Genomic DNA, 461,373 nt, shown 5'->3' with positions numbered 1-461,373 from the left:
TCTTGGATCAGATTTTTTTTAGCATCGAAAAATTTATGCTGAACGTAAGCTAAAACAAAAGTTTTTTTCTCTTCGTCATATTCGTAAACTGTGCCTGTTTCTTTGTTAGGCTCGTAAGTATATTCAGAATAAAAACTGCCGTTTTTCTTGAGCATTTCTTTACCGTTTTCTATAGTTTTAACATCTTTTCTAAGCAATTTATTTTGTTGGTATTTACACGAAATTTCTTCGTAAACCTCGCCAGTTCGGTAACCTATTTTTTCTTTTTTGGTCAGGTTTTTATCCTCATAAAAATAGCGTTCGTGTAAGTTGTAAGTGTTTTTGTTCTTCGCTTGATCGAACTCAATCACATATACTTTTTCTATATTTCCATCAGAGTTGTATTCCACCAATTCGTCCATTCCTGCTCCTTCTCGTCGGGTTCGGGTGCCACTTTCGTCTACTTTGTAAAAGATTACTTCTTCCGATTTTATTTTTGGTTGATTAGCTGTTTTTTTTTGTGCGCAAGAAACTAATGTTGAAATTAAAATGAGGAATAAGATGTTAAGTTTTTTCATTTTTTTTATCTTTTTTGAAGCGCAGAACCTGTGCTAATTTTAAAGTTTGTTCCCGCCAATGCTACAATTCCCGAAGAAGCCTGTGAAACAAGCAAGCGTACAATAAAGAAATTGCAACCAATGCTTAAATCGGGGTATTTCCGCGTATGTCGGGGCTATATAACTTCTTTTTTATGCTTTTGGGTGGGTTTTACTTGCACAAACTTTGTACATAAACCCGATAGCGCCAAATAGCCCGGAGCGAGGCAAAGCCTTGCCCGATTTCTCGGGAAGCGAGGACTATTGGCAATAGCGGGACTGAAAACCGCCATCAACTCCTGCACTTTCATTTTCAAATTAATGCCCAACTTTTCTAAAGGCCTCAATCATAATCGCCCTCGGATCGGCATCTTTAAAAATTGCTTTTGGTATTTTATACTTTTTGGTGGTGGTTTCGCTAGGCATATCTTCTTTCATGGTATTGATGTCGGTTTGCTCGTAAATGCCTTTTAGCAAATCGAATTTTTGCTCAGTTTGGCCACCGGCGCCCATGTTAAAAGTGGTAATGTGAGTGAGCACCATTTCTTCGTTGATGTATTTGTAAGCGCCTTCTAAACTGCCGTTAGGACCAGTTGCCTGCATAGTTGTTACCAGTTTTCCGCTATCGATGCTTACCTCTTCGAAATCATAATTTTTAAAGCCATCTTCACGATATTTTGGGTCGAAAGCGGTATAAGAAATGGCGTTAACGCTATAAGCCTCTCCTTTTTTGAGCAATACCAGCGTTGGGCGAAGCGCTGTGGTATCGGTAGTTTTAACTAACACAATTACTTTGTCTGCTACGCCATCATTGTTCAGATCGCCTTCGGCTTCTAAGTCAATTTCGTAATCTTTTGGGATGAGATTTTCGACTTTATATGCCGTATTGGGGAATGCGGGCAAAGGCATTTCCAGTTTATTTGTGTTTAAGGTATCGGGTTGATGTGCTATCGTATCAGCTGGTTTTGCCTTTGTTTTTTCTTCGTTTCGGCAGGCAGAAAAAGTGACAAGAGTAAATAAAATTAAGCTGTTTAAAATATTTTTTTTCATTTTGATTTAGATTATAGTTTACTACTGGAAAAGGCTCCCGTTTTGTAGGTTTTTTTCTCAATCAGGTCGATAAGATGTAGCATAATTGGTTTTTTCTCGTAGTTTTCAAGCTCGTCTTTGGTTAGCAAATCAGAAAGCACTCGGTTTACGTCGTCGTAATTGTTGTTAAAATCGTTGGTAAGCATACAGACCACTCTACTAAAGCGTAGGCAATCGCCAAATTCATACTCGCTCTGAAAGGAAATATCTTTTAATTTTTGCAGGTAATAATCTTTAATTTCGGTTGGGTTGGTGTTGGCAATTAAGTCTAAAAAGGTTTCGTTACCATTAAAAAATAAGGCTCTTGCTTTTGCCAATTGCTGTTCGTTAAGTTGGGCCGTATCGGTTTTAAGGATGCCTTTTTGCTTGTAATATTTAACAAAATTTTCATCGGGCGCTACGTTATTATCCAAAAACCAATCGATGGATCTGGTGTATCGTTCTTTTGGGTCTTTAACTTTTTCGAGTGTCGAAACACTTTGTATTTGTTTGATTAAATCTTGCCAACTGGCGAATGGATTTCTGTTTTCTACAATTCCAATTACTTGATATTGTTTTGCTCCTTTTTGCAAAAAAAGCATGCCGTAATACTTTGGTCTTGGACCTATAGGTGTAGCATATCCAATTCCCATACAATCGCCTTTTTCGAAGATTTTAAAATAATCTTCATTTTCTACCAGGTAAGGTAGTTTGGTGTTGGCGTATTTAAAACCGACCGTGTTTTTTACTGTTTGAGTAACGGCTTTCAACTGGTAGAAATGATTTGTAGTGTGGTCATTTATAACATCATCAATATAAGCAATGCTGTCTTGGTCGTAAAGCAAAATCACATCGCTTTTGAGGGTAAGTTTTCGCACATCGAAATTTTGGGCGTTGGCAAACGAGTAAAATAAAAATGTAAGGATGAAAATAGGTAGGTGTTTGTTCATATTTTTATTTTAATGATGATGTGAGCTTTGGGTTTCCATATCAATTCCTCGTTCTTTTCATGACGATTAATAATTAAATGACGTTTTTTCTATGAAAACGTGTGTGGTTTCTACAGTGTCTTTCTCAAAGAAATATTTTACGGTAATGCTGGTATCGGTTTGGTTGATCAATTCTGCATTTTTAGCATCTCTAATCTCTAAACTTTTTAGCTCTGGAGATTTGATGATATTTTTCGGATCATTAACGTCCTTAACTTCGATCCAAGTGGTATCGTTTGTAAAAATCTCATCGCCATCTTCCAGTTTGATCTTATCAAACAGCAAACCATCCTTTACAATCTGCAAACGTGGTCTGCCCATTACACCATAATTCACAGTTTGTACGCGAATGTTATTTTCGAGGCTGAAATGGTTTAACCGACCACTGCCAGAACCTGCAAGTAGAATACCGAAAAATGGTATCGCCATTGGCAAAATGCTAAGGATTAGCCCTGCAACGAGCAACCAAAAATATATTTTCGTGCCTGTTTTTTTCCAGAAACTGACGATGACAATAGGCGTAACCAAAAGCCAAATCCAAAAGATTACCCTATCGCTCCAGTATCCAGCAAAGCTCATTTGCCAAAAGCAATAAAGTATTACATTAAGCACCATTAAGGCAGAAATGAAGAGGTAAACCTTAGGAAGGATTGGTTTATTTTCCATGCTTAAATTGTGTAATGGTGCCCCAAATCAAAAAATAAATCGTTCCTAAATATAAAATAGCGCAAGCGCTGGTCGCTAAAAAATCGTTGTCGCTCCAATGTTTTTGGTTGATGAAATCATCATAATAGCTTCTTCTACTACTAATTCTGCCGGATAGCTTGCAGGCATATCTTGCATGCCCAAAGGCGATTTGAAATAAAACTGAAAACTCGGACGATATTTTAGGAACGGGCCGTGTTCGCCAAATTCATCATCAGCATAAATGCCTGTAAAAAGCCAGGTTGCGATGAGGAAAATGATACCGATTTTTAATTTTTTGTTCATCTTATTTCTCCCAAAATCCCTCATAATTAAAATCTTCGAATTGTGATTTTTTGCCATCACCTTTTCTATATATTTTAGCTTTTCTAGAGCCTTTTTCTCCCCAAACGGAGATGATTAAATTATTGCCATCAAAACTGTTTTTATAAACCAATGTATCATTTTTTACTTGCAGAAGTTTTGCTAAACCTTGGTCGGTATTTGGTATCTGGTGTTCGCACAATGCAGTTAATTTGTATTTCAAAAAGTTGTTGGTTATAAAATTGACATCCAAAGTATGAGGGTCGTTATATGCACCAATAAAATCCGCTTTGTCTTCAGTGCTCCAAACCGCTACAGTAATCACTCCACTTTTAATTTCCTGACTTGTTTCGATATAATATTCGCCCGTTTCATTTTCAATCCAACCTAAAATATCTGCCTCGGTGTTATTACTTTGCACATTAATTCTGTGCCATGTTTTTTTTAGGATACCTGTGGCCAGGAGTTGTTTAGTGTTGTAGTCGACTAACTTTACGGTATCGCCAGAACTTCCCTCCCAAAAAATCTTTTGTTTATCGCCATATAAATCTTCGATATCCAAAACCCATAAACCAAAACTCATGAAGCTTAAAAATGCAACAAACAAAATCATTAAAACACCAATAACCCACTTGGCTTTTCGGGTTTTGCTGCGAATGAAAAACCAGATAAGCAGGGGTAATGGCAGAATAAAGATAAGGAGGAAGAGGATCATGTATAAATTAGTCAGATATGAGATTTATATGTTGCGGTGGTATTGCTATATTCTTCAAATCATCACACATCGTGCTTAATGTTTTAAGATACAAATAAAGTTTTATGCTTAAAGAATGATGCTTAAAGTGATTTTCGAATGATGTGGAAGCGTAAAACACAGTAAATGCTGGATACACCTACCAAAGTTTTACACTTCCTTTTTCATCAATTAAGAGACGTTACTTTCTAAAACCAACAGCTATATAAACCAAAACAAAATTGCATTCGCAAATAATGATCCTCATAGGTAGAGGTTATTTTTGATTTATGGTACTAAGCTAAATAAAGCTGTTCAGCTATTTCAAGCCATTTATTATTCGTTAACATTTAACAATTATTTGTGCGCAACTGCCAATTATTTGATTTTAAAGCAATGCTAATAATAAAAGAACTGACTGGAGTTCGGGATTTTTATTTCTCTTCTGCCGGGTATAAATCCATCCATTTTTGGAACGGATGTGAAAGGATATTTGAATTTTTTTTCTGTAGCAGGGTGCGATTGAACAGAATCCTCACAATCTTCATCATCATACCGAACATGAACCTGTTTGGTAGAAAAATTAATATCGTAAGTGTGTTGATAGCCACAATTGTAACTGTCTTTATAGGTAGAGCCAATTAGAAACCAATCATTATTTTGGTAACGATAAATGTTTTTGTGCTTGCTGGTATGCCTTGTATTGTGCCAAAACGTTTGCTGCGTGATAATTGTGTTGTTTTTTATAATGACGGATAAGTCAACGCCATTATCTGTACAGAATCCGCAATCTTCGCTGTTCCATAAAACAGATGTATTCTTTTTCCAGAGTTTTAATTTACCGTTAAGCATTTTACAGATATACAGTTCTCTGGTAAATCCTGTACGATCGACTCTCTTATTGGAGTTGTAAACAAATATCACCTCGTCAATTCCATCCTTGTCCAAATCACCTTTAGTTTCCAACACCTTGGTTCTTCCGGCAGGCAGAATAAAATCAGGAAGTGTTTGAGCCATGCTTTCAAACGAAAGTAAAATAAAGAATAAAGCCAGATATCTCATCATTTCAATTATTGGTTGCAACTTTTAAGCATCCTGTCATCAATTTCCAATCCCATTTTTTTTGCTGTGAGTATGTCGATGCAATAGTCTTTCTGACCTAAAATTTGTTTAATCCATCCCCTTACATAGTATGAATAAGCTAAATTTTTATCTAATTCCACTGCTTTATTGCAGTCAGCTAGTGCCGCTAAAAACTCATTTTCTGATTTTTTAATTGATGATTTTTGATCAAACACCCAGCCCACGTTAGCGGGTAGATTTGGTGATTTGATGCTTAACCGGGATGCTGATTGTTTACCTCCATCCACCATACTCATGCGGGCTACGGCCCTATTAACATAAGCTATTGCGTAGTCCTGTTTAATTTGGATACTTTTATTAAAATCATTTAAGGCGAGATTATTTTTTTGTGTTGCCAGATAAATCAGGCCTCGCCTATTATAGTAAGTTTCGATATTTAATTCTTTAAGATTTGGCGCCAGTAAAATCGCTTTGTTTATTGAGGTTAATGCGTTTTCAAAGTCTTCACTATAATGTTGACATTCAGCTATACCAAAATAAATTGATGCAAGAGATGAATTGTAATAAGACAATATATCTGCTTCGCTGGCATTTACAAATCGGGAATTTTTCTTAATCTCTGCCATGATGCTCTCCTTATTTTCTAATGCAGCAGAATAATTCTCGAAGGCATTTTTATAGTTCATCAAAGCCAAATACGCATTCCCTTTAAAAGAAAGTATCATGGCATTTTTCGGAAACTTTTCTAAGCCCTTCTCGTATTGGATTAAAGCCTTATCAAATGCTTTTAAATTATAAAACGCAATACCTCTTTGGTAATAAAAGCTAGGCTTACTTTCGTCGCAGAAGTCGGCAATTGCTTCATCAATAGTTTTTAGTTCAGCTGAATCATTTAGCTTTTGGCCAATGAGTATTTGTCTGGCTCTTTGATAATCATTACATGCGGCATCTAAATTTTCAAGTTCATAATAAACTTTCGCCCGGTTAAGGTATGCTGATATGGCCCTGGCATCTAGCTTTATCGATTGCGTATAATCTGCAAGCGCCTTATCAAACTGACCTAAATTGCCATAAATTGCACCTCGGCCGTTGTAAAAGTAAGCCTGTTTATCATTCAGGGAAATTGCACTATTGATATCGTTCAGCGCTTCATCTGTTCTGTTCTGACTGTAAAATACGCCGCCACGATAGAAATATGCATCGTAGGCCTCAGGTGATAACGAAATTGCTTTATTAAAATCAGTAATTGCTAAATTCTCATAGCCATTATTTGCATTGTAAGCCCCACGTGAGGTATAATATTCTGCAGAGCCAGGCTCCATTTCTATTGCTTTATTATGGTCAGCTAATGCCCCGAACTTATCGCCGAACTGTTCTTTCAATTTACCACGATTAGAAATAATCAATGCATCTTTCGGGTCAGTCATTACAGCTTTATCTATGTAAGCTGTCGCTTCTTTTTCATTGTTTTTGGCGCCGTATATCCTTGCAATATTTAAATAACAGCGAGCGCATTTTGCATTGATCAGTAAAGCATTACGATAATATTTTTCTCCTTCAACCAGATTGTTGTTTTGAAGGTGGTAAAACCCCAGCAGCCGTAAAAGTGACTCGCTCTTTGGGTTCTGTTTTAATTCTTTATTCAGATAAGGGATTATTTTATCAAGCGCTCCAATTTTTAACAATGAATCTGCATGTAGTTCATATTGGCTTTTTGATTGAGCAAACGACAAATTTTGTATACAAGCACCAATGATGATCATCAGTGTAACGAGTTTAACATTCATAAAAGAAGAATTTTTGCAAAACACTTAAATTTTACAGCTATTTCTTTTAAGATACCTATATCTTTCAAAAATGTTTATACGCATTATTATCCGATGGAGTAAAAACTCTAAAAACGTAGGCAACTTGTTATTATTCGTTAAGATTACTTCACACCAATCCACCATTGTTTAAACACCTGATCAATATCTTTCAAGTAAACAAATTCGCCAATCATTGGCGTAACTAAAGGAATTTTTGTTGCCTTGTTCAATTCCGTAATTTTAACCAAAGGCTCATCCCAGGGATGATTTGCCAATACAAACTTTGATGAATGTACCGGAAAGAGACGTTTTGCCTGTAAATCTTTCGCTGCCTGCAAAACCTGTTCGGGCAGTAAATGGATATATTTCCATTTCACATCGTATTGACCATCTTCGAGGATAGCCAGATCGATAGGGCCAAATTTATTTCCAATCTGCTTAAAATGGGTATCGTAGCCACTATCACCACCGATATAAATTTTCATGGTTGGACTTTGAAAAATGTACGACATCCAAAGCGTATTATTTCTTGTAAAACCTCGTCCAGAGAAATGCCGGGTTGGCGCAGTATGAACAAAAAATCCGTTACCTAAATCGATACTTTCATTCCAATCCTTTTCATAAATATTGGCCAGGTCATATCCCCAGGCTTCGAAATCAGCACCTACACCTAATCCGCAAAAAACCTTTTTTGTCTTAGCCTTTAGTTTTATTAAGGTTTCATAATCCACATGGTCGTAATGGTCATGTGAAATAAAAAGGTAATCGATATCAGGTAAATCCTCCACGGTATAGCGGTCGGTGCCTTTGAAAGCGGTAACTGTTGCAGGAATTGGCGAAGCATTGCCGCTAAATACCGGGTCAACGAGTATTCGTTTTCCATCTAGTTGCATAAAATAAGACGAATGCCCAAACCAAACCAAAACGTTAGTATCAATTGGTAAGTTGAGCAGGTTTACTTTTTGAGATGGAATACTATCCACAGGACTTAACCTCGGATGATCGCCAAAAAGTTTGTCGTAAATCACACCAGTTATCGTGTATCCTTCCGTAAGTTCAGGTGTATGGTTGAGGTTATGGAAAATACCATCCTTAAAGTGGGGCGATTTTTTCATGCGTTCTAATCTTGCCCCATCTGCAGCCTTTCCAAACAAGGGCTTTTTCATATAAAAATATGTAGCCACCGCAATAATTAAAACCAACGACAAAAAAACAACCAATATCCATCTAAGGATTTTTATCCATTTAACGTTCATGAGATAGTGGTGAGGTATACTTATTCAATGTGATTGATGTGTTGGAGGATATAATCTTTCCTGCGCCCGGAGACAGGGATTTCAGTTTTATCCTTCAATACGATGGTTCCTGATTTTAAAAATTTATCTACGTATAAAACGTTAACCAAATAAGATTGATGCGGACGTAGGAACCACTTTTCTGGTAACAATTCATCATAAAATTTCAAAGGTTTTGAAATCATGATCCTTCTTCCCTCGGTTAAGAAAAAGTTCGTATAACCGCCCTCACTTTGGCAATAGATAATCTCACGCAGTTGCAGCACCTGTAAAAATTCTAACGTGTGTAAAACAATGCGGCTATCTAAGTCGCTTTCGCCATGACTAGATTGAGACTTTAAAATAGAGATCTGTTGCTTTTGCTGTGCCAGATGATTTTCGTCTTCCGTAATTATTTTAGATAAGGCTGATTTAAATTCTGCATCGTCCAAGGGCTTCAAAAGATAATCAAGGGCACCAAATTTAATGGCTTTCACAGCAAAATGGTTGTAAGCGGTAATGAATATAATCCGAAAGGGAATTTCGTCCAGTTGATCCAAAATATCAAAAGCCGTACCATCAGTCAGCTGAATATCCATTAAGATCAATTCAGGTTTCGTGGCTCTAATTAATACCAAGCTTTCTGCCACGCTGGTGGCGAAGCCAATAAGGTTAAATTGCGTTTCTTTTTGTAAAAGCCATTCGATTTCCTTGCGGATGGCGGGTTCATCTTCAATTATAAGCGTTCTGATCATTCGGGGCGTTTAATCTTCTAAAAATCGGTAAAAATCATTAATAAATTTTCTTTGTACTTCACTAAAAATATTAACACAATTGAAATTTAGAATCAAACCTTGTGGCGCTTCTATCAATTTCATGTAAGTTAACGTTTGTGCTTCAAAAATAGGAGCGATGGTTTTTGAGGCGTTTACTTCACGGCTTAGCAGTTTTCTGTAGACAGATCACATCTTAAATTTGACGCTACCTCTATTTTTTTATAAGGAACAGGCATCGAAATTTCTGTTGGGAAGTTTATTTGCTGCAACTTTAATGCTGTTTCCTGCATCCATGGCAACGCTATCCAATAGTCCGCTTTGTGGATTTCTCTCGCTGCACCAATAATATCGTAATGGTGTTTTTTCAACCATGTTATATTTAACTATACAGGCTTTAAACTACTGTTTTCACAAATAATTTCGCCTAGCCGGCCCATCCATCACGATCTAAACTTCTATAGTTGATGGATTCTGCTAAATGCTCAAGTTCCACGGTTTCACTTCCATCTAAGTCTGCAATGGTTCTGGCTACTTTTAAAATGCGATCGTAAGCTCGGGCCGATAAACCCAAACGCTCCATTGCCGATTTCAGAAGTGTTGTTCCGGCTTCGCTGATTGCACAAACTTTACGAACCATTTTCGGGCTCATTTGTGCGTTATAATGTAAATCTTCTTTATCGGCAAAGCGACGATCTTGAATTTCTCTTGCGCTAATTACACGAGCCCTAATGCGTTCGCTTTTTTCCGCTTCGCGGGATGAAGCCAGTTCCGAAAAATTTACCGGTGTAACTTCAACATGTAAATCAATGCGATCTAAAAGCGGACCTGAAATTTTACTGAGGTATTTCTGAACAACTCCAGGTGCACAAACACATTCCTTTTCCGGGTGGTTGTAAAACCCGCATGGGCAAGGGTTCATTGAAGCCACTAACATAAAACTCGCCGGGTATTCTACTGAAAATCGAGCACGGGAAATGGAAACCTTTCTATCTTCTAACGGTTGGCGCATCACCTCCAAAACGGTTCGTTTAAACTCCGGCAACTCATCTAAAAAGAGCACACCATTATGTGCTAAAGAAATTTCTCCAGGCGCCGGATTCATTCCGCCGCCAACCAAAGCCACATCGCTAATTGTATGGTGCGGAGATCGGTATGGCCGGACTGTCATTAACGCATCAGCTGCAGATAGTTTCCCGGCAACAGAATGGATCTTGGTGGTTTCTAAAGCCTCATACAAATTCAAAGGAGGCAAAATAGTAGGTAAACGCTTGGCCAACATGGTTTTTCCGGCACCCGGCGGACCAATCAGAATCACATTATGTCCACCTGCGGCGGCAATTTCCAGCGCACGTTTAATGTTTTCCTGCCCTTTAACGTCAGCAAAATCGTGTTCGTAATTGCTAATATTCTTCAGAAATTCTTCCCGGGTATTAATTTTGACCTGTTCCAAAGGCTCGCTTTTGTTAAAAAAAGCAATTACCTGGGCCAAAGTTTCTACACCGTAAGCAATCAAGCCGTCAACAATTGCCGCTTCTCGGACATTTTGCTTTGGTAAAATAAAACCTTTAAATCCATCTTGTTGTGCCTGAATCGCAATTGGCAAAGCACCTTTGATCGGTTGTATGGCACCATCGAGCGATAGCTCTACCATGATGAAATAGTTTTCCAGGTCTTCTGAAGGGATTTGTCCGGATGCTGCTAAAACGCCAATTGCAATAGGTAAATCATAAGCAGAACCTTCTTTTCTAATATCGGCCGGAGCCAGATTAACCACAATTTTTTGGCGTGGCATTCTAAAGCCTGCTACATGAATGGCACTCTCCACACGCTGTAAACTTTCCTTAACAGCATTGTCTGGCAAACCCACCATGTAGTATTTATTGCCGGCGCTAATACTTACTTCGATTGTTATCGTTAGCGCATTCACACCATAAACAGCACTCCCGTATGTTTTTACAAGCATTAAATTTCAATAAAGCATTGGAATGTTATTGTTATTCGGGGATGAATATTTGGTTTTCTAATATAAAAAGAAATATTTAAATACCGTTGGTTGAAACCAACGGCAATGAAATGTTAAACGATTTGGCATGACTAGGTTAAAAATAGGGAATGAACATTAACGCTTCGCTTTGATTTCATTGCAGTCTGCTTTAGCTGACTGTTCTCTAATGTGCAACCAAGGCTTTAGCCAAAATATAAAATTTAGTTAGCGATTTAGGAAACCTAAACTAGCGAGACCAATACAAAAAAAATCCCAACCATTTCTGATTGGGATTTTCAAATATTTACAATAAGCTATTTTCGCTTTAAGCGCTAGTCTTTCCTCTGGTTCAAAACCTATCTTTTTCCAAAAGGCATTTTCGGCATACCTTTCATCATCGCTGCTGCGGCTGCAGGATTTGAAAACTGCTTCATCATTTTACGCATGTCTTCAAATTGTTTTATCAGCTTGGTTACCTCTTCAACTTTGCTACCTGATCCTTTTGCAATACGCAAACGGCGGCTTTGCTGAATCGCATCCGGATTTTCTTTTTCGAATGGCGTCATCGAATTGATAATTGCTTCGATTGATTTAAAGGCATCATCCTGAATATCAACATTCTTCATCATCTTACCCACGCCCGGAATCATGCCCATCAAATCCTTCATATTACCCATCTTCTTAATCTGCTGAATCTGGCTATAAAAATCATTGAAATCGAATTTATTCTTGCGGATTTTCTTTTGTAATTCGGCAGCTTCTTTCTCATCAAACTGCATCTGAGCACGTTCAACAAGCGAAACCACATCACCCATTCCCAAAATACGAGATGCCATACGGTCTGGATAAAACACATCAAGTGCTTCCATCTTTTCACCAGTACCAATAAACTTAATCGGTTTGTTTACTACCGATTTAATCGAAAGCGCAGCACCACCACGGGTATCACCATCTAATTTGGTTAAAACAACGCCGGTAAAATCTAGGCGATCGTTAAATACTTTGGCCGTATTCACCGCATCCTGCCCCGTCATCGAATCCACTACGAATAAAATTTCGTGTGGTTGTGTTTTGGCTTTAACTTCCGAAATCTCGTTCATTAAAGATTCGTCGATCGCTAAACGACCGGCGGTATCAATAATAATTACATTATTTCCGTTTTGTTTACCATGCGCAATACCTTCCAAAGCAATACCAACCGGATCGTTCGATTCACGGTTTGCATAAACCGAAACACCAACTGAAGTTCCTAAAACCTCCAATTGATCTACCGCTGCAGGGCGGTACATATCACCAGCAACCAATAGCGGTTTTTTGCCTTTACCTTTTAAATGTAAAGCCAGTTTACCTGCAAAAGTAGTTTTACCCGCACCGTTTAAACCTGCAATTAAAATAATCGTTGGGTTTGCTTTGGTTTCAAGTTCGGTCACCTCGCCACCCATTAAGGCAGCAAGCTCATCGTTCATGATTTTGGTTAACAATTGGCCCGGCGAAACCGCTGTTAGCACGTTTTGGCCTAAAGCTTTCTGTCTAACCTCATCCGTAAATGATTTAGCTGTTTTATAGTTAACGTCGGCATCTAACAACGCTTTACGAATTTCTTTCATGGTTTCTGCCACGTTAATCTCCGTAATGCTGCCTTGTCCTTTTAATACTTTAAATGCTCTATCTAGCTTGTCCTGTAAATTATCAAACATGTTTTTTGAAGCTGTAAGCTATTTACCCACGGTAAAAGCCAATGTTTTTAATAAAAGGCAAATGTATCAAATTTTGGTTGTAAATCGCTGCACCTCAAAGTCAAAAATCTTTTTTAGAAAATGAATGTTCAGTAGCCTTTGGCAGCCTGTAGTCCCGCCATTCGCTACAATCTTTTTTAGCAGCATGAGGGGGGTATTTACCGGTGTTGCAACAAAAAGTATTTCCGCTTTTGTCGGGTTTAAGTACAACGGCCAGCCAGCAACAGTTAAAAAACGCGTCATTTTTGCTAACTAGCCCTGGGTGCAGCGGTACCCTGCAGCGAGGAAGGTACTGACGAAGCGAAGCGTACAAGCGAAACACAGGAAGCAGTTGAGTTTTATGCAGTAATTTGCGCTTCAAAAACCTAAATAATTTTTAAAATGTGCAACATTTACAATAGTTGATAGTCTTATGCTTACCAAACCAAACGTATGAAATTCTATCTAACCTTTTTGTTAGTATTATCTATGGGCCTTTCTTTTGCCCAGGATCCTGCTAAACAAAAGGAATTGCAAGCAGTAAGAACCATTGAAACGCCTAAAATTGATGGTGTTTTAGATGATGCTTGCTGGATAAATGTACCCATCGCTACAGATTTTTTTGAAATCAGACCGGTGCCCGGAAGGGTAGAAAAAAAAGATCGTCGTACGGAGATGAAGGTGCTTTATGATGATGTGGCCATTTATGTTTACGCCCGGATGTATGATGACAAGGATAGCGTGTCGCACGAATTGGTTTCCCGCGACAACATCGGGAATGCCGATTTCATTTCCATCATTGTCGATCCGTTTTACGATAAAATGAACGGTAATGGCTTCTTTGTAACGGCTGCCGGTGTTCAGTTTGATGCCAAATACTCGCAGGTTGGTGATGAAGACCCCAACTGGAACGCCGTTTGGGAAAGTGCCGTAAAAATTGATGATTTAGGCTGGACCTGTGAAATGAAAATTCCTTATTCGGCTCTGCGATTTTCTGGCAAGGATGTTCAAAACTGGGGCTTAAATTTTAGCCGAAGAATACAGAGAAGCAATACACAAACTTTTTGGAATTTTGTTAACCCAACGGTTAATGGTTTCATCAACCAGGAGGGTTTGTGGACCGGCTTAACCAATATTAAACCTCCGGTGAGGCTTTCTTTTTCTCCATATCTTTCGGCTTATGTAAATCATTACCCTGCTAATTTACCTGGAGTTAAAAATACCACTGCCCGTTTTAATGGCGGTATGGATGTTAAGTATGGTATCAATAACAGTTTTACGTTAGACATGACGCTGGTGCCCGATTTTGGACAGGTGCAATCAGATAACCGAATCTTAAACCTTACCCCATTTGAGGTAAAATTTAACGAGAACAGGCAGTTTTTTACCGAAGGAACCGAATTGTTTAATAAAGGAGATTTGTTTTATTCAAAACGCATTGGTTCCATTCCATCTTATTCTAATTACAGTGAAATTGGTACAACTGATAAAATAATTAAAGACCAAACGGAAGCGAAAGTGCTAAATGCAACAAAAATTTCTGGCAGAACGGCAAAAGGTTTGGGTATAGGTATTTTTAATGCAATAACCAGTAGCATGCAAACCGAGGTGGAAGATGCTAACGGAAATCTCCGGGAGGTAGAAACCCAACCGTTAACCAACTACAATATTCTTGTTTTCGACCAATCATTAAAGAATAACAGCTCGGCTAGTTTTGTAAATACAAATGTTTTAAGGCAGGGAAGTGCTTACGATGCGAACGTTTCTGCGCTTTTGTTTAACCTGAACAGCAAAGGCAATAAGTATTTCGTAAACGGGGGCTGGAAGATGAGTTACCTGCGTGGAGCCGAGACATCAACCGGATACAGTTATATTTTAAGGTTCGGAAAACAAAGTGGCAATTTCACATGGCGTTATAATCAGGTTTATGCCGATAATAAATTCGATCCGTCTGATATGGGTTTTTTTACAAATAACAACTTTTTAGATCAAACGGCAGGAATGGGTTATAGCATCTATAAGCCGGGGAAATGGTATAACCAGTTCGAAAGCTGGTTAAATTTAGTTTATTCGAGAAGGGCAATCCCAAGTGCCTATCAAAAAGTTTCTCTTAATTCTGGTTACTGGGTGCAATTTAAAAACTTATGGTCAGCAGAATTTGATGTAAGCTGGGCTGCTAACGGTAACGATTTTTATGAATCCCGTAACGGACAGGTATATCGTGCGCCTGGTAATTTTGGTCTCGCTATATATGTAAATCCCAATCGTGCAAAAGCCTATAATTTTGGTGGCAACGTTCGTTATTTTAAGCAAAATCTGTTTAATGGAGAAGAGTATAATTTCTATCTGTTTCAAAATTTTAGGTTAAATGATCAGGTTGCATTCGGCTTGGATTTAAATTTTAATCCTAATTACAATTTTGTAAACTGGACCACCATGCAGGGCAATCAGTCAATTTTTTCTAAATACGACCGCCGAACGGTAGAAAACTCTTTTGATGCTAAATATACGTTTACAAATTTAATGGGTGTTGCCGTGGTGTTACGCCATTACTGGAGCGACAGGAGAAACAAAGCGTTCTATCTGCTGAAACCAGATGGAAATTTAGCAGATTATCAGGGCGCAACGCCTACTGGCACTGATAGAAACTATAACGTTTTCAATATCGATTTAATTTATACCTGGCAATTCGCACCCGGAAGTACGCTAACCTTATCTTACAAAGATGCAGCAGAGACCTATCAAACCTATTATATGGAAAGATACAATCGCAATTTGAGCGGAATTTTATCAGCACCACAAAATAATAGTCTATCAGTAAAGGTGCTGTATTTTATCGATTACCTTGACTTAAAAAGGAAACGTAAGCGGGTTTAAAATTGACCATATACCTTCCCGACGTTACCGCGGGAAAACAAAAGCAAAACCCAACGCCAAAGTCTGACTGGCCTGAACCTTTGCATCTGTATCGGTATCATACAGGATTACACCCGTTAAACTCGTATTCATAAAACGGTTAATTTTTGCGGTTAAGGCAACATCCAACCTATGATCGATTCGTTTTACAGCAATATCTTCATAAGGAATAAACATGGCGTAACGTGCTTTCAGGTTGGTGTTTTTAAAAATATCTTTATCAAAGGCACTCACCACCTGGAAAGCGAGCTCATTTCTAAAATGCTTGCCTTTATCAACCCCAAATACATTGGCTTTGTTGTCATAAACTGCCGTATCTAAAACAAATGTTTGGCGGGCAGTACCCGTACCAATTCTGGTAGAGAAATATTTGTTTGGCTTGTATTCAAAACCGATTGATTCAGTTAAATAACCTGGCGACATGAACCTGGAAATCAAGACTTGCTGTTCTTCACCATTACCATCTCTAAAATAACGATAACCACTATCAAACTGCGATTCAAAGTTTACAGAGCCGAAGAAAAACCAGTTTTTTGACAATTGAAACGATGCTTTGTTATCCCAGAAAATTCGATCGTTCGTTTTCTTTTGCAACTGGTCTTTATTTTTGATTTTACCATATTGCAAGATTACCTCACTTACGTAGCTGTAGCTGGCTTTGTTGTATTCTGCTTTCCAGTTGAGTAAGCCACCAACAGCAACGGAATTAACACCACCACCCTTCCAGTTATCACTGAATTGTGCCTGGTTCACGTTAATGCCAATAGAAGTTTTGGTTTTCCAGTAGTTTACCTTCGCGTTTACAACAAAGGGAGGGATTTTTACAGGCTCAAAATTTAACGGCCCTTGCCTGCTCGGTAAAGGACTACGTTTAAGCTTTATATTCAGGTCTTTTGTATTGATCGGAACGGTGTCAATTACCTGTGCATATAACTTTGTGGAGCAGATACTTAGAATAAGGATAAGGGCAGCTAAACAATTCTTCATTGGATACAAAGAAAAAGAAAAAATCTATAGATAAAAAGGGTTTAACAAAATGAATATCTGATTTGTAGTTGCCAATGTGCCGAATGCAGCCTACTATATCGATTTAACCCAGCCATACCAGCTGTTATTCCTAAGGTAGTTTAAGTCGCCTTCAAATCGGTAAGCTTCTTGTTCAAAAATGATTTTACGGTAGGCCAGATGGTGTTTTTTGTAAATTATCAAATTAATCAAATAATTGATAATATAACACACATAAAATGGAATAATCAGCAACTCGAGCTGTTGCCTTAAATGAATTTTTTCATGATTGATTATTTCCTTGTCGGCCTTAAGTCTTTCTGATTTTAACAGAATAAATGGAAATATAGCCATCCCTGCGGTAGGCAATTTCTTAACGATGATAATGGGCGCTTTCACAATTTTTCAATTGTTAGTTTCGGCAAAGGAGGCAATTGCAGTGCCTTTGGATTTATGCGATAGCTTCTATACGCATTTCGGATAAATACGTTAAAAGCATAATCATCAGCATCGAGCACAAACTGATAGGTTGGCCGGTATTGTTGCATGAAATCAGTGAGTTCGGTCTCTTTAATGTTTAAAACCTGCTGTACCAATGAAGCATTAAAACGGTAATCAATCAGGTCTTCACGGTAATCTTTCTCTAAAATTTTCTGTAAGTGGCGGGCATTTCTACCCTGCCGGCTCAATAAATTATAAATCGCATCAATGCCTAATCCCACGCCACCGGTTCCTAAATTCAGTAGATCTTTACTGCTGCCTTTCATGGTTTGGTAGCGGTATTCGCTAACCGATTTTTCATATTGCTGCTGTGGCGTTAATCTTTTTTGCTGAATCACAACATCCCTTAGCCTGATACCCAGTGATTTCAATTGAAAATAAGCTGCGGTTTGACCTTTAAAAACGATGGTATCAACGCCATAACCAGCAAGCGCCGCTACTAAGGTATCTCCAGGATTGGCATAGGTGCTAAATTCACCTTTTGTATTGTTATACAACCCATCTCCTGTTCTAATGTTGTAAATGTAAACTTTTGCCAGGCGTTGCTTCGTTTCCTTATCAATAACGATTCCCTGCACCGGTTTTGTTTGTGCAAAAAGCGATGTAGCCAGGCCGACGGATAAAATAAAGGCAACAAAAAGTTTCATGTGTTTACAAAACTACAAATATCTGGCAGGCAATGTTTACCGTTAACATTATTTAACCTTAAGCACCTGCCCAAGTTTAATACCATCAGTGGTCATTTCGTTTAACATTTTCAGTTCATCAACAGATAAGTTAAAGCGTTTTGCGATATTATAAAGTGTATCACCTTTAATAACAGTATAAGTGCCATCAGCCAAGATTGGCTTTGCCCCAGGCGGAGGGGTATCAACAGGCGTAAATTTCTTTTTCTCCTGCGGGATGTTTTGATTAATTTCAGAAAAAACCCGGTCTTCACGGGCAATTTTTTGTTTCTCGCTTTCTGATTGGTCATACTGATAAAGCTGGTACTTTTCAATCATATTAATCAGTAAATCAGGATATTTTGGGTTGGTAGCATAACCGGCGGTTTTTAAACCCTGTGCCCAACTTTTATAATCGTTTTTGTCCAACTGGAACAAAAAACTGTAGCGTTTACGTTTCAAAAATTCAGAATGATCTTTAAAAGATTCACGGGCATCTTTGTATACCCTGAAACAATCATTTTTTTGATCGTCATCACGGAAATAGTTTTTTCCTCTCCAGTCAGAAGTACATTTAATGCCAAAGTGGTTGTTTGCATACTTTGCTAAATCGCTGTTTCCACTGCCTGATTCTAAAATTCCTTGCGCCAGCGTAATACTGGCCGGAATACCAAAGGCATTCATCTCTTCTATCGCCACTGCTTTAAATTCGTCAATATAACTTAATGTGTTATAACTTTTATAACTGTTGTTATTGGCTTTATTGGCCGCCTTCTCAATCTGTTTATTGTTTTTCGAAAATTTTCTTGAACTGCATGAACTGGCAAAAGCTAAAATGATGAACAGAAAAGATAAACGATAAGATAAATGCATTTTATGGTTAATTGTTGAAATTGTTAGTGGTTATTTAAAGTGGCAAGTTAAAACGTGTTATGTATCATTAAAACCTGATCTTCTGCCCTGGCTTTAGGTTTGCTTTTTTCAGACCGTTTCTTTTCATCAGTGATTTAACTGTTGTACCTTTCTTTTTGGCTATAGCGCCTAAGTTGTCGCCCACCTTTACGGTATATATTCGTGAAGTAGTTCTCTTTTTGCGGTGATAAACCGGAGCCTTGGTTACCGGTTCCACATAATCTTCCGGGCGTTCATCGTACTGATAAAGATTGTATTTGTTTACCATGGCAATCACCTGGCTGGCCCAGGTGCGGCTGCGGGCATATCCCGAACGTTGAATTCCCCTGGCCCATCCTTTATAATCATACTGATCATATTTATCGAACAAGCTGTTAAACGGAGCTCTGGTTTCCATCAGCTCTACAAAATGATTGTATGATTCTTCATCACTTTCGTAATCGCGGTAAGCAGAGCGGATTTCCTCATTGTTATTTGGACCTTTAACCCCGAAATGATTATTCAAATGTTGCGCAATCCGGCTGTTGCCGGCGGCAGATTCATGAATGGCAACTGCCAGGATGATACTGGCAGGAATTTTATGATCACGCATTAATTCCTGAGCAACTTCTACATGTTCTGCAATATAATCTTCTGTGTCTTGTGCTTTGGCTATAATTACATTTAAAAGTAAAAGGCAAAAAGTAAGTATATTTTTCATTTTTGTTTTCTCTTGCCGTCATTGCGAGGTACGAAGCAATCTCATGCTGCGGATTACTTTTTATCTCGTAATAACGAGTTTTTGTTTTGGTTAATGTTTAACTGTTGGAAACGTTTAATGTTAACTGAATTCAGTTAAACAGTTTCACATTTGTTCAGTTAACCAATTTTCCTAATTACAAACAGCCCATCTCTCACAGGCAATATCAATTTTTCAACCCGCTCATCTGCAGCTATTTTATCATTAAAACTAGTGATATTTCTGGTGTCTTTATCTTGTTTTTCCTGAAGTACTTTTCCACTCCATAGTACGTTATCCACAATGAGGATTCCGCCCGGACGGACGCGGTCGAAAACTAAATCGTAATAAGTGCCATTGTTTTTTTTATCGGCATCAATGAAAACGATGTCGAAAACTTCATCCAGTTGATTTAAGGTTTCGTTTGCATCGCCCAAAATGTATTTGATTTTGGAGTTCAATGGCGATTTTTCAAAATTAGCCCGAACCATATCTTCCAGTTCGGCATTAATATCCAATGTGTAAATGATTCCATCCGCTGATAATCCTTCAGCTAAACAAAGGGTTGCATAACCAGTAAAGGTGCCAATTTCCAGAATTCTTTTTGGTGAAACCATTTTGCTCAGCATACTCAAAACCCTGCCCTGATAATGGCCGGAAAGCATTCTTGGCATTAGAACTTTTAAGTTTGTTTCGCGGTCGATATGTTGAAGCAATTCGCTCTCGGGTTCGCAATAGTTAAGTAGCAGTTGTTGTAAATCGTCGTTTATCAGGCTCATGTATTGGGTTATAAACGGTGGGTTTCCATAAAATATTGTAAAATGATGGTCGCGGCAACGGTGTCCACCCGATCTTTATTCTGTCTGTCTGTCTTTTTCAGGCCGCTTTGCATAATGGCCTGATGTGCCATTTTCGAGGTGAAACGTTCATCGACCCAATGCTGCGGTATAGTTGGAAAAGCTTTTTTTAACAAGGTTGAAAATCCTTTAACATGTTGTTTGGAATCAGAATCTGATCCATCCATTTGTTTCGGATCGCCTAAAACAAAGGCTTCTACCTGCTCGGCAAGTAAATATTTTTTAATGTACTCAATGGCATCTTTAGGGTGAACGGTATCCAGTCCGGTTGCAATAATCTGCAAAGGATCGGTTACTGCAATGCCGATGCGTTTTGTTCCGTAATCAAAAGCCAAAATTCTAGCCATAAAATATTTAAAAGTCCAAAGGTAAGGTTTTTTAAGAAATGGGTTTTTGATACCAAAAATGTGGTGAATTTTCCCCTTATTTCAACACTGTTTGCGTTGGTAATCAGCCAATAAGCGGTGTATATAACTGTTAATGGCATTGGCACAATTGGCCGATGATTTGCAAAGTAAAGCTGAATCAAACAAAAAAATAATGAAAATAAAATTTACAAAATCATTAGGCCTTATTGCTGCAATAGGCTTATTATCATTAAACAGTTTTGCGCAAAAGGTAAATCAAGCCGATGATGCAGAGAAAAACCTGGTTAAGTTAAATCTTCCGTCACTGGCCTTGAAAACACTTCATGTTCAATACGAAAGAGCCATTTTTGGTAAAACAAGTGTAGGCTTAGGTGTTAGAATGATGCCGAAAGGTTCTTTGCCTTTTAGTTCATCTTTCGACAGCATTGACGATCAATTGGGAAGTTTAGAGATGGGAAATTTTGCCATCACACCGGAGATTAAATTTTATATGGGTAAGGGTGTGTTTAAAGGTTTTTACATCGCTCCGTTTTTAAAATATGCAAACTATAATGCCTCTATTAACTACGAATTTGATTCTAACAACAGAACAGAAATGATTCCATTGAGTGGAAAATTAAATACTTATACGGCAGGTGTTTTATTTGGTGCGCAATGGGAAATTGCCAATAAGTTTTATTTAGACTGGTCGATTTTTGGCCCTCAGTACGGAATTTCTCGTGGAAATTTATCAGGAACAAAAACATTATCGGCACAGGAGCAAAAAGATTTGAAAAGCGAGTTAGATGAAATTGATTTACCAGTAGGAAATGTTTCAAGTACAGTAACTGCTAATGGTGCAGTAGTAGATTTTAAAGGCCCATGGGCAGGTATTCGTGCTAATATTGGTATTGGTTACAGATTTTAATATGTCGATAATTTCGTAATTGGCTGCTCAAATTTGGGCGGCCTTTTTTGTGCTTGTTATTTTGAAAACAAGGCCGACGTAAATAAACCCTATTGCAGCGGCATCCTTTTATTGTTGCAGCTATTTAATACCCTGCCAGATCATTCACAATAAAAGATATAGCGTAAAGAGGGACCACACTAACCAAAGCATTACCGAAGGCTGCTTTTCTACATCCATTTATTGTCTTGAAAATTTAAAATTCACCTGTTCCGAAACAAGTTCGGCCAGATGAAGCGGTGAATATCATATCTATTTCTTATTTTGCACCAAATGCAGTTTAAAGAAATCATCGGACAGGATAAGGTTAAGCAACAATTGGTGCAAACGGTTAAAGAAAACCGCGTGAGCCATGCGCAGCTTTTTTTGTCGCCGGCTGGTTCGGGTGCTGTACCGTTGGCGATTGCTTATGCGCAGTATATCAATTGTTTAGATAAGCAAGAGGCTGATAGTTGTGGCGAATGCTCGAGCTGCAGAAAGTATGAACGTTTGATTCATCCCGATTTGCATTTTTCTTACCCATTTTTTGCATCTGCAAATACCAAAACGGCTATTGATGTGCTGGAAGATTGGCGAAACATGCTGTTGCATGATGCTTATTTTGATATGGATATTTGGCGATCGAAGCTGGATGCCGCTAATAAACAAGCCAATATTCCGATTGCAGAGTGCCACGATATTATAAAAAAACTGAGTTACAAAGCATTTGAAGCTGAAACAAAAGTTTTAATAATGTGGTTGCCCGAGTATTTGGATAAAGCAGGGAACGCCTTGTTAAAATTAATTGAGGAGCCGCCTGCCAATACGCTGTTTATTTTGATTGCGCAAAGTCAGGACCAGATTCTAACTACCATTTTATCGCGAACGCAGATTGTAAAAATCCCGAAGCTTACCGGTGAAGAAGTTTCAAGTTATTTAATGCATTCTAGCGGCTTGACAGCACATCAGGCGACTGATTATGCTTTCCTCGCCGATGGAAATCTAATTGAAGCAAAAGCCCTGGCTGCTGACACGCAGAGCGACAGCTCAGGAACTTTTACGGCCTGGCTGCGAATGGGATTCGGAAATAAAGTACCTGATTTGATCGATTTTACAGATGATGCAGCAAAGTGGGGAAGAGAAAATCAAAAGAATTTTTTAAAATATGGTGTAAATTATTTGCGGGAGTGCTGCCTGATTTTGAGTGGTGCGGAAGCGTTGGTAAAACTGCCCCCTTTAACATTTGAAACCGCAAAAAAGCTAAGTACCCACGTGCTCACTTTGCCCATGGCCGAAGCCATTATTGGCGAACTGGAAAAAGCACATTACCACATCGAAAGGAATGCAAACCCTAAAATTCTGTTTTTAGATGTATCTTTACAGTTGGTAAAAATTATAAAGTTTAAAACGCTCCCTGCGGGGACTCAATATATATACAATTAGATATGGGATGTGGAAGTTGTTCAACAGGTGGTGGTTGCACCCCTAATGGATGCAAAAGTAATGGCTCATGTGGCACCGGTGGGTGTCAGACAATGGAAGTTCACGATTGGCTATCCAACCTGGATATGCCTTCAAATTATAAACCTTTTCAGGTTACAGAAATAAAATTCAAAGGATCGCGTAAAGAGTTTTTCCTTAATAACGATAATATTTATTTAGAAATTGGCGAGTTGGTTGCTGTTGAAGGGCCAACCGGAGGTTTTGATGTAGGGCATGTTTCGTTAACAGGTGAGCTGGTGCGTATCCAAATGAAACGCCGCAAAACGGCTTTGGATCAGGTTACCAAGAAAATTTATCGCAAAGCGACAGAGGCTGATGTAGAAAAATGGAATGCGGCCAAGGGAATGGAATGGGAAACCATGCATAAAGCCCGTAAATTGGCTTTGGATCTTCGTTTGCAAATGAAAATTAGCGACGTGGATTACCAGGCCGATAAAACAAAAGCTACATTTTTCTATACTGCAGATGGTCGTGTTGATTTTCGTGAGCTGATTAAAAAAATGGCCGAAAGTTTCCGGATCCGGATTGAAATGCGCCAAATTGGTATGCGCCAGGAGGCTGGCCGCTTAGGCGGGATTGGTTCATGCGGACGTGAATTATGTTGTTCTACCTGGTTAACCAACTTCAAAACCGTCTCTACAGCCGCGGCCCGTTATCAAAATCTTTCTTTGAACACTTTAAAGCTTGCCGGACAATGCGGTAAGTTAAAATGTTGTTTAAACTATGAGCTTGATACTTATTTAGATGCGCTAAAAGATATCCCTGATCGTATTGAAAATTTAGATACTGAGGCAGGATATGCCCGTCATCAGAAAACCGATATTTTCAAAAAAATCATGTGGTTCAGTTACCAGGGTGATGAAAACTGGATTCCGGTGAAAGCCGCCCGTGTAAAAGAAATCATGGCAATGAATAAGGCTGGCAAAAAAGCGCCTAATTTAAAAGAGGAAGCTGTTCAAATTGCTGCACCTGTGGTAGTGGAAAAATCTTTTGATTATGAAAATGTAGTGGGTCAGGATAGTTTAACCCGTTTGGATGAACGTTCTAAAGGTAGAAATAATCAAAACCGCAATCAGAAAAGCCGCAATCAGAAAAACGATAACCGAAGGGAACGTGTTCCTGCTGGAGATAAAAATGCATCACCGAGTAATAAACAACAGGGTGCACAAAAGCCGCAAAATGGAGGAAAGCCACAGCAAAACGGGCCTCGTCCACAGCAAAATGCGGCAGCGAAGCCACAAGGCAACAATCAGAAGCCCCAGCAACAGGCGGTTCCAAAACCGCAGCATGTTCAGGGACCGAGACCTCAAAGCAATAATCCGAAGCCTCAACAGCAAAAACCTGTAGCTAAAGCAGATGGCGAGTTAAATGTTGAGGGTGCAAAACCGGAGCAAAGCAAAAATAAAAACAGAAATAACCGTAGGAAAAACAATAACCGCCGAAATCAAAATGGCTCAGAGAATAAACCTGCTTCTGAATAAAAAGACAGCGTTCTTATTTTGCTTTGTATTGGTCGCATCTCTTTTTGTGGGATGTTCGTCTAATGTTATTGATAGCAATGTGGAAATTCCAGATCGCAAGTGGACTTATCGTAACCACATTATCACCTCATTTGAAATCAAAGACAATGCAAAAGCCTATAATGTTTATTTTAAGTTAAGGCATACCGCAGAATACAAGTATTCGAACATTTTTATTCTTGCTCACTTTAAGGACGGGAAAAACACAGTTAACCAACGTTTTGAGTTTCAACTGGCAAAGAATGACGGCGAATGGCTCGGGAGCGGTTCTGGAAATGTTTTTAGCTACACGCTACCTCTACTTGAAAATCATCGCTTCCCTAGAAATGGCAAGTTTGAAATTGAGATTGAACAAAACATGCGTGATAATCCCTTAGTTGAGGTGAGTGATGTGGGAATATTAGTAGAAGAAGTGAAATAAGTCACCTTAGCACTTGCTTTTATTATTAAATAACAAAAAAAAAAGCGTTGTATGAAATCTACAGCGCTTTTTTTGTGTCTGTATTTTGCGGTTATATAATTATAAATACTGCAATAAACTTTCCAGCTTCATCCCTCTTGACCCTTTCAGTAAAACCAGATGATTTTCGATTGGATTTTGCTGAATGTAGGCTGCCGCTTCTGCAGGAGTTTCAAAAAACAATGCATTAAATTGATCCTTTAAAGCATAAAAATATTTTCCAATCAAAATAAGCTGATTTAATCCACTATCAGAAGCTTGCTTTGCAATTATTTCATGTTGTAGGTTAGATTCAGGACCAAGTTCAAACATATCACCTAAAATGGCCGATTTTTTATCTGCTGATAAAACAGAAATATTGTTCAAAGCCGCGGTCATGCTACTTGGGTTGGCGTTGTAAAAATCGCAGATAACTGTATTGTGATCCGTCTTTGTGAGCTGCGAACGGTTGTTTTTGGGTTGATAATTGGCCAAGCCAGTGTTAATTTCTTCAGGATTCATATCGAAGAAATCGCCAATGCATATAGCGGCTAGAATATTCTCAAAGTTATAGCTGCCAGTTAAATTTGTTTTTACAACAGAAGAAACCTCATGATTGGTCCATTCTACTTCAATAAAAGGATCACTGCTTTTTAAATTGCCTTTTATGGTGTTTCCATTTTCAGTACCATAATATATCAGCTTATTTAATCCGGCGATAGCACTCATTTCCATTAAATGAGCATTGTCTCTATTGATAAAAGTATAACCATTGTTTTCTTTCAGATAGGCGTAAAGTTCTGCTTTACCCTTTTTTACACCTTCAAACCCACCAAATCCGTCCAGGTGTGCCATGCCAACATTGGTAATGATGCCATGAGTAGGTTGAGCAATCGAACAAAGTAACTCGATTTCCTTTTGGTGATTGGCCCCCATCTCAATCACCGCAATTTCAACATCATGAGTGATTGATAAAATTGAAAGTGGCACACCAATATGATTATTGAGATTCCCAAAGGTGGCAAATGTTTTAAATCGCTCTGTTAAAACAGCATTTACCAATTCTTTGCTGGTCGTTTTACCATTGCTGCCCGTAAGTCCGATTACAGGAATATTTAATTGTTCGCGATGGTAACGGGCTAAATTCTGCAGGGCAGTAAGTACATCATCAACCAGCAAACATTTTTCGTTTATGGCGTAATTTTCCTCATCAATAACAACAAACGATGCACCTTTCTCCAATGCTTGCGCTGCAAACTCATTTGCATTAAAATGATCGCCCTTAAGTGCAAAAAAGATACAGCTTGGTGTAATGTTTCGGGTATCAGTTGAAACGGTAGGATTTTCAAGAAAATGGAGGTAGAGTTGAGCGGTTGTAATCATGTTCTTCGTAAAAAATATGCTGTAAAATTAAGGTTTAGCATTAACAAAAAGCAAAATTACTACATTAGATAAAATTTAATTGTTTTATGAAGAAAAGCATAACGTTCTGCCTGCTCCTGGTAATCACAGCATTTGGTGCAATTGCACAAGTAAAGTCACCAGATGATTTTTTAGGATACGAACTTGGATCACACTTTACACCACATTATAAGGTAGTAGATTATTTCAGACAAACGGCGGCAGCTTCACCCAAAAACATAAAACTAATTGAATATGGCAAAACCAATGAAGGAAGGCCACTACTTGCTGTGGCGATATCATCTGCAGAAAATATTTCAAGATTAGAGCAAATACGCACCAATAACTTAAAACTGGCGACAGGGGCAGATAATACGGTTGATCTTAAATCGCAGCCTGCGTTGGTTTGGTTAAGCTATAATGTTCATGGTAATGAGGCCAACTCTACCGAAACCTCGATGAAAATGCTGTATGCCTTATCTTCAGGTCAAAATACACAAGCCAATGAATGGTTAAAAAATACAGTAGTAGTCATTGACCCATGTTTAAATCCTGATGGTAGAGACCGCTATGTCAACTATTTCAACAGCGTTGTAGGTAAAACACCAAATTCAGATCCTACTTCGCGTGAGCATATAGAGCCTTGGCCAGGCGGTCGCCCTAACCATTACTATTTCGATTTGAACCGCGATTGGGCCTGGCAAACCCAAATGGAAAGTAAGCAAAGATTGGCATTATATAATAACTGGATGCCTCAGGTACATGTCGATTTTCATGAACAAAGCTATAATGAGCCATATTATTTCGCACCAGCTGCCGAGCCTGTTCACCAGGATATCACCCCTTGGCAAAGAAGTTTTCAGGTCGTGGTGGGAAAAAATAATGCCAGATACTTTGATGCAGAAGGCTGGCAATATTTTACAAAAGAGCGTTTCGATTTACTTTACCCATCTTATGGTGATACTTATCCCTTATATAATGGTGCCATCGGCATGACCTATGAACAAGGTGGCATCAGAGCTGGTTTATCAGTGGTAACCAACAATGGTGATACCTTAACGTTAAAAGATCGTATTGCACACCATTTCGCAACAGGAATGTCAACGGTTGAGGTATCTTCTCAAAATCAAGGCAAATTGCTGGAAGAATATAAAAAGTATTTTCAGCAGGAAATGAACACCGCTCCTGGTATTTATAAAACCTATGTTGTAAAAGCCAGTAATTTATCAAGATTAAAAAAACTGGCAGATTTGCTCGCGAAAAACAAGATTCAGTTCGCTTACGGTGCAGATAAAAACGGAAGGGGTTACGACTACGATACGCAGAAAGAAGAAAGTTTTACCGTCGACAGAAATGATTTGATTATTAATGTATTGCAGCCCAGAGCAGTTTTAGCAAATGTATTAATGGAGCCGCAAACTTTTGTAGCAGATTCAAACACTTACGACATTACCGCCTGGGCATTACCTTATGTATATGGTTTAAAAGCTTATGCCAGTAAAGAAAGTTTTAAAGGTAAATATGCTGATTTGGCGGTGGCCGATGAAACATCAAATGATATTGATAAACCTTTAGCCTGGTTATTTGCCTGGGGCGCTGCAGAAAATGTACAGGTATTAATCGATTTGCAGAAAGAAAATATCAAAGTGAGGCAATCTGATCAACCATTTACGGTTTCCGGCAAAGACTATCCTGCCGGAACACTGATTGTTTTAAGGGCAGAAAATGAAAAGAGTGTAAAAGGTTTAAAAGAAAAGGTAGTCGCCATCGCCAGAAAATTTGATAAGCCGGTCAGAGGAATTACCAGTGGCTTTGTCGAAAAAGGAAAAGATTTTGGTTCAAATGTATATCCGATACTAAAGCAACCAAAAATTGCTATCGTTTCTGGTACTGAGGTTTCTTCGCTGGCATTTGGTGAAGCCTGGTTTTATCTGGAGCACGATTTAAACCTCGCACCAAGTATTATCAATGCCAGGGATATCAATAACCTGGATATTAATAAAGTTAATACTTTAATCCTTCCAGATGGAAGTTATAGTGCTTTTGTAGGCGATGGTCTTACCTCCTGGTTAAATAAGGGAGGCAAATTAATTTTAATGGAAGATGCTATTGAAAGCGTGTTGGATAAAAAGGGTTTTGACTTAAAAAAGAAAGAAATAGTTGCTAAAAAAGATGAAAAACCTGAGCCAAGCAAATTGCTGTTTAAAAACAAAGATAAAGATGACTTTGAATTCGCTATCCCGGGTGCAATTTATAAGGTGAATCTGGATGCTTCACATCCTTTATCGTATGGATTGGGAAAATTCTATTACACGCTTAAAACTGACCGGAAGATTTATGAGCCATTTGCCAAAGGCTGGAATGTGGGTCAGGTTAATGAAAAAAGTTTGATGGCAGGCGTCGTCGGTAAAAAGGTACGTGAAGAATTAAAGTCAGGATTGTTGATCGGTATACAGGATTTTGGCAGAGGACAAGTGGTTTATTTGGCTAACGACCCGCTTTTTAGAAATTTTTGGGAAGGTGGAAAGACTCTTTTTGGGAATATCCTGTTTTGTAGTTATTAATCATACAAAAAACCAATATTATGTAAGCCCTATGTTAATCAAACATAGGGCTTTGTTGTATTTATTAACATTTATTAGGCGGTTTTGTCATATTTTAAATAGAATGTTAAAAATTGTTAAAATAAATTTGGTGATATACTCAACTAACTATACTTTAGTGTTTTATTAGAATCATTAACTAACCTATTTTCAAATTATGAAAAAACTTCTACAAAGTTTGTTCATTCTTATGTTCGTTGCGTTCGGCGCAATGGCTCAGGAAAGAACAGTAACTGGTACGGTAACCTCTCAAGAAGACGGTCTTCCTGTTCCAGGTGCAACAGTAAGGGTAAAAGAAATTCCTAACCTGGGCGCACAAACCGGAGCGAATGGTAAATTTACCTTAACCGTTCCATCAAATGGTAAAACGATTGTCGTAACATTTTTAGGTTATGCTTCTCGTGAGTTCACAATTCCGGCGAGCAATGTTATTAATGCTGTTTTAGCATCAGATGCTACTTCGCTGAATGAAGTTGTAGTAACAGCTGGTGGTGTTGCAATTAAACGTCGTGAGCAAGGTAACCAGTCTACAACCGTTAAGGCTGAAGAATTAACACAAGGTAAAGCATTTAACGTTGCCAGCGCTTTAACTGGTAAAGTAGCGGGTTTACAAGTAAACGCTGTAAGTAGTGGTGTTAACCCTAACATACGTTTGGTATTAAGAGGTAACCGCTCTTTATTAGGTAATAACCAAGCTTTAGTAGTTTTGGATAACGTTATCGTACCAAGTGATGTTTTAGGAAATTTAAATCCTGAAGATATCGAAAACATTGAGGTATTGAATGGTGCGGGTGCTGCGGCACTTTATGGTTCTGATGCATCAAATGGTGCATTAATTATTACCACCAAAAAAGGTAAAAGAGGTGCTACAAGTATTAACGTAAGTCATACTACTAATGTTGAGCAGGTAAGTTTCTTACCTAAATTACAGGATAGATTTGGTTCTGGTACGGGTAACGATGATATTCCTACTTATACAGCTTTCGAAAATCAGCAGTATGGTCCTGCATTTGATGGGGTAGTTCGCCCAATCGGTAAACCGTTGGCAGATGGCTCAATCCAGTCAGTTCCTTATTCTTACAATAAAGATGAAAATAAAGATGCTTTCTGGGAAACTGGTTATTCAAACCAAACCGATTTCAACTTATCATCAGGTGATGATAAAGGAACCTATTACTTTTCCGGTCAATATTTTGATCAAAAAAGTACTGTGCCTGGTGATAAATATAACAGATTCTCGATGCGTATCAATGGGGAGCGTAATTTAGGTAATAATGTAACTTTTGGATTTAACTTAAGTTATGTTCAAAACCGTTACGATCAGGGAAATGCTATCGGAAGTGTATTTGATAACGTACTTCAATCTCCAGGACAAATTCCTTTAACGAGATACAAAGATTTCAAAAATGATCCGTTTGCTAATCCTAACGGATATTATAATGAGTACTATCAGAATCCATATTTTGCTTTGGCAAACTCTCGTAGTGCAACTCGCAACGATTATTTAACAGGTAATGCACAAATCAAATGGAATCCAATTAAGGATTTATCATTATTGGTTCGTGCGAATTTATCTAACAGAGCATTTTCAAATAAATCTACTACCAACAAATTTACATATTCTGCTTACCGTTTAGCATCTACGCCTAACTTCGCTAATATCGTTGGTGGTGTAAGTGATTATTCTGGTTACAATGTTCAAATCAACCCTGAGTTCCAGGCGCAATACATCAAGCAGTTATCTAAAGACTTCTCTTTAAATGTTATTGCTGGTGCTACCATCAGACAAAACACTTATAAAAGAGTTGATGTAGGTACTCAAGGAGGTTTAGCTCTGGATGATTTCTTCAACGTAAGCAATGGTCTTCAGAACCCATCGGCAAGTGAATCGAACTTTAAAGCCAGACAAATTGGTGTTTATGGTGATGCACGTTTAGGATTTAGAAATTATTTATATTTACACGTAACAGGAAGAAACGATTGGAGATCAATTTTGTCTCCTGAAAACAGATCATTCTTCTATCCTGCTGCTGATATTTCATTCATTGCTTCAGATGCCATTCCTTTCTTGAAAAACTCAAAAGTAATTGAGTCGTTGAAAATCAGAGGGGGTGTTTCTAAAGTGGGTAACGTTAACTTAGGTAACAGTACAAATTTCGGTGCCTACGCTTTATTGCCAACATTTGGTCAGGCTTCTGGTTATCCTTATGCTGGTATCCCGGGCTTTACTTTAGCTGATCGTATTGTTTCTCCTAATATTAAACCAGAGATGACTTTGGCTTATGAGGGTGGTATTGATTTTGTATTATTAAAATCAAGAATCTCGGGTAGTTTTACCATGTATAAAACAAATACAACTGACCAAACAGTTCCGGTAAGTGTTGCTAACTCTACAGGTTTTTCTTCATTTTTAACAAACACAGGTGAAGTAAGCAATAATGGTATTGAAACTAACTTACGCCTTGTTCCTTATAGAAATTTAGACAATGGTTTAGAGGTTTCTGTTGGTGCTAACTATACTTATAATAACAATAAAGTTGTTTCCATCAGCAACGGATTACCTGCACTTGGTTTGTCAGGAACAACAACATTAGGTTCATGGGCTGTAGAAGGTCAGCCTTTCCCTGTGCTTCAAGGAACTGATTATGTGAGAGATTCTGAAGGTAGAGTTATTGTTGATAGATATACTGGTTTTCCAAATGTTACTAATGGAAATAAGGTTTTGGGTAATGTTGAGCCTCGTCATCGTTTAGGACTTGATGCTGCTGTAAGTTACAAAGGTTTCCGTTTAACAGGTTTATTCGAATACCGTGGAGGTTTCGTTATGGGTCAAAACTCAGGAAGTTATGATTTCTCTGGTGCGGGTATCAGAACAACATATTTCAACCGCGAACGTTTTGTAATCCCTAATTCATCGTATTTGGATCCTGTTACAAACACTTATGTTGCAAACACAAACATCACTACCAGAACAGGTGGGGTAGATTTCTGGACGAATGGACCAACCAATATGGGCGTTGCCAGCAATTACGTTTATTCGGCTGCTTTCTGGAAGCTTAGAGAGTTATCATTATCATACGATTTACCAAAGTCAGTTTTGGGTAGTTTGAAATATGTTAAAGGTGCTCGTATCAGTGTTCAAGGCCGTAATTTATTTATCTGGACACCTAAAACCAATATTTACACAGACCCTGAGTATAGTGATGCAGGCCCTGACAATAACGGTATAGGTATTGCATCGTTAGGTCAAACGCCTCCAGCTCGTTTTTATGGTGCTACATTATCATTAACATTTTAAAAAACATCCATATGAAAAAGATATTTAACGGTTTATTGATAGTTGCTTTAGCAGTAGGCTTTACGTCTTGCAAAAAGTATCTAGATATAAATGAAAACCCAAATAGTTCTACCGAATCTACACCCGCTTTAGTTTTACCTCAAGCGATTGTGAATTCAGCTGCTGTTTCGCAATCTTACAATAGCGCTTATTATTTTCCTGGTGGCTTCGCCGCCAACATTTATGGTGTTGGTAGTTACGGTGCCAGTGTTACTTATGCCTATACTGCTGGTAGCTTTACTAACTTGTTTTCTGGTGTTTACAATAATGCAACAGATTATCAATATGTAATTGACAACACTGCAGGAAATTCATCATTGGTATACAGTAATGCTATTGCAAGGATCATGAAGTCTTTCATGTTCTCAAAATTAGTAGATCAGTATAATGATGTGCCTTATAGCGAAGCTTTAAAAGGCAGCGCTATCTTAACGCCTAAATATGATAAAGCTGAAGATATTTATAAGGATTTAGTAGCACAGTTAACGGCGTCAATTAAAGCAATTACCGATGGTCAAGCAGTTACAAGCGCAAACAAACCTGCTGTTGTGGCTTCGAGTACAGATCCTTTATTTAAAGGTGACATGAACCTTTGGAAAAAATTTGCTAATACAGTAAAACTACGTTTGTTAATTAAAATGGCTGGTGTGCCTGCGCAATCAGCTTATGCTACTACTGAATTTGCGGCTTTAAGTACATCAGTTGGTTTCTTGGAAACAGATGCACTTGTAAATCCAGGATATTTAAAAGAAGCAAACAGACAAAATCCGTTATATAATTCACTTGCCTTCGGAAGTGATGGTGTAAGGTCTCAAGCTCAGGCTGTTCCAACGATCTGGATTTTAACATTTTATAATGGTACTAAGATTTCTGATCAAGGTAGAGGTTACGCTATTTACAGAGGCTTTCCAAGTCCGGCAGTAAACAGATTAGGTGAGGAAAATTTACCCTCAACTGTAGTTCCACCGGCTGGTTCAACTTCATGGTTTACAGGTACTGACGCTAACACGCCTTACATAGGTGTAGCAAAAGGACCTGCTCAAGGACAGCCTATTCTTTTGGCTGCTGAGAGTCGCTTTTTACAGGCAGAAGCCTTTGCAAGAGGTTATTTAACAGGAAGTGCGAAAACAGCATTTGATGAAGGTATTAAAGCTTCTTTCAAATATATTTATCAGGATCAAGCTGGTGCCGCAATTGCAGGATGGGATTATCTTTCTGAATCTGCTGCTTATCAAGCTCAGGAAAATCCAAATAATCCATTGGTGAACTACCCTGCAACAGGTTTGCAGGCGCAGATTGAAGCCATTATCACGCAAAAATATATTGCAATGAATGTGATTCACTGTGATGAGGCGTTCAATGAATTCAAAAGAACTGGATTTCCGAAAATAGTTGATGGCTCATCAGATGGACGTTTAACATTTGCTTCTAAACAATCTCAATCTACACGTCCAGATAAATTAATCAGTAGAATACTTTATCCTTCACAAGAATATTCTTATAATCCTGGCAATGTTCCTGCTGGTGTAACGTTATTTGGTTCAAGAATTTTTTGGGACTTAAATTAATTTGATAAAAATTATGAAAAAATATATCTTTAAATCATTGACTTTTTTACTAGCTGCTAGCACGCTAACATCTTGTTTAAAAGATGATACAATGATCCTGGACCCTGCTAAAGGTCACAATGTGATTGAATTCGCCAATCCTGCACAAATCGCTGTGAATGGTACGCCTTCACCAATGTATCAATTTTCTTATTCAACAGCAGTTCTTCCAACTTTACCCATTACGGTAAGTTATTCTGGCCCTGAAGCTACAGCGCCTCAAGATATTACGGTTAGAATTACTCCTGGAAATACAGCAAAAATTCAGGAATATAATACGGCAACTTCAAGTAATTATACTTTGCTAGGCGCTGAAAGTTATACTTTGAGCACCAATGAAGTGGTGATCAAAGCCGGAACAAGTAAAGCTACTTTCAATGTTGCACTTCGTCCTTTAACTTTTGCCTTTACAGGTTTACAAGTGCTTCCATTAACAATCTCTTCGGTTTCTACAGGGATCATCAGTGGAAACTTCGGAACGATTTTGTTAAACGTTACGCCAAAAAATATCTATGATGGGGTTTACAATGTAACGGCTGGAAACGTTCAGAGATTTACTGCTCCAGGTGTTCCAACGGTTAATGATGGCTTGAATGGTGACTTAGCTGGAAACCCTGATGTGTCTTTACAAACAATTAACTTAAACACTGTTCAAATTAATGGTTTAACATGGCATGGTGGTTCATCTGGTATTGCTGGTATTGATAACCTTAGAGCAACGATTGATCCAGCTACGAATCTGGTTACAATGACTGCTTTAGGTAATGCGACACTAAGAAATATTCCTGCTACGGTAAGTAGATATGACCCGGCAGCTAAAACGCTTACACTAAACTTTGAGTGGAATCCTACTTCAAATAGAAGAGCGGTTACTGGCCTAGTGCTTAAATACAATCACGAGAGATAATAAATTCAAATTCTAAAAAAAAAGGTTATGATGAAAATCATAACCTTTTTTTCGTTTAAAAAGATTATATTTATTTTAATCTAAATTTAGAAAATATGAGAAACAAGTCCAGATTATTCTACCTTACTATAGGAACGCTTTTGCTTAATCAACTTTTGTTTGCACAAGAGCAAAAAACATCAGTCCTTTCCGACCAAACCAAAGTGGTTTACGCGATGAACGATTCTAAAAAAATTGAAGGCGTATATTCTGTTTTAAAAGAAGAAGATAAAGTTTTTCTCAGAGGCGCTTACAAAGATAACGTTCGGACAGGCAACTGGTACGCTTTTAATGATGACGGCAAAGTATTCCTTCGCTACAATTATGATTTGAAGAAATTATTGTTTCTGGATACCACAAGCATTAACAGGCTCAAGGTAGAGATTGATGCCAAGGATCCTGAAGTCAAAGAAAAGGCAAGTATCCCTGTGCCGATTACCTCTATTGATCAATACATTTCGTTACTTGGTACTGAGCTTAAGCGCATGGTTAAAACTGAAAACAAAAATGCTGATGGAACATTGGAAGCTGATTTGATTACCAAAATTGATAAAAATGGTCGTGCGAACTATCAAGCACAATATGTTGCAGATGGAATTTTAGTCACTAAGAAGCTGGTGATTTCTGAAAAGGGTTTCGATATCGACTGGATTCCTTCGAGTTATAAAGGCGTAAATTATGCTGCCACTTTTTCTGTAAAAGCGAGAATTAGTTTTACCGAAAAACCCGGTATCAAACAGCGGTTTATCTGGGTTTATTAAATAAAGTAGTATGATTTTAATGAGGAGGTTAAGCAGTTAACCTCCTTTTTTATTTGTAAGAAATTTAAATTAATACAAAGAACAAAATTCGTGATGCTAATTTTGTTTTAATAAGATTGTAATAAAAATGTCAAAATTCAAGTATACTCCTAATTATGCTAAATTTCTGAGTCATTGCCGACGAAATAAGCATGCGTTTATTCTATCTTAGAAGCTAAAATCAATCATTCACTAACTTAAATTTCATGAAAAAACTTCTACAAAGTTTGTTCGTATTAATGCTTCTTGCTGGATCTGCATGGGCACAAAACCGAACAATTACAGGAACAGTTACGGATAAGGCAGATGGTAAGCCTATCCCCGGCGTGACCGTTCGAGTTCAAGGATCACAAGGTGGAGCTGTGACCACAGAAAATGGTAGTTTCTCGCTTATTGCGGGGTCGGATGCCAAAAATCTTATTATCTCTTACATTGGTTACGTAAGTCAAACTTTACCAATAACTTCTTCTAACACTTACCGTGTATCACTGGTATCTGACGATAATACCTTGTCAGAAATTATTGTAACAGGATATACTCAAACTTCTAAGGTGAGAAATGTTAGTGCTGCATCAGTTATAACCAATAGTCAGATTGCTAACATTCCACAGCCTAACTTTACAACAAGGCTTCAGGGTCAAGCTCCTGGTGTTAACGTACTATCAGGAACTGGTCAGCCAGGATCAAATGCAAGTATCCGTATACGTGGATCTAATTCGATAGCTGGCGGATCTACTCCATTATATGTAATTGATGGTATTGCTGTAGACGAAGCTACATTCTCTACTATGAACCCTAATGATTATGAATCGATAAGTATTTTGAAAGATGCATCTGCAACTGCATTATATGGATCAAGAGGTGGTAATGGTGTTGTGGTAATCAAAACGAGAAGAGGAGTTGCCGGAAAGGTTAAAGTTGGCTACAATGTTCAGGGTGGTATTGATTTACGTACACAAGCTAAATTTGATATGATGAATTCATCTCAACTTCTTGCTTTACAAGAACAAGGTAGAGCTGGTGCTGGATGGACATATTCTGCACTTAATACAGCCTCTACTATTCCAGCTGCAAGAAGAGCGGCGATTAGAGATTCACTAAGTAATGTCAATACTAATTGGGATGATATCTTCTTTAGAGATGGTAAGTTCCAACAGCATGAGGTAACCGCTTCAGGGGGTTCAGAGCAAACAAGATTTTTCTCAAGCTTCAATTATTATGATCAAGAAGGCATTGCATTAAGATCAAATTTGAATCGTTATACGATGCGTTTAAATGTTGATCATACTTCGGGAAAACTAAATTTAGGTCTTCAAAGTAATTTAGGTTGGTCGAAATCAAACTTTATTGAATCTGAAGCTGGTGTAGCTTTAGCCAATCCTTTTGCTGCAGTTTATTTAGCTTTGCCATGGGAAAATCCTTACGGTCCTGATGGAAGAATTTTAACTGCGAATAACACAACAAACGGTTTTAGGCCATTTAACCCTTACACTGCAGCTAACGGTGTTTTGGCTGATAGTCGTTTAGGTTCGAATGCCTTAGACAGATTAAATAACAGCACATTGAAAACAGATCAGATAAAATCAACTGTAATTGCAAATGCTACTTATGAGATTTATGATGGCTTAAAGTTAACCACCAATTTAGGTTTGGATTATCGTCAAACTGTTCAAGAAAGAAGCATTTTTCCTGGATCTCATGCTGGTGTTTCAGTTCAGAATGGTAACCAGGGATCTTATGGTAATAACGTGACAAGGATTTTAAATCTTACGTCAACTTCTGGCTTAACTTATGCCAAATCATGGGGCTTACATGAAATTAATGCAAATGCATTAGTTGAGGCGATTAGAAACAGAGAGAGCTTATTTAACTATAATGGTTTTGGTATCAATCCTAAATTATTAAATACCCCTGCAGGTATTACGGCTGGTACAAATACGAACTCAATGATTCCAACTGTTGGTGGTGGTAAGACTGAGTACGGTTTCACTTCATTTATTGGTTTGGTAAACTATACTTATAACAAAAAATATACAATCCAAGGTACATACAGGTATGATGGATCTTCGAAACTTCCTGAGCAAAACAGATGGCACGGTTTCTACTCTATCGGTGCTAACTGGAATATCAAACAAGAAGATTTCTTAAGTCAAAGTAACTTCCTTAATACCTTAATTTTAAGAGCAAGTTATGGTGAAACGGCAACAGCTCAAAATCAATCTAACTTCGGTTACCTTCCAACTTATGGAAACGTATCGTATGCGGGTGTATCGGGTATTGCTCCAGCTTCTCCAGGAAACCCTGATTATGACTGGGAATATACTAAAGGTTTAAACATTGGTGTTGATTTCGCTGGTTGGGATAACAGACTTCGTGTAACAACAGAGTTTTATCGTACCAACACAAAAAATAACTTTATCAATCAGCAATTGTCACTAACTTCTGGATTTGGTTCATTATCAATTAATGCAGGTAGTATCAGAAATACGGGTATTGAAGCTAATGTTTCGGTAGATGTTTTAGCCTCGAAAGATTTCGTTTGGACTTTAAATGCAAATATTGCCTACAATAAAAACGTAATTACTGATTTAGGCCAGGCAACTGAATATCCTGCGGGTACATCAATCATCAGAGTTGGTCTACCTAAAGGTTCTCACTACGCTGTAGGTTATGCCGGTGTTGATCCAGCAAATGGCGATCCACTATACTTCAATGTTGATCCTGTTACTAAAGAATCTAATGGAACAACTACCAATGTGTACAATGGACCAGCGCTTTCGACAGCAGAATGGGGTACCTACGAGGCACCTACTTCAGGTGGTTTTGGAACAAGTGTAAGATATAAAGGCTTTAATTTAAGTACCTTATTTGTTTTCTTCCAAGGCTTTTCGATGTTTAATAACGAATCATTCTTTCTATCTAGTCAATCTCAATTTTCAGCATACAATCAACAAACAAGAATGGCTAATGCATGGACTCCAACAAACACAATTACTAACATTGCTCGTTTAGGATCAAGCCGCCAGTTCAGTTCATTCGATATTGAAGATGCCTCGTTCATCCGTTGGAGAAATTTAACTTTGAGTTATGATATACCTCAGGCATGGATAACAAAAACTAAGTTTTTGAGTAGTGCTAGAATTTACGCCATGGGCCAAAATATAGGTACTTGGACTAAATGGAGTGGATTTGACCCAGAAAACAACAATAACATCGCTCAATTCAAATATCCTGCGCCAAGAAACTTTTCATTAGGTATTCAAGTTAATTTTTAATTGATAATAAAATGATAAAAAATATAAATAAAATCGTCGGATTAATGCTGTTATCCAGCATCATTCTTACTTCTTGCGAAAAGAATATCGATTTAAAACCTACCGATACAATATCTAACGAAACCGCTATTCAAAATATCGATGATTTAGATCGTGCGACCATTGGCGCATATTCAAACTTGCAATATCAGCAAGCGTATTTTGTAAATACGATTATGGCTGATGAAGCCCGATGGGGTGTTGATAACTTGATCAGAAATGCTGCTGGAGCACATCGCTGGGATTTTGATAGTGGAAATGGCGACGTTACTTCATCATGGGGTACTATGTATAATGTAATTGATCGGGTTAACCGTGCTTTGGCGAGTTCAGAAAATGTACCTGCAGGATCTACTGCCGAAGTAGCAACAAAAAACAGATTAAGAGGTGAATTATTTGCTATCAGGGCTATGGCTCATGCAGAGTTGCTAAGATGGTTTTCTCCTAGATATGAAAATGATCAGCTGGGGGCAGTGATCATGCTTGAATCTTCTATTTTAGGAAAGCCACAAAGATCTACTTTTGGACAGGTAATGGCACAAGTTAATGCTGATTTTGCCCAAGCAGATGCTTTGATTCCAGCTTCATTTACAGATATTTTTAGAATTACTAAGCCAGCAATTGCTGCATTACGTGCTCGTGCTGCGTTATATGCAAAAGATTGGGCCAATGCTGTTACTTTCGCTAATGCTGCAATTGCAGCTAAAGGTACATTGGCCACAGGCGCAGATTATGCAGCGATCTGGACAGATGCTAATACTTCTGAAAATTATTTCCAATTGAGAAGGAATGCAAATGCAGGTTCTGTGCGTACCTATTGGACTGATGACAACACAGATGTGTTCTTTTCTCCTTCCTTTAAATTAATTGATACATATAGTCCTACTACAGATGTGAGATACAATGCATTTATTTTTAGAGATGGAACTGTAGCTTCATCTAGAGAAAGTTGGAAAGTAAATAAATATTCAGGACAAAATGCAACGAACAGATTTAACAACATTAAAGTGATCAGAACTTCTGAAATGTATTTGATTTTGGCTGAAGCCAATGCAGAACTAAATCAGGTAGCTGTTGGTGCTTCTGCGCTAAACAGTGTCAGAAAGGCCCGTATAACTGGTTATGTAGATCTAACATTTGCTAATAAAGAAGCACTAATTGACGCTGTCATGTTAGAAAGATATAAAGAGTTGGCATTTGAAGGTCACCGTTTCTTTGATTTAAGAAGAAGACAACTTCCTGTAGTAAGAGATGACAGGGACATTACGGTGGGAGCAGCTGTTCCAAAAACTCTTGCAACCACGGGAAGAAATTATATTTTACCAATCCCATCAGCTGAACAATTTGCTAACCCAACCATACAGCAAAACCCTGGTTATTAATGATGTGATTTGTTAATACATATATTAATTTGTTACAGAAAAACCCTTGCCATTAGCAAGGGTTTTTTGTTTTATAAATGATTTTTAGATATTTTTATTAATCTAAAACTCTAAATCCCATGAAAATGAAACACTTATTAATTTTCATTACTGTTGTACTGGCTACTGTTAACAGTAATGCTCAAAATCTGACCAGCAGATTTACTTTGCAGCCTGAAGCTCAACACATCAATTCGAGGATTCCAAGATATGAAAGCTTATCATTTTTTCAGTTGGAAAGGAACTATTTGCCTAATAGCTATATTAAGGCAGATTATGTTAAAGGTAAAGCAACTACTACTGATGGTTGGGCGAAAGGAAATATTACAATTAAAAATGAAGATGTTGTGTACAATAATGTAGATTTAACTTATAATCAGGTTAATGATAAGCTTTATGTAAAAGGGAATAAAGGTATTGTTACAATCAATAAGCCAATTAAAGAATTTACCATCGCGGATGGAGATCAGATAAGTTATTTCAGGACAGGATTCCCCTCAGTAAATAGTAATAATAACAATACCATTTATGAGGTGTTAAAGGATGGAGAATATAAGCTTTTAAAACGCGTAGAAAAAAATGTTTACGTAACTGTTGGATACAATATCGTAACAGAAAAGAGATATGATGCGAAAGTTAAATATTTTGTAAATACTGGCGACAAAATGTTTGAAGTTAAGCCAAATGATGAAAGTCTCACTGAAGCCGCTAATAAATATGGTTTACCCATTGGTGATTTAGTAGCTAATTATAAAATAAAGAATGAGTCTCAATTGGTAGCACTTATTAAAAATCTGCCTTAATAAGCGATTTAGTATTCAAAATTTCATAGAAAAAATGATGAAAATAAAGTATCTTATCATAGTTTACACTTTGGTTATTTTTAATCAAATGGCATTTGCTCAATTGGATGCCAATTCTCTTAAGCTTTCTATGCCAACAGGGAAATCAATAAATGAAACTAGAATAGATAATGTAAAAGGTGATCCTAATTTGTTTAAAGAGTGGGCAAAAGGAAGTGTAATTTTGGTCGGGGAAAATGTAAGCTATCCAAATCTTGATTTGATTTACGATCAGGTAAAAGATAAACTTTATTTCAAAAGTGGAAATGAAAAACTAGAATTTACAAAGCCAGTTAAAGAATTTAAAATTACAAGCAATAATGTATCAAATATTTATCGTGCGGGTTTTCCACCGATAGATAAAAATACAGAAAATACATTGTACCAAGTTTTAACTGATGGACGAATAAAATTATTAAAACAGGTAAAAAAGGATATTATCACAACGAAAGGCTATAATGAAGTAACTGAAATGCGTTACGACTCAAAAGTGAAATATTTCGTTTTAGACGGCGCATCCTTTTACGAAATCAAGCCCAACAAGAAGGGTATTTTGGCAGCTATCTCAGAAAAGGGCTTAAACGCATCAGACCAGCTAAAAGTCAACCCTCCTTTAAAAAATGAAGCAGATCTTATTGCTTTTTTTGGCATGCTATAATAAACGTGATCATTTGATAATACTTATTGATAGGTTGAAGAGGAATTAATTATCATTGCTGAGATAGTTTAACAGACATTGATTTTATTAAACAAAATAGTATGATTCTAAAAAGGAGGTTAAGTGATTAACCTCCTTTTTGTTTGTAAAAAATTTTAAAATATACAACGAATAACTAAATTTTTAGTATTAATGCGATGTTAATTCTACGGTAATCTGAATGTCATAACCAAAAATATCTCAATAATTGGTTAATTTTTGTTGTGTAATATTTGAATTACAAAGAGATATGCCTTAAATTAGGAGCCTTAAAGTAATTAAATCAAACAACTAATTTAAATTCATGAAAAAACTTTTACAAAGTTTGTTCGTGCTTCTGTTTGTTGCATTCAGTGCAATGGCGCAAGACCGAACAATTACTGGAACAGTAACGTCAAGTGAAGATGGACTTCCGATCCCGGGAGCATCCGTAAAAATCAAAGAAACTACAGGTTCAGGAACGTTAACCGGAAACGACGGTAAATATTCCATCCGTGTAAATCAAAGTGCTAAAACATTAATTATTTCTTCGATTGGTTTTGCAACAAGAGAGATAGTAATCAATGGTTCGGTAATCAATGCAAAACTTGCCACAGATGCCCAATCTTTAACGGAGGTGTTAGTTGTTGGATATGGTACTGCGAAAAAAGAAACCTTCACTGGTTCTACTGCTCAAATTAATGCAAAGGAGTTCGCCGATCGTCCGATTACTAACGTTCTTAGTGCAGTTGTCGGTGCAGCTCCAGGTATCCAGACCAACCTTGCAGGTGGTGCACCAGGTTCATCTGCTGCCATTCGAGTAAGGGGATTTGGTTCCATTTCTGCCTCAAATTCTGCATTAATTGTAGTTGATGGTGTCGTATATGATGGTGGTATGTCTAACATTAATCCGGACGATGTCGAAAATGTATCGATTTTAAAAGATGCTTCAACCACTGCATTATATGGTTCAAGAGCGGCAAATGGAGTAGTGATGATTACTACTAAAAAAGGTAAGAAGAATTCTGATAATTTAACTTTCAAAGCATCTGTAGGATGGTTAGCTCGTGGTTTACCTGAATATGAGCGTGTTGATGCAAATACCTATTATCCGCTAATGTGGGAAGTGCAAAGAAATACTTTGCAGTATGGTTCTTTAGCTATTCCACGTAATGTTGCTGGTCAAATTGCTGCCGGAACCTTAAACAGCTACAATGGTGCAAATTACTCAGGTGTTAAATCCTTATTAGGATACAATCCATACAATGTTGCTGATAACCAGATTGTATCTGCTGATGGGGTATTAAATCCTAATGCATCATTGTTATATGGTGATGATTTAGATTGGGCTGATGCAGCTAGCCAAGGTGGAAAGAAAAGACAAAATTACAACATGACTTATTCAGGTGGTAATGAGAAATCTGACTTCTTCGCATCAGTTGGTTATACAAATGAAGAAGGATTTTTGATAAAATCTGGATTAAAAAGATACAACGGTCGTGTAGCTGTGAATTCTAATCCGGTTAAATGGTTTAAAACAGGCTTAAATTTAAGTGGTACCTATTCAAAATCATTAACGGATAACGTGGGTGACGGCGGATCTTCAGTAGTTAACCCATTTTATATTTCTCGTTATATTGGCCCGATCTATCCGGTTTATTTGCACAATGCAACAACAGGAGATTATATATTAGATGCCAATGGCCAGCGTCAATTTGACTTTGGTAATGGTCGTCCGTTTTCGCAAGGTCGTCACACGATCTTCGAAAATATCAATGATTCTCAAAGACAAGTTAGAGGTGTAATTAATGCTAGAACCTATGCTACTGTTAACATCACAAAAGATTTAAAAGCGACAACTAATGTGAGTTTCGACTTACAGGATATTCATGAACGTTTATATGACAACCCAATCATTGGAGACGGTGCGCCTGCTGGAAGAGCTTATCAAAGTTTATTTCGTACAACAAATATTACCTTCAACCAGTTGTTAGAATATAATAAGCAATTCGGTAAGCATAACATTAACGCACTTGCAGGTCATGAAACATTTACACGTAAATACAATGAGCTTACAGGTAGTAGAAGTGGACAAAGTTTTGATGGAATTACAGAACTTTCAAACTTTGCAACCGTTTTAGGTACGAGTTCCTACGAGGATAATTACGCTCTTGAAAGTTATTTAGGTCGTGTAAATTATGATTTTGATGGTAAGTATTTGTTAAGCGCTAACTTCCGTAGAGATGGTAACTCTAGATTCTCTTCTTTAGTACGCTGGAATAATTTTTATGGTATTAGTGCAGGTTGGAATATCCATAAAGAAGCTTTCTTTAATGCAAAATGGGTAGATCAATTAAAACTTAGATCTTCATACGGAGAACTGGGTAACGATGCTGGTATCGATTATTATGCCTACAAAGCATTATATAACTTAGGTAATAATAACCAGGCTGAATCTGGATCAAGACAGGCCAGGTTATCAAACCCAAATTTAACATGGGAAACCGCTAAGAACTTAGATATTGCTTTAGAATTTGGATTATTTAAAAACAGATTATCGGGTACTGTTGAATATTTTAACAGAATTACTGACGGTTTAATTTTTGATGTACCACAACCATTATCAAACGGTGGATCAACTACAAGCCCGTATTACTTTGCCATTCCTACTAACATCGGAAGTTTATATAACAGAGGTTGGGAAGCACAGATTACAGGTGAAGTTGTTCGCAATAAAGATTTCAGATATACAGCAACTGTTAATTTAACCAAATTCAAGAATCAAATTACTAAAATGCCGGATAATCAGCCATTGATTCAATCTGGTACTAAAGCTTATAGCGTTGGTCATTCGATTTATGATTTCTACTTAAGAGAGTTTTATGGTGTAGATTCACAAACAGGTGAAGCATTATATAGAACAAATAGCTTAACTACAAATGCGAAAATTGTGAACGGTACTGATACTGTGACCAAAGTAATTGGTGAGGCAAATTATAGATATACAGGCAATAGTTCAATTCCTGATTTATATGGTTCAATGAATAATACTTTCAGTTACAAAAACTTAAGCCTAAGTTTCTTGTTTACGTTCCAGTTTGGTGGAAGAGTTTATGACAGTGCATATCAATCGTTAATGCATGGTGGTTCTTATGGTACAGCTTTACATGTTGATGCATTAAATCGTTGGCAGAATCCTGGTGATGTTACTAATGTTCCAAGATTTGATAATAATCGAATCACAGATTTTACTGGTGCAAGCAGCCGATGGTTAACTAATGCCAGCTATTTGCAGTTAAATAACATTACGTTAAATTATCAATTGCCAAAACGTTGGTTAAGTGAGATCAATGCTAAGACAGCAAGTGTATTTGCTTCTGGAGAAAATTTAGCTTTATTCTCACACAGAAAAGGTATGGGTGTTTCTAGTACCTTCAATGGAACTGTTGGAAACAATTACTATTTTAGTAAGGTATTTTCAGTAGGTGTTAGTGTAGGCTTTTAATTCGTTGTATAAAACATTATGAAAAAAATTATAAGTAAAATGATGATTGTGGGGGCTTTGTTAACCACACTCAGCTCATGCGAAAAGGGGTTTCTTGAAACTAACCCAACTGATCAAGTTTCTACAGATGTGCTTTTCAGTACTACCAAAAATGCCTGGACTGCTGTAAATGGTATCCATAGATTAATGTATAACCAAATATTTGGTTCTCAGGCACAAGGTGGACAAAGTGGAAATATGCTATATATGGACATCATGGGTGAAGATATGGTATTCAATACAGCATCTAGTTCATGGTTATTAAATGAAGGGAAATGGATTTCACACCGTAATCCAAACAGTGGTATGTTGTTTTACAACTACCAATTCTATTATGTAATCATTAGCAATGCCAACATGATTATCGCCAACATCGATAATGCTGAAGGTAGTGCTACAGATAAAGCTGCTATTAAAGCAGAGGCACTAACTTACCGTGGCTGGGCATATTTCCAAATGGTTCAATTGTTCGGGGAGCGTTACGTTGCTGGCCAGGCAAATGGCGGTTTAGCTGTACCATTGGTATTAACGCCAAGCAATGAAAAAACACCAAGAAGCACTGTAGCGCAAGTTTACGCACAAGCCAATAAAGATATCGATGATGCAATAGGTTTGTTTGCGGGTTATACCAGAACCAATAAATCTCACTTCAATATCGATGTTGCGAAAGGTATAAAAGCAAGAATTGCACTTACGCAACAAAACTGGGCTGATGCCGTAAAATTTGCGAAAGAAGCAAGGGTTGGCTATACACTAATGAATAACACAGTATATCAAGCTGGTTTTAATGATTACAGCAATACTGAGTGGATGTGGGCTTCAAGAATAACATCTGATCAAACGAACTACTTTTATTCGTTTTTTGCTTACATGTCTGCGAATTATAACTCAACAGTAATCAGAACAAGCCCTAAGTCTATCAACTCGGCGCTTTATAATTCGATTCCTGCAACGGATGTTCGTAAAAAGCTTTGGGATCCAACAGGTACAAACACAGCTGAATTTCCAATTCCAACTTCAGCATCAAGCCGTTACAGATACATGAGCCGCAAATTTAAAGTTGCTGATGTTTCTTTAAGTATTGGCGATGTTCCTTATATGCGTGCTGCAGAAATGTATTTAATTGAAGCTGAGGCAGAGGCCAGAAGAGGAAATGATGTCTTAGCAGCTCAAGCGTTATTGCCTTTAGCTGTGAACCGCAACCCTTCTTATACCTTATCAACAAACACGGGTGCAGCCTTAATTACAGAGATTATGAATCAGAGAAGAGTAGAGCTTTGGGGTGAAGGATTTAGATTTTATGATTTGAAACGTACAAACTCATCATTAGATAGAACTGGTGCAAACCATAACGTTTCTTATGCTAATGTTCTAACTATTCCTGCTGGAGATAAGCAATGGCAATTCTTAATTCCGCAAGATGAAATTAACATTGGAAATGGTGTGGTAATACAGAATCCTTTATAGTTAAGTTTCATCATTTTTACATTATCAAAAAGAGGTTGCCGAAAGGTAACCTCTTTTTTTATGCGTTTAATTTTCAATACTTGGCTCAATGTGGTCAGAACATATAGAGAAGCAGAAAAAATGTGAGCTTCACGGCGCTCTATATTCATTAATAGTCTTTTATTTCTGAATATTTTCTAAATTCTGCATGATGTAAAAAAAAATAAACACAATTTTTTGAGAGAATGCAGCATGCCGTATTAAAACTAACCTTCAATTGCGATTTCTTGAGTTTTTTGCTTTCAATAAATTAAAATTTATGATCGATTTTCTGGCATAAAACGATATTTAGCCCACTTTTCAAAAAATTAACTACATTTTTCGTTTTGTAATATTTGCATTACACGATGTTAAATTTTATATTCGGGAAATCATTAATTAACTAAACAATAAATTTTTATGAAAAAACTTCTACAAAGTTTGTTCATTTTACTGTTTATAGCCGCGAGTGCTATGGCTCAGGAAAGAACAATCACTGGAACAGTTACAGGGAAGGAAGATGGATTACCGCTTCCTGGTGTAAGTGTAAAAATCAAAGGTGCAGCTGGCGGAACCACAACCACTGCAGATGGTAAATATTCACTCAGAATCACTTCGCAAGCTACTGCTCTAGAATTCTCTTACATTGGATTCACCACGCAAACACGCCCGATTGGATCAGGTAATGTACTTAATGTAGTATTAACCGGCGATTCCAAAACCTTATCTGATGTAGTTGTAACCGGTTATACCACTCAGGCCAAAAGAGATGTTACCGGATCTATTGCCAGTGTAAGTGGTGAGAAATTGAAAAACCAACCGGTGCAAAGTTTTGAACAGGCATTGGCAGGTAAAGCAGCCGGGGTGAATATTATTCAGCCAAATGGTTTGTTAAATAATCCTCCTGTTTTCAGGGTTCGAGGTGTAAACTCGATCTCTTTAAGTTCGTATCCGTTAATTATTGTGGATGGTATTCCTGTATTTACTGGCGATCAGTCAAGCAATAGTGCTGCAGGTAATGCTTTAGGTGATATTAATCCTGCTGACATTGAATCTATTGATATCTTAAAAGACGCAGCTTCTTCGGCCATCTATGGTTCAAGAGCAGCAAATGGGGTAGTGGTAATTACTACTAAAAAAGGTAAGCAAGGTGTTACTAAGGTAAATTATGAAGGATGGGTGGGTTCATCTAAAGCTCAAAATCTAAATCCTTTATTGAATGCCGCAGAATATGTTCAAATTAAAAATGAGGCCAGAACCAACATTGGCTTGGCTCCTGCATTCTTTTTACAAACCCGTTCTGATGGTAGCCAGGTAGAAACCAACTGGTATGATTATGCTTATAGAACGGCAACCTCTCATAACCATGCCTTAAATTTCTCTGGCGCAAGTGAAAAAACTTCATACTTTGTTTCATTAGGTTATAGTAATCAGGAAGGTTTCATCATTAACAACTCTTTCGAAAGAAAGAATGGCCGCGTGAATTTAGATCACAAATTGTTTAAAAATGTAACCATTGGAACAAATTTCTCATACAGCAATACGCTGAATCGTGCACCCAATACCGGTTCACTTCCAGGATCATCTTTTAATACAGGTGGTTTGGGTCGTTTAGCATTTGTATTGCCTCCGAACGTTTCTCCATTTAATGAAGATGGTTCTTATAATGTAGCTGGTTCAGCAATTGGCTTGGGTGCAAACTTAATTGCATCAAATTATCCTAATGCGGCGGTGCTGGTTAATTCGGATAAAAATACGTCTGAAAGCGATCGTTTAATTGCTAACGGATATGTTTCTGTTCAGATACTAAAAGGCTTAACTTTCAAAACCAATTATAGTATTGATAATTTGAAACTGGATAACAATGTATTTGTAAATCGTTTACAGGGTGATGGATTTGCTTATAACGGCGGTGCAACCAGTAACTTTGTAAAAAACAGCAGATGGAACTGGGCTAATACCTTAAATTATGCCAATACTTTTGGCGATCACACCGTTGGTGCATTTATCGGTGCTGAAGATCAGTATACCAAATCATACGGTTATGGTGCAACACGCCAAAATGTGATCGATCCATTTATCGAAGTGTATCAAGGTTCATTCGGAACAATTACTCCAGCCAACCTGGTGCAGTTTGATAATGCTTTCCGTTCATTTTTTGGAAGCGTAAACTATGATTACAAAAAGAAATATTATTTAACAGGTTCATTCCGTCGTGATGGTTACTCTGGTCTATCTGCAGGAAACAAATACGGTAACTTTGGTGGTGCATCAGCAGGTTGGGCACTTTCTGAAGAAAATTTCTATAAAGAATCTGGAATCAGCAAAATATTAACACGCGTTAAAATTCGTGGTAGTTATGGTGAGGTGGGTAACATCAATATCGGAAACTATCCGGCATTGTATTTATACAGCCCTGGCTTGTACGGTAGCGATGCAGCTTTATCTTTCAACCAGGCAGGTAACCCGAACTTAACCTGGGAAACCAGTAAAAAAGCAGATGTAGGTGTGAACCTGGAGTTTTTAGGTGGTCGCTTCTCATTAGATGTTGATTATTACCATAACAATATCGACAATCTGGTTCAGAACGCACCTCAGGCTCCTTCTAAAGGTATCCCTGGAAATACAATTACCACAAACGTAGGTAGAATGTATAATAAAGGATTTGAGTTTGCAATCAACTCAAGAAATATCGAAAATGATGACTTTTCTTGGTCAACTTCTTTTACCTTAAGCACATTAAAAAATGAAGTAACGGCGTTGGGTAATAACAATGCTGATTTATTTGGTGTTACACAGTTGGAAACAGCTAATATTACGCGTGTAGGTTATCCGATTGGTTCCATTTATACCGTTCCAACTGCAGGTGTTGATCCAGCTACAGGAGAGCGTATTTTTGTGAACAGATTTGGTCAAAAATTGAGATTCAGTTTCCAAAGAGCTGCAGCTGCCCGCTACCAATACTTAGACGGACCAAATGCAGGGCAAAACGCTCCGGCAATTGATGCCGCCCTTGATGCAACCATCACTGGTCAGGCCATTCCAAAATGGTTTGGTGGTTTAGACAATAACTTCCGTTACAAAGCATTCGATTTAGTGCTTGGCTTAACTTTCTCAGGTGGTAATAAGGTTTATTACGGATCACTGGCAGGGCTACGCGATCAACGTTTCTGGAATAATGAAGCCGGAATGATGGACAGGTGGACTACTCCAGGTCAAGTTACCGACATCCCTCGTGTGGTTTACAATGACAACGTGTCAAATGGTTCGGCCTTTGCGCAATCGCAAAATGTATTCTCAGGTAACTTTTTAAAGGTGCGTAACCTGGCCTTGGGATATACGCTCCCTAAACCGTTTTTAAATAAATATGGAATTTCAAATGTGAGGGTTTATGCACAATCGAGTAACTTATGGATCATTTCGAACTATCCAGGTCCAGATCCTGAGGTTTCGGTAAATGGTAACTCTACTGCAGCCGGCAACAGCGGCAGTTTAGCGCCGGGTGTTGACAGAAACTCCGTGCCATCTGCAAGAACGTTCACTTTTGGTATTAATGTTGGATTTTAAAAATTAGAACATCATGAAAATTAATATAAATAATAAAATAAAATATCTTTTTGTTGCAGCGCCGTTGCTATTTACAACCGCTTGCAAAAAGGATTTTTTAGAAACAGCACCACAAACATCATTACCAACGGAAGAGGCATTTTCTAATCCGGATCGTATCCTTTCTGAACTTCGAGGCGTTTATGCAGGGGTAAAGAATGGCAACTTTTATGGAGGACGTTATTTAGTGTATAACGACATCCGTGGCGAAGAATTTATTGTAAATAAACCCAATGGGGTAACGAACTTAGAAACCTGGCGTTTCAATCTGGTATCAAATACCAGTGAGGTGACCAACTTATGGGGCGCAATTTATGCCGCAATCAATCGTGCCAATTTAGTTATGGAAGGCATTACGGCCAATGCAGCAATTTTAACACCTGCATTATCAAAACAATATATTGCTGAAGCAAAAGTAATGCGGGCACTTTCCTATTATAGCCTTTTGCAGCTTTATGCTAAGCCATACATTACGGATAATGGCGCAAGCCTGGGTGTGCCGTTAAGATTAAGAGCGGAGAAAGATTTAACCGGTAACGATTTAAAGAGAAGTACCGTTGCAGAGGTTTATACACAAATATTAAAAGATTTGAATGAAGCAGAGCCTGATCTGGCTTTAACGCTGACAGCCACCAGAGCATCAAGAAATACCGCTATTGCATTAAAAACGCGTGTGTATCTATCAATGGGAAATTTAGCTTCGGTAGTCACTGAAGCCAACAAAATTGTAACTGCAACAGCTCCATTCTCGGCAACAACTGGTGTGGCGAACCGATTGGAGACCAGTATTGCTAGCGTATTTGGTGGAAGTTATGTTGGGCCTGAAGCACTCCTGTCGTTTCCAATGACAGAATTAGATGCGCCGGGAACACAAAATCAACTGGCTTACTATTATAATGTAGAGAGTGCCGGCGGGAACCAGGAATACTTCTTAAATACAGCAGGTATATTTGGGAATGCCGCCTTCGCTGCGGCATCAACCGATGCCAGAAAAGGGTTAACCCAGGCAGTAGGTGCCAATACATATTTAACTAAGTTTAAAAGACCTTCTCCATATACAGATTACATTCCGGTAATCAGGTATGCTGAAGTATTATTAAACCTGGCAGAGGCCACTGTAGTGAGTGATCCTACCCGTTCTATCGCTTTATTAAACGCGGTTAGACAGCGCTCAAACCCAACTTATATATTTCCGGCTACTGATCTTTTACCTGCAAACCTTAAAAATACTATTCTTACCGAAAGAAGAATTGAATTGTTAGGTGAAGGTTTCAGATCTCCTGATGTGATGAGATTAGGGCTTGGTTTTGCAGCAAAAAGTGGTCCTCAAGGTACTGCACCAGCAATTCCATTTAACACCGCCGGATATATCTGGCCAATTTCAGCCACGGAAGTGCAAAACAACAAATTAATTGTACCAAACTAACCGAAATATGCTTAAAAAGAAAAAGCCAGCAAACGCTGGCTTTTTCTTTTTATAATCATTTACTTCTATTTTTTATCTACACTATATTTTCCGGGGCCGATAAAAATCAAACTGAAAAATACAATGCCCAATTCAATGGCATGACTCGCACCTTTTAATCCGTCACCTTTACCCAGATGAACCAAAGCTGCAATCACCATCGTGAAAACTAAAAGCATGCAGGCCGGACGATAAAATAGTCCAACAATCAACAGGAATCCACCAAAAGTTTCTGCAACTGCCGCCATAAATCCCCAAAATACCGGGAGAAAATCTATTCCCACAACTTTCATGCTGCCCCCAAGTCCGGTCCAGCCATCTGGTCCGCCCGCTAACTTTGGAAAACCATGAATGATGAACATTACGCCCAAACCAATGCGAAGCATCAGTAAGCCTGTATTGCGGTATTTTCCTAAACCCTCAAAAATTGCCATGTTATAAATATTTAAATTGAACGTTGTTTGTTTCTACTTTTAATTCAACCTCTGCCCCTAAAATCATACTTAAATTATTGTCAATATGGCCTGTCGGGAAGTTGAAACAAACCGGATAACCATAATCTTTCACTACCTCCCAGATCACCTGATCTGCCGTTTGTCCGAAAGAAATCTTTTCTTCTTCAATCTCATTAAAAGCGCCAATAATCAAAGCCCTCAGGTTTTTTAGCTTACCAGCCCTTTTCAACATTCGCATCATCCTGTCTATACTAAACTCCTGTTCTCCCACATCCTCCAGGAATAAAATTTTATTGTCGAAATCCATCTCCGAAACAGATCCCTGAACCATGGTTAGTAAAGTCAAATTGCCCCCAATTAAAATCCCTTTCGCTTCACCGGTTTGGTTTTTAAACGCACTGCTGTAAGCATAACTTTGCTGCTCACCAAAAAGGGCCTTCTTTAATGATGATAAGGCTTCAGGAGTAGATTCATCAAAAGTATAAGGCATTTGCGCATGTAAACATTGTGTTTGGCATTGTGCGGTGAGGTGCGAAAGTAAAACCGTGACATCACTAAACCCGACAAACCACTTTGGGTGTTGATGAAAGGCAGTAAAATCGAGTTCATCAATAATGCGGATGGCACCATAGCCACCTCTGCCACAAATGATCGCCCGAATAGATTCGTCATCCAGAAAATGCTGAATATCCCGGGCTCTTAACTGATCTGTTCCGGCGAACTGGTGGTGACTGGCATAAACACTTTCACCAATAACCACTTCCAGTCCCCAGCTTTCTAAAATGCCAATCGCATGATCAATGGGTTTGGGTAATTTCTTCGCCGGGCAAACTATGGCAATCTTATCTCCTTTTTTTAAATACGGGGGCTGCTTAATCATCTTTAAAACACTTATCTTTGCCAAATTAATAAAAATTGTTTTGGATAATAGTAAAATAAAAAGATATACCGTAACGGCAGCATTACCATATACCAATGGACCGGTTCATATTGGGCACCTTGCCGGTGTTTACATTCCTGCTGATATTTACGCCCGTTACCTCAGGTCGAACAAACGTGATGTAAAGTTTATTTGTGGCTCTGATGAAAACGGTGTGCCGATTACTTTAAAGGCCAAACGTGAAGGCATTACGCCGCAGGAAGTGGTAGATAAATACCATAAAATTATTGGTGATTCTTTTAAAGAATTTGGCGTTTCTTTCGATATTTATCACCGTACATCCTCGCAAACACATCATCAAACCGCATCCGATTTCTTCAAAACGTTGTATGATAAAGGGATATTTACAGAAGAAGTTACGGAGCAATACTATGATCCAACGGCAAAGCAATTTTTAGCCGATCGGTACATCACCGGAACCTGCCCTAAATGTGGCAATGAAAACGCTTACGGCGACCAATGTGAAAATTGCGGTTCTACACTAAATGCTACAGATTTAATTCATCCGAAATCAACCCTTTCTGGTGATCAACCTATCTTAAAGGAAACCAAAAACTGGTTTTTACCTTTAGATCAATATGAGGAACGTTTAAGAAAATACATCGAAAGCCATAAAGAATGGCGGCCAAACGTTTATGGCCAATGCCAGAGCTGGTTAAATGCAGGGTTGCAGCCACGTGCCATGACCCGCGATTTAGACTGGGGTGTGCGTGTGCCACTTCGTGATGCAGAAGGGAAAGTATTATACGTATGGTTTGATGCGCCGATAGGTTATATCTCTGCCACAAAAGAGCTTTGCAACTACGCCAAGCTGGATGTTTGGAATCCAAAGGCCGAAGAATACTACATTAACAATTACGAAAGTGATAAATGTGGCTGGGAAGAATACTGGAAAAGCGACGAAACCAAATTGGTGCATTTCATTGGTAAAGATAATATCGTTTTCCACTGCATTATTTTCCCGGCGATGTTAATGGCACATGGTGATTATACTTTGGCTGATAACGTGCCTGCAAATGAATTCCTGAATCTCGAAGGACAGAAAATCTCTACTTCTAAAAACTGGGCAGTTTGGTTAAACGAATACCTGCGAGACTTTGAAGGGAAACAGGATGTATTGCGTTACGTGCTTACTGCAACAGCGCCAGAAACAAAAGATAACGACTTCACCTGGAAAGATTTCCAGGCCAGAAATAACAATGAGTTGGTGGCCATTCTGGGTAATTTTGTAAACCGTGTGGTGGTGCTTACGCATAAATATTTCAATGGTGCGGTACCGACCTGTATGGAAATTACAGCAGTTGATCAGGCTGTGATCGATGAATTGGCAGGTTATCCTGAAAAAATATCAGCTTCTATTGAAAACTACCGGTTTAGGGAGGCGCTATCGGAAGTGATGAATGTAGCCCGTTTAGGTAATAAATACCTGGCCGAAACCGAGCCCTGGAAATTAATCAAAACGGATGAGGATCGGGTAAGAACTATTCTTCATGTTGCACTTCAGATTGCGGCGAATATTCAAATCTTAATTGAACCGTTTTTGCCTTTTACAGCAGAGAAATTAATGAAAATGCTGCAAAATGGCGGTCACGACTGGGATGATGCAGGAAGCGTGGCCCTGTTGAAACGTGGACACCAAATTGGCGAGGCAACGTTGCTGTTCGAAAAAATTGAGGATGCAGAAATTGATTTCCAGATTGAGAAATTAAATCAGAGTAAGTCGGCTAACGCGGTAAACAATGCGACCGCTGCACCTGCAAAAGAAAATATTAATTTCGATGATTTCTCTGCCATGGATATTCGGGTGGCGACGATTGTTGCAGCCGAAAAGGTAGAAAAAACTAAAAAGCTGCTAAAGCTTACGGTGAACACCGGAATTGATGAAAGGACTGTGGTTTCGGGTATTGCCGAACATTATAAACCAGAAGAGATTATCGGCAAACAGGTGAGCATTATTGTCAACCTGGCACCTCGTGAAATTAAAGGTATTCTTTCGCAAGGCATGATTTTAATGGCTGAAAATTCGGAAGGCAAACTCACTTTTGTAGCACCTGTTGATCGCTTTACTGAAGGCAGTGTGATCAGATAGATCTTGTTTTAAGGGAGTTTTATTCTAGGAGTTTGTCATCCTGAGCTTGTCGGAGGAATGAGGACGTGATATTCAAAATAAAAAAGAGATTGTTCATATTGATACAATCTCTTTTTTTTTCTGGGATTGACCGCTTTACTTAAAGCATTAGAAAGCATTGATGAGCAGCATCAGTCGCTATCCAAAAGGATAGCACTAACCTTTTAGATAGTGATGAAAATCACCGGAATGGTATCTCTAAATTTGGGGCATAAAATTTAGAAAACATGAAAAAAATCCTCCATATTGTTTCAAGTCCCCGGGGTGGTGCCTCCATGAGCATTCAATTAGGTAATGCAGTGGTATCGAAAATTCAGGAAACTTATCCTGAATCCATTGTAAAAGAAAAAAATCTTGCGCAACATCCATTTCCCCACCTCGAAGAAGTACACCTCAATGCGTTTTTCACCCCTGAAGAAAGCAGAAGTGCTGAAAATTTAGTGGCCATTCAACATTCTGATGAAGCCATTGCGGAGCTTCAGGAAGCAGATATCATTGTAATCGGTGTACCCTTTTATAATTTCGGTGTGCCTTCCACCTTAAAAGCGTGGGTTGATCACATTGCCCGGGCAGGCGTTACCTTCCAATATACTGAACAGGGGCCACAAGGATTAATTACCGGTAAAAAAGTTTACCTCGCCGTTGCTTCAGGAGGGATTTATTCTGACGGACCGATGCAGGCTTATGATTTTGCTACGCCATACCTCAAAGGTGTGCTTGGGTTTTTGGGCATGACGGATGTCACCGTTTTCAGGGCTGAAGGGGCTTCGATACCAGTGGTGAAAGATACTGCCTTAGAAAAAGGTATAGAAAGTATCCTGATTGCCTAATTAATTATGGTGTCCTGACTGAGGCATAAAAAAAATACTTATAGATAAAATCGATATCCGGTGCGCTACTTTATTTGTTTTACAAACTGAGCAGTTTGCCGGATATTTTTTGCGCTTGATGCGATTGCTGCATTGCTTTTGTGTGCAATGATAAATTTTAATATTGCGGCAGATGACTTTTAGCCAATCATCTTAGCTACTAAGGTTGGTCTTTTTTTGTATGTAAATCTATGTTTTTTAAGATCGTTACAACCATTCCTCCAAATGATGGCGTTAACAGGATTACAATTGCAAATGAACCCCAGAATCCCAATTTTGTTGATTTACCAAAATTTGCCAAAATCAAACACATCCCCATGTACAGGATAAAAATGATGATCAGCCCCGTTAAACCCACGGGCATTTCGCTGTTTGATGATGCTTCCAAACCTTTGTTTAATAATAGAGAAAAAAATGCACATCACAATATAAGCACAAATTTGGAAACAGGAAGCATTCACTCACCACTGTTTCGGTTGTAATACCATAAGATTAAAACTGTATACCTTATCTGTCTCTTAAGATGGCCAGTAAAGTACATTAAATTTGTGCCCGTCAGGGTCTGAAAAGCCAAACGTATAACCTTTATCAAAATCTGCCGCATCGGCATAGATAGTTGCCCCGGCTTCCTTCACTTTTTCCATCCAGGCATCAACCTCCTCACGGCTTTCGGCAGACAGACTAAAGATAATCTCCGAACCAGTGTGGAGTTCCGAATTTTCCAGCTTTGCGGCAGTCTTAAATTGCTTTTCCACAAAAAAGTGAATGATAAAGTTATCCTGACCAAAAAAGAAACTTACTAAATCATCATTAAACTTTCCATTTGGCATAAAGCCCAGGCTTGTATAAAATTTCGCAGTGCGCTCCAGGTCTTTCACCGCCAGGTTTGCCCAAATCATTTTAGTGTTCATCAGGGAAATATTTAGTTAAATTATCATAAATAACATCTAGCTAAATCACTTTGTTTTCCAGCCTGAGGTTGATAGCATTAATAAGTAAGCGATTTTTTTATCGTTCAAGGTCAAAACCATTCCGTTCGGCATTTTACCCTCAAAACTTTTATTATATTTGCGCACATCAAAACGGTCCCGTAGTTCAACGGATAGAATAGAAGTTTCCTAAACTTTAGATATGAGTTCGATTCTCGTCGGGACCACTTTCCGGATTAAAACAGAAGCCCTTTAGAAGTATTAAAGGGCTTTGTTGTATCAAGCGTTTAAAAATGAAAACGGGAACCATCTTTTCAGACGGTCCCCGTTTATCTATATTAATGCTCAAACAAATTATTTGAACTGAAGTTGTACATCAGCAATATCACTAGCGATAATTCGCAAATAAAAGATAAATCCTGGCGATGTAAAGCAGGAAAATTATCTAAACCACACTACTAACTGCATCTTGCCATTTGGTTTACCTTCTCACAAATTTACCTTACTTTAGAAAAATAAACACTGACTAATGCTAAAAGTTACTTGCGCCATTATTTTTAAAGATAATCATGTATTGATTGCCCAACGATGTGCCAGTATGAAATTGCCTTTAAAATGGGAATTTCCTGGAGGTAAGATAGAGCCAGGTGAAAGTAAAGCAGCTTGTCTGGTCAGGGAAATTAAAGAAGAATTAAATCTGGACATCAGCATTGGTGAAGATTTAACAGATGTTATATACCATTACCCAGATTTTTCGCTACACCTTTTTCCATTTATTTGCACATATCAAGGCGGTGAACTTAAGGCAATGGAACATTCGCAAGTGAAGTGGGAAAAGATAGCCAACCTAATGACATACGACTGGGCAGGGGCAGATGTGCCAGTAGTGAAAGAGCTAATGAAACTATATCAATGAACTTAGGCATCTACGAACAATTAATTACCGGCGTACTTAGGGCGAAGCTAGATAGCTTGGACAGGCAGTCGTTTTATATCAACACCGCTCCGATAGATAAAGAGGAAGCTTCAAGAGTATTGGCCCAAGATTTAAGTTCGGCCATGCAGCAGGCCTTTAGTTTAATTAAAAAAGATGTTGCTAAGCAGATTGAAATTGCTAACAAAATCATTGTCCTTTTACAGCAGGAGATAGCCCAATACGATTTCAAAGATGATATTATAGATGCGGAGGCATCGATACTAAAGGCCGTTTTTACTACGATAGATAATCACTACAGTGATTTAGATTTGCGCTTAAAAGAAATTACCCCACAAACCAGACTCACACAAAGTGAACTTTTTACTGGTGGAAATGTAGGTTTGTCCTTAGAGAGCGAACTCAAGAAAGAAATAGCTTCCGCCGATCGCATTGATCTATTGGTTTCTTTTATCAAATGGAAAGCCATCGTCATCTTGAAACCCGCATTTGAAGATTTTACTGCCAATGGCGGCCAATTAAGGGTAATTACCACCACTTACATGGGGGCTACCGATGCGAAGGCAATCAGAGAATTAGCCAAACTTCCGAATACTAAAATTAAGGTATCGTATAATGTAGATAAAGAGAGACTACATGCAAAGGCGTATCTGTTTTACAGAAATTCTGGATTTCATACGGGTTATATTGGCTCTTCCAACTTCTCCAGGTCTGCTTTAACAGATGGCTTAGAGTGGAATGTAAAGATTACCACAAAAGAAATTCCACATATTATTGCAAAGTTTCAGAAGACTTTCGAATCTTACTGGCAACATGCAGAGTTTGAGCTTTACGATGATCAGCTGCATTACGAAAAGCTAAGCGGGGCAATCAAAAGCAACAAGATTGGAAAAACAGACGAAGGCATTATTAACTTTTTTGATATCAAACCTTACCATTACCAATTAGAGGTATTGGAAAAATTACATGTAGAGCGTTATATTCATGGTAGATTTAAAAATCTTATTGTTGCCGCAACAGGCACAGGAAAGACCATGATCTCAGCTTTTGACTTTAAACGATTTAGACAGCAAAACCCTCAGGCAACTTTTCTTTTTATTGCACATCGGAAAGAGATCCTAATACAGGCCCAACATACTTTTAGAAATATTTTAAAGGATGCCAGCTTTGCCGAACTTTGGGTAGATGGAATAGAGATAACCGATAAAAGACACGTTTTTGCCTCTGTACAGACGCTGAACAATCAGTTGGAAGCGATGAAAGTGAGTCCTGATTATTACAATTATATTATTGTAGACGAAGGACACCACGCTACCGCCAGTAGTTATCAAAAGGCACTTAATTATTTTACGCCGCAAGTTCTTTTAGGGCTTACCGCTACCCCGGAACGCATGGATGGCGAAAGCATTTTACCTTATTTCGATAACCATATTGCCGCAGAGATACGTTTGCCGGAAGCGCTAAACCAAAAACTCCTTACCCCATTTCAATATTTTGCGATTGCCGATAGTACCGACCTATCTCAGGTAAGATGGGAAAAAGGCAGATATGTAGCAAGTGAGCTGAGTAAAGTTTATACGGCTAATCATAGGCGTGTGGGGGAGATCATTAGAAATCTAGAACAATACACTAAAGATTTTGAGGATTTGATTGCGATAGGTTTTTGTGTAACTAAAGATCATGCGCTGTTTATGAGCGAACGGTTTAATAAGGCCGGGCTCAAATCTAAAGCGTTAACCAGTGATACGAGTAGCGAAGAACGTAGGCTAGCTTTAATGCAGTTGCGCACCAAGCAGATTAACTACTTATTTGTGGTTGACATTTTAAATGAAGGTATAGACATTCCTGAAATTGACACCTTATTATTTTTAAGGCCTACAGAAAGCTTAACTATTTTCTTACAACAACTGGGAAGAGGCCTTAGATTACATGAGGGAAAGGATATACTTACTGTATTAGATTTTGTAGGTAACGCCAATGCCGAATACGATTTTGAAGGAAAGTTTAGGGCGCTGATTGGCAAAACCAATACCACCGTACAAAAAGAGATTGAAAACGACTTCCCACATTTGCCCTTGGGTTGTGCCATCGTTTTAGAGAAACAAGCAAAGGAGACCATTTTAGCCAATATCAAACGGGCTACGAATTTAAGCAGAAAAAATCTGATCCATAAGATTAGGGCTTATGCGCAACATACCGACTTGCCGTTGACTTTAGCTAATTTCTTGCATATCTATCACCTGGATAGCAATTTAATCTACACTAGAAACAGTTGGTCGAAGCTGTGTGATGAAGCCGGTGTAATAGCAGACTATAACCCACTAAACGAAAAATTATATACGGCTATGTTGAAGAACAAGTGGTTAAGCACGAGTTCGCACAGCTATTTTTCTTTTCTACTAGCTTTGGCTAAAGCAGATTTCTTGATTAGCAACAAACAATTCTCTGAAACGGATGAATTAATGTTGGTGATGTTGCACTATGACTTTTGGCAAAAAACTACGGACAGCAGTCTTATTGAAAGCATTGAAGAGATTGGTAGAAATAGAACTTATGTAGCAGAAATTATTTCCTTTTTAACTTACCGTTTGGCTCAAACTGATTTTGAGGAATATGATTTAACAAACCTATCTTATGCACAACCTTTGAAGCTGCATGCCAGGTATACGAGAGACCAGGTATTAGCTGCTTTCAGATTAAGTACATTATCTAGCCAATCGAGCAATCGCGAAGGCGTAGCAGAAAACAAGAATTTAAATACCGAATTACTTTTTATAGATCTGACTAAGTCTGAAGAGGATTTCTCCCCGACTACGCTATATGATGATTATGCTATTAATGAGATATTATTTCATTGGCAATCTCAAAATCAAACGCGTAGTGATAGTGGCAAAGGCCTAAGTTATATTAATCACAGGAAGCTTGGTAAAAAGATATTACTTTTTGTACGAGAGGCTAAGAGTAACCAATATGGCAATACTCAAGGTTATGTTTTTATTGGAGAAGCTAACTTTATTAAATATGAAGGTTCTAAGCCGATGTCTATTACTTGGGAGTTGCAAGAACCTATTCCAAATTACTTGTGGAAAGATTCAGCCAAATTGGTGAGTGGATAGTGCGATCAATTGTAGGTTCCAGGCTAAAGCTTGTGCGCTGATTGGTATTTTGTTTAAACTGTCTCCGATTTCACTTCAACAAACTCCAAAATGAACTTGTAATTTCATGCTTCGTTAAGGCAAAGGTGTTTTTGCGATACTGATCCATCCTCAATGATTTCGGTTCTTGCCCCACATTTTGGGCAGGTTGTCGGTTGGTCAGAAGCTAAAAATATCTCTATTGATTCCATTGTTCAGTTTTGATGAAAGTATATGCTAATATCAATGTTTAAAAATATTTTCTCGATGCCAGGTTACTGCTTCAGTATCTGGAAAATGTATATGCTTATTTGGCAATAAAATCTTTCTTCCTGCCAGTCCTTTCAAAGTATAAGCATGTGTTTCCTTTTCAATTACATGATCAGAAACCATAATGTGGTAGTCAGCAGAAATACCAACGAGGCCTCGGTCAAAAGCCCGGTGCAGATTTGGGCATAAGGCGATACCATTAGTTACTTTATCATCATGTGTCTTGGTAAAGGGTACGATGTGGCAGGCATCAACAAAGCTGTGTCCGAAAGTACTGCTGAGTTGCATTCCTGTAAAACTGCACTGATTGCCATAAATTTTTGGTACCAGTTTCTTAAACAATCCGTTTCGAACGAAAACATCCTCTTCGGTATGGATGATAATCCGCCTGTACTTCGCTTCCGGCTCATTTAATACGAAATCTTCCTGATCATGCAGGTAGCCTTCACCATGTTTTTTGGCTGCGATAAAACCGGCTTTGCTTTCCCCAAAATAAGTATCGAGCAATAGTGCAGTAGCCATCGCCCTATGGTTTGCATCACTCAGTAATAAAAATAGCTGCGGTTCAAAATAGCCGAAAGCACAGGTTTCGCTTAACCGGATAACCGACTTGATATGCGCATTGATCTGCATGCCCAAGTTAGGTTGTAGCATCCAATAAGGTTGTCCCTCTATTTTTTCACTTTGCAAATAATAAAAGGGTTGTGTAAAATCGGCCTGGTGCATCGTGGGCACCAGCAATAGCCAGTTTTCTTTAAAAGTAGCCACCAGATCGGCATTCACTTCAAACTGGTTGTTGTTGACCAAACCTTTTCCCAAGAGTTCGATCAGGCTGAGCAACAATACTGGTTTGTGTGGCGCCGGGCCATATTTCGTTACACCTTGTTTAAGGCGGGTAAAAGCTTTGAGGTATTTTTGGAGGGATGAATTCAAAAGTGTTAAAAGATTTCCGAAGCTAATCAATTGAAGGGAGATTTTAATAAAGTTTGTAGGAGGATATGCGTAAACAATACGCTAGCTGCGTCGTTCCTCCTCGCAATGACGGATGGGGTTTGGTTTGTCCTTCTACAAGCTCAGGATGACAGATCGGTTGGAGGGATTTGCGAATTGGACGTATCCTGTAAAAGACGAGATTGCCGCGACGTTCCTCCTCGCAATGACGGATGGGGTTTGGTTTGTCCTTCGACAAGCTCAGGATGACAGATCGGTTGGAGGGAGCTGCGAATTGAATGTATCCTGTAAAAGAAGAGATTGCCGCGTCGTTCCTCCTCGCAATGACGGATAGGGTTTGGTTTGTCCTTCGACAAGCTCAGGATGACAGATCGGTTGGAGGGAGCTGCGAATTGGACGTATCCTGTAAAGAAGAGATTGCCGCGTCGTTCCTCCTCGCAATGACGGTTGGGGTTTTAGTGGTGGGTTTTTCCTTCGACAAGCTCAGGATGACAGATCGGTTGGAGGGATTTGCGAATTCGACGTATTCCGTAAACAGTGAGATTGCCACGTCGTTCCTCCTCGCAATGACGGATGGGGATTTTGATGGTGGGTTTGTCCTTCGACAAGCTCAGGATGACAGATTGGTTGGAGGGATTTGCGAATTGGACGTATCCTGTAAAGAAGAGATTGCCGCGTCGTTCCTCCTCGCCATGACGCAGTAGGATTTTGATACATTGGGTTTACCTTACCAACACTTTTTCGTCGAGAAATTACAGGCGTTGGTCTATAGGCTCTTACTACTGGTATAATACCGCGTTTTTGCCTGCAACGTTTTGGGCTTGGTGTCGTCTTATTATCAGAAAACATTAAGAAACTTAAAATATAAAGTCATGAAAACATTAGCCAAAACATTATTCGCAACAGCGTTAACAGGAGTATTATTTGCTTCTTCAGTAGCCACCACTTTTGCAGCTGATTCAGATCCGCTGGCCAAAACTTCATCCGTTAAAAATGTAAACCGCATTTGGGTAAGTGGTAACATAAAAGTGGTGTTAACCCAGGGTGATCAGGAAAGTATCGAAGGTTCTGAAAATTATGATGCTACTAAAACTTCGGTAATCAGCAATGGACAAACGCTTTACATCAACTCGATGGAATCGCAACAGGTAACACTGAACATTACGGTTAAAGATTTGCAACGTGTAGAAGCATATGGTCAATCGGTAGTGGTAACCAGCAATAATTTCGATGTCAAACACCTTCAGTTGTTCTTGAACCAAAATGCTACGGCAAAAATCAAAACGACTACTGCGAGTTTGTACACGGTGGTTAAAGAAGATGCGGTATTGAAATTGAACGGTACAGCAGTAGAAAGTACGATGATTGCCAGCAATATGAAAAACGTGAAATTAGCCGATTTCGCTAGCCGCAAATCAGAATCGTTCATTGCCGATGAAGTGATTGCAGCAGATAAAGTTGCGATGAGCCTGGCAAAATAATTCATTCAGATCCTGAATATGTTGAAGCTGCCCCCTAATGGCAGCTTTTTTTGTTGCTAAATTATTGATAAGGATTGCCGCGTCGTTCCTCATCGTTATGACGTAGGGGGTTTTGATGCCTAGGAGATACGTTTTATCATCTGAGATCACAAACAACAGCTGCCTCACAGGCAGCTGTTGTTGCTTAAACCTTTCCAACAAGGAATCAGCTTTGCTGTGAAAAGCATGCCTTATGTTATTATTACACCTTTCCTCTATTTTACAACAGTTGCCTCCAGCTCCACTTTTAGTGTTTCAAAAAGGGTATTCACTTCTAAAACTGTGGTAGCCTGTTTGATATTATGTTTCATGATCCATGCTTGCAAAATGTGAAAGCTTTCAAAAAATGCTGCTGTATCGGTATGGTAAACATTTAATCGCACTGTGTTTTTACATTCATAACCGGCTTCAGTAATTAGTTTTTCCAGGTTTTTAATCGCTTCAGTTAATTGAGTGTCCATATCCGCATCGCTCGAAATACCATCTGCACTGATGGCTGTTTGCCCTGAACAATACAAGGTTCCGGCTACTTGCTTTACTTCTACTGCCTGTACGTAATTTCTCAGGTCCTGCCATTTCCATGGATTGATCGATCTTGTTTCCATTGTATATCTTTTAATTGTGAGATACAAAGTTGAAGAATCGCAAACATTCTCATGTTGACATTGATCACGATTTCAATGTGCGGTTTGTCACATCAATTGGAAAACCGGCTGAGCGTTTCTCTGGAAACACCAAGGTATGCTGCAAGTAGTGATTTCGGAACCCTTTGTACCAATTGTGGATATCGTTTTAGCAATTGCAAATAGCGTTCTTTTGCATTGGAAGTAAGCAGCGATAAAATTCTCCGTTGCGCTGCGATATTACCAAAGTGCGCTTTCTCCAGAAAAAAGGCTTCCACTTTCTGTAAATCAGCACAGAGCTTACGGTAGTTGGCCAAAGAGATGCAAAGCACTTCCGTATCCTCAATACATTCCAGGGATAAGGTTGCTCTTGTTTGCGTCAGGTAGGCAAAGAAATCACTCTCCCACCAATCTTCCATCGCAAAGGCAATGATATGGCTCTTTCCTGAAACATCATGGTGAACCAGTTTTGTTAAGCCAGAAACGATAAAATAGGAGTAGCCAACCGTTTCTCCTTCCTGAATGATAAACTGGTGCCTTTTGTATTTTTTAATTGAAAAGTGACTTTGTACCCATGCAAATTCCTCATCGCTTAAGCTAACAGTCTTTTCTATATGTTTTCGTAATGTTTCGTACATGATTCAATCCATTGCGAATTTACATTTTGCTTTGATAAAACAAGTGTTAAATGGAAGTTGCCGATATGATTTCCTTTTTTTATTACCCTCGTTTTGCAAACATATTTCGTGGTTTTGCATACAGTTGACGAAAGGATGTTGCCGAATTTTGAATCATTAAAACATCAGGATTATGGAAATTAAAAAAATAGCATTGGGCAGTCAGGGATTGGTTGTTCCGAATATGGGTTTGGGTTGTATGGGCATGACGGGTTTTGAAGATGGCCACATGTATGGGCCTGCGGATGAGCAGGAAGCGATTGCTACCATTCATCGCTCACTGGAATTGGGCGGGAATTTTTTGGATACAGCCGATTTATACGGACCCTTTAAAAACGAACAACTGATTGCGAAGGCCATTTCAGGAAAACGTAATGAGTACATCATTGCCACCAAATTCGGCTGGGAGATTGATGATCAGCATCAGGTAACCTGGGCAATTAATGGTCAAAAAGATTACGTGAAAAAATCTGTTGAGCGCTCCTTAAAAAACCTCAATACCGATTATATCGATCTGTACTACATGCATCGCCTGGATAAAAATACGCCAATTGAAGAAACGGTTGGCGCCATGAGCGAATTGGTTAAAGAAGGCAAAATTGGTTATATCAGTTTATCTGAGGTTTCATCAGAGACCGTTAAACGAGCACATGCCGTCCATCCCATTACCGCTGTTCAAAGTGAATATTCTTTATTTGAGCGCACCGTTGAAGAACGGGGTGTGTTAAGCACTTTGAATGATCTGGGCGTAGGCTTTGTGGCTTACTCCCCACTTGGTCGCGGGTTTTTGTCAGGCCAGATTAAAAGTATCAACGATCTTCCGGAGAATGATTTTCGCAGGGCAATTCCGCGTTTTCAGGAAGCACACTTTCATCAGAATATTGAACTGGTTAAAGCCATAGAAGCACTGGCGGCAGAAAAGAATGTAACCTCGTCTCAACTTGCCCTGGCATCGATCATGAGTAAAGGCATTGTTCCCATTCCCGGAACAAAACGCCGTAAATACCTGGAGCAAAACCTGGGCGCCACACTGATCCATTTAAGTGAAGCCGATCTTTCCAGACTGGAAAGTATCGTGCCGATTGGAACCGATACCGGTAAACCCTATGATGAATTTAGCATGGGCCTGATCGATTAAATTAATTCCGCGGTTGCATTTTTTACAATGCAACCGCTTTTCTTTTTTGCATATTTCATAAATTACAACATGAATGCCATCAAATCAATTTCACAGTTTCACCAGCTTTTGTCGCTCCCCGAGCCCTTGCATCCTCTGGTTAGCGTCATCAATCTCGATCATTGTATTTTTTTGGAGGATGAAATCTGGAAAGGTTTTGTGAACCGCTTTTATTGTGTGGCCTTAAAAAGGGAGGCCACCGGGAAAATCAGGTATGGCCAGCAGCATTACGATTACGATAAAGGAGTACTGAGCTTTACGGCGCCTAATCAGGTACAGCACCTCGATTTGCAGGCTACAGAATGTGGTTCTGGTTATCTGCTGATTTTTCATCCTGATTTTTTGTTGAAACACAGCCTGGCCACCAGCATTCATCAATATGGTTTTTTCTCTTACTCCGTAAACGAAGCTTTGCATCTATCTGCTGAGGAAGAGGAAAATCTGATTACCATTCTGGATAAAATCAATAAAGAATGTGTGCATATCGACCGGCATACACAGGAAATTATCCTTTCTCAGATTGAACTTTTACTAAACTATTCCAATCGTTTTTACGAGCGCCAGTTCATTACCCGTAAAAACAATAATCACCAGTTATTGGCAAAATTTGATCAATTGGTTGATGATTATTTTCAGGAACAGCAAGCAGAAAACCGTGGACTTTTAACGGTACAATATGTTGCAGATTTGATGAATCTTTCACCGAATTACCTGAGTGACTTACTTCGTATACACACCGGGCAGAATACGCAACAGCATATTCATCAGAAATTGATTGATCAGGCTAAAGAAAGGTTGTCAACTACAAATTTATCTGTAAGTGAGATTGCCTATGCACTGGGCTTCGAACATGCACAATCTTTCAGCACACTTTTCAAGAAGAAAACGAATATGTCGCCAGTTGAGTTTCGGCAAACGTTTAATTAGCGATGGTTTTTTATCGCCATTGATGACATTTGAGCTTAAGGTGTAAAGCTTAAGGCTGAAAGTAGTTTTATGGCGTAAATGAGGAGATTGCCCTGTGAAAACAGGCTTCGCAATGACGGGGAGGTATTTTTGGTATTTCCTTCGACAGGCTCAGGATGATATTTGAGCTTAAGGCATAAAGCTTAAAGTAGTTTTATAAACGATGAGATTGCTACAGCCTGTGAAAAACAGGCTTCGCAATGACGATCGATTTGGGATGACCGATCGGTTGGAGGAATTGCCTATCTGGTTCAATTCGCCAATGGTTGTTTGGCGTAAGGGATAAGACTGCCGCATTAACTATCGAGGCATCGCTATCTTACCAAAACAAAATTTCTTTCCTTTTAAAACCTTTTTAAGAGATTATTGGTTTTATCTGCCGAACGACTAACCAAAAGATTTGACATCATACCCTATCCGACTACTGGAAAGATGATGGATGTTTTTGGACAAGGAGCAAAATTACCCTATAAACCCACAGGCTTGGAAACATCAGAAAACCCTCAAAAGCAACGAAATTCCTTTCGTCCTAAATTGCTTTTAATCCTCGCACTTGCCTTGTTGCTTGGTGCCGAAGGTTATTTCGGATGGAAGTTGCATGTACTTTCCGATCAGCAGGAACGCATTAAGGAAGACTACTCCAACATTAATAACATCACTTTCGGACTTTTCTCTGTTCAACAGTGGAAAGAGAATGTGTCGAAAATTGTCAATCACCAGGTTCGTAACCTGAAGATGACGAAAAAGCAAAAGAAGGTGCTGCAAACGGAGGTAGAGCAGGTGCTGTTGGCGCTTATTGATAAGGCGGAAGCACTGGTCAACAAGAAAAAGAAAACCATTAGTGGAAAGATCCAAAAATTTGCCATCAAAAATTTCGTGAATTCTGATAGCATCCGGGCACAGGTACCGGGTTTCGCCAGGAAGATTATTGCTGAAGTAGACGATCCTAAAAACAAACGCCAGCTTAGTAAAATGGCCATTGGCGAATTTAATGAACTGGCCAGCGAAGAAATGAAAGACAGTGCTTTTGTGGCCAAACGCAAGGAAGTAGAAGCCATGTATGCCCGTTACAAAGTTTCATCAACGCCTTCACTTAACGAAAAGCTGGTGGCAGCACTGGCCGAAATCCGTACCCAAACTTATCGCTATTCTTTTGGTATGCTGGGTTGTGTAGCGGTGGTGCTGGCGTTTTGGTGGGGCTTACGGAAACGCCGTGATTTGCATGTTACCCTATTTGTAATGTCGCTGTTATTTGCTTTTATGCTGTTGGCTGTCGGGTTGACCGCCTCCATGATTGAGGTTGATGCCCGAATCCGGTCGCTCGATTTCGTGTTACTGGGGGAGCATGTTACTTTCAAAGATCAGGTGTTGTTTTTCCAGAGCAAGAGTATTATGGATGTAGTGATGGTGCTGATCAGTCAATCCGGTATAGATTCGATTTTGGTGGGCGTACTGATTCTGGTATTTAGTATTCTGTTTCCGGTGGTAAAACTGAGCTCAACCGGTATTCACCTTTTAGGAAACAAAAAGCTGGCAGAAAACGGCGTGATCAAGTATTTTGCCTTTCAATCTGGTAAATGGAGCATGGCCGACGTCATTGTAATCGCCATATTGATGGCTTATATTGGCCTGAACGGTTTGCTGGAAGGACAGTTACAGGCTTTGAATATCAAAAATGATTCGCTGACCATCTTAACCACCAATAATACGGCATTACAGCCAGGATATATCATTTTTATCAGTTTTGTACTTTATGGACTCATATTGTCGACCATTTTGAAGTTCATTACTCCACACGATGCCCATTAACAGGTTTGATTAATTTTATGGCAACAACAACCAATACTCCCGATATTCCTGCAAAAGCAAACAAGTTTGCTCCATTTGCGCTCATAGCCGTTTTAAGTATCCTTTTAATAGGCGCAGCTTTTTTTGGCTACCAGTTTCATCAAGTTACCTACGAACAAAAATCGATTAAGGAAGATTATAGTTTATCGAACAACATTACTTTTGGCATTTTCTCGGTAGACCGGTGGGGAGAAAAAATCTCGGCGGTGGTAGACCGGAGAGTAAAAGGCTTTAAGTTAACCGCCAAGCAGAAAACCGAAATGCGGGAAGGCGTAGAAAAACAATTACACGGGTTAATTAACAAAGCAGTAGCCGAAATTACCAGGCCGCAAAAGGGTTTGGCCGGCAAATTAAAAAAGCTGGCCTTCAATACCTTTGTAGATGTTGATGAACTTCATGCGCAGGTTCCGTCATTCGCCAGAACCATTGTTGTCAAAATTACGAGCCCTTCCAGCCTGAAACGCATCAAAGGTATTGCCAACAGCAAGCTGGATGAATTGGAAGAGCAAACATACGATCGCTCCGATACCACCATCAGCACTGTAGAACGCAATATTTACCATAAATATCACGTCAATAACGCGAATGCTTTTGATCAGGTAGTGAAAACCAAACTGGATCACATTAAAAAGGAAACCACATTTAACGGACTTTGTCTTCTAGGCTGTGTATCCATTGCACTCATTTTATGGTTGTTTCTGCGTAAACAGGTACGGTTGCATGTGCCATTATTTGTAATGTCGCTCCTGTTCGCCCTGGTTTTGTTGGTTGTGGGTGTTACATCGCCCATTATTGAGGTGGATGCCCGTATCCAGTCGATGGAGTTTGCTTTATTGGGTGATAAATTAGCCTTCACCAATCAGGTATTATTTTTCCAGAGTAAGAGTATATTGGGTATTATCGGAACCTTGATTGAACAACCTAAACCCGATGCGGTATTGGTTGGCGTATTGCTGCTCATTTTCGTGGTTGTTTTTCCACTGTTGAGGATCATCGCCAGAGCCCTCCATGTTTCCTGTGCACACCTATTCGGGAGCCAGAAGGTTTTACGTTTTATGGCTTTTGATTTGGGCAAATGGGATATGGCCGATGTAATGGTAGTCGGTATTGCGATGACTTATATTGGGTTAAACGGGATCTTAAAAAGTCAGCTCTCGGGCTTAAATATCGAAAACGATGTGCTGAAAACGGTAACAGCAAACAATTCGGCACTGCAACTTGGTTTTTACGTGTTTGTAGCCTACGTAGTATACGCTAAAATACTTTCTTACATCATCAAAAAGATTGATGAACGGAATGGAGAATGCAATTAGCAAATTCTTTATACAGAAAGAAATATGATTTTGATTACAATTACTTTGGGCCGGTATCCCATCAGGGTTTCTTTACTGAGGAAGCCATGCAACAAATTGCCACCACAACCTTTGCCAATGCTTTCAAAACAGCTTCAAATTAGCAAACGAAGTTTCCATCTAAATTTTGCAAGAAGTACTAGTTAATTTCTATCCGGCTAATGGTTGCTCAGGCTGTGGTAGCGAAATTTTCTTAAGGGTTTCTTAAATAAATATTTCCGAAAGATGAATTAAAATCATAGCTGGCTCCTTTACCAGGATTTGCGGCAATAGAGGTGAAGAATCTTTGTTCTTTTACTTCATTAGGTTGAAAATTATAATTGGTATAAATTTTACCAAAGCGGTTGGTCATTTTAAGTGTACCCACCTGCTGCTGGCTTAACCGGGCATCAATACCGCCAAATTTAGCATCAATGGTAATCGGTCCGTTAAAATCAGCAACTTCAACTACACCATACGTAGCTGTTACATTGGTTACCACATTTGCCGGAAGTTTAATGTCGATTAAAATTTCGATGTCTTTAGTCTGGTAACTGGAAGTGATGGCGTTCCCTTTTTCCTTTATAAAGGCTTCCATTTGTGCCCGGCTATCGAATATTTGTTTCTCACCATTTTCTACTGTGTAAAACCTTTGAGGCACTTTATCCATGTCTACTTTGTTCTCAATCAACACCTTGCCATCTGCTTCACTGTTTGACAAGGAAAAAACATCATTCGCCGCTACACCGTTCACTTTTATCGATGCCTCTACCGATATCTCATTTTTGTCCCAGTTGCTTACACGGATAATTTTCGGATAATCGAATTTAAAATCAACTGTTTGGCCTTTCTTAACAGGATAAAGCTTCACTATTTTTTCCTGAGATAAGGCAATATACGGCACTAAGGCTGTAAAAAGCCAGCATAATACTAATTTCATAATGGGTTTGATTTAGGGGTTCCAATAGGAGATTGCCTATTGGAACGGTATGAATGGATTTATTTTACGCGGAGGTATACATTCTGGTAGTTTGATTTAAGAATAAAATCAGATCCACCACCATTGATTTTACCTTTAATGTCTTCTGAGCTTCTTCCCCCATAAACGGCCAGGCCTCTGACAGTATTTATCGTTCCGGTGGCGCTCTTCACACCGGCAACCGTTAACTGGCTGTTTGCCGGTCTCCCGATACCCGTTACATCGCTTTTATCGTCTGCCACTTGTTTATCAATCGCGATTTTAAGCTCATCAGCTGCGTAAATTTTTCCAAAACTGGTCGAAAGGTCTACGTTTGCTTTCACATTTGCAGGAAGCGAAACATCTACGTGGCCATAAACCGATACGATAGAAACAGGCCCTTTAATCACATCGGCAAAAGTAGCATCTATAGTTCCATAAAGTGATTTGATATTCATTGGTCCTGTGTTGTTCTCCAGCTTGATTTTATTGTAGCTGGTTGATACCTCAATTTCGTTTTTTAGGTTTTTAAGGATGATTTCTTCCTGATAGATGTTACTTTTATTTAAAAAAGTGATTTTGATGTTTTGCGGAACTTTGATTGAAATAATACCATCAATCCTTTTATTCACGGCATTTACATTAATTTCAGTGCCCTTTTCGGATACATCTATTCCTAATCCGGTATTATCTACAAAACCAGAAGCAGTGATTACACGCAGTCCTTTCGCCCGTTCATCAACAATTTCATTTTCATTTTTTGGAAGTGAAAATATGATTTCGTTACCGCTGTAACCTTCTACTATGGCGCCGGGAATATTTAAATTTAGTTGTCCTGATGACTTGCTGAGTTTGTATTGTTTCTGTGCTGAAGCGCCGATGGCAACTGAAAGCAGCGCAGCCAGAACGATAAATTGTTTTTTCATAATTTTATGGGTTATAAGTACTATAATTTGTCTTGATTTAATAATATGGTATAAGCTTCATCTCTTACCGCAACAAAAGTTTCCGGATTGTTAACGATAGCATGTAGTTGGTCATCAATTTTAACGTTCTTCATTTTTCCAAGTAAGCTGACCAGTCCGAGCTGAACCATCGGGTCATCCTGCTTATTTAATGAATTAACGAGCAAGGAGGCGGCATATCTATCCGATTGGTGTTTTTCTAATACACTTAGCGCTGCCAACCGCACATTGGTATTGCCATCATGATTGAGCGTTTGCGAAAGCATATTTAAAACCTGGTTATTGATTCGGTCTGATTTTTCTATCTCCAGAATGGCCAATAACCTGATGCTTGCTGAACTGCTGTCTTGCAGCGCTCTATAATCAGTAATAACCTGTTTTGCCGGTAGTTTTTTTATCTCTTCTTTAGCTACAGTCTGATGAATTGCCATTGGTGTTGATGCCTTTAGGCTTTCAGTAGCTGTTTCAGGCTTTATTGTCTCCGGCTTCGTAACTGTTGGAAGCTGTTTATCATCCAGTGGTTTGGTTTGCGTATAATTTACTTTCGTTTCCTGCTGGCGGTAAAAAAAAATCCATGTTGATGCCAGGGCAACAATTAAAGATGCTGCGATCAACCATTTTTTGCTGTTAAACAGCGAAACCTTTTTAGCCTGTGGCGCAACTGTTCGATTAAACCGTTGCATATCAAAAGCAGGTGCTTCGAGATGATCGAATTCCGCCCTGTTCTGCTTCACAAAATCCTTTATCTGATCATTCATAATAACATTTATCTTTTAGTGATAATAAAATCTTCTTTTTTGCCCTATGGTATTGGGTTCTTACATTAGTTGGCGTTAAGTCGAGCATTACCGCAATTTCTTCATGTGTAAATTTTTCAAAAACATGGAGGTTTACAATTGTTTTATATCCCGAGGGAAGCGATTCGATACTTTTCTTCATATCGTCTACCTTACAATCCAAAATCTCCATGTGCTCCGTATCCGTTCCTTCATCCTCTACGTCCATGTCTCCTAAATCAGAAAACAATATTTTTCTTTTTCTGATATGAGAAATGGAACGATTGATCGCGGCCCTTTTCACCCAGGCTTCGATGTTCAAAACACCCTCTAATTTGCCCACTTCAGTAAATACAGCACAAAATGTATCCTGAAGAATATCTTCTGCCTCAGCAGTGTGGCTTACAATTCTGCTAATTGAATTATAAACTTTTCTGGCATATCGGTTATAGAGCCCGGTATAACCGCCCTCCTGTCCGTTGAGACACAATGCAATGAGTTCCTTATCCGTTATTTTATCTGCAGATGGCAATGGCGGAGCTTTTTAATTTATCTTTCTTTACGTTTCTATATTCTAGTCGCAACTTATTTAAAAGTGTTACACTATTTGCTAATTATTTCTGAAAAAAAATAAAAATGGCGATAGCAGATGTCAGAAACATCAAGCAGATGGATTGAAGGAAGCATGACCGGAAAATTAAAGGGCAGGAAAAACATTCCTGTTCTTAAATTTAGGAATGCTTGTTTGCAGTAGATTTAGATGCTTTACCTGGATGTGGGATGGCGAAAAGCTAGGTTGCTGCGGTCAGGAAGCTGGGTGATGTGTAGAGTATTTAGTTTGGAGTCAATATCTTCCTTAACTATGTCCTGTTCCACTAAAATTGGCCGGACTTTCATTCACCTGACTATCGGAAATAACAGGAATGGTTTCCTGATAGGATAACTCCACAGCATCCAGATAGCTTCTTAATTTGGCGATGTTTTCGTTCACCTGTAATCTCTCTGTTTCGTTATGTTCAGGCGCACCATCCATTGATTGAATTACCTCAAGGGCATAATCCATAAAATCTTTTACATTTTCAGAAAGCAGTGGTTTCGGCGTAATCATATTATTTGTTTTAACTGTATGTTAAAGCAACAATAAAATCTTCTGAAAGTTTGGGGATTATGATTTAGCTGGGAATGATCGTTTTTGCGGTTTACGCCATTCCCAGGGCACCACAGGATTTGGGTCTTTCCATAAACCGATTTTGTTCTTTCTGGCTTCGGCTTCGAGCTGGGCATACAGTTGATTTTTCGAATATTTCCGAAAGTGCCAGGCCATTCCCTGTTTCAGCATTTCCTGATTTACGATTTGCTTTTTATGATTTGCCACAACGGCAATCAGCCTGTGGTATCGATCGTAATTTTCGCCATAAACCGTTACCTGCTGCCCGAAACATAGATTAGATAAAGCAATTTTCGCGTTGTTTCCGAATGGCTGTGATCTTCTTTTCTCCGGGCAATCGATATGCGCCAGTCTAATTTTAACAGGTATTTTCTGATACAGAACTTCCATGGTGTCGCCATCCATAATGCGGATGACTTTGGCGTTAAAGGTGCGGTGTTTAAGATTCGGAACCTGAACTTCAAGGTAAGAAATGGGCTGTATCCAAAACCATAAAATCAGTACCGTTAATTTTCCCATCCACATAAAGTTTTCCCCTGACCCTTTGCTTTTTCTAAAGTTGTTTCTATAATCTTGTGCTGGCAGTTGCTTAATCCACGGCAGCTCGATTTATAGTGATATTTTTTTCCGCCCGAACTGTTGCAAAGGTAAACGGTTTTGGTTTCGCTGCAAGCAATGTTGATCAGAAGGAAGAGGGTTAGGATGAGGGATTTCAAGGGGATAAATTGTTAAAGATTAGCTATACACCTAAAAATTTTAATATAACTTTTTCTGCTTCCGATTTATTAGAAAATTTAGAATATAGTTCAAATCTTTTCACGCCTGAGCTCTTTAGCCAGTCTGTCCAAATTAATCTCATTATTTCCATATCTGTAGGATGTACTGAAGCTCCAGAATTCGTTTGGGTTCTGTCGTATAATTCTAGCACTAATATTTCAAGATCTCCGAGAAGAGGATTTGTTAAAGGATGAATTTTATAAATTGGATTTTTCCTATAAAAAATCTCAATATCATTTTCCCCTGATTTCAAATATTGTTTTCTAAAATTACCTATTTTGGAGGCCGATAAGCCATATTTTTTGTTGTCAAATGCGGTTTCTATATATCCATCTGTAAGCAAAATCAACACGTTCTTATACTTATTAATGAATTTTTTATTGCCGATGTTTGAGCTACTCATAGCTTTGTTAACTAAAAAATCATCAACTCCTTGCTGCATGTAGGTCCAAATATCAGAACCGTATGGATTCGAAACTGCATTTTTGCTAATACGATCAAACTCATGAACAAAATTTTTCTTAGCTTTTTCAAAATCAGACTTTAAAAACTTTATTCTTTCAGATTGTGTTTTAAATAATGCAAAATCAATGTCAGTTAGCCTGGTATTTGCATGATATTTTACAACTTGAGCTTGATTTATATATCCAATTCTAAACTGATCTAGTTGATTCATTGATCTCTTGTGGGTTAAGATTTTAGGATAAATACAATCTGTAATTATCTTTATTATTTCAACATCAGAAACAGCTTTTGGATAAAGTTTAGGACTGAGTCTATTCGATAGATCGGATGAGATTGTGATATTGTAATGTTGAGTAATTAGAGGTTTATCGGTTTTTGTATGTTTCGTGTTATTTTCTGATAGGTTGGAAGTGCAGCTAGCGATTAATAGAAGTGCTGGGAGTAATCTTGTGTATTTCATCATTATTTAATTTTAACTCTAGCATCTACTGAATTTCTATTAACTTTATTATGTTCCCATAATATAGCAATTTCAGTTGCAAGTGCGGACTTCTCACTTGCCTTACTAATTGAATATTCTTTATGTAGAAAGTCATTCCATCCTTCGAGGAATATATTAATTCTATCCCTTAATGCATCAATAGATACCGACAGATTATCGTTTTCTACGTGGCTTTTATATATGTCCGTTGTAATTTCGATGATCTGTAATTTATTATTCAGATCGTTTTTTCTATTTTCAATCGACCCAACTTTTTTTAGTGGAAGATTTTCTAAATCAGCTTCATGTAGTTTTATTTGAGAGTTTTTTGCAATGTTTTCTTGAGATTTTAACTCAATTTCAGATTTTAGTTGTCCTATTTCAATCTCAATTTTATTTATATCGTTTCTTTGATCCTGTATGAACAGTTTATTCTGTTGTTCTGCTACATCAGGGTTACGAGCATCAGCTATCCTATTAAGTTTCTCAAAACAGAATTTAAATAGTAGTATGCCAAAAGCTCCGAGGATAAAGACAAGGTAGAAATTTGTATCTGTGAAAATTTTTATCCAGCTCCATTTTTCTGGACTAATTTCTGTCTGGGATTTTATTTCATGTATAGACTGAGCAATTTTAATTGCAATAAAACTATCAACGAGAACAAGTCCTAAACCATATGTTAAAATCTTTGCCCATAGCTTGTTTGTCATTATTCTCTCAAGGCAAGCAAATATTAATGGAATAAAAACAAATAGACAAACAAATACAAAAGCCATTGTTCCATGTATCCAGGAATTGCTAAACGCTTCAGGATTAAAAATCTGAGGGGTGACGGTTTCGCTTGAAGTTTTAAGGGCGATCTTTGCGTCTTCTTCGCTGTAGAGTAAGATATAGGCTGCAGAGGAATAAAAAATTTGCAAGTAAATAAAGAGTGCAATTGTAAAAATTATCGTAGTAATTAGCTCAAACCATTTTATTCCAGGTTTTACGAAAGCATTAACTGATTCTCTAATTCTATTCTCTATTTCATTGATTTTTTTATTTAAGGCAAATAATCTATTTTCTTTTAAATCGCCTATTACGGATTGATTAATTGATACTTCTGACTTTAAATTGATTATTTTATTGTTTAGATTATCTTTTGAAACTTCAAATTCATTTTCAATTGTGGATATCTGGATATCACAGCGCTCTTTCAGTTGGCTTATTGATTTAGCCCTCTGTTCAACTATCTTTGATATCAGACGCCTTTTTTTATCTTCGATAACGTCAATATCATTAATGAATCCATTATAAAGAGTGTCTAACGCTTTATCAAGAACGTTATGATCTCCATTATTTGAGTGCGACCTATCAAAGCCTTGTTTTCTCAAATTATCACGATCGAAAGAACTAACTTCAGAAGCTATCATAGAGTCGAGAACTTTTTCATATTCAGACTTTACATCTAAAGTTTGATCGACAACCTCTCTATTATAATTTATCCTAGGATTATTGTTTGTCGCTATTTCAGTTGCTGTATTTACATCTATATTATGATCAATGTTATACCTAATGCGCTCGAATTCAATTAGAAATTGTTTGTAGGTTATTGGATCGTCTGAAACCTGAATGTTTTCAACATTATTGTTGCTGGCGTTGTATGAGTAATTGTACGAGCCGTTTATTGAAATCTTATGATCTATTAGGCAAAATTTATGATGCATCATACCCCTGTCATCACCAGTGTCAAATGCATGTACACTTATATTTGCTCCTTTGAACATCAACTTGACTGTTTCGTTAGATGCATTAGAGGATAAAATAACATCAACAGCTACATTTCTATTTTTGGCATCTATGATTGAAGTTGCAATATCTCTATCTGTAAACCATGCCATTGCAAGATAAATGCATTGCCTTGCATTTTGAATTTCAGCGATTATTCTTTGCTTTATTTCGGTACCATTTGTCAAAATATTATTCATATGCATTGATAGGAGTGACTTTTTGTTGGCTAAACTGATGTAAAAAATGCGAGATTGCTTCCTATTCCGTCCCGAGAATGATTAGAAGCAATCTGCTGCATTTTGTGAGAGATATTGAGTGTTAATTGTATTACGTGTTATTTCTGAAGTTTTGTTTATCAAAAATAATGGTATACGAGAAGAGAATTTTACGGGAAACCGTAAAGCGGAAAATATTTGTTGAGAAACCGGCAGAAAATGATTTTTGGACTACTGAACGGTTAAAATATTTTGAGGATCAGGTGTTTTGATCATTGCTTCCGATTTTTCTTTCATCCACCAGTTGCTGTCTAAACGCTTAATAGAAGTAAATGTCCTTTTGTCGCCAACCTTCATATTAGGCGTATCGAAATGTCTATCCCAAACATGGATGAGCGTATCATTACCAATTTTAATCCACCATAATTTATTGCCGAATCTTTGCGTTTGGTATACTTCGGAAATAGTCCCTTTAATCGCTTTGGTATTAAAACCAGGTTCCATCAACTGAAAAACCTGCATCTTTTGTTTTTGAGCGCTTGCACTTCCAATCATGAAAGCGAAAATAAGTGGTGTTAAAAATTTTTTCATCTATAGCTTTTTTGGCTATACATGCAATGGATGTGATTTGGAGGGGATGATATCTACACTTCACATGAAAATGTGCAATAATTGTAAATATGTAGCGCCAAACCTACAAATTTTTGGGAATATTGCTTTACGGGAAACCGTAAGAATGGCAGAAATATGATTTATGGCAATAAAGCAGCATGATCAATTTTAATCCACTGAGAAGATATCTTCTTTAAAGATTATTGCAATGGTGCTTTCTGGCATGAAATGGGTAAGATGTAATGAGCTGATAAAGTTTCTAGGCTATGAAATCAAATAATGCCGTAATCTTTACAATAGGCAACCAACTGTTCGTTTTTAGCGAATTCAAGTGAATCTCTCATGATGGCCAAACGCTTTTCTACACTGCTCAACCCTGAAGGTTTAATGTTATGTTGCTGGAGGTACGCAGGAATATCTTTCTGCAAAGTTCCTTGCGATAACAGCGAGATTAACGTGACATCATAGCTTGAAAATTCAAAAGCATTTTTTTGTTTGATGGCCGGCTTTAAACTTTCAGATAAATAGGTTTTGTGCTGTGCAATATATTCGATGGCTTTTCTCAGGTCTTTCGCATCATGCCGGGCCTTGCGTACATAGGCATTAATTTGCGAAGCTTTGAAAAGACTGTCGATCACAGCCGGGTTTGTTTCTGCAGAAAATACCAGCACTTTAAGCTGGGGATGAATTTGCTTAACTGCTTCAATCAATTCTACACCGCCCGCAAGCTGTTGTTTCCGATGGTCTTCTTCGAAGGAAAGATCAGTGATTAATAAATCGAATGGCTGATCATTATGCAGGCTTTTTCTTATCTGCATCAGCGCTTCATCACAGTAGTAAGTGAATTCAGCATTGGTGATACCAAAATCTTCCAAAGTTTTTCTAACTGAAATACTGGTGCTTTCGTGGTCTTCTGCTATTAATACTCGTTTGAACATCGTTTTGAATTAAGCAACCGGAAAAGAAATGTGAACCTTTAATCCTTTCTCCAATTTAGTTTCAAAGTTAACGGTCCCTCCAATCGCATCTATACGGGAAACCGTATTATTCAAACCATTATTAAAGTTTTTGTCGTCAGCTATGCCAATACCATTGTCGGTATAAGAAATAAGAATGTTATTTTCTTCCTCTTCGAATTTAATGACTACGGTATCAGCCTCGCTATGCTTTTTCATATTAACCATTAACTCCTGCAAAATGTGCTCCAGTTCATATTGAGACTTAGCATTCACATTTTCCCACAGCGCAGCTTTGTTGCCCACGATGATGACTTTAGTTTTACTGGTTGCAAAAGATGTTAATAATACCGACAGTTTTTCATTGAACTGCTGCTGGTTAAATTCAGGTTTATCGTATGAAATATCTCTTGATTTTTCATAAAGGTTCTCAATTTTATCAATAATCAGCTCACGATCGATATCTGGCTGATTCTCCATTTCGCTCATAATACGATATAGGCCATTGGCTACCACATCGTGTACTTTTTTTGAGGTTTTCAGCTGATTTTCCTGAACGGCATGTTGCTTTTCGAGTTCCATTTTTTGTTGTCGCTTTTTAAACCAGAGAAAAGCAATAACAGAAATGGCAATGAATGATAAAATGCCTAAAACCAAAATAACATCCCGCTTAATGATCTGATAACGTTTCTCGGTATTCTCTTTTTGAAGGATTAAGTTATCAGCCTTGCTTTTCTCGGATTCGTAACGAACAATCGCGAACTGATTTTTTGCGGCATTACGGGCTGTTTGCAAGCTGTCGCTTAAACGTTGATAACTTTCAAAATATTTTTTTACAGCTGCTGAAGGACTCAGCGAAATTAATTTTTGCAAGGCTTCGAGCTGATCATCAGCACTGTTAAGTTTCTGTGCAATTTGATACATGTTTTTGGCATACAGTAATGCTGAATCGGGCCTTGATGAAGTATAATAATCGGCCAGGTGTGCGTAACTGGCATTCAATCCCCAATCATCTTTATTTTTAATACGGATGTTTAAAGCTTTTAACAACAGTGGTGCAGCATCATAACCGGCATTCCCCATCCACATGGTTTTTGCGGCATTGGAGAGAAAGCGGGCGTATTGCGTACTGTTTTTGGTTTTTTGAACCAGTAGTTCATTGTAGATTTTTGCAGATTGCGGATATTGCTTCAGTTTTTGAAGCGCCATGGCTTTATTACTTAAAATAACAGGTCTTGCATCATCATCAGCATGTTTCAAGGCCATGTTAAAATAGGAGAAAGCCAATTGGTATTGTTTTAAATCCAGGCTACTTCTACCCAATTCATTATAGCTCGATGTCCAACAGGTGGCATGCTTTGGGTTTTTGATATTAATGAGTTTTAATGATCGGGTAGCACTTTCTTGTGCACCAAAAAAATCTCCTGCAGAATTTTGAATCTGAGCCATGAAACTATAGGAGGTTGCGATCGTTAAACTGTCTTTACTTGTTGTAGCAGCAATATTGAAGTAATAAAAAGCTGAATCGTTTTGGTTTGCAAATAGCTGTTCCGCTTTTTTGAGGTTAATATCTTGCTGAGGATGTGAGGTAACTTTCTGTTTCTTACAGGCGAAAAGGCATATAAAAAGAATCGGGAGCAGGCGGTAAATTTTCAAGGGGCTAAGTTTTCCCAAATATAATTAAAAGAGCGATTGCATAAATCGCTCTTTTTAGAAAATTATGGCTTTTTAGGTGGTACTGATCCTGTTTCGCCACCTGTATCATCACCCGGATCCTGATCTCCGGGATCTGTATCACCAGGATCTTCTCCGTTGCTATTGATGTTCACTGTCGTGCCGGAACCAGCAGGCGGCGTATTGGTAGTTGAAGGATTTACTAAACCCAATAAAATGGCAATAAATAAAGGAATAAACATGATTCAAAAATTTTAGAATTGAAATACTTGCAGTTCTCCCCGAACCATTCGGGGAGTTTGCTGCGGTGTAAATCAGAAGGCCTTCTGAAAATTTTTGGGAAGTGTTCGAGTTCCCATCGCGGCTGCTTTTTAACTGCTTCCCAGGTCAGTTATTGGCAACCGCGATGTTTACTCTTAGCATTCAGGTTCTATTAAATGCCTTTCCGTGGAATGCACTTGAGCTGTTTGCTGAGACAAATTTGGGGGGAATAATGGCTTAATTTGCAGCCGATTCCTGTAATACCGATGATACCGGTCCAATTCTGAAAATACCTTTGGAGATGTCGGAAATTCCGATAAATTTGTGCGCTTTAATGCGCTCCCTATGTTTGAAATCTACCAGGAAAAAGTTTTGGATGCCTACAGAAATAAGGCTGAAAGAAATCAGTTACCTCAGTTATCAGGAATTAGCCCGGCGCTCTTAAGAAATGAATGTTTGAACCTTTACAAGGAACGAAAAGGTAATGAAAAAGATGCGGCCTCTTTAAGGACTTTTTTTGGGCCGGATGAAAACAAAAAAGGTTATTTGAAGATCATAGATGAGTATCCAACCGGTAAGTTTAGGTCGCTTAGTAATTTTTTTCAAGGCAGGGATGTTAAACCCGATCGAAAAAACATTGAGCTACTGGCATGGTTAATTGATTTTCAACCCAGGCCATATCAAGCTCTTTCAGGATATGAAATTTCATCCTCACTAAACAAAGATGATCTTTCCGATGAACCTGAAAGAGTGCCGGATGTTTTAGATGGGGATTTTAAAGGACCTGAAACAGAAGCTGTGTCTGATTCAGAAAGAGAAGTTATCCTTAAGCAGGCGACGATCACTCAAACCCAGTCCGAAAATGAAAGGATTAGTATTCCGAAGAAATTTTATAAGGCCATTATATCTCTTGCTGCCGCTTCAGTTGTTGTAATTGCATCAGTTTTTTTAGGCCAAAAAAAACAATGTATGTACTGGACCGGAGATCATTATGAGCCAATAGCATGTGATCAAAAGGTCTCAACTCCGGTTATTGCTTTAGATACCTTCAGTGTATCGCATTTAAAAAAGATCTCTGACAGAGATACAATTACAGCAGCATCAATAGGCAAGGTATATTATACAAAGGTTAAAATTGATAGTGTCGATTTTTATACCGCTAAGGGTGATCACCCAACCAATAGCACTAAACGATTGCTACCAATGACCCAATATATTTTAGATAAATATGTTCCTAATCATAAATAATTATGATTTCAGCAAATTCTCCGTTTTATCTAAAAAATACTCAGTTGCTTCATTAATGTTTATGCCCATACGTTCGGCTAGTACAGTAAGCCACCAAATGCATTCGCCAAGTTTATGTTTAAGTTCTTCATCTGTATTGGCTTTTGGCCATCGACCTTGTTGCGACATTATCAAACGGCCTACCAATCCGGCATCGCTAAGAAAAGCAAGCGCATCTTCCTCAACATTCCATTCGGTACCATGGTGCTGTAATTCCAGCTCCCTGTATTTTTCACGAATAGCCATTGAACGGTTTTTGATATTCTGAAGATTTGTATTTTCCATTGTACTATTTTTTAAGGTTAAGGAACATGGGTTTTTGTTGCAGTATTTTGTGATAAACAGCACACGATTCGCTGTGTGCGCCAGGTAAATAACCAATGCTCATCAAAAATTCACCAACAATTTCTCCTCCGGTAAATTTGAATGTTTTCTTAAAAAGCTTAACCCACTCCATTTTGGTTTTCGTGTAGTGATGTAGCAACCATTTTTCAAATGAACCAAATTCTTTTTGAAGTACGAGAATGGTTTTGGCATTTTCAATTGCTGCGTTTACCTTAAGCTTATTCCTGATGATTCCGGCATCCTGAAGTAAACGTTCACGGTCTTTTTCGGTGTAAGCAGCAACTTTTGCAATGTCAAAATCATCATAAGCTTTCCTGAACGTTTGTTCTTTCTTTAATATGGTTTCCCAACTTAAACCAGCCTGGTTAATTTCCATGATCAATCGTCCAAACAACTAATTGTCGTCATGAATGGCGAAACCATAATGGTTATCATGGTAGTTTTGATGAAGGCTCCTGCTTGGTTCGGCCATAGCAGCGATATAATTACAATATCCCATCGTTAAATTTATTATTGCAGACTGCTTTTATACTGCAAGGGTGTAATACTGGTTTTATGTTTAAATAATTTGGTAAAGGATTGCGGGTGTTCAAAGCCCAACTGGTAAGCCACCTCGGCAATGGTCAATGTATCTTTCGCGAGGTAAGCTTTCGCCTTGTCAATTAATTTATCATGGATGAATTGTTGGGTATTTTGTCCGGTTAAATTTCGAAGTAAGTCACTCAGGTATCTTGCGGATAAATTTAACTCTTCCGCTACAGTAGCAACAGTGGGCAAGCCTGTAGCTAATGCTTTTTCATCGTTAAAATAAGTTTCAAGATAATTTTCAAGTTTGCTTAAAACATCATGGTTTACGATTTTGCGGGTAATAAACTGTCGGTTATAGAAACGATTGCTGTAATTGAGCAGGAGCTCGATTTGGGAAATCATTACATCCTGACTAAAATGATCGATCCTTTCTTCTAACTCGGCCTGAATATGCTGGAAAATACCCCAGATGGTTTGTTTCTCTTTTTCAGAAAGGTACAGTGCTTCTGATGCAGCATAGCTAAAAAAGCCGTATTGTTTGATCTGATCATTCAAGGCATATTGACGAATAAAATCGGGATGAATGTGCAATGATAAGCCCTCGTAATTGGCTTCTTCATCTTGCATGCGCAGGAGCTGGCCTGGTGCGACGAACGACATTCCGCCTTCCTCAAAATCATAAAACCCTTGTCCGTATCTGATTTGGCCCTTAAAATTTGTCTTAAAAGAGATCTTATAGAAATTTAAAATGATACCTGCCTCAAAATCTTTGGCGTTGAAAACGGCATCTCCATAGTTGATGATGCTGATGATTGGGTGCAGCGGTTTAGGTTGCCCCATTGCCTGATGCAACTGCGATAACGAAGTGAATATTTTCGGACTTGCTTTCATTTTTTGATGATAGACGTTAATTAAATGCTAAAATACAAAATATTAAAAGGCAAATGCTGACTTGAGTTCCTGTACCTGTGCTTCTGCGCCTTTGCTAGTTCGTTGTGCAATCAATTCCAAAGCATCCCGGCCGGCAATGTACCTAAACCGACCAGTGCCATCGTTGGCCGCTTCGAAAACGACTTGTGCAATATCTTCCACTTTAGAATAATTGGCCACTTGCTCTGCGCTATATCCTTTGCTCACCGCTGTAACCAGTTTTTCATAAGCATCATGCTGAGCGGATTCCATGGATCGGCTGGCGAAATCAGTTTGAATGCCACCGGGAGCAATTACTTTCACCTGAATACCAAACTGCGCCAGTTCAATTGCTAAACTTTCTGAAAATCCATCAACAGCAAATTTAGTAGCGCTATAAATCGAGCAGGTAGGGAAACCCATCAGTCCGAATGTGGAGGTAATATTGATAAACATACCACTCTTTTTCATGCGAAAATGTGCTATAAATGCCTGTGTTACCCTGATTACGCCAAGCAGGTTGGTGTTCAGCTGTTTCACAATTTGATCATCGGTCAAAGCTTCGAGAGGTGCAACTAAACCATAACCTGCATTATTCAATACCACATCTATCGAATACTGATCTGTGATTTGCTTGGTCGTTTCTGTGATTTGCCGGGTATTGCTGATATCGAGGGGTAGCAAAATTACATTCTTCAGCTTGGTAAGTTCGTTTTCCTTTTCCGGGTGGCGCATGGTGGCAATTACACGCCATCCTTTGCTATGGAATAATTGAGCAGTGGCTTTTCCTAAACCTGACGATGCTCCTGTAATCATGATTGTTTTCATTCTACTTAAATTATACCCAAAGTTCGTTTAAGCAGTTGCTTAACAGATCGCCAAAATGGAGGATTACTTCGCCAAAATGACATTGGATTTGAAATAAATTAAGGCTTAACATCCCCCTTAAAACAGGAAATAAATTTGCTATTTCGGGTAATTAATCGTATATTTAAGTTAATCAAACAAAATAAGCCTATAGAAAGAACCAGACCTAATTAAAATTGATCACATCAAATTATTAAATATGAGAAGATACATTTTAGGCGTTTCAGGTTTGTGTTTTATTGCTTTTTCGCTCGTTTTTACGTCCTGGAAAAAAAGCAATACGTTAGAAGAAAAAACAATCAACGCTAACATTACACCATTAAAAAATGCTTATTTAAATTATGCTGAACATATTTACGATTCAGCCCATTTAAAAGCATCCGGTCTTGCTTTTCCAGTATTTGAAAAAGCGTTAACAGGGTTCTATAATCTCAAAAAATCGGGCCGTGTTTCTGACAGCCCTTTGCTAACCATTGCTGATTTTGATCAGGCCAGTTCGAAGAAAAGATTGTACATCATTAATTTGGCTGAAGAGCGTATGGTTTTAAATACCTGGGTAGCTCACGGTCAGAAAAGTGGAGAAGATCAGGCGGTTGCTTTTTCCAATCAAAATGATTCATTTACCAGCAGCATTGGTTTTTATGTTACGGGTGAAGAATATCAGGGTGCACATGGCCGATCATTGAAGCTGGATGGAATGGATCCGGGGTTTAATGATAATGCCCGCTTACGGTCAATTGTCATTCATGGTGCGCCTTATGTAAGTGAAGGAACCATTGCAGCTTTAGGCCGATTAGGTAGAAGTCAGGGTTGCCCTGCAGTTGCGCCAGAGCTTTGTAACGAGGTGATTAACACACTTGGTTCTGGCAGTGTGTTATTCATTAACAAATCAACTGCAGCATACCATTCTGCTTATTTAAATGAAGGCACCGCAGCGGCATTTGCACAGGTACCAGGTTTACTAAATTCAGATTTAGCCAGCATTCATCAAGATTAAATTCGGGTGAGATGGGTGTATAAAACCGCATCAAGCCCATAAACATCTTTAACAAATTTAAGGCCGCCACTGTTGCTGTCTTTCCAACAGGTAAAATAGCTTAGATAAACCGGAATTTTCGTCGGCAATGCAATGTCCTCAGCCTTAGGGTCATCGCTGTCCATACCTTTCTTAATCTGCTCAAACTTTGCTCCGGTGCCAAAAAGTGCCTGTGCAAGTTCGAGCGGTTTTTCAACCCGAACGCAACCATGACTAACGGCCCTTACAGATTGGTTAAAGGCAGCTTTAGCTGGCGTATCGTGTAAATATACGCTGCTTTGATTATTGAAAAGAAACTTGATTTTGCCCAGAGAGTTATCTTCTCCTGGTCGTTGTTTAAAAGTATAGGTTTTCCCGGTGCCTGACGCTCCAAAATCAATCGTTTCCGGATCTTCAATTTTCTTGCCGTTGTAAAAAACATCTATATTGTTATTGGCCAGGTAGTAGGGATCTTTAGCTGCATATTTTGTGATTTCATTCGTGGCAATACTTTCTGGTATATTCCACACCGGATTAACCTGCACACTGTGAATCATGCTTTTAAGCTGTGGTGTTTCGCGGTTAAAGGGACGATCCTTTTTCAAATCATTCTCATCATATTCTGTAAGGGATGTTGCCTGATTGTTATTTCTACCCTCACCCACGCAAACTTTCATTTGTAAAGTAGTTTTTCCATTTTCTATTACCTGTAACTGATAATCAGGAATATTTACCCAAACATATTTCTTCTCGGTAGGCAGATTTTTCCAGCGTAATCTTTCGAGGTTGACCAATAAAATACGGTTGGTTTCCTCAGCAGACAACCCTGGTGCCGTAAGGCGATCACGTAATGCGGTCTGTAATAATTTGTAGTTTTCTGTTTTTGGCTGAATGCTATCTAAAAAAGCGGATATGTTTTTCGTTTCAAATGGCTTTCTGAAACTAATTGAGTCTGGTCGTTGTGTTGCTGTGTAATATTGCGCATATATCCTCCTCGGACTGATTAAGCCAAATTGCATGGCATTGCTATAATCGCTAAGAGCTGATGCGGCCGTAAGTTCCAAACTAATTAATGCCTCGTAAGCATCGTCAACAGTCTTAATTTCTGCTTTATTATAAATTTTAGTAAGGAGTTTATTGAGCTGCTCTGCTTTAAAAACTGATGGAGATAAGCCATGTTCCGGTGCTTTATTAAACACTGCAACGGCTTGTTTCAAGCCACTATCCGGTAAATGTTTCATCACCATTACCGGCTCATAATCATGTTGCGCATAAAATGATGACATAAAACCAGGATTACGAAATAGCTGCTGCCTGGCCGTAATTGCAGCCTTCATTTTCTCACCGAAGGTTTCTGCTGTAATTTCTTTGAAAACTTTGTTGCCCGTTTCTTTACTCAGCGCAGCGCCAATATCAGATTTGCTTTTTTTACAGGCCTGAAAAACAGAAACAAAAAGCATCAGCATTAAAAACAACCCTGTTAGCTTAGGGCTAATCATCTTTCTTACATCCATGCCGATATAATAACGATTTGCCTTTTTTTGTTTTTTGGTTTTCGTATTGATTTGATTTACAGTCGCTAATTTATTTTTCAGATTTATTTGTTGCCACGTCTGTAAAACTTTGCCCTATCAAAATGGTGATGATTGTAAAACGAATTTTGATCCATTTCTATGATAGTTTCTTCCATCCGCAAGGCTGCCGGACTCCCAATGGCATCTCTGATTTCATCCTCTGTATTTTGATCCACTTCTCCTGAAACATAATAAGGAAGTGCTTTAAACTGATCGGTGTGGATGTTTGGAAGAATCACAACGTCATCATGATCATGTAAATGCGCAAGGCCGATGGGAATGAGCACACCTTTGCTCTCCAGATCAACACCTAAATCATCGAGGTCAATAATTAGATACCTTACAGCATTATTTTGCGGATCGAACAGTAAATCTCTTACTTTCCCGATTGATGCTCCCGCTTCATTTTGAACCGTCCAACCTTTAATATCAGCTTCTCCTGCCGTTAATTTGTAATCGCTGTTCGCTAATTCTAACAGTTGACTGTAAGTATTTCCCTGGTTTTCCATATTATGATGTCTTTTGCAAATTTAATTCTGGTAAGACAACAATGGCTTAAGGCAAAGGTTTTAATCAGCGATGATTGGATTTGAAATGAGCAATGCCTTTAACTGCTGGTTCTCCTCATCATTAACGGGTAATATATTTCTAATCAATTTAAAGAGATTTTCTTTATCGTCTAATTGCGATTTAATTAGCGATAAAATCATTTTCTCCTGTGATTCATTTAAACCCTTAAACAGACGGGGCTGGATACAATAAAGTGCCTTAACCAGTTCGATAAATAATTGTTTCTGCTCCAGTTCAGCCGCATCAAAATCAGGCATCGACTGTGCATTTTCGAATTTCCGAATCAGTTCATTTGCGGCATCATCTTTTACAAACTCCTTTTGTTTTTGATTGACAATTTTTTGAAGATCTTTAATGAGTTGTTTAAAAATCGGGCTCTGTGGATTGGAACCAAACATATTTGTGGTTTCTTCCGTATCAGTAAAATTAAACAGATTGAAATAATCTGATTCAACGTAGACGCTGTGGTAAAAGTTAATGGCGTTATTATTGAAGGATGTGAGCTGTTTGAAAACCTCTTTCTTCTCACTGTTTAAGAAGTAGTAATAAAATTTATCGCCAATTTTTTCATTCCAGCGCACAAAAGTAATGGTAAAGTTAAACCGGGAGGTGGAGGCATCTACAATCTCTCGCTCAAAAACCTCATGATCAGCCAAAAGATCTTCGTATTTAATTCTATCGCCATTTATACATAACTGAAAGTCATTTTTGCTGTTCAGCAGTAAGAACCACCCGAATTCAGATTTCAGGTAATTGATAAAAGCCTCACTGGTAAAAGAATAAGCAGTTACGCCAAACAGGTTAATAAGTTTCAACCGTGTTCCCGTTTCCATATCAGCTGCAACCCGCTTGTTTTCATCGGCATAATAATCCTTGTTGCTGGCGCTGATATTTACATCATAGTTAATGTATTCATTTGCCACTTCATCAAAAAATGTGGTGTTCCAAATGGCTTTTTGCGCAAAGGCGATGAAAGAGAAACGGCCTTTACCTTTTTTTCCACGAACATAAGATGACCGATGATCTGAGCTACGTTTCAAAGAATCTAAAAAGGCGCCAAACGTTTGGTGCAGGTTGTTCAGGTTAATGCCGCTCCCATTGTCGATGATTTCGATAGCAGGAATAAAATCTATTTCATTGGTATCAAAAACCAGATCAATTTTTGTGGCTCCTGCATCAAAACCATTCCAGATCAGTTCGGAAATGGCTTCCATGTAATCACGGGTTATCCCTGAAAATTCCACACTATTATTGTTGATGCTGACCTTGTTTTCCATTTTTGCGATTGATAAAAATAAACCGCAAAATACTAAATTAGTTAGCAATAAAAGGAAAAATTTATCAACTTAAATATTAGAATTGCTCTGCTTACATGCTCATAAGCTCGCTAATTGTTCTAACCTCACCTCGCCAGTTTTGGTGGAAATGGTCCGTTACTGGCAGGTATAGGATACCAGTAACTTTTTTCTCCATCAGTTTCGATGCTTTTGATAATTTCTGTAAGTGTAGTCGGGCGGTAGCTGGCATCATAATAATACCTTTCCAATACCGATTGATCTATCGTTTGCCTGGTTTCATCATCAAGCTTAATTTCGCGGACGGCCTTTGGAGTGATGTTAAAAGGAAAAATGAGTGAATTGTAGAGTTTGCCCGTGTAGGCATTTGGTGCTACATATCTTTTTAAAAAGTCCGCTTCAAATCCTAAACCCGCGGCTTTCGCTTTTTCAACCATCCAGCTAAAAGCAATGTCGCTCAGCCCTGTTTCTCGATATCCACCACCGATATTGGAATGTACACCACAAAACCATCGCTGTTCTAAAACCTGTGGATTGACCTGATCTGCTGCCGCATTTTTATCCTGAATCCAAAGGGTAGGCGTAAAGCTGCTTCTTTTTTCATCAATGGCTAAGGCATGGTAAGCAAAATCAATGTAACTGCTTAGTGTGGTGTCATGAAATTGATATTTCGATGCATTGTAGGGTCTGAATAGCGAAAGGGGAATGCCCAGTGACCCAACGGTATCCCAAACACCTACAAATTTAATGCGGCTTTCAAAACTATTACGTTCTCTAAATGCAATAGCTTTTTCGCCACTGGGAGCCCAGTCAAGTTCTGTTCGTCTACGATAGTAATTGTATGCCTGATCAATTAAACTCAAATCATTGTTTTTGATAATGCCGCAGTTGCGGATCATTCCCGCCAGACTGCGGGCGGTGTAGGCACCTCTGCTAAAACCAAACAAATAGATCTCATCTCCCTTAACAAAATTCCAAACTAAAAATTTGTAGGCACTAACAATGTTGTGGTCTAAGCCAAATCCCGTGGCACCATCTAAATACCTGCGCAGCTTGCTCCCCGAAGTGCCAACGCCATCTGTATAATATTTAATCTGTTCAATACCCTTATCGTCGGTATTGCAAATGCTTTCGAACATTTTTTGAACATTCGTACGAATAGGCAAACCGTCTTCACTATCGCCCGGACTGTTCCAGGTGCCATCGCAACAAATAATAATTCTTTTCATATTAATGATTTATTATTGGAAGCGTTGCGAAAAATTGGGTTTATCTTTACAAATTCATAATTTCTGAACCGCATTTTTAGATCATTTAGATATTTCATGAAAACCATTTATTGCCAAAAACAGTAATCAAGGGGATGTTTTACTAAATATATATGCACTTTGCTTTATTAATTTTGATAATTAATAATCAGGAGCAACGGCGGGAACGAATTTTAACGGCGTATATAGGGTAATAACTTTAAAGATAATTTATAACAAACTGATTGTCAATACTTAAAAGTTAGTATTCTTTTAGCATTTGAATTCAAAGAGAATAGAAAAAGCTATAGAAACGAGAAAGCCTCATATCTCTATGAGGCTATATTGAATGTCTTATAAGTATCCACCGATAAAACTAAACCAAACAAACTATATCATAAACACGATAACAATGGCTTTGTTTTAAGAATTTAAAAAAAAATTAAAAATGTAATCGGGAGAAACTTTAGGCTTTGATGCGTTTTTTTGACAGGTATTTCCGAATGGGAATATCAAACAAAATCATGGTTAAATAAGCCAGTGAAACCAAAGCAATTATTCCGCAGCTGATGACCAGTGCCAGTTTTAAGCCTTCAGGTTTGTAAGTATTGTAGTAGTTGGCGAATATCCAGATGGCCATATAATGTGTCATGTAAAGCGGATAGGATATTTTTCCTGAAAATATGCACAATTTATGCAGGCCTTGTGTGGCCACGGTACCTGCACCAAGTGAAACCAGTAAGGGGAAATAAATAACCACTACAAAACTTTCGGTTAACCAATTATAAGATGAGTAGGGCATAAAAAAAGCCAGCAGCAAAAGAATAGATAAGCCGATAAAACCCAGTTTATTTTTGATAATCCAATTGTATCGGTAGATGATTAAACCTGCGATGAAAGAATAAAATATTCTGGCTCCGCCTTCCCAAAAGTTTTCACCAGCCCAACCGCCCAAAAGCGAACCTGCATGATAGGCTACACCTATTAAAATTACGGCAGCGGTACATACCAAAACAATGAGGTATTTTTTCGGTAATTTATAAAGTACAAAAGCATAGAAAATATTGGCCACATATTCCCAAAACAATGACCATGCGGGTGCATTTAGTCCAAAATTATTAAAATATCGATCTTCCATGGTAGGAAAGGGAATTAATAACGCAGAGGTAAGGAATAATAAAGTGATTTTACCAATGCTGTATTGTGCCGCAGTTCCGCTAAATGGGTCGAATAGGAAGGTCAATAACCCCAATACCGAGCCGAAGATGACCAATGGATGCAGTCGGATTACCCTCGATTTAAAAAACTCCATGATGCCCATTTTTTCCAGCCGATCGTCATAAGCATAGGCAATTACAAAACCCGAAAGACAGAAGAAAAAATCAACTGCTAAAAAACCATGACCAAGGATGTTTTTGCTAAATTCGAAAACCACTTCCATAAAGTGGAATGCAACGATTGCTAAAGCGGCGACACCCCTCAATCCATCAAGGATGTTAAAATGCTGCTTCGTTTTTAAAAGGCTTGGATTAACGTTGGTCATGCGATGCTGGCTACTGATTCCTAATGAGCGAGAGGTATAATTAACAAGGATACAGAAATGGCCACATTATGCCAAATAAAACTTACGCAGATTTTTGACGGTTTAAAATAAAAGGACTTTCAGTTTAGTGAAAGTCCTTTTCTGCATTTATTTAGTAATTCCCAAAGTTAATCATCCATTGGATGCCAAATTTATCTTTGAAGCTTCCGAAGTAGTCACCCCAGAACATATCTTCCATGGGCATTTCAACGGTTCCTCCAGCTGATAGGCCATTAAAAAGTTTGTCTGCATCTTCCCTGCTTTCAGCCGCCAGATGAACATACATGTTATTGCCTTCTCTCAGCACATGGCCGGCAGATGGAACACAATCAGAGGCCATTAAAATGGTATGCTCATTTATCGGAAGGGACACGTGCATCACTCTGTTCCGCTCATTTTCAGGTAATTTATCCGATTCAGGTGCATCACTCATTTTCTTAAAAAAGGCAAATTCTCCACCTAAAACAGATTTATAAAAATTGAAAGCTTCTTCAGCCTGGCCGTCGAAGTTTAAATAAGGGTGCATGGTTCTCATAACTTATTATTGTTTATGCTAAGTTATGAAAGCCAAAAACGGTTTAATGGGTGCAGTTCAGACAAAAAAGAGGTGTTTTTTGACGACATCCCGATAACATGGGAAAATTTTAAATTAACTGATGAACTTCACCGCCTGTAAGCGTTTTCATTAAACTGTAGGTATCTGCAACCACCCAATGCTCAATTATTTTTTCATCTCTAAACCTCACAATGTTTACTTCTTCATATTCAACTTTTTTTCCTGTTGCAGGAATATTTAGAAAAGTCTCTTTATGTGTTCCGCTTACAGTGAATTTGGCCACTACTTTATCGCCGTCACCTAATACATCATCAAACCTTATTTTTAAATCAGGGAAACCAAGTTTGAAAACCTCAACCGTATCATAAAAAGCTTTTGCACCTTCCCGTTGCCATGGAAACGTTCTGTGAACCTTTACACCACTGTCCACGAACTGATCTATTGCATCTAAATTTGCGTTATTGAAAAGCTCATCAAAAAATACCTTGCAAATCGCCTTGTTTTTCTCTACTTGATTATCCATATCTCTTATCTTTTTTGTTGAAGATTTAATCATTAAACAAGGTAGATTTAATGTTGTTTCCCTAATTTTAAAATCGGTTGATTAACCATATTCAGCTTCCGTTTTGTTTTATTTTGATAAAAATCATATTACAAATCATTTCAAATGCTTTTATTTATTAATTTAGGATATAAACAACTTCACATGTATAGAAAAGCTTATCGCCATTTTTATTTTTTCCTCTTCGCATTACTGGTTGCCTGCTCTCCGAAAATGGCAATAAACAAAAATAATCCAAATGAAATCAGGGTTTTAAGTTATAATATTCACCATGCTAATCCACCTTCAAAATCAAAAGAAGGTTTGATAGATATTGAGGCCATCGCAAAGGTAATCGCTTCCCAATCGCCAGATTTGGTGGCTTTGCAGGAAGTCGATGTGAACACGAAACGATCAGGGAATATAAATGAAGCGGTTGTTTTAGCAACCAAACTCAAGATGAATTTTTACTTCTTTAAAGCTATTGATCATGATGGAGGTGACTATGGTGTGGCCATTCTCTCCAGGTATCCTTTAACTGATCCTCAGACTTATCGCCTTCCAAGTAATCAAGATCCAAAAGCCGAACCACGTATTCTGGGAATGGGAACAGCCAGCTTGCCAGATGGCAGAAAGATTCGTTTTGCCTCTACACATCTGGATGCACAAAGGCCTGAGGAAAACCGGATGATGCAAGTGAAAGAGATTAACAGGTTAACGGAAAAAGAAAGTTTGCCTTTAATCCTGGCGGGGGATTTAAATGCTGATCCAAATTCGGAGAGCATCAAAATTTTTGATCAGCAATTTGTAAGAAGCTGCGAAAATTGCGGCTTTACCATTCCGGTAATAAATCCAAGGCATACCATTGATCACATCTCTTATAAAAAGGGGAATAACTTTAAAGTGATTTCGCACCAGGTAATTAATGAAACCTATGCATCTGATCATTTGCCTGTTTTGGCGGTTTTACAGTTGAACAGGTAAGAGCATGAACTAACCAAACAAAAATATGAATCGTAGAAATTTACTGAAAACCTTAAGCCTGAGTTTGGGCGCTACAGTGGTAAGTACCGATGTGCTGGCCCGGCTGGCTGAAAACACTTACAGTTACCGCATTCCTGATCATCCCTTGCATCGGCCTTTGGATAAACCCATTACAGCGATAACTTGTGGCGCAGGAAACCGGGGAACGGTTTATGGTAATTTCGCAGCAAAGTTTCCCGATCAGATTAAAATTGTTGGTGTTGCGGAACCTGTTCCGTTTAGAAATGAACGATACGCTAAAAAGCATAATATTATCGATGCGAACAGATTCAATACCTGGGAAGATGTTTTCAAAAAGCCCAAAATGGCCGATGCCGTGATTATTTCGATGCCTGATAATTTACATTACGAACCTTGTATGCAGGCTTTAAAAATGGGTTACGATGTGCTTTTGGAAAAGCCTATTGCACCAACAGAGCAGGAATGTCGCGATATTTTAGCCCTGGCAAAAAAGACGGGAAGAATTGTGGCCGTTTGCCATGTGTTGCGTTACGCTCCTTATTTTGTAAAGATGAAAGAGCTGCTGGCTAAAGGCGCCATCGGTGAGGTCATCAGCATTCAGCATTTTGAGCCTATTGAGCATACGCACATGGCACACTCTTATGTACGTGGGAACTGGCATAATTCAAAACAAACTACGCCTATTATCCTGGCCAAATCTTGCCATGATTTAGATATCATGAAATGGGTAATCAACAAAAAAGCGCAACGTATTGTGGCCATGGGCGATTTAAAGTGGTTCAAAAAAGAAAATGCACCTGAAGGCAGCACAGCCAGATGCACGGATGGCTGTGCCGTAGAACGGGCTTGTCCTTATTCTGCTATTAAAGAATATGTTGACCGAAATTCGAGAACAGCGGTTTTAGATATTCCCGAAGGTACATCTGATCGGAAAGCAGCGGTTTTGGAAAAGCTAAAAACAACTAATTACGGGCGTTGCGTATATAAAATGGATAATGATCAGCCTGATCATTATGTTACAAGCATTCAATTTAGCGATAGTGTAACTGCTAATTTTTCAATGGAGGCATTTACATCCTACCATGATCGCCGAACCAGAATAATGGGCTCCATGGGTGATATGGTTGGCGACATGACCGAGTTGGTTGTGCATGATTTTAAAACCAGACAAGAAACAAAGTTTATACCTAAAGCCGAAGATGTAGATGGCTATAAAAATAGCGGGCATGGTGGTGGCGATTGGTTGCTGGTAAGGGATTTTGTACAGGCGGTGGCTCAACAAAACCCAGCCTTACTTACCTCAACCATTGATGAATCGATAGAAAGCCACATTATGGGTTTTATGGCAGAGGCAAGCAGGAAAAACGGAAAAGTGATGGACGTAAAGATTTAAACGGGAAAGGAGCAATTTTCATTGCTCCTTCTTTATAATTTGGCGAAGTTCCAGATACAATTAATAACGAACGAAGATTGAACCTTTAAGAACATCTAATCAAAAACCACTCTACATAGCTTTTTATAGTACTATGATATGGGGCATGATTATTCTGTCTCTAATGGGATGTATTTTTCAACACAATATTTTTCAATGTCTGTATCATTTATGAAGTATTCATCACAAAATTCATCAAGCTCTTTTTCTGCTCCTGAAACATATTTTTCACTTGCAGTCATAAGCTTTTCAGTCTGTTCGATGAATTTATTGAACTTGTCATTCATTTTACAAAGTTTGTCAATTGTTTTAAAGTCTAAATCACGATATGTTGCAGGAAATAGAACTTTGCTTTGGTATGGATTAGCATTAAGTTCAATAATGCCAATTCCAAACGATTGATTTAGCCTGGTCATTTCCTCATTTAAGCTGTCACTAAACTCAAACGCAACCAAATAACCATAGTTTGCCCAACTTGAATTTGAAACTGCTTGAAAGAAAGCTTTTTTCAATTCACTGTCGCTGTTAATTTCCCTTTTTAATTCATAAGAACTCATTTTGAAAGTATCCACTCGATTTATAGATTTTAGGAAATTTTGACTTGCTTTTGTCTGTAGATTAAGAAATTTAATCCCCACCATATCAGGATGCGTCCATATTTGATTATTGTCCTTACCGTTTGATTGTTCGTGAAAGATTGTCTTAGAATATGTAACTGTATTTTTAAGATAACTAGTTAAAAGCTTATGCAAATCTCTTTCATCGTAAGTCTTTTGCTTATTAATTTTTATTGTTATTTGAGTTTCTGGCATTGCGTCCCCACTTAGAACATCTACACCAATATTTTGCTCGTGTTTTGTTAAATAATATGAATATGTTCCTCCTGTTTGCTTAAGTCTCTTAACTCTTGCATCTCCATTTCGAATGAAGTCTCCTAATAAAGCAGAAATAGTCGAAGCAGGAGTTTTTGCAGTTGCGAACTCATAATAATTATTTTTGACTATATGGTTATAGATTTCCATATAATTGGTTAAAGAATTAATCTCATCTAGGCTTTGCAAAATCGCTTCTTTTATTGTCATTTTTTATTTTTGTTTTACTGATTAGCTATTTTGTAGCATTGCTAAATGATTTTTTAAAAACATTCTACTTCCCAGAAGCGTTCCCAGTTTTTGCCAGGTGCCAGTGATGTAATTCCTTCTTTGCGTTGCAATTGATGATCATGGTTTACACCATCGGCCACGCCGCACCAAGGTTCAAGACAAATAAATGGTGCATCTTTTGCTGCCCAAATGCCAAAAAACGGAAAATCTTCAAAATGAAAATGTAAGCCGTAATCGTTTTTATTATTCAACAAACTTATACAGCTGCTTTGCATGTTTTTAAAAACCAGCGCATCGTTGTAAAACAGCTCATGTTTAAGGTTTAATTTATGTCCATCCAGCTCAATGTTTCCTGTTTCATTGGCTACTAAACCATCCTCTAGTTTCCAGTAGGTTAATCTCTCATCTGTATTAAAAGCCAGGTAATAATCCTCGTAGTTGGTATTTGGTGTATTTGGAACAGCGAAAGCCGGGTGCGCACCAATGGAAAATAAGAGTGTTTCATTTCCCGTATTGATCACTTCATAAGTTAAGTTCAGCTTCCTGTCAATCAATTTATAAATCAGCTTCAGTTTGAAATGAAACGGATAAACTTTCAGGGTTTCATCGCTCTGCGTTAAGGTAAAAACGGCTTCAGCACTGCTTGTTTTTTCAATTTCGAAAACATGATCGCGGGCAAAACCATGCCGGGGCAGCTCGTAACTTTTACCCTTATACTTAAAATGGTCATCTTTTAACGATCCAACAATGGGAAATAAAACCGGGCTATGCTTAGCCCAATATTTAGGGTTGGCATTCCACAAATATTCTATTTCAGTTTCTTTACTATACAGACCTTGAAGTTCTGCTCCTTTAGCGTTAAGGCTTACTTTTAAATAATCGTTTTCGAGGGTTATCATTACATTTTAAAAGTAACAAAATAGTGGTGGTTTAGAAACAATTTTTATTAAATTTGATTCATTCCCTTAAACAAACATGCTGCATTTAAAATTTTAGCTTTGCTTTTAAAATTTTGGGCTCATTACTTTGGGAATGAGTCGCGTCTATCTCAAAAAAAATAGCATTGTTATGCCTGTCGATCTATCTAAATTATCCCATCCGAAAGTTAAAGCCGCCATCACTGCGCTCCAAAATGGTGATGCAAAAACTTGGTTTACGTTGTTTACGGATGATGTTCAGCTGTATGATGATGGGAACCAAATGCAGTTTAATAATTTCTTTAAAAAAGCATTAGGTCATGAGCGCTTTACGAGTATCGATAAGGTAGAGAATAATGGCTTGGATGTTTACGGGAATTTCCATTCAGACCAATGGGGCGATTTTAAAACCTTTTTCAAATTCCAATTAGGAAAAGAAGGGAAAATCAGTCGTTTGGAAATCGGTCAGGCGTCTTTTTAAATATGAAGTCTTTAGTACAAAGTCGAGAACCTCACGACTCCGGACTAAAGACTTCAGGCTAACTTAGCCCTTTTCTTCCCAAATCATCGCGATATTGATAATTGTTTGCACTGCTTTTTCCATATCCTGAACGCTTACCCATTCCTGTTTGCTGTGGAAAGCATGTTCGCCGGCAAAAATATTGGGGCAAGGTAATCCCATGTATGACAAACGAGAGCCGTCTGTTCCGCCACGAATACTTTGCTGTTTTGCAACTACGCCAGCTCTTTCAATCGCTTCAACCCCATATTCTACTATTTTTGGATATTTATCCAAAACCTGCTTCATGTTGCGATACTGGGCTTTGATTTCTAAAGAATAAGTAGAATTCGGATAATTGCGCATAATCGTTTTTACTGTTTCCTCTAAAAATTTCCCATGTTCAGCTAATTTCTCATCAGTGAAATCTCTGATGATGAAGTGGGCTTCAGCTTGTTCTACCTGTCCGCTGAAACTTACAGGATGAATAAAGCCTTCTTTTTGATGGGTGGCTTCAGGTGTCAAAGTCTCTTTCGGCAAAGCGGCGATGATATCAGCCATTATTTTGATTGCGCTTTCCATTTTACCTTTGGCAAAACCCGGGTGTGTACTCACGCCATTGATCAATAATACTGCCCCATCGGCTGAAAAAGTTTCATCTTCAATTGATCCTAACGTTTCACCATCAATCGTATATCCTAAATCGGCGCCTAATTTTGCAAGATTTACCTTATCTACGCCCCTTCCAATTTCTTCATCAGGGGTAAAAAGGATTTTGATGGTACCATGTTTTACCGTTGGATTTTTCATCAGGAAACTTGCCGCCTCCATAATTGCAGCCAGGCCAGCCTTGTTATCGGCACCTAGAAGTGTGGTACCACTTGCTGTGATGATATCGTTGCCAATTTGGTGTTTTAGATCCTGATGCTCTGCCATTTTGAGCACGATAGACGGGTCATCTGGTAAGATTAAATCTTGGCCTTGATAATTGTCATGAATAATCGGCTTAACGTTTTCTCCGCTGCAATCTGGTGAGGTATCCATGTGAGAGCAGAAAAAAATTACAGGCAATTTTTTCTCAGAAGTTGCAGGAATGGTTCCATAAACATAACCATTTTCGTCCATTTCCGCGTCAGAAATGCCGATTTCTAATAATTCCTGAACCAGATTTTTACCCAGGTTCTTTTGTTTTTCTGTTGAAGGACAAGTTGGAGAAGCAGGATCTGACTGTGTATCTATCTTCGCATATTTGATAAATCTCTGTTCCAAAGATTTGTTAAAGTTGGTGTACTTGCTCATAATTCAAAGGTAAAAGTTATAGATATTCAATAAACATATTATTTTTGTAAAAAAACGATATGACTTTTAGCCCGTTGAAGACTACATCACTTACTGTTTTATTCTCATTCCTGGTTACATTTTCATTTGCTCAATCGAATTATTTTAAATGGTCATGGGGATTAGGTGGCGGCGCTAATTATTCAAAAACTGATGTAGTTGAGGGTAATTGGGGTTACACAGCTGCAGGAGAAATCAACTATCATTTTACGCCATTTGTTACCGCTGGACTGGAAGGGCAGTACGGTATGGTTCAGGGTGGTGATATTGTAACCGATCCGCATAACAGACAATTTGTTAATAAATATACCAGCGTTACGGCCAACTTAAAAGTACAACTTGGTGAGTTTGTGAATTACGACAGAAGACCTTTTTGGGAAGCCATAAAAGGCGCTTACCTTGGCTTGGGTGTTGGCGTAATTAATAACAATATTACAGACATTGTACGCTATAAGCCAGATTGGGCAGCTGTAGATCCGGGTTATGGTCCGTTTCCTGGCGTAGATAAAGGTGTGAACCTTATTGTTCCAATTAATCTTGGTCTTAACTATTACATTAATGATGGTTACGGATACGTTCGTTATGTAATTAACTTTAACGCACAAAGTAATTTTACCTTCGGCGAAGGTTTAGACGGCTATAACGATCCGCCGACGAAGTTTAGAAACTACGATCCGGATACCTTTAATGTTTATAGCCTTGGCGTAAAATACTTCTTCGGAAATATTAAAGCATACCGTAAGTTTTTCTAGTTCTTTTTGCATTTTATTTAAATCACTTTGTATGAGAAATTTGTTTTTCATGTGTTTCCTATTCATCACTTTAAAAACAATGGCACAAAAAACACCTTTCGAAATTAGTGGTAAAACCGAAACGGCAACCTACAATCAGGCGATTACTTTTTATGAAAACCTTGCCAAAACTTATCCCCAGGCAAAGTTGATCACCTATGGCAATACTGATTTTGGTAAGCCGCTGCATCTTTTAGTTTTATCGAAAGATAAAAATTTTGATCCTGCTGCCATCAGAAAAAGTAATAAACGTATTTTGTTAATTAACAACGGTATTCACCCAGGTGAACCTGAAGGAATTGATGCTTCAATGATGTTGGCCAGAGATCTTTTAAAAGCCGATCAGCTACCCAAAGATGTGGTAATATGCATCATCCCGGTTTATAATATTGATGGCAGTTTAAACAGAACAGGAACCTCAAGAGCCAACCAGAACGGCCCTGTGGCGTATGGCTTTCGTGGAAATAGCAAAAACCTTGATCTGAACCGCGATTTCATTAAAACGGATTCAAAAAATTCGGCTGCTTTTCAATTGATTTTTAATATCTGGCAACCGGAAATATTTGTCGATACGCATACCAGTAATGGAGCCGACTATCAATATGTGATGACGCTTATTCCTACCCAAAAAGATAAGCTGAATCCTATTTTATCAAGCTACTTAACCAAAACGCTTGTTCCAGATTTATATTCAGGTATGGAGAAAAAAGGTTATCCGATGATTCCTTATGTGAACGCTTTCGGGGAAATACCAGAAACCGGGATAGCTGGGTTCATCGAATCGCCACGTTACTCTACAGGTTACACTACGTTACATAATACGATAGGTTTTATGCCTGAAACGCACATGTTGAAATCCTACGATTTACGCGTTGATGCCACTTATAAGCTTTTGCAAACTTACATTGATGTTGTTCAACGAGATGCTAAAATAATCGGGGAAAATAAACGCAAAGCGGATGAATTTGTAGCAGTTCAAAAAGAATTTCCCCTGGCCTGGAAGTTAAACAAATCTGTTGAAAACGATTTGCCATTTAAAGGTTTCGAATCGGGCAAAAAGCCAAGTGCAGTGAGCGGTACCGATCGTCTGTTTTACGATCGAAATAAACCATTTACTAAAACCATTAAAGAATGGAATAACTACGAACCTGCAATTTCCATCAAAAAACCTATTGCTTATATCATTCCGAAGGCCTGGGATAAAGTAATTACCTTGCTAAAACTCAACAATGTTAAAGTAGAAGAATTGAAATCAGATTCGAAAATTAGCGTTGAAAGTTATTACATCACCGACTTTAAAACGGCCACTCGTCCGTATGAAGGCCATTATCTGCATTCTGCTGTAACTGTGAATCCTGTCCAAAATGCTTTACAATACTATGCTGGCGATTTTGTGGTTTATGTAAATCAGAAAACAAACCGATTCATTGTAGAAACCCTGGAACCACAAGCGACAGATTCATACTTCAACTGGAATTTTTTTGATTCTATTTTGGATATGAAGGAGCATTACTCTGCCTATGTTTTTGAAGATACAGCAGCAGAATTACTCAAGAATCATCCGGAACTGAAAAATAAATTAGATGCTAAGAAGGCTGCTGATGCAGACTTTGCGAAGAATGGTGCCGCACAACTTGATTTTGTGTATAAAAATTCTGATTATTACGAGAAAACACACAACAGATATCCGGTGGCTCGTTTGGTAACAGATGTAAAGCTCGATTTAAAATAAGAAAATGGAATACCTCAGCATTGCTCCAGTAGCATCAATCATATTTGTATTTACCATTGTAACCAGCCTTTACGCTTTTTACGATCAAAGCCTTTACGGCAAATTTATGCTGCATCCATACAGTGTATCAAAAGGGCAAAACGTTTATACGCTAATTACAAGTGGGCTTATCCATGCCGATTGGATGCACTTGTTTTTTAATATGTTTACTTTCTATGCCTTTGGCTTTGCTTTAGAGCAAATGATGGGGAGTTGGCAATTTGGGCTAATGTATTTTCTGGCTTTGATTTTAAGTGATTTACCTACTGTTTTCAGGCATAAGGATGATTTTCATTACAACAGTTTGGGCGCTTCTGGCGCAATAAGCGCTGTTTTATTCAGCTTTATATTATTTAATCCAATGGCTGAAATTGGCATTCTATTTATTCCATTTGGAATTCCAGCGGTAATATTTGGAGGTATATATTTAGTGTATTGCGTATATGCTTCAAAAAATTCGAGGGATAACATTAATCATGATGCGCACTTTTTTGGCGCCTTAACCGGATTAATTTTTACCATTATTTTCGTACCAGGGATATTACAAAACTTCTTCTCCATCATCGCCGCCAAACTAGGCATGTAGCTTATCCCGCTTGCGGTAAGCATGGCTTTTCAAAAAAGCTCATCGGGTGATCAGGATCTTTGATGATTTCGAATTTAACGTAACCCCAGGGTTTCCAGAAATTCTCAAGCACCTGGGCATAAATTTTATGTTGCCAAACATCAAATAGCGGCTTGGTCATGTTTCCTCGAAGTGGCATCGCCTCAATGTAGGTAGTTCCCTCCACAGGCATAAAAGTATATTCGGGCAAGCGGTTAAACAGATAAGCAGAATAATAAAAACGGGCAGTTAATTCTTCAAACTGTTCAGCCGTTAATGCTTTATCTCTTATTTCATTGATGATTTCCTGGTGATACCGTTTGTTGGTTCCGTTATCCTGCAGGCAGGCAACAATACCAAAGTCTTTCATTTTTAAAGAAAACGTTAACGTATTAATTTCATCGCGGAAACTAAAAGGCGTTTCTTCGTTTTCGAGTTTGACAACTGTAATCGACCAGGGCGTAAAATCTTCAAATTCGATGCTGGTATATAAGTTCTGCATCATGAAGTTCAGGTTAGCAAACTTCATCATCAATGATTGTGACATGTTCAGGCCATCGGCAGTCATTTCCTTGCGTAAAGCCGAATGCATTTCGATGTACACAAAGCCATATAAAAACTTCCCAATCCAATTAAATAGGTCTAATTCGGGCAAGGCTGAAACAGCATCATAACCTTTTGCAAAAGCTTTTTCAATTTTATCTTCCAAAGGATTAATGAACTGCTCATTAACTTCGCTGTTTACCGGGATCACCAAGGTATTGTAGGAGCGGATACTTTCATCCAGAAACTGGATTTGTTCCTCCCCAGTCAAGCCCGCCTGCTCCAATAACCATCTCGGAATCAACGGAACCTGCAATACAGGTGAGTTAAAAGTGTTGCCACTTAAGAAACATTTTTTGTACAGAAAGTCGAAACCTTGGAAAGGATTATATAAGCCAGTATTCATCGCTGCAATATTAGCCATTATATTTTTAGGCCTTGATAAGGATATTTTATTTTAACTCTGGGATTACAACACTTTACCATACGCCGTTCTGTAGAGACACAGACCGAAACTAGCGCACTAATAATTATTGTAAAAACCACTTATATGATCAACCAGCTGACTGTAAATGGGCTTCGTAAATTCCAGAAACAACGCACTCGGTGGCGGCGGTAAAATCTCTTTTCTTCTGGTCATTGCCAATTGATGCTTATCCAATGCCCGGTCATCACCCTTGTAACTCGCCCAGCTATCCCTCCAAACATAGGTGCCCGGAAATTTTTGTTGGCGTACAATTTTTTTCGTTTGCCAATCCATGATACTCATATCCAGTAATCCTGAAGATGATATGTTTTTTTCAAAAATGCTTAGCGTAGCCCTCACCGTACCGTAAATGGGTTTGCGTTCTCGGGTTTCGCCAATTACCACACTATCGCGTTTGAGTTTTTCTACCCTTTCTTTTACATAGGTTTGTCCGACCACAAAATCATCAAAGTTCAAACTTAATACCTGGTCAGGAACAATTTTTTGCTGTGTGGCTTGATCCTCTCCATAAAATATGACAAACTTATTTCTAGAATAGCTGCTGATAAACTGATCGATTTGTTGTTGAAAATAATCGGCACTTAATTTATACGGACCTCTGTTTAAAATGATCGGCTGAACCACCACACGAGTTACGGCAGCCCAGTAAGCATCTTCCATTTTGTTTTTAACATCCTTATAGTTGGGCTGTAAATTTTGTGTTTTTTCAAACTCGTAATAAGCTTTCTTTGCCGATAAACGATTGTTGGTATTAAGATAACTTAATCCAGATTCGTACCTCGCCGCTGCTGCATTCAATTTGCTTTCAGCCACTTCTTTCACATATTTTGAAGGATTGGGTACCAGTACTAAACAAGCCGGACAGCTATTAATATCATCTGCCAGTTGATTGATTTTTTGATAATCATACATCACCGATTCCCATCTGAATAAATCGTTTGAAAGTTTGGCTTCATTAATTTTTCGCAAATGATCCTGAAGGGCTAAATCGTAAGCCGTTTTTAATACTTGCATAGCTTCGCTATTCTTTGGCGAGTTTTGCAATCTGCTCACGGCTTTAGCAACTGAAGCATCGTAATCGCCTTTCTGTAAGGCGTTTTTTCCTGTGGTACATCCTCCTAAAATTATTAAGGATAAATAAATAAAATACCGTAATCTTGAAATGTTTTTCATGGCAGGAATAATTGGCGTTAATAAACAAATATACTTTGTAAGGCGATAAATTCGGCCTATTTAATTATTTAGACGATTGATAATGAAGATTAGTTGCAAGCAATTTGAATTAGAATTAAAACATCCCTTTTCCATCTCAAAGTTTACCCGAACAAGCACCCCATTAATGCTGTTAAAAATTAATTATGAAGGTGTAACTGGGTATGGAGAAGCCTCTATGGTGCCTTACATGGGTGAAAGTTATGAAACAGCCACTGCATTTCTAAAGCAGGTAGATTTATCTCCATTTAAGGCGCCATTTAATTTTGAAGAAATTATCACTTACCTTGATAGTATTGCAGTCGGCCAGCCAGCCATTAAAGCCGCTATTGACATTGCATTGAATGATATTAACGGAAAGATTTTAAACCAACCCTGTTATCAAATTTATGGTGCTGATTTATCAAAGATGCCTGTTACCTCGTACACTATCGGGATTGATACGCCTGAGGTGATTCGCGAAAAATTAAAGGATGCCGCAGGTTTTAAAGTGATCAAAGTGAAATTGGGCAGAGATAATGATCGTGAAATTATTGAAACCATTCGTAGCATGACCGATGTGCCACTTTATGTAGATGCAAACCAGGGATGGAGCGACAGGATAAAAGCCATTGATTTAATTTACTGGCTGCACAATCAGGGCGTTGTTTTAATTGAGCAACCCATGGATAAAACAGATTTTGATGGGAATGCCTGGTTGACGGAAAGGAGTCCGATTCCATTGTTGGCTGATGAGGCGGTTCAGCGTTTAGCCGATATGGATAAACTTAAAGGTGCTTACCATGGTATTAACGTGAAACTGATGAAAAGCTGCGGCATGTATGAAGGCCATCAAATGATTTTGAAAGCCCGCTCTTTCGGTATGAAAGTTTTGATTGGTTGCATGAGTGAAACTAGCTGTGCTACCTTGGCGGCTGCGGCTTTAGCACCACTTTGTAACTGGGCAGATTTAGACGGACCCTGGTTAACCACAAATAACCCTTTTACCGATCCTGAGTTTGTTGACGGGAAATATGTTTTAAATAACCAACCAGGTTTAGGCTTGGAAGGTGTTACTTCTGATCTTTTTCTTTAAAGTTTTTGCGAAGATCTTTCATCAACTGGTACTTGAAATAAGCAAAGCAAGCTGCTACGCCAACTAAAAATCCACCTGGAAGTGGTTTGTGATTATTGTAACACCATACAATTCCTAAAATGGAAAGGATAATGGCGAGATTGTAAAAGATATTTAGTGCGAATTTTTTACCCACAATTAGAATTGATTGAATGAGTGAGGGGTTGAATGGGTGAATTGGATAATTTGTAAAGAAATGAATTAGTGAATAATATTGATTACTGCTGAAATTTTGAATAAGCGCTCTGTTCTTACATTCGCCATTCAAAACTCATTCATCCGCTTATTCACTAATTCACTAATTTAATATACAGGCATATTCGGATCAAAAGCCTCTTGCCAAGCTAAAATACCACCTTTTAAATTGTATAAATTTTCGTAACCGTATTGTGCTTCTAACTGCATTACTGCTGCTGCACTTCTTTTGCCACTGCGGCATTGAACAATCACTGGTTTATCTTTAGAAACCTTATCGGCTTCAATTAGAATTCCACCCAATGGAATGTTTTCTCCGTTAAGGTTAGAAACTTCATATTCGAATGTTTCACGAACATCGATTAATTGAAAATCTTCTTTATTGTCGATTTTCTCTTTTAGTTCTTGTACCGATATCTCTTTCATTTTGAAATTTTGTGTTTATGCAAATATAGGAAATTCAATTTTACACCCATCATCAAAAAAATGCCATATATTTTAATCAAAACTGTAACAACTGTTACCCTTAGGCGTTTAATTATAAATAGTTACAATGGACAAACTGAATCGTTTCTTCTGGTTTTGTTCTGGCGCACATATCCCTACACTGGAAAAGTATCCTACAGAACAAAATAAATATACCGGCATTGGTGCCACCATCTTTTTTACTGGTTTATTTGCCGCACTTTCTGGCGGATATGCCATGTATTTCGTTTTTAAAGGCGATGATTTAGCATTAATTTTCGCCATCATTTTTGGCTTTTTATGGGGAGCTGCCATTTTTAATATGGATAGATACATTGTGGCCAGCATTAATAAAAGTGCCAGTACCAATAAACAACTTCTACAGGCTACACCACGTATTTTATTGGCCATTATGATTGGTATGGTAATTTCCCGGCCAATTGAATTGAAAATTTTTGATAAAGAAATTAAAGAACGTTTGAAGGTAAGTTATCTTAATGGGCAACGTTCAAAAATTGATACCTTAAACAAGGCTTTTGAAAAAAAATATCAGGTTGAGTTTGGCCGCCTGAACCAACAAAAGGCAACCCGCGATTCATTAGAAAAAGGGATTAAAGTCGATCGCCAAAAACTAAACTTCGAAATTTTTGGAAATAAAACTACCGAAACTTCCGGCGTGATGGGTTATGGACCCTATGCGAAACGTAAGGAAGCAGAAATTAAACAACGTGAGGCCGAGCTCGATTCGTTAAAAGCTAATATCAATAAATCAGAAGTTTTTGTAGATAAACGCAAGGAATTTGATGGCTTGTTTAACGAAAAATTGTACACTAAAAAACAACTTGATAGTTTGGCCGATATCGCTGGATTTGCCGATCGGAACTGGGCTTTGGGGCAACTCAAGTTTAATGTCGATGGATCGAAAGATGATAACACAGCCATTGCCGTTACTTTTATCGGTCTACTTTTTATTTTCTTTGAATGTTTGCCTGTTTTTGTGAAGCTGATGAGCGCTCGTGGTCCCTACGATTTTGCTACTGCTGATACGGATGAAATTTCCATCTATCAATCCAAAAAAGATAAGGATTTTCATTTCGAAGTGGCCGATAATGTTCATGAAACCTGGGTTGATGCTGAATCATCTAAACAAAAGGAAATTATAAAAGGTAAAGCTTACCGCGATTTGGAGAAATACGATTGGGACAAGGAATAACAGGAGATAACTACTGGAAGCGAAATGGTGTGAAGTAGCTGAAAAGTGATTCCTGATCAATCCATCAAGCATTTTACATCTTACTTCATACATTTTTACATCATACTCTTACATTCTTGTTAAATTAGCCCATCAAACCTTTTTTATGAAGAAAATTTTAGGTGCTGTATTATGCAGTGCATTATCATTTTGTGCTTTTGCTCAAAATGAAGTGCGGTATGTAGTTTCATTTCCAAACGCCATCCATCATGAAGCAGAAATTGCGATGGAGATTCCGAATGTTCCGGCAGGGAATTTAAAAGTGAGAATGAGCAGGTCATCTCCGGGGCGTTATGCTACGCATGAATTCGGCAAAAACGTTTATAATTTTAAAGCATTTGAGGCCAGTGGAAAAGCATTGGTTATTAAACAAACCGCCGGCGATGTTTATGAAATTCCAGCCCATGGAAATGCCGTTAAAATCACGTATACTTTATTTGGCAACTGGATTGACGGAACTTATGCAGGCTTTGATGAAACCCATGCACACATGAACATTCCTGCAACTTTTGCTTTTCCGGTAGGGATGGATGCACGACCACGTTTGGTTGAATTTAAATATGCAGAAAAACAAAACTGGAAAGTGGCCACACAATTAAAACCGATGGGTAAAAACACTTTCTATGCGCCAAATTTCCAGTATTTTATGGATAGTCCGATTGAGATTGCCAATTATAAAACTGCAAAATGGGAGGTTAAAAACCATGATGGCAAGGTACAAACCATTCATTTGATTGCACATTCTAATGATACTCAGGCGGCTGTAGACAAATATGCAGACATGTTAAAAAAAATGGTTGATGAACATTATGCGGTTTGGAGAGATTTTCCAGTGTATGATTATGGAAATTATTACTTTCTGAATGATGTTTACCCTGCCAATGCCGGCGATGGTATGGAACATCGAAATTCAACCTCTATTGTGCAGCGCACTCCAAAAATAGAAGGTTATGAATCCAATTTACTAGGCACCTTTTCCCACGAATATTTTCACAGCTGGAACGTAGAACGTTTACGCCCGAAAACACTTGAACCCTTTAATTTTGAGCATTCCAATATCAGTGACGAACTTTGGCTGGCTGAAGGTTTTACGCAGTATTACGGTGGTTTATTGCTCACCCGGGCAGGTTTGAAAACGGCTGACAACTCCATTCAAGCCTTTAATGGAATGGTCAATGCTGTTTTAAATTCTCCGGGAGCAAAGAATTATTCACCTATTGAAGCCAGCCGTTACGCTGTTTTTGCTGATGCAGGTGTAGCCATCGATCAAACCAATAAAGGCAATATTTTCCTTTCTTATTATACCTATGGTGCTGCTACTGCTTTGGCTTTAGATCTTACTTTGCGATCTGAATTTAAGCTTACGCTTGATGATTACATGCGGGCTTTATGGAAAGCTTATGGCAAACCAGAGATCGCTTATACTGTTCCAGATTTGGAAAAAACCTTATCTGAATTAACTAAAAACCCTTCATTTGCAAAAGCCTTTTTTGCCAAATACATTTACGGAAAGGAGAAAAATGATTATGCCAAACTTTTGCTAAACGCAGGTTTGGTATTGCGCAAAGCAAATCCCGGGCAGGCTTATGCTGGCTTTGGCAATCTGAATACATCAGATGGCAAAATGACCTTACTGCAAACATCGAAAGGAACGCCAGCCTATCAAGCCGGATTGGATGTGGGCGATGTGATTTTGAGTATTGACGGGCAGGAAGCGACAAATGCATCAGTTATTGATCAGGTGACTAAGGCGCATAAACCAGGCGATGTGGTAGAAATTAAATACCAATACCGTGGAGAAAATAAATCAACCAGGTTAACTTTTGCTGAGAATCCGGTGTTGGAGATCGTTTCGATAGAAAAAACCGGCGGAACTTTAACGCCGGCCATGCAAACTTTCAGAGATAATTGGTTAAACTCGCAGGTAAAATCTAAATAATAACTTAATAAACATAAAATGAAAAAATTATTGCTGGTTACACTTGTCGGGATGGCGGGCTTACAGGTAAATGCTCAAAATATTGATAAAATTATTACCAGAGACTATGCCGATCATCTGATCAAAACTTTAAGTGGTGATGAGATGCAAGGTCGTGCGACATTTTCTCCCGGAATTGATAAAGCCGCTACTTTTATCGAATCGGAATTTAAAAAAATTGGATTACAGCCGCTAAACGGAGAGAAAAATTTCCGACAGGCTTTTTACAAATATCAGGTGGCCAACGTAAGCAAAGCCATTAAAATTGATGGTAAAGATATCGCTGCCGAAAATGTAATCCTGGCTGGTGCAAATGAAGAAAACATCACCTTGGATAAATCCAACGCAAGTGTGGTTATGATGGATCCAGAAAAGCCTTTTGTAAATCAATTCAGATCAATGCTTTCAGCGGGCAAAAACCAAATCATTTTGGTGGATGAAAAGTTAGCTGAGAACTTTAAACGCTACAAAGCTTATTTTGATAAACCCACTACTTTAGATGAAAAGGACCTGGGCGCTGGAAAATCAGCGGTTCAGGTTTTTGTGTTGGGTACTACTAAAGCCGATGATTTTACCGTAACCTTAAAAGGTAAAGTTTCAAAAATGGCTTTGTTTAATGTTGCGGGAATGATTCCGGGAAAATCAAAAGCTAAAGAATTGGTGGTTTTTTCAGGTCATTACGACCATTTAGGAGTTATTAAAACTGTTAATGGTGATAGCATTGCAAATGGAGCAGATGATGATGCTTCCGGAACAACGGCGATGATTGCTTTGGCAAAATATTACAAAGCACAAAAGAATAATGAACGCACATTAATTTTCGTGGCTTTTACAGCTGAAGAAATCGGTGGCTTTGGTGCAAAATATTTCTCGAGTAAGCTAAATCCGGATGAAGTAGTGGCCATGTTCAACATCGAAATGATTGGAAAAGATTCTAAGTTCGGAAAGAACACGGCTTTCATTACTGGTTACGAAAAATCTGATTTTGGGAAAATTCTACAGAAAAACTTAGCTGGAACAGAGTTCACTTTCCACCCAGATCCTTATACTGAACAAAATTTATTCTATAGAAGCGATAACGCAACATTAGCCGCATTGGGCGTTCCGGCACACACAATCAGTACAGATCAGATTGATGTAGACAAGTTTTATCACACGGTGAAGGATGAGTATAGCACTTTAGATGTAGAAAATATTTTATCGACCATCAAGGCCATTGCCAAAAGCGCAACTTCAATTGTTAATGGAACCGATACACCAACAAGGATACCGAAGTTAAAGTAGTGAGATTAAAAACACATCAACAATGGTTGTATTATATATCGATCGACCTATTGTTGATGTGTTAGTTTTTTACCTAACATTTTTCCCTTCAGGTAATTGCGTATCGGAAGATCTAAAAAGACCATCACCAAATATGAAAGGCCAATTAATAAAACTGTACCCACAGGGATGGCCACAACCATTTGACGCATAGTAGGTTTGTTCGCTTCGATATAGCTTAAGAATAACCACATAAACGGATAATGGATCATATACAGCGGGTAAGAAATATTGCCCAAGAATTTACAAATTTTATTTAAACCTTTAGATAAACTTGCGCCTGCTCCAAGCGAAATTAATAAAGGGAAGTACAGTAATACCGTAATTGGATCTGCAAAATAGTTCGACTGATCTGCAAATGGAATCAGGAAAGCCAGCAGCAATAGGCAGCTCATGGTAATAAAGCCAAGTTTTGATGCTATAATCCATTTTGATCTGTAAATAAGCATTCCTGCAAGAAAGGAGTAAAAAATTCTGATTCCACCACCCCAGAAATTATCGCCGCCCCAACCGACACCCAAATAACCAGAAAGGTATGTTTCATAGCATAATAAAATGGCGGCAACTGCAACTAAAATCCAAATAATTTTATTTTTGAGTTTAAATAGAACAAGTACATAAAAGATGTTTGCAATATATTCCCAGAACAACGACCATGTTGGCGGATTTAAGTGAAAGAAATTAAAATAACGTTCTGGTACCATTTGAAATGGGATTAACAAACAGGAGGTTACAAACATGAGTAACGTCTGGCTTCCAGCATATTGTGAATAAAGGTTGCTAAACGGATCAAAAATGAATGTGATTAATCCAATAATAGCGCCAATGATGACCAGTGGATGTAGGCGTATAAACCTCAGTTTTAAAAAATTCGTTATCCCAATCTGTTCAATACGGTGATCATAAGCATAAGCAATAACAAATCCGGAAAGACAAAAGAAGAAGTCGACGGCTAAATGTCCGTGAGCAATAAAGTTTTTGTGATAATCGGGCACCACGAACTCCATGAAATGATAAACTACCACCGATATGGCTGCAACGCCACGCAACCCATCAAGTATTAAAAAATGTTGTTTCGTTTGAATTTGGTTAGTAGGATAAGTATGCATTCCGTATGGTTAGGAATGTAAGTATAACGATTTAGCTGACGCCTGAAAAGGGATTTATCAATTGTGTTAATATTGTTGCTTATAAATTTAAAATTGGTACTCCATTACATAATCATCCATTACATAACCTTCGCCAATATCAATTTTTACCGATTCTTTGATGGTAAATCCTCCTTTTAGGTAAAAATCTTTCGCTTTATTGTGCTTGTTCACATTGAGCTGTAAAGCAGAAGCACCTGAATCTTTAACCTGATTAAACACCTCATTAATCAGTATTTTACCCACGCCTTTTCCATGGGCAGAAGGCAAAACATAAAGTTTGTGCAGCTTGTAAATTCGTTCTTCATGATCAATAATGGAATATCCAGCGAAACCAAATTGATTTTCATTGTCTTCAGCAATCAAAAAGATATGTCCTTCCATGAGCTGATTGAGCAATTCACCTTTATTGTACATTTTGTCGAGCATGTAATCAATTTGATTTTGCCCAATAATGTCAAGATAGGTTGATGGCCAGGTTGCCGCAGCAATATCTCTAATGACTTCTATATCTTGCTCTTTGGCTTTTCTAATGGTAATCATAAGGGCTCACTAATAAATATTGGTTGACCAGAGAAAGTAAATTCTACAAAACCATCATTCACCACTTCAAAAACTTCCTCTTCATTTTGCATCAGATTGGTAACTTCGAGGTAGCGGTTGCCATGAATTAAAAACTGACTTCCGGCAGGTTTCCATACCGAAAAACCCGATTTGATGGGATAGTGTTTAGCCCTTTCGGTAAATACCACAATGTTAATTTTATCTTCAAATCCGGCAAACTTTTCCAGATCGAATTTCCTTGTAATCACATTTACAGCAGGATATTTTTGTTCGTATAAAAAGTTTATGGCCACCATCAAAGCATCAACCGGGCCCTGAACTATTCTGGTATCTTCCTGAACTTCCTGGTTGCTTCCATTCACCAAAACGTCTACTTTTAAACCAAGAGAAAAGATTTTTTCATAGTTTTCGCCATTCACTAACAGCGTCGGACTCCACTCCAAAAGCTGGCCTAAATATTCTTCATTGAAATTTCCAAGCTCATCGATATACAAGGCTGGCTCCTGTTTTTCTTTTACAATGTGATGTGATGACATACTGCGAAGATAAAAATTAAAGTATCAAGTAGATAGTATCAAGTAACAAGATTAAATTTTCACGGCGTCATAAAAATCCTGATAAGCCTCAATGAAATCATCGGCAGCGTAAATAGCATTAGAAACCGCAATGCCATGAATGCCGGTTTCCATCAAATCTTCCACATCACCTATTTTGATGCCTCCAACGGCGATGATGGGTAATTCGATATTTAAATCTTTTAAATGAGATATGCCATTCGAATAACTGCCAATGCTTAAAAGTGGAAAATCATTTGGTTTGGTGTCAGTTGTAGAATACGGTCCGAAAGCAGCGTAGTCCGCACCTTCACTGGCTAGTCTGATTAAATTTTCAAGGTTGTTTGCTGAACCGCCCAGGGTTATATCATTGCCAACCATTTTCCGCAAAGCAACAAAATCGGCATCCATATCCTCAATATGAAAACCTTGAATATCGGCTTTGCCATTTAAATGAATGTGATCAGTAACAATAAGTGTTGTTCCCCAGTCATCACAAATTTCGGCAATGGCATTAATGTCTGCCAAAAGTTCCTCATCGGTTTTACTTAAACACCGATACTGGATCCATTTGGCACCAGCTTCACAGGCCAGTTGTGTTTGCTCAAGGTGAGTAAGATGCGGTAAATCATGGGTAATGTATTGAAGTTTTTCAATGTATTTCATATGGTGGTTAAATGCAAAATCGTCATTGCGAGGTACGGAACAATCTAATTTGCTTTGTAGATCGCTTCGTGCCTCGCAATGACGAATGTAGTGAATTTACGCTCTCCCCTAAAACTTCACATTCAAACTCAGTAGAAAGTTGCGGGTGGCCTGAGGATAATAATAGTTAGATCGGCTTAAATCGCCAGCATATAAATAGGGATATGTACCACCGTTACTTTCATATAATGTGCTAAAAACGTTATTGATCAATAAGCTCAAGCCCACATTTTTAATTCCGGCAAGCGGTGTGTTGTAACTTAAACGGATATCGTTTACAAAGAAACTCGATAGCGTTCTGGTATCAGCAGAAGTATTATCTAAATTTTGTTTTCCTACATATTTACTCAAAAATGCTACGCTGGCATTTGGCAAAACATTGTAATTAATCTCGCTTGACGCGATGATTGAGGGAGAAAAAGCGATGTTCGTGTTGCTGTAGTTAAAAGTAGTTAAGGCTCCGTTAGCATCATCATAAATAAATTCAGTAAAGTCTTTAATTTTATTCCTGCTGAAAGTGGCTGTTGCAGCCCACGATAGATTTTTAATAATCTGCCATCTTCCATCAATTTCAATACCTGCTCGGTAACTATCTGGCACATTCTGACGGGTTTGTCCACCCACATCATTCAGCTTTCCAGTATTAATCAGTTGGTCTTTGTAAAACATGGCGAAACCATTTATGCCCAAACTCACATTCGAGAATTGCGTACGATAACCCGCCTCTACATCAGTTAAATTTTCCGGTTTCGGGCGGCTATTGATATTCGAATCCGTAAAATCTCTTCTGTTTGGTTCCTTATTTCCTACGGCAACAGATGCATAAACGTTACTCTTATCACTGAAGTTATAAGTGATGCCTGCTTTTGGATTGAAAAAATCCAGGCTTGCATTTTGTTGCCCGGGATTGCCGTTTGGATCAATACCGAAGTATGAATAATACACTCTTCTATATTGCAAATCGGCAAAAAAGTTAAATTGATCTAACTGATAGTTTACCCTGCCGAAAATATTGAAATCGGTTTTGAAAGCATCATTGTCGTCATAGCGATGGCGGATAGAGCCGCTGCCATCATAATTGGCAAATTGCGCCCATATCACTTCATCAAAGTGGCGGCCTTTATATTCATTGTAAGCACCACCTAAAACAAAGTTTAAATTATTTTGCGGCGTGTAGTTTAGAGAATAGGTAACGCCATAAAAATCATTGTCCAGCCAAAGCCTTCTCACCAAATCAGAAGTATTTTGCGTTACCCCACCAAGCACCACAGCCGGGATTCCATAATCAGATAACTTGCGATCTTCTTTGTATTCTTCGTAGTAACCTCTTCCATAGGTATAATGTAGGGCCGCATTTGCCACCAACTGATTGGTAATGTTTCTGGTATAGAATAATTGATAATGATCTTGCTGATAGTTATCGGTTTGGTTATCGTAAGTAAAATCATTGTGTCTGCGATTGGTAACCAGCATTTCCTCGCTAATCCCGTTCCAGGCTTGGTAAGTTTTTTCCGTTCCACTGAATACGTTGGCACGAAGAATATCTTTCTTTCCGTAATAAGCACCAGAAACAAAGAATGATTTTAAGTTAGATGAAGCACGGTCAACATAACCGTCAGATTTGATTCGTGATAAACGGCCATCGAAAGTAAATTTGTTTGCAATTAAACCTGAACCCACGCTTACGGTGTTTTTCCAGGTGTCGTACGAACCGTAAGTATTATTTAATTCTGCATAAGCAGAATCACGGCGGGTAGTGGTTTGGATGTTTAAACTCCCGCCAAAAGCACCTGCACCATTTGTAGATGTTCCTACACCACGTTGAATTTGAATGTTATCAACCGACGAGGCCAAATCGGGCAAGTTGATAAAGAAACTACCCTGACTTTCCGCATCGTTTAAAGGAATGCCATTAAGCGTAACGTTGATGCGGGTGGCGTCGCTGCCACGAATTCGTAAACCGGTGTAACCTACTCCGGCACCAGCGTCGGATGTAACCACAACCGAAGGTGTTTGGTTAAGCAAATACGGCAAATCCTGGCCGAGGTTATTTTTTGCCAGCTCTGCTTTATCCAGATTTCGAAACGTGGTTGCCGAATTTTTGGATGCCCGTGTGGCGCTTACCACCACTTCGTCAGCCAAAAAATTTTGCTGTACCAAAGCAAAATTTAGCGTTGAATTTCCTGTTAGATTGATGGATTTTTCTTGAGATCTATAACCTACGTAACTTACCAAAACAGTGTAATTTCCGTTAGCCAAATTGCCTATGGTGTAATTACCATTGGCATCACTGATTACAGATGTTTTTTGGTTTTTAATTTTAATCGTAGCGCCAGGCAAGGCATTTTGATCATTATCGGTCACTTTTCCTGTAACCGAATTTTGTGCCCATGCAAAGAAAGGCAACATTGCAACAAGTGCTGCAAAAAGTAAATTTTTCAATGTTTTTGTCTTTAGTTAAACCCATCGGAAATAGGGGTACTCCCGATTTCAGTTAAACTTCCATAACTCCAATCCCTACGCCGGCATTACCCGGATCAGGTGCATTTAAAGCTTAAGGCTTAGAGCTTAAAGACTAAAGTTTGGTTATTGACCAGAGCTTTTAGCTTTTTGCTTTCCTCTTTCTGCTTCAAAATGGGTATGATCTCAGCCCGTTTTTGTGTTTATAACAAACAAGGCACCCCTAATGATGTCGCAAATGTAGAAAAATATGTGAAGATTGTGCTAAAATGGTAGATAATCTTTTTTGAAAAGCAATCTTTATCCCTTGTCGGTTAATTTCGCCCCGCTTACATTACAATCTTTTTATATTAAGTTGCTAACCCTAATATCATTTCGTCCATTGGGGTTAGCAACTTTGAAAATATAAAAAGGATTTTCATTTTAATCGGGTTTAGCTTACTTCAACTTGTGCAGCGATGTGGCCACCTAAACCCGACCATAGCGAGATGCCCACAATTTTTCATTGTGGCAGAAGCGGGGGCGGGAACAATATATCTTAAAAGCCGCTGCCATTGCTTTCCAAATTTATAAAGCTAAAAATTCATCAATTGCCTCAATAGCATGTTGAATGCGAAGATCTCCCAATCCGCTTATTACTTTATAATTGGCATTTAAAGCCTTTAGTTCTTTGTGCCAAACCTCCATAAAATATTCGCGTTGATTAGGAAAATCCCTTAACGGATCATCCTGCCAGGGCAAGTCAATATCCATTAGCAAGTAGAGATCATAAGGTCTTTTTGGCAAAGCATCTAAAACCAATTGTGGCGTTTCGCCCAACATTTCATCACTCCAGATTTTTACAGTCACAAAGGTGGTGTCGCAAATAATAAAATCGTTTTCGGTTGTAACTAAAATCGCATCTTCTAAAGCTACCTGACCATAGTACATATTTATTTCATCCTGCAAAGTATAAGGTGCGATGAGGTTTTCGCAATAATAGCGGGCATACTCTGGCACCCATGAAACTTTGTAATGTTTAGCCAACAATTGAGACATGGTCGACTTGCCTGTACTTTCTGGTCCGACGATAGCTATTTTTTTGATTGGTTTATTCACAATGCTTAATTAACGATTGCGCCAAATGTAAAAGAAAAACCCTTAAAAGAAAAAATCCGGTTGAGGAGGGCTCCTCTAACCGGATAATAAACCAAACAAACTATTTATGAAGAAATCCTCATTGCGGGTAACTAAGCCGCGAGGAAGCTTTAGATCTTTTTCTAAAGTATATACAAAACGCATATATGTTCAGCTTATTACAACATTATTGCCAATAATTGGCGTATAGCATTTTCGTGACGAAAGCATGACTTCGTGTGCAATCAACACTATACTAATGTTACATTCTAATCTGGTTTTAACGCTTTGTTAACACCTTAAAGCTACTATTTTAATGCAGGTCAGATTTGGCTGTATGAAAATTCAGACAGCCATTTGATTAGCCTGTAGATACTGTGCTAATTCTGCAACAAACAATTTAATTTGCCACATGTTTATCCAAAAGATTCATCCATTTAATCATTATAAAATGAAAAAGCTAGGATTATTTTTAACAGCACTAATGGTTTCAGCCATTTTCTTTGTTGCGTTTAGTTACATTAAAGTAGGTGGAATAGTTGGACGAGTAACGCCGACTGATGCCATAGCAGGAGTTTCACTGGTTGCAGGCACGGATACACTACAAGCTCAGGTTAGTCAGGGAGCGTTCACCTTCACCAATTTGAAGGAAGGTGTTTATACTGTTTGGATAAAAGCCAATGCACCTTACAAGGATGCCACAATTGAAAAGGTTGCTGTAAAAGACAGCGCTACAACAGATTTAGGCGAAATCAAACTCCAACAATAGGTTCGATTTAAACATGCAGCTGTTAATCTGCGCAACAGATTAACAGCTATTTAGTGTGCCCTTCTGGCATATTATATTCTACACTTTCTCCTTCCCTGGCAATTGTCCATGTTCTATTCTTATCCCGGTATTCTTTATTATTGATCATTTCAAAGGTTGCGGCATCAGCGCCATCCAATACTGCATAATCAGCTTTTTCTGTAGCTTCTTTTTGATCTGATTTCAATCCTCTGGTAATATAATACACTTTGTTTTTATCTTTAGCTACAGTGTAATTCAGTACCACAAAACTTGCTGCATCAATTTCTGAACAAACTTTTATATTACCCCAATCATCGAAATACACTTTGTTTTTATCCTTTAACCAGTTGTTGTGTAACGATTCTACCGATGCGATATCTAAACCAGGAACCTCGATCTTTTTTAATGGTGGATCGGCAAAAACCTCAATGGCATATAAGTTTGTTTTATCAGCAAACAAAGAGGTTTGATATCCTAAAGAATGAAAGGTTGCCTTATCATAATCTCCTTCTAAAGGCTCAAGTCGGTTTTTAGCGTAGAAAGCGGTTTTCTCATAATATAACCCATTTTTATCTAAGTAAAAGCCTTTGTCGAGATTTCTAAATGTTTTACGGTCTACAAAGTCAACAGGGTTTCCGTTGTAATAAACTTTTGTACAATCTACCGCTACACTATAATCCAACGGTTTAAACTCATTGGCTTTAATGTAGGTGAGTTCTTTGCTTCCGAAATAGATTTTTCCGTCTTTTTCATCATAAAATGCTTTCGGATTAATGAAAAAGGGCAATATGGCTGCCGCAATTAGTGCTACAAAGATTAAAACACCAATCAGGATAAATTTTTTGTTATTTCTTTTATTCGAAGCGTTTATTTGGTCAACTAAATTCATTTCTTAGGGTTTAGAAGTTATTCTGCATAGGTTTGAGGCTCGGTGATGTCATTGATTTTACCTTCTGCTAGCCATTTTTTTAATTCACTTTTCATAAAAAAAGTTTCGGGTCCCTTATAGTTATCAGAATCATCTATCTGATATGCACTGCCGTTGGTAGATCGTGAATTTTCATGTACAAAAACAGTATCAGCAACTACTCTGCTTACGAGCATGCTGGTATTTACATCTTCTGCTTTGTGATAGAAAATAACGCAATTGGGTTGTATTGCGGCCAGATTGTTATCCATTCGCTTTTTGTTTTCCTGAGATCCCTTATACACCAAAGTAACTGCCCCGATAACGAAAATGGAAAGCAGCATGAGTCCTGAAAAATGATACCATCGTTTTTTGGTTTGTTTAGAAAACTCAATGGCTTGTTGTTCAAAAGCTGGAAAGGCCGTGGGATAGTAGTGAGTGCCGCATTTACCGCATCCGATATAAGGTGTCTTTTTGCCTGCAAAAAATGGTATAAACAGCATGTGATGAATTTTGCAAAAAGTTTCAAATTGCATATCATATTGAGCATCACATTTCGGACATTTCAGCTGACTGATTGGCTGCTTACTTATTAATTTTGAATAGTACCCGTGAACCATTTCTTGATTATTTGAACTGTATAATAAGTTGGCAGCAATCTTAATAAGCTGCTTTTGAATTATTTTTCTGTTACAAATAAATATTTTTTGATGGTTCAATTGTCCACCGTTTATTATTCGTTGGTGATTTTTTATTATTCGTAATGGATTGATGAAGCACGGTTTACGAAGATATTTTTATAGTACAATGGCTAAATATTTTACGATTGGATTTCGAAAAATATTTCGTTTCTGCAGTGGTTAAAGCCTGATTTATTTATTTTAATTTATTCATCGGAAAACAAGTGTAAAAACCTATCTTTGCATCCCGACAGAACAGTTGGGATTTTCCTCATCAAAAAGCAGAAAACCTTCTTGCTTCTTCATCCTTAAAAAGGGTAAAAAACTTTAGAATTTTAATTATTGTATTAAGCTTTATCATGCCTAAAGACACTTCCATACGCTCAGTATTAATTATCGGATCAGGCCCAATTATTATTGGCCAAGCCTGCGAATTTGATTATTCTGGTTCACAATCGGCACTTTCTTTGAAAGAAGAAGGAATTACCGTTTCCATCATCAACTCTAATCCGGCAACTATTATGACGGATAAGGTAATTGGCGATCATGTTTATCTTCGCCCTTTAACAGTTGATTCAATCGAGGTTATTTTACAGGAGCATATCGATTCTCCAGATTTGCCTAAAATTGATGCAGTATTGCCAACAATGGGTGGACAAACTGCATTAAACCTTTGCGTTGAGGCTTCTGAGCGTGGGGTTTGGGAAAAATACGGCGTTAAGGTGATCGGGGTTGATGTAGCAGCTATTGAAAAAACGGAGAACCGTGAGGCTTTCCGCCAGTTAATGGTTGATATTGGTGTCGGTGTAGCGCCATCTAAAATTGCAAACTCATTTTTAGAAGGTAAAGAAGCCGCTCAGGAAATTGGTTTTCCATTGGTAATTCGCCCATCATATACCTTGGGTGGTTCTGGTGGTGGTTTTGTTCATAGAAAAGAAGAGTTTGATGCCGCACTTAAACGCGGTTTGGAGGCTTCTCCAACTCACGAAGTATTAGTAGAGCAAGCTGTTTTAGGTTGGAAAGAATACGAATTGGAATTATTAAGAGATAGCAATGATAACGTCATTATCATTTGTTCTATCGAAAATTTCGACCCAATGGGTATCCACACCGGAGATTCGATTACGGTTGCTCCGGCAATGACCTTATCTGATCGTTGTTACCAGGAGATGCGTAACCAGGCAATCAAAATGATGCGAGCCATCGGCACTTTTGCAGGTGGTTGTAACGTTCAGTTCTCGGTTAATCCAGCTAATGATGATATTATTGCCATCGAAATTAATCCACGTGTTTCGCGTTCATCAGCGTTAGCAAGTAAGGCAACAGGTTATCCTATCGCTAAAATTGCAGCTAAGCTGGCCATCGGCTACAACTTGGATGAAATCGAAAATCAGATTACAAAAACGACTTCAGCATATTTCGAACCAACTTTAGATTACGTAATTGTTAAAATTCCTCGCTGGAATTTCGACAAGTTTAAAGGTGCCAACAAAGAGTTGGGCTTGCAAATGAAATCTGTTGGTGAAGTGATGGCCATTGGTCGTACTTTCATCGAGGCTTTGCAAAAAGCTTGTCAGAGTTTAGAAATTGGCCGTGCAGGTTTAGGTGCCGATGGTCGTCAAAACCGCAACATTAATGAAATTATGGATGGTTTGGAGCACGCTTCATGGAACCGTCTGTTCTTAATAAAAGATGCCATGACGATGGGTGTGCCTTTGGAATCTATCCGCAAGGTGACCAAAATTGACAAATGGTTCTTAAATCAAATTCAGGAGCTTGTTGCTTTAGAGGTTGAGTTAAAAAGATATTCTCTAAATAACATCCCTCAGGATTTCTTTTTCACCTTAAAACAAAAAGGTTTCTCTGATGTGCAAATTGCCTGGTTATTGGGCAACGTTACTGAAGATGATGTGTCCGACCGTAGAAAAGAACTAGGCATCAACAGGGTATATAAAATGGTAGATACTTGCGCTGCGGAATTCCCGGCACAAACACCGTATTATTATTCTTCTTTTGATGAAGAAAACGAATCAATTTCATCAGATCGCAAAAAAGTTATCGTTTTAGGATCTGGTCCAAACCGTATCGGACAGGGAATTGAATTTGATTATTCATGTGTACACGGTTTGTTAGCCGCAAAAGAATCTGGTTTTGAAGCCATCATGGTGAACTGTAACCCTGAAACGGTTTCTACAGATTTTAACATGGCTGATAAATTATACTTTGAGCCGGTTTTCTGGGAGCATGTTCGCGAGATTATCGAACTGGAAAAACCAGTTGGTGTAATCGTTCAGTTGGGTGGTCAAACCGCTTTAAAAATGGCCGAAAAGCTAACAGAAAAAGGAATTAAAATCATTGGAACATCTTTCGAGAACATGGATATCGCTGAAGACCGCGGTCGTTTCTCAGATTTGTTGAAAGATCTTGATATTCCTTATCCTAAATATGGCGTAGCGGAAAATGCTGAAGAAGCCATTATTGTGGCAAACGAAGTTGGTTATCCGGTATTGGTTCGTCCGAGTTACGTTTTGGGCGGACAAGGCATGAGCATCGTGATCAACGATGAAGATCTGGAAAAAGCCGTTGTAAAATTATTAGGTGATCTTCCGGGCAACCGCGTATTGATCGATCACTTTTTAGATAGAGCCGAAGAAGCAGAATCTGATTCGATTTCTGACGGAGATGATGTTCACATTGTAGGTATGATGGAACACATTGAACCTGCAGGTATCCACTCAGGAGATTCATTCGCCGTATTGCCAACGTTCAGCTTATCAGATAAAGTGACGCAAGCCATGGAAGAATATTCCATCAAAATTGCGAAAGCTTTAGATGTACGTGGTTTATTGAATATTCAGTTTGCGATTAAAGATGAAAAGGTTTACGTAATTGAAGCAAACCCAAGAGCTTCTCGTACGGTTCCATTCATCGCGAAAGCTTATGATGTTCCTTACATTAACATTGCGGCTAAAATTATGTTAGGTGTTGCGAAGTTGAAGGATTTCACCATCGAACGTAAGTTGAAAGGTTACGCGATTAAAGAGCCTGTGTTCTCTTACGAGAAATTCCCGGAGGTGACTAAAGAGTTAGGTCCGGAAATGAAATCAACCGGTGAAGCGATCCGTTTCATTAAAGATTTGGAAGATCCTTATTTCCGCAAGCTTTACAAAGATAAATCAATGTATTTGAGTAAATAATAACACAAGGGCGATGGAAACATCGCCCTTTTTATTTGAATAATAATTTTACCAGCCTTTATTTAAAGTTTCCATCGCTTTATCAAGCAATTCATCTTTCCCTTGCTTAACGCCGTTGATGGTTGGATAAATGACTTCATCGATTTTTACCCCAACTCTTTGCGTGGGTTTTCCATCAGGATAGAAGACACCAATTCCTGAAATCATCGTGTTTAAGCCTCCAGGTAGCACAATGTACGATACGTTGCCATCTGCTCCGGCAGTTGTACTTCCAATTACTTTAACGTTAGGCGAACTTTGAAAAGCCATTGTAGTATATTCTGCCTGACTTTGCGAAGTTGAATTTACAATAACCACAACCTTGCCTTTGTAATTATCAGATGATGTTACTCCATTGGTTATTGTTGGTCCAAACTTAAATGCACCTGGATAATCTACACTACCCAACGTAAATTTAACAAATGGAGTAGACATGTTTTTGATATAGTTGCCAAAAGTAAAAGGCATAAATTCTGATGGATAACAACGCATATCTACAATGATGCCTTTGGTATTGGCGAAAAGTTTTTTAATCTCAAAGAGCATCGCATTTTTATATTTTCCAGGGAAGACATAACCTGTATTTTCATTAATGAGCTTAAAAGGTTCTGCTTTCTCGAAGTCAGGATCTTTACCTCCACGTCCATACACTCTCATGGGTATATCGTAGCTAAACTGATTTCCTTCCCTGCTTACTTTAATATTCATCTTAACGTCATTTCCGCGGAGCAAATATTGGTAGGGCAGGTCACGCAATTGCGTATCATAGTTTGATGCTGGCGTAAACGCTAAGAAATCTTTAATAAGTAGATCAACCTCTTTTCCATTAATTGCTGTAATCACATCGCCCACCTTTAACTTACTTTTTACATCGAGCGTGTCTTTATACAAAGCAGTGATTACTAATTTCTTTTCGATAAATGTAGTTTGAAATGGTGTAGCATATTTTCCTTTAAAATCGTTAATCGCTTTGCTTCCGCTCCATAAGTTTGCATGGGTATCATTTACTGAAGCAATTAGTTTTAAAGCAGCCTTTCCGTAATCCATTTCATTTTTAGCGTTTACAAATTCAGGTAGCGAACTTGTTAAGACATTATTCCAGTCCTGACCGATCACATTTTTGTAAGGGAAAAAATAATTAATCATTGCCCAATAACGGTAAAGCGATAATAAACGATAACCGGCATCAGGATAAGTCATTGCTGAATATGGTTTTTCATTTTTAAACTGCGGATTACCAATTCCCGGGGCCATCTCCACATAATAATTTGAAGCTGTATTTCGATTATCTCGTACAAATTCAAGTTTTTTTAACAGTGATTCATCTATGAGATTACCGTTAAATAGCGATCCATAATCGGGCTTAATTTCATATTGAGCAGCGGCAATAAGTTTACAGTCTTTACATACAGCCGGTTGCGGTAATTTATCTAAAAATGTTTCGAGTGCTGTGTTTAACTCTTTATTATTTTGAGCTTTGATCACGGATGGTAATAGCCTGAAAAGTTCTGCATCCCAATTATAGTTTCCTTTTGCAATAGCAGGATGATGGTATTTTAGAAAACCCCAAAATTGACCTGCAATAATTAAGTTCGTACTTAATTGATTGGTGAGATTGATTTCTTTTATGCCAGAGCTTTTTGCAAATGCCGTATCAAGATCAGCTTTCGATACCGTTATTTTTTTCACTTTAGCATTGCTGATGGGTTTATCATCAATTAAGATTTCGAAATGATCAAACCAGGCCTTTCCATCTCCTACCAGCAACCCACCGATATGCAAGGTTCTAACGTCTTCGCTATTGTAATCCAATTTAATCGAATACTGTGTCCAATCTGTAGTTCCTGTAACTCCTCTGTCCTGCATATTATCAAAAGCAATCGATTTGACGTTCTTATCATCTATCCTTAACCACAAACCAGCATAACCTTTGCTTACATTTTCTGTTTTGATATAGGCTTTTAACTCTATTGTCTTTCCTTCAAAAACTTGAGTAATTGGATAATCAATCACACCAAATTCTGCTTCTGTTCCGCTTTTCTCAAGTAAAAGGCTGTACTTTCCATCGTATTTTGTTGTGCTGTCCAGCCTTACAGGATATGCCTTTCTCTGTGCATCGAAAAAAGAAAACAGCCAACCTCGAGGCATTCGGTTTTTATCCAATTCTTCAAAACTTCCATTTATTTTAAACTGTGAATGAATTTTGCACGATACTAATAGCAGCGCCAGGATGAGGTAAGGTTTCATAATTTAGATAGAGTGATATAATTCGACTATTGTAAATATAATCCCTCAACATTAAAAATTATAGCATTTCATGTAATATTTCTCATGTAGATACCATACTTTCGGCATGATTAGTTTTAGGTATCTTTATGCTATCCAATCTAACTACATATCTTTTAACTTTTTTTCTACCTTGATGCAACGTTTTAAAATCCCTTATGTCTTATAATCAGAATATTCAAAATTTTGGAGACCGTTTACGTAGATAAAAACCTAGAGATAGTAAAAGCATGCATGCAGGGCAGCCGGGCAGCGCAGTTTGATTTGTACAAACTGTATGCAAAGGCAATGTATAATGTCGCGTTGCGAATTCTAAATTATGAAGAAGAAGCTGAAGATGTTTTACAGGAATCTTTTTTAGATGCATTTACCCGAATTGTAGATTTCAGACAGGAAACCACCTTCGGACTCTGGCTAAAACAGATTGTGATTAACAAATCCATTAATTATCTGCGTAAGCGCAAGTTTGAATTTGTTGGAACAGATGAAATTGCTGAATTACCGGACGAAATATCGGCAGATGACTATGACGTAAAACTCCAGGCAGATGAAGTGAGGAGTGCGATTGCAGAACTGCCAGATGGTTACAGAGTGGTTTTGAGTTTGTATTTGTTAGAAGGTTATGACCACGAAGAAATTGCACATATTTTAAAAATTAGTGAAAATACAAGTCGCACACAATACATGAGGGCGAAGAAAAAATTAAAAAGTATTTTAGAACAGAAAGGGATGAGAGATGAATAATAGATTAGAAACTTTTGTTAAGGAAAACCGGAAGGCTTTTGACATTATGGAACCACCAGCTGGCCTATGGGCAAAAATTGAGCTGGAGCTAGATGCAAAAAAAACTCAGGAAGCGCAAAATAAAAAAAAGCCGATAAAGCTGTATTTATGGATGAGTGTGGCCGCAAGTATCGTAGTGGTTTTCGGTTTAGTTTGGTTGTACGCCGGAAGGTTACAAAACAAAGATTTAGAAATCGCTGATGTTAATGCAGCCTATGCACAAAAAGAAGTTCATTTTACCGGATTAATAACCGAAAAAAGAGATAGCCTGGCCATTTTCGCCTCGGCAAATCCTGAGCTTTATAAAAAGTTTACCGCTGATTTAGCCAAACTTGATGAGGAATATGAAAGGTTACGGTTAGAACTTCCAACATCGCCCAACCAAACATTTGTGGTAAAAGCAATGGTAAAAAACCGCGAAATTCAATTGCAATTATTAAAACAACAGCTTCTCATCATTAATCAGGTAGATGATTATAAAAGAGTTAACCAGATTTAGCAGGAAGTATAAAAGTATAAAGTATAAAGTAAAAAGTTTGAAGTTCAAGTGATTGAGATCTTAATACCTGATACTCAATACTAACTACTCATAGAATACGCTCATTACATTTCAGTGCAAACCGGTCGGCAGGTTAGCTTGTAAATGTTTAACAATTAACAAACATGAAAAAAATAAAAATATTTTTAGGCCTTTTGGCTCTTATCGCCGTAAAAACGAATGCCCAACAAAGCGTGGTGGTAAACGCATCAAATGATACTTATGCAGCAGTTTCAGTAAAAAGTACGGTTAGCGTCAATCAAGATTTTGAATCAGGAGCTGATGCAGAACGTTCGAAATCATTCTCAAAAACCTTTAATGTAGATAATAGTGATAAAGTAAACCTGAACAATCAGTATGGTTCTATCACGATAAAAACCTGGGATCGAAAAGAAGTGAAAGTTGATATAGATATCAAAGCTTTCAGTAACTCTGACAATGATGTTCAGAAGTTATTAGATGGTGTAAATATCGATGCCAACAAAAATGGTGATGTGGTTACTATTAAGACCAATCTGGCTGATCGTGGTGGACGTTGGGGCAGAGGCGTTAGGAATGGTGTAACTACCTGGAGAAGGGAAGTTAAAATCAACTACGTTGTTTATATGCCATCAGCTAATCCGCTATCTGTTTTACAACAATACGGAAATGTAGAGTTGGGCAACTTCTCAGGACCAACTTCTTTAAAAGTTCAATACGGAAATTTGGTTGCGGGCAATTTAAGCAATACCAATAATTACGTCAACGTACAGTATGGTAAATGTGATATTCAGGATTTAAATGCTGCAGTAGTTAAACATGAGTACAATGGTCCGGTAACCATTGGAGCTGTAGGTACACTGGAATTAGATGCCGAGTATGTGGGTGTGAATATCAACACCATTCGCAGATCAGCTGATATCAAGGTACAATATGGCAAGGGCTTAACTGTTGGAACAATAGGCGGAAATCTATTATTAAGTGCAGAATATGCCAAAGTGAATATCAATACGGTGAAAGGAAATACAGTTGTTAAACAAGCTTATGGCGATTTAAATATCGCATCAGCGGGAAAATTAGCTGTTAATGCCGAGTATTCAAATGTTACGCTGGGCACTTTGAACGGTGATGCAAACATCAATATGGATTATAATAGACTAAACGTGAGTGAAATTACGCCAGCCTGTAAAAACTTCACTTTTGGGGGTGAGTATGTGAGTGTCGGAATTGGTTTTGCAGATCGTTTTAATGCTAACTTTAATGTTTTAACTTCTTATGCGGGATTCAAGTATGGTTCGAACGTTACCTCTAGTTTGGTTAGCAAAGATGATGAAAACAAAAAATATGCTGGCAAAATTGGAAGTGGGGGTACCGCTAATGTAAGTGTGAAAACAGAATACGGATCTGTAACTTTTAAATAAGCCAATCACACTGAAAATCGTCAAAAGATAAAAATGGAAAGTCTTACCAAATTTTGCGGTAAGGCTTTTTGTTTTATACGGTCTTGTTAAATTTGCTTTATCTTTATCAACAGTAATGAAAATTTATCTTTCCATCGTCATTTTCCTTTTAAGTTTAGCAGCAACAGCACAGGAAGTTAAATGGGCTACTCAGGAAACTTTTTTTGAAGATTTGATAGGTAAAGATTTACCTGATTTTAAAGGATTAAAAACCAATCGAAAAGCGTTCTTTAAATCTAATTTGACAAATCAGGTAACTGTGATTAATTTTTGGTTTGAAAGCTGCCCTCCATGCATTGCAGAAATGCCTGAACTCAATAATTTAGCTGACAAATATGCTAAAAAAGGTGTACGTTTTGTTGGAATTACTCATGATTCACCAGCATTGGCAAAGCGATTTCAAAAGAAAATTGGATACCGATATGAAATTGTAAGTTTATCTAAAGCAGCCATTTCAGAACTTAATATTAATCATGGTTTTCCATCAAATATCCTAATCGGGAAAAACGGTAAAATCTTAATGGCAATGGCAAATTTTTCATTGGTCGATCCTGAGTTTAAAGAAAAATCAATTCTTTTTGAACAGAAACTATTAAATGAAATTAAATAACTGCTTTTATAAAATGTTTAACTTAGTTTTCTTAGCGTATTCCAACATTTCTAAACATGATTTCATCCCCCGCTTCAAAAACTTATGTCGCATTTGGCGCAGTCATCATTTGGTTTTCAATCCTATTGCAGTTTTATGTGAGTTTGCAGCAGGCTAATTTCCATTTCATAGAAACGCTTAAGTTATTTCTTTCCTTCTTTACGGTTACCACAAACATTTTGTTGGGATTCTGTTTGCTATCCCTTTGGTTGGCGAAAGAGAAAAATTTAGGTGTCTTTTTTTCCAAGTCATCCACCCTTACAGCGTTAACAGTATATATTTTAGTGGTCGGGCTGATCTACAATGTTTTGTTACGTGGTTTATTACATCCCACGGGCTGGGCCAGAATAGCCGATGAACTTCTACACGTTGCCAGTCCGCTTATTTTTTTAGGTTTCTGGATTTTCTTTGTTGATAAAACTAAGTTAGCCTATAAAAGTGCGTTAACCTGGTTAATTTACCCAATAGCCTATATTGTGTTTATTGTAATCCGGGGTTATCTGATTAATTTATATCCCTACCCATTTATAAATGTTGTTAACTTAGGCTATCCTAAAGCAGTTCTGAATGCATTTTTTTGTGTAGTGCTTTTCTGGTTGCTTTCTATCCTACTCATTTGGATTGGAAAGAAAACGGTTAAACACTAAAGAATATATTCTTCGTTAATGGGTTTAATTGGCTCCGGAATATCCGTTTCTTCCAGCATTTGCAACAGATTGATTTCTATTGTCCGGGTAATTTGATTTAGAGGAACGCCGGCCGAATTGTTTTCAAAAGGATTAACCAGACTCATTCCATTAATTTGCGTGGAGACAAACACAAAACCAATTAACCAGCCAAGAAATATAGATGCAGGTCCGGCATCCTGACTAATTACCAGCGTAAAGGTAACTACGAACAACCAGATAAATACTTTCGTCAGATACGTATAAGTTGTAGGGAAAATGGTGTTTTTAATCCGTTCGCTCATTCCCATCGAGTCAGAAAACCTCACTAGCATTTCATTAATTTCAATAAATCTGAAACCGTCAATTTGGTTGGCTTTGGAAAGCTTTTGTAAATCTCTCGATTGAATGTTCAGTATTGCGTTATGAACATTGGTATGCTTCGCAACTTCCTTTAAATCTTCCTCAGATAAATATTTTATATAAATTTCGTCAACTGCACCCCTTAAACTTGCTTTCAAAGCATATAAAAAAGCGATGTGGCGATAAATCATTCGTTTAGCCGAAACAGGATCTTCATCAATATAATTCAGCAAGGCCCTGGCGAATGATCTTGAATCATTTACGATAGCTCCCCAAATTTTCCGGCCTTCCCACCACCGGTCATAAGCTTGATTATTATTAAAACCAATGAAAAATGCAATTGCAGTACCCAACACAGTTGGGATAATAGTCGGAATAACAAAGTGATGTGCAATTAAATATTCCCTAATGAAGTAGGCGGCAGTACAGGAGGCGATCATAATCAGATCAACATGCCAGGTATTTCGTAAAATTCTACTGAGTCTAATGTTTTGTATTAAAAGCATATATGTTTATTGGAAAATGAAAATACAAAGCAGAGGCTGAAATGTTTGCAAACGTAACAAATTTAATCACAGACGGTGCAGGTTGCTGATTGTCATGCAAATGTTTATATTGGGAAACCAAATATTCCTAACATCTCATGAGCGAAACTTTACCGAAGAATAATATCTTTAAAGTGATTGGTGCATCATCACTTGGAACCCTAATTGAATGGTACGACTTTTACATCTTTGGAAGTTTAGCCGTTATTATTGGTCATCAACTTTTTCCTGAAGATGCAGGCGCTTCTGCGTTAATCAATACACTGGCTATATTCGCAGCAGGTTTTATTGTTCGCCCATTCGGAGCTTTAGTTTTTGGTCGTTTAGGTGATTTAATTGGAAGAAAATATACGTTTCTTTTAACATTGGTTTTAATGGGTGGATCTACTTTTTTAATTGGACTCATCCCCTCATATAAAAGTATTGGTTATGCCGCACCTGTATTAGTTTTGATTTTGCGTTTGGTGCAGGGTTTAGCGCTTGGCGGAGAATATGGCGGTGCTGCAACTTATGTGGCAGAACATGCGCCTAAAAACAAAAGAGGCTTTTTTACCAGTTGGATTCAAACCACAGCAACACTTGGATTATTTCTTTCTTTGGGTGTAATTGTAATTACCAAAAACATTTTAGGTGCAGAAACCTTTGGCGATTGGGGCTGGAGAATTCCCTTTCTGCTTTCTATTTTACTGGTAGTGGTTTCCATTTATATCCGGATGAAAATGCATGAGTCGCCGATGTTTTCCAAATTAAAGGCTGAAGGCAATGTATCTAAAAATCCATTAAAAGAAAGTTTTAATAACAAGGCGAATTTTAAAATGGTGTTGCTCGCTCTTTTTGGCGCCACTATGGGTCAGGGCGTAATCTGGTACACCGGGCAATTTTATGCCCAATCTTTTTTAGAAAACACTTGTAAACTTGATTTCAACGACTCGAGGTATATTTTACTTTGGGGAATTGCATTCGCCACACCATTCTTTGTGATTTTTGGTGCCTGGAGTGACAAGGTTGGCCGAAAGTGGATCATGCTGAGTGGGATGTTGCTGGGCATTGTTTTCTACCGCCCAATCTATCAGGCGTTTTTAGATGATACAGATTTCAGCAAAGTTGAACAAAGCGATATTTTATCTGCTAAAACGGCTCCTTCAAGTGCTGTTTTAATTGCAAATACTGCCGATAGTTTAAGAACGATCACCACAAAAGTTGAATTGAAAAATGGAGCGTCGTACAGTGTGGTGAAAACTGATACGGTTTCGGTTCAGCAAGGAATTCGTTCCGGTACCGAAATAGTAAAGGATAAAGTTTTACCAACACCAATATTCTGGAAATTTGTAGGCTTAATTTTCTTCCAGATTTTACTGGTGACTATGGTTTATGGACCAATTGCCGCCTTTTTGGTAGAACTTTTTCCAACTAAAATACGATATACCTCTATGTCGCTACCTTATCATATTGGCAATGGCGTGTTCGGGGGACTGGTGCCTTTTATTGCAACATTAATTGCAAGTTTTTCAGGCTCCACACCACTTTCTGGTTTGTGGTATCCAATTGGCATTGCAACATTAAGTTTAATTATTGGAACAATTTATCTGTCGAACAAAAAGGACGAAAGCATTAACGATTAATACTGCAAATATGAACACGATAAAGAAATTTTTAGGATTAATCTGGATGATTCTCGGGCCTGTTGCGATGACCTTTTTGTTTATCCAAGCTGTTGAAAAAGTCGGACTAACCCACACTGATATTGAAAGAACCAACACCATGTTGCAGTGGGGAATTATTCTTTTCATTTTCTTGCCAATTAGTCTAGGATTGATGATTTTCGGCTTTTACGCCTGGAGAGGTGAGTATGATCGCCTGCCTCAAAACTCGGAGGAGATATAAGTTAAGTGGTTAACACCGAGATTAATAATGAGCTTTCATGACTGCCGTGCTTCCGTGGTTATAATTGAAATTTTTCAAATCTTAATACTGAAGCCCACGCTCGTTTCTAACGAGCGTGTAAATAGCATTTCGTGTTTCACGAATCATTTACACTAGAATCGCTTTCGCACAAATGGAATTTGCCGCGGAAACACCAAGATCACGGAAAATTAAAAGCAAGTTTCCATGGCAATAACCGACATTTACAAAACCCTTAACAGCAATCCTTTTAAATATTCTCCTTCAGAAAATGAAATTCTAACAGGATGATCTTCCGGTTGGCAAAACTGTTTAATGATTTGAACTTCTTTTCCTGCATCGAGTGCAGCCCAGGCGATAATCTGTTTAAAAGTTTCAATATCTACAGCGCCAGAGCAAGAAAACGTAGCCAATAATCCGCCCTTTTCTAAAAGCAGCATGCCTAATCTATTCAAATCTTTATAAGCTCTTGCTGCTCTATCTAACGCAGAACGTGACGGTGCATATTTTGGTGGATCAAGAACAATCACATCAAATAATTCTCCCGCCTCTTTAAACGCTCTAAGTTGTTTATTTACGTCAGATTGAATGGATGTTACTTTCTTTGGATCGAATTTATTCAGGGTAACATTTTGCTGTAGTGTTTCTACCGCCAGTGCTGAGCTATCCACACTGGTTACAGCTTCCGCATCATTGGCCAAACTGTTCAAACTAAATCCGCCACTGTAACTGAAACAGTCCAGTACTCTTTTGCCTTTTGTATAACTGGCTAAAATTTTTCGGTTATCACGTTGGTCGCAATAGAAACCAGACTTTTGACCTTCAGCAATGTTAATGTTATAGGCAATTCCATTCTCTTTAACTTCTAAAAATTCAGGTGGATTTTCGCCCCAAAGCAAGCCATTTTCAATAGGCAAACCTTCGTGTGTTCGGGCAGTGGCGTCACTCTTATCAAAAATTCCTTTTGGTTTAAGTTGGGCTTTTAAAATATCAACAATATCATTTTTCACACTTTCGATGCCCGAACTCAAAATCTGTAAAGAAAGAAAATCAGCATATTTATCTACTATTAATCCGGGTAAAAAATCCGCTTCGCTAAAAACTAAACGGCAAGTATTGGTTTGTTCAGAAAGAATAAACTGGCGTGATGCGATGGCTTGTTTCAATCGGCTCTCATACCATGTTCTATCAATGATTTGGGTTTCATCCCATTCCAAAAGGCGAACAGCTACACGAGAATTGCTGTTGTAATAGCCGTAGGCCAGAAATTCGTGATCAAAAGCGAAAACTTTAACCACCTCACCATTTGCTGGTTTTCCTTTTATTTTTTCCAATGCGCCAGAAAATACCCATGGATGTCTTTGTAATGCAGCTTTTTCTTTTCCCTTTTTTAATACGATTTCTACCATGTTGCAAAGGTAGTAATTAGTTTGGAGTGTAAAATTGAGCAATTAGAATCCGGGATGATCAGTGAAGAATTTACATTTAAAAAGAGCTCAAGGCAAAAACGCCGGTTAAAGCATTTACAGAAATCTGTTTCCAAGGATTTTCTGCATTCTTACCAATTCAGTATCTAATATTTTGGTTTCAAATTCTGTAACGGGTCTTTTGGCTTCAATCATTGAGATTAATAGTTCGGTAGCTACCTGCCCCATTTCGAATGCCGGTTGCTTAACAGATGTTAGCGATGGAGAAAAAAGTTCTACCAGATTGGAATTGGTAAATCCTGCAATGGCGATTTTGTGTGCAATTTCTGGGTTTGTTTTTTTCAAGGCCATGATGCAACCGGTGGTTAGCCTGTCACTTGAAATAAAGATGCCATCAGGCTTATAGGGCAAAAGTTCTTTTACAGCCTGTTCCAACTCCTCACTGTGCATGCCACCATGCTGGCAGTATTTAACAAGTTCAGGTTTAAATTCGATATGATATTTTGCCAGCGCAGCTTTATAACCTTTTAGTCGCTCTCTTGTGATGGAAAGATTTTCCGAATTGGTGAGGTGCGCTACCGTTCTTTTCCCCGAAAGGATCAGATGTTCTGTGGCATCAAAAGCGCCTTTGAAGTTATTGGCAATTACTTTATGGGTTGCAAAATCTTCCGGCACCCGATCAAAGAAAACAATTGGCAAACCTTTCGCATACAATTCGCGTAGATAATTAATGTCCTGTGTTTCAGATGAAAGTGCAATCAGAAGACCATCAATGGAACGAGATGCCAAATGCTCTACGTTAAGTTTTTCCTGCTTGTACGATTCGTGTGTTTGAGATATAATGACGTGATAACCGCGATCATAGGCAATTGATTCAATGCCATTAATTACCTGCGAAAAAAAGTTGTTTGCAATTTCACTTACAATGATCCCGATGGAATAACTTCTTCTTTCTTTTAAACTGCGAGCAATTGGATTTGCCCGGTAATTTACCTTCTCCGCATAAGCTAAAACAAGCTTTTTAGTCTCTTCGCTAATTTCATAACGATCCCTCAAAGCTCTTGAAACAGTCGAAGTAGATAGTCCGAGTGCTTTGGCTATGTCTTTTATGGTAGAAGTTTCAAATCTCATTTTCTGGTAATGCGTACAAGTTACAAAAAAATATCTTTTAAGCCTGTTCCAAACGGCCTATTAATAAGCGTTAAAACAACGTTTTTGGGAACGTTTGCACAGTTTTTTGCCTAAAATCGGCTACAATCGATTTTAAGTTTGTAAAATTGTTATACCAATCTAACCAAATATAAACCCATAATAATCTGTTGAAATAGAATTAAATTCTATGTGCGAGCGATTGCGCAATTTTTTAAAAACCAAATATTTTATTTAATCCCATAATTTATGAGCAGAGTTTTACTCGTTTTTTCATTTCTATTTTTTTTTGGATTTTCCGTAACGCTGGCACAAACCAGGCAGTTGACAGGAACTGTAAAAGATAAGGCTGATGGACAACCACTCGTTGGTGTAAGTGTTACCGTTAAGGATTCCAAAACAGGTGCCAGCACAGATGCAAAAGGTATGTTCAAAATTACTGTCCCTCAAAATGGTGGCGTGGTTACCTTCACTTATATTGGCTACAAAACCAGAACCATCACTCTTACGGGGCAAACCAAACTCGATGTTTCGCTAGAGGAGGATGCCAATACCTTGCAAGAGGTTACCGTAAATATTGGTTATGGTGTAGTGCGTAAAAAGGATTTAACCGGTGCGGTATCATCAGTTGGTGCCGATGTGATAGCGGCAGCGCCAGTATCATCAGCATTAGAGGCCATTCAAGGTCGTGTGGCTGGTATCAACATTGCCTCTACTGAAGGATCTCCAGATGCAGATTTAGTGGTTCGCGTTCGTGGAGGCGGTTCCATCACTGGCGATAACTCACCATTATATATCGTTGATGGCTTCCCTGTGGCATCTATAGCCGATATTGCTCCGCAGGATATTGAAACCATCGATGTATTAAAAGATGCTTCTTCTACTGCTATTTATGGTTCACGAGGCGCAAACGGTGTGATTTTAGTCACTACCAAAAACAGCAAAGATGGCAAAACATCAGTAAGCTATAATGTATTTACCGGTGTTAAGCAACTGGCAAATAAGCTTGATGTATTATCTCCTTTGGATTACGTAACCTGGCAATATGAACGGGCACTTTTAGATAAAACCCCAAATGATTACACACAGTATTTTGGCAATTTTCAAGACATTGATTTGTATGGAAATGTGCCTGCGAACGATTGGCAGGAGATTATTTTCGGTCGTACAGGAACTACGTTTAACCAGAATTTAAACATCAGCGGCGGTGGCGATAAAACTAAATACAGCCTGAGCCATAGCTTCGTGAAAGATAAAGCAATAATGCAGCTTTCGGAGTTTGAAAGACAAAATATCAATTTTAAGCTCAACCATAAATTGTATAAAGGACTTACGCTCGATTTTGGTTTGAGGTATGCAGATACGAAGACTAAAGGTGGTGGTGCTAACGAACAGAATGAAGTTTCTTCAGCCGATTCACGCTTAAAAAATGCGATGTTATATCCATCTTTTCCGGTGCCGGGTTTAACCACTACAACAGAAACTGATGATGAGTTTAACCTTTACAACCCATTGATCTCCATTTCGGATAATGATCAATATGTTCACCGCAAAACATACAATATCAATGGTGCAATCAGTTACGATATTATTGAGAATTTAAGATTGCGCTCAGAAGTTGGCTATGATGGCTTTAGAAATGACATGGATCGTTTTTATGGCACAACAACCTATTATGTTAGAAATGTTCCTTCTGCTGAAAATCAAAATCTTCCTGCTTTGATTTTAACAAATACAAATAGAAACAGCATCAGAAATACCAATACCCTTAATTACAATTTCAGTAAGGTTTTAGGTAAAGATCATAACTTAAATGTGCTATTGGGGCAGGAATTTATCAAAACAGAACTGGGAATTTTAACCAATGTGGTTCATGGTTTTCCTAAATCATTTGGCTTTCAGGATGCCAGGGTTTTAACTACGCAGGGAAAAGCCAACGCTATTGATAACAACTTTTCTCCCGATGACAAACTACTTTCATTTTTTGGAAGAGCGAATTACGATTTTATGGGCAAATATTTGTTGAGCGCTACCTTCAGGGCAGATGGCTCATCGAAATTTTCTCCTGAAAATCAGTGGGGTTACTTTCCGTCTGTTTCCGGAGCATGGAGAATTTCTCAGGAAGACTTCATGAAAGGAACTAAATCATGGTTAACTGATTTAAAATTACGGGCAAGTTATGGTACAGCAGGGAACAACAATATTCCTCCGGGACAAATGAACCAAACTTTCCAAAACTCGGTTACCACCTGGGTTAATGGTTTTAACAACTATTGGGCAGCTTCAAAAACAATGGCTAACCCCGATTTGAAATGGGAAACTACAGTAACAAAAAATGTTGGATTAGATTTTTCGTTATTCAACTCAAAAGTTACGGGTACTGTTGATGCTTACCTGAACAGGACTAAAGATTTACTACTACAATTCCCTGTGGCGGGAACGGGCTATGATTTCCAATACCGCAACATTGGAGAAACCCAAAACAAAGGACTGGAATTCTCCCTAAACTGGAATGCCATTAGAAAAACCAATTTCGATTTAAGTTTCAGCGCCAACATTAACTTTAATAGGAACAAAGTTGTATCCCTTGGTTCAATCAAAAACATCAACGGCCAGTCTGGCTGGGCATCTACTGAAATTGGTGTAGATTATTTAGTAGAAGAAGGCGCTTCAGTAGGCAGAATTTATGGTTATCGCAGTGCGGGAAGATATGAAGTTTCTGATTTTTCAGGATATAACGCCACAACAGGCACCTGGACATTAAAACCAGGCGTTGTTGATGCCACTTCATTTATCGGCGCACTTCGTCCGGGATCGATGAAAATAGAAGATCTTTCAGGTGATGGTAAAATTGATTTATCAGATCGTACAGTAATCGGAAATGCAAATCCTTTAAACACCGGTGGTTTTTCGGTTAACTCCCGCATCTATGGTTTTGATATTGGTGCTTATTTCAACTGGAGTTATGGAAACGATATCTACAATGCCAATAAAATCGAATATACCTCAACCAGCAAATACAGTTCGCGAAATATGATTTCTACCATGGCAAGCGGCAGCCGCTGGAATAACCTTCGCCCAGATGGAACGATTAGCAACGATCCGGCAGAGTTGACCGCGATGAATGCAAATACCACATTATGGTCGCCATATATGAAAACCTTTGTACTTAGCGATTGGGCGGTTGAAGATGGCTCGTTTTTACGCTTATCAACCTTAACATTAGGTTATACCCTACCTTTAAAAATCTCGGAAAAGCTGAAAATGAAAAAACTAAGGGTTTATGCGTCCGCCTACAATTTATGGTTATTAACCAATTATACAGGATTTGATCCGGAGGTTTCTACCAGACGCAGAACTAATTTAACACCGGGCGTAGATTACTCTGCCTATCCAAAAAGCAAATCGTTCGTATTTGGATTGAATGTTAATTTCTAATTATTAAGAAGATGAAAAAGATTATATACATCCTGTTCATGGTTGCAGGGATTACAACTTTAAACAGCTGCAAAAAAGCATTGGATGCGCCAACAAAATCGTCGTTAGATGAATCGGTTATTTTTGCCACTCCTGGTTTGGCAGAAGGGGCCGTTGCCGGAATTATTCAGTCTTTTGGTGAAACCAATTCTTACCGTGGTCGTTTCCTTGTTTTTTATGGGATAAACAATGATACTGAAGTAAACAATGCCTTAAAAGCCACATCAGATGATAAATCGAGGTTATCAAATTACAATGCCAATGTGAACAACGGGCAAATGAATACCGATAATAATGCATGGGCGAAATTTTATGAAGGCATTGAGCGGGCAAATCTGGCCATCAGAGGGATTAGAACCTACGGCAAAATCGAAAGCAGTCCGCAAATGGCACAAATTTTAGGTGAAATTTTAACACTTCGTGCTGTTTTGTACAACGACTTAATTAAAGGTTGGGGCGATGTACCTGCCCGTTTCGAGCCGATTACAACGGCAACAACTTATTTAGCCAGAAACGAAAGAGATATAATTTACAAACAGCTTTTAAAGGATTTGGATGAGGCTGCAGGCTACCTGCCGTGGCCAAATGATAACGCCACAACAGCCAAAGTAGAGCGGGTAAGTAAGGCTTTTGCAAAAGGGTTAAGAGCTCGTTTGGCATTAGCCGCTGGTGGTTATGCTCAGCGCTTAGATGGAACAGTTCGCCTAAGCTCGGATGCGGAATTATCAAAAGATAAAATGTACGCCATTGCCAAAAAAGAATGTGTCGATATCATTAACAGTGGCAAACTACGCTTGCTGGGTTTTGAGGAAGTGTTCAGAAAATTAAATGAGGAAGCAGGTGCTGCAGGCCTGGAGTCTATCTGGGAAATTCCTTTTAGCGAGGGAAGGGGTCGGGTAATTTTTGATTTAGGTGTTAAACATTTAAAAACCGATAAATATACCGGACAAAATAAAGGAGGTACCAACGGACCAAACCCAATTATGCTTTACGAGTACGAAACTGGCGATGTGAGGAGAGATGTTACCGTTGTTCCGTATGAATGGGATGGTGGAACCGGCGATACTGGCGGCTATCAGGTACCTTCGAGTTTAGGACGTTTATATTTCGGTAAATACCGTTATGAGTGGATGAAACGAAGGGTAACCTCTACAAATGATGATGGTTTGAACTGGATGTATATGCGTTATGCTGATGTAGTTTTAATGGCTGCTGAAGCCATTAATGAATTGGATGGTCCAGCGGCAGCGGCACCTTATTTGAAAATGATCCGCGATCGTGCCTTCCCGGGCAATGCTGCCAAGGTAACCACATTCATGGCTGCTGCAACGGCATCTAAGCAGGCTTTTTTTAATGCTATTGTAAATGAAAGAGCCCTGGAATTTACTGGTGAAATGTTAAGAAAGGGTGATTTGATCCGCTGGAATTTATTAAATACTAAAATTGCGGAGGCTAAAACCAAGTTACAGCAATTGGAAAACAGGCAAGGCAAGTATGCAGCATTACCCTTGAAAATTTATTACAAAACGGCTGCCAATGGAGAAACCGTTGAAATTTATGGCTTGAATTATGGCGATACCGATGCACAGGGAGCGGCACTAGGTTATACTTCAAACAAAACCTGGTCGCTGGCTGCTTCAGGTGATGCCTCAACCTATTGGGATGCTTTAGCGGTTAAAGATCCGAATGCACAACAAGTTTGGCCGATTTGGCAGGTATTCCTCGACTCATCAAACGGACTGTTAAATAATAAAAACCTGAATCTATAATGAATTGCGCTATGAATAGAAATAATCTATATACCCTATTTTTCTGTCTGCTAACTGTTGTCGGTTTTTCTGGCTGTAAGGATAACATTACTGAAGAAATTACAAAGCTGCAGGTTGACAGGGCGTTCTCGCCAACAGGCTTAACCGCTACTGTTGTCGATAAAACAGGAATCCGATTAACATGGAAAGCGGTAAACAATGCCAAGACCTATACGATTGAGGTTTTTGAAACGCCTGATTTTTCAGGTACACCTGTAAAAACCGTTAGTGACATTACCTTCTTACAGGTTCCTTATACCGTTGCTGGCCTTGCGGGAGATACGCAATATGCGATTCGGGTTAAAGCAATAGGGGAAGGTGTTACAGACTCAAAATATGTTACCGCATCGGCAAAAACTGATGCCGAACAAATTTTCCAGGCGGTAAATACGGCAAAATTAACAGCAACTTCAGCGGTGCTTAACTGGCCCGCCGGGCAAGCGGCAACTATCATTACGCTAATGCCTGGTAATATTACACGCAACGTTACCGCTGCAGAAGTAGCAGCAGGTGAGGCGGTAATTACAGGTTTAACCGGAGAAACTTCCTACACGGCTAAATTACTGAATGGGACAAAAGTTAGGGGATCCATTACCTTTACAACCTTACTTGATCTGGGAGGTGCCATTGCGGTCACCCCAGCAGATAATCTGGCAACATTAATTGCCAATGCAAACGCTGGTGATGTTTTTGCACTTTTCCCGGGTACTTATACTGTAAATGCTGATGTGTTGGTTTCCAAATCTATTTCGATAAAAGGTGCGAGGCCAACAGATAAGCCCATTGTAAAAGGGATGGTTTTCAGAATGAAATCGAATGCCGGTTTATCATTAAAAGATTTAGATATTGATGGTACAGGCGCTTTGAATGGTAACCAAACAATTATATATGATGATGCCCTGGATGCTGCTTACGGAAATCTGGCCATAGAAAATTGTAACATCAGAAACTACACCAAAGGTTTTATATACGTCAATGTAAAAGCATTAATTGAATCGGTTTCCATCAAGGGCAACCTCATCAGCAATATTGAATGTAACGGTGGCGATTTTATTGATTTCAGGGCAGGATTAGCGAAAACGCTAAACTTCTCCAATAACACAGTTTATAACTCTGTTATAGCTAGAGATTTTTTCCGGATGGATCCAACAGGCTCTACCAACTTCCCGGCCTTCACATCAGTCATTACGGTAGCCACCAATACACTAAACGGTATAACCAATGGTGCGGCCAACAGACTATTTTATGTGCGTTTAGCTAAACATGAAATTTATTTTTCGAAAAATATTGTAGCCAATTCTGGTGGAATCTTGACTAACCAAGCTTCAACGATCATTGTACCGGCAAACTTTACAGGCAATAACTATTTTAATTCGGCAGCATATATTTCCGGAAGTGCAACAGCTGGTGCAAAGTATGATACAGGTACTTTCACAACTTTGAATCCTGGTTTTACAAATGTAGCTGCAGGTAATTTTACGATTAGCCAGTCAGATTTGAGAACAAATGGAGTCGGCGATCCCCGTTGGAGAAATTAGTCCCGTTATATATTCTACAGGGCAGATTTTATCTGCCCTTTTTTATTGAAATATAAATTGTAGGTTTTACATTTATAACATGATGCTATCCCACTCAGTTAAATATGCAGCTTTGACTTTATTGCTATTATTATTTAGTAAGGTTAACGCTCAGGATCCCAAATACCCTTCAGAAATTACGGTATCACAGCAAGGAAATGGAAATTACAAAACCATTCAGGAGGCCATAAACTCGATCAGAGATTTAGGTGAGAAAGAAGTTACCATTAATATCAAAAATGGAATTTATCGGGAGAAGATTGTTATCCCTTCCTGGAAGACAAAAGTAAAACTGATTGGGGAGAGTAAAGATCAAACCATCATTACCAATAATGATTATTCGGGAAAGGTTGTTGCTAACGGATTAGATGCGTTTGGTCTGGCAAAAATGTCTACCTACACTTCATATACGGTATTAATTCAGGGCAATGATGTTACGCTCGAAAATTTAAGCATTGTAAACTCAGCAGGACGGGTTGGGCAGGCGGTGGCGTTACAGGTAGAGGGCGATCGTTTTGTAGCAAAACATTGCAACATCCACGGAAATCAGGATACACTTTATGCCGCCACGGCATACAGCCGACAGTTTTACCAGGATTGTTTTATTGAAGGGACAACGGATTTTATCTTCGGCAAGGCTACAGCGGTATTCCAAAACTGCACCGTTAAAAACCTGAGCGATTCTTACCTTACGGCGGCTTCCACCTCGAAAAATCAGCCATATGGCTTTGTTTTTTTAAACTGTAAAATTGTTGCAGACAGCGCTGTAAAAAAGGCTTATCTCGGCCGACCCTGGCGGCCTTATGCCAAAACCGTTTTTATAAACTGCGATTTAGGAAAGCATATTGTTCCCGAAGGATGGAATCCATGGAAAGGCGACAAAATGTTTCCTGACAAAGAACAAACTACTTTTTACGCTGAATTTAAGAGCTCCGGGCCTGGTGCTTCTCCAAAAACCCGGCTATCGTGGACGAAACAGTTATCGGGAAAAGAAGCGAAAACCTATACACTGAAAAATATACTTGGAGGCACCGATCAATGGACTCCATTAAAAAACAACTAATATGAAATTTAAACTTTGCCTCGTTTTATTGTTTGGTGCAGCGATATTTAGTGCCTTTACTTTATCGCGAAAACAGACTACACTTTACATCATAGGAGATTCAACTGCGGCCAATAAATCTGAAAAAGCCTACCCGGAAACAGGTTGGGGAATGGCGCTTCAAGCTTTTTTTAAGGATGATGTAAAAGTAGATAACCGGGCTTTAAATGGCAGAAGTACAAAATCTTTCCGGAATGAAAATCGTTGGCAGCCCATACTTGATCAGCTAAAAGCTGGTGATTATGTTTTTATAGAGTTTGGCCACAATGACGAAAAAGTTGATAAACCAACTGTGGGTGTTACGCTGGACGATTTTAAAATCAACCTGGTTAACTATGTAAACGAAACCCGAAGTAAGAAGGCCATACCAGTTTTGCTTACGCCTATTTCTAGACGAAGTTTCAAAAACGGGGTATTAGTTGATTCTCATGGCGGTTATCCGGCAGTAACACGCAAAGTTGCTGATTCTTTAAAAGTCCCGTTAATTGATATGCTGTTGAAAACTGAAAGTCTGCTCAATCGCTTAGGCGATCAAGGTTCCATTAAGTTATTCCTTCATGTCGATTCCGGTCACGTAAATTACCCTAAAGGGAAGAAAGATGATACGCATTTAAGCCCGGATGGTGCCAAAGAAATTGCCGGCCTTGCGGTGCAGGGGATGAGAGAAAGTAAATTAGGTTTAGCGAAACATTTGAAATAAAGGTTGCCGTCTTTGCGTACGAGTTCGATGAGCAGCTCGAGCCGAGTTTCGACGAACACAATTTATAGAAAAAGCCGCAAATTCGCAGGTTTAATCTGCAAATCTGCGGCATTATTTATTGATACTTTTTCTAGAAAATATATTTTGTACTTAAGAAATTCGAATCATTTCCATTCACAATTTCATTCAGCAACTTTTTATTGTCATCTGTAAATTTAGTGGCCACTAATGAACGGATGGAGAATGAACGTAAAGCATCCACTACAGAAAGTGTTCCTTCCGCACTATCTTTACGGCCAGTAAAAGGAAACACGTCCGGACCGCGTTGGCACTGGCAATTGATGTTTACACGACTTACCTGATTCACCAAAGGGTCAATTAGAGATGAAATAACATTAGCGTTGCTGCTAAAAATACTCACTTGTTGTCCATGAGGTGAGCCAATCAAGTATTCAATTGGTTCTTCCAAATCATCAAAAGGAACCACCGGAACAATCGGACCAAACTGCTCTTCACGATATAATTTCATGTTGCTGTTTACAGGGTAAACGATAGCCGGGTACACAAAAGTTTCGAAAGTTTGTCCACCATTTTTGTTCACTACTTTTGCGCCATGTGAAATGGCATCGTCGATACAATCTTTCAAATATTCAGGTTTGTTCAATTCTGGTAGCGGCGTTAAGTTTACACCTTTTTCCCATGGCATACCGAATTTCAGCTTTTCTACTTCAGCAGATAAGCGTTTCAAAAACTCTTGCGCCAAACTACGGTGTACATAAACAATTTTCAGAGCGGTACAACGCTGACCGTTAAAAGAAAGCGAGCCTAAAACGGTTTCTGAAACAGCTAAATCCAAATCAGCATCTTTGGTGATGATCGCCGCATTTTTAGCATCTAAACCTAAAATTGCCCTTAAGCGGTTTACTTTTGGATGCAATTTTTTTAACTCGTTTGCTACTTTGCTTGAGCCAATTAATGTCAATACATTAATTTTTCCAGATTTCATCAAGCCTGGAACAATCGTATTTCCACGACCGTAAATCGTATTTACAACACCCTTTGGAAAGCTCGAACGGAAAGCCTCCAATAACGGGTAATGTAATAATGTACCATGTTTCGGTGGTTTGAATAAAAGCGTGTTGCCCATAATCAGAGCAGGAATCAACGTTGTAAAAGTTTCATTTAAAGGATAATTAAACGGACCCATACAAAGTACTACCCCTAGTGGTGAACGACGAACCTGTGCTACAATTCCCTGCTCAATTTCAAAACGTGAAGATTGTCTGTCAATATCTTTCAAAGCATCAATCGTGGCATAGATGTATTCTACCGTACGATCGAACTCTTTAATAGAATCGGCATAAGACTTACCGATTTCCCACATAATTAGCTTGGCAACAATTTCTTTTTGTTCCAGCATCTTGTGCGTAAAGTTCTCAACGCATGTGATGCGATCTGCAACACTCATGGTTGGCCATTGTCCACGACCATTGTCGTAAGCCGCTACAGCAGCATCCAATGCCTCAGTTGATTCTTTTTCGGTACATACCGGAAAACTACCAATCCGTTTACGTTTATAGCCTTCAGGCGTTTTCACGCAAACTGGAGAAAAGACCTCATTGAAAGGCCCGTTCCATGTTTTCATTTCTCCATTAGAGAGAAACTCTTTTTGATTGATTTCTTCTTTGAGCCGAAATTCCTCCGGAATTTGGCTTTCTTCAACGAAAATACTTTCGAGATTTAAAGTTGTGCTCAATTTGGTTGGTTATTAGGTTTATAATTGTGTTAATCCATAGTTTAACTATAGATTTATTTCAAAGCTTGAGATCCATAGCCAGTTAAGCCCGGATCTTCAGTTTATTTTATGCTAGCTCTATTACTTTATATTTTGGTACCAGTGTTTTCATCACCGTCCAGCCGATAAGATAACACACGGCACAAATCGAAAAGATGATGAAATAACCAGCTTCTTCACCCTTGAAGCCCATAAAGACAATTTCATTTTTGCCGGTGTAATCGAACAGCAAACCTGAGCCTTTATTGATGATGAATGAACCAATACCACCAGCCATACCACCAATACCGGTGATGGTAGCAATTGCTTTTTTAGGAAACATATCACCTACGGTAGAAAAAATATTGGCCGACCATGCCTGGTGTGCTGCACCGGCAATACCGATGATGATTACAGGAATCCAATAAGTAATGTGACCAAGTGGCTGCGCTGCTAAAGCTAAAAGCGGGAAAAAGGCAAAAATTAACATGGCTCTCATTCTTCCCTCATAAGGATTCATTCCTTTTTTATCAACAAAATAGGTTGGCAACCAACCGCCGATGATTGAAAGTAAGGTGATCATGTAAAGCACAAATAATGGCAGTGCGCTTTGAGTAGAATCCATTCCATAAACAGATTTTAAGTACGCTGGCGTCCAGAATAAAAAGAACCACCAAACACCATCTGTCATAAACTTACCAAAAGCAAAAGCCCAGGTTTGTTTGTATTTAAAGCAATCTACAAAAGATACTTTTTCTTTGGTTTCTTCCACATAATCAGCCAACTTTCTGTCGTTGATTACATCTTGCTGAATGTAAGCCAATTCTTCAGGACTAACTCTTTTATGCAATTCAGGTTTGTTATACACAAAAACCCAAAGGCCCATCCAAACAAAACCTAAAGCACCGATAATTATGAAAGCCATTTCCCATCCATAAGCTTTTGCTATAAATGGAATGGTAATTGGAGCGGCTAATGCACCCACCGTTGCACCGGCATTGAAAATACTGGTCGCAAATGCCCGGTCTTTTTTAGGAAAATATTCGGCAGTTGCTTTGATGGCTGCAGGAAAATTTCCAGCCTCTCCAACTGCTAATACAAATCTTGCAAAGATGAATAGCGTAACACTTACCGAAACCACCATTCCGGTATCGTTTATCCGTCCAATAACCTCTTTAGCCCCTTCAAAACCTACAAACCAATCGCCGGTAATAATTCCAGCGGTTGCAATGCCACAATAGGCATGTAAACAAGCACCCACTGACCATACCCCAATTGCCCATAAAAAACCTTTTTTGGTATCTAATTTATCTACCAAACGCCCCGCAAAAAGCATAGATACGGCATAGAATATAGAGAATAAGGCGGTGATATTTCCATAGTCGTTATTATCCCAGTGAAATTCTGGTTTAATAAAATCTGTCCATGTTAACGAAAGTACCTGTCGATCTAAGTAATTTATGGTGGTAGCAAGAAACAGGAGTAAACATATTGTCCATCTGTAATTGCCTACTTTGGGTTGGTTCATTTTGGTTAGGTATGTTAGGTTATTTACTCTGCTTTATTAAGTCAAGCGCTAGTTTGGTGTTTTCGGCTAATTCCTCGTAAAGGCCTTTTGTCATTACATCTTTGCTAATGAGTTTACTGCCCATACCAACTGCACAAACGCCGGCTTTAAACCAGGTTTTCAGGTTATCCAGATTAATTTCGACACCTCCTGTTGGCATAAATAATTGACCGGCAAAAAGATCTTTAATGGATGAAATGAACTCCGGCCCTAATATATTCGCCGGGAAAATTTTAATTAACATGGCTTTATGCTCTTGTGCAATGCTAATTTCTGTGGGTGTCATACAACCCGGAATCCAGAGCATTCCAATTTTATTTGCAATTTCTGCAACTTCAGGATTAACGATTGGTGCTACGATGAAATCGGTTCCGGCCTCGATAAATGCATTCGCATCAGCTGCTGTTTTAATCGTTCCAATTCCCAAATAAAGGTCAGGCATTTCGGCATCGCGGATTTCCTTTAATTTTTTAAAGTTTGGCAAAGCCGATTTTCCACGGTTGGTATATTCAAAAACGCGAACGCCGGAATTGTATAAAGTGCGTAATATTTCAATACTTCCTGCCTCACTATCCTGATAGAAAAGTGGAAGCATTCCTTGCTCTAAAATGGCATCTAAAATCTTGTGCTGGTTACTTATCATGGCGTATAATTCTTTTTTCTATGTCTGCTACGGTGCTGGTTGTCGCGTCGCTTGGAATGTATAACTTATCATATGCAGCTGCGGTTGCGAAGTTCAATGTTTCCTCAACAGGTAAATGATTGTAAAAACCATAAATTAAACCTGCCATGAAACAATCGCCACTGCCAACTTTATCTAAAATTTCTTCTGAAACATATTCTTCAGATACGGTGAGCTGATCTTCAGTATAAATTGCGGTGTAATACCTGATGCCTTTCCCGTGATCAAAACGGAAAGTATTGGCTACAGCCTTACATGCTGGAAACAAACTTAATATTTCTTTAGCCGTATCTGTTGCCTGTTGCAGTAACGTTTCCTTTGCATAACCTTCTGTTGGTAGCAAATCTTCATGAAGTGCCGTACCCAACATTTTATTAGCCGCCCACACGTTTCCCATAATCAATGTGCAATATTTGGCGAGTTCTGGTAAAATATCAATTGGATCTTTACCATATTTCCAAAGTTTAGCACGGTAATTTAAATCAAGTGATATGGTAATATTCCGTTCGCTAGCCGCTTTTAAAGCTTCCAGGCAAACATCAGCAATTGATTGATTAATGGCTGGGCAAATGGCACTAAAATGAAACCAGGTTACACCATTGAAAACTTCATCCCAGTTAATTTGGCCCACCTTTAAGTCGGCGTAAGAAGAATTTGCCCGATCGTAAATTACCCCTGCATTCTTTAAATCCTTTCCTTTCGGAAGATAATATAAACCCAAACGATCGCCATGAAAAACCATTGGCGATGTATCGATGTTACGGACTTTTAAGTAATCTTCAATCTCTCTGGTTACCGAATTATCGGGCATTGCTGAAAGATAAGCCGATGGAACATTCCAAAGTGCTAAAGCTGTGGCCACATTTAACTCCGCTCCACCTACATAAAACGGCAGTTTACTTTCCTTAAGCCATTGCCCATCCATATCCGGGCAAATGCGCAACAGGATTTCTCCAAAACTTAAAACTTTTTCTCCTTGTTTTGCTAAGGATGATATTTGGTCACTCATTTTTGTTTGCACGGCTTAATTATCTAATTTCCATTAACTGAATGAAAATTTTAGGAAATCGATTGAAACGATCGGATTCTAACAATTTCTTTTAAAAAGCCCTATTTTGGTTAAAAAGTAAAGTAATTTTTTGCGTTAAAATACGAAATATCCTGCACTATCTTGCCCACCCATTCGATATCATTTGGCAATTCCCCATTCTCAACATCTTCTCCAAATAGATTACAAACAATCCTTCTGAAATACTCGTGGCGAGGGAACGAAAGGAAACTACGTGAATCTGTAAGCATACCAACCAGGCGGCTCAAAAGACCCATGTTTGATAAGGCATTCAGTTGCTTAATCATGCCATCTTTTTGATCAAGAAACCACCAGGCAGAACCAAATTGAACTTTACCCGCAACCGAACCATCATTGAAGTTACCGATCATTGTAGCAATTAATTCATTATCTGCCGGATTAAGGTTATAGATAATGGTTTTCGCCAACTTATCCTGGTTATCCAAACGATTTAAGAATTTAGAAAGCATTCTCGACTGGCTAAAATCGCCAATAGAATCCCATCCTGTATCCGGCCCTAACTGGCGCAACATACGGGCGTTGTTGTTACGCAAGGCGCCCAAGTGATATTGCTGCACCCAACCTTTTTCATGATCCCACTCTGCAAAATAAATCAACATAGCTGATTTAAATTTCAGGTTTTCCTCGTAAGATATATTTTCTTTACTGCGGATCTTATCGAAGATGGTTGAAATCTCTTCGTCGGTGTAATCTTCAGCATAAATTTGCTCTAAGCCATGATCCGAAACCGAGCAACCATTTTCAGCGAAATAATCGTGGCGGCTTTTTAAAGCATCAATATAATCCTGAAAATTGGTAATAGTGGTGTTTACTACACCTTCTAATTTATCGATATACTCATTCAAGCCAGCAACATCGTCGCTGTTCATCGCCTTATCCGGACGAAAAGCAGGCAACATTTTTAAAGCCACGCCTTCTGCAGCTAACTGTTGATGAAAGTTTAAACTATCCAATGGATCATCAGTAGTACAAACGGCCTCCACATTCATTTTTGCTAATAAACCACGAACCGAATATTCTGGCGTTTGCAACTTCGCAGAACACTCATCGTAAATTTTGCGAGCCGTTTTTCCAGATAAAATATCCGTGATACCGAAATATCTTTGTAACTCTAAATGTGTCCAATGGTATAATGGATTGCGCAAAGTATAAGGCACAGTTTCTGCCCATTTCTCAAATTTCTCAAAATCAGAAGCATCGCCGGTGATGTATTTTTCATCCACACCGTTGGCACGCATGGCTCTCCATTTGTAGTGATCGCCCGCCAGCCAAACCTGCGTAATATTCTCAAATTGCTTATCGTTTGCAATTTGCTCAGGAATTAGGTGGTTGTGGTAATCGATGATGGGTAACGATTTTGCGAAATCATGATAAAGCTTTTCAGCTGTTTCGTTTTGCAAAAGGAAATTTTCGTCTAAAAAAGGTTTCATTCTTTAAGGTTTGAGACATTAGACGGGCGATTTAAATGTTTCAAACCGCCAATCTTTTATATCATATTTTTTTGATGTGGTTGTGAAGACACAGCCCACGAATTTTTTGTTTTAATTGTATTGTCGTCATTGCGAGAAACGAAGCAATCTCATTCAGTAATAAAGATTGCTTCGTCGTACCTCCTCGCAATGACGGACTTCAAATAGGAGGTTTGAACTTTAGACTCTAGACTTCGGACTCCTGACTCTGCACTCCCAGCTAAAGACTTACGCCTCTTTTCCAAGGAATAAAATCATCCTGATTAAGCAAAACAGCTTTTGGAATTACTTCGCCGCTCGCTGCTTTGATGCAATATTCCAAAATATCTTCGCCCATTTGTTCGATGGTTTTCTCGCCTTCAATTACGGGTCCGCAGTTGATGTCGATGATATCGCTCATGCGTTTGGTTAAAGCATTGTTGGTTGATACTTTAATCGTCGGACAAACCGGGTTTCCAGTTGGGGTACCTAAACCAGTGGTGAACAAAATTAAAGTTGCTCCTGAAGCTGCCTTACCTGTAGTGGCTTCCACATCATTTCCTGGAGTACAAACCAGATTCAATCCTGGTTTTGTAGCAGGTTCAGTGTAATCCAAAACATCTTCCACCGGTGAAGTCCCTCCTTTTTTTGCGGCTCCGGTACTTTTAATGGCATCAGTAATTAAACCATCTTTAATATTTCCTGGTGATGGATTCATGAAAAACCCTGATCCTACATTTTCTGCTGCCTGGTTATAAGCCGTCATTAACTGAATGAACTTACGGGCCGCAGTTTCATCTTTTGTTCGGTCGATTAACTGTTGTTCAGCACCACAAAGTTCTGGAAATTCTGCCAAAAGAACAGTTCCGCCCAATGCTACCAATAAATCTGAAGTATAACCAACCGCAGGGTTTGCGCTGATGCCACTAAAGCCATCGCTTCCACCGCATTTTACACCTAAAACCAATTTGCTTATTGGTGCAGGCTGACGCTCAATTTTATTGATTTCAGTTAATCCGATAAATGTTTTTCTAATGGCTTCTTTAACCAATTGTTCTTCGCTTTGCGATTGTTGCTGCTCGAAAATAAATAAAGGTTTATCAAAATTTGGAGAACGCTGTTTCAAGTCATCAACAAAATCTTTCACCTGTAAATTCTGGCAACCCAAACTTAAAACGGTAACACCTGCTACATTTGGATGATCGGCATAAGCCGCCAAAAGTTTACTCAACACTGCAGCATCCTGACGTGTTCCACCGCATCCGCCCTGGTGGTTAAGAAATTTAATGCCATCCACATTTTTGAAAACACGGTTTGCCGCCGGGCTTGCCATTCCGATGGAACCTGGATCAGCTTCTTCTAAAGTTTCGCCGTTTTTGTAGGCTTCTACTAACTGATGTGCGTAAGACTTGTATTTATCCGTCACCGCATAACCCAATTCATTGTGTAAAGCCTCACGAATTACATCCAAATTGCGGTTTTCACAAAAAACGGTTGGAATAAAAAGCCAGTAATTTGCTGTGCCTACACGACCATCGTTACGGATGTAGCCATTGAAAGTTCTGCCCTCAAATTTCGATACATCAGGCGCATGCCATTCGTAATGGTATGGACGGAATTCATAAGGATCTGATGCATGTTTGGTATTTTCAGTGTCCATTAAACCGCCTTTAAGGATAAAATGTTGTGCCTTACCTACCAACACGCCATACATGATGATGTGATCGCCAGCATTCATGTCTTGCATAAAAAACTTATGCTTGGCCTGAATGTCATCTTGTAAAGTATATTCATGACCATCGTGAATAATCGTTTCGCCCTTTGCCAGGTTTTGCAAGGCAACAAGCACGTTATCGTTCGGATGGATTTTTAAAATTCTCGTAATCATTTTAATTTGTTCTTTCTTCTGTATGCAAGGTACTCAAAGTTTCTTTTGCACCTTTATTTTGTAATAATTCAACATACGATTTAACCGCTGCGTTGAAGCCTGGATAGTTGTTTAAGTTCTTATCCCATAAGCGCCTGTCGCCCAGAGTACTGTCTACAACTGTTTCAGGGGTTTGCCAATAATTGTAAAGCACATCGGCAAATTCATCTTGTGCCGGGAAAGCTTTTCCATTTACATGGGAAATGTATTGATCGCCTTCTTTTTTAACGTTCATAAAAACGATGTATGCTGCCACACCTAAGGCGGTTAACTGTGGAACTTCATTTTTCAAGGCGTAGTATCTCCTGATCAAAGGCATATTACGCATCTGTAATTTTTGCGTATAGTTCAAAGTAATGGCATGCCATTGGTGAGCCAAGGATGGATTACTGAAACGATCGATTACGCTTTCTGCGAATGCTTCAGCTTCTTCTTTCGTGATATCGCCACTTTCTACAACAGGTACGATTTCTTCCTTCATCAATTTTAAAACATGATTGGAGAATTCCTCATCGGCCATTGCTTCTTTAACTGTATGAAAGCCAGCTAAAATTGCTAATCCGCAGCTAATGGTGTGCGTACCGTTTAGTAAGCGAAGTTTAAGTTCTTTGAATTTATCAATAGATGGAACAATGAAAACACCTTTATCAGCCGAGGCGAATGACAATACATCTTTCACTTTCTCACTGGCAGATTCGATGGCCCAAAGTCTGAATGGTTCAGCCATGATCATTAATCCATCGGTATAACCCAATTCAGCTTCAAGTGCTTTTTGTGAAGCCTCAGGAAGTCGTCCCGGAACAATTCTATCCACCAATGTTTTGCAAAAATAATTTGCTGTTCTCAACCAGTTTTCGAAATCCCAGCCCAATTTATTTTGAACGGCTAAATCCAGAACAATCTCCTTTAATTTATCGGCATTGTCGCTAATTAATTCTGTTGGCACGATAACCATTCCACTTTCTTCAGAACCATTGAATGCTTTATATCTTTCATGTAAGAAAGCCAGCAGTTTGCCTGGAAAAGATTGCGGCGGGCTATCCGTAATTTTATCTTCGCTTTTCACAATTCCAACTTCTGTGGTGTTTGAAATCACCACTTTCAGTTCTGGCTGATGTGCTGTTTTCAAAATTTCTGCCCACTCTGATGTGGCCGATAAAACACGACTTATTGAAGAGTTGATCATGTTTTCTTCCACTTCAACGCCATCCTCAATACCTTTAACACTGAGCGTATATAAATTATCCTGATCAGCAAAATCATCAACTCCGGCTTTAGATGTGGTTTTTACCACCACGATTCTGCCATTGAAAATACCCTGATGATTCGCTTTATCGATAAAATAATCAGGCAAACCGCGTAGCAAAACGCCGGTACCAAACTGAATTACCTTTTCTGGTAACTCCAACATTTCAGCAGTTGGTTTGATTACCTTTTCTCCGCTGATATTTTTTAAATTTTCCTTGTTTAAAAGCATGTTCTTGAGATTTCCGTCAATGACGAGTTATACTTTATGTTACTTCCCGTTTATGGTTAACCACTTCGGATATTCTTTTTCTATAATTTTTTGCCCCCAGTTACCGTACCAGGCATAACCATTCCGTCTTTCTGCACTGAGCTCTTCCAGTTTCGATTTAATACTGTTATCACGATCGCCAAAAATGGGAACGTTTTTCTCCAAATCGTAAAAACGGGCCCAGGCCATACTGGCATTATCAGCGATTAAGGATGCTGTTTTCCCCTTTTCTCTTACGAAACGAAAACCTGATATTTTATAAGTATCGAACCATTTTACTGCTGCTGCAACAGATTTTTTAACATCTGCTGATGGATTTTTAATCCCCATCAAAAAGCGAACAATGCCAGCTGATTCACCTGTAGCTAAAGATGCAGGTTCGAAGGCCCTCGCTTTTGCAGGCAACATCGAATCTTTATCATATTGCGCTGCCCAGATGGTTAATTCACCTTTTTGCTTTACCTGGGTTTTCAAAATACAACCGATGCCTTTTGTTACCGCTTTTTCTGCTTTTTTAATGTATTCCGGATTGACTACTTCAAAATCATTTTTCTTTGTGGTGATGTCCTGGAGGATATCTAAAACATTGATCATTGCATCATCATTGTAAGTGATTTCTGAACGATATGAAGATTGATCAGGATAATATTGCGGCCAGCCGCCATTTGCATATTGTGCTGCCAAAATATAATCCAAGCCTTTTTCTGCTGCTGTTAAGTATGCTTTGTTTTGTGTTTTCTTATAAGCTTTTACCAGGTAAACCACTTCTCTGCTGGTTGCTTTGTTGTCGAAAGTGGCATGCAGATCTTTGGTTGCTTTGATTTTTGCAAGCAATTCCGGTGTTAAACTGGCGCCATAATTCACCACGCTTTTGTCTTCCAGTTGCTTCGGCCAACCGCCATTTCCTAACTGATACACCAACATTTTTTCTGCGGTAGAATCTGTTGGGAGCTGGGCATAACAAGAAATCAGAAAGCTGCTGCAGGCGATGGTAAGTAATATTTTTATTCTAGTCATGTTTGTTAGCTCTTGTTATTATAAAGCAATATAAATTCCTTGAATCGGCGAAAATTTAAGTCAATAGCATAATTTTGGCTAAGCCGATATCCAAATCTTTTAAATAGGCAGCTAAAGCAGCCTGCAATGAATTCAAGTATTTATTTACATTGCCGTTGGTTTTAACCAACGGATTATTTTTATTTCTTTCCCGGAACCTGCTTAATCAGCCAGTTCACCAAATCATTTGTGGCTTTATAATTTTCCAAATCTTCCGGCAGTTTTCTGCCATCGATATATTCATTGTAAAACCATGGATCGCCAACCGCGAAAACGGTTCCTTTACCATATTTTGCTGTTGCGATAATCACATCGCCATTATCTGTTAAAGCGGAAACCGCAGGACTTTTGGCAACTATGGTCGATATCTCTTTGATGTAAACCTTTTTCGCTGTTTTAAAAATGGCATTTCCAGCAGGGATTTTAACCGCTCCCTGCTCAAAGTTTGAACCCTGAACTTTGTTGCGGCTATCCTCATTGAATTTAATTCCGAACAGTTCTGGCAAGGTATTGAATTTGGTAATCTCGCAATTGCCAGCATCATTTAACAGGAGTACCAAAACACCGCCAGCTTTAACCCATTCTGCAATTTGCTTGGCATGGTCAGCATTCATGAAATTGGGGTTAGCCGTTTCTTTTTGCGTATCCGGATCTACGATAATATAAATGTTGCTGCCTTTTAAGTTTGCGGTAGTAGGTGCTGATTTTAAGGTAGCCGTTTTTACACCGGCATCATTAAATACTTTGCCAAATAAAGAAAAACCATTGTTATCATCTTCCTCCCATAAATAGTGGAATGGAATTTTATCGCCTGTTGGGCCAGTCATGTATTCGTTGTTGAAGAAGTTATCAACGATTACCGTTAATCCTTTTCCCGGTTTTGGCAAAGCCGCAACTTCCATTTCGGCCGCTGCACAAATAAATGCACCCATTCCTTTCGGATCATTTGTAATTACTTTCTCACTGATGTAATACTCAAAACTTCCATCGCGGTATCGTGGTTTTCCGCCCAAGCCAGAAACTGAAACCGTTTTGGTAAGGTTGATGCGTTCGTTACCCGCCTTTTCAACAAATTCCTTTTTTAATCCAGCATAACCTTTATTTGCGGCAGCTATGAAAGATTGTGGCAACCAACCATTGCGAACACCTTTTGCCAGGCCATAAACAAACATGCTTGATGCTGAACTTTCCAGGTAATTTCCTTGTCGCGTTGGCATATCTAAAATATCCCACCAAACGCCAGATTTTGAGTCCTGGTATTTTACGGTCGCTGTTGCTGTGCGGTTTAAAATCGCTAACAACTCTTTATATTTCGGATGTTCTTTCGGAAAATTATCCAACACATCAACTAAAGCCATAATGTACCAGCCCATTGCTCTTCCCCAGAAATTCGGTGAAAGACCGGTTTTCTTATCGGCCCACTTCTCTTCCCTGCTTTCATCGTAGCCATGGTAAAGCAAACCTGTTTTGGCATCCCGGGCATTTTTTTCCATCCAGATAAACTGATTGGCGATATCATCAAAATCAGCATCCTTTTTCATCAGCTTCGCATATTCTGCATAAAAAGGCTGCCCCATGTATAATCCATCTAACCACATTTGGTTAGGATAAATTTTCTTATGCCAAAAACCACCTTCTTTAGTCCGTGGTTGGGTTTTAATTTGGTTGTATAATTTATTAACCGCTAACAAATATTTTTGCTGACCAGTAACTTTATATAACAATAATAAAGCACGGCCATTTTTAATGTTATCGATATTAAAATCTTCTGATTTATAGGTAGCGATGTTTCCTTCCTTATCCAAATAAGCATCCATTGAGCTTTGAATGTACTTGAAGTATTTACCATCGCCGGTATTGCGCCAAACCGCTGCAGCACCTTCCAAAACCACACCCATATCGTACGACCACCTCGGGCCTTTTGGCCCTTTTAAAACGGTAGTATCTTGCCACAAAGTTTCCATGGCAGTAAGTGTTAACTGATCAGAAAGTTTCTTTTGTGCAAATAAACTTTGAGCTGAAATGGAAAAACCCAATAATGCAACGGCTGTATATAAAAGTGATTTCTTCATGTTCTTATTTTGAAATTTCCAAAGCTTTTTTAGCTACTTCAGTACCAATATTTGATTGTTTTTTGGCTTGCGAAACATTCGTTCCTGAAACTTTAACAGCCTTGGTTTTTTCACCGGTAATATCAAACAATAATGCCGAACCTTCTTTGTATTTAAAACCATTGAAGTTGATGTTGTTTCCATTCTGGATTTTCACAACTGGATTGGTATCATCGGTAATCACGTTTACGTTTTTCAAATAAATACCTGTTCCCTCGATAATTTCAACGCCTTTTTTTGCCTGAATGGTAACATTTTCTAAGTAAATATCTTTAATATTCATTTCAGGCAATCCACGTACGAAAATTGCTTTTTCAGCACCATTGGCTACTACATCTTTGATATAGATGTTTTTAAACTGAGGTGTTGCCTCCGTAACAGGAACTACAACTGTTTTAATCGCTTCGCGTTTTTCTCCCGCCAAAACGATTGGATCAACTGCAGCATAATACATGTCGAACAAAATGGCCTCGCCCGGAATATCAATCATGTTGATGTTATTGATGTAAATATCTTCCACCACACCACCACGACCGCGGGTAGTTTTAAAGCGGATGCCGATATCAGTGCCAATGAATGAGCAATCGTAAACCCAAATATTTTTGGCGCCGCCACTCATTTCACTTCCCACAACGAAACCACCATGAGCATGGTAAACCACATTATTTCTGATAATTACATTTTCAGTTGGCTTGCCACGTTTGCGACCAGCTTCATCCCTGCCAGATTTAATGCAGATTCCATCATCACCAACATCAAAAGTGCTGCCTTCAATTAATACATTTTTGCAAGATTCTACGTCAACCCCATCGCCGTTTTGTGCAAACCAAGGATTTTTAACCTGTAGATTTCTCAACGTTAAATCTTCGCACAGTAAAGGGTGCAAATTCCATGCAGGTGAATTTTGAAAAGTTACGCCTTCTAAAAGAATCTGTTTGCAATTGGTTAACACCAACAAATTCGGGCGAAGAAAATCTTTAATGCTTTGTAAGTCTGCAGCACTTTGGCCTGCCGCAACCACGCCAGCGTTTTTGGTTTTCGATCCTTTAAAGGTTTTCTCTGATGGATACCACATTTTGCCGTCTTCGCTTACCAAACCACCAGATGAAGTTAATTTTTTCCACTGCGATTCGGTTAGTTTATCCCGTTTAACCATGCGCCAGGCACCACCATTTCCATCGATAATACCTGATCCTGTAATGGCTATATTTTGCAAATCAGTGCCAGAAATAGGACTTTGATTTCGCCATGCCGGCTGACCTTCCCAATTTCCTTCTACTAATTTATATTGATTAAAATCATCAGTAAACTGAAGCAAAGCATCGCGTTTCAAATGTAAATTTACATTGCTTTTTAATTCAATCGGGCCAGTTAACCATAATCCACCAGGAATTAAAACCACACCGCCACCTTTCTGGCTCACTGCCGCAATTGCCTTGTTAATACTTTCAGTATTCAATGAAACGCCGTCGCCTTTCGCACCAAAGCTTACAATACTTGTCGTATCAGCTTTAATATTTACCTGCTTTATAATAGGCATACTGGTTTTCTGCTGTGCCATTGCTGCACCAGCCGAAAACAAAAAAATACATGCGAGGGCTATTTTAGAACGGTATAAATGACCAGAAATATGTTTCATTATTTGCGCTGTTAAATTATACTTGGTTATCGTAATAACAAGTGTACGTTGTTTGCCGCTAAAAGCGAAGAGAAATCTATGCAAACGTTGCCGGAAAACTAAGCAGGAATGAATCTTAAATCAGCCATTTACCAATTGTAAATCAAAGAGTTGCCTTCATTATTTTCTTTCCGGATTCCAGCCCCGGAAAACGTTTTCCAAAATGTAACTTTTATACTCGTTTTCAGTAAGTTGATGAGACCAGGGAACCCTGTTTTTTGATTTTGCACCCTTGCCGCTGCTATTGTATTCAGCATAATAGGCCGTTTGCTCATTGCTTTCCTTACCCCAGTTGTTCCAGCCATCCGGGCGGATTAAATCTGGCAATTCACAATTTAAAAAAACAACTTTGGCGAAAGGTCTCCATGGGCGACCGAGGTAAAAACTATTTATTGGAGCCTCGCCTTTAATTTTACACTTGTTAAAAACGTAACCGTATTTGGTGGTATCGGCTGTAGAAGCTGCAGTAATATAGCCTTGTTTCTTGCAAAAAAGGATGCAATTTTCAAACCATGCTGTTGCGGCACCGAAGATAAAATCAACCGTTCCTTCAATGTAACAGTCTTTAAAATATTGACGGTTATTTGCACCATAGGTATAAAGCGTATCCTGAAAACCCAGAAACCGGCAGTTGGTAAAGGTTGATTTATCGCCACCAGCCCAAACGGCTACCGCTTGCCCTACCGGACCAGATGAATTTTCAAAGGTGATGTTTTCAGCAGAAAATCCTTCGCCATAAATGTAAAAGCTTGATGATCCTGATGTTCCTTTTTCCTCTCCGAAAGTATTTTTCTTTTGTGCCCAGTCGTCATAAGTTAAAATGGTTTCGTTTAAACTCTCCCCAATAAATTTCACATTCTTTTTTGACGCAGCAAGAATCAACTTTTCTTTATAAAGCCCTTTTTTAATAAAAATCGAAGTAACTTTATTTCTAAAATCAGGCACTGCATTAATCGCCTCCTGCATCGTTTTGAAATTTCCGGTTCCATCGGCTGCTACAACAAAATCGGCTTTGGTTTCAAACGCATTTGCGGTGAACGAGAGTATTGTTAAAAATAAAATAATTGCTTTCATAAATCTGGTTAGGCTTAAATTAACATCGCCCAAATAAAAGTATAAAACTTCGAAACGGAGTTATAGTGGAAATGATTTGATGAACAAGTTTAAGCACCAAGCCACAGTGAAGCAGAGAAAAAATTGCGCCAGAACCACGTAAACCATCACGGGAACGATTGCACACTAAAATTTTGGCGAAAGTTAAAAAAGGCTTAATCTTGTTAATAAAGCAAAAGTTATCGTGCTGCACAATATCTTGATCGCTTTTCTAACCAATAAAGATTGATCATGAAATTTCTATTATCTTATATTTTCACCTTTAGCCTTTGCCTAAGCTGTTTGGCGCAAGCACCTCAACCCAATTACGTTTCAGAAGTTTGGGTTGCTGATCAAGGAAATGGAACCTTCAGAAATCCGGTTATCAACGCTGATTATTCTGATCCCGATGCAATTCGCGTCGGAGATGATTTTTACATGATCGCTTCCAGCTTCGATGCCATTCCAGGATTGCCGATTTTGCATTCAAAGGATTTAGTGAACTGGAAAATTATTGGCCATGCTTTGAAACGTCAACCGCCTTTTGAGCATTTCGAAAAAACGCAGCATGGAAACGGTGTTTGGGCACCATCTATCCGTTACCGCAATGGCGAATTTTACATCTATTATCCTGACCCTGATTTTGGAATTTATGTTACCAAAACAAAAACAATCACAGGAGATTGGTCTGCTCCAAAATTGGTTGCTGCAGGCAAGGGTCTGATTGATCCTTGTCCGTTTTGGGATGAAGATGGAAAAGCTTATCTGGCTTATGCCTATGCAGGAAGCAGAGCCGGAATCAAAAGCGTTTTGGCCATCATACCATTATCTGCAGATGGTTTAAAAGCGACAGAAACCGGAAGAATTGTTTATGATGGACATGAATTAGATCCCACAATTGAAGGGCCTAAGGTGTATAAACGAAACGGATATTATTATTTGTTTGCTCCGACAGGAGGCGTTTCTACCGGATGGCAGCTGGTTTTGCGAAGCAAAAATATTTACGGGCCTTATGAAAGGAAAGTGGTTATGGACCAGGGAAAATCTGCTGTAAATGGTCCGCACCAGGGCGCCTGGGTAAATACCCAAACTGGAGAAGATTGGTTTCTGCATTTCCAGGATAAAGATGCTTATGGGAGAGTGGTTCATCTACAACCTATGAAATGGGTGAATAACTGGCCTGTTATCGGAATGGACAAAGATGGAGATGGTATTGGTGAACCCGTTTCCACTTACAAAAAACCAAATGTTGGTAAAATTTATCCAATTGTAACTCCTGTGGAAAGTGATGAATTTGGATCTGCTCAATTAGGTTTGCAATGGCAATGGCAGGCTAATCCGCAAGCTACCTGGGCTTTTACAGATGCAAACAAAGGTGTACTGAAACTTTATACGGCTAAAATCCCTGACGAAGCCAAAAATCTTTGGGACGTTCCTAACTTGTTAATGCAAAAGTTTCCCGCAGAAGAATTTTCAGTGACGACTAAAGTTAACTTCAAGCCCAATCCAAAGTTAGAAAACGAGCAAACTGGCGTGGTAGTGATGGGCAGAAATTATGCTAAAATCAGTATCAAAAGTAAAAAAGATGGCTTTTACTTAACTTTCGGTCTTTGCCAAAATGCTGATAAAGGGAAGGCTGAAAACGAGAAAGAAATGGCAAAGCTGAAATCAGGCAATGTTCAACTTAGGGTGAGGGTTTCCAACGGTGCAAAATGCCAGTTCAGTTATAGTGAAGATGGCATTAAATTTACCAATGTTGGCGATGAGTTTCAGGCAACTGCAGGGCAGTGGATTGGTGCAAAAGTAGGAATATTTGCAATCAGAGATACTCAAACCAATGACTCCGGCATTGCCGAATATGATTGGTTTAGGGTAGAGAAATGATGGTTAAAACCTCCTGGTTGGTGGGCCGCCAACCAGGAGGAGAAAACTGGTAACTAACCAACCATCAATTTAGACGTGATTGCAATCCTGTTCCAGGCATTAATGGTTACAATGGCCATAATAATTTGCGATAAAGTTTTTTCATCGAAAAAACCAGCAGCTTTTGCATAGGTTTCATCTGAAACATGGTTGCCTATTAACGTAACTTCTTCGGTTAAAGCCAGCACTGCTTCCTCTTCTTTTGTAAATAAAGTAGTTTCTCGCCAGGCATTTAGCAAATATAAACGCTGTTCTGTTTCGCCGATTTTACGGGCATCAGCTGAGTGCATATTTAAGCAAAATGCGCAACCATTTATCTGCGAAGCACGCATTTTAATCAGTTCTAAAAGGATAGGATCTACGCTACTGGCTGATAAATATTTCTCTAAACCATACATGGCTTGGTAAGCTGCTGGATCTGCTTTTTGGATGTTTATTCTATTTTCCATTTTATTGTTTTTTGATTACGATGTAAAGTTCTTCATCCTGATCATCAAAAAACTTAATGTAGTTTAAGAAATGAGTTTTACCCTAGAGTTTACAACATTTTCGCTTCGAAACGAAAAGCCGGGTGCAGCCTGGCAAGTAACTTAACGTTTTCTGTGCAGTAACCTTTTAGCGCCCTTTATGGTTAAACCTATTTTTTAGCCCTGATTTTGCTTAAAAACTCTGGTGTAAAGCCGAGATATGAGGCCAGCATATATTGCGGCACCCTTTGTACAAATTCGGGGAATAGCTTGTTAAAGTTGGTATAACGCTCCTCAGCAGTTTGGCTATACAAGTATTTGATGCGGATTTGCGAAGCCTGATGCAGTTTCTGATAAATCGACCTGAAGTATTTTTCCAGCTTGGGTATTTTTGCTAACATTTCATCATAGTGCCGATATTCAATTGCGATTACCTCCGTTTGTTCGGCAGCCTGAATATAAAAATCTGATGGTTTTTGAAAGATGAAATTGGTAAGGTCAGAAATCCACCAGTTTTCAATGGCGAACTGAGTAGTTTGTTCAGCGCCTTTAATGTCAACGAAATAAAGCCTTAAGCAACCTTTTATCACAAAATAATTTGCCCGGCAAATATCACCTACTTCGTGTAAATAAGCTTTCTTTTTAAACGAAAATGATTTGAGTAGCGATGCAAGAATTTCTTGTTCATCACTACTCAAATCGATAAATTTATTAATGTGATTGTAAAGTGCGCTATACATTTTGAGAATACAATTATGCTAAATTAAACATAATTATAGATCAAAAAGCTATAACGAAAAAGCTTTAAAAATAGGATGTGCGTATTCGCCCCAGTTTTTCATTGCTGAAAGCAAGATTGCTTTCAAGCCCTTATTATCTGTAGGTTTGCCCTTCACTGGCGCAGTTAAATCCTTTTCTGGCACCGTTGTTTCGGTAACTTTTGTGGCAAACCAGGTTACGTTTTCATGAGGTAAAGCCAAACCTAAAATCATCCCCGGCAAACCTGTAAAAGTTTCAGGACCACCAGAAACTGCGATTTGGTTGGAATAATAAGCTACAACGTAAACAGAATCCATAATAATGGCATTTGCCCGGCGACATTCGTAACCGGCGATGTCACGTGTCTCATCAGTTATTTTCCAGTTGATTTTACGTACACTATCTTTTACCAGATACACATCCTCATAAACATTTTTCTGTATGATGCTGCTCTGGGCATCAAAGTTTGTAGCAACGGTATTTTTTAAGTCGGCAAGTACATCTGTACTTAACCAGTTATTGTTCATGGGTTCATCAACAGTTGGCCATTTGTACAAGCTTTTATCTTTGTTAAAATTCAGTATGCTTTTCGTTACCTTAAACTGGGGATTGTTTTTTTTATATTGATCAAAAGCAGGATTCAGATACGTTTCATTATCCTTATTAATTTTCTTTTTGATCAGTGCATACATGTTCGACCTTTTTTCAAATTCGATGATGCCGTTTTGTACGAAATGCACATTTTGTGCCTGTAGTGTTTTGCTGATGAAAATAACAGCAAATAAAGTGATATATTTAAGTGTAGTTTTCATGATGATTATTTTTGAGTTTTAATACCGCCGCCCATTTTGTTGAAATCCCAAATTACCGAGAATAAAAAGTAACGCCTGATGGTGGTGTAGCTGCTCTGCGTAATATTTCCATTGTAAGCTGTTCGGTCGAAGCCAACGTTTTGATTCAGGATGTCGTTAACCGTCATCATCAATTTCAGATTTTCTGATTTGAAAAACTTTTTAGTTATTGAGGCATTCCAAAGAAAACGAGAGAAGGTTTCGTTGAAAGTTTGCGTGGTTCCACGGTATTCGTATTGTGCATCACTTGATAATTCGAATTTAGCCGGAAGTTGAACATTACCGGAAGCATATCCATTCCAGCCCCAACCGTCGCTATTTCCAAAGCTGCCAATACTAGCTCTTGATACATTGTAAGTTGGTCCGCTGTTGATATAGAAACTATACTTTTTCTCTACATACTTATTCAAATTAATACCCAGGTTATAGCTGTAGTTTTTAGTGTTGTTTAAATCCTGATTGATATAGTTGTATGATGAGCTACCATTTCCACTTAAACTAATACCTGCGTTTAAGTCTATGCCCTTTATTTTTCTGCTGGTTTGAGCATATGCATAAAAATTAGTAGCCATTTTATCATTGATGTTTACCGATCTGTAAGTACTTCTGCCAGTTAATGCATCTGTAGATACATCGCTTACAATTGGATTAGCTGTGAAACTGTAGGATGCATTTAACCAAATGGATTGATTGGTTAATACTTTGTATGAGTTAAAATTGGCGTTGATATTACTTCTAAAAGAAGGTCTTAAATCTGGATTACCCAACGAAATATTTAATGGATCGGTATTCACCCTGATTGGTTGAATTTGATCTAATGAAGGCTGATTCGTATTACCATTATAGCTTAAGCGGAATGATTTCTGTTGCGAGAACCGATACTGATAAGAAGCTTGTGGCATGTAGTTTACAAAATCCCGGTCGTAAGTTCTGTTGTTGTAAAGATCGGTTTGCTTAAAATTAACTCCACTAAACTTTGAACCGAAGTTGATAATGGTTTTACCTTTTTTGTAGTTAAAGATAGCGCCACCCTGATTGATGATTTGATCCAGTTCATAATCATTACTGAATTCTGTATCTAAAATATCATAATTGCCACTGCCCGATCTGTTAAACGATTTGCGGTCTGATTTTCCGTTCATCAAGCTTAAACCATAATTTACAATCACCGTTAAGGTTTTGGATAATGGTTCAGTATAAGCCAAATTAGATTTGAAAGCACTGTTGGTGATGTCGTTGACTTTATATTGATTGATTAAACTGTCTCTTCTGCCGGTGGTTTCAAAATAACTGTTTTCTGAATTTAAATAACCATCGCTATTGCTCTTCGTAATGGCTTGGTTAAAGTTTAATGATAAAGTTCTGCCTTTTTTTTGAAAGCGTTTTGTAAATAAGGCATTGGCATTAAACATCTGCTCATCCACTTTATTGGTAAGTGTTCGGTTAGTGGTATTCAGCAAACTATCGAGCCCGTTTCTGCTTGATGTATTGTATTGATTATAGGTATTGCTCTTTTTTAAAGTTCCATCAATGTTAACTTTTAAGGTTAATGTCGAATCTAACTTGACCTCATAGGTTGCATCCAATTTTTGTCTGAACATATCGTTGTCATTGTATTGATCAGATACGTTATTGATTACGCCCGAACTCAAGTTGTTTTGGCTAATGGTGTTCCGATTGCCACTAACCCTGATCGAACCTATTTTATAATTGGTATTTAATGATTCTTTATCTTTGTTCCATTTGCTATCAAAATGCAATCCCCCGGTTCGGGCCACTGGCAAACCCTGGCCATTATACTGACCATCGTAACTGTCAAAATCATCAGAGCCACCACTGCTGAAGTACATTCCACCATCATCGGTCATGGTCATACCGCTCGAACCACCATATTTATCTCGATCGTCCCAACCTAAACCCACAGTTCCAGTATTTCCGAAGATACCATAGGCAGAAAATTTCTTTTTACCCCAAAACTTATTGAACATCAATTGGCCGGTGTAAAAATCATCAGTTCCATAACCTGCCTGTGCTTTTCCGAAGTAACCGTTTTTCTTGTCTTCTTTAAGTTTAACGTTTAGCGTTTTTGTTTTTTCGCCATCGTCAATCCCCGTAAAGCTGGCCTGATCGCTTGCTTTATCATATAGTTGAACAGACTCAACCATGTCAGCACGAAGATTTTTCGTCACCAGTGTAGGGTCATCGCCAAAAAACTCTTCCCCATCAACCAATACTTTTTGAACAGCTTTACCCTGAGCAGTAATTTTTCCGTCTTTATCTACCTGTATCCCGGGAAATTGTTTAATCAAATCCTCTACTTTTGAGTTGGGCTCAATATTATATGCCTTTGGATCGAACTCTGTTGTATCTCCCTTAATTTTGATGGCATTTCGGTTTCCTTTAACAATTACATCAGCCAGAATTTTGGCCATGCCAGTTAGGTTTATTTTGCCATAATCTTTTAACTGTGTAGTAGAATCAAGTGTAAAATGATCAACAAAATCAGCGTATTTTGGATAAGAAACCAATAAGATGAATTTGCCGTTTTTAATGCCGTTGAGTTCAAATGTGCCATTTTCAGCTGAACGCGTAAATTTAACAAGTGTCGAATCTTTTGCGTTTAAAACAGCTACGGTAGATCCAGATAATAGTGTTGTAGATGCAGTGTCAATTGTTCTGCCTTTGATAATGTGTTGTGCTTTCACGTACGAAGAAAGAAAAATCAGAAAGCAGACTGAGAGTAATAGTTTGTTCATGGAGCGAGTTTGGATTAGTTTTGGTCTCCGAATATAGAACTAATATGTTAGTTGTGTGTTATGCTTTAACCTTTTTTAACAAACGTCTCTAAATCATTACAATTTGCTCCAAAATCCGCTATTATTTCCGCAGCATGTACGATGAAAATGAGCAAATTGCAACTCAGAAGCAGTATAAAAGCTGAAGTTCAGTCTCTTTTAGCAGCAAATCAAAAATTACTATGGTGATTAATACGGATTTATTAGAAAAGCTATTGAGTTCGCTTCCAAGTGAAACAAAAAGAGGTGCTAAAATTAAGTAGCACCTCTTTTTGTTTATGGGTTTGTAGACCAGACTGAAGCATCCTTTATAAAAACCCTTCTGTTTAGTTTCAGTTGAGAAACAATGAGTTCAGCCAGATCTTCGGGCTGCATCACTTTATCTGGATTGCCATCTGTCAATTTCAAATCGATGGCCATATCTGTAGCGGTGGTACTGGGTGCCAAAGCAGTAACGCGAATATTGTGTTTCCGCATTTCTTGCATTAAAGAAACCGACAAAGCATTAATCGCAGCTTTTGATGCCGAATAAGCACTGGTTACTGCTGCAGGACTAAATGCCGATGAGCTGGAAATATTGATAATATCTCCACTTTGCTTTTCAATCATTTCTGGCACCACCGCTCGGGTAACATAATAAGTTCCCAGTAAATTGGTTTGTATCACGTTTTGCCAGTCTGCTGGTTCCATTTCCATAAACTTCGCAAATTTTCCTACGCCGGCATTATTTATCAAAATATCAATAAAGCCCAATTCAGACTGTACCGATTTAACAGCTTCGTTTACTGAATCGATGTTGCCTACATCCATTGTGGCTACTGCAATTTTAACATGATATTGTTTTAGGTCTGCAGCCAGTTCATCCAAACTGCTTTTGGTTCTTGCAACTAAACCAACATTTACACCTTCTTTAGCTAAAGCAATTGCAATCGCTTTCCCGATGCCTTTACCCGCACCGGTAATCAGTGCATTTTTTCCTGATATGTTTTCCATTTTAATTTTATTTTTTAATCATCACGTCATTGCGAGGCACGAAGCAATCTTAATGCATTGGGATTAAAAGTAAAGCGATCATTTAAGATTGCTTCGTGCCTCGCAATGACGAATCTTTCATTACAAATCGAACTTTATGCCTTGCGCCAATGGTAAAGTATTTGAATAATTTATTGTATTGGTCTGTCTTCTCATATAAGCTCTCCAGGCATCCGAGCCACTTTCCCTGCCACCTCCTGTTTCCTTCTCTCCGCCAAAAGCACCACCAATCTCTGCTCCAGATGTACCAATATTCACATTTGCAATTCCACAATCAGATCCTTTGGCTGATAAAAACTGCTCTGCTTCTCTTAAATTCAAGGTCATAATGGCTGATGATAAACCCTGTGGCACACCATTTTGTAAAGCGATCGCTTCATCCAGTGTTTTATATTTAATCAGGTATAAAATTGGGGCAAAGGTTTCGTGCTGTACAATTTTAAAATCATTTTCAACCTCGGCAATGCAAGGTTTTACATAACAGCCGCTACTGTAATGATCGCCGGTCAGTACACCACCTTCTACTACAAATTTCCCGCCTTCGGCTTTACATTTTTGTATCGAGTCGAGATAGGCATCAACTGCGTCAGTATCAATTAACGGTCCTACATGATTATTTTGATCCAATGGATTACCAATGCGCAATTGATCGTAAGCTTTTACCAATTTCTCTTTAAAGGCATCATACACACTTTCGTGGATAATTAATCTTCTGGTTGTGGTACAGCGTTGTCCTGCAGTACCTACCGCACCGAAAACAGCGCCGATTAAACTCATGTCTAAATCTGCATGTTCAGAGATAATGATGGCATTATTTCCGCCTAGCTCCAATAAACTTTTGCCTAACCTTGCACCTACAGCAGCACCAACCTGCTTGCCCATACGGGTTGATCCAGTCGCTGAAATTAATGGCACACGACCATCGTTGGTCATTAATTCGCCAACGGTTCTGTCGCCGATAATCAGGTTACAAACACCTTCAGCCACATCATTGGCTTTAAAAACTTTAGCAATAATATGTTGGCAGGCAATGGCTGTTAAAGGGGTTTTCTCCGAAGGTTTCCAGATGCAAACATTTCCGCAAACCAAGGCCAATGCCGAGTTCCATGCCCAAACCGCCACAGGGAAATTAAATGCTGAAATAATTCCTACAATCCCCAGCGGATGCCACTGCTCATACATGCGATGGCTTGGGCGCTCACTGTGCATGGTTAAGCCGTAAAGCTGTCGCGATAATCCCACCGCAAAGTCACAGATGTCGATCATCTCCTGCACTTCTCCAAAACCTTCCTGTAAACTCTTTCCCATCTCGTAGGAAACCAAAGTGCCCAGGGCGTCTTTATTTTCCCTTAAAGCGTCGCCAAACTGACGAACAATCTCTCCTCTTTTTGGTGCCGGAACAGTTTTCCAGTCTGTAAATGCCGACTGGGCTTTCGCAATAATTGATTCATAATCTGCTGAAGTGGCTATTTTGCATTCGCCTATAAGCTTGCCATCAACCGGAGAAAAACTTTTCAACGTTTCTGCATTCGATTCGCCTTCCCAACTACTTCCAGTGCTGAAAGCGGCATTACTTTCTGCTATGCCAAGTTTGTTTAAAATGGATTGAATATCTGTATTCATATATCTAACGATTTACACAAAAAAACAAAAAATTACCATAAAGCAAGTTACATTTGACTCGATACTTTATCACAATTCATAATATCTTGCTTTAAACGCAACTGACTTATTAAATTAGAAAACATGAATAAAAAATTTTTGGCTTGTAGTGCAATATTTGTCTCTCTATTTGTGGCAAACACGCTATCTGCTCAGGAAAAAGCTGTTGAAAAATCAGCAAAATTATCTGTTTATCGTGTAACCCCAGCGAAAATAAACGACCTGGTGCATACCAAACTCGATGTATCTTTCGATTATGCAAAACGATATCTTTACGGCAAAGAGTGGGTGACGTTAAAGCCTCATTTTTATGCTACAGATTCATTAACGCTTGATGCTCAGGGCATGGATATTAAAACGGTTGCACTGGTTGGTACAAAGGGAAATACACCTTTGAAATATGATTATCGCGATAACAAACTTTACATCACGTTAAATAAAAAGTATACCAATACCGAAAAATATACCGTATACATTGCGTACACGGCAAAGCCAGATGAATTGAAAGTTCAGGGAAGTGCAGCAATTACGGATGCTAAAGGTTTGTATTTCATCAACCCTGATGGTGCAGATAAAAATAAACCAATCCAGATCTGGACACAAGGTGAAACGGAATCTTCATCGGCCTGGTTCCCAACCATTGATAAGCCAGATCAAAAGACAACACAGGAAATCTCGATGACGGTTCAATCGAAATATACCACTTTATCTAACGGAAAATTGGTTAGTCAGAAACCAAACGCTAATGGCACAAGAACCGACACCTGGAAAATGGATCTACCGCACTCGCCTTATTTATTTATGATGGCAGTTGGCGATTTTAAAATCACAAAAGATACCTACAAAGGCAAAGAGGTTAATTACTACCTGGAGCCGAAATATGCACCTTTTGCCAAACAGATTTTCGGTAAAACGCCAACGATGATGAAATTCTACAGCGATGTTTTAGGCGTAGATTATCCATGGAATAAATATGCACAGGTTGTAGCAAGAGATTATGTTTCAGGTGCCATGGAAAACACAACCGCGACACTGCATGGTGAGCACATCCAAAAAACTGATCGTGAGTTATTGGATGGAAACGAAGAAGGTACGATTGCGCATGAACTTTTTCACCAATGGTTTGGCGATTATGTTACCGCAGAATCATGGTCTAACCTCACCATGAATGAATCTTTTGCCACTTTTGGCGAAATCATCTGGCATGGATATGATGAAGGGAAAGATGCGGAAGATAAATCACGTTATGAAAAATTACAATCCTATATCAGCTCTACAAAAAACGGGGAAAGCCCACTATTAGCTCGTTTTTACTACAATGATAAAGAGGATATGTTTGATAATGTTAGCTATGCTAAAGGATCGGTGATTTTATATGCAATGAAAAATCAAATGGGTGATGCTGCTTTCTATAAAGGTTTAAACAAATATCTGACCACCAACGCTTTCAAAAATGGCGAAACCCATCAGTTGCGTTTGGCTATGGAAGACATCACCGGAAAAGATTGGAGTCCCTATTTTAACCAGTGGTATTATGCAGGAGGCCACCCGATTTTAGCAGTTGACTATGGTTATGAGAATGGAAAGGCTACCATTAGAGTAAAACAAACACAGGATGCAGCCGTGCAAACCTTTACTTTGCCTGTTAAAGTCGTAATTTATGCTGGTGGGCAAAAGGTAACTAAAGAGATAGTGATCAACAGCCGCGAGCAAACTTTTTCTTTTGAGGTGAGTGCCAAACCAGATCTAATCGACTTCGATGCTGATAAAATCATTGTTGGCGAAATTAACGACAATAAGGTTGCAGAAAACTATTATTTCCAGTATAAAAATGCACCGACTTATGCCAATAGGATTGAAGCTCTGCAATTTATAATGCAAAGTAAGGCTAAAAGCGGCCAGCAGATTTTGTTGGGTGCTTTAAAAGATAAATCTGGAGATTTAAGGGCATTAAGTATTGAGGGTTTGAATTTAGAAGACGCTGAAGTTAAAGCTGTTGCATTACCGGTATTGTTGCAAATGGCCAAAACCGATAAAGATACTGAAGCGAGGGCTGCGGCAATTACTAAACTGGCCGAAACTGGCGACCAAAATTACAAGGCACTATTGCTGGACGGTGTGAAAGACAGATCTTACAGGGTAATTGCAGCATCGATTGCTGGTTTAACCAAAGTTGCACCGCAAGAAGGTATGACGGCGTTATCTTCATTGGATCAGGATACGAAAGACCATATTGCTTCTTCTATCGCTTCGTTGTACATCAGCGATCCGAAAGATGAGCATCAGGCATTTTATGAAAACATTATGGCCAATGGCGATCGCAACAAAATTTTCGCAGTGATTGGCCAATATTTTCAATATTTAAGGGCCAATACCAATCCTACAGTTACGGAAAAAGGCATCAATGGAATTAGTGCAGCTATTGAACGTTTGAAATTGCAAAATTACTTGAATAAACAGCTTTCAGGTGCTTATGAAGCAACCGCTCAGGCCAAAACACAGCAAGCTAAATCAGCAAGCGGCGAGGTGAAGTCAAACCTAAATAAACAAGCAGATATATTTAAAAAAGCTGCGGCAGAACTAGGTAAAGAATAACCGAAAGATCTTTTATCAAGATAAAAGCGCTACAGGTGTAAATCTGTAGCGCTTTTTTTTGCTCGGAATAGCAATAGCTAGGGAATCATCGAACTGCAGTTATCCTTCCTTCTGGTATCAATCAAATAAACAATTTGCCAGCGATTATCCAATTTTGCCAGTTGAAAAGAATTCACACCACAATGGCTAAATTTTTCATCGATATAAAACTTGTAATCGGTCCACACCGTGGCAAGCGGTCCATCAATTAAAATCTTAGAAAATACAATTCGCTCATCAAATTTCTCTTTATGTGGCGAACCAATAAACTTTATAAAATCATCCAGTTGCTCAGTTCGAACAGATAATTTCTCATTTTTATTCACAATGGTTTGCATGATACAACTTTTTGCGAATGCTGATCTGCTAAGTGTACTATCTCCGGTTTTCATTCCGGTAAAAAGATGAGTAACTACCGTTTTAATTGCCTCCTCCTCATGCTGAGCCAGTAATTTTGTACTTAAAAAAATCAGGAAGAAAGCTAATATTGTCCAGTTTTTCATGACTTGTTGATTACCTTACTACAATAAATTTATATTATTTTTGTGAAAGAAGGGGAAAGGAACCGCGATGTTGATAAAATATTAGCTTAATTCACACATCTTAATCACTGCCGATAGGCTTTATTTTCAGCTATTTACGATTGTCTTAACAATTAATGTTAATAATTATTTATAAAAGCGATAATTTAAATCGGTAAAATTATAATGTGTTTTTCTGCTTAATGGCACGGTTCTTTAATAGTTATTAGATATGGAAGAAGAATTCTTTTTTGAATCCAACGAAGATGCACAACGCTCTGTAGAACGTTACGAAGAAATGCTCCGTAATCAGGATCAGTATTTTTTCGACGCTGGCGCTTTCGAATATATTGTAGATTTTTACATCGAGAAAAATGATCCGGTTAAAGCACTGCAGGTAGTTGATTTTGCCATCAGCCAGCATCCGTATGCCACTGTTTTTCTTATTAAACAAGCACATCTTTTCATTTTAACCAACAACAATGAACAGGCTTTTATTGCTTTGCAAAAAGCAGAGTTATTGGAGCCATCAGAACCAGATATTTATCTGTTGCGTGGTAATATTTTTCAAAATACCGAACGGTTTAGCGAAGCATTAGAAAATTATGATAAAGCTTTAGGTTTAGCTGAAAGTACAGATGAGATTCTTTTGCAAATGGCTTATGTGTACCAAAGCATGGGCGATTATGAAAGTGCGATTACCTATATCAAACTGAGTTTAGAACAAAACATGGAAAATCAGGACGGTTTGTACGAGCTGGCCTTTTGCTACGATGTTTTAGATAAACAGGAAGAAAGCATTAAGTTTTACCAGCAATACATTGATACTGATCCTTACTCTTATGCCGCTTGGTATAACTTAGGAAACAGTTTCCATAAACTTAATCTTTTTGAGAAGGCGATTGATGCTTATGATTATGCCATCTTAATCAAAGAGGATTTTAGTTCTGCTTATTTTAATAAAGGCAACGCTTTGGTTCAGCTGGATAAATATGATGAAGCCATTGAAGTTTACAAACAGACTTTTGAGTATGAGCAACCCAATGCTGATACTTATTGTGCAATGGGCGAATGTTATGAGAAACTGGAAAAGATGGATGAAGCCCGTTCTTACTACAAAAAGTCAGTAAAAATGGATCCAAAAATGGCTGATGCCTGGTTTGGAATTGGCGTAACATTAAACCATGAAGAACGCTATTTTGAATCGTTACATTTCTATAAAAAAGCAATCGATTTAGAAGCAGAAAACGCTGATTTCTGGTTTGCGATGGCTGATGCGTATTACAAATTGGGGCAGATTGAGGAGTCAATCGCTGCTTATGATAAAGTTCTGGAATATAATCCTTTAGATGTGGAAGCATGGCTGGATTTTAGTACCGTGTTGTACGAACAAGGAAAATTATTGGAAGCATCGGAAACGATGGCTGAAGCAATTAAAAATAATCCAGAAGCTGCAGAGCTATATTATCGCATGGTAGCCTATCTTTTTGCAATGGGCAATTATGCCGATGCATTGGGTTATTTGGAAACGGCTTTAACTACCGATCCGGATAAACATTATATTTTGTTTGAATATTTGCCACAACTTCAGGATAACAGTGCCATTATCAGCGTAATAAGTCGATATATCAGGTAACAGTCTTGTGAGAAAAATTTAACAAATAAATCTCAAAATTTTTTTCACTTTTGTACGCATATGAATTACCCATTATTAAACGTTCCTGAACGTCCGGAAAAACCACGCCAAAAGGGCTATACAATGGTTATGGACAAGGGATTAAGCCTGCGCCAGGTAGAAGATTTTATTGAAGTTGCCGGCGTTTATACAGATATCGTAAAATTAGGTTGGGCTACATCACACGTTACGCCAAATCTTAAAGAGAAATTAGCTTTATATAAAAGTGCCGGGATTCCAACCTATTTTGGTGGAACATTATTCGAAGCATTTATCATCAGAAATCAGTTTTCAGATTATCAGCGTGTTTTGGATCAGTACGGGATGGAATATGCCGAAGTTTCTGATGGGTCGATCGAAATAGAACATGATAAAAAGTGTAATTATATCAGCGAATTATCTAAACAGGTAACTGTAATTTCTGAAGTGGGAAGTAAAGACGCCGCAAAAATTTTCGCTCCATACAAATGGATTAAATTAATGCAGGCCGAAATACAAGCGGGATCGTGGAAGGTAATTGCTGAAGCACGCGAAGGTGGAAATGTCGGAATTTATCGTGGAAGTGGCGAAGTACGTGAGGGATTAGTTGATGAAATTTTAACGCAAATTCCGGAGGAAACCATTATTTGGGAAGCGCCACAAAAAGAACAACAGGTTTGGTTCATCAAACTTATCGGATCAAACGTAAACCTGGGGAACATTGCGCCGGCCGAAGTGATTCCATTAGAAACTATTCGTTTGGGCTTACGTGGAGATACTTTCGATTATTTCCTGAATCAAACAAAATAAAATATATCGTTATTGCGAGCCACGAAGCAATCTTACAATGTTAGTTGATTTACTACCGCTGTAAGATTGCTTTATGCTTTATAAAGAATCCTTGTACATATGAAAACATACGGTCTAATCGGATTTCCACTCTCACATTCATTTTCTAAAAAATATTTCACCGAAAAGTTTCAAGATGAGGGGGTAACTGATCGTCAATATGAACTTTTTCCAATAGAAAACATAAAATCACTTGCAGATTTACTCGCTGAAAATCAATCGCTTTGCGGACTGAATGTGACGATACCGCATAAAATTGGCGTTTTACCATTTCTAAATGAAATTGAAGAAGCTGCGGAAAAAATCGGTGCAGTAAATTGCATTTGTATTAAACGATTCGAGGGCGAAACATATTTAAAAGGATTTAATACCGATGCATACGGTTTTGAAGAATCGTTGAAACCGCTATTAACGGCTAACCATAAAAAGGCATTGGTTTTTGGTGATGGTGGTGCAGCCAAAGCGGTAAAATATGTACTGCAAAAGTTGGGTATTGAATATCAGGTTGTAGTGAGAAAGGCAACCGCTGGAGCTATTTTATACAACCAGGTTACACCAGAGTTATTAGAGCGTCACAAGCTTTTAATCAACACCACACCATTAGGCATGTCGCCTCATATAAATACTTTCCCTGAAATCGATTATACACAACTCGGAAGCGATCACTTAGCCTATGATTTAGTTTATAATCCTCTGGAAACGGCATTCCTCTCTAAAGCAGCAGAACGCGGTGCGCAAGTTAAAAACGGTTTAGAAATGTTGTATAAGCAGGCAGAAAAAGCCTGGGCCATTTGGAATAAATAATATTTATCTGTCGTTATTGCGAAAGCGAATGCCGACTTTCGATAAGGCAATCTGTTAAGCTGGTTATTTTATGAAATTGAAATCTTTTGTCTTTCTGCCATTTATGCTACTCTTGTGCTTTTCCGCTTGTCAGAATAATGACTATAGCCCTAAGCCTAAAGGTTATTATAGAATTGAATTCCCTAGGAAGGCATACGCAGCATTCTCTAAACCTGTTCCTTACCAGTTTCAATATCCTGTTTATGCCACAATTGAGCAAGATCAAAGTCGGGATGCGAGAGCAAATTGGTATAACCTGCATTTTAAGCAGTTTAATGGCTACCTGCACCTTACCTATTATGATGTGTCAGCCAAAGGTGAATATGATCAGATGGTAGAAGATGCCAGGAAACTGGCTTTCAAACATACCATAAAAGCAAGCGCAATTGATCAGCGAATTATCAATTATCCTCAGCAAAAGGTTTATGGAATTTATTATGCCATTGAGGGAAATACAGCATCCTCGGTTCAGTTTTTTCTCACAGATAGTGCGAAACATTATTTCAGAGGAGCGTTATATTTTAATGAGCGCCCTCAATATGATTCTATTGCTCCAGTTGTTAAATTTATCAAAACAGATATCGATACTTTGATTTCTACCTTTAGATGGAAAAATTAGTTATTACGATTATTCGCTATTAGGCATCACAAACTATGATTACCATAAAAATATTCACCTTTAACGCTTACAGCGAAAATACCTACGTTCTTTACGATGAAACAAAAGAGTGCGTTATCATCGATCCGGGCATGTATGAAGGCTTCGAACAGAATGAACTTGTTTCCTTTATCAAAGCGCAAAACCTTAAGCCGGTTTTGTTATTAAACACCCATTGCCACATCGATCACGTTTTCGGCAATAAGTTTATTTTTGATACTTATGGATTAAAGCCAAAATTCCATAAAGGAGAATTGGTGGTATTGGAAGCCGTTCCGGGATACGCTCCATCAATGGGATTTTATAAATATGAAACTTCGCCCCTTCCGGATGAGTTTCTGGAAGAAACAGGCACGATCACGTTTGGCAATAGCACACTTGATTTAATTTTTGCTCCTGGCCATTCTCCGGCACACTTATGTTTTTACAGCAAAGCTGATGATATTTTGATTGGGGGTGATGTATTGTTTTATGGTAGCATCGGCCGAACAGATTTGCCTGGTGGCAATCATCAGCAACTCCTCCAAAACATTTCCGATAAATTGTTTGTATTACCAGATGAAACGAAGGTTTATCCTGGCCATGGTCCGGCGACAACAATTGGTTTCGAAAAGCAAAATAATCCGTTTTTTTAGATCTAGGCTGTATCAGCTAATCTGGGCGTTTAACATGCCGTTTTACATGATACGTCTTACATTTTAGCTATCTTTGCAACTGTGAATACGCCGCTATATATTGCCAAACGCTACTTGTTTGCCAAAAAATCTACCAATGCCATCAATCTGATATCTGGAATATCAATGGCCGGCGTAATGGTTGGCAGTGCGGCCCTGATTATTATTTTATCAGTATTTAACGGCTTGGAAACAGTAGTGCTGGGTATGTTTGATACAATTACTCCTCAAATTGCAATTACACCTGCAAAAGGTAAAACGTTCGATCCCAATACGGCCTACTTCAATGCATTAAGGAAAAATAAGGATGTATACGCATTTTCCGAAGTTTTACAGGAAAAGGCTTTGTTAAAATATAACGATAAACAGGCCGTGGGCCTAGTTAAGGGCGTTAGTGCTGATTATCTGAAGAATACCAAATTAGACAGTACAATTAAAGAAGGTCGATTTATACTTCAAAACAAAAGTGGTTTTAGTAGCGTAATGGGATCAGCATTGCAGAGTTATCTGGCCGTGAATACTTTAGATCCTTTTACAGAATTAGAAATTTATTCCCCAAAAAAAACGATATCCGTAAGTTCTTTAAACCCTACTGATGATTTTATTGCCAAAAGCATTCGCGTAAGCGGTGTGTTTGAGGTGCAGCAAGATTTTGATAACGGCATCATCGTTCCCCTGGAATTTGCAAGGGAGTTGTTGGATGAGAGCAAAAATGTTTCGTCTATAGAAATCGATTTTAATCAAAATGTAGACGTCGATCAATACAAAAAAGAAATTGCAGAAAAGCTTGGTAGTGGATTTGTTGTTCAAAACCGGGCAGAACAAAATAGTTCCTTACATCATATATTTAATTCTGAAAAAAGTATGGTGTATATTATTTTAACATTCATTTTAATAATCGCTATATTTAATGTAGTTGGCTCCCTAACCATGCTTGTTATCGATAAAATTAAGGATATCGCTATCCTGAGCAGCCTGGGCGCCAGCAAAAAATTAATTAAACGCATTTTTCTTTTTGAAGGAATGATGATTACCATGTCTGGATGCGTGTTGGGTTTAATCATAGGTTTGCTTTTCTATTATGTCCAGCATACATTTGGGTTAATCAGCATGGGAGAAGGATCTATGGTAAATGCATACCCTATCGGATTAAAATGGCAGGATTTTGTTTTAGTGTTTATTACAGTGGGTATTTTTTCATTTTTGGCATCGGCTTTGTCATCAAATCTAAGTGTCAAAAAGATCGATCAAATTAATCAATCAATATAGAATGAAGTTATTTAAACAAGCAATTGTATTTGTTGTGCTACTTGGCGTGGCGGCTACCGCTTGTAATAGAACAGAGAAAGCTGAAGGCGAAAACAGTAAATTAAAAGTTGTTAAGGGGCTTTATAGTTTTGGTCCTGAAATGAAATCTTTTACTCTTTGTGAAGATGGTAGAGAATATTGGGTGACCGACAGTGTTAAAAACCTGGAGCTTTCTTACAGTAATTTAGGTTTTGAAAAGCCTTATGAACCCGTTTATGTAGAGCTGGAAGGTTATATTGCCAAATCTGATACTGCAACCGTTTCAGCTGATTTCGATTCGACACTGGTAGTTACTAAAGTGATCAAAATCAGTAAAGAAATTCCTGACGGGCCTTGTGCACAATAATCTATTTATTTTCAGGAACGGTTACCCACCAAACATTTCCCCAGGCATCTTCAAAGCCGGCACTTAAGCCATATTCTCTTTGAGCAGGTTCCTGTATAGAGGTTGCAGCATTTTTAAGAGCTTTATCGTAGAAAGTTATTGCATTTGGCGAATGTATAAACATTCCGGCTGGAAAGGGTAGAAAATCATCATTTGCATTGGCAAACATAATTGTTCCCCCTTCAAAGACGGCTTCAGCATGCATGATGGAGCCATTCTCCCTAGGTACGATTAACTTTATATCAGCGTTAAAAACTTCCTTTAAAAAATCTATAAATTTCTCGGCATCCTTTACCACGAGGTAAGGCATAATTGTCTGATAATAATCTGGTGATTTCATGCTGAATTAGTTTAGCCGTCATTTTTTCAACCCGCCTCCCGCTATATCCCCGGGAGAATCAAGGAATGTTGCAACTGTTAAGGCAATCTTAATATGCTGAGGTTGACCGTTTAATAAAAGTTATCAATTTTATCTCAAAAAAGATAAATAGACGCCCCTCAAACTTCGTCGTAAAGAAATCGTTCTTAACCCATGCTCGTTTCTAACGAGCGTGGAAATGGCCTTTCGTATTTTACGAATATTAATGGCGATTAAATCGCTTTTTTATTGATGCGCTCGTTTGAAACGAGCGCAAGCAGAAAAGTTTTCTAAAAAGGAAAGGCTTCCCGGTTTAACCAGAAAGCCTTTCTTTGCATTATGTTTTTATTTACCAGAAGATAGAATAAAGCGCTACCAGAATACCGCAAACCAATAAGGATCCTACGGCAAAACTAGGGTGAACTTTAAACATACTGGAATCAATTTCTAAACCATTTGATTTATCGCCTTTACTATTTTCGATCATGCTAATCGCAAACATCACCACGATACAAATAACGAAAACAAAGCCCATTCTATCTAAGAAAGGGATTTCGTAAATGCCTTCAGCATTTGCTACTGAGAAACCGAAATCGTGTAAGAATGATAAATCCATCATTCCAGGTAAAAATTTCAGTAAAACTGATAAACCAAAGCCACCAATGGTAGCAAATAACGCTGCATTTGAAGTGGTTTTTTTCCAGAAGAAACCTAAAATGAACATAGCAAAAATACCCGGACTTACAAATCCTGTGTACTCCTGAATAAATTCAAATCCACCTTTTTTATCAATACCTAAGAATGGAGAAATTGCGATTGCAATGGCCATGGCTACAATAACTACCAATCTGCCAGTTCTTACCAAACTTTTCTCAGAAGCTTCTTTTCTGATGTGTTTCTTGAAAATATCTAAAGTGTAAATGGTTGAGATACTATTTATTTTACCAGCAAGAGAGGCTACAATTGCTGCGGTTAGTGCAGCGAATGATAAACCTTTTAATCCGGTAGGTAAAATATTTAATAAGGTTGGGTAGGCACGATCCGGACGAAGTTCGCCCCCCGGCATCATTGAATTTACATCAATACCCGTTTTTTCCTGATATAACATATAAACGGCAATACCCGGCAAAACAACAATTAGAGGCATTAAAAGCTTCAAAAATGCTGCAAATAAAATACCTGCTCGTGCAGTTTTTAAATCAGCACCTAGAGCACGCTGCGTAATGTACTGATTACATCCCCAATAATTTAAGTTCACAATCCACATACCACCTAATAAAACCGTCATACCCGGAAGAGAAGCATAATTGGCGCTGTCCTTTTTGAAAATCATATGAAAATGGTCTGGAGCTTTTTCTCTCAAAAATGCTAAACCATCCAAAACACCGTCTCCGCCAAAGTGATCACTCACTAAATTAAGTGCGAGATAAGTTGTGGCTAAACCTCCAAAAATTAAGAAAGCAACCTGGATAACATCCGTATAGCCAATAACTTTCATTCCGCCCAGGGCAATAATAACTGCGAAAACGGCTAAACCAATCATACAATACCAGAAACCGATACCTGATATGCTACTTACGGCCAAGGCACCTAAATAAAGTATCGAGGTTAGGTTAACCACTACATATAATAATAACCAAAACACGGCCATAATCATGGCAACTGTACCATTATACCGCTGACTCAAAAATTGAGGCATGGTATAGATTTTGTTTTTGAGGTAAACGGGAATAAAAAATGTAGCCACAATAACCAGTGTTGCAGCTGCCATCCATTCGTAAGTAGAAATGGCTAATCCCATTTTAAATCCATCGCCACTCATGGCTACAAACTGCTCAGCGCTAATGTTCGAGGCAATTAATGATGTACCTATGGCCCACCAGGTCAGTGATCCTTCAGCAAGGAAGTAATCCTTACTGCTCATTTGCGCTTGCTTTTTACGGTGGTAAATCCAGAAACCATATATTGCCACAACAGCAAAATAGGCTAGAAAAATAATGTAATCTGTTACTTTCATTTAAGTAAGTTATTTGGTTTAGAAGGCTAAATGTAGTGAAATCATAAATTAAATTTTAATTTTTTTAACTTAAAAATGTTAAAACGACATTTATTATTTTTCTATGCTGCCAATTAGATATATCTGTTGATCAAATTCTCCAGATATTCCTGTTTTCCACTTCTCATTTCAGGTTCCCCGTTTTCGGCGGCGAAGTTTCTCAGGTCTTCTAAACTTAAGTTGCCTTGCTCAAATTCTGCTCCTTTTCCACTGTCAAAGGATGCGTAACGATCTGCTCTGATTTTTTTGTAATCTGACTGTTGAAGAATGGCGTCTGCGGTGATCAAAGCCCTGGCGAAAATATCCATGCCGCCAATGTGCGCATAAAATAAATCTGCAGGATCGGTGGAGTTCCTGCGAATTTTTGCATCGAAGTTTACACCGCCGCCCTGTAAGCCGCCGCCTTCCAAAATAATCAGCATGGACTCTGTTAATTCATTGATATCATTTGGAAACTGATCAGTATCCCATCCATTTTGGTAATCTCCACGATTGGCATCGATGGAACCCAGCAGTCCGTTATCAACTGCAACCTGTAGTTCATGTTGAAAGGTATGGCCAGCTAAAGTAGCATGGTTAACCTCCAGGTTAAGTTTGAAATCATTTAATAAATCGTACTGCTGTAAAAATCCTTTTACCGTAGCCGCATCATAATCGTATTGATGTTTAGAGGGTTCACATGGTTTAGGCTCAATAAAAAAAGTACCTTTAAACCCTTGCTGGCGGCCATAATCTTTTGCCGTATGTAAAAACTTAGCCAAATGTTCCTGTTCACGTTTCATATTGGTATTCAGCAAACTCATATAACCTTCTCTGCCTCCCCAGAAAACGTAATTTTCGCCGCCAAGAGCAATAGTGGCATCCAGCGCCGCTTTCACCTGTGCAGCTCCATGTGCCAGTACATGAAAATCGGGATTGGTTGAAGCACCGTTCATGTAACGTTTGTGACTGAATAAATTTGCAGTTCCCCAAAGTAACTTTACGCCGCTATCAGCTTGTTTTTGTTTAGCATATTCTACCAAACTCTGTAATCTACGTTCGTTTTCAGCTACATTATCACAATAATCAACAACATCAACATCGTGAAAACAGTAGTAAGGCAATTGCATTTTTGTAATAAACTCAAAAGCAGCATCCATTTTAGCTTTTGCCCTTTCGATCACATCATTTTTTTCATCCCAGGGAAAAATGTGCGTGGCACCACCGAAAGGATCAGCACCGTTTCCATTAAAAGAATGCCAATAAGCGCATGCAAATTTGAAATGCTCATTCATGGTTTTACCTGCAACTATCTTATTCGCATCATACCATCTAAAGGCTAATGGATTATTACTTTCTAACCCTTCGAATTGAATTTGGTTTATCCCTTTGAAAAATTCTTTTGCTCCTGTTACTACTTTTGTCATTGTATATTTTTTTGTGGTTCTATTTTAAAGTTTTCATTAGTAATGATTTCCATTTCTGGTAGATTGGTTCATAATCTGCAGAATTTTTTGGATCAAGTGTGGCGACTACCTCGTGATGCGTAAATGCGTCTTCCGCAGTGTTGAAAATGCCTGCACCAATGCCCGCTCCTAATGCTGCGCCAACACTACCATCATTTTCGTAAAGTTCTACCCGAACGCCGGTAACATCAACAAAGGTTTGCGCAAAAACCTCGCTAAGAAAAAGATTGGCCCTACCTGCCCGGATTACTTTCGGCTCCATTCCAATTTCACACATAATATCAATACCATACCTGAATGAGAATGCTATGCCCTCCTGAACGGCTCTAAAAATTTCTGCCTGACTGTGAATATTTAAATCGATACCTAAAAACTGGGCGCCTGTATACTGATTATTGAGCATTCGTTCTGCTCCATTTCCAAATGGCAATACGTTTAATCCTTTGCTACCAATAGGAGCTTTTGCTGCTAAAGTATTTAGCTCTTGATAATTTAAATGAGGTGCAAAGGTGTTTTTCGCCCAACGGTACATACTGCCGGTGCCATTAATGCAAAGTAATACACCAGTATTTTTTTCTTCGGGAGAATAGGTTACATGCGCAAAAGTATTCACACGCGACTGCGGGTCGTAACTTAGGCTATTGCTCACGCCGTAAATGACGCCTGAAGTCCCTGCCGTTGCAGCAACTTCACCTGGCTTCATTACATTTAGTGAGAGAGCGTTGTTAGGTTGATCTCCAGATTTATATGCCACCGGGATTCTTGCGGTCAAGCCTAAAAATAGGGCTATCTCCTCCGTTAGTACGCCATGTGAGGAGAATAATTCATTTATTTCAGGAATAAAATTATAATCTAAACCGTAATAATCCATTACAGCTTTCGAAATTTTGTCTTGTTGGAAATCCCAGAAAATACCCTCAGATAATGCCGAAATACTTGTGGTAATATTTCCGGTTAATTTCATTGAAATGAAATCTCCGGGAAGCATGATTTTATCTATTTTTTGATAAATATGAGGTTCGTTTTCTTTGATCCAAGCCAGTTTTGATGCGGTAAAATTGCCAGGAGAGTTGAGCAAGCTGCTTAATGCATTTTGGTGGCCAATCTGATCAAAAGCTTTTTCACCTATTTCTACGGCCCTGCTATCACACCAAATGATGCTATCACGCAATACATCTTGATTTTCATCAACCACAACTAAACCATGCATTTGATAAGCAATGCCTATAGCTGCAATATTTTTCGGGTTAAATAAATTTGTAGCATTTAGCTTAAGAATAGCCTGCTTTGTATTTTCCCACCAATCTGCAGGAGATTGTTCTGCCCAGCCAGGCTGAACAGATTTAATTTCTGTTTCGTCTTCGGGATATTGAACGGTTGCAATACTTTTTTGGGTTTCTACATCAACAACTGCAACTTTAATTGATGATGTGCCTATATCAATACCTAATAAATACATTTGGATGGTTTAGTGTATTTGGTTATGCAAACGGTTGCATAAATATAGGTCTTAAATTTAAATGCGCAAATTTTTGTCTGACAACATAAAGGTTGTAATGGAGTTAAATGCTTCCAAATTCAAGTCAACTTTGCTTAAGAATACAATTTATTCCGGATAACAATTGAAGCATAATTGATACTTTAGCGATATTAAAATCAAAATAAGAAATAATGGAAGTAATTACATGGGATGATTTTGAGAAGGTAGAGTTGCGTGTTGGAACAATTATAGAAGCCTTCGAGTTTCCGGAGGCCAGAAGGCCGGCGTATAAGTTAAAGGTTGATTTCGGGACTTTTGGAATTAAAACGAGTAGTGCTCAAATTACCAAACACTATACGATCGAGGAATTGCCGGGAAAACAAATTGTAGGGGTAATTAACTTTCCGAAGAAACAAATTGGTAAGTTTATGTCAGAGTTTTTGGTAACGGGTTTCGCTGATGAAAATGGCGATATCATTCTGACGGCTGTAGATAAAAAAACGCCCAACGGAAGTAAACTGGTTTAGATTGACACTAGGTATCAGCGCTGTAGCGAGGAACTGGTTTCTTGCTGATCCTTTGTTTTTAGCCCTGTTTGAAATGGCAGCCCCCGACTTCTCGGGGCTATAATGTAAAGCAGGAGGGCATTTTCCGATAAGCAGTAGCGCTCCGCTTCCTCATTTATTTTTAAACAAATTCAATATGCATGCGGCGCATTAATCTGCAGCAAAACCATTTTATTTGCTTGGATTAAACAGTAGTGCTTTCAGGCCTTTCGTTATCTTTGCACTATGAGTTTTTATAATTTCGAAAATACCAACCCTGAGGAAGAAGATATTCACTACATGAAACTGGCTTTGGAAGAAGCTAGGAAAGCACTAAGTGAAGATGAAATTCCGATTGGTGCAATTGTGGTGAGCAAAAACCGTATTGTTGGGAGAGGTTATAATTTAACCGAAAAATTTAACGATGTAACAGCACATGCCGAAATGCAGGCATTTACATCTGCCGCCCAAACTATTGGTGGGAAATATTTAAGAGATTGTACGTTATATGTTACCATTGAGCCTTGCGTAATGTGTGCCGGGGCCAGTTACTGGACGCAAATAAGCCGAATTGTTTATGGCGCCAGGGAAGAGAAACGTGGATTTATTTCGAAAAATGCAAACTTATTGCACCCAAAAACCGAGCTTAAGGGTGGCGTTTTAGCGGAAGAATCTGCCTTACTTATGAAAAATTTCTTTGCAAAGAAAAGATAGCCTAAAATGGCTTATAGCTATCCGACCTGATTTTAATTTTTCGCTGTTCCAATTTTTTATTGATCGCAAAGATTGAAACTTTTCATGAAAAAAGATTTGATGATAATTACATGAACAAATCTTAACCTACGAATGTTATATTTGCTATTAGAAACATTTTAAAATCTAAAAACATAATACTATGGCTTTTGAATTACCTGCGTTACCGTACGCAACCGATGCATTAGAACCGCATATTGATAAAACTACCATGGAAATCCACCATGATAAACACCATCAAGCTTACGTTACTAACTTAAATAAAGCTGTTGAAGGTAAGCCTGAAGCAAGTTTAAGCATCGAAGAAATTGTAAAAAACATTTCTAAATATCCTGCTGCTGTAAGAAACAATGGCGGAGGTCACTATAATCACTCTTTGTTCTGGAAAGTTTTAGGTCCAAACAAAGGTGGCGAGCCTACTGGCGATTTAGCAAAGGCGATTAATGAGGCTTTTGGTTCATTTGCTGAGTTAAAAACTAAATTACAAGATGCTGGTGCAACGCGTTTTGGTTCGGGTTGGGCATGGTTATCTGTTGGCGCTGATAAAAAACTTCAGGTTTCGTCTACTCCAAACCAGGATAACCCTTTGATGGATGTTGCAGAAGTAAAAGGTACCCCAATTTTTGGTATCGATGTTTGGGAGCATGCTTATTACTTAAAGTATCAAAACAAACGTCCTGATTATCTGGCGGCTATCTGGAATGCAGTAAACTGGGATGCAGTTGCAGAACTTTATAAAAAAGCTTTGTAAGCAATCCTTTTTATAAAATTTAGAAAGTCTCGGTGAAAATCGGGACTTTCTTGTTTTAAGATAATTAAGTAACTTCGCAACTATTAAAATGTTCAAAATGAAGCGGATTATATTTTTATTTTTAATGGTGTTTGGTTTAATTAACCTGGTAAATGCTCAGCAAAACAAAATGCCGACACCAGATGAGATTGCGAAGAAAAATGTAGAGGATCTGGATAAACGTTTGAAGCTAAATGATACGCAGAAAAGTGTAATCTATCGTTTCACTTTTAATCAGGCTAAAGAACAGGCAGATTTAATAAAAAGGCAACAAGCAGGTAATTCTCGGGAAGAGGATGTAGATAAATTTTATAAACTTCAGAACGAAACCTCTAAAAATATCCGCAACGTATTAAAAGGTGAACAACAAACCGAATACGATAGAGTAATTGAAGAGCGCCTAAGCGGAAAATCGAATAAAGACAAAAAGAAAAAGAAGAAAAAAGGTGAAGAAGAAGAAGTTGAGAGTGATATCAAAGGCTTGCTTTCCGCACCTCCGCTAGATCCTCAAAAACAATAAGACACTACTATGCCAGAGATTATCCTCGGTACGGTTATTATGGGCTTATTACTTTCACCTCAGTTACTGGCTGGTTTTTTAGCTAAACGCACTGGCAGAAATTTCTGGTTCTGGTTTCTGATTTCTTTTTTAATTCCAATTATTTCTTTGGTGATCCTCATTTTTTTAGAGGATAAAAACCCGAAAACAGCTGCTTATCAGTTGGCTGATCACGTAGATAAGAAATAGAAGATAAACGATCTTAGTTGTTAGATACCAACAATGTCTTTCTTTTTTTTCTGCTTCATTGTTTTCGGGATGATGGCTAAAATTTCTTCTTTTAAAGCATTTAACATTCTTTTTTTGATGAAATTTTTATGTGTTACCAGGCTAATTTCCCTCACCGGTTCAGGAGATTTAAAGTGACGGATTTTGTTGGTTTGTTTAGCATTTAATTCTGCAATAGCCAGCTCGGGTAATAAAGTAGCTCCACCGTTTAAATCAACCATCCTCACTAAGGTTTCTACACTTCCGGTATTATACTCTAAGCCCTGCAATCTGTTATTTTTAGTCGAACGGCAGATATTAAGAACCTGATTTCGCATGCAGTGCCCTTCGTTTAACAGCCAAATATTTTCATCGTTTAAATCCTCAGCATCAACTGCTTTCTTTTTATAAAGCTTGCTATTTTTGCTGATATAACTTACAAAATTTTCGTAGTATAATGGCGTTTCTGAAATGTTAGCATCCGTTAATGGAGTAGCTAAAATACCACAATCCAACACGCCGGTTTTTAAATGATGAATAATATCTTCAGTAGTGTATTCCCAAATCAGCAGTTTGAGTTCGGGATATTTTTCCAACATGGCCGAAATCACCTGTGGCAATAAATAAGGGGCTACCGTTGGGATTACACCAATTCTAAGTTCACCCAATACATCCTGCTGCTGGCTACTAATGAGTTCCTTTACCTTCCCGCTTTCTTGTAAAATAATTCTCGCCTGAGCAATAATTTGAGAACCGATCTCTGTTGGTGATACAGGCTGTTTGCTCCTGTCGAAAATTTTAACGCTCAGTAATTCTTCCAGTTTCTGAACCTGCATACTCAAGGTAGGCTGTGTAACGAAACATTTTTCGGCAGCGGTAACAAAACTTCTGTAAGTATCTACGGCAACAATATATTCGAGTTGAACTAATGTCATATAGTTAAAATTGATTTATCTTTTCAAATATATCAATTTTAACTATCACATTTTAATATCTGCTTTGAAAATCCTGATAGGCTAATTCAATACCTTCTTTTAACTCAATTTTATGTTTCCAGCCCAGGTTGTGCAGCTTGGTTACATCCATTAATTTTCGAGGTGTACCGTCGGGTTTTGTCGTGTCGAAAACGAGTTCACCTTCAAATCCTAATACCTCTTTTATCAATAAAGCCAAATCTTTTATGGTCAGGTCGTGTCCGGTACCAATGTTAATTAGGTTTGGCTCATTATAGTTTTGCATCAGGAAATAACAGGCATCAGCCAAATCATCAGCAAATAGAAACTCACGAAGTGGAGTTCCGGAACCCCAAACGGTTACGTGTTTTTCATCGTTTACTTTAGCTTCATGGATTTTTCTGATCAGTGCCGGTAAAACATGAGAGTTTTGCGGATGATAATTATCGTTATAACCATAAAGATTTGTCGGCATTACCGAAACGAAATTACATCCATATTGATCGCGGTAGGCATCACACATTTTAATACCAGCAATTTTGGCAATGGCATAAGGCTCATTGGTATGCTCTAAAACTCCAGTAAGCAGATAATCTTCTTTTAAAGGCTGTGGAGCTAACTTCGGATAGATGCAGCTTGATCCTAAAAACATCAATTTTTTAACCCCTGTTAAATAAGATTGATGAATGACATTGTTTTGAATGGCAAGGTTTTCATAAAGGAAATCGGCTCTGTAGGTATTGTTGGCGACAATACCACCAACTTTTGCAGCTGCAAGAAAAACATATTCCGGGCGTTCTTGTGCAAAAAAATCGGCAACAGCTTGTTGATTTCTTAAATCTAGTTCCTCGGATGTTTTGGTTAATAAATTCTCGAACCCTTCTTTTTGAAGCTTACGATAAATTGCTGACCCAACCATGCCACGATGACCTGCAATATAAATTTTGGCACTTTTTTCCAATGTGATGTTTCTTTAAATCGATTGCAAAAATACAATTGATAAACTAAAAACTGGCAAGATAAGCATGCAAAAACCTGTTTTCATAATTGATTTAATTGTAAATTTGCCGAAAAAAAACTTTTGGGTAAAGATAAACTTAGACGTTTCGCCGAGATAGAGACCTTTGCAAACGTATATCAATTAGATCAGGGGAAAACCCTAAAGGGTAAATGGGCTGCTGAACATTTTAAAAATTCAAATCCGGTTGTGTTGGAGTTGGCTTGTGGAAAAGGTGAATATACGGTGAACCTGGCCACATTGTTCCCCGATAAAAATTTTATTGGTGTTGATTACAAAGGAAACAGAATTTGGCGTGGGGCAAAAACAGCCATTGAAGATGGGATTGATAATGTGGCCTTTTTAAGAATTCAGATCGAAAACCTATTGGATTATTTTGCTGAAGGCGAAATAGATGAAATCTGGATTACCTTTCCAGATCCTCAGCCACAAGACAGCAGAGAAAAAAAACGCCTTACCTTTCCAGTATTTTTAGAACGCTATAAAACGGTATTGAAGCCTGGCGGAAAGGTAAACCTTAAAACAGATAATGATCAGCTTTATGCCTATACTTGTGAAAAAGTAGAAGCGCTTGGTTTAAAAGTTCATAAAAATACAGATCATTTATATACTTCGGATTTAGTTGATGATGTGTTATCGATTAAGACCTATTACGAAAAGAAATACTTGCTTCACGATAAAAACATCAATTACATTCAATTTTCGTTTGAATAAAGATGAATACAAACTTTTACGAACAGGTTTATGAGGTTGCCCGCTTAATTCCGAAAGGAAGAGTAACCTCCTACGGTGCCATCGCTAAAAGTTTAGGAGCAGCCAAATCATCAAGAATGGTAGGGCATGCAATGGCTTATGCAGGAACGGCCCATCCGAAAGTGCCTGCGCACCGGGTGGTAAACAGTAGCGGTTTGCTTACGGGAAAATTTCATTTTGAAACACCAGAAACGATGGTTGAACTTTTGTTCAAAGAAGGCGTTGAGGTTAAAAATGATAAGGTCGTCAATTTTAAAAAGGTATTCTGGAATCCAATGGAAGAAATTAATTTTGAGGATTAGTATTATAGAATTTTCGGGGTTAACGCCAACTCATTCACTCATTCAAAAATCATTCACTCAATAATTAATATGGGAAAACTAGTAGAAGAATTTAATAGCTATCGCGAAAAAATGAACGATAGAATCATGGAAACTGCAAATACCAACATCAAACGTTTTTTTGCGCTTGACACCACTTCTTATGCCGATGGTGCCCTGGATGTAAAAACAAAGGAAATGCTAGGATTGGTGGCTTCAATGGTTTTACGTTGCGATGATTGCATTAAGTATCATTTGGGTAAATGCCACGATGCAGGCGTAAACAGCGATGAAATGAATGAAATTTTTATGATTGCAAATTTGGTTGGAGGAAGTATTGTCATTCCGCACTATAGAAGAGCGTTAGAGTATTGGGATGAGCTGTTGTTGAGTCCAAAGTCTTAAGTCAGAAGTCATGAGTCTGTGATCGAATCTTATATTCGTTTTAAAATTATTTCGCATGGGAAAGTTCAGAGAATTGATTGCATATAAGAAAGGGTTTTCTTTATTGATGGAAATCCATAACCTAACAAAAGATTTTCCAAAAATAGAGCAGTATAGTTTGGTGGATCAGATTCGAAGGTCCTCAAGATCAGTTTGTAGTAGTATTGGAGAAGCATATAAAAAGAGAAGATACCCAAATCATTTTATCAGCAAATTAACTGATGCAGATATGGAAAATGGAGAAACGCAGGTTTGGTTAGATGTAGCACTTGCATGTGCATATATTTCAAACGATACATATAACTCACTAGATGCTAAGTGTGAAGAAATAAGCAAATTATTAAACTTCATGATTCATAACCCAGCTAAATTTGCATAAGGTGACTCAAGACTTTGGACTTACGACTCATGACTCAATTCGTTGCTCCTGGGCTGGATCCGATCCGCTCTACATCAAATACCATGATGAAGAATGGGGAAAGCCTGTTTATGATGATAAGACCTTCTTTGAGTTTTTGATTTTGGAAGGTGCACAGGCGGGTTTAAGCTGGATAACCATCCTTCGCAGAAGAGAGAGTTACAGGAAGGCTTTCGCAAACTTTGTGGTAGAGAAGGTAGCTGCTTTTGATGATCAAGATTTTGATCGGTTAATGAACGATGGAGGAATTATCCGGAATCGTTTAAAAATAAATGGCGCCATTACCAATGCTAAATTATTCATCGAAATTCAAAAAGAGTTTGGAAGTTTTTCAAAGTACATTTGGAATTTTATGCCCAATGGGAAACCCATCGCAAATAAAATTGAGAGAATGAGTAATGTTCCGGCCCGAACAGCATTATCAGATCAAATTAGCAAAGACATGAAAAAGCGGGGGTTTAAATTTTTTGGTACTACAATTTGTTATGCCTTTATGCAGGCTACAGGAATGGTAAATGACCACCTAATGACCTGTTGTGCCAGATAATCAAAAAGTGATTTTGTAATGAACAACCTTCTGAAGATTGATTTTAAAAAATCCTAGTTTATTTTTTTGTTGCATTATATTCCTTTACCCACTCAATCACCTCGCGGCTGTTAAAATCGGTACTGCTCTCAACTTTTGCTTTCAAACCAGCATTGTCTCCCAGTTTTTGAAGCAATATGCTTTTTACATTTGCTTTTTTATCCTCATCAGTTATGGCTTTCATAGGTACTTCCTGTAATGGTCCGGCGCCAGGTTTTTCAATAAAATAACGAATTACAGGTGCCCCGGCAGGGCGTTCAGGTGCTGTGCTTCTACCACCTCCAATACTAATTCCGCCGCCCATTCCCATGCCGCCAAAACCGCCAGTTCCGGTGCCAATGCCCACAGATGGCCTGAACTTCACCTTTTTTTCCTTAACTGCGGGAACCAACGTTCCGCCACCAAAAGAATAAAGATTTACGGTTCCCATCTCGATCAGCTTTACAAAACGGTATTCGAAATTTTTTCCGTTTGCGAATCCTTTGCTCACAAAACTGTTTCCATTCCAGAAGAAGTTTTTCACATCTTTTGCAGGAAGAATCACATCCGCTTCGTCATTTGCGCTGATGTAAACCGAAAAATAATCGGTGCCCTTTACAGTTCCGCGAATTACATCATCATTATTTTTAACAATAAAATCCTGGGTAAAACCCGAATTAGCGAACAGAAAAAGTATGAATGTTAAAAATCGAAATTTCATATCAATAAGGCTTAATACAAATAACGCAACAAATTTTTAAATCTTGCGAGTTCAAATTAATTTTGATATTTCCAACTTCTAAACCAGAATGGTTTTGCTGAAATTTTAAAAGATCTGATTTCATTTTGTCATCAGCGGATTGCAACGGGCGAAGTAAGCAGAAAATAATGATGTGAAACGTTTCATTGGGCGTTTTAGTTTAACGATGAAATACCAGAATGCAATAATTTAATTTTAGCTTTTTTGTTGAAAAAGCAATTTAACCTTATCGCTAACTTTAGCTACTTTTATCACATGAATAAAAAACTCTTTCTTCTAGATGGAATGGCGCTCATGTACCGGGCACACTTCGCATTAAGTAAAAATCCTCGTTTTACTTCAACAGGGATTAATACATCGGCAGTAATGGGCTTTACCAATACTTTGCTCGATGTGCTGAAGAAAGAAAAACCCTCGCATATTGCTGTCGTTTTTGATACTGAAGCACCCACTGAAAGGCATACTTCTTTCGAAGCATACAAAGCACATAGACAGGCGATGCCTGAAGATTTGGCTGCTGCGATGCCCTATGTAATTAAGTTAATCACTGGATTTAATATTCCGGTAATCACTTCAGATGGTTACGAAGCAGACGATATCATTGGTACGCTTGCAAAAAAAGCAGAGGCGAAAGGTTTTCAGGTTTATTGCATGACTCCCGATAAGGATTTTGCCCAATTGGTTTCTGAAAATATTTTTATTTATAAGCCAGCCCGAATGGGTAACGATATGGAAATTTTGGGAGTGAAGGAGGTGCTGGCAAAATGGGAAATTGAAAACGTATTACAGGTTATCGATATTTTAGGTTTATGGGGTGATGCGGTGGATAACATTCCTGGAATTCCGGGGATTGGTGAAAAAACGGCAAAAGCCTTAATTAAACAATACGGTTCGATGGAGAATATCATTGCGCATTCTCATGAACTTAAAGGAAAACAGCGAGAAAATGTAGAGAATTTTGCTGAGCAGGGATTAATTTCAAAAAAGCTTGCAACCATTTTATTGGATGTTCCCGTAGAACTCGATGAAGCAAGTTTGGAACTTTGCGATCCAAGTCGTGATTTGTTAGAACCGCTTTTTACGGAGCTGGAGTTTAGAACACTAGGGCGCCGGGTTTTTGGTGATGAGTTTTCGGTTACCACAGCACGATTTGGAGAAGGAACACAAACTGATCTTTTTGGAAATCAGTCTGGCGAAACCATTCAGTATACCAACACTTTAGAAGAAGAGCCTGCAGAAAAATTACCTGCCAAAACAATAGAAAATACAGCGCATGATTATGTTTTAGTAGAAACCGCAGAGCAGCGTGCTGATTTAATAAAACTGTTGCTTACGCAGGAAAAAATATCATTTGATACAGAAACTACGGGAACTGATGCGAATATGGCAGATTTAGTTGGGCTATCGTTTTCAATAAAGCCAGGAACCGGCTATTATATTCCTGTCTCAGCAGTCCGAGAAGAAGCTCAGGCTATTGTAGATGAATTCCGGGTTGTACTTGAAAATGAAAAAATCGAAAAGATTGGTCAGAATACCAAGTACGATATTTTAGTATTGAAATGGTATGGTGTGCAGGTAAAAGGCAAACTTTTCGATACCATGCTAGCACATTATCTGATCGATCCTGATACCCGCCATGGCATGGATGTGCTCTCAGAAAACTATCTGGGTTATTCACCAATATCAATTACCAAACTAATCGGGGCAAAAGGTAAAAATCAATTGACTATGCGTGATGTTCCTGTAATTGATGTAGTTGATTACGCCGCCGAAGATGCGGATGTAACCTTGCAATTGGCTCATGTCTTTGAACCAAAATTAAAGGAGTTGAATGCTGCTAAATTAGCTGATGAGATTGAAAACCCATTGGTTTATGTTTTGGCCGACATTGAAAAAGAAGGTGTTCGTATCGATATTGAAACATTAAAAGCTTATTCGAAGGAGCTGGAAACTGATATTATTAAGTTTGAACAGAATGTTTATGATAAGGCTGGAATCAAATTTAATTTGGCATCGCCGAAACAATTAGGTGAAGTTTTATTTGATAAACTTCAGCTCGATCCAAAAGCAAAGAAAACCAAAACCGGACAGTACCAAACCGGGGAGGATGTATTAATGGCTTTGGCCAGCAAAAGTGATATCGTTCAGGATATTTTGGATTTTCGCCAGTTGCAGAAACTCAAATCGACTTATGTTGATGCTTTACCATTGATGGTAAACCCTAAAACTGGTCGTGTTCATACTTCCTATAATCAAGCTGTTGCTGCTACGGGTCGGTTAAGTTCAAATAATCCCAATTTGCAAAATATTCCAATCCGTACTGAGCGTGGAAGGGAAGTGCGTAAAGCCTTTATTGCCAGAGACGAAAATCATATTTTGTTATCGGCCGATTATTCGCAAATTGAGCTGAGGATTATCGCAGAGATTAGCAAAGAAGAAAATATGCTGGATGCCTTTAGTAAAAACATTGATATCCACACCGCTACCGCTGCAAAGGTATATGGCATCGCTATTGAAGATGTAGATAGCACACAACGTAGAAACGCAAAAGCCGTAAACTTCGGGATCATCTATGGTCAATCTGCATTCGGGTTATCTCAAAATTTGGGCATTCCACGTAAAGAAGCGGCAGAAATTATTGAACAATATTTCGCTCAGTATCCAGGCATTAAGCGTTATATGAGTGATACAATGAATTTCGCCCGTGAAAATGGATTTGTAGAAACGATTATGGGTAGAAGACGCTATTTAAGAGATATCAATTCGGCCAATCAAACTGTTCGTGGTTTTGCGGAACGAAATGCCATCAATGCACCCATTCAGGGTTCAGCTGCCGATATGATTAAGATAGCAATGATTAATATTCACAGAGAAATGAAAGCACAAAACTTACAATCAACAATGACCATGCAAGTACATGATGAGTTGGTTTTTGATGTGGTAAAATCAGAAAAAGAAGTTATGAAAGCAATCATTCAAGATAAAATGGCCAATGCAATTAAATTAACCGTTCCAATTGTTGTTGAAATTGGTGAGGGAGAAAATTGGCTGGCAGCACATTAAAAATAAATTTATTCCTATCTTCATTAAAACTTCATCCCGATTAATCAATTTTATATTAACAAATTAAAAACGAGTATGAAAAAGTTATTGAGTTTAATCGCAATCGCAGCATTTGGTTTAACCACAGCATTTGCACAAACACCAGCAACAACAGCACAGGCTAAACAAGTTGTTAAAAAGGAAGTGAAAACAACTACTGCGCCGGTAAAAGCAAGTGCAAAACAAGAAGCAAAGAAAGTTGAAACAAAAACAACTACAACGGCTGCAAAACTGAAAGCAGATGGCACGCCAGATATGCGTTTCAAAGAAAATAAAACAAAAGCAGTAACCAAGGTTGTAGGTCCTACTAAAAAAGATGGAACAGCTGATATGCGTTACAAAGCAAACAAAACAGCTGCTAAAAAGAACTAGGTTTAGATTTATAGTTTTGGAAAAGGGGATGATGTGAATCAATCCCCTTTTTTTATTTTATAGTGCTATTGTTTCACCAATTTGAGGGAGCCACAAGGTTTTACTTTCTCGTTTAAACTTTGCCGTAGCATCTTCAGTATCAATACTAATTGGGGGGAAAGTATTGTAATGAACACCAATTATCTGATCACAATCAATATACTTCGAGGCAATAATCGCATCATCAACATCCATGGTGTAATGACCACCAATAGGCAAAATAGCGTAATCCAGGTTGTAAAGTTCTGACAGCAATTTCATTTCAACTGTTAAGGCTGTATCTCCGGCAAAATAAATTTGTTTGCCTGCTAATTCCAATACGAATCCAGCTGGATTTCCACCATAACTGCCATCAGGATTTGAGCTGCTATGCACTGCCCATACAGTACGAAGTTTGCCGAAAGATAATTTTTGCGTTCCAAAGTTGATATCTGTTACTTTATCTACACCTTGTTCTTTAATCCACTTGGCAACCTCTACCATTGCAATCACTTCCGCATTGGTTTGTTTGGCTAACTCAACCAAATCTGCAACATGGTCACCATGGCCATGGCTCACCAAAATATAATCGGCCTCAATTTTAGACGTATCCACATCTTTCGCCAATGGATTTGATTTAATAAATGGATCAAATAGGAGTTTCTTGCCATCAGCCTCAATTAAAAAGCACGATTGGCCATAATAAGTATATTTCATATTAAGTTTTTAAGATTGGATAAACGAATGCGCAAAGAAGGAATGCTTATTGACCAAACATTCCACCTAAACCGCCTAACATATCTTTTGCAGAAGCTTGCATTTCTGTTGAGCTTACTTCTTCAGCATTTGCCAGGGCTTTGTTTATCGCAGTTTGTAATAGTTCTTCCAACTCTTCTTTATCAGCATTTTTAAAAAATTCTTCATCAATTGAAACTCCTGTAATGGCTTTGTTAGCAGTAGCTGTGATCTTGATGGCACCGTTTTCAACCTCGCCAAATACTGAAATGGTATCTAAACGTTTCTTAATCTCTTCAGCTTTTTGCTGTGCCGCGAATAATTTATCGAACATAATTTGTTGTTTTTATTATAAAACGAATTTAGGCTAAATTGTTTTTTACTAAGCTATTTTTATGTAAATCAATATCATTTAAAAGAAGAAAACCTCGAAAATCAAGTCTTCGAGGTTTATCTTTTTAGTCTTCATCGCTTCCCGGCAGGCTTCCATTTCCATGGTAAGCTCCCTTGCGGATAATTGGCATATTTAAATGTTTATACAAATCATCGAGATGCATTAAACTTCCATTGGTTAAGTTACCCAAGAAAATTACGATAATGTTTTTATCTAAATCACGTACGTAAATATGGCGGAAACCATGCCACCAACCCGTATGGTAAACCACTTTATCCATTTTGTCGCCATCAAACATTCTCCAGCCATAACCATAATTAAAATGGCCATTCACAGGTTTGTTGCGGCCTACATAAGATGAATCTGTGCTTTTTTTGGTAAGTAAACGGGCATTTTTTAAATATTTATCGTAAAGTACCAGATCATGAACGGTACTGTAAATTCCTTTATCCCCAACTGGTCCATCCAGAAAATTTTGGGCTACTGAATACCTCCAGGTACGGTCATGGCCAACCACATCAACAGGAATTTTTTCATATTCGGTTGTGCTGTAAACATGAGTATGTTTCATTCCTGCTGGTTTAAAAATATGCTCCATCATGTATTGAGAGAAACGCTGACCTGTTACTTTCTCAATAATGGCGCCCAACACCATGAAGTTCGAGTTATTGTAATGAAAGCGGTTATCTGGTTTTACGTAAGGATTAGGTTTGCGTTCTGCAATTACATTCATTACCTCCTGGTTGCTTACGCCCTTTTTCATATTGCGTTTCTCTTTCCGCCAGATGTCATCAATAAAATAAACATAATTCATCATGCCACTACGGTGTGTTAGCAAAAGTTTCACCGTAATTCCATCATAGGGGAAATTTGGGAAAAATTTCTTCACGTTATCATTTAGCGAAAGCTTGCCTGCTTCTACCAATTGCATAATGGCCGTTCCGGTAAAAGTTTTGGTAATGGATGCCAGTTCAAATTCAGAAGTGATTTTTAAGCTATCGCGATGTAGATAATCGGCCCACCCAATCGCTTTTTCATAAAGAATTTTGCCATCTTTAGCCACGAGCATGTTCCCATTAAATCCGTACTTTTTATGAAGATTTTGAACGAAATCGGCGATCCATTTATCTCCTTTGGCTGGATCATAAGCTATTAAAAGACTATCCGCTTTGTCATCTTCCTTAACACGGATTTTGGCGTCAGCTGCCTTTTGCTCTTCTGCTTTTTTGCTGTTGCAAGCGGTAAAAATGGATACAGAGAGTGCTAATGCTGAACATATAAATCTAAAATTCATTAATTATATAGGATAGTGTATTTAAAACCCGAAAATTAAAGAATTTTAGACGGTTAAGTGGAAAGAGTTTTAAACATTTGCGCAATTTTGTTTGTACCAGCACTCAAACAAATGACCTTTACTTCCATAAACAGGGTCATTATCTGGATTTTTAACCTTTGCAATATCTTCATCAGCTTCCGGACGTTCCTCTGCCTTGCCGTATTTAATGTTATAATCTGATCCATTAGGGTAAGCACCAACAACGGTAAAATCATCGCTAGAATTTAATTTCATGTGTGCTACGCCAGCTGGAATGACTACAACGTCGCCCTTATCTAATTCTATGCAAACCCCATGATCGCCACCGAATTGCACATCAGCTTTACCGCAAAATACCCCCATCACTTCATGAGTGTTGCTGTGGTAATGCTGGTAATCAAAAATACCATCCACCCAGGCATTGGTATAGCCATTCTGAGCGAAAACTTTTTTAATCACTTCTTCGGTTTCATCGGGATGAATTAAGAATGCACCTTTGTAAATCATTAAAGGCAAATTCGGATTGTTGGGAAAATTTCCGTTCTCTTCTATTTTATGTGCAACAAGATAAGCTTCTTGTATTAGTTTTTCTTTGTCCATGATTGTGGGGTTTCCATAAGTAACAAAGAATGACAGAAAGGGTTTAGGATGTTTTTATCTTCCACGGATTATTTTGGACTAATAATAGTAAAGAATATTTTTTAACTGCGTAATTAACGTAAATCAGTGAGAAGTGATTTTTGATGGTTTCCCGCAGATTTAGAAGATTACCGCAGATTGTTCAGCCTAATATTATACATACTTTTACTTATATTAGAATAATCATCCGTAAAACTTAAAGCAATTAGCTATGGATGAAAATGAACTATCTTATAAAATTAGGGGTGCAATCTTTACCACTTACAATGCCCTAGGTCCTGGACTTTTAGAATCTGCATATCAAATCGTGTTAGCACATGTTTTAACCCAAAGCGGATTACAAGTTGAACAACAAGTTCAGCTACCAATAATCCTTGATGATATTGAACTAGATGCAGGATATAGAATAGACCTTTTGATAAATAGGCTGGTAATTCTTGAAATAAAATCAGTAGAAACTTTAGCAGCAGTGCATCATAAACAAGTATTAACTTATTTAAAGCTTTCCGGATTGAAATTGGGATTGCTCGTAAACTTTAACACGATAGATATTGTTGGTTCGATATACCGCAAAGTAAATGGGCTATAAATACCACTTAATAAGCATTTCAAATAAAATCTGCGTAAATCGTGTTAATCTGCGGGAGCTTAGTGTAGTAACTAAACCAAAAAAGCCACTCCTTTAATGGAATGGCTTTAATATTCATAATATCCTTCGACAAGCTTAGGATGATAGCTTATTAAGCTAATAATCTAATCGGCTCTTCTAGTAAACCTTTTAACGTTTGTAAGAATTGAGCTCCGGTTGCACCATCAACCACACGGTGATCGCAACCTAAAGTTAATTTCATTACGTTACCTGGAACAACAGCACCATTTTTAACAACAGGAACTGCCTGGATAGCACCAACTGATAAAATAGCACCATCAGGAGAGTTGATGATTGATGTAAATTCATCAATACCAAACATACCTAAGTTAGAAACGGTGAAAGTAGAACCTTCCCAGTCTGCAGGTTGTAGTTTTTTAGCTTTTGCTTTTCCACCGAAATCTTTTACTTCAGCAGAAATGTGTGATAAAGATTTACCATCAGCAAAACGAACTACAGGTACTAATAAGCCATCTTCAACAGCCATCGCCACACCAATGTTAGTATGCTCATTGAAACGGATTTTATCACCACCCCATGAAGAATTCACGGCAGGATGTTTTTTCAAGGCAACTGCAACCGCTTTAATTACGATATCATTGAATGAAACTTTTACCGGAGCAACTGCGTTGATTGCTGTACGGGCAGCCATTGCATTGTCCATATCAATACTTACGGTTAAGTAGAAATGTGGCGCAGTAAATAAACTTTCAGCCAAACGTTTTGCAATTACTTTACGCATTTGCGAAACAGGTTGCTCAGTAAATTTAACTTCACCAACAAATGTTGGAATTACAGGAGCAGCAGCGCTTGATTTCTCAGCAGCTGGAGCTGACTCTGATTTCGCTGGAGCAGCAGCCGGCTTGAAGTTTTCAATATCTTTTTTGATGATACGTCCACCTTCTGCACTACCTGCAACTTGCGATAAATCAATTCCTTTATCTTTAGCAATTTTCTTAGCCAAAGGAGATGCTTTCACTCTGCTATCAGAAGAGCTTTCTGCAACAGGCGCAGCGGCACCTGCATCAGCAGTTGTAGCTTGTTTTTCTTCTTTCGGCGCTTCTTCCTTGCTTTCAGCTTTCGCTGCTGGCGCAGAACCGCCCGCTAAAATTCCACTAACATCTGTTCCTTCCGGACCAACGATAGCAATAATACCGTTCACTTTAGCTGCCTGACCTTTTTCTACACCAATGTGTAATAAAGTTCCGGTTGCATAACCCATAACCTCCATAGTTGCCTTGTCGGTTTCTACGTCAGCTAAAACATCATCATCCTTCACCTGGTCGCCAACTTTTTTATGCCATTCAGCAATAACGCCTTCAGTCATGGTATCGCTCAACAAAGGCATACGAATTACTGTAACACCTTTTGCGGCTAATTCTTCTTCGCTTAAACCACCACCTTGAGCTGGGGCAGCTTCTTCCTTTTTATCTTCAGTTTTAGGCGCTTCGCCTTCAGCTTTAGGCTTTTCGCTTCCAGCTCCTTCAGCATCTAAAGCTGCCTGGAAATCTTCACCCTCTTTACCGATAACGGCCATAACAGCATCAACCGGAACAGCTTCACCTTCTTTTACACCAACGTATAAAAGTGTACCATCCCAATAAGATTCCATGTCCATTGTTGCTTTGTCAGTTTCTACTTCTGCCAAAACATCGCCGCTTTTCACTTTATCGCCCACCTTTTTATGCCACTTCGCCAAAACCCCTTCGGTCATGGTGTCGCTCATTTTGGGCATTTTAATTACATCAGCCATTATATCTAATTAATTGAAATCTTTTATAAAATTAGTCCATTACGTAAGGGTAGTTCTCAGTCATGTAAACATCTTTGTATAACTCAGATGCATCTGGCCAAGGAGACTCTTCAGCGAATTTCACCGCCTGATCTACCGTAGCCTTAACTTTAGCTTCTACCTCTTCAATCCAAGCCTGGTCTGCATACTTTTCTTTTAGAATAGTTTCTCTTGCAAGTTCAACCGGATCTTTTGCCTTATAATCTTCTAATTCTTCTTTAGTACGATATTTTGCAGGATCAGACATTGAGTGACCACGGTAACGGTAAGTTCTCATTTCTAAGAAAGTTGGTCCTTCACCTTTACGGGCACGTTGAATGGCCTCATCCATTGCATTGTGTACGGCAACTGGGTCCATACCATCAACCGGAGCACATGGCATATCAAAACCTAAACCAATTTTATAAATATCAGTCATGTTGGTAGTACGTTGTACTGAAGTACCCATTGCATAACCATTGTTTTCGCAAACAAAAATTACAGGCAATTTCCACAACATAGCCATGTTAAACGTTTCGTTTAATGCACCCTGGCGCACGGCACCATCGCCCATATAACAAATGTTAACGTTATCTGTTCCTTTGTATTTTTCTGCAAAAGCAACACCAGCACCTAGTGGAATCTGACCTCCAACAATAGCATGGCCACCATAAAAATTATGTTCTTTGCTAAACATGTGCATTGAACCACCTTTACCTTTAGAGCAACCAGTAGCTTTGCCATACATTTCTGCCATAATACTATCGGCACTAACACCTAAAGCTAAAGCATGAGCGTGATCACGGTAAGTAGTAATCATTGAATCGCCTTTTTGCATTGCAGAAATTGCTCCTGCAACCACAGCTTCTTGCCCAATGTATAAATGACAAAAGCCACGAATTTTTTGTTGTCCGTATAATTGGCCAGTTTTCTCTTCGAATTTGCGCATCAGCAACATCGATTCGAACCATTTTAACCAAGTATCTTTATTTATTTCTACTGCACTCATTTTAGGATATTTGTTTTTTTGCGACAGCAAATCTAATTTTTTTATTGTAATTTTTGGCACTTTTCAGTGTAAAAACATCATACACTTTCATACAATTGTAGAATTAACGGTTGTTTCATCGAAAAAACTTATTCGTCCTTTCTATTTCCCTCAAAACGTCGATTTCACATATTTTGATTTGACAGTTTATCAAGGCAATGGTTCAGGTAGATGATGAAATATAATTCTGTAAAATAGCCCATTACCGTAATTTATATATTTTTATTTGGAAGGCAATTTCAGTAGCTTCTATGCTAAAGCGGCCCCGCCATTTGCATTATCTTTTTTGTGAATTTCTTTTGTAAACAGAAAGATCTTAGCACAAAAAAGGATAAATGCTGCTGTCGGGCTTAAGTTAGCCTAGCTTTCTGCATTTGGTCACGGTTTTAAAACCACTTTTCCAATGTTAAAGCTCCGATATGATTAACTTCAGAAAAGTCATTGTGGGTTTGAGCCTGTAAAAAATCTTATTTCCACGCAAAAAACAAAATATGTCCTTCGTTTACTTGTGCTGAACTTTGGAAGTTAGGATAACAATATTTTTTTTATTTAAATTGAAGATATCATGGTGGTTAAAATTCCAAAGCACATTAAGCCTAATTAATTTAAACCTGATAGAACGAAAATACTTTTGAGGCAGATGCATTGATGTTTAAAATTAACGAACGCAAAAGATTGTAGGGATAGCAGGACTTTCGAAACCGATAAGCACAGAAACTGTTTTTCGAAATAATATTTTAATCTTAATCTCAATTCCTAACAAGTCGAAATCGTTCAAATGTTAATAACTTTCATTTTTTAACAGGTAACATTTGGATAACATTTGTATAATCAATACTTTTGGCAACCAACAATAAGCCCATGTGGTTTACGTTACTGTGTAAGTGAATACCCAAACATAACTGTATAACATGATTAAAAAATTTTTGTTTTCATCCCTAATCGCTATCTGCACGCTCTCAGCCGCATTTGCGCAAACAAAAACAAAAGAATCTGGTAAAGAATTAAATGATCCCGACAACCTGGCCTCTCAGTATTTTTCGCAAGTAATGGGTGTTGCCGTTGATGCAACTTCAAACTTGAAATTATATAAGTTTGTGTACGAATGGATCGGAACGCCATATAGCTACGGCGGATCGAGCAAAAAAGGGATTGATTGTTCGGCTTTCACTAAAGCGATTTACGACAAAGTTTTCAACACCACGATCAGAAGAAATTCACGTGATATTTTTAGTATGGTTGATCCATTAGCTAAAGATGATTTAAAAGAAGGTGATTTAGTTTTCTTTAAAATAAAGAGCAGAAGTATTTCTCATATTGGTATTTACCTGGGAGATAACAGATTTGCTCATGCATCCAGCTCACGCGGTGTTGTTATCAGTAATTTAAATGAACCTTATTACAGCCGCTATTTTTACAAAGGCGGAAGAATTTTAGAATCGTTTAAGAAAGAATTTACAGTAGAATAATAACAATCTACGATTGTAGATTTACAATTAGATTGAACACATACAATCCTCCTGAAGTAATTTTGGAGGATTTTTTTATACCTCATAAATTAATTAATGAAACTCTCCAGTAACTTACTTTTATCGTTTCTTATCATAATTATCGTTTTAAGTTGTACCAATAACAACGCACAGGTTAACACTCCGGCCGCGAAACAAGATACTATCGAAAGAAAGCTAAAAGATACGATTTCAATTACTGCTGTGGGCGATATCATGTTGGGTTCTGCATTTCCATCAAAAACGAATTTACCGCCGGATGATGCTGTAAATAGTTTTCAAGCGGTAGACAGTTTGCTTAAGGGCGATATTGTTTTCGGAAATTTAGAAGGCTGTTTTTTAAACTCTGGAAATTCAAACAAGTGCAATGGCATTAATCCGAATAATTGTTATGCTTTTAGAATGCCTGAACGTTATGCCGGAATTTATAAAAAGGCAGGTTTTAACGTTTTAAGTATTGCCAATAACCATGTTGGAGATTTTGATGCTAAAGGCCGGAAAAATACCGCTCGTATTTTGGATTCACTACAGATTCATTATGCCGGGCAACTGAACAAACCTTTCGAAATATTCGAAAAAGATAGCATTAAATATGCATTCTGTGCTTTTGCGCCAAATGAAAATACGGTTTCAATTAATAAAATTGATAGTGCCAAAGCTTTGGTTGCCCGCCTGAAAAAACAGGTAGATATCGTGATTGTTTCCTTCCATGGCGGAGGTGAGGGTGCCAGGTTTGAACATGTACCACGCAAAAATGAAATTTTTTATAAAGAAAATCGGGGTAATGTATATGCATTTGCCCATGCAGTTATCGATGCAGGTGCTGATGTAGTTTTAGGACACGGCCCGCATGTAACCCGGGCGGTAGAAGTTTATAAAAATAAATTTATCGCTTACAGCCTGGGTAATTTTTGTACCTATGGCATGTTTAGCCTCAAGGGTAACAACGGCATTGCGCCGCTACTTCAGTTGAAAATTAGTGCTAAGGGCGATTTCCTATATGCTGATATAGTTTCCATACAACAGGACAAAATCAACCGTTTAACCGTCGATGAAAACAACAGGGCTTTTAAGCGTATAAAAGAATTAACTGATATCGATTTTATTGGTCATCAGCTGAAGTTTGAGGATAACAGGATAGAAATGAAAGAAAATTAAACTCAATACCGAAGCTAAACCTCAATTTTAAAAAACATGAAAAAAGGATTAATTCTCCATTACATTATTGCCATTTCAGCGGCAATTTTAGTGTTGGTTGCAGCTTATTACATTAATGAAAATCCAAAAAATATCTGGTCAGCTGGTATTATAATATTGGCCGGATGCCTGGTGGCTTTCAGCCAATATCAAATTATAAGGCATAAGAAAAAGCAGTAATTTGCCTGTTAACTTTCATCCTTGGTATTTTTAACCAAGCCAATTCCCGATACGAAGAATATTAAACCGATTACACCGTACACAAGCAATCCTCTGGTTTGTTGGCTGTGATTAACAAAGCCCCAGCCTGCATAAATTAGCCCAATAATGCCTAAGATGGTAAGTACTGTTCCGAAAGTGCGTTTTACATTCATGATTAGATTTTTTAGTAGTATATAGACAAAAAATAAATCCTTTTGTTTGGCTGCTTGTTAAAGCGTGATGTTTGTATTTTATTTTTTATAACTTCATAAAAAAATCTAATTATGCAATACACTATTTACATTCTCGGTTTTCTCTTTCTTATTATCTTATTAAGCTCCTTTGTTACCGTTAAACAGGGCACTATAGCAGTGGTAACGGTTTTTGGAAAATACCGCAGACAACTTCGCCCGGGGTTAAATTTTAAAATTCCTTTAATAGAACAAATTTATTCTAGAATTTCGATTCAAAATCGTTCGGTCGAATTATCATTTCAGGCAGTTACTCAAGATCAGGCCAATGTTTACTTCAAGGCGATGCTTTTGTATTCTGTGGTTAATCAGGATGAAGAAACCATTAAAAACGTAGCTTTTAAATTCGTAGATGCTACAAACCTGATGCAAGCACTGATTAGAACAATTGAAGGCTCGATTCGTGCTTATGTAGCTACGCAAAAGCAAGCAAATGTATTGGCGCAACGTAATGAAATTGTATTACATGTAAAAGAGCAAATTGATCAGGTTTTAGATGGGTGGGGCTATCATCTACAAGATCTTCAATTAAACGATATTACTTTTGATGAAGAAATTATGCGATCTATGAGTCGCGTGGTGGCATCCAACAACTTAAAAGCGGCTGCCGAAAATGAAGGTCAGGCTTTATTAATTACCAAAACCAAAGGCGCTGAAGCAGATGGAAATGCCATCAAAATTGCCGCAACCGCCGAGCGTGAAGCTGCACAACTTCGTGGGCAGGGTATTGCTTTGTTTAGGGAAGAGGTTGCAAAAGGTATGACCAATGCAGCACATGAAATGCAGCAAGCCAATTTGGATACTTCGGTAATTCTTTTCACGATGTGGACTGAAGCGATAAAACAATTTGCTGAATACGGCGAAGGGAATATCATCTTCCTGGATGGCAGTACGGAAGGCATGAACAAAACCATGAAAGAGATGATGGCCATGCAATTGAGTCAGAATCCTATAAAAAAAGACTAAAATAAATTTTTCAATCAGAAAAAGACTGTTGCTATTAAGCAGCAGTCTTTTTTTTGCCTAAGTTATATGTGTTTTGGCTAAATCAAAACCAGATTAAGCTAAATTTCTACAATGAAATTGATTGAATTTTGTGTGGTGATCGGATGAGGCATGCAGCTTAATTTCATCCATCACTCATATTAATCTAGTTTAAAAATTAAAAGTAATCAACTATGAAAGTTTTTGTGACAGGGGCAACCGGATTTGTGGGGTCGGCAGTAGTCAAGGAATTGATTCATGCTGGTCATGAGGTTCTAGGCCTTGCCCGAAACGAAAAGGCTGAGCAGGCCCTCCTAGCAGCAGGCGCTGAAGTACATAAAGGCGATCTCGAAGACCTGGAAAGTTTAAGGCAAGGGGCAAAAGCTGCCGATGGTATTATACATGCCGGATTTATTCATGACTTTACCCGTTTTGCAGCGGTTTGTGAAATTGATCGTATAGCGATAGAAACGATTGGTGATGCAATTGTAGGAACTGACAAACCCTTTATTGTAACTTCAGGAACGCTTGTGGTTAATCCAGGCCGCTTGGCAACCGAAGACATGTTGCCAAATTATAACGGTCAAAATCCACGACTGGCATCAGAAAAGGCGGTAGATAAGCTTGCTGAAAAAGATGTTCGGGTAGCAGTAGTTCGTTTGTCGCCATCTGTTCATGGAGAAGGTGATCATCACGGCTTTGTTCCAATGTTAATCAATATAGCACGAGAAAAAGGTTCTTCCGCCTATGTAGGCAATGGAGAAAACCAATGGACTGGAGTCCATCGACTCGATGCCGCTAAGCTTTACAGGCTAGCTTTAGAACAGGCCACACCTGGTGCCCGTTATCATGGGGTTGCTGAAGAATCGATCACGCTTAAATCGATAGCAGAGGCTATTGGTGAACAACTCAACTTACCGGTGGTGGCTAAATCAGGGGATGAGGTAACTGAACATTTTGGTTGGTTTGAACATTTCGTAAGTGTTAATGGGCCTGCATCCGGGCAATTGACTCGCAAGCGCTTAAATTGGAAGCTTACTCATCCTGATTTGATTCACGACTTGGAGAATGGAGTTTATTTTCAGTAAATTGTATGATGGAAGTTTCAAACCGATATCGTTTTAAAACCATATCAGAATATCATAAACTCGCGGGACTGCCTAAGCCAGGGCATCCGCTGGTGAGTGTGGTAAATATGGAAGATGTGCGTATGCCGGTTACCGGCCGGTCGAAAACAATGATTTTTGATTTTTATTCCATTGCACTCAAACGTGTTCCCGATGCTAAAATTAAGTATGGGCAGCAAATAAGCGATTTTGATGATGGCGTGTTATTTTTTATGGCACCTGGCCAGGTTTTTACCGTTGAAATAAATGAAGATAAAGAACATCGCCCCACTGGATGGATGATTCTTTTTCACGCCGAAGTGCTGTGGCATACAACATTGGCCAGAACAATTAAAAATTATGACTTTTTTGACTATTCGTTATTTGAAGCTTTACATGTTTCAGAAAATGAAGAAACTGTTCTGAATTCAATTGCTCAATTAGTCAAAACTGAAACCAATAGCAATATTGATCGCTTTACTCAAAATGTGGTGATTGCGCAATTGGAACTCCTGCTCAATTACGCTCAACGTTTTTACGGGCGGCAGTTTATTACACGCAAAGCTATAAACCATCAGCTATTGGACCGATTGGAAGATATTGTGAGAGATTATTTTGAGCAGGATGATTTAGGTGAAAGAGGATTGCCAACCGTGGCTTATATTGCCGAAAAACTAAATGTTTCACCTGGGTATCTGTCCGGGCTTTTGAAAACATTGATTGGGTTAAATACACAGCAGTATTTACATCAAAAACTGATTGATTTGGCAAAAGAAAAACTATCGACAACAAATCTTTCGGTTAGCGAAATTGCTTACGCTTTAGGCTTTGAACATTTGCAATCCTTCACAAAATTATTTAAATCGAAAACAAATCTTACGCCTTCAGCCTTCAGGCAATCATTTAATTGACGACGTAGGAATATATTATTGTAAAAAAAAAGCGAGCCATCTATAATCAGATGGCTCGCTTTTTTTTATGAAGTATTGCTTAGAGTTTAGGTGCAGTTGCAACGCCTAAATTCATTACATAATTACCCGATTGCTGCATGAAGTCGCCCATTACTTTTAGCGATTCATCTTCAATAAAATCAAATGCATCTTGCTTAGTTACTTTTTCACCTTTTTTAATAGCTGGTAAACCTCGCAAAGCTCTTAATTCATTCTGCCTCGTTAAAGATTTTGCCTCCTGTGCATCCCGTTCTGCTTTTAATTTGTTCTCGTTTAAAGTAACAGACACTTCAGCATCACGTTTTTTCAATTCGGCAATATCTTGTTTTACATATTTAAAATCAAGTGAATTAGCGATACGCTGTTCACTATTTTTAATCAAACCTGCTTTGATAGCTGTTAAATTGGCAACAGCTTTAAAATTAGAACTTGGAATCACATCCCAAGGTAAGGCTGATGGTTCAGTATCTTCTCCAATTTTATCCATTGGGTAAAGTGATGGGAAAACAATATCGGGTGTAACGCCCTTGTGTTGTGTACTGCTTCCGGCCACACGATAAAATTTTGCCATTGTCAAATTGATCTGGCCAAGATTAATATCTGCAGGGTTAGCGGTACTAGGAGAAGTTCCGATAGTTTTATCTCTGGTAACCAAGCCGGCAATTTTCTGAAGCATGCCCGGGTTAACCAGTTTATTTAAATCAATAGAAGATTGCACGGTTCCTTTGCCATAACTCTGGCTGCCCATCACAATACCGCGGCCATAATCCTGAATTGCACCGGCGAAAATCTCAGAGGCTGAGGCACTTAAACGATCAATCATCACGCCAAATGGACCATCCCATGCAACGCCTGACGTTTGATCTTCATCTACTTCAATTTTTCCTCTTAAATCTTTTACCTGAACTACAGGACCTTTATCAATAAACAACCCTGTAAGTGAAATGGCTTCAACCAAAGAACCACCACCATTTCCACGTAAATCCATCACAATTGCATCCACTTTATCGATGTTTTTTAAAGAATCAACCAGCTTTCTTACATCACGTGTAGTGCTTTTGTAGTTTTTATCGCCTGAATTTGCGGCTTTAAAATCAGCATAAAACGCAGGTAGAGAAATGATGCCGATTTTGTAATCTTTACCATTTGTAGTTACAGTTTTCACTTTCTTTTTAGCTGACTGGTCTTCCAGGATAATCTTCTCTCTCACAAGCTCTATAATAACAGGCTTGGAAGACATTTCTTTTCCAACGGGAATTACCTTTAAACGAACCTTTGTACCTTTAGGGCCTTTGATTTTGGTTACTGTTACATCTAATCTCCAACCAACCACATCAACAAATTCTCCATCAGCTTGCGCAACCGCAATAATTCGATCGCCAGCGCTTAATTGTTTTCCTTTAAAAGCAGGTCCACCCGGAATAATTTCGGAGATTTTAACCACTTCATTCTCCAATTGTAACCTGGCGCCAATACCTTCGAATGAACGAGACATTTCCTCGTTGAATTCAGTGGCTCTTGTTGGCACAAAGTAATTGGTATGCGGATCTACAGATTCTGTAAAAGCATCCATCAGGATCTGAAATACATCCTGATTATTTGTTTTAGAAGTTTGTGATTGAAGGTTCTGATAACGTTTAGTGAGTGTTTCTACATTTTTATCCTGAGCTGTTCCTGCTAAATTCAAATTGATCAACTCATATTTAACTCTTTTTTTCCAGGTTTCGTTCAACGCTGTTGATGACGCTGCCCAAGGCAATTTTTCCCGATCATAAACGTAAGTATCGTTTTGATTGAAATCGAATTTGCTCTTAATTTGAGCCAATGAATATTTAAAATACTCATTCAATCGTTTAGCATAAACGTTATAAATGTAAAATGGCCCACTTAAATCGCCGTTTTTAAAGTCGTCATCAAGTGTGGTTCTGTATTTCTCAAACTCTTTTATATCAGAAGCAAGGAAATAATTTTTACCCTGATCCAGAGATTTAATGTATTTATCAAGAATTAATGATGAAATCGAATCATTAATTTGGATTTTTTTATAATTGTAACTCTCGATAAGATTTACAACTTCCTTAATCACCAACTTTTGTTGTTCATCAGGCATCACATTTGTAACGCCCTCCACAATTGGTTGTGGTTTAGGGTCAGCATGACAGGCAAGTACTGCTGCTGTAAAAATTACAAAAAATATTCTCTTCAACATCTCTTTAAACGATTTAAAATCCATTTTCAATTCTATATAGCCAATATGGTACCATTTTAACGAAAAAACAAAAAAGAGACAGCATTATTACCGTCTCTTGTTAAAATTTTATCAAATCTAGCTAAAAGCTTTTTATTTAACAATCCTGAAATTTAACGAAATATTATGGCTTTTGTTTTGAGAATATCGCTGTAAGGTATTCTGAAATAGAATATTACAATTACATTATTTAGTACTTAATAGATAGCGCAAATTTAATTGTAAATCCTTTTTTAAGATTTTTTTAGAGATGTTTTATTCGCGATAGCTTCACGGGCATCATTTATTTGGCCCTTGTACTGTGTCGATTTAATTGAACTAGCCAGCCATTCAGCGGTTTTCAAATCTCTCAATGCCAGGGTAAAATCTTTCTTTTTAATTTTTACCTGAACGATACCCAAAATAGATTCGATATATGAATTGTTGCTTTTAAGTTGTTTTGCCAAAATGCCTTGCTGGGTATAAAACCACATGGATTGAGTAGATTTATTATTGGCCAGATATACTTTTCCTAACAAACTGTAGGTATTCATTAAGCCACTCCTGCTACCCATTTTTGAATAGTTTTTAAGCGCAACATTGAGTAAGATTTGTTCGGCATCACTGTAGCGGCCCAACTGATAATGCATGTTACTCATTTTAATAATGGCCTGTCCGTATTTGTTAAAGTTTTTTGCAGCATTATATTCAAAAGCTGCCTTACCAAAGAGGGTAAGCGCCTCGTTGAAATCACCTTTCTTTTCTAAATCTTCGGCATCTTCAAAAAATGAATTTCCCTCTTCCAGATCGAACTTTGAAACCGAAATTGTAATCGCACTTCCCCCGTTTGGCTCCTGGAAATCAGCTTTATCAATATTTTGAGCTTGCAGTTGAAATGAGGCAAACAGGCTTACGAAAGCCAATACATATTTGGACATGCAACAAAAATAATACTTTATATTCAATTTTAGCTAAATACCTGTAAATTAACGTCGAAAGATGCCCAGACCATATATGGATGTGAATCGCAGTGATAAATTTCGCCTGTAGATGAGATGCCAACAACGCCAGCAAAACCATCAAAGGCTTTTAATTCTGTAAAAGTTTTATCGCAAGCCTCTTTCAACGAAAATCCATCGGTAACACGCGTTACTATTTTTGCAGCTGTGGCATTGCTTACAATATCTTCGCCGACGCCTGTGCAGGAAATACCTGCATATTGGTTGGCGTAATTGCCGGCAGCTGTAGCGGAATCGCTTACTCGACAAGGAATCTCAAAGCCTTTGCCACCTGTTGAGGTTGCAGCAGCGAGGTTACCTTCATCATCCAAAGCAACACAACCTACAGTTCCTTTATTATTACTTTGATTTAATTTTGCTTCGTATTCTGATTGTCGTTGAGCAGTTATTGGGTTAAAAAACGCATGACCATTTTTCCGGGCGAAGTTTTGTGCACCTTCGCCACTTAACACGCGGTCGTCGTAGCTAATTAAATCTTTAGCAACCTCAATGGGGTTCTTAATATCTTCCACATTGATCACACCACTAAATTTTTCAGTTTTACCATCCATCAGCGATGCGCTTAAACGCACTTTTCCATCGCTTTGAATTTGTGAACCCATCCCGGCATTGAAAAGTTCATTATCTTCCAATAGCGCAACGGTATAAACCACCGTTTCCAATGCCGTATGTGTTTTTAGATAGTCATATCCGAGGGTAACAATTTCAGCTAAAGCATCTTGCTTTGCTTTTTTTGTTTCCTGGTTTGTTGATGACTCGCTGAAAAAGCCACCATGTATAATTAGTTTCATTAATATTAAGATTTTCAGTAATAGTAAGACTTAAACACTTAACTAAAAACTGATTTTTTATCCTATCGGAACAACTTTTGGATGGTGAATAACCAAACTGTGATCTGTTAAATCATAAACATCTCCATCGCACATTACATGCACTACCATGTTTTTAATGGATACGGGCTGCCCCATTTCCACGTCGGTAAGGTTAGTATCGGCCATTTGTCGGCCATCAACTAAAATTACCATTCCAGATCCGATGGCTTCCATTACATGTCCATCAGAAATAAATAAACCGGTATCTTCACCTAAGCCAATTCCTAAAATGCCTGGGTTACTTGCCGCTGCATATAACAAACGGCCAATTCTTCCGCGTTGAACGAAGTGTGTATCTACAATCACATCATCGATGAACCCTAATCCACCAGTAATTTTAACCTCACCTTTAAGTAAAGCATCCTTACTACTGCCCTGGTAAATCATGTTTTTTGAGCTTGCAGCTGCGCCGGCAGATGTTCCGGCAATAACCACAGGCTCATTTTTGTATTTCTCTAATAAAATCTGATGGATCTTTGTTCCGCCAAAAATGGATGATAAACGCAATTGATCTCCGCCGGTAAATATAATTACTTCAGCAGCAGCTATTCTAGCGCAGTTTTCTTCAGAATTCGCTTCCTCACGATTGGTGATATTAAGCACACCAAGATTATGTACATCTAACTGCGCATAAGCTTTGATATATTCTTCTCCTACTTTTTCAGGCATTAAAGAAGCTGTTGTAATGATTTCAAAACGTGATTCGATGTCTCTTACCGACTCTGTTGTGATTCTTTTTAAAATCCCACGCTCAAAAAAATTCATGTTTTCAGGCAACCCAAATTGCGTTTCAGCAAAGCTGCCTGTGTTTATTGCTCCACCAATGATGATAAGTTTGCCCTTTGGAACCATTCTTTGTGTATTATTATTGTATCAAAAAGCCCAAATATATCAGCTTAAGATAAAAAACACGACTTTTTTTGTCAATAATTACGCAATTATTAACAATCGTTAAAATAATTATTAATAAAATCCTGTATTCTAAGGGCTGATACTAAAACAAATACCCTTTTATTTTGATTTAGCTATTTGTGATGTCACTTTTCAAAATAAATGTATAATTTACATTCATTAATTTCATTCTTTAAAAACTGATTTAAAAGGCCATCCCAACGCTTGTTTAACACTAAAAACGACAAAATATTACATGAAGATATCAAACATACAAGTACTAAGAGGGCCAAATATCTGGTCGATAAGTCGCAAAAAATTAATTCAAATGCGCCTGGATTTAGAGGATATGGAGCAACGCCCAACCAATACCATTGAAGGTTTTAGCGAGCGCATTGAAAAACTTTTACCGAGCATGTTCACACACCGTTGTTCTAAAGGTGTTGAAGGTGGTTTCTTCACTCGTGTAAAAGAAGGTACCTGGATGGGGCACGTTATTGAACATATTGCTTTGGAAATCCAGACGATCGCCGGGATGGAAACCGGGTTTGGACGTACGCGACAAACCAAAACCGAAGGCATTTATAACGTGGTGTTCAGTTATCTGGAAGAAAAAGTTGGTGTTTATGCCGCAGAAGCAGCAGTTCGCATTGCTGAAGCTTTGATTGAAAATCAGGAGTATGATTTAGAGCACGACATCAGAAGAATGAAAGAAATCCGAGAATTGGAAGCTTTGGGTCCAAGCACGGGATCAATCGTGCAGGAGGCGGTAAGCAGAAATATTCCTTGGATCAGATTAAATAAAAGCTCATTAGTGCAGTTAGGTTATGGTAAAAACCAGGTTCGTTTTAGAGCCACAATGACTGAAAAAACCAGCAGCATTGCCGTTGATATTGCCAGTAATAAAGAGGAAACAAAACGTTTGTTAACAGAGGCAGCCATTCCGGTTGCTTCGGGTGTTACCATTTCCAATCCTGATGATTTAGAGGCGTCAGTTAATAAAGTTGGTTTTCCATTGGTATTTAAGCCCTTAGATGGAAATCATGGAAAAGGTGCAACAATTAATGTGAAAACAATGGAAGCTGCAAAGGCAGCTTTCGAATATGCAAAAACCTACTCGCGTAGGGTGATTATTGAAAAATTTATTACCGGATACGATTTTCGTGTACTTGTGATCGATCATAAAGTGGTTGCAGCGGCACAACGTGATCCTGCGCATGTAATGGGAAACGGCATTCATACTATTCAGGAATTAATTGATAAGGAAAATGAAGATCCACGTCGCGGCTACGGACATGAAAATGTGCTGACTGAAATTTCTGTTGATCGTGATACCTTGGATTTGTTAGCAAAAAAAGAATATACGCTGGAAACCATTCCAGAAAAAGGGGAGATTGTCTATTTAAAATCTACGGCAAATTTAAGTACCGGCGGAACATCAATTGATGTTACCGACATTGTTCACCCACAAAATATTTTTATTTGTGAGCGAATTTCAAGAGTAATTGGCTTAGATATTTGCGGTATAGATATTATGGCGCAAAATCTTACCCAGCCACTTACAGAAAATGGTGGGGTAGTTTTAGAGGTTAATGCAGCCCCAGGTTTCAGGATGCACCTGGCGCCAAGCGAAGGCTTACCTCGAAATGTTGCCGCTTCAGTGGTGGATATGTTATACCCACAAGGCAGGTTATCGCAAATTCCAATCATCGCCGTAACCGGAACAAACGGGAAAACAACTACCACACGATTAATTGCCCACATCATTCGCAGTAATGGGAAACGTGTAGGCTTTACCACCAGTGATGGTGTATATGTTCACAATACCATGTTAATGAAAGGCGATACAACTGGTCCGGTAAGTGCCGAATTTATTCTTAAAGATCCGACGGTTGAGTTTGCGGTATTAGAAACTGCCCGTGGAGGTATTTTAAGGGCGGGTTTAGGTTTCAATGCCTGCGATATAGGAGTAGTTACAAACATTCAGGAAGATCACTTAGGTATTTCTGATATTCATAATTTAGATGATTTAACGCGTGTAAAGGCCGTAGTAATTGGCGCTGTGCGAAGAAAGGGCTGGGCGGTTTTAAATGCCGACAACGGTTACTGTGTAAAAATTGCCCGTGATGCCCGTTGTAATGTGGCTTATTTTAGTATGGATGAAAATAATCCGGTGATTAAAGACCATTGCAAAAAAGGGGGAATTGCTGCCATTTATGAAAATGGGTTCATCACCATTAAAACTGGTGATTGGAAATTAAGGGTTGATAAGGCGACACATATTCCTTTAACCTTCGGTGGATCAGTAAATTTCATGATTCAGAATGTTTTAGCAGCTACACTGGCCGCCTATTTATGGGGATACAAACCAGAAGATATTCGTTTATCATTAGAAACATTTATCCCTTCTGCAGCACATACCCCGGGAAGAATGAATGTTTTCAGATTCAAAGACTTTAAAGTGTTAGTTGACTTTGCGCATAACCCTGACGGTTTTAACGGTGTGAAGGCTTACCTTGCCAGCGTTGAATCTACCGAACACGTTGGGATTATTTCTGGAACTGGTGATAGAAGAGATGAAGACATTAGGGAAACAGCCCGGATTTCCGCTCAAATGTTTGATAAAATTTATATTTGTCAGGAAAAATATTTACGTGGCCGCGATCAGCAGGAACTGATCGATCTTTTGGTAAGTGGTATTAAAGAAGTGGATCCTAATAAAGAAATCATTATCAATAATAAAAGTACCGCTTGTTTGCAAGATGCAATCGACAATGCGAAAAAAGGCTCTTATTTAACAATTCTGAGTAATACAATTGATAATACCATTCAACGTGTTACCGAGCATTTAGATCGAGAACTGGAATCATAAAATACCCGTTAAATAAAAAAAAATGCTCCTGATAAATTTTATCAGGAGCATTTTTTATTTCAACCAAGGCTAGTCTTAAGCTTGTGAATCACGTAATCTTTTAATCTCATCATGCGATACTCTTAATGATGCTTTTTGATCAGCAATGAGTTCTCTGATGTTTGAAGGTAAATCTTCTTCTTCCAAAGCCATTTTATAAGCATTTTGTGCAGCATCTTCTCCAAACTCGCAGTTGTTTAATACCGTTTGACGATCGTGACCAGTAAATAAAGCTTTTACATCCATCCAGCCTCTGTAAATTTTACCGGATGTAGTGGTACCAGTTTCAATATCTTCACCCGAAGCCGCAACCTCAGTTGCTAAAGCCATTTTATATTTTTGGCTTTCTTCAATCATATTTAAGAATAACGATTTTAAATCTGCATCGCCATCTTTTAATTCTTTACGTGCTTTTTCGTAACCTTCAATACGGTCATTATTAATTTGAACCAGGTCGTTTAAAACCTCTGCTATTGCTGTTGTAGTTTTCATGTTTTTATAAGTTTTGATGTTATTATTCCAACATGAAGGCAGATGAAAAGGTTTGTCATTTTTTATAATAGATGATTTATTGTGAATCGTTAGAAAAGTTATGTGGAGATTATCATGATGTTTTCATACTGTTAGGGCAAAGTCGCAAATTTTTTACTCAAAATACATGCTCTTTTTTACTGTGTTTTTGTTTTATAAATGCAGATTGCACAATCAAAATATCTACCGATATGAACGCTTTTAAACAGAATCCGCCTGATGGTGGAACTACCTACACAGAAACAAATTTGGATAATTTATTTCCAGAGCCATTAAATACCATCACCAGTTTTTTCTTTTTAATGATTGCAGTTTACTGGACATTTAAATTATGGGGAAACTATAAAAAACACCCATTTTTAAGTGTAGCGTTGGTGCTTCTTTATATCGGAGGAATTGGCGGAACAACCTATCACGGTTTGCGACGATGGCCAATATTTATTATGATGGATTGGATGCCCATCATGTTGCTTTGCCTTTCTGCAGGAGTTTACTTTTTAGCTAAATTAACCAAGTGGTATTATGCTGTTCTAATCGTTGTAGTTTATGCTTTCTTTCAATTCTATGTCAGACGGCTTTTTTCAAACGGCGATTTTCAGATTTTCATTAACATCAACTACGCCTTTATGGCCGCATTGGTATTGTTCCCGGTTTTTGGCTATCTCATGAAAACAGAATGGCGTAACGGAAAATGGGTGGGCTTTGCATTATTGGCTTTTATCTTTGCCTTAACCTTTCGTATCGCTGATAAATGGGAAATTTTAGAAATCGGCACCCACTTTTTATGGCACACGTTTGGCGCAGTGGCTGCTTTTTGTATGCTGAATTACATTTACCTGGTTAATCATAAAATGATTGATCGATAATGTTTTTCTTCCAATTTATGTACTGTCTTGATTTTATCGCTTGTTCAATATGTTGATGACTGCAAATTCATTGCACATTGAAATATAGTCGTTACTTTTTCTGTCCTATTGCGTAAGTAATACCGCCATAAAGGTGTTTCAAAAACATTTCATCTGTCCAGGTTTCTTTCATGTGGCCCATTGATGTATAAAATGCCCTACCTCCATCATAATCATGATACCAGCTAAAGGGGTGGAAAGTTCCATTTTTACCCCCATCGTATGATTTTTCATCGATGGTTAACAACACATTGATATCAGGATTAATATCTTTAAAATTGTATAACTCGTCTTTGTGTATCCAAACAGAGTCAGTAAGGAACTTTGTTGATGGATGTTTTTTATCTTGTACAATGAATCGGGCTTCCTGTACAACTGGATGACTAATAAAGTATGCACCAGCTAATTTTCCGTACCAAGGCCAATCGTATTCCGTATCAGTAGCTGCATGTACACCCACGTAGCCGCCTCCGTTTTTAATATAATTTTCAAATGCGGTTTGTTGTTGATTATCTAAAACATCACCGGTTGTGTTTAGAAAAACTACAGCAGCATATTTTTTCAAAAGATCGCTGGTGAAAAGAGCTGCATTCTCAGTCGTATCTACAACAAAGTTTTTTTCTTTTCCCATTTTAACGAGCGCTGTTTTCCCTGCCTCGATAGAATTATGTCTGAAACCTTTAGTTTTTGAGAAAACCAAAACTCGCGGAACTTTCTTTAAGATGATATTACTTTGAAAGGTTATAAATGCTGTAAAAATTGTGCAAAAGAAAAGTAATTTCTTCATTATTGGTTAGTGGTTTGGTAATGGTCACTAACTTACGAAAGTTGTTTGATAATTTCCTTGCATCTATCTTCAATTTGTTTACAAACTGGCTGAAATAAGTGATTGTCCCAGTAGGGATCCGTTACTTCATCATCATCTAAAAAAAGCTTAACTTTTTCTCGCTCTTCAGCTGTTTTAGCTAGCTGTTTCACAGCAGTTAAGTTGTTTCGATCCATCACTAAAATAAGATCGAATCTCGAAAACATCAATTGATTGAACTGCTGCGCCCTTTGCTGGCTAATATCATAACCTAAAGCCTTAGCTGCAGCTATACTTCTATGATCCGGGGCTTTTCCAATATGCCAATTTCCAGTACCGGCAGATGCAATTTCCCAATTCAGATTTTCTTGTTTAACAAGATGACGCATCATGCCCTCTGCCAATGGAGAGCGACAGATGTTGCCAAGGCAAACCATTAAAATTTTCAATTTGTATTATTTTGCTTTATATACCTGCACCAATGTGTAGGTTGTGCCTCCAGATGTAAAAGTTGTCGTATGAGTGAGTTTATTTCCTTTAATTGTATATGGCGAGCCTGACATAGAAGAAATTATTATTTGGTTTCCCTCACGTGACCAGGTTGCAGGTGCAGCCTTCGGGTCGTAAAACCTATCGCATAAGGCACCATTTGCGCTTGATGTAAAGATGCCATCTTCCGAAAAGGTTAATGTTGTTGTGGCTGCACAACTCGCAGGACCCATGAGTTCCAAATAGTTGGTGCTTGATTTTGTTCCAATAGTCATGGCCGGATTAATTTTGGCCGACTCAATGTTCCAGTTATTTGTTGTAAGTTTTTTGTCTAAATCCTTTTTGCAAGAAAGTGTTAAACAGATGGCGAGTATTAATAATAGATTTTTCATTGATATCTTTTTTATGAAAACGGCTGAAATCATAATTTCGCTACAAGTAAAATTATAAAATCTTCATTAAAAGAAAAGCCTCCATATTTAATATAAGAGGCTTTATAAATACTTAATAAGTTTCACTGTCTGGGGGAATGCCATAATCTACAAATTTCTTTGCTTTTTGGTCTTTCTTTTTTCCAAACCAGCCTTTTACTGAATTAAAAATTGCTGAAAGATGTTCTGCATCAAGCGATTTACCAACTTTACCTGATACCAAACCAACGGCCGCTTTTGTTAAAAAGCCAGCTCCTCTGAAAAGTGTTTTATTCATAACCATTGGTAAAAGCAATGACATTGCTGTACCGCTGATGTTTAACTTTTCATCTGCCTTAAACAGGTTATTTGGCGTAGCATATTTTTTAATCAACGCACCCAAAGTAAATTGCTTCATAAATGATTTTCCGTCACTTTTGAGCATGTTTTGTTTCAGGGTATATTCTACTTTCAGCTCTAATTTTGCGGCTTTCAAATCTTCGAGAGTTCTGATGTTATATTTTCTCATCTTCTTCCTCCTTATCTGCAAGTTTGTCGAAATATTTTCTAATTGCTACGTTTATAATTGCCTTCTCAATGTATTTATCCTTTGTAAGATAAACGATAACAGCAAGTAAAAGGTAAATTCCCGAAACGCAACCAAAACCTCTGGTATAACTACCTAAAACATCTGATAGAAATAGTGCTAACGTTACACTACCAAATAAAAAAGCCAATATAAAACATACTATAACGGCAGTATTGGTAACTAGATCCGCAAATATTTTGGATACCTTTTCTACAAGGTAAAGTCTTGTATATTCGATTCTTGCTTCCAAAAAACCTTTGGCGTCTTCAACAAGATCTTCAATACTTTTATCTTTATTTTCTTGCATAGTTTAGATGGGTTTAACTGAGCACGTTAAGGTGCTCAGTTATAATTTATTTTTAAGCGTGCTCAACGTCATCACTGTATTCTTCTTCAACACTTCTCAATTTAGTTTTGATAGAGCTTACAACGTTATCTTTCAAACTTGATAGGTTATTGATTTCGTCTGCTGCTTTATCCTTAATAGAATCGCCTAAATCTTTTAGAGACTGACTTAATTTGTCGCGTGTTTCTTCACCTTTATCTGGTGCAAATAAAATACCTAAAGCGGCACCAGCAGCTAAGCCTGCTAATAGAGCAACTACAACTTTTGAGTTATCATTCATAATAATGTATTTTAAGGGTTTAACATTCACAATATAAGAACTACTATATTATTTTATTGTTAAGCTATAAATTATAACTCGTTATGCTCGTTATTTGTTTTAATTCTTTCCAATCTTTCTGACGCCAGCGTGCTGGTTTCATAAATTTTAACAAGCAAAATAAAATAAGATAAGAGTAATGGGCCAAAAACAAGACCCAAAATTCCGAATAAAGGAATACCAATAATTACGCCAATTACCGTAATTATAGGATGTATGTTGCCAACTTTTTTCGCAATGATAAATCTTAATACGTTATCAATATTAATAATCACCACGAAACCAAAAATTAACATTGCCCACCCTGCAAAATTATTTCCATTTGCTATTTGCAAAATTGCAGCCGGCACAAACACTACTGGAGGGCCCAGGATAGGAACAAAGGAAATGAATGTTGTAATTATACCCCAAAACACCGGGTCTTTATATCCTAAAACATAAAAAGATAAACTCACCAAAGATCCTTGGACCAGGCAAATCAGTCCCTGGCCGAGTACATTTGCATAGGTGGTATTCCGCATTTCATCCCCAAAACGAAGCGCATTTTGTTCTCTCAGCGGAGCATATTTTATTAGTGACCGTTCGAATACCTTACGTTCGATGAGCATAAAGTATAGTAAAAAGTACATCACCAGCAGGCTCAGTATAATATTTACCGCACTGGAAATTAATGAAGGAAATAAATCTGTTGCCCAGCTGCCTACCCTGTTTAATCCATCCTGGATAAGATCTTGATTAATTTTAAATGGAACCAGGTGTTGAAGTTTAACCAGTAGATTTTTAAAGAAAATTTCGTTGTTTTTAAGCTCTGATATTTTACTGATCACCATGCTGCTTAGCGCATAAAACGGCAGCACAATTAATACAATGCTTATTGTAATTAACAAAACAGCAACAAGTCTCCTGTTCCAGCCTTTTATTTCAGCTAAATGGATATAAGCAGGCCGCATAATGGTGTAAAGCACAAGCGTACTCAAAATGGCACTAAAGATTCCCTGTAATGAATAGGCAATTAATAGCCCAAGTGCTATTATAATAAGCAGATTAATATTATTACGCTGTTTGTACGAGAATACCGACATAAATAGATGTTTGGTATTCTTTTAATATTAAAACGTATGCTTTTGTTTTCTTAGTTGCCGAAAATATTGCTACTCGTCGAATTTAATAGCTTTGATCTTATTATAAAGCGTCTTTCTATCAATTTTTAAAATCTGAGCTGCTTTTGTTTTATTGAAATTAACTTCTTTCAATACCCGTAAGATAGTGTCGTACTCTGCTTCCTGAGCGGCATTTTTCAAGTCTTTTGGTTTATCGATTGCTTTGGGCTTCATTTGCTTTAAAGATTCCTCATTGTCGAAATCTTTAATATAATTTGATAACTCCAGAGGCAACACATCAACCTGAATCAAATTTCCGTCTGTTAGTAATGCAACTCGTCTGATTACGTTTTTTAACTCCCGAACATTTCCTGGCCAGCTATAGTTTAAAAAACAATTTTTAACACCATCAGAGAAGCCTCTGATGTTTTTATTTAATTCCTGGTTAGCCACGGCTAAAAACTTATCTGCAAAAATGAGAATATCATTTCCACGCTTTTTTAATGATGGAAGGTGGATTGAAAATTCATTAAAGCGGTGATACAAATCTTCTCTAAAGGTACCTTTTCCAATATTATCCACCAGGTTTTCGTTTGTGGCTACAATAATGCGAACATCTAAATCAATCTCTTTCGTACTGCCAATACGTTTAACTTTGCGTTCCTGAACAGTTCTAAGTAATGTAGCCTGTATTTCGTAAGAAAGGTTTCCAATTTCATCCAAAAACAGAGTACCTCCATTTGCCTGTTCAAAGTGACCTATTTTTGTATAAAGCGCACCTGTAAAAGAGCCTTTCTCATGACCGAAAAATTCACTTCCCGCGAGTTCTTTGGTTAACGAACCACAATCCATCGCAATAAATGGCTTATCTTTTCTTAAGCTATTGAGGTGAATCGTTTTGGCTACACACTCTTTCCCGGTACCACTTTTTCCTGTTAAGATAATACTGTAAGATGTTGGTGCAATTAACTGTATCTGTTTCAAAAGCGTAGCTGAGACCTCACTATTGCCATCAATGTATTCCGTAAAGTTTACATATTCAGAATCAGTTTCATTTCTTTTGCTTGAAGACCCTTTATTTTCATTTAAAGCCCTTTGTGTTTCCAGTGCCTTGTTAATGGTATTTAGAATTTCATCAGGGTATAATGGCTTGGTAATGTAATCGTAAGCCCCTAACTTGATTAATTCTACAGCTAGCTTGATGTCTGAATAACCCGTAATAATAATTACTCCGGTTGTAGGATAGTTTTCTTTTACCTTAATTAATATTTCCCGGCCATCGGTATCATCTAATCTATAATCGCACAAGATCAAATCAAAGGTTTCGTTTGACATGATGTCTAAAGCTGAGGAGCCAGTAATAGCGTTTGCCACTTCAAAACCATTCCTTGTTAGAAATTTTGAAAGCAATAAACCGATGTTTACCTCATCGTCGACTATGAGAATCTTCTTTTTCATTCAGAATAACCTATTAAATAAACTATAGAATCCCTTAAATCAACAAGATAATGCACTTTTTAGAGAGTTATATAGACAGCGCATAATTACTCAAATTTTTTGAAAATGGGAAATTTTTTCTACACTTATTTTTTTCGGATATAGAATTAATTAGACTTTATTATCACTTTCCGGAAAATTTCGCTGACCGTTTTTCCATAAAAGCGTTTACGCCTTCTTTAAAATCATCAGTTTCAAAGCATTTGCCAAAAGCCTTGATCTCAGTTTCAAAGCCATGATCAGTGTTTATTGATGCGTTTACTGCTTGAATGGCTGCGCTAATAGCCAGTGGTGCTCTCTGTTTCACGATATCTAAAATTTCTCTGGCTTTATTGATTAAATCTGCTTGGGGTACCGTATAATTAACCAATCCGATTTTTTCAGCTTCGACTGCTGAAATTGCGTTTGCGGTAGTGATAAGTTCGATTGCTTTACCTTTGCCAACAAGTTGTGTCAAACGCTGCGTACCTCCGTAGCCGGGAATCAAGCCTAATGTAACCTCTGGTAAGCCTAGTTTAGCATTGTCTGCCGCAATTCGGATATGGCAGGCCATGGCAAGTTCTAATCCTCCGCCTAACGCGAAGCCATTTATGGCAGCTATAAAGAGTTTCGATGAATTTTCTATTGCGTTGAAAACATTTTCCTGGCCTTTTCTGGCAAGTTCCTCTCCCTGCGTTCCGTTGTAGTTAGAAAATTCCTTAATATCTGCTCCTGCTACAAATGCTTTTTCTCCGGCGCCGATTAGAATTACGCCTCTAACTTCTTCGTTCTTTTCTGCAAATGCAATAACGTCTGCAAGTTCCTGAAGTGTTTCTTTATTTAGTGCATTTAATGCCTTCTCTCGGTTTATAACGATGTATAAAATGTTATCCTTTACTTCTGATAATAAATTCTGATATGCCATAATTTAAAAATTTCTGTTTTGTGCAACCCAATTCTGAATATAATCTACAATGCTCGCCATGGTTGTTCCGGGCGGAAATAATTCACCAACACCTAATGCTGCAAGTTTAATCCGGTCTGCCTCCGGAATAATTCCTCCACCGGTTAATAACACATCATCGAGCTGTTTTTCTTTCATAAAATGAATGATTTTGGGAAAAACCGTCATATGCGCACCTGATAAGATGGAAATTCCGATAGCATCCACATCCTCCTGCAAGGCTGTATTTACTACCATTTCTGGGGTTTGGCGAAGGCCGGTATAAATAACTTCCATACCCGCATCTCGAAGGGAAGTGGCAATCACTTTGGCGCCTCGATCATGGCCATCCAGGCCAACTTTCGCCACCAAAACACGTATTGGCCGGTTTAATACTTTGCTCATAATGAATATTAAGTTGATGTAAATGTATTGATTTTGATGCTCAAATTAATCATTAGGCAAAACAACCAGAATTGCACTAATATTTTTACATTTGCATTCCTAATTTACAGGTTTTTATGAGTGAAGAAAAGTCATTGAACTTTATTGAAGAAATTGTTGAGAACGACTTAAATAGTGGTAAGTATGAAACCTTGGTTACGCGTTTTCCGCCAGAACCTAATGGTTACCTACACATTGGCCACGCAAAAGCAATATGCTTAAACTTCGGACTAACACAGAAATACGGCGGCTACACCAATCTGCGTTTTGATGATACCAATCCGGTAACAGAGAAAACAGAATATGTTAACAGCCAGCAAGAAGATATTAAATGGTTGGGTTTTAACTGGAAAAACGAATTATATGCGTCAGATTATTTTGATGAATTGTATTCTTTTGCCGTAAAACTGATCGAAAAAGGTCTGGCTTATGTAGATGAAAGTTCTGCAGATGAAATTGCAGCTTTAAAAGGTACGCCAACAGAACCTGGTCAGGATAGCCCATACCGCAACCGCAGTGTGGAAGAAAATTTAAACATTTTCACCAGAATGAAAAATGGTGAATTTGCTGATGGCGCCTATATTTTACGGGCTAAAATCGATATGGCCAGTCCAAATATGTTGATGCGTGATCCGATTATTTATCGTATTAAACATGCAGAACACCATCGTACAGGCAACAAATGGTGCATCTACCCAATGTATGATTTTGCCCACGGACAAAGCGATAGCATCGAAAATATCACACACTCTATTTGTACGTTAGAGTATGTTTCACACCGGGAATTGTATGACTGGTTTATTGAGCAGTTGGAAATTTTTCCTTCTAAGCAATATGAATTTGCCCGTTTAAATCTTACTTCAACCGTAATGAGTAAACGGAAGTTGTTGCAATTGGTGAATGAAAACCTGGTGAGCGGCTGGGATGATCCACGCATGCCTACTATTTCAGGTTTGCGCAGAAGAGGTTTTACTCCAAAAAGTGTCCGCGAGTTTTGTGAGCGAATTGGTATTGCCAAACGCGAAAACCTTATAGAATTGAGTTTATTGGAATTCTGTATCCGTGAGGATTTGAACAAATCAGCAAATCGTGTGATGGCGGTTTTGGATCCAATTAAATTGATCATCACCAACTATGAAAAAGGAACGGAGAATTTAATTGGTGAAAATAATCCTGAAGCAGAAGATGGTGGCGGTACTCGTGTAATTCCTTTCAGCAACGAACTATGGATTGAGCGTGAAGACTTCATGGAAGTTCCGGCGAAGAAATGGTTCCGTTTGGCACCTGGCGCAATGGTTCGTTTAAAGTTTGCTTACATTGTAAAATGTGAGGATTTTGTAAAAGACGAAAACGGCAACGTAACCGAAATTCATTGTACTTACATCCCCGAATCAAAAAGTGGAAATGACACCAGCGGCATAAATGTGAAAGGAACCATCCATTGGGTGAGTGCACAACATGCAAAAACTGCTGAAATTCGTTTATACGATCGTCTATTTACATCAGAAACACCAGATGCTGAAGAAGGCGATTTTAAGGATTACCTAAACCCTGAAAGTTTAACTATCCTACCAAACGCTTACATTGAACCTGCTTTAACAGATGCAGATTTAGATAGTCGTTATCAGTTTATTCGCAAAGGTTATTTCTGTTTAGATAAAGATTCCACAACCGATAAATTGGTTTTCAACAGGACGGTTACATTGAAAGATACGTTTAAGAAACCAAATTAAACGGCACTGATTAGCAATAGATAAACACGGATGAATTTATGTTCATCCGTGTTTTTTTTGTGTTAAAGGTTTTGGAAGAAGGTTTAGCATTTTTTAACAAATGCTTTAATAGCAGTTGATTACCTTGCATTAAATAATCATTATCTATGAAAACCATCTCAACTGCCCTATTCCTATTTTTAGGATATGCTTGTTTCGCCCAATCGCAGCGACAAATTGAAAATCAAATGGCCTTTGCCAAATTTTACGGTTACGTACGGTATTTTTATCCAGGCGATGATGCGGCAAAACTCGACTGGGATAAATTCGCAATCTATGGTGCTCAGCAGGTAGACCGATGCAAAACAGATGAAGAGCTGAAAGAAAATTTAAACGCAATGGCGAAGGTTTTAATGCCCGGCGTAAGTATAGTGCCCGGCAGTGAAAAAATTGTTTTTCCTGCTAACCTGAAACCGAAAAATTTAAATGGCTATCAAGAGATAACCTGGCAGCATTTGGGCGTTGGTTTATTGAATGATAAAAGAAGCTTATATCAAAGCGCCAGAACAAATAGAAAAACTGTTTTTAAAAATAAATTTACAGGTTTTGGCAATTTAAGCACACTATTACCCGCCAAGGACATTACAGGAAAAAACTTCGTTTTATCAGGAAGAGGAAAAATGCTGAGTGATGATGGGCAAGGACAATTCTGGGTAAGGGTTGATAGAGAAAATGGGCAGATGGGATTTTTTGAGAATATGGATAGTCGGCCAATCAAAAGCAAAACCTGGCAAAATTTCGAAATTAAGGGCATAATTAATGAAGACGCAAGGCAACTCTTGCTTGGGGCTTTTTTGGTTAACCGTGGGAAGTTTGCTATAGACGACCTGATATTAAAAGTGGATGGGAAAGAAATTTACCATAGGGATTTTGAAGATGAAACAGTTGGCAGCGAGCCAAAAACAATTTCAGGTTCTACAGGTAGGTCGAGTGTCGAAAATGCTAAATATGTTTTTTCCGTAAATACAGAACAACAAAACAAGTTTGCTGAAGTTGCCAGTCCGGCGATCATTGAAAGCGAAAGTCTGGAAATAAAACCTTTTCAGCGGCATGCAAAGTTTGGTGAATACGTTGAGAAGCCAATTAGTAAGAATTTAAAAATATTTGTTCCAATTGTACTCTATGGTACTCAAAACCAAACTTTCCCCTTAACGGATAGTGTAAAAGTAAACAAGCAATTATCTGCAATAAATTCAATATCGGGAGATAAATTAACGGTAAATAATCTTTACTTGAGAATAGGAAATATTACGAATACATGGAACATATTCCAACATTTCTATCCCTATTTCGATGTGGCCAAAACTAACTGGACTGCTGATTTGGAAAAATCGCTAACGGAAAGCTACCAAAGTAATTCTGATGTGGAATATGCCAATATCTTGAAAAAGATGACTGCAAAATTAAAGGACGGGCATATAAGTGTTTGGTATACCGGGAATAAAAATCAATACTATCCGCCATTTGCATGGGATTGGATCGAAAATAAGTTGATGATCAAATCTGTGATGGATTCTACATTGAAGCTTAAAAAAGGCGATATTGTTGAAAAAATAAATGGCCAGGATGCCCGAAAATATTTCCAGAATATATACGAACATATTTCTGCTGCTACGCCTGGCTACCTTAATCACAGGGCAAAAACTGAATCTTTAATAGGAGAAAAAGATTCGCCATTTAATATTGTACTTGCAAATGGGCAACAAGTAAGTACATCTCGAAAAATTCATTCATCTTCTTATAGCGCTGATGCTTTTAAACAGGAAGCCATCAAATCATTAGGGAACGATATTACCTACATCAGTATTAGTCATGCAAAGATGAAAAAGATTGATGAATCGATTGAGCTGTTGAAAAGCAGCAAGGCTATTATTTGCGACCTACGTGGTTACCCGACTGACAATACTGGTTTAATCGAATATCTGATGGTAAGTGATGATACCTCATCTAAGTGGATGCAGATTCCTCAAATTATCTATCCAGATCAGGAGAAATTAATTACCTATCAAAACGAGCGGTGGCCACTAAAAGCAAAGTCTCCACATTTAAATGCCAAAATATTTTTCCTGACTGATGGCCAAGCAATCAGCTATGCAGAAAGTTACATGAGTTTTATTGAACACTACAAACTGGCTACAATTATTGGGCAACCAACTGCTGGCACAAACGGCAATGTGAACTCCATAACCCTTCCTGGTGGTTTTAGCATGTGGTTCACCGGGATGAAAGTGTTAAAACATGATGGTTCGCAGCATCATGGAGTTGGCATTATTCCCAATATTTATGTTAATCAAACAATAAAAGGGATAACGGAAGGTAGAGATGAAATATTGGAGCGGGCAATTGCGGAAGCTTCTAAATAACAAACAACGCCCTTGAATTATCTTTCAAGGGCGTTGTTTGTTTAATATTTTGTGTAAACATTATATAAAACTAAAATATCAACAGGTGTTAGTTTTGGCGTAATATCGGTTTGGATAAAATGTCGTTTAAAAGCTGTAATGGTTGCGCCAATATCACTGGTATCATAGCCCATTAGTTTCAGCGCATTTGTAGTGTCAAAATTCGCAGGCGGATTTTTTAAGATATCATCATACCAAAAACCAAAGCCTTTTAATGCCAGTTTTTTCCACGGAAATTTATTTGGATCAGGTTTACGCTTTGGCGCAATATCAGAGTGACCGATAAAATTTGCCGTTGGAATGTTGTATTTCTTTTTTAACGTGGTTAATAATTTGATCAAACTATTAATTTGTGCATCCGTCCAAATATCAGTTGTACCATTATTATCTAACTCTATCCCAATGGAGGAGGAATTCAGGTCCGTATCTTTACCCCATTTACTTACTCCAGCATGGTTCGATCGTAAATAATCATTTACCATTTGCACCACTTTTCCATCTCTGCTCACCACATAATGCGCACTGGTACCTGCTCTGGTAGAATGAAATGTTTTAACTGTTTGTGCCAAACTATCCTGGGCGGTATGGTGCAGAATAACGAAATTTGGTTTGCGTATCCCAAAATTTACAGAACCAATCCATTGTTGGTTTGTTGGGTTTAAAGTGTCATAAAGCTGTCTAACCGGGGGTGTGCTTGTTATAATTTTTGCAAACTCTTTAGTTTTTTCTTTATAGATTTTTTCCGTTGCTGCATATTTGCTCGAGCCGCAAGAAGAGATAACAATGGCCGATCCCAATAATAATATAGCTTTAAGGCTAGTGGTTTTAACTGAAAACATGTTTCGATTTTAGTTGATGGATTACAAAGTTAGGTTAAATTCATTCATTACATCAAACTTTATACAAAGCCTTCAAATTTTACTAATTTAGTCGCGATATACATTTATAATGAAGAAACTATACAAACCCCTTTCATATTTATCTGCATTGGCTATCTCGGCAGGGTTATTATCTGGCTGCACCAATACTGATAAAGCAGAAAATAATAATAAAGCAACAGTTCAAACCGATAGTTTAATTGATTACGTCGCACAGCGTTTGCCGATTTATGAGAAGGTTAAGCTTACCACGAACCTGAATCAACTTAGCATTAACGATAGAAAAATTTTGCCATTGCTAATACAGGCTGCCGAAATTATGGACGATTTGTATTGGAAACAGGCTTATCCGCAACGCGATAGCTTGTTGGCAACCATTAAAGATGAGAAAACCCGTGAGTTCGTGAACATTAACTACGGTCCATGGGATCGATTGAATAATGAAAAACCCTTTGTTGCTGGTGTAGGTGCCAAGCCAGAAGGCGCTTCATTTTATCCTTACGGGATTACAAAAGCAGAAATTGAAAAATCTGATTTAGCAGATAAGTTTGGTGCTTATTCGGTTATTCAGAAGGATACTGCAGGTAAATTAACGACCGTTCCTTACCATGTTTTATTTGCTGCAGAATTACAAAGAGCAAGCTCATTACTAAAGCAGGCTGCATTAATAGCTGAAGATGCTGGTTTAAAAAAATACCTGAATTTAAGGGCTGATGCTTTAGTTACCGATAATTTTACTGCAAGTGATTACGCCTGGTTGGATATGAAAACCAATGGTTTGGATATTATCATTGGTCCGATTGAAAATTATGAAGACAAACTTTTTAATGCCCGCACCAGTTATGAGGCGTATGTGTTGATTAAAGATAAGGAGTGGAGCATGCGTTTAGCGAAATATGTTAAAATGCTTCCTGAATTGCAGAAAAACCTACCTGTTGCGGCTAAATATAAAACTGAAACCCCGGGAACGGATTCAGAACTGAACGCATATGATGTGGTTTATTATGCCGGAGATTGCAATGCAGGTTCCAAAACCATTGCGGTTAACTTGCCAAATGATGAGAAGATTCAACAGGAAAAAGGCACGCGTAGGTCTCAACTAAAAAATGCGATGCAGGCCAAGTTTGATAAAATTCTGGTTCCCATTTCGAAAGAGCTAATTGATGCTGACCAACAGAAATACATCAAGTTCGATGCCTTTTTTGCCAATGTGATGTTTCACGAAGTAGCGCATGGACTAGGGATTAAAAAAACCATTACCGGCAAAGGATTTGTACGCGAGGCTTTGAAAGAACAATATAGCTGGCTGGAAGAAGGAAAAGCAGATGTTTTGGGATTATATATGGTTACAGGGCTTTTGAAAAAAGGAGAGTTAGCGGGCGATATTAAAGATTACTATACCACTTTTATGGCTGGCATTTTACGCTCTGTTCGTTTTGGAGTTTCTGAAGCACATGGTAAAGCCAACATGCAATGTTTTAATTATTTTCAAGAGAAGGGTGCTTTTGAACGTACCAGCAAAGGGACTTACAAAGTTAATTTTGAAAAATTTGCGACAGCCATGAATGAGCTTAGTGCTTTCATCATCACCCTTCAAGGTAATGGTGATAAGGTGGCTGTAGAAAAAGCACAAAAAGAGAAAGCTGTTATTTCTGCAGAACTTCAAAAAGATTTGGATAGATTGACCAGAAAGAACATTCCTGTTGATGTTGTTTTTGAACAGGGGGTTGATGTTTTAGGGGTGAAATAGAAATTATTTCAATTATAAAATAGCCGCAGATTCGCAGATTGCTCTGTTAGTCTGCGGTTTTTTTGTGCACGACCTTTTGTTCGATAAGCCTGACAGAAACGAAAATCCTTTTAAAAGGTTACACGACTTCGTTATCCCTCAAACGTTACCTTTTAAAAGATTGTAGTAAATGGCAGGACCACATTGGCCATTTTTTTCACTGACATCACCTTCCTAGTCATAAAAAGCTCTATCAAAATACCAAGTTTTCACTTTTTTCCATCCTGCTGTAACCTTTCCGAAAAACCATCGTCTTATTCATAACTAAACAATGGAAACCGTTCGTTTCCAAACTAAACTTTAAAATAAGAAGGCAAAATTTTAAAAGCGCTAAATAAGTGGCTATGGGATTATTTTGCCCAAATTTTAAACTATTTATACCAGGAAAGATGAAAACCTTTTACAAATTATCTCTTATCATATTAAGCATTTTTACTTCTTTTGAGGTTACAGCACAAACTACTCCCAAAGCAAATATTACCGGAATTATTCTGGATGAAAATAAAAAACCAGCCGATTATGTTACCGTTGTGCTTTTCAAAGCGGCAGATTCCAGCATTGTAAAAACAGCATTTACTGATCAAGCCGGGACTTTTGGTTTTACGGTGAATACGAAAGGCAATTATTTTTACAAGGCGAGTAGCATGGGTTATAAAACCTTGAAAAGTAAAGTTGTAACACTTGATGATAGTCAGAAAATTGATTTTGGTTCAGCTCAACTGAGCCCAACCAGTCAGAGTTTAAAAGAAGTTACCGTTGCGGGTAATGTTCCTTTGGTAGAACGTAAAATGGACCGGACGGTAATGAATGTGGCCAGCAGTTCAATCGCTTCAGGATCAACAGCGCTGGAATTATTGCAAAAAGCACCTGGTGTAAATGTAGATCAGAACGATAACATTTCGATGCAGGGTAAACAGGGTGTATTGATTCAGATAGATGGAAAACAAACTTACATGAGCAGCGGCGATGTGGCTAATTTACTTCGGGGCATGCAAAGCTCGGAGATAGAAACCATTGAATTGATTACCAATCCATCAGCCAAATATGATGCTGCGGGAAATTCGGGAATCATCAACATTAAAACAAAAAAGAATAAAAGCGGCGGCACCAACGGAAGTTTAACAGGTGCTTTTGGTCGTGGTACAAAGTTCAGATCGAGTGCCGGTGGCAATATCAATCACCGAACAAAGTCTCTGAATTTATTTGGGAACTATAACTATTATCAACGAGACCGGGAAACCTTTATGGAGATTGACAGGATTGCAACAGTATCGCCGAGCAACCGGTATTTCTCTCAAAGAAGTGATTTTAGTAAACGAAACCATGGGCAAAATTTTAAAGCTGGCGTAGATTATTTCATTAATAAAAACAACACAATAGGCGTTTTAGTAACCGGTTATGAAGGCAGCAATAAGGAATTTTCGGTTAACAGAACCCGGATTGGTGGATCGTTTGCTCAACAAGATTCTTCAGTGTTGGCCAACAATGTCATCAGGAATAAATACAACAACTTGTCTTACAACTTAAACTATAAATCAGTTTTGGATAGTGCAGGACAGGAATTGACCATTGACTTGGATTATGGGCGATACAAAGGCAACGATGATGCCGATTATGTGAGTGATTACTTTTTTAATAATGGAAGTATAATCCGACCAACGGTGATTACCAGAAATATTACACCATCTGTCATCAACATTAAAGCCTTCAAAATTGATTACGCACTTCCTCTAAAAAAGCAGATGAAACTGGAGGCCGGCTTGAAAAGCAGTTGGGTAACTACAGATAATAACTTAATCGCTGAGCAGTTTTTAAACAACAACTGGCAAAACAACCAATTGCTCAGCAATCAGTTTGTATACGATGAAAATGTAAACGCAGCTTACGTGAACTTTAACAAGCAGTTTAAAAAAACCAGCATTCAGTTGGGTTTACGGGCTGAGCAAACTACATCAAAAGGAAATTCGATTACCACCAATAAAGTGATTGAGCGGGAGTATTTAAATTTCTTTCCGAGTGTATTTGTTAATCAAACCTTGGATAAGAATAACGACATCAGTCTTTCATATAGTCGCCGGATTGACCGCCCGAGCTATGATGCGCTAAATCCTTTTGTTTATTTCCTTGATCAATACACTTACAGCCAGGGCAATCCGTTTTTAAATCCTCAGTATACGAATAATTTTGAGTTTACGTATTTGCTTAAAAAGAAGTATTCTGTAACCTTAAATTATAGCCGAACGATTGACGTAATTACAGAAGTAATTTTGCCTGATAATGAGAAGCAGGCTTTGTATCAAACCAATCAGAACATTGCTACGCAAAATGCCTATTCGATGGTGATTAATGTGCCTGTAAGTTTAACGAAATGGTGGAGCAGCAACAACAACCTGAATTTATTTCACATTGGTTTCAAAGCACCAGATATTGCCGGACAAAAGCTCGATAATAAGAGCACCTCATTTCAGTTTAAGTCGCAACATAGCTTTAAAATTCAGCCAGGCTTATCAGCAGAGTTAAATTTTAGCTATGATAGTCCGGTTACTTTTGGCGTAATGGAAATTGGAACGCGTTATGGATTTGATGCTGGAATCAGCAAATCGCTAATGAATAAAAAAGCCAGTTTAAAACTTGCGGCAAACGACATTTTCAATACGCAAATCAATAATATCAACAGCGCTTTCCCTGGGCTTTATTACACATTATACGGTGTTAACGACAGGCAGTATGTAAGTTTAACTTTTACTTATCGTTTTGGTAAGAATGAAATTAAGCCTGCCCGCAACAGGAGCACCGGTTTAGAAGCCGAGCAGGGAAGAATGAAAAATTAATTAAAGTTAAATCTCAAGCCACCAATAACCATTGGTGGTTTTTTTGTGGAATGTGATGAATGCTTTCATCTTAAATTTGAAAACAAAGTACAAACCGTTAACTTCATGCCATGGAAACCGATATAATCATTTCAGAAATTGATGTACTACACAAAAAGCAAGATATGGCTTTACAAGCTAAAGATTCAGATCACTACTTTTTAATCTTCGATCCATCTTTTCAATTCACTGGTTCCAATTCGGTCACCTTAAACTTAAGAGATTATAAAGCTGATATTCAGAGCCTTTTTAGAAATTCAAAAAGCATTGAAACAAGTCATTACCGGATAAAATCAGCCTTTGAAAACGAGGTGTTTACTGAAAAAATTGCCCGTAAATCAATTATCATTAAACCCAATTTGCTTGTTTTTTCTAAAAAGCAAACCATACAAACAGAAGAAGTTTACCAATGGAAAAACGTTGGTGGCGAATGGAAGGTGCTTGCTGTTGAGGTAGTTTTGGAAGAGAAATATTAAATTCCTGATCTTTTAAAGCTGCCATCGCGAAAATACTCATCGGCAATATCTGTACTAATCTTCCCCTTCGACAAGTATCTAACAGAGGAATGTCCGTTTCTTTAAGCAGTATCCTTAAATTATAATTGATTTAAACCCGTTCAAAACTTCATTAAATCTTCTTTCAAAAACTTTAAAACAAATTCGGTATTTTTGCCGCTTAATTTAGATTACAATATATGTTAAGAACAGTAACTTGTGGTGCACTTACCCTCAATAACTTAGGCGAAAGTGTAACCCTGTGTGGTTGGGTACAGAAATCAAGAGATTTAGGCGGTATGACTTTCATTGATATCCGCGATCGTTATGGTATCACACAGCTTGTTTTTAACATGGATGATAACCGTGAACTTTGCGAAGCAGCACGTTCGTTAGGTCGTGAGTTTGTAATTAAAACCACTGGTACTGTTGTCGAACGCAGCAACAAAAACCCAAAAATGTCAACCGGTGATGTAGAGATTAAAGTTTCTGCTTTAGAGATTTTAAACGCTGCAAAATTACCTCCATTCATGATCGATGATGAAACAGATGGTGGTGATGAGTTGCGCATGAAATACCGTTATTTGGATTTACGCCGTAACCCGGTTCGCAACAACCTGGTTTTACGTCATAAAATGGCACAATCGGTTCGCCGTTATTTAGATGCTTTAGATTTTATTGAGGTTGAAACACCAGTTTTAATCAAGTCTACACCAGAAGGTGCAAGAGATTTCGTGGTGCCAAGCCGTATGAATGAAGGTGAGTTTTATGCTTTGCCTCAATCGCCGCAAACTTTTAAGCAATTGCTTATGGTTTCTGGTTTCGATAGGTATTTCCAGATTGTGAAATGTTTCAGAGATGAGGATTTAAGAGCCGATCGCCAGCCTGAATTTACACAGATTGATTGCGAGATGTCGTTCATTGAACAAGAAGATATTTTAAACACTTTCGAAGGGTTAATCCGTACTTTGTTTAAAGAAGTTCGTAATTACGATTTACCTGAAGTGCCACGTATGCAATACGCTGATGCGATGCGTTTATATGGCTCTGATAAACCAGATACGCGTTTTGATATGCAGTTTGTAGAACTGAACGATTTGGTAAAAGGAAAAGGTTTCCCTGTTTTTGATAACGCTGAATTGGTAGTTGGTATCAATGCAAAAGGCGCAGCCAGTTATACCCGTAAACAATTAGACGAGTTAACTGATTTCATCAAGCGTCCGCAAATTGGTGCTACAGGTTTAATTTATGCTCGCCATAATGAAGATGGAACCATCAAATCTTCAGTAGATAAATTCTTTAACGAAGAAGATTTAAAGCAATGGAGCGAAGCTTTTGCTACAGAAAAAGGCGATTTGCTTTTAATCCTGGCAGGTTCTACTGATAAAGTGCGCAAGCAACTAAACGAACTTCGTTTAGAAATGGGTAACCGTTTGGGCTTACGCGATAAAAATACTTTTTCAGCACTTTGGGTGCTTGATTTTCCGCTGTTGGAATGGGATGAGGAAACCGAACGTTACCATGCCATGCACCACCCGTTTACTTCACCAAAACCAGAAGACATTGCTTTGTTAGATACTGACCCTAAAAATGTTCGTGCTAACGCTTATGATATGGTGATTAACGGAACTGAAGTTGGCGGTGGCTCTATTCGTATTCACGACAGAGAATTACAGGCTTTAATGTTCAAACATTTAGGATTTAGCGCAGAAGAAGCCCAAAAACAATTTGGTTTCTTAATGGATGCTTTCGAATTCGGCGCACCTCCACACGGTGGTATCGCTTTTGGTTTCGATCGTTTAACTTCGATTTTTGCTGGCTTAGACTCGATTCGTGATGTGATTGCTTTCCCTAAAAACAATTCAGGTAGAGATGTGATGATCGATAGCCCAAGTACAATTGATGATAAACAATTAAAAGAATTGAAGATCAAAACTGATTTGTAGTGATCTAATAAATGCTACTCTGAATTTATTCAAGGTATAAAAAAAGCGCTGATGATTGTCAGCGCTTTTTTTTTGTTCATTGGAATTCTTATCCATAAATATCATTCAGCATTTTCGCCAGGCGAACGCCACCTTTAAGTAACTGCTGATTTAAAGTTTCAACCCAGTCGAAATTGTAGCGATAGCTTAATTTCGAATCTGGTTTAGTGGTTTCGTAGATTTTATTGCAAACCAGATAAGATTCATAAACATTCTCTTTCAGGCTGGTGTTTTGCCAGTTATATAACTGAACAGCAGAAGGGTGATTAATGGCTTTTGCGTATTCAGTATAGCTTAATTGTTGATACTCGATCAATTGTTCATCCCACACGCGGTGTAAGTTCGATTTTTCGTTAAACCATAAAACCGAAACCCTATTTCCGCCTAAATCCTCTTTGCGGGCTACATGCATTGGTTGGCATAAATCGCCAGCCATGTGTACCAACATGCGTAAGGCCAATTTTTTCTCATCAGCTGTGCTGCTTGATTTTTTTAAAACAGCTGTTAATTCGATAATTTTGTTGTACAGGTTTGGCGATTTTTCTGTTTCCAAAAAATTGAAGATACCATCTTTGGTTTGCCCTGCGGGTAAGTTTACAAAGTGCCAGTTGTATAGGTAATTATAGGTAGAGTCTGATTTAATGAAATCGCCCCAGTTAGCCGACATCGCCAGGGTTTCTGAGCCTAAAATGGATTGGATTGCTTTGCGGGTTTTAGTTTTCAAATAACTATCGGCAATTTCGCCCACCACACGGTGACCAATCATGCCCCAGGCATTAGCCTGAATGGGCAAGTAAGCTAAAAAACCGATGGCCGCAACGGTGGCTAATTTCTTTTTAATTGATGTAAATTTCATTTTATAATTCTTTTTGTACGCAGGTAACTTTTTCTTTTAAGGATAATGTAATTTCTCGCTGATCGCTCATGCTTTCTAAAACTAAAGTATCTGCTGATTTTTTCTTGATCAGGAAATTTCTTTCGTACCGGCCAATGCGGTAGCAGCCTGAAATTTTTTGTTTGTAATTGGCATGAGTAAATGTAGCACCAACTATTAAAGTATCGCCTTTAACGCCATAAACACCTTTCGCGTATTCTTTCCAAATGCCATTGTTGTAGCAAGAATCTTCATAAAAATTCACTTTGCTGTGGGTTTCAAAATCGATGTAAACCGAATCGCAGGTGAACTTAAAACGGTGTTTGGTGTAATTGCTTAATTTGTTGCTATAGGCTACGGAATCTTGATTCCACACACCCTGCATAAAATCTTCTCCCTTGCCCTGAACATTTGGCAAGCGGGTACAGGCGCTTAAAAGAGGTAAAAGGTAAAGGGCAAAAGCCAAAAGGTAAAGATGTTTAAATTGAATCGAGTTTTCGATTTTTCCCAATTGATTAAACTTAATATTAGTGAGCATACTATTTAAACTCATTCGGTGGGAATTGCTTTGGAAAATTTTTATTCGCGTTTAAAGTATTGTTAACCAGCATGAATAAACCTACTGAAAAACAGATTCCTGCGAAAAAGCCAATCACTCCAGCAATCGTATAATAACTTGTCGCGTCGAGTATTGAAAGACCACTACTCTGCGTGAAATATGGCATCACAAAATGGTAGAATATTGTTAGTAACAACGAAATACCAGATCCAATAATCAATAGTATTGAATCGGCTTTTACCTGCTTCGAAATGTAATAGCAGCAAGCAATAAAACCGATTAGTTGCGGAACAATCGAAATTAAACTGAATAGTGTTGTGGTGAACGAACTTCCCATATTTTAAGTCTTTTCTCTATGCGCTACGCAAACTGAGTTTGAGTTGCTGTATTTGTTAAATAAACCCGATTGAGGCGGAAAGCTTTTTTTATTGCATCAACGTTGAATAATTGTTAGTATGACAGGAGTTTAAAAAAACTTGTAGCAAAAGCGGGGCTGTCGAATCCGAAGAATGAAAGCCCTGCTTTTCGCTAAATCCCTAAAGGAACTTTTCTCTATGACTATAATTGAGCCATAGAAAGAAGTTCCGCTTCTTAGGCTACTGGGATTATTTCAAACTACCAACCATATCTTCCGGACGAACCCATTCATCGAATTGTTCGTTGGTTAATAAGCCTAATTCAACTGCTGCAGCTTTTAATGTTTTATTTTCTTTGTGTGCTTTCTTTGCAATTTTAGCTGCGTTTTCGTAACCTACATGCGGGTTTAAAGCCGTAACCAACATCAATGAGTTTTGTAAATGTTTCTCAATTTCTGGCAAGTTAGCCGTAATGCCTTCCGCACATTTCACCGTGAAAGAAACACAAGCATCGCCAATTAAACGAGCCGACTGTAAAACGTTTGCTGCGATTAAAGGTTTAAAAACGTTCAACTCGAAATGGCCAGACATACCACCTACAGAAACCGCCACATCATTACCAATAACCTGGGCACAAACCATTGTTAAGGCTTCCGGCTGTGTAGGATTCACTTTTCCTGGCATAATAGAAGAACCAGGTTCGTTATCTGGAATTACAATTTCGCCAATACCACAACGCGGACCAGAACTTAACATGCGCACATCATTCGCCACTTTCATAAGCGCTACGGCAGTACGTTTTAAAGCACCAGAAAGTTCAACCATGGCATCGTGAGCCGCTAGAGCTTCGAATTTATTTGGAGCGGTAACGAATGGTAAACCTGTTAAATCGGCAATTTTTTGCGCCACTAAAACATCGTAACCTTTTGGTGTATTTAAACCAGTACCAACAGCTGTACCACCTAAAGCCAACTCAGCAACCATAACCAAAGCATTTTTAATGGCTCTGATGCTGTTGTCGATTTGCTGAACGTAACCTGAAAATTCTTGCCCTAAAGTTAAAGGCGTAGCATCCATAAAGTGGGTACGGCCGGTTTTGGTAATGCCCGAAAATTCCTCTACTTTTTTAGCCAAAGCGTTACGCAACTGCTCCAAGCCAGGAATGGTGTTTTCTACCGTTAATTTATAGGCTGCAATATGCATTGCAGTTGGGTAAGTATCGTTTGATGATTGCGATTTGTTCACATCATCATTCGGGTGAAGCACTTTTTTATCATCAGCCAATGCGCCGCCATTAATTACGTGAGCACGGTTTGCAATTACTTCGTTTCCGTTCATGTTACTTTGCGTACCAGAACCGGTTTGCCAAATTACCAACGGAAATTGGTCGTCCAAATCGCCGGCAATAATTTCATCGCAAGCTTTGGCAATTAAATCAGCTTTATCTGCGGAAAGTACGCCAAGCTCGGTATTTGCTAAAGCCGCAGCTTTTTTCAAATAGCCAAAAGCATGAATAATTTCTTTAGGCATTGAACCTTCAGGACCGATTTTGAAGTTGTTGCGTGAGCGTTCGGTTTGTGCACCCCAGTATTTATCGGCAGGCACCTGAACCTCGCCCATGGTATCGTGTTCTATTCTGAAACTCATTATAATTTGATTTTTGTTGTCGCAAATTTAAGTTTTTTGCCTATAAAGCAAGGTATTATATTCGATATTTACTAACGGTTGATGTAACTGTTTTTCTTCCGGTTCGACTAATCAGATTGATAAATCATGCAGATTTTTATGGAAAGGTGCTGAAGTGGTTCTTTTGTCAGGTTCGGCCCCGCTGATTCGCTTAAAGTTTTTGTGATTGTCATGTTGAGCTTGTCGAAACACGGCAACAAAAAGCTTTCCGCTGCCATCGGGTTTGGGGTGGCCTGGAAACTACAATCAATAAAGGAGCATAATGCAGATTTTGGCTTAAGGCCAAAGCGTTTAATCATTGTTCCGTTGGTCGAAACCAACGGCAAGGGTTAACAAAACAGAAAGTTCATTGCCGTTCGGCTTTAGCCAACGGAATCTAAATCCTGCCCGAAACCATTCAATTACTAAGTTAATGGTTTCATTTACTATTTTGGGGTTTTTTAAGCCAGATGTATCGCGGAGCTTTATGGAAATTAAAACTTAAATTATGAAAAAGATAATTCTTCTACTACTCATTTTCGTTTCAATAAAAGCTATTGCTCAATATCCAGAAGAAGTATATACCTACCCAAATGCCAATAAGATTAAAAGCATCTATTCCCACCCGATAGGAAATGGTAATTCGATTATTTTTGGCTCAGATTTAGCAACAAAGAAAATTAGCTCTTTAATTTCGAACCCAAATGACTTAAAATCCTCTTTAGTCTATTTAGATAATGCCAAAAATTTAGAAATTTTTTTGTCGGGTGAAACGCCGAAGCTCAGCAATCTAAGATATACTATTCTCTTAAATGACTCCATTTTTCTAGCTAATGATGCAATAGGTAAAGACATAAGTAAAAATGGAGATCATTTTTATGCCCATCTTGGAAGCTTTGATATTAAAGACAAAACAATTTCAATAATAATTTATGAAAAAGGAAAGCTCAACGATGCAAATAGAATAACATTTTTTAATAAAAAATTAAATCCTGCCGTGCTTTTAAATACCAGGTTTGTTGAGATGTATAATAATCCGCCTGTCAAAATAAAAAGAAATGAAAAAAATGAAATTATTCGAAAGGAGATAGTTAACAATAAAATACAAGAGATAAAATTTAATGGACGTGCATATTACAATAATAAATTAACGTATGCAGAGATAAGGGTGAAGCCAATAGAGAATATTTGGTTGTACAAAGTTAAAATTACCCGAAAAGATAGTGGAGAAAAAGAGGTTTTTCTTATTGATGAGCCATTTTGGAAAATCGATTGGCAAGGAAATTTTGTTTGTAAATTGCCCATTACCGATTTTGCTAATGCTGGAAAGTATGAAATTCTCATTTATCCGAAAATTGGTAAAATACCTTTAGGAGATAAGTTTAATCAAACTGCTTTCAGTTTTAAGGTTGAAAAAGAAAACCAATTCTCAACAAAACAGCTCATCATCTCAGGATTACTTTTTTCCTTAATAGTAGGCGCAATAACCGGAGGCCTAGTTGTTTATGTCAAAAACAAACAGATTAAAGAAAAAGTAGCTGAGCAGGCCAAACAAAAGGAGGTGGCTCAACTCAAACTTAACTCAGTCCGTTCGCAGCTCAATCCGCACTTTTTGTTTAACGCTTTAGCGGGCATTCAAAACCTGATGAATAAAAATGAAATCAATCTTGCAAACCGTTACCTCAGCAAGTTCGCCCGATTAACCCGCAATGTTTTGGAGAGCCGGGAATTGGTAAGTTTAACTGAAGAAAAAACCTTGTTAGATGATTACCTGCAAATGGAACAATTACGCTTTGGGTTTCAATACAAAATAAATGCTTCAACCTATTTAGACAAAGAAAATATAGAAATTCCAGCCATGCTTTTACAGCCTTTTGTAGAAAATGCAGTTAAACACGGAATTGCAGAAAAAGGTAATGATGGTGAAATTACAGTAACTTTTGAAAAGCAAGTGTCGAATTTAGTGCTAAAAATATCTGACAATGGCAAAGGTTTCGATACAACTCAAACATACAATGGCTTAGGTTTGGCTTTGAGTAAAAATCGAATATCTTTACTGAACACAATTCATAAAGAAACACCTTTCATTTTGGATATTCAATCTGATACCAACGGAACAACAGTTACTATAACTTTAACACAATGGTTGTAAAATGAGGGCAATTTTAGTAGATGATGAGCTGCCAAATTTAGAGAACTTACAGGTTTTATTGGCCAAGAACTGTCCAGAAGTTAAGGTTGTAGCTATTGCCAACAACATAAATGATGCTTTTGAAAAAGTAAAGCTGCATCGACCAGATTTGCTATTTCTTGATATCCAAATGGGCAAAACCACAGGTTTTGATTTGCTAAACTTGTTGCCTGAAAAAACTTTCGAAGTTATTTTTGTTACGGCATACGACAATTATGGCATCCAGGCCGTAAAGTTTGCTGCCCTCGATTATTTGCTAAAACCTGTTGATCCTGATGAGTTAATTGCTGCGGTTTCAAAAGCCAAAGAACGAATTACAAATAAGATGAATAGCGAGCAGCTCAGTTTTTTGCTGAATCAAATCAAAAGAAGCGAGCCTGCCGTTCCAAAAATTGCATTGCCACAGCAACATGAAATCCGTTATGTTTCGATTGATGATATCGTACGTTGCGTTGCAGATAATACTTATACATTTTTCTACTTATCCACAGATGAAAAAATCTTGATTTCCAAACCCTTGAAAGAATATGCTGATCTGCTGAAACCTCAGGGTTTCATTCGGGCGCATCAAAGTCATTTGGTAAATCCAAAATATGTAAAAAGCTGGCTTAAAGAAGATGGCGGAACTTTATTGATGAATAACGGGGATAAAATTCCGGTTTCGAAACCGAATAGAGAAATGGTAAAAGCTGTTTTGGGGAAGTAGTATTTTACAAATATTATTATATTTAAGTTATGAAAACGCTAAAATCGCTCTATTTAACTTTCTGTTTAGTTTGCTTAATAAACTTTGCTTACGCAGCAATGCTAGGCACTCCCGAAATAATCATACTTCTTGTGGTTTGCATTTTATTAATGGTCCCAGTAGGATTGATCGTTTGGTTAATTGTTTATCTTGTGAAAAGAAACAATCGTTAGCGTCTCTACCATAATTGCTACAGATAGTAGGAAATCCTTTCAATAAGAATTAAGTCATAGCGATCGCATGAAGATTGCCCCGTTCCTCGCAACGCCGACCGTTCTAATCTTGCAGTAAAACATATCCGTGGTTAATAAACCTTTTTGTACTTTTGCGGCTATGTCAGTTATTAAACCCTCGTTAGCAAAAGGTACACGCGATTTTACGCCTGTTGAAATGGTAAAACGCAACTTTATTTACGATACCATTAAATCGGTTTTCAGGAAATATGGTTATGCGGAAATTCAAACACCAAGTTTTGAAAACCTTTCTACTTTAACCGGAAAATATGGTGATGAAGGCGATAAACTGATATTTAAAATTCTGAATAGTGGTGAGTATTTAAAAGATGCAAAGAAGAAATCCTTTGATTTTACTGAGGATGATAACAGTAATCAATTGATTCCTTTAATTTCTGAAAAAGCACTTCGTTACGACCTCACCGTTCCTTTCGCTCGTTACGTGGTGATGCACCAACACGAAATCACTTTACCTTTCAAACGTTTTCAGGTGCAGCCGGTTTGGCGTGCCGACCGACCGCAAAAAGGCAGATACCGTGAATTTTACCAATGTGATGTAGATGTAGTAGGTTCTGAAAGTTTATTAAACGAGGCAGAATTTATCCTGATTTATAACGAAGCCTTAGGCAAATTAGGCTTGAAAGATTTCACCGTCAAAATTAATAATAGAAAAATTCTATCAGGCATTGCCGAGATTATAGGTAAACCTGATTTAATTATTGATATGACCGTAGCCATCGATAAACTGGATAAAATTGGTTTAGATGGGGTGAGTAAAGAATTATTACAACGTGGTTTTACTGAAGACGATTTAGAAAAACTTCGTCCGGTTATTTTGTTAGAGGGAACAAACGAAGAAAAATTAGCAAGCTTAAAAGAAGTTTTAGCGACCTCAGAAACAGGCTTAAAGGGTATTACAGAAATTGAGCAGGTTTTCGAATACGTAGAAAGTCTAATTTCTTATGGACTGCCATTAACGGCAAAACTTGAGTTAGATATTACCTTGGCTCGTGGTTTAAACTATTATACAGGTTGTATTTTCGAAGTTAAAACCAACGAAGTAGCGATGGGCAGCATTGGTGGTGGCGGTCGTTACGACGATTTAACGGGCATGTTTGGTTTGAAAGATTTAACAGGCGTTGGCGTTTCTTTTGGTGCAGACAGAATTTACGATGTGTTGGAAGAATTGAATCTTTTCCCTGCATCTGCAGAAGTTGGTACCAAGGTTTTGATTAGTAATTTCGATGTTGCAGCAGAAAAATATGCCTTGCCGATTTTGCAACAATTAAGAAGTGCTGGTATTTCCGCAGAACTTTATCCCTCATCAGCAAAGCTGAAAAAACAAATGGCTTACGCCGATGCTAAAAATATCCCCTATGTAATTTTAATTGGTGGCGATGAAATTGCAAGCGGCGAATTGACGCTAAAGGATATGCAAAGTGGCGAGCAAAAGAAGTTGACGGTTTTGGGTATTCTGGATGTATTGAAATAGGCCTAACCGCAAAGGACGCCAAGCTGAGATAGAAATTAAACCTTCAATTTTGCAGTCCTTTGCGTTTTTCTCTTCTATTTCTTTCGGTTAACAACTATCTTCCTATCCGAAGCAATATCGGGAAATGTACATCCTTAACAGCATCATTGCCCCAGGCTTCTTTCAATTCCGTAAACATATATTCTAAAGGGTTTCTTTCATTCGCTTTTTTATAATGCTGCAATGATGACCAGGTATTTAAATATCCAACCATCTGGTTAAAATTCCACGATGTTTTAATTTGAAAATGTGGTACAACAATCTCTTCAAAAGGAAACGGAATGGTTTTATAGCCTTCTTCAATATAACGACGTTCGCTATCCCAGTATTTTCCTAAAATGTCTTCATACAATTTATGAATCGCCTGATCAACTTTTTTATCAATAAACATCAGGCCGTAACCAATCACGGCGATCAAGCCATCTGGTTTAAGTGTACGCTTTACTTCTCCATAAAACGCATCAAAATTAAACCAGTGGATAGCTTGTGCAACTGTAATTAAATCAAAACTTTGATCAGGAACATTTGCTTTGTCTGAAGATTCTACCTGATAAACTATATTAGGCAGTTTCATCGCCTGATTCAATTGTTTCTCGCTGATATCGGTAGCATAAACACTTTGAAAATGTTGCGCTAAAACACGGGCAACCTGTCCGTTTCCTGTAGCGCAATCCCATGCGGTATCCTTACTTTTCACTAAAGAAAAAAGATAGTCATACAACTCTTGTGGGTAAGTTGGACGATAGATGGCATATTCAGCCGCCTGTGTAGAGAAGTTGTCTTTCATGTTTAATTTCGATAAGTAAGTGATTTTTTGAATACTTTTTTGCAAATCAGTTATGCTAATAGCTATCTTACAAATTAAACAAAAGTTATCAATTAGTGTTTAAATCACTTATTGAAAATCAATACTTCCAAACGCATGAATAATACCTTGAACGATTTTAGGCCAGAAGAAATGAATGATGTGAAATATAGGCTTAAATCTATTTTTGGTGGTTCGGTGGGTAATTTGGTTGAATGGTACGATTGGTACACGTATTCTGCGTTTGCTTTATACTTTTCGCCGATATTTTTCCCAAATAGTAATCCAACGGCACAATTACTCAATACAGCAGGGATTTTCGCTGTAGGATTTTTAATGCGGCCGATTGGCGGATGGTTGTTTGGTAGCATTGCCGATAAAAAAGGCAGAAAACAATCGATGGCACTTTCGGTACTAATTATGGCAATTGGCTCGTTGATTATTGGCTTAACACCAGGCTATAAACAGATCGGAATTGCTGCTCCTTTGCTATTAGTATTTGCCAGGTTAATTCAGGGTTTAAGCACCGGGGGTGAATATGGTACATCTGCCACCTACCTCAGCGAAATGGCCAGCCAGAAACATCGCGGTTTCTATTCGAGTTTTCAATACGTAACATTAATCGGTGGTCAATTATTAGCATTGGGGATACAATTGATTTTACAAAACTGGTTGCTTACGCCAGAAGAACTTAGTGCATGGGGTTGGCGAATACCTTTTTTTATAGGGGCGATTCTATCTTTCATTGCGTTATATCTTCGAAGGCACATTGCTGAAACATCAGCGTTTGAAAATAAGAATAAGGAAGAGAAAAAAGGAGGCATTGCAGTGCTCATGAAATATCCAAAAGAAGTTTTTACTGTTGTAGGCTTAACTTTGGGCGGAACTATTGCCTTTTATACATTTAGCACATACATGCAAAAATTTCTGGTCAATACGGTTCATCTGAGCAAAGAAACCTCAACAATGCTTTCATTTATTTCGCTCTTGGTCTTCGCCGTTTTGCAACCACTGTTCGGATTATTGTCAGATAAAATCGGTAGAAAACCTTTGTTGGTTGGCTTTGGGGTATTGGGTACTTTATGTACTGTTCCAATATTAACTGGTCTGGCAAGTGAAACGAACACCACAATTATATTCTTGTTGATGATCGGTGCATTAATTATTGTGAGTGGGTACACCAGTATTAATGCTGTAGTAAAAGCAGAATTGTTCCCTGCAGAAATCAGGGCTTTGGGTGTGGGGTTGCCTTATGCGCTAACCGTTGCCATTTTCGGAGGAACGGCAGAATATTTCGCTTTGTGGTTTAAAAACATCGGTCATGAAAATTATTTTTACTGGTATGTTACGGCCTGCATTTTGATTTCTCTAATTTTATATACCACGATGAAAGATACCAAACACCATTCGAAAATAGAGGATTGAGCTAAAATAATATGATTTTGGGATCTGCATAATTATCTCAAATTGAACCTGTAAATATCAATAGGAGAATTGCATAGATTAAGATTTTAAAGATTAAAAATCTCGTACGACGTTGAATATCACGGCTGAAATTTGTAGCAAAAACGCCTTTAAAAACCTCAATTTTTCTATCTTTACCATTATGCAAAACCAAGCTCCACTAGCCGAAAGAATGCGCCCTCAAAATTTAGATGAATATGTTGGGCAAAAACATCTGGTTGGAACTGATGCCGTTTTGCGTAAGGCAATTGAAAGCAGTCAGCTCCCATCGATGATTTTTTGGGGGCCTCCGGGTGTAGGCAAAACAACCCTCGCTTATATTATTTCTCAGGCTTTAGATCGGCCATTTTTTAACTTAAGCGCAATTAACAGTGGCGTAAAAGATATTCGCGAAGTCATTGATCGGGCAGCACAGCTTAAACATAGTTTTTTAGGTTTACCGATTTTGTTTATAGACGAGATTCATCGTTTCAGTAAGTCGCAGCAGGATAGTTTGCTTGGTGCTGTAGAGCGGGGGTTGGTAACACTGATTGGTGCGACTACCGAAAATCCATCCTTTGAAGTCATCTCCGCTTTGCTCTCCCGCTGTCAGGTATACATCCTCAAATCTCTTACTGAAGATGAATTGGCGGGGTTGCTTCAAACGGCAATAAAAAAAGACTCCGTTCTAGCTCAAAAAAACATTACCATTAAGGAACATGAAGCTTTAATTCGATTGAGTGGCGGCGATGCCCGTAAACTTTTGAACGTTCTAGAAATCGCGATCAATGGCATCGGTGGAGATGAAATTACGCTAACAAATGAGAATGTTCTGGCACATGCGCAACAAAATCTGGCGCTTTATGATAAGGCTGGCGAGCAACATTACGACATCATCTCGGCTTTTATTAAATCCATTCGTGGTAGCGATCCTAATGCGGCTGTTTACTGGCTGGCCAGAATGATTGAAGGCGGTGAAGATCCGCTATTTATTGCCCGCAGACTACTCATTCTATCATCAGAAGATATTGGTAATGCCAATCCAAATGCCTTGCTTTTGGCCAATAATTGTTTCACTGCAGTAAATGTAATCGGTTATCCCGAAGCCAGGATTATCTTATCTCAATGCGTTACTTACCTGGCCAGTTCTGCAAAAAGCAATGCATCTTACGAAGCCATTAATCATGCTCAGGCACTGGTGAGGCAAACAGGTAACTTGCCCGTTCCACTTCACATTAGAAATGCGCCAACCAAATTGATGAAAAATATTGGCTATGGAAAAGACTATAAATATTCTCATGGTTATGAAGGGAACTTTGAAGCTCAGGAATATTTTCCTGATGAGCTAAGTGGAACAAAATTATATGATCCGGGGAAAAACCCGGCAGAAGAAAAGCTGCGTGAAAAGTTAAAACAAAACTGGAAAGACAAATACAATTATTAGTGTAACATTTCGCTACAAATGGCTACTAATAAAAAGAACTAATACTAAACTTATAATATGCTGAGTACTTTTTTAAGCCACCAAAGGAAATCTTTCTGGCGTTCGAGAAACCGGGGTGGTAGTATTGCTGCTCAGGTTGTTCTGGGCTTTTTTATGCTTTATTTCTTGGCAGTTGCCGTGGGCGTGGGTTTTGGAATGTCGATTTTTTTGCCTGAAATATTTAAAGGTGTAGATATCCTTACCAGTTTCAATGGAGTTATTTTATACTATTTTGCGTTAGACTTTGTGATGCGTTTACAGCTTCAGGAGCTTCCAACTTTAAGCATCATTCCTTATTTGCATTTAAAAGTTCCGAAAGGTAAAATCATCAACTTTTTAAATATCAAGGCACTTTTTTCAGCCTTCAATATTTGGCCTATTTTTCTGTTTTTCCCTTTCATTTTCATGGAGATTATTGATGAATACGGCGGTTTTGCTGCTGTTATGTATATTGTTTCCATTATTTCAATTACTTTATTTAACAATTATCTCATCCTTTATATCAAAAGAAAATCAATTACAAATTTGCTTTTCACGCTGGGTGGCATTATCGTTATTACCATTTTTGCCGCCCTGGAGTATTTTAAAGTTATTTCGTTAATCAACGTATCTGACTTTGTTTTCCGTGCCATTGGAGAAAGGCCTTATTTTGGATTTGGTTTCACCCTAGCGGCTTTTGTGGTATTCTATGTTAACTCCAGTTTTTTACGTAGCAATTTGTATATCGAAGAACTCGGTTCCAAACAGGAGAAAAAAGTAAGTACAGACTATGCCTTCTTAAATCGTTTTGGAAAGGTTGGAGAGTTAGCGGCACTAGAATTAAAACTGGTTATTCGCCATAAACGACCTCGAAATTCGGTGCTTATGGGATTTCTTTTCCTGTTTTATGGGTTTCTTTTTTACAAAAAACCTATGATCGATGCCGATTCTTTTGGGATGATGATTTTTGCGGCGATCTTCATGACGGGTTTCTCAATCTTAACCTACGGGCAGTTTATGTTTGCCTGGCAAAGTGCTCATTTCGATGGCTTACTCACCAACAAAATTGATTTGAAAAATTTTATAAAAGCAAAGTTTTTACTCTTCACAATTGCCTCTATCATCATTACTTTGTTAGCTAGTTTCTACGGATTTTTAAGTCCAAAACTTTTGTTACTTCATCTGGCGGCCTTTTTATACAACATTGGTTTTGGAACGGTCATCGTGTTATACTTTGCAACGTTAAATTACAAACGATTAGAAATCAATAAAAGTGCAAGTTTTAACTGGCAAGGCGTAGGTGCCACGCAGTGGATATTGGGTTTTCCGTTCCTGTTGCTTCCCATATTAATGTATCTGCCATTTGGTTTAACAGATAAACCCTATTGGGGATTGTTTGCAGTTGGCATATTTGGATTAGCTAACCTATTGATGCGGGGTTTCTGGGTTAACCTGATCACAGCAAAATTTGAAAAACAACGTTATAAAATAGCCGAAGGCTTTAGAGAATAATTATGATACTTGAAATAAAAAGTTTGAAGAAAGTTTACGGCGACAAAACAGTTGTAGACATTAATCACCTACAAATTCAACCAGGCGAAACGATTGGTTTGGTCGGAAATAACGGTGCCGGAAAAACAACATTTTTCAGGATGTTGCTGGATTTGATCCGCCCGACAGAAGGTGCCGTTTTATCAAAAGGCGAAAACGTAATGAATGGCGACAGCTGGAAAGATTATACAGCTTCTTTTTTAGATGAAGGATTTTTGATCGATTACCTCACACCTGAAGAATATTTCACATTTATTGGTAGCTTAAATAATTTGAGCGTAGCTGATGTAGGGACTTATTTGACTCAATATGGGGAGTTTTTTAATGGTGAGATATTAAATAGTGGGAAATATATCCGCGATTTTAGCAAAGGCAACCAAAATAAAGTAGGTATTGCTGCGGCATTGATGCAAAAGCCCGAACTACTTATTCTGGATGAGCCGTTTGCCAACCTTGATCCAACGACGCAAATTAGATTAAAAAAATTATTGAAGGAATATCCTGGCAATATGACCACTTTCATCTCCAGCCACGACTTAAATCATGTAACAGACGTGTGCAATCGGATAATTCTGGTTGAAAAAGGCCGAATCATCAAAGATTTTGCAACAGATGAAAATACACTTAAAGAATTAGAGAGTTATTTTTCTGCTTAACATTTGTACTAAGAATGATACAATCTAAAAGAGCTTCAATTAACAGAAGCTCTTTTTTTGTGCTCAACAACTTTTTTGAGTAGCTCGCAACATTAAAATTTAATTAAAACTTCAACAGGATGTTTTTTGGCATTGTGTTTGAATACGTGTTGTAGAATTATAAATCTAGATTATTATGAGTATTTCAAAAGTAAAAATAGCAACATTAAGTATAGGATTAGCGGTAGGTTCAATGGCATTCCAAAGTTGTGATAGTTTAACTAAAACACAAAAAGGTGCGGGTATTGGTGCTGCTGCAGGTGGTGTTGTTGGTGCATTAATCGGTAAAAAAGCTGGTAATACGGCTGTTGGTGCATTAATTGGTGGTGCTATTGGCGGTACAGCTGGAGCTTTTATTGGTCGTAGAATGGACAGACAGGCTGCAGAAATTCAGAAAGCAATTCCTAATGCTGAAGTTATTCGCGAAGGAGAAGGTATCATTGTAAAATTTGATAGCGGAATTTTATTCGACTTTGATAAAACAGCGCTTAAAGATGCTGCAAAAACAAATGTTCAGAGTTTAGCTGCTTCACTAAATCAATATCCGGATACTGATATTAAAGTAATTGGACATACTGATAGCCGTGGTACTGAACAATATAACCAAGGATTGTCAGAAAGAAGAGCAGCAGCTGTTAAAGCTTATGCGGTTTCACAAGGTGTTCCGGCTTCAAGATTAGTAACAATTGGTAAAGGTTTTGCAGAACCAATTGCAGATAATGAAACTGATGCAGGTCGTGCAGCTAACCGTCGTGTAGAAATTGTAATCGTTGCTAACGATGCTTTGAAAAACACAGCAAAAACACAAGGATAATATTTGAAAATTCCCTCTACCTATGAGGTCATTATATATCCAACCCTGGTGCAAAACACCAGGGTTTTTTGTTTTTGGCAGTATACCAAGCTGTTAAAAATCAACTGGTCATTTGTAGAAAATGATTAATCAAGGGGCAAAAAATAAGGCATAATTTTTATCTTCGCATGCATAACGAAGGTTTCCAATGTCCGAAAATTATATCGCCGAGCAAACATTTGATAGAGAAGATTTCAGCATAAGGGCTTTGCCAAAGGCAGAATATGAAAACTGCAAGTTCATCAATTGTAATTTCGCTAATTCTGATTTAAGCGGCGTAAAGTTTCTTGATTGTGAATTCAATGCCTGTAACCTAAGTATGGCAAGCTTAACTAAAACTGCGCTAAACGATATTCATTTCAGCGATTGCAAAATGCTAGGCTTACGCTTTGAAAATTGTAATGATTTTGGCTTAGCCTTCAGCTTCAATAACTGCAAACTCGATCACTCTTCTTTTTACAAGCTCAAACTAAAAAAAACTTCCTTTAAAAATACGCAGTTGCAAGAAGTTGATTTCTCTGAGAGTGATTTATCAAACTCATCTTTTGAAAACTGTGATTTATCGGGAGCAACTTTCGATAGGACGATTTTGGAAAAAGTTGATTTTAGAAGCGCCAGTAACTTTTCCATCGATCCAGACAAAAACCGCATCAAAAAAGCCAGATTTTCGCAGGCAGGATTGGGTGGCTTACTGCACAAGTATGATATCGTGATTAGTCAATAGTGTCCTTAAACAGGTTTAAACGCTATTATCTTTCTTCCCTAAAAATGTTATACTTCTTTTGATGTAATCCTAAAATATTGTAAGTTTAGAGTTTTTTAAGCGGGTAGCTTATAAAAATTTTATTTCCCATCAATGTTACGCGTCGATAGTTCTAAAGCTTGTAAAGTGGTGTACTCCTTGTGCAAACATGAGTATTTAGGCTATTTAATTGAACCTCACATTGTTCAGTTAAATCCGCAAGGTGATTTTTCATTTACCTATCAACGAATTTTTACGCATACGGCTGAAGAATTCGGCGCCTGCCTGACCGATACCGATTATAAACTAATTAAGATTTTAGACGATATTGAACAGGATTCGATCATCAAAAAATATTATAAAAAGTTAATCAGGCCAACCGAGTTTTTTACAAAGATTTTCGATACCAAGTTTTATGAAAATGTACGGCCAAAAATCGAAAAGAAACTCGCTGAAGCACTTGAGATACTTAAAATAAAAAATGAACTTTATGTAATGGATAAAGACGGTTGGCCGGTGGAACGTAAAATAGAACTCGCAACCGAACCCGCGTCAATCCTTTTTCATTTTCGTAGAAATGAAACCGAAACCAGGTATTTTCCGACCATCAAATATCAAAACCTGCGGATCGAATTCATGTTCAAGGAAGCGCAAATCATTAGTAATAAACCTGCATGGTTATTATTAAATGATGTGCTTTACTTTTTTGATCAGGATATTGAAGGAAAAAAACTTCAGCCGTTTTTAGCTAAACGATATATTGCCATACCAAAATCAACTGAAGCAACTTATTTCGAAAAATTTGTAGCGCCATTGATTGAAAAGCACCATGTTTATGCCGAGGGATTTGAAATTAGAACAGAGCAGTTTGAAGCCACACCGGTAATTAAAGTTTTATATGTTGATGGTGGGCTATCGCAAATACAGTTATTCTTCAAGTATGGTGAATATACTTTTCCTGTAGAAAATGCACATAAGGTAACGGTACGTTTAGAAAAAACTGCTGATAATTATATTTTCCACCGCATTAAAAGATCGGCAGACTGGGAAAAGAAGCAGTTTAATTTGCTGTTATCATTGGGGTTAAAAAAAACAAGTTCACTTTTTAGCAATCTCGAGGTTGCCGCGGAGGAGGAAAATCCAAGTTATGCCGCAATTAACTGGGTAAACGAGCATATTGAAATACTGCAGGCTGCAGGTTTTGAAATCGAGCAATCAACAGGGCAGAAACGTTTCGTTTTTGGTGCCAATAAAATAGATTTAGAAGTTAAAGAAGGTAACGATTGGTTTGATATCAATGCCGTGGTGTGGTTCGGGAAATACCAGATTCCGTTTTTATCTTTAAAACAACACATTTTACATAAACGCCGTGAGTTTTTATTGCCCGATGGCGAGGTGGCCATCATTCCGGAAAAATGGTTTACGCAATATGGTAGTTTGTTTAGTCTTGCCGAAACAGGTGCTAACCTGAAGCTTAAGAAACACCATATTGGTTTAATTAACGATTTAGCTGAAGATAGCTTGGCAAATGTGACTTTAGAGCGTAAACTTCAACGTTTAACGGATTTCGAAGATATTGCTGATACACAAATGCCCGTCAATTTTAAAGGCAGTTTGCGTGATTACCAGAAAGCAGGTTATAACTGGTTTAGTTTTTTACGGGAATATAATTTTGGCGGCTGCCTGGCTGATGACATGGGTTTGGGTAAAACCATCCAAACTCTGGCGATGCTGCAAAAAGTGAAAGAAGATGACCAGGCTAAGGGTTTGCATGCAACGTCGCTAATTATCATGCCTACCTCTTTGATTTATAATTGGTTAACGGAAGCAAAAAAGTTTACGCCAAAACTTAAAATATATGCCCACACCGGTAGTAACCGAAATAAGGATGTGGCCAATTTCGCAAATTACGATATCGTGATTACCACATACGGCGTAACGCGGGTGGATGTAGAAGAATTGAAAAATTTCTACTTCAATTATGTCATACTGGACGAAAGCCAGAATATTAAAAATCCGGCTTCAAAGTCTTTCAAATCGGTGAGAAGTTTAAAATCCAAATACAGGCTAATTTTAAGTGGTACTCCGGTTGAAAACTCTGTAGGCGATTTATGGTCGCAGCTTACCTTCCTCAACCCTGGTTTATTAGGCACCCAGGCATTTTTCTACGATGAATATGTTCAGGCGATAGAAAAGAAAAAGGATGAGGAGAAAGCCCGAAAGCTTCAATCTATTATAAAACCATTTGTGCTTCGGAGAACAAAAGAACAGGTGGCAGCCGAATTGCCACCAAAAACGGAACAGGTGATTTACTGCGACATGAGTGAGAATCAGGCGGCCTATTATGAAAAAACAAAATCGGCATATCGAAATGATTTATTGCAAAGCATGGATGATGGCACTTTTGCTCAAAAACAAGTTCAGCTTTTACAGGGTTTAACAGCGCTTCGCCAGTTGGCTAACCACCCCGTGATGATCGATAATGAGTACGAGTCTGATTCCGGAAAGTTTGAAAATGTTATCCATACCCTTGATAATGTTTTGAAAGGCGGTCATAAGGTTTTGGTGTTCTCACAATTTGTAAAACACCTGGATATTTTCAAGAAACATTTTGAAGCCGAAAATATTCCATTTGCTTACCTGGATGGCGCAACCCGAAACCGTGGTGAAATTGTTTCAGAATTTCAGCAGAATACCGATTTGAAAGTATTCTTAATATCCATAAAAGCTGGCGGTGTGGGTTTAAATTTAACCCAGGCTGATTACGTTTTTATCCTCGATCCGTGGTGGAACCCGGCAGTAGAACAACAAGCCATTGACAGGACGCATCGTATCGGGCAGGACAAAAAAGTTTTCATTTATAAGTTCATCGCAAAAGATACGGTTGAAGAAAAAATTCTTGCGTTGCAAAACCGCAAAAAATCGCTGGCGAGTTCGCTAATTACCACAGAAGAAAGTTTCTTTAAATCGTTGAGTAAAGACGATATACGGGATTTGCTGAAATAAATTTTACTAAATCTTTATTAAAACTGTATTAAGATCAATTTGTTATTAGGTAAACATAAAATCTACCATCATGACAAATGAAAATTTAAATACAGCCCTTAACAATGTTAAAGAGGCATGGAAATATCCCGAATTATTTCAAAACACTTCAAGATCTGAAAGAATCCTTTCAGGAATAGTTGGAAGCTATTTATTATTTAAAGGTATTACCAGTGTTTTTTCGCATCCTGTAATTGGTGTAACCGGAGCAGCTGTTGGTGCCGGGTTATTATATCGTGGTTTAACTGGTTATTGTCCAATGCGTGATTTGGCAGAGCAACAAAAGGAATTAGATTTGGAACCGGAAGAGATCATTATCAAAGAAACGATCATCTCAAGCGATTTGTAGTAATAAATTCAATACGAAATCTCCATTTCTTAATAAACTGGTTAACTTTAAAAAGTTAAATACCAATTATGAACAAGTACGCATTACTTTTTATTCCAACATTATTTGGCATGTCAGCACTTGCACAGGAAAAGAAAACCGATCCGGCGAAAGAGGCAGCGAAAACAGAAATCTGGGAACCCGTTCCGAAAGTGGTCACCCCGGGAAATCTTCCTCAGGATGCGCCTTCAGATGCCATCGTGTTATTTAATGGAAGAAATCTGGATGAATGGCATTCGGTTAAAGATCCTTCAAAACCGGCTGCATGGACAATAGACGATGGTTTTTTTACCGTGAAAAAAGGAACCGGAAATATTGAAACGAATAAGAAGTTTACGAATTATCAACTACACATGGAATGGAGAATTCCAACCAATATATCTGGAGAAAGTCAGGCTAGAGGCAACAGTGGTGTGTTTTTAGCTTCTACAGGTGGTGGCGATGATGGTTATGAGATCCAGATTATGGATACTTACAATAATAAAACCTATGTAAACGGACAAACCGGAAGCGTTTATAAACAAAGTATCCCTTTGGCAAATGCGAGTAAAAAACCGGGTGAATGGCAATACTACGATATCATCTGGAATGCTCCCCGTTTCAAAGCTGATGGATCCGTTGAGAAACCAGCTTCGGTTACGGTATTTTTAAATGGTATTTTGCTTCAAAACAACTACGTTTTAAAAGGAGAAACCAGATGGATTGGCGCTCCGGAATACAAAAAACATGGTGCAGCCTCGATTAAATTACAAGATCATGGCGACCCAAGCCCTCCGATTAGTTTTAGAAACATTTGGGTAAGAGAATTATAAATCAAAACCTGCAGCGCTATACTCTGCAGGTTTTTTTATATAGGCTGTTCTTGCTGCAAAATTTCTAAATAAGCTTCATTGCTGATCATTTCTGCTCCCAAACTCATTAAATGATCATTCGGCAACTGGCAATCAATCAAATCAATATTCAGCTTGCTTAAATAAATTAATGCGGCTTTTGAGGCATTGCTTACATGGCTGAACATGCTTTCGCCGCAGAACACACTATTCATCTTCAAACCGTATAAACCACCAACTAAAGTTTTATTAAGCCATACTTCTATGCTATGAGCAAATCCTAATTTATAGAGATTAATATAGGCCTCCTGCATTTCATTGGTAATCCATGTTCCATCTTGCCCTTTTCTCGGCGTGTTGGCACAGTTTACAATTACTTCCTTGAAAGCCTTATCAATAGTAATTACAAAAGTCTCATCAGATAGTACCTTTTTCATGCTTTTACTGATCTTTATCTTATTAGGAAAAATCACACAGCGTTCAAGCGGGGCATACCATAAAATAGGATCTCCTTCACTAAACCAAGGAAATATTCCGTTGGAATAGGCATTTAACAATCTTTCTACACTCAAATCTCCGCCAATAGCAAGCAAACCATCGGCTTCTGCAAGGCGGGGATCAGGAAAAATAAGTTCATCTTCAGAGAGTTGGAAAAACATGCGCAAAAATAAGAAACAAAACAAACATTAAACCTAAGCGTTCTAATTAAGTCATACTGTTAAATTGTCCATTATGATTATGAGCGCTAAAGATAATTTTATCCAAGTAAAGCATCTTTACAACAGAGCCGGTTTCGGTATTTCATATACCGATTTAAGCAAACTGAGCAAAAAAAACATCAATAAAGTGGTGGACGCTCTGCTCCAAAATTCAAAAAAAGATGATCCCATTACGCTAGTGAATGATAGTGAATCCAAAAGGCAGATGCTCGTACAGGCTGGGCTTTATTCAAAAAAGGATTTGACAGATGAGGAGAAAAAAATGCGTCGGGAGATTGTTCAAATGCAAAATGAGGTTAGCCGAGATTTGAACATTGCCTGGATCAGTAAGATGATCAATACCGAAACACCCTTGCGGGAGAAGATGACCCTATTTTGGCATGGCCACTTTGCCTGCCGGAATAACAATCCGATGTATGCGCAACAGCTGAACAATATTCAGCGGCAGCATGGTTTAGGCAGTTTCAGAACACTTTTAATAGAGGTATCCAAATCGCCGGCGATGTTGCAATATCTCAATAACCAGCAGAATAAGAAAGGTAAACCAAACGAAAACTTTGCCCGTGAGTTAATGGAGCTTTTCACTTTGGGGAGAGGTAATTACACAGAAAAAGACATAAAGGAATCGGCAAGATCTTTTACAGGCTGGACCTACGATAAGGATGGAACTTTCCTATTCAGAAAAAACCAACACGATGATGGTACTAAAACTTTCTTCGGGAAAATTGGAAATTTTGAAGGTGAAAACATTATTGATATTATCCTCGAAAAACCTGAAACAGCTTCTTTCATCAGCAGAAAAGTTTATAAATTTTTTGTAAACGATAATCCTAACGAAGCCCATGTAAAAGAGTTGGCTGAACATTTTTACCAATCGAAATACGATATCAGTGAGTTGATGAAGAAAATGTTTACCTCTGAATGGTTTTACAGTCCGGAGAATGTGGGCACTAAAATTAAATCTCCTGCAGAATTTTTGATTGGTTTAAGCCGTGAGTTTTTTGTAACGTATAACAAACCATCAGTTCTAATTCAACTGCAAAGTAGCCTGGGGCAATATTTATTTAATCCTCCAAATGTGGCAGGTTGGCCAGGTGGTCAAAACTGGATTGATAGTTCTTCGCTCATGCTAAGAATGCGTATTCCTTCACTCGTGCTAAACGATGGAGAGATCGATTTCAGCGGCAAAGCAGATCCTGAAGATGAGGCCGTTATTGCTTTGAGTAGAACCGCCACCACTAACGCGAATAATGGCAAACCAAAATCCTATGTTAATGCCAATGCAGATTGGACGAAGTTTTTAGATACGCTTCCAAAAAGTTTAACACCACTCGAATTAACTGAATTTTTATTGCAACCTAAGCTGACAGATAAAATTGTTAAAATGGTGAGCGATAATAAGGGATTAAGAAGCACGGCCGTAGAAATTACCAGCATGCCCGAATATCAACTTTGTTAAAATAACATGATTGTAAATGGTCGTAGCCTATTATAAACTATTTACCAAACATCAGTAAAGAACTATTAAAATGGACAGAAGAAATTTTTTAAGAAATACTGGTTTCGTAGCCGCTGGCTCATTGTTCGTTCCGGCATTTATGAAACCGCTCGAAGCAATGGCTTTGGATGAGCTTAGCTTATATAAAAATTTGGTAGTGGTACAGCTTTCTGGTGGCAACGATGGGTTAAATACGGTTATACCTTTTGGAAACGACATTTATTATCAAAAGCGAAAAAGCATAGCAATTAAACCTGAGGAAGTAATTAAGCTGAATGATATGCAAGGCTTAAATCCGAATATGCAGGCTTTACGTGAAATTTATGATCAGGGTTGGATGACCATTATCAATGATGTTGGCTACCCTAATCCCGATCGTTCGCATTTTCGCTCAATGGATATTTGGCAAACGGGAAGCGATAGCAATCAGTTTTTATCAACCGGGTGGATTGGCCGATATTTAGATAGCAATTGCCAAACCTGTAAGTTTCCGTACACGGCTATTGAAGTTGATGATTCGCTCTCGCTGGCCATGAAAGGGCAAACCAAAAAAGGAATTGCCCTGAAAGATCCTGCAGCCCTTTATCGCAATACCAACGACCCGTTTTTCAAAGCCATGCTGCAAAGCGATAAAGAACATTTAGATGAAGATAATTTGGGTTATTTGTATAAAACGATGATCGAAACGCAATCTTCAGCCAGTTACATTCAGAATACATCAAAAATTTATAAATCACAGGCTACCTATCCTCAAACTGGTTTTGCCAATCAGTTAAAAACAGTCTCAAAGTTCATTTCTTCGGGATTACAAACCAGAGTGTACTATGTTTCTTTGAGTGGGTTCGATACCCATGTAAATCAGCTCAATCAACAAGGAAACTTACTTAAACAATATAGTGAAGGCATGGCTGCATTCTTAAAAGATTTAAAAACCAATAATAAACTGGAAGATACATTGGTGGTTACGTTTTCAGAGTTTGGACGTCGTGTAGAACAAAATGCCAGTAACGGAACAGACCACGGCACAGCAAACAATATGTTTGTGTTTGGTGGAAGATTGAAAAAACAAGGCATATTCAACCCCGCTCCGAACTTAGGCGATTTGGATACCGGAGATTTGAAATATCAACTCGATTTTAGACAGGTTTATGGAACAATTTTAGATAAGTGGCTCGATGTAAATAATGCCGATATCCTGAATAAGAAATTTAACACCCTGGATTTTATTTAAATTCTGATAAATTTAAGTTTAATCTGATTGAAATAAATAAGTGAAAATATGATAAACGCCAGCAATAAATCTATTGCTGGCGTTTTGCTTTAGATAGTTATCTTTTAAGTAGTTATCTCTAATTTCTTAAAAAAGCGCTGATTTATTTTCGTTTAAACACATATACTGGTCTACTATAATCAGCTCCTGCCTGCTCAGAAAAAACCTGAAATAACTCGAAATTATAGTGCTTTAAGCTATTTACAAACTGAAGTGCTGAATCAAATTCCATTCTTTTACCATTATCATCTTTCACATAACTATCTTCGATATGAGGTACGTTCTGACCGTATTCTAAGGCGATGAAAACCTTATCAGAAAATGTTCTCTTAACGCTTTTAACCTGAATGTAATCAGATTTGATTTCACTCAATCTTAAACCATTAACAGTTTGTGCTTTTGCATTACCCAACGCAAAACAGGCAGCTAGCGCTGCAGAAATTAACAATTTTTTCATAATGTGTTTCTTTTGTGTGTGAGGTTAAGTTAAAAAGAATTGGATAATGAAAAAAGTGAAATCAACTGCCTGTTTGTAACATTTATCGCTAAAGGCGATCTTAATTTAAAAACGAGATGAATTTTTTAGGCAACATTATCTGGATCATTTTTGGGGGAATTTTTATTTTTTTTGAATATATCATTGGTGGCCTAATCCTTTGCCTAACCATCGTGGGGATTCCTTTTGGCATACAATGTTTTAAATTTGCGATCGTAGGTTTAGCTCCTTTTGGCGTTAAAATAACCGATACATCTTCAAACACAGGTTGTCTGTCAACAATAATGAACGTTATATGGCTGGTTTGTGGCGGTTTCTGGATAGCTGTAACTCACCTGCTTTTCGGACTTTTATTCTGCATCACGATTATCGGAATTCCATTCGGTCGACAGCATTTTAAGTTGATGAACTTAGCTTTTACTCCTTTTGGGAAATCGATTTCTTAGTGCAGCATTAAGCGATCCTTCAATCCAGAACTATTGAATGAGACCGATTGACTTGGAATGCTCAATCGCTTCCGAACTGTCATTAAACAAAAGTGCGCTCACATTTTTAGCCTTCACCTTGTCAAGTAAGTTTCGAGTTTCTTCTTCCTTTTCAGGGCGAATATTTCTGATATAAACAGCCGCAATATTATCCGGATATTTTTCTACAATTGAAGTGTAAATTGTTGGATCCTGCTGTGAGTTATCGCCAAAAAATACAAATTTCTGATTTGGGAAAGCATCTAAAATTCGCATTACCCGTAGCAGTTTACCTTCATGTCCAGTTTTCCCTGTCTTCACCAAATCACTCCAACGTTTCAAGGTATTTAATAAAAAGGCACCATCGGGCAGTTTATTAAACCTGAATGTTTCAAGCAAATAATCGTAGAGATTCCATTCACTGCTGCTCACATAGAAAAACGGATTGGGTTGATTTCGGGTTGTATGCGACAGGGCCAGTTGCTGGTAATGCTTTGCGGCATCAGGAAAAGTTTTTCGTGTACGCGGATTTTTAATAAATAATTCCCTTAACCTTCTTCCAATTGTTGCCGAATGCGAAATCATTACGGTATCATCAATATCAGAAATAAAGGCATATTGTGTGATATGCGGTATGTATACTTTTCCTTCGCTCGAACTTAATACGTTGTCATTTTCATCTATGGCTTCAACCTTTACAAAGTGCCAGCCAGCTTCCACATCCTGTACTGCCTTCCATTCAAATTTGAAAAAACCGTCGTGCTCGGTTTTGTTATCAATTGTTTGATCAAAAAATTGCAGCCTTACCCTCACAAATGGATAGGGTTTAAGTACAAAAAGCTTAAAGAGATGAACGATATTAACGAAAATATTGTTGCTAAAAATCTGTGCTGCCTTAGCCTTGCGTTTAAAAACATGTCCATAAACCACCAGGTTGTTTTTGTGCCCGTAGCCGTGATAAATTTTTACACTAACAGATTTATTCATTGCCATTAAAACAGAGTGAATTAAAAGTTGTTTGTGATGTAACGCATTTATAGCCAAAACATGAAATTACTATTCATCATCAATCCAGGTTCAGGTAGTCATGATATTAATTTGAAGGAAGTAATTTCTACATATTTTTCAGATAAGGAAACAGCAATAGACTTATTTGAACTTCCTGACGACTGTTCTTTGGATAAGATCAAAGCAAAAATTGATCAATCGAAAGCCGACAGAGTTGTTGCCGTAGGTGGCGATGGTACACTAAAACTGGTTGCTGAATGTTTGCTACATACCGGTACGCCAATAGGCATTATTCCGGCCGGCTCCGCAAATGGAATGGCAAAGGAACTTGGAATACCAACAGAGATCGAGGATGCGTTAAATTTATTGGAAACCGGAAATCTTCAAAAAATTCACGTAGTTAAACTAAATGATGAAATTTGTATTCATTTATCCGATTTAGGGTTTAATGCCTATCTGGTTAAAAAATTTGACACACTTCCACAACGTGGAATGTGGGGTTATGCCAAAGCTACCTGGCATGCCCTATGGAACCATAAAAGAATGGAGGTAGAGTTAAATATAAATGGCGAAATCATCCGATCAAAAGCGGCCATGGTGGCTATAGCAAATGCAACCATGTATGGCTCGGGTTTAAAAATAAATCCAGATGGTAAATTGAACGATAATCTTTTCGAAATTATTCTGGTAAAGGATTACTCCTACCTTGAAATTCTTAAAATATGGCTCACCAGGCTACCTTTTAACCCTAAAAAAATTGAAGTTTTTCAGATTTCAGAAGTGAAGATATCTTCTAAACATCAAGCGCATTTTCAGGTTGATGGAGAATACATTGGTAAAATAAATGCAATTGAAGCGAAGATTTTACCTGAGGCCATTACGGTAATCATTTAGTTCAGCTCGTTGCGGTGGATCTGGATGGTAAAATACAATCTAAAAAATTCAGCAATGATGCAGACTTTAAATAGAATGTCAAACCACCTTTCGCCGAGATTTAAAACCTCAGGCAGGAAAGTAATGAAGCCAATAGAGAATATCCACACAATTAACCTGAATGGAAACTGGATATAATAAGTTATAAAGCCAAACTTTCTAAATAAGAACAAGCCGATTGCAGAAAGAAAAAGTGAAACGAATAAAGGTAAAGTCAAAATCACTCTTAGCTGAGAAAGCACCTGATCGGGAATTTCATTCAGATGCGTGATAATACCCCAGAATTGTTTATAAAGAAGTAGAATGCTAACAACATCAAGAAGGGCAAAAAGCTTGGTAGTAATTCTCATTTATTTGCAGTATTTGGCTAGATACTGGTCTGCTAAACTACTACCCATATGTTTAACAAACAAAAAATCTTCGCAGGCCCCTTGTTTATCGCCTTGCTTAATTTTCTTTAATCCGTTATTAATTCTTTCCTGGAGATATTCGTCATCAATACCCAGCTGATTTTTAATGGCTATAATCTGAGCTTCCTGGCCTGGTTTTGCTTTGTCGATATTCTTATAGAAATTAATTACCGAATTCGTCAATCCTTCTTCAGCCTGGTAACTTCGAATGGCATCCTGCATATCTTTGCTTGATTTACGTTCGCAGTTATAACCTGAGAGTTTAAAGTTTACCGGCACTACAACCGCAGTTGTGGTGTCATAACCTGCAGGTAATCTCCATTTGCCGCTACTCATGCGAACCAGTCTCAAAGCTTCTTCATCCAGTTCGCTTAAAATACTTTTGGTTACTCTCGAGGAATACACTCGCCCGTCTTTATCGAGCTTGAAACTAATGTTCACGGTACCCTGAACACAATTGCTTTTTGAAAAGGCAGGATATATAGTGTTTTCTCTTAAGAATGAGGTAAAACCATCTTTGCCCGTTTTAAACTGTAATTGCGCCATCACGGCCGAACAGCAAAAAATTAAGATTATGGTAATTAACTTTCTCATTTCACTAATTTACTAAAAAATGCTGACCGTAATTGAAAACATCTAAAACCTGGTGCTATGTTCGTTTTCAAAGGTAACCTTGAGTATTACATTTGGATCAGGGCAGTTGTTTAGATATTTTTCTCTTTCACTAAACTTACACACGCCCTGGTAATCGCCTTTTAAGCCGTACATGTTCTGTATAATTTGAAAATGGAGGTGTGGAGGCCAGCCACCATTTTCTTTTTGAATGCCAAATTCAGCAAATTTTGCACCTTTTGAAATGAACTGTCCGGGTTCAAGCCCTTTCAAAGAAGCTGCGCTTAAATGGCCATAAAGTGCATTAAATGTCAATCCATCAATTTCATAAGCCAGAATGATGGTAGCACCGTAATCACCAAAATGATTGTTATTTGCAAAACTGTGCACCCGGGCATCATAGAAATTGTATACAGGCGTTCCGCTTGGTCCCCAGATATCAACACCTAGATGTAGGCGGCGGGGTTCTTCCTCCGTATCAAAATGAGTGCTTCTGGAATAAATGGTTCGATGTTCATTATATCCGCCAATTCCATAACAAGCACCGCTATCTTTTAATTTCTGATTAATGAAATTGCTGAACAAATCCGTGTCATCTAAAATTTCATCAGTTAATTCTTTGTTATTGGATGTAAAATCCAACGGTAGAAGTTTGTCTTTTGTGGGATCAAAATCTACAACTTTTCCTATTGCTGGTGCATTTGAATCAATAATTTGCTCGAAGGGTTTCATTAACGAATTAATTGAAAATATAAACGTAATTATAAATATAATGAGATAATGCTCCGCCAATTACGAATAAATGCCAAAGCTCATGGCTGTGCATCCATCGGTACATTTGTTTATCCTTGGCATAATAATAAGTTCCGCCAATGTAAAATAAACCTCCAAAAAGCAACCAGAAAATTGCTCCAATGGGCAAGGTGCCCAGCATTTTTTGCAATAATGGAACAATCAGGCATCCCATCAAGATGTAAATGGAAAGTGAGATAGCGGTGCTTTTTAATTTGTTGAAGATTTTTAGCAGACAACCCGTAATGGCTATGATCCACACAATGGCAAATAATCCCCAACTTAACCAGCCATCAAATACCAACAAAGCTGTAGGTGTATAGGAGCCGGCGATCATGAGGTAAATGCAGCAATGATCAAATTTTTGCCAAAAGCGTATTCCATAATCCGTTGCCGGGTAACCATGATAGATTGCGCTTACGCCAAATAAAATGAAAGTCGCAATGCTATATATCCAGGCAGCAGTAAATTCAATTGAAGTATTACATTTTTCAAGCAAAAAATAACCCGCTGGTATCGCTACCAATGCGGGTATAAAATGCGTAACGAAGTTTACAGGTTCTCTTAATTTCCTCACGGTTATTATTCTTCGCCCTCTTCTTTTTGTCTCGGTTCTTTTGCTATTTTATCGAACAGATGATCCATGCGTTCTACATATTCATTTGTATCATCTACAAAAAATGTAAGTTCTGGCACCACCCTAACCTGATGGCGAATTCTCGCCCCTAATTTATACCTGATCTCGCCAGCATGAGCGTTTACCGTATTAATGGAAAGCGTTGTATTGTTTGTGTTGAAAAAACTCAAATATACCTTTGCCACCGCCAAATCTGGCGATACGCGTACGCGGGTAATGGTAACCAATGTATTTGGCAAGAATGCAGCACCCTCACGCTGAAAAACCTGTGCTAACTCCTCTTGTAGTACTCCTGCAAATTTTTGCTGACGTTTACTTTCCATAAATCTTATTTTTCGTCATTGCTTCGTACCTCGCAATAACGGTTTATTTACTAATATAATAAATTACTATCGTAAGGATACCTGGCAATATGTGCCGCCTTTACCTTATCGTATAACAAATTTTTAAACTCTTCTATATTCTCTTTTTCTGTTGCCGAAATGAACAAAACAGGCACTTTTCCATGACTCATCCAGCTTTTCTTAAATTCATCAATGCTCAGTTTTCCATCGTCATCCTCATCTTCAACCTCTGGCGAAACGTATGCATCAATTTTGTTAAACACCAAAATCATGTCTTTATCAATGGCGCCAATATCTTTCAATGTTTCATTAACCGTATTAATCTGGTCTTCGAAATTTGGATGCGATACATCAACTACATGAATTAATAAATCTGCTTCGCGAACTTCATCCAGTGTAGATTTAAAACACTCCACCAAATGATGGGGCAGTTTGCGAATAAAACCAACGGTATCTGAAAGTAAGAAAGGCAAATTTTCAATCACTACCTTTCTTACGGTTGTATCCAAGGTAGCAAACAGTTTATTCTCCGCAAATACTTCCGATTTTGAAAGCATGTTCATAATGGTTGATTTGCCTACGTTGGTATAACCAACCAAAGCTACACGAATTAGTTGACCACGGTTTTTACGTTGCGTTTCATTTTGTCTGTCGATATTTCTTAAACGCTCTTTAAGCAACGAGATTTTATTTAAAATGATACGTCTATCACTTTCAATCTGCGTTTCCCCAGGTCCACGCATTCCAATACCACCTTTCTGGCGCTCTAAGTGAGTCCACATACCCGTTAAACGTGGCAGTACGTATTGTAATTGGGCCAGTTCTACCTGAGTTTTCGCCTGAGCGGTTTGTGCTCTGCTGGCAAAAATATCCAGGATCAGGTTGCTTCGATCTAGCACTTTAACGCCCAATTCACGATCGATATTCCGCAATTGCGAAGGTGATAACTCATCGTCAAAAACAACGGTATCAATTTCTTCAGATTTAACGTAAGCTTTAATTTCTTCTAATTTTCCCGTACCTACAAAAGTTGCACGTTCAGGCTTAAGCATTTTTTGAGTAAAAACCTTTTCTACTTTTCCTCCCGCTGTATCAACCAAAAAAGCTAATTCATCTAAATATTCTTTTGTTTGCTCATCCTTTTCGCCTGGCGTAACTACTCCAACCAAAACGGCTCGTTCCTGCTTAATCGCAGTATCATAAAATTTCTGTTTTCCCATGTAATATGTACAAACTTAGATAAATTGCCAGTAATTATAGTAGCAAGAAAGCAATTTTATCGAACTGGCAGTATGCTATAATTAATTATTTCGGTTAGAAAGTTGATTGCTTATTAAAATAACATTACACTTTTGATTTTTGTTTGTGGCTTGTTTTGAACTCCATTAATAAATTATAGATTAGAACTTTGTTTAAAATCGGCATTCGACTATGGATTTTTTCAACACCCACAGTATCTTTTTCACCGTCTTAGGTTACCCAATGAGTTACCTGGAGTTTTTTGCCGTAGTAACGGGTGTTCTTTCTGTCATCCTCTCGGCTAAAGCAAGCATTTGGAGCTGGCCCGTAGGAATTGTAAATGTGTTTCTATCGGCTTTTTTCTATTACCAAATTCAGCTTTATCCTGATATGTTTTTAATGGCTTTCTTTTTTGTAACCAATATTTTAGGCTGGTGGCGATGGGCTAACCCAAAGCCTGAAGAAGAAGACAAGAGAAAGGAATTGAAGGTGAGTTTTATGCCCAGAAAGCAATTTTATACCTGGCTTTTAATCGGCATTGCCGGAACAATACTGATAGGCGCTTTGGCGAGTCAGTTGCACAACTGGTTCCCAATGTTGTTTAATTTACCAAGTGCATATCCTTTTGTAGATTCTTTTATTTTAGTGATGAGCGTCATTACCACGTTCTTGATGATACAGAAGCGAATTGAATGCTGGATCATTTGGCTAATGATTGACATAGTAGCCACCTATTTGTATTTTTTAAAAGGAGCGATGTTTTTTGGTGTGGAATATATCGTTTTCACCATTATTGCCGCTTTTGCTTTGTGGAACTGGATGAAGGAATACAAAAGTTATGATAAAGCCGCATGAAAAGAGGGCTCGTAATCGGAAAGTTTATGCCTATTCATAATGGGCATATTTCGCTAATTAATTTTGCCGCTTCACAGTGTGATGAACTCATTATTTCGATGAGTTTTACACCTAATGATCCCATTGAGGCCAAATTACGTTTTAGCTGGATTGAGGAAATTTTTAAAGATGAACCCAAAATAAAACCTGCAATTATTTGTGATGATTTTGATGATGAAACGCTCATGCTTGAACCCCGAACAAAGATTTGGGCGAAACGCATGAAAGAAGTTTATCCTAAAATTGACGTCCTTATCAGCTCGGAAGAATATGGAGAGCCCTTTGCGTTAAATATGAAGGCCAGGCATATTTTATTTGATTTAAAGAGAAACAAAACCCCTGTTTCTGCCACGATGATCCGCAATCATCCTTTCAGATTTTGGGAACATATCCCCGATGTAGTTAAACCTCATTTTGTAAAACGTATTTGCTTTTACGGTCCGGAAAGTACAGGAAAATCGACATTGGCTGAAAAGATGGCTTCCTATTATCAAACTGAATTTGTTCCGGAAGTAGCTAGAGAACTGATCACTTCAAATGATATTTCAGTTGATGACATTATTAAAATAGGAAAAGCACAAACTCAAAGGGTAAAGGATAAAACCAAAATTTCCAACAAAATCCTTTTTTGTGATACAGATTTGATCACCACTCAAATTTATTCAAAGCTATATTTAAATGTAATACCTGAAATTTTAAGCAGGCTCGAAAATGAAATTGTATATGACGTATATTTTTTGCTTGATATTGATGTAGCGTGGATTGCTGATGATCTTCGGGATTTCGGTGATAAAAGGTTAGAAATGTTTCACCTTTTTAAAGCTGAACTGGAAAGACGTAAGATAAGTTACATTTTGATTAGCGGAGATTATAACAACAGAGAAGAAATGGTAAAAGCAATAGTTGATTTAATTCTGGAGGAATAATTACAGACGTTAGAAATAAATGAGTTTTAATACTAATCTACATCAAATTGAAATTCACCTGGGTTTGGCAAGATTAAATCAAGTTGTGAAATATCTCCATCTACAAACCATTTTACAATTTGAGGCAAATCTTGACTTGAAATTTCACTTGAGTGTCTTGCATCCCAAACCTTTGTGTGTTCGCGTCTGGTAAGGAGTTTTGTAAACCAGCCCGCTTTCTCCAAACTATACCAGGAAAAAGTTACAATCAGGCTCAAGTTCTCTTCCAGTAAATTTCGCTCATCAATATAATTGCACGAAACATCTAAGTTGCGTTTGTTTTCTGGATCTGAAACATCTAAAAACCAATAGTCTTCATAAGGGATATATTCGCTACTTCGGTATGCGTGGTAATAATTTTTCCATTCTTGCAACCAATCAATTTCTTTACAGTATTTAATTACTTCCAATCTGTTTCGGTTTTGCAATTCAGTTTTTTTTCCTAAAGAAGATAAAAATTCAATGTTGAACATCATTAGATTAAATAATCGTTAAATAAAATTAGCAGAAATCTTTGAATCAGCATGAAAACCAGCTAAAATCTTCAGGCACTAGCCCGTGACTTTAAACCTTTAACTCATAACTTTCAAATTTTTCTCTTCAACTGTTTGATAATAAAAGTATTCTATCTATCTTTGCAGTCCCAAATTTAATGGGAATAAATAATTGTTTAATAAATTAAATACAAGCAAGTGAATACGTTAAGTTACAAAACTGTCTCTGCCAATGCGAAAACTGTTAACAAACAGTGGATTGTTGTTGATGCACAAGGCGAGATTTTGGGGCGCTTGTCATCGAAGATCGCAATGATCATCCGTGGTAAAAACAAGCCTGAGTACACCCCACACGTAGATTGCGGAGATAACGTTATTGTTATCAATGCAGACAAGGTTAAATTGACAGGAAACAAATTCAGCGAAAAGCAATATGTTTCTTACACTGGTTATCCAGGTGGTCAACGTTTTATTTCTCCAAAGGAGTTAATGGCGAAACACCCTCAACGTGTAATCGAGAAAGCGGTACGTGGTATGTTACCGAAAACTAAATTGGGTAAAAAACTTTACACCAATCTTTTTGTGTATGCTGGTGAAACTCACCCTCATGCAGCTCAATCTCCAAAAACCATTAAACTTTAAGAAATGTCAGTTACTAACACTTCAGGAAGAAGAAAAACAGCTGTTGCACGTATCTACTTAAAAGATGGTGCTGGAGCAATTACCGTTAACGGTAAAGATCACAAAGTTTATTTCCCAACTTTACCTTTGCAATATATCGTAAACCAAAGTTTAGAGGTTTCTGAGCTTACAGGTCGTTATGATATTACTGTAAACGTTCAAGGTGGTGGAGTAAAAGGACAAGCAGAAGCTGTTCGTTTAGCTATTGCTAAAGCGATTGTTGAACTAGATGCGGAGAAAAAACCTGCATTACGTGCTAAAGGCCTAATGACGCGTGATATGCGTATGGTTGAGCGTAAAAAACCAGGACGTGCTAAAGCTCGTAAGAAATTCCAATTCAGTAAACGTTAATCACAGGAGGCAAAGACAATGGCAAGAACAACTTATCAAGACTTATTGGATGCAGGTGTACACTTTGGTCACCTTACCCGTAAATGGAATCCAAAAATGGCTCCTTACATTTTCATGGAGCGTAATGGAATTCACATTATAGATTTAAATAAAACTTTAACTAAAACTGAAGAAGCTGCGGCTGCGATTAAACAAATCGTAAAATCAGGACGTAAAGTATTATTTGTTTCAACAAAAAAACAAGCAAAAGGAATCGTAGCTGAGCAAGCTAAAAAAGTAAATATGCCTTTCGTAACCGAGCGTTGGTTAGGTGGTATGTTAACTAACTTTGCTACAGTACGTAAGTCAATTAAAAAGATGGTTACCATCGATAAAATGACTAAAGACGGTACTTATGCTATTTTATCTAAAAAAGAGCGTTTGATGATTCAGCGTGAGCGTATTAAATTAGAATCACTTTTAGGTGGTATTGCTGATTTAAACCGTTTACCTGCAGCTTTATTCTTAATTGATGTTAAGAAAGAGCACATCGCAGTAACTGAAGCGTTAAAATTAAACATCCCAACTTTTGCGATGGTTGATACAAACTCTGATCCTTCAAACATCGATTTCCCTATTCCGGCGAATGATGATGCTACAAAATCTATCTCTTTAATTACTGATGTAATTATCAAAGCGATTGAAGAAGGTTTAGATGAGCGTAAACGCGAAAAAGATGATGAGGCAGAAAAAGAAGCAGTAGCGGCTAAAGCTGCGGCTGATGCGCCAGAGGTTAAAGAACCAAGACGCAAAAAAGCTGCTGAAGCAGAAGTTGAAGCATCTTCATCAGAAGAAACTAAAACAGAAGAATAATTTAAGTTATGAGTTATAGGTTATTGGTTGTAGGTAAATCCCGCAACCTGTAACCTGTAACTTTTAACATTTTAAGGAACTTATAAATTTTTAAAAATGTCTACAGTACAAATTACTGCCGCAGATGTAAATAAACTACGCCAACAAACTGGCGCTGGTATGATGGATTGCAAAAAAGCTTTAGTTGAAGCTAATGGCGATTTCGAAGCTGCTGTTGATTTATTGCGTAAAAAAGGTCAAAAAGTATCTGCTGCTCGTTCTGGCAATGCTACTTCTGAAGGTTTGGTATCAATCGCTGTTTCAGCAGATGGTACAAACGGCAAATTAGTTGCTTTAGCTTGCGAAACTGAGCCAGTTTCTAAAGTTGAGGATTTCCGTAATTTAGCTCAGGCTGTTTTAGCTGCTGCAGTGGCTAACAACCCTGCTACTATCGAAGAATTATCAGCTATCGCTTTAGAAGATGGACGTACGGTTGCGGAAACCATCACTGAACTTACTGGTAAAATCGGAGAGAAAATCGTTATTCAGGAATATGCAAATGTTTCTGGTGAGAAAATCGTTTCTTACATCCACTCTAACGGTAAAATGGGTGTATTGGTAGTATTTGAAGGTGCTAACGGTGCAGATATTACTGAAGCTGGTAAAGATGTGGCAATGCAAATTGCTGCAATGAACCCGGTTGCTGTTGATAAAGACGGTGTTGATCCTGCTACTATCGAACGTGAAATCGAAATTGCTAAAGACGTTATCCGTCAAGAAGGTAAACCAGAAGAAATGGTTGAAAAAATCGCTGCTGGTAAATTGAACAAATTCTACAAAGACAGCACTTTATTAAACCAAGAGTTTGTTAAAGACGGTTCTATGGATGTTCGTAAATTCTTAGATAGCACTGCTAAAGGCTTAACTGTAACAGCTTTCAAACGTGTTCAACTAGGTGCATAAGCACATATAAAATTATAGAAAACCGCCCGATGTATATCAGGGCGGTTTTTTTATGCTTATTATTTTTTAGAAAACGAAAGGTATGTTATCCTTCGGAAACTGCAGCCCCGCTATTATTTCAATCTTTTTGGCTTCATTTTTTTTTCCTACATCGTCATTGCGATTAGAAACGACGTGGCAATCTATTATGACAGTGCAACAAAAAGTATTTCCACGCTATCGGGTTTATGATTGCAGTTTCTGCATAAACACCAAAATTTCGCTACCAACTTAGTAAATTAGGCCCATTAAAAATAAATCTATGCTAAATCTATCAAACACAAAATTTTACCTGAACGATTCGTTACAAGAAGGAAAAAGTATAAATATTCAGGATGGTAAAATCGTGTCAATTGAAAATTCGGAATCTAAAAATTCATCTGATGTGTTGGTTGTTCCTGGTTTTATTGATTTACAAATCTACGGTGCAGGTGGAAGATTGTTTTCTGCAGAACCAACGCTTGAATCTTTGGCGATCATGGAAGATGATTTGCTAAAAAAGGGAACAACAGGCTTCCTTACATGTATGGCAACCAATACGCCGGAAGTTTTCAATGCCTGTATTGCCACGGCAAAACAATATCGCCAGCAGGCGAGAAACTTTTTGGGTTTACATTTGGAAGGTCCATTTTTAAACCCTAAACGTTTAGGCGCTCATGTGCCAGAATTTGTACGACGGGCAACATTAGATGAAATAAAAGCATTATTGGATTTCGGTGATGGTGTGATTAAAATGATGACCATTGCACCCGAGTGCAATGATGATGAAGTGATTCAATATTTGCTTGATCATGGCGTTTTGGTTTCACTTGGGCATAGTAACGCTACTTTTGAACAGGCTACTTCAGCATACAATAGTGGCATCCAAACCACAACACATTTATTCAATGCCATGAGTCCGGTTCACCACCGTGAACCGGGTATTCCAACGGCGGTTTTTAACCATTCTCGGGCAATGGCAAGTATTATCGCAGATGGCCAGCATGTGGATTTTGAAGTGGTAAAATTTGCGAAGAAATTATTAAAAGAACGTTTATTCTTAATTACTGATGCCGTTACAGAATGCGCATCCGGACCTTATCAACATGTGAAAAATGGCGATAAATTTGTAATGCCCGACGGAACATTATCAGGCTCGTCGTTGACGATGTTACAAGCTGTTAAAAATTGCGTAACGCATTGTGAGATCGAGTTAAGCGAAGCGATTAACATGGCCACTAAATATCCCGCCCGACTTATCGGTCTTGAGCATTTAACATCGGGTATTGCAGCTGGAAGTGAAGCCAATATTTTGATTTTGGACGAAGCACTAAACTTACAATCGACTATTTTTAAAGGGCAGAAACTATCAATCTAAATATTTACATCATTTGTTTAAAAGCATAGCCAGGTATTAAAAAAATGTTAATATTTTTGAAGTCATGAAATACAAACGCATCCTACTAAAGCTTAGCGGCGAATCGCTAATGGGCGATAAACAATATGGTATTGATAATGAACGCGTTAAGCAGTACGCTGAAGATATCAAGGCCGTTCACGATAAAGGTTTGGAAATTGCAATCGTAATTGGTGGTGGAAATATTTTCAGAGGCCTAAGCGCCGAGAAAAGCGGGATGGATAGGGCACAAGCAGATTACATGGGGATGTTGGCAACGGTAATCAACTCAATGGCGCTACAAGATGCCCTGGAAAAAGTGGGTATTAAAACCCGTTTACTCACTGCGATTAAAATGGAACAGATTTGTGAACCGTTTATTCGTAGAAGAGCAGTTCGTCATTTAGAAAAAGGGCGTGTAGTCATTTTTGGCGCTGGAACCGGCAACCCTTACTTCACTACCGATTCTGCAGCTGCACTAAGAGCAATTGAAATTAAAGCTGATGCCGTATTAAAAGGAACACGCGTTGATGGAATTTATACTGCAGATCCTGAAAAGGACCCCTTGGCAACTAAATATGAAGAAATTTCATTCAAAGAAGTTTATGCTAAAGGTTTGAATGTAATGGACATGACTGCTTTTACGCTTTGTGAGGAAAACCAGGTGCCAATTATTGTGTTTGATATGAACAAACATGGTAATTTTATGAAAATTGCCAATGGTGAGCCAATTGGTACTTTGGTTAAATAACCTTTAGAAAAATATTATTTTTGTAGAAATACACACATTATGAACGAACTCATACAATTGCAATTAATGGATGCTCAATCTTCGATGGATAAGGCAATCGATCATTGTGAATCAGAATTAACGAAAATTAGAGCCGGTAAAGCATCAGCAGGTATGCTCGATGGTATTTTTGTGGATTATTATGGCGCTTCTACAGCACTGGCTCAGGTAGCGAGTATCAATACGCCTGATGCCAGAACTATTGTGATCCAGCCTTGGGAAAAATCGCTTTTAACCACTATTGAAAAAGCGATACAAGTTGCAAATATTGGTATCAATCCACAAAATGATGGAATTGTGATCCGGTTGGTGGTACCTCCACTAACTGAAGAACGAAGAAAGGATTTAGTTAAAAAGGTAAAAGAAGAAGCTGAACGCGGAAGAATTACGGTTCGTAACATCCGTAAAGATGCCAATACCAAAATTCAAAAATTAAAAGGTGATGGTGTTTCTGATGATGAAATTAAAACCGGTGAAGCAGAAGTTCAGAAATTAACCGATGCTTACATTGTAAAGGTTGATAAACATGCAGAAGCTAAAGAAAAAGATGTAATGACGGTTTAACACCATTATTAACATACCAAAGAGGAATAGGCAAAAACTTATTCCTTTTTTTTTATCCTAACTTTTTCCGCTCCGTAGATTCTCTGATATTTAAACTTGTAGAAAGCACCACTTGTTTAAAATGTTTACCGCTATCGTTCGCATTAAGTTTAGATAGTAATATTTTCATCAAATTTTCAGCAATTTCCTGCACGGGCTGAGCAATAGCGGTGATAGCAGGTTTATAAAATTCAAGCAATTCGAAATCATCAAAAGATACTAAAGCAAGTTTTGGCGCTAAACCATTAACTTCCATTTGTTTGAAGGTTCTTAAGCCATCCAAACAAATGTAATTCGCGGCAAAAATAACCGCATCAAGTTGTTTTTCGCTTTCGAAAAAACTCGTCATCTGCGCTATCGATCCCAGATCTGCATTTCGGTATTTAATTTTTTTAACTTTTAATGGCAGATCGTGCTCCTTAATTGCCCGCTCATATCCAATTTCGCGATCTACCATCTGTTGCAAGTCAGTATCAAGCGTAATGAAGCCAATATTTTTATAGCCATTATTGATTAAATGCTGTGTAGCATTGTATGTACCTTCAATATTATCAATCACTACGTAATCGGTTTCCAGGTCGGGCACATAACGATCGAATAATACCACAGGAACATTCGTTTGAATCAGGTTTTTGATTTCCTGTTCCAGTCCTTCTGGCAAAGCCATAATATATGCGTCTACATGCCTGTCTCTAAAAATCTGGAGTAGCTCAACCGCTTTATTGTGATTGTTATGCGTACTGCTAAATAAAATTTTATATCCGCTTTCTGAAGCTTTCTGATCCAGAAAATGTGCAATGCTGGAAAAAAAAGGCTCGGATATATCATCCACTAAGAAGCCAATTACATTTGTTTTACCTGTTCGCAAACTTTTAGCGAGGGTATTGGGTTGATAACCCCATTTCTCAACAAGATCGAGTACTTTTTTGGTAAGTGCTTTACTGATGTTTTTTTCCTTAGCCTTACCGTTGATTACGAATGATACTGTGGTAATGGATATATTCAATTCATTCGCAATATCTTTTATCTGGATTTTTTTCTTCATTAATAGCGCTACACATTCAACAACCGGAAATATAGGAATTATTTGAGTAAAATCGGGTAAGAAATAGGTTAAGCTGTGATTCGTGCTTTTTGGAATAAGCTTAAAAAGAAAAAGAGCAACCTATCCAGGATTGCTCAATTAACTAACTTATTATTCATAAAAAATGCTGTTGGGGAAGGAGTCGAACCTTCAAGGGGTAGTTAGCTACAGTTCAAAAAATTAATTGTGGTCAACCCAATAAACTGCGTTTGTCCCATTATTCCCCACCACCGAGACAAGGAGGCGTGTCTGCCAATTTCACCACCCAACATTTTAGTCCTTAGTCTGAAGTCTTTAGTCCATAGTCTAATCATGACTTCAGACTAAGGACTCCAGACTAAGCTGCTGTAGGGGAAGGAATCGAACCTTCAAGGAGTGGTTAGCCATTGCTGGTTTTCCCATTATTCTCCGCCACCGAGACAAGGAGGTGTGTCTGCCTGTTTCACCACCCTACATTATGTTAAACAATTTGTTAAAGAACGTTCCCTTTTTGTTAATTGCTTGATACAAATGTAAAAGAACATTCAATACCTTGCAAATATTTTAAACATTTAATTTTATTTTTATAATATTGATAAATATTTGTAAATTCGCTTATCATAATTCAAAAATATGCTTAAAAAAGACAATTCCAATTTAGAAATTGACAACCTCGACATCGACATATTAAAACAATTGATGCAGGATGCCACAAAGCCTTATACTGAAATTGCAAAGGATTTAATCGTTTCCGGAGGTACAATCCACGTCAGGATGAAGAAATTGCAGGAAATGGGTATTATCAAGGGATCTCACCTCATTATCGATCCGCAAAAGGCCGGTTATGACATCTGTGCGTTTTTAGGTATTTACCTGGAGAAGGGGATCCAGTATAAAGACGCTGTGGCGCAATTGAGTAAAATCAGAGAGGTAGTTGAGCTTCACTATACCACCGGATCTTACAGTATGTTCGCAAAGATTATCTGCAGAGATACCAATCATTTGAGACATGTGCTAAATGAAGAAATTCAGGCGGTGAATGGAATTCAACGTACAGAAACTTTAATTTCGCTTGAAGAAAGCATTAAAAGGCAGATTGAACTGGGGTGAGAGTGGGAAGTGGAGAGTTAAAAGTTCAAACTTGAAAGTGCAGAGTTGAAAGTGGAAAGTTTAAAGACTAAAGCAGAAAGTTAACAGCAGAAATACCGAACTTCAAAATTTAGGCGGTTAAACTTTTAATATTTGTACAATAGTTTCTTACTAGACCCGATTGCAGTGAGCACGAAGCCACAGCTTTTTCTGCTGTGAGCGGAGTAAAACGTAAAGCGGGTGCAAACGTTAATAGGTGCGGAGAAACCTGCTCTGCAACAATTATTTCAGTAACTGGTAAGCGATTAAGGCTGCAACATAAGCCATTGCCGTCATGTAACTAAGCTGAATAATGGGCCATTTCCAACCTTTTGTTTCGCGGTAAACGATGGCTACGGTACTCATACACTGCATGGCAAAGGCGTAAAAGAGCATGAGCGAAATTCCGGTTGCAAAGGTATAAACCGGCAAACCCGTTTTGCTGTTTACAGAGGCTTCCATGCGCTCGCGTATGGTCGACGTATCCTCATCGCCACCGTCTACGCTATAAATGGTAGCCATAGTACCCACAAATGCTTCTCGGGCAGCGAAGGAAGTGATTAGGCCAATGCCAATTTTCCAATCGTAACCCAACGGACGGATGGCTGGTTCAATCCAATGCCCTAAAATGCCAACATAGGAGTTTTCTAACTTTTCTGTCGCGATAAGCGTTTCGATATGTGCCGTATTTCTGGTAGTATCAGCTAATGCAGAAGCATATTTTTTATCGATATTTTCAAAACGATCGCCTGGACCAAAGGTAGCCATTACCCAAAGGATGATGGAAATGGCGATGATCACTTTACCGGCTTCGATGATGAAGGTTTTCGATTTCTCATACATGGTGTAGAAAACGTTTTTCCATCTTGGCATGCGATAGATCGGTAACTCCATAATGAAGTAAGAACGTTCTTTGGTTTTAATGATGAACTTCATTACCCAGGCCACAAGGACAGCAGCAACAATTCCAACCAGATACATAACCATTAATGCTAAGCCCTGCATATTGAAAATGCCAAAAAGGTTTTCGGAAGGTATAATCAGCGAAATGATCAGGATATAAACAGGAAGCCTTGCCGAACAACTGATTAACGGTGTAACCATGATGGTAATCATCCTGTCTTTCCAGTTTTCGATATTTCTGGCAGCCATAATTGAGGGTACCGCACAAGCTAAACTTCCGATCATCGGCACTACCGATTTACCATTCAAGCCTACTTTGCTCATGATTTTATCCATCATGAAAGTAACCCTCGCCATGTAACCGGTATCTTCTAAAATTGAAATGAAGGCAAATAATATCGCAATTTGAGGAATAAAAACAAAGATGCCGCCGAGACCAGCGATAACGCCATCTAAAAGCAAATCGGTTAACATGCCTGCCGGGAGATATTCATGCCCCACTTCAGTTAAAAAGCCAAACCCTCCCTCAATCCAATCCATTGGGTACGATGACCAGGCGAAAATAGCGTTGAAGATGATGAAAAGGATAAGCAGGAAAATCGCAAAGCCCCAAACTTTATGGGTTAGTATCGCATCCAGTTTATCGCTAAAAGAGAATTTCTGTGCTCTGCCGCTATCGGTTACTACATCGGCTAAAAGTTTACTTAAGTGCTGGTAGCGAACTACAGTTTCTGCCGCCTGAACTTTAGCGGATTCAAACTTGTGTGATTGTTCAATCTGCTCAATTTCTTCCTGCTCCTGATCAGAAAAGAAATTTAAATACTCGTGCTGGTGCAAAACCTGCAAGGCATAATAATCGTTATCTGAATTTAATTTCGACTTAATAGCATTGATTGCTTCTGGCGCTAAGCTATTTACATCAACATCCTGCAACTGTGTTGCTATTTTAGTGGTATTGGCGATTGCCTGTTTTAAGCGATCAATACCGATGTTATTTCTTGCAGATATAGAAACAACCTGAATGCCCAGTTTTTGAGCGAGCTTGTCTACATTGACTTCAATACCTTGCTTTTCAGCCAAATCAATCATATTTAAGGCCAATATCATCGGAATCCCTAAATCTGCAACCTGCGAATACAAAAGCATGTTTCGTTTAAGGTTTGAAGCATCTGCAATGAGTACAATCACATCCGGATGTGCGCTGTTTTTTTGATCGGCCAATACCTGGAAAACAATACTTTCATCGCTACTTTTCGGGTACAAACTATAAGTGCCCGGAAGGTCAATGATTTCGGCTTGTTTGCCATCAATCATTTTCATGAAACCTGTTTTCTTATCTACCGTGATACCTGGAAAGTTTCCTATCTTCTGGTTTAACCCGGTTAAACGGTTAAAGAGTGTAGATTTTCCTGTATTGGGATTACCAACTAACGCAACTTTAATATCCAAACCTGCCTATTTATTGTATGATAATAACATCAGCCTCACTTTTACGCAAGCAAAGCTGATAACCAGCAACACGAATAGCCATCGGATCACCGAGTGGTGCAAAACGTTCAACCTCCACCACTTCACCTGGCAAGCAACCCATCTCCATCAGTTTTACTGAAAGATCAAGATCTGTAAAAGATATGATTGTGCCCTTTTCTCCCACCTTGAGATTGGAAAGTTTCATATGTGTATTTTGTTTCGATGTCAGCTGGCTACCACAATGTTGAATTTCAAAAAAAGGAATGCAATTGATGAAATTTAAAACCTTTGCGGTTTCCTATAATTTAGGCGCAAGTTACCCTTTCTTTAGATTTATTCCAAATAACAAGCGCTAACATTCCTGATAGAAACAAGCTTTTACTAAACGATGATTTAATTTCTTTGACGGCCACCACCAAAGCCACCACCGTTCCCTCCTCGTCGTCTTTCGCCGTCTTCATTGCCTCTTATTCTATTTTTGCCACCCATTCGGTTTAGTGAATAAGTAAAGGAAAACATGAAATAACGTTGAAGTACATTATAACTTACATCCTGTATGGTATTATTATTTGCCGTTCGGCTGATCCCTTGATTTTCGTTAAGCAAATCGTTAACAGCGGCTTTAAGTGTGCCTCTGTTTTTGAAAAACTGTTTACTGAGGTATGAATTGATTAAGGTGAAATGAGTATCAAAAGCTTCACCACGGCCCGTGTTTTGATTATAATCTGCATCTACAGACCAACGAATATCGCCAGGGAAGAGATAACTTACACTGATATTGGGGCTAAAAGTATAAAACCGGGTATTAGAATTTGGCTGAACAGAATATGTTGCCCGATTAATGGAACCATTTACACCAGCCGTTAAATCCAGTTTATCCAGGTTCGAAACGAGGCGATAGCCATTAGTTACTGACCAACTGTTGGTGATGTTTCTTAATGAATTAGTGAAATTCACATCGCGATCATAATTTCCGGAAACGTTGATATGAAAATTGAGTTTGTTATCCGCCATTAATGGTAGGCTCAATGATGATGAAACGCTACCTGCATAAACGCCGTTTACATTCACCGGAGTAATGGCCAATTTACCCTGGTCTGGCCCACTTTGAATCAAGCTGCTGCTATTGGCTATTTTATTTGAAGTTTGAGTAAGGTTTAAATTCACAAAAAGTGATCGGTTTTTGCCAACGGTAAATGTATTGTAGGCTACCCTTATCGTATTATCAAATTCAGGTTTTAGATCGGGGTTTCCCATGGGAATACTTTGCGTATTGGTATTGTTCGGAATAGGCTGTAATTGCTGAATAGTTGGTTGGTTTGTTCTACCACGGTAATTAAAAACTAATCTTTTACTATTGCTGAAATTGTACCTGAACATGGCCGATGGCGTATAATTAAATACATTTTGTTTTAAAATGAATCCCCGGCTGATATTGTTATTGGTTCTGTCGGTATTTTGTACCGCCATGCCTGCGTTCCAGTTATATTTTTTAGCTGATTTATTGATGCTGAATCCTGCAGTGTTAGTGAGAATGGTATTTTCATACGAATTACTGAAGGTTTGATCGAGCAAATCATACTGCAATGTTGCCGGATTAAAATTATAAGTAAAACGATCAGAGGTATTGTGGTTATATCCATTCTGATAATTCAACTCAAAACTAAGTGTATTACTTAAAGGCTCGGTATAAACTAACCTGGTATTATGATTAATTGACTCACTTTCCTGGTCGTTTAACTGGTTGGTGAGTTTTTGGGTCGTGGTATTACCCTCAATCCTGGTTTCGGGATTATTATTGTAATTTTCGGCGTCGTTGTTATTGATGTTTGTATTTAAGTTCAATGACAAGGTACGACCGCGGCGCATGAATTTTTTGCGAAGTAAAATGTTATTACTCAGGGATGGTGAGGTGCCATGGTTGGTTAACGCTTGAGAACCGTTAATGCGATAGGTGTTGTAGTCTCTGGTATACTGACTGAAATTGTTGCCCTCATTATTGGTATAGCTCAAATTGGGCTGAATGCGTAATGACGTTAGCGAATCTATTTTGGTATCAACCATAAAGCCTAAGCGATGATTTAAACGCTCTGAGTTGTTGGTTTGATTGTTATTAAAAATGGTGGTTACATCACCTAAAAAGTTTTGGGTAACACTGTTTCGGAGAATTAAGTTTTCTGATTTATTCACAAAGTAGTTTACGCTAAACTCGGTTTGATCGGCATAGGTATCGTTGAAATTAAATCCGGCAGCCTTCGTATCCGTAATCCCTCCGCGACCGCCGTTGCCGCCACCGTTACCTCCGCCTAAACCGCCACCAAAATTTTGTTTGTTTACATTATTAAATTGCGCAATAACGCTTAATTTTCTATCCTGATTAAAATGATTGATGTTTGCGTTAACATCATAACGATCATCTGAACCATAACCTGCTGTAGTGTTACCGAAATATCCATTTTTCTTATCTTTTCGGGTAGTGATGTTGATGATCTTTGTCCTGGTTCCATCATCAATCCCTGTAAATTGTGCCTGGTCGGAGAGCTCATCAATAATCTGAATTTTATCAATCATATCTGCCGGAAGGTTTTTTGTTGCCAGTAATGGATCATTACCAAAAAACTCTTTTCCATCAACCCGCACTTTAGTAATGGTTTCGCCCTGAGCTTTCACCGTTCCAGCTTTATCAACTTCCACCCCCGGAAGCTTTTTTAATAAATCTTCCACAACTGCATTTTCCACCACCTTGAATGAACTGGCATTGAATTCCAAAGTATCTTTTTTAACTACTATGGGTGGAATTTCTGCTTTGATCTCAACGGTTTGTAGGTCGATCGAACCGCCTTCCAAAATGATATCACCAATGCTGGCTACTGGTCGATCGGCTGTGATTACAAAATCTTTGGTTGTATTTTTTAAACCAAGAAAGGCAGCATAAAGCCGATAATTGCCTGGTTTTAATCCCTTTAGAATAAACTTACCATCTTCAGTGGTACTTACTGCACCCACCATGCTAGAATCAGCAAGATTTTTTACCGCTATTGATGCATAATCTATTGGCTTTCTATCTTTTGATTGAAGCACTCTTCCAGCCACCGATCCACTATTTTGAGCGTATGCCAGACATGACCATACAATTAAAGTTAAGGTAAAGAGTTGTTTCATTTGGTTAGTTTTCTGGTTCTAAAATAAAGACTACTCCCCACTTTAAAGGTTTATTTTTGCTTAGGTAACAATTGAAATACATAACTGTCAGTTTGACGGTTATAAGCTTCTTAAATAAAAAAGTCCCGATGAAAATCGGGACTTGAAATTAGATTGGAAGATTACATTCTCATGCGCATTCCACCACCACCACCCTGGTTTGGCATCTGTACATCGCCACTCATGTTTCTTCCGCCAATGCGTGTCAATGAATAGGTGAATGAGAACATATAGTATCTCTTTAAAACATTGTAATTTAAATCGGTAATGGTATTATTGGTTGCTGTTCTACTAATCCCTTGATTTTGGTTAAAAGCATCATTAACCGCAATTTTGAACGTTCCCCTGTTTTTGAAAAACTGACGGCTGATGTAAGAATTTACCAAAGTGAATTCAGTATTGTAACCTTCCCCTCTACCAGTATTTTTAATATAATCTAAATCTACTGCTAAACGTATATTTCCAGGGAAAAGATAACTGATATCAAAGCTTGGATTTAACGTGTAGAAGTTGGTAGTTTGAGCTGGATTGGCCGAATAGGTAGCACGGTTATATGTTCCTGAAATACCACCTGTTAAATCGAATTTATCAAAGTTGGTTACAAAATTATAACGGTTTGTTAAAGCATAGGTATTGGTTACGTTTCTTACCAAATCAGCCGGGTTGTTATTGGCTGTAGTGAAATTCACATTTCTGTTATATGTTGCATTTAAAGATGCATTTAAGTTCAGTTTTCGCTCTGGTAAAAGTGGCAAACCAACATTTACACTTCCATTACCTGAATAAACGCCATCAACGTTTACGTAGGTAGTTCTGATTTTACCGAAATCTACATCATTTTGATCGGTAACTAACTGACTGCTATTACCAATTGCATTAAATGTTTGGCTCAGATTAATAAAAGCAAAGAACATTCTGCTTTTTGCAAAATCGAAATTGTTATAGTTAATCGTCAGATTATTATTAAAAGCCGGTTTTAACCCTGGGTTACCAACAAAAACGCTTTGTGTGTTTGTATTATCTGGAATAGGTTGAATCTGACTGATCGATGGTTGCTGTGTGTTTCCTCTGTATCGAACATTTAACCTTCTGGCATTGCTAAAATTATATCTGAAATTTGCTGAAGGTGTTAAGTTAATGAAGTTTTGCGTTCTGACTAAACCTGTTGTAACATTAGTATTTACACGGTTGGTTTGTTGTGCGGCTAAGCCGATATTCCAGTTATATTTTTTTTCGTTGGTGGTATAGCTTAATCCTGCAGCATTAGTTAGCGTTTGGTTTTCATAGATGTTGGTATAATCAACATTAACCAAATCGTATTGTCCGCTTGAAGAATTAAAATCTAAAACCTGGCGACCTTGGTTATCATGCGCATAGCCATTTTGATAGTTAAATTCTAAACTGGTGGTTTTAGAAAGTGGTTCGGTATAAACCACTCTCGATGTATTGTTAATTGAATTGGTATTTACCTTGTTCAATTGATCAATAAGTGATGGTGTAGTAACGTTATTTACCGTATTGCTTTCAGAAATGTAATTGTAAGTATCTGCATCATTATTGTTAATACTGGTATTTACGTTCAATGAAAGCGTTCTTCCACGTCTTTTAAATTTCTTACGTACTAACAAGTTATTTGAAATGTTTGGTGTGGTTGAATTACTGATGTAACGTTGATCACCTACGGTAGAAGATGCAATCAAATTCCTGTTATAAGAACTTATATTTGTGGCGTCGGATTCAGTAAAAGAAACATTAGGCTGTAATTTGATTGTAGTGGAAGAATCTAATTTGGTATCGATCATAAAGTTAAATCGATGATTCATACGGTCGGTATTATTATCCGCTACGTTATTCACCGTTGTAATCGAATTTCCTAATAAGTTTTGGGTAAAACTCGTTTGCTGGTTAGAAACATCTGATTTGTTGAAGAAATAACTTCCCTGAATTTGGGTGCCATCTTTATAGGTATCGGCAAAGTTTAAACCACCTGCGTTAGTGGTTGTAATGCCACCGCTACCGGCACCGCTTCCACCACCGCCAAAGTTGCCACGACCACCACCGCCAAAACCATTCCCAACGCCATTACCTTGTCCAAAGCTTTGTTTGTTAACGTTATTAAATTGTCCAATCACACTGAATTGCTGATCGTTATCAAATTTGTTAACATTGATACTTGCATCATATCGATCTTGTGTTCCATAACCTACGGTACTATTTCCAAAATAACCTTTTTTCATTCCGGCTTTTGTAGTGATGTTCAGGATTTTATTTCTGGTACCGTCATCAACGCCCGAAAATTGCGATTGTTCAGACATTTCATCAATTACCTGAATTTTGTCCACCATATCTGCCGGTAGATTTTTAGTAGCCAACAATGGGTCGCTGCCAAAAAATTCCTTTCCATCAACCTTAACCCGTGTTACAGTTTCGCCCTGAGCTTTAATGCTGCCATCTTTGGCTACTTCCACACCTGGCAGTTTTTTCAATACATCTTCAACCACTGCATTTTCACGTACTTTGATTGATTTTGCATCAAACTCCAGAGTGTCTTTTTTTACCACTACAGGAATGCTGGCGGTAACATTTACATCGTTCAGATCCACACCATCATCAGCCATTGGGATTTCGCCGGCATTCACCGATGCTTTTGCCACTTCAACATCCTTTGTTGCTGTTTTTAAACCTAGAAACGCTGCGTAAATGCGATATTTACCGGGAGCAATAGCTTTGAAACTAAATGTTCCGTCAGGGTTGGTTTGACCAGAGGCTACTACTGCAGAATCCTTCAGGTTTCTTACTGCGATGGTAGCAAAATCAACAGGTTTTTTATCTTTAGCACTGATTACCTTCCCCGTAATTGCGCCGGTATTTTGAGCTTGGGCGACGTAACCGCAAAATAGGAGAACAATGAAAATTGCCCTCTGAACGTTATTCTTCATTAGAAAAAATTGGATATATGAATGTAAAACTAAGCTATCAGACTAAGCTAAGTTTAAAAGGTTTGGTTAAGATGTGTTAAATGATAAGTAACATTTTAAATACAGCCTATGGGAGCAAGCTGCAGGTTGAGCGTTAACGGTAATTATTTTTGTTGAGCAGGATAACTTTTGTAATAAACTTTTGGGCAGTTACAGTTTTTTTTAAAAATACTGCAGCTACTTAAACTTAGCGTTACCAAAATCAAAACTGAACTAACTATTTTTCTCATCGAAATTGAGTTTGTGAAGTAAAATGTAGCTGAATACAGCCATTAGGCAGCCCAACATGTCGCAACCGAAATCCCACCATTCTGCTGAGCGATAGGTAAAAACTTTCCATTGCAATAATTCAATACCACCTCCAATAGCAATATTAATGAGGATGATCTTAAAAATGGTTAACGTTCGGAAACCGTAATTATTTTGGTATTTAATTTTTCCGTAGAACAATAGTACCGACAATACAAAGAAAAACCCGAGGTGGGTCATTTTATCGAAACCTGTGAAGAAGAAACCCTCGCCCTCTGTTGCAGGCATTTCGATATTACAAAGCACCAAAACAACAATTGTCCAAAAGATGGCCCATTTTTGTTGTTTTAGTGCTTTATACAAAATATTTAAAATTAGGCGCCTACTAAAGCTTGGTAAGCATCTGCGGTTAATAATTCTTCAACTTCAGCTAAATCAGATAATGAAACTTTAACCATCCAGCCTTTACCATAAGGATCAGAATTCACTAACTCCGGGTTGTCATTTAATTCAGCGTTAATTTCCAATACTGTACCAGTTACCGGCATATATAAATCTGAAACCGTTTTCACAGCTTCTACTGTTCCGAAAACCTCTTCTTTAGCCACTTCAGAGCCAACGCTGTTAATATCAACATAAACGATATCACCTAATTCGCGTTGTGCGAAATCAGTAATGCCGATAAAAGCTTCGTTACCTTCAACCTTAACCCACTCGTGGTCTTTAGTGTATTTTAATTCTGATGGAAAATTCATTTGTCTTAAATTAGTTTGCCAAAGTTAGCTATTATGTTGGAATGTTGAAATGTTATTCTTTCATTCTCTACACTCTGTTTTTAATTCAATGTAAACCTTAAACTGAAACCAAAATTACTAAATGCGGTATTAAATGTTTGCGAGGTATAAGGCTTGGTAATATTTGAATCGTAAAACAATTTGATGTTAAATTTCTGGTTCAAAACATAATCAACACTTGGCCTTAAGGTGATGTTTTTAGCTCCTGATGAGATTTCTGCTTCTGTTATATCAGCCCGGTAAATTACCGTTTTGTTATCACGAATGGCTACATCAAGCTTAAAATCCATATTGTTATCCATTTTTAGACTTTTAAACCATCCAAATGGAAAACGGAACTTATTCGTCCTGTAACCCAGGCCTAAAACCATATTGTTCTCGGATAACTGTGCCAGCTGACTATTTGCTAAGCTTAACCCCAATAACCTTGATCGGTTTAATTCAAATGTAGCACTCAAGTTATTTTTAAATCTGGTATCTACGCCAATTAAGGGTGAAAAATATTCAGAGATGGTTACCTGTGCAAATTGATATTCAGGCAGGAAGTTGTTATTGGCATCGCGGTTAACCGAGAAGCCGTTACTTTCCTGGTACCTCAGCAAAGAGTTAAATCCATTGATATTATATGCAGAACGGTAGCCATGACGAACATCAACCGAAGAAAACTTATCGGCAATAAAAGGGATTCGTGTTAAGCCGTTATATGTTAAACTCCAGTTAGGCAGAGGAATACGAGGAAAAGCATTTAGTTTAGTTTTGCTTGCATCTTTACCTGTGTAAGCAGCCATAAAAGCTGAAATAATTACATCCTGACTTTCCTTGCTATAACCATCGGCGTAACCACTATTCTGCCCCCCCGAATTTGGATTTTGTGCACCCAATCTTCTGGACACAATAATCCTGTTGGCCATAAATTGATTGAACAAAGTAGAAATGATGCTTGAGTTTTTTTCTTTAAAAGCTGTACCAAGGGCAATGTAAGATACGCTATAATCGCCAGTAGTAATTGCACTTAAATTCTCAAAAGAACCCACACTTGCCTCATACCTAAAGTTGGTAGAGAAGTTTCGGGTTTGCGCTTTATTGGCTCTTAGCGTTATCCTTAAATCTTTAAACGGTTCAATTTGTCCGGTAAACTGTAAATCTTCTCTTAACGTATTTACGTAAAGTTGATTCTGCAAGGTATCAGTAGTGAGCCAGCCATTGTTTAAAGCCATGTCTCTAATGTCTCGCTGGCTACCAAAAGCGAAGCCTAAACCTGGTGCACCGGTAGCATTATCTATACCGAAATATTTTGTTGTAGGCAGATAACCAGGCAAAAATATACCCTTGGTTTGAACATAATTGGCGTTCACATTTTTAACACTGGTTAACAGATTGATGAAGAAATTTTTAACTTTTGAGCCTTCTTCATTGTTGCCGGCATTTCTGATAAAGCCAAATTTGTTATACAGCGTAACCAGGTTTAAGCTAGGATTAATCTGTAAATTCCTGCTGTTCTGAATGGTGTTTCCTAAATTTATATTCGGATCTAACAATGTAGAAAGTGGTTCAGTTTGCCAGTTGAAATTGGTTCCGTAACGCGTTTTTACAACTACCCAGTTAAATCCAGGAATTTTATCAATGGGCAAATTATAGGTCACATTTAAATTGTGGTTATAATCAGTGGTACGGCCAAGGCGTTTTAGGTTTTGCCAAACTGTATCGCGTTTTAAACCTTCAATTCTGCCATTTGGTTCATCAATAATCGAGTAGTTGGTTGCATTAAAATCAAGTTGTAAGGAGCGGGTAAGATTCCAGGCGATGCCGTAAATTCTGCTCATTCTGAAGTTTTTGTTAAAAGTTGTTCCGAAGCCATTCTGATAAATCGGAATGGTGTTGTTCGGATCATTATTCCGTAAGGTGTTTTCAGAATACAATCGATCTACATCAATTCTAAAATTAATGGCACTTGGGAAAATACTGAAATTAAAATCTTTTAAAAGTGCTAACGTATTTGATTTGATAATTTTTTCAAAAGGAGCATACGTTTTTGCCTCTTTAGAATAACTATATTGCAATGAACCTCTGTAAGTATTCTGAATACTGCTTTGATTGATAAAATCGCGGTGATTATATTCAGTGAAAGCATAACTCACAGCAAAGTTTTCAATATCCCATAAACGAACCGGTTTGCTGTTATTGGTGCGCTCTTTACGTACGTTGGTAAAGTTAATTCCCCTACGGATTGTATAGTCTTGAGCAAAGTTTAAAATTGAATCTTTTTGTTCTCTTGTAGATTGATCAAGCGCATTTTTAAGTTCGATATCTGGTGTACGCGGATTGAATTGAGGCGTAGAAACCTGTTTCGAGTAATTCACGAACATCGGAATTTTAACACCAGATTTCTGAGGTAGGAACTTACCCAATTCAACAGCAGAAGAAACATCCAATAAAACATTATCTGCCCGGTTACGCTCACTTACTTTTGAATCGATGGTACCAAAACCAATAGTAGATTTACTTCCGGAAATGTTAACATCAGCAAAATCAGCTAATTTTAGGTTTAAACGTGCTGTTGCTGCCCAACCTCCACGTTCATCAAATTCTGTTAACCTCAATTCGTTGAACCAAATCAGCGCATCTTTATCCAGCCCGTCATCGCTTTCAGCATTGTTTAAGCCACGAAGTGGATTTTTAACGCCGAGCATATATACCCTAACCTTACTCATATCTGGCTGACCTTTTACTACAATGGTTCTGTCACCATCTGTGTAGGTAAAAGGAACATTGATTGGCCATGGTTGCCCGTTACTTTGTTTGGCAACATTACGGGCAAGTTTAGCATTCTGAAACAAAGTTAAATCGATATCCATTCTATTGGCTTCCGGCCAGATGGCATCCGGATCACTTGTTCCAGGAGGCGTAATTTTTAAAGGCATTACATACTCATAGTAGTTGTCAATATTATCCGTACCAATCCTTAAAAAAGCAGAAACATCTCTATCATTTAATAACTGGTTATTTACGGCTTCCGCATGAACAAACATTTCTAAACGCTTGTAGGATCTGAAATCGCTATAAGCGGTTTTAAAAGCCGAGCGTCCATAACCATCACGTAAACTTTTTACCGTTACTGAAAGTGATTGCTCATTTAACCTGGTATCGCCACGGTAGTTGCTGTAATCTCTTTCGCGAAGAATTCCCGGAGGAGTAACATAAGGAATCGGAGAACGCTTACCATTTTCTTCTATGTTTACTGTTGAAACCTGAACCGTAGAATTATCTGGTGTTAGTGCAGGCAAAGCAGGATCTACAATTACCTGATCAGCTTCATTTTTTGCATTAAACTCTCTCCATTCGCCGCGGATCAACTGTAATTTTGCAAAACGTAAAATGGTCGTATCGGCAAAATTCGTCATAAAAAGCCTGAAGAAACGAATGGATTTAAAATCCTGTATGTTACCTACTTTCTTTTCATATTGTGAAATCGGCACACGGAACTGATACCAGGTGGCAGGCTGCGTATTGCCATTGGCCAATTTAACTTGCGAAGTAACCTTATCAGTAACGAAGTTCTGTCCGACAACCAAATCATTTTGGCGCATCGAAACTTTGTACTGAAAATATTCATCGCTTTGCGTCATGTTGTTATCGCGGTTGATGTCTTCTCCATCAGGTAATGCTGTCGAAGCTGAATTTTCAATTCCGAGTTCTTCCTGCGATTGTTGTGATGTTTTAGAATTTCCTTCGGGTCCGTTATACTTCTCGTAACGTTTTAAAATACCTGCATTGATGGCATCAAGCTGGGGTCCACGGAAATAAGCATAATTATCAGATGATGGATCGGCGTCAATTGCGGCGGCTGCAGTTCCGTTTAACTGTGCTTTTATCTGGTTAATGGCTGACGCGAATTTTGTTTTTTCATTCGCATCCGATAAACCGTCCAAACCAACATCCTGTGCTCTACGGGCAGCAGGATCATTATCAAACGCTTGAATTACCGGTTGCAGTTTAGGAACTCTTCCCCAGTTGGTTTCATCATATTTTGAAGGATCTTCTCCGGCAGGCAAACCATTTTCTAATGATTTTCTTCCATCTTTTAAAATATCTTCTGAAATGTTACCTAGGTTGAAATAAAGATCTCCACCGGCGGTATTTGATTTGTTGTAGATAAATGGATCCAATACCCAAAATTCGATAAACCCAACGTTTAAAGCTTCAAAATCGTTCGTTTCTATTTTACGTTGAAAGCCGCCCCATTTGGTTCTTGGTGCGATGAATTTGCCATCAGGCTGGAAGCCGGTAGTGACATAGTTGTAAGGACCACGAACGGTTGGATAGTAGGCCACATCTAGTGTAGTGATATTTAATGCCTGGCCAGTTGCCGTTTCTTTAAAAGGAAAAACTTCCTGTTCAATTACTTCCCTCACATAGTGATTAGAAAGCTCATTTCTGTTATTTCTGATATTTGCAGGCGTAGTAGACGCTGCTGAATTGTAAAAAGTTGGGTCGATATTGTAAAATGCGATCCTTGCCCGGTTATATCCGTAGGCTAAATTATCGACCAACTGCGACTCAGGAAAATCTTGAGGGGTTCCTGAAAGTTGCCATGAAATAGCACTTTTTAAATCGATAATTGATCTTGAAGCCTCGAAATCATCCAGGTAACTTACACCGCTTCTACTTCCGGCAAAATTTAATGCCCTTGGATGTCCGGGAATAAGCTGGGCATACTCACCGTAAAAAGTGACACTCGATGGCGCTTTAGTAGAAATGAAAGGCAGTTTATCAACCAATTTAGTTAAAAACCTGGATGGCGAACTATAGTTAATATCTGCGCCCCATATTGTATTAGAAATGGGTTCTTCACCAAGGTTGACTTTTTGTGTAAGCGGTTTCTCGGTGAGATTCATGATCGTTCCGCCCAAATTTAACTTATTATTTACGCGGTAATCCAGTCGCGTTCCAAAGAGCGATCGTTGCTGTAGGCCAAATAACTCGTTATTTTCAGTGGTAATTCTAATAGGCTGACCAGATGTAAGTAAGGCTTGATTGATGATGCTCACTCTTCCGCCCTGGTAATCTACTGTAAAATCAACACCTTCGGTTAATGGCATGGTACCGGCAAAAACCTTTACAGAACCTTCAGGCACATTAATAGCGTTTAAGCTAAATTCTGAAGAGATTTCTGATTGATAATTACCTTTAATAACGTATCGGTTTTGATTTTGAAACAGCTGCCTTGCGATGGTTTGGGTAGAATCGTAAAGTGCAGTAAAAGTGTATTTATCAATCAACGCCTGTTCGCCTGGCAAAAATTTCGCTGCCAAATCATTCCCAAAAGGTTCAATCAAAGGGAAAATGATTCGACCGTTTGCAGGATCGATGGTGATATACCCTGTATTGGTGTTGTTGGTGAGCGATGCCAATCCAGTACTTGATAAATTTGAACCAAAAGGACTGTTAAGGTTTTGGCTACTGGATGAAAAATAAGATCCAAAAGCGTTATTGGCCGCAACAAAATCGAATATTCCATCTGGTTTTTTTTCATTTTGCTGATTTAACCTATCAAATTCAGTCAGGGCGATCCACTGCTTATTTGCCGTGTTTTGTCCTTCCGTCATGATGGGTTTTTCAACACCAGTTTCATTATCAATTCTAAAGATATCCAGTTTGAAATTTAAAGGACTAATTTGATATCCGCCGATAGAATAGATGTTTTTCATCATCAAATCCCAGGTAGGCAGATTGATTTTCATGGTTTCGTTCTTTAATAATTTGGCATAAAGAACTTTTGGGTTAGCCGCATCGAAAGTTACATCGGTAGAAAATTCTCCCACCTGATATTCTACGCCATTATAGGTGTAACGGTAAGCCACTGCTAGAACCTCATCAGCATTTAAAGGGTTGTTTAACGAGATATATCCCAGCTGTGGCTGGAAAGTAAATTCCCTATCAGTTAATTTTCTGGCATAGGTTAGTTTTGCGTATTGATCGGTTCCGCCATTTGCCTGGAAAAAAGGAATAATGGCATTTGAATTGGTGAATCTTGCATCCGCAGGCAAGTTCGCTAGTAAAGAGTTCGATTGCTGAGGGAAACCTGTGGCGGTTGTTCCGGCAGGTAACGCAGAACCTCCACCAGTGATTGGACCTGGATTAAATGGCTGATTTTCTCCAAGGTTTAGAAAACCCAGTACATCACGCGAATCGGTAGTGGTTCCAGCCTTATTGGTAATCCAAACTTCAATTTTGGTAATTTGAATAGGAGAGGTAATGATTGGCGCATTTGCTAAATGTTTGTTGTAATTGTTGCGAAAGTACTGCGCCAAAAAGTAGTGTTTATTGGCTTCGTAACTGTCTGCACTTACCCTGAATTCATTTTGCTGTGCACCATTGGTAATCCTAAGCTCACGCGATTCTGATTTTTGTTGCGTATACACACTCGTTACGTTCAACTTGCCAAACTGTAGCTGGGTTTTAAGACCAAACAGTGCTTGTGTGCCTGTAATGAGAGAGGTATTTAGCGGTAAACTTACGTTACCCGCTTCAATTTTTTTGATGATATCATCCGGACCACCGGTATAATCTAGCTTAATTTGATTCTCGAAATCGAACTGGGCTTCGGTATTGTAATTGCTCTTGATTTTTAATTTCGTACCGATGTTTCCAACCAGATCCATCTGTATCCGCTGGTTGAAATCGAAGTTGGTTTGAACACGTTGACGTTCGTTAAAAAGCGGATTTTCGTTTTTATTCACTCGACCCAAAAACGTCAGTTCAGCCTCCCCACGTGGTTGAATATCAATGGTGGTACCACCAAAAAGTTTTTCAAAAGCCTTGCTGTTGACCTGGATTTTAGGGATGATGCCAGTATTTCTATAATCACTTACCTCAGCGTTGGAGATACTTCTCCAATTTTCTCTTTTAATTTCGCTGTTAACTAAACGCGAATATTCATCAATGGTTAAGTATTGTGGTTGCGTTACATACCTGTCGCCAATAAGTTCTTTAACAATGTAACGTTTGTTTTTAGCATCATACTCCACTAATCTTTTCACATTGGATGGCAATGGGTAAAAAGGATTGGTTGATGAGCCCAAACCCAAAGTTTGTTTTTCACGTAAGCTGAAATTATTTTTAAGCGTAGCAGTATCTGTTTTGCTCAGAACAACTTGAGAGAAGGCGTTTTTTTTAGCAAATAAGAAAGGGAGGATGAGAAATAGGAGTGTAGAAATTCTCTTCAAAGGCCGTAAGATCTATAAATTTTTTAAAGCTTGTTTAATTAGTTGCTCTACCGAAAGCGTTCCTTCTGTTCCTTTTAAAATCTGATCAATAGTTTTTTCGGCGGTTTGTTTGGCAAATCCGAGCATTACCAAAGCAGATAACGCTTCATCTTTAACTGTATTGTGTTGAGGCATAGAAATTAATGAATCTGCGCCTTCTTTTTTTAATTTATCCTGTAATTCTAAAACCAAACGCTGGGCAGTTTTGGCGCCCAAGCCTTTAATGCGTTGAATAAGAGGTAAATCTGCTTTAACAATTGCGGTTTGAATTTCAACAGGTGTAATGGATGATAAAATCATTCTTCCTGTATTTGGTCCAATTCCTGATACCGATATGAGGTGTAAAAATAAACGGCGTTCGCCTTCATCGGCGAAGCCGTATAATGTGTGCGCATCTTCTTTAACATGCAGCCAGGTATACAATTTGCACCTTTCTGCATCGCCCAAAGCGCTGTAAGTATTTAATGAAATGTTAATGTGATAGCCTATACCACCGGCTTCAACCACTACATAAGCAGGGTTTTTGAATGTTAGTTTACCATCGATATAGGCGTACATTACTTAATAATTTTTACGTGACGAATTTAGATCTGAAATAAATCCTGGCGATTTATTTCTTGTTTGTTTTTGTAAATATACCTTTTCGTTTTGATGTTCCTGCAATTTCTTCTTTGGCCTGAACATCTACCACTGCAATAGTAACCATATTTACAATTTCCCGTACCGAACTTCCTAATTGAACAATATGAACAGGTTTGTTTAAGCCTAATAAAATCGGACCAACGGCTTCTGCACCACCCAGTTCCTGTAATAATTTGTAAGCAATGTTTCCCGACTCCAGATTAGGGAAAACCAGCGTATTTGCAGGTTCATCAGCCAATCTACTAAATGGGAAATTATCTTTTAGTAATTCATTATTGATGGCAAAGTTTCCTTGCATTTCACCATCAACAATTACCTCCGGATGGTTTTTATGCAGCATTTTTACCGTTTCTCTCACCTTATTTGGGGTAACGCCATCGTTTGAACCAAAGTTCGAATACGATAATAAAGCAATGCGAGGTTTAATGTTAAATTGCTTTACTGATTTATCCAGTAACAAAGTGATGTCTACAAGTTCCTCCGCCGTTGGATCAACATTTACCGTAGTATCTCCAAAGAAAACCGGACCCTTTTTTGTCATCATCATGTACATACCTGCCACACGTTTTACGCTTGGGTCTACACCAATTACACGTAAAGCAGGTTTAATGGTAGAGCCATAATCTTTAGTTAAACCAGAAATCATCGCATCGGCTTCGCCAAATTCAACCATCGATGCACCGTAGTAGTTGCGGTCTCTCAATAATTTAGTAGCATCATTCATGGAAATTCCTTTACGCTGGCGTTTTTTATAAAGTGCATCAGCATATTGTTTGGTTTTCGCAGGATTTTGCATCTGGTCGATAATCTCTACACCTTCCAACTCCAATGCATGCTCATCAATAATTGCCTGGATTTTTTCACGGTTACCCAGTAAAATCGGGATGGCAATGTTTTCTTCACGCACAATTTGTGCCGCCTTTAATATTTTGTAATTATCAGCTTCTGCAAACACCACACGTTTAGGATCTGATTTCGCTTTGGTCGTAATGGAACGCATAATCGCATCATCCAGGCCTAAACGTTTTCTTAATTCTTCTGTGTAAGCATCCCAATCGGTAATAATTTTTCGGGCTACACCACTTTCAATGGCGGCTTTAGCCACTGCGGTAGATACCTCTGTAATCAACCTGAAATCTACAGGTTTCGGAATAATGTAATCCTTACCAAATTTAAGGTTGCGGGCATTGTAGGCTAGGTTTACAGCCTCTGGAACTGATTTTTTCGCCAGTTCTGCAATGGCTTTCACCGCTGCAATTTTCATTGGCTCGTTAATGCTTGTTGCACGAACATCAAGCGCACCGCGGAAAATATACGGGAAACCTAATACATTATTTACCTGGTTCGGATAATCTGAACGGCCGGTAGCCATGATAATGTCCTTACGGGTTTTAATGGCTAAATCATAAGCGATCTCTGGATTTGGATTGGCCATTGCGAACACAATTGGATTTTTCGCCATGCCCAAAAGCATTTCTGGTGTAATTACATTGGCTGCAGAAAGCCCGATGAAAACATCAGCATCTTTCATGGCCTGGCCAATATTACCAATATCTTTTCTGGTGGTGGCAAAACCCATTCTAATCTCATCCAAATCGGTACGGTGAATATCAATAAGACCGTTAATGTCAAACATTACCAGATTTTCTTTCCTTACACCTAAAGATAAATACATTTTGGAGCAAGAAACTGCTGCAGCACCTGCACCGCTCACCACCACTTTAATTTTATCAATTTTTTTCTTCTGGATTTCGATAGCATTTAATAATGCCGCACCAGAAATAATCGCTGTTCCATGCTGGTCATCATGCATTACAGGGATTTTCATCTCCTGTTTTAGCCGTCTTTCAATTTCGAAACACTCAGGTGCTTTAATATCTTCCAGGTTAATTCCCCCGAAAGTAGGCTCTAAAGCCTTTACTATTTTCACGAAATCATCTACATTTTGTGTATCCAACTCTAAATCGAACACATCAATATCAGAGAATATTTTGAACAAAAGGCCTTTACCTTCCATAACCGGCTTACCGGCTTCCGGACCAATATTACCAAGTCCTAAAACGGCCGTTCCGTTACTAATTACTGCTACCAGGTTGCCCTTAGCCGTATATTTGTAAACATCTTCCGTGTTATTTGCTATTTTTAGACAGGGCTCTGCAACTCCAGGAGAGTATGCTAAAGTTAAATCCCTTTGCGATGTTGTAGGTTTTGTAGGTACTACTTGTATCTTTCCCGGACGACCTTGCGAGTGGTAATCCAACGCATCTTGCTTTCTATTCGTATTACTCATTAAGTAACTTATTAGTGACGCCGCAAAGGTACAATTCTTTTACTAGGCAGAAAAACAAATATCCCAGCAAAATATCTAATTCCCAATGCCTTTTACATCAGTATGTTTCAACAGAAAAGAAGTGTTTTCATTTGGCCATTAATAGTTAGTAAAACAAGGGCAGTACAAGCAATAATTGTTTGCCCTTCTTTCCGCTTAATCTTTTTGTTCATTTTTTTAAGCACAGTACAATGTGGCTGCAACAAAAAGGATATCGCTGCAATAAGGTTTAATAACAAAGGTTATTGCCATTAATTGCGAAGCGCAAATCAAATTGCCTATACTCTTCCCATCAGTGGATCAGTGTAAGTTTCTTTTCCAGTTTCCATTCTGCCAGCAAACCTTTGTGCAAATAAACTATTGGCGGCAGTGGTGATCTCAAAATCGTACCAGCCGAAACTCGGTTTCAAATTTAAAATAAGAACCGCTTCGCTGTTTGCAGCTATATTTTTTTGGACCGCATTGGTTTTATATGCCAAATCATTCACCTGAATGTTTACTGCATTTTCACCACTATTTTTAATCAAAACCTTAATGTTTCCTGTAGGCGCTTTCGTTAAGCGATTGAGTTCATGTTCCGTTGAAATGGATAAAAGCGGATCGTTTGCCGTACCCATAAACTCCCGGTAAAAACCATTTGGTCCATTCAAACGAAGGTGGTATTTTCCATTCTCGAAAGATTGAAGTGGCCAGCTGTAAGTGAGTTCATCATCCGCTTTTACTGCGAACGACCAGTTTCTGCAAACTTCTTCAAGTTTTTCATCTTTAAATTTTGCCGGAGCGTAAACCGTAAAAGGCGCACCAGCAGAAGATTTCCCAAACAAGCTGGTTTGCGCAGCCATTTTGATTTCGAAGTGCTGTTTATCTTTCTGCAACATCCCTATACCTGACAGCTGATAAGGTAGTGCACAAGCTTTACGGATGCCTTTTTCCTGCTGCGACATCACCGAAGCAAAATTCGATGTTTTGGTTAGCTCTTTTATTTCATTATCAGATAAAGCCCTTGATGTTGTGGGCTCTTCCTTAAATTTCGCATTGAAAATGGTTTCTACAAAAGCATTACGCTGTAAAAATGGTAATTTATCTGCTGCTGAATCAAATGGTGTAAAGGCAGAAGTTAAATTACCGCAAATGGTTCTTCTCCATTCGCTAATGTTTTCAAGGCGAATATTTTTATTGTATTTGCGGTTCACAAATTCTTCCAGGAACTGAAGGGTAGACGTGTGATCAAAAACCTGTGAATTCACTTTTCCTCCACGGCTCCATGGAGAAGCAATGAGCATAGGCACCCTGAAACCTAAGCCAATTGGCGCTTCTCTTGCGCCTTTCTCCGGTACGCCTTGCTTTAACTCATTTGCCAAACGCACATGCTCCACTTCGGTTTCAATCCCTTTAGAAACCTTCCCGGTTTCGGGTTTATTGTTATCCGGAATTGAAAATGGCACAACGTGATCATAGTAACCATCATTTTCATCGTAAGTAACAATGAAAATGGTTTTTTTCCACACTTCAGGATTTTGAGTTAAAATATCCATCACTTCCGAAACCAGCCAGGCACCGTACCAGGGAGCACTCGGATGATCGGAAAAATTTTGAGGACCAGCCAACCAGGAAACCGTAGGCAACTTTCCACTATTTACGTCTGCCCTAAACTGGTGCAATACATCACCTTTGGGAACAGTTACTTCTCTTTCTTTGCCGTTATCACTATATTTTATTGTAGAAACGCTTCTGTAATCCGGATCATTTTTATTCACTACAAAAGCACGATAAAACAAGCTTTTTTGCTCATCGGTTAATTTGGCGAAGTTTTTTTCATTCCACTTTTCTAAATCAGCTGTTGCGTCATCCAGGGCCTTCATTTTGTTTTTAAGGTCGTTCTGAATTTTCTTCGCAGCAGCATCGCTCGAAGGACTTTCCTCCTGAAGCTTATTAATCTCTCCCGGTAAAGTATCAACCAGCTTTTGAAGGTTTTCTATGTATTTATCTTTAAACTTAACATTGTAAGCTTTAAAAAACTCCAATAAATTGCAACCAAAATTGGCCAGCCATGCTCTTTCTTCGCCTTTGAAACCACCGCCGCAACTCGTTTCATTTTGATAAAACTTCCAGGCAATTTTATTTTCTTCCAGCAATTCAGGGAAGGTTTTCCAAACATGTTTTCCGTAAGCAAAATCATCATTTCTGATATTCGCTTTTAAAATTCCATTTTCCTCATGGGTAATTTTTCCGGTCCAGAAGAAAGACCTGTTTGGGGTGGTACTGGTCATGCCTGAACAAAAGTTCTGATCGCAAACGGTAAAAGCATCGGCCAGGGCGTAGTTAAAAGGCAAATCTTCGCGTACGTAGTGACCTAATGTTAGCGGCATGTGGGCGTAACTTTTATTGCCCGATTTTTTGGCGATGAGCCATTGATCGTATTTGCCCTGGTTATAAGCATCAACCTGACTGGCTCTTGAATGTGGCAATGAGCCCATCCAGGTTACTTTTGTATCTTTAATATTTAAACGAAACGGCGCATAGGTTTTTCCAGTGGCATCAGTTTGAAACCAAACAGGCTTTTGATCGGGCAGGCTAACCGCTCTTGGATCATTAAATCCACGAACGCCTTGTAAACTGCCAAAGGTATGGTCGAACGATCGGTTTTCCTGCATCAAAATGACTACATGCTCCGCATCAAGAAAGGTGCTACCTGGAGCAGGATCAATAGCAAAGGCTTTTTGAATTGATGAAGGCATCACAGTTGCCAACCCTGTTGCGCCTGAAAGCAGTAAAGATTTACGTAGAAATTCTCTTCTGGTATCCATGTTCTGTTAAAATAATTTAAAGCAAATAAAAGTTATTTTAACACAATTTAAATAAACCGAAAGTTAATTGTATGTAAATCGATGATAATGTTACAGAAAAAGAGCAGTTAATTACACTTAGAAAAATTTGGAATTTTCCCTTTAAAGAAAGGTAAATTAACTATCAGTCGATTAGCCAAAGTATATTTTCTCGCTTTCTTAATAAATTATATTTAACCTCTACTTTAACGGGCAACGGGCTGTTCCTGATTCTTGATAAAGATCTTGAGTTCATGATCGAATGTCCTAAAACACAGGAATTACTATAAGTTCTTCCATTAACGGAAAAAACATAAATAAATTCGATTTTATCCGACACTGTGGTATTTCCTTGTGTCCCACTTTGGATATTGGCAGAAAACTCTGTTCTTGCTGTGATTTCACCAGTAGTTTTACCTGATTTGCCGATGCTATGCCAAAGCATTCCTATAAAGGAAAGATTGAAACAAATAAATAATATCAAGAAAAAGGAAATAATGAATCCAGAAACCTGAAAAATTGATTTCCAATTGTAAAAATAGATATTGCTAACTTTTTTCAACTTACACTACTATACTCGTTACCCTTTGCTAATTTTCAAAACCATTCCAGCCTGTAACCCAGCTTTGCTTAACTTGTTGTCTCGTCTGATACTCTGCACTGTTGCGCCGTTAAATTTCTCGGCAATTTCTGATAGGGTATCTCCGGTTTTAACTCTGTAACTTAAAAATGAGGCAGGTGCTTTAAGTGGCATCCTGTTTTTTGCAAAAACTTTTAATTTCTGTCCGGGAACTATGGTCTTGCTTTTTAGTCCATTCCAAACACGCAAGTCCTGCACTTCTACGCCATATTTGTTAGCTACCGCAGTCAGGTTTTGACCGGACGTAACTTTATGATAAACTACTGTGCTTGATGAAAATGGCTTTACTGCTTTTTTACGTAAATCTCGTACATCATCGGTACTGGCCTGGATGACCTGCATGCTTACATCAAGATCAGTATTGTACAAAACCTCATAAACATTGGCGTAATCAATATCTTTGAGTTTAGGCATTACAATACGCTTAGGTTCATCTTCCGTTCCATTTACGATCTTTTTCTTATATGCAGGGTTGAGCGCAAAAAGTGCAGTTTCATCAACATTTAAAGCCTGGGCCAAACTGGTTAGTGAAACAAATCGGCTGGTTTGAACCGTATCAGTCTTCAGAAACATGTTACAAGCCTGTGAAGTAATCTGGTGATGTTTGGAATAATTCATTACATACACCGCAGCAATAAAGGCCGGAACATAATTCCTGGTTTCTTTAGGCAGAAATTGTCTAATCTCCCAAAAATCTCTGGAGTTGGCTTTAATCATCGCCCTGGTTACATTTCCCTTACCGCAATTATATGCAGCAATAGCCAAAAGCCAATCACCAAGTTCTTCATAAGCATCTCTGAAATATTGTGCCGCAGCATAACTTGCCTGAATGGGATCTTTACGTTCATCAACAAAATTATCCATCTTTAAGCCATAAGCTTTACCGGTGCCAAACATGAACTGCCAAATACCTGTGGCACCCACCCGCGAGATAGCGTGAGGATTCATCTGTGATTCAACAATCGTTAAATATTTTATTTCCTGCGGAATATGGAAATCATTTAATGCCTTTTCAAAAATGGGAAAATAGTAATTAGAAAGCCCCATCATTTTGCCAAACATATCCTTGCGTTTGGCATAGATATCAATGTACTGCTGCACATATTCGTTATAGGGCAAAGGAACCGTTTTCACAATAGAATCCAATCTTAGCTTGTAGATATAATTTTGCCCCATCATTAATGGGTTTTCGTAAATTAAGGGAACAGCTATGGTATCCGTATTGATAAAAATATTGTTCTGCTTTTTAGCAAGACTATCTAATTTTAAGATTTGTTGCGCATTTGAAAAGGAAACATTAACAAGGAAAGCACAAATAGAGGTAAAAAGTAGTTTTTTAATCATGGGCTATTTCAATGATGATTTCGGATCCCAGACTTTGGACTCCGGACTAGCTTAATAAAAATGCCTGAGAAAAAGCCAGAAGCTTATCTTCCTCAAAATGTTTGGCTGTAAATTGAATACTTAACGGCAAACCTTCCGAATTATTGCCTAATGGTAACGCAATCGCCGGATTGCCGCTTAATGAAGGCAATACTGTAAAAATATCGGCCATATACATCACTAAGGCATCTTGCACATGATCGCCAATTTTGAATGCAGGTGTGGGTGCTACCGGAGATAAAACCAAATCACAATCCATAAAAAGGTTATCCATTTTTTCTCTGATTAACCGACGCACTTGCTGCGCTTTTTGATAGTAGGCGTCGTAATAACCAGCACTAAGCACAAATGTTCCAAGCAAAATTCTACGCTTTACCTCTTCGCCAAAACCTTCGGCACGTGATAATTTGTAAAGCTCGGTTAATGATTTTGCTTCCGTATTTCGGTGCCCATAATGCACACCATCATAACGCGATAAGTTCGAAGAAGCTTCTGCTGTGGTTAAAATATAATAAGCAGGAACGAGGTAATCTAAAAGATCAAAAGAAACATACTCGACAGTATGGCCATCGGCTTTTAAAGCCTCAATTGATTTTAAAATAGCTGATTTAATTTCAGGATCGAGCGCATCGCTTTCGATCGTCTCTTTTAAAACGGCAATTTTTTGTTTTTCCTTTTTTTCAAGAAGCGATGGGTAGTCTGGAACTGCTAATGGTGAAACAGTTGAATCGTTTTCATCTGCGCCAGCTAACACCTGTAAAAGTAGTGCGGCATCTTCAACAGATGATGTAATAGGACCTACCTGATCAAAAGAAGACGCGTAGGCAATCACACCATATCTTGAAATTCGGCCGTAAGTGGGTTTTAGACCAATCTGACCACAAAAGGCAGCAGGCTGCCTTACCGAACCGCCGGTATCAGTACCCAAAGCAGCTAAACACATATCTGCTTGTACCGCTACAGCCGATCCACCAGAAGAACCACCAGGAACCAATTCAGGATTGGCTGCATTTTTTGCAGCTCCGAAATATGAAGTCTCATTAGAGCCACCCATGGCAAATTCGTCACAATTTAAGCGGCCGATAATAACCGCATCTTCTTGTAATAACCTTTGCACAACAGTTGAAGAATAGGGTGAAACAAAACCATCAAGCATTTTCGATGATGCTGAGACAACATGGTCTTTGTAGCAGATGTTATCTTTGATGCCAATAACCATCCCGGCAAGTTTCCCTGCCGTACCATTTTCTATCTTTTGCTGTACCGCATTAGCCTGAGCTTCTGCCGAATAAAAAAACACCTCGTTGAATGCATTGAGGTGTTCATTTTCTTTAATTTGCTTAAAATAATAAGCCAATAAATCGGTTAAAGTTAGCTGCTTTTGCGAAATGAGCGTTTGTATCTCTTTAAGAGAGCTGTATTTCTTCAAAACTAAAAATTATTGAAATTAAATGGTTTTATCACGGTTTGAAGGATCAACCTGATCGCCATCAACACCATCTTTACCATCTTTAAATTCTTTAACACCTTTTCCTAATCCTCTCATCAGTTCAGGAATTTTTTTACCACCAAACAATAACAAAACCACTACAGCGATAATGATAATTTCTGGTGTTCCAAGCATTGCTGCTATTGTTGTATTTAACATAACTTTTTTGTTTAAACTTTTTGATTGTCAGTTACTGTTTCATCAATGGGATTAACTGAGGGATGAGGTTTGCTCAAATCTGGCCCCACTTTTTCATCAACCGGCGTTTCGTCGGTTGGATGGTGGCGTTGATTGTTATTATTTGCAACAGTCTCTTCTGCTTCTTCTTTGTCTAAATCCATCGCATTGATGTTTCTATGGATTTCACGCTTCACACCATCAGATGCATCTTTAAATTCTCTGATCCCCTTTCCTAAGCCTCTCGCTAATTCAGGTAATTTTTTACCTCCAAATAACAAAAGAACCACCACTAAAATGAGTACGATCTCTGATCCACCCATGTTTAAAAATTCTAATAACGTGCCTTGATACATCACTAATCTATTTTATACAAATATAAACAATTTATAACTGTCTGTTTTATTTACTAATCCAGGCTTCAGGGTTTAAAACGGCATTTCCTCTTCTTACCTGGAATTTTAAAATGGCATCATCACCTGTATTGGCTACAACTCCAATGGTTTGTTTTGTATCTACATTACTTCCCGTGCTCACCGAAACATTTCTTAAGTTTTGATAAACCGTAATGTATTCACCATGCATAATAATCACTACCCCACGGCCCTGGATATATTGAACCAAAAGTACTTTACCTGCAAAAACGGCCCGAACTGCGGCCCCATCGGCAGTAGTAATATCTATTCCATCGTTTGTATAAGAAGCCTGATCTACTTTATGTAATCCGAAGCGCTCTGTAACCGTACCTGTAGCCACGGGCCATGGTAACCTTCCTCTATTTCCTTCAAAACCGGCAGATAAACGGGCAGCTTCTGGTGTGGCCGTCAATGCTTCACTTGTGGTTTTTTCTCTAACAACCGGCGCTTTTGTTGCTGCAGGTGCAGGTCTGTTTTCAGCTTTAGCTCTTTCGGCAGCTGCTTTTTCTTCAGCCGCACGTTTCGCTGCGGCTATCCTTGCTTCCTCCGCTGCTTTTCTTTTTGCCGCTTCAATTGCCCGCTGAATGGCTGCGCTGATGGCGGCATCAATTTGTTTCTGTTGCCTTCTTCTCGAAGCAATATCTTGCGCAAACTGTTTTTCCTGCTTGCTGAGTTTACCCAGAACAGCAGACTGCTGATTTTTATCTTTACCTAAACGCTCGCGTTCTTTTTCCTGCTCTCTTAAAAGCTCACTTTTTTCACGAAGGGTTTTATCTAAGACCTTAATTTTGCCATTCAGATCTTGCTGGGTGTTTTCAATGTAACCCGCCTGCTTTTTACGGTATTGACTGAATTGCTGTAAATACTTGATCCGTTTATAGGCCTGGTTAAAATCTCTGGAAGCAAAAACAAACATCATTTTATCATATGAGTTTCTGTTTCTTTGCGCAAAGCGGATCATGCCTGCGTATTCCTTTTTAAGTTCGCCTAACTGGCCTTGTAATGTATGTACGGTATTCGTGTTCTGAGAGATTTGATTATCAAGATTTTTAATTTCGGAATTGATGGTTCCGATTTTTTCCTGACGCAGACGAATTTGGGCATTAATGGTGTTGATTTGCTGTAAAGTTAACTTTTTACCACTTGCAGCTTTATTCAAATTCTTTTGAAGCTGTTCAATTTCACGTTGTATAGCTTCTTTTTTTCTTCTTAATTGACTTTCAGTTTGCGCTATGGCAGAAAACGCAAAAACGCTTAAAAACAGGATGAATACGAGTTTATGTAGCTTCATTGAGCCAAAAGTATAAAAATTTTACAGGAAAAAATATTAAAATTGAGATACTTATACCTTAACAGCCTAATCATTAATGATCTTCATTCATTCTTCATCAAGCCGTAGAAAGCTCAACCGTAAATAGCGAAATCATTAAGATATTATTTAATTACCGTATATCTCTTTGGAACACTAAACGGAAAATCAACCGGAACATTGCCGTCTATTTTTACATATTGTAAATCGATGTTGATTTTTTTTGTCCCAGATAACGTATTAATTTGCAATGCACTTGGAAAAAGTGATTCGTTTAGTTTCTGATAGTCGTTATAATTAACTTTTAATGCCTGTCCGTTTCTAGAATCGTTAAGGTTTGTTTCCGAAACTTTTAACAGCGTGTTGAAAAGCAAACGGTAATCCAGTTCCTGCTTTCTTCCCGAAACTACCCAAACCCCGTTTTCCTGCTTCACATCAGATTGAGCAGTTAAAAAATCACCCATGGCATTTCCAGTTAAAATGCTCTGTAATGTATTGAAGTTTACCTGTTTATTGGTGAAAGTGTAAATGTAGCTAAATGGTTTTTTTACATATTCGCTTTTTAACCTGTTCATAATTTTAATGCTGTCAGGTGTAATTAAAGCCCGGGCTACTTCTGCTAAACCGCCCAATGCGGTAATGCTTACCCAAATGGTTTCCTTGTCTTTCATCTTGAAATTCATGGTAACTTCATTGGCATCGCCAGAAATATTTAAGTTTGCTTTTGCCTTTAACGATAGCGTATTAAACTTTAGCTGCTTGCTGTTAAGCGTAGCCAAAGCCTCTGCTTTTGTATTATCGGCAGGTGCTTCAGTAGGTTTTGTTGGTGCTGTAACAATTTCTTTTTTTGGTTTACAAGCAGTTGCAAAAACAATTGTTCCTAAAATTAGAGCGCTATTTAAAATATTTCTTTTCATTAATTTTTTTATTTAAAACTTCAGAATGGTTGCCTGCTTCTTTTGCCTTTTGCCATTGTAACAGTGCGGCATCTTTTTCACCTTTCATGTACAGGATATCGCCATAATGCTCCAGATAAACACCATTCTTATAGGTATTGTTTTGAAGCGCTTTTTCGATCCATGTTTTGGCTAAATCGTACTTCTGTTGCTTGAATAATATAAATGCGTAAGTATCAGTAACAGATGAATTTGTGGGCATTGCATTAGCAGCAGTTTCGGCGTATTTTGCAGCTTTCGTTAAATCATCATTCTTTAGTGCCAGATAATAGGCATAATTATTCATGATGAGGTAATTATCAGGTTCGATACCAATTGCTTTTTCAAAAGCAATCTTCGCCTGATTGAAATTATTTTGATTGATAAAAATATCTCCCTGAAGGGCATAAACCTGAGCTTGCAAACTTTTGTTATCCGCATCTAACTGCAATGCTGTTTTTAAATTGTTTTGAGCCTGATCCAACTTATTGGTTTTATATTGTGCATAGGCCATGTAATAATATAAACTCGCTTGGTTCGGATAAATGGTTAGCGCTTCATCGCCAACTTTTACCGCTTCATCATAATGACCAATAAGCGTTTGGATGTTAATAATCTGTTCCAAAACCACATAAACCTGATCGTTTAGCTTTAACGCCTGCTGGTATTGCAATAATGCCTCTTTCAATTTATTTTGCTGGTAAAGTACATCACCGTAAAGGGCCAAAGCTTTTGCATCTCCCGGATTTTGAGTTGCCACGATTTTACTTAACTCGGTTAAATTTTTAGCGACAACGGGTTGATCTATTCTCGGAAATAATGCAGCAACAATTTTTACCTTTTCAGTTAAGGGCATATCATTGCTTTCGAAAGCCATTTTTAGTGCTGAAAATGCAGCATCGTCATTTTTTTGCTTACGATAAATATCAGCCAAAGCAAGATTTACCTCAAAGTTGTTGGGTTCTAATTGCTGGGCTTTTGACAACACTTTCAGCGCCTCAGGATAGTTTTGTTTTTGCAACAGCAAGCCAGCGGCATAGAGATAATTTTTAACATCGGCCTGATTACCTTCGAGCAACTTTACAATATCACTTTCAGAAGCTGATCCATTAGATTGTAATCGCTTCCGGGCCGTTGCAAGATCCCTTGATTCGCCAAATTTGATTTCAATTTGATCATAGATCTTTTTGGCTTCCTCGCTCTTATTAGACAGGAAAAGTGCATTCGCCTTATCAAAATAATATCCATCATTTTCAGGATTGATGCGAATGAGTTGTGAAAGCACTTCTACCAATTCAGGCATTTTATTATTGCGTTTGTAAACTTCGCCCAGCAACCTATAGTACCATTGATTATTGTTGTTTAATTTAATGGCTTGTTTAATGTTTTCTTCAGCTTCAGGAAGTTTATCCAATCTGATATTTGCATTAGCCAACTCATAAAAAGCAGCGTGGTTATTCGCATCCATACCCACAATCTTACTAAAATTGCTGACCGCCATTAAATAATTGTCAGCCATTTTCTCTCTCAAGCCTGCAAAAAACAACTGCTTAACCATGTTGCTGTCTCTGCTTGCAGTTGAAACCACAGGGATTTGCCCAAAAGTTTTTAGGCTAAGGGTTATGGCGATGAGAAAAATAACTGCTTTATTCATATTTTAAAGAAATGAAAAAATGAGTAATTAACCGAATGAGAGAATTCAAGTTTGCATAAACATCCACTCATTTAAACTCATTTATTCGAAATTTAACCTTTCCCGGTGTGCCCATAACCGCCTTCACCTCTTGCCGTTTCACCGAGCACATCAACAGCCGCCCACTCAACAGTTTCGTGTTTAGCCACAACCATTTGTGCTATCCTATCTCCATTAACGATTTTGAAATCCATATCTGATAAGTTTACCAATAAAACTTTTAGCTCTCCACGATAATCTGCATCAATGGTTCCAGGAGAATTGACGATGCTGATTCCATGTTTATAAGCCAAACCACTTCTCGGACGGATTTGTGCCTCGTAACCCACTGGCAATTCAATAAACAAACCAGTTGGTACCAATAGCCTTTGTAGCGGTTTTAAGGTAATATCTTCTGAAATTGATGCCCTTAAATCCATTCCTGCAGCATGAGCTGTTTCGTACTGTGGCAATGGATGGTCGGATTTATTGATGATTTTAATCTTCATGTGGGTTATCATTCTTTAAAAAGTGCTACAATAAAAAAGATGATTTATAAGTCTCAAACTTTATAATACTAGGATCCTTTTTTTAGCAAGTTTTTTATATTGTCTTTCTCGAAATAAATTATTCCTGCCAAAAATACGATTAGAATGGCGTTGCCAATGTAAGTATTACGATGAAATATCCAGAAAGATAAACCAACAAAAATGACAGAAATTATGATATAAGCACTCATTGATTTCAGTTTATAGGGTATTGGGTAGTGTTTTTGTCCCAACCAGTAAGAAATGGTCATGATAATAAAGTATGCGAACATTGATACCCATGCAGAGCCCATGTAACTGTATTTGGGAATGAGTATAATGTTCATCACAATTGTGAATACAGCACCTACCAAAGAGATGTATAAGCCATATCTGGTTTGATCTGAAAGGCGATACCAAACTGATAAATTCATGTAAATGCCCAGGCAAACATACCCGAAGAGCAATACAGGAACCGCATTTAAACCTTCCCAATATCTCGAATCAATAAAATGTTTTATGATTTCAATATTGGCAGTTAACCCAAGAAATAAAATAGATAATGCCAATACGAAATAGTACAAAATGGTGGCGTAAGTTTGCTTTGCATTCTCGTTTTTAGCGTGACTAAAAAAGAAGGGTTCGGCACCCAATCTGAATGCAGTATTAAAAATGCTGATGAAAACGGCCAACTTACACACGGCGCCATAAATACCTACATCATGATTGGCAATGCTATTCGGTAAATATTTACCTAATAATATCTTATCAAGATTTTCATTTATGATGAAGGACAAATTCGCAACCAAAACTGGCCAGCTATAGCCAAACATATTGTAAAACAAACTTTTACTAAACTTTAATCGAAGCTCCAAAAACTGCGGTATAAGCATAACAAGTGTAATTACACTTGCAATTAAGTTTGCTACGAATACATAACCAACCCACCTGCCTCTATACCAGCTAGCTAACCAGTCGGCTAAAATGTGATGTTTAATGAGTAGGGGTAAAACAAATATGAATATTAAATTGAAGCCAATAAATGTTCCTATGTTTAGAAATTTTATTAAACTATATTTAAAGGGTTTTCCATCGGCTCTTAACTTGGCAAAAGGAATAACACTTATAGCATCTACGAATAAAATCCAAGCAAAAAAATGTATATATGATTTTTGATCTGCAAGGCCAGAAATGTTGCCATTTAGGGTGTATTTTGCTAAGAAATCTGTGAATACTAATGCCGTAATTAAAAACAATGTTGAGATGAATGCAATAACTAAAAAACTGTTATTGTAAACCTCTTGTTTTTTGTCTTCGTGTTTATTTAAATATCTAAAAAAAGTGGTCTCCATCCCGAATGCCAATATGGGATTGATGATAGAAACATAACTAAACATCTTAGTGAAAACACCATACACGCCTGGAGCAAATACTGTGGTGTAAATAGGTGTTAAAATGAAGTTAAACAAACGTGAGAGAATGGTACTAATTCCATACACCATTGTTTGACCCAGAAACTTTTTATATACTGACAAGAGGATTTTTGGTTTTAGATTTACGATTGTAGATTGGCTCGGCCAATTTATAATTTTAATCTGTTAATTTATTTTACACGATCTCGCTATTGATTGATTTTAGGTATTGAAATCGTAAATTTTCAATCTAAAATCGTAAGTATGCTTACCACAGCAGGTTTTTTTTCACCACTTCGAAATTTTGGAAATTTTTAAGTTCGCCCTCGGTCACTTCTACATTTTCCACTATCGATTTATCCGGTCCTTCTTTACACCAGTCTACAAAGGGCTCCAATATAAACGGTTCAGCTTCTGCTTCAATATGAACAGACCCATCTTTTTCATTTTTCACAAATCCTTTTATACCCATTTGATCGGCCACTGCTTTTGTGCTTGCCCTAAAAAATACGCCCTGCACTTTGCCTACTACTTTAATATTGAGATGTTTCATTGATAATGAGGTTTAACACATTTTATGTTGCAAAGTTACTAAACCCATACGCATTAAATGGTCACATCGTATAAATCTCTAAATGATTTTAATCCCGATAGGTATTCCTGCCAAATTTCCTGTAATATCTCTCTGGCTGGTTTAATTTTATTCAGCATGGCTGATACCTGACCAATTTCAAGTTCGCCATTTTCCATATCCCCCTCAAACATGCCAAGCTTTGCTCTGGCTCTGCCCAACAACTCCAGTAATTCAGTTCGATCAGCTCCCGCTGCTTCTGCCTGGGCGATGGCATCGGCAAATTCATTTTTTAATAATCTTACGGGTACAAGCTTTTTCATGGCCAGTTTTGTATCGCCCTCGGCTGAAGAAATAATTTTATTTTTAAACGATGGGTGTGCCGATGATTCCTCTGCGACAGCAAAAGCAGAACCAATTTGAACTGCATCGGCTCCTAATGCAATGGCCGCCAACATCGATTTTCCACTTCCAATTCCACCAGCAGCAATTACGGGAATATTTACGGCAGCTTTAATCATGGGAATCAAACATAGCGTGGTGGTTTCCTCGCGTCCATTATGGCCGCCGGCTTCAAAGCCTTCTGCAACAACAGCATCAACGCCTGCCTCCTGAGCTTTTAATGCGAACTTGGTGTTTGCTATGACATGAACTACTGTAATTCCTTTTTCTTTAAAAATTTTGGTCCAGGTCGCAGGATTGCCAGCAGACGAAAAGACGATCTTGACGCCTTCTTCCAATACCACGTTAATGATTTCCTGAATATTTGGGTACAAGAGCGGGATGTTTACCCCAAAGGGTTTATCTGTTGCATGTTTACATTTCTGGATGTGTTCTCTTAACACTTCCGGGTACATGGAGCCCGCACCGATAATGCCTAAACCACCAGCATTTGAAACGGCCGAGGCCAGTTTCCAACCGCTACACCAAACCATTCCGGCCTGGATAATTGGATATTTGATATTAAAAAGTTTGCAGATAGGGTTCATAAGCAATTGCTTATTTAAAGAAAATGTGCTCTAAGAGAATGAACAATGATAGTCTCATCCTTAAATTTTCCATACATTCAAAACTACGTAAAACTTATCGTTGAACAAATAGAATATCTTTTGGCTTGTTAAACCAGTTTAATCACTTGATCACTTTCAATTTTAAAATCTTCTGATAGCTGGATAAGGTTCAAACCTGGCTTTTTACCAACTTCGATACTACCAAACAAGCTAGTTAAACCTAAAAATTCTGCTCCGTTTATGGTTGCCCATTGCAAAAGCTTTTCAAAGGATACATTTTTATGTTGCTGCAATGTTTTCATTTCTGATAGAATATTCAGCTGCTTATTACTGGCTAGGCTATCTGTTCCCAGCGTGATTTTAACTTCTTCGTCAATGAGCAGATCAACATCAGGTAACAAGTTTTCGATATACAAATTAGCCTGAGGACAAAGGCACCAATATAAATCCTGATGGCTTTGTTTTGCGAATATGATGTCTGCTTTGCTTGAAACAGTATTGTGAACTAAGAGTGTTTTTTGTTTTTTGATAAATGGCAGCCAACTCTGCAAAGAAGTTTTGCCTGTAGGTTTAAAAAATTCGATATCTAAACCAAGGAATTTATAGAGCGCTAAAAAGCCACCCGATTTATCCTGAAAGAAAACATTTTCATTGGTGGTCTCCTGATTATGAATGCTGATCAAAGCGTCCTCTTTTTCTGCCGCTTCATTTATTAAAGCAAAAAGTTGTGGCGAAACAGAATAGGGTGCGTGTGGCACAACAGAAGCAGCCAAGGGCGTGAACTCGTTTTTTATTCCAGTGGCATACTCCATTATTACGTTTGCCCTTTGCGGATTAAAACCCATCGCCTCTACAAAAGTGTGGTAATAAATTTTACTACGTTGTTTAATTTCTTTCGATGCAGTTTGATTGGAGATATCAGCGACTGCAACAATGCCATTTTCGAACATTTGCTTATCAGCGTTTCGCATGGCCATATCTATTTTTTCGGCATCTGCTTGCCTGCTGCTAATAATTTGCTGTACAAAAGCCACCAAACCTGTACGCTGTGGAATTTGGGCTAACATGTGCGAAAGTTCCAGATGGCAATGGGTGTTGATAAAACCTGGAACAATAGCGCCAATAAATTTCTCAACGATTACATTAAGTTTTTCAACTTCATCTGCGGTAAAAATTTCTTTTATTTCACCGTCGTGATCAACAGCAATTGCGCCGTTTTTTATGGGTAAATTATTTACCGGAAAAATCCAATCGGCAGCTAGGTATTTAAGCATGAAACAAACTTAAGATTTTTGATTTGTAACGCAGCAAAGAAGTAAAATGCTTAAGGAATTTTAGATATGATTTCAATCTACAATCGTAAATTAAAAAGAGCCTCCTATCGGAATCGAACCAATGACCTACTGATTACAAGTCAGTTGCTCTACCAGCTGAGCTAAGGAGGCTTTTAATCGGGCTGCAAGTATAGAAAAAATTATTCTTTTGATAAAAATTTTTTAAAATTTTTTTATCTAAGCTGATGATTTCATTGCTCGTAATCATCGCTAACAGCCATATTGATCGAATATTCCAGCCTAATATACAAGCCGCTAAACAAAAAAAGCCACCATTAGAGGCAGCTTCCTGTATATTTAAAATCGGGATGATTATTTTGCTAATGTCATTGCCGTTTGATCTGCTGTCGTTAAATCATCAGTGATGAAAGATTCAGATTTGCGGCTGGCAAAATCGGCTAATTTCACGTTTTTCATATTGCTGGCAATCATTGTGCTTTCCACAGCTGTACCATTCAATTTCAATACGGCATCTTCTTTAACAACTGTGTACAAACTTGCAGCAGTGGTTTTAATTTTTGCGGTAGCGCTCTGATATAAGAACAATTGCAGGTTTTTTACTGCAAAATTATTACTTGTAACCACCATCGATTGGCCATAAGCTTCCACTCGTTCGAGGTCTTTAACGGTGATATTCACTGTAACTTGTTGCGACTCCATTGACTGGATGTAAAGCGTATGTCCGTTACTAAATACCGAAGTTTTAGTAGCATCATAATTTTCAGAACCTTTAATGTGCTCTTGATCACCCTGTGTTAATACTACTTTTACATTTCCGCTTACCCAAATGCGTTTTACATTTTTAACGGATGTAGTTTTTGCCAGCGGAGCTGAATCGGCCGCATATGTGGTGGCTACTGATGAAGCAAATAATACTACTGTTAATGCTGTTGCGAATAATGTTTTGGCTAATGTTTTCATGACTTTATATTTTAAGTTTCTTAATGTTTTCTGATAATAAGACGGCAACAGGTACCAAACGTTTCAGTCAGAAACGCGGTAATATACCAGTAGCGTAAGCCTGTAGACCAACGCCTGTAATTTCTCGACGAAAAAGTGTTGGTAAAGGAAAGATCTTAATAAAACAGTAGCCTGAAATACTCTCAAATCTATTCAAAGGGAGAAAAACTTGTAGTAATTACCCCCAATGTGTGGAGAAAGTCTACAACTAAAGAATTTTGGCACATCTTTAATCTACTGAAAATAAATGAATTAAGCTTTTGTGCCCGCTTTGGCACCATTATGAAACCATAGCAAGTATTGTTACAAACATTAAATTTTAAAATCATACTATGAAAAAGTTCATTTTATCAGCTACATTTTTAGCGTTCGCAGGATTCTCAGCAGTACAAGCAAGTGAAGTAAATACAATTAAAAATACTGCAATTGTTGCAGTTCAAGATAGCGCAGTTAAAACTCCAGTTAAACTGGAGGAATTACCCGAGCCAGTTACAACAGCATTAAAATCTGACGCTTATAAAGGTTGGGAAGCTACTGAAGCCTGGGCTGTTAAAGAAGGTACAAAAGAATACTACCTTATCAATGTTAAAAAAGAAGCAGAAACTGGTTCTGTGAAAATTGATAAAGACGGTAAACCAGTTCAATAATAATCGCCTTTAAAGGCATAATTAACCAAAGCGTGGCTTCGGCTGCGCTTTAAATCAAGTAGAACCACGAAATTGTTTCGGCAGTTTCATTTTAAATCAAAATACCATGAAAAAGTTAATTTTATCAGCTGCGTTTTTAGCCTTTGCAGGTTTCTCAGCAGTACAAGCAAGTGAAGTAAATACAATTAAAAATGCTGCAATTGTTGCAGTTCAAGATAGTGCAGTAAAAACTCCAGTGAAATTGGAAGAATTACCTGAGCCAGTTACAACAGCATTAAAATCTGATGCTTATAAAGGTTGGACTGCAACCGAAGCCTGGTCGGTAAAAGAGGGCACAAAAGAATATTACCTTATCAATGTTAAAAAAGAAGCAGAAACAGGTTCTGTAAAAATTGATAAAGACGGTAAACCGGTTCAATAATCCCCAAATATTACATCTACCTAGTATAAGAAAAGCCAGTTTTTAACTGGCTTTTCTTATTTTTGTTGTATGGCGAAAATCCTGATTTTAGAAGACGATACAACATTTGCTCAATTACTTGAAGGTTTTTTAACTAAAAACGACCATGCGGTTACGCTCGTAACCCATATTAAGCAATCTTTTAAACTCATTGAAAGTGAAGCGTTTGATTTGTTTCTGATTGATTATCGCCTGCCCGACGGAATTGGTTTTGAGGTAATTACACATTCCAGAAATCTGGGGCTTTCTACGCCTATCATCATCATGACCAGTTTTAACGATGTTCGAACAGCAGTGAAATCCATGCAAATGGGGGCCTTTGATTACATTACAAAACCTGTAAATCCGGATGAACTTTTGATGGTGATTAAAAATTCACTCAGCAAAAAAGATCATAAAGAAATTAAAATTGAAGCAACAGATACCGATTTTATAAAAGGTAAAAGCGCTACGGCAGATAGGCTCTATGAACATATTGCTTTGGTTGCGCCAACAGATATGTCGGTTATTATACAGGGCGAAAGTGGAACGGGAAAGGAATTTGCGGCCAGAACCCTGCATCAACAAAGTAAACGGGCCGATAAACCTTTCGTTGCAATTGATTGCGGGGCGCTATCAAAAGATCTGGCAGCAAGTGAGTTGTTCGGGCATGTAAAGGGAGCTTTTACAGGTGCTTTAAATGATAAAAAGGGCCAGTTTGAAGCCGCAAACGGCGGAACATTGTTTTTAGATGAGGTTGGAAATTTAAGTTACGAAGTGCAAATTAAACTACTCCGAGCTTTGCAGGAAAGGGTAATCCAGCCTTTGGGCAGTACCAAACAAGTTGCTGTTGATGTCCGGATTGTCGCGGCGACAAATGATGATTTACTGAACAGTATTTCGGGTGGAGAATTTAGGGAAGACCTGTATCACCGTTTAAATGAATTTAAAATTCAATTGCCAGCTTTGCGAGATCGGGGCGGCGATTTGGAACTGTTTATCAACCACTTTATTACATTATCAAACCGCGATTTAGATCGCAATGTAAAGAGCGTTTCTACCGAAGCAAAATCATTGTTGTTAAATTATGACTGGCCGGGTAACCTGCGTGAATTAAGCAATGTGATTAAAAGAATGGTTTTGCTAACACCTAGTGATGTAGCCCAGGTATCGGCGTTGCCTGATGAAATGATGATTTCGGTAAACCAGCAAACGCTACCCGGAAGTTCATCAGATTTAAAAGCCGTTAACGAACAAAACGAAAAGACGTTAATTGCCGAAACCTTGATTAAAGCAAAACATAATAAATCTAAGGCCGCCAAAATGCTAAACATCGACCGCAAAACGCTTTATGCGAAGATGGAGCGATACGGCATTGAATAATGATATCATGCATTGTCTACCCTTAGATTAGATGATGATGAGCAAGGGCAAATTATTTTTCCCCAATCGGTTCCATCTCTTCCATCACCTGAATTAGAGCATCGAGTTTTTTCAATTGATTTAAAACTTCGTACTTAATTTCGGCAAGTAATCCTCTTTCGGCAATTTCAATTTCTAGTGTTCTGAAATCGTGGGCTAATGTTTTAGAACCCATTTGCGCAGTTCTACCTGCAAGGCGATGTACGATCAACCGGCTTTTATCCTGATTACCTTCATCCAAATGTTTTTTCAACTCCGCAGCATCTTCGATACAGTCATGTTTAAATCTGTTCAGGATTTTTTCGAGCATTTGCTGATCACCAAAAGTCATTTTTTCAATGGAAGAAAAATCGAATTCTGGTTGCGCTGATAAAATTTCAGTTTTTTCAAAAATAGAAAGGAGATCTGCAGCCTGGAATGGTTTCATAATTAAGCCGTCGAAACCCTCACTTAATACCATTTCACGTTCTTCTGGTAAAACCTGGGCTGTAATGGCATAAAATTTCACATTTGCAGGAAGTTTTTTCTTCAACAGATGGCAAAGTTCAATGCCGGTCATCTCGGGCAGGCGCATATCAACCAATACATATTTCAAATCCGGAACAGGGGTTTGATGTAAAATGTCTGCCACTTGATTAAAGGTTTTATACGGGATTTTATTGCGCTCGAAAATCAATCCACATAAATCGAGAATAAGTTGGTCATCATCAATTACCCAAACTGTTCCCGGGTTAACAATAGCATAATGGCTAAGATCAAGCGGGTCGATGATACGTTCTGAGGTTTCCTGATAGGTTAGATAAATATTAAATGTAGTACCTTTTCCGGGTTTGCTTTTAACATGGATCCTTCCACCCTGTGCCTCAATGAGTGATTTCACGATGGGCAGACCTAATCCGGTACCCGTTTGGTTAAGCACATATTGCTCAGGAGATTCAATTTGCTCAAATTCATTGAATATTCTGGTCATGTCTTTCTCTTCGAAACCAATGCCGGTATCTTTTATAGTGAAATGGAAATGGAGATTATCCATTTGTTTCTTGCAGGAAACATTTAAGTTAATTTCTCCTTTTAGAGTGAATTTGACAGCATTTCCTAATAAATTGAAAAGAATCTGCTTTAACCGGAAAGCATCGCCTTTCACCACTTCTACATCACCCAAATCTAAATGAGTAACCAGTCGCAATGATTTTTTTTCTGCCAGCGGGCGAACAACCGCCGTAACTTCATCGAGAATTTTTCGCACACTAAAGGCTTGGTTATTGAAACTGAATTCGCCTGAAATGATGCGGTTATAATCGAGTACCTCATTCACAATTTGCAATAAATGGATGGATGATTGATAGATGGCATCAATATCTTTTTTCTTAGGATGATCTTGTTGTGAAATCACCTCTGCATAGCCTAGAATAGACTGAAGCGGCGTTCTTATCTCATGGCTCATGTTCGATAAAAAACGCTGTTTGGCTTTTCCATGATATTCTGCTTCATCTTTTGCCAGCTCCAACTCGCGGCGATAGCGATTACTTTTGGTAATATCGGCCAGGATAAGGTAAAGCAAAATTACAGTTAACAGAAAGAAAGTGATGATGATGGCGGTAATTTGTGTAATGCCATCATTAACCACCTGCTTCGCCTGAATGCCATTTAAATCTACCTGTGCCACCGCCTGGCCTTCAACCTGTCTTAAAATCTGAAGGATTTGGTTGGTTAGTTTGTTGCTTGCACCAGAAAGTTCCGCTTCACGCCTGATGAATTTTTGACTTTTCTTTTTTTGTTCCAGTTCGATGTTTTTCAACGAACCTGTCATGCTTTTCATAATGCTGTCTTCCGCTTTAGCATTGAGGGTATCGCGTTTTACTTTAAATTCTTCATTGATAATCTTGTAAACATCGGCCTTCTTTTTTCCAAAGAGTTTACTTAAAAAACCTCTGGATTTTTCTTCTTCCTCTGGCGCAACAGTGGTGGTAGAAGTGGTGGTTTCAGTAGTTAAAATCGCACTGTCGGTTTGCAAACTGCGTGATGCCACCAGCTCGTTCAGTTTTTTTACCTCATTAGAAAATGATTTTGTGTTTACCAAAGTTTCGCGGACCTGCAGGTAGGAAACAAATTGCTTATCGCGTTGAGCTAGCAGGTTAATAATAGATTTAATTCGACCCAGCTGTGCAGAATCTCCCTTGTATAATTTACGAAGTGAATCGAGGCTTACCCGCACCCTTCGCGATTCTTTCAGAAAATTATAATCTCCCTGTTTATTAAATGCTTCGTCTCGCTGGAGTTGATCTAAACGGGCTATTTTATGCGATAAATCATTCACAAGCCGAAGCCTGTCGTTAGGTGCCGAAATAACTTCAACAGTATTTAGCATTCTGGTAAACGCAAATTTGCTGATACCCCAGGCTAAAAGTAAAGCAAAGCAGGCAAATAGAAACCCGATAATTACTTTACTTTTTATTGCCCGAAAGAAACGCTTTTGTATTGCGGCTGCCATGAATGGGGAGATTTTATATCCTTATTAAACGAAAATTTTCGACGAATAGACACGTTCAGGTGAGTTATACAAATAATGTACCAATGAAGTTTTATTTTTTAACGATATAAGATCGTAAATGGCGAGTTTGGATTGCCTGGTGCCATATGAAAATTAATATCGCGATTTCAATCTGATCAGGAATTGTTATTATAACCGATTGATAACTCACTGAGTTTTTTGCCCGTCAATTATTGAGAAAAGCCTTTCATAGTCTCCAGTAGAAATAGCTTTGCAACGAAACTGTTATCAATTTCAGTATTAAGCTTAATTTTCCATATCCATAAAAATTTAACTATTTTAACCGAGGATTTGGTAACGTCTTTAAATGAGAGAAGCTTTATTTGTTAAAAAGAATACGGAAAAGTGGCAGCAGTACGATCGGATGCAGCAGGCAAATCCTGATGAAGTGGCCAATCAGTTTATAGAAATTACCAATGACCTAGCTTACGCGAAAACTTTTTATCCGAAATCAAACACTACCGCTTATTTAAACGGACTGGCTTCCAAATTGCATCAATCTGTTTATAAAAACAAAAAAGAAAAATCTAACCGTTTTGTTCACTTCTGGAAAAGCGAACTCCCGCTTCTGTTTCTCGAACACCGTAAGCAAGTTATTTATGCCCTGCTATTTTTTATCTTATCATGCGCAATAGGCGCAATATCTGCTAAATATGATGATACATTTGTGCGCCTGATTATGGGTGACGCGTATGTAAACATGACCAATGAAAATATTGCCAAAGGCGATCCATTTGGAGTTTATAAACAATCGAACGAATTTGTGATGTTTATCCAGATTGGACTAAATAATATTTACGTTGCCTTGTATACATTCGTTTTAGGGATTATTTTTTCATTTGGATCTATCGTTTCACTTTTTAGAAACGGCATCATGCTGGGTTCTTTTCAATACTTTTTTTTTAGTAAGGGCTTAGGCATACAGTCAGTTTTGGTGATATGGATCCACGGAACACTTGAAATTTCGGCCATTGTATTGGCAGGCGCAGCCGGGCTTGTTTTAGGGAACAGTTTTTTATTTCCAAAAACCTATACCCGGATGGAATCGATTATTAAGGGAGCGAAAGATGGTATCAAAATAGTTTTAGGATTGGTGCCCATATTTATTGTCGCAGCATTTTTCGAAAGTTTCATTACCCGCCACACTGAAATGCCATTGTTCTTGAGTATAGCTATTTTGGGCATATCTGCTGCATTTATCATTTGGTACGTATTCATCTACCCCGTAAAAATTATCAAGAAGCTAAATTAACATGATAGGAAAAATCGAATTTAAAAGACGTAGAGATTTCGGCCAGGTAATTAATGACACATTTACTTTTATGCGTCAGAATTTTAAGGCTTTAATAAAAACCTATTTTACATTTTGTGGTCTTTTCGTATTGGCCAGCATGTCTTCCATGCTTGTTTATCAATATAAAATGGTCAATATTATCAATACCATAGGCAATGGAAGAACAGCCAGAGGTTTCGGCTTTGGCAGCATTTACGGGCTCGAATATTTCCTTTCTTTACTCTTTTCGCTGGCAACCTATGCCAGCATGACGGTGGCAATCTTATCATTTATCTCGCTTTATGTTCAAAAAGGGAATCAGGCACCAACTACCGAAGAAGTTTGGGGTTATTTCAAGTATTACTTTTTCAGGGTTTTTGGTAGTGCGATTGTCTTAATCCTGATGTTGATCGTCGCATTTATCTTTTGTCTGGTTCCAGGGTTTTACTTATTTCCATTTGTTGCCATGATGTTTCCAATAATGGTAATTGAAAATGGCACATTCGGCTATTCTTTTAGCAGAAGTTTTAAAATGATTCAGGAAAACTTTTGGGTAACTTTCGGCACTTTAATCGTTGTGTGGATTATTGTTTATGCCTGTATGAGCATGGTGGTTTTGCCAACCACATTGTTCAGTATGATTGGCATGTTTACCAGTAAAACGCCACACATGTCATTACCGTTAAGTATGGCTACAACAGTTTTGCAATCGCTTTGCCAGGTATTTACCATTATACCAATTATTACCATTTCACTTTCTTACTTTAATTTGCTGGAGCAAAAAGAAAACACCGGCTTAATGGAACGCATCACCAATTTCGGGAGCACAGAAAAACCAATTGATACGCGACCAGAGGAATATTAAAATGCACAAACTCTTTTTTAGATATGCTTTAGTAATCCTGCTGTTTTTTCTTTCGGCAAATGCTTATACCCAAATTGTGGTACAGCCTAAACAAGAAAAGCCTGTTGTGCAAACAGACAGCAGCAAGCTTGTGCCCGCAAAGTTTGATAAAGAAGCCATCAGTAATTATAAAGATCAAAAGGAGTTTCAATATGATGAACTTCAGGCCGGGCAACTTTCGCTTTGGGATCGGTTCTGGATGTGGTTTTGGAACACCATAATGAAATTGTTTGCCAGTGCGGCATCCAACACGGTTTCAAGATACTTCTTTATTGGCTTGGGTGTTGCTTTGGTTCTATATTTCATCTTCAAAGCAATTGGCACTGAAAATATCTTTAGCAAAAAATCGAAAGAAGCGGCTTTACCTTATGATATCATTTCGGAGAACATTCACGAAATTGATTTTGAAACCGAACTGCAGCGTTTAATTGCAGCGCAGAAATACCGGCTGGCTGTACGATTGCTTTATTTGCAAGCTCTGAAAAAGCTGAGCGATGCAGAAATTATCTATTGGCAGCCTGATAAAACGAACTATAACTATTTAACAGAAATCACCAGGCCGGAATTAAAAGATGATTTTAGCAGGCTTACGCTTCAGTTTGATTATATCTGGTATGGCGATTTTCCTGTTGATGAACATAAATTCGAACCGATTAACCAATCATTTAACCAGTTTAACAACAAAATTAAATGAGAGGGTTTAAAATTTACTTCGGTTTAGGGGTTGTCCTGATATTGGTTTACCTTGTGGCACAATACAATAAGCCTACCCCAACCAATTGGGCGCCAACTTATTTATCATCTGATAAAATTCCTTATGGTACGTTTATTTTACATGATAGGATAAAAGATATTTTGCCGCAGGCAACAAAAATCGATTCGAGAAGAGCTGTTTATAACACACTAAAGGACAAAAACTTTAGTCACACAACATATTTCATTGTTGCGCAAAAGGTAGATGTTTCCAAAACGGATTTTGAGCAAATGAAGAAATTCATGCAGGCTGGGAATACGATATTTATTGCCAGTTACGACTTTGGGAAACTGGAGAAAGAACTCAAAATTGCCACATCAACAACGATGTCAGCCGATCGCCCTTCGCTTAACTTTACCAATCCCAGTTTAAAAACTGATGCCAATTATGGTTTTGAGCGTGGGATAGGGACACAGTTTTTTAGCAAAATCGACTATAAAAAGGCAATTATTTTAGGTATTAATAATGTACAGAAACCAAATTTTGTTAAATACAATTATGGAAAAGGTGCGCTTTATTTAATTGCAGAGCCTGGTTTTTATACAAACTTTAACCTGTTAGATAAATATGGCGCTGAATACGCAGCCAAAACGCTCAGCTACGTTCAAAATAGTAAACAAATTATTTTCGACGGTTATTTCTCTGCTCAGAAAAAAGATAGCACAGATGTTTTAAGAGTGTTTTTTAAGCATCCCGAACTTAAATGGGCTTATTATCTTGCTATTTTTAGTCTGATTATTTTTGTGCTGTATGAAATTAAACGCAGGCAACGCATTATTCCGGTTGCCGATCCACTTAAAAATTCGTCTGTAGAATTTGCCAATGTAGTGGGAAGTGTATATTATCACGAAAGGAATAATTTAGATATCGCCAAAAAACAAATCAATTATTTTTTGGAATATCTCCGAAGCAGATACTATATCAAAACCAATGAAATTGGTGCTGATTTTGTAACGCTATTAATGGAAAAAACTGGTATTAATGAACCCTCTGCAAAAACACTGACCAGATATTTTACGCAAATACCAACAATGAGTGAATTGAGCGATCATGAGCTCATCAACTTAAATCAAAGCATAGAAAATTTTTATCATAACACACAGGCCCATGGAGCAAGAACAATTTAATCAGCGTACAGATTTAAGTGCTTTAACCGAAGCAGTAGATCAAATTCGAAATGTACTTGGGAATATCATCGTCGGACAAAAACAGGTTATCGATTTTTTAATTGTGGGTTTGCTTGCCGACGGGCACATCCTGATTGAGGGGGTACCCGGCGTAGCCAAAACACTTAGCGCAAAACTACTGGCGAAATCTATTGATGCCCAGTTTTCAAGAGTTCAGTTTACGCCAGATTTGATGCCTTCAGATGTTTTAGGAACACCAATTTTTAATACAAAAACCGGCGATTTCGAATTTAGAAAAGGACCAATTTTTGGGAACATTATTTTAGTGGATGAAATAAACCGGGCCCCGGCCAAAACCCAATCTGCATTGTTTGAAGTGATGGAAGAGCGACAGGTAACCATTGATGGAGAAACTTACATCATGGAAGAGCCTTTTATGGTGTTGGCTACGCAAAACCCGATTGAACAAGAAGGAACTTATCGTTTGCCAGAAGCACAGCTAGATAGGTTTATATTTAAAATTGAAGTCAAATATCCATCTTTAGAAGAAGAAACGGCTATTTTATTGGCGCAACATGGTTTAGTAAATAAGACTTTAGCCAGCGATGTTAAACCTGTTCTATCAGTGCAGCAGATTCAATCAGCCAGGGCGATAATCCGCAATTTGTTTGTAGAGCCGAAGCTGTTGGAATACATTGCGAAAATTGTAAATGAAACACGCAACAATGCATCGCTTTATCTGGGTGCATCACCAAGGGCATCATTGGCTATTGTGCATAGCGCCAAAGCATTGGCAGCCATCCAAAACCGGGATTTTGTAACACCAGAAGATATCATTACCGTTGCTATACCGGTTTTAGCACACCGAATTTTATTATCTCCTGAAAAAGAAATGGAAGGTTTAACCACCAGTGACATCGTTCATCAGATTATTAAAAAAATAGAGGTACCAAGGTAGATCGTTGGCAGTTTAAAGTTAGCAGTTTTCAGTTGGCAGTTTTCAACGGACAATTTGGAAAATTACCACCTAACAATTAACCAATTAACCAATTCCTACAATTGACCAATTAAACAGTTAACCATTTTTAATAATTAACCATTTGAAAAAATTCTTTCAGCAATATTACATCAATCTATTTCTCAAGGATCGGTTTTTTGCCGCTTTGGGGTTTTGTGTTGTGCTTTTTCTACTGAAATTTTTCTTCACCTGGCTTGGCGACATTCCCGAAATTGCTACAGTTGTGGTGTTCATCCTGTTATTTGTTGATATTTTTATTCTTTACCGGATTCCAAAGGGAATTGATGCGCAACGGTTTACTTCAAAACGGTTGAGCAATGGCGATGAAAATCCCATTCAAATTGAAATTAAAAACAGGTATGGCTTTGGCGTAAACGTAGGGGTTATTGATGAAGTTCCTTACCAGTTCCAGTTGAGAGATAAGGATTTTCGGCTGATTTTGAAATCAGCTGAAGTAAAATCTATCCATTATAACTTGCGGCCAACCAAACGTGGTGAATACGAATTCGGATTTATCAGGGCGTATATTGGGTCGCCGCTGGGTTTCATCAGCCGGCGCTACAATTTCGATGGGGCCAAAGTTCTCCCGGTTTATCCTTCATTCATTAATCTTGGTCAATACGAATTAATGGCCGTTTCCAGGCATCTGACAGAAATGGGCATCAAGCGGATCAGAAAAATCGGAAATAGCAGCGAATTCGATCAGATTAAAAATTATGTTGGAGGAGACGATATTCGTACCATTAACTGGAAAGCCACTGCCAGAAAAGGCGGTTTAATGGTAAATAATTATACTGACGAGAAATCACAAAACATCTATTGCATTATCGATAAATCAAGGGTAATGCGAATGCCATTTGGAGGGCTAAGCTTATTGGATTATGCCATTAATGCAACGGTGGCGCTAACCAAAGTAGCCATGCTGAAAGAGGATAAAGCAGGTTTGATTACTATTTCCGAAATGATTGGCTCAATCGTTCCGGCCGACCGCAAATCTGCTCAACTTGGCAATATCATGAACGTGCTTTACAAAGAAAAAACAAGGTATCTGGAAAGCAATCTGGAAGCTTTGTATAGTAGTGTCCGTGCGGTTGTTAAACAGCGTGGATTATTGGTTTTCTTTACCAATTTCGAAAGTTTATCGGCCTTGGAACGGCAGCTACCATACCTGCAGCGACTTTCGAAATATCATTTATTACTGGTAGTATTTTTTGAGAACACAGAATTGAAAACCCTTAGCCATGCGCCGGCGAAAGATGTAGAAGGCATTTATCATAAAACCATCGCAGAAAAATTTATTTACGAAAAGAAATTAATGGTTAAAGCCCTAAATAAACATGGCATTTTATCCATATTGACATCGCCTCAAAATTTAACACTAAATGTGATCAACAGATATCTGGCTTTAAAAGCACAACAGCGGATTTGATTGGTTTTTGAGCGTTTGGTTAAATGTCTAATTGTTTAAGTGGTGAATCGTTCCTTGAAAACGGCCAATTACCAACTGAAAACTGAAAATCGCCAACTGCTAACAAAAAACTATTCCTCTTCTCTGAAGTACACTTTGTAAAAGTTCATCGATTTATCGTCGTCATAACCCTTTTCAATCATGTCTTTGTTGCCATGAATATAGATGTGAAAGTTTTTATCCAGTTTTAAAACACTTTTATAAGCTCTGGCCTGTTTTTTTACTGCCGATTCTGCAATTTCGAAATGATCAGCAATAGGGCTTTCAAATTCCTCTTCGTAGCTTTTTTTGTAATTTTTAAAAGATTCAATTCCTTCTGCATTACCAATTACCTCATTGCCGAATTCTTCAATGTCGAAGGTTTCCTTCTCTTTAAAATATTTCATTGAGCGGTTTAACAGATCAATTTTATCCGCTTTGCTGATTTCGTAATCGTCATCCAGTTTCTGCGTTACAAAGTTTTTGTAAACGCCTAAAACGTTATTGGTTTGGTTGTAGCTATCATTTCTAATCTTCAGTTTTAAAAATTCATCCTTCCAGTAAACGGCAGATTCATTACTGCTTTTGGCCTGATCGAGTACTACTACTTTGTAACCTTCTTCTTTATCGGTATTAAAAATCAAGCAACCTTTATCTAGCTTATTGATACTTATGGCATCTTGCTCATAGCTCATATTAAAGCCGTCATCCTTTGGGAAAACTTTCAGGTAAGTATCTTTTGTTTCGGATTTGAAAATGCCGATCACATCCAACTGCTCCCCTTCAATTTGCACTTTTTCAAAATACGCTACATACAGTTCTCCCGATTTTATCTTCGGATGATTGGCCACATCATATAAGTATTTAGCCAGTTGCTGCGAATCTTCGTGAAAAAGCTCATTGTTTTCAAAAATTTCATGCGCAAAATGATAAACCTCATTCAAATTCAGGTTGTCGTTCGGATGAAAAAAACGATACACCTCATTTACTTTTTCGAAAGGCTTAAGGAAATATTGCATTAACAAATTGCCCAACACCTCATCATCAATATTTAATGGCGCATCAGATAATTTGTAGTATTCCTCAACTAATTTGTTTCCGGTATGATGGATAGAAAGTTGCTTTAAGTTTGCCTCGAAAAATGAAATCATGGCGGCAAAAGTAAGTAAATAATCAGCGATGTTTAACCAAATTAAATATCTTTTGTAAATCAAAAATAGTAGCCGATAGGTTAAAGTAGTCCTGCTGTTTGCTGTAGCTCCGATAGAAAAAATCGGAGGCTGTCGCGTCCATCAGGTTTATAAAATCTGCTAGTGCCTGTAGGGAAACTGAGCAAATTGCCTAACTTAACGTATAAATTTTTCAATAGATGAGAGTTGTATTAACCACTGTATTGTTAACAATAAGCAGTTATGCCTTTAGCCAGAAAGCGTTTGAATTTGCCTATTATTATGGCAAAACCAAAAATTTTGAGATTAAATTATCCTTAGCTAACGGTTACATTTTAGGCAGCGAAATTATCAAAACCGACATCAAAACAGGAAAGAAGGTAAAGTATCTCCCGAATGAAATTCCAAGTAAAAATGGTCACAGCCTTGTGTTTTTGCCAGACAGTAATGACAAAACCGTTAGAATAAGAAAGCGTGATAATATTATCCTTCACAAGATAAAAGAGGCCTATGAAAGTCTGCCTGGTAAAATTAATGGGATTTATGGCATTGATTTAAAAACATACAGCTTTAAACTACATCGCCAATCCGCTAATCACTAACTTTTAGTTTATTTAAAAAATCGACAATCTTTTTATCGGCATAATTAGCAATTCCTTCATGCCTAAATGATAACCTTCCTTGTTTATCGAAAATAACAGTTGTAGGTAGAGCACCTGAAAAAATTTGATCGGGAATGCTACTCGTCACCTTAAATACAGGCATTTGATACTTCCGGTTCGCCATAAATTTTACCGACTTTTCTAGATCGCCATCTGCATCGGCAAAAATAAATACTACATTTTTATCATCCTTAAACTGGGTATATAATTTATTAATTGAGGGCATTTCTGCCCGGCAGGGTGGACACCAGGTGGCCCAAAAATTCAGGAAGATTACTTTACCTTTTAACGCTCCTAAATCGACATTTTTTCCGTTGATATCCTGAAACCTGATTCCGCCCAAATCCATTGCTGTTTTACTGGGCTGATTGACAGAAGGTGAATAAAGTCCAATTTCCATCAGGCCTCTGATCAACAAAGCTTTTGCATCGGGTACAAAAACAATAATCAAAAGAAGAGCAACGAAAAGGGCATTGAATATGTTTTTTCTTATAAATTTCATTCTCTTTTAATTTTCGTCATTGCAAGCACGAAGCGATCTCTCCAGCCAGATTGCTTCGTGCCACGCAATGACGATATCTTATAACTTCAATCCCAACCTAAATTTTCTGGCGGTATCTTGTGCGATATCATAACCCGCGTCAGCATGGCGGATTACGCCCAAAGCCGGGTCGTTATGTAAAACTCTTTTTAATCTGGCTTCGGCTTCAGCGGTTCCATCGGCAACAATTACCATACCTGCGTGAATGGAATAGCCGATACCCACACCGCCGCCATGATGTAATGATACCCAGCTTGCTCCGCCGGCGGTATTCATCAACGCATTTAAAACAGGCCAATCCGCCACCGCGTCTGAGCCATCGAGCATCGCTTCAGTTTCCCGGTTTGGTGAAGCTACCGAGCCTGTATCCAAATGATCGCGTCCAATTACAATAGGTGCTTTAACTTTACCCTCAGCAACCAGTTTATTAAAAGCTACGCCTGCTTTTTCGCGTTCTCCCTGGCCCAGCCAACAGATCCGGGCTGGTAAACCCTGAAATGCTATTCGCTCTTGAGCCATTTTAATCCAGCGTTGCAAGCTTTCGTTTTCCGGAAATAGTTCTAAAATCAGCTTATCCGTTTCAAAAATATCCTGAGGGTCGCCACTCAAAGCTGCCCACCTGAATGGACCTTTACCCTCGCAAAATAACGGACGGATATAAGCAGGGACAAAACCAGGGAAATCAAAAGCATTTTCTACACCAGCCTCTACAGCTCTTCCTCGTAAATTATTGCCATAGTCGAATGTAATGGCACCACGTTTTTGTAATTCAAGCATTTGCTTCACATGCTTTGCCATGGTGGCGTACGATTGTTTTATATACTCTTCGGCGTTATGCTGCCTTAATTCGGCGGCTTCGGCTACAGTCAATCCTTCAGGGAAATAACCAATTAACGGATCGTGAGCAGACGTTTGATCAGTTAACGTATCGGGAACAATATTTCGCTCGATTAATCTTTGCAATAGCTCAACAGCATTGCAAACCACACCAATAGAGATCGCTTTGCCTTCATTTTTGTAAGTTACAGCTTGGTCTATTGCTTCATCAATATCATAACTGATTTCATCAATGTAGCGGGTTTCCAGGCGTTTTTTGATGCGCCATTCTTCCACTTCTGCAGCTAAACAGACACCTTCATTCATGGTAATGGCCAAAGGCTGCGCACCACCCATTCCGCCTAAACCAGCGGTAACGTTTAATTTTCCTTTTAAACTTGACCCGAAATGCTTTTTTGCCAGGGCTGCATAGGTTTCATAAGTACCTTGTACAATACCTTGCGAACCAATGTAAATCCAGGAGCCGGCAGTCATCTGACCATACATCATTAGTCCTTTATCTTCTAATTCATTAAAATGTTTTTGCGTTGCCCATCTGGGAACCAACTGCGAATTGGAGATTAAAACCCTTGGTGCGTCAGCATGAGTAGGTAAAACAGCAACTGGCTTTCCTGATTGGATCAATAAGGTTTCATCATTTTCCAAATCTCTCAAAGCTTTTATAATCAAACTTAATGATGCTTTATTTCTAGCCGCTTTCCCTCGTCCGCCGTAAACAATTAAATCTTCAGGGCGTTCTGCTACTTCAGGATCAAGATTATTTAAAAGCATGCGTAATGCCGCTTCCTGAATCCATCCTTTGCAATTTAATTCAGTTCCGTTTGGGGTTTGTTTTTGGCTTAAGTTTAAACCATTGGTTAGATTTTGGCTCATAGATAAAAGCAATGTTACTTTCCAAAGATATAGAATTGAACAACATTTGCTACTTTTGACACATTGAAAAAGCATAGGCAAAACATCAGAAAATATTTATCGGCATTTATGCTGATTGTGTTTGCTATTGCCTTAACACCCTGGAGTGTGCTTCATCACCACCAGGAAATACCAATACCCAAAAAAGAAATTCACTGCCATCACGTTAGTCACGTACAGTCGCATGGCGATACCTGTTTAATCTGTAGTGCAAGTTTTGAAAAAGACTATGTGCAGGTTCATCACATTTATAGAATATTTCTTTCTGCCAAACTCATCAGCCCAAAGCAAACCATCTTAAAAAGTTCTTATGTTGAGCTTTTAAGCACTGGTTTGCGTGGTCCTCCTATGGTTTAGTTTTTTCAAACTTATTGTCCGTTTACCGGAAAACCAATTATTTTATTTGTCAGATCTGAAACAAGGCTTGTAAGCTTCTGTTTTGGCGTTCGACATCATTTCTATTCATTATAAATCATGAAAAAATTACAGCTTATTGGCTTAGTAATTCTATATACATTATTGAGCAGCACGGCTTTTGCATCTGCTTTGAAAGATATTAAAGGTAAAGTTACTGATGCGAGTAACAGCCAGACTTTGCCTGGTGCAAGCATTTACATTCCCGATTTAAAAGTTTCTGCTGTAACCAATAACGACGGAGAATTTACCCTAAACAATCTTCCTGCAAAAGGAAGTTACCTGGTGGAAGTACATTACATTGGTTATAAAACAGCAACAAAAATCGTTAACTTTTCAAGCACAGTAACGCTGGATTTTGCCTTGCAGCCTACAGCCATTGAAACTAAAGAAATTGTAATTACAGGCAGTTTAATCAGCAGTACCAGCAAGCGAAACAGCGCTTCATCTGCAGTGGTTGGGAAAGATCAATTGTTGCAACCTTCTACCAATTTGATTGATGCATTGACGAGGGTGCCTGGCGTTTCCCAAATTACAACAGGACCGTCCATTTCAAAACCAGTCATTCGCGGCTTGGGTTATAACCGAATTGTAACTTTAGATGATGGAATTAAACAACAGGGACAGCAATGGGGCGATGAACATGGGATAGAAATTGATCAGTTTAAATCAGATCGGATTGAGATTCTACGTGGCGCTGCCTCATTAATGTATGGTTCTGATGCTTTGGGTGGAGTAATTAACATTCTGGAGCCGAGCACTGCTCCCGAAGGGCAGGTAAAAGGGGAGTTTATTACCAATTACGCTACCAACAATGGCTTAACAGCAAATTCTTTGATGTTGAATGGAAATCAAAACGGTTTTGTATGGAGAGCCCGCGGTACCTATAAAAATGCTCATTCATTTAAAACACCTACAGGTTACTTTCCAAATTCGGGCTTTAATGAAACTGATTTGAGTGGAATGATTGGCTTGAACAAAAGCTGGGGTTATACTCATTTGAACGTGTCGAGTTTCCGTAACAATATTGGGTTTTACGAACCTGCTTTAGATGATAATGGAAATTTCCTTAAAGAAAGCGGTGAAGCATTTCTTAAACAGGATTTCAAAAATCGTGAACTGGATTTTCCACGTCAGGATATTCGCCATTTCAAAATTGCCCTGAATAACAACTTTATTTTGGGCAATGGCAATTTAAAAGCTGATTTTGGATACCAGCAGAACCAGCGCAGGGAGCTCGAAGAAAGTACAGAACCGGCTTTGTTCTTTGATCTTAAAACGTACACTGCTGATTTAAAATATTATATCCATGAAATCAATGGCTGGCAGCCTGTTTTTGGATTAAGTGCCGATGCAGGCAATAGTGAGAATAAAGCAGATGATGAGTTTTTAATTCCAGACTACAATACTTATGGAATCGGTGTTTTTGCCTTTGCAAAAAAGAACTGGGAAAACAGTACGTTTAGCATAGGAGCCCGTTACGATTATCGTAAAAATGATGGGAAACAACTTATTAAAGATGGTGAAGAGATTTTTGCACCCTTCCAAAACAAGTTTTCAAACGTAAGTGGTGCACTGGGTTTTACTCATCAGTTTAATGAAGAATGGAACTTTAAAGCCAATGCAGGTTCTGCATTTCGTGCGCCTAATCCGGCAGAATTGGCTTCCAATGGAGTACATGAGGGAACGTTCAGGTATGAAATTGGCAATTCGGGTTTGAGCCCGGAAAGGAGTTACCAGGTTGATGCTGCTTTAGAATACGAAGGTAAAGTGGTAAGCGCAAGTGCAAGTATCTACAATAACTATGTGCACAATTTTATTTATGCTTCAAACAATGGAGAAATCATCAACGCTGAGGGTGACGATTATCCGGTTTACCGTTATGGCCAGGTAAACGCTAACCTTTATGGAGCTGAAGCTACTTTAACCATCCATCCGGTTCCTTTTATTCACTTCGAAAATACTTTTGGGTATGTTCATGCGCAAAACACCTCATTAAATAAGCCTCTAGCATTCATTCCAGCGGGAACCTTGCGCAACGAATTGCGTTTCGAACCAAAACTTAAAGGAACAAACGATGCCTATTTATCAGTCGGAATAAATTCGGCCTTTAAGCAAAACCGGGTTGATGACGTTTTTGAAACACCAACTAGCGGATATACTTTGCTAAATGCTGGTATTGGTGCAACTTTTAACTTAGGCAAACAGCCGGTGAAGTTATCTGTTTCGGCAAACAACGTATTAAACCAGAAATATTATGATGCTTTAAGCAGGTATAAGCCTGGTCGTTTGGATTACGAAAATCCAAATTTTGGAATTTATAATGTTGGAAGAAATATCACTTTCGGCTTATATGTTCCCTTTACTCTTGTGAAATAACGAGGAAAATCCCCCTATCTACAAAAAGCCTCCTGGAAATTATTTTCAGGAGGCTTTTTGTTTAAATGATAAATCTATTTTTTAAAAGTTTCTCTTTTTGCCCTTACATACTGATTAGGCCATTCGATATCATCGCCTAAAATTTGAGCGGCATGTGTAGGGAAATAGGCATCGCGTAACGATTCGCGGGCGATGAAGATTAAATCTGCTTTATCTTCCTGCAAAATATCTTCGGCCTGTTGCGCATCAACGATTACGCCAACTGCTCCTGTGTAAATACCAATTTCATTTCTGATTTTATCAGCGAAAGGAACCTGATAATTGGGACCGGCAGGAATAAAGGCATCCGGTACATTTCCACCCGAGGAGGTATCAATTAAATCAACGCCTCTATCTTTTAAAACCGCCGCCAACTGAAGGGAATCATTTTCATTCCAGCCATCTGCTGTCCAGTCTGTTGCAGAAATACGCACAAAAACAGGTAAGTTTTCTGGCCAAACCGATTGAACGGCTTCCACAACGTCAATTACCAAACGAATGCGGTTTTCGAAACTGCCACCATAAACATCGCTGCGAGTGTTACTGAGCGGACTAAAAAACTCGTGTAATAAATAACCATGAGCAGCGTGCACTTCGATCACTTTATAGCCAGCATCTAAAGCTCGTTTTGCAGCAGCTCTGAAAGCAAAAACAATATCCTGAATCTCCGATATACTCAATTCATGAGGTGCAACCTGTTCTTTTTTAAAAGGTATAGGCGATGGGCCAACGGTTTGCCAGCTATTTTCGCCTTCGGTGAGCTGTTCTCCGCCATTCCATGGCAGGTCGCAACTTGCTTTTCTGCCAGCATGCGCCAATTGAATACCAGCAATTGCACCATTTTCGTGAATAAAAGAAACAATCTGCTTCAACTTTTCTACATGCTCATCTTTCCAGATGCCCAAGTCGGCATGTGTAATTCTGCCTTCCGGAACTACTGCTGTAGCTTCCTGAATAATCAAAGCGGCACCACCAACGGCTCTGCTGCCTAAATGAACCAAATGCCAATCGTTGGCAAAGCCATCAATAGCTGAGTATTGGCACATTGGAGAAATAACGATTCTATTTTTTAGGGTTACATCCTTTATGGTAAAAGGAGAAAATAATTTTGACATATATTTTTGTTTAACTACAAAGGCAATTCAGTACTTTTTTGAAAAGTAGTGTCTTAGCTATTATTTGGAGATTAAAAACCAGCGTTCTTTAGTTCTGTGTTGATGAATTGAATTTCATCAGCACTTAATTTTACATTTATTGCTTCGGCATTTTGGATGGCTTGTTTTTCATTTCTCGCCCCAACCAAAGCAATTGTAATTCCTGGCCGTTCGATGGTCCAGCGTAAAACCAATTGGGATAAGGTTGCATTTTTCTCTTCAGCCAAAGGCTCAAGTTTGGCTAAAAACGCATTGGTTTTCTGAATACTTTCCGGAGTAAAGAATTTATTTCCCTGGCGATGATCACCTTCTTCGAATTTATAGTCGGCAGTCATTTTACCGGTCAACAAACCTCTTTCCATCGGGCTGTATGCTAAAACCGATTTGTTGTGTTCAAGGCAAAAAGGAATTATTTCCTCTTCAACAGCCCGATTAACCATGCTAAAAGGAATCTGATTGGAAATAATCTCCAAAGTATGATCAGCTTCTTTCAACTGTGCCACATCATAATTGCAAACTCCAGCGTACCGCACCTTCCCTTGCTCAATCAATCGGCTAACTGCTTCGAAAGTTTCAATAATTGGAGTAGTCACATCCGGCCAGTGTATCTGATATAAGTCGATATAATCTGTTCCTAACCGCTTCAAAGATTGTTCACACTCGAAAATTACACTTTCCTTTCCGGCATACTTATAAACATCAATGTTTTTACCATCATTGTTTTTGGTTTGCATAGCCAACTTCCCTTTTTCTAAATCCCAGCGCATGCCAAATTTGGTTACCAGCTGGATTTTGTCTCTTGCAATTCCTTTAACTGCTTCGCCAACAATTTCTTCACTATCTCCTTGTCCATAAATTGGAGCAGTATCGATGGAAGTTACCCCTAAGTCGTAACCCGCCTGAATAGCTTTAATGGCATCGTTTCGATCTGTGCTACCCCACATCCATCCACCTGCCGCCCAGGCGCCGAAAGTAATTGCTGAAAGTTCTAAATCAGAGTTTCCTATTTTTCTGTATTCCATATTATTTTTTAATGATTTGATCAACCGCATAGGTATTATGCGGTAAATAAGCTAATAACACGGATAAAAATGCCACATGAATTAACTGAGATGGTAAGGCTTCCCAATTTTCGATCATTGTTGTTCCAAAAATTAGAGCTAAAGAAACAAGGCCTGCAAGCAATAACCCTTGTCGGGTAAACAGGCCGATGATGATCAATAGACCTGCAATGAATTCAGCAAAAGGTAAAATATAGCTAAAGGGAACTACTAAAAATTCTGGTAGTAATGATTTGGAAAACTGGCTAACCATCCAATTGCTAAAGCCGGCAAGTTTTGGTAAACGCACCAGGCCGTGTCCGAAAAAACTTAAGCCAATTGCTAACCGACTAATTAAGTAAGCCCAGTTTTTATCCATTATTTATCGTGTTTACACAAACATACAATCCAAATGTTAAGGATGTTTTAATGCAACGGATATTAAACTCAAGTTTTACAAAGGCGTTATAAAAAAAAATGTACTAAAAATTTGGATGTAAAGAAATAACTCATACTTTAGTGTATTATTTAACTAATACAGTAAACATGATTCAAATTAACAATCTTAATTTTGGTTACAGTAAGCATAAGCCATTGTTTAAAAATATGAGTTTGCAATTAAATGCCGGACATATATATGGTTTGCTCGGTAAAAACGGAGCGGGTAAATCCAGTTTGCTTAAAAATTTGGCTGGTTTGGTATATGCGCAAAGCGGAAAAGTAAATGTATTGGGTTTCGATCCGAAAAAGCGTCAGCCGGCATTGTTGGAACAAATTTGTTTCATCCCGGAAGAATTTTATTTGCCTGCCGTTAAAATTGATGCTTACCTCAAAGCCAATGCACCTTTCTATAAAAAATTTAATCATAACTACTTTGCCGAGCTATTAAAGGAATTTGATATTCCGGTTTCGCAAAAATTAATTGATATGAGTTATGGCCAGAAGAAAAAGATCATTATCGCTTTTGGTTTGGCTACCCAGGCGAAGCTGATTATTATGGATGAACCTACAAATGGATTGGATATTCCTTCAAAGGCACAATTCAGGAAAATTATGGCTTCTGCCTTAACCGATGATTGTTGCATCATTATCTCCACGCATCAGGTTAGGGATTTAGATAATTTAATTGACACCGTAATTATGCTGGATGAAAATGATATTGCTTTAAAAGCATCCGTTGAAGAAATTACCGAAAAACTCACTTTTAAAAAAGTGAAAGAAATAGATGCCAGTATTATTTATGCCGAGCAATCACTTTCCGGCTACAATGCCGTATTGCCAAACTATCATCAAGAAGAGAGCAAACTGGATATAGAATTACTCTTCAATGCCATTTTAACTGAGAAAACAAAATTTAAACCTTTATTTGATTAAGCCATGAACAACACATTTAATATTAATCGATTTGGCTTATTGCTCAAAAGACAATGGCTGGATTTTGGGAAAGTTTATTTAGGAACGCTGGTTGTACTCACTGGAATTCTGATCATTTGTTATTGGTTTTTAATGCCCTCAACAGACAGAATTTACTTTTCTGATAAAAACAGGCCTGACCTACAATTCAGATATCTTCTGTTTATGTTTTTAGGATTCTTTTTCACCAGCATCATTGCAAGCAATTATTTTAATAATCTTGGACAAAAAGCAAATTCGATTTTAGAGCTGATGACACCTGCGTCTACTTTCGAAAAATTTTTGACGGCTATTTTTTATACCTCAATAGTTAGTGTTTGCAGTTTTTTACTGGTTTTTTATCTGGTCGATTTAGCATTTGTTACCTTATTAAACGCCAGTTTAAATCCGGAACAGACTGCGGCTATACACAGCGGGCAAGCGAAGCCAGCTCAAAGCATGCTTTCGGAAATTTTGAGAGACCAAACCGCTCTTCGCTATTTTGGATACAACCTGATTTCACCCTTCACTGTTACCAGCATATTTTTACTTGGATCAATCTATTTTAAACGATTTCATTATATCAAAACGGCTATAGTAGTGATATTATTCACAGTTTTGTGGGTATCACTAACCTTTTATTTCATGAATTTAATGATCGCTGATACGGTGTGGATTGGTAATCAATACTGGCATAATGATAGCCATATTTTTTTAATTTTCAGCCTGGTTGCACTGGTAGTTACAATTGCATTCTGGATTACAACATACATTCGATTAAAAGAGAAGGAGGTTTAGATGGATTTTAGTAATAACAAAGCTATTTATTTGCAAATAGCAGAATATGTGTGTGAACACATTCTTCTGGGGAAATGGAAACCTCAGGATAAAATACCATCGGTACGGGAGTTGGCAGTAGATATGGAGGTGAACCCAAATACAGTGATGCGTACTTATGAACTTTTACAAAAGCAAAACATCATCACCAACAAAAGAGGAATTGGTTTTTTCTTAGCTGAAGATGCCATTGCAAACGTAAATATTTATCGTAAAACTACTTTTATCGAAGATGAATTGCCACAGCTATTTAGAAACATGTATTTGTTAGAAATAGATTTTGAGGAATTGAAAAACAGATATCAAACATTTGTAACAGAAAATTTTAACGCCTAGAAAATGAAAACAAGTAATAAAATTCTAATTGGTATGGCTGCTACTTTACTGATTGTGCCACTAACCATAATGATTTTGGTTGCCAAAACAAACAGAATAACTACGCAACAATACAATCAAATTATTTTAGGAGAGGAAGATTTAGATAAAGAGGGTAGCAGGTATGTGAAGAAATATGATACCGAACCTTTTGATAAAATCTCCATCCACGGAACTGATTTTGTTAGTTTAAAAATTAAAGTATTTAAGAGCAATAAGTTTGCGGTTAAAATCACTAAAGATCTTTCAGAAGAAGTTTTAAGTTTCAAAAACGTCAATCAGCAAATCGAAATAAAACTCCCTTCTGCTAAAATATATGGAGGTGGCACCATTATCGTATTTGCTCCAAACTTAACCCAGATTAAAATTGATGATGTTAACCTCAATCAGTTATTTGTGAAAGATGGTGACAGCTTAACTTTGGACTTAGGTAAAAATGCGAGTTTTAGCATTTCAGAAGGTACAAAAATTAAACACTTATCCATCACCAACAAAAATTTGAAGGCCCTTAATGAATATTGGATCGATAATAATATTTACAGTTCAGGCATCACAAAACTTGATGTTAGCCTGAACAGGTCGACGCTAAATATTTATAATTCGGCGATCAGCACGTTAGACTTAGATGTTAATACTACGAAGGTTAAAGTAAGCAATGAGCAAGGTAAAACGCATGACGCGATAGAAAATTTGGTGCTTAAAACGACTGGAGAATGCAACGTAAATTTTGAGAATATCAAAATTAACAATGCAGAAGGGGATATCTCTAATTCAACTTCCATTCAGGTGCCAATTGCTAACCTGAAGCAAATGTTGCAGAAGTAAAATCTAAATTTTAACATGATGAAACTATTCATAATCAATGCCTTACTCATTTTGGCTTCCTTCTCCGCTAACGCTCAGAGCCTATCTGCCAAGCTAAAACAAGCCTTTAAAACAGATGATGTAAGCTTGTTTAATTTAGCGCTTAAAGAAGACAAAATCGTGATAGATTCCTGTTTACTGCTTGAACAGAAGCCGTATTCCTTATTTGCGATCAGCATCAGAAGCAAGTCAATTAAGGTTTTACAGGATTTAATATCAACTAAAGCAGATGTAAATAAAATCTGCGACGATAAAAGCCCATTGATGTATGCCGCGAAATATGGTGAATTAGAAGCCGCCAAGGTTTTAGTCAAGGCTGGCGCAGATATTGGGTTGAAAAATCGGGAAGGAAAAACTGCTCTTGATTACGCCCGAAAATACGAGAAGAAGGAGTTGATCGACTATCTCATGAAATAATCCTGCGAAGCTTCCGCTTAGGAAGCTTCGCTTTTAGTGTTGTTGTATAAATTGTACTGATTTTCTAATATCCTCTGCTAGTATTCGATCTGCATTATTAAAACTTACTACCGTTCTGTACGCAGAAAAGAGTGCCTCAATTTTCGGAGAAGATTTTAAAGGCTTTCGAAAGTCTAACGCCTGGGCAGCAGTAAGCAGTTCGATGGCCAAAATATTTTCGAGGTTATTTACCACCCGCAAACATTTCGTTGCACCATTGGCGCCCATGCTTACATGATCTTCCTGGCCGTTGCTGCTTACAATGCTATCAACAGATGATGGTGTGCAAAACTGTTTGTTTTCGCTTACAATTGATGCAGCGGTATATTGTGCGATCATTAAGCCCGAATTTAACCCTGCATCTTTAATTAAAAACGGTGGCAGATTTCTCTGACCTGAAATAAGTTGAAACACTCGCCTTTCGGAAATAGAGCCTAATTCTGCCAAAGCGATACATAAAAAATCAAGACTTAAAGCCAAAGGCTGTCCATGAAAATTTCCTGCAGAAATGATCCGGTCATCCTCAGGAAAAACGTTTGGATTATCTGTTACGGAATTGATTTCCGTTTCAAATACGTTTCTTACATATGCTATGGCATCTTTACTTGCTCCATGCACCTGCGGTACACAGCGAAACGAATACGGATCTTGAGTCTGTTTTCCGCTGCGGTGAATTATTTCACTACCATGTAATAAATCTTTAATCTTTTTTGCAGTTTCCAACTGCCCCTTATGCGGCCTGATTTGATGACTTAAATGATCAAATGGATCAATTCTACAATCAAAAGCATCAATAGACATAGCGGCAAGCTGATCGGCCCAATCACTTAAATTTTCAGCTTTCAGCAAAATATGAATACCATAAGCGCTCATAAATTGAGTGCCATTGATTAAAGCCAATCCTTCTTTAGATTGAAGTGATAAGGGCTGCCAGTTTAACTGTTCATAAAGTTTAGCGGTGTTAAGCCTTTGCCCTTTATAAGTTATTTCGCCTTCGCCAATTAACGGAAGTGCCAGGTGTGCCAGTGGTGCTAAATCGCCTGATGCACCGAGCGACCCCTGTGTGTAAACGACAGGCAAAATATCGTGGTTGTAAAAGTCAACTAGGCGTTGTGCAGTAGTGAGTGCAATGGCAGAATAACCGTAACTCAAAGATTGGATTTTTAAAAGCAACATTAACTTTACAATCTCTTGTGGTACCATTGTTCCGGTACCGCAGGCATGAGAAAGCAATAAATTGTGTTGTAGTTTGGTTAAGTTCTCTTCCTCAATTTTTACATTTTGTAGATATCCAAAACCGGTGTTAATTCCATAGATTGGGTCTTCATGGCGTTTTAGCTTGTTGTCAAGGTAGTTTCTGCATTTTTGAATGCGCTCAACAGATTCCTGGCTTAATGCGATTGGCTTGTTTTTCAGAATAATTTCTTTTAAAACATTTAATGTTAGCGGCTGTTCGCTAATATAAAAAACAGGCATATTTAAATTATTTGGTTGCTCAAAAGTATAAATAAGTATTAAATTAGGCCGATTCGCTTTTTATCATCGCATAAAATATTTTACTCATGAAGAAAATTTTCGTTGTACTTGCACTTACCATATTTATTTTAACTACATCAAGAGCACAAAGAATAGATACGCTTTCTATCACTCTAGAAAACGTGAAATATCCATACCCCGTAAAATTTTTGCCGCTGAGCACTGAAGGTCAGGATATAAAAATGGCCTATATGGATGTGGCGCCAACAATAGCGGCTAATGGTAAAACAGCGATTTTATTTCATGGTAAAAACTTTGGCGGTTACTATTGGGGTAATGTAATCAAAGCATTAACAGCTATTGGTTATCGTGTAATCGTTCCCGATCAAATTGGTTTTGGCAAATCATCTAAACCTTTTATTCATTATAGTTTCCACCAGCTGGCGGCCTGGAACAAAAAATTACTTGATACCCTGGGTATTCAGAAAACGGTGGTACTTGGCCATAGCATGGGCGGCATGTTGGCCACGCGTTTTGCTTTACTTTATCCTAATACAACTGAAAAGCTGTTACTCGAAAACCCTATTGGGTTAGAGGATTATAAAACATTTGTACCTTATGTAAATACCCTACAGCAAAATCAAACCGAGTTAAAAACAACGGCAGAAAGCGTTCGAAAATATTATCAAACCTCGTATTTTACTTATTGGAAACCAGAATATGAATATTTGGTCAATATTGCCGGAGGGGTTACATTCAGTGCAGATTATCCACGTTGGGCAAAGGTTGCTGCCATGACATTTACGATGATTTACGAGCAGCCTGTGGTTTATGAATTTCAAAATCTGAAAGTGCCAACGGTTTTATTTGTTGGAAAAGAAGATAAAACAATTGTTGGCAAGGGGCTTTTAACGCCTGATCAGCAAGTGCTACATGGGCAGTATAGATTTTTAGGCAAGCAAACTGCAGCAAAAATTCCAGGCGCAAAAATTATAGAGTTCGAAGCCTGCGGTCATATTCCCCACATCGAAATACCCACTGAATTTTTAGTGGCACTTACAGGAAGTTTATAGCGGAATTTCTTTACCAACAATTTTGTTAATGCCCTGTAACTCAAAATTAATTTTTTGTCCCATTGCAGTCATTGTGCCAGTCATTTCCATTCGCAGATGACTTTTAAGGATTAAGCCACTTTTTAAATCGAGTTCGGCGTCGCCATTGTTGGTTCCTGTTAAATCCGTTTGCATTTTATTGCCCATGGTTTCAAAATCACCTTTAGAGGTTAGTGTTCCTGAAATGTTCAGGTAAGCGATGCCATTTTTTACTTCTTTAAGCGTGTATTTTGTAATCGTTTCGATGGGCATCGTCATTTGCATCTTGGTATCAACAGTCCAGCTATCGCCAACCTTAACAGGTTTTTCCGGATAAACTTTTAGCGACGACTCCATGGTTTGTTTCATGCTTTCAGAATTAAATTGTTTGGCCAATGATGCCTTTACACTATTCATCACAACAGAGTCTTTAGACATTTTAGAAGCCATGCGGGTTAACATGGCATCAATTCCGGTTAATGATTTTATGGAGCCATCTGGTGCCATGACCATTCTGAAAGATGCGCCTTTTATTCCACGGAAAGGATTTTTTTTGGTCGTATCCGAATCATCCGAATCCATGGCCATCGTATTTCCCATAGCCGACGATTTCATAAAAATACGATCGTAAACGACATCAATATCCTTATCCAAGTCACTGCCATTTCTAATATCGAAAGTATAATCAGTTCCGATGGTTTGTGTAAGGTTTATCTTCTGGCCGGAAATTTCCTGATTGATAATTTGATCAGAAGCCATTGAGAAATTATATTTTTTTCCAATCGGTAGATTTTGCTTTAGTACATATGGCTTCTGTGCAAAAGCGCCAAATGAAAGGAATAAAAAAGAGAGAAGAAATATTTTAAATGTTTTCATTTGGGAGATTGGTTTAACTTTTTGGAGATTAATGTGATAATTACTTTCAGCCAGCTGGTTGTTGGGAAAATATTCTTGTTAACTGATGATACAAATCCGGATGTTTATCTTTTAATAAATCTGGTTTTTCAAAGAAATATTCAGAAACGACTGCAAAAAACTCTGCCTGGTTGGTAATGGCATAGGGGTTAATATCTGACTTGTTATCCTCAATTTTCTGCATTTCCTCGTGCATCATTTTTATCCATGGCAAAGTATATTCGTGAGCCATTAAATTTTCCGGTACACCATCGGTAGCGCCATCAGATTTATCTAGAAGATGCACAAATTCGTGTATTGCTGTATTTTCTTTTCCAGCACTTTTAGAAAAGCCGTGTCGCAAAGCCGAGCGAGATAAAATCATTTGTCCGTTCATGTAACCACTCCCTACCATGCCCATAATTTGCCTTTCCCCACCTTCAAACTGAAAATCTTTATTAAAGGTGTCTGGATATAACAACACTGTGCTGAGGTTTTTATATTGCCAATCTGTGAAACCGAAAATTGGAATTACAGCACTCGAAGCGATCAGGAGCTCATCTAATGTGGTCATCTCTAATCCCACAGGTTCAATTTTAACAGTAGCAAAAAATGTGGCTACCTTTTCTTCAAACCTTAATTTATCAGTTGAATCTAAATTGTGGTAATAAGCTACATAATCATCCAGAATCTTTTTATCGGTATCAGTTAGAGGATCAATTTTTGGCTTCTTTTTTTTAAGGATCAGATAAAGGGCAATTATACATATAGGAATAAGGTACGCAAAGGGCAGTGAATTCATATTTGGTTTATTGATGTCAGATTTAGTTGGTTTTGCAGAACAGAGACGACTTGGAAGGGTGAATTGGCTTTGAGTGCAAGCAATAGCCACAATCAAAGCCAACTTACGCTGGTTTAACTTTCCAAAATTTCCAACTGGGTAATAATGTCTTCTCTGGTAACCGGATAGGGTTTTTCATGGGTTAAGGCCAGGTATGCGGCATCAAATAATGGTAAATAACTTCCCAGTTCCGAAGGAATTACTTCTTTTGTTTTATTTCCCTCAGCATCAATTGTAGTTAATATGCCTTCATTTCCCTTGAGTTCTACTCCGTAGCCCTCATCGTTAAGTTTCATGCCGGCAAGCAATTGTTCTTCCTGAATATCGGCCCGTTGTTTGACGAAACTTCCATTTACGCCATGTAAAACAAATGCCGCCTGCGGATTAACAACCAACATACTGGAAGTAACAAAAACAAAAATACTATCAGGATAAGTGAGCTGGATGCTAAAGTAATCATCAACAGCTGTGCCCACTCTGTTTTTACCCAGAATTTTATGATAATTTAACGGTTTTCCGAAAATGCTGATTACCTGGTCTAAAAGGTGTGGACCTAAATCGTAAATTAAGCCGCTTGCCTCGATGGCTTGTTCTTTAAATGCTTTAGGGCCAATAACATTCCTGTAGCGATCATAACGCAAATGCATCTCATTCAGCTTTCCAAGCTTTCCACTTGCCAAAACTTTTTTAACTGATGTAAAGTCGCTATCCCAACGGCGGTTTTGATAAAATATGATTTGTTTATTAACCTCATCGGCCAGTTTAAACAACTCTTTAGCCTGTGCAGACGTAGCTGTAAATGGTTTTTCAACCAGAATATTTTTTCCCTTTTGTAGCGCCGCTTTCGAATGTTCGTAATGAAGGTTGTTAGGTGTATTCACTATCACTAACTCAATTTCTTCATCGTTTAAGAGCTCATCTACACTATTATAACTTGTTATTTGAGGATAATCATTTATAGCATTTTTTTTGCTGCGCTCCACAACTGCCTTTAATGAAAGTCCTTCATGGGTATCTAAAAACGGGGCATGAAATACTTTTCCCGACATACCGTATGCCAATAAGCCTGCTTTAATTGTTTTTTTTGAATCTGTGCTCATAAAGATAAATGTAGCCAAAAATACTTTTTAGCGGGCTATTGGAAACGTTGAATGATAAAAGTTTTACTTTTTAAAGTCAAAGTTTCGGCTTTCTGGTTTCATCTTTTAGCTTCGTTCTTTTTAACCTTATCTTTGCAGCATGAAACCATCAGAGATTAATGCCAAGTGGAAAGTTTTACAAGAGCGAATTGCTCAGGAGTTTGATTCTGATTTTCCAGACCTGAAAGTAATGCTGTTTTTAATTGGTGTGCAGGAGCTAGGGAAAGGCCCGAAGAAATATAGCAAAAGGCAAAAGGAAGAGCTGATGCATATTGCAACTTGTCGTTTGCTCAGTGAGATGGATTTTTATGAATTGGAAGGTGTAGATCAGGATGGCTGGCCGCATTGGAAACTCGTTAAAGCGATTCCTCCTTATACCATGCTTGAGCAAGAGATGCTAATGAAATCTTTAGTGGTAAGTTATTTTGAAGATATCTATTCCTGATAATCGCCTGTTGATATAAACGATAAAATCTTTTTAAAAACGCATAAAAAAAACCTCCAAATTTATTTCGGAGGTTTTTTTTATGATTTAGTTACCCGTTGTTACTCCAGACATGATCCAGAAGGCTAAAGGCAACCCATTAATATTATTTTGTAGCGTACATCACTTCTTTAACCGCTTTAATTACTTTTTCAGCATTTGGTAAGCTGGCAGCAATTAAGGTTGGTGAGTATGGAAGCGGAACATCAGCACAAGTGATACGTAAAACTGGCGCATCTAAATAATCGAATGCTCTTTTTTGTACCATGAAAGCAATTTCGCCTGAAAGCGATGCCAATGGCCAGGCTTCTTCTACAACCACTAAACGGTTCGTTTTCTTTACTGATTCGATTATGGTATCATAATCAATAGGACGAACAGTACGTAAGTCGATCACTTCAACGTTGATTCCTTCTTTAGTTAATTCTTCAACAGCTGGATTAACCACACGGGTTAACATTTTACCAAACGTTACAATGGTTACATCAGTACCTTGTTTGGTTACGTTTGCTTTACCGAATTCGATATAATATTCTTCCGCAGGAACGTCGCCTTTATCACCATACATTACTTCAGATTCCATGAAAATAACCGGATCCGGATCAATGATAGCTTGTTTTAATAAACCTTTTGCATCGTAAGGGGTTGATGGAACCACCACTTTTAAACCTGGCGTATTTGCAAACCAGTTTTCGAAGTTTTGAGAGTGTTGTGCACCTAATTGACCAGCATTACCTGTTGGGCCGCGGAAAACCATAGGGCATGAAAACTGACCACCACTCATTGATAAAATTTTAGCAGCACCGTTAATGATTTGATCGATGGCTACTAATGAGAAGTTAAACGTCATGAACTCCACAATTGGAATAAGGCCTGCAGTTGCAGCACCAGTTGCAATACCAGCGAAACCTAGTTCGGCAATCGGGGTATCGATAATACGTTTCGCACCAAATTCATCAAGCATGCCCTGACTTACTTTGTACGCTCCATTATATTCTGCTACTTCTTCACCTAATAAAAAAACGCGGTCATCTTTACGCATTTCTTCGCTCATGGCTTCGCGTAGTGCTTCTCTAAATTGGATTTCTCTCATTGTAAATTTTAATAACGGTGGCAAATATAATTATTAAAAGCATTGAAACCAAAGGCAATAATGCGTGTATTTTGTAATAATTATAGTTGATTGGAGACCGGTTTTCAGTTGATGAATTACAATAACTTCCGACTTTATTTAATATTCGAAAATTATATTGCGGATATCACTTGGTGACGTTGTAATTGTATCAGTGTTTAAGACTTTTCCGAAATATTCTCTCCAAAATGGATGATATTGCCGTTGTTATCCAGGATCGAAAACTGGCGCATTTCCCAGGGCATATCTTTTATTGCGCCTTCAGGATGAATGACATTTTGGATTTTATATTCTTCATAAAATTGATCAACTTCGGTTACATTGAAGTAACAGCCTGTATTTTTAGGATATTCGGGATTATCGGTAGACCAGAAATGTAAATCTATGCCATCTCTACTAAAAATTAAATAACCATCCCATTCAGAATGAAAAGTGAAGCCTAATTTTTCGGTGTAAAATTTTACGGTTTCTTCGGTATTAAGAGATGCTAGAATTGGTACTGCTGCTTGGAACATATTTTAATGATTAGGATTAATCAACCCATAAATTTCACTATCTAAAAATTGCCCCCTGAAATAATAATCTTGTTTAAAGAGTGCCTCTTTAACAAAACCATGTTTGATAAGCATCTGCCTTGATGCATCGTTCTCTACATTAATATTCGCTTTGATGGTGTGCAGATTCATGTCTTCGAACCCAAAATCTATCGTCCGTTTGAGTGCCTCGGAAATAATTCCTTTTCGCCAGTAATCAGGGTGAAGCATGTAACCAATTTCTGCCCGATGATTTGCATAATCTGTTCGCCAGTAACCGATGGAGCCAATCATTTGATTTGGATTTTTTTTTAGGGCAATAACCCATGCCAAATTATCGCCGTTTTCAAATCCTTCGTTAAATGTGCTGATGAAGGTTTTAATTTCTAACAAATCTCGTGGTCTTTCGCGGTCGATATATTTCATCACCGTTTCATTGGTACGCATGGCAAATAATGCATCTGCATCAGCAAGCGCATGCTCACGAAGAATTAGTCGTTCGGTTTCAAGCGTGGGGAAATTGGTGAAATTAAGGGTAAGCATTTATAAATTTAAGTGATTAATCGCAAAGTGCACAAAGTTTTTCGCAAAGAAATGAAGCTTAAGTAACCACAGAGCACACGGTGTTTACACAGAGAAATTGTTAGGTTTTGGTTTTTTTAGTCGGTCGTCATTGCGAGGTACGAAGCAATCTTAAAGCGCTTTATTAACTCAAAGTATTAGGATTGCTTCGTGCCTCGCAATGACGATGAGTTGATGAATGGGCTTTAAGTTTGGCGTTCTTTGCGCTTTTTCTCTCCTTTCTTTGCGGTTAAATAACTCTACTTCCCAAACAATGTCTTATAAATAGAATACTTATAATTATCAGGAATCTCACTTGCTTTAAAATATGGAGCCCCAAAAAGTTCAGTTAGTTTCTCTTTCAGCCGGGCTAAAAACAAAGGTTTAATTTCTTCCAAAAAGTCGCCACGTAAAACCTGGCGATTAGATTTAAACCAAACGCCGCCGTAAATCGGGTCGTTCATGGTTTTTACGATATACAAATTCGGCTCAACACAAGTTTTATTAGCCGATTGCTCATATGCATAGGTATAAAGCAATGTTTGAATCAACGCTTTATTAATATGCTTTCCATCCGAATTGAAAAGTTCATCAACATCCTTAAAAGCTAACTTATCACTGCCGGTTTTATAATCTACAATTTTTGTAACGCCATCCTTTACATCCACCCGATCAATGTATCCGAAAATTTTAACACTTTCTTCTTTTCCGTTTAGCGGGAAACTGATTTCGGCTTCTACTTTTTGCTCTAAACTAATAATTGTAAAAGGCGTTTGCGTGATATCCTGATTGAGAATAATGTTTACATAAGCATCAACAATAGCAAGAATCACTTTTTGCATGCCTTTATATTCCATTACCAAATCAGGATGATTAAACATTACCGCATTGAAAGCTTTTTGAATGAGTTGAGGTACTAATTTCTTCTTTTCTTTAATTCTCTCTTCAGTAATTTCTGCATTTTGTAAATCCTGATAGAAATATTCCATCACCTTGTGTAAAATCGAACCAATTTCATTTGCTTCCACAACGGCACTAATTTCTTTAGGTTCTTTAATGCCTGCGATGTAGTTAAAGAAAAAATCAATCGGATTGGAAATATATTGTGTTAAAGCTGATGGTGACAATATTTTTCTTTTGTCGAGGTATTTTTGCAGGGTTTCCTGAATAAACGCATTACCTGTTTTTTCAATATGCACTTCTTTAAATTGCTCAGTTTTTACTTCGAGATTCAATTCATTATAAGTGAAGTTAAAACCACTTTCATACTCCAGTTGCTTTAAAATTCTGCTGGCTTCGCCTGAAGTTGATTCATCCGTTAGGCTATTATAAACAAAGTTGATGTTTTTTGCTCTTTGCATCAACCTGTAAACCATGTAAGCAGAAATGGCATCTAAATTTTCTAAAACCGGCAAGCCATAAACGCGGCGGATGGAATCGGGAATGAAACTGTTCCCGATAGAGGATTTTGGAATGATCCCCTCGTTGAAACCTAAAATCACTACCTTATCGAAATTTAAATTCCGGGTTTCGAGCAAACCCATTACCTGAATACCATTCAGTGGATCGCCGGATAACGGTACCGCAATAGCCTGCAAGGATTTCTGAACCAAATAAATAACAAATGGAATTTCTTCCTTGCTGATGTGATTGCTGAAGGTATCGTGTAATCGGTTTAACTCCTGAATGGTTTTTACAAATAATTCTGCATCGATTTTCTTCAGCGTTTTTGCATTAGATAATCGGGTTAAAACGAAGTCTAAAACCTCCAATAAATTGGTAACCACAAACTGTGGATTTTCGATTTTCTTGTAGAAAACCTCAAATAAACCACTCTGTCTAAGCAAACGTTTATGGTCAATTTCAACCTGATTTTCGGCTAACAAGGCAGTCAGAATCTTATCACGCATTTTTTGCGTTAAGCCTGTTAATGGATGGGTTAAAAATGCTTCAACATTTTTATAAGTCACTTTGTCGCCTTGCAAAATCTCCAGCTGACTGGTCAACCACAAATCTACCAAACCAAAAATACTGGAGGTTGATAAGGCAAAACCCATGGTAACATTCAGGTCGATTGCCGAACCCTCATAACTCGTAGGGATAGTCTGCAAAGTTGGAATGAGCAAACTTTCATCGGCTAAAACCACTACTGTTTTGCCGACTGCTTCTGCATTTTTATAATCTTCCTCTAAGATATTATTGAGGATTTTGGCCTGAGCCGATTGGCCTTGAACCTTGAACACATTGACATCATGTTGCTGCGTTTTCATTAAACTTGCTTGTGCTGCAAATTCGTTTTTCAAGCCCAGGAGGTTTAAGTTTTTCCTTAGGAACAAACCTGCCTCCTGCGAAACATCATCTAAATAGTAGCTGTCAGCATCAAAATAAAACAATGCTTTTTCAGATTCCTGCAACTGCGTGAAAATCTTAGCTTCGGCACTGCTCAGGGCATTAAAGCCAACAAAAATAATTTTCCCCTTATCGAAATTTGAAATGAATTTCTCGTGACTGGCGATGTCTCCCGCCAGATGGCGATAAACTGAACCATTGGTTAAATATCCTTGCTCTTTCAGCGTAGCATGAAATTTATGGTAAAGTTTAGGCATTCTGCGCCACATTTTGATAAAAAGCTCCTGCTGTTTTTTATGTTTTCCTTCGGAATAAGATGTCCAGAATTGAGTGAGAAACTGATATTGCTCCGGACTTAAATAGTCAAAGTCTTGGTTGATCACAGAAATATCTTCTAAATCGCGGTATAATTTTTCCGCATCTACTAAATCTGCATCAATCTGGTTAAAATCACTTAGAATAATTTTCGCAAGGGGGAAAAACTTATGACTGGAAATGGTTTCCAGTTTTTCTTCGGCCAATAGCTGATTATATATTCGATGCAAGGTGAAAAACTGCAGATAAAAATCGGCAATTTTATAACTCGTTGAACAGGCAAAAAATTCCTGTATGGTAAAAAATGAAGGGCTGAAAAACGGCTTTCCAATAATATTGGCAAAGTGTTTTTGCAAATACGCGGCGGGGCGTTTGTTGTTAAAAACAATCGCACAGTTTTCCAGCTGCTTTCCAAATCTGGTAACTAAATCTTCGGCAACTTCCTGTAAAAATGGTTTCATCTGCATATTATACTAATTTCAATTTGCCTTTAACTGCGTAAAAAAGATAGGTTTTGATGTTTTGGTAACCCATTTCTGAAAGCAGATTCCGATAATTGTCCACTTGCTGAATATGTTTGTCGCTTTCCTCAAGCGTGAATTTATAATCCAGAATGATTACCTCGTTGGCATTAATCAATACCCGATCTGGCCGATGAAGTTTTCCATTGGCATCAACAATATTTTTCTCAGTGATGCTTTCAGTGGCCTTACTTAAAATCTCTTTAAGTTCGGGGTGATTTAAAACTTCTAGCGCCGAATCAATGAGTTTTTGCTTTTCTTCATCCTTAATCACTCCCTGTAAAACGAGGTTGTTGGTGTAGTCTTCTACTCCTTTTTCGGTAGTTGCACTGGCCAGAATATCATGAAGCAAAGAACCTTTTCTTCCTGATTTCTCGATGTTAACCAAATGTTTTAAATGCTTCTCTTCTGATGGAATGTAAAGTTCAGATAATCGGGAGGTTGTTGGATAGCTTTTTAAATTGATGAAATTTAAGCCCTCAGATTTGGTTTCAATAGATACATAATCTACAATTTCATAAACCCCATTTTCATCAAATTTACCATCGAAAGTGAGATTAATCACATCACCCATATTTGATAAGCTTACTTCCTTATTTCCTTTCGGTTCTGCCTTTCCCATCGTAGCGATATAAAGGAAGTCTTTAGAACGTGTTGTAGCAACATAAAGCATGTTCAATGCATCCATATTGTTGTAAAGCAATTCTTCATAATAGGCTTTCGCGATGGACGAATCGGCTAAATCTTTATTGTATTTTAACGGAATGCCTCGAAGTTCTTTGTAAACGGTATCTTCTGATGAAACCCAGAAAGTTGAGTTTGTTTTGCCTTTCACTTCCCAATTGCAGAATGGAATAAAAACCGCCCTAAAAGCCAAGCCTTTTGATTTATGGATGGTGATAATCTGTATCGCATCTGCACCTTCCGGAGATGGAAGTGATTTTTTAACGCCATCTTCATCCCACCAGGTTAGAAATGAAATAATGCCTTTTTCGCCCAGTTTCCCAGCATTTGCCGTTAAATCTCTAAAAGCTAGTAAATAGGGCAGGTGCTGGGTAAGATCTTTTAAATCGTAAGCCTCGAGCAAAATTTCTACTAATTCTGGTAGTGGTAATTGTAACCACGACTGCCAATTTTCACAAAGCGATTTTGGTAAAACCTTAGTCAACGTGCTTAATGAAACGTTGTTTAAATTTAGATAATGGTTTGCGTTAGCCTCCTTTTCATGTAGCGAATGGTAGAACGCAATGCAATTGGCCTTGTATAATGCGGTTTGTGAATCTAAACCAATTAATGCTTTTAATGTATTAATGATGAGTTGAACCGCCGAGTTATTGGAAATTAACAAGGCATCGCCAGACAATACAGGCAGATTTTGCTCCATCAGTTTCTGGACCGTGAGCATGGCTTCACTATTGGAACGCACCAAAATGGCGATGTCTTTCAACGCGTAGTTCTGCTCGTTTTTTAAATAAAAAATTTCCTCAATTACATCATTTAAGGCAATGTCGCGATAAACGGTTTCCGAAAAACGAGCTTCGTCTGGTGCATGGTCTTTGCCGAATTTTTTAATTTTTATGGTTCCACCTTTAACGGTATTGGTGGCAAAATTTTGTTTTGAGCCTGCGTAAATATCAGTGATGATAGAATGGTAGTGATTAGCCTGCCACCAATCTGAAATACTTTCAGGTTTCGTTTCTAAATTCTGATTCAGCTCATTTTGTAAGGTAATGGGAATAGAACGATAAAGAAAATTGTTAAAGGAGATAATGTTTTCCGTGCTGCGATAATTTTCCTCCAGGCTATCTTCAATTACATTGTGCGCCCCAAGATCTGTTCTGGCATGTTTGTGTAAAATGTTCCAGTCGCCATTTCGCCAGCGATAAATGGATTGTTTGGTGTCGCCAACAATTAAATGGTCGGTTAAATCAAGGCTAGGCGTGGCAATGGCATTGCTTAAAAGCGATTTAAAACTTCCCCACTGACTGGTTGATGTATCCTGAAATTCGTCGAACAAAAAGTTACGGTATCGGTTACCCACTTTCTCCCAAATGAAGGAAGGATTATCGCCTGCATCTTCCGTAATTCCAGAGATTAATTTTTGCGCATCGCTGATTAAAAGATTATCATTTTCTGCCCGATATTCTTTCAACAAAACAGCAATTTCTTGCATTAATCGCAAATAATAAAGGTTTTTATTGAAAGCGATAGCAAGCTGATAATTTGGTAAATGCGATTGATAATGCATTTTAATCTTCCGAAGAATCGGGTTGATCGTATCATAGGCTTCAGCTACGCCTGCATTTTTTTGAAACCATTCTTCAGGTTCATCGATGATATTAAAAATCGAATCTATTTTCGAAAAATCGCCGCGGGCAATAACGATTAGCTTAGTAAGCGGACTTCTAGATTTTCCTTTCAGCTGGTCGGTTTCTACACCTAAAACCTCTAGCGCCTCATGCGCATCTTTAGCCAGTTGAATAATTTCACTTTCGAAATTTTTGATTTCATCCCTGGTAACGCTGATATATTTTTTGAAGAGTTCATCAATGTTCTCTAATCCTAATTCTTCCACAGCTGTTTCGAAAATCTGGAAACGTTCGGAGAAGATTTCACCGATTAGGTTATAAAGCTCAATTTTATAATTCCAACTTTTGTTATCACTGATGCGTTCAATGGCCAAATCGATAATCCACTGTAAAAGCTGTTTATTATCATTTAATGCTTCATCAAGTTTATTAACCAAATCATCTTTTACCTTATCATAATTCATTTCTAAATTATAATCGGCGTTTAAACCTAATTCAAATGCAAAACCACGAATTACTTTTTGCACAAAACCATCAATGGTACTTACCGAAAAGCGACTATAATCGTGAAGGATTTTTCGGTAAATTTTATCTGCTTTGAGTTTTAAGCTTGCAGCTTCCAGCGCCGGGTAAGCTTTTAAAATCAGTTTACGATAATCTTCTATTTTATTCGAAGGATTTCCCTGCGCTAAACCAACCAAAACCTCTAAAATTCTGGATTTCATCTCTTCAGTAGCCTTGTTGGTAAAGGTTACGGCTAAAATTTCGCGGTATTTATTTTCACCAGAAAATAGCAGGGTAAGGTAATGGGCCGTTAAGCTGAACGTTTTACCGGAACCGGCAGAAGCTTGAAGAATTTTAAGGGGTTGAGGCATAAATGATTTCGTTTCGGAATTTTAAACTTACAACAATTTAAAATTTTCCCGAAATCAGGATATCAACAATTGGCAGTAGGCTACTTTGATTTCTCTTTTCTTTTTACTAAGGTTTTATGGCTAATTCTTGCAGGGCGTTCTGCCATTTCTATTTTTAAACCCAATAAATCGCGAATTACAACAGATGCACAAGCACCTCCGAAAGCTGCCGGTAAGTAAGAAATGGTTCCGTAGGCAGAACGTTTGAAATTGCTTCCATCTGTCATAATCATCGAACTTTTATCTGTTTCCTCTGTAGAAAAAACTGCTTTTATTTTATCGGCGCCGACCAGTTTATTTAACCGTTTCCGTACATAACTTGCAAATACGCATTGGTAGGTATTTGGGAGCAAAGTTATTCTCAGCTTGGTTGGATCCATTTTACCACCCGCACCCATGGAACTCACAATCGGAATATTTTTCTCCAGAGCAGTAGAAAGTAGAGTGATTTTCGGCATTACACTATCGATACAATCCATAATGTAATCAAATTTCGACTCCAGAATTGCCCTGCATTTCTCTGGAGTTAAAAAAGTATTTACCACATGAAGTTTTAATTCCGGGTTAATAGATAACAAACGCTCTTGCATAATTGCCGCTTTACTCACCCCGTGATTGGTGGCCAGAGCCGGCAACTGTCTGTTTCTGTTGGTTGGGTCAACCACATCACCATCTACAATGGTCATTTCACCAACACCAGCACGACAAATAAATTCGGCTGCGAAAGAGCCTACACCTCCTAAACCAATCACTAGAACGTGTTTTGATTGAAGTTTTTCAATTCCATCATTTCCTACTAAAAGTGCAGAGCGTGAAAGCCAGCTTATATCAGACATTGTTTTAAGTCAAAAGTGTAAAGTAAAAAGTAAAAAACTGAAGGTAAAATAGTTATGGCAAACTCAATTTATTCCAGTTTGCAAAAATAAGTGCTTTCAGTTCATCAACCGAACATTTTTTCAAATTAGCTGCAGTTTCATAGATTTCTTCAATAGAGGTTTCAGCATCATCAGTTTCAAGAAAAAAATCATCATAACTTTTAAGCAATTTTGAAGCACCGGAGTTCTCTTTCAAAATTGCGGTTCCAAAGGAAAGTAAAAAGCCTTTTGATATTAGCTGTTTGCCTAACTCCTCATTTTTATTAAAACCGTGAATAATCATTGGCACTTTAACTTTTAATCTTCCTTTTAACTCCATTAGTTCGGAGAAAGCTCTAACGCAATGTAAAATCAAAGGTTTATTCAATCGCTCAGCCAATGCAACCTGATGTTCAAGAATAAGGATTTGATTTCTCACACTTTCACCTTTGAGCTTGTCCAAACCACATTCGCCAATCAATTTAACATTTGTCTGTTTGGCCAACACACTCAAATATTTTAACTGAATTTCTAATTTTTCGATTGATGCATACCAGGGATGTAAGCCAATAGAAATTGGTTTCGTTTTCGGCATTGCCAAAAATATATCACTTGTTAGCGATAAACTTTGGATGCTTTCCACGCCTTTCCGCTGAGCACTTTTATGCGTATGTATATCTAGAAAGTCCATCAAGACGCAAAGATAACTTTTGTAAAATGTATTTCTTCTGTAAAGAATTTGATGGTAATCTATTAAGTTAGTCGACTTTATTATTTTTGTTTCATCATTCTTAAAATCATGAAGAAATTATTCACCATATTGGCGGCCATATTGATAACAACAGCTGCATTTAGCCAGACTAAAACCGGAGGCGTTCACATTTACAATCCTGAGGCAAATGCCATGGCCGACTTAAAAACTGCCACTGAAAAAGCCGCAAAAGCAAATAAACATGTTCTTGTTCAGGTAGGAGGAAACTGGTGCACCTGGTGTATTGCTTTTCATAATCTGGTTGATACTACAGCCGTATTGAAGCAAACTATTAATGATAATTATGAATTTGTTTTGGTTAACTGGGATAAAGATCATCACAATGATGAGGCAATGAAATTTTTAGGTTTTCCTAATCGTTTTGGTTACCCTGTATTTGTAGTTTTAGATGGAAAGGGAAAAGTATTGCACATCGAAAATTCCGCTTATTTAGAAACCGATGAAATTGGTGCCAATGGGAAAAAGAAAGTTGGTCATGATGTGAAAAAAACCATTTCATTTTTGAAAGGATGGACAGTAGCCGCTGTTAATCCGGAAACTTATAAGGCGAAGGCAAAATAAGCTGAAACTATTGCTTAATTGAAAAGCCGAAAATTCTCAGATACAAATCTGGAAATTTTCGGCTTTTTTTCAATCATCTGAATCGTCTTCATCATCTTTCAGGTCATCTACATTTAATTCGTATGATGATCTTGAGGCCTCATCAGCTTGTTCCAACATATCTTTATCGTGTTCAATGTTGGTATCATCGCCATCCAGTTCATTGATGTTTTCGGTATCATCCTCTCTGCGTAGCGCATCATTTGGGTCGTTCGAATAATCTTCGTCTTTTGGGTCTATCATAATATTAAGTTTTATAAATAGATAATGACTCAAACTGTAGAATTGTTTTAAATTTTACCGACTACTATAAAGTCGTCATTTTCATTTCAAGCAAAGCCCGGAATCTTTGAAATTCTAAAGTCTGGCACAAAAACTTCTTTGCCAAAGCTTCGGGCCCACACTTCATTTGAAAAGACGAGTGGCGAAATGCAATAAAAAATGCCAGACGAATAAATCTGGCATTAACTTTTTCTCTAGAATTTTTTGAATTTTGCTAAGCCCTTCCCTTTAGGGGAGGGTTGGGAGGGGCTTACATTCCATCGCCAAACTTATAATTTGGCAAAATGCTTACTGGTAATTTTCCTTTTGGTACCAGGCGATTATTAATCACGGCAGCTGCCGAAACCTGCATGTAATCTTCCTTTTGATAAGCCACTACCAAACCTTTGCTGTTTTCTAAACCTGGCAATGCCGATAAGTTATATGGGTTTGCAAACAATGAAAATACAGTATTTTTTGTGGATAGCTCTTTGATGAAATTTTTAACTCCAGCATTCAAAGGGATGTTATTTCCTGGTCTGGAGCGGCTATCGTGAATACCTACAATAATTTGATCAAAGGCGCCAATTTCACGGGCAACATTTGAAATTTGCGTGGCGGTAGCATCTTTATCCAATACGTAATAAACAGAGTTATAAAATCCTTTTGAAATCTCTTTCTGAAATCTGGTTACCGTTGGTACGCCAATACTGATGATGGCGGTTCTTCTAATCGGAACCATATTTTTGATATAATCTTTTCCTCTTAACATCGTAACCGAAGCATTTGCCAATTCCTGCACTAAAGCATTGCTGCTGCTGCGGTTAACTCCTGCAATAATGCCTTGTGTTACCACGGTATCGCGATTTGCTAAACCCGCCCAATATTTTGCAGTCAAAATTTTTCTAACGCTTGCATCAATATCTGCAATGCTTATCCTGCCTTGACGAATGGCTCTTCTAACCAATTTTACGGCTCTGTCGCTGTTTTCCGAAAGCTCCAAAATATCATTCCCGGCAACAATACCCATTACATCAGCTTCGCCATCCTTAAAAAACTTTACTACACCTTTCATATCCATCGCATCCGAAATAACTAGACCTTTAAAGCCTAATCGCTGCTTTAAAATGCCCGTAACAATCGGTTTGGATAAGGTAGATGGTAAATTTGGAGTATTATCCAACGAAGGAATGTTCATATGGGCAATCATTACACCAGCTGCACCCTGCTTAATTAACTCTTTAAAAGGATACATTTCTAAGCTATCTAAACGGGCAGCACTGAAAGTAAGTTGTGGCAAATCGTAATGCGAATCTACATCGGTATCGCCATGACCTGGAAAATGTTTTAATGTCGTCAGTAAACCACCATCTTGCATACCCATCATATAAGCAGCCGTTTTTGTGGCAACATTAAATTTGTTTTCGCCGAATGAACGATAATTGATTACCGGATTTTTAGGGTTGTTATTGATGTCTGCATCGGGAGCAAGGTTCATTTGCATACCCAAACGTTTAAAGTCTTTTGCAACTTCCTGCCCCATCCTGTAAATTAAATCCTTATTCTGAATAGCACCTAAAGTCATTTGGTAAGGATAAGAAATGGTGCTGTCTAAACGCATTCCTAATCCCCATTCGCCATCATTTGCCACAATTAAAGGTACATGACTTACTTTTTGGTAAGCATTAGTCGCACGAGCCTGTCTTACAGGTCCGCCTTGAAAAAAGATTACACCACCCAGCTGTTCTTTTTTAATTACCAGACCAACAGAGTCGATATATTTTTGACCTAAATTTGTATGCGCCCGCACAAAAAACATTTGTGCAATTTTTTCCCTGCGGTTTAATTTTTTAAAAACGGAGTCAACCCATTGAGGTTGGTTGGCCAGCATTTGTAAATAGGATGGCTTTTGCGCATGCGCCGAAAAGGTAGCAATGCATAGTATTGCAACCAGGATTAAGTTCTTTTTCACGTTGTTTTGTTGTAACGGCTAAATTAATAAGTAATAATCGAATAAAACAAAAACCAATCCAAGTAATCGATTTAATACAATTTAACAGGATGAGTTGTGAAATTCTTAATTATCATTTATGCTGAAAATAATTTGGAAAACGGACGTTCAGTAATACGATCACAACAGCAGTCCTGCTTTCTGTTACAATCTTTTGCAATACTGCCATTCTCGTATTATCGTCATTGCTGTAACAAGAAGACGTAACGATCTTTTTCGTTATTCATCAAAAAGTATTTTCACGGCAATCAGGTTTATAAACAAAGGATTGTGTTTTAAATAGCAAGTCCGGATGAAAAAGGCTGGGAGCAAAAAAATTAAAACATAATCTAAAATCAAAAGTTTATACAATAACGCTTTGAATAATGTTTAACTAAAATTTATAGCCATGAAAAATGTAAATACACCGAAGAACAATCCAACAACACAAGGAAGTTCAATAGCAGACAGAGCAAATCACGATGTTAAAGTAGATAAAAAAATTCAGGGAATAACCAATGGCGGTGGTCAACGTTCTGATCAGACTTCAAACAAAGATAATCAGCGTAAATACGATAATAAGAAATAGTTGAGATGTAAGGTGGAAAATGTAAGATGGACCAGTGTTCCATTCCACATTTTCCATCGTACATTTTCTCGATCACATCATGCCTCTTCCCTCTTACATCCTCCATTTTCCATCCCTAAGACGGCTCATTTGCCAATGCGATAATATCTTTTCCCTCTAAAATTCTTCGTTCGCTGTTATGACTTAAAGTGTTGATCATTGCGTCACCCATTTCGGTCATCGTACAAAAACCATTAGCGAAAAACTTTCTGCCGATTGGAAAAATCCAGTTAATATATTTATAGAAATTATGGGCGTATTTTTGTCCTTTAATAGGCTTAATAAATCCCGGGCGGAAATGATAAACCTGCTCAAAAGGTAATTTTGTAAGGTCATTCTCAGTTTTCCCTTTTACTTTTTGCCAGTTTAACCGACCATTTTCGTCTGTACCACTTCCAGAAACATAGCAGAAAGTCATCTTATTATTCAGTTTACTCAATGTTTCTGCTACATGAAGCGTTAAAGTGTAAGTCATCCGGTAGTAAGTATCATTATCTACGCCTACCGATGAAATTCCAAGGCAAAAAAAACAAGCATTATAACCTTTCAACTGATCTTCAATTGATGAAAAGTTAAAAAAATCCTGATGGATAATTTCTTTGAGTTTTGCATGATTATACCCGCAAGGTTTTCTGTTAATTACTAAAATAGCATCTATTTCTGGACTATTCAGGCATTGTATTAATACGCCCTCACCAACCATTCCGGTACTTCCGGTAATAATCACATTATTTATTGCTCTTGTTTTTCCCATTAAAATTGATGTTTAAATAATTAACTGATAAAGTTAATCTTTGTTTGTTTTAACAAACTCAGCATAACTTTTCTTCACATACATCAATATCTCATAATCATTCATTTTTCTTATTTCTGCTGATGAAGGACGATATCGATCAATAAAGCTTTGTAATAAATCATCTTCTAATTTAGTAATAGCGTTGATTTTTTCAGGCGAAAATCTATTATTGATGTAATTGGTTTCTTCATCTTTAAGCTGAACTTTTTTAAGCTTTGAAATAGATGATTGATTTTTATTTAATAAGCCAATGGTTTTTAAAACATCAAAACTTAATATAGATGAGGTGGAATTCGATACCAGGTTAGAACCGAAAGTTGGATAACGCAAACCTTTTTTTACCAAAACATCTTTAATTGTTGGGGCTTCATAGGCAAAAACTTTGGCAAAATCTTCTCTCATTTGAAGGGAGTCTTTAAGGTAATCTCGTTTAGAATAAATGGTAACATCATCTAAACTAAATACAGTAGATTTTAAAAGTACCACTACATCCTTAAAATTATTGTTCAGGTTTAGTTCGTAATCTTCGTAGCCGAGCTTTTTGATTTTAATCATTTGTGCTGATGCATTTCTTGAGAATGAAAATTTTCCAGTACCCGAAGTAATGTTGACCTGATTGCCATAAGTGATTACTGCGTTTTCTACAGGCAGTTTGGAAAGATGATCCAACACCTGACCATTAATTTGCTGTTGTGCAAATAATTGATTGGATGTGATGATTAGCGTAATGATGAATAAATACCTCATGTTAAGCTAAGTTAATTGATATCGAATTACGGCGTAGAAGTTTAACAAAGCTTAACTTTTCTATTCATAAAAAAGGGGCTCGACTGTTGATCGAACCCCCTCTTTTTATCTGATTACAGTACCTTGCATTTTATAATCTTTCGGTGGCTCTGCACCCAGCAAATGTTGTACAAAATAGTCCCATCTTCTCCTCATCATATATGGAGAATAGGCGCCATATCCATGGGCACTGTTTGGGAAAATAACTAAATCAAAAGATTTATTTGCTTTTTGTAATGCTTCAACAACCAACAAAGTATTGTATGGTGGCACATTATCGTCCATCATTCCATGAACCAACATTAGCTTTCCTTTTAGATTTTTAGCATAAGTTTGGTTGGCTTGTGCTTCATAATCTACATTTTCTGCTAAGCCATTGTAACGTTCGCCCCAATCATCCTCGTAGTTTCTGTTGTCGTGATTTCCTGATTCAGAAATTCCAACTTTAAAGAAATCAGGGTAACGGAACATGGCTGCTGCAGTGGCAAATCCGCCACCCGAATGTCCCCAGATACCAACTTTTGTTGTGTCAATCGGATATTTTTCCGAAAGTTGTTTGATGGCTGAAATCTGATCTGGCAGTGTGTTTTCGGCCATATTACCATAATTCATGTCGTGATAGCTTTTGGAGCGACCGGGATTACTTGTTCCTTCAATTACCACTACAATAAAGCCTAACTCAGCCAAAGCCTGATGATCGCCACGTGATGCTGAAAAAAACCAACTGCCCATACTTCCGCCCTGCGGACCAGGATAAATGTAATCAATCACCGGATATTTTTTGCCGGCTTCCATTTTGTTTGGCGTAAAAATTAAGCCATAAATATCAGTTTTACCATCATTTGCTTTTACTGAAACAGGTGTTGGGGCTTTCCATCCTGTAGCGCTCAATCTGGAAACATCAGTTTTTGCCAGTTCGGTAATTAACTTTCCGTTTATATCTCTAAGCGCTACAACAGCAGGAACGTTTGGTTGTGAGTAATTATCTATAAAATATTTTTCAGAAGGAGAAAAACTCACCATGTGGTTTCCTGGCTCAGGAGTAAGATCTGTAAGTTTTTTACCATCGAAACCGATTTTATAAAAGTGACCGAAGTACGGGTTTAATTTATCCTGACCGTTTGCCATAAAATAAATGGTACGTGTTTTCTCATCAACTTTTATCAAGCGGGTAACTGCCCAATTTCCTTTGGTAATCTGATTTTTTACTTTTCCTGTAGTCGCATCATAAAGATAAAGGTGACCCCAGTTATCACGCTCCGAAAACCAGATAATCTCTTTGCTTGCTGGGAGGTATCTCCAATTAATAGTTCCCTGTCCGGATTCGAATTGTGTTTTTACGGTTTCTTCAAAAACTTCACGTACTGCTCCGGTTTGAGCATTTGCAATACGGAATTTTTCGTTTTTATGGTCACGTGAAGTCGAAACAAATGCCACTTCCGAACCATCTGCTTTCCAATCAATATCATCGAATGTTCCACTGCTCGAAATATCATCGCTCAAGGTGCCACGATGTTGATCAGGCGCAACATTGATTGCAATCACTTTTGGATTTTCTACCTCAATGATTACTCTTCTGATGGTAACAATCGATTTGTCTCCGGGCAAAGGATACTTCCAGGCCTCTAATTTTGGTGCACCTACATTTGTGGTTACCAAATACATGTCTTTTGAGTTTCGTTGATCCTGCTGAAAAGTGGTAATCTTTTTCGAATCCGGCGACCAGCGCAATATTGGGGAATCGCTATGTTTCCAGCCAGCATTGTCAGTAGCATAACCGTAATCTTTTATTCCATCTGTGGTTAACTGCGTAAGTTTTCCCGATGCAACATCTTTTACGTACAAATTGTAGTCTTTGATCAAGATTGCCTTTTTGCCATCTGGAGAAAGCACCTCACTTCCGGAATTCCTTCTTCTATTAGGCGACGCTGGTGCAGATGTGCTACTGCCATAGTCAGTAGTAATTGTTTTAGTCTTTTTTTCGGGATCTACCAAGAAAGTTTGGGTTCCGGTAGCATTCTTCAATGTAAACCAAAACTTATCTCCTTCCAGCCAGTTTGGAGAAACGCTGCCATTATCGATGTATTTTGCAGTGTTGTAAGCCATAAAGCTTTCAGCATGTTCATAATCTTTCGCAGTTAAAACTTTTTGCTGCGCATTTGCGGTAGCAGCAAGTGCAAAGGCTGATAAGAATAGCCAATATTTATTCATAATAGTTAGTTGGTTGATCTTTGGGATAAAATTAATACTGTTTTGGCAGATCAGCTTAATTTAGCAAGAATAATACAAATGATAAAGGCCAAAATGGAGCTCGGAAGTATACCAACAAAAATGCCATCCTTTTTCAAGGTGGCATTTTTGCGGAGAGGGCGGGATTCGAACCCGCGGTACCGTGAAGTACACACGCTTTCCAAGCGTGCTCGATCGACCACTCTGACACCTCTCCGGAATGGATTGCAAAAATATATTTTTTATTCAAAAAAAATGCTTCCAAAATAAATTGGAAGCATTTATTATTTTAATGATGTTGAAATTAATCAACTACCGTAATTTTTAACATATTGGTTTTACCTTTAGCCTCAATTGGAATAGCAGCGGTGTTAATTAAAATATCACCTTGTTTAACCAATTTCTTACTTTTTAAGAATTCGTTAACTTCAATAATGGTGTTATCTGTGCTTTCCCACTTATCATAGTAAAAACCTCTAACTCCCCAAAGTAAGCTCACTGCATTTAAAAGTGCTCTATTGCTTGTGAAAATGAATGTTAAGGCCTCTGGTCTGTGACTAGAAATTTCAAAAGCTGTATAGCCACTCAATGTCATCGAAACAATACCAACTGCATTGGTTTGCTTAGCTAAGAAACAAGCAGAGTCACAAATTGCATCGCTTAAAAACGAAGGTGATTTCGGTTTAAGGAATTTATCAGGATTGAATGGATAGTTATTCTGCTCAATGTTTTGAATAATTTTTTGCATCGTTTCAATCACGATCAATGGAAATTCTCCAACTGAAGTTTCACCACTTAACATCACAGCATCAGCACCATCTAAAACAGAGTTAGCCACATCGTTTACTTCAGCACGAGTAGGGCGAGGTGTCGTGATCATGCTTTCTAACATCTGTGTTGCCACGATTACCGGTTTTGAAGCCGCTCTACATTTGGCAACAATCATTTTCTGTAACAAAGGAACTTCTTCCATCGGACATTCTACACCCAAATCTCCACGGGCAACCATAATACCATCCGTTACGGCGATGATTTCATCGATGTTCGCAATGGCTTCTGGTTTTTCAATTTTTGCAATTACACGAGCTGTTTTGCCACGTTCAGCAATAATATTTTTAAGTTCGATAATATCTTCAGCTTTACGAACGAAAGACAAACCGATCCATTCTACATCGTTTTCAAGAACAAATTCTAAATTTTCACGATCCTCTGGAGTTAAAGATGGGATAGAAACTTTAGTATTTGGAAGGTTTACCCCTTTTCTTGAAGTTAAAATTCCACCGTGAACAATCTCACAAACCACTTCATCTTTAAGATTGGTTGATAAAACTTTCATTTGTAGCTTACCGTCATCCAAAAGAATGATTTCGCCTGCCTGAACGTCCTGAGGGAAGTTTTGATAAGTGATATAAATACGCTCTTCATTACCAATACATTCTTGAGTAGTGATAATGGTAGTTTTACCGTTAATCAGGTTAATTCCACCTTCTTTTACTAATCCGATACGAATTTTCGGACCTTGTAAATCAGCAAGAATACCAACATTATAATCGTATTTCTTATTTAAATCGCGGATGGTGTCTAAAACTGCCTGATGATCTGCCTGAGAACCATGTGAAAAATTCAGACGGCAAACATCCAAACCTGCGTTAAACATACTATATAATACATCTGGTTTTGCTGATGCCGGGCCAAGCGTGGCTACAATTTTAGTTCTGGAATGAAAAGGTTTCATTTAATTAATTGATTTTAGCAATGCAGTTTCAGAAAGCGCTAATTAATTATCTAAAGTAATTAAACTGCATTAAATTTTATATATTTTGTTTTTTTGTTCGTTGTTTATAACCCTCAAATATAGTGTATTTAATACACCAAGTATATAATTTTTATATTACCAAATTCTCTTTACTTTTTAATTTAGTAGGGTCTATTTTTGCAGCTACCTGAATATCAGGCAGTTTGTTTAATCCATTTATCAAATAATTGAGATCTTCCTTATCGATAAATTCTTTAATTATAATAAAAAAATCAACATTTCCCATCTCCGGAACCAGTAATCCATCGCTGCTTCTGTTACTAATCAGATAATATTCAACTTCTCCCTGCTCTACAAAAAAGTAATATTTCGAGAAAGACCAGGCAGGTTCATCAATGTTAAAAAATATTTCGTGGTCATCAATTTTCTCAAATTGCGTATTTAACCTCGTATTAATTTTGTGGCAAAGCACATAGTCTTTCAGGGGCGCAGTAATCGCAATTAGTATAAAATCAAGGTCTAACGTTAATTTCAGGTAAGTTCTGTTCAAATCGAAATAAATTATTTACAGAACGAAATTAAAAAACTAATTCTATATTCGCTGTGTTATTAAGACACCAAAAATACGTGTCGAAATAAAAACATTTGAAAATTGTAAGAATTTATTTTTCTTTGCACAGAATTATTTAACCATTAAATTATAAAATTATGTCTGATATTGCTTCAAGAGTTAAGGCTATTATCGTAGAAAAACTAGGTGTTGACGAAAGCGAAGTTACGCCAGAGGCTTCATTCACCAACGATTTAGGTGCAGATTCTTTAGATACCGTAGAGTTAATTATGGAATTTGAAAAAGAATTCAATGTAGCTATTCCTGACGATCAGGCTGAAACCATCGGTACAGTTGGTCAAGCAATCGCTTATTTGGAAAAAAACGTTAAATAGAATTACGCTTTTTCAGTATAAATGGAATTAAAAAGAGTAGTAGTAACAGGGTTGGGTGCGCTCACTCCTATAGGCAATAATGTTCCTGATTTTTGGGAAGGATTGACTAACGGGGTGAGTGGCGCTGCTCCTATTAAAGGTTTTGATACTGAGAAGTTCAAAACCAAATTCGCATGTGAGGTAAAAAACTTTAATCCGGAAGATTTTTTGGAGAAAAAAGAAGCTCGCAAGCTTGATCCGTTTGTACAATATGCGTTAGTTGCAACAGAAGAGGCTGTAAAGGATGGTGGTTTTGATTTCGAAAAATTAGACACCAACCGTATTGGCGTAATCTGGGGTGCTGGCATAGGTGGATTGAAAACTTTCTTAGATGAAATTTCGAATTTTGCTAAGGGAGATGGTACGCCAAGATACAATCCATTTTTTATTCCGAAGATGATTATTGATATCGCTCCAGGGCATATCTCTATCAAATATGGCTTACGTGGGCCAAATTTTGCAACTGTTTCGGCATGCGCTTCATCTACCAATGCGATGATTGATGCCTTTAACTATATCCGTTTGGGTATGGCTGATGTGATTATCAGCGGTGGTTCTGAAGCCATTATTAATGAAGCAGGAATGGGTGGTTTTAATGCCATGCATGCATTATCTACACGTAACGACGATCCTCAAACAGCATCTCGTCCTTTTGATAAGGATCGTGATGGTTTTGTGGCTGGTGAAGGTGCAGGAACTATTATTTTGGAAGAACTTGAACACGCAAAAGCAAGAGGTGCAAAAATTTATGCAGAACTTGTTGGTGGCGGAATGAGTGCTGATGCAAATCACATCACCGCTCCGCACCCGGAAGGTTTAGGTGCCAGAATGGTAATGACCAATGCTTTGAAAGACGCTGGTTTAACTACTGCCGATATCGACTACATCAATGTTCATGGTACTTCTACGCCGCTTGGCGATATTAGCGAAACCAAAGCCATTGCTGATCTTTTCGGTGAAGATGCTTACCGCTTAAATATCAGTTCTACAAAATCAATGACTGGTCACCTATTGGGTGCTGCCGGTGCTGTTGAAGCGATTGCCGCAATTCTTTCTGTTCAAAATGATATTGTACCTCCTACAATTAATCACTTTACAGATGATCCTGCCTTTGATCCTAAACTAAATTTTACTTTCAACAAAGCTCAAAAACGCGAAGTTAGAGCTGCATTAAGTAATACTTTCGGTTTTGGTGGTCACAATGCTTCAGTGATTTTCAAGAAATACGAAGATTAAATACTCAGCTTTGCTATATAATTTTGTATGCTAATTAAAAATAGATAACTTAGTTAAATATGCTAATTAGCCGCTAATTGTGTTATTTATTTAATGCCGATATTAAAATTATATAAACTTTATCTCTCTCCTGAAAAGGAGTTTGTAAAAAAGCTGAAGAATATTTTGGGCTTTGTACCTGGTAATGTTACGCTATATAAAATGGCGTTCAGACATCGTTCCGTGGCGAAGGTTTTAAAAAACGGTAGCAGAAGTAGCAATGAGCGTTTAGAGTTTTTAGGCGATGCGGTTCTGGGTTCTGTAATAGCAGAATTGCTTTTCAAACACTATCCTTACAAGGAAGAAGGTTTTTTAACCGAAATGCGTTCGAAAATTGTGAACCGGGCAAACTTAAACCAGTTGGCAAAAAAAATCGGATTTGATAAGCTTATTCAATTCGATCAGCGTTCGGTAAGTATTCAAACCAAGCATAATTCGATGTTAGGCGATGCTTTTGAAGCCATTGTCGGTGCTATCTACATGGATAAAGGGTACAATTTTACCAAAGAATTTTTATTGCGTAGAATTGTTAAACCGCACATTGATATTCATACTCTAGAACTTACCGAAACCAATTTCAAAAGTAAATTAATCGAATGGTGTCAGCGCCACGGCAAAGATGTGACCTTTGAACTTGTACAAAATGGAGAAGGTGAAAGTGCAAAACTGTTTACCATCAGTGCCATAGTTGATGGCGAAAAACATGGTACAGGTAGAGATTACAACAAAAAGAATGCAGAAAAACTGGCTGCAGAAAAGGCATGTGAAGCACTTTCTATATAAGCTTGATCGCTTATTAGCTTATCTTAGTTAATCGGGTAAAGTGGTCAACTGAAAAATGTAAACTTACAAGCTGAAAATTGCAATTTGCAGATTGCCAATTTAAAACTATTTTCCTTTTCCTAAAGTATCTGTAAATTTCTTTGATGATTCTTTTATGTATTTGATATAATCGTAACTATTCCAGTATTGCGCTTTGTCAAATTCCGGACGACAATCCAACATGTACCGCTCAAGTGTATCGCCAGTTAGCTGCGTATTATTCTTGATGATGGTTTGATTAAAATATACATCAATCTGCGACTGTTTCAGTTCATTATCAGCATATCTACCAAATCTTCTGGCATTTTTTGGCTCCTTGCCAATCAAATTGTAAAGACCGTTTAAAGGTTGGAAAATAGCAGACAGAAAGGTTGATTTACCACCATTGTACACACCCTTATTCTGAAACTCCCGCTTTAGATCTTCAAGATCCTGTTTTTTTGTATTGCCAACAATGGTCACTTCATTTAGCATTGTACTTTCCCTAACCAAATAAATCAGGATATCTTGCGTTCCAAGCACAACAATCCGTTGATCGGTTAAGTTCCGTTTGGTAATTAAAAGTGTATCTCCAACCCGGGCTTTAAGCTGAAAAAAACCAAGGTCGTTACTTCCAACGCCCATTTGCGTACGTTCATTGGTTATTTCTGCCAGTGCTACGCGGATGTTAGCCCCTTTCTCAAAAACCACGCCTTTAACAATAAAGTCCTGGGCCTTTAAACTGAAGCTAATGAGGATTAATATTAGCGGTAAGATTGCAAGTTTTAAAAATTTCATTCGTATTAATTTTTTAAAGTATCTGCGAATTTTTTAGCAGATAACTTTATATAATTTACAGCATCGTAATTGTTCCAATGTTTCACCATTTCAGCTGTAGGTGAATATTCAAGCATAAATTTGTCTAAATTTTTTCCTTCCAGAGGCGTATGCTTGCTAACCAGGGTTTTATTAAAAAAATTATCAACTTGCATCAACTGCAATTCTTTATCATAGTACCGTTTAAAACGTCGTGCTTTAGCTGGTGTTTTGCCGAATAGTTCATAAAAGAAAGTCAGCGGACTTCCGTTTAAAGGATTAAGCAATGCTAAGGGTGGTTTGCCTTCGTAAAAAGAACCCTGGCGCTTGAATTCTCTCCTGATTTCTTGCAGGTCTTCGATTTTTGTTTTCCCTTTTACTGTTACTTCATCCAGGGTAACGCTTGATCTAACTAAATAAATCAAAATATCTTTATTGCTATTCACCACAATTTGCTGGGAAACAAAGTTTCTCTTTTCTATTAATAGGGTATCTCCCAAATTAACTTTGAGATTAAATATGCCTAAATCATTACTGCCAACCGCTTTCCCCGAATGCTTATTGGTTATAACACCTAAAGCGATCCGAATGTTCGTACCTTTCTCTATGATTACTCCTTTGACCAAAACATCTTGTGCATAAATTCTGCTGCCAATTGTCATCAGCATGAAGACTAACCATAACAGAAAAAATGCCCTCATTTTAGGTTTAATTTTCCTGTAAAATTAACATTTGTTAACCTTTAATTTGTTAAATAAACGTTAATGCCTGTACCGGATCATCCAGTTTATTCGCTATGATATATGCGCAAACCTCATCAATAAACTCTAAACTAATTTTTCTATCTTTGCGCATGATAAAATCCATGACAGGATACGGCTTAGCAACAGCCGATTATGCAAATGCAAAGTACAGTGTCGAAATCAAATCACTCAACAGCAAATTTCTTGAGCTGAATTTAAAATATCCTAAAGCTTTTTCCGATAAAGAATTAATTCTACGCAACGTTTGTAGCAAAGATATCGAACGTGGTAAAGTGAGTTTGAGCATTAACGTAGAGCGATCGAGTGGAGAAGTTACCGGGGCTACTATTAATACTGCTTTATTAAGTCATTATTACAATCAACTGGTTGCTGTCAATTCGGAATTAGGGGCAAATAGTACTAACCTCCTGCAAACGGCTTTAACTTTTCCTGATGTAATTTCTTACAAAGAAGAAAGCGTGAGTGAAGATGAATGGAATCATTTATATCAAATATTTACTCAGGCCCTGGCCAATTTTAACAGATTTAGAGAAGATGAGGGTGCGGTTTTGAAAGCCGATTTAGAGTTAAGAATCAAAAATATTCTTGCTTACTTCAAATCAGTTGAGGAACTGGAACCTAAAAGAATTGCAGCAATCCGCGATAAATTTTCTCAGTTTTTAGAAGATGCAGTAGGTAAAGTTAATATCGATCAGAACCGTTTTGAACAAGAGCTGATTTATTATATCGATAAGATTGATATCACAGAAGAAAAAACACGTTTAAAAAGTCACTGTGATTATTTTTTGCAAACCTTGGCCAGTAAAGAAGCAAATGGTAAAAAAATGGGTTTCATTTCGCAGGAAATAGGAAGAGAAATTAATACAATGGGTGCAAAGGCAAATGATGCACAAATGCAACAATATGTTGTTGGCATGAAAGAGGAGTTAGAAAAAATTAAAGAACAGTTATTAAACGTATTATAAAAAGCTTAAAGCTTAAAGCTCAAAGACTAAAGCTTTGGACTTTTTGCTTTTGTCTTTATGCTTAAGAGAATGAAACAAGGCAAATTAATCATATTTTCAGCGCCATCAGGAGCAGGTAAAACAACTATTGTACACCACTTATTAGCTAAGTTTCCTGAACTAAGCTTTTCGATTTCAGCAACTACACGCGAATCAAGGGGCGCAGAAACTCACGAAAACGATTATTATTTTATCAGTAAGGAAGAATTTCTTCATAAAGTTGCCCGCCAGGAATTTGTGGAATTTGAGGAAGTTTATAATGGAACTTTTTACGGCACCCTACGTTCTGAAATTGAGCGCATCTGGAACGATGATAAACATGTAATTTTCGATATTGACGTAGAAGGCGGCCTTCGTTTAAAAAGAAAATACGAAGAAGATGCGCTGGCTATTTTTGTTCAGCCACCATCGTTAGAGGTTTTAAAAGAACGTTTAAGCGGCAGGGGAACTGATAGCCCTGAAAAACTGCAGGAACGTTTTGTTAAGGCAGAAAAGGAATTAACCTACGCTGATAAATTCGATGTAGTTCTTAAAAACTATGATTTGGCTACGGCTTGTGCTGAAGCAGAAGAGTTGGTGAGAAGCTTTTTGCAGCGTTAACAAGTCCACTTCTAGGTCGTCATTGCGAGGCACGAAGCAATCTCATTTTGACGATCTAAATTTGAAATTTCAATAAGATTGCTTCGTGCCTCGCAATGACGAATTTGGTTTAAACTGAAAACTGTAACTTGAAAACTGGTCTATTCTTCGGCTCCTATAACCCCATACATACCGGGCATTTGATTATAGCCAATTATATGGCTAATCATACTGGTCTTGATGAAGTTTGGTTAGTGGTTTCGCCTCATAATCCTTTAAAAGATAAAGGTGGTTTATCAAACATGTACGACCGCCTGGAAATGGCAACTCTTGCTACCGAAAAAACGGAAAACATAAAAGTGAGCGACATTGAATTTTCGTTGCCTCAACCATCTTACACTATTGATACATTAACACATCTTCACGAACGTTATCCTACCAAAGAGTTTGTTTTGATTATGGGAGCAGATAATCTGGTATCATTTAAGAAATGGAAAAACTATGAGGTGCTTCTGAAGAATTATCAAATTTATGTTTATCCACGCCCTGGAGCAGATGTGAGCGAATGGCAAAACCATCCGGCAATAACTTTTACCGATACGCCTTTGATGGAGATTTCTTCAACGTTTATTAGAAAAGCAGTTAAAGAGGGAAAAAATGTACAATTCTTTTTGCCGGATAAAGTAATTGATTTTATCGACAGTAAGGGTATGTATAAATGATTTACGATTTTAGCATTAAGATTAGGGAATCAATTATACTCAATCTCTAAATTCTTTTAAATCTAAAATCGTAAATCATAAAATCTAAACTCAATTAGTTATTTCCAACCACCACCAAGGGCACGGTATAAATTAACCACCGACTGTAGTTTTTGTAATCTGTCGTTTATTCCACTCAACTGAGCAGTTAATAAACTTTGCTCTGAAGTTAAAACGTCAGTATAGTTTGTTGCCGAACTGTATCGCAATAATTCTTTAGTAAAATCAACTGCTTTAGTTAACGAAGCAATTTGCTTGGCTCTGGTTTCTTCTTTTTCAGCAGCAGTTTGATATGCATACAAAGCATTTGATACTTCTTGTCCGCTAGTTAAAAGCGCTTGTTGAAAGGTATAAAAAGCAATTTGTTGATTGGCCTGTGCTGTAGTTAAACGAGCTTTATTTGCCCCTTTAGCAAAAATAGGCTGCGTTAATCCGCCTACCAGATTGTAAAAGATAGAATTATCGAAGAAGTTACCCAATTGTAAACTGGTTAAGCCACCGGTAGCGGTTAAAGTTAAAGCAGGGTAGAAATAAGTTTTTGCTACGTTTGTATTTTCAAAAGCAGCTCTAAAACCAAATTCAGCGGCGATTACATCCGGACGGTTTTGTAAAAGCTGTGCCGACACACCAGTTTGTAAGTTTGTATACGGCAACTGTTGATCCAGCGTAGTTCTGTTTATTGTTCCTGGTGCTTTAGCCAACACCACACTTAAAGCGTTTTCAGCTTCTTTAATACTTCTTTTTAAATCAGGAATTGTTACCTGAGCAGCGTATAAATTTGCTTCACTCTGAACAACTGCAGCTCCATTTACAACCGCACCCTCTTTCAGTGCTTTCATGGTTTCAACATCTTCTGTTCTGATTTTAATCGTTTGTTCTGTAATCGCCAATTGTTTATCTAAAGCAAGCAAAGTATAGTAGCTATTGGCAATAGTGGCAATCAACTGTGTTTGAACGGCTCGTTTTGTTGCATCACTCTGGAGCAAAGTTGCGAAGGCACCGCGTTTAGCACTGCTCAGTTTCCCCCAGATATCGGCTTCCCATGCTGTACTTAAAGCGGCTCGGTAGGTTTGCGTTTCCAAGTTAATGTTAATCCCGGCAGGAAAATTTAATGCCGCTTGTGATTGTTTTGCATCAGTAACCGAAACATCAGCCTGCAAACTTGGTAAAAATGCTGCACGACTTTGGCGCAGGGTAGCCTCAGAAATCCTGATGCGTTCGATAGCCTGTTTCAGATCAAGATTTTCATTTATCCCCTGTTGAATTAAAGATTGTAATGTCGTATCAGAGAACAGGCTTTTCCATGGCAAATCTGCCATGGTTGTTGTATCGGTGGTATTAATATCTCGGTATAAACCCTCATTCTTAACCTGTGGGCGACTGTATTTTTGAGTTACACAGGCGCTTAAACTAAGGATGGTAAAACCGATAAAAATGGAATGCTTATATGTGAATTTCATGTTCGATTTAATTAATGTTTACTGTTAGCCGTTGCTAATTCGTATTCTTCTGGCGTTTGCTCTTTCTCAATTCCTTCATCGAAAGGCGACTTGTTACTTATTCTTTCCTGTAAAGATTGGAATACGATAAATAACGCAGGAATAACGAAAACTCCGAAGATGGTACCAATTAACATCCCGCCAACCGCACCTGTACCAATTGATTTATTTCCTGATGCACCTACACCAGAGGAAAGCATTAAAGGCAATAAACCTAAAATAAAGGCGAACGAAGTCATTAAGATTGGACGCAAACGGGCGGTTGCACCATCAATGGCGGCATTAACAATACTCATTCCTTTGCGGCGTCTATCTACGGCATATTCTACAATCAGAATGGCATTTTTGGCTAATAAACCTACAAGCATAATCAGTGTAATCTGCGTGTAGATGTTGTTATCGATACCGAAAATCTTGTCGAAAATAAACGTTCCGGCTAAACCAACAGGAAGAGATATTAAAACAGCCAGAGGTAAGATATAACTTTCATATTGAGCAGCCAGCAAAAAGTAAACGAAGATCACGCACAATAAAAAGATAAAAATAGTTTGACTGCCACTGCTCATCTCCTCACGGGATAAACCTGAGAATTCATAACCATAACCTGCAGGTAAATGTTTTGCCGCTTCTTCCTGAACAGCTGCTAATGCATCACCCGAACTGAAGCCAGCATTAGGGTTACCCGTAACAGCAATAGATGTAAATAAGTTGAAACGGGAAATTGCTTGCGGACCGTAAACTTTTGATAACGTGATAAACTCTGAAACCGGCGCCATTTGTCCATCTTTGTTTCGCACAAAAATACGGGTTAGCGTTTGCTCATTCGCACGATATTGGGCATCTGCCTGATACATTACCCTAAACTGTTTACCAAACTTGTTAAAGTTTGAGGCATAAACACCACCGTAATAACCTTGCATTACCCCTAAAACATCGGCAACTGTTAAACCTGCCTGTTTCACTTTAGCAACATTTACATCAATTTGATATTGTGGAAAGTTAGGATTAAAAGAGGTAGAGGCATATTGGATTTCCGGACGCTGACTCAATGCGGCTAAAAATGTGTTACCTACCTCATTAAATTTCTTGATATCGCCTCCGGTTTTGTCCTGTAACTGAAATTCAAAACCACCGCTCGTACCAAAACCCTGAATGGTTGGTGGAGCAAAGAAAATGATTTTTGCACCCTTAATAGTTGCTGTTTTGGCGAACAATTCACCGATAATAGCTTTCACATCACGTTTACGCTCATCCCATGGAGATAAACGGGCAATTACCATTCCGTAAGAACTACCCGAACCCGAAATCATACTACGGCCTACTACACGTAGTGAGTTTTTAATTTCAGGGATTTTATGTGCAATACTATCAATTTTGGCAATTACAATACTGGTTTCTTCCTGCGATGTTCCTGCTGGTAATGAAATGTCAGACATAATGGTTCCTAAATCTTCATTCGGTACGAAACCTTTTGGAGTCGTATTCATTGTCCAAACTAAAACAACAGTAAACAAGGCAATTCCTAAACCAACAATCCATTTCTTTTTAGCTAAAAAGCCGATTGACTTTTTGTATTTACCTGTTACCGCATCAAATGAAGTATTGAAGGCGCCATAAAAACGCTCAAGGAAATTTTTCTTCTTACTGTGATCATCTTGATGAGGTTTTAAAAATAAGGCACACAAAGCCGGACTCAACGTTAGGGCATTAATCGCAGATAAAATGATCGAGATGGCTAACGTTAAACCGAATTGTTTATAGAACACCCCAGATGAACCTTGAATAAAACTCACTGGAATAAATACCGCTGCCATTACGAGGGTAATCGAGATGATTGCTCCGCTGATATCGTCCATGGCATCAACAGTTGCTTTTTTAGCATCCGTGTAACCTTCATCGAGTTTGGCGTGAACCGCTTCTACTACCACAATCGCGTCATCCACTACGATACCGATGGCAAGCACCAAGGCAAATAAAGTTAATAAGTTGATGGTGAAACCAAATAAACTCAGGAAGAAAAACGTACCCACAATTGCCACCGGAACACTAATCGCCGGAATTAAAGTAGAGCGGAAATCTTGCAAAAAAATGAAAACCACCAGGAACACTAAAATAAAAGCTTCGATTAAGGTGTGGATTACTTTCTCAATCGATGCATCAAGGAAGTCGTTTACGTTAACCAAAGTAGCATAGTGTACTCCTTTTGGAAACGATTTTTGCGCTTCATCAAGGGTAGTAATGGAGTTTTCTATTACCTCTTTCGCATTAGATCCAGCCGTTTGGTTAATGGCGATACCTAAAGCAGGTTTTCCATTGAATCTCACTGAACTGGCATAACTCTGTGCACCGAGTTCGATTCTGGCGATATCTTTCAGGCGAAGGATCTGCCCATTGGCATCTGTTTTAATGATGATGTTGCTAAACTGAGCTTCATCTTTTAACCGGCCTGTATATTTCAAAGTGTACTGGAAAGCCTGATCTCCCTGTTCACCGAACTGGCCCGGCGCAGCCTCAACGTTTTGATCGGCCAGGGCAGTATTTACATCGCTGGGTACTAAACCATAAGTTGCCATTACATCTGGTTTTAACCAAATACGCATGGTATAGTCAAGCGTACCGAATGCACTCGCATCTCCTACACCATTAATACGCTTAATTTGCGGAATGATATTGATGTTGGCATAGTTCTGTAAAAACTTTTGATCATAAGATGGATCATCACTGTATAAACCGAAGATTAAAACGTTACTGGCCTGTCTTTTAGCGGTGATTACACCCGATCTTGTTACCTCTGCAGGTAGTAAACTTGTTGCCCTTGCCACCCTGTTTTGAACGTTTACGGCAGCTAAATCGGGATTGGTACCTAATTTAAAGTTGATGGTTATGGTTGCAGTACCATCGTTACTTGCGGTAGAAGTCATATAAGTCATGTCTTCTACACCATTAATTTGTTCCTCTAGCGGAACAACTACGCTATTCATAACCACATCAGCGTTCGCACCCTGGTATGAAGTAGAAACCTGCACCGTTGGAGGCGCAATTTCCGGATATTGTGAAACCGGCAACGTAGCTAAACCTAAAACACCGAGAATAACGATGATGATGGATATAACAGTTGATAGAACCGGTCTTTCTATAAATTTCTTAAACATAATATTAAATTATCTCAAAGGGATGCCTTTGGCTCAATTAGCAATAAAACTATTTTTTAATATCAGCATAAACTGAATCGGCACTTTGTTCTTCGGGTTTGATTTTTGCACCATCTTTTAAAGATTGGAAACCCTCCAGCACAATTTTATCGCCGGCTTTTAAACCCTTTGTTACCACATAAAACTTATCCTTAGCCAAATCCATAATCTGAATTTCAGTGCTAATGATTTTAGACGAATCGCCCAAAATATAAACAAATTTCTTTCCCTGTAAATCGATAGTTGATTTCTGCGGTACAAGAATTGCGTTTTCAACTTTTTGTGGTATTCTAACCGAAGCACTTGCGCCAGATTTTAAAAGAGAAATTGGATTTGGAAAAGTAGCTCTCAAACTTGCTGAACCAGTTGCGGTGTTAATTTGACCGTTAATGGATTCGATTTTACCATTTTGAGCATAAACATTTCCATCAGCCAGAACCAGGCTTACCGCTGGAATATTCTTCATTTGCTGAGCCAAAGTATTTCCTTTATAGGTTTTTGAAAAGTCTAAAAGTTGTTTCTCATTCAATGAAAAGTAAGCATAAACCTTTGAGGTATTGGAAACCGTAGTTAAGGGCTCAGTGCTTGAACTGCTTACCAAACTACCATTTCTGAATGGAATACTGCCCACAACGCCATCAACCGGACTGGTGATGGATGTATAGCCTAAATTAACCTGTGCATTAACTAAAGTTGCACGAGCTTGAGCCAGTGCAGCCTTTCTGCTTTGTAAAGTTAATTGAGCTGCATCTAAATCATACTTGCTAATAATATCTTTTTCAACCAACGGCTTGGTTTTGTTTACCTGCAATTGTGCGGCATTTACATCAGCTTCGGCGCTGCTAATGGCTGCTCTGGCTGTTCTCACTTCTTGTTCATATTGTGGCGCCATGATGGTAAACAATAATTGCCCTTTTTTAACAACCTGACCTTCATCTACCAATATTTTCTGAATAAAACCATCAATTTTTGGGCGGATATCAATATTTTGAATTCCTTCAATGGTAGCAGGGTAATCTGAATTTAATTCTGTTGTTTGTGCATTAACCGTAAAAACAGGGTAGGCTTGCGGGCCAGCTGCCGCGGCGGCCGCTGCCTTCTTTTGTTCATCATTATTTCCGCATGATGCTAAAAGCATAGCGAGGCTCATGCTAAAAAAGAGAGTTGTTACTTTTCTCATGGACTGTTTCTGTGTGTTTAAATTTAATTTCCGGAGTTTGAAAACGTTGTTAAAATTTGGTTTTTAACCTGCCGATTTCTGCCCAAAAATAAAGCCTAAAAAAAAATATGTCTGTCCAAATTCTGTCATTTAATCAATCGATTGATTTATTTTTCAAATTAAAATGCCATTAGATTGGGTTAAACTATTGTTATAGAGTATTTTGGTTGATATTTTACAACTTTATGTTGTGTGTAAATATCTTGCGACACATTGTTAAAGCCTGTTAAATCGGTTTAAATCAGAATAAAATATTGTTTAGCTGACGCTTAAAATAGCCAGTTTTTAGGATGCTGTTAGTGTAGATTATACACTTTATGGATTTTAAGATCTTATTTAGAAATCAGACAAGTTTAAATCAACTTGCTAAAAATACAATTTTTGTTAAAATGGCGAAGAGGTAGTTCGGCCATTTACAATTGCCCTTCGAAAACCAATTTAGCTGGTCCGCATAAAAATACATTTGTAAAGTTTGCCCCATCGTAATCAAATTCGATTTTAATATCGCCACCCAAAACTTTAATGTCTGTTTTAATGTGGCCCGTTTGCGATTTGTGTTTCGCCATCGCCATTGCAACTGCAGTTACCCCTGTACCACAAGCGTAAGTCTCATCTTCAACACCGCGTTCATAAGTTCTTACGAACAAGTGGTCGCCCATATCTTCCACAAAATTTACGTTAATGCCTTTGGCGCTGTAAATCTCGTTATAGCGGATTTTCTTGCCTTCGGTAAAAACGTCAAAATTCTTTAAATCTTTCTGGAAGGCAACATAGTGAGGAGATCCTGTATTTAAAACAAAGGCATCAATATCATTTGTGATGTGATCCACATCAATCATTTGTAGTTCTACCCAATCACCAGATGCTGAAATTCTGGCATAATGCGGACCATCTACTGCCAAAAAGTTTGTTTCCTTATCAATTATGCCAAGGTTTTTGGCGAAAGCAACAATACATCTTCCACCATTGCCACACATACTTCCTAATTTACCATCGGCATTGAAATAATGCATCTCGAAATCGAAATCAGGATGTTTTGTTAAGAACATAAGGCCATCTGCACCAATACCAAATCTTCTATCACAAAGCTGCGCTATCCAATTATTGTCAATGTCTTTTAACGGACTTAGCATATGATCTATCAAAATGAAATCGTTACCTGCGCCTTGATATTTAAAGAAGTTAATTTTCATTGGATATTATTGAAAAGAGCCTAAGGGATTAATACATGATGTAAATTTGTCAGTAAACTCAATAAAGCATTTGCCGGATTTCATGAAACCTTCATTTTTAAATGCAATATTTGAGTTGCAAAAGTTACTTAAATGCAGCCGTTAATTGATTTAACATTTTTTAACACGACATTAAGTGCTTTAGCAATACAAATATCGTTTATATGGTATTAAATTTGAATAAACTTACGAAAGAAAATTTGAGCAGATAAAAACTGCTGGAGCATTCTGCTTAAACAAAGTGAATAAATGCTCTCGCAAATTTGAAAATAATGAATTATCATAAGCAAACAAATCGCTAGCAATAAGGCTTATCATAGTTCATGACCATTAAAAAACAATATACAAACACATGAAACCATTAAAAGCTAACCGCAAACAACAAAAAAAGCTTTTAATAGCTTCATGACCATTAAAAACAATATACAAACACATGAAAAAAATATTAGGAATTACCGTGTTAGCTGCTTTTATAGGTGGGGCAGCAGCAATTGGGGGTTACAAACTATTTGAGCGTAACCAAACTGGAAGTACAATTTCTGAAAAACAGAACCTATACTTTGCCAACAATCCTCTAAAAGTTTCTTCGGCTGGTACAGCTGATTTTACACAAGCTGCAGCTGCAGTTGCTCCTGGAGTTGTCCATATTAAAACAACTTATGAAGCGAAAAGTGGTGGTGGCAGCAGAAGTTCTTCGCCATTTGATATGTTCGATGATTTCTTCGGTGGAGGAGGCCGCCAAATGCAGCGCCAACCAAGGGCAGCATCTGGTTCAGGTGTAATTATCAGTCAGGATGGTTATATCGTAACCAATAATCACGTAGTTGAAAACGCATCAAAAGTAGAAGTGGTTTTAACTGACAGACGTAAAGTTGAAGCTACAGTAATTGGACGTGATCCTAATACTGATTTGGCCTTAATTAAAGTTAATGCGACAGGATTACCTGTAGTGAAAATGGGTAATTCTGACAATGTTCAGGTAGGGGAATGGGTATTGGCAGTGGGTTTCCCGCTTGATTTACAAACTACCGTTACTGCTGGTATTGTGAGTGCAAAAAACAGAAGCATTGGTATTATTGGTCGTGAGCAGCAAGGCAATGAAATCACTGAAGAAGAATATCGCGAATATCAACGTACGGGTAAAAGACCACAGGCTCCTGCTAATACCAGTATCGAATCATTTATTCAAACAGATGCTGCGATTAACCCTGGTAACAGTGGTGGCGCTTTAGTTAATGCGAATGGCGAGTTAGTGGGTATAAATTCTGCAATCGCTTCACAAAGTGGCTACAACCAAGGTTATGGTTTTGCTATTCCAGTAAACCTAGCCCGTAAAATTGTTGATGATTTTATGAAATATGGATCGGTTAAACGTGGTTATATTGGCGTTAACTTTTATCCATTAAGTGGAGATGAGAAACCAGAAGGAATTACTACTTCTGAAGTAAGTGGTTTATATGTGAGTGATGTTGTTGCTGGTGGCGGTGGTGCTGCTGCAGGAATCAAAAAAGGTGATATCATTAAGAAAGTTGATGGCACAGTAATCAATGATTCGCCTGATTTGCAGGAAAGAATCGGCCGTTTAAATCCGGGTGATAAAGTGAAGTTGAGCGTATTAAGAGATGGTTCACTAAAAGATATCACGGTAACCTTAAAAGGCGAATCAAGTGTAGGCTTAACCGCAAACAATACTGCTGCAAAAAGCGTTGAAGTTTCTAAATTAGGCGCAACATTTGCACCGGCGACTCAGGCACAAAAAACCAAGTTTGGAATAAATGGTGGTGTTGTGGTTACTTCAGTAGTTACCGGAAAAGCTTTTGATAATATAGGCGTAGAAAAAGGTTTAATCATTACTAAAGTGAATGGTCAGCCGGTAAATTCAGTAGCCGATGTACAAAAAGCCTTGCCTCAGGGAAGAAATAATATGATCAGTATTTCTGGTGTAAGCGAGCAAGGGACTTACAATTTTAGCTTCCCAGCTCAATAATAGCATTTAGATTTACAAAAAATGTCCCGATTTTCATCGGGACATTTTTTTTGCAATTAATCTTGCGCAATAGGTTCGTGATTGGCGTGGCATGCATCAGCACATTCTTCACAGGCCACTGCACACTGTCTGCAATGTTCATGATCGTGATTTCCGCATTCCTCTGCACAAAGGCGGCAAATTTCTTCACACAACAATAAATACTGGCGTCCAATAACTGAATCACGTTGTAGCAACCTGGCAGCCTGGGTGCAGATATCAGCACAATCTCTATTTAACTTGATGCATTCAATCATCATGTTAATATCCGTTTCTTCTTTTAAACTTGATGACCCGCAATGCTCACAGGCCATAGCGCAATCTAATAGTGCCTGAATTAAGGCATGGTTGTTCCTTGTTTCCATATTGCTCATTTTTAATGATATATATTGCTTTGTTACTGATTTAACCAGTGAGGATATAAAGTGTTTTGATAACTTGTGATAAATAATTTAAGTTTCGCTAATACATAAAAATTACAGCACTCTCGAAAACGATCATGAGAGGAATTAGGTAAGCTATTTAGATGACCTTGTGCAACTGACATTACGAAGATTTTCTTGTTAGATTTAAAGTTTCCTGCAGGTATCTGAGTTCTCGAAACTAATATCAGCGGTCATCCTAAATTTTTCCAAATAGAACGGTTGGCAGGACTTTAATGACCGAAAATTGCTTTTCAAATCATTTTTATTTTTCGCTAATGAAGCGAATTTGCTATTTCACTCGTTTTGTTAAACAAGACGTGTTCATTTTAAATTCATGATCTCCGTCTAGTTTCGCATTTGCCGATTGATAATCAGCGTTTACCGATACTTTGTCGATTGACATATTTTATTATTTCATATTTGAACCAGCAATTAAAACCGAATTTTATGGCTTTAGCTTACATCAACCTTAGTGCTAAGCAGTATTTCAATTTCATGTGCAAAACAGATTTTGAACGCAGAATTTTTCACGATACTTACAAAGAATTTCAAAAAAAATCGAAACCATATAACCCTGAGCAAAGTTTGCATACCTTCTCGGAAATGTGCCAGGCAAATAATAAAGCAGTTCATCTGCATCAACAAGTTTATTATGCGGTGATGGATACGATACAGGCCTTAGATAATAAGATGCCTGTGTTAAATGATACGGCCGGGAAAGCCATATTGTTTGATTGGGCTGAATTGAATATTTATCAATCTGATTTGCTAAACAAAGCGGCCCATGTAGTTACGCTTACCTATACAAGCCCGAAATTAGTTTTACACGAAATGGTAAATGATTTATTGATTTTAAGCTATGATATTAAAGGGCAGTTTAACGAAACTTTTATGCTTAAAATGACAGATGATTTGATTATCAATGATCAGCAAAAAAGGCAATTGCTGTATAGTTAAAAGTATCGTAGCCAAATAGCCTAAAAATATTATTAATTTGTAGCATGCAACACTTTAAAACGCCAACTTTTATCATTCACGTAGCAGGTTGGCTTTTGTTTTTAACTTTTCCTTTAGTGTTCATGAATAATGAGCAATCTGGACAAAGTAGTTTGCTGTTATTGGCTTCACCATATTATTGGTTGTTTTGCCTTACCTACATGCTCATGTTTTACTTAAACGCATGGGTGTTGGTGCCCTGGTTAATGTTTAAGAAGCGATATCTGGCTTACAGCGGTGTGGTTTTGCTGTTATTTGCATTTGTTTATTATGCCAGGCCTTACGATAAGTTATTAGGGCATAACAAAAATGTGATGGATATTATGCCCCGACCATCAGATGCGCCGCCTAGAGGACTCAATCAGGCGCTACAATTTGGTACGGATACCAGTAAGAGGCCCCATGCTGAGATGCCATTCGGCCCACTACCAAATGAACATTTACGCATGGAGGAACCCGGTTTCGGAAGGATGGATCCTTTTTTTGATTTCCGCAGACCGATAAGAATTGACGTGATTAGTTTATTTATTTTTTTCATGATCATGGGTCTAAGCATTGCCACCAGTACGGTTCAGCGTTGGCAAAATGCAGAATCGAAAGTGGTGAAGGCTGAAGCTGAAAAAGCAATGGCAGAATTATCTTTCCTTAAAGCGCAAATTAATCCTCACTTTTTGTTCAATACGTTGAATAATATTTATATGTTATCAATGATGAACAGTGAGCATACTTCTGAAAGTATAATGAGACTTTCGAACATTATGAGATATGTAACTGATGATGCTGTACAGGATTTTGTGCTGTTAAAAGATGAGATTAACTGTATACGCGATTATATTGAATTGCAGCGGTTGAGGCTCGGCGCTGATGCTGAAATCAATTTTAAGGTTACCGGCCAACCGGGGCAGAAGAAAATCGGACCTATTATTTTGATGACTTTTATTGAAAATGCATTTAAATACGGCGTAACTAAAAAGGAAAAAACGGTCATTAATATCAGCTTGATTATTGAGGAAGACAGCGTTCATTTCTTATGCGAGAATAAAATTTATCCCAATACCACAAAGTTGGAACGTGCTGGAGTGGGAATAGATAATACACAACGGCGATTAAAACACTTATATCCAAATAAGTTTGAACTAAATATTAACCAGAATAATGAGCTTTTTTCGGTAAGGCTTTCATTAGATTGCTAATTCCAGAATGATGATTTTAAGATGTGTTGCCATTGATGATGAGCCACTTGCGCTTCAGTTAATTCAGACTTATGTTGCCAGGTTTCCTGGGTTAGAATTGGTTCAGGTTTTCGAAGATGCACTCTCCGGCGTAGAATATTTAAAACAAAATTCAGTTGATTTATTGTTTGTAGATGTTAATATGCCCGATATTACCGGAGTAGAATTGGTGCGAAGTTTAGTGACACGGCCTATGGTTATTTTTACAACCGCGTACCGCAATTATGCTTTCGAAAGTTATGAATTGCAAGCTATCGACTATCTTTTGAAACCAATTGATTACAGCCGTTTTGCGGCAGCGGTAGAACGAGCTATAGATTTTCACAAATATAAAAACGCTACACAGGAAGCCATTAACGATGAAAGTATTTATGTGTATGCTGAATACAAAATGATTAAGATTCTGTTGAGAGACATAGCTTATATAGAAAGCATGGGCGATTATTTGAAAATCTATCTTGCGGGCAGTGAGAAGCCTATTTTGACTTTAATGACCATGAAAAAAGTTTTGGAAAAGCTACCTGAAACGCAGTTTGCCAGAATCCACCGCAGTTTCATTGTGGCTTTGGGCAAAATAAAATCCATCCATAACAGAAAGGTGAATTTAAACAATGCAGAATTACCTATCGGAGATGCGTATAGCAGTTTTATCAACCAACAAAAAGGAAACGTTGGTTAGTACCTATGGCTACCTTTCTGTTGCCTATAAATTCTATCTGAGCATTTTATCCTCAACCAAAAGCTGTTTGTTATTTTTTGTTAAAACACATCCTACTATACATTCGGAGTGATACATTTGAATATAATTTGATAATGTATTTAGATTTAGCTATTTACAATATTCAGTTTACGATTGTCCGATATGAAATTTTTAAAACCGCTTACCGTATTTGCAATTTTAAGCTTATCAGTGTTTCAACTTAGTGCGCAAAGTAATTTAGCTTTACAAAAGGCATTTCAAGATAGCTATTACGAGGAAAGTAAAAAGAATTACAACAAAGCGATCAACCATATTATTCCATTTTATGAACAAGGAAATTATGAAACTAATCTTCGGATAGGTTGGCTGTATTATTTGGCTAAAAACTATCATGCTTCTCAAAGCTATTATACTAGGGCAGTAAATCTCCGTTCAAATTCAATTGAAGCTAAATTTGGGCTCGTTAAACCACTATCTTTTTTAGGTAGTTGGGATAAAGTAATCGATCAATATAAAGCCATTCTGAAAATTGATCCACAGAATAAGCAGGCAAATTATTGGTTGGGGGTAATGATGTACAATAAGAAACAATATGCAACATCGGCAAAATACTTTGCAAAAGTTGTTAACGCTTACCCGTTTGATTTTGATGGAAACCATATGTTGGCCTGGTCGTTGCTTTTTTTAGGAAGAAAAGCAGAAGCCAAAGCTAGTTTTGAGCGTGCTTTACTCGTTAAACCTGGCGATTTCTCAAGCAATGATGGATTTAATAAGGCATTGAAATAGGGCTTAATGTCCAATCAGTCAATATATTTAGAATTAATTTAAATAATTAAAAATAAAAAATTGATCTATAGGTATTTAACCATACCTTTGGTTCAAATTAAAATACAATATAATGCAACAAGGAACAGTAAAATTTTTTAATGAAACTAAAGGTTTCGGATTTATCACTCCATCTAATGGCGATGCCGAAATTTTTGTTCATGCTTCAGGCTTAATCGACAACATTCGCGAGAATGATACCGTAAACTACGATGTAGAAGAAGGTAGAAAAGGCCTAAACGCGGTAAATGTAAAAGTAGCTTAAGAAAACTCGAACACATAAATCGTAAAAAGTCCCAACGCAAGTTGGGACTTTTTTTATGTCCTTAAATTTTGATGGTAGTTACAAAAGTTGGAAGATAACTATAAACTAAGTCCACAGAATTACAAAACCGCTTTAGAATGTTTCTAAATAAATGTTTTATCGATGTTTTGTCATAATCGTTTATAAATTAAACTCATAATTAGATACTTTTGCAAGAAATTTAGATATAAATCCTAATCAAATGAGTGGTTTCGGAAATGCTCTTTCTTCATCAATAGGAAAGAAATTCATTATGGGTGTTACAGGAATATTCCTGATACTCTTTTTAATTGTACACGCTGGTATAAATGCCTTGATCTTTTTAGATGATCAGGGATTAACTTTTAACATTGGTGCTCATTTTATGGCTACCAACTGGATTATCAGAGCAGGTGAGGTAGTATTAATGTTGGGTTTGTTAACGCACATTTTTCAAGCCTTGAGGTTAACTTTACAAAATCAAAAAGCCAGACCTGAAAAATATGCTGTTTATAATGGCTCAGCTAACAGTAAATGGTACAGCCGTTCAATGGGCTTATTAGGTACTTTGCTGCTTATTTTCCTGGTTGTTCACTTAAAAGATTTCTGGGTGGTATCTCGCTTTACAGGTATTCCAACTGTTGATGCAAATGGTCACGAAGACTTATTTCAAGTGATGAAAGTTAAATTTCAGGATCCGGTAAGGGTTGGAGTTTACGTATTGGCAATGTTCTCACTATGTTATCACTTGTTACATGGTTTCGCTTCGGCATTCCAAACCATGGGTTGGAACCATTCAAAATACAATGGAATCATCAAAAATACAGGCGTTTGGTATTCGATCATTATTTCGATAGTATTCGCAGCAATGCCGATTGCAATCTATTTCGGTATTATTCAATAATTTTTAGCACAAAAGAGATATGTCAGATATTAATTCAAATATTCCAGAGGGCGAATTAACAAGCAAATGGACTAAATATAAGTCTTCTGTGCCTTTGGTTAACCCATCGAACAAAAGAACTATTGAAGTAATTATTGTAGGTTCTGGTTTGGCAGGTGCTTCGGCAGCTGCAACTTTGGCCGAAATGGGTTATAAAGTTAAATGTTTTTGTTTTCAGGATTCTCCACGCAGAGCGCACTCTATTGCAGCTCAAGGGGGAATCAATGCAGCAAAAAACTATCAAAACGATGGTGATAGTACCTACCGTTTGTTTTACGATACGATAAAAGGTGGTGATTACCGTGCCCGCGAAGCTAATGTGCATCGTTTGGCCGAAGTAAGTGCTAACATTATAGATCAATGTGTGGCTCAAGGTGTACCTTTAGCTCGCGAATATGGTGGCTTGTTAGATAACCGTTCATTCGGTGGTACACAAGTTCAACGTACTTTTTATGCTGCGGGTCAAACTGGTCAGCAATTATTATTGGGTGCATATTCTGCTTTAGAACGCCAGATTGGTATGGGTAAGGTAGAAATGTATACACGTCATGAAATGCTTGAGGTTGTAAAAATTGATGGCAAAGCACGTGGTATTATTGCCCGTAACTTAATTACAGGAGAAATAGAGCGTCACTTCGGTCATGCAGTTGTGTTGGGTACAGGTGGTTATGGAAACGTATTCTATCTTTCTACCAACGCCATGGGAAGTAATGTTACAGCAGCCTGGAAAGCGCACAAACAAGGTGCATATTTTGCTAATCCTTGCTACACGCAAATCCACCCAACTTGTATCCCGGTTTCTGGCGATCATCAATCTAAGTTAACTTTAATGTCTGAATCGTTGCGTAACGATGGACGTATCTGGGTTCCGAAAAAGAAAGATGATAACCGTAAAGCTTCAGAAATTCCTGAAGAGGAAAGAGATTATTATTTAGAGCGTCGTTACCCTGCTTTTGGTAACCTGGTTCCTCGTGATGTGGCATCTCGTGCGGCCAAAGAACGTTGTGATGCCGGTTATGGCGTGGGTGCTTCAAAGCTTGCTGTTTATTTAGATTTCAAAGCAAATACTGAGCGTTACGGAAGAATTGAAGCTTCAAAATCTGGTATTCATAATCCAGATAAAGAAACTTGCATGCGTTTAGGTACCGAAGTAATTAAAGCGAAATATGGTAACCTGTTCGATATGTATGCGCAAATTACGGGTGAGAATCCTTACGAAACGCCAATGCGTATTTATCCTGCGGTTCACTATACCATGGGTGGATTATGGGTTGATTATAACTTAATGACCTCAGTTCCGGGTTTATATTGTACGGGTGAGGCAAACTTTTCTGATCACGGTGCAAACCGCTTAGGTGCATCTGCGTTAATGCAAGGTTTAGCCGACGGTTATTTCGTACTTCCTTATACCATTGGTGCTTATTTATCAAAAGAAATTTCGGTAAAAGCAATTCCAACTGATCATCCTGCATTTGCAGAAGCTGAAGAAAGAGCTGTAGGTATTTTAAATAAACTGATTAACATCAAAGGAACAAAATCTGTTGATCATTTCCATAAGCGTTTAGGCCACATTATGTGGGAGAAGTGTGGAATGGCTCGTAACGAAAAAGGCTTAAACGAAGCTATCGAAGAAATCAGAGCCTTACGTGCTGAATTCTGGAGTAATGTTCGTGTTCCTGGTGCAGTTGGTGAACTTAATCCTGAATTGGAAAAAGCTGGTCGTGTTGCAGATTTCATTGAGTTAGGCGAGTTAATGTGTATCGATGCATTAAACCGTAACGAAAGCTGTGGTGGTCACTTCCGTGAAGAATATCAAACTGAGGAAGGTGAAGCATTACGTGATGATGAAAACTATGCTTACGTTGCCGCATGGGAATTTAAAGAAGGTGTAAACTTCGAGCTTCATAAAGAAGAATTGAAGTTTGAAAATATTAAAGTAGCACAAAGAAGTTATAAATAGCAGAGGGCACTGTGCATGGAGCTTTCAGCCCTATGCCCTATGCTCCCCGCCTAAATCTCAATATCATGAGTACAGGAAATATGAACTTAACGCTAAAAGTTTGGCGTCAAAAAAATAACAATACCAAAGGTGCTTTGGTTGACTATAAATTAGCTGGTATTTCGCCAGATATGTCTTTCTTGGAGATGTTCGATGTGTTAAACGAAGAGCTGATCAATAAAGGTGAAGAGCCAGTTGTATTTGATCACGATTGCCGCGAAGGGATTTGCGGTATGTGTTCAATGTTTATCAATGGTCGTCCACATGGTCCGAAAGACTTGGTGACTACTTGCCAATTACACATGCGTTCATTCAACGATGGTGATACTATTGTTGTTGAGCCTTGGAGAGCAGCAGCTTTTCCGGTGGTGAAAGATTTAACGGTAGATCGTTCTGCATTTGACAGGGTTATAGCCGCTGGCGGGTTTATCTCTGTAAATACGGGTAATGCACAAGATGCAAACAATTTACCAATTCCTAAAATGCAGGCAGATGCGGCGTTCGAAGCTGCTGCGTGTATTGGTTGCGGTGCTTGTGTAGCTACTTGTAAAAATGCTTCAGCTATGCTTTTCGTATCTGCTAAGATCTCACAACTGGCATTATTGCCACAAGGTCAGCCAGAGCGTTATCGTCGTGTGCAAAGCATGGTAGCGCAAATGGACGCAGAAGGCTTTGGTAACTGTACCAATACTGGCGCTTGTGAAGCTGAATGTCCTAAAGGCATCTCATTAGAAAACATCGCCCGAATGAACCGCGACTTCGCTTCTGCAAAATTCATTTCAGAAGAAACGGTTTAAAAAATATACTGTGCATTCCAATTTATTGGAATCTTGAGCCTCCACGTTGTGGGGGCTTTTTTGTTGAAGCATATTTTCAGATAATTGGTTGATATGACCAAAAGTGAAAACATTTGAAACACTTTTCCATCTTTTTGAAATCATTATTAACACTATTTTGCAAAATAAAAGTTTGCAGAATTTATTATTTTTCTATGTTAGCATATTAAAAAGATTCGTAAATAGAAATTTTATTCTGTAATATTTGTATATACTTTAAAAATTTTATAAATTTAGTCTTCCGAGACAGGAGAGAAAACATAAAACCCCGACTAATTTTTAGCTGGGGTTTTGTGGTTCATTAAGCATTATTTATTAAGGTTGAAGTTAATATTGATATTATATTTAACCCTTACAGGAACACCAAAATGAATACCTGGATTCCAATTTGGTGAAGTTGACAACACCCTTATGGCTTCGTCGTTAATGTCATGGCTCAGGCCTCTTGTTACTTTAATGTTAGTTAAGCTGCCATCTTTTTCAACAATGAAGGATAGGAAAACCCGTCCTTGAATTTGCCTTTTAGCCGCTTCTTTCGGGTATTTGATGTTTTCGTTTAGGAAACTATAAAACGCTTTAATTCCTCCCGGAAATTCTGGCTGTTTCTGTATAACAGTAAACTCAAATGTACCATTGGCGATTGAATCTCTTGATGGTTTAGCAGGCGCAGGTGCCTTTACAGCATCGGGTTTAGTTTTAAAATTGATTTTTGAAATTTTCTCTTTGATTAACCGATTTTCAGCACTATTCATTTTGGCTTTGGTGATTACGATTACAAGTCCTGCTTCGTCATTTACGCCAAATATTGTTTTATGTTGTTTCTCTTTAACAATGGTGAGTGTTTCGATGCTGTCTCTGTTAATTCTGGCAACATCACTTTTGGAGATAAATTTTCCATCAACTAAGAACAGTAAATTCTGGCTAGGTGCTTGAGACTGCTGTGCGAGTAAGACCTTTCCAAAACACAACAGTAAGAGTAGTGTGAATGAGCGCTTTTTCATTCGCAAATATATCTCTTCTATTCACAAAAATAGAAAAATCGCAAATCCTTAACATTAAGTTAAAGATATTGCGATTTTAAAAAGATTTGAGAACGAATGACTAACTAGCTCATGGTAAAGTTCACTGCCATTTGGTATTTTACCTTAACGGGATGGCCATCCTGATCAATTGCCGGATTCCATCTTGGAGCCGATTTCATCACACGAACCGCTTCTGCATCTGTTTCTTTTGATAAACTGTTAATCACCTGAACATCTGTTAAAGCACCATCTTTTTCTACATTAAAAGCAAGCATTACTTTGCCTTGTGTGTTATTCTTTTTAGCTTGTTCAGGGTATTTAATATTTCGGGCTAAATAGCTATAAAGCTTATTTGTACCACCAGGAAACTCCGGTTTTATGCCACTTTTTACAGCAGCCTTTTTCTCTGTTCCTGAAGACAAATTGAAGTTAACGTTTAAGTTGTATTTTACTCTTACTGGTTTGCCATCAATTAAACCTGGATTCCATTTCGGGGAATTTTTAATTACCCGTACAGCTTCTGCATCTGTTTCCTTAGTTAAACCTTTTGTAATCACTACGTCTTCGAGCTTGCCGGTTTTTTCTACGGTAAAGCTTAGAAATACTTTCCCTTGTGTTTTATTCTTTTTGGCAACTTCAGGGTATTTAATTTCCTTTCCCAAGTAATCATAAAATTTTCCAATCCCGCCTGGATATTCTGGTTGTTTGTCAACAGATACAAAGTCGTAAATTTTTTGTGCTTTTACCGAACTGGTAAACATGGCGATGCCCGTTAGGGCTAAAATCATTAGCTTTCTCATAGTTAAATGTTAATAAATTGTTATTTAGTTTTTCTTTTGAAATTCTTTTTTAGGGGCTTTCGTCGTAATAATCACGACTCCGTTTTCTGCTTTATCTCCATAAAGCGATTTTCCAGCTGCATCTTTAAGTACACTAATCGATTCGATAGAATTTTGGTCTATACTTTCAATGTTATCTACTTCTTTTCCATCAATAATATACATAGGCTTAGCATTTGGATCAATGTCTTTTTGCAGTAAGTTCCTGAAAACAACCTTAGGATCAGACGGCTTTCTCTGTAAATCCCTTACATTGCCTTTTGATAAGGACGGGCGGATAATCAAACTTGTTACTTTTCCGGTTAAATTTAAACTGCCTGAATCTATAGGTTTATTATAAATCCCTTTTAAACCATTTTTGGTTTTAATTTCAATCACGCCTGCCAAACCATCTGTTCCGTATTTTGTGATGCTAGAGGCATCTTTCAATACATTAATCGATTCTATATTGTTAGGATCAATACCATTCATAGCTGAAGTTCCTCTAAAATATTGCTTGTTTCCATCAATTACAATAAGCGGTTCTGTAACGATTGATGGAGAATCGCGTAGCGTTATTCTCGGGGTTTTTGTACTATCAGTCTTTTGGGCAAAGCTACTTAAGGCACAACCCAAAACAGTTATTAAAATCATTATGCTTTTCATAATCAAATATTTATCTAATGCCAGTAATCGGTGAACTTTTATCTAGTTTAAGCCCGGTATCTTCAGCTTTCCTGAATAGATTATTTTTAGTGCTAATAATCATTACTCCCTTTTTTCCTTTATCTCCATATAGGCTTGTTGCCGCTACATCCTTTAAAACGGAAACGGATTCTATATCTTGATTGTTAATTTTAGTAAAATCAAAGCCCATGCCTGCATCTTTACCATTTAAGATAACTAAGCCATCAAATTTAGCTCCTCTAAATACCAGACCTGGAATTTCCTTATAGGTAACTTTTGTTTTATCCGTTTTCAGGTCCTTATGTGTATCGTTATTTAATGCGAAATTAACATTGATGTTGTATTTTACCCTCACTGCCTTGCCTTCCGCAAGACCAGGATTCCATCGTGGTGAACCGCTAATTACCCTTACTGCTTCCTCATCTGTGCCACTTCCCAAACCTCGTGTAATTTGTATATCACTTAATGAGCCATCTTTTTCAACAACAAATGATAGAAATACTTTTCCCTGTACATTATTATCTAATGCCGCTTTAGGATATTTAATGCTTCTTCCTAAATACTCATAAAACTTGGTAATACCTCCCGGAAATTCTGGTTGTTTTTCTATTGAAACGAAGTCGTAAACCTTTTCATTTTTATAATCTTCCTGGTTTGCCGATGCACGGAATGCGATAATTGTAATGTCTGCAAGTTTTTGATGGTTTGGCAATGTTGCGATTTTTGCTTTTGGTGAGCTCGCTTCATGGCCTGATAACTTAAAGTTAACATTAAGTGAGTACTTTCCATTTGGTAAATCTTTAAAGCCTTTGTAAGATAACAATACTCTCATTACCTCTTCATCGCAGCCGTCGCCTAAGCCCGATACAGTGCTAACGTTAATTACCTTATTGTTTTGGAGGGTGAACTTTACCTGAGCATTTCCTTGCAAACTGTTTTTAACGGCTTCTGCAGGATATTTTATTGATCTGCCCATGAAACGATAAAAATTATCCCAATTTGGATCAGATTTCTCCGTTACTGTAGAGATTTCAGTTTTTGATAATTGCTTATCAACCAAACTATCTTTTTGAGTAACCATCTCCTGAACAACATCAATAGGTTTTTCTAAGGGTATTTGTTCCGATATCGAAATCAATTTTTCGTTTTTTCGAACTGTTGCAGATGAAAAAATGATTAGCAGTGCAAATAGTGGAATAAAGATGCCGTATTTCATGATTGCAATCTTTTTCGATCTTTCTTTCTGCAGCATATAAATCCGTTTTTTTATTAATGATTTATCGAAAAATCCATTGGTTAACCGATTTGGTGAGATACCAAATGACTGACTTAAAATGAGCATCGCATATTCTGCTTTATCGCCCTGAAACCGGGCTGCATGCTCATCTGCTAAAAATTCGTGAATATTTTTAATTGATTTTTTATAGAAATATATGGCAGGATTTAGCCAGGTGAAAATGCCTAAAATCTCAAAAAATAAGATATCAGCACTGTGCCATTGTTTAATATGTGCTTCCTCATGCACATCTATCACTCCAATCAGGGGCAAATCATGGTCGACAACTTTGTTTTTGAAAAAAGAAAATGCAGATCCTGCCTTGGCGTTTTTAATTAATTTTTGAACAGACAATAAATTGTACACTAACCTGCCAAAGCAAAACAATACACCTATCATATAAATATAAACCAGTGCAGTTCCCCAATTCAAGCCTTTTTCATTTTCAGTAACTATAGTGGCCTGCTGGAGTATTGCATCCCAATTAACGGTGGCATAAACCTGTTGGGCAGCTTTTTGTTCGGTAAGCCATTCTAACCGGATAAAAGGTATTGAAATGGATAACAAACCGGCAGCAACTAGATAAACACGGTTTAGCATGAAATAGGTTTCCTTATCCAATAGAATTTTATATACAATATAAAATACAATTAGGTATAAGTTTACTTGAAGTAGGTAGTGTGCAAAACTCATTTGGGTTTATGTTTAATTTTATCAATCATCTTCAAGATTTCATCCACATCACTCAAGTCTAATTTCTCTTCTTTCACAAAAAATGAGAACATGCTCTCCACTGAGTTTTCGAAATAGTTACCCAATAGTTTTTCTGTTGCGTAACGTTTGTACGCTTCTTTGCTAATAAGTGGATGGTATTGATGGGCCTTCCCAAAAGCCTCATGGCCAATAAAGCCTTTTGTTTCCAAAATCCGGATAATTGTTGAAACAGTGTTGTAAGCGGGTTTAGGTAAAGGGAGTTCGTCAATCACATCTTTAACAAATGCTTTTTCTAGCTGCCATAGCACCTGCATGATCTGCTCTTCAGCCTTGGTTAAATCTTTAATTTCCATTTTTATTTTATAATAAGGATACGGGCAAAGCAATTGCCTTAACTAAAGTTAAAACTAATAATTTAGTTATCCAAATTTTTATAAAAATATTTGTGTGTTAAAAACTATAACACAAGGAATTATATCACTATTAAGCCGTTCTTGATGCCATAGACCACCAAGCCTGTGCGAGATCTGATATTGAGTTTGGCGAATAAAGATTCACGGTAATTATCAACGGTTCTATGGCTTACGTTCATAAGCTCTGCTATTTCTTTGTAAGTATGCTCTGTACTGCAGTGCTGAAGAAATGTGAGCTCTCTGGCGCTGAAGATGGGTTTTGCGTCTCCATCTTTTAATGCAACAAGCAATCTGCCTGAAACCAAATCATTTACAAAGAATCCTTTTTCCGTCACTGTTTTGATTGCTGTTAACAATTCATTAGGGGTAGATTCCTTTAGCATATAACCACTAGCACCTGCTCTTAGCATCCCGATAATGGCTTTTTCATCCTCAAGCATGCTCAATGCCAAAACATTCACATTGGGATGATATTCTTTAATCCATTTGGTAGCAGCAAAACCGTCCATTACCGGCATATTAATATCCATCAGGATAAGATCGACATCGGGCTGATTTTTAATTTTGGTTTGAAGGTCCTGACCATTTGTACCCTCGAAAAGTATTTCAATTTCATCAAATTCATCAAGCAAGCTGGCTAATCCTGAACGGAAAAGCGTATGATCATCTACAATAGCAATGGAAATTTTTTCGGCTGACATCTTCTATGGATAAGGTATTTCGATTAATATGGTGGTTCCGTTGTTGGGCGACGAATTTAGCGCTAACTTTCCATTTATCATCTCTATTCTTTTATAAATGGAGTTTAATCCCATGCCCGTCCGCCGGCCTCTGGTTTCTTCAACATCAAAGCCTACTCCATTTTCTTTTACATTTAAATATAGCGTATTCTCCCTGAAGTAGCCTTCTACCTCAATTACTGAAGCTTTTGCGTGCTTAATAATGTTATTGATGATTTCCTGAAGTAAGCGTAAAATAATAAGATCCTTATCAGGTGAGGTATAATTTAAATCAATTAAGTTGTTGCTTACAATGAGTTGATGTACGCCCGCCTTGTTAAGCCAGTTTAATTCTTGTTCGATCGCATGCCCTATTCCATTTTGAACAATCTGTTCGCCGTGAAGAAGTTTAGCTAATTCTCTTAGTTCTTTAATGGAGTCATTTACAAGTCCTAGGGAGTTGTCTATTTTCTTGCCGGCTTTTTCGGTATTATTTAAGTCGATGGAATTTAAGGTTAATGTTGTTAAACTCAGTAGCTGGCCAACGTTATCATGTAATTCAGTAGCAATACTTTGCATGGTTTGCTCCTGTACTTCAAGTTGTGTCTTTAACAATTCTGCATCAAACTTTTGCTTCATGGCAGTTTTTTCGAGCACATGATTTTTTCTATACTTAATGCTGATTTTGATATAAAATACCAAAAATATGGGCATGAGCAAGAATATCGTTGTAGAAATGATTACTAAGATTGTAATCTGCGTTGTTTGATCCTGCATATAAATGAGTATGCCCAAAGGCTGTAAAATATCACATTGAGTACATTAAAAAGATGACCACGAATAGAAAATTTACCTATTACAATTGAAGTAAATAACTCGTGGAACAAATTACCTGTAGTGCTACCAAAGTAAAAAAACAGCACTGCTGTCATCCACCAGAATTCGGGGCTGGTGTTAATCTCCATTAGTTCGTCGGCTGAAATTACCAGATAATAGTAATAGAGGCAATATAACACAAAAATAACCGCCAAAATTGATGCAGCCCAGGTGTTGTAGGGGCTGATGCCATGAGTTACAAAGAAAGCGATGTATGTCACGTAAAAAATCACCAATCCGATGGTGATGATTTTCGTCGGATTGATATATTTTTTAAGGCATTGATAAATTCCTGCTGAAATAAAGCCAGCCTCAAAAAGCGTATAAATATTATAAATAAATATGTTGTTATGGAACTTTCTGGCTGCCCACCTGCCCAGGATAACTTCAGTTAAACACACAATCAATAAAAAAATGAGTGTATTTCTCCATAAAGGTTTCTTATCACCCAAAAGTGTAATTAGCCCTAGAATGAAGCATAATAGTTCTACAACGGTTATTATGGATAGGGAAATAAACATTATAATTCAGTTCCATCGCACTCTTTTGGGCAGAGGCTACCTTTATTTCCAATATCTTCTGTATCATCTTCATGCTCACCAGTGATACCACCTGAGCTTTTAATTTGACCTGCAGCAAAAGTTGGTGTGAGTAAAACCGTGTTTCTGCCTAAATATTCGCTAGCTAAACCATCAAGCGTGTTAGCAGTATATTGGCCGAAATAAATCCTAAGTCCATCATGTTTCCCATCCTGCAAGGTCTTTGCAATTTCAATTATCTGTTCAGCAGGAAACCATACGGCTTTAGTATAAGAAGGATTTTTACTTGATTCTTTAGCATAAGCTGCTACCATTTCCTTTGCAATATCCGCAGGAACATTCGTAATTGTTTTTTCTTGACTCATGAAATATTAAATAGTTTGTTTGTTATGGCTAAAATTCGAAAATAAATAATAGTTCGGCAAGTATTTTACGAAATTATAATACCGTAAAAACACCTCTTTATTTAGGGTGATTTATACTACTCATATATCAGTATGAGGGCTTACTTTTGAAATGCAATAACAAATTAAGGTTTGAAATTGTGTATCCCAAAGTTGTCTATCCCAAAAATACCACATTCCTAACAATCGTTTAGGATACCTAAGGTAGCCGCCTTTGTTTACAAAAAGAATATTTACCCTATTAATAATTTTTTTGACATGATAAATAATATCCTTCTGCAGGAAAATAATAATTCGATAACCGAACGGGAAGTTGAGATTGTGAAGTTATTATCAATGGGCTACAATAGCAAAGAAATAGGCGACAGGCTTTTCATCAGTGAACATACCGTAAATACACACAGACGGAACATGGTAAGGAAACTCGACCTCAGAAATTCGTATCAGCTAATCGTTTGGGCGTTTAAGCAAAGAATACTATCTAATTAGACTCAAAAAATACACAAGTTAACGCAATACTCTCTTTTAAACTACAAAGCCTGCTTTTTGATTTTTATATCAAAAAAGCAGGCTTTTGTATTTTATGGTATTTATGGTCTGGCAGCTTGGGCAGCTGGTAGTTCTTTTCTAGGAATTTGCGCTTCGCGTTGAGAGGTGTTATAAACAAATGATGCAACAATAGTAGCTGATTGTTTTAAATCATCTTCTACCAATCTATCGTAGGTATCCATGTTGCTGTGGTGTGTGCGTGTATTGTAATCTGCCGGATCTTGAATAAACTGAAATCCAGGAATTCCGACCGCGTCAAAAGCCTGGTGATCGGTACCGCCGGTATTGCTGACAGTTACGGTTGTTGCGCCTAGATCATTAAACGGGGCTAACCAGCTCTGAAAAATTGGTCCGGCGGCTGCATTTCCCTGTAAGTAAATGCCACGGATTTTTCCGGTACCATTATCCAGGTTATAGTAAGCTGAAATCTTCTTTTGATCAGGAGTTAAAACCATTGTTTTTGGATCTCCGAAATGCTTGGCCACGTAACCACGTGAACCAAACAATCCCTGCTCTTCTGAACTCCAAAGTGCAATGCGAATAGTGCGTTTTGGCTTAAAGTCGATAGCTTTTAAAATGCGCATGGCTTCCATCATTACGGCTGAGCCAGCAGCATTATCTGTGGCACCTGTAGCCGCATGCCACGAATCAAAGTGACCGCCAATCATAATTACTTCGTCTTTCAGTTTTTTATCAGTTCCCGGAATTTCGGCAATTACATTATAGCCCTGTGGATCCTGATCGTAGAACGATGTTTTAATATCGGCTTCAACCTCAACAGGTTTGCCTGCACGAAGCAAGCGAAGGATATGTAAAAAATCTTCTGCTGAAACTTCCAGTTCAGGAGAAACTGGCTTGGCATCTAAAGCGTAAGATGCACCATTGCTGGTAAAAAATGTTCCCTGTCCGCCGCGGGCATAAGTTAAAATAAGGGCAACTTTTTCTTCCACTAACATGGCACTCATCGCAGCACGTACTTCACGCATTTTCATCATTTGTGCCATACGATCGGCCATTGGGCCACCCGTTGGGCGTTGGCGGGCACCTGCTGCCATTGGCTTTGCTGCTACCATTTGTGCTAGTGTAGTATCGGCATAACGGGTAAAATCAGGTTTTAAGCCGCTGGTAAGCGGTGCGCCCTGATCCATCATTACAATTTTGCCGGCAAGCTTACCTTTGTATTTTGCTAAATCATCAACACTGTCTGCCTTAATTAAAATTACTTCAGATTTGATTGGGCCATTTGTTCCCGGTGTCCATGCTTTAGGCGATGCAATAATTGGATGATAAAAAGGAGCGGTTGTGGCTGCATAGTATTTATCTACCTGCCATCCTTTACCAAAAGTTCCCCACGCTTCAAGATGTGCATTTTTCAATCCCCATTCGGTAAGTTGTTTTACAGCCCATTCCTGTGCTCTTTTTAAACCAGGAGAGTTGGATAATCTTGGACCTGATACATCGGTAAGGTTGAAAGCAATGTCCATCACTTTCGAATTGTTTAAACCTGCTTTGCGGATTTTTTCTACCACAGCTGCATCTGGAGCACCCTGTGCAAATGCAGATAGGCATAGGCTAAATGCCAATGCCGTCATTGTAAATCTTTTGATCATTTTAAGAAGTTGGTTGGTTGTAATGGCTAAATTACACTTAAACACAATGTTAATCGCTTTACCATGATATTTTTACAAAGGATTTTCCCGTTTGTATGGTTTTCTTCGTTCTGTGCACTCACCTTAGTTAACTAAACCTTATTGAAACGGAAAGCCCGCATTCCAATAGGTACTGATGATTCTGATAAACACTTGCTTTACTGTAGCACAGGATTTTTGAAGCGGACTTGGAGTGTAAAGAAGGGCTGACTTCAAAACGAAGGCGGAAATTGCTTTTCAAATAATTATTTAATGCTTTTTCTGGTTACAATAAAATAACCGGCAATAAATAAAACAGCTGCATAGGCTAAACTTGTCCATATTTCGCGTGTAAATATTTCGAAATTGAGCGGATCTTTCCCTTTTTTTAATTGTGTAAATTGTAAGGCTAAAGATGGAAGGCTGTAAGGGATTAAGTAGGCATAAGTCCAGTTGAGCATTCCGGTTACAATACCCATTATCGTACCTACAAAACCAATACCGATGGGTTTTAGGAAATCGCCCCAGATTAAGCTTAAAATAAACTGAATAGATAAAATGCCCAGTGATGATAGAAATAATTTGCTGTATGAATTGATTAGAAAATTGGAAGGATTGTATTGGTTGAAAGTATATTGAGGTACCAACGCCTGTAATAAATGGCCGAAGGCGAAAGTGAGGGCCGCAAAAAGAAAAAGGCAAATAAAGATGAGCAATACCGAAAACAGGTATTTGGCGGTATAAATGGAAAATTTATTTAGTGGTTGTGCGAAAAGGGTTTTCCAGGTATCGTTTTTATGTTCGATGTTGTTAACCGAAAAGGCCATAAACATGACATAAAACGGCATCACCAACATACCCATTACATTTAAGGTAGCGCCTGCATACCTTACCCAAAGCATCATCCCGGGTGCATTAAGTTTTAATACCTTTTCTGAGCCGGAGTAAAAGCCGAAGCTAACCAGGCTACATATTGCTACAGGAAGTAAAATTGCAGCCCAAAATGCGAGTGTTTTTCTTGATTTGTAGAATTCTGAAACTAAGGAAATAAATATGGAGCGCATTTTAGTTGTTTTTCGTGATATCCAGGAATAGATTTTCTAAATCTTTGCGTTGTTTGGAAAGGCTGCTTACCGTGAAACCGTTTTTGATGAGTAGGGTATTAATTTTTCCGCTTTCTGTTGATGATGAAAATGGTGTCGTAATTTTTATTTCACTTTTTGAAGTGATTTCATAACCCGCACTTGCTAAAAATTTAGCAGCTTCTTCGGTTTGATCAACCTCAATTTCGACCATAGGCTTACTTAATAAGTGAAGCTCATCGATAGTTCCCTGAAACAGCAGTTGACCTTTATTTATAATGCCAACATGCGTTGCAGTACGTTCAATTTCAGCCAGTAAATGGCTTGATACCAGAATGGTTTTATGGTGTTTGGTGGCCAGCTCAATCATCAGGTTTCTGATTTCGATGATGCCATTCGGGTCCAGACCATTACTAGGTTCATCTAACAATAATAGTTCTGGATCTGAAACCAGTGCCAGTGCAATTCCCAGGCGCTGTTTCATGCCGAGCGAATATTTGCCTGCTTTTTTATCAGCTGCTTCAGTTAAGCCAACCAGGGCTAACATTTCGTCGGCTTTGGTTTTTTTTAATCCCAATAAAATACAGCGATTGATAAGATTTTCTTTACCCGAAAGATGTCCGTAAATAGCGGGTTGCTCTACCAGGGCTCCAATTCGCTTTAATGTTGCAATGCGATTGCTGTTAATTTCTTTTCCGAAAACGAAAACCTGATCTGCCGGCGACTTTAATAGGTTCAGCAGGATTTTAATGGTTGTTGTTTTCCCAGCGCCATTTGGTCCTAAAAAGCCATATATACTGCCTTTGGGTACTTGCAACGAGAGATCTTTTACAATGGATTGGTTACCAAAGTTAAAATTTAATCCTACGGTTTCGATTGCGTAATTACTCATTCCTATTTGAAAATAGCAGTTGCTTGTTTTACTATAGTGTTTGAGCTGGTTGCAGGTTTAACTACAACTTCCGCATCATTTTGATTAGTATTAATAGTAAGAGTTAAAATGATCATCATAAATACCGGAACTAATAATAGTAAGAATGGCGACGTGTTTGCTAACTTTTTCATAATCTGTTTCTTTTTGATGATTCAAAGGAACAGCATTCAGATTGCCTGCGAAAATGTATTATACCAAGGGTTAAAGATTCTAGATCAACGGGCATTTTCGGCGTTGATCGATAAAATTTGGTGTTTGTCGATGAAATAATCCTTTTTGCCTGTTGGTAGAAAAAAAATGCCCGTTCGTAGATTCTGTACTTTTAGAAAAGAAAGTTTATTTATTTTGGATGCACAAAAAAGGAACTGGTGATTTAGCCAGTGATACGTGTTAAATAATGAAAAAAAGTAAAGGACCTTTAGTACTTCATTCTATTTTCTGGGGATTAATCTTATTGTTCATCATTGTTATCGTGATGTTTCGAGGCAATTCCGCTACGCTGAAAGACTATCTATTGTCGTTTGGTGTATTTGGCATTATCAATGTTTCGATTTTTTATATCAACTATATTTTTCTGATTCCGGGGCTGATTAAAAGGCGTAAAAAATACTGGTTATACATCCTCTCGTTTTTTGCACTAATTGCCATCGCTGCACTGTTGAAAACAGCAATTGCTGTATTAAATCCTGAGGAGTTGTTGCACTATACGATGGAAGGAAAAGCCCACGAAATGTCGGTAAATAATTTTGCAGTAAATAGTGCATTTTCTACTGGTTTTTTTCTGGTTTCAAGCTGCATCATTAAGTTTACAATTGACTGGTTTTCAAGTGAACGTATTCAGCGGAATTTAGAAAGCGAACGTCGTGAAATGGAGTTGCAATTCTTAAAATCGCAACTCAATCCGCATTTTCTTTTCAATTCATTAAACAACATTTATTCACTGGCTTATCAAAAATCTGATAAAACAGCTGATGCAATTATGAAGCTATCGGAGATTATGCGCTATATGATTTATGAAAGCAATACGCCAACGGTAGCCTTAAACAAAGAGGTTGATTATTTAACCAATTATATCGAGCTGCAGAAAATCAGGTTTAAGGATGGTGCTTTCATTGAGCTTACGCTAAACGGGGAAATCGACGATCAGAAAATCGTTCCATTAATGTTGATCTCATTTGTTGAAAATGCTTTTAAACATGGGGTGGTTAACGATCCAGAAAACCCTGTTAAAATTAACATCATTGCGAACCAGAAGATTTTACATTTTAGCGTGATTAATAAAAAAAATCAGCAAAATAAAGATGCACAAGGCGGCGTCGGCCTAACCAATGTAGAAAGAAGGTTGCAGCTCGTTTATCCTGACAGATATAAATTAAATGTTGTAAATTCGGCTACTCATTATACCTGCGAACTGATGATAGATATATAATTTGTGAACCATTTTAACGAAATCTATACCTATCAATTACTAACACTAAACCTAAAATGAACTTAAATTGTATTGTTGTTGATGATGAGCCTTTAGCGCTTGATATCTTGGAGGATTATATTTCTAAAGTTCCGTTTTTAACCCTGGTAAAAAGATGCGAAAATCCAATCGAAGCACTTCAGGTTGTTCAGGGCGGGGGCATAGATTTGGTTTTTTTAGATATTCAAATGCCGGAATTGACAGGGATTCAGTTTTTGAAAATCGCAGGCACCAAATGTCACTACATTTTAACAACAGCTTACCCGCAATATGCTTTAGAAAGCTACGATTTGAATGTATCTGATTATTTGCTGAAACCTATTGCTTTCGATCGTTTTTACAAAGCGGTAGAGAAGGTTCACAAGCAGCACAAACCTGTAGATGTACCTGCCAGCGTAGCACAACCAATCATTACCCCGGCAGCCTTTTCAGCGCCTGCAAACCCTATTCAGGATTATATCTTCGTAAAAACGGAGCATAAAATCCAAAAAATATATTTGCACGATATACTTTACATCGAAGGGCTGAAAGATTACATTTCAATTTTCACCAAAGAGGAACGAATCATTACGCTTCAAAGCATGAAAAAGATGGAAGAAGCATTACCTCAAAGCCAGTTTATCCGGGTGCACAAGTCTTATATTGTAGCGGTTGATAAAATTGAAAGTATTGAGCGTAGCCGCATTACCATCAATCAGAAAATTATCCCGGTAGGAGACACCTATCGCGATGAATTTTTTAGGGTAATCGGAAATAAAAATATTTAGATCGTGAATGTAGAATCACCAATTAAAAATGTAATCGGTTAAAAATCTATTACGTGAAATTATCTTAATACTTAATATGTTATCTCGGTACTATTATAAATCCTGCCCTAAAACCTTTCTGATCTCTGTTTCTACCGCTAGTGTAATTTCATTAGCAGTCTTTTCACCGGGCTCAATTGGCTTTAATACTGTCCATTTCAATGCATTGCCGGTAGTTAAAGGGAACATCCCAAACCGAACGATTTTCCATGAATTTTCAATAGCAATTGGTACTACTAATGCATTAGGAACAGCTTTTAAAATGGTGGCAATTCCGCCGAACTGAAACTGTTTCACCTGACCGTCTTTTGCCCGTGTTCCTTCCGGGAAAATTACCGTACTCCAATTATTTTCTTTCATTCTGCGGCCGAGCTTAATGATTTCAGAAATGGCCTGTTTGTTGTCTTTTCTATTAATGTTGGCTCCACCACCTAAGCGCAAATTGATAGAAATAGATGGGATTCCTTTCGTTAGTTCGATTTTGGAGATGAACTTTGCACTGTATTTTCTTAAAAACCAAATCAACGACGGAATATCATACATGCTTTGATGGTTGGCTGCAAATATGATTGGCCGATCAGTGGGTAAGTTATAATCGTTTTTGAAACTAATCGAATTGAAAAGAAATATCTGGCAATAAGTCAAAAAGAAATTAAGAATATCAACAGAAACCTTGTGTGCTTTATAACCAAAAAATTTATGGCAAATCCATTGAATGGGATGAAAAATGCAAAGCATCAAGCCAAAGAAAAAGTAAAATATTGGTGTAAGGATGTATCCGAAAAGTTTGCTCATTTGGTTTTAAAATAAAGCAACAAAGATAATGATTACAATTCGCCGTTTAAAATCAACAGTTTTGCTTTTAAAATAGCAGCGACACTCATGGAATCGGTAATTTCATTGTTTAGAACCATCTGATAAACCTCACTGAAAGGAAGTTTTTTAACTACCAGTTGTTCAGTTTCTTCTGGCATGGCGATGCCCTGAATTAAATCGGTAGCGATATAAATGATGCTGAGCTCATCACTTACAGAGTTTGATAAATGCATACGCTGAATTTCTTTCCAATTCCCGGCACTCATGCCAGTTTCTTCCAGCAATTCTCGCCTGGCACTTTCTAGTGGGTCTTCGCCCAATGGTCCGCCACCTTCAGGAATTTCCCAGCTGTATGCTTTTAAAGGAAAACGGTATTGCCCAACCAGCCAGGTGTTGTAATCTTCATCCAAAGGCAAAATGCCGATGGCTAAGTTTTTGAAATGTATTTCACCATAAATCCCCTTTCCACCCGACGGATTAATCACCTGGTGTTCAGTTACGCTAATCCAATTGTTATCATATTTTAGATCACTTTCAAGTGTTTTCCAGGGATTTATTTCTTCCATGCTGCAAATTACAAATATCCATTATGAAACGAAACTTATTATGGCTTTGATACCGGAGGCGGTGGGATTTTCTTGGCAATTTTAGTAAACCGGTAATTCAGACTGAAAATAAAGTTTTGTGTGTTGTTGGTTGAAAAGCTTTGAAGCCTGAAATTTTCACCCTCATTATAAACCGTATTGTTTCGGTTGCCAAAAATATCATTCAGGGTTACTCTTAAGTTTAATCTATTACTGAAAAACAACTTTCGGGCAGAAAAACTTGATGTTACCGAGCCTTTGTTTCGTCCTTGAGCACTCACGTTATTGGCATAATTCAAGTTCGATTCGAAAGCAGTTTTCTGCGGCAACTGCATAGAAAAACCAAAGGTTCCGCGAACACTAATCCCATCTCTGTTTAATGCGCTATTGAGTTTTGAAGTATATTTACTTTGAATTAAGCTGAAATTTCCATTGGCTGATATTTTATTTGTTGGTCGGTAATTACCAATTAAAATTAGTGCCAAAGAATTGTTCGTTCCCACATTATCAAACGTACTTTCAGATCGGGCAGTAGTTGAACCTGGAATCAAAATTACCGTTCTGAAACGTTCGATCACACCTTGACTGCTCGAATAGGAAAGTCGAGGTGTAAATGACCATTTCTGTCCGAACGCCCCAAAACTAATATCCATTTGATGCGTATAGGATGGTGAAAGATTCGGATTTCCATAGGAAATATTTAAAGTATCAACATTATTCACCTGAGGATTTAATGTATTTTCTCTCGGGCGGTTGATTCGGATACTGTAGGTTGCGCCCAGGTTGTATCGCTTTCTAAAAAACCTGTTAAGCGAAAGGTTAGGAAATACGCTCAAATAAGGCTTTACGTTATAATTTTCACCTGTTGACAAATCAAAGGCCACATCAGTAAGCTCTGTTCTTACACCCGTTTTAACTCCCCAGCCTGCATTACGATAATTGTAAGAGGCGTAGCCAGCGAGAATATTTTCATTGTATAAAAACTGGTTGCTTAACCTGTTATTGGTTACAAACTGCTGCGTTTGGAAGTTGAAATTCTCGACTAGCAAATCGTTATCATTTTTGCGATAATTATAAGCCAAACCAAATTCTACCCGATCTCTTTTTTTAAATACGGGTTTATCATAGTCGAGGTTAAAAGTTAGGCCATTATTGCCAATGTCGTTATTGTTTTGTTGCAGTGTTGCCCGGGATACGCCCAGCGGTTGATAAGTGGTATTAAAACTCCGCAAATCCAAACTTCCGTTTGTATTAAAAGTTAACCCTATTGATAAGCTTCCGCCACTGGTATCGGTTTGCAATTTATAATCTGCATTCAAAACGAAATTATTGCTCTTCCCATCGCCCGTATTGGTTTGATTTCTCAAGCGGTTTTGAATGAGTTGCTCGCTTAAATATCTTAAATCGTTTGATGAATTGGATGAAGATTTGTTGTCGTTGTAGTTTGTTGATACCCGAATGTTTTGCTTTGGTGTGATATCCCAATCGAAGCCCAATCTAAAATTTGCACCACGGCTTTTGCTTTTGCTGGCGCCTTTTTGATCATAATAAAAAGTAGTATCGGGAAGGAAATTTTCTCGGTAACTGTTGCTTTCGCCTCTGCCAACATTGTAACGATAGGCTGCACTTCCGTTGATGGCGTAGTTTTTTCCTCTGTAAGATGCATTTGTATTGGCATTCCCATTTCCTTGTATCCCGCCGGCTATTCCAACATTTCCATTGAAACCAACTTTAAATCCTTTTTTCATTACAATGTTGATGATACCTTCTCCATCGCCACTGTACTTTGCCGGAGGGTTAGTCAACACTTCAATTTTTTCGATTGCATCAGATGGCAGCACGTTTAAAAGATCAGCGATGTTGGAAGTCATATAGTCAGAGGGTTTTCCATCAATAAAAACCCGGGTGCTTTTTTTACCGGCAATGGTTGCGTTTCCATCGATATCCACCTGTACCATTGGAACATTCTTCAACACATCTGTTGCCGTACTTCCCTCGGCTAAAACCGATGAGCCAACATTATAGGTTACACCATCAGCACCGAATTCTATTGCAGGTTTTTGAACCGTAATGGTTACTTCCTGTAAGGAGTTTTGTTCAGAACTTAATTTTAAGGCACCTAAGTTACGGTCGGAATCTTTTTCTGTGATGATGATCCCATTTACGATGAGCGGCGCATAACCTACAAAACTAATTTTAATTCTGTAGTTTCCTGGTTTTAGGTTTTTAATGCTGAAAAATCCGTCTTCATCGGTTGCTGAGGTGGTTATTGGTTGCTCTGTACCGTCAATGTACACCGCAACAATTGCTGATGGGATAGATAAACCGCCAACCTCTTCTACAACTTTACCGCTAATTGTTCCTTTTTCAGCCACGAAAGCAGTGGTCGCTAAAAAAAGGACCAATAAAATTAGAATTGATATAGGTAAGCGTTTTTTCAATGTTTGGTTAGTGGTTGCAAAAAAAAAAGGCGTTTAAAAATATATTTTCAAACGCCTTTTTCAAAATTAAAATGATCCTTCATCAGGACGGTTATCCTGCTGCTCTTCTTTCTTTTTAGTTTTATTTAAGTTAAATGTTGTTTTTCCAAAACGGTATGAGAACGTTAAATTACCCATTGTGCCCTGCATCTGACGTTCAAAATCAACAATAGTAGCTCTGTCTTCGGTAGTCATGCTCCATCTTCTGGTGTTAAATACATCTCTCACATTGAAACTTAAAGAGGCCTTTTTGTTAGGGAAATCATATTTCGCACCGCCATCGATTCCGTACATCGCATTGCGCTTTCCTTGCGCCATTACTTCAGGAGCACGATAGTCTCCACGCAATTGTAAGGAAACGTCTTTAGCAACCGTTAAGTTCGCTGTAATATTGGCGTTCCAGCTAAATCCGCTGCTGGTTGGAATGTCAAATCTGGTATCACCAGCAAATTTAGCCTGGTATAAGTTTACGTTAGTGGTAAAGTTTAAAGCTTTAACCAAATCAAAACGGCCAATCAACTCTAAACCTGTATTGATTTGATTGGTTAAATTTTGAGGCGTTGAGGTAATGATACCATTAACGGGGGTACTTCTAACCCGTTGGATGACATCATTGGTTTGGCGGAAATATAAGCTCGAAGTTAAAGTAACTTTCTTGAAATATTTACTGTAACCTAATTCAAAGGAGTGAACATCTTCCGGTAATAAATTTGGGTTACCTTGTCTGTAGTTAAATGGTTCAGAAACATCTAAAAATGGGTTAGTATCCCACGGACGAGGACGGTTTACACGACGGGTATAACTTAACTGCACCTGCTGCTCACCTTTTAATTTTTGTGTTAAAAATACACTTGGATATAATCTTCTGTAACGGATATTGCCATCGCTTCCTACCAGAACATTGCCATTATAACCCTCCAAATGTGTATCTAAACGGGCATCTTCGGCTCTTAAACCCAGTTGATAACCAAAATCTTTAATTTGGTTCTGATAATTAAGGTATAAAGCATGAACCTGATCTTTGCTATTAAAATCGTTAATCAATTTATTGTTTCTGATTACGATTTCCGTATTGGTCAGCACAGAATCGGCATATTGATTATTATCAGCCAAACGGATCTGGCTGCGGTATCCGGCTTCAATTTTTCCTGTTTTGCCCACAGGTAAAGTATAATCGGCCTGGATATTATAATTTGAGTTATCGCCAGTGTTATAAATGCGTTGTAAACTTGGATTGATATTTACATCCGTACCGTTTCTATTGGTAATGGTTGTATTATACGCTTGATCATTATCGTTGTAACCCGAAGAATAACCAAAGTTAAAGGTTAACTCTTCTTTTGGTTTCTTAAATTTCTGAGAATAATCCAGGTTTAAATCATAACTGCTTCCACTTCCCTGGTTAACATTATTTCTGTTGCTATAGGAAACAGGACTTAAATTTCTGGCCAACTGTCTGATATCGATGTATTCATTTCTATCGTTTTCCCTGGAATTAAATCCACCTGAAAAACTTACGACACTTTTTGGCGCCAGATAATAATCAATACCCGCTTTAACGTTATGGCCTTTATCTTGTGAGGTAGATTTCGTGTTCTGGCTTAAAAATGCCGTTCTGCTGGTATCACTCTTATAGGTGATATCTTGAAAACCGCCACCAATTCTGTTGCCGTAGCGGTAGCTATAGTTTCCATAAATATTCACCTTACTGTTTTGAAAACTCAAATTGGTATTGGCATTGTAGTTATCTCTATTTCCAGCAGTTACCGCCGCAGAACCATTAAAACCTAATTTCGTGTTTTTCTTCAATACGATATTGATGATACCTGACTGCCCTTCAGCATCATATTTTGATGAAGGATTGGTTATTACTTCAACACTTTCAATTGAACTTGCAGGGATGGACTGAAGAATTTGCGCAACATTTCCACCTGCAATTAATGAAGGTTTTCCATCAATTAAAACCCTTACACCGCTTGATCCGCGTAGGCTCACGTTTCCATCCATATCTGTAGAAACTGAAGGAACATTTTGCAATAAATCACTTGCCGATCCACCTTCGCTGATTACACTCTGATCAACTGAGAAAATCTTTTTATCGATACCCATCTGCATGCCTTGCTTTTGACCGGTAACAGTAACCTCGCTTAAAATATTTCCTTTTGCAGTATTCATCTTAATATCGCCAAAGTTTAGTGTGCCGGTTGCTGCGGTAATGGCTACATTATCTCTAACCATTGTTTGGTAACCCACAAAGCTGATTTTGAAAGTGAAAGTACCTGTAGGTAAATCAGCCATTGTAAAGGCTCCGTTCACATCAGTCTGTGCAATTTTTACATTTTTAGCAGTTGTTTTATCAATTAAAACAGCCGTAGCAAAAGGAATGGTTTCTTGTGTTTTAGCATCTTTAAGTACACCTGTTATTTTGGCTTTCCCGCCAGTTTGCGCAAAAAGATTAAAAGATAAACTTAGTAGTAAAAGGGTAATTTGTATCGTCCTCGATTTCAAAATTCTCATTAAAATATAATATATGTTGTGTGTTTTCTGTAAAGGGAGACAAAGTAACGGCAACTAAGTTTAATTAAGGAGGCGTAACTATTTTATTACAGCCATTTTATAGTAATATTTTTGTGGGCATGTTTTAAGCAATTTGCTGTTGTATTGAGGTGATAAGGTGGTTAAACAGAAAACAATCACACAATACTAACATGCTGCAATACCTAAATTGTTACTTTTGCTTTAGATGAAAAAAATATTAATCGTTGATGATTTACATCCGGCTTTTAAGATGCAAGCCATTGCAATGGGTTACGAAGTTGATGACGAACCGAAAATTACCCGTGAACAGACTTTAGCTAAAATTAAAGATTACGTGGGCATAGCAGTTAGAACCAAATTTCGAATTGACTCAGAAATTTTTGCTGCAGCAACGAACCTGAAATTTGTGGCCCGTGCTGGTGCAGGTTTAGATAATATTGATGATACAATTGCTTTCGAGCGAAATATTGCGTTGATCAATGCACCTGAGGGAAATTGTGATGCCGTAGGAGAGCATGCCACAGGTTTGCTTTTATCGCTGATGAATAATTTTCGCCGGGCTGATCTGGAAATTAGAAACGGGATCTGGGATCGTGAGGGAAACCGTGGTTATGAGCTAAAAGGCAAAAAAGTCGGTATTATCGGCTACGGTTTTATGGGGCAAAGCTTTGCCAAGAAGTTAGCTGGTTTCGAAGTGGATGTGATGGCTTACGATAAATATAAAACTGGTTTTTCTGATGCGTTTGCCCGCGAAGTAAGCATGGAAGAAATTGTAAAGCATAGCGATGTGTTAAGCCTGCATATTCCATTAACTACAGAAACCCGGCAAATGGTTGATGATGAATATTTTTTCCATTTCAAAAAAACAATTTTCTTCATCAATACGGCACGGGGAGAAATTGTAAACACGAAAGCGGTTTTAAATGCGATTGATTCTGGAAAAATTTTAGGTGCCGGCTTGGATGTGTTGCAAACCGAAAAATTTCCTGGCTTAGATGAACAGCCTTGGTATGAGGAATTGAAAGAGAATGATAAAGTAATTTTAACCCCGCATGTCGGTGGTTGGACCTTTGATTCTTACCGTAAAATTTCGGAGGTGTTAGCCGAGAAGTTGAAAGGACTATCTTTCTAGGTTGTTGCACTATGGCTATCTTAATCTTATTCTAAATAAGAAACAATTGCCATTTCTTCTCGTAGTTTCCATCCTATTTTGCTAAATTGGAATACAAATTCTAACTAAATTACATCATGCCGAAAGATCATTTATATTCAACAACCGTAACATGGACAGGAAATAAGGGCTCTGGAACAATGGATTATCGTTCCTACGACCGCGATTATGTTATATCTGTAAAAGGAAAAGCTGATATCTCAGGATCTTCGGATTCTGCCTTTCTTGGTGATAAATCCAAATATAATCCTGAAGATTTACTGCTGGCTTCCATTTCGAGTTGCCATATGCTTTGGTATTTGCACCTGTGTTCTAAAAATGAAATTGTTGTAATCGATTATAAAGATGAGGCAGTGGGAACGATGGAGGAATCGGCTGATGGAAGTGGTAAATTTAAAGAGGTAACCTTACATCCGCAGGTATTAATCGCCGATAAGGCACATTTTGAACTGGCAGAATCATTACATGCGGAAGCCAACAAAATGTGTTTCATTGCAAATTCATTAAACTTTCCTGTAAAACACGAAGCGGCTTGCAAAGCGGAGAATAGCTTTTAAGCAGAGAGTAGAAAGTAAAAAGTATAAAGTAGGAAGTAAAAAATTAAAGTTGGCAGTTTTCAATTTACAAACTGCCAACTGAAAACTGCCAATTACCTCACTGTATAAACATTATCGTTTGGTGTCGCATCTACGTAAATGCCATTGTCCAACGCTATTGATTTGATTTTGCGATTGGTAGTGATTGTCATCGTAAACTCTTTCTGATTTACTTTCCAAACTGCAGGTGTTCTATGAATTGTTTCCGTTTTTCCTTCCGTATCTGTAACTAAAATATCAAAAGGAATTGCAAAACCTCCTATGTTTTTAATTACAAAAGTTGCCTTTCCCGAAGAGATTTCAGTTTTGCCAATGGCCAGATCAAGATAATTGTTGGTGAAGAACCAATTTTGGAAAAACCAGTTTAAATTTTGACCCGAGCCCGTATTCATCGAATTAAAATAATCCCATGGGATGGGATGTTTGCCGTTCCAGGTATTCATGTAATGGTGTAACGCTTTTTTGAAAAGGTCATCGCCAAGCATATCCTTTAATGCTAAATAAGATAAGGAAGCCTTGCCATAAGAGTTGTTGCCGTAACCCGCACCCGAAACCTGATCAGACATCGAAATTACAGGTTGATCTTCCTCTGCAGATTTATCATTGATGTAGCTATTCACCCTGAACTTTTTGTAAAAATTATCTGCAGCTTGTTTGCCATGTTCGGCAATGCCGATTAAATATTCGAAAGTAGTTGCCCAACCTTCATCCATATAAGCATAACGGGTTTCGTTAATGCCCATAAAGAAAGGGAAATAAGTGTGCGCTACCTCATGATCTTGCACCAATTGAGCGAAAACCGGATCTCCAAAGTTGGAATCGTTAACCATCATTGGATATTCCATATCGGCAAAACCCTGGAAAGCTATACTTTTTGCGTAAGGATATGGAATTCCAGGCCAGTTGTTAGAAAACCAGGCCAAAGCATTGATGTTATACTTTACAGAGTTTAAAAAATCTTTCCCCGTGGTTGGGTTGTAAGCCGCTTGCGCACTTGCCCGGCGACTAGTTTTAGCATCAACAATTACACTTCCGCCATCCCAAACATAGTGATTGCTCAATGCAAAAGTCACATCAGGAATATGATCTGCTTTAAACTTCCAGGTGTTCCAGTCTTTTTGAGCAGTTACTTTACCGTTTTTTAATTCATCTGCAGTAGCAATGTTTACCACGCCATCTGTATTATACGATTTTTTTAAACGAGCCGAAATTTCAGGCTGTAATACTTCATCAGGATTTAGAAAATCGCCTGTGGCATATACCACATAATTTTTCGGCGCTTTAACTGAAAAAACGTAATCATTAAAGTCATTATAAAATTCTGCCCTATCGGTATGTGGAATGCGATCCCATCCGTTGTAATCATCGTAAACAGAAATACGCGGATAACTATAAGCTACAAAAAAGGAGTTAGGATCAATCTGACCTTCACGACCGCTTTCTTTTGATAATGGATAATCCCAACTGATTTTTACAGTCGTTTTTGATTTTGGATTTAAAGGCTTTTTCAGGCGAACATTTCCTACTGTTCCCCAGTTTTTCGAATCGACTTTATAAGTTTCGCCATCAACTGAAAAAGAAGAGATGTTTAAGCCTGTAGTGAGAAAATCTTCACTAACAGCACCTCCACGAGGAGAAGTTGGTTTGTGCAGGTTATTTACAAAACGGATGGCCAGCGTTTTTAAGGTATCGCTGCTATTGTTGCTGTATACAATTTCTTCTTGCCCGCTTACCACTTTACTTTCAGCATCTACCTTAATATCCATGGTGTAGCGGCCGTGATTTTGCCAATAATTTGCACCAGGATTTCCATTCATGGAGCGTGTGCCTTTTTGGTAAGCAGCTTTAATATTTCTGGGCATGTACAGCTCTTGCGCTAAAAGCTGATAACTGCCGAGCACAACCAGCATTGCTATTGAAAATAACTTTTTCATTTTTAAGAATAATTTTGGCTAAAAATATAATTATAGAATGAATTTTGGATGATGATATCAAGTAATGTTGATTTTCATTTTAATTTGATTCGAAATGGCCATCAAATAGTATATGACCAATGTGGCGATGGAATGATATTTATATCGTTAACTCATGTCCTTTAAAGCTTCAAATCATAAAAATCCTTTGTATTTATTTGCTTTTGTAATTTCCACAATTTATCTTCGTTATAATTGAAGCAAGACTATGTAGCAAACCAACTATATAGTCTTGTTTGTTTTTTATAGCGTTTGAATAATAATTAATAGAGCAATGACAGAGGTAACGTATTACACACAAGAGGGGTTAGATAAATTAAAGGAAGAAGTTCATTATCTAACTACAACCGGCCGTCAGCTAATATCTAAAGCAATTGCTGAGGCGAGAGATAAAGGTGATTTATCGGAAAATGCAGAATATGATGCGGCAAAGGAAGCACAGGGTTTGCATGAGGCGAAAATCGCAAAACTAAAAAATACATTGGCGAATGCCCGTTTAATTGATGAGTCGAAATTGGATTTATCAAAAGTTTTGGCGTTATCCATCGTTAAAATTAAAAATGTTAAAAACGGTGCTACCATGACTTACCAATTGGTGGCAGAAAGCGAAGCTGATTTAAAAACAGGAAAAATTTCTGTGAAATCGCCAATTGCACAAGGTTTATTAGGTAAATCTGTTGGTGAATTTGCTGAAATCGAAGTGCCGGCAGGTAAAATGCAATTCGAAGTTTTAGAAATCTCTAGATAACAGAAGTTACAAGTTATGGGTTACAAGTTGGGAGACTAAACCTATAACCTTTAATTCATAACGTACAACCTAATTATGACTATCTTTTCAAAAATTGTTGCCGGCGAAATACCTGCGCATGTTGTAGCAGAAACCGTTGAGTATTTAGCTTTTTTAGATGTTCAGCCATTAACGGCTGGGCATGTGCTGGTTATTCCGAAAATTGAAGTGGATTACATTTTTGATGCCGATGAAGATTTATATGTTGGTTTATGGATGTTTGCCAAGATCGTTGCAAAAGGGTTGAAAGTTGCCTTCCCTTGTAAAAAAGTTGGCGTTTCGGTGATCGGGTTAGAAGTTCCACATGCGCACATTCACCTCATACCGATGAATAGCGTTAGCGATATGAACTTTGCTAAAGAGAAACTCAAACCAACACAGGAAGAATTAGCAGAGGCCGCGGAGAAAATTAAGCAGGCTTTGCTGGAAGCTTAAATAAATTTAAAATAAAAAAATGCCCGACAGCAATGCCGGGCATTTTTTTTACGATTTTTTTAGGAACTGCTAATAAGATAGGAATTCTTGGTTGCACGCAGAATGACAGTGATATGAGTGTGAATCTTAAATATCCTTACTTTTTCAAATGGGGATTTTGATTCGGTAACGGCACAAAATCAGTTTCTCCGGGAACGGGCTTAAACTTCTGTTCCAACCAGTCCTGTTTAGCTTTTTCAATCAGGTTTTTATCCGAAGCAACGAAATTCCAGTAAATAAATCTTTCTTCAGGAAAGGGCTCACCGCCAAAAATGTATACGGTAGTATTTTCCAGCATGGTAAATTCACAAAGTTTGGCGTCGTTGGCAATGAGGATCAACTTAGGTTCGAATAAATGGCCATCGCTTTCAATGCCGCCTTCTAAAATGTATAATGCACTTTCGCCAAAAAGATGATCGCCAATATTTAGCTTTTGCCTTTTTGTGCTTTTAATTTCAATAAAATACAGTGGGCAATAAACCGGAACCGGCGATTTTGTGCCAAACGCTTCACCGGCAATTAACTTAATATTCACGCCATTTTGCTCCCAGCTAGGTATATCTTTTTCCTCAACATGAAAAAATTCCGGTTCCATTTGCTCCAGAGCTTTTGGTAAGGCTACCCAAATTTGTAAACCATGAAGTATTTTATCAGTATGGCGCAGGTATTCGGGCGTTCTTTCCGAGTGGGCAATTCCACTTCCTGAAGTCATCCAGTTTACTTGCCCAGGTTTAATAATGATGTCGGTTCCTAAGCTATCACGATGTTCAATTTCTCCATCAAAGAGAAAAGTTAAGGTTGATAAACCAATATGTGGATGAGGGGGTACGTCTAAATTCTCATGATCACTCATTGCCGCTGGCCCCATATGATCAATAAATGCAAATGGACCAACCATTCTTTTTTCTCTGAAAGGCAGTAATCTACCCACCATAAAATTGCCAATATTCGCTGGTCTTTCTTCGATAATAATTGAAATGTTCGACATGAGATTATCTCTTATTTAAAACGTGAATTTAATAAAATTTATTTCAATTAGCTTCGGCACCACATATTAGCGGCACATTGTTATCTCAGTCGACTTGGGGATATTTAAATGTTCAGTTTTTTGATAAGAGCGATTAAATCGCTCCGCTATTTTGCGCTCGTTAAAAACGAGCGCAGGCAGCAACAAAAATAAATAAAAAAAAAGCACCTCATTGCTGAGATGCTTTTGAACTATATATTAAAAAGAAAAATTATACCAACTCCGCTAATGCTTCTTTGCTGAAACCTTTCAGTTCATCCATTTGGTTGTTTTTGATTTTTTGAACCCAGTTTGGATCTGATAATAAAGGACGACCCACAGCGATTAAATCAAAATCTCCACGATCCATTCTGCGTACCAGTTCGTCTAATGAACTTGGCTCTGAACTCTGACCTGCGAAAGCGCCAAAGAAATCACCGTTTAAGCCAACTGAACCTACGGAAATTGTTGCTTTACCTGTAATTTTTTTAGCCCAACCCGCAAAGTTCAAGTCCGATCCTTCGAATTCTGGTTCCCAGAAACGACGTTGCGAACAGTGGAAAATATCAATTCCGGCATCAACCAATGGAGTTAACCACTGCTCCATTTCCGTTTCGTTTTTAGCCAGTTTAAAGTCGTAAGCAGCAGGTTTAAATTGCGATAAGCGAATAATTAAAGCGAAGTCTTCGCCAACACGTTTACGTACCTCTTTAATCACTTCTACACCAAAACGTGTACGCTCAGCCAATGTTTTGCCTCCATAAATGTCTGTACGATTGTTGGTGGCATCCCAAAAAAACTGATCAACTAAATATTGGTGTGCACCATGAATTTCAACCGTATCGAAACCCAAGGCCTTTGCATCTGCTGCAGCCTGACCAAATGCAGCGATGGTATCTGCAATCGCAGCATCGGTCATCGGAACGCCGTTTTCAAATCCCGGACTGTTAAAACTCGAAGGACCTTCGAAAGGTGTGCTTGGTAGCCAGCCAGAAGCATGATTGGCTGAAATGCCCTGATGCCAGATTTGCGGGCCCATCTGGCCGCCGGCACCATGCACATCATTAATCACATTTTTCCATCCAGCCAGTGCCTGGTCGCCATAAAAATGCGGAATGTTCGGATCGGCAGATGAAGAAGGACGATTAATTACCGTTCCTTCAGATAAAATTAACCCAACTTCGCCTGCGGCTCTTTTTGCGTAATAGTCTGCCACTGCATCAGTCGGAACGCCATCAGGAGAAAACGACCGGGTCATCGGAGCCATTACAATTCTATTTTTTACGTTTAATGTTTTTAAGCTAAATGGCTTAAATAAACTATCTGTGTTCATATTATTCTGTTTTATAATTCTGTATTGATTATTTCACTTAATTTTTCCAGGCCCTCTTTGTTGCGTCTGTAGTAGGTCCATTGCCCTACGCGGGTGGCACAAACCAAATCTGCCCGTTGCAAAATGGAAAGGTATTCGGAAATGGTACTTTGAGACAAACCAGCTTTCATTTGAATTTGACCCACACAAACCCCAACGTTTTCAAAATCGGCATTTGGCTGATCAGGAAAGTTTTCTGCCGGTTGTTTTAACCAGTTTAATATTTGTAAGCGTGTTTTATTTGATAAGGCTTTGAAAATCTCTACTTGATCCATGACGCAAATGTATATCGACTTTTCCCGATATACCAATTATACGCTTCAATTTTACAATACTATGTAAAAGTGCCTGATAAGCGTTTGTAAAACGTTTTTTCATAAAATTGATTATTAAATTTTGTTAGGATTTAAGCGAAACTATTTCTTACATTCGTTTAATCATTCTAACCAAATGTCCACTTGTCAATCATTAACGGATCATGAACTTTTCGTCCTCATGCAGGATGGAGATAAATGTGCTTTCGAGGAAATCTACGAGCGCTTTAATGGCTTGTTATATATCTACGCTTGCAAAATGGTTCCCGATCGGGAAGATGCTAGGGACATTGTTCAGGAGATTTTTGTTTACCTGTGGAGCAACCCCAACATTCAAATTAAAACCCAGCTTTCCAGTTATTTGTACACTGCAGTGCGTTATAAAATTTTCGATTGGCTGGATAAAAATAAATCCCGGACAAATTATCTACAGTCGTTAGAAGATTTTTCTGAAAAAGGAGATTATGTTACCGATGATTACATCCGGGAAAAAGAATTTGCTGCTTTGATTGAAAAAGAGGTGAGTTTGCTGCCATCGAAAATGCGTGTAATTTTTGAAATGAGTCGCCGGCAGCATTTAACGCAGAAAGAAATTGCCGAAATTCTCCACTTGTCTGATAAAACCGTTAAAAAACAAATGAGCAATGCGCTTAAGGTTTTGCGATTGAAATTAACTTCATTTTTGTTATTGGCCATCATCTTATTAATTAAATAATTTTTTGAAAAGCAAATTCCTGCTTATCGGTTTCTTTAGTCCCGCTTTTGCTTTAATCTTTTTGTCAAAGTTGGTGCTTCATTAAAATTATTACAACAAAAAGTATGATCGCGACAATCGGGTTTAGGAAAACTGGGTCTGTGCACATCAGATCATTTCTAAACCTGACATGGCGGATACCGGCCCCTGCGCTTAAGGCCTGAAGGCGTATGAGCATGTGGCAGGAGCAAACATTAAAATGAAATGCAAGCCCTGCTTTTCTGAAAATAAAAAAAATAAAAATTATTTTCATTTCATCTACTACCTGGGCATTCCTCAGCCTACATGTATTTAATAGCCAAATATTTTGAAATGAATAAAGAGGAAGTTGCAAAACTTTTAGAAAGATACAGCGCCGGGCTTTGTACGAAAGCGGAAATGACTTTGGTAGAATCATGGCACCTGAAAGAGCTTTCAAAACAAAATTCTGACGTTGACCAGGCGGAATTAACAGATGCCCGTGAAAAAATTTGGTTGGCCATTCAGCAAGAGACCAACATTAAAGCTGGAAAAAGTAAGATGCTTTGGCTTAAAATAGCTGCTGCTGCGGTTGTGCTTTTCGTTATCGGAATTGTTATCAAACGCGAAGTTCAAAAAGATGTTCAAAGTGAAAATTTAGTGAATCAAATTCATCAAAAAGTTATTCATCCTGGAGGTAACAAAGCAACTTTAACTTTAGGCGATGGCTCGAAGATTTCACTTACCGATGCCTCAAATGGCGTAATTGCTAAGCAAGCTGGAATAAATATCACTAAAACTAAAAACGGGGAGCTGATTTACACTGTTGCCACTGCATCAGCAGGTAAAAAGGACTTATACAATACCATTGAAACGCCGCGAGGTGGTCAATACCAAATCAATCTTCCTGATGGAACCAAAGTTTGGCTGAATGCAGAATCATCATTAAGATATCCGGCAGCATTTGATCAAACAAAAAGATTGGTAGAACTGAAAGGAGAAGCTTACTTCGAGGTGGCTAAACGTTTGGATAAAAAAGGGAAACGGGTTCCGTTCAAAGTTAAAACAGAATTGGGTGCAGGTCGAAATCAAGAGGTTGAAGTGTTGGGTACGCACTTCAATATAAATGCTTATCGCAATGAACCGAGTAACAAAACGACTTTACTTGAAGGGAGCGTTAGAATTAAAAATTTACAATCGAACAAGGTAGGGTTACTTAAACCTGGTCAGCAATCTTCAATCAGTTCGTTGTCGCCTTTAGTATTTATTTCTGAGGCGGATGCGGAAGAAGCTGTAGCCTGGAAAGAAGGATTCTTCAGTTTCAATGAAGAAAACTTAACAACCATTATGAATAAAATTGCCCGTTGGTACGATGTTGAAATTGACTATCGGGGAAATAAAATCAATAAAAATTTCGGTGGGCGGATATCACGGTTCAACAGCGTAAACGAAGTTTTAGACATGCTTCAAACAACAGGAGCTGTACATTTTAAAATTGAAGGAAGGAGGATTTTAGTTATGCCTTAACTCTACTTTCTTCATCTTTTTTGATGATTTATTAGAATATGCCTAACTAAAAAACCGGAAGCGCGGCAACGCTCCCGGCCATATTTAAGGCTTTATTCTAATCGTAAAATTGTGAGATACAACTATTCCAAACCTAATAACCAAATATATGAATTTTTATACTGAATGGTTGCCCCAACCTAAAGGGCGCCTGTTTAAATTTCTGTTGATTATGAAATTGACTTTTGTCTTGCTAATCACTTCTTTTCTACAGCTCAGTTACGGGGCTGCCAATGCACAAAACGTAACATTATCAGAAAAAAATACGTCACTACTTAAGGTTTTTCGCAAGATCAACAAGGATGTAGGCTACAATTTTCTGTATGATCTTGATTTATTAAAAGAAGCAAGACCCGTTACCATCGAAATTAAAAACACAGATATTAAAGAGGCCTTAAAAAGAATATTTAGCGAACAGCCTTTAGGCTATACGATAAAAAATAACACCATTATCATCCATCGTAAAGCCATTGAGGGCATGCCTTTAATTATCCGTTCTTTCGTTGATATCAGAGGGAAAGTGGTAGATGAAAAAGGAGCACCAATGGCGGGTGCGAGTGTAAAAGTTAAAGGCTCTACTTTAGGAGCGGTAACCGATGAAACCGGTTCATTTACGCTAAGAGATGTAACCGAGGGCGCAACTTTAGTGATTTCCTACATCGGCTACGAAAACAAGGAAGTTACTGCCTCAAATGGCTTAACCATCACGTTAAGTCCGCAGGCGGGTTTACTGGCCGATGCAGTGGTAATTGGTTACGGTACGCAGAAGAAAAGTGTGGTAACCGGCGCTATCGCTTCGGTGAAAGCCACTGACTTAAAAGATATGCCGGTAGTTCGAATTGAGCAATCATTACAAGGACGTGCTTCTGGTGTTACCGTAACTACAAGTTCTGGTCAGCCGGGCGATGGTGGAACCATCCGTATTCGTGGTACTGCTAACATTAACAACGCGAACCCATTATACGTTGTTGATGGTGTAGTGATTTACGGTGGTATTGAGTATTTAAATCAATCAGACATCGAATCGATTGAGGTGTTAAAAGATGCTGCATCGGCCGCCATTTATGGAACCCGGGCTGCCAATGGAGTAATTATCGTTTCTACGAAAAAAGGTTCAAACACAGGCCGGGTGCGTGTGGAGTACAATAATTACATTGGTACACAAGCTCCTTCCACCCGGTTAAATTTATTAAATGCGACACAATATGCTACGATTTATAATGAATCGCAATTGGCGGATGGTGTGACTGCTGTACGTTTTCCTAATCCGGCACAATATGGCGAAGGAACTAATTGGCAGGATGCGGTATTTAATAATAAGGCAATGATTCAGAACCACGATTTAAACATGAGTGGTGGTAATGATAAATCGATCTATTATGGATCATTCAGTTATTTTGATCAGGATGGTATCGTGGCTACATCCAACTCGAAATTTAAAAGGTTTACCGCCCGATTTAACTTTGAACATAAAATTACCAAAAACATCAAATTTGGAAATTCGATAGGTTATACCAGGATCAATTCTATCGGTGTGAGTACCAATACAGAATATGGTTCGCCATTAAGCAGGGCAATTAATATGGATCCGATTACTCCGGTTGTTGAAATGGACCCGGCTAAATACGGTTTGCCAAAATATTTAAATAACCCCGTGGTTAGAAACGAGGCTGGTTTCCCTTATGGAATTTCTGATTACGCACAATCTGAGGTATTAAATCCGGTTGCTGCTTTACAGGTAGCGCAAGGCAATTCTTGGAGTGATAAAGTGGTAGGAAATGCTTTCGTTGAAGTTGAATTTTTAAAAGGTTTAAAATTAAGAAGTACAGGTGGTGTGGATTTGGCTTTCTGGGGAGGACAATCTTTCCGCCCGATTTACTACCTGAACTCAATTAATCAATCTACTTTAACAGCCTTTACCAGAGATAGCAACAGAGGTTTATTTTGGTCGCTGGAAAATACATTAAGCTATGACAAAACCATAGGTAAACATGTCATCACGGCTTTAGTGGGCTATTCTGCTCAAAAAAATAAAGGCGAAACCAACGGCGGTATTAAAGAAGGTATTCCGGTAGATAACATCAGAGATGCATCATTACAGTTTCCGGTAGCCAGAACCAATTCTGATTTTTATGGTGGGGAATATCAAAATACATTAAATTCTATTTTCGGAAGGATTATTTATAACTATGATGAAAAATACTTATTCACGGGTATCGTTCGTAGAGATGGTTCATCACGTTTTGGTCCGAATAATAAATATGGTTACTTCCCTTCAGGTTCTGCTGGTTGGGTAGCTTCGAGAGAAGATTTCTGGCCGAAAAACAACATTGTTACTTTCTTAAAATTCAGAGGCTCTTACGGTATCAACGGTAACGATGCAATTCCTGATTTCAGTTATTTGGCAACAGTTAGTGGTGGTCGTAATTATTCTTTAGGAACAGCATCTGGCCAGGCTTTAACCAATGGTGTTAGCCCAAATGCACTTTCTAATCCTGATTTAAAATGGGAAGAAACTTCATCGTTTGATTTAGGTTTTGATGCAACTTTATTTCAAGGAATTACTTTATCAACCAGTTATTTCAATAAGAAAACTTATGGTATGTTGTTACAGCAGGTCGTTCCTTCTTATGTAGGTAATTCTGGTCCGTATGCCAATACAGCCGATTTATATAACCGCGGTTTTGAGATTGAACTGGGCTGGAATAAACAGGTTGGTGAGGTGAGTTTCCGGGTAGCAGGTAATGCATCATTCATTAAAAACGAAGTAACCTTATTAGGAGCGGATAAGGATTATCTGCCAAGCAGACAAACCATTACACCTCAAAGTTTAGAAGTAACACGTGTGGCGGTTGGACAATCTGTTGATTCGTTCTTCGGCTATCAAACTGCCGGATTGTTTCAAAACCAGGCAGATATCAATAATTATAAAAACAGTGCCGGAGCGTTGATTCAGCCTAATGCAAAACCTGGTGACATTAAATTTTTGGATTTAAATGGCGATGGTTTGATCAGCGATGCTGATAGAACTTTCCTTGGAAGATCAAATCCGAACTTCACTTACGGCTTAACGTTCTCAGCAAAATATAAAGGCTTTGATGTTTCGATTTTCGGTCAGGGCGTTTCAGGGAACATGATTTTTAATGGTTTGAGGAGATTTGATTTAAGTCCATCAAACTACACCACCAATATTTTAAACCGTTGGACTGGGGAAGGAACAAGTAACACTGTTCCTCGTGCTACCTTGGCTGATGAAAATAAAAACTACAGTCGTGTTTCAAGTTTATTTCTGGAGAGCGGCGCTTATTTCAGGTTAAAGAATGTTCAATTGGGTTATACATTGCCAAAAACGTTGGTTAACAAAGTAGGAATTGATAATCTTAAGTTTTATGTAATGGCCAATAACCTGTTTACTTTAACTAAATATAATGGTTACGATCCTGAAATCGGTGGTGGAAGTTTAGGCGTCGATCGCGGTTTCTATCCACAGGCAAGATCATTCTTTGTAGGTGTTAATGTTGGATTTTAATAATACTCATATGAAAATTAAACATATAAAATATTCGATAGCCATTTTGGCGATCATGCAGTTAACAGTTTCCTGCAAAAAAGACTTTTTGGAGTTAACACCAAAAGGTACCGCGACAGAAGAAAATTTTTATCGCAACGAAACGGAAGTATATCAGGGTTTAGTTGCAGTTTACGATGTAATGCAATGGGGCACAAGTGGAGGTTACACCATGAAGCAACCTTTGTTAAGTGCAGCGTCTGATGATTGTTGGGCTGGTGGTGGAAACGCTTCCGATCAGCCAGGTTGGGTAGCCTATGATAACTTCAATATGGATTCGAGGTTAGGGCCTCAGGTTGGATTGTGGTCTAAAAACTTTACTGGCGTAAATCGTGCCAATATCATTTTAGAAAAAATTGAGAAAGCAACTACTTTAAGCGCCACCTTTAAATCAAGGGTAACTGCTGAAGCAAAATTTTTGAGGGCTTATTTTTATTTCGATCTGGTTCGTTTTTTCGGTAACGTTCCATTGATTACAAAGCAAATTCCAACTGCCGATTTGTATACGCAAACACAAGCTGCACCTGCCGCAATTTATGCTCAGGTAGAAAAAGATTTAAGAGAAGCCTTTCCTAATTTGCCAGCTACTGTAGCTTCGAATGAAAAAGGTAGAATCTCAAGAGGAACGGCAAAAGCGTTATTAGGCAAGGTTTTACTTTACCAGAATGATAATGGTAAAATTGCTGAGGCCGCAACACTATTTAATGATGTGAATAAAGCCGGCAATGAATACGGTTATGCATTGCTGCCAAACTATGCAGATATTTTCCGTCCGGATAACAAGTTTAACGCAGAAGTTATTTTAGAAATCCCTCATTCTACATTATCTGCGTGGGGCGATTGGGGTTGGGTGAATGGTGGTGAAGGTAATGTTGCACCACAATTTATTGGTATGGATAGCTATAATGGCGATACCTATTCTGCTGGCTGGGGTTTTTGTCCGGTAACCTTAGATTTGGTAAACGCCATGAAGGCCGATCCACGTTTTGCTACTTCAATTATAGATGGCGCAGCCTTGAAAGCTGCTGGCGGAACCTACAATGCCCGTTATCAAAACACCGATTATTTCATCAAAAAATATGCACCACTAAAGGCCTATCGCTCAAACAGTGGTGTTGCTGAATTAAACTGGCCGATTGATGAAATTGAAATCCGCCTGGCTGATACCTATTTAATGGAGGCTGAAGCTTTAGTAAGATCAGGTGGAAATGCCACACGAGCCTTGGAATTATTAACTGCAGTTCGGGCAAGAGTTGGTTTAGCGGCTGTGCCTGCAACACTAGATAATATTTACAACGAGCGCCGTTTAGAGCTTGCGTTTGAAGGCCACCGTTTTTTCGATCTGGTGCGTTCGAACAGGGCAGTCGCCACCTTGGGTTCAGTTGGTTATAAATCTGGTAAAAGTGAATTGTTACCTATTCCACAGCAAGAAATCGACTTAACAAAAGGTGTTATTAAACAAAATCCAGGCTATAATTAATTAGAAGTATCATGAAATTAAATTATATCATTAAACAAACAGCCGGATTTTTATGCCTGCTATTTGTAATAAGCTTCAGCGCTTGCAAAAAAGAAAATACAGATAAGGATTTGGACGCTGCGCCAACAGCAGATCAGGTGAAATTTACGGTTACGCCAACGGCTACAAATGCCAATATTGTTACTTTGGTTAACCAATCACCGGGTTTTAAAGCCATTTGGGATTTTGGCAATGGCGCCACTGCAGATGGCAATACGGTTAGTGCATCCTATCCGCTGGCTGGAACTTATAACGTAAAATTAACCATTGTTACTGCTGGTGGTTCTGTATCAAGCACCAAAGCCGTAACAATTGCGGCAACTAATCCTGCCATGTTAACTGATCCGGCTTTTACGACACTCTCCGGAGGTTTATCAAATGCAGCGGGGTTTACCTGGGTAATCGATCAGAAGTCTGCCGGTCATTTAGGTGTTGGTCCGGTAACTTCTCAGGGGCCAGATTGGTATCAGGCTGCGGCTGACGAAAAAAATGGTCTGGGATTTTACGATGACGAGATGACCTTTAACATGAATGCGTTAAAATATACCTACGATAATAAAGGAACAACTTTTGCCAATGCGGCGAATGCGCCGGGTATCGGCGGACCAGCAGCATCGAGCGATCCGACCGTAAATTATACACCGCCAACCAATTTAACCTGGTTGGTAACTGAAACCAATGGCGTGAAATACCTGACCATTTCTGGCGGAGGTTTTATCAGCTATTATTTAGGCGTGTCTCAATACCAGATTTTATCGTTAAATGAAAATGAAATGTGGTTGCGTTGCCTGGATAAAGCAAATGCCGGTAATGCCTGGTACTTAAAACTGGTGAAAAAAGGATATGTAAGACCAGTGATTCAAAAACCATTGCAGGCGGCCAACCTAAGCGATGATTTTCAAGCTACTGCTAATTTTACCTGGACCGCTGAAAATGTGGATTTTGTAAGACCTTACGATAATCCTGCAAAGTTTCCGGTAAATACGTCAGCAAAAGTGGGCTACTACGAGAAAAGAACCGGTGCTGACGGGCAGTATGGAAACCTAAATGTTACCCTTCCATACCGTTTCAATCTGACTTCCACCAACAAAATCAGGCTTAAAGTTTTCTTCCCAAGCGGAAATGATTTTACTAAAACACCTGCAACAGTTTCTGTAAAATTACAAAACTCTTTATTGGGTGGTAATGCATGGCAAACACAAACTGAAATTGTAAAAACACTCACTACAGTTCAGTATAACACCTGGACACAACTCGAATTTAATTTCTCTGGCATCAGTGCACAAACATTGTATGATAAAATTGTGGTTCAGCTTGGTGGCGAAGGTCATCCAAATCCGGGCATCTTTTACATCGATGATTTCGAATTTAAATAGAGTTGCTTTAAGATCAGTTTATCCAAAAAAGGATAAGCTGATCGTTTAAAATTTACCTTATGAAAAGATCAATGAATGAATTAATGAAGAGGGGTTTTGCGGCATTGGCAATTGTTATGATTGCATTGAGTTCATGTTCGAAAAAAACAGGAGATGACGGGCCAGTTTATGTACCGCCTACTCCCGCAGGTCCGCCGGTTGATAAGGGCTGGACATTTGAAACTACACCAACCTGGGCTGATGAATTTACGAATACAGGGGCACCATTGAGTAGTAATTGGGATTATGATACCGGTGGAAGTGGCTGGGGCAATAACGAACTGCAGTTTTATACCAATACTACTAACAATGCCCAGGTTGCTAACGGTATTTTAACCATCACGGCTAAGAAAGAAAACATGGGCGGCATGGCTTATACATCTGCCCGTATGGTTACCAGAAATAAACTCGATGCTTTGTATGGCCGTTTCGAAATTAAAGCAAAACTGCCATCGGGAAAAGGTACATGGCCGGCCATTTGGATGTTGCCAACTGATCGTTTTTATGGCGATTGGCCAAAATCAGGAGAGATTGACATCATGGAGCACGTGGGTTATGATCAGGATGTGGTTCACTTTACTACGCATACCGAAGCCTACTATTTCAAAATCAATACCCAAAAATCGAGCACAAAAAAAATAGATGGTGTAAGTACAGCATTCCATCTTTATCGTGTGGATTGGACTCCTTATGCGGTACGGGGCTATTTTGATGATGTTAAAGTTTTTGAATTTGCCAATGAAGGAACGGGTTACAAAGTTTGGCCATTTGACAAACGTTTCCATTTGCTTTTAAACATTGCTGTAGGTGGCGATTGGGGTGGAGCGATGGGTGTTGATACCTCTATTTGGCCACAAAAAATGGATGTAGATTATGTTCGTTATTATAAAATGATAGATAAGTAATTTGCTGGTTAAGTTTGATTGTTAAAGTCGTTCCATCTGGAACGGCTTTTTTCATTTTCAGACCATTCGAATTTGATGATAAATATTGCCAAAAAAGAACGGGGATAAATCATACCGACCTATCCCCGTCATCTAAATTAACGCTCTCATATATATAAACAACCAAAAAGGTAATTTATTATACAGGGCTGAAAATTTTTTTATTTTTTTGCAGCCGGCTTTTTTGCTGCGGCTTTTGGTTTCTTTTCTACAGCTGGTGCTTCTTCATCACTAACTATCTTTTTCTTAGCAGGTGCTTTTGCCTTTTTTACTTCTGCAACAGGTTCCTCAACTGTTTCAGTTTTCTTTTTTGCTGGCGCTTTAGTTTTTTTAGTTTCAGCAGGAATAGCCTCTTCAGCAACTACCTTTTTCTTAGCAGGTGCTTTAGCTTTTTTAGGTGCTTCTGCAGAAGTTTCTACAGCGGCCTCTTTTTTAACTTCAGCTACTTTCGGAGTATCAACATTTTGCAAATAGATGGCTAAAATCTGCTTCAAATAAACTTCCGGCTTTGGCATATTAATCACATGGCCAGGCTCTTTATCCTGCGATTGTTTAATGTAAGCTGACTTAATTTTGCCCCAATCTTTCGAATAAAGTCTGATAAACATTTCTACGAATTGCTCGTCTGTATATTTTTTAGGCAACCTACCCAACACTGCCTGAATTTTTTCTTCTTTTTTATGTAATACTGCCATCGCTTCTATTTTCTGCAAAGATAACCGATATTACAGATAATCATGTAAATACAAAATTTAAACTTTATAAGCACATAATGGATGCTCGTCTGTGGTTAGATACTGATTTGGGAAGAATGATGGGAAAGGTTAAAAACTAGCGCTCAATATCTTCTAAAACGAGTTCAGTTTTTCTGCTAGTCACCAATCTTTCGCGATGTTGCATGCCCCAACTCCTCAATTCATTAATCACTTTATCCAACGAGCCACTGTATTCTGTCAGTTCGTAAGTTACCGTTACTGGTATAGTAGAATACACTTTTCTAATCACAAACTCATTCAACTCCAGGTCTTTTAGTTCTTTTGACAGGATTTTGGGAGTAATCTCTCCAAGTGACTTTTGAATTTCATTAAATCGCTTTGGTCCATCTTGCATGGAAATGATTAAGGGTAATTTCCACTTCCCGTTTAAAACATAAAGTGCATCTTTAACTGCATTTAAACTAGCGTTGCAGGTTTCTTTTGTGTGATGTTCTCTTCCAAATGCCATGACGTAAAGATAAAGGCTTTCCCAAAGGATACTGCTATCCTTTGGGAAAGTAGTATCTATTTGATAGTTCTGTGATATAAATTTGTATAAAAAAAACATGAACACAAAAACCATCAAGATTATCTATTGGATTACAACTGGACTCGTTGCGCTAATGATGATTTTCTCCGCTTATTCTTATTTTGTAAATCCTGAAGTTAAACAAGGGTTTCGACATTTAGGCTTTCCTGATTATTTCAGGATTGAACTTGCTATCGCAAAAATTTTAGGTGCAATACTACTTATTGCCCCGATTAAGACACAGTTTAAAGAGTGGGCTTACGCAGGTTTTGCCTTTACTTTTATCTCTGCTTTCATTGCACATCATGCATCTGGCGATCCGACAAGCAACCAGGTAGGACCAATTATATTTTTGCTCGTTTTGGCCCTATCTTATTTTACTTATCAGAAAATTAAAGTGGCTAATTAATATTATGCCTAACTCGAAATCCTTAAAAAATGGATTTCGAGTTAGGCTTCCAGATCTTCGCTTTGCTACAACTTCAATGAAAAATTGGTGCTAACTCTTGCAATTCCTAACGTTTGATGAAATACCAGGTGCCTACTTTTTCTTCCAGCCTTTTTGCATTTTCTTATAAGCTTTTTTGCTAATCTTCGATTTCTTTTTAGAACGAGACTTACCCTTCTTTTTGCGGGCATTGATGTTATTTACCAACGAGTTTTTAACGCCAAGTTTGTTCTTTTTGCCGCTCTTTTTCTTTTTGTCTTTTTTCTTACTGTCTTTCTTTTTCGCAGTTTTCTTTTTTTCCTTTGCCATTATTTAATTATTAATCAGTTCTGAATAATAACATCAAATATTCGCCAAAGTTCAAAAATTTGCATTTTGTAGTGATTCATTCATTTTATGATCGCAACACTCCCTGATATTTTTTTATTTCCTCCCTCCGTGATGATGAGATAATAATAAATACCAATAGGCATCGGCTTTCCATTTGATGTGCCATCCCAGGGGTTTTCATATCCAATAGCGCTATAAACAACACCTCCGTTTCGGTTAAATACTTTTACCAAATCCATCACCCCAACGCTGCTCACTTTCCAGTAATCGTTAATTCCATCACCATTCGGACTAAAAGAATTCAACGCAACAATTTCGCAATCATTTCTGATGGAGGTTTTGATCACATTTGAGTAGGCGGTCTGATTAGTTAAACAGTTTCCATTACTTTTGATCATACAACTTACTTCGTCGGCATCATTTAAACTATTAAGCGTGATTGATGCGCTATTTAAATTTAAATCGAGGCCGTTAACAAACCATTCATACGATTCGACGAGATTTGCGTTATCTGTTATTGCATTAAAGGTTATCGGTCTGCCGAAACATACTGCTCCTATGGCCGACGATTCGATACGAACAGCCGAAACTTCATTCTTTAAAATGCTCATTTTGATAACATTCGATATGCCTGAAGCAACGGGGATGCAATAGTCATTGTTGATAATCTGAAGCGTAACCTGATCTTCATCCCTTAATGTTGTACTTGTAAATGTTGGCGAATTATTGGCATTTTGAACACCATTTACCATCCAGATGTATGTGGGGTTACTGCCGATATTATCGGTGGCGGCATTAAAAGTTACGGCGGTGTTCTCGCAAACGGTGCTGGTAATTGTGCGAATTAAAGCATAGGGTAATTGATAGCCGGAAACCACCAGAATTTGTTCTTTAGTTTCAACACCGTTAGTTGCCGTGATGGTGCTGGAGCCTGTTCCATTAATATGGATGCGTCCATTTATAATTTCTGCAACCTGTGTATTTGAACTGGTGTAAGTAATTGGTAAAACACTGGATGCTCCAGGATCAAAATCCTGATCGCAAGGCGTTTTTGCTGGTAATTCAGGGAAAGCAATACTATTAACAGAAATGACTTGAATTTTTAGAACAGTGCTACTACTGCCAAAAAGGTTATAGGCTGTAATTGTGTAATCTGTTAGGGGTGATGTGGTGATTGGTGTGCCTGTAATTATTCCTGTTTTGGCATCAAAGGCAAGTCCTGCAGGCAAATTCTTGTCGATGGTATACCCTGTAAGTGATATTTTTCTAATCAGGTTGTTCTGAAAATCGGTAATAAAAAGATTACCCTGAACATCAAATGCAAGCATAATTGGTCCGTTAAAGCTACTGTTGGTGCCGACACCATTCAAATTTCCTGCTGAACCATTTCCCGCCAATGTAGTTACCACACCTGATGGGCTGATTTTACGAATTCGGTTATTCCGGTAATCTGCTATGTATAAATTATCTAAGGGATCTATTGTAATCCCTGTAGGATAATACAACCGGGCATTGGTCCCTGTTCCGTCAGTGCTGCCTGCAGTGCCATTACCTGCGATGGTAGAAACAACACCTGCAGGTGTAATTTTTCTGATTTTATTATTGCCAGCATCGGCAACATAAATATTGCCTGCACGGTCAACCGCAACGCCAGCAGGATTGTTAAATGTTGCAGATGCCGCATTTCCATCTAAACTGCCTGTAGCACCCGATCCGGCAACAGTGGTTACGAAACCAGTACTCGATATTTTTTTGATTTTATTGTTTTTCTGATCAGCAAGGTACAGGTCTCCAGCCAAGTCAAAATTCAATCCTCCCGGACTGCTAAAATTACCCGAAGCGCCTACGAATACCGAATTTACCCCCGTTGTACTGATCTTGTGAATACTGTGATTGTCAAAATTGGAAATATACGTGTTTCCTGCCGCATCAGCTGTTAATCCGGTTGGCGTACCTACATATCCAATGGTGCTCACCAAACCAGAAGGCGTTATTTTTCTGATAGCACCACTGCCATAGTCACAAACATAAATATTGCTTTGCGCATCCGAGCCAATACCCGACGGCATATTAAATCCAGAGGATAAGCCTGTTCCATTATAAGATGAGGCAGCTCCGCTTCCGGCAAAAGTTGAAACCTGCTGATAAATATTTGCAGGAACCAAACCGCCTGTATTGCTTGGTGCTGTTGAAACAATATTTACACCGGTAAAATAAGTTTGGGGAGAGGTATAACTTATTATTGGCGCTTGGGCCAGCACATTCTCTCCGCCTAAAAGTAGGAGGAAGAATAGTAATCTAAATAATGTTATTTGGTTGTTCACGAGGGCGATTATTCGTAGTTGTATAAAACTACACAAAATGTAGATTTTCTTTAAAACTATTTACTGCCCTTGCAACTTATTGTTTACTAATATTCACATGTCTAAAATAATGTGTTGGGTTTACTGTAACGCCATGGCTAAAATGGGGTAAGGTTTGCCTGCTGCATCTTCAGCGAAACGTTCTGATATCGCAAAACCCAAATGTTTATAAAAACCAACGGCTTGCTCATTTTGCTCATTTACATCCACTTTCTTTGCCTGCTTTTTTGTTATTGCAAATTCAATGAATTTTTTCCCAATGCCTTTGCCTCTCTGACCAGGGTGAATGAATAACATCTGTATGGTATCACCTGCTAAACCTAAGAATCCTGCGATGATATTATTTTCCTTAATGGAATATAAATCAACCTGATCAAAGTATTCGTTTAAAATCAATTCTCTGTAGCCTAAAATATCATCATCGTTTAAGAAATCATGTGTTGCTCTAACTGAAGCTTCCCAAACTTGAATAAGTTCCGGATAAGTTTCAGAAGTAACTTTTATAATGGCGAATTCTTTCATAGATGAGGTAAATAAACTTAAATCGGGTAAGCAGTAAAATTAAATGAATTCAAAACTAACAGCTTATTCAGTTCGCTGATGCTTAGCATCATCCAATTATCTATACATTATTTGAGATGAATTTTCGAGTAAAAAAATCTGTATTAACGGTTATTTGAATAAACCCTGCGAATAATAATTTGTTCGGTACGTATTTACATTTCGGGTTAAATACTTTGTAATTGGCGTTAAACTTGCCTCCTGATATTGTACAGAATCAATAGCACTCATTTACATGGCTAAACAAATTAAAGCAATTAAGTGTCCGCATTGCGGAAGTATTGGTAAAACGGAAGTCAAAGCCGATCATTTTAAATGCACTAGCTGCAATACAGAATATTATCTGGATAATGATGACATCAATATCAACCATAATATAAATTTCAACTCTTCCACACCGTTTTCTGATCCATCTACAGCAAAAAGAATCGGTTTGGTAGTCGGTGGTGTGGTAGCGGTATTCATTCTTTTTACGTTCATTATACCTTCATTATTTAGCAGTAGAAAAAGCTACCCGGCGAAAGAAAATGTGAGAGCGGAATATAGTTGGTATTCTACTGATGTCAGCGCTTATGCCAATAAGGATGGTCGGCCAATCGTAGTAGTTCTGGGCGTAAGAAGGTATTCTGGGGATGATCACGAAAATGAAACAGGTGAATATATAAGTTTTTATGATCTGTTAACAGATAAAGAGCTCAAGACACAAAAAACCGGAACTTTTAGCCTATCGAATGGGAACAATTTTGAATTAAAGCAATTCAGCGATAACAATTTTTACGGTATAGCGAATAAAGAAAGGGTTTATAAAATTGATAAAGAAAATTTATTGGCAAGTGATGTTACGCAGTCTTTATTTAAGGATCATGCAAAATTGGCTAGTGGAATTGCAAATGCAGCGTTTGCTTATGATAGTTATGGCGAAGCTTTTAATGTAATGAGCAATGAAGGCACAAACGTTTTCTTTTATCCATTGGTAAATAAAATATATACCATGGATGAGGTTTATGTGGAAAAACGCAAATTAGAAGTTGCGGTGCCTAACGAAGTGTTGCAAACTAGATTTGAGTTCTCCCATAAATCAGATGACTATCCGGAAGAAAAAATCCAGCTTTTTAAATACACCAAGCGTGATACCAAAGGTGGGCCAGATGATAACGTGATACTGGAATGGCAGGAATCTGCTTCAACTCATGAAAAAAATATAACTTTTGGAACCAATATCATGCGCAGTTATGTCGATTTAACGCCTGGAAGATTATATTTTAACCCTAAAGTATTGTACAGTGATGATAACTATGTCATCATTACCTCCAATAAAACTGCAGCAGAATCGGCGCCGACTAACATTCAGTGTATTGATGCCAGAGATGGAAAACTGATATTCACTTATCCTTTTCCCACGAATCAAAATTTTAGTGAATGTATCAAATACAAAGATGGATTTGTGGTGGGTTCATATAATTTTTTCCTTGCCATTGGATTGGATGGAAAACTCATTAAAGAATTTAAAATCAAGTAAGTTATGGGAATTATAAAATTTTTTAAAAATCAATTATCTCAAGTTATCGAATGGGATAATCAAAATCCGGAGATTTTGGTTTATAAATTTCCGTCTGCAAATGATGAGCTTAAAAATGCGAGTAAGTTAATTATTGGTCCCGGTCAAGGTGCTCTTCTGGTATATGAAGGAAAATTAACCGACGAAATTACCACTGAAGGAATTTTTGACCTTGAAACAGACAACCATCCATTTATAACCACCTTATTAAAATTGCGTACTGCTTTCGAAAGTGAACATAAGCTTAAAGTTTACTTTTATCGTACTTCTGAAAACGTAAATCAGGGTTGGGGCACGGCTCAAGCAATAAAATATGTAGATCCTGTTTATAAAATTCCGGTAGAACTTGGTGCAAATGGTTCATTTTCATTTGCAATTACTGATGCAAAGCATTTATTGACCAACGTAATCGGTTCTGCCGACAAGTATTTGGTAGCAGATGCAAGACAAATGTTGCAAAGCAGATTTCCGCAGGGGATAGCAGCTACACTTGCCCAAAGTGGTGTTTCTTATCAAAATATTGATGCGCAATTACCTCAGCTATCTCAAATGATCAAAGACCAAATAAATGGTGAGGTAGCCAAACTCGGTTTTATGTTAACTGATTTTAAGCTTAACGGAACTATGTTTGATGAAGGTACCAAAGAGCGAATTGATAGAATTGCCAATATTACTGCTGATAATTTAGCCGCGGGAGAAGGTGGATTAACTTATGTGGAACTTGAAAAATTACGGGCGCTAAGAGATGCCGCCCGAAACGAAGGAGGTTTGGCTGGTGCAGGTTTGCAGTTTGGCGTAGGGATGGAGATTGGAAAAACCTTTGATACCATTAGAAATGATCAGATCGATTCCTCCTCCACAGATCCCGTATTGAAGTTACAGCAACTTAAACTTTTGCTGGATGAAGGCATCATTACGCAAGATGAGTTTGATCAAAAAAAGAAAGATTGGTTAAGTAGATTTTAAAGATTGGTTATGAAAAAAATTATTGGAATTATTATCGTTCTGTTGGTGATTGCCTTTTTAGGCATACTGGGATTACGGATTTGGGGAATAGAAATCGTTAGCCTGCAAACCATATTGAAGAGCAGTGCCACCTTAATTATTTTAGGGGTTGCAATCGTGATTCTTATTATTTGTTATGGATTTTATTTTAAAGATCCTTCAAAAGGATATGACAGATCTGTAGGGAATCGGGCGCATCCCAGAATTGATCAATAAATATTTAAGGTGGATTGCTGTAAATAAAAAAAGCGATTTGAATTTTCAAATCGCTTTTTCGTAGCCCGTAGGGGAATCGAACCCCTGTTTCCAGAATGAAAATCTGGCGTCCTCACCCCTAGACGAACGGGCCATTTTCAATTTTAGAGTTTAGATTTTAGAATTACGATTGTTTCAAATCTAAATTCGTAAATCTACCATCGTCAATCTACTTGGTAGCGGGGACACGACTCGAACGTGCGACCTTCGGGTTATGAGCCCGACGAGCTACCAACTGCTCCACCCCGCACTCTATATCTTCAAAAGATTCTTCGTTTGAAGGAGTGCAAAGGTATATATTATTTTTAGTTTTCAAAAGACTTCGCCAATATTTTCGAAATATTTAAAGTATCTGCTTGATTTTAAGTAAATTATTTTTGCTAAGGCTGATTTTTTATTGGTCTTGCAAAAAGGGGGAAGATATAGGGGAAACAAAACTCTAGATTGGTACGATACCAAACAATACCCGTAAACGAAAAAAAGTTGATCGTCAGCGGTATCGCCTTAAATCAACTTTTTGTTATTCCTGTAGCCCGTAGGGGAATCGAACCCCTGTTTCCAGAATGAAAATCTGGCGTCCTCACCCCTAGACGAACGGGCCATTTTCAATTTTAGAGTTTAGATTTTAGAATTACGATTGTTTCAAATCTAAATTCGTAAATCTACCATCGTCAATCTACTTGGTAGCGGGGACACGACTCGAACGTGCGACCTTCGGGTTATGAGCCCGACGAGCTACCAACTGCTCCACCCCGCACTCTATACAACTCGTTTATTACAATTGAATTAAATCCTTAACTCTGTTTCCGAATTGGAATGCAAAGATATAATTCGTTTCTTTGTGCTGCAAATTTTTTTTAAAAAATATTTCAATGGCGCATAAAGCAGGTTTTGTTAGTATAATAGGTAAACCAAACGTAGGTAAATCCACCCTAATGAATGTGCTTGTAGGCGAGCGACTTAGCATTATCACACCAAAGGCGCAAACTACAAGGCATCGCATTTTAGGAATTGTAAATGAAGAAGAATATCAGATTGTTTTTTCTGATACACCAGGCATAATCAAACCTAAATATTCTTTGCAAGAGAGTATGATGAGCTTTGTAAACGGATCTTTAACTGATGCCGATGTACTTTTGTTCGTTACCGATATCAATGAAACGCATGATGAAGATGATGTGCTGGATAAGATTTTAGATAGAGACATTCCAACAATTGTACTCATCAACAAAATTGATAAAGCTTTACAAGAACAGGTTGATGAGAAGATTGCCTATTGGCAGGAAAAGCTTAATCCGGTTTCTATTTATGCTATTTCTGCTTTGCATAAACATAATGTTGATGGAATAATGGCACATGTTTTAGATTTATTACCAGAGCATCCACCATATTACGATAAAGAAGATTTAACTGATCGCTCGGAACGTTTCTTCGTTTCTGAAATTATCCGTGAGAAAATTTTTCTGAATTACCAGAAAGAGATTCCTTACAGTACGGAGGTGATTGTTAAAAGTTTTAAAGAAGAAGCGCTTAAAAATGGTAAAGGTGCCATGGTTCGCATTATGGCAGAAATTGTGGTGGAGCGTGATTCTCAAAAAAACATTTTGATTGGAACAGGTGGAAGTATGCTCAAGAAAGTAGGTACAGAAGCACGTTTAGAGGTTGAGAAGTTTTTAGATACAAAAGTATTTCTAGAACTGTTTGTAAAAGTAATTCCAGATTGGAGAAGTAAAAAGAATTACCTGAAGAGCTTCGGATACGATAATTAATTTCGAAATTTAGGTATGAAAAAAATTTTAATAACGCTCTTATTGTTTTCCGGCTTTACTGCTTTAGCACAGGAATCAAACAACGGTAAAAAGCTTTGGGCAAAGTCAGTTTTAAATGAACAGGCGCCAAAGCTTATTGTCGAACAGTGGATTTCCGAACAACCGAATACGAAAGGTAAATTTGTTTTGGTCGATTTCTGGGCAACCTGGTGTGGACCATGCAGGGCATACATTCCAACACTAAATGAAATTCAGAAAAAATATGCCGATCAACTGGTGGTTGTTGGGATATCTGATGAAACATCAGATAAGGTAAAAGCTTTTGCTAATCCAAAAATTGAATACTTTGAGGCAATTGATACTAAGGCACAGGTGAAAAATGCACTTGGTATAACCGGTATTCCGCATGCTATTCTAATCGATCCGAAAGGAATAGTGAGGTGGGAAGGTTTCCCGTTGCTTCAAAATAATCAGCTTACAGAAGATGTGATCAAAGGACTTCTAAGTAAGTATAAAAATTAATATTAATACAGGTTCCAAAAATTAACCATACCTTTGCAGCCCGAAATAAATCGGTTAGTAGTTGATAGTCAATGGCTGATAGCCAAATAGTTTAAGCAGCTTGCTGAACATCCAGACCGTTAACTATAAGCCATTAACTATCAATAATACACGAAATGAGTAATATTATCGCCATCGTAGGCAGGCCAAACGTAGGCAAGAGCACCCTTTTTAATAGATTAACCGAAAGTCGTAAGGCTATTGTAGATGATATGAGCGGCGTTACCCGCGACAGGCATTATGGCGTAGGTGAGTGGACCGACAGACAATTTACTGTAATTGATACTGGAGGTTACGTGGCTAACTCCGAAGATGTTTATGAAGCTGCCATCCGTGAACAGGTAATGATTGCCATTGAAGAAGCCAGTGTTTTGGTTTTTATGGTTGATGTAACTACCGGCATTACTGATCTGGACGATGATATTGCCCAGGTACTACGCAGAAGTAACAAACCCGTTTTTGTTTGTGCTAATAAAGTAGATAATACCGCATTGTACAATGAAATTCATACTTTCTATGGTTTTGGTTTAGGTGAGGTTTATCCTTTATCATCCATGACTGGGTCGGGTACAGGCGAGTTATTGGATGAGATCGTTAAAAACTTTGAAGATATTCCGGAAGAGGAAAATCAATTGCCAAAAATTACCATCGCTGGTCGCCCAAATGTAGGTAAATCATCCTTGGTAAATGCTTTAATTGGTAAAGAACGTAACATTGTAACGGCAAATGCCGGTACCACCCGCGATTCGATTAAAATTCACTACAACCAGTTTGGACATGAATTTATGCTGATTGATACCGCTGGATTGCGTAAAAAAACAAAGGTTAAAGAAAACCTTGAATTTTATTCCGTAATGCGTACCATCAAAGCTTTAGAAGAAGCAGATGTTGTTGTATTAATGATTGATGCTGTTGAAGGTATCGAAAGTCAGGATATCAATATTTTCCATCTTGCGGAGAAAAATAAAAAGGGTATTGTTATTTTAATTAACAAATGGGATTTGATTGAAAAAAATACTCAAACCATGAAAGCTTTCGAGGAGCAAATTCACGAACGCATTCGCCCGTTTACCGATGTGCCCATCATATTTACCTCGGTATTGAATAAACAACGTATTTTCAAAGCAATTGAGGCTGCCTTAGAAGTTTATAAAAATCGTGGAAAGAAAATTCCTACATCAAAATTAAATGACGTGATGTTGCCATTGATTGAGAAATTTCCACCACCAGCATTAAAAGGAAAACACATTAAAATCAAATACATTACGCAAATTAACGGCACTTCGCCAATGTTTGCATTTTTCTGTAATTTACCACAGTATATTAAAGATCCGTATAAACGTTTCATTGAAAATAAGCTAAGAGAGAATTTTGATTTTTCAGGCTCGCCAATTCAAATTTTCTTCAGGCAGAAATAGCATTCTGCATTTCAATAATAATATTTATAAAACAGGGCTTGTATTTCATCAGAAGTACAGCCCTGTTTTCGTTTCAAATCCCGATGAAAATCTGGATATTTCCAGGTCAAGAGATTTGGTTAACTCAATATCTAATTCCATATCTTCGCTTTATGCAAATTGAAGTAAAAAACAGCCAGCCAAGTGATATAGATGCCATTTTTGATTTTTACGACATTGCTATTGCGTATCAAAAAAAGGTATTTAACAAACATTGGCAAGGCTTTAGCAGACATTTGGTGCAAACCGAAATTGAGGAAGACCGGCAATATAAAATTTTAGTGGATGGAAAAAGTGCATGTGTTTTTGCCGTTACCTTTGCCGATCAACTTATTTGGGGCGATCGCGATTTTGATTCCATTTACATCCACCGGATTGTAACGCATCCTGATTTCAGAGGTTACTCTTTCGTCAAAGAAATTATCAAATGGGCAAAGAAGTATGCGGCTGAACATCAAATAAAATATATCCGGATGGATACTTGGGCAGATAATGAAAAGCTTTTGAAATATTACACCGGTTGTGGTTTCACTTACGTTGGAGTGGTTAGCCTCCAAAAATCAGAAGGTTTGCCGAAACATTATGAAGGCATCAGTTTAAGTCTGTTTGAAATTATTGTGTAGGTTTAGAAAGTGATTTTCCAGCTGAGCATGTCATCTACTTCTCCAATATGAAGGAAATGGTTTTTCTCTAATATGGAATATGAAGCTACATTTTGCTTCTCTGTAGTCGCAAAAATTGATTTTACTTTAGGTTGCAATTTGGCCCATTCAACAATTCTGCCTACGGCTTCAGTCATAAAGCCTTTACCCCTAAACTCTTCGTAAGTTCCATAGCCTATCTCAATTTCTCCTTCTGCATCAGGTTCGCCTACGAAACAAATATCTCCTACCATCCTGTTGTCTGGCTTAGAAATTATTGCCCAAAGGGTATGGTATAAATAATCCTTATCCCGATCAGAAACATTTGGTAAAATCGTCTGCGCTAATGCATCATGTAATGATGTGGAAATATTTTTCTTTGTAGGTAAAAGATTTAATTCCTTTTCAAGTGAATGATCATCCTTAATATATTTTAGCAGTTGATTGTGTGTAAGAGGCTTTAAAATAAGGCGATCGGTTTCTAACATATGAGGCACTAGTGGTAAGCAATTTGTTTGATATAGCTAAATTACGAGATAAAATTTCTCAGAAATGCATTTGGTAAGGCTATTGCAAATTCACCAAAGCTTGCTTCACCGCATTATCATTTTGATTTGCCGAACGGTAATAGCCCACATCGCCAAGATAATACCGGCAGAGCAACGCTTTTAAGTCGTTAAGAATGACTGATCTGGAATTGTATAACTGAAAACGATCAATCTGAACATTTTTACGTTGCAGATAGCCGATAAAATCTTTAAAGTCGTTATCGCCAAGAGTAAAAGAATTGATGTTTTGCTCTACAAAGCCGGCATTATACTTATTGGTTAATACGTTAAAAACATAGTCTGAAAGAATTTTTTTGCTAACCAATGTCGCATAGAACCTGTTATATCCAGCGGTATCGAGCTTAACGAAAACATCTGGTTGGATTCCCCCGCTTGGCTTTTGCTTTCTATTGTTTTGAATGGCTACACCTTCAGCTTTTTCAATTGAATCCTGAAAAGATGTACGGTCGCCAGTTAATTCACCATCCATCATTCGCTCATCGAGCTCGTGTTTATAGGCATCATAACCCTTTTTGTAAGATTTTTGGATGCTTCGTCCTGATGGGGTGTAATATCGAGCAATCGTTAAGTTCAATGCAGAGCCGTCTCCAAAAGAAAATTGTTCCTGTACCAGTCCTTTACCAAAAGAACGGCGACCAATGATAATTCCGCGGCCTAAATCCTGAATTGCCCCGGCAACAATCTCACTTGCAGAAGCCGTATTTTCGTTGATCAAAATAGCAAGCTTACCGTTTTGAAATGAACCTGAGCCTGTAGAGAAATAATCTGTTCGGGGTTCGTGTTTACCTTGCGTGTATACAATCAGTTTGTTTTCAGGTAAAAACTGATCGGCCAGGCCCGTGGCTGCAGAAAAATATCCACCGCCATTATCACGCAAGTCGAGAATCAGCTTTTTCATTCCCTTTGCTTTGAGGTTATTAGCAGCACTAGCGAAATCATTATCAGTATTGGCACCGAATTTACTAATCCTCACATATCCCGTTTCAGCATTAATCATATACGCCGCATCTATGCTGCTGATGTTTACTTTGCCTCTGGTCACCATCAAGCGGCTTTGCACCTGCGTGCCACTGTGCAATAGTGTAACACTAACGCCACTACCAGCTTTACCCCTAAATCGACCAGTGAGTTGTTCTTTGGGTAAATTTCTTCCGCTTACTGTCGCAGTATCAATCGTTAGTATTTTGTCGCCCAATTTTATTCCTGCCTGGTAAGCCGGACCATCTTTAACAACCCCGGTCACCATCATGGTGTCGTTGAGCATGTAGTATTCAATCCCGACACCTTCAAAGTTTCCTTCGAGGTTATCGCTCATGTCCTGAGCATCTGTTGGAGGTAAATAAACACTATGGGGATCCAACTGATGAAGAACACTATCTATTGGAAGGTTTTGAAATGAATCTGTGTTAATGTCATCAACATAATTTTTGTTGATGATATGGAGAATTTCCTCCAGTTTTCCATCGCTGTTAACCGCTAATTGTGAACTTCGTTTTACGCCAAAGCCCTGATCTTTGATGAACTTAATACCCAAAATCATACCCACTATTAAAATCACAGAATAGCTTATTGCAATAAGTATGTTATTTCGGGTATTCTTTTTCATTAGCGTTATGCAAATTTATGAAATTTAGCGGTTTACTATATTTTTTAACTGCATTTTCCTGTCTTTTGTTTCTAATATTTAACATAAATTAACGGTGTAAATAGGCAACTAGAATTTTAGCAGACATATTTTTAAGTTTTTAGGATACTTTTTAAAAAGAATTTACCGAATTTTATCAAAATTAAATTTATGAACAGAGTTACCGAGCAGGAATCTAACTATAATAATATCGATCAAATGTCGGTATTGGAGGTTTTGCAGGGCATTAATAATGAAGATAAAACTGTTGCTTACGCAGTTGAAAAATCTTTGCCTCAAATAGAAAAACTAACTTCGGCCGTTGCCGAAAGAATGAAAAAGGGAGGTCGTTTGTTTTACATTGGCGCAGGTACCAGTGGCCGCTTAGGCGTGGTTGATGCATCTGAATGTCCACCGACGTATGGCGTGCCCTTTGATTGGGTAGTAGGTATTATCGCAGGTGGAGATACAGCGATTAGAAAAGCTGTGGAATTTGCAGAAGATGATGCTATTCAAGCATGGAAAGACCTCGAAGAATTTAACATTAATGAAAAAGATTGTTTGGTTGGTTTAGCCGCTTCAGGAACCACACCATATGTAATTGGAGGTTTAAATACCGCCCGTAAACATGGTGTTTTAACTGGTTGCATTGTTTGTAATACTGGTGGTCCAATTGCTGCGGAATCTGATTTTCCGGTTGAGGTGGTAGTAGGCCCTGAGTTTATTACCGGTTCTACACGTATGAAATCGGGAACGGCCCAGAAATTAGTTTTAAACATGCTGAGCACCACGGTAATGGTGCAATTAGGGCGTGTTGTTGGAAACAAAATGGTTGATATGCAGTTAACTAATAATAAACTGGTTGATCGTGGAACACAAATGGTAGCCGACGAATTAAACATTGGTTATGACGAAGCAGCTGATTTGCTTACTCTACACGGAAGTGTTCGTAAAGCTGTTGAGGCTGGACAGCATGGCGTTAAAAGCTAAGGTAATACGTTTAAGTCTGGGTGCAGATAAAAACCTTCGCAATACTAAAGTTTGGATAAATACACATTTAACTTTTAACCTGCAACTTTAAACTTAAAATGCACGAAATCGAGCCTTATTACCAGTGGAGAGATGATTATGTTTCGGCAGAAGATGAGCGCTCACCTTTTTATAATACCGAATATTCAGAAATTTATTTCGATAAGCAGATCTACAATTTTTTGCTACATCCCCAATGGGATGAATTTGGATCGAATACGCTTTACATGAAAGTGTTATATGCAGATTACGATCGAAGTTATGCAATAATTGAGTTCATAGGGGAGTGGAACGATGCGATCAATAATGATATCATGTTGTTGAAACGTGATATTCTGGAGCTGATGATGGACGAGGGCATTAATAAATTTATTCTGATTGGAGAAAATGTATTGAATTTTCATGCTTCTGATGATAGCTACTATGAGGAATGGTTTCAGGAAGTTGAAGATGGCTGGATCGTGGGCGTTAACTTTCAGGAACATGTAATTGCTGAGTTCAGGGATAATAATATTGATTACTATATCAATTTTGGTGGCGCATTTGATAATTTACCCTGGCGAACCTTAAAACCCTTACAGTTCTTTAAGAAAGTTGAAGAACTGCTGACAAAAAGATTGAACTAAATTGTTATTTTTAAAATCATTTAAATACACAAATTAAAAAATGGAACAACAAAATTATAATTATCAAACCAATAGTGTTTTCGTACAGGAAAGTTCTGTGTCGAAGAAATTTTTTGCGAACGTCTTTTTGTGGATGTTTGTGGCTTTAACATTATCTACCTTATCGGCCTTTTATATTTCAAATACTGAATCGGCACTTAGGGCATTAATCAACTTCGAAACTGGTCAAAGAACAGGTTTAGGTTATGTAGCCATGTTTGCTCCACTTGGTTTAGTATTGGTTATGGGCGCTGGTTTTTCAAGATTGTCTTATGCTGCATTGCTGGGTGTTTTTGCACTTTTTTCAGTTCTGCTTGGCGTAAGCTTAAGTTTTATCTTACTAATTTATACTGGTACGTCAATTATAACCTGTTTTGCAGCAGCAGCTGGTATTTTTGGTATTATGGCCGTAATGGGTTATACCACTAACATTGACTTAAGTAAATTCGGGCCGATTTTAATGGTAGGTGTTGCCGGATTATTCATTGCAAGTATTGCTAACATGTTTATCAAAAGTGAACAATTTAGTTTGGTAATGGCTTTCATTGGTATTGCCGTTTTCACTGCTTTAACCGCTTATGATGTTCAAAAAATCAAAAGAATTGGTCAAGGTTTAGAAGAAAGTGGCGAAGCAATTCCATCAGCTGATACCAAAAAGTTGGCTATCATGGCTGCTTTAAATCTTTATTTAGATTTTATCAATATCTTCCTTTTCCTACTACGTATCTTCGGAAGCAGAAAATAATCTGGTAAAAATCTGATCCATCAGATTACAATTTTTAATTCAATACAAAACAATATTCTTAAGGCCGTGCAGTTTTGCATGGCCTTTGTAATTTTATTTGGCTACGGGCTGATAATTTTTGGAATTGATGTTGCTTTGTTGCATTTTTGTATGCTTATTAAGAAAGACGGAGGGATTAGACCCAACGAAGTCTTAGCAACCTGTGCCAACAAGGTGCTACATTCTAATCTCAGCAGTGGCGAGAGCAGATAAGTTTTAGTGGTAATTTACACGCCAACTTTTAAGATAAGCCTTTTTAAGTATCAGGTATTAAGTATCAAATATCATGACATGGTAGTCTGATGTTTTTTGCCCATTACCTGCAGTTGGGTCGATGTTAAGAATCTTTATACTCGATACTAACTACTTGCTACTAGAAACAACAAATGGGTATAAGAGAAGAATTAGAAAAACGTATTTTAGTAATCGATGGTGCGATGGGTACCATGATTCAGCGTTATACTTTAACCGAAGAAGATTTTAGAGGGGAAAGATTTAAAAATCATCCTTGTGATGTAAAAGGCAATAATGACTTGCTTAACATTACACGGCCTGATATTATTAAAGCCATACATCTTGAATATTTAACGGCAGGTGCCGATATTATAGAAACCAACACTTTCAGTACACAAAGAATCTCGATGGCTGACTACCAGATGGAAGATCTTTCGTATGAAATGAGTTATGAAGGTGCCCGTGTGGCCAAAGAGGCTGCTAATGAATTTATGGCCGCTAATCCTGATCGTAAATGTTTCGTAGCAGGTGCAATTGGCCCAACCAACCGTACGCTCTCCATGTCTCCAAATGTAAACGACCCAGGTTTTAGGGCGGTTTATTTTGATGAACTGGAATCTGCCTATTATGAGCAAGTTCGCGGCTTGGTAGATGGTGGTTCGGATGTTCTTTTAATTGAAACTATTTTTGATACGCTAAATGCTAAGGTGGCCATTGTAGCGATAAAAAAATACGAAGAAGTTATTGGGCGTAAACTGGAAATCATGATTTCAGGAACCATTACCGATGCTTCTGGAAGAACTTTGTCCGGACAAACTGCTGAAGCTTTTTTAAACTCCGTGATGCATGCCAAGCCTTTAAGCATTGGTTTTAACTGCGCTTTGGGAGCAAAAGAAATGCGTCCGCACATTGAAGAACTGGCGAATAAAGCTGGTTGTTACGTTTCAGCCTATCCAAATGCGGGTTTGCCAAATGAGTTTGGTGCTTATGATGAGCAACCGCATGAAACAGCACATTTGGTAGATGATTTTATTCAATCCGGATTTGTAAATATTGTTGGCGGTTGTTGTGGAACTACGCCAGATCACATTGGTTGTATTGCTAAAAACGCTAAAAAAGCATCTCCCAGAAAATTGCCTGTTATCGAACCTTTTATGCGTTTAAGTGGTTTAGAGCCAGTTACGATAAAACCAGATAGCATATTTGTAAATGTTGGAGAAAGAACGAATATTACAGGTTCTCCAAAGTTTTCTAAATTAATATTGGGCGGCGATTACGAAGCCGCTTTGGCCGTTGCTTTGCAACAGGTAGAAGGTGGGGCACAGGTTATCGATGTGAATATGGATGAAGGTATGCTTGATTCAGAAGCTGCCATGACCAAATTCTTAAACCTTATTGCTTCCGAACCGGATATTGCCAAGTTGCCGATCATGGTCGATTCATCGAAATGGTCGGTTATTGAAAATGGTTTAAAATGTTTACAGGGCAAGGGAATTGTAAATTCAATTTCGCTTAAAGAAGGAGAAGAAAAATTCCGCGAAAGCGCCCGTAAAATTATGCAATATGGCGCTGCAGTTGTGGTTATGGCTTTTGATGAACAAGGCCAGGCCGATAATTACGAGCGTAGAAAAGAAATTTGCAAAAGAAGTTACGATATTCTGGTACATGAAATCGGTTTTCCTCCTGAGGATATCATTTTCGATCCAAATATCTTAACAGTTGCAACAGGTTTAGAAGAACATAATAACTATGCTGTAGATTTTATCAATGCCACAAGGTGGATTAAAGAGAATCTGCCATACGCAAAAGTAAGTGGCGGTGTTTCCAATATTTCATTCTCCTTTAGAGGAAACAACGTTGTTCGGGAAGCAATGCACTCCGCATTTCTTTATCATGCCATCCAGGCTGGTTTAGATATGGGAATTGTAAACGCCGGAATGCTCGAAGTTTACCAGGAAATTCCACCTGAGCTTTTAGAAAGGGTAGAAGATGTGTTGCTGAACCGAAGGGATGACGCGACAGAGCGATTGGTAGAATATGCAGATACGGTTAAATCAAAAGGAAAAGAGGTTGTTAAAGATGAAGAGTGGAGAAAGGGATCTGTTGAGGACAGACTATCGCACTCGCTGGTAAAAGGTATTGTTGAATACCTTGATGATGATGTTGAAGAAGCACGACAAAAATATGCCCGCCCGATTCAGGTGATTGAAGGTCCGTTGATGGATGGAATGAATATCGTGGGCGATTTGTTTGGTGCAGGAAAAATGTTCCTGCCTCAGGTAGTAAAATCAGCAAGGGTGATGAAAAAGGCCGTGGCTTATCTACTTCCTTTCATTGAACAAGAAAAGTTGGATAACCCTGACCAGGATCAAAATTCTTCTGCAGGAAGAGTGCTGATGGCTACCGTAAAAGGCGATGTGCATGATATTGGAAAAAACATTGTTGGAGTGGTGTTGGCTTGTAACAACTTCGAAATTGTAGATATGGGCGTGATGGTTCCTGCACAGGAAATCATCAAAAAAGCCAAAGAAATCAATGCAGATATCATCGGTTTAAGTGGCTTAATTACACCTTCATTGGATGAAATGGTTCATTTTGCCAAAGAGATGGAGCGTGAAGGTTTTACCATTCCACTGATTATTGGTGGTGCAACAACCTCTCGTATTCACGCCGCGGTTAAGGTCGCACCAAATTATTCAGGGCCTGCGATTCATGTTTTAGATGCCTCTCGAAGTGTTACCGTTTGCAGTACTTTAATGAATCCGGAAACCAAAGATGATTACGTTGCAGGAATTAGAGCTGAATATGATAAAGCCCGTGAAGCGCATTTAAATAAACGTTCTGACAAACGTTTCAAAACCATTGAAGAAGCTCGTAATCATAAATTTAAAATAGATTTTAAATCAGATCTTCCGGTTCCTGAATTTACCGGAACAAGGGTATTCGATAACTATCCTTTAGAAGAATTGGTTCCTTATATTGACTGGACCCCATTTTTCCATACCTGGGAGCTTCGTGGCAGTTATCCTAAAATATTTGATGATAAAAATGTTGGCGATGAAGCTAAAAAGTTGTTCGATGATGCACAGGCTTTATTGAAACGAATTTTGGATGAAAAACTGCTTACTGCTAGGGCTGTGATTGGCTTCTGGCCAGCGAATGCGGTTGGCGATGATATTGAGTTAGAAGTCGGAACTCAGAAGTCGGAAGGCGGAAGTTTGAGTAGCGACTCAGTACTCTCGACTCCAGACTCCAAACTAGTTACTATTCACACCCTTCGGCAACAGGCTGAAAAAGTAGATGGACAGCCATATTATGCCTTATCTGATTTTATTGCTCCAAAAGAGAGCGGCATTCAGGATTATTTTGGCGGCTTTGCGGTAACTGCAGGTATCGGAATAGATGAATTGGTGGCTGAATTTGAGGCTAACCATGACGATTATAATAGCATTATGGCCAAAGCATTGGCCGATCGTTTGGCCGAGGCATTTGCAGAACGGATGCACGAACGTGTCCGCAAAGAATATTGGGGATATGCTAAAGATGAAAATTTAAGCAATCAGGAGTTGATCAAAGAAGAGTATGCAGGTATCCGTCCGGCTCCCGGTTATCCAGCTTGTCCGGAACATACGGAGAAGGGAACTTTGTTTCAGCTGCTCGATGCTGAAAATCAAATCGGCTTACATTTAACAGAAAGTTATGCCATGTATCCAACAGCTGCGGTTAGCGGATTCTATTTTGCACATCCAGAATCGAGGTATTTTGGCTTAGGGAAAATTACCAAAGATCAGATTGAAGATTATGCGGTTCGTAAAGGTATGTCTGTTGAAGAAGTGGAAAGATGGCTGAGCCCGAATTTGGCTTATTAAAGTTGTAGGTTATAAGTTGAAAGTTATAGGTTTGGGAGTATAATTAGCATAGGCCATTCATAACGCTTATATGGATAGAGATAAGAAAAATTGTATTGATTTAGATGTTTGGAAAGGAGCAAGAGTACTCTCAAAGGAAGTATACTTAGCATCTTCGCAATTTCCTAGTGAAGAAAAATTTGGTTTAACAAGCCAAATAAGAAGAGCTGTTGTATCAATTCCATCAAATATTGCTGAAGGATGCGGTAGAAATTATCCAAAAGACAGCATCCAATTTTTTTACATTCCGAGAGGATCTATTTATGAGGTTGAAACACAATTATACCTTGCTTTTGATTTAGATTTTATTTCTGAAACCTACTTGAGCGTACTATTAGAAAAACTTGAAACAACAAGGAAATTGCTTAATGGATTTATAAAATATTATCAACGCTGGTTAAATAGGCATTCAGGCCTTTAACTTTTAACTCACAACATTTAACTCAAATGAAGATTACAGATCATATAAAAAACGCAAATGGCAAAGCATTATTCTCTTTTGAACTATTGCCGCCGATTAAAGGGCAAAGTATTCAGTGGATTTACGATGCCATTGATCCGTTATTAGAATTTAATCCGCCATTTATCGATGTCACTTCGCTAAGAGAAGATTACATTTATAAAGAGCAGGAAAATGGTTTGCTGCAAAAAGTTTCTTACCGCAAGCGTCCGGGAACCATTGCCATTTGTGCAGCAATCATTCATAAATATAAAATCGATGCCGTTCCGCATTTAATTTGTGGTGGTTTCACCAAAGAAGAAACTGAAAATGCACTAATCGATTTACAGTTTCTGGGAATCGACAATGTTTTGGCGCTGCGTGGCGACGCCCGAGCTGCCGATACTGCCTTTATTCCAACTAAAGGCGGACATTGTTATGCTACTGATTTAATTGAGCACATTAAAAATCATAATGAAGGCAAGTTTCTTCATGAAGATATCGAGACATTTAAAAGTGATTTCTGTATCGGCGTGGCAGGTTATCCGGAAAAGCACTTTGAGGCACCTAATTTGAATGCCGATTTCAAATATTTGAAAAAAAAGGTGGACATGGGTGCTGAATTTATTGTAACCCAGATGTTTTTCGATAATCAGAAGTATTTCGACTTTGTTAAAAAGTGCCGTGAGAACGACATTAATGTGCCTATTATTCCAGGATTAAAACCAATTAGTACACTTACACAACTAAATGTTTTGCCTAAAATATTTCATATTGATTTGCCAGATGAATTAACTGATGCATTAGCTCATGCAAAAAGTAACGCTGAAGCAAAGGAAATAGGAACCGAGGCCATGATTAAACAGTGTAAAGAATTAATAGATTTTGGTGCCCCCGTTTTGCATTTCTACACTATGGGCAGGCCAGAACAAACGCGTCAAATTGCCAGAGCGATATTTTAATCTTAAAAAATGAAAATTTTTAAACCTGTTTGTATAAAACAAATGGGTTTTTTCATTTTGTTACAGAACATTAACACTCAATGTTTGTTATTTAAATCGTACAACTTATATTTGTAACAATGAAGTGTAATGGTTTTAAATATATCTTAATTCTTTGCCTGGCAATCGCTTTATTTTTAAAGCTGGGCAGCGTTTTATCGTATTTAAGTTATGCTTCAGTTGATATCGAAAACGTATCATCAAATGATGATGCTACAGAAAAAGAAGAAAAGAAAGTTGAAACAGAGTATTTTGCTCAAGATTTTTTGATGATTGATAATGCTGTTTCGGTATTCGAAATGCCTGCTAAAGTGATTATTCCCAATCACTTTAATAAATTAAGCTATTTTCCTGAGGTTTTAACACCTCCTCCTTCCATTTAGAAATTACTTTCTAAAATCATCCCTTATTATAGGGTAATCCATTTTTAATCTAAATATATAATCATATGAAACGAGCAATTTCATTCGGTTTTGCAGTATTTTTAATAGCTGCATCCTTAAAAATCAGTGCACAAGAAGTGGCACAAACAAACGTGAAACCCGTAAATAATTCTTTAGAGATGGTTTCTAAATTACAACCCGTAAGCTTTAATTATGATAAGGCATGGGCAGAAAAACTCAAACTACCTTCCACCTCACAATATGGGTTTGTGGGTGCTGATGCAAAAGCAGCAGTTCCATCTGTTGTAGCGGTACAGGCAAAACAATATCCGGCAGGTAAAAACGCTTATAATTCGGCAACGCTTACTAAAGTTGATTATGAAAGTTTAATCCCTTTGTTGGTAGGGAGTATTAAAGAACAGCAACAGCAGATTGAGGAGTTGAAAAGTGAACTGAGATCATTAAAATCTCAAGCTTCAAAATAATTAGGTTTAGTTTTATAGTTGAAAGGTTGGAGTTTAATAATTCCAGCCTTTTTTTATTTTGCCAAACCTAAAAAAGATGAGAATTTAAAATAATTTTAGGCTGAAAGACATAAATCCAGTATGTTTATCACTCAATTTTAATTTATGTTCAATAAACATCTACTTCTATTGCTGACTTTATTAGTTGGTTTTTTTTGCACAAAAGCTCAGGTTTCAGTTCCACAAATTCCAACTCCAGAACGAGAATTTAGGGCAGCATGGGTGGCTTCAGTTGCCAATATAAACTGGCCTAGCAAGCCTGGTTTATCGACGCAGCAACAACAAGATGAAGCTATTGCTTTATTAGATCTATTGAAGAAAAATAATTTCAATGCGGTTATCTTCCAGGTCCGGCCACAGGCTGATGCCTTATATAAAAGTAATATAGAGCCCTGGTCATATTTTCTGACAGGCGTTCAAGGTCAGGCGCCAAAACCATATTACGATCCATTGGAATTTTGGATAGATGCAGCACATGAACGTGGATTGGAATTGCATGTCTGGTTGAATCCATATCGGGCACACCATATCTCCGGTGGGCAACCTTCGGAATCATCGATTGTTAAAAAATATCCAGAGCTGGTTTATAAACTGAAGCAAGGTTATTGGTGGCTTGATCCATCAAAAAAAGGCACTCAGGATTTATCTGCGAATGTGGTGAAAGATATTGTAAAGCGATACGATATAGATGGCGTACACTTCGACGATTACTTTTATCCGTATGCGGAATACAATGGCGGAGCAGATTTTCCGGATTCAGCAAGCTACGCTCAATACCAGCAGGAGGGAGGCAAGCTGGCTGTTGGAGATTGGAGGAGAGCGCAGGTAAATATCTTCATCCAAAGGGTTTATAAAATTATTAAAGACGAAAAAAAACATGTCAAATTTGGTATTAGTCCATTTGGTATCTGGCGGCCAGGATTTCCAGAATCTATCAAAGGTTTTGATCAATATGACAAATTATATGCTGATGCTAAGCTCTGGTTAAATGAAGGCTGGATAGATTACTTTATGCCTCAGTTATACTGGCAGGTAAATAACATTCCTCAAAGTTTCCCGGTGTTGTTGGGCTGGTGGCAATCAGAAAACACCAAACAGCGCCACCTTTGGCCCGGAATGAACAGTGGCATTGGCGGAGGAGACAAAAATAGCGACGAAATTATCAACCAGATTATGATTACAAGAGGCATTTTACCAAAATCACCTGGTGCTGCCCATTGGAGTATTGCCGCGTTGGTAACACATGAAAGTTTGCGTAGAGACTTATTGAAAGGTCCTTACAAAAACGAAGCATTGGTGCCTGCTTCTCCTTGGTTAGATGATGATAAGCCCTTGTCGCCGAAAGTGGAAACCGAAAATAGAGAGGCTGACTTATACATCAAATGGAAGCCTGCTAATAAGAAAGATGACTTCAAATATATTGTTTACACCAATTATGGTGGCAAATGGAGTTACACGATTTTAAATTATAAAAGCAGGTTTCTACAAATTCCAAAGGTTTTATTTGCCGATGCGGCTAAATTAATCAAACAGGAGTTACAAAGTATAGCTGTTACAGCAATTGACAGGACTGGCAATGAGAGTGAAATTAAAATTGAGCAAGTTTTATAAAGGATTAAAAGCCAGATGCTAGTCAGGATTTGTCATCCCGACTAGCATCTGGATGTGTTGGCCAAGATCTGCAACCTCGACTAATTTCCATGAATTTCAGAGCTAAGCTTTGTTCAATAGGTAATTTTTAAATCCTTCAAAATCGATACCCAATTGATCAGCATGCTGTGGCTTGCTTTCTAACGCGGTAACCTGCTCTGGAATTTCGATTTTGGCAGCAATATCCACCGGAAAAATATCTGGGAATTTGCAAGCATGAGCCGTTGATAAAAACACCGCGGCACTTTCATCTTCAGGGTTTTCTTGCCTGAATTTTTCAATGGCTAAATAAGCAATGGCGGTATGCGGACAAGCAACGTAATCAAATTTCTCATCGATTTCTTTGATGCCGGCTAGTGTTTCTTCATCGTTGAAGCGATAAGATGTAACCACTTTTTTTAAGGATTCAACATCTTCATCAAACAAATCCATAATGCGAATCCAGTTGCTGGGTGCGCCAACATCCATTGCATTTGAATAGGTTTGGGTTGATGGTTTGGTTTCATAAACACCGGTTTCCAGAAAACGAGGAACGGTATCATTAATGTTGGTGGCAGCAATAAATTGTTTCACTGGTAAGCCAAGTTTGTAAGCCAATAAACCTGCGCCAATGTTTCCAAAATTTCCACTTGGAACGGAAAAAATCACATCATTCAAGCCCTGTCTTTTTAGTTGTGCATAGGTATTGAAATAATAGAAAGTCTGCGGAATTAACCTCGAAATATTAATTGAGTTTGCAGAAGTTAAACGGAAGTTCGCGTTCAGTTCCTCATCAGCAAAAGCTTGTTTCACTAATGCCTGGCAATCATCAAACGTTCCTTTAACTTCAATCGCCCTAATGTTTTGTCCGTTTGTAGTTAATTGCAACTCCTGTATCGGACTCACTTTTCCCTCTGGATAAAGAATAGTTACTCTTGTGTTTGGCACCCCTAAGAAACCCAAAGCAACTGCACCACCGGTATCGCCAGATGTGGCCACCAATACGTCCAATAACTGCTCGCCATCTTTAAGGAAATAAGACATTACACGACTCATAAAACGAGCACCAAAATCCTTAAAAGCTAAAGATGGTCCGTGGAACAGTTCAAGCACAAAAGTTTTATCATCAAGCTTTACGGCTGGCGCCTCAAAGTTAATCGCATCATCAATTAATGCCTTTAAATCATCCGCTGGAATTTCATCCTTCAACAAAGTTGAGACAACCTTATAGGCAATTTCTGGTAGAGAAAAGTTTTCAATGTTCTTAATAAAATCTGCATCAAGATGAGGAATTTCTACAGGCATATACAAGCCTTTATCCTGGGGCATACTGTTAAAAACGGCTTCTTTAAAAGAAACACGTAAATTTTTATTATTGGTTGAATATAGTTTCATTGCTGGTTCAAGGTTTAGAACTTAAGGTTTAGGGTTTCGGTGCTTTAAACCTTGCCCTTTACTTTAAGCTTTTACTCATTTAAATTACTCTTGGTCCTTCGGCGTTAACCGATGAAACATAAGCTTTGCTGTTAATGTTAATCTTGTGAAGATGTTGTTGTTGTGCTTTAGTTATTTTCCTGGCTGTTTCTTCATCTTTGGTTAAGGCAAAAACGGATGGCCCTGAACCTGAAATACCGAAGCCAATTGCACCATTTTCCATGGCAATGTTTCTCATTTCTTCAAAACCTGGAATGAGGATGGAGCGGGTTGGTTCTACCAAAACATCTTTCATACTTCGGCCGATTAAATCGAAATCATTCATAAATAGTCCGCTAACCAAGCCTGCAACATTTCCCCATTGGGTAACTGCATCTTTTAAAAATACTTTGCTGCGAATCATCTGGCGGGCATCTTTAGTCGGTACATCAACTTCGGGATAAACAATTGCCGCATACATTCCAGCTGGTGTTGGTAAAGAAATTACATCGAGTGGTTCGTAACTTCTAACCAAAACAAATCCACCTAAAATGGCGGGTGCAACATTATCTGCATGGCCATAACCACAGGCTAATTCTTCACCTTTCATAGCAAAAGGAACCAGCTCTTTTGGTGTTAATAAGTCGCCCATTAGCTTATTGATGGCAAATAAACCGGCAACGGTACTTGCAGAGCTTGAACCCAATCCGCTACCGATTGGCATCTTTTTATGTAACTCGATTTCAACGCCTACATCCAAGCGGTTAATGTGTTGTAAATAGTGCTGAACGCTTGCGCTAACTGTATTTTTCGCTGCATCTAAAGGCAAGCGACCGTCATCGCCAGTGATTTTTTTAATAACTACTCCTGGTGTTTCCGTTAAACGCATCTCGACTTCATCGCCAGGTTCATTTACAGCGAAACCTAGGACATCGAAACCGCACACAACGTTGGCAACAGTTGCCGGAGCGAAAACTCTAACCCCCAATCCCCTAAAGTGGTCTTTTGGCTTTCCATTGTTCATATCCAATGTTTCAACAGGGTTTGTATTATTATTTGACATGATTATTTATTTTTTCCAAAACTGAGGTCTTGGGCTATTTTGTTAATTTGTTAGGTTACTTTATCATTCCCCATTTCCATCTCGCCTGTAATTCGCCCTTTAGAGGACAGGGGATTGTTTATGGATTTTGCCCAACATTTATAATGTCAGCGAAAACACCGGCGGCGGTAACTTCTGCACCTGCACCCGGACCTTTTACTACCAATGGGCGAGATTTGTACCTGTCTGTTGTAAATGATATGATATTATCACTACCTGAAAGCATATAAAACGGGTGGCTGTCATCAACCATTTGCAGACTGATTTCTACATTACCATCTTCGAGCTTTCCAATGTACCGGAGCACTTTTCCGCCATTTGCAGCTTGGTTTTTTAAGTCTTCAAAATAAGCAGCGTTTTTCTGCAGTTCAGTGTAAAAATCCTCTACTGAAGTGGCATTTAAACAAGCCTCGGGCAAAATATTATCGATTTTAACATCGGCAGCTTCCAAAGGATAACCAGCATCACGAGCCAGAATTAACATTTTACGCATGAAATCCTTTCCGTTCAAATCATCACGTGGGTCTGGTTCGGTATAGCCCAATTCCTGCGCTTCTTTAACCGTTTCATAAAAACCGGCATCACCTTTAAAGTTATTAAAGATGTAAGAAATCGTTCCAGATAAAATCGCCTCAATGCGGGCAACTTTATCACCACTCATCATCAATTCTCTTAAAGTACGGATGATTGGTAAACCTGCACCAACATTGGTTTCATAATAAAAATCTACACCAAATTTGCGGGCCGTATCTTTAAAAGATTTATACTGAGCAAAGTCGGCCGAGTTTCCTTTTTTGTTACAGGTAACAACGGAAATGCTGCTTTCGAAAATGCTTTGGTAATATTCAATTGGCGATTCTGCTGCAGTATTATCAACGAAAACACAGTTTGGCAAATTCATCGATTTCATTCGCTCTACAAAAAGTGACAAATCAGCTGTTTCGCCGTTGCTATCTAAATTGTTCTCCCAATCTTCAAGCGATAACCCTTCTGCTTTGAAAATCATTTTACGGGTATTGCTAATTCCCGCAACTTTAACTTGTAAATCATTATTTGCCGCAAGAAATGGCATTTGCTCTTTCAATTGGTTGAATAACGTTTTACCGATATTTCCGGTTCCCAAACAGAAAATATTCAGGGTACGTTTCAAATCAGTAAAAAAGGCATCGTGAACAGCATTAACGGCTTTTGATAAATCATCTTTACTGATAATCACCGAGATGTTGTACTCGGAAGATCCTTGTGCAATAGCCCGAACGTTGATACCGTTTCTGCCTAAAGCACTGAATAATCGTCCGCTCATACCTGGTGTGCGTTTCATATTTTCGCCAACTATGGCTAAAACGGCAAGATTATTTTCAACCTCTGGTAAGGCCAGTTTGTTGGCGTCCAGTTCCAACTCAAATTCTTTTTTAATTAAAGCAATTGCCTGCCCGGCATCAGTTGGTTTAATTGCAAAAGTAATACTATGCTCTGATGAAGATTGTGTAATCAGCACTACATTAATTTGCTCGCGAGAGAGTAAAGAGAATAATCTCCCACTAAAACCAGCTTTGCCAACCATACCACTGCCAGTTAAATTAATGATGCTGATGTGGTCGATGGAAGAAATACCTTTTATGGGTAAGCTAGATGTTTTTACATCGCTTTTAATATAGGTTCCTGCAAAATCAGGCTGAAAAGTATTCTTAATAACAAGCGGAATTTTCTTCATGAAAGCCGGAATCATCGTTGGCGGATAAATTACTTTCGCTCCGAAATAACTCAACTCCATTGCCTCGGTATAACTCAATTCGGGTAAAGAAAATGCTTTTTTTACAATTCGAGGGTCGGCCGTCATCATGCCGTTTACATCGGTCCAGATTTCGATTTCTTCTGCATTTAAAGCCGCACCCCAAACTGCAGCTGTGTAATCAGAACCACCACGACCTAATGTAGTAACGCGGCCAGCGGCATTGCTGGCGATAAAACCAGTTACGAAAAGTACCTTTTCTTTATGAGCCTGGTAAAAATCATTAATCAACATTTCAGTCAATTCGGTATCAACCTTTGCCTGCCCGAAATTGCTGTCGGTTTTTATAAATTCTGAACCATTAACATACAAAGCTTCTGGCAATTGTTGCGAGGCAATGTGTGCAATCATGAAAGATGAGCAGCGTTCGCCATAACTTAAAATCTGATCTTTCGTTTGCAGACTCAGCTCTTTAAGGTTGGTTACAGCCTGCAACAGATCTTCTAGCTCATTAAAAAATATTTTTAAGCGGGTAAAAACCGGGTTTTGCGCTGCTGCTGGTAAAAGTGAACGGATTACTGCAAAATGTTTTGCCTCAATCTCTTTTAGGCCGGCATCGTAACTTTCACCGCGTTCGGCTTTCTCTGCCATGTCGGTTAGCAAGTTGGTTACCCCACTCATTGCCGATAATACAACTACCGGATTGCTTTGTAATTTTTCTTTTGCTACTATGTTTAGCAGCGTTTTAATGTTCTCGGCCGAACCTACGGATGTGCCGCCGAATTTTAATACTTTCATCAGTTTTTAGTTTTAATGAATCTTACACTTTTGCTTGTTAATTATTTTGTAAAGTTTCAATGGGTTTTGGTTTAAAAAAAAAGCGCCCCGATTTGTGTCGGGACGCTTTCTGTGTTTATCTTTTTTCAATTTACAACAAATTAGCCTCCCTGATTTTCTCCGGTGGTAATAATAATCGTTGTAATAATTGATGTGTTAAAATTCATGTTCTTGGTGTACTTTGTACACCGTAAAGTAGAAGATTATTTTTTTAAAATGCAAATGTTTTTGAAAATTATTTAAAAATATTTTAATAAAACGATTAACCAGATGAAATGATAGCATGTTTTGAACCGAAAACTAATATGGGTTTTCATAAGTTGGACCAAACTTCCATCCTTTTTTCAAGGAGGTGTGCCCGCAGGCGGAGCGGTTAATTCAATGGAGATAATTTTAGAAAAGCTGAATCAGTAATCTTCGGCTGGAGCAGTCCTGCCATTTGCTACAATCTTTTTTTAACTTCCATCAGGCTGAGGCAGGGGGAAACCAATTCATCGGCTACAATGCTTCGTGCCTCAGCCTGACAGTTTATTAATGGCTGCTGCTAAAAAAAAGTATTTCCGCGTCTGTCAGGTTTAATTAAACCTGGTTTGTGGAATTATTTGAGTTTTATCGTTCTAATGGTTAGAAATTTAGATTTTCCTGAGTAAGACAGAAAGGTTAAGTCGGTAGTTATGGAATAGCAAGCAATTGAGAATCATTAATAAAAAAAATTACATGAAATTCATTTTCTTTCTCTTATTCCTTTTGACTTTTAGTATCCATACTTATCCTCAATCCACACCAGTAATAAGAATGAGGTGTTATGCAACAATCTCAGAAAATCAAGCACTTTGGATCGTTGTATTAAAAAAGAAGAGCTATATTTTAAATCATTCACAAGAAAGATTGATTAGACCTGAAACAGTCGAAGACATAAAAATTTTAAAAAATGCGGAAGCAACGGCGCTATATGGAGTCCGGGCGGTTAATGGCGTTGTGGTTGTAACCATTAAGAAATCTAAATCCAGAGAAGAATATAAACGGTTAAAAACTTATTTCGAAAAAGCTTAGGCTTAACTTCTTACCCCAATATAAATCTCCACTTCAGATGCTGCTCCTAGTTGAGATTTCGCTCCATAAACTTCAAAATCTGCATTATAAGTTCTGTATAAAGCAATGTCGTTTGCCCAGATTTCCTGCCAGGTTTCTACAACTGCTTGAGGCATTTCACCTTTCGCCGTATATTTTATAAGTCTATCATTTTTAATTTCTCTACCAACCAAACCATCAGGAATATCCGCTAAAGTAGTTACCCGATGGCCGATAATGGTGCTGTACTTTCCTGTGTAATTACTTTCGTAATCAGTATAGATAGCGTAAACATCGTTGCTTTCTTTATTTGGAATTTTATTTGAGATTTCTTCAGTGTAGAATCGTTGCCAAAGCTTACCTAGATCTGTTGATGCCTGATTATTCTGGTTTGTTGTTTCAGTAGAGATGCCAATAATTTTGAAGTTTTCCATGGGATAGGTTTTTAGCGAAGATAACGTTTTCAATGATGTTGTCAGTCTGAGCTTGTCGAAGAACTTTTTATATTATTACCCTTCGACAGATCACGATGATAAATTGGATGAGACTTGTTGCAAAATCTTTTGTTTCTAAACCTGATTGTAGCGAACACGGAGCGCAGCGGAGTAAAGCGAAAAGCAGGACTAACGTTAAAATGAAACATAGGTTTTGCTTTCCAAATCATTCTAAATCATCTTCTACTTTTACCGCCTACATCTTCCATCCTTTTCATACCTTTGTTTTCAAATATGCAGGGCTTAATTATTAAATCTACCGGGAGTTGGTATAGCGTTTTGGCCGATAATGGCAAACGTTACGACTGCCGGATTGTTGGCAAATTCAGAATTAAAGGAATTAAAACGACCAACCCGATTGCAGTTGGCGACCGTGTTAAATTTGATCTGGAAAAGGACAGTAATCAGGGTTTGATAAACGAGCTGTTGCCCCGTAAAAATTACATTATCCGCAAATCAATTAACCTGAGTAAGCAGGCGCAGATCCTTGCTGCCAACCTGGATATGGCGATTTTGCTGGTCACACTGGCTTCGCCAAGAACTTCATTAGGTTTTATAGATCGTTTTTTAGTTACGGCCGAAGCTTACGATGTGCCGGCAGTTTTGGTATTCAATAAGCTGGATTTATTTAGTAAGGAAGGTTTAGAAATCCTGCAGGATTTTAAAGAAATTTATGAGAAAATCGGTTATCCGTGTTATGAAGTTTCGGCCTTAAAAGGCATTAATATTCCCGTGATTCAAGAGTTAATAACCGATAAAATTACTTTAATTTCAGGGCATTCAGGTGTTGGAAAATCGAGCTTAATTAATGCGTTATTGCCTGATCGTGATTTGCGTACCGGCGAAGTTTCTGACTGGAGCGACAAAGGGCAGCACACTACCACTTTTGCAGAAATGTTTGAATTGCCGCAAGGCGGTTTCATTGTGGATACACCTGGAATCAGGGAATTGGGAGTAATCGACATCGAAAAAGAAGAATTAGGACATTTTTTCAGGGAAATTTTCGAAACTTCTCACCACTGCCGTTTTAATAATTGCAGACACGTAAATGAGCCTGGCTGTGCCGTAATTGAGGCAGTGAATGAAGGAGATATTGCCGTTTCGCGTTATGAAAGCTATCTGAGTATTTATCACAATAACGATACGCGACATTAAGCTTAAAGCACAATTAAATTTTTATAACTTTTAAATCTTTGTGTACTTTGTGCCTTTGCGGTTAAAAATAAATTATGAAATTTAAACTAGGAGATTTTGTTCGTTTTGTTGATGAAAAACGTGAAGGATATGTAACCAAGATTATCGATAGCCAAACTTTGGGCGTTACCGATGAAGATGGTTTCGAGATTCCTGTTGCAATTAGCAATTTAACTTCAGTTTATGGACATGGTGTATCTGCCAAAGAAGTTGATGCGCCCAAACCAATTGAGGTTAACGTTCCTTCTATCAGTAAAATTGAAAATGGAATTTATGTTGCCGTTGCTACTGATCAGAAAGCGGGTAATGTTGTTCATTTCCATCTTCAAAATCAATCGCCCAATGTGCTTTTGATTAGTTTAACAGCAGAGAAGAAGGAAAAATATTCAGGTTTGTTTCACGGTATAGTTGAATCTTACCAATCGAGTTTAATCTATTCTGCATCATTAGCTGATTTAGATATCTGGCCAGAATTTACCTTTCAGATTTTAGTTTTTAGCAAAGCTGATGTAAAACCCGTTGATCCTTTAGTGATTCAGAAAAAATTCAGGGCAAAAGATTTTTCTACAGAGCAGAAGGAGTTGCCACAATCGAAAAACAAAGGTTGGTTAATTCGTTTGGATGATCTTGTACCGATTACCATTGATGCACAAAAACTGAAAGAAAGCTTCTTTAAATCACCTGCCGAGAAACGAACTGTTGAAGCACCATCAAAGGAAATTGATCTTCACATTGAAAAATTGAGAGATGACCATCATTTTTTAGAAGCTGATGAGATTTTACAAATACAACTGAATCATTTTCAAAATGCATTAGATGCTGCAGTGGTGCACCATTTTGATAAAATGGTTTTTATTCATGGTTCTGGAAATGGAACACTTAGAGATAAAATCCATAAGTTAATTAGTAAAAATCCGCATATTAAAACCTATATGGATGCACGTAAGGAAAAGTTTGGTTATGGGGCAACCGAAGTAGTTTTTAAATAATGGCGTAATGTTTTTAGCTGTTTAATCGGTTAACTGCTAGCTGTTAATCAAAAACTTCATTACTATAATCTGGATTGGCGCCTGGTTGAGACGCGACAAAAGCACCAACTTTGCAGGCCCTATCTAAAATAGTATCTATAGGGAAACCTTGTAAATAACTGGAGATAAAAGTAGCCAGAAAAGAATCTCCTGCGCCT

At 38.0% G+C, this 461,373-nt stretch carries 409 protein-coding genes, 9 tRNA genes and 1 riboswitch (2 of these 419 only partly in view); of the genes, 187 read left to right on the top strand and 231 right to left on the bottom strand.

Features of this window, described 5'->3' with window-relative positions:
- The 14 genes from EA772_RS05570 to ffh all read right to left on the bottom strand — a co-directional run.
- On the bottom strand, positions 1 to 557 hold the 5' portion of the coding sequence (locus tag EA772_RS05570) for a hypothetical protein (RefSeq protein ID WP_124911722.1). The gene continues 307 nt to the left of window position 1, outside the view; the window shows 557 of its 864 coding nt (coding positions 1-557); the start codon lies at positions 555 to 557; the stop codon falls past the left edge of the window.
- Between the two features lie 336 nt (positions 558 to 893).
- Positions 894 to 1,625: a hypothetical protein gene (locus tag EA772_RS05565; protein WP_124911720.1), complete on the bottom strand. Its 732-nt coding sequence runs from the start codon at positions 1,623 to 1,625 to the stop codon at positions 894 to 896.
- Positions 1,626 to 1,636: 11 nt separating this feature from the next.
- Positions 1,637 to 2,593, bottom strand: coding sequence for a hypothetical protein (locus tag EA772_RS05560; protein ID WP_124911718.1), 957 nt, complete (start codon positions 2,591 to 2,593; stop codon positions 1,637 to 1,639).
- A gap of 66 nt (positions 2,594 to 2,659) precedes the next feature.
- Positions 2,660 to 3,298, bottom strand: a complete 639-nt coding sequence (locus EA772_RS05555) for a hypothetical protein (protein ID WP_124911716.1) — start codon at positions 3,296 to 3,298, stop codon at positions 2,660 to 2,662.
- 75 nt (positions 3,299 to 3,373) lie between these two features.
- A complete protein-coding gene (locus EA772_RS05550; protein ID WP_124911714.1) occupies positions 3,374 to 3,622 on the bottom strand; it encodes a hypothetical protein in 249 nt (82 codons plus the stop codon).
- Between the two features lies 1 nt (position 3,623).
- Positions 3,624 to 4,355, bottom strand: a complete 732-nt coding sequence (locus EA772_RS05545) for a hypothetical protein (protein WP_124911712.1) — start codon at positions 4,353 to 4,355, stop codon at positions 3,624 to 3,626.
- 417 nt (positions 4,356 to 4,772) lie between these two features.
- A complete protein-coding gene (locus EA772_RS05540) occupies positions 4,773 to 5,438 on the bottom strand; it encodes a hypothetical protein (protein ID WP_124911710.1) in 666 nt (221 codons plus the stop codon).
- 5 nt (positions 5,439 to 5,443) lie between these two features.
- Complete coding sequence (locus tag EA772_RS05535; RefSeq protein ID WP_124911708.1) at positions 5,444 to 7,243, bottom strand: tetratricopeptide repeat protein; 1,800 nt, start codon at positions 7,241 to 7,243, stop codon at positions 5,444 to 5,446.
- A gap of 143 nt (positions 7,244 to 7,386) precedes the next feature.
- Positions 7,387 to 8,430 (bottom strand): MBL fold metallo-hydrolase, encoded by a 1,044-nt coding sequence (locus tag EA772_RS05530; RefSeq protein ID WP_305790860.1) that lies wholly within the window; start codon positions 8,428 to 8,430, stop codon positions 7,387 to 7,389.
- Between the two features lie 110 nt (positions 8,431 to 8,540).
- On the bottom strand, positions 8,541 to 9,293 hold the full coding sequence (locus EA772_RS05525; RefSeq protein WP_010600831.1) for a LytTR family DNA-binding domain-containing protein: 753 nt from the start codon (positions 9,291 to 9,293) through the stop codon (positions 8,541 to 8,543).
- Positions 9,294 to 9,302: 9 nt separating this feature from the next.
- Positions 9,303 to 9,485: a GxxExxY protein gene (locus EA772_RS22440; RefSeq protein ID WP_124914984.1), complete on the bottom strand. Its 183-nt coding sequence runs from the start codon at positions 9,483 to 9,485 to the stop codon at positions 9,303 to 9,305.
- Positions 9,479 to 9,682 (bottom strand): hypothetical protein, encoded by a 204-nt coding sequence (locus EA772_RS05515; protein ID WP_124911704.1) that lies wholly within the window; start codon positions 9,680 to 9,682, stop codon positions 9,479 to 9,481. The genes EA772_RS22440 and EA772_RS05515 overlap by 7 nt, the downstream gene beginning before the upstream one ends.
- A gap of 56 nt (positions 9,683 to 9,738) precedes the next feature.
- Complete coding sequence (locus EA772_RS05510; RefSeq protein WP_124911702.1) at positions 9,739 to 11,277, bottom strand: YifB family Mg chelatase-like AAA ATPase; 1,539 nt, start codon at positions 11,275 to 11,277, stop codon at positions 9,739 to 9,741.
- Positions 11,278 to 11,654: 377 nt separating this feature from the next.
- Entirely contained in the window at positions 11,655 to 12,995 is a 1,341-nt protein-coding gene (gene ffh / locus EA772_RS05505; RefSeq protein WP_010600834.1) for a signal recognition particle protein, read from the bottom strand.
- Between the two features lie 471 nt (positions 12,996 to 13,466).
- Between ffh and EA772_RS05500 the strand changes: the two genes are divergently transcribed.
- On the top strand, positions 13,467 to 15,890 hold the full coding sequence (locus EA772_RS05500; RefSeq protein WP_124911700.1) for a DUF5916 domain-containing protein: 2,424 nt from the start codon (positions 13,467 to 13,469) through the stop codon (positions 15,888 to 15,890).
- Between the two features lie 24 nt (positions 15,891 to 15,914).
- On the opposite strand, the gene EA772_RS05495 is transcribed toward EA772_RS05500, so the two are convergent.
- The 7 genes from EA772_RS05495 to ruvX all read right to left on the bottom strand — a co-directional run bounded on the left by EA772_RS05495 (position 15,915) and on the right by ruvX (position 20,934).
- Positions 15,915 to 16,916 (bottom strand): DUF3078 domain-containing protein, encoded by a 1,002-nt coding sequence (locus EA772_RS05495; RefSeq protein ID WP_010600837.1) that lies wholly within the window; start codon positions 16,914 to 16,916, stop codon positions 15,915 to 15,917.
- Between the two features lie 93 nt (positions 16,917 to 17,009).
- The gene (locus EA772_RS05490; protein ID WP_210405079.1) at positions 17,010 to 17,333 is read right to left on the bottom strand and encodes a hypothetical protein; all 324 of its coding nucleotides are present in this window, start codon (positions 17,331 to 17,333) and stop codon (positions 17,010 to 17,012) included.
- Positions 17,330 to 18,082, bottom strand: a complete 753-nt coding sequence (locus tag EA772_RS05485) for a hypothetical protein (protein ID WP_010600839.1) — start codon at positions 18,080 to 18,082, stop codon at positions 17,330 to 17,332. Before EA772_RS05485 ends, EA772_RS05490 begins: the two co-directional genes overlap by 4 nt.
- A 48-nt stretch (positions 18,083 to 18,130) precedes the next feature.
- Positions 18,131 to 18,973 carry a glucosaminidase domain-containing protein gene (locus EA772_RS05480; protein WP_124911698.1) on the bottom strand — a complete coding sequence of 281 codons (843 nt, stop codon included), beginning with the start codon at positions 18,971 to 18,973 and terminating at the stop codon, positions 18,131 to 18,133.
- Positions 18,974 to 19,040: 67 nt separating this feature from the next.
- On the bottom strand, positions 19,041 to 19,712 hold the full coding sequence (locus tag EA772_RS05475; RefSeq protein WP_124911696.1) for a glucosaminidase domain-containing protein: 672 nt from the start codon (positions 19,710 to 19,712) through the stop codon (positions 19,041 to 19,043).
- Between the two features lie 158 nt (positions 19,713 to 19,870).
- Positions 19,871 to 20,509 (bottom strand): O-methyltransferase, encoded by a 639-nt coding sequence (locus EA772_RS05470; protein ID WP_116168836.1) that lies wholly within the window; start codon positions 20,507 to 20,509, stop codon positions 19,871 to 19,873.
- A gap of 8 nt (positions 20,510 to 20,517) precedes the next feature.
- Entirely contained in the window at positions 20,518 to 20,934 is a 417-nt protein-coding gene (gene ruvX / locus EA772_RS05465; protein WP_124911694.1) for a Holliday junction resolvase RuvX, read from the bottom strand.
- A gap of 193 nt (positions 20,935 to 21,127) precedes the next feature.
- Between ruvX and EA772_RS05460 the strand changes: the two genes are divergently transcribed.
- From EA772_RS05460 to EA772_RS05445, 4 genes are all read left to right on the top strand, one after another.
- The gene (locus EA772_RS05460) at positions 21,128 to 21,862 is read left to right on the top strand and encodes a DUF3575 domain-containing protein (RefSeq protein WP_124911692.1); all 735 of its coding nucleotides are present in this window, start codon (positions 21,128 to 21,130) and stop codon (positions 21,860 to 21,862) included.
- A gap of 312 nt (positions 21,863 to 22,174) precedes the next feature.
- The gene (locus EA772_RS05455) at positions 22,175 to 23,323 is read left to right on the top strand and encodes a hypothetical protein (protein ID WP_124911690.1); all 1,149 of its coding nucleotides are present in this window, start codon (positions 22,175 to 22,177) and stop codon (positions 23,321 to 23,323) included.
- Between the two features lie 2 nt (positions 23,324 to 23,325).
- Entirely contained in the window at positions 23,326 to 24,864 is a 1,539-nt protein-coding gene (gene ricT / locus EA772_RS05450) for a regulatory iron-sulfur-containing complex subunit RicT (RefSeq protein WP_124911688.1), read from the top strand.
- On the top strand, positions 24,833 to 25,324 hold the full coding sequence (locus EA772_RS05445; RefSeq protein ID WP_124911686.1) for a gliding motility lipoprotein GldH: 492 nt from the start codon (positions 24,833 to 24,835) through the stop codon (positions 25,322 to 25,324). The genes ricT and EA772_RS05445 overlap by 32 nt, the downstream gene beginning before the upstream one ends.
- Positions 25,325 to 25,423: 99 nt before the next feature.
- Here EA772_RS05445 and murF read toward each other — a convergent pair whose 3' ends face one another.
- Entirely contained in the window at positions 25,424 to 26,725 is a 1,302-nt protein-coding gene (gene murF, locus EA772_RS05440; RefSeq protein WP_124911684.1) for a UDP-N-acetylmuramoyl-tripeptide--D-alanyl-D-alanine ligase, read from the bottom strand.
- A gap of 86 nt (positions 26,726 to 26,811) precedes the next feature.
- Between murF and EA772_RS05435 the strand changes: the two genes are divergently transcribed.
- From EA772_RS05435 to EA772_RS05375, 13 genes are all read left to right on the top strand, one after another.
- On the top strand, positions 26,812 to 29,307 hold the full coding sequence (locus EA772_RS05435) for a M14 family metallopeptidase (protein WP_124911682.1): 2,496 nt from the start codon (positions 26,812 to 26,814) through the stop codon (positions 29,305 to 29,307).
- 196 nt (positions 29,308 to 29,503) lie between these two features.
- Positions 29,504 to 32,644 carry a SusC/RagA family TonB-linked outer membrane protein gene (locus EA772_RS05430; protein WP_246834050.1) on the top strand — a complete coding sequence of 1,047 codons (3,141 nt, stop codon included), beginning with the start codon at positions 29,504 to 29,506 and terminating at the stop codon, positions 32,642 to 32,644.
- Positions 32,645 to 32,655: 11 nt separating this feature from the next.
- On the top strand, positions 32,656 to 34,251 hold the full coding sequence (locus EA772_RS05425; protein ID WP_124911680.1) for a SusD/RagB family nutrient-binding outer membrane lipoprotein: 1,596 nt from the start codon (positions 32,656 to 32,658) through the stop codon (positions 34,249 to 34,251).
- A 91-nt stretch (positions 34,252 to 34,342) separates the two neighbouring features.
- The gene (locus tag EA772_RS05420) at positions 34,343 to 35,197 is read left to right on the top strand and encodes a DUF1735 domain-containing protein (protein WP_157259051.1); all 855 of its coding nucleotides are present in this window, start codon (positions 34,343 to 34,345) and stop codon (positions 35,195 to 35,197) included.
- A gap of 95 nt (positions 35,198 to 35,292) precedes the next feature.
- Positions 35,293 to 35,997: a hypothetical protein gene (locus EA772_RS05415; protein ID WP_124911678.1), complete on the top strand. Its 705-nt coding sequence runs from the start codon at positions 35,293 to 35,295 to the stop codon at positions 35,995 to 35,997.
- 245 nt (positions 35,998 to 36,242) lie between these two features.
- Complete coding sequence (locus tag EA772_RS05410) at positions 36,243 to 39,311, top strand: SusC/RagA family TonB-linked outer membrane protein (RefSeq protein ID WP_124911676.1); 3,069 nt, start codon at positions 36,243 to 36,245, stop codon at positions 39,309 to 39,311.
- An 11-nt stretch (positions 39,312 to 39,322) separates the two neighbouring features.
- Positions 39,323 to 40,732 carry a RagB/SusD family nutrient uptake outer membrane protein gene (locus tag EA772_RS05405; protein ID WP_124911674.1) on the top strand — a complete coding sequence of 470 codons (1,410 nt, stop codon included), beginning with the start codon at positions 39,323 to 39,325 and terminating at the stop codon, positions 40,730 to 40,732.
- A gap of 125 nt (positions 40,733 to 40,857) precedes the next feature.
- A complete protein-coding gene (locus EA772_RS05400) occupies positions 40,858 to 41,574 on the top strand; it encodes a hypothetical protein (RefSeq protein ID WP_124911672.1) in 717 nt (238 codons plus the stop codon).
- 34 nt (positions 41,575 to 41,608) lie between these two features.
- The gene (locus EA772_RS05395; protein WP_124911670.1) at positions 41,609 to 42,271 is read left to right on the top strand and encodes a hypothetical protein; all 663 of its coding nucleotides are present in this window, start codon (positions 41,609 to 41,611) and stop codon (positions 42,269 to 42,271) included.
- A gap of 343 nt (positions 42,272 to 42,614) precedes the next feature.
- Positions 42,615 to 45,794 (top strand): TonB-dependent receptor, encoded by a 3,180-nt coding sequence (locus EA772_RS05390; protein ID WP_124911668.1) that lies wholly within the window; start codon positions 42,615 to 42,617, stop codon positions 45,792 to 45,794.
- 18 nt (positions 45,795 to 45,812) lie between these two features.
- A complete protein-coding gene (locus tag EA772_RS05385) occupies positions 45,813 to 47,300 on the top strand; it encodes a RagB/SusD family nutrient uptake outer membrane protein (protein WP_124911666.1) in 1,488 nt (495 codons plus the stop codon).
- Between the two features lie 438 nt (positions 47,301 to 47,738).
- Positions 47,739 to 50,885: a TonB-dependent receptor gene (locus tag EA772_RS05380; protein ID WP_124911664.1), complete on the top strand. Its 3,147-nt coding sequence runs from the start codon at positions 47,739 to 47,741 to the stop codon at positions 50,883 to 50,885.
- A gap of 13 nt (positions 50,886 to 50,898) precedes the next feature.
- Entirely contained in the window at positions 50,899 to 52,350 is a 1,452-nt protein-coding gene (locus tag EA772_RS05375) for a RagB/SusD family nutrient uptake outer membrane protein (RefSeq protein ID WP_010602668.1), read from the top strand.
- Positions 52,351 to 52,415: 65 nt separating this feature from the next.
- Here the strand turns inward: EA772_RS05375 and EA772_RS05370 are convergent, their stop codons facing one another.
- Together EA772_RS05370 and EA772_RS05365 are read right to left on the bottom strand one after the other, a co-directional pair.
- Positions 52,416 to 52,823 (bottom strand): DoxX family protein, encoded by a 408-nt coding sequence (locus tag EA772_RS05370; RefSeq protein ID WP_124911662.1) that lies wholly within the window; start codon positions 52,821 to 52,823, stop codon positions 52,416 to 52,418.
- 1 nt (position 52,824) lies between these two features.
- Entirely contained in the window at positions 52,825 to 53,724 is a 900-nt protein-coding gene (locus EA772_RS05365) for an LD-carboxypeptidase (protein ID WP_010602107.1), read from the bottom strand.
- Between the two features lie 40 nt (positions 53,725 to 53,764).
- Here EA772_RS05365 and metG point away from each other — a divergent pair, with 40 nt between their 5' ends.
- Complete coding sequence (gene metG / locus EA772_RS05360; protein WP_124911660.1) at positions 53,765 to 55,873, top strand: methionine--tRNA ligase; 2,109 nt, start codon at positions 53,765 to 53,767, stop codon at positions 55,871 to 55,873.
- A gap of 266 nt (positions 55,874 to 56,139) precedes the next feature.
- A complete protein-coding gene (locus EA772_RS05355) occupies positions 56,140 to 56,742 on the top strand; it encodes an FMN-dependent NADH-azoreductase (RefSeq protein ID WP_124911658.1) in 603 nt (200 codons plus the stop codon).
- A gap of 199 nt (positions 56,743 to 56,941) precedes the next feature.
- Here the strand turns inward: EA772_RS05355 and EA772_RS22225 are convergent, their stop codons facing one another.
- Both EA772_RS22225 and EA772_RS05345 read right to left on the bottom strand, forming a co-directional pair.
- Positions 56,942 to 57,169 (bottom strand): hypothetical protein, encoded by a 228-nt coding sequence (locus tag EA772_RS22225; protein ID WP_210405078.1) that lies wholly within the window; start codon positions 57,167 to 57,169, stop codon positions 56,942 to 56,944.
- A 130-nt stretch (positions 57,170 to 57,299) separates the two neighbouring features.
- Positions 57,300 to 57,692, bottom strand: coding sequence for a VOC family protein (locus EA772_RS05345; RefSeq protein ID WP_124911654.1), 393 nt, complete (start codon positions 57,690 to 57,692; stop codon positions 57,300 to 57,302).
- Between the two features lie 173 nt (positions 57,693 to 57,865).
- Here EA772_RS05345 and EA772_RS05340 point away from each other — a divergent pair.
- The 3 genes from EA772_RS05340 to EA772_RS05330 all read left to right on the top strand — a co-directional run bounded on the left by EA772_RS05340 (position 57,866) and on the right by EA772_RS05330 (position 61,760).
- Positions 57,866 to 57,937: transfer RNA gene (locus EA772_RS05340), tRNA-Arg, on the top strand.
- A 302-nt stretch (positions 57,938 to 58,239) separates the two neighbouring features.
- Positions 58,240 to 58,626, top strand: coding sequence for a (deoxy)nucleoside triphosphate pyrophosphohydrolase (locus EA772_RS05335; RefSeq protein ID WP_124911652.1), 387 nt, complete (start codon positions 58,240 to 58,242; stop codon positions 58,624 to 58,626).
- Complete coding sequence (locus EA772_RS05330; RefSeq protein WP_124911650.1) at positions 58,623 to 61,760, top strand: DUF3427 domain-containing protein; 3,138 nt, start codon at positions 58,623 to 58,625, stop codon at positions 61,758 to 61,760. The genes EA772_RS05335 and EA772_RS05330 overlap by 4 nt, the downstream gene beginning before the upstream one ends.
- Positions 61,761 to 62,021: 261 nt before the next feature.
- Here the strand turns inward: EA772_RS05330 and EA772_RS05325 are convergent, their stop codons facing one another.
- Positions 62,022 to 62,981: an HNH endonuclease gene (locus EA772_RS05325; RefSeq protein ID WP_124911648.1), complete on the bottom strand. Its 960-nt coding sequence runs from the start codon at positions 62,979 to 62,981 to the stop codon at positions 62,022 to 62,024.
- Between the two features lie 296 nt (positions 62,982 to 63,277).
- On the opposite strand from EA772_RS05325, the gene EA772_RS05320 reads away from it, so the two are divergent.
- Together EA772_RS05320 and EA772_RS05315 are read left to right on the top strand one after the other, a co-directional pair.
- Entirely contained in the window at positions 63,278 to 63,703 is a 426-nt protein-coding gene (locus tag EA772_RS05320; RefSeq protein ID WP_124911646.1) for a hypothetical protein, read from the top strand.
- Positions 63,704 to 63,871: 168 nt separating this feature from the next.
- Positions 63,872 to 64,480, top strand: a complete 609-nt coding sequence (locus tag EA772_RS05315; RefSeq protein ID WP_124911644.1) for a GIN domain-containing protein — start codon at positions 63,872 to 63,874, stop codon at positions 64,478 to 64,480.
- A 254-nt stretch (positions 64,481 to 64,734) separates the two neighbouring features.
- On the opposite strand, the gene EA772_RS05310 is transcribed toward EA772_RS05315, so the two are convergent.
- Positions 64,735 to 65,124 (bottom strand): RidA family protein, encoded by a 390-nt coding sequence (locus tag EA772_RS05310; RefSeq protein ID WP_124911642.1) that lies wholly within the window; start codon positions 65,122 to 65,124, stop codon positions 64,735 to 64,737.
- Between the two features lie 92 nt (positions 65,125 to 65,216).
- Positions 65,217 to 65,780, bottom strand: a complete 564-nt coding sequence (locus EA772_RS05305; protein ID WP_124911640.1) for a Crp/Fnr family transcriptional regulator — start codon at positions 65,778 to 65,780, stop codon at positions 65,217 to 65,219.
- Between the two features lie 172 nt (positions 65,781 to 65,952).
- On the opposite strand from EA772_RS05305, the gene EA772_RS05300 reads away from it, so the two are divergent.
- The 5 genes from EA772_RS05300 (at position 65,953) to EA772_RS22030 (ending at position 71,266) form a co-directional block, all read left to right on the top strand.
- Positions 65,953 to 66,957 (top strand): aldo/keto reductase, encoded by a 1,005-nt coding sequence (locus tag EA772_RS05300; protein WP_124911638.1) that lies wholly within the window; start codon positions 65,953 to 65,955, stop codon positions 66,955 to 66,957.
- A gap of 69 nt (positions 66,958 to 67,026) precedes the next feature.
- Complete coding sequence (locus EA772_RS05295) at positions 67,027 to 67,923, top strand: AraC family transcriptional regulator (protein WP_010603215.1); 897 nt, start codon at positions 67,027 to 67,029, stop codon at positions 67,921 to 67,923.
- Between the two features lie 405 nt (positions 67,924 to 68,328).
- Positions 68,329 to 69,771 (top strand): paraquat-inducible protein A, encoded by a 1,443-nt coding sequence (locus EA772_RS05290; protein WP_246834048.1) that lies wholly within the window; start codon positions 68,329 to 68,331, stop codon positions 69,769 to 69,771.
- A gap of 17 nt (positions 69,772 to 69,788) precedes the next feature.
- Positions 69,789 to 71,123 carry a paraquat-inducible protein A gene (locus EA772_RS05285; RefSeq protein WP_124911636.1) on the top strand — a complete coding sequence of 445 codons (1,335 nt, stop codon included), beginning with the start codon at positions 69,789 to 69,791 and terminating at the stop codon, positions 71,121 to 71,123.
- Positions 71,114 to 71,266 carry a hypothetical protein gene (locus tag EA772_RS22030; RefSeq protein WP_168187483.1) on the top strand — a complete coding sequence of 51 codons (153 nt, stop codon included), beginning with the start codon at positions 71,114 to 71,116 and terminating at the stop codon, positions 71,264 to 71,266. Before EA772_RS05285 ends, EA772_RS22030 begins: the two co-directional genes overlap by 10 nt.
- A gap of 89 nt (positions 71,267 to 71,355) precedes the next feature.
- Here EA772_RS22030 and EA772_RS05280 read toward each other — a convergent pair whose 3' ends face one another.
- The 12 genes from EA772_RS05280 to EA772_RS05220 all read right to left on the bottom strand — a co-directional run bounded on the left by EA772_RS05280 (position 71,356) and on the right by EA772_RS05220 (position 82,200).
- Positions 71,356 to 72,081, bottom strand: coding sequence for a hypothetical protein (locus EA772_RS05280; RefSeq protein WP_124911634.1), 726 nt, complete (start codon positions 72,079 to 72,081; stop codon positions 71,356 to 71,358).
- 59 nt (positions 72,082 to 72,140) lie between these two features.
- On the bottom strand, positions 72,141 to 73,025 hold the full coding sequence (locus tag EA772_RS05275; protein ID WP_116168860.1) for a DUF4097 family beta strand repeat-containing protein: 885 nt from the start codon (positions 73,023 to 73,025) through the stop codon (positions 72,141 to 72,143).
- A 20-nt stretch (positions 73,026 to 73,045) separates the two neighbouring features.
- Complete coding sequence (locus tag EA772_RS05270; protein WP_124911632.1) at positions 73,046 to 73,822, bottom strand: HEAT repeat domain-containing protein; 777 nt, start codon at positions 73,820 to 73,822, stop codon at positions 73,046 to 73,048.
- Positions 73,815 to 74,372 carry an RNA polymerase sigma factor gene (locus EA772_RS05265; RefSeq protein WP_010601703.1) on the bottom strand — a complete coding sequence of 186 codons (558 nt, stop codon included), beginning with the start codon at positions 74,370 to 74,372 and terminating at the stop codon, positions 73,815 to 73,817. Before EA772_RS05265 ends, EA772_RS05270 begins: the two co-directional genes overlap by 8 nt.
- Before the next feature lie 324 nt (positions 74,373 to 74,696).
- A complete protein-coding gene (locus EA772_RS05260; protein ID WP_124911630.1) occupies positions 74,697 to 74,948 on the bottom strand; it encodes a hypothetical protein in 252 nt (83 codons plus the stop codon).
- A gap of 57 nt (positions 74,949 to 75,005) precedes the next feature.
- Positions 75,006 to 75,527: a thermonuclease family protein gene (locus tag EA772_RS05255; RefSeq protein WP_246834047.1), complete on the bottom strand. Its 522-nt coding sequence runs from the start codon at positions 75,525 to 75,527 to the stop codon at positions 75,006 to 75,008.
- Positions 75,528 to 75,747: 220 nt separating this feature from the next.
- Positions 75,748 to 76,713, bottom strand: coding sequence for a hypothetical protein (locus tag EA772_RS05245; RefSeq protein WP_124911624.1), 966 nt, complete (start codon positions 76,711 to 76,713; stop codon positions 75,748 to 75,750).
- Complete coding sequence (locus EA772_RS05240; RefSeq protein WP_256370018.1) at positions 76,713 to 78,737, bottom strand: phospholipase D-like domain-containing protein; 2,025 nt, start codon at positions 78,735 to 78,737, stop codon at positions 76,713 to 76,715. Before EA772_RS05240 ends, EA772_RS05245 begins: the two co-directional genes overlap by 1 nt.
- Before the next feature lie 210 nt (positions 78,738 to 78,947).
- Positions 78,948 to 79,307, bottom strand: coding sequence for a hypothetical protein (locus EA772_RS05235; protein WP_116168865.1), 360 nt, complete (start codon positions 79,305 to 79,307; stop codon positions 78,948 to 78,950).
- 293 nt (positions 79,308 to 79,600) lie between these two features.
- Positions 79,601 to 80,266, bottom strand: a complete 666-nt coding sequence (locus EA772_RS05230) for a response regulator (protein ID WP_116168866.1) — start codon at positions 80,264 to 80,266, stop codon at positions 79,601 to 79,603.
- Positions 80,267 to 80,275: 9 nt separating this feature from the next.
- Complete coding sequence (locus EA772_RS05225; protein ID WP_124911620.1) at positions 80,276 to 81,940, bottom strand: ATP-binding protein; 1,665 nt, start codon at positions 81,938 to 81,940, stop codon at positions 80,276 to 80,278.
- A 62-nt stretch (positions 81,941 to 82,002) separates the two neighbouring features.
- Positions 82,003 to 82,200 carry a hypothetical protein gene (locus EA772_RS05220; RefSeq protein ID WP_124911618.1) on the bottom strand — a complete coding sequence of 66 codons (198 nt, stop codon included), beginning with the start codon at positions 82,198 to 82,200 and terminating at the stop codon, positions 82,003 to 82,005.
- A 364-nt stretch (positions 82,201 to 82,564) separates the two neighbouring features.
- On the opposite strand from EA772_RS05220, the gene EA772_RS05215 reads away from it, so the two are divergent.
- On the top strand, positions 82,565 to 83,467 hold the full coding sequence (locus EA772_RS05215; RefSeq protein WP_124911616.1) for a hypothetical protein: 903 nt from the start codon (positions 82,565 to 82,567) through the stop codon (positions 83,465 to 83,467).
- Here EA772_RS05215 and EA772_RS05210 read toward each other — a convergent pair whose 3' ends face one another.
- The 4 genes from EA772_RS05210 to EA772_RS05195 form a co-directional block, all read right to left on the bottom strand.
- Positions 83,468 to 83,791: a MazG-like protein gene (locus EA772_RS05210; RefSeq protein WP_124911614.1), complete on the bottom strand. Its 324-nt coding sequence runs from the start codon at positions 83,789 to 83,791 to the stop codon at positions 83,468 to 83,470.
- Between the two features lie 4 nt (positions 83,792 to 83,795).
- Positions 83,796 to 84,233: a DNA-3-methyladenine glycosylase I gene (locus tag EA772_RS05205; protein WP_256370016.1), complete on the bottom strand. Its 438-nt coding sequence runs from the start codon at positions 84,231 to 84,233 to the stop codon at positions 83,796 to 83,798.
- Positions 84,234 to 84,361: 128 nt separating this feature from the next.
- Complete coding sequence (locus tag EA772_RS05200) at positions 84,362 to 85,270, bottom strand: AraC family transcriptional regulator (protein ID WP_124911612.1); 909 nt, start codon at positions 85,268 to 85,270, stop codon at positions 84,362 to 84,364.
- A gap of 42 nt (positions 85,271 to 85,312) precedes the next feature.
- Positions 85,313 to 86,116, bottom strand: coding sequence for an SDR family oxidoreductase (locus EA772_RS05195; RefSeq protein ID WP_124911610.1), 804 nt, complete (start codon positions 86,114 to 86,116; stop codon positions 85,313 to 85,315).
- A gap of 238 nt (positions 86,117 to 86,354) precedes the next feature.
- Between EA772_RS05195 and EA772_RS05190 the strand changes: the two genes are divergently transcribed.
- Complete coding sequence (locus EA772_RS05190; protein WP_010601691.1) at positions 86,355 to 87,152, top strand: murein L,D-transpeptidase catalytic domain family protein; 798 nt, start codon at positions 86,355 to 86,357, stop codon at positions 87,150 to 87,152.
- Here EA772_RS05190 and EA772_RS05185 read toward each other — a convergent pair.
- The 7 genes from EA772_RS05185 to EA772_RS05155 all read right to left on the bottom strand — a co-directional run bounded on the left by EA772_RS05185 (position 87,149) and on the right by EA772_RS05155 (position 94,517).
- Complete coding sequence (locus tag EA772_RS05185; RefSeq protein ID WP_124911608.1) at positions 87,149 to 88,684, bottom strand: L,D-transpeptidase family protein; 1,536 nt, start codon at positions 88,682 to 88,684, stop codon at positions 87,149 to 87,151. The two genes, EA772_RS05190 and EA772_RS05185, sit on opposite strands and share 4 nt — an antisense overlap.
- An 83-nt stretch (positions 88,685 to 88,767) precedes the next feature.
- A complete protein-coding gene (locus tag EA772_RS05180; protein WP_116168874.1) occupies positions 88,768 to 89,253 on the bottom strand; it encodes a PRC-barrel domain-containing protein in 486 nt (161 codons plus the stop codon).
- A gap of 60 nt (positions 89,254 to 89,313) precedes the next feature.
- Positions 89,314 to 90,591, bottom strand: coding sequence for an ATP-binding protein (locus EA772_RS05175; protein WP_124911606.1), 1,278 nt, complete (start codon positions 90,589 to 90,591; stop codon positions 89,314 to 89,316).
- Positions 90,592 to 90,716: 125 nt separating this feature from the next.
- Positions 90,717 to 91,838, bottom strand: coding sequence for a DUF2235 domain-containing protein (locus EA772_RS05170; protein ID WP_124911604.1), 1,122 nt, complete (start codon positions 91,836 to 91,838; stop codon positions 90,717 to 90,719).
- A 484-nt stretch (positions 91,839 to 92,322) separates the two neighbouring features.
- Entirely contained in the window at positions 92,323 to 93,399 is a 1,077-nt protein-coding gene (locus tag EA772_RS05165; RefSeq protein WP_124911602.1) for an acyltransferase, read from the bottom strand.
- A gap of 151 nt (positions 93,400 to 93,550) precedes the next feature.
- Complete coding sequence (locus EA772_RS05160) at positions 93,551 to 93,973, bottom strand: VOC family protein (protein ID WP_124911600.1); 423 nt, start codon at positions 93,971 to 93,973, stop codon at positions 93,551 to 93,553.
- 109 nt (positions 93,974 to 94,082) lie between these two features.
- Positions 94,083 to 94,517 carry an ester cyclase gene (locus EA772_RS05155; RefSeq protein ID WP_168187481.1) on the bottom strand — a complete coding sequence of 145 codons (435 nt, stop codon included), beginning with the start codon at positions 94,515 to 94,517 and terminating at the stop codon, positions 94,083 to 94,085.
- A 144-nt stretch (positions 94,518 to 94,661) separates the two neighbouring features.
- On the opposite strand from EA772_RS05155, the gene EA772_RS05150 reads away from it, so the two are divergent.
- Both EA772_RS05150 and EA772_RS05145 read left to right on the top strand, forming a co-directional pair.
- Positions 94,662 to 95,519 carry an endonuclease/exonuclease/phosphatase family protein gene (locus EA772_RS05150; protein ID WP_124911596.1) on the top strand — a complete coding sequence of 286 codons (858 nt, stop codon included), beginning with the start codon at positions 94,662 to 94,664 and terminating at the stop codon, positions 95,517 to 95,519.
- 25 nt (positions 95,520 to 95,544) lie between these two features.
- On the top strand, positions 95,545 to 96,933 hold the full coding sequence (locus tag EA772_RS05145) for a Gfo/Idh/MocA family protein (RefSeq protein WP_124911594.1): 1,389 nt from the start codon (positions 95,545 to 95,547) through the stop codon (positions 96,931 to 96,933).
- Positions 96,934 to 97,082: 149 nt separating this feature from the next.
- Here EA772_RS05145 and EA772_RS05140 read toward each other — a convergent pair whose 3' ends face one another.
- Entirely contained in the window at positions 97,083 to 98,054 is a 972-nt protein-coding gene (locus tag EA772_RS05140; protein WP_124911592.1) for a hypothetical protein, read from the bottom strand.
- 53 nt (positions 98,055 to 98,107) lie between these two features.
- Positions 98,108 to 98,974, bottom strand: coding sequence for an aldose 1-epimerase family protein (locus EA772_RS05135; RefSeq protein WP_124911590.1), 867 nt, complete (start codon positions 98,972 to 98,974; stop codon positions 98,108 to 98,110).
- A gap of 169 nt (positions 98,975 to 99,143) precedes the next feature.
- On the opposite strand from EA772_RS05135, the gene EA772_RS05130 reads away from it, so the two are divergent.
- Positions 99,144 to 99,473 (top strand): hypothetical protein, encoded by a 330-nt coding sequence (locus EA772_RS05130; RefSeq protein WP_116169417.1) that lies wholly within the window; start codon positions 99,144 to 99,146, stop codon positions 99,471 to 99,473.
- 63 nt (positions 99,474 to 99,536) lie between these two features.
- Here EA772_RS05130 and pepT read toward each other — a convergent pair whose 3' ends face one another.
- The gene (gene pepT / locus EA772_RS05125; protein WP_210405077.1) at positions 99,537 to 100,790 is read right to left on the bottom strand and encodes a peptidase T; all 1,254 of its coding nucleotides are present in this window, start codon (positions 100,788 to 100,790) and stop codon (positions 99,537 to 99,539) included.
- Positions 100,791 to 100,849: 59 nt separating this feature from the next.
- Between pepT and EA772_RS05120 the strand changes: the two genes are divergently transcribed.
- From EA772_RS05120 to EA772_RS05110, 3 genes are read left to right on the top strand one after another with little or no spacing between them, the layout of a single operon-like run.
- A complete protein-coding gene (locus tag EA772_RS05120; RefSeq protein WP_124911586.1) occupies positions 100,850 to 101,581 on the top strand; it encodes a hypothetical protein in 732 nt (243 codons plus the stop codon).
- A gap of 31 nt (positions 101,582 to 101,612) precedes the next feature.
- A complete protein-coding gene (locus EA772_RS05115; RefSeq protein ID WP_246834045.1) occupies positions 101,613 to 103,352 on the top strand; it encodes a M14 family metallopeptidase in 1,740 nt (579 codons plus the stop codon).
- A gap of 4 nt (positions 103,353 to 103,356) precedes the next feature.
- Positions 103,357 to 103,977 carry a rhomboid family intramembrane serine protease gene (locus EA772_RS05110; RefSeq protein WP_124911584.1) on the top strand — a complete coding sequence of 207 codons (621 nt, stop codon included), beginning with the start codon at positions 103,357 to 103,359 and terminating at the stop codon, positions 103,975 to 103,977.
- A 1-nt stretch (position 103,978) separates the two neighbouring features.
- On the opposite strand, the gene EA772_RS05105 is transcribed toward EA772_RS05110, so the two are convergent.
- Both EA772_RS05105 and EA772_RS05100 read right to left on the bottom strand, forming a co-directional pair.
- Positions 103,979 to 104,962: a hypothetical protein gene (locus tag EA772_RS05105; protein WP_010600859.1), complete on the bottom strand. Its 984-nt coding sequence runs from the start codon at positions 104,960 to 104,962 to the stop codon at positions 103,979 to 103,981.
- A gap of 99 nt (positions 104,963 to 105,061) precedes the next feature.
- On the bottom strand, positions 105,062 to 106,198 hold the full coding sequence (locus EA772_RS05100) for a hypothetical protein (RefSeq protein ID WP_124911582.1): 1,137 nt from the start codon (positions 106,196 to 106,198) through the stop codon (positions 105,062 to 105,064).
- Between the two features lie 82 nt (positions 106,199 to 106,280).
- Between EA772_RS05100 and EA772_RS05095 the strand changes: the two genes are divergently transcribed.
- Positions 106,281 to 107,312, top strand: coding sequence for a dipeptide epimerase (locus EA772_RS05095; RefSeq protein ID WP_124911580.1), 1,032 nt, complete (start codon positions 106,281 to 106,283; stop codon positions 107,310 to 107,312).
- On the opposite strand, the gene EA772_RS05090 is transcribed toward EA772_RS05095, so the two are convergent.
- The gene (locus EA772_RS05090) at positions 107,290 to 107,487 is read right to left on the bottom strand and encodes a DUF6358 family protein (RefSeq protein ID WP_029204248.1); all 198 of its coding nucleotides are present in this window, start codon (positions 107,485 to 107,487) and stop codon (positions 107,290 to 107,292) included. The genes EA772_RS05095 and EA772_RS05090 overlap by 23 nt on opposite strands.
- Positions 107,488 to 107,654: 167 nt before the next feature.
- Positions 107,655 to 107,972, bottom strand: coding sequence for a rhodanese-like domain-containing protein (locus EA772_RS05085; RefSeq protein ID WP_010600862.1), 318 nt, complete (start codon positions 107,970 to 107,972; stop codon positions 107,655 to 107,657).
- Positions 107,973 to 108,099: 127 nt separating this feature from the next.
- Between EA772_RS05085 and EA772_RS05080 the strand changes: the two genes are divergently transcribed.
- The 3 genes from EA772_RS05080 to EA772_RS05070 all read left to right on the top strand — a co-directional run bounded on the left by EA772_RS05080 (position 108,100) and on the right by EA772_RS05070 (position 112,525).
- Positions 108,100 to 109,224 (top strand): DUF4407 domain-containing protein, encoded by a 1,125-nt coding sequence (locus EA772_RS05080; RefSeq protein WP_124911578.1) that lies wholly within the window; start codon positions 108,100 to 108,102, stop codon positions 109,222 to 109,224.
- A gap of 145 nt (positions 109,225 to 109,369) precedes the next feature.
- The gene (locus tag EA772_RS05075) at positions 109,370 to 111,202 is read left to right on the top strand and encodes a M61 family metallopeptidase (RefSeq protein WP_124911576.1); all 1,833 of its coding nucleotides are present in this window, start codon (positions 109,370 to 109,372) and stop codon (positions 111,200 to 111,202) included.
- A gap of 18 nt (positions 111,203 to 111,220) precedes the next feature.
- Complete coding sequence (locus tag EA772_RS05070; RefSeq protein ID WP_124911574.1) at positions 111,221 to 112,525, top strand: M20/M25/M40 family metallo-hydrolase; 1,305 nt, start codon at positions 111,221 to 111,223, stop codon at positions 112,523 to 112,525.
- 47 nt (positions 112,526 to 112,572) lie between these two features.
- On the opposite strand, the gene EA772_RS05065 is transcribed toward EA772_RS05070, so the two are convergent.
- The 6 genes from EA772_RS05065 to EA772_RS05040 all read right to left on the bottom strand — a co-directional run bounded on the left by EA772_RS05065 (position 112,573) and on the right by EA772_RS05040 (position 119,093).
- Positions 112,573 to 113,673: an acyltransferase gene (locus EA772_RS05065; protein ID WP_124911572.1), complete on the bottom strand. Its 1,101-nt coding sequence runs from the start codon at positions 113,671 to 113,673 to the stop codon at positions 112,573 to 112,575.
- 87 nt (positions 113,674 to 113,760) lie between these two features.
- Entirely contained in the window at positions 113,761 to 114,255 is a 495-nt protein-coding gene (locus EA772_RS05060; protein ID WP_124911570.1) for a GNAT family N-acetyltransferase, read from the bottom strand.
- Positions 114,252 to 114,812 carry a thiamine pyrophosphokinase gene (locus tag EA772_RS05055; protein ID WP_116168893.1) on the bottom strand — a complete coding sequence of 187 codons (561 nt, stop codon included), beginning with the start codon at positions 114,810 to 114,812 and terminating at the stop codon, positions 114,252 to 114,254. Before EA772_RS05055 ends, EA772_RS05060 begins: the two co-directional genes overlap by 4 nt.
- Positions 114,813 to 114,863: 51 nt before the next feature.
- Entirely contained in the window at positions 114,864 to 115,496 is a 633-nt protein-coding gene (locus EA772_RS05050; protein ID WP_124911568.1) for a thiamine phosphate synthase, read from the bottom strand.
- A 108-nt stretch (positions 115,497 to 115,604) separates the two neighbouring features.
- Positions 115,605 to 117,977 (bottom strand): TonB-dependent receptor, encoded by a 2,373-nt coding sequence (locus EA772_RS05045; protein ID WP_124911566.1) that lies wholly within the window; start codon positions 117,975 to 117,977, stop codon positions 115,605 to 115,607.
- Between the two features lie 585 nt (positions 117,978 to 118,562).
- Positions 118,563 to 119,093 (bottom strand): AAA family ATPase, encoded by a 531-nt coding sequence (locus EA772_RS05040; protein ID WP_029204250.1) that lies wholly within the window; start codon positions 119,091 to 119,093, stop codon positions 118,563 to 118,565.
- 469 nt (positions 119,094 to 119,562) lie between these two features.
- Here EA772_RS05040 and EA772_RS05035 point away from each other — a divergent pair, with 469 nt between their 5' ends.
- The gene (locus EA772_RS05035) at positions 119,563 to 119,880 is read left to right on the top strand and encodes a carboxypeptidase-like regulatory domain-containing protein (protein WP_246834044.1); all 318 of its coding nucleotides are present in this window, start codon (positions 119,563 to 119,565) and stop codon (positions 119,878 to 119,880) included.
- A gap of 46 nt (positions 119,881 to 119,926) precedes the next feature.
- On the opposite strand, the gene EA772_RS05030 is transcribed toward EA772_RS05035, so the two are convergent.
- Together EA772_RS05030 and EA772_RS05025 are read right to left on the bottom strand one after the other, a co-directional pair.
- Positions 119,927 to 120,790 carry a DKNYY domain-containing protein gene (locus EA772_RS05030; protein WP_124911562.1) on the bottom strand — a complete coding sequence of 288 codons (864 nt, stop codon included), beginning with the start codon at positions 120,788 to 120,790 and terminating at the stop codon, positions 119,927 to 119,929.
- A 17-nt stretch (positions 120,791 to 120,807) separates the two neighbouring features.
- Positions 120,808 to 121,311 carry a hypothetical protein gene (locus EA772_RS05025; RefSeq protein ID WP_124911560.1) on the bottom strand — a complete coding sequence of 168 codons (504 nt, stop codon included), beginning with the start codon at positions 121,309 to 121,311 and terminating at the stop codon, positions 120,808 to 120,810.
- Between the two features lie 536 nt (positions 121,312 to 121,847).
- Here EA772_RS05025 and carB point away from each other — a divergent pair.
- Positions 121,848 to 124,685: a carbamoyl-phosphate synthase large subunit gene (carB, locus tag EA772_RS05020; protein ID WP_124911558.1), complete on the top strand. Its 2,838-nt coding sequence runs from the start codon at positions 121,848 to 121,850 to the stop codon at positions 124,683 to 124,685.
- A 48-nt stretch (positions 124,686 to 124,733) separates the two neighbouring features.
- On the opposite strand, the gene EA772_RS05015 is transcribed toward carB, so the two are convergent.
- Positions 124,734 to 126,971: a S41 family peptidase gene (locus tag EA772_RS05015; RefSeq protein WP_124911556.1), complete on the bottom strand. Its 2,238-nt coding sequence runs from the start codon at positions 126,969 to 126,971 to the stop codon at positions 124,734 to 124,736.
- A 225-nt stretch (positions 126,972 to 127,196) separates the two neighbouring features.
- Here EA772_RS05015 and EA772_RS05010 point away from each other — a divergent pair, with 225 nt between their 5' ends.
- From EA772_RS05010 to EA772_RS04990, 5 genes are all read left to right on the top strand, one after another.
- On the top strand, positions 127,197 to 127,754 hold the full coding sequence (locus EA772_RS05010) for an RNA polymerase sigma factor (RefSeq protein ID WP_210405076.1): 558 nt from the start codon (positions 127,197 to 127,199) through the stop codon (positions 127,752 to 127,754).
- Positions 127,747 to 128,292 (top strand): hypothetical protein, encoded by a 546-nt coding sequence (locus tag EA772_RS05005; protein ID WP_246834043.1) that lies wholly within the window; start codon positions 127,747 to 127,749, stop codon positions 128,290 to 128,292. The genes EA772_RS05010 and EA772_RS05005 overlap by 8 nt, the downstream gene beginning before the upstream one ends.
- Positions 128,293 to 128,456: 164 nt before the next feature.
- Entirely contained in the window at positions 128,457 to 129,731 is a 1,275-nt protein-coding gene (locus tag EA772_RS05000; protein ID WP_246834042.1) for a hypothetical protein, read from the top strand.
- A 115-nt stretch (positions 129,732 to 129,846) separates the two neighbouring features.
- Complete coding sequence (locus EA772_RS04995) at positions 129,847 to 130,380, top strand: TlpA disulfide reductase family protein (protein WP_124911552.1); 534 nt, start codon at positions 129,847 to 129,849, stop codon at positions 130,378 to 130,380.
- A 56-nt stretch (positions 130,381 to 130,436) separates the two neighbouring features.
- The gene (locus EA772_RS04990) at positions 130,437 to 131,066 is read left to right on the top strand and encodes a Pr6Pr family membrane protein (RefSeq protein WP_124911550.1); all 630 of its coding nucleotides are present in this window, start codon (positions 130,437 to 130,439) and stop codon (positions 131,064 to 131,066) included.
- On the opposite strand, the gene EA772_RS04985 is transcribed toward EA772_RS04990, so the two are convergent.
- Positions 131,063 to 131,953: a bestrophin family protein gene (locus EA772_RS04985; RefSeq protein WP_010600343.1), complete on the bottom strand. Its 891-nt coding sequence runs from the start codon at positions 131,951 to 131,953 to the stop codon at positions 131,063 to 131,065. The genes EA772_RS04990 and EA772_RS04985 overlap by 4 nt on opposite strands.
- A 137-nt stretch (positions 131,954 to 132,090) precedes the next feature.
- On the opposite strand from EA772_RS04985, the gene EA772_RS04980 reads away from it, so the two are divergent.
- Complete coding sequence (locus tag EA772_RS04980; protein WP_124911548.1) at positions 132,091 to 133,614, top strand: MFS transporter; 1,524 nt, start codon at positions 132,091 to 132,093, stop codon at positions 133,612 to 133,614.
- A gap of 10 nt (positions 133,615 to 133,624) precedes the next feature.
- Positions 133,625 to 133,876: a DUF6814 family protein gene (locus EA772_RS04975; protein WP_116168904.1), complete on the top strand. Its 252-nt coding sequence runs from the start codon at positions 133,625 to 133,627 to the stop codon at positions 133,874 to 133,876.
- A 242-nt stretch (positions 133,877 to 134,118) separates the two neighbouring features.
- Here the strand turns inward: EA772_RS04975 and EA772_RS04970 are convergent, their stop codons facing one another.
- Both EA772_RS04970 and EA772_RS04965 read right to left on the bottom strand, forming a co-directional pair.
- Entirely contained in the window at positions 134,119 to 135,303 is a 1,185-nt protein-coding gene (locus EA772_RS04970) for a class I SAM-dependent rRNA methyltransferase (RefSeq protein WP_124911546.1), read from the bottom strand.
- Between the two features lie 114 nt (positions 135,304 to 135,417).
- On the bottom strand, positions 135,418 to 136,452 hold the full coding sequence (locus tag EA772_RS04965) for a LacI family DNA-binding transcriptional regulator (RefSeq protein ID WP_116168906.1): 1,035 nt from the start codon (positions 136,450 to 136,452) through the stop codon (positions 135,418 to 135,420).
- 267 nt (positions 136,453 to 136,719) lie between these two features.
- Between EA772_RS04965 and EA772_RS04960 the strand changes: the two genes are divergently transcribed.
- The 5 genes from EA772_RS04960 to EA772_RS04940 all read left to right on the top strand — a co-directional run bounded on the left by EA772_RS04960 (position 136,720) and on the right by EA772_RS04940 (position 145,134).
- A complete protein-coding gene (locus tag EA772_RS04960) occupies positions 136,720 to 139,908 on the top strand; it encodes a TonB-dependent receptor (RefSeq protein WP_124911544.1) in 3,189 nt (1,062 codons plus the stop codon).
- A gap of 11 nt (positions 139,909 to 139,919) precedes the next feature.
- Positions 139,920 to 141,716: a RagB/SusD family nutrient uptake outer membrane protein gene (locus tag EA772_RS04955; protein WP_124911542.1), complete on the top strand. Its 1,797-nt coding sequence runs from the start codon at positions 139,920 to 139,922 to the stop codon at positions 141,714 to 141,716.
- Between the two features lie 11 nt (positions 141,717 to 141,727).
- The gene (locus tag EA772_RS04950) at positions 141,728 to 143,293 is read left to right on the top strand and encodes a DUF4957 domain-containing protein (RefSeq protein ID WP_246834041.1); all 1,566 of its coding nucleotides are present in this window, start codon (positions 141,728 to 141,730) and stop codon (positions 143,291 to 143,293) included.
- A 79-nt stretch (positions 143,294 to 143,372) separates the two neighbouring features.
- Positions 143,373 to 144,395: a pectinesterase family protein gene (locus EA772_RS04945; RefSeq protein WP_246834040.1), complete on the top strand. Its 1,023-nt coding sequence runs from the start codon at positions 143,373 to 143,375 to the stop codon at positions 144,393 to 144,395.
- A 1-nt stretch (position 144,396) separates the two neighbouring features.
- Positions 144,397 to 145,134 carry a rhamnogalacturonan acetylesterase gene (locus EA772_RS04940; RefSeq protein WP_124911538.1) on the top strand — a complete coding sequence of 246 codons (738 nt, stop codon included), beginning with the start codon at positions 144,397 to 144,399 and terminating at the stop codon, positions 145,132 to 145,134.
- Positions 145,135 to 145,264: 130 nt separating this feature from the next.
- On the opposite strand, the gene EA772_RS04935 is transcribed toward EA772_RS04940, so the two are convergent.
- The 11 genes from EA772_RS04935 to EA772_RS04885 all read right to left on the bottom strand — a co-directional run bounded on the left by EA772_RS04935 (position 145,265) and on the right by EA772_RS04885 (position 161,057).
- Positions 145,265 to 146,890 carry an NADP-dependent glyceraldehyde-3-phosphate dehydrogenase gene (locus EA772_RS04935; RefSeq protein ID WP_116168911.1) on the bottom strand — a complete coding sequence of 542 codons (1,626 nt, stop codon included), beginning with the start codon at positions 146,888 to 146,890 and terminating at the stop codon, positions 145,265 to 145,267.
- Between the two features lie 106 nt (positions 146,891 to 146,996).
- Entirely contained in the window at positions 146,997 to 148,436 is a 1,440-nt protein-coding gene (locus tag EA772_RS04930; protein ID WP_124911536.1) for an MFS transporter, read from the bottom strand.
- 19 nt (positions 148,437 to 148,455) lie between these two features.
- Positions 148,456 to 149,118: a bifunctional 4-hydroxy-2-oxoglutarate aldolase/2-dehydro-3-deoxy-phosphogluconate aldolase gene (locus tag EA772_RS04925; protein WP_010600331.1), complete on the bottom strand. Its 663-nt coding sequence runs from the start codon at positions 149,116 to 149,118 to the stop codon at positions 148,456 to 148,458.
- A complete protein-coding gene (locus EA772_RS04920; RefSeq protein WP_010600330.1) occupies positions 149,108 to 150,166 on the bottom strand; it encodes a sugar kinase in 1,059 nt (352 codons plus the stop codon). Before EA772_RS04920 ends, EA772_RS04925 begins: the two co-directional genes overlap by 11 nt.
- Before the next feature lie 110 nt (positions 150,167 to 150,276).
- Positions 150,277 to 151,677: a glucuronate isomerase gene (gene uxaC, locus EA772_RS04915; protein WP_124911534.1), complete on the bottom strand. Its 1,401-nt coding sequence runs from the start codon at positions 151,675 to 151,677 to the stop codon at positions 150,277 to 150,279.
- A 259-nt stretch (positions 151,678 to 151,936) separates the two neighbouring features.
- Complete coding sequence (locus EA772_RS04910; RefSeq protein ID WP_124911532.1) at positions 151,937 to 153,583, bottom strand: UxaA family hydrolase; 1,647 nt, start codon at positions 153,581 to 153,583, stop codon at positions 151,937 to 151,939.
- Between the two features lies 1 nt (position 153,584).
- Complete coding sequence (locus EA772_RS04905) at positions 153,585 to 155,099, bottom strand: tagaturonate reductase (RefSeq protein ID WP_124911530.1); 1,515 nt, start codon at positions 155,097 to 155,099, stop codon at positions 153,585 to 153,587.
- A gap of 39 nt (positions 155,100 to 155,138) precedes the next feature.
- On the bottom strand, positions 155,139 to 156,155 hold the full coding sequence (gene pelA / locus EA772_RS04900) for a pectate lyase (RefSeq protein ID WP_124911528.1): 1,017 nt from the start codon (positions 156,153 to 156,155) through the stop codon (positions 155,139 to 155,141).
- A gap of 179 nt (positions 156,156 to 156,334) precedes the next feature.
- Positions 156,335 to 158,266 carry a glycoside hydrolase family 88 protein gene (locus tag EA772_RS04895; RefSeq protein ID WP_124911526.1) on the bottom strand — a complete coding sequence of 644 codons (1,932 nt, stop codon included), beginning with the start codon at positions 158,264 to 158,266 and terminating at the stop codon, positions 156,335 to 156,337.
- A gap of 4 nt (positions 158,267 to 158,270) precedes the next feature.
- On the bottom strand, positions 158,271 to 159,944 hold the full coding sequence (locus tag EA772_RS04890; RefSeq protein ID WP_124911524.1) for a glycoside hydrolase family 28 protein: 1,674 nt from the start codon (positions 159,942 to 159,944) through the stop codon (positions 158,271 to 158,273).
- 159 nt (positions 159,945 to 160,103) lie between these two features.
- Positions 160,104 to 161,057, bottom strand: coding sequence for a pectinesterase family protein (locus EA772_RS04885; protein ID WP_124911522.1), 954 nt, complete (start codon positions 161,055 to 161,057; stop codon positions 160,104 to 160,106).
- Positions 161,058 to 161,327: 270 nt separating this feature from the next.
- Here EA772_RS04885 and EA772_RS04880 point away from each other — a divergent pair, with 270 nt between their 5' ends.
- A complete protein-coding gene (locus tag EA772_RS04880) occupies positions 161,328 to 162,959 on the top strand; it encodes a glycoside hydrolase 43 family protein (RefSeq protein ID WP_124911520.1) in 1,632 nt (543 codons plus the stop codon).
- A gap of 53 nt (positions 162,960 to 163,012) precedes the next feature.
- On the opposite strand, the gene EA772_RS04875 is transcribed toward EA772_RS04880, so the two are convergent.
- From EA772_RS04875 to EA772_RS04850, 6 genes are all read right to left on the bottom strand, one after another.
- On the bottom strand, positions 163,013 to 163,447 hold the full coding sequence (locus EA772_RS04875) for a carboxymuconolactone decarboxylase family protein (protein WP_124911518.1): 435 nt from the start codon (positions 163,445 to 163,447) through the stop codon (positions 163,013 to 163,015).
- 188 nt (positions 163,448 to 163,635) lie between these two features.
- Positions 163,636 to 164,205: a Crp/Fnr family transcriptional regulator gene (locus EA772_RS04870; protein WP_124911516.1), complete on the bottom strand. Its 570-nt coding sequence runs from the start codon at positions 164,203 to 164,205 to the stop codon at positions 163,636 to 163,638.
- A gap of 48 nt (positions 164,206 to 164,253) precedes the next feature.
- Entirely contained in the window at positions 164,254 to 165,036 is a 783-nt protein-coding gene (locus EA772_RS04865) for a GLPGLI family protein (RefSeq protein WP_116168921.1), read from the bottom strand.
- Between the two features lie 5 nt (positions 165,037 to 165,041).
- Entirely contained in the window at positions 165,042 to 167,831 is a 2,790-nt protein-coding gene (locus EA772_RS04860; RefSeq protein ID WP_168187480.1) for an outer membrane beta-barrel family protein, read from the bottom strand.
- Between the two features lie 315 nt (positions 167,832 to 168,146).
- Positions 168,147 to 168,863, bottom strand: a complete 717-nt coding sequence (locus EA772_RS04855) for a 3-ketoacyl-ACP reductase (RefSeq protein WP_124911514.1) — start codon at positions 168,861 to 168,863, stop codon at positions 168,147 to 168,149.
- Between the two features lie 120 nt (positions 168,864 to 168,983).
- Positions 168,984 to 170,525 carry an aldehyde dehydrogenase family protein gene (locus tag EA772_RS04850; protein ID WP_124911512.1) on the bottom strand — a complete coding sequence of 514 codons (1,542 nt, stop codon included), beginning with the start codon at positions 170,523 to 170,525 and terminating at the stop codon, positions 168,984 to 168,986.
- A gap of 123 nt (positions 170,526 to 170,648) precedes the next feature.
- Here EA772_RS04850 and EA772_RS04845 point away from each other — a divergent pair, with 123 nt between their 5' ends.
- Entirely contained in the window at positions 170,649 to 173,159 is a 2,511-nt protein-coding gene (locus EA772_RS04845; RefSeq protein WP_124911510.1) for a M1 family metallopeptidase, read from the top strand.
- A 77-nt stretch (positions 173,160 to 173,236) separates the two neighbouring features.
- On the opposite strand, the gene EA772_RS04840 is transcribed toward EA772_RS04845, so the two are convergent.
- Entirely contained in the window at positions 173,237 to 173,701 is a 465-nt protein-coding gene (locus EA772_RS04840; RefSeq protein WP_010602942.1) for a nuclear transport factor 2 family protein, read from the bottom strand.
- Positions 173,702 to 173,951: 250 nt separating this feature from the next.
- Here EA772_RS04840 and EA772_RS04835 point away from each other — a divergent pair, with 250 nt between their 5' ends.
- The 7 genes from EA772_RS04835 to EA772_RS04805 all read left to right on the top strand — a co-directional run bounded on the left by EA772_RS04835 (position 173,952) and on the right by EA772_RS04805 (position 180,051).
- The gene (locus EA772_RS04835) at positions 173,952 to 175,355 is read left to right on the top strand and encodes a tetratricopeptide repeat protein (protein WP_010602941.1); all 1,404 of its coding nucleotides are present in this window, start codon (positions 173,952 to 173,954) and stop codon (positions 175,353 to 175,355) included.
- A 60-nt stretch (positions 175,356 to 175,415) separates the two neighbouring features.
- Positions 175,416 to 176,183 (top strand): phosphosulfolactate synthase, encoded by a 768-nt coding sequence (locus tag EA772_RS04830; RefSeq protein ID WP_010602940.1) that lies wholly within the window; start codon positions 175,416 to 175,418, stop codon positions 176,181 to 176,183.
- A gap of 99 nt (positions 176,184 to 176,282) precedes the next feature.
- Complete coding sequence (locus EA772_RS04825) at positions 176,283 to 177,026, top strand: shikimate dehydrogenase (RefSeq protein WP_124911508.1); 744 nt, start codon at positions 176,283 to 176,285, stop codon at positions 177,024 to 177,026.
- Positions 177,027 to 177,096: 70 nt separating this feature from the next.
- Positions 177,097 to 177,684: a gliding motility lipoprotein GldD gene (locus EA772_RS04820; protein ID WP_124911506.1), complete on the top strand. Its 588-nt coding sequence runs from the start codon at positions 177,097 to 177,099 to the stop codon at positions 177,682 to 177,684.
- Between the two features lie 35 nt (positions 177,685 to 177,719).
- Positions 177,720 to 178,358: an MBL fold metallo-hydrolase gene (locus EA772_RS04815; protein WP_124911504.1), complete on the top strand. Its 639-nt coding sequence runs from the start codon at positions 177,720 to 177,722 to the stop codon at positions 178,356 to 178,358.
- A gap of 81 nt (positions 178,359 to 178,439) precedes the next feature.
- The gene (locus tag EA772_RS04810) at positions 178,440 to 179,666 is read left to right on the top strand and encodes an ABC transporter permease (RefSeq protein WP_246834039.1); all 1,227 of its coding nucleotides are present in this window, start codon (positions 178,440 to 178,442) and stop codon (positions 179,664 to 179,666) included.
- A gap of 1 nt (position 179,667) precedes the next feature.
- On the top strand, positions 179,668 to 180,051 hold the full coding sequence (locus tag EA772_RS04805) for a hypothetical protein (RefSeq protein WP_010600480.1): 384 nt from the start codon (positions 179,668 to 179,670) through the stop codon (positions 180,049 to 180,051).
- Between the two features lies 1 nt (position 180,052).
- Here EA772_RS04805 and EA772_RS04800 read toward each other — a convergent pair whose 3' ends face one another.
- The 4 genes from EA772_RS04800 to EA772_RS04785 form a co-directional block, all read right to left on the bottom strand.
- Positions 180,053 to 180,430, bottom strand: coding sequence for a VOC family protein (locus EA772_RS04800; RefSeq protein WP_124911502.1), 378 nt, complete (start codon positions 180,428 to 180,430; stop codon positions 180,053 to 180,055).
- Positions 180,431 to 180,797: 367 nt separating this feature from the next.
- Complete coding sequence (locus EA772_RS04795; protein ID WP_010600482.1) at positions 180,798 to 182,465, bottom strand: sodium/sugar symporter; 1,668 nt, start codon at positions 182,463 to 182,465, stop codon at positions 180,798 to 180,800.
- Positions 182,466 to 182,578: 113 nt separating this feature from the next.
- Positions 182,579 to 183,910, bottom strand: a complete 1,332-nt coding sequence (xylA, locus tag EA772_RS04790; RefSeq protein WP_124911500.1) for a xylose isomerase — start codon at positions 183,908 to 183,910, stop codon at positions 182,579 to 182,581.
- Between the two features lie 19 nt (positions 183,911 to 183,929).
- Positions 183,930 to 185,408 carry a xylulokinase gene (locus tag EA772_RS04785; RefSeq protein WP_124911498.1) on the bottom strand — a complete coding sequence of 493 codons (1,479 nt, stop codon included), beginning with the start codon at positions 185,406 to 185,408 and terminating at the stop codon, positions 183,930 to 183,932.
- A 212-nt stretch (positions 185,409 to 185,620) separates the two neighbouring features.
- On the opposite strand from EA772_RS04785, the gene EA772_RS04780 reads away from it, so the two are divergent.
- From EA772_RS04780 to EA772_RS04760, 5 genes are all read left to right on the top strand, one after another.
- Positions 185,621 to 185,956, top strand: a complete 336-nt coding sequence (locus EA772_RS04780) for a tRNA-binding protein (protein ID WP_124911496.1) — start codon at positions 185,621 to 185,623, stop codon at positions 185,954 to 185,956.
- 264 nt (positions 185,957 to 186,220) lie between these two features.
- Positions 186,221 to 186,688: a nucleoside deaminase gene (locus EA772_RS04775; RefSeq protein WP_116168932.1), complete on the top strand. Its 468-nt coding sequence runs from the start codon at positions 186,221 to 186,223 to the stop codon at positions 186,686 to 186,688.
- Between the two features lie 181 nt (positions 186,689 to 186,869).
- Positions 186,870 to 187,478, top strand: coding sequence for a superoxide dismutase (locus tag EA772_RS04770; protein ID WP_124911494.1), 609 nt, complete (start codon positions 186,870 to 186,872; stop codon positions 187,476 to 187,478).
- 97 nt (positions 187,479 to 187,575) lie between these two features.
- Positions 187,576 to 188,037 carry a hypothetical protein gene (locus tag EA772_RS04765; protein ID WP_010600487.1) on the top strand — a complete coding sequence of 154 codons (462 nt, stop codon included), beginning with the start codon at positions 187,576 to 187,578 and terminating at the stop codon, positions 188,035 to 188,037.
- A 9-nt stretch (positions 188,038 to 188,046) separates the two neighbouring features.
- A complete protein-coding gene (locus tag EA772_RS04760) occupies positions 188,047 to 188,265 on the top strand; it encodes a hypothetical protein (RefSeq protein WP_124911492.1) in 219 nt (72 codons plus the stop codon).
- Positions 188,266 to 188,285: 20 nt separating this feature from the next.
- On the opposite strand, the gene EA772_RS04755 is transcribed toward EA772_RS04760, so the two are convergent.
- Both EA772_RS04755 and EA772_RS04750 read right to left on the bottom strand, forming a co-directional pair.
- A complete protein-coding gene (locus EA772_RS04755; RefSeq protein WP_116168935.1) occupies positions 188,286 to 189,218 on the bottom strand; it encodes a hydrogen peroxide-inducible genes activator in 933 nt (310 codons plus the stop codon).
- Between the two features lie 52 nt (positions 189,219 to 189,270).
- Positions 189,271 to 190,197: a GDP-L-fucose synthase gene (locus EA772_RS04750; RefSeq protein ID WP_124911490.1), complete on the bottom strand. Its 927-nt coding sequence runs from the start codon at positions 190,195 to 190,197 to the stop codon at positions 189,271 to 189,273.
- A 120-nt stretch (positions 190,198 to 190,317) separates the two neighbouring features.
- Here EA772_RS04750 and trmB point away from each other — a divergent pair, with 120 nt between their 5' ends.
- From trmB to EA772_RS04725, 5 genes are all read left to right on the top strand, one after another.
- Positions 190,318 to 190,968 carry a tRNA (guanosine(46)-N7)-methyltransferase TrmB gene (gene trmB, locus EA772_RS04745; protein ID WP_116168937.1) on the top strand — a complete coding sequence of 217 codons (651 nt, stop codon included), beginning with the start codon at positions 190,318 to 190,320 and terminating at the stop codon, positions 190,966 to 190,968.
- A 2-nt stretch (positions 190,969 to 190,970) separates the two neighbouring features.
- Complete coding sequence (locus tag EA772_RS04740) at positions 190,971 to 191,309, top strand: MGMT family protein (protein ID WP_124911488.1); 339 nt, start codon at positions 190,971 to 190,973, stop codon at positions 191,307 to 191,309.
- 69 nt (positions 191,310 to 191,378) lie between these two features.
- Positions 191,379 to 191,732 carry a carboxymuconolactone decarboxylase family protein gene (locus EA772_RS04735; protein WP_124911486.1) on the top strand — a complete coding sequence of 118 codons (354 nt, stop codon included), beginning with the start codon at positions 191,379 to 191,381 and terminating at the stop codon, positions 191,730 to 191,732.
- Between the two features lie 55 nt (positions 191,733 to 191,787).
- Positions 191,788 to 192,150 carry a four helix bundle protein gene (locus EA772_RS04730; protein WP_124911484.1) on the top strand — a complete coding sequence of 121 codons (363 nt, stop codon included), beginning with the start codon at positions 191,788 to 191,790 and terminating at the stop codon, positions 192,148 to 192,150.
- On the top strand, positions 192,143 to 192,736 hold the full coding sequence (locus EA772_RS04725) for a DNA-3-methyladenine glycosylase I (protein ID WP_124911482.1): 594 nt from the start codon (positions 192,143 to 192,145) through the stop codon (positions 192,734 to 192,736). Before EA772_RS04730 ends, EA772_RS04725 begins: the two co-directional genes overlap by 8 nt.
- 58 nt (positions 192,737 to 192,794) lie before the next feature.
- Here EA772_RS04725 and EA772_RS04720 read toward each other — a convergent pair whose 3' ends face one another.
- Positions 192,795 to 193,475, bottom strand: coding sequence for a hypothetical protein (locus EA772_RS04720; RefSeq protein WP_124911480.1), 681 nt, complete (start codon positions 193,473 to 193,475; stop codon positions 192,795 to 192,797).
- A 294-nt stretch (positions 193,476 to 193,769) separates the two neighbouring features.
- Between EA772_RS04720 and polA the strand changes: the two genes are divergently transcribed.
- Together polA and EA772_RS04710 are read left to right on the top strand one after the other, a co-directional pair.
- Positions 193,770 to 196,577, top strand: coding sequence for a DNA polymerase I (gene polA / locus EA772_RS04715; RefSeq protein ID WP_124911478.1), 2,808 nt, complete (start codon positions 193,770 to 193,772; stop codon positions 196,575 to 196,577).
- Between the two features lie 75 nt (positions 196,578 to 196,652).
- Positions 196,653 to 196,988 carry a hypothetical protein gene (locus tag EA772_RS04710; RefSeq protein ID WP_124911476.1) on the top strand — a complete coding sequence of 112 codons (336 nt, stop codon included), beginning with the start codon at positions 196,653 to 196,655 and terminating at the stop codon, positions 196,986 to 196,988.
- A 57-nt stretch (positions 196,989 to 197,045) separates the two neighbouring features.
- Here the strand turns inward: EA772_RS04710 and EA772_RS04705 are convergent, their stop codons facing one another.
- From EA772_RS04705 to EA772_RS04690, 4 genes are all read right to left on the bottom strand, one after another.
- Complete coding sequence (locus tag EA772_RS04705) at positions 197,046 to 197,723, bottom strand: metal-dependent hydrolase (RefSeq protein ID WP_124911474.1); 678 nt, start codon at positions 197,721 to 197,723, stop codon at positions 197,046 to 197,048.
- 46 nt (positions 197,724 to 197,769) lie between these two features.
- A complete protein-coding gene (locus EA772_RS04700; RefSeq protein WP_010600499.1) occupies positions 197,770 to 198,075 on the bottom strand; it encodes a YbaB/EbfC family nucleoid-associated protein in 306 nt (101 codons plus the stop codon).
- 124 nt (positions 198,076 to 198,199) lie between these two features.
- A complete protein-coding gene (locus EA772_RS04695) occupies positions 198,200 to 199,429 on the bottom strand; it encodes a serine hydrolase (RefSeq protein WP_124911472.1) in 1,230 nt (409 codons plus the stop codon).
- A gap of 69 nt (positions 199,430 to 199,498) precedes the next feature.
- Positions 199,499 to 200,050: a cupin domain-containing protein gene (locus EA772_RS04690; protein ID WP_010600501.1), complete on the bottom strand. Its 552-nt coding sequence runs from the start codon at positions 200,048 to 200,050 to the stop codon at positions 199,499 to 199,501.
- Positions 200,051 to 200,300: 250 nt separating this feature from the next.
- Here EA772_RS04690 and EA772_RS04685 point away from each other — a divergent pair, with 250 nt between their 5' ends.
- Positions 200,301 to 200,678, top strand: coding sequence for a GxxExxY protein (locus tag EA772_RS04685; RefSeq protein WP_124911470.1), 378 nt, complete (start codon positions 200,301 to 200,303; stop codon positions 200,676 to 200,678).
- 151 nt (positions 200,679 to 200,829) lie between these two features.
- Here EA772_RS04685 and EA772_RS04680 read toward each other — a convergent pair whose 3' ends face one another.
- On the bottom strand, positions 200,830 to 202,491 hold the full coding sequence (locus tag EA772_RS04680; protein ID WP_124911468.1) for a dihydrolipoamide acetyltransferase family protein: 1,662 nt from the start codon (positions 202,489 to 202,491) through the stop codon (positions 200,830 to 200,832).
- 31 nt (positions 202,492 to 202,522) lie between these two features.
- Positions 202,523 to 203,518 carry a pyruvate dehydrogenase (acetyl-transferring) E1 component subunit alpha gene (gene pdhA / locus EA772_RS04675; RefSeq protein WP_010600503.1) on the bottom strand — a complete coding sequence of 332 codons (996 nt, stop codon included), beginning with the start codon at positions 203,516 to 203,518 and terminating at the stop codon, positions 202,523 to 202,525.
- Between the two features lie 950 nt (positions 203,519 to 204,468).
- Here pdhA and EA772_RS04670 point away from each other — a divergent pair.
- The 3 genes from EA772_RS04670 to EA772_RS04660 all read left to right on the top strand — a co-directional run bounded on the left by EA772_RS04670 (position 204,469) and on the right by EA772_RS04660 (position 206,442).
- The gene (locus tag EA772_RS04670; RefSeq protein WP_010600504.1) at positions 204,469 to 205,026 is read left to right on the top strand and encodes a C40 family peptidase; all 558 of its coding nucleotides are present in this window, start codon (positions 204,469 to 204,471) and stop codon (positions 205,024 to 205,026) included.
- A gap of 96 nt (positions 205,027 to 205,122) precedes the next feature.
- A complete protein-coding gene (locus EA772_RS04665; protein WP_124911466.1) occupies positions 205,123 to 206,223 on the top strand; it encodes a CapA family protein in 1,101 nt (366 codons plus the stop codon).
- A gap of 36 nt (positions 206,224 to 206,259) precedes the next feature.
- Positions 206,260 to 206,442: a hypothetical protein gene (locus tag EA772_RS04660; protein ID WP_116168949.1), complete on the top strand. Its 183-nt coding sequence runs from the start codon at positions 206,260 to 206,262 to the stop codon at positions 206,440 to 206,442.
- 8 nt (positions 206,443 to 206,450) lie between these two features.
- Here EA772_RS04660 and EA772_RS04655 read toward each other — a convergent pair whose 3' ends face one another.
- Complete coding sequence (locus EA772_RS04655; protein ID WP_010600506.1) at positions 206,451 to 206,636, bottom strand: hypothetical protein; 186 nt, start codon at positions 206,634 to 206,636, stop codon at positions 206,451 to 206,453.
- A gap of 111 nt (positions 206,637 to 206,747) precedes the next feature.
- Here EA772_RS04655 and EA772_RS04650 point away from each other — a divergent pair, with 111 nt between their 5' ends.
- The 3 genes from EA772_RS04650 (at position 206,748) to EA772_RS04640 (ending at position 209,715) form a co-directional block, all read left to right on the top strand.
- A complete protein-coding gene (locus tag EA772_RS04650; protein WP_010600507.1) occupies positions 206,748 to 207,680 on the top strand; it encodes an SPFH domain-containing protein in 933 nt (310 codons plus the stop codon).
- 212 nt (positions 207,681 to 207,892) lie between these two features.
- Complete coding sequence (locus EA772_RS04645) at positions 207,893 to 208,786, top strand: SDR family oxidoreductase (RefSeq protein ID WP_124911464.1); 894 nt, start codon at positions 207,893 to 207,895, stop codon at positions 208,784 to 208,786.
- 5 nt (positions 208,787 to 208,791) lie between these two features.
- On the top strand, positions 208,792 to 209,715 hold the full coding sequence (locus EA772_RS04640) for a helix-turn-helix domain-containing protein (RefSeq protein WP_371683160.1): 924 nt from the start codon (positions 208,792 to 208,794) through the stop codon (positions 209,713 to 209,715).
- A 79-nt stretch (positions 209,716 to 209,794) separates the two neighbouring features.
- On the opposite strand, the gene EA772_RS04635 is transcribed toward EA772_RS04640, so the two are convergent.
- From EA772_RS04635 to EA772_RS04620, 4 genes are all read right to left on the bottom strand, one after another.
- A complete protein-coding gene (locus tag EA772_RS04635) occupies positions 209,795 to 211,963 on the bottom strand; it encodes a carboxy terminal-processing peptidase (RefSeq protein ID WP_238533759.1) in 2,169 nt (722 codons plus the stop codon).
- A gap of 272 nt (positions 211,964 to 212,235) precedes the next feature.
- The gene (locus EA772_RS04630; RefSeq protein WP_124911463.1) at positions 212,236 to 212,919 is read right to left on the bottom strand and encodes a hypothetical protein; all 684 of its coding nucleotides are present in this window, start codon (positions 212,917 to 212,919) and stop codon (positions 212,236 to 212,238) included.
- A 29-nt stretch (positions 212,920 to 212,948) separates the two neighbouring features.
- Positions 212,949 to 213,791 (bottom strand): isoaspartyl peptidase/L-asparaginase, encoded by an 843-nt coding sequence (locus tag EA772_RS04625; protein ID WP_124911461.1) that lies wholly within the window; start codon positions 213,789 to 213,791, stop codon positions 212,949 to 212,951.
- A 57-nt stretch (positions 213,792 to 213,848) separates the two neighbouring features.
- Positions 213,849 to 214,724: a cyanophycinase gene (locus EA772_RS04620; protein ID WP_010602958.1), complete on the bottom strand. Its 876-nt coding sequence runs from the start codon at positions 214,722 to 214,724 to the stop codon at positions 213,849 to 213,851.
- A 295-nt stretch (positions 214,725 to 215,019) separates the two neighbouring features.
- Here EA772_RS04620 and cphA point away from each other — a divergent pair, with 295 nt between their 5' ends.
- Positions 215,020 to 217,635, top strand: a complete 2,616-nt coding sequence (gene cphA / locus EA772_RS04615; RefSeq protein ID WP_029204519.1) for a cyanophycin synthetase — start codon at positions 215,020 to 215,022, stop codon at positions 217,633 to 217,635.
- A gap of 75 nt (positions 217,636 to 217,710) precedes the next feature.
- Here the strand turns inward: cphA and EA772_RS04610 are convergent, their stop codons facing one another.
- Positions 217,711 to 218,166 (bottom strand): PA2169 family four-helix-bundle protein, encoded by a 456-nt coding sequence (locus EA772_RS04610; RefSeq protein WP_029204518.1) that lies wholly within the window; start codon positions 218,164 to 218,166, stop codon positions 217,711 to 217,713.
- Between the two features lie 230 nt (positions 218,167 to 218,396).
- On the opposite strand from EA772_RS04610, the gene EA772_RS04605 reads away from it, so the two are divergent.
- Positions 218,397 to 219,071, top strand: coding sequence for a hypothetical protein (locus tag EA772_RS04605; protein WP_124911459.1), 675 nt, complete (start codon positions 218,397 to 218,399; stop codon positions 219,069 to 219,071).
- Positions 219,072 to 219,162: 91 nt separating this feature from the next.
- Here the strand turns inward: EA772_RS04605 and EA772_RS04600 are convergent, their stop codons facing one another.
- The 10 genes from EA772_RS04600 to EA772_RS04555 all read right to left on the bottom strand — a co-directional run bounded on the left by EA772_RS04600 (position 219,163) and on the right by EA772_RS04555 (position 225,992).
- On the bottom strand, positions 219,163 to 219,897 hold the full coding sequence (locus tag EA772_RS04600; protein WP_124911457.1) for a ThuA domain-containing protein: 735 nt from the start codon (positions 219,895 to 219,897) through the stop codon (positions 219,163 to 219,165).
- A gap of 32 nt (positions 219,898 to 219,929) precedes the next feature.
- On the bottom strand, positions 219,930 to 220,364 hold the full coding sequence (locus EA772_RS04595) for a low molecular weight protein-tyrosine-phosphatase (protein WP_029204207.1): 435 nt from the start codon (positions 220,362 to 220,364) through the stop codon (positions 219,930 to 219,932).
- 6 nt (positions 220,365 to 220,370) lie between these two features.
- Positions 220,371 to 220,796 (bottom strand): lipocalin family protein, encoded by a 426-nt coding sequence (locus EA772_RS04590; RefSeq protein WP_124911455.1) that lies wholly within the window; start codon positions 220,794 to 220,796, stop codon positions 220,371 to 220,373.
- A gap of 112 nt (positions 220,797 to 220,908) precedes the next feature.
- The gene (locus EA772_RS04585; RefSeq protein WP_124911453.1) at positions 220,909 to 221,343 is read right to left on the bottom strand and encodes a hypothetical protein; all 435 of its coding nucleotides are present in this window, start codon (positions 221,341 to 221,343) and stop codon (positions 220,909 to 220,911) included.
- Positions 221,330 to 221,710 carry a phage holin family protein gene (locus EA772_RS04580; protein WP_124911451.1) on the bottom strand — a complete coding sequence of 127 codons (381 nt, stop codon included), beginning with the start codon at positions 221,708 to 221,710 and terminating at the stop codon, positions 221,330 to 221,332. The genes EA772_RS04585 and EA772_RS04580 overlap by 14 nt, the downstream gene beginning before the upstream one ends.
- A gap of 52 nt (positions 221,711 to 221,762) precedes the next feature.
- Positions 221,763 to 222,029, bottom strand: coding sequence for a YtxH domain-containing protein (locus EA772_RS04575; protein WP_124911449.1), 267 nt, complete (start codon positions 222,027 to 222,029; stop codon positions 221,763 to 221,765).
- A gap of 71 nt (positions 222,030 to 222,100) precedes the next feature.
- Entirely contained in the window at positions 222,101 to 223,150 is a 1,050-nt protein-coding gene (locus EA772_RS04570) for an AI-2E family transporter (RefSeq protein ID WP_116168960.1), read from the bottom strand.
- 69 nt (positions 223,151 to 223,219) lie between these two features.
- The gene (locus tag EA772_RS04565; protein WP_010600555.1) at positions 223,220 to 224,626 is read right to left on the bottom strand and encodes a sigma-54 dependent transcriptional regulator; all 1,407 of its coding nucleotides are present in this window, start codon (positions 224,624 to 224,626) and stop codon (positions 223,220 to 223,222) included.
- 163 nt (positions 224,627 to 224,789) lie between these two features.
- Positions 224,790 to 225,569: an enoyl-CoA hydratase/isomerase family protein gene (locus tag EA772_RS04560; RefSeq protein WP_124911447.1), complete on the bottom strand. Its 780-nt coding sequence runs from the start codon at positions 225,567 to 225,569 to the stop codon at positions 224,790 to 224,792.
- Between the two features lie 3 nt (positions 225,570 to 225,572).
- A complete protein-coding gene (locus EA772_RS04555; RefSeq protein WP_010600553.1) occupies positions 225,573 to 225,992 on the bottom strand; it encodes a cobalamin B12-binding domain-containing protein in 420 nt (139 codons plus the stop codon).
- Between the two features lie 116 nt (positions 225,993 to 226,108).
- Here EA772_RS04555 and EA772_RS04550 point away from each other — a divergent pair, with 116 nt between their 5' ends.
- Together EA772_RS04550 and EA772_RS04545 are read left to right on the top strand one after the other, a co-directional pair.
- Positions 226,109 to 227,764 carry a glutamine--tRNA ligase/YqeY domain fusion protein gene (locus tag EA772_RS04550; RefSeq protein WP_124911445.1) on the top strand — a complete coding sequence of 552 codons (1,656 nt, stop codon included), beginning with the start codon at positions 226,109 to 226,111 and terminating at the stop codon, positions 227,762 to 227,764.
- A 146-nt stretch (positions 227,765 to 227,910) separates the two neighbouring features.
- The gene (locus EA772_RS04545) at positions 227,911 to 230,166 is read left to right on the top strand and encodes a S41 family peptidase (RefSeq protein WP_124911443.1); all 2,256 of its coding nucleotides are present in this window, start codon (positions 227,911 to 227,913) and stop codon (positions 230,164 to 230,166) included.
- A gap of 41 nt (positions 230,167 to 230,207) precedes the next feature.
- On the opposite strand, the gene EA772_RS04540 is transcribed toward EA772_RS04545, so the two are convergent.
- Entirely contained in the window at positions 230,208 to 231,044 is an 837-nt protein-coding gene (locus EA772_RS04540; RefSeq protein WP_124911441.1) for an N-acetylmuramoyl-L-alanine amidase, read from the bottom strand.
- 109 nt (positions 231,045 to 231,153) lie between these two features.
- Here EA772_RS04540 and EA772_RS04535 point away from each other — a divergent pair, with 109 nt between their 5' ends.
- The 4 genes from EA772_RS04535 to aspS all read left to right on the top strand — a co-directional run bounded on the left by EA772_RS04535 (position 231,154) and on the right by aspS (position 238,182).
- On the top strand, positions 231,154 to 232,833 hold the full coding sequence (locus EA772_RS04535; protein ID WP_124911439.1) for a Zn-dependent hydrolase: 1,680 nt from the start codon (positions 231,154 to 231,156) through the stop codon (positions 232,831 to 232,833).
- A gap of 428 nt (positions 232,834 to 233,261) precedes the next feature.
- Positions 233,262 to 235,703, top strand: a complete 2,442-nt coding sequence (locus EA772_RS04530) for an outer membrane beta-barrel protein (protein ID WP_168187479.1) — start codon at positions 233,262 to 233,264, stop codon at positions 235,701 to 235,703.
- 110 nt (positions 235,704 to 235,813) lie between these two features.
- Positions 235,814 to 236,218 carry a hypothetical protein gene (locus EA772_RS04525; RefSeq protein WP_124911435.1) on the top strand — a complete coding sequence of 135 codons (405 nt, stop codon included), beginning with the start codon at positions 235,814 to 235,816 and terminating at the stop codon, positions 236,216 to 236,218.
- 218 nt (positions 236,219 to 236,436) lie between these two features.
- Positions 236,437 to 238,182 carry an aspartate--tRNA ligase gene (gene aspS, locus EA772_RS04520; RefSeq protein ID WP_124911433.1) on the top strand — a complete coding sequence of 582 codons (1,746 nt, stop codon included), beginning with the start codon at positions 236,437 to 236,439 and terminating at the stop codon, positions 238,180 to 238,182.
- A gap of 88 nt (positions 238,183 to 238,270) precedes the next feature.
- On the opposite strand, the gene EA772_RS04515 is transcribed toward aspS, so the two are convergent.
- From EA772_RS04515 to fumC, 4 genes are all read right to left on the bottom strand, one after another.
- On the bottom strand, positions 238,271 to 239,077 hold the full coding sequence (locus tag EA772_RS04515; RefSeq protein WP_116168971.1) for a S1/P1 nuclease: 807 nt from the start codon (positions 239,075 to 239,077) through the stop codon (positions 238,271 to 238,273).
- Between the two features lies 1 nt (position 239,078).
- On the bottom strand, positions 239,079 to 239,633 hold the full coding sequence (locus EA772_RS04510; RefSeq protein ID WP_246834038.1) for a fumarate hydratase: 555 nt from the start codon (positions 239,631 to 239,633) through the stop codon (positions 239,079 to 239,081).
- 1 nt (position 239,634) lies between these two features.
- On the bottom strand, positions 239,635 to 239,991 hold the full coding sequence (locus EA772_RS04505; protein WP_124911429.1) for a hypothetical protein: 357 nt from the start codon (positions 239,989 to 239,991) through the stop codon (positions 239,635 to 239,637).
- A gap of 268 nt (positions 239,992 to 240,259) precedes the next feature.
- Positions 240,260 to 241,657: a class II fumarate hydratase gene (fumC, locus tag EA772_RS04500; RefSeq protein ID WP_010600542.1), complete on the bottom strand. Its 1,398-nt coding sequence runs from the start codon at positions 241,655 to 241,657 to the stop codon at positions 240,260 to 240,262.
- Positions 241,658 to 242,183: 526 nt separating this feature from the next.
- On the opposite strand from fumC, the gene EA772_RS04495 reads away from it, so the two are divergent.
- From EA772_RS04495 to hisS, 3 genes are all read left to right on the top strand, one after another.
- Entirely contained in the window at positions 242,184 to 243,827 is a 1,644-nt protein-coding gene (locus EA772_RS04495; RefSeq protein ID WP_124911427.1) for a sensor histidine kinase, read from the top strand.
- Between the two features lies 1 nt (position 243,828).
- On the top strand, positions 243,829 to 244,572 hold the full coding sequence (locus EA772_RS04490; protein ID WP_124911425.1) for a LytTR family DNA-binding domain-containing protein: 744 nt from the start codon (positions 243,829 to 243,831) through the stop codon (positions 244,570 to 244,572).
- A 372-nt stretch (positions 244,573 to 244,944) separates the two neighbouring features.
- Positions 244,945 to 246,336, top strand: a complete 1,392-nt coding sequence (gene hisS, locus EA772_RS04485; protein WP_124911423.1) for a histidine--tRNA ligase — start codon at positions 244,945 to 244,947, stop codon at positions 246,334 to 246,336.
- Between the two features lie 94 nt (positions 246,337 to 246,430).
- On the opposite strand, the gene EA772_RS04480 is transcribed toward hisS, so the two are convergent.
- Entirely contained in the window at positions 246,431 to 247,162 is a 732-nt protein-coding gene (locus EA772_RS04480) for a class I SAM-dependent methyltransferase (protein WP_124911421.1), read from the bottom strand.
- A 135-nt stretch (positions 247,163 to 247,297) separates the two neighbouring features.
- Here EA772_RS04480 and EA772_RS04475 point away from each other — a divergent pair, with 135 nt between their 5' ends.
- The 9 genes from EA772_RS04475 (at position 247,298) to EA772_RS04435 (ending at position 258,171) form a co-directional block, all read left to right on the top strand.
- Positions 247,298 to 248,605: an MFS transporter gene (locus tag EA772_RS04475; protein ID WP_210405075.1), complete on the top strand. Its 1,308-nt coding sequence runs from the start codon at positions 247,298 to 247,300 to the stop codon at positions 248,603 to 248,605.
- Positions 248,606 to 248,786: 181 nt separating this feature from the next.
- On the top strand, positions 248,787 to 250,067 hold the full coding sequence (locus tag EA772_RS04470; RefSeq protein ID WP_124911419.1) for a replication-associated recombination protein A: 1,281 nt from the start codon (positions 248,787 to 248,789) through the stop codon (positions 250,065 to 250,067).
- A 57-nt stretch (positions 250,068 to 250,124) separates the two neighbouring features.
- Positions 250,125 to 251,597, top strand: a complete 1,473-nt coding sequence (locus tag EA772_RS04465; RefSeq protein ID WP_124911417.1) for a DUF5687 family protein — start codon at positions 250,125 to 250,127, stop codon at positions 251,595 to 251,597.
- A gap of 2 nt (positions 251,598 to 251,599) precedes the next feature.
- Complete coding sequence (locus EA772_RS04460; protein ID WP_116168980.1) at positions 251,600 to 252,292, top strand: ABC transporter ATP-binding protein; 693 nt, start codon at positions 251,600 to 251,602, stop codon at positions 252,290 to 252,292.
- 175 nt (positions 252,293 to 252,467) lie between these two features.
- Entirely contained in the window at positions 252,468 to 253,145 is a 678-nt protein-coding gene (locus tag EA772_RS04455) for an OmpA family protein (RefSeq protein ID WP_010602406.1), read from the top strand.
- A gap of 187 nt (positions 253,146 to 253,332) precedes the next feature.
- Positions 253,333 to 253,908 carry a pentapeptide repeat-containing protein gene (locus EA772_RS04450; protein ID WP_124911415.1) on the top strand — a complete coding sequence of 192 codons (576 nt, stop codon included), beginning with the start codon at positions 253,333 to 253,335 and terminating at the stop codon, positions 253,906 to 253,908.
- A gap of 132 nt (positions 253,909 to 254,040) precedes the next feature.
- Positions 254,041 to 256,932, top strand: a complete 2,892-nt coding sequence (locus EA772_RS04445) for a DEAD/DEAH box helicase (RefSeq protein ID WP_124911413.1) — start codon at positions 254,041 to 254,043, stop codon at positions 256,930 to 256,932.
- A 70-nt stretch (positions 256,933 to 257,002) separates the two neighbouring features.
- Positions 257,003 to 257,320: a DUF2892 domain-containing protein gene (locus EA772_RS04440; RefSeq protein WP_124911411.1), complete on the top strand. Its 318-nt coding sequence runs from the start codon at positions 257,003 to 257,005 to the stop codon at positions 257,318 to 257,320.
- Between the two features lie 68 nt (positions 257,321 to 257,388).
- On the top strand, positions 257,389 to 258,171 hold the full coding sequence (locus tag EA772_RS04435) for a DUF1080 domain-containing protein (protein WP_124911409.1): 783 nt from the start codon (positions 257,389 to 257,391) through the stop codon (positions 258,169 to 258,171).
- Positions 258,172 to 258,206: 35 nt separating this feature from the next.
- On the opposite strand, the gene aat is transcribed toward EA772_RS04435, so the two are convergent.
- Positions 258,207 to 258,848, bottom strand: a complete 642-nt coding sequence (gene aat, locus EA772_RS04430) for a leucyl/phenylalanyl-tRNA--protein transferase (RefSeq protein WP_124911407.1) — start codon at positions 258,846 to 258,848, stop codon at positions 258,207 to 258,209.
- A gap of 79 nt (positions 258,849 to 258,927) precedes the next feature.
- Here aat and EA772_RS04425 point away from each other — a divergent pair, with 79 nt between their 5' ends.
- Both EA772_RS04425 and EA772_RS04420 read left to right on the top strand, forming a co-directional pair.
- Positions 258,928 to 260,367, top strand: coding sequence for a DUF1800 family protein (locus EA772_RS04425; RefSeq protein WP_246834037.1), 1,440 nt, complete (start codon positions 258,928 to 258,930; stop codon positions 260,365 to 260,367).
- Positions 260,368 to 260,437: 70 nt separating this feature from the next.
- A complete protein-coding gene (locus EA772_RS04420; protein WP_124911403.1) occupies positions 260,438 to 261,637 on the top strand; it encodes a DUF1501 domain-containing protein in 1,200 nt (399 codons plus the stop codon).
- A 142-nt stretch (positions 261,638 to 261,779) separates the two neighbouring features.
- Here EA772_RS04420 and EA772_RS04415 read toward each other — a convergent pair whose 3' ends face one another.
- On the bottom strand, positions 261,780 to 262,133 hold the full coding sequence (locus EA772_RS04415; RefSeq protein ID WP_124911401.1) for a hypothetical protein: 354 nt from the start codon (positions 262,131 to 262,133) through the stop codon (positions 261,780 to 261,782).
- 116 nt (positions 262,134 to 262,249) lie between these two features.
- Here EA772_RS04415 and EA772_RS04410 point away from each other — a divergent pair, with 116 nt between their 5' ends.
- Entirely contained in the window at positions 262,250 to 262,618 is a 369-nt protein-coding gene (locus EA772_RS04410) for a YccF domain-containing protein (RefSeq protein WP_124911399.1), read from the top strand.
- A 30-nt stretch (positions 262,619 to 262,648) separates the two neighbouring features.
- Here the strand turns inward: EA772_RS04410 and EA772_RS04405 are convergent, their stop codons facing one another.
- The gene (locus EA772_RS04405; protein ID WP_124911397.1) at positions 262,649 to 263,623 is read right to left on the bottom strand and encodes an App1 family protein; all 975 of its coding nucleotides are present in this window, start codon (positions 263,621 to 263,623) and stop codon (positions 262,649 to 262,651) included.
- A 60-nt stretch (positions 263,624 to 263,683) separates the two neighbouring features.
- Between EA772_RS04405 and EA772_RS04400 the strand changes: the two genes are divergently transcribed.
- Positions 263,684 to 264,538 carry a diacylglycerol kinase family protein gene (locus EA772_RS04400; protein WP_124911395.1) on the top strand — a complete coding sequence of 285 codons (855 nt, stop codon included), beginning with the start codon at positions 263,684 to 263,686 and terminating at the stop codon, positions 264,536 to 264,538.
- Here the strand turns inward: EA772_RS04400 and EA772_RS04395 are convergent.
- Genes EA772_RS04395 through hflX form a run of 6 tightly spaced genes read right to left on the bottom strand, consistent with a single transcriptional unit; the run spans position 264,535 to position 268,592 of the window.
- Entirely contained in the window at positions 264,535 to 264,927 is a 393-nt protein-coding gene (locus tag EA772_RS04395; protein ID WP_124911393.1) for a hypothetical protein, read from the bottom strand. The two genes, EA772_RS04400 and EA772_RS04395, sit on opposite strands and share 4 nt — an antisense overlap.
- Positions 264,928 to 265,581: an energy transducer TonB gene (locus EA772_RS04390; protein ID WP_124911391.1), complete on the bottom strand. Its 654-nt coding sequence runs from the start codon at positions 265,579 to 265,581 to the stop codon at positions 264,928 to 264,930.
- A gap of 42 nt (positions 265,582 to 265,623) precedes the next feature.
- The gene (locus EA772_RS04385; protein ID WP_124911389.1) at positions 265,624 to 266,331 is read right to left on the bottom strand and encodes a peptidoglycan DD-metalloendopeptidase family protein; all 708 of its coding nucleotides are present in this window, start codon (positions 266,329 to 266,331) and stop codon (positions 265,624 to 265,626) included.
- A 7-nt stretch (positions 266,332 to 266,338) separates the two neighbouring features.
- Positions 266,339 to 266,968, bottom strand: coding sequence for a hemolysin III family protein (locus EA772_RS04380; RefSeq protein ID WP_168187478.1), 630 nt, complete (start codon positions 266,966 to 266,968; stop codon positions 266,339 to 266,341).
- A 5-nt stretch (positions 266,969 to 266,973) separates the two neighbouring features.
- Positions 266,974 to 267,351: a 30S ribosome-binding factor RbfA gene (gene rbfA, locus EA772_RS04375; RefSeq protein ID WP_010602012.1), complete on the bottom strand. Its 378-nt coding sequence runs from the start codon at positions 267,349 to 267,351 to the stop codon at positions 266,974 to 266,976.
- Positions 267,352 to 267,401: 50 nt separating this feature from the next.
- Complete coding sequence (gene hflX, locus EA772_RS04370) at positions 267,402 to 268,592, bottom strand: GTPase HflX (protein WP_010602011.1); 1,191 nt, start codon at positions 268,590 to 268,592, stop codon at positions 267,402 to 267,404.
- Between the two features lie 211 nt (positions 268,593 to 268,803).
- Between hflX and pnuC the strand changes: the two genes are divergently transcribed.
- Together pnuC and EA772_RS04360 are read left to right on the top strand one after the other, a co-directional pair.
- Entirely contained in the window at positions 268,804 to 269,466 is a 663-nt protein-coding gene (gene pnuC, locus EA772_RS04365) for a nicotinamide riboside transporter PnuC (protein ID WP_010602010.1), read from the top strand.
- Complete coding sequence (locus EA772_RS04360) at positions 269,463 to 270,431, top strand: AAA family ATPase (protein ID WP_124911385.1); 969 nt, start codon at positions 269,463 to 269,465, stop codon at positions 270,429 to 270,431. Before pnuC ends, EA772_RS04360 begins: the two co-directional genes overlap by 4 nt.
- Positions 270,432 to 270,463: 32 nt before the next feature.
- Here EA772_RS04360 and EA772_RS04355 read toward each other — a convergent pair whose 3' ends face one another.
- Positions 270,464 to 270,946, bottom strand: coding sequence for a hypothetical protein (locus EA772_RS04355; RefSeq protein ID WP_124911383.1), 483 nt, complete (start codon positions 270,944 to 270,946; stop codon positions 270,464 to 270,466).
- A 216-nt stretch (positions 270,947 to 271,162) separates the two neighbouring features.
- On the opposite strand from EA772_RS04355, the gene rplM reads away from it, so the two are divergent.
- The 7 genes from rplM (at position 271,163) to frr (ending at position 276,558) form a co-directional block, all read left to right on the top strand.
- Complete coding sequence (rplM, locus tag EA772_RS04350) at positions 271,163 to 271,606, top strand: 50S ribosomal protein L13 (protein WP_010602007.1); 444 nt, start codon at positions 271,163 to 271,165, stop codon at positions 271,604 to 271,606.
- Positions 271,607 to 271,609: 3 nt separating this feature from the next.
- A complete protein-coding gene (gene rpsI, locus EA772_RS04345) occupies positions 271,610 to 271,996 on the top strand; it encodes a 30S ribosomal protein S9 (RefSeq protein WP_055913282.1) in 387 nt (128 codons plus the stop codon).
- An 18-nt stretch (positions 271,997 to 272,014) separates the two neighbouring features.
- Complete coding sequence (gene rpsB, locus EA772_RS04340; protein ID WP_124911381.1) at positions 272,015 to 272,848, top strand: 30S ribosomal protein S2; 834 nt, start codon at positions 272,015 to 272,017, stop codon at positions 272,846 to 272,848.
- A 96-nt stretch (positions 272,849 to 272,944) separates the two neighbouring features.
- Positions 272,945 to 273,790 carry a translation elongation factor Ts gene (gene tsf, locus EA772_RS04335; protein WP_010602004.1) on the top strand — a complete coding sequence of 282 codons (846 nt, stop codon included), beginning with the start codon at positions 272,945 to 272,947 and terminating at the stop codon, positions 273,788 to 273,790.
- A 301-nt stretch (positions 273,791 to 274,091) separates the two neighbouring features.
- On the top strand, positions 274,092 to 275,186 hold the full coding sequence (nagA, locus tag EA772_RS04330; RefSeq protein ID WP_124911379.1) for an N-acetylglucosamine-6-phosphate deacetylase: 1,095 nt from the start codon (positions 274,092 to 274,094) through the stop codon (positions 275,184 to 275,186).
- Positions 275,187 to 275,250: 64 nt separating this feature from the next.
- The gene (gene pyrH / locus EA772_RS04325) at positions 275,251 to 275,955 is read left to right on the top strand and encodes a UMP kinase (protein ID WP_010602002.1); all 705 of its coding nucleotides are present in this window, start codon (positions 275,251 to 275,253) and stop codon (positions 275,953 to 275,955) included.
- Between the two features lie 39 nt (positions 275,956 to 275,994).
- Positions 275,995 to 276,558 carry a ribosome recycling factor gene (gene frr, locus EA772_RS04320; RefSeq protein WP_116169428.1) on the top strand — a complete coding sequence of 188 codons (564 nt, stop codon included), beginning with the start codon at positions 275,995 to 275,997 and terminating at the stop codon, positions 276,556 to 276,558.
- Positions 276,559 to 276,610: 52 nt separating this feature from the next.
- On the opposite strand, the gene EA772_RS04315 is transcribed toward frr, so the two are convergent.
- The 3 genes from EA772_RS04315 to EA772_RS22020 form a co-directional block, all read right to left on the bottom strand.
- The gene (locus tag EA772_RS04315) at positions 276,611 to 277,642 is read right to left on the bottom strand and encodes a LacI family DNA-binding transcriptional regulator (RefSeq protein WP_116168998.1); all 1,032 of its coding nucleotides are present in this window, start codon (positions 277,640 to 277,642) and stop codon (positions 276,611 to 276,613) included.
- 166 nt (positions 277,643 to 277,808) lie between these two features.
- Positions 277,809 to 277,952 (bottom strand) — tRNA-Asp (locus tag EA772_RS22025).
- Positions 277,953 to 278,026: 74 nt separating this feature from the next.
- Positions 278,027 to 278,136, bottom strand: a tRNA-Asp gene (locus EA772_RS22020).
- 157 nt (positions 278,137 to 278,293) lie between these two features.
- Between EA772_RS22020 and EA772_RS04310 the strand changes: the two genes are divergently transcribed.
- Positions 278,294 to 278,770 (top strand): Lrp/AsnC ligand binding domain-containing protein, encoded by a 477-nt coding sequence (locus EA772_RS04310; protein ID WP_010601999.1) that lies wholly within the window; start codon positions 278,294 to 278,296, stop codon positions 278,768 to 278,770.
- Between the two features lie 261 nt (positions 278,771 to 279,031).
- Here EA772_RS04310 and feoB read toward each other — a convergent pair whose 3' ends face one another.
- The 24 genes from feoB to EA772_RS04190 form a co-directional block, all read right to left on the bottom strand.
- On the bottom strand, positions 279,032 to 281,140 hold the full coding sequence (gene feoB / locus EA772_RS04305) for a ferrous iron transport protein B (RefSeq protein ID WP_124911377.1): 2,109 nt from the start codon (positions 281,138 to 281,140) through the stop codon (positions 279,032 to 279,034).
- 10 nt (positions 281,141 to 281,150) lie between these two features.
- Positions 281,151 to 281,366, bottom strand: coding sequence for a FeoA family protein (locus EA772_RS04300; RefSeq protein ID WP_010600239.1), 216 nt, complete (start codon positions 281,364 to 281,366; stop codon positions 281,151 to 281,153).
- Positions 281,367 to 281,554: 188 nt separating this feature from the next.
- Entirely contained in the window at positions 281,555 to 284,323 is a 2,769-nt protein-coding gene (locus EA772_RS04295; RefSeq protein ID WP_124911375.1) for an outer membrane beta-barrel family protein, read from the bottom strand.
- A 161-nt stretch (positions 284,324 to 284,484) separates the two neighbouring features.
- Entirely contained in the window at positions 284,485 to 287,301 is a 2,817-nt protein-coding gene (locus EA772_RS04290) for an outer membrane beta-barrel protein (protein ID WP_124911373.1), read from the bottom strand.
- A gap of 252 nt (positions 287,302 to 287,553) precedes the next feature.
- Positions 287,554 to 287,952, bottom strand: coding sequence for a VanZ family protein (locus tag EA772_RS04285; protein WP_010600236.1), 399 nt, complete (start codon positions 287,950 to 287,952; stop codon positions 287,554 to 287,556).
- Positions 287,953 to 287,963: 11 nt separating this feature from the next.
- Entirely contained in the window at positions 287,964 to 288,344 is a 381-nt protein-coding gene (gcvH, locus tag EA772_RS04280; RefSeq protein WP_010600235.1) for a glycine cleavage system protein GcvH, read from the bottom strand.
- Positions 288,345 to 288,424: 80 nt separating this feature from the next.
- Entirely contained in the window at positions 288,425 to 295,609 is a 7,185-nt protein-coding gene (sprA, locus tag EA772_RS04275) for a cell surface protein SprA (protein ID WP_124911371.1), read from the bottom strand.
- 12 nt (positions 295,610 to 295,621) lie between these two features.
- A complete protein-coding gene (gene ruvA / locus EA772_RS04270; RefSeq protein ID WP_010600233.1) occupies positions 295,622 to 296,206 on the bottom strand; it encodes a Holliday junction branch migration protein RuvA in 585 nt (194 codons plus the stop codon).
- A 52-nt stretch (positions 296,207 to 296,258) separates the two neighbouring features.
- The gene (locus EA772_RS04265; RefSeq protein WP_010600232.1) at positions 296,259 to 298,580 is read right to left on the bottom strand and encodes an NADP-dependent malic enzyme; all 2,322 of its coding nucleotides are present in this window, start codon (positions 298,578 to 298,580) and stop codon (positions 296,259 to 296,261) included.
- 317 nt (positions 298,581 to 298,897) lie between these two features.
- Positions 298,898 to 301,426: a phosphocholine-specific phospholipase C gene (locus tag EA772_RS04260; RefSeq protein WP_124911369.1), complete on the bottom strand. Its 2,529-nt coding sequence runs from the start codon at positions 301,424 to 301,426 to the stop codon at positions 298,898 to 298,900.
- A 598-nt stretch (positions 301,427 to 302,024) separates the two neighbouring features.
- Positions 302,025 to 303,428 carry a lytic transglycosylase domain-containing protein gene (locus EA772_RS04255; protein ID WP_124911367.1) on the bottom strand — a complete coding sequence of 468 codons (1,404 nt, stop codon included), beginning with the start codon at positions 303,426 to 303,428 and terminating at the stop codon, positions 302,025 to 302,027.
- 46 nt (positions 303,429 to 303,474) lie between these two features.
- On the bottom strand, positions 303,475 to 304,896 hold the full coding sequence (gatA, locus tag EA772_RS04250) for an Asp-tRNA(Asn)/Glu-tRNA(Gln) amidotransferase subunit GatA (RefSeq protein WP_124911365.1): 1,422 nt from the start codon (positions 304,894 to 304,896) through the stop codon (positions 303,475 to 303,477).
- 18 nt (positions 304,897 to 304,914) lie between these two features.
- A complete protein-coding gene (locus EA772_RS04245) occupies positions 304,915 to 305,115 on the bottom strand; it encodes a twin-arginine translocase TatA/TatE family subunit (protein ID WP_010600228.1) in 201 nt (66 codons plus the stop codon).
- Between the two features lie 11 nt (positions 305,116 to 305,126).
- Positions 305,127 to 305,456, bottom strand: coding sequence for a twin-arginine translocase TatA/TatE family subunit (locus tag EA772_RS22400; RefSeq protein WP_305790859.1), 330 nt, complete (start codon positions 305,454 to 305,456; stop codon positions 305,127 to 305,129).
- 79 nt (positions 305,457 to 305,535) lie between these two features.
- Positions 305,536 to 306,840, bottom strand: coding sequence for a murein hydrolase activator EnvC (locus EA772_RS04235; protein WP_010600226.1), 1,305 nt, complete (start codon positions 306,838 to 306,840; stop codon positions 305,536 to 305,538).
- Positions 306,841 to 306,983: 143 nt separating this feature from the next.
- Positions 306,984 to 307,775 carry a DUF4292 domain-containing protein gene (locus EA772_RS04230; protein ID WP_124911363.1) on the bottom strand — a complete coding sequence of 264 codons (792 nt, stop codon included), beginning with the start codon at positions 307,773 to 307,775 and terminating at the stop codon, positions 306,984 to 306,986.
- Entirely contained in the window at positions 307,753 to 309,447 is a 1,695-nt protein-coding gene (locus EA772_RS04225; RefSeq protein WP_124911361.1) for a tetratricopeptide repeat protein, read from the bottom strand. The genes EA772_RS04230 and EA772_RS04225 overlap by 23 nt, the downstream gene beginning before the upstream one ends.
- A gap of 92 nt (positions 309,448 to 309,539) precedes the next feature.
- Positions 309,540 to 309,974 (bottom strand): dUTP diphosphatase, encoded by a 435-nt coding sequence (gene dut / locus EA772_RS04220; protein WP_010600224.1) that lies wholly within the window; start codon positions 309,972 to 309,974, stop codon positions 309,540 to 309,542.
- Between the two features lie 68 nt (positions 309,975 to 310,042).
- Positions 310,043 to 311,527, bottom strand: a complete 1,485-nt coding sequence (locus EA772_RS04215) for a lipopolysaccharide biosynthesis protein (RefSeq protein ID WP_210405074.1) — start codon at positions 311,525 to 311,527, stop codon at positions 310,043 to 310,045.
- A 145-nt stretch (positions 311,528 to 311,672) separates the two neighbouring features.
- Positions 311,673 to 311,957, bottom strand: coding sequence for an acylphosphatase (locus EA772_RS04210; protein WP_124911359.1), 285 nt, complete (start codon positions 311,955 to 311,957; stop codon positions 311,673 to 311,675).
- Between the two features lie 53 nt (positions 311,958 to 312,010).
- Entirely contained in the window at positions 312,011 to 312,964 is a 954-nt protein-coding gene (locus EA772_RS04205) for a nitronate monooxygenase family protein (RefSeq protein ID WP_124911357.1), read from the bottom strand.
- Positions 312,965 to 313,092: 128 nt separating this feature from the next.
- On the bottom strand, positions 313,093 to 314,259 hold the full coding sequence (locus EA772_RS04200) for an amidohydrolase family protein (protein WP_124911355.1): 1,167 nt from the start codon (positions 314,257 to 314,259) through the stop codon (positions 313,093 to 313,095).
- A gap of 98 nt (positions 314,260 to 314,357) precedes the next feature.
- Positions 314,358 to 314,430, bottom strand: a tRNA-Thr gene (locus EA772_RS04195).
- 201 nt (positions 314,431 to 314,631) lie between these two features.
- Entirely contained in the window at positions 314,632 to 315,240 is a 609-nt protein-coding gene (locus EA772_RS04190; protein ID WP_124911353.1) for a GIN domain-containing protein, read from the bottom strand.
- A 371-nt stretch (positions 315,241 to 315,611) separates the two neighbouring features.
- Here EA772_RS04190 and EA772_RS04185 point away from each other — a divergent pair, with 371 nt between their 5' ends.
- The 3 genes from EA772_RS04185 (at position 315,612) to EA772_RS04175 (ending at position 317,748) form a co-directional block, all read left to right on the top strand.
- Positions 315,612 to 315,926: a hypothetical protein gene (locus tag EA772_RS04185; RefSeq protein WP_116169013.1), complete on the top strand. Its 315-nt coding sequence runs from the start codon at positions 315,612 to 315,614 to the stop codon at positions 315,924 to 315,926.
- Positions 315,927 to 316,032: 106 nt separating this feature from the next.
- Complete coding sequence (locus EA772_RS04180) at positions 316,033 to 316,347, top strand: hypothetical protein (protein ID WP_116169014.1); 315 nt, start codon at positions 316,033 to 316,035, stop codon at positions 316,345 to 316,347.
- A gap of 69 nt (positions 316,348 to 316,416) precedes the next feature.
- Complete coding sequence (locus tag EA772_RS04175; protein WP_124911351.1) at positions 316,417 to 317,748, top strand: sigma-54 dependent transcriptional regulator; 1,332 nt, start codon at positions 316,417 to 316,419, stop codon at positions 317,746 to 317,748.
- Between the two features lie 52 nt (positions 317,749 to 317,800).
- Here the strand turns inward: EA772_RS04175 and EA772_RS04170 are convergent, their stop codons facing one another.
- Positions 317,801 to 320,278, bottom strand: a complete 2,478-nt coding sequence (locus tag EA772_RS04170) for an ATP-binding protein (protein ID WP_124911349.1) — start codon at positions 320,276 to 320,278, stop codon at positions 317,801 to 317,803.
- 367 nt (positions 320,279 to 320,645) lie between these two features.
- On the opposite strand from EA772_RS04170, the gene EA772_RS04165 reads away from it, so the two are divergent.
- The 6 genes from EA772_RS04165 to EA772_RS04140 all read left to right on the top strand — a co-directional run bounded on the left by EA772_RS04165 (position 320,646) and on the right by EA772_RS04140 (position 326,843).
- Entirely contained in the window at positions 320,646 to 321,590 is a 945-nt protein-coding gene (locus EA772_RS04165; protein WP_116169017.1) for a stage II sporulation protein M, read from the top strand.
- A 1-nt stretch (position 321,591) separates the two neighbouring features.
- Positions 321,592 to 322,476: a hypothetical protein gene (locus EA772_RS04160; RefSeq protein WP_116169018.1), complete on the top strand. Its 885-nt coding sequence runs from the start codon at positions 321,592 to 321,594 to the stop codon at positions 322,474 to 322,476.
- A 1-nt stretch (position 322,477) separates the two neighbouring features.
- Complete coding sequence (locus tag EA772_RS04155; RefSeq protein WP_124911347.1) at positions 322,478 to 323,209, top strand: DUF4129 domain-containing protein; 732 nt, start codon at positions 322,478 to 322,480, stop codon at positions 323,207 to 323,209.
- Positions 323,206 to 324,396 (top strand): DUF4350 domain-containing protein, encoded by a 1,191-nt coding sequence (locus EA772_RS04150; RefSeq protein ID WP_124911345.1) that lies wholly within the window; start codon positions 323,206 to 323,208, stop codon positions 324,394 to 324,396. Before EA772_RS04155 ends, EA772_RS04150 begins: the two co-directional genes overlap by 4 nt.
- Positions 324,377 to 325,354: a MoxR family ATPase gene (locus tag EA772_RS04145; protein ID WP_124911343.1), complete on the top strand. Its 978-nt coding sequence runs from the start codon at positions 324,377 to 324,379 to the stop codon at positions 325,352 to 325,354. Before EA772_RS04150 ends, EA772_RS04145 begins: the two co-directional genes overlap by 20 nt.
- Before the next feature lie 142 nt (positions 325,355 to 325,496).
- Complete coding sequence (locus EA772_RS04140; protein ID WP_124911341.1) at positions 325,497 to 326,843, top strand: DUF58 domain-containing protein; 1,347 nt, start codon at positions 325,497 to 325,499, stop codon at positions 326,841 to 326,843.
- A 110-nt stretch (positions 326,844 to 326,953) separates the two neighbouring features.
- Here the strand turns inward: EA772_RS04140 and EA772_RS04135 are convergent, their stop codons facing one another.
- Positions 326,954 to 328,012: a nucleoid-associated protein gene (locus EA772_RS04135; RefSeq protein WP_124911339.1), complete on the bottom strand. Its 1,059-nt coding sequence runs from the start codon at positions 328,010 to 328,012 to the stop codon at positions 326,954 to 326,956.
- 218 nt (positions 328,013 to 328,230) lie between these two features.
- Here EA772_RS04135 and EA772_RS04130 point away from each other — a divergent pair, with 218 nt between their 5' ends.
- Entirely contained in the window at positions 328,231 to 328,632 is a 402-nt protein-coding gene (locus EA772_RS04130; RefSeq protein ID WP_124911337.1) for a hypothetical protein, read from the top strand.
- On the opposite strand, the gene EA772_RS04125 is transcribed toward EA772_RS04130, so the two are convergent.
- Both EA772_RS04125 and hutU read right to left on the bottom strand, forming a co-directional pair.
- Positions 328,622 to 329,194 carry a TlpA disulfide reductase family protein gene (locus tag EA772_RS04125; RefSeq protein WP_124911335.1) on the bottom strand — a complete coding sequence of 191 codons (573 nt, stop codon included), beginning with the start codon at positions 329,192 to 329,194 and terminating at the stop codon, positions 328,622 to 328,624. The two genes, EA772_RS04130 and EA772_RS04125, sit on opposite strands and share 11 nt — an antisense overlap.
- Before the next feature lie 78 nt (positions 329,195 to 329,272).
- Positions 329,273 to 330,943 carry a urocanate hydratase gene (gene hutU, locus EA772_RS04120; protein WP_124911333.1) on the bottom strand — a complete coding sequence of 557 codons (1,671 nt, stop codon included), beginning with the start codon at positions 330,941 to 330,943 and terminating at the stop codon, positions 329,273 to 329,275.
- Between the two features lie 63 nt (positions 330,944 to 331,006).
- On the opposite strand from hutU, the gene EA772_RS04115 reads away from it, so the two are divergent.
- Entirely contained in the window at positions 331,007 to 331,339 is a 333-nt protein-coding gene (locus tag EA772_RS04115) for a hypothetical protein (RefSeq protein WP_124911331.1), read from the top strand.
- Between the two features lie 117 nt (positions 331,340 to 331,456).
- Complete coding sequence (locus tag EA772_RS04110; RefSeq protein ID WP_124911329.1) at positions 331,457 to 333,775, top strand: TonB-dependent receptor; 2,319 nt, start codon at positions 331,457 to 331,459, stop codon at positions 333,773 to 333,775.
- A gap of 74 nt (positions 333,776 to 333,849) precedes the next feature.
- Here the strand turns inward: EA772_RS04110 and namA are convergent, their stop codons facing one another.
- From namA to EA772_RS04095, 3 genes are all read right to left on the bottom strand, one after another.
- Complete coding sequence (gene namA, locus EA772_RS04105; protein ID WP_116169028.1) at positions 333,850 to 334,929, bottom strand: NADPH dehydrogenase NamA; 1,080 nt, start codon at positions 334,927 to 334,929, stop codon at positions 333,850 to 333,852.
- Between the two features lie 71 nt (positions 334,930 to 335,000).
- A complete protein-coding gene (locus EA772_RS04100) occupies positions 335,001 to 335,990 on the bottom strand; it encodes an aldo/keto reductase (protein WP_124911327.1) in 990 nt (329 codons plus the stop codon).
- Position 335,991: 1 nt separating this feature from the next.
- Complete coding sequence (locus tag EA772_RS04095) at positions 335,992 to 336,387, bottom strand: DoxX family protein (protein WP_124911325.1); 396 nt, start codon at positions 336,385 to 336,387, stop codon at positions 335,992 to 335,994.
- 167 nt (positions 336,388 to 336,554) lie between these two features.
- Here EA772_RS04095 and EA772_RS04090 point away from each other — a divergent pair, with 167 nt between their 5' ends.
- The 5 genes from EA772_RS04090 to EA772_RS04070 are packed head-to-tail and all read left to right on the top strand — an operon-like array spanning position 336,555 to position 339,893.
- On the top strand, positions 336,555 to 337,382 hold the full coding sequence (locus EA772_RS04090) for an ATP-binding cassette domain-containing protein (RefSeq protein ID WP_116169030.1): 828 nt from the start codon (positions 336,555 to 336,557) through the stop codon (positions 337,380 to 337,382).
- A gap of 3 nt (positions 337,383 to 337,385) precedes the next feature.
- Positions 337,386 to 338,198, top strand: a complete 813-nt coding sequence (locus EA772_RS04085; RefSeq protein WP_116169031.1) for a hypothetical protein — start codon at positions 337,386 to 337,388, stop codon at positions 338,196 to 338,198.
- Complete coding sequence (locus EA772_RS04080; RefSeq protein WP_124911323.1) at positions 338,199 to 338,573, top strand: GntR family transcriptional regulator; 375 nt, start codon at positions 338,199 to 338,201, stop codon at positions 338,571 to 338,573.
- Between the two features lie 3 nt (positions 338,574 to 338,576).
- Positions 338,577 to 339,437 (top strand): hypothetical protein, encoded by an 861-nt coding sequence (locus EA772_RS04075; RefSeq protein WP_116169033.1) that lies wholly within the window; start codon positions 338,577 to 338,579, stop codon positions 339,435 to 339,437.
- Between the two features lie 15 nt (positions 339,438 to 339,452).
- Complete coding sequence (locus EA772_RS04070; RefSeq protein WP_124911321.1) at positions 339,453 to 339,893, top strand: ankyrin repeat domain-containing protein; 441 nt, start codon at positions 339,453 to 339,455, stop codon at positions 339,891 to 339,893.
- A 33-nt stretch (positions 339,894 to 339,926) separates the two neighbouring features.
- On the opposite strand, the gene hutH is transcribed toward EA772_RS04070, so the two are convergent.
- Positions 339,927 to 341,408: a histidine ammonia-lyase gene (gene hutH, locus EA772_RS04065; RefSeq protein WP_124911319.1), complete on the bottom strand. Its 1,482-nt coding sequence runs from the start codon at positions 341,406 to 341,408 to the stop codon at positions 339,927 to 339,929.
- Between the two features lie 86 nt (positions 341,409 to 341,494).
- On the opposite strand from hutH, the gene EA772_RS04060 reads away from it, so the two are divergent.
- Positions 341,495 to 342,481: an alpha/beta fold hydrolase gene (locus EA772_RS04060; RefSeq protein WP_124911317.1), complete on the top strand. Its 987-nt coding sequence runs from the start codon at positions 341,495 to 341,497 to the stop codon at positions 342,479 to 342,481.
- Here EA772_RS04060 and EA772_RS04055 read toward each other — a convergent pair.
- From EA772_RS04055 to EA772_RS04045, 3 genes are all read right to left on the bottom strand, one after another.
- Positions 342,476 to 343,375 carry a DUF6263 family protein gene (locus EA772_RS04055; RefSeq protein WP_124911315.1) on the bottom strand — a complete coding sequence of 300 codons (900 nt, stop codon included), beginning with the start codon at positions 343,373 to 343,375 and terminating at the stop codon, positions 342,476 to 342,478. The two genes, EA772_RS04060 and EA772_RS04055, sit on opposite strands and share 6 nt — an antisense overlap.
- 46 nt (positions 343,376 to 343,421) lie before the next feature.
- The gene (locus EA772_RS04050) at positions 343,422 to 344,195 is read right to left on the bottom strand and encodes a zinc-dependent peptidase (protein ID WP_246834036.1); all 774 of its coding nucleotides are present in this window, start codon (positions 344,193 to 344,195) and stop codon (positions 343,422 to 343,424) included.
- Positions 344,196 to 344,308: 113 nt separating this feature from the next.
- On the bottom strand, positions 344,309 to 345,334 hold the full coding sequence (locus tag EA772_RS04045; RefSeq protein WP_124911311.1) for a Gfo/Idh/MocA family oxidoreductase: 1,026 nt from the start codon (positions 345,332 to 345,334) through the stop codon (positions 344,309 to 344,311).
- A 139-nt stretch (positions 345,335 to 345,473) separates the two neighbouring features.
- Between EA772_RS04045 and EA772_RS04040 the strand changes: the two genes are divergently transcribed.
- Positions 345,474 to 345,818 carry a hypothetical protein gene (locus tag EA772_RS04040; RefSeq protein WP_010602651.1) on the top strand — a complete coding sequence of 115 codons (345 nt, stop codon included), beginning with the start codon at positions 345,474 to 345,476 and terminating at the stop codon, positions 345,816 to 345,818.
- 145 nt (positions 345,819 to 345,963) lie between these two features.
- Here the strand turns inward: EA772_RS04040 and EA772_RS04035 are convergent, their stop codons facing one another.
- The 7 genes from EA772_RS04035 to EA772_RS04005 all read right to left on the bottom strand — a co-directional run bounded on the left by EA772_RS04035 (position 345,964) and on the right by EA772_RS04005 (position 356,036).
- On the bottom strand, positions 345,964 to 346,950 hold the full coding sequence (locus EA772_RS04035) for a pyruvate dehydrogenase complex E1 component subunit beta (RefSeq protein WP_010601392.1): 987 nt from the start codon (positions 346,948 to 346,950) through the stop codon (positions 345,964 to 345,966).
- Between the two features lie 197 nt (positions 346,951 to 347,147).
- Positions 347,148 to 347,504, bottom strand: a complete 357-nt coding sequence (locus tag EA772_RS04030) for a VOC family protein (RefSeq protein ID WP_124911309.1) — start codon at positions 347,502 to 347,504, stop codon at positions 347,148 to 347,150.
- Between the two features lie 3 nt (positions 347,505 to 347,507).
- Positions 347,508 to 348,065: a GNAT family N-acetyltransferase gene (locus EA772_RS04025; protein WP_124911307.1), complete on the bottom strand. Its 558-nt coding sequence runs from the start codon at positions 348,063 to 348,065 to the stop codon at positions 347,508 to 347,510.
- A gap of 278 nt (positions 348,066 to 348,343) precedes the next feature.
- Entirely contained in the window at positions 348,344 to 351,208 is a 2,865-nt protein-coding gene (locus EA772_RS04020) for a PD-(D/E)XK nuclease family protein (RefSeq protein ID WP_124911305.1), read from the bottom strand.
- A gap of 7 nt (positions 351,209 to 351,215) precedes the next feature.
- Entirely contained in the window at positions 351,216 to 354,452 is a 3,237-nt protein-coding gene (locus tag EA772_RS04015) for an exodeoxyribonuclease V subunit beta (protein ID WP_124911303.1), read from the bottom strand.
- 80 nt (positions 354,453 to 354,532) lie between these two features.
- Positions 354,533 to 355,327, bottom strand: coding sequence for a ThiF family adenylyltransferase (locus EA772_RS04010; RefSeq protein WP_124911301.1), 795 nt, complete (start codon positions 355,325 to 355,327; stop codon positions 354,533 to 354,535).
- 52 nt (positions 355,328 to 355,379) lie between these two features.
- Positions 355,380 to 356,036, bottom strand: coding sequence for a TatD family hydrolase (locus tag EA772_RS04005; protein WP_124911299.1), 657 nt, complete (start codon positions 356,034 to 356,036; stop codon positions 355,380 to 355,382).
- A gap of 108 nt (positions 356,037 to 356,144) precedes the next feature.
- Here EA772_RS04005 and EA772_RS04000 point away from each other — a divergent pair, with 108 nt between their 5' ends.
- Positions 356,145 to 356,678: a thioredoxin family protein gene (locus EA772_RS04000; protein WP_124911297.1), complete on the top strand. Its 534-nt coding sequence runs from the start codon at positions 356,145 to 356,147 to the stop codon at positions 356,676 to 356,678.
- A gap of 69 nt (positions 356,679 to 356,747) precedes the next feature.
- Here the strand turns inward: EA772_RS04000 and EA772_RS03995 are convergent, their stop codons facing one another.
- A complete protein-coding gene (locus EA772_RS03995) occupies positions 356,748 to 356,960 on the bottom strand; it encodes a hypothetical protein (protein ID WP_010601400.1) in 213 nt (70 codons plus the stop codon).
- A 289-nt stretch (positions 356,961 to 357,249) separates the two neighbouring features.
- On the bottom strand, positions 357,250 to 358,950 hold the full coding sequence (locus EA772_RS03990) for a glycoside hydrolase family 3 protein (RefSeq protein ID WP_010601401.1): 1,701 nt from the start codon (positions 358,948 to 358,950) through the stop codon (positions 357,250 to 357,252).
- A gap of 427 nt (positions 358,951 to 359,377) precedes the next feature.
- Here EA772_RS03990 and EA772_RS03985 point away from each other — a divergent pair, with 427 nt between their 5' ends.
- Positions 359,378 to 359,557, top strand: a complete 180-nt coding sequence (locus EA772_RS03985) for a hypothetical protein (protein ID WP_010601402.1) — start codon at positions 359,378 to 359,380, stop codon at positions 359,555 to 359,557.
- A 115-nt stretch (positions 359,558 to 359,672) separates the two neighbouring features.
- On the opposite strand, the gene EA772_RS03980 is transcribed toward EA772_RS03985, so the two are convergent.
- The 6 genes from EA772_RS03980 to EA772_RS03955 form a co-directional block, all read right to left on the bottom strand.
- Complete coding sequence (locus tag EA772_RS03980; RefSeq protein ID WP_124911295.1) at positions 359,673 to 360,350, bottom strand: NAD-dependent epimerase/dehydratase family protein; 678 nt, start codon at positions 360,348 to 360,350, stop codon at positions 359,673 to 359,675.
- 33 nt (positions 360,351 to 360,383) lie between these two features.
- Complete coding sequence (locus tag EA772_RS03975) at positions 360,384 to 361,139, bottom strand: hypothetical protein (RefSeq protein ID WP_124911293.1); 756 nt, start codon at positions 361,137 to 361,139, stop codon at positions 360,384 to 360,386.
- Between the two features lie 105 nt (positions 361,140 to 361,244).
- Positions 361,245 to 363,389: a S9 family peptidase gene (locus EA772_RS03970; protein WP_124911291.1), complete on the bottom strand. Its 2,145-nt coding sequence runs from the start codon at positions 363,387 to 363,389 to the stop codon at positions 361,245 to 361,247.
- A 150-nt stretch (positions 363,390 to 363,539) separates the two neighbouring features.
- Positions 363,540 to 363,624, bottom strand: a tRNA-Ser gene (locus tag EA772_RS03965).
- An 87-nt stretch (positions 363,625 to 363,711) separates the two neighbouring features.
- The gene (gene pyk / locus EA772_RS03960; protein ID WP_116169050.1) at positions 363,712 to 365,142 is read right to left on the bottom strand and encodes a pyruvate kinase; all 1,431 of its coding nucleotides are present in this window, start codon (positions 365,140 to 365,142) and stop codon (positions 363,712 to 363,714) included.
- A 151-nt stretch (positions 365,143 to 365,293) separates the two neighbouring features.
- Positions 365,294 to 365,713 carry an IPExxxVDY family protein gene (locus EA772_RS03955; protein ID WP_010599620.1) on the bottom strand — a complete coding sequence of 140 codons (420 nt, stop codon included), beginning with the start codon at positions 365,711 to 365,713 and terminating at the stop codon, positions 365,294 to 365,296.
- 158 nt (positions 365,714 to 365,871) lie between these two features.
- Between EA772_RS03955 and EA772_RS03950 the strand changes: the two genes are divergently transcribed.
- The 3 genes from EA772_RS03950 (at position 365,872) to rnc (ending at position 368,205) form a co-directional block, all read left to right on the top strand.
- Positions 365,872 to 366,108: an acyl carrier protein gene (locus EA772_RS03950; protein ID WP_008508386.1), complete on the top strand. Its 237-nt coding sequence runs from the start codon at positions 365,872 to 365,874 to the stop codon at positions 366,106 to 366,108.
- A 21-nt stretch (positions 366,109 to 366,129) separates the two neighbouring features.
- Positions 366,130 to 367,383 (top strand): beta-ketoacyl-ACP synthase II, encoded by a 1,254-nt coding sequence (gene fabF, locus EA772_RS03945; protein WP_010599621.1) that lies wholly within the window; start codon positions 366,130 to 366,132, stop codon positions 367,381 to 367,383.
- 93 nt (positions 367,384 to 367,476) lie between these two features.
- Positions 367,477 to 368,205, top strand: coding sequence for a ribonuclease III (gene rnc, locus EA772_RS03940; protein WP_010599622.1), 729 nt, complete (start codon positions 367,477 to 367,479; stop codon positions 368,203 to 368,205).
- A 105-nt stretch (positions 368,206 to 368,310) separates the two neighbouring features.
- Here the strand turns inward: rnc and EA772_RS03935 are convergent, their stop codons facing one another.
- Entirely contained in the window at positions 368,311 to 369,021 is a 711-nt protein-coding gene (locus EA772_RS03935; protein WP_124911289.1) for a hypothetical protein, read from the bottom strand.
- A 5-nt stretch (positions 369,022 to 369,026) separates the two neighbouring features.
- On the bottom strand, positions 369,027 to 369,740 hold the full coding sequence (locus EA772_RS03930; RefSeq protein WP_124911287.1) for a hypothetical protein: 714 nt from the start codon (positions 369,738 to 369,740) through the stop codon (positions 369,027 to 369,029).
- A gap of 164 nt (positions 369,741 to 369,904) precedes the next feature.
- Here EA772_RS03930 and EA772_RS03925 point away from each other — a divergent pair, with 164 nt between their 5' ends.
- The 3 genes from EA772_RS03925 (at position 369,905) to nadD (ending at position 372,108) form a co-directional block, all read left to right on the top strand.
- Positions 369,905 to 370,768: a YicC/YloC family endoribonuclease gene (locus EA772_RS03925; protein ID WP_124914971.1), complete on the top strand. Its 864-nt coding sequence runs from the start codon at positions 369,905 to 369,907 to the stop codon at positions 370,766 to 370,768.
- A 69-nt stretch (positions 370,769 to 370,837) separates the two neighbouring features.
- Positions 370,838 to 371,407, top strand: coding sequence for a guanylate kinase (gmk, locus tag EA772_RS03920; RefSeq protein WP_124911285.1), 570 nt, complete (start codon positions 370,838 to 370,840; stop codon positions 371,405 to 371,407).
- 128 nt (positions 371,408 to 371,535) lie between these two features.
- Positions 371,536 to 372,108 carry a nicotinate (nicotinamide) nucleotide adenylyltransferase gene (gene nadD / locus EA772_RS03915; RefSeq protein WP_116169054.1) on the top strand — a complete coding sequence of 191 codons (573 nt, stop codon included), beginning with the start codon at positions 371,536 to 371,538 and terminating at the stop codon, positions 372,106 to 372,108.
- A gap of 98 nt (positions 372,109 to 372,206) precedes the next feature.
- Here nadD and EA772_RS03910 read toward each other — a convergent pair whose 3' ends face one another.
- From EA772_RS03910 to dapF, 4 genes are all read right to left on the bottom strand, one after another.
- Positions 372,207 to 373,607, bottom strand: a complete 1,401-nt coding sequence (locus EA772_RS03910) for an efflux transporter outer membrane subunit (protein WP_124911283.1) — start codon at positions 373,605 to 373,607, stop codon at positions 372,207 to 372,209.
- Between the two features lie 11 nt (positions 373,608 to 373,618).
- Entirely contained in the window at positions 373,619 to 376,798 is a 3,180-nt protein-coding gene (locus EA772_RS03905) for an efflux RND transporter permease subunit (protein WP_124911281.1), read from the bottom strand.
- A 49-nt stretch (positions 376,799 to 376,847) separates the two neighbouring features.
- Positions 376,848 to 378,017, bottom strand: a complete 1,170-nt coding sequence (locus EA772_RS03900; protein ID WP_124911279.1) for an efflux RND transporter periplasmic adaptor subunit — start codon at positions 378,015 to 378,017, stop codon at positions 376,848 to 376,850.
- 452 nt (positions 378,018 to 378,469) lie between these two features.
- The gene (gene dapF / locus EA772_RS03895; protein ID WP_124911277.1) at positions 378,470 to 379,249 is read right to left on the bottom strand and encodes a diaminopimelate epimerase; all 780 of its coding nucleotides are present in this window, start codon (positions 379,247 to 379,249) and stop codon (positions 378,470 to 378,472) included.
- A 472-nt stretch (positions 379,250 to 379,721) separates the two neighbouring features.
- Here dapF and EA772_RS03890 point away from each other — a divergent pair, with 472 nt between their 5' ends.
- Positions 379,722 to 381,275, top strand: a complete 1,554-nt coding sequence (locus EA772_RS03890) for a trypsin-like peptidase domain-containing protein (RefSeq protein ID WP_010599632.1) — start codon at positions 379,722 to 379,724, stop codon at positions 381,273 to 381,275.
- Positions 381,276 to 381,331: 56 nt separating this feature from the next.
- On the opposite strand, the gene EA772_RS03885 is transcribed toward EA772_RS03890, so the two are convergent.
- Positions 381,332 to 381,679, bottom strand: coding sequence for a four-helix bundle copper-binding protein (locus EA772_RS03885; protein ID WP_010599633.1), 348 nt, complete (start codon positions 381,677 to 381,679; stop codon positions 381,332 to 381,334).
- Positions 381,680 to 382,186: 507 nt separating this feature from the next.
- Here EA772_RS03885 and EA772_RS03880 point away from each other — a divergent pair.
- The 8 genes from EA772_RS03880 to EA772_RS03845 all read left to right on the top strand — a co-directional run bounded on the left by EA772_RS03880 (position 382,187) and on the right by EA772_RS03845 (position 389,514).
- Positions 382,187 to 382,696, top strand: coding sequence for a hypothetical protein (locus EA772_RS03880; protein ID WP_124911275.1), 510 nt, complete (start codon positions 382,187 to 382,189; stop codon positions 382,694 to 382,696).
- Positions 382,697 to 382,740: 44 nt separating this feature from the next.
- Complete coding sequence (locus EA772_RS03875; protein WP_124911273.1) at positions 382,741 to 383,928, top strand: sensor histidine kinase; 1,188 nt, start codon at positions 382,741 to 382,743, stop codon at positions 383,926 to 383,928.
- A 7-nt stretch (positions 383,929 to 383,935) separates the two neighbouring features.
- Positions 383,936 to 384,646, top strand: coding sequence for a LytTR family DNA-binding domain-containing protein (locus tag EA772_RS03870; RefSeq protein ID WP_202947110.1), 711 nt, complete (start codon positions 383,936 to 383,938; stop codon positions 384,644 to 384,646).
- A gap of 183 nt (positions 384,647 to 384,829) precedes the next feature.
- The gene (locus EA772_RS03865; RefSeq protein ID WP_124911271.1) at positions 384,830 to 385,453 is read left to right on the top strand and encodes a M48 family metallopeptidase; all 624 of its coding nucleotides are present in this window, start codon (positions 384,830 to 384,832) and stop codon (positions 385,451 to 385,453) included.
- 112 nt (positions 385,454 to 385,565) lie between these two features.
- Positions 385,566 to 385,757 carry a cold-shock protein gene (locus tag EA772_RS03860; RefSeq protein ID WP_010599638.1) on the top strand — a complete coding sequence of 64 codons (192 nt, stop codon included), beginning with the start codon at positions 385,566 to 385,568 and terminating at the stop codon, positions 385,755 to 385,757.
- A 241-nt stretch (positions 385,758 to 385,998) separates the two neighbouring features.
- A complete protein-coding gene (locus tag EA772_RS03855; protein ID WP_010599639.1) occupies positions 385,999 to 386,679 on the top strand; it encodes a succinate dehydrogenase cytochrome b subunit in 681 nt (226 codons plus the stop codon).
- A gap of 19 nt (positions 386,680 to 386,698) precedes the next feature.
- Positions 386,699 to 388,678: a fumarate reductase/succinate dehydrogenase flavoprotein subunit gene (locus EA772_RS03850; RefSeq protein ID WP_010599640.1), complete on the top strand. Its 1,980-nt coding sequence runs from the start codon at positions 386,699 to 386,701 to the stop codon at positions 388,676 to 388,678.
- A gap of 65 nt (positions 388,679 to 388,743) precedes the next feature.
- The gene (locus EA772_RS03845) at positions 388,744 to 389,514 is read left to right on the top strand and encodes a succinate dehydrogenase/fumarate reductase iron-sulfur subunit (RefSeq protein ID WP_029204080.1); all 771 of its coding nucleotides are present in this window, start codon (positions 388,744 to 388,746) and stop codon (positions 389,512 to 389,514) included.
- Positions 389,515 to 389,861: 347 nt separating this feature from the next.
- Here the strand turns inward: EA772_RS03845 and EA772_RS03840 are convergent, their stop codons facing one another.
- From EA772_RS03840 to EA772_RS03800, 9 genes are all read right to left on the bottom strand, one after another.
- Positions 389,862 to 390,554, bottom strand: a complete 693-nt coding sequence (locus EA772_RS03840) for an energy transducer TonB (RefSeq protein WP_124911269.1) — start codon at positions 390,552 to 390,554, stop codon at positions 389,862 to 389,864.
- 104 nt (positions 390,555 to 390,658) lie between these two features.
- Positions 390,659 to 391,375, bottom strand: a complete 717-nt coding sequence (locus tag EA772_RS22015; RefSeq protein ID WP_168187477.1) for an energy transducer TonB — start codon at positions 391,373 to 391,375, stop codon at positions 390,659 to 390,661.
- Between the two features lie 24 nt (positions 391,376 to 391,399).
- Entirely contained in the window at positions 391,400 to 392,059 is a 660-nt protein-coding gene (locus EA772_RS03830; RefSeq protein ID WP_124911267.1) for a TonB-dependent receptor plug domain-containing protein, read from the bottom strand.
- A gap of 10 nt (positions 392,060 to 392,069) precedes the next feature.
- Positions 392,070 to 394,049: a TonB family protein gene (locus EA772_RS03825; RefSeq protein WP_124911265.1), complete on the bottom strand. Its 1,980-nt coding sequence runs from the start codon at positions 394,047 to 394,049 to the stop codon at positions 392,070 to 392,072.
- Positions 394,046 to 394,423, bottom strand: coding sequence for a BlaI/MecI/CopY family transcriptional regulator (locus tag EA772_RS03820; protein ID WP_010603058.1), 378 nt, complete (start codon positions 394,421 to 394,423; stop codon positions 394,046 to 394,048). Before EA772_RS03820 ends, EA772_RS03825 begins: the two co-directional genes overlap by 4 nt.
- Before the next feature lie 119 nt (positions 394,424 to 394,542).
- Positions 394,543 to 395,184, bottom strand: a complete 642-nt coding sequence (locus EA772_RS03815; protein ID WP_124911263.1) for a response regulator transcription factor — start codon at positions 395,182 to 395,184, stop codon at positions 394,543 to 394,545.
- Positions 395,185 to 395,187: 3 nt separating this feature from the next.
- A complete protein-coding gene (locus EA772_RS03810) occupies positions 395,188 to 395,979 on the bottom strand; it encodes a sensor histidine kinase (RefSeq protein WP_116169065.1) in 792 nt (263 codons plus the stop codon).
- Complete coding sequence (locus EA772_RS03805; RefSeq protein ID WP_010603061.1) at positions 395,946 to 396,599, bottom strand: hypothetical protein; 654 nt, start codon at positions 396,597 to 396,599, stop codon at positions 395,946 to 395,948. Before EA772_RS03805 ends, EA772_RS03810 begins: the two co-directional genes overlap by 34 nt.
- Positions 396,599 to 396,982: a hypothetical protein gene (locus EA772_RS03800; RefSeq protein WP_124911261.1), complete on the bottom strand. Its 384-nt coding sequence runs from the start codon at positions 396,980 to 396,982 to the stop codon at positions 396,599 to 396,601. Before EA772_RS03800 ends, EA772_RS03805 begins: the two co-directional genes overlap by 1 nt.
- A gap of 297 nt (positions 396,983 to 397,279) precedes the next feature.
- On the opposite strand from EA772_RS03800, the gene EA772_RS03795 reads away from it, so the two are divergent.
- On the top strand, positions 397,280 to 397,510 hold the full coding sequence (locus tag EA772_RS03795; RefSeq protein ID WP_029204532.1) for a response regulator transcription factor: 231 nt from the start codon (positions 397,280 to 397,282) through the stop codon (positions 397,508 to 397,510).
- A 101-nt stretch (positions 397,511 to 397,611) separates the two neighbouring features.
- On the opposite strand, the gene EA772_RS03790 is transcribed toward EA772_RS03795, so the two are convergent.
- The 4 genes from EA772_RS03790 to EA772_RS22010 all read right to left on the bottom strand — a co-directional run bounded on the left by EA772_RS03790 (position 397,612) and on the right by EA772_RS22010 (position 401,345).
- Complete coding sequence (locus tag EA772_RS03790) at positions 397,612 to 399,180, bottom strand: M20/M25/M40 family metallo-hydrolase (RefSeq protein WP_246834035.1); 1,569 nt, start codon at positions 399,178 to 399,180, stop codon at positions 397,612 to 397,614.
- A gap of 284 nt (positions 399,181 to 399,464) precedes the next feature.
- Positions 399,465 to 400,262 carry an ABC transporter permease gene (locus EA772_RS03785; protein ID WP_116169067.1) on the bottom strand — a complete coding sequence of 266 codons (798 nt, stop codon included), beginning with the start codon at positions 400,260 to 400,262 and terminating at the stop codon, positions 399,465 to 399,467.
- Position 400,263: 1 nt separating this feature from the next.
- The gene (locus EA772_RS03780) at positions 400,264 to 401,172 is read right to left on the bottom strand and encodes an ABC transporter ATP-binding protein (RefSeq protein WP_124911259.1); all 909 of its coding nucleotides are present in this window, start codon (positions 401,170 to 401,172) and stop codon (positions 400,264 to 400,266) included.
- Between the two features lie 2 nt (positions 401,173 to 401,174).
- Positions 401,175 to 401,345 carry a hypothetical protein gene (locus tag EA772_RS22010; protein WP_158549798.1) on the bottom strand — a complete coding sequence of 57 codons (171 nt, stop codon included), beginning with the start codon at positions 401,343 to 401,345 and terminating at the stop codon, positions 401,175 to 401,177.
- 266 nt (positions 401,346 to 401,611) lie between these two features.
- Between EA772_RS22010 and EA772_RS03775 the strand changes: the two genes are divergently transcribed.
- Both EA772_RS03775 and EA772_RS03770 read left to right on the top strand, forming a co-directional pair.
- Entirely contained in the window at positions 401,612 to 402,643 is a 1,032-nt protein-coding gene (locus EA772_RS03775; RefSeq protein WP_124911257.1) for a sensor histidine kinase, read from the top strand.
- A gap of 56 nt (positions 402,644 to 402,699) precedes the next feature.
- A complete protein-coding gene (locus EA772_RS03770; RefSeq protein WP_124911255.1) occupies positions 402,700 to 403,449 on the top strand; it encodes a LytTR family DNA-binding domain-containing protein in 750 nt (249 codons plus the stop codon).
- Positions 403,450 to 403,542: 93 nt separating this feature from the next.
- On the opposite strand, the gene EA772_RS03765 is transcribed toward EA772_RS03770, so the two are convergent.
- From EA772_RS03765 to EA772_RS03750, 4 genes are all read right to left on the bottom strand, one after another.
- On the bottom strand, positions 403,543 to 404,283 hold the full coding sequence (locus EA772_RS03765) for a 1-acyl-sn-glycerol-3-phosphate acyltransferase (protein WP_124911253.1): 741 nt from the start codon (positions 404,281 to 404,283) through the stop codon (positions 403,543 to 403,545).
- 32 nt (positions 404,284 to 404,315) lie between these two features.
- Complete coding sequence (locus EA772_RS03760; RefSeq protein ID WP_124911251.1) at positions 404,316 to 404,870, bottom strand: NUDIX hydrolase; 555 nt, start codon at positions 404,868 to 404,870, stop codon at positions 404,316 to 404,318.
- A 38-nt stretch (positions 404,871 to 404,908) separates the two neighbouring features.
- Positions 404,909 to 407,329, bottom strand: a complete 2,421-nt coding sequence (locus EA772_RS03755; protein ID WP_124911249.1) for an outer membrane beta-barrel protein — start codon at positions 407,327 to 407,329, stop codon at positions 404,909 to 404,911.
- A gap of 66 nt (positions 407,330 to 407,395) precedes the next feature.
- On the bottom strand, positions 407,396 to 409,885 hold the full coding sequence (locus tag EA772_RS03750) for a TonB-dependent receptor domain-containing protein (protein WP_124911247.1): 2,490 nt from the start codon (positions 409,883 to 409,885) through the stop codon (positions 407,396 to 407,398).
- Between the two features lie 226 nt (positions 409,886 to 410,111).
- Here EA772_RS03750 and EA772_RS03745 point away from each other — a divergent pair, with 226 nt between their 5' ends.
- On the top strand, positions 410,112 to 411,038 hold the full coding sequence (locus EA772_RS03745) for an NAD(P)-dependent oxidoreductase (protein WP_124911245.1): 927 nt from the start codon (positions 410,112 to 410,114) through the stop codon (positions 411,036 to 411,038).
- A gap of 116 nt (positions 411,039 to 411,154) precedes the next feature.
- Positions 411,155 to 411,634, top strand: a complete 480-nt coding sequence (locus tag EA772_RS03740; RefSeq protein WP_124911243.1) for an OsmC family protein — start codon at positions 411,155 to 411,157, stop codon at positions 411,632 to 411,634.
- 92 nt (positions 411,635 to 411,726) lie between these two features.
- Here the strand turns inward: EA772_RS03740 and EA772_RS03735 are convergent, their stop codons facing one another.
- Positions 411,727 to 413,607: a M1 family metallopeptidase gene (locus EA772_RS03735; protein WP_124911241.1), complete on the bottom strand. Its 1,881-nt coding sequence runs from the start codon at positions 413,605 to 413,607 to the stop codon at positions 411,727 to 411,729.
- A gap of 313 nt (positions 413,608 to 413,920) precedes the next feature.
- Here EA772_RS03735 and greA point away from each other — a divergent pair, with 313 nt between their 5' ends.
- Positions 413,921 to 414,394, top strand: coding sequence for a transcription elongation factor GreA (gene greA / locus EA772_RS03730; protein WP_010603520.1), 474 nt, complete (start codon positions 413,921 to 413,923; stop codon positions 414,392 to 414,394).
- Between the two features lie 72 nt (positions 414,395 to 414,466).
- Complete coding sequence (locus EA772_RS03725; protein ID WP_168187627.1) at positions 414,467 to 414,868, top strand: HIT family protein; 402 nt, start codon at positions 414,467 to 414,469, stop codon at positions 414,866 to 414,868.
- Between the two features lie 136 nt (positions 414,869 to 415,004).
- Here the strand turns inward: EA772_RS03725 and EA772_RS03720 are convergent, their stop codons facing one another.
- The 3 genes from EA772_RS03720 to EA772_RS03710 all read right to left on the bottom strand — a co-directional run bounded on the left by EA772_RS03720 (position 415,005) and on the right by EA772_RS03710 (position 417,560).
- A complete protein-coding gene (locus EA772_RS03720; RefSeq protein ID WP_124911239.1) occupies positions 415,005 to 415,895 on the bottom strand; it encodes a pirin family protein in 891 nt (296 codons plus the stop codon).
- Positions 415,896 to 416,145: 250 nt separating this feature from the next.
- Positions 416,146 to 417,246 carry an NADH:flavin oxidoreductase gene (locus EA772_RS03715; protein WP_124911237.1) on the bottom strand — a complete coding sequence of 367 codons (1,101 nt, stop codon included), beginning with the start codon at positions 417,244 to 417,246 and terminating at the stop codon, positions 416,146 to 416,148.
- 11 nt (positions 417,247 to 417,257) lie between these two features.
- Entirely contained in the window at positions 417,258 to 417,560 is a 303-nt protein-coding gene (locus EA772_RS03710; RefSeq protein WP_124911235.1) for a helix-turn-helix transcriptional regulator, read from the bottom strand.
- 175 nt (positions 417,561 to 417,735) lie between these two features.
- Between EA772_RS03710 and EA772_RS03705 the strand changes: the two genes are divergently transcribed.
- The 6 genes from EA772_RS03705 (at position 417,736) to EA772_RS03680 (ending at position 427,284) form a co-directional block, all read left to right on the top strand.
- A complete protein-coding gene (locus tag EA772_RS03705; protein ID WP_124911233.1) occupies positions 417,736 to 418,314 on the top strand; it encodes an RNA polymerase sigma factor in 579 nt (192 codons plus the stop codon).
- Between the two features lie 351 nt (positions 418,315 to 418,665).
- A complete protein-coding gene (locus EA772_RS03700; RefSeq protein ID WP_168187476.1) occupies positions 418,666 to 419,838 on the top strand; it encodes a FecR family protein in 1,173 nt (390 codons plus the stop codon).
- 211 nt (positions 419,839 to 420,049) lie between these two features.
- Complete coding sequence (locus EA772_RS03695) at positions 420,050 to 423,406, top strand: TonB-dependent receptor (RefSeq protein WP_246834034.1); 3,357 nt, start codon at positions 420,050 to 420,052, stop codon at positions 423,404 to 423,406.
- Positions 423,407 to 423,416: 10 nt separating this feature from the next.
- Positions 423,417 to 424,925 (top strand): RagB/SusD family nutrient uptake outer membrane protein, encoded by a 1,509-nt coding sequence (locus EA772_RS03690; protein ID WP_168187475.1) that lies wholly within the window; start codon positions 423,417 to 423,419, stop codon positions 424,923 to 424,925.
- 11 nt (positions 424,926 to 424,936) lie between these two features.
- A complete protein-coding gene (locus tag EA772_RS03685; RefSeq protein ID WP_124911227.1) occupies positions 424,937 to 426,340 on the top strand; it encodes a PKD domain-containing protein in 1,404 nt (467 codons plus the stop codon).
- A 59-nt stretch (positions 426,341 to 426,399) separates the two neighbouring features.
- The gene (locus EA772_RS03680) at positions 426,400 to 427,284 is read left to right on the top strand and encodes a family 16 glycosylhydrolase (protein ID WP_246834033.1); all 885 of its coding nucleotides are present in this window, start codon (positions 426,400 to 426,402) and stop codon (positions 427,282 to 427,284) included.
- Positions 427,285 to 427,484: 200 nt separating this feature from the next.
- Here EA772_RS03680 and EA772_RS22220 read toward each other — a convergent pair whose 3' ends face one another.
- Together EA772_RS22220 and EA772_RS03670 are read right to left on the bottom strand one after the other, a co-directional pair.
- Positions 427,485 to 428,018: a hypothetical protein gene (locus EA772_RS22220; RefSeq protein ID WP_210405073.1), complete on the bottom strand. Its 534-nt coding sequence runs from the start codon at positions 428,016 to 428,018 to the stop codon at positions 427,485 to 427,487.
- A 136-nt stretch (positions 428,019 to 428,154) separates the two neighbouring features.
- Positions 428,155 to 428,547, bottom strand: coding sequence for a helix-turn-helix domain-containing protein (locus EA772_RS03670; RefSeq protein ID WP_124911225.1), 393 nt, complete (start codon positions 428,545 to 428,547; stop codon positions 428,155 to 428,157).
- A gap of 97 nt (positions 428,548 to 428,644) precedes the next feature.
- On the opposite strand from EA772_RS03670, the gene EA772_RS03665 reads away from it, so the two are divergent.
- Positions 428,645 to 429,016 carry a DoxX family protein gene (locus EA772_RS03665; RefSeq protein ID WP_124911223.1) on the top strand — a complete coding sequence of 124 codons (372 nt, stop codon included), beginning with the start codon at positions 428,645 to 428,647 and terminating at the stop codon, positions 429,014 to 429,016.
- Positions 429,017 to 429,148: 132 nt separating this feature from the next.
- Here EA772_RS03665 and EA772_RS03660 read toward each other — a convergent pair whose 3' ends face one another.
- The 3 genes from EA772_RS03660 to EA772_RS03650 form a co-directional block, all read right to left on the bottom strand.
- Positions 429,149 to 429,364 carry a hypothetical protein gene (locus EA772_RS03660; protein WP_010601584.1) on the bottom strand — a complete coding sequence of 72 codons (216 nt, stop codon included), beginning with the start codon at positions 429,362 to 429,364 and terminating at the stop codon, positions 429,149 to 429,151.
- An 80-nt stretch (positions 429,365 to 429,444) separates the two neighbouring features.
- Positions 429,445 to 431,709, bottom strand: coding sequence for a gliding motility-associated C-terminal domain-containing protein (locus EA772_RS03655; protein ID WP_124911221.1), 2,265 nt, complete (start codon positions 431,707 to 431,709; stop codon positions 429,445 to 429,447).
- Positions 431,710 to 431,829: 120 nt separating this feature from the next.
- Positions 431,830 to 432,270, bottom strand: a complete 441-nt coding sequence (locus EA772_RS03650; RefSeq protein ID WP_124911219.1) for a GNAT family N-acetyltransferase — start codon at positions 432,268 to 432,270, stop codon at positions 431,830 to 431,832.
- Positions 432,271 to 432,544: 274 nt separating this feature from the next.
- Between EA772_RS03650 and EA772_RS03645 the strand changes: the two genes are divergently transcribed.
- Genes EA772_RS03645 through EA772_RS03635 form a run of 3 tightly spaced genes read left to right on the top strand, consistent with a single transcriptional unit; the run spans position 432,545 to position 435,088 of the window.
- Complete coding sequence (locus EA772_RS03645; protein ID WP_124911217.1) at positions 432,545 to 433,828, top strand: hypothetical protein; 1,284 nt, start codon at positions 432,545 to 432,547, stop codon at positions 433,826 to 433,828.
- Positions 433,829 to 433,831: 3 nt separating this feature from the next.
- The gene (locus tag EA772_RS03640) at positions 433,832 to 434,833 is read left to right on the top strand and encodes an SPFH domain-containing protein (RefSeq protein WP_124911215.1); all 1,002 of its coding nucleotides are present in this window, start codon (positions 433,832 to 433,834) and stop codon (positions 434,831 to 434,833) included.
- Between the two features lie 9 nt (positions 434,834 to 434,842).
- Complete coding sequence (locus EA772_RS03635) at positions 434,843 to 435,088, top strand: hypothetical protein (RefSeq protein ID WP_116169094.1); 246 nt, start codon at positions 434,843 to 434,845, stop codon at positions 435,086 to 435,088.
- A gap of 61 nt (positions 435,089 to 435,149) precedes the next feature.
- Here the strand turns inward: EA772_RS03635 and EA772_RS03630 are convergent.
- From EA772_RS03630 to EA772_RS03615, 4 genes are all read right to left on the bottom strand, one after another.
- Positions 435,150 to 435,221 (bottom strand) — tRNA-Glu (locus EA772_RS03630).
- 80 nt (positions 435,222 to 435,301) lie between these two features.
- Positions 435,302 to 435,377, bottom strand: a tRNA-Met gene (locus EA772_RS03625).
- A 279-nt stretch (positions 435,378 to 435,656) separates the two neighbouring features.
- Positions 435,657 to 435,728: transfer RNA gene (locus tag EA772_RS03620), tRNA-Glu, on the bottom strand.
- Positions 435,729 to 435,808: 80 nt separating this feature from the next.
- Positions 435,809 to 435,884, bottom strand: a tRNA-Met gene (locus EA772_RS03615).
- A 115-nt stretch (positions 435,885 to 435,999) separates the two neighbouring features.
- On the opposite strand from EA772_RS03615, the gene era reads away from it, so the two are divergent.
- The 4 genes from era (at position 436,000) to EA772_RS03595 (ending at position 439,537) form a co-directional block, all read left to right on the top strand.
- On the top strand, positions 436,000 to 436,896 hold the full coding sequence (gene era / locus EA772_RS03610; RefSeq protein ID WP_116169095.1) for a GTPase Era: 897 nt from the start codon (positions 436,000 to 436,002) through the stop codon (positions 436,894 to 436,896).
- 15 nt (positions 436,897 to 436,911) lie between these two features.
- The gene (locus tag EA772_RS03605) at positions 436,912 to 437,418 is read left to right on the top strand and encodes a TlpA family protein disulfide reductase (protein WP_124911213.1); all 507 of its coding nucleotides are present in this window, start codon (positions 436,912 to 436,914) and stop codon (positions 437,416 to 437,418) included.
- A 155-nt stretch (positions 437,419 to 437,573) separates the two neighbouring features.
- Positions 437,574 to 438,875 carry a ribosome biogenesis GTPase Der gene (gene der / locus EA772_RS03600; protein ID WP_124911211.1) on the top strand — a complete coding sequence of 434 codons (1,302 nt, stop codon included), beginning with the start codon at positions 437,574 to 437,576 and terminating at the stop codon, positions 438,873 to 438,875.
- A gap of 83 nt (positions 438,876 to 438,958) precedes the next feature.
- Positions 438,959 to 439,537 carry an N-acetyltransferase gene (locus EA772_RS03595; protein WP_210405072.1) on the top strand — a complete coding sequence of 193 codons (579 nt, stop codon included), beginning with the start codon at positions 438,959 to 438,961 and terminating at the stop codon, positions 439,535 to 439,537.
- 2 nt (positions 439,538 to 439,539) lie between these two features.
- Here the strand turns inward: EA772_RS03595 and EA772_RS03590 are convergent, their stop codons facing one another.
- A complete protein-coding gene (locus EA772_RS03590) occupies positions 439,540 to 440,043 on the bottom strand; it encodes a GNAT family N-acetyltransferase (RefSeq protein WP_116169098.1) in 504 nt (167 codons plus the stop codon).
- Positions 440,044 to 440,122: 79 nt separating this feature from the next.
- Positions 440,123 to 441,730 (bottom strand): S41 family peptidase, encoded by a 1,608-nt coding sequence (locus tag EA772_RS03585; RefSeq protein ID WP_010599014.1) that lies wholly within the window; start codon positions 441,728 to 441,730, stop codon positions 440,123 to 440,125.
- Positions 441,731 to 441,919: 189 nt separating this feature from the next.
- Between EA772_RS03585 and murQ the strand changes: the two genes are divergently transcribed.
- The 9 genes from murQ (at position 441,920) to EA772_RS03540 (ending at position 452,326) form a co-directional block, all read left to right on the top strand.
- Positions 441,920 to 442,738, top strand: coding sequence for an N-acetylmuramic acid 6-phosphate etherase (gene murQ / locus EA772_RS03580; RefSeq protein WP_124911209.1), 819 nt, complete (start codon positions 441,920 to 441,922; stop codon positions 442,736 to 442,738).
- A gap of 98 nt (positions 442,739 to 442,836) precedes the next feature.
- The gene (locus EA772_RS03575) at positions 442,837 to 443,403 is read left to right on the top strand and encodes a hypothetical protein (RefSeq protein ID WP_010599016.1); all 567 of its coding nucleotides are present in this window, start codon (positions 442,837 to 442,839) and stop codon (positions 443,401 to 443,403) included.
- 40 nt (positions 443,404 to 443,443) lie between these two features.
- Positions 443,444 to 444,187 carry a Bax inhibitor-1/YccA family protein gene (locus EA772_RS03570; RefSeq protein WP_010599017.1) on the top strand — a complete coding sequence of 248 codons (744 nt, stop codon included), beginning with the start codon at positions 443,444 to 443,446 and terminating at the stop codon, positions 444,185 to 444,187.
- Between the two features lie 151 nt (positions 444,188 to 444,338).
- Positions 444,339 to 444,442: riboswitch (SAM riboswitch) on the top strand.
- A gap of 170 nt (positions 444,443 to 444,612) precedes the next feature.
- On the top strand, positions 444,613 to 448,329 hold the full coding sequence (gene metH / locus EA772_RS03565; RefSeq protein ID WP_124911207.1) for a methionine synthase: 3,717 nt from the start codon (positions 444,613 to 444,615) through the stop codon (positions 448,327 to 448,329).
- Positions 448,330 to 448,399: 70 nt separating this feature from the next.
- The gene (locus EA772_RS03560) at positions 448,400 to 448,789 is read left to right on the top strand and encodes a four helix bundle protein (protein ID WP_124911205.1); all 390 of its coding nucleotides are present in this window, start codon (positions 448,400 to 448,402) and stop codon (positions 448,787 to 448,789) included.
- Positions 448,790 to 448,815: 26 nt separating this feature from the next.
- Positions 448,816 to 449,769 (top strand): methylenetetrahydrofolate reductase, encoded by a 954-nt coding sequence (locus EA772_RS03555; RefSeq protein WP_010599020.1) that lies wholly within the window; start codon positions 448,816 to 448,818, stop codon positions 449,767 to 449,769.
- Between the two features lie 119 nt (positions 449,770 to 449,888).
- Positions 449,889 to 450,191, top strand: a complete 303-nt coding sequence (locus EA772_RS03550; protein ID WP_124911203.1) for a hypothetical protein — start codon at positions 449,889 to 449,891, stop codon at positions 450,189 to 450,191.
- A 65-nt stretch (positions 450,192 to 450,256) separates the two neighbouring features.
- Positions 450,257 to 450,676 (top strand): tail fiber domain-containing protein, encoded by a 420-nt coding sequence (locus tag EA772_RS03545; protein ID WP_116169103.1) that lies wholly within the window; start codon positions 450,257 to 450,259, stop codon positions 450,674 to 450,676.
- A 144-nt stretch (positions 450,677 to 450,820) separates the two neighbouring features.
- Complete coding sequence (locus EA772_RS03540; RefSeq protein ID WP_124911201.1) at positions 450,821 to 452,326, top strand: glycoside hydrolase family 10 protein; 1,506 nt, start codon at positions 450,821 to 450,823, stop codon at positions 452,324 to 452,326.
- A gap of 102 nt (positions 452,327 to 452,428) precedes the next feature.
- Here the strand turns inward: EA772_RS03540 and thrC are convergent, their stop codons facing one another.
- The 3 genes from thrC to thrA all read right to left on the bottom strand — a co-directional run bounded on the left by thrC (position 452,429) and on the right by thrA (position 457,389).
- Positions 452,429 to 453,739 carry a threonine synthase gene (gene thrC / locus EA772_RS03535; RefSeq protein WP_124911199.1) on the bottom strand — a complete coding sequence of 437 codons (1,311 nt, stop codon included), beginning with the start codon at positions 453,737 to 453,739 and terminating at the stop codon, positions 452,429 to 452,431.
- Between the two features lie 79 nt (positions 453,740 to 453,818).
- Positions 453,819 to 454,781, bottom strand: a complete 963-nt coding sequence (locus tag EA772_RS03530; RefSeq protein ID WP_124914968.1) for a homoserine kinase — start codon at positions 454,779 to 454,781, stop codon at positions 453,819 to 453,821.
- A 157-nt stretch (positions 454,782 to 454,938) separates the two neighbouring features.
- Positions 454,939 to 457,389, bottom strand: coding sequence for a bifunctional aspartate kinase/homoserine dehydrogenase I (gene thrA / locus EA772_RS03525; RefSeq protein ID WP_124911197.1), 2,451 nt, complete (start codon positions 457,387 to 457,389; stop codon positions 454,939 to 454,941).
- A gap of 756 nt (positions 457,390 to 458,145) precedes the next feature.
- On the opposite strand from thrA, the gene EA772_RS03520 reads away from it, so the two are divergent.
- Entirely contained in the window at positions 458,146 to 458,481 is a 336-nt protein-coding gene (locus EA772_RS03520) for a hypothetical protein (RefSeq protein WP_124911195.1), read from the top strand.
- 2 nt (positions 458,482 to 458,483) lie between these two features.
- Here EA772_RS03520 and EA772_RS03515 read toward each other — a convergent pair whose 3' ends face one another.
- A complete protein-coding gene (locus tag EA772_RS03515) occupies positions 458,484 to 458,933 on the bottom strand; it encodes a GyrI-like domain-containing protein (RefSeq protein ID WP_124911193.1) in 450 nt (149 codons plus the stop codon).
- A 294-nt stretch (positions 458,934 to 459,227) separates the two neighbouring features.
- Here EA772_RS03515 and rsgA point away from each other — a divergent pair, with 294 nt between their 5' ends.
- Both rsgA and EA772_RS03505 read left to right on the top strand, forming a co-directional pair.
- Positions 459,228 to 460,148: a ribosome small subunit-dependent GTPase A gene (gene rsgA, locus EA772_RS03510; protein ID WP_010599029.1), complete on the top strand. Its 921-nt coding sequence runs from the start codon at positions 459,228 to 459,230 to the stop codon at positions 460,146 to 460,148.
- 74 nt (positions 460,149 to 460,222) lie between these two features.
- On the top strand, positions 460,223 to 461,176 hold the full coding sequence (locus EA772_RS03505; RefSeq protein ID WP_124911191.1) for a Smr/MutS family protein: 954 nt from the start codon (positions 460,223 to 460,225) through the stop codon (positions 461,174 to 461,176).
- A 43-nt stretch (positions 461,177 to 461,219) separates the two neighbouring features.
- Here the strand turns inward: EA772_RS03505 and EA772_RS03500 are convergent, their stop codons facing one another.
- Positions 461,220 to 461,373: the final stretch of a carbohydrate kinase gene (locus EA772_RS03500; protein WP_124911190.1), read on the bottom strand. Its footprint extends 716 nt past the window's final position; the window shows 154 of its 870 coding nt (coding positions 717-870); its start codon lies off the right edge, out of view; its stop codon occupies positions 461,220 to 461,222.

Source organism: Pedobacter sp. G11 (assembly GCF_003860265.1).
Classification (GTDB): domain Bacteria; phylum Bacteroidota; class Bacteroidia; order Sphingobacteriales; family Sphingobacteriaceae; genus Pedobacter; species Pedobacter agri.
The sequence above is the reverse complement of the archived record's forward strand: the minus strand, read 5'-3'. Positions and strand labels throughout refer to the sequence as shown.

Bases quoted from the DNA above. Each gene is read 5' to 3' on its own strand.
- EA772_RS05565 (WP_124911720.1), bottom strand. From the start codon at position 1,625: ATGAAAAAAAATATTTTAAACAGCTTAATTTTATTTACTCTTGTCACT.
- EA772_RS05560 (WP_124911718.1), bottom strand. From the start codon at position 2,593: ATGAACAAACACCTACCTATTTTCATCCTTACATTTTTATTTTACTCG.
- EA772_RS05555 (WP_124911716.1), bottom strand. From the start codon at position 3,298: ATGGAAAATAAACCAATCCTTCCTAAGGTTTACCTCTTCATTTCTGCC.
- EA772_RS05550 (WP_124911714.1), bottom strand. From the start codon at position 3,622: ATGAACAAAAAATTAAAAATCGGTATCATTTTCCTCATCGCAACCTGG.
- EA772_RS05545 (WP_124911712.1), bottom strand. From the start codon at position 4,355: ATGATCCTCTTCCTCCTTATCTTTATTCTGCCATTACCCCTGCTTATC.
- EA772_RS05540 (WP_124911710.1), bottom strand. From the start codon at position 5,438: ATGATGAGATATCTGGCTTTATTCTTTATTTTACTTTCGTTTGAAAGC.
- EA772_RS05535 (WP_124911708.1), bottom strand. From the start codon at position 7,243: ATGAATGTTAAACTCGTTACACTGATGATCATCATTGGTGCTTGTATA.
- EA772_RS05530 (WP_305790860.1), bottom strand. From the start codon at position 8,430: ATGAAAAAGCCCTTGTTTGGAAAGGCTGCAGATGGGGCAAGATTAGAA.
- EA772_RS05525 (WP_010600831.1), bottom strand. From the start codon at position 9,293: ATGATCAGAACGCTTATAATTGAAGATGAACCCGCCATCCGCAAGGAA.
- EA772_RS05510 (WP_124911702.1), bottom strand. From the start codon at position 11,277: ATGCTTGTAAAAACATACGGGAGTGCTGTTTATGGTGTGAATGCGCTA.
- ffh (WP_010600834.1), bottom strand. From the start codon at position 12,995: ATGTTTGATAATTTACAGGACAAGCTAGATAGAGCATTTAAAGTATTA.
- EA772_RS05500 (WP_124911700.1), top strand. From the start codon at position 13,467: ATGAAATTCTATCTAACCTTTTTGTTAGTATTATCTATGGGCCTTTCT.
- EA772_RS05495 (WP_010600837.1), bottom strand. From the start codon at position 16,916: ATGAAGAATTGTTTAGCTGCCCTTATCCTTATTCTAAGTATCTGCTCC.
- EA772_RS05485 (WP_010600839.1), bottom strand. From the start codon at position 18,082: ATGAAACTTTTTGTTGCCTTTATTTTATCCGTCGGCCTGGCTACATCG.
- EA772_RS05480 (WP_124911698.1), bottom strand. From the start codon at position 18,973: ATGCATTTATCTTATCGTTTATCTTTTCTGTTCATCATTTTAGCTTTT.
- EA772_RS05475 (WP_124911696.1), bottom strand. From the start codon at position 19,712: ATGAAAAATATACTTACTTTTTGCCTTTTACTTTTAAATGTAATTATA.
- EA772_RS05470 (WP_116168836.1), bottom strand. From the start codon at position 20,509: ATGAGCCTGATAAACGACGATTTACAACAACTGCTACTTAACTATTGC.
- ruvX (WP_124911694.1), bottom strand. From the start codon at position 20,934: ATGGCTAGAATTTTGGCTTTTGATTACGGAACAAAACGCATCGGCATT.
- EA772_RS05460 (WP_124911692.1), top strand. From the start codon at position 21,128: ATGAAAATAAAATTTACAAAATCATTAGGCCTTATTGCTGCAATAGGC.
- EA772_RS05455 (WP_124911690.1), top strand. From the start codon at position 22,175: ATGCAGTTTAAAGAAATCATCGGACAGGATAAGGTTAAGCAACAATTG.
- ricT (WP_124911688.1), top strand. From the start codon at position 23,326: ATGGGATGTGGAAGTTGTTCAACAGGTGGTGGTTGCACCCCTAATGGA.
- EA772_RS05445 (WP_124911686.1), top strand. From the start codon at position 24,833: ATGGCTCAGAGAATAAACCTGCTTCTGAATAAAAAGACAGCGTTCTTA.
- murF (WP_124911684.1), bottom strand. From the start codon at position 26,725: ATGATTACAACCGCTCAACTCTACCTCCATTTTCTTGAAAATCCTACC.
- EA772_RS05435 (WP_124911682.1), top strand. From the start codon at position 26,812: ATGAAGAAAAGCATAACGTTCTGCCTGCTCCTGGTAATCACAGCATTT.
- EA772_RS05430 (WP_246834050.1), top strand. From the start codon at position 29,504: ATGAAAAAACTTCTACAAAGTTTGTTCATTCTTATGTTCGTTGCGTTC.
- EA772_RS05425 (WP_124911680.1), top strand. From the start codon at position 32,656: ATGAAAAAGATATTTAACGGTTTATTGATAGTTGCTTTAGCAGTAGGC.
- EA772_RS05420 (WP_157259051.1), top strand. From the start codon at position 34,343: ATGATCCTGGACCCTGCTAAAGGTCACAATGTGATTGAATTCGCCAAT.
- EA772_RS05415 (WP_124911678.1), top strand. From the start codon at position 35,293: ATGAGAAACAAGTCCAGATTATTCTACCTTACTATAGGAACGCTTTTG.
- EA772_RS05410 (WP_124911676.1), top strand. From the start codon at position 36,243: ATGAAAAAACTTCTACAAAGTTTGTTCGTATTAATGCTTCTTGCTGGA.
- EA772_RS05405 (WP_124911674.1), top strand. From the start codon at position 39,323: ATGATAAAAAATATAAATAAAATCGTCGGATTAATGCTGTTATCCAGC.
- EA772_RS05400 (WP_124911672.1), top strand. From the start codon at position 40,858: ATGAAACACTTATTAATTTTCATTACTGTTGTACTGGCTACTGTTAAC.
- EA772_RS05395 (WP_124911670.1), top strand. From the start codon at position 41,609: ATGATGAAAATAAAGTATCTTATCATAGTTTACACTTTGGTTATTTTT.
- EA772_RS05390 (WP_124911668.1), top strand. From the start codon at position 42,615: ATGAAAAAACTTTTACAAAGTTTGTTCGTGCTTCTGTTTGTTGCATTC.
- EA772_RS05385 (WP_124911666.1), top strand. From the start codon at position 45,813: ATGAAAAAAATTATAAGTAAAATGATGATTGTGGGGGCTTTGTTAACC.
- EA772_RS05380 (WP_124911664.1), top strand. From the start codon at position 47,739: ATGAAAAAACTTCTACAAAGTTTGTTCATTTTACTGTTTATAGCCGCG.
- EA772_RS05375 (WP_010602668.1), top strand. From the start codon at position 50,899: ATGAAAATTAATATAAATAATAAAATAAAATATCTTTTTGTTGCAGCG.
- EA772_RS05370 (WP_124911662.1), bottom strand. From the start codon at position 52,823: ATGGCAATTTTTGAGGGTTTAGGAAAATACCGCAATACAGGCTTACTG.
- EA772_RS05365 (WP_010602107.1), bottom strand. From the start codon at position 53,724: ATGATTAAGCAGCCCCCGTATTTAAAAAAAGGAGATAAGATTGCCATA.
- EA772_RS05355 (WP_124911658.1), top strand. From the start codon at position 56,140: ATGAAAAAAATCCTCCATATTGTTTCAAGTCCCCGGGGTGGTGCCTCC.
- EA772_RS05345 (WP_124911654.1), bottom strand. From the start codon at position 57,692: ATGAACACTAAAATGATTTGGGCAAACCTGGCGGTGAAAGACCTGGAG.
- EA772_RS05335 (WP_124911652.1), top strand. From the start codon at position 58,240: ATGCTAAAAGTTACTTGCGCCATTATTTTTAAAGATAATCATGTATTG.
- EA772_RS05330 (WP_124911650.1), top strand. From the start codon at position 58,623: ATGAACTTAGGCATCTACGAACAATTAATTACCGGCGTACTTAGGGCG.
- EA772_RS05320 (WP_124911646.1), top strand. From the start codon at position 63,278: ATGTATCCTGTAAAAGAAGAGATTGCCGCGTCGTTCCTCCTCGCAATG.
- EA772_RS05315 (WP_124911644.1), top strand. From the start codon at position 63,872: ATGAAAACATTAGCCAAAACATTATTCGCAACAGCGTTAACAGGAGTA.
- EA772_RS05310 (WP_124911642.1), bottom strand. From the start codon at position 65,124: ATGGAAACAAGATCGATCAATCCATGGAAATGGCAGGACCTGAGAAAT.
- EA772_RS05305 (WP_124911640.1), bottom strand. From the start codon at position 65,780: ATGTACGAAACATTACGAAAACATATAGAAAAGACTGTTAGCTTAAGC.
- EA772_RS05300 (WP_124911638.1), top strand. From the start codon at position 65,953: ATGGAAATTAAAAAAATAGCATTGGGCAGTCAGGGATTGGTTGTTCCG.
- EA772_RS05295 (WP_010603215.1), top strand. From the start codon at position 67,027: ATGAATGCCATCAAATCAATTTCACAGTTTCACCAGCTTTTGTCGCTC.
- EA772_RS05285 (WP_124911636.1), top strand. From the start codon at position 69,789: ATGGCAACAACAACCAATACTCCCGATATTCCTGCAAAAGCAAACAAG.
- EA772_RS22030 (WP_168187483.1), top strand. From the start codon at position 71,114: ATGCAATTAGCAAATTCTTTATACAGAAAGAAATATGATTTTGATTAC.
- EA772_RS05280 (WP_124911634.1), bottom strand. From the start codon at position 72,081: ATGAAATTAGTATTATGCTGGCTTTTTACAGCCTTAGTGCCGTATATT.
- EA772_RS05275 (WP_116168860.1), bottom strand. From the start codon at position 73,025: ATGAAAAAACAATTTATCGTTCTGGCTGCGCTGCTTTCAGTTGCCATC.
- EA772_RS05270 (WP_124911632.1), bottom strand. From the start codon at position 73,822: ATGAATGATCAGATAAAGGATTTTGTGAAGCAGAACAGGGCGGAATTC.
- EA772_RS05260 (WP_124911630.1), bottom strand. From the start codon at position 74,948: ATGATTACGCCGAAACCACTGCTTTCTGAAAATGTAAAAGATTTTATG.
- EA772_RS05255 (WP_246834047.1), bottom strand. From the start codon at position 75,527: ATGGGAAAATTAACGGTACTGATTTTATGGTTTTGGATACAGCCCATT.
- EA772_RS05245 (WP_124911624.1), bottom strand. From the start codon at position 76,713: ATGATGAAATACACAAGATTACTCCCAGCACTTCTATTAATCGCTAGC.
- EA772_RS05235 (WP_116168865.1), bottom strand. From the start codon at position 79,307: ATGAAAAAATTTTTAACACCACTTATTTTCGCTTTCATGATTGGAAGT.
- EA772_RS05230 (WP_116168866.1), bottom strand. From the start codon at position 80,266: ATGTTCAAACGAGTATTAATAGCAGAAGACCACGAAAGCACCAGTATT.
- EA772_RS05220 (WP_124911618.1), bottom strand. From the start codon at position 82,200: ATGTTTATTCCTTTATTTATTGCCATTTTATTGGGTTTAGTAAATCCT.
- EA772_RS05215 (WP_124911616.1), top strand. From the start codon at position 82,565: ATGTTTGAAATCTACCAGGAAAAAGTTTTGGATGCCTACAGAAATAAG.
- EA772_RS05210 (WP_124911614.1), bottom strand. From the start codon at position 83,791: ATGGAAAATACAAATCTTCAGAATATCAAAAACCGTTCAATGGCTATT.
- EA772_RS05200 (WP_124911612.1), bottom strand. From the start codon at position 85,270: ATGAAAGCAAGTCCGAAAATATTCACTTCGTTATCGCAGTTGCATCAG.
- EA772_RS05195 (WP_124911610.1), bottom strand. From the start codon at position 86,116: ATGAAAACAATCATGATTACAGGAGCATCGTCAGGTTTAGGAAAAGCC.
- EA772_RS05190 (WP_010601691.1), top strand. From the start codon at position 86,355: ATGAGAAGATACATTTTAGGCGTTTCAGGTTTGTGTTTTATTGCTTTT.
- EA772_RS05185 (WP_124911608.1), bottom strand. From the start codon at position 88,684: ATGGATGTAAGAAAGATGATTAGCCCTAAGCTAACAGGGTTGTTTTTA.
- EA772_RS05180 (WP_116168874.1), bottom strand. From the start codon at position 89,253: ATGGAAAACCAGGGAAATACTTACAGTCAACTGTTAGAATTAGCGAAC.
- EA772_RS05175 (WP_124911606.1), bottom strand. From the start codon at position 90,591: ATGGAAAACAAGGTCAGCATCAACAATAATAGTGTGGAATTTTCAGGG.
- EA772_RS05170 (WP_124911604.1), bottom strand. From the start codon at position 91,838: ATGAAAAGAATTATTATTTGTTGCGATGGCACCTGGAACAGTCCGGGC.
- EA772_RS05165 (WP_124911602.1), bottom strand. From the start codon at position 93,399: ATGACCAACGTTAATCCAAGCCTTTTAAAAACGAAGCAGCATTTTAAC.
- EA772_RS05160 (WP_124911600.1), bottom strand. From the start codon at position 93,973: ATGAGAACCATGCACCCTTATTTAAACTTCGACGGCCAGGCTGAAGAA.
- EA772_RS05155 (WP_168187481.1), bottom strand. From the start codon at position 94,517: ATGGATAATCAAGTAGAGAAAAACAAGGCGATTTGCAAGGTATTTTTT.
- EA772_RS05150 (WP_124911596.1), top strand. From the start codon at position 94,662: ATGCTTTTATTTATTAATTTAGGATATAAACAACTTCACATGTATAGA.
- EA772_RS05145 (WP_124911594.1), top strand. From the start codon at position 95,545: ATGAATCGTAGAAATTTACTGAAAACCTTAAGCCTGAGTTTGGGCGCT.
- EA772_RS05140 (WP_124911592.1), bottom strand. From the start codon at position 98,054: ATGACAATAAAAGAAGCGATTTTGCAAAGCCTAGATGAGATTAATTCT.
- EA772_RS05135 (WP_124911590.1), bottom strand. From the start codon at position 98,974: ATGATAACCCTCGAAAACGATTATTTAAAAGTAAGCCTTAACGCTAAA.
- EA772_RS05130 (WP_116169417.1), top strand. From the start codon at position 99,144: ATGCCTGTCGATCTATCTAAATTATCCCATCCGAAAGTTAAAGCCGCC.
- pepT (WP_210405077.1), bottom strand. From the start codon at position 100,790: ATGAGCAAGTACACCAACTTTAACAAATCTTTGGAACAGAGATTTATC.
- EA772_RS05120 (WP_124911586.1), top strand. From the start codon at position 100,850: ATGACTTTTAGCCCGTTGAAGACTACATCACTTACTGTTTTATTCTCA.
- EA772_RS05115 (WP_246834045.1), top strand. From the start codon at position 101,613: ATGAGAAATTTGTTTTTCATGTGTTTCCTATTCATCACTTTAAAAACA.
- EA772_RS05110 (WP_124911584.1), top strand. From the start codon at position 103,357: ATGGAATACCTCAGCATTGCTCCAGTAGCATCAATCATATTTGTATTT.
- EA772_RS05105 (WP_010600859.1), bottom strand. From the start codon at position 104,962: ATGGCTAATATTGCAGCGATGAATACTGGCTTATATAATCCTTTCCAA.
- EA772_RS05100 (WP_124911582.1), bottom strand. From the start codon at position 106,198: ATGAAAAACATTTCAAGATTACGGTATTTTATTTATTTATCCTTAATA.
- EA772_RS05095 (WP_124911580.1), top strand. From the start codon at position 106,281: ATGAAGATTAGTTGCAAGCAATTTGAATTAGAATTAAAACATCCCTTT.
- EA772_RS05085 (WP_010600862.1), bottom strand. From the start codon at position 107,972: ATGAAAGAGATATCGGTACAAGAACTAAAAGAGAAAATCGACAATAAA.
- EA772_RS05080 (WP_124911578.1), top strand. From the start codon at position 108,100: ATGGACAAACTGAATCGTTTCTTCTGGTTTTGTTCTGGCGCACATATC.
- EA772_RS05075 (WP_124911576.1), top strand. From the start codon at position 109,370: ATGAAGAAAATTTTAGGTGCTGTATTATGCAGTGCATTATCATTTTGT.
- EA772_RS05070 (WP_124911574.1), top strand. From the start codon at position 111,221: ATGAAAAAATTATTGCTGGTTACACTTGTCGGGATGGCGGGCTTACAG.
- EA772_RS05065 (WP_124911572.1), bottom strand. From the start codon at position 113,673: ATGCATACTTATCCTACTAACCAAATTCAAACGAAACAACATTTTTTA.
- EA772_RS05060 (WP_124911570.1), bottom strand. From the start codon at position 114,255: ATGATTACCATTAGAAAAGCCAAAGAGCAAGATATAGAAGTCATTAGA.
- EA772_RS05055 (WP_116168893.1), bottom strand. From the start codon at position 114,812: ATGTCATCACATCACATTGTAAAAGAAAAACAGGAGCCAGCCTTGTAT.
- EA772_RS05050 (WP_124911568.1), bottom strand. From the start codon at position 115,496: ATGAAATACATTGAAAAACTTCAATACATTACCCATGATTTACCGCAT.
- EA772_RS05035 (WP_246834044.1), top strand. From the start codon at position 119,563: ATGAAAAAGCTAGGATTATTTTTAACAGCACTAATGGTTTCAGCCATT.
- EA772_RS05030 (WP_124911562.1), bottom strand. From the start codon at position 120,790: ATGAATTTAGTTGACCAAATAAACGCTTCGAATAAAAGAAATAACAAA.
- EA772_RS05025 (WP_124911560.1), bottom strand. From the start codon at position 121,311: ATGCTGTTTATACCATTTTTTGCAGGCAAAAAGACACCTTATATCGGA.
- carB (WP_124911558.1), top strand. From the start codon at position 121,848: ATGCCTAAAGACACTTCCATACGCTCAGTATTAATTATCGGATCAGGC.
- EA772_RS05015 (WP_124911556.1), bottom strand. From the start codon at position 126,971: ATGAAACCTTACCTCATCCTGGCGCTGCTATTAGTATCGTGCAAAATT.
- EA772_RS05005 (WP_246834043.1), top strand. From the start codon at position 127,747: ATGAATAATAGATTAGAAACTTTTGTTAAGGAAAACCGGAAGGCTTTT.
- EA772_RS05000 (WP_246834042.1), top strand. From the start codon at position 128,457: ATGAAAAAAATAAAAATATTTTTAGGCCTTTTGGCTCTTATCGCCGTA.
- EA772_RS04995 (WP_124911552.1), top strand. From the start codon at position 129,847: ATGAAAATTTATCTTTCCATCGTCATTTTCCTTTTAAGTTTAGCAGCA.
- EA772_RS04990 (WP_124911550.1), top strand. From the start codon at position 130,437: ATGATTTCATCCCCCGCTTCAAAAACTTATGTCGCATTTGGCGCAGTC.
- EA772_RS04985 (WP_010600343.1), bottom strand. From the start codon at position 131,953: ATGCTTTTAATACAAAACATTAGACTCAGTAGAATTTTACGAAATACC.
- EA772_RS04980 (WP_124911548.1), top strand. From the start codon at position 132,091: ATGAGCGAAACTTTACCGAAGAATAATATCTTTAAAGTGATTGGTGCA.
- EA772_RS04975 (WP_116168904.1), top strand. From the start codon at position 133,625: ATGAACACGATAAAGAAATTTTTAGGATTAATCTGGATGATTCTCGGG.
- EA772_RS04970 (WP_124911546.1), bottom strand. From the start codon at position 135,303: ATGGTAGAAATCGTATTAAAAAAGGGAAAAGAAAAAGCTGCATTACAA.
- EA772_RS04965 (WP_116168906.1), bottom strand. From the start codon at position 136,452: ATGAGATTTGAAACTTCTACCATAAAAGACATAGCCAAAGCACTCGGA.
- EA772_RS04960 (WP_124911544.1), top strand. From the start codon at position 136,720: ATGAGCAGAGTTTTACTCGTTTTTTCATTTCTATTTTTTTTTGGATTT.
- EA772_RS04955 (WP_124911542.1), top strand. From the start codon at position 139,920: ATGAAAAAGATTATATACATCCTGTTCATGGTTGCAGGGATTACAACT.
- EA772_RS04950 (WP_246834041.1), top strand. From the start codon at position 141,728: ATGAATAGAAATAATCTATATACCCTATTTTTCTGTCTGCTAACTGTT.
- EA772_RS04945 (WP_246834040.1), top strand. From the start codon at position 143,373: ATGATGCTATCCCACTCAGTTAAATATGCAGCTTTGACTTTATTGCTA.
- EA772_RS04940 (WP_124911538.1), top strand. From the start codon at position 144,397: ATGAAATTTAAACTTTGCCTCGTTTTATTGTTTGGTGCAGCGATATTT.
- EA772_RS04930 (WP_124911536.1), bottom strand. From the start codon at position 148,436: ATGAACCAACCCAAAGTAGGCAATTACAGATGGACAATATGTTTACTC.
- EA772_RS04925 (WP_010600331.1), bottom strand. From the start codon at position 149,118: ATGATAAGTAACCAGCACAAGATTTTAGATGCCATTTTAGAGCAAGGA.
- EA772_RS04920 (WP_010600330.1), bottom strand. From the start codon at position 150,166: ATGAGTGACCAAATATCATCCTTAGCAAAACAAGGAGAAAAAGTTTTA.
- uxaC (WP_124911534.1), bottom strand. From the start codon at position 151,677: ATGAAACCTTTTTTAGACGAAAATTTCCTTTTGCAAAACGAAACAGCT.
- EA772_RS04910 (WP_124911532.1), bottom strand. From the start codon at position 153,583: ATGATTACGAGAATTTTAAAAATCCATCCGAACGATAACGTGCTTGTT.
- EA772_RS04905 (WP_124911530.1), bottom strand. From the start codon at position 155,099: ATGCTTTTAAACAAGGAAAATTTAAAAAATATCAGCGGAGAAAAGGTA.
- pelA (WP_124911528.1), bottom strand. From the start codon at position 156,155: ATGACTAGAATAAAAATATTACTTACCATCGCCTGCAGCAGCTTTCTG.
- EA772_RS04895 (WP_124911526.1), bottom strand. From the start codon at position 158,266: ATGAAGAAATCACTTTTATATACAGCCGTTGCATTATTGGGTTTTTCC.
- EA772_RS04890 (WP_124911524.1), bottom strand. From the start codon at position 159,944: ATGAAACATATTTCTGGTCATTTATACCGTTCTAAAATAGCCCTCGCA.
- EA772_RS04885 (WP_124911522.1), bottom strand. From the start codon at position 161,057: ATGAAAGCAATTATTTTATTTTTAACAATACTCTCGTTCACCGCAAAT.
- EA772_RS04880 (WP_124911520.1), top strand. From the start codon at position 161,328: ATGAAATTTCTATTATCTTATATTTTCACCTTTAGCCTTTGCCTAAGC.
- EA772_RS04875 (WP_124911518.1), bottom strand. From the start codon at position 163,447: ATGGAAAATAGAATAAACATCCAAAAAGCAGATCCAGCAGCTTACCAA.
- EA772_RS04870 (WP_124911516.1), bottom strand. From the start codon at position 164,205: ATGTATAGCGCACTTTACAATCACATTAATAAATTTATCGATTTGAGT.
- EA772_RS04865 (WP_116168921.1), bottom strand. From the start codon at position 165,036: ATGAAAACTACACTTAAATATATCACTTTATTTGCTGTTATTTTCATC.
- EA772_RS04860 (WP_168187480.1), bottom strand. From the start codon at position 167,831: ATGAACAAACTATTACTCTCAGTCTGCTTTCTGATTTTTCTTTCTTCG.
- EA772_RS04855 (WP_124911514.1), bottom strand. From the start codon at position 168,863: ATGGAAAACATATCAGGAAAAAATGCACTGATTACCGGTGCGGGTAAA.
- EA772_RS04850 (WP_124911512.1), bottom strand. From the start codon at position 170,525: ATGAATACAGATATTCAATCCATTTTAAACAAACTTGGCATAGCAGAA.
- EA772_RS04845 (WP_124911510.1), top strand. From the start codon at position 170,649: ATGAATAAAAAATTTTTGGCTTGTAGTGCAATATTTGTCTCTCTATTT.
- EA772_RS04840 (WP_010602942.1), bottom strand. From the start codon at position 173,701: ATGAAAAACTGGACAATATTAGCTTTCTTCCTGATTTTTTTAAGTACA.
- EA772_RS04835 (WP_010602941.1), top strand. From the start codon at position 173,952: ATGGAAGAAGAATTCTTTTTTGAATCCAACGAAGATGCACAACGCTCT.
- EA772_RS04830 (WP_010602940.1), top strand. From the start codon at position 175,416: ATGAATTACCCATTATTAAACGTTCCTGAACGTCCGGAAAAACCACGC.
- EA772_RS04825 (WP_124911508.1), top strand. From the start codon at position 176,283: ATGAAAACATACGGTCTAATCGGATTTCCACTCTCACATTCATTTTCT.
- EA772_RS04820 (WP_124911506.1), top strand. From the start codon at position 177,097: ATGAAATTGAAATCTTTTGTCTTTCTGCCATTTATGCTACTCTTGTGC.
- EA772_RS04815 (WP_124911504.1), top strand. From the start codon at position 177,720: ATGATTACCATAAAAATATTCACCTTTAACGCTTACAGCGAAAATACC.
- EA772_RS04805 (WP_010600480.1), top strand. From the start codon at position 179,668: ATGAAGTTATTTAAACAAGCAATTGTATTTGTTGTGCTACTTGGCGTG.
- EA772_RS04800 (WP_124911502.1), bottom strand. From the start codon at position 180,430: ATGAAATCACCAGATTATTATCAGACAATTATGCCTTACCTCGTGGTA.
- EA772_RS04795 (WP_010600482.1), bottom strand. From the start codon at position 182,465: ATGAAAGTAACAGATTACATTATTTTTCTAGCCTATTTTGCTGTTGTG.
- xylA (WP_124911500.1), bottom strand. From the start codon at position 183,910: ATGACAAAAGTAGTAACAGGAGCAAAAGAATTTTTCAAAGGGATAAAC.
- EA772_RS04785 (WP_124911498.1), bottom strand. From the start codon at position 185,408: ATGTATTTATTAGGTATTGATATAGGCACATCATCAATTAAAGTTGCA.
- EA772_RS04780 (WP_124911496.1), top strand. From the start codon at position 185,621: ATGGAAGTAATTACATGGGATGATTTTGAGAAGGTAGAGTTGCGTGTT.
- EA772_RS04775 (WP_116168932.1), top strand. From the start codon at position 186,221: ATGAGTTTTTATAATTTCGAAAATACCAACCCTGAGGAAGAAGATATT.
- EA772_RS04770 (WP_124911494.1), top strand. From the start codon at position 186,870: ATGGCTTTTGAATTACCTGCGTTACCGTACGCAACCGATGCATTAGAA.
- EA772_RS04765 (WP_010600487.1), top strand. From the start codon at position 187,576: ATGAAGCGGATTATATTTTTATTTTTAATGGTGTTTGGTTTAATTAAC.
- EA772_RS04760 (WP_124911492.1), top strand. From the start codon at position 188,047: ATGCCAGAGATTATCCTCGGTACGGTTATTATGGGCTTATTACTTTCA.
- EA772_RS04755 (WP_116168935.1), bottom strand. From the start codon at position 189,218: ATGACATTAGTTCAACTCGAATATATTGTTGCCGTAGATACTTACAGA.
- EA772_RS04740 (WP_124911488.1), top strand. From the start codon at position 190,971: ATGAATACAAACTTTTACGAACAGGTTTATGAGGTTGCCCGCTTAATT.
- EA772_RS04735 (WP_124911486.1), top strand. From the start codon at position 191,379: ATGGGAAAACTAGTAGAAGAATTTAATAGCTATCGCGAAAAAATGAAC.
- EA772_RS04730 (WP_124911484.1), top strand. From the start codon at position 191,788: ATGGGAAAGTTCAGAGAATTGATTGCATATAAGAAAGGGTTTTCTTTA.
- EA772_RS04720 (WP_124911480.1), bottom strand. From the start codon at position 193,475: ATGAAATTTCGATTTTTAACATTCATACTTTTTCTGTTCGCTAATTCG.
- polA (WP_124911478.1), top strand. From the start codon at position 193,770: ATGAATAAAAAACTCTTTCTTCTAGATGGAATGGCGCTCATGTACCGG.
- EA772_RS04710 (WP_124911476.1), top strand. From the start codon at position 196,653: ATGAAAAAGTTATTGAGTTTAATCGCAATCGCAGCATTTGGTTTAACC.
- EA772_RS04705 (WP_124911474.1), bottom strand. From the start codon at position 197,723: ATGAAATATACTTATTATGGCCAATCGTGCTTTTTAATTGAGGCTGAT.
- EA772_RS04700 (WP_010600499.1), bottom strand. From the start codon at position 198,075: ATGTTCGATAAATTATTCGCGGCACAGCAAAAAGCTGAAGAGATTAAG.
- EA772_RS04695 (WP_124911472.1), bottom strand. From the start codon at position 199,429: ATGAATTTTAGATTTATATGTTCAGCATTAGCACTCTCTGTATCCATT.
- EA772_RS04690 (WP_010600501.1), bottom strand. From the start codon at position 200,050: ATGGACAAAGAAAAACTAATACAAGAAGCTTATCTTGTTGCACATAAA.
- EA772_RS04685 (WP_124911470.1), top strand. From the start codon at position 200,301: ATGGATGAAAATGAACTATCTTATAAAATTAGGGGTGCAATCTTTACC.
- EA772_RS04680 (WP_124911468.1), bottom strand. From the start codon at position 202,491: ATGGCTGATGTAATTAAAATGCCCAAAATGAGCGACACCATGACCGAA.
- pdhA (WP_010600503.1), bottom strand. From the start codon at position 203,518: ATGAGTGCAGTAGAAATAAATAAAGATACTTGGTTAAAATGGTTCGAA.
- EA772_RS04670 (WP_010600504.1), top strand. From the start codon at position 204,469: ATGATTAAAAAATTTTTGTTTTCATCCCTAATCGCTATCTGCACGCTC.
- EA772_RS04665 (WP_124911466.1), top strand. From the start codon at position 205,123: ATGAAACTCTCCAGTAACTTACTTTTATCGTTTCTTATCATAATTATC.
- EA772_RS04660 (WP_116168949.1), top strand. From the start codon at position 206,260: ATGAAAAAAGGATTAATTCTCCATTACATTATTGCCATTTCAGCGGCA.
- EA772_RS04655 (WP_010600506.1), bottom strand. From the start codon at position 206,636: ATGAATGTAAAACGCACTTTCGGAACAGTACTTACCATCTTAGGCATT.
- EA772_RS04650 (WP_010600507.1), top strand. From the start codon at position 206,748: ATGCAATACACTATTTACATTCTCGGTTTTCTCTTTCTTATTATCTTA.
- EA772_RS04645 (WP_124911464.1), top strand. From the start codon at position 207,893: ATGAAAGTTTTTGTGACAGGGGCAACCGGATTTGTGGGGTCGGCAGTA.
- EA772_RS04640 (WP_371683160.1), top strand. From the start codon at position 208,792: ATGATGGAAGTTTCAAACCGATATCGTTTTAAAACCATATCAGAATAT.
- EA772_RS04635 (WP_238533759.1), bottom strand. From the start codon at position 211,963: ATGTTGAAGAGAATATTTTTTGTAATTTTTACAGCAGCAGTACTTGCC.
- EA772_RS04630 (WP_124911463.1), bottom strand. From the start codon at position 212,919: ATGTCCAAATATGTATTGGCTTTCGTAAGCCTGTTTGCCTCATTTCAA.
- EA772_RS04625 (WP_124911461.1), bottom strand. From the start codon at position 213,791: ATGAAACTAATTATACATGGTGGCTTTTTCAGCGAGTCATCAACAAAC.
- EA772_RS04620 (WP_010602958.1), bottom strand. From the start codon at position 214,724: ATGGTTCCAAAGGGCAAACTTATCATCATTGGTGGAGCAATAAACACA.
- cphA (WP_029204519.1), top strand. From the start codon at position 215,020: ATGAAGATATCAAACATACAAGTACTAAGAGGGCCAAATATCTGGTCG.
- EA772_RS04610 (WP_029204518.1), bottom strand. From the start codon at position 218,166: ATGAAAACTACAACAGCAATAGCAGAGGTTTTAAACGACCTGGTTCAA.
- EA772_RS04605 (WP_124911459.1), top strand. From the start codon at position 218,397: ATGAACGCTTTTAAACAGAATCCGCCTGATGGTGGAACTACCTACACA.
- EA772_RS04600 (WP_124911457.1), bottom strand. From the start codon at position 219,897: ATGAAGAAATTACTTTTCTTTTGCACAATTTTTACAGCATTTATAACC.
- EA772_RS04590 (WP_124911455.1), bottom strand. From the start codon at position 220,796: ATGAAAAATCTATTATTAATACTCGCCATCTGTTTAACACTTTCTTGC.
- EA772_RS04585 (WP_124911453.1), bottom strand. From the start codon at position 221,343: ATGAGAAAATATAACATCAGAACTCTCGAAGATTTGAAAGCCGCAAAA.
- EA772_RS04580 (WP_124911451.1), bottom strand. From the start codon at position 221,710: ATGCAAGAAAATAAAGATAAAAGTATTGAAGATCTTGTTGAAGACGCC.
- EA772_RS04575 (WP_124911449.1), bottom strand. From the start codon at position 222,029: ATGAATGATAACTCAAAAGTTGTAGTTGCTCTATTAGCAGGCTTAGCT.
- EA772_RS04570 (WP_116168960.1), bottom strand. From the start codon at position 223,150: ATGTCGGTATTCTCGTACAAACAGCGTAATAATATTAATCTGCTTATT.
- EA772_RS04565 (WP_010600555.1), bottom strand. From the start codon at position 224,626: ATGAAAAAGAAGATTCTCATAGTCGACGATGAGGTAAACATCGGTTTA.
- EA772_RS04560 (WP_124911447.1), bottom strand. From the start codon at position 225,569: ATGGCATATCAGAATTTATTATCAGAAGTAAAGGATAACATTTTATAC.
- EA772_RS04555 (WP_010600553.1), bottom strand. From the start codon at position 225,992: ATGAGCAAAGTATTAAACCGGCCAATACGTGTTTTGGTGGCGAAAGTT.
- EA772_RS04550 (WP_124911445.1), top strand. From the start codon at position 226,109: ATGAGTGAAGAAAAGTCATTGAACTTTATTGAAGAAATTGTTGAGAAC.
- EA772_RS04545 (WP_124911443.1), top strand. From the start codon at position 227,911: ATGAAAACCATCTCAACTGCCCTATTCCTATTTTTAGGATATGCTTGT.
- EA772_RS04540 (WP_124911441.1), bottom strand. From the start codon at position 231,044: ATGTTTTCAGTTAAAACCACTAGCCTTAAAGCTATATTATTATTGGGA.
- EA772_RS04535 (WP_124911439.1), top strand. From the start codon at position 231,154: ATGAAGAAACTATACAAACCCCTTTCATATTTATCTGCATTGGCTATC.
- EA772_RS04530 (WP_168187479.1), top strand. From the start codon at position 233,262: ATGAAAACCTTTTACAAATTATCTCTTATCATATTAAGCATTTTTACT.
- EA772_RS04525 (WP_124911435.1), top strand. From the start codon at position 235,814: ATGGAAACCGATATAATCATTTCAGAAATTGATGTACTACACAAAAAG.
- aspS (WP_124911433.1), top strand. From the start codon at position 236,437: ATGTTAAGAACAGTAACTTGTGGTGCACTTACCCTCAATAACTTAGGC.
- EA772_RS04515 (WP_116168971.1), bottom strand. From the start codon at position 239,077: ATGAAATTTACATCAATTAAAAAGAAATTAGCCACCGTTGCGGCCATC.
- EA772_RS04510 (WP_246834038.1), bottom strand. From the start codon at position 239,633: ATGCTCACTAATATTAAGTTTAATCAATTGGGAAAAATCGAAAACTCG.
- EA772_RS04505 (WP_124911429.1), bottom strand. From the start codon at position 239,991: ATGGGAAGTTCGTTCACCACAACACTATTCAGTTTAATTTCGATTGTT.
- fumC (WP_010600542.1), bottom strand. From the start codon at position 241,657: ATGAGTTTCAGAATAGAACACGATACCATGGGCGAGGTTCAGGTGCCT.
- EA772_RS04495 (WP_124911427.1), top strand. From the start codon at position 242,184: ATGAAAAAGATAATTCTTCTACTACTCATTTTCGTTTCAATAAAAGCT.
- EA772_RS04490 (WP_124911425.1), top strand. From the start codon at position 243,829: ATGAGGGCAATTTTAGTAGATGATGAGCTGCCAAATTTAGAGAACTTA.
- hisS (WP_124911423.1), top strand. From the start codon at position 244,945: ATGTCAGTTATTAAACCCTCGTTAGCAAAAGGTACACGCGATTTTACG.
- EA772_RS04480 (WP_124911421.1), bottom strand. From the start codon at position 247,162: ATGAAAGACAACTTCTCTACACAGGCGGCTGAATATGCCATCTATCGT.
- EA772_RS04475 (WP_210405075.1), top strand. From the start codon at position 247,298: ATGAATAATACCTTGAACGATTTTAGGCCAGAAGAAATGAATGATGTG.
- EA772_RS04470 (WP_124911419.1), top strand. From the start codon at position 248,787: ATGCAAAACCAAGCTCCACTAGCCGAAAGAATGCGCCCTCAAAATTTA.
- EA772_RS04465 (WP_124911417.1), top strand. From the start codon at position 250,125: ATGCTGAGTACTTTTTTAAGCCACCAAAGGAAATCTTTCTGGCGTTCG.
- EA772_RS04460 (WP_116168980.1), top strand. From the start codon at position 251,600: ATGATACTTGAAATAAAAAGTTTGAAGAAAGTTTACGGCGACAAAACA.
- EA772_RS04455 (WP_010602406.1), top strand. From the start codon at position 252,468: ATGAGTATTTCAAAAGTAAAAATAGCAACATTAAGTATAGGATTAGCG.
- EA772_RS04450 (WP_124911415.1), top strand. From the start codon at position 253,333: ATGTCCGAAAATTATATCGCCGAGCAAACATTTGATAGAGAAGATTTC.
- EA772_RS04445 (WP_124911413.1), top strand. From the start codon at position 254,041: ATGTTACGCGTCGATAGTTCTAAAGCTTGTAAAGTGGTGTACTCCTTG.
- EA772_RS04440 (WP_124911411.1), top strand. From the start codon at position 257,003: ATGACAAATGAAAATTTAAATACAGCCCTTAACAATGTTAAAGAGGCA.
- EA772_RS04435 (WP_124911409.1), top strand. From the start codon at position 257,389: ATGAACAAGTACGCATTACTTTTTATTCCAACATTATTTGGCATGTCA.
- aat (WP_124911407.1), bottom strand. From the start codon at position 258,848: ATGTTTTTCCAACTCTCTGAAGATGAACTTATTTTTCCTGATCCCCGC.
- EA772_RS04425 (WP_246834037.1), top strand. From the start codon at position 258,928: ATGAGCGCTAAAGATAATTTTATCCAAGTAAAGCATCTTTACAACAGA.
- EA772_RS04420 (WP_124911403.1), top strand. From the start codon at position 260,438: ATGGACAGAAGAAATTTTTTAAGAAATACTGGTTTCGTAGCCGCTGGC.
- EA772_RS04415 (WP_124911401.1), bottom strand. From the start codon at position 262,133: ATGAAAAAATTGTTAATTTCTGCAGCGCTAGCTGCCTGTTTTGCGTTG.
- EA772_RS04410 (WP_124911399.1), top strand. From the start codon at position 262,250: ATGAATTTTTTAGGCAACATTATCTGGATCATTTTTGGGGGAATTTTT.
- EA772_RS04405 (WP_124911397.1), bottom strand. From the start codon at position 263,623: ATGAATAAATCTGTTAGTGTAAAAATTTATCACGGCTACGGGCACAAA.
- EA772_RS04400 (WP_124911395.1), top strand. From the start codon at position 263,684: ATGAAATTACTATTCATCATCAATCCAGGTTCAGGTAGTCATGATATT.
- EA772_RS04395 (WP_124911393.1), bottom strand. From the start codon at position 264,927: ATGAGAATTACTACCAAGCTTTTTGCCCTTCTTGATGTTGTTAGCATT.
- EA772_RS04390 (WP_124911391.1), bottom strand. From the start codon at position 265,581: ATGAGAAAGTTAATTACCATAATCTTAATTTTTTGCTGTTCGGCCGTG.
- EA772_RS04385 (WP_124911389.1), bottom strand. From the start codon at position 266,331: ATGAAACCCTTCGAGCAAATTATTGATTCAAATGCACCAGCAATAGGA.
- rbfA (WP_010602012.1), bottom strand. From the start codon at position 267,351: ATGGAAAGTAAACGTCAGCAAAAATTTGCAGGAGTACTACAAGAGGAG.
- hflX (WP_010602011.1), bottom strand. From the start codon at position 268,592: ATGGGAAAACAGAAATTTTATGATACTGCGATTAAGCAGGAACGAGCC.
- pnuC (WP_010602010.1), top strand. From the start codon at position 268,804: ATGGATTTTTTCAACACCCACAGTATCTTTTTCACCGTCTTAGGTTAC.
- EA772_RS04360 (WP_124911385.1), top strand. From the start codon at position 269,463: ATGAAAAGAGGGCTCGTAATCGGAAAGTTTATGCCTATTCATAATGGG.
- EA772_RS04355 (WP_124911383.1), bottom strand. From the start codon at position 270,946: ATGATGTTCAACATTGAATTTTTATCTTCTTTAGGAAAAAAAACTGAA.
- rpsI (WP_055913282.1), top strand. From the start codon at position 271,610: ATGTCAGTTACTAACACTTCAGGAAGAAGAAAAACAGCTGTTGCACGT.
- rpsB (WP_124911381.1), top strand. From the start codon at position 272,015: ATGGCAAGAACAACTTATCAAGACTTATTGGATGCAGGTGTACACTTT.
- tsf (WP_010602004.1), top strand. From the start codon at position 272,945: ATGTCTACAGTACAAATTACTGCCGCAGATGTAAATAAACTACGCCAA.
- nagA (WP_124911379.1), top strand. From the start codon at position 274,092: ATGCTAAATCTATCAAACACAAAATTTTACCTGAACGATTCGTTACAA.
- pyrH (WP_010602002.1), top strand. From the start codon at position 275,251: ATGAAATACAAACGCATCCTACTAAAGCTTAGCGGCGAATCGCTAATG.
- frr (WP_116169428.1), top strand. From the start codon at position 275,995: ATGAACGAACTCATACAATTGCAATTAATGGATGCTCAATCTTCGATG.
- EA772_RS04315 (WP_116168998.1), bottom strand. From the start codon at position 277,642: ATGAAGAAAAAAATCCAGATAAAAGATATTGCGAATGAATTGAATATA.
- EA772_RS04310 (WP_010601999.1), top strand. From the start codon at position 278,294: ATGCTTAAAAAAGACAATTCCAATTTAGAAATTGACAACCTCGACATC.
- EA772_RS04300 (WP_010600239.1), bottom strand. From the start codon at position 281,366: ATGAAACTTTCCAATCTCAAGGTGGGAGAAAAGGGCACAATCATATCT.
- EA772_RS04295 (WP_124911375.1), bottom strand. From the start codon at position 284,323: ATGAAACAACTCTTTACCTTAACTTTAATTGTATGGTCATGTCTGGCA.
- EA772_RS04290 (WP_124911373.1), bottom strand. From the start codon at position 287,301: ATGAAGAATAACGTTCAGAGGGCAATTTTCATTGTTCTCCTATTTTGC.
- gcvH (WP_010600235.1), bottom strand. From the start codon at position 288,344: ATGAATTTTCCATCAGAATTAAAATACACTAAAGACCACGAGTGGGTT.
- ruvA (WP_010600233.1), bottom strand. From the start codon at position 296,206: ATGTACGCCTATATCGATGGTAAACTAACATTCAAAAACCCTGCTTAT.
- EA772_RS04265 (WP_010600232.1), bottom strand. From the start codon at position 298,580: ATGAGTAATACGAATAGAAAGCAAGATGCGTTGGATTACCACTCGCAA.
- EA772_RS04260 (WP_124911369.1), bottom strand. From the start codon at position 301,426: ATGGATACCAGAAGAGAATTTCTACGTAAATCTTTACTGCTTTCAGGC.
- EA772_RS04255 (WP_124911367.1), bottom strand. From the start codon at position 303,428: ATGATTAAAAAACTACTTTTTACCTCTATTTGTGCTTTCCTTGTTAAT.
- EA772_RS04245 (WP_010600228.1), bottom strand. From the start codon at position 305,115: ATGTTAAATACAACAATAGCAGCAATGCTTGGAACACCAGAAATTATC.
- EA772_RS22400 (WP_305790859.1), bottom strand. From the start codon at position 305,456: ATGGGTGGATCAGAGATCGTACTCATTTTAGTGGTGGTTCTTTTGTTA.
- EA772_RS04235 (WP_010600226.1), bottom strand. From the start codon at position 306,840: ATGAAGCTACATAAACTCGTATTCATCCTGTTTTTAAGCGTTTTTGCG.
- EA772_RS04230 (WP_124911363.1), bottom strand. From the start codon at position 307,775: ATGAAAAGAAATATTTTAAATAGCGCTCTAATTTTAGGAACAATTGTT.
- EA772_RS04225 (WP_124911361.1), bottom strand. From the start codon at position 309,447: ATGAATAAAGCAGTTATTTTTCTCATCGCCATAACCCTTAGCCTAAAA.
- dut (WP_010600224.1), bottom strand. From the start codon at position 309,974: ATGAAGATTAAAATCATCAATAAATCCGACCATCCATTGCCACAGTAC.
- EA772_RS04210 (WP_124911359.1), bottom strand. From the start codon at position 311,957: ATGAAACATCTCAATATTAAAGTAGTAGGCAAAGTGCAGGGCGTATTT.
- EA772_RS04205 (WP_124911357.1), bottom strand. From the start codon at position 312,964: ATGAACCCTATCTGCAAACTTTTTAATATCAAATATCCAATTATCCAG.
- EA772_RS04200 (WP_124911355.1), bottom strand. From the start codon at position 314,259: ATGCTTAAATACCTAGCTGCCGATTGGATTTTTCCGGTAAATAATTTA.
- EA772_RS04190 (WP_124911353.1), bottom strand. From the start codon at position 315,240: ATGAAAACATTAGCCAAAACATTATTCGCAACAGCATTAACAGTAGTA.
- EA772_RS04185 (WP_116169013.1), top strand. From the start codon at position 315,612: ATGAAAAAGTTCATTTTATCAGCTACATTTTTAGCGTTCGCAGGATTC.
- EA772_RS04180 (WP_116169014.1), top strand. From the start codon at position 316,033: ATGAAAAAGTTAATTTTATCAGCTGCGTTTTTAGCCTTTGCAGGTTTC.
- EA772_RS04175 (WP_124911351.1), top strand. From the start codon at position 316,417: ATGGCGAAAATCCTGATTTTAGAAGACGATACAACATTTGCTCAATTA.
- EA772_RS04170 (WP_124911349.1), bottom strand. From the start codon at position 320,278: ATGGCAGCCGCAATACAAAAGCGTTTCTTTCGGGCAATAAAAAGTAAA.
- EA772_RS04165 (WP_116169017.1), top strand. From the start codon at position 320,646: ATGAGAGAAGCTTTATTTGTTAAAAAGAATACGGAAAAGTGGCAGCAG.
- EA772_RS04160 (WP_116169018.1), top strand. From the start codon at position 321,592: ATGATAGGAAAAATCGAATTTAAAAGACGTAGAGATTTCGGCCAGGTA.
- EA772_RS04155 (WP_124911347.1), top strand. From the start codon at position 322,478: ATGCACAAACTCTTTTTTAGATATGCTTTAGTAATCCTGCTGTTTTTT.
- EA772_RS04150 (WP_124911345.1), top strand. From the start codon at position 323,206: ATGAGAGGGTTTAAAATTTACTTCGGTTTAGGGGTTGTCCTGATATTG.
- EA772_RS04145 (WP_124911343.1), top strand. From the start codon at position 324,377: ATGGAGCAAGAACAATTTAATCAGCGTACAGATTTAAGTGCTTTAACC.
- EA772_RS04135 (WP_124911339.1), bottom strand. From the start codon at position 328,012: ATGATTTCATTTTTCGAGGCAAACTTAAAGCAACTTTCTATCCATCAT.
- EA772_RS04130 (WP_124911337.1), top strand. From the start codon at position 328,231: ATGAGAGTTGTATTAACCACTGTATTGTTAACAATAAGCAGTTATGCC.
- EA772_RS04125 (WP_124911335.1), bottom strand. From the start codon at position 329,194: ATGAAATTTATAAGAAAAAACATATTCAATGCCCTTTTCGTTGCTCTT.
- hutU (WP_124911333.1), bottom strand. From the start codon at position 330,943: ATGAGCCAAAATCTAACCAATGGTTTAAACTTAAGCCAAAAACAAACC.
- EA772_RS04110 (WP_124911329.1), top strand. From the start codon at position 331,457: ATGAAAAAATTACAGCTTATTGGCTTAGTAATTCTATATACATTATTG.
- namA (WP_116169028.1), bottom strand. From the start codon at position 334,929: ATGTCAAAATTATTTTCTCCTTTTACCATAAAGGATGTAACCCTAAAA.
- EA772_RS04100 (WP_124911327.1), bottom strand. From the start codon at position 335,990: ATGGAATACAGAAAAATAGGAAACTCTGATTTAGAACTTTCAGCAATT.
- EA772_RS04095 (WP_124911325.1), bottom strand. From the start codon at position 336,387: ATGGATAAAAACTGGGCTTACTTAATTAGTCGGTTAGCAATTGGCTTA.
- EA772_RS04090 (WP_116169030.1), top strand. From the start codon at position 336,555: ATGATTCAAATTAACAATCTTAATTTTGGTTACAGTAAGCATAAGCCA.
- EA772_RS04085 (WP_116169031.1), top strand. From the start codon at position 337,386: ATGAACAACACATTTAATATTAATCGATTTGGCTTATTGCTCAAAAGA.
- EA772_RS04080 (WP_124911323.1), top strand. From the start codon at position 338,199: ATGGATTTTAGTAATAACAAAGCTATTTATTTGCAAATAGCAGAATAT.
- EA772_RS04075 (WP_116169033.1), top strand. From the start codon at position 338,577: ATGAAAACAAGTAATAAAATTCTAATTGGTATGGCTGCTACTTTACTG.
- EA772_RS04070 (WP_124911321.1), top strand. From the start codon at position 339,453: ATGATGAAACTATTCATAATCAATGCCTTACTCATTTTGGCTTCCTTC.
- hutH (WP_124911319.1), bottom strand. From the start codon at position 341,408: ATGCCTGTTTTTTATATTAGCGAACAGCCGCTAACATTAAATGTTTTA.
- EA772_RS04060 (WP_124911317.1), top strand. From the start codon at position 341,495: ATGAAGAAAATTTTCGTTGTACTTGCACTTACCATATTTATTTTAACT.
- EA772_RS04055 (WP_124911315.1), bottom strand. From the start codon at position 343,375: ATGAAAACATTTAAAATATTTCTTCTCTCTTTTTTATTCCTTTCATTT.
- EA772_RS04050 (WP_246834036.1), bottom strand. From the start codon at position 344,195: ATGAATTCACTGCCCTTTGCGTACCTTATTCCTATATGTATAATTGCC.
- EA772_RS04045 (WP_124911311.1), bottom strand. From the start codon at position 345,334: ATGAGCACAGATTCAAAAAAAACAATTAAAGCAGGCTTATTGGCATAC.
- EA772_RS04040 (WP_010602651.1), top strand. From the start codon at position 345,474: ATGAAACCATCAGAGATTAATGCCAAGTGGAAAGTTTTACAAGAGCGA.
- EA772_RS04035 (WP_010601392.1), bottom strand. From the start codon at position 346,950: ATGAGAGAAATCCAATTTAGAGAAGCACTACGCGAAGCCATGAGCGAA.
- EA772_RS04030 (WP_124911309.1), bottom strand. From the start codon at position 347,504: ATGTTCCAAGCAGCAGTACCAATTCTAGCATCTCTTAATACCGAAGAA.
- EA772_RS04025 (WP_124911307.1), bottom strand. From the start codon at position 348,065: ATGCTTACCCTTAATTTCACCAATTTCCCCACGCTTGAAACCGAACGA.
- EA772_RS04020 (WP_124911305.1), bottom strand. From the start codon at position 351,208: ATGAAACCATTTTTACAGGAAGTTGCCGAAGATTTAGTTACCAGATTT.
- EA772_RS04015 (WP_124911303.1), bottom strand. From the start codon at position 354,452: ATGCCTCAACCCCTTAAAATTCTTCAAGCTTCTGCCGGTTCCGGTAAA.
- EA772_RS04010 (WP_124911301.1), bottom strand. From the start codon at position 355,327: ATGTCTGATATAAGCTGGCTTTCACGCTCTGCACTTTTAGTAGGAAAT.
- EA772_RS04005 (WP_124911299.1), bottom strand. From the start codon at position 356,036: ATGGACTTTCTAGATATACATACGCATAAAAGTGCTCAGCGGAAAGGC.
- EA772_RS04000 (WP_124911297.1), top strand. From the start codon at position 356,145: ATGAAGAAATTATTCACCATATTGGCGGCCATATTGATAACAACAGCT.
- EA772_RS03995 (WP_010601400.1), bottom strand. From the start codon at position 356,960: ATGATAGACCCAAAAGACGAAGATTATTCGAACGACCCAAATGATGCG.
- EA772_RS03985 (WP_010601402.1), top strand. From the start codon at position 359,378: ATGAAAAATGTAAATACACCGAAGAACAATCCAACAACACAAGGAAGT.
- EA772_RS03980 (WP_124911295.1), bottom strand. From the start codon at position 360,350: ATGGGAAAAACAAGAGCAATAAATAATGTGATTATTACCGGAAGTACC.
- EA772_RS03975 (WP_124911293.1), bottom strand. From the start codon at position 361,139: ATGAGGTATTTATTCATCATTACGCTAATCATCACATCCAATCAATTA.
- EA772_RS03970 (WP_124911291.1), bottom strand. From the start codon at position 363,389: ATGAATAAATATTGGCTATTCTTATCAGCCTTTGCACTTGCTGCTACC.
- pyk (WP_116169050.1), bottom strand. From the start codon at position 365,142: ATGAAACCTTTTCATTCCAGAACTAAAATTGTAGCCACGCTTGGCCCG.
- EA772_RS03950 (WP_008508386.1), top strand. From the start codon at position 365,872: ATGTCTGATATTGCTTCAAGAGTTAAGGCTATTATCGTAGAAAAACTA.
- fabF (WP_010599621.1), top strand. From the start codon at position 366,130: ATGGAATTAAAAAGAGTAGTAGTAACAGGGTTGGGTGCGCTCACTCCT.
- rnc (WP_010599622.1), top strand. From the start codon at position 367,477: ATGCCGATATTAAAATTATATAAACTTTATCTCTCTCCTGAAAAGGAG.
- EA772_RS03935 (WP_124911289.1), bottom strand. From the start codon at position 369,021: ATGAAATTTTTAAAACTTGCAATCTTACCGCTAATATTAATCCTCATT.
- EA772_RS03930 (WP_124911287.1), bottom strand. From the start codon at position 369,740: ATGAGGGCATTTTTTCTGTTATGGTTAGTCTTCATGCTGATGACAATT.
- EA772_RS03925 (WP_124914971.1), top strand. From the start codon at position 369,905: ATGACAGGATACGGCTTAGCAACAGCCGATTATGCAAATGCAAAGTAC.
- gmk (WP_124911285.1), top strand. From the start codon at position 370,838: ATGAAACAAGGCAAATTAATCATATTTTCAGCGCCATCAGGAGCAGGT.
- EA772_RS03910 (WP_124911283.1), bottom strand. From the start codon at position 373,607: ATGAAATTCACATATAAGCATTCCATTTTTATCGGTTTTACCATCCTT.
- EA772_RS03905 (WP_124911281.1), bottom strand. From the start codon at position 376,798: ATGTTTAAGAAATTTATAGAAAGACCGGTTCTATCAACTGTTATATCC.
- EA772_RS03900 (WP_124911279.1), bottom strand. From the start codon at position 378,017: ATGAGAAAAGTAACAACTCTCTTTTTTAGCATGAGCCTCGCTATGCTT.
- dapF (WP_124911277.1), bottom strand. From the start codon at position 379,249: ATGAAAATTAACTTCTTTAAATATCAAGGCGCAGGTAACGATTTCATT.
- EA772_RS03890 (WP_010599632.1), top strand. From the start codon at position 379,722: ATGAAAAAAATATTAGGAATTACCGTGTTAGCTGCTTTTATAGGTGGG.
- EA772_RS03885 (WP_010599633.1), bottom strand. From the start codon at position 381,679: ATGGAAACAAGGAACAACCATGCCTTAATTCAGGCACTATTAGATTGC.
- EA772_RS03880 (WP_124911275.1), top strand. From the start codon at position 382,187: ATGGCTTTAGCTTACATCAACCTTAGTGCTAAGCAGTATTTCAATTTC.
- EA772_RS03875 (WP_124911273.1), top strand. From the start codon at position 382,741: ATGCAACACTTTAAAACGCCAACTTTTATCATTCACGTAGCAGGTTGG.
- EA772_RS03870 (WP_202947110.1), top strand. From the start codon at position 383,936: ATGATGATTTTAAGATGTGTTGCCATTGATGATGAGCCACTTGCGCTT.
- EA772_RS03865 (WP_124911271.1), top strand. From the start codon at position 384,830: ATGAAATTTTTAAAACCGCTTACCGTATTTGCAATTTTAAGCTTATCA.
- EA772_RS03860 (WP_010599638.1), top strand. From the start codon at position 385,566: ATGCAACAAGGAACAGTAAAATTTTTTAATGAAACTAAAGGTTTCGGA.
- EA772_RS03855 (WP_010599639.1), top strand. From the start codon at position 385,999: ATGAGTGGTTTCGGAAATGCTCTTTCTTCATCAATAGGAAAGAAATTC.
- EA772_RS03850 (WP_010599640.1), top strand. From the start codon at position 386,699: ATGTCAGATATTAATTCAAATATTCCAGAGGGCGAATTAACAAGCAAA.
- EA772_RS03845 (WP_029204080.1), top strand. From the start codon at position 388,744: ATGAGTACAGGAAATATGAACTTAACGCTAAAAGTTTGGCGTCAAAAA.
- EA772_RS03840 (WP_124911269.1), bottom strand. From the start codon at position 390,554: ATGAAAAAGCGCTCATTCACACTACTCTTACTGTTGTGTTTTGGAAAG.
- EA772_RS22015 (WP_168187477.1), bottom strand. From the start codon at position 391,375: ATGAGAAAGCTAATGATTTTAGCCCTAACGGGCATCGCCATGTTTACC.
- EA772_RS03830 (WP_124911267.1), bottom strand. From the start codon at position 392,059: ATGAAAAGCATAATGATTTTAATAACTGTTTTGGGTTGTGCCTTAAGT.
- EA772_RS03825 (WP_124911265.1), bottom strand. From the start codon at position 394,049: ATGAGTTTTGCACACTACCTACTTCAAGTAAACTTATACCTAATTGTA.
- EA772_RS03820 (WP_010603058.1), bottom strand. From the start codon at position 394,423: ATGGAAATTAAAGATTTAACCAAGGCTGAAGAGCAGATCATGCAGGTG.
- EA772_RS03815 (WP_124911263.1), bottom strand. From the start codon at position 395,184: ATGTCAGCCGAAAAAATTTCCATTGCTATTGTAGATGATCATACGCTT.
- EA772_RS03810 (WP_116169065.1), bottom strand. From the start codon at position 395,979: ATGCAGGATCAAACAACGCAGATTACAATCTTAGTAATCATTTCTACA.
- EA772_RS03805 (WP_010603061.1), bottom strand. From the start codon at position 396,599: ATGTTTATTTCCCTATCCATAATAACCGTTGTAGAACTATTATGCTTC.
- EA772_RS03800 (WP_124911261.1), bottom strand. From the start codon at position 396,982: ATGAGTCAAGAAAAAACAATTACGAATGTTCCTGCGGATATTGCAAAG.
- EA772_RS03795 (WP_029204532.1), top strand. From the start codon at position 397,280: ATGATAAATAATATCCTTCTGCAGGAAAATAATAATTCGATAACCGAA.
- EA772_RS03790 (WP_246834035.1), bottom strand. From the start codon at position 399,180: ATGATCAAAAGATTTACAATGACGGCATTGGCATTTAGCCTATGCCTA.
- EA772_RS03785 (WP_116169067.1), bottom strand. From the start codon at position 400,262: ATGCGCTCCATATTTATTTCCTTAGTTTCAGAATTCTACAAATCAAGA.
- EA772_RS03780 (WP_124911259.1), bottom strand. From the start codon at position 401,172: ATGAGTAATTACGCAATCGAAACCGTAGGATTAAATTTTAACTTTGGT.
- EA772_RS22010 (WP_158549798.1), bottom strand. From the start codon at position 401,345: ATGAAAAAGTTAGCAAACACGTCGCCATTCTTACTATTATTAGTTCCG.
- EA772_RS03775 (WP_124911257.1), top strand. From the start codon at position 401,612: ATGAAAAAAAGTAAAGGACCTTTAGTACTTCATTCTATTTTCTGGGGA.
- EA772_RS03770 (WP_124911255.1), top strand. From the start codon at position 402,700: ATGAACTTAAATTGTATTGTTGTTGATGATGAGCCTTTAGCGCTTGAT.
- EA772_RS03765 (WP_124911253.1), bottom strand. From the start codon at position 404,283: ATGAGCAAACTTTTCGGATACATCCTTACACCAATATTTTACTTTTTC.
- EA772_RS03760 (WP_124911251.1), bottom strand. From the start codon at position 404,870: ATGGAAGAAATAAATCCCTGGAAAACACTTGAAAGTGATCTAAAATAT.
- EA772_RS03750 (WP_124911247.1), bottom strand. From the start codon at position 409,885: ATGAGAATTTTGAAATCGAGGACGATACAAATTACCCTTTTACTACTA.
- EA772_RS03745 (WP_124911245.1), top strand. From the start codon at position 410,112: ATGAAAAAAATATTAATCGTTGATGATTTACATCCGGCTTTTAAGATG.
- EA772_RS03740 (WP_124911243.1), top strand. From the start codon at position 411,155: ATGCCGAAAGATCATTTATATTCAACAACCGTAACATGGACAGGAAAT.
- EA772_RS03735 (WP_124911241.1), bottom strand. From the start codon at position 413,607: ATGAAAAAGTTATTTTCAATAGCAATGCTGGTTGTGCTCGGCAGTTAT.
- greA (WP_010603520.1), top strand. From the start codon at position 413,921: ATGACAGAGGTAACGTATTACACACAAGAGGGGTTAGATAAATTAAAG.
- EA772_RS03720 (WP_124911239.1), bottom strand. From the start codon at position 415,895: ATGTCGAACATTTCAATTATTATCGAAGAAAGACCAGCGAATATTGGC.
- EA772_RS03715 (WP_124911237.1), bottom strand. From the start codon at position 417,246: ATGAACACAGATAGTTTATTTAAGCCATTTAGCTTAAAAACATTAAAC.
- EA772_RS03710 (WP_124911235.1), bottom strand. From the start codon at position 417,560: ATGGATCAAGTAGAGATTTTCAAAGCCTTATCAAATAAAACACGCTTA.
- EA772_RS03705 (WP_124911233.1), top strand. From the start codon at position 417,736: ATGTCCACTTGTCAATCATTAACGGATCATGAACTTTTCGTCCTCATG.
- EA772_RS03700 (WP_168187476.1), top strand. From the start codon at position 418,666: ATGAATAAAGAGGAAGTTGCAAAACTTTTAGAAAGATACAGCGCCGGG.
- EA772_RS03695 (WP_246834034.1), top strand. From the start codon at position 420,050: ATGAAATTGACTTTTGTCTTGCTAATCACTTCTTTTCTACAGCTCAGT.
- EA772_RS03690 (WP_168187475.1), top strand. From the start codon at position 423,417: ATGAAAATTAAACATATAAAATATTCGATAGCCATTTTGGCGATCATG.
- EA772_RS03685 (WP_124911227.1), top strand. From the start codon at position 424,937: ATGAAATTAAATTATATCATTAAACAAACAGCCGGATTTTTATGCCTG.
- EA772_RS03680 (WP_246834033.1), top strand. From the start codon at position 426,400: ATGAAAAGATCAATGAATGAATTAATGAAGAGGGGTTTTGCGGCATTG.
- EA772_RS22220 (WP_210405073.1), bottom strand. From the start codon at position 428,018: ATGGCAGTATTACATAAAAAAGAAGAAAAAATTCAGGCAGTGTTGGGT.
- EA772_RS03670 (WP_124911225.1), bottom strand. From the start codon at position 428,547: ATGGCATTTGGAAGAGAACATCACACAAAAGAAACCTGCAACGCTAGT.
- EA772_RS03665 (WP_124911223.1), top strand. From the start codon at position 428,645: ATGAACACAAAAACCATCAAGATTATCTATTGGATTACAACTGGACTC.
- EA772_RS03660 (WP_010601584.1), bottom strand. From the start codon at position 429,364: ATGGCAAAGGAAAAAAAGAAAACTGCGAAAAAGAAAGACAGTAAGAAA.
- EA772_RS03650 (WP_124911219.1), bottom strand. From the start codon at position 432,270: ATGAAAGAATTCGCCATTATAAAAGTTACTTCTGAAACTTATCCGGAA.
- EA772_RS03645 (WP_124911217.1), top strand. From the start codon at position 432,545: ATGGCTAAACAAATTAAAGCAATTAAGTGTCCGCATTGCGGAAGTATT.
- EA772_RS03640 (WP_124911215.1), top strand. From the start codon at position 433,832: ATGGGAATTATAAAATTTTTTAAAAATCAATTATCTCAAGTTATCGAA.
- EA772_RS03635 (WP_116169094.1), top strand. From the start codon at position 434,843: ATGAAAAAAATTATTGGAATTATTATCGTTCTGTTGGTGATTGCCTTT.
- era (WP_116169095.1), top strand. From the start codon at position 436,000: ATGGCGCATAAAGCAGGTTTTGTTAGTATAATAGGTAAACCAAACGTA.
- EA772_RS03605 (WP_124911213.1), top strand. From the start codon at position 436,912: ATGAAAAAAATTTTAATAACGCTCTTATTGTTTTCCGGCTTTACTGCT.
- der (WP_124911211.1), top strand. From the start codon at position 437,574: ATGAGTAATATTATCGCCATCGTAGGCAGGCCAAACGTAGGCAAGAGC.
- EA772_RS03595 (WP_210405072.1), top strand. From the start codon at position 438,959: ATGAAAATCTGGATATTTCCAGGTCAAGAGATTTGGTTAACTCAATAT.
- EA772_RS03590 (WP_116169098.1), bottom strand. From the start codon at position 440,043: ATGTTAGAAACCGATCGCCTTATTTTAAAGCCTCTTACACACAATCAA.
- EA772_RS03585 (WP_010599014.1), bottom strand. From the start codon at position 441,730: ATGAAAAAGAATACCCGAAATAACATACTTATTGCAATAAGCTATTCT.
- murQ (WP_124911209.1), top strand. From the start codon at position 441,920: ATGAACAGAGTTACCGAGCAGGAATCTAACTATAATAATATCGATCAA.
- EA772_RS03575 (WP_010599016.1), top strand. From the start codon at position 442,837: ATGCACGAAATCGAGCCTTATTACCAGTGGAGAGATGATTATGTTTCG.
- EA772_RS03570 (WP_010599017.1), top strand. From the start codon at position 443,444: ATGGAACAACAAAATTATAATTATCAAACCAATAGTGTTTTCGTACAG.
- metH (WP_124911207.1), top strand. From the start codon at position 444,613: ATGGGTATAAGAGAAGAATTAGAAAAACGTATTTTAGTAATCGATGGT.
- EA772_RS03560 (WP_124911205.1), top strand. From the start codon at position 448,400: ATGGATAGAGATAAGAAAAATTGTATTGATTTAGATGTTTGGAAAGGA.
- EA772_RS03555 (WP_010599020.1), top strand. From the start codon at position 448,816: ATGAAGATTACAGATCATATAAAAAACGCAAATGGCAAAGCATTATTC.
- EA772_RS03550 (WP_124911203.1), top strand. From the start codon at position 449,889: ATGAAGTGTAATGGTTTTAAATATATCTTAATTCTTTGCCTGGCAATC.
- EA772_RS03545 (WP_116169103.1), top strand. From the start codon at position 450,257: ATGAAACGAGCAATTTCATTCGGTTTTGCAGTATTTTTAATAGCTGCA.
- EA772_RS03540 (WP_124911201.1), top strand. From the start codon at position 450,821: ATGTTCAATAAACATCTACTTCTATTGCTGACTTTATTAGTTGGTTTT.
- thrC (WP_124911199.1), bottom strand. From the start codon at position 453,739: ATGAAACTATATTCAACCAATAATAAAAATTTACGTGTTTCTTTTAAA.
- EA772_RS03530 (WP_124914968.1), bottom strand. From the start codon at position 454,781: ATGAACAATGGAAAGCCAAAAGACCACTTTAGGGGATTGGGGGTTAGA.
- thrA (WP_124911197.1), bottom strand. From the start codon at position 457,389: ATGAAAGTATTAAAATTCGGCGGCACATCCGTAGGTTCGGCCGAGAAC.
- EA772_RS03520 (WP_124911195.1), top strand. From the start codon at position 458,146: ATGAAATTCATTTTCTTTCTCTTATTCCTTTTGACTTTTAGTATCCAT.
- EA772_RS03515 (WP_124911193.1), bottom strand. From the start codon at position 458,933: ATGGAAAACTTCAAAATTATTGGCATCTCTACTGAAACAACAAACCAG.
- rsgA (WP_010599029.1), top strand. From the start codon at position 459,228: ATGCAGGGCTTAATTATTAAATCTACCGGGAGTTGGTATAGCGTTTTG.
- EA772_RS03505 (WP_124911191.1), top strand. From the start codon at position 460,223: ATGAAATTTAAACTAGGAGATTTTGTTCGTTTTGTTGATGAAAAACGT.